The following is a 356,867-nucleotide window of genomic DNA, read 5'->3' on the forward strand; positions in this document are numbered from 1 at the left end:
GATCAGGAACGCGTCGATCACCGCTTCCATGTCGCGGCCGGCGCGCTGGATGCGCTGCAGGCTGCGGCTCAGCCGCGGCGACAGGTCCGGATCGGTCATGGCGATGTCGCTGGCGACACGGATCACGGTCAGCGGCGTGCGCAGTTCGTGGCTGGCGTCGCGGGTGAAGTTGCGCTCGCGCGAGACGTGATCGGTGACGCGCAGGGCCAGCGAGTGCAAGGCGGCGGCCAGTTGCCGCGATTCGCCCTGCACGTCGGCCGGCAGGTTTTCCGGCGCCAGATCGGCGGTGGACGGATGCCGCGGGTCCCATTGCGACACGCGCCGCGCCAGCCAGTTCACCGGCGACAGCAGCCGCCGCGAGGCGCGGTGGGTCAGCCATCCCACCACCACCACCGCGATCAGGGTCAGCAGCGCCGGCACGATGCCGAACCAGAACGCCAGGCGCTGCGCCTGCGCGCGCAGGAACACCAGGTACAGGCGCCCGGCCGTGGTCTCGTCGACCAGCACCATTTCGCCACCGGGGCGGTTCTCGTGCAGGCCAAGATCGAGGCCGCGCAACTCTGCCGGCACCGCCGCATCCGATTGCCCGGCCGGCACCAGATAACCGCGCAAGGTGTGGCTGTTGGGCGGCGGCTGCGCCGGCGACTGCGCGTGCAGGCGCCAGTAGTGCGCCGCTTCCTCGCGCATCACCGATCCGACCAGCGAGTGCTGCACGACCGCCACGACCAGATAGCTGCCCAAGGCGACGATGCAGGCCGCGAACAGGATCCGGGCGATCAAGGCAAGGCGGATGTTGCGCGGCAGACCGTGCGGCATTAAAGCTTCCGTTTCTTTTTGCCACGATTATAGAAGGGCGGATCGTAAATCCGCCGTGCAAGCAGACTCCGTTTCCGGGGCCTGCTGGGCACGAACGCGAGTACCGCTCAGCTCATCGGCTGGGCGATGTCGGCGATGCGGTAACCGGCGCTCTGCACGGTGTGCAGCAACGGCCGGTCGAACGGCTTGTCGATGATCTTGCGCAGGTTGTAAAGATGGCTGCGCAGCGTGTCCGAGTCGGGCAGGCCGTTGCCCCAGATCTCGCGCTCGATCTCCTGGCGGGTAACCACCCGCGGCGACTCGCGCATCAGGATAGTCAGCAGGCGCAGGCCGATCGGCGACAGCTGCAGTTCGGTGCCGGCGCGGGTCGCACGCATGCTCACCGGGTCCAGCACCAGGTCGGCCACCTTCAGCACTTCCGAGCCGACCTGGCGGCGCTCGCGACGGATCAGCGCCCGCAGCCGCGCTTCCAGTTCCTGGATCGCGAACGGCTTGGTCAGGTAGTCGTCGGCGCCGAAGCCCAGCCCGGTGAGCTTGTCGTCGAGCGTGTCGCGCGCGGTCAGCATCAGCACCGGCGTGGACTTGCGCGCGTCGTTGCGCAGACGGCGGCATACCTCGATGCCGTCCAGGCGTGGCAGCATCAGGTCCAGCACCACCACGTCGTAGCTGTTCTCCGCGGCCAGACGGTAGCCGTCCAGGCCATCGCAGGCGTAATCCACTTCGAATCCGCGGCCTTCCAGGTATTCGCCGATCATCTCGGAGATGTTGCGGTTGTCCTCGACGACCAGAACGAGTCCGGAGGTTTCCTTGGTCTGACGCATAGAGCTTCCTCAGTCTTCAGCTTTGTGAAACATGCCGGAAGCCCGGTGGTGACCGCGTGAAGAACGCTTCATATGCATGACCAGCGCAGAATCAGCCGCCGATCAAGGGCTTGAGCTTGGGCCACACAGAGTCGAGGACCTTCGGCTGGCCGGCGGCGGTGGGATGCAGGCCGTCGTCCTGCATCAGCGCCGGGTTCAGCGCCACACCCTCCAGCAGGAACGGCAACAACCCGGTCTGATACTGCCTGGCCAGGTCGGCGTAGACCGCGCGCAGCCGCTGCCGGTAGGCCGGCCCATAGTTCGGTGGCACATCGATGCCGAGCAGCAGCACCTTCGCGCCAGCGTCACGGCTGAGCACGATCATCTTCTCAAGATTGCCCCGCAGTTCCGCCGGGGTCAGCCCACGCAGCGCGTCGTTGCCGCCGAGTTCGATCACCACCACCGCCGGGCGGTGCTTCTGCAGCAGCGCCGGCAGCCGGGTCAGCGCGCCGGAAGAGGTCTCGCCGCTGATGCTGGCATTGACGACGGACGGTGGCGCCTGCATCTGTTGTTGCAGGCGGCGCTCCAGCAGGGCCACCCAGCCGGACTGGAGCGGGATGTTGTGCGCAGCGCTGAGGCTGTCGCCAACCACCAGCACCGGCCCCGCCGCACCTTTGGCACAGGCGATGGCGGGCAGCAGCAGACACCATGCCAGACAGGCCCAGAGCCAAACGCTGCGCGTCCAGGCAGGCGTTCCTTTCGTATCGTTGCCACGCATCCGGAGATTTCCTCATCGACAGTCTGGCCCCCACTCCCCGCACCGGCATCGCGATCGACGTACGCGATGTCGGCAAATACGTAAGCGGACCGGAGGGCACGGTCCACATTCTCGACAACGTCGGATTGACCATCGGTGAAGGCGACAGCGTCGCCATCGTCGGCGCGTCCGGTTCCGGCAAGACCACCCTGCTCGGCCTGCTCGCCGGCCTGGACCTGCCCACGCGCGGCGAGATCGTGCTCGCCGGGCAATCGCTCAACGCGCTGGACGAGGAAGCGCGCGCCGCGCTGCGCGCGCGCGAAGTCGGTTTCGTGTTCCAGAGTTTCCACTTGCTGCCGTCGCTGACCGCCGCCGAAAACATCGCGCTGCCGCTGGAACTGGCAGGGCGCGAGGATCCGGCGCGGGTACGCGAGGTGCTGGAGGCGGTGGGCCTGACCGCGCGGGCGCGGCACTACCCGCGGCAGCTGTCCGGCGGCGAACAGCAGCGCGTGGCGCTGGCGCGCGCGTTCGTGGCGCGGCCGCGGATCCTGTTCGCCGACGAACCCACCGGCAGCCTCGACCAGGCCACCGGGCAGCAGATCAGCGACCTGCTGTTCGCGCTCAACGCCGGCAGCGACACCACCCTGGTGCTGGTCACCCACGACCTGCGCCTGGCGCAGCGCTGCGAGCACCGCTACCGGCTCGACCGCGGGCGCCTGCGCCAGGCCGAAGCGGTGGCCGACGCATGAACGTGCTGCGCCACGCCGCGCGCGCGCTGCGCCGCGAGCTGTTCGCCGGCGACCTGCTGACCGTGTTCGCCGCGCTGGTGCTGGGCGTGGCGGTGATGACCGCGGTCGGCACCCTGGTCGATCGCGTGACCCTGGCGCTGACCGGCAGCGCCGCCGAGGTGATCGGCGGCGACCTCGGCGTGACCGGGCGCCAGGACATCCCCGCCGCGTTCGCCGCAGAAGCGCAGCGCCGCGGCCTGCGCCACACGCGCCTGGTCAGCTTTCCCAGCGTGCTGTTCCATGGCGATGCCAGCCAGATGGCCAACATCAAGGCGGTCGCCGCCGGCTATCCGTTACGCGGCGAATTGCGGGTCGCACGCGATACCGCCGGCGCCGGCAGCGAGCGCGCCGGCCCGCCGCCGCGCGGCCAGGCCTACGCCGATCCGCGCCTGCTCCAGGCGCTGGGACTGAAGCTCGGCGACGACCTGGAGTTCGGCGCCGGCACGCTGCGCGTGACCCGGGTGCTGCGCGCCGAGCCGGATGCCTCCGGCGAACTGATGCAGTTGTCGCCGCCGCTGCTGGTCAACCGCGCCGACGTCGATGCCGCCGGCCTGCTCGGCCCCGGCAGCCGCGCCTCGTACCGGCTGATGTTCGCCGGCGCGCCGGGCGAGATCGCCGCGCTGCGCCAGTGGCTGGCGCCGCGCGCCAAGGCCTTCCGCCTGGTCGGCATCGAGGACACCCAGCGCGGCGTGCGCGGCGCGTTCGACCGCGCCGGCCGCTTCCTGGCGCTGACCGCGTTGCTGGCGGTGCTGTTGGCCGGCGTCGCCACCGCGCTGGCCGCCAACCGCTTCGCGCTGCGCCGCATCGACACGGTGGCCGTGCTGCGCTGCCTGGGCGCGCGCCAGCGCGACATCCTCGGCGCGCTGGCGCTGCAATTGCTGCTGCTGGCGATTCCCGCCTGTGCGCTTGGCGTGGGCCTGGGCATGCTGGCGCAGATCGGCCTGGTCGAAGCGCTGGGCAGCCTGATCCCGAACCGGCTGCCGCTGCCGCAGGCGACCCCGGCGCTGGCCGGCGCCGGCATCGGCCTGGTGCTGCTGCTCGGCTTCGGCCTGCCGCCGCTGCTGCGGCTGCGCAACGTGCCGCCGATGCGTGTGCTCAACCGCAGCTTCGCCGCGCTGCCGCCGACCTCGCTCGTGGTCTACGCCGCCGCACTGCTCGCCACCGTGGTGCTGGCGGTATATGCCACCGGCGATGGCGTGCTCGCGGCCTGGGTGCTGGGTGGGCTGACCCTGCTGGCCGCGCTCGCCGCGGCGGTCGGCAGCCTGCTGCTGGTGCTGCTGCGGCGGCTGCAATCGCGCCTGCGCGGTCCGTGGAAGCTGGGCCTGGCCGCGCTGACCCGGCGCAGCGCGCTGAGCGTGGTGCAACTGGTCGGGCTGTCGCTGTCGCTGTGCGCGTTGCTGCTGCTGGCGGTGATCGGCCCGGGCCTGCTCGGCCAGTGGCGCGACCGGCTGCCGGCGGATACGCCGAACTATTTCCTGATGAACATCCAGCCCGACCAGGCCGAGCACGTGCTCGGCACGCTGCGCGGGCTGGGCGTCACCGACGCGGCGGTGGAGCCGTTCAGTACCGGCAAGCTGGTGGCGATCAACGGCAAGCCGCCGCAGCGCCAGGAGCAAGGCCCGGAGGACGACGGCGATGGCGCCGATCGGCCGATCAACTTCTCCTGGCGGCATGAGTTCCCCGCCGCCAATCAGTTGTTGTCCGGGCGTTTCTGGGCTGCCGACAGCACCGCGGCGGAAGCCTCGGTGGAGCAAGCCTGGGCGCTGCGCTACGGCCTCAAGCTCGGCGACCGCATCACCCTGCTGCTCGGCGAGCAGCAGCGCAGTTTCACCGTGACCAACGTGCGCAAGGCCGATTGGGATTCGTTCCGGGTCAATTTCTTCCTGTTGCTCAACGCTGGCGCGGTGCAGGACGCGCCGTACAACCTGATCTCCGCGTTCCACCTGCCGCGCGGTTCGGCGGCGCAATTGAGCGTCCTCAGCCGCAGCTATCCGAACGTGTCGCTGCTGGACATCGACGCGATCCTGGGGCGGGTGCGCGAGGTGATCGACCAGGTGGCGCAGGCGGTGCAACTGGTGATGGGCTTCAGCCTGCTGGCCGGCGTACTGGTGTTGCTGGCGGCGCTGCAGGCCACCGCCGGCGAGCGCCGCTACGACAGCGCGGTGCTGCGCACGCTGGGCGCGCGCCGCGGCCAGTTGCGCGGCGCGGTGCTGGTGGAATTCGGCGCGCTCGGCCTGCTCGCGGCGCTGCTGGCGGTCGGCGCGGCGGCGGCGATCGGCGTGGTCGTCGCCAAGCAGGCGTTCGACCTGGCGCTGTCGCCGCCGTGGCCGGCCCTGCTGCTGGGCGGGGTCGGTGGCGTGCTGCTGAGCCTGCTTGCCGGCTGGTCGGGTACACGCCGCATCCTGCGCACGCCGCCGGCGCTGGCGTTGCGCGAGAACTGAGCGTGCGCGGCGATCGCGGCACGCGGTACCCGCCCGCGGCCGCAGCCGCCGCGGGGCGGCCGCCGTTGGCGGCGCGGCGACCGCGCGCAAGCCGCTGGCTGCAAGCGCCGCCGCTTGCCGGCACAATCGCCATTCCCATGTAGAGCATGCTTGGCCGATGAGCGACACCCTCTCACGCAATGGCACGCCGTATCTGGCCTGCATCATGGCCGAGACCCGCAGCGGGCCGTACTACATCGCCACCGCACCGACCCCGCAGGCGCTCGAGGGACTGGGCAGAAACCTGCGCGAGCGCAACAGCGTGCGCGGAGAAACCGAAGATCCGGTCGCGATCCTTGCGGTGTGGTACGAGGAGTGCGAGAACGAAGTGGCCGCATTGCTCCGCGCCGCGGAGATCTCCCAGCTCAGCCATTGCTGGCAGCGCGGCCTGATCGAGTCGTTCAATCCGCAGTGGCTGGACCTCAGCGGGGTATCGGTCGGTTTTCCATGGATCTTCACCCTGCCCGAGCGCAAGGGCTTGAGCTACCACCTGGTGACCGACCTGTAGGCCAACGCCACCGCGCGATGCGCGCCGGGCAAAAAGGGAAGGCGCCAATCCGGGCCGCCTTCCCAGCCTGACGCTGCGCCGGCAGCGGCCTTCAACGCGCGGCGGGCGCCGGCTCCACCCATTGCGCGAACACCGCGGCGATCTTCGCATCGGCCACCGGCTTGCCCTGCTGCACCGCCTCGGCCTGCTCGAACAGCGGCACGATCATCGCCATGCCGTCGAGGCTGGTCTTCAGGTGCACGCCCGGCGGCTGGGCGAGGAACCCGTCCCAGTGCGCGCGCACCCTGGCCCAATAGTCCTGGGTCGCCTTCCAGTAGGCGTAGGCCGGGGTGAAGTCGACATCGCCGGTCTTGACGTAGTCGTTGAAGCCGAATTCGCGCGCGATCGGCTGCTGGCTGCCGTCGGGCTTGCGCAGCACCTTGGTGTTGAACTGCTCGTGGGTCCAGCCGGCCGGGGTCAGCGTGTGCCGGTTGATCACCGCCAGCGCGTTGTAGTCGCTGCGCTTGGTGTATTCGCGCCGCGGCAGCGGGCGCCAGCTCAGGTCGCTGGTCCAGGTCGGGTGGCCGTCGGCGTAGTCCCAGCGGCCGGTGCCGCAGTAGCGCGGCGCGTCGCTGACTTCGTACACGCACTGGGTCCAGGCGCCGCGGGTCGCGGCGGCGGCGAGCGGGCGCACCTGCCAGGTCTGGTCGGCGCTGAATTCGAAACGCTGCGGCGCCTCGTAGCTCCAGTCCTGGCGCCAGTGCTTGGTCACGTGGCCGCTCTTGGGATCGACCAGCAGGTGTTGCAGCACCACCTTGCGCGGGCTGTCTTCGACCACGATCACCACTTCGTTGGCGCCGCTGCGCATCGCCGGCGCGCGCGCGTAACCGGGCTTGAGCAGCACGGTCTCGTCGAAGGCGAAATCCACGGCGTACTCGCCCTGCATCGCCAGGATGCTGGCGCGGTCGCGTTGCGGATCGGCGTCCTCGGCGTGGGCCAGGTTGGTCGCGGCGAACAGGAGCAGGGACAGCAGCGGTGGTTTCATCGTCATGATCGATTCGCGGTGGCGGAGGAAGACATTGCAGTCACGCGCGCTACAGGCGCAGCAGCGGCCACGGCCGTTGCGGATCGTGGCGCGCGGCCGGCAGGCCCAGGCCGGCGCGGGCGCAGCAGCAGTCGTCGACCAGCACTTCGCCTTCGGCCGCTTCCAGCCGCGCGATGCGCCGGGCGATGCTGGCGCCCAGCGGCGATACGCTGGCGACGCTGGCGGCCAGTGCGCCGTCGCTGGCGTGCAGGCGCAGCGCCCGCGCGCGCCAGCTGTCGCCGCTCAGGCGCCCGGCCACGCGCCGCCACAGGCGTTCGGCGACGCCGGCATCGGCGCTGCCGCTGTGGATCGCCGGCAACGCCGACAGCAAGGCGTCCCAGGCGACGAAATCGCTGTCCGGCAGCAGGTACAGGCGCCAGCAGCAGCGTTCCTGGCGATCGTAGAAGCACAGGCTTTCAAGCAGTCCGTCGCTGTCCACGCCGAGCTGCGCGCCGACGCGCAGCGCATGGTTCCAGCCCATCAGTTCCGTACCCAGCTGCGCGCGGTACAGGCACAGCACGGTGCCCAGCGCCGCCAGCTGCGCCGGGCGCGGCAGCGGCGCGGATGCGGCGATCCGGGTCGCGTCGGTGATCGCTGGCGCCGCCTTGCGCATGCGCCCCTACCAGTCCAGCGCCAGGCTAACCGAGACGTTGCGTCCGGCGCCGGTATAGCGGTCGAGCACGCTGCTGCTGGCCAGGGTCGCGCTGGGCAGCGCGTTCCAGTCGATGTAGCGGCGATCGGCCAGGTTGAACACGCCGACGTTGAGCCGCGCGCCAGGGGTGAAGTTCCAGTGCGCGAGCAGATCCAGCGTCGCGTAACCGGAGGGCGTGTAGTACGTCGCCGACACCGGGCGTTGCTTCTTGGCCACGAAGGTCCCGACCAGTTGCACGCCCCAGCTCTGGCGGTCGTAAGCCAGGCCGAGCACGCCGCGTAGCGGATCGATCGCGTTCAGCGGCGCGGCGTCGGTCTTGTTGTCGCCGCGCGCATAGGCGGCGCTGGAGTGCAGCGACCAGCCGGCCCAGCGTGCGGACAGCGCGCCGAACTCGACGCCGGCCTTGGCCTCCACGCCCTCGATCACCACGTGATCGACGTTGCGTGACTGGTACAGCATCAGGCCGTCGGCGTTGTAGCCGACGAAGCTGTAGGACTCGATGAAGTCGCGGTAGTCGTTGTAGTAGCCGCTCAGGCCGAAATAGCCGGCCGCCGCGGTGTAGCGCAGGCCCAGTTCGGTGCCCTTGCTGGTCTCCGGTTTCAGGTCAGGATTGGCGATGGCGGTGTAGCCGAACTGCAGGTTGGTGAAGCCGATGTTGACGTCGTTGTAGGGCGGTGCGCGGAAGCCGTGCGCGTAGTTGGCATACAACGACCACGCATCGTCGATGCGCCAGATCGCGCCGAGCTTGGGCGAGACGTTGCTGTCGGTGACGTTCTCCGCGGCCACACCGGGATTGTCGGCGGCGAAGATCGCATCGACCTGCGGCGACAGCCGGTAGTCGTCCACGCGCAGGCCCGGGATCAGGCTGAAGCGGCCGTCGGCCAGGCGCATCTCGTCCTGCAGATAGGCGCCAGCCTTGCCGGTCTCGGTGACCGGGAAATCGCGCACCGGGAACGTCTCCACACCCACGGTCTTGCTGATCGCGCCGGTGCTCAGGTTCTGCGCGTAGCCGTCGCGCTTTTCGTGGGTGTCGCTCCACGACAGGTCGATGCCGTAGCTGACATCGTGGACCACGCGGCCCTGGTCCAGGTGTTTGTGCAGGTTGGCCTGCAATCCGTACAAGCGCTGGTCGAAGTCGTGTTCCATGTGGCGCACGGTTGTGTTGCTGCGGCGCTCGTCGGTGCGTTGCAGGCTCTGGCTGTCCTGCCGGTACAGCTGCCACTGCAGATCGTCGGCGAGCAGCGTGTCGAGCTGGTCCACTTCGTGGGTCAGCGACACGCGGGCGCGGGTCTGATGGTCGCGGCCGCGCTGCGACAGGATGCTGGAGCTGACGTTGCTCAGCGCATCGATGCCGGAGTAGTCCTCGTTGCCCTCCACGCTCAGCTTGAAGCGCTGGTTCGCGCTCGGCGCGTAGACCAGCTTGCTGAGCAGGCTGCGGCCGTCGCTGCTGAGCGGATTGGGCGCGGTGCGCGCCGCGCCGGTGCTGCGGTTGTCGCCCTGCGTCTGGCTTTCCTGGCCCTGGCGGTGGCTGACCGCGGCCATGCCGCTCCAGCGCTCGCCGCCGAACGCGACCAGCGCGCCGGCGAACAGGCCGTCCCATTCGCTCTCGTAGCCGAACTTCAGACCCACGTAGCTGTGCTGGCCCGGCGCCAGGTAGTCGGCCGGCTCCTTGGTCACGTAGGCGACCACGCCGCCGAGCGCATCGGAGCCGTACAGCGAGCTGGCCGGGCCACGCACGATCTCCACGCGCTTGAGCGTTTCCATATCGACGAGGTTGCGGTTGGCATTGAGATAGTTGCCGAAGCTGAAGGTGTCCGCGACCGGGATGCCGTCGGTCTGGATCAGCACACGGTTGCCGTCCAGGCCGCGGATGCGGATGCCGCCGATGCCGCTGAAGCGACCGCTGTTGCCGGTGACCGCGACGCCGGGGGTGTAGCGCAGCAGGTCTTTCAGGTCGTACACCAGCTCCTGGTCCATCTGCTCGCGGTCGATCACATCGACGCTGCTGGGCACCTCGACGATGGCGCGCTGGGTGCGGGTGGCGGTGACCTGCAGGCGCTCGAAGTCGCGCGGCGTGGCGGCACTGGCGGTGTCTGCGGCAGCGTCTGCGGCAGCGGCATGCGCGCAGGCGGCCAGGGCAAGCCACAGCGCGCGGGTGAGCGGAGCAGTACGGATCATGGAGGTCATCGGTGGGTCGCGAAAAGTCCCGGCCACGCCGGCGCGCAGGCCGGCGCAGAGGCCGAGGAGAGAAACGGTCGCGACTGCGGGCGGCCGCGGCGGACCCATCGGGTCCGGCCAGGTGGCGGCAGTGTCGAGCAGGTGGCCTGGCCGCGCGCTGCGCGGCCGGCCGGATTACTTGGTCAGGATCAGCTTGTCGTTGCTGGTATGGCGCAGGCGATAGACGCGGTCGCCGTGCTGGATCAGCACTTCGCGGCGCCCTTTCAGCAGCGCCTCGCTGCTGATCGTCTCTTCGACCGGGACCGCGCGCGGCAGCGCGCGTTCGCGCAGGCTCAGGGTTTCGGGGTGACGCAACAGGACGGGTTGGGCGGTCATGGTCGGATTCCGTACACAGGGGTCGATACGGATGATAATTATTCTCAATTATTAATCAAGAGCCATTCTCGCTTGAAACGATTCAAGATACCGATCGAAATTCTAATTTCGAAAGCTTCCGCAAATGACTCGACGCCGCGATCCGCACGCTTCATCGACAAGCGATGCGAGGCGCAGGCGCCGGCTCATGCCACCGCACCCTCGACCTGCGCCCACCATGCCGGATCCTCGCGCGTGGCCAGCTGCAGCGCGTCGAAGTTCTGCAGCAACTGGGCGACGCGGCTGGCGCCGAGGATCACCGTGGACACCTGCGGGTTGCGCAGGCACCAGGCGATGGCCAACGCCGCCGGCGCCACGCCCTCGCCCGCCGCCAGCGCGGTGAAACGGCGCGCGCGCTCCACCCGGCGCTGCGCCGGCGGCCCGATCACTTCGTCGTGCAACCAGGCGTTGCTCGCCTGACCCAGCCGCGAAGCCGGGTCGATGCCGTCGTTGTACTTGCCGGTCAGCAGGCCAGAAGCCAGCGGCGACCAGATCGTGGTGCCGAGGCCAAGTTCGACGTATAGCGGCGCGTATTCCTGCTCCACGCGCTGACGATGCAGCAGGTTGTACTGCGGCTGCTCCATCGACGGCCCCTGCAGGCCCAACGCCCGCGCCAGCTGCGCGGCCTCGCGAATGCGGTCGGCCGGCCACTCCGAGGTCCCCCAGTACAGCACCTTGCCCTGCCGCACCAACGCGTCCATCGCGCGCACGGTCTCCTCCACCGGCGTGTCGGCGTCGGGACGATGGCAGTAGTACAGGTCCAGATAGTCCACCCGCAGCCGCATCAGCGCGGCATGGCAGGCGTCGGTGACGTGCTTGCGCGACAGCCCGCGCTGGGTCGGGCGCGGCGCGGCGACCGCGCCGAAATAGACCTTGCTGGACACACAATAGCCATCGCGCGGCAGCCGCAGATCGGCGATCACGTCGCCCATCACCTGCTCGGCGCGGCCGTGCGCGTAGACCTCGGCGTTGTCGAAGAAGTTGACCCCGTGGTCCCAGGCAGCGGCGATCAGGTTGCGCGCTTCGTCGCGGCCGATCTGTCCGCCGACGTTGATCCAGGCCCCGAACGACAGCGCCGACAGCTGCAAGCCGGTGGCGCCAAGGCGACGGTACTGCATGCGAATTCCTCCTGCGGTGCGTGCCGGCGAACGTGGCCGGCGGGCGGCCACACAGTGTAACGAGGCGGCCGTCACGCGCTCGCATTCCACGCGCTGCCTGGATCGGCAACCGATTTCCGGCGCTGAACCGGGTTTACCTTGCCGCCCGTCACCCCCTGCACTACGCTCACTCTCTTTGGTCCGGCGATCCAGGGAACGCAGATGGTCGAGGGTTTGGGGAGGATCGGCTTCGGCCTGTTCGGATTGGCGGTGTTGATCGGGATCACCTGGCTGTTCTCGAACAACAAGCGTGCGGTCGATTGGAAGCTGGTCACGACCGGTCTGCTCCTGCAGATCGGCTTCGCCTCGCTGGTGCTGCTGGTGCCGGGCGGGCGCGAGGTCTTCGACTGGCTGGGGCAGCTGTTCGTGAAGGTGCTGAGCTTCGTCAACGAAGGCTCCAACTTCATCTTCGGTAGCCTGATGGACACCACCAGCAACGGTTTCATTTTCGCCTTCCAAGTGCTGCCGACGATCATCTTCTTCTCCGCGCTGATGGGCGTGCTCTACCACCTGGGGGTGATGCAGGCGGTAGTGCGGGTGATGGCCTGGGCGATCACCAAGGTGATGCGCGTGTCCGGCGCGGAGACCACCAGCGTCTGCGCCAGCGTGTTCATCGGCCAGACCGAAGCGCCGCTGACGGTGCGCCCGTACATCCCGAAGATGACCGAGTCCGAGTTGCTGACGATGATGATCGGCGGCATGGCGCACATCGCCGGCGGCGTGCTGGCCGCCTACGTGGGCATGCTCGGCGGCAGCGATCCGGCGCAGCAGGCGTTCTACGCCAAGCACCTGCTGGCGGCGAGCATCATGGCCGCGCCGGCGACGCTGGTGGTGGCCAAGCTGCTGATCCCGGAGACCGGCACGCCGCTGACCCGCGGCACGGTCAAGATCGACGTGGAGAAGACCACCAGCAACATCATCGACGCGGCCGCCGCCGGCGCCGGCGACGGCCTGCGCCTGGCGCTGAACATCGGCGCGATGCTGCTGGCCTTCATCGCGCTGATCGCGCTGGTCAACGCGCCGCTGACCTGGCTCGGCGACGCCACCGGCCTGGCCGCGGCGATCGGCCACCCGACCAACCTGGCCACCATCTTCGGCTACCTGCTGGCGCCGATCGCCTGGGTGATCGGCACGCCGTGGGCGGATGCGACCACGGTCGGCTCGCTGATCGGGCAGAAGGTCGTGATCAACGAGTTCGTCGCCTACAGCGAGCTGTCGAAAATCGTCAAGGGCGAGATCCCCGGCATGCAGCTGAGCGAGGAAGGCCGGCTGATCGCCACCTACGCGCTGTGCGGCTTCGCCAACTTCAGCTCGATCGCGATCCAGATCGGCGGCATCGGCGGGCTGGCCCCGGAGCGGCGCCAGGACCTGGCGCGGTTCGGCCTGCGCGCGGTGCTCGGCGGTTCGATCGCCACCTTCATGACCGCCACCATCGCCGGCGTGCTGTCGCACTTCGGCTGATGCGATTTCCCTTTCCCCAGTCCTTGTTGAGAAGCAGCACATGCCTATGAGTTCGGTCATCGTCATCGGTTCGTTCAATGTCGACCACGTCTGGCGCTGCGAAACCCTGCCCGCCGCGGGCGCGACCATCGCCGGCCGCTACAGCACCGGCCCCGGCGGCAAGGGCTTCAACCAGGCGGTGGCGGCGGCGCGCGCCGGCGCCCGCACCACCTTCGTGTGCGCGCTCGGCGACGATGCCGGTGGCGCGATGGCGCGCGCATTGGCGGCGCAGGAAGGCATCGACCTGGCCGCCGAGGCCAGCACCGAGCCGACCGGCACCGGCGGCATCTACGTCGATGGCCACGGCCGCAACACCATCGTCATCGGTGCCGGCGCCAACGCTGCGCTGAGCCTGGGCTTCGTGCAGGCGCAACGCACGCTGCTGGGCTCGGCGCGGGTGCTGCTGGCGCAGCTGGAATCGCCGATCGAGACCATCGAGGCCACCCTGGCGCTGGCCCGCGAGACCGGCCTGACCACGGTGCTCAACGCCGCGCCGGCCAATGCGCAGACCAGCATCGGCCTGCTCAAGCTGGCCGACGTGCTGACCCCGAACGAAACCGAGTTCGCCGCGCTGCTGGCGCGCCACGTCGGCGAGCGCGTCGATGCCGACGACGTCGCCGCCACCGATGGCGGCAGCCTGCACGCGCTGTGCCGCAAGCTGTTACCGGGCGGCACCGTGGTGGTCACGCTGGGCGCGGTCGGCGCGTTCATCTCGCATCCGGAAGACCGCCTGCGCGGCGACACCCAGCCGTATTACCGCATCGGCGCCGAGGCGGCGCAGACCGTGGACACCACCGGCGCCGGCGATGCCTTCAACGGTGCGCTGGTCGCCTCGCTGGCGCAGTCGCCGAACGCCAGCTTCGCCACCCACGTGCGCTTCGCCAACCACTATGCGGCGCGTTCGACCGAGGCCGAAGGCGCCGCGGCGTCGATGCCGCGGCTGGCGCCGGATGCCGGCTGAGCCGTCCGCGCCGATGGCGGCATCCGTTCCCGTTCGCCCAGACCACTGCACTCACTGCCCGTCGCCGCGACGGGCCTGATCCCGACAAGGCGTTCTCGATGCCCCGTCGTTGCGTCGCCTGCCTCGCCGCGCTGTGCGCGTTGCTTGCCCCGCTGTGCGCCGTCGCCGCGCCGCGCCGCGCCGCGACTGGAACAGCGGGGTCGCCGACGCCGACCGCGCCGCGGTGACCGTCGAGGCGGACAGCCTGCAACAGGCGATCGCGCCGCATTACGCCGATGCCGATCAGGAACATGGCGCGGCGCTGGCGCGCACGCTGCTGCAGCGCGCGCAGTCGCCGCAGCTGCCGGGCAAGCTGGAAGGCCGCTGGAAGGTGCGTTCGATCCAGGTCGAGCCGCGCTTCGCCTATACCTACCCCTACTTCAAGGCCGAGATCGCGCACGATCCCTGCGGCTATCGCCTGCGCAAGACCAGCGGCTCGCAGCGCCGCAGCGGCACGCTGTCTGCGCTTGCCAAGGACAGCCGCGCATTCGCGTTCCTGGGCGCCAGTACGGTCAACGACGCTCCGCCGGGCCACTACGCCTCCGGCAAAGTCGCCGACGGCAGCAAGGGCAACAGCGTCGGCCGCCTGGTGGCGCTGGAACCCGACGAACTGCTGCTGATCCTGGACGGCAACGCCAAGGACTTCGAGCTGTACCAGCTGATCCGCTGAAGCACGCGCGGCCGGCGCGCGCATGCCGTGTCCGCACCGCCGGCACAACGGCGACATCCGCCTGACATCGAACTGCGGAACACTGGTCACCCTACGCTCGCAACTGCGATTGCGCGACCTCACATCGCCACGATCGCAGGTCCCCACGCGTCGCCAAGGCGGTGCGTCCAGCGCGCGCCAAAACCGACATCTGCCAACGCAGAACGATACTTATTGGATTTACCTGCGCTCGGCAATCGCGCGTCGTGTCGCACACCGCGACCGTCTCCTGTGCACCCGACCGTACACCTTTCCCCCTCCAAAAAACTGACCCCTCCCGATGAAGATGCACACAGGATTGAGCAAGTCCGCGTTGCCCTGCGCGTTGCTGAGCGTTTTGTTGAGTTCCTGCGGCGGCGACGACCCGGACGGCAGCGGCGCGGCCGCGGCCGTCGACCTGACCATGGCCACGCCGAGCGCGTGGTCAGTCACCACCCGCACCCCGGCCGCCGCGCCGCGCGCTGCCGCTGTCACTGCCGCCGCTGCCAGCGAGACGCCCGACGCATCGCTGCGCCGGCCTCTGTCGCCGCACCAGCCGATGTTCCTGATCCATGCCGACACCTGGAACGCGGCCGACCCGCAGAAGATCATCGACCTGATTCCGGCCGACCTGCGCCCTTACACCGTGCTGCTGATCTCCCTGTCGATCAATCACCAGGGCGCCACCGGCAATCAATGCAACTGGATACAGGTGGAGAACGGCCTGGAAACCGCGCGTTCCTGGATCAAGACCGCGGCGGCCAATGGCGTGTGGGCAATGATCCAACCCTCCAGCGGCGGTTTCAGCCACCTTCCCGACTACGCGCCGAATGCAGACCTGGAAGCGACCGCCTACGGCGAATTCTTCCGCGACTACCCCAACTTCATCGGCTTCAACTACGCCGAGCAGTTCTGGGGATTCGACCAGCCCTGCTCGGGTTCGCCCGCGCAACGCTGGGAACACTGGGCCAACCTGCTCAAGCTCACCAACAAGTACGGCGGCTATCTGGCGGTCAGCTTCACCGGCGGCTTCTACAGCGCCAACATCAATCCGCTGGCCATGGTCAAGCGCAACCCGATCTTCAGGAACGCCCTCGGCGCCTATGCCAAGAATTTCATCATCGAAGAGAAATTCACCTCCAATTACGGCTACCACGACATCGAGAGCGTGAGCCTGGGCATGTTCCTGTCGGGCTACGCCGGTCACTACGGCATCCGCACGGACCGCAGCGGCTGGTACAGCAGCGACGGCAGCAGCTATCCGGTGCAGGCCGGCTCGCCGCACCTGATAGAACACTTGACCTTCACCGGCGAAACCGTGTTTGACGGCCCCGAGCAGATCACCCTGGATGCGGTGCACACCCTGCCGAACGCGACCACCGCCGACGGCTACAACAGCCGCCGTTGGGAGTTCTACCCGCATTTCCGCAACATCCAGCTGGACATCTACCGCAAAATCCTGGACGGCACGCTGCGCATCCTCAGCCGCCAGGAAGTGATCGACCGCTCCAAGGTCGTGATCGTCAACGACACCAACACCGGCGACGACAGGAACCTGTATTCCTCGCCGGAAACGCTGTTCTCCGGGCTGTACCTGCTGGACGGCGACGGCACCTACATGAACCAGCACAGCTGGTACAAGAAGACCGGGCGCTATCCCGCCATCCCCACCGTCTGGCAGCTGACCGACGCCACCGCCAAGTCGTTCAAGGTGCAGATCGCCAAGACCGCGTATGCGGCGCGCTGGCCGACCATGACCGCCAAGCTCGACGAACTCAATGCGCTGTTCCCGCAGGAATACACCGGCACCATCTACGCCGGGCGCCAGGACAACACCTGGGTCACCTACAACCCGTCCAAGGCCAACCAGACCGCCAGCGGCACCATCCCGCTCAAGTACAACAGCTGCGCCGCGGTCAGCGTGAACTACGCGCCTTACAGCAGCGGCGTGATCAAGGAATTCCCCGACAGGCTGTCGATCTACCTGAGCAACTTCGACTCCCCCAACGGCGCGCTGAAGACGGACACGATCGATATCGATGGCGCCACCGCCACCCCGACTTACACCTTCGTCGATCGCGGTGATCACCAGCCAAGCAAGATCACCAGCGCGGCGACGGCGGACGGGCTGACGCTGAGCGTGGCGCACAATGGGCCGCTGGACATCACCGTGCACTGCACCGGCAACGCCAGCGGCCGCGCGAGCTCCGCCCCGGTCGCGAGCCTGCAGGCGCCGGACGCGCCGCCCGCCTACACCGGCGTGCAGCAGTACGAGGCGGAGAACTTCGATTTCCGCAACATCCGCAGCCTGGTCGCCAACGGCGTCTCCGGCCCGCTGCGCAACTACCAGGGGATGGGCTACGTCGACTTCGGCACCGGCGGCGGCGCCAGCATCCGCGACGATGTCCGCGTCGCCAGCGCAGGCACCTATCAGTTGCAGACCCGCTATTCGACCGCCGGCGCGAGCATCGCCAACGTGGACCTGTACGTCAACGGCAGCAAGGTCGGCACGCCGGCGTTCGCGCAGACCACCTCGGCCAGCGACTGGGCGACGCTGCAGCAACCGGTGACGTTGAACGCCGGCAGCAACCGCATCGAGTTCCGCGCCAGCGGAACCCGGCCGGCGGCGCTGTACCTGGACAACATCCGCCTGTCGCACTAGTCGACGCGGGGCGGCGCGGCGGACAGCCGGCGCGCCGCCAACCGCAGCGACCTGGGCGCCACGGGGCGGCAGTGCGGCGGCCGCCCCGCTACACTGGCGGCATGCGTATCGGCCCCTACACGATCGAACCGAAGGTGATCCTGGCGCCGATGGCCGGGGTCACCGACAAGCCGTTCCGGCTGCTGTGCAAGCGCCTGGGCGCCGGCCTGGCGGTGTCGGAGATGACCATTTCCGACCCGCGTCTCTGGCAGACGCGCAAATCGCTGCAGCGCATGGACCACGCCGGCGAACCGGACCCGGTCAGCGTGCAGATCGCCGGCACCGAGCCGCAGCAGCTGGCCGAGGCGGCGCGCTACAACGCCGACCACGGCGCGCAGCTGATCGACATCAACATGGGCTGCCCGGCGAAGAAGGTGTGCAACGCCTGGGCCGGCTCGGCGCTGATGCGCGACGAGGCGCTGGTGGCGCGCATCCTCAGCGCGGTGGTGAACGCCTCGCCGGTGCCGGTGACGCTGAAGATCCGCACCGGCTGGGATTGCGACCACCGCAACGGCCCGGCCATCGCGCGCATCGCGCAGGACTGCGGCATCGCCGCGTTGGCGGTACACGGCCGCACCCGCGACCAGCACTACAGCGGCCAGGCCGAATACGCCACGATCGCGCAGATCAAGGCCGCGCTGCGCATCCCGGTGATCGCCAACGGCGACATCGACTCGCCGCACAAGGCCGCGCAGGTGCTGGCCGCCACCGGCGCCGACGCGGTGATGGTCGGCCGCGCCGCGCAGGGCAGGCCGTGGATCTTCGGCGAGATCGCGCATTACCTGGCAAGCGGCGAACTGCTGCCGGCGCCCTCGCTGCCCTTCGTGCGCGACACCCTGCTCGGCCACCTGCAGGCCCTGCACGCGTTCTACGGCGAAGCGCAGGGCGTGCGCATCGCGCGCAAGCACCTGGGCTGGTACGCCAAGGACCGCCACGAGAACGCCGCGTTCCGCGCGGTGGTCAACCGCGCCGAGAGCGCGCAGGCGCAGCTGGCGCTGACCGCCGACTACTTCGATGCGCTGATCGCTGGCGTGCCGCCCGCCTTGCCTACGGCGGCCTGAGCGCCGCGGCGCAGGACCGCGTCATGGGTTCGCAGCAACGCCTCCCCGGATCCGCTCAGTGCGAGCGGGGCTGCCCCGCCGCGCCGGCGGGCGCAACCGTCGCCGGCTCGGTCCAGATACGCCGCCACATCCGCGCCAGCGCCGCGCCGATCTGCCCACGCGCCACCGGCGCGCGGTACGCGGCCTGCACCTGGCGCGGTTCGATCGCCTGCCAGCCGTCGCCGTGCTGCCGCGCCACCGCGAAGTTGAAGTTGTAGTCCGGCTCCAGGCCCATGCGCAGATCGCTGAGCACCAGCTCGCCGTCCTCGACCTGGGCACGCATGAAGCCGCGGTTGAACCAGGCCAGCCGCTGCACCGCCGGTAGCGCGCGCACTTCGCCCAGCGCCTGGGTGTTGGACGGGTACCCCTGGAAGCGCATCGGCCCGCGGTCGGCGACCAGCGAGCGTTCGCCGATCACATAGCCGCTCGGGGTCATCGCCACTACCCGCCACAGCAGCGTGTTGAACGGCATCGGCACCGAGAAGCGCGGCGCGTGCTGCAGGCCCATCGCCGCCAGCGCGCGGTCGGCCTGGCGATCGACGAGTTGCTTGGCCAGCAGCGACCAGCCCAGGTAGGCGCTGCTCAGGATCAGCCCGGCCAGCAGCGCCTGCTGCGCCACGCGCCGCGCACGCGCCCACCAGGCGATGGCGCAGGCCACGAGCAGCCACAGCGTGTAGCCCGGATCGATGATGAACACGCTGGACCACATCACCGGCGGCGGCCGCAGCGGCCACCACAGCTGGGTGCCGTAGACGGTGAACGCATCGAGCAGCGGATGCGTGAGCAAGGCCAGCTGCATCGCCCAGAACCAGCGTCGTGGCGATGCCGCGACACGGCCATGGCCGAAGCGCCGATACAGCCACCAGATCAGCCAGCCGAGCAGCGGCAGCACGAACAGCGAATGGCTGAAGCTGCGATGCACCGTCATCAGCGTGACCGGGTCGCGAGTCAGCGGCAACAGCAGCAGCGCATCGAGATCGGGGACGGTGCCGAGCGCGGCGCCGGCGAGCAGCGCGGCACGGCGCTGCGGCGCCGGCGCGATGGCGGCCGCGACGGCGGCGCCGAGCACGATCTGGGTGAGGGAGTCCATCGGCCGATGCTAGCAGGCGATGGCTTGTGGGCGATTTGAAGAAAACGCGAGGCCGTCGTTGGCTCTCCAGGGACTTGCGGCTACATGGAAGCCGGAGACCGACACCGCCAGCACGCGGCACAACATCCGGATCGGATAGTGAGTCCGTTCACGCGCGACGAAGGCGTACCTCACTTGGACTCCCTGGCGAAGAACGCCGTCGCTTTTTTTAGGATTTCGCGCTCCATTTTGAGCGTGGCGTTCTCGGCCCGTAGCTGAGCCAGCTCGCTCTCCATCTCACTCACCGGCTTGCGGCTGGGAGAACTGCACGGGTGGCCGGCACGCGCAGCGTCCACCCAATTGCCCAACGTCTTGACCGACATGTCCAACTGACGGGCCGCCTTGGCGCGACCAACCGACTCTGCCAAGGCGGTCGCCTGGGCCTTGAAATCGTCCGTGTAGCGACGACGGGTAATGCGTTGCATGGAAACCTCCAGGTTGCGATGAAAGTATCGCTTCCTGGCGTCCGTTTCAGTGGGACAGGTTCAGTTCAACTGTTCGGGCTAGGCAACGAGGTCGATGTGCGGCCGCCCTGGCTCCTACACGTGCTCGAACACTACGACCTGTCGGCGTGCCGCACATCGCTCTCCACTCAAACTGTAGAGCAACCTCCAGACACAAGCGGCTTCAGCCGCGACGAACGAAGCGGCAGACCCTCCGGCTGCAGATACTGTCTGGGCTGAAGCCCCTCCCACATGAAAAGCGCTTCAGCGCGGCGAATACATGCAGCTTCGTGAGAGCGACTCCGGATGGCCTCAGGCCATCAGCCGCGACAAGACGCATCCGGAAAAAGCCGCCGCATCACGGTCCCACCCATAAAAAAACGCCCCGCGAAGCGGGACGTTCGATTGCCACAGCGCAGCGGCAGCGCGCTCAGCGCTGGCCGTCGGCCTTGTAGTCGCGCTTGTCGTAGCCGGTGTAGATCTGGCGCGGACGGCCGATCTTCATTTCCGGATCGACCTGCTGCTCCAGCCAATGCGACACCCAACCGGCGGTGCGCGCGATGGCGAACATCACCGTGAACATCTCCACCGGAATGTTCAACGCCTTGTAGATGATGCCCGAGTAGAAGTCGACGTTCGGGTACAGCTTGCGCTGCACGAAGTAGTCGTCCTTCAGCGCCGCCTCTTCCAGCTTCAGGGCAACTTCCAGCAACGGATCGTTGACGCCCAGTTCGCCCAGCACCTTGTGGGTCATCTCGCGGATGATCTTGGCGCGCGGATCGAAGTTCTTGTACACGCGGTGGCCGAAGCCCATCAGGCGGAAGCTTGAGTTCTTGTCCTTGGCCTTGGCCACGGCGCTCTCGACATTGTCGGCGGTGCCGATCTCTTCCAGCATCTTCAGCACGGCTTCGTTGGCGCCGCCGTGCGCCGGACCCCACAGCGCGGTGATGCCCGCGGCGACGGAGGCGTACGGATTGGCGCCGGTGGAACCGACCAGGCGCACGGTCGAGGTCGAGGCGTTCTGCTCATGGTCGGCATGCAGGATGAACAGCAGGTCCAGCGCCTTGGCCACGACCGGATTCATCTCCAGCTGCTCGCTCGGCACTTCGAACATCATGTGCAGGAAACGCTCGACGTAGCCGAGGTTGTTGCGCGGGTAGCGGATCGGCCAGCCGATCGAATAGCGGTGCGCCGCGGCGGCGATCGTCGGCACCTTGGCGATCAGGCGGATCGCGGCCAGGCGCCGCTGCTCCGGATCGTCGAGATCCAGCGTGTCGTGGTAGAACGCCGACAGCGAGGCCACGCTGCCGGCCATCATCGCCATCGGGTGCGCGTCGTGGCGGAAGCCGCCGAGGAAGTTCTTCAGCGACTCGTGCATCATCGTGTGATGCGTCACTTCGTGGTCGAAGGTCTTGAACTCGTCGGCGGTGGGCAGCTCACCGTTCATCAGCAGATAGGCCACTTCGAGGAAGTTCGACTTCTCGGCCAGCTGCTCGATCGGGTAGCCGCGGTACAGCAGCACGCCGTTGTCGCCATCGATGTAGGTGATCGCCGACTTGCAGCTGGCGGTCGCGGTGAAGCCCGAGTCGTAGGTGAACAGACCGGTTTCTTTGGTCAACTTGGAAATGTCGACGCAATCGTTGCCCAAGGTGGGTTTGAGTACCGGCAGAACGACCGACTTGTCGCCGGCATTCAGCGTGACCTGATCAAGATCGGACACAGTGTGCGCTCCTCAGTGGAAGGCGCCTGTCCGTACTTTGGGAACAGACGCGTGAAGGAAGTCCACGGCAATTACCACGGATTTCGCCATTATCGCACAGCAACATTTGAGTCGTCGCTCGGACTGACGCCGCGGCGCGCGGGCGCGGCGGCCGCACAGGGCTGCGTCCTCGCCGCCGCCAGGACGGGAGAACCTACGCCGGCCGCGACAGCCGGGAAGCGATGCATCGGATAAGCCCAAAAAGAAAGCCGCGCAGGGCGCGGCCTTCTTTTACCACTGCGACCGTTCGATCAGCGCGCGTAGCGCCTCTGGAACTTGTCGATGCGGCCGCTGGTGTCCATGACCTTGTTCTTGCCCGTGTAGAACTGATGGGAAGCCGAGGAAATTTCGACCTTGATCAGCGGATATTCTTCGCCGTCCTCCCACTTGACCGTGTCCTTCGAGGACATGGTCGAACGGGTCAGGATCTTGAAATCGGAGGTGACGTCTTGAAACACGACGTTGTGGTACTTGGGATGGATGTCGGCCTTCATGGGCTCGCACCGTAGGGGGCTGCTGGACAAGAGAGAAACTATAGCAACTCACCCGGCCTTCGCGCAAGGAGAACTTGCGCGGAATTCACGCCACCAGGGTGCGCCGTGCCGGCGCAGCGCTCCGGGCGCGGCCGCCCGCGCCCGGAGGCCGCCGCGCCCGCTTCAGCCGGCGCCAACCGCCACGCGCACCAGCGCCTGGAAGCGGGCCTGGTCGTAGCGGATCAGCATGGCCGCGTTGTCGGCCAGGCCGAGCCGGCGGTTCCAGTCCACCAGGGTGGCGCCGCGGCTGTTGACCCCGGCCAGTTCGACCAGCAGCGGCCGCGACTGCACCTCCAGCGCGCCCTCGGGCTGCAGCGCCCAGGCCATCGCCAACGCATCGGCGGCATACCAGTACGCGCCGCGCGAATCCTCCGACCGCCGCCGGGTCTTGCGCGAGATCGCCTCGTAGAAGCGCGCCTTGTCGGTGTCCGCGGCCAGCCACTGCTCGACCTCGCGATGCGGCAGGCCATGCGCGACGGTGGCCTCCCAGTCGGCGACCTCGATATGCGGGAACCCGGAAAACACGATGTGTGCCGCTTCCGGGTCGAAAGCGATGTTGAACTCGGCGGCCGGGGTAATGTTGCCGTGGCAGGTGATCGCCCCGCCCATCACCACGAAACGGTTTACCCGCTGCGGCAGGGTCGGATCCAGCTTCAGCGCCAGCGCGATGTTGGTCAGCGGACCGAGCGCGACCAGCAGCAGCGTGCCGGCGTACTGGTGCGACAGGCGCAGGATCGCCAGGGCCGCGTGCTCGCTCTGCGCGGCGCGCGCCGCCGGCGCCAGGCCGACGTCGCCGAAACCGTCCAGGCCGTGCACATGGGCGGCGTCCACCGCCGGATGCAGCAACGGATCGGCGCAGCCGGCGAACACCGGCACGTCCTCGCGCCCGGCCACCTCGCACAGCTTCAGCGCATTGCGCACGGTGTGCTGCAAGCCGACGTTGCCGGCGGCGATGGTCAGCCCGATCACGTCGTGGCGGTCGTCGACGAAGGCCATCAGCAGGGCCAGGGCATCGTCCACGCCGGGATCGGTATCGATCAGCAGGGGAATCTTGTCGCGCATGCGGGATTCTTCATGGGTCCGTTCGGCTACCGAGTCTGGCATTGCAGCGGGAGAGTGGGAAGCTCGGGACGCGGGACGCGGGACGCGGGACGCGGGACTCGGGACTCGGGACTCGGGACTCGGGACTCGGGACTCGGGACTCGGGACTCGGGACTCGGGATGATGTACCTGGGTAAATCGATGTCAAGCGATTTGATGCAAAAAGGGCCAATTTTTTTAAAAAAAGCGGCTTCTTTTGCAGCTCCGGCGCAGCCGCTTTTTTTGTAGGAGGGGCTTCAGCCCCGACGCCTTACCGGTAACGCGTCGGGGCTGAAGCCCCTCCTACAGAAAAGCGCAGAAGCTGCGAACTTGCGAAAATCCCGAGTCCCGAGTCCCGAGTCCCGAGTCCCGAGTCCCGAGTCCCGAGTCCCGACAAAACTAAGCCGCCGCAAACCGCGCCGCCCCACCCACCCAACGCGCGACGATGCGATCGGCCAGCCCCGGTGAATCGGCCAGCAGCCGTTCGGCCAGCGCATGTACCCGCGGCAGCAGGCCGGCGTCGCGCGCCAGGTCGGCCACGCGGAACGCGGCCAGGCCGGTCTGGCGGGTGCCGAGCAGTTCGCCGGGACCGCGCAGCTCCAGATCCTTCTCGGCGATGACGAAGCCGTCGTTGGTCTGGCGCATGGTCTGCAGCCGCTGCCGCGCCATCGCCGACAGCGGCGCCTGGTACATCAGCACGCAGCTCGACGCGGCCGCGCCGCGGCCGACCCGGCCGCGCAACTGGTGCAACTGCGCCAGGCCCAGGCGCTCGGCGTTCTCGATGATCATCAGCGAGGCGTTGGGCACGTCGACGCCGACCTCGATCACCGTAGTGGCGACCAGCAGGTCGATCTCGCCCTGCTTGAACGCGCGCATCGCCGCCTGCTTCTCGGCGCCCTTCATGCGTCCGTGCACCAGGCCCACCTTCAGCTCAGGCAGTTGCGCCGACAAGGCGTCGTAGGTGGCCTGCGCCGCGCTGGCGTCGATACGGTTGCCGGCACCGCCGCCCTGCCCCGGCGCCGGCTTGTCGCCGCCTTCGGCTTCGTCGATCAGGGTGCACACCCAGTACGCCTGGCGACCTTCGGCGCAGGCCACGCGGATGCGCTGCACCAGTTCCGGGCGGCGCTCGGCGCTGAGCACGATGGTCTGCACCGGGGTGCGTCCGGGCGGCAATTCGTCGATCGCCGACACGTCCAGATCGGCATAGGCGGCCATCGCCAGCGTGCGCGGGATCGGCGTGGCGGTCATCACCAGTTGGTGCGGCACGCCGGCGCCGCTGGCGCCCTTGTCGCGCAGCGCCAGGCGCTGGTGCACGCCGAAGCGGTGCTGCTCGTCGACGATGGCCAGGGCCAGGTCGTGGAAGGCCACCGCCGCCTGCATCAGCGCATGCGTGCCGACCACGACTTGCGCCTCGCCCGAAGCGATCTGCGCCAGCACCGCGGCGCGCGCCTTGCCGGTGACCTTGCCGGCCAGCCAGGCGACGCGGATGCCGAGCGGCTCCAGCCAGGCCCGCAGATTCGCCAGATGCTGCTCGGCGAGCAGCTCGGTCGGCGCCGCCAGCGCCGCCTGCTTGCCCTTGTCCACCGCCAGCATCGCCGCCAGCGCCGCGACCACGGTCTTGCCGCTGCCGACGTCGCCCTGCACCAGACGCAGCATCGGCGAGGGCTTTTCCAGGTCGGCGCGGATCTGCGCGAACACCCGCTGCTGCGCGCCGGTGAGCTGGAACGGCAGCGACTGCTGCAGGCGCTTGGCCAGCAGGCCGCGCCCGCGCAGCGACGGCGAACGTTGCCGCTGCAGGGCGATGCGCTGGCGGCGCAGACTCAAGTGATGGGCCAGCAGTTCTTCCAGCGCCAACCGCTGCTGCGCCGGATGCAGGCCGGCAGCGAGCGCGCCCAGGTCGGCCTGCGGCGGCGGCCGGTGCGCGATCAGCAGCGCGCTGCGCAGCGACGGCAGGCCCAGCTCGGCCAGCATGGCGGCCGGCAACAGTTCCAGCGAGGCTTCGTTGGGCAGACGGTCCAGCGCCTGCCCGATCAGCTTGCGCAGCGTCGCCGGGCCGATGCCCTCGACCGCCGGATACACCGGGTCCAGGCTGTCGTCCAGGCCCGCGATGTCATCGCCGCCGAGGATCTGGTAACTCGGATGCACGATCTCCAGGCCGTGCTGGCCGGGCTTGGGTGTACCGAACGCACGCAGCCGCGCGCCTACCGCGAACTGCGCCACCTGCGCGGCACGGAACTGGAAGAAACGCAGCACCAGGGTGGCGCGCGAGTCGTCGGCCACCGCCACGCGCAGCATCGGCCGGTAGCGGAAGCCGCGATCCACGGCTTCCACCCGCACCTCGACCTGCGCCGGAATGCCCGGCTGCAGCGCCGCCACCGGGGTCAGCCGGGTGCGGTCTTCATAGCGCAGTGGCAGGTGCAGCCACAGGTCCTGCAGGGTCAGCAGGCCGCGCGCGGCGAACTTCTCGGCGACCTTCGGGCCGACGCCCGGCAGCGCCGACAACGGCGCCTCGCCTGCCGCCGACAGCGCCGGCGCCGGAACCTGCACGCGCGGCACGGGCGATGGTCAGTCGAGCACCATCACCGCATCGACCTCGAAGCCAACGCCCTTCGGCAGCGCGGACACTTCGACGGTGGAACGCGCGGGGAATGGCGCCTGGAAATAGTCCTGCATCACCGCATTGACCTGGGCGAACTGGGACAGATCGGTCAGGTACAGGCCCAGCCGCACGATCCGGTCGAGCGAACCGCCGGCCGCCTCGGCCACCGCCTTGAGGTTGTCGAAGGCGCGGCGCGCCTGCACGCCGACATCGCCGGGCACGACCTCGCCGGTAGCCGGATCCAGCGGGATCTGCCCGGAGAAATACACCGTGTTGCCGGCGCGCACCGCCTGCGAATACGGACCGATCGCGGCCGGCGCCTGCTCGGTGTGGATGATCTGGCGGGACATGGCGGCTCCAACGGAAGAATGGGTGGGTATTTTACTCGGGCCACCACCGCCTGGGGACATTGCGATTCGCCAGCGAATCGGCCAGACTCGGTCATGGGGCAATCATGCTCCATTGCTGAGCACAAGGAGTGCACAGTGAAGAAGTACGCAATCACAACGGTTTTCGCGGTGGCTTTCGCTTTCTCGTCTTCAGCTCATGCGGCTGCAGTAATCTGTAATGACTGCAACCCAGGGAAGAAGCAGACCATGTCGCGTGAACTCGGCATCGGAAGTCACTATCTCTGGGACTTCAAGAATCGAACCATGTACCACATGGTTGTATCGGGTGATGGGCACACGGGTGGTGGGCAGACAGTTCCAATGTCTGCTCCTTCCGCAGACTACCTTCGTGTGTCGTCAGATCCGAGGCTCACGATCTCTGCGGGGCAATTAATCGTCAAGGAAGTCATGTTGACGCCTGATGAGAAGAACGGCTTGACTGCCAGCCTTGCCTTATACGACGAGAACGCGGCTCCCCAACCGTCATTGGCAATCTACAAGTTCCAGAAAGCTTCTCTATTCCTGCCTCTGTAGCCAAGACCGTGGCCGTCGCCAAGGTCACTGCTCAGGCTGATGGGACGCGGCCAATGACCGCCATGGATGCCGTGACGACACCTGCCTACCGAGACGCTGCGGCCAAAGCTGCGTTGAGTATGAACAATCTGGGGCCATTCTGGTATTTCAATGAGCGAATGCGAGCAGCAATCTCAAGCTTTACAAGCGCCATCAGCCTGGGGTACATCCAGACGCCCATTAAAATTATTGATAACATTCAATTCCGAGATGGGTCGTTTTTCAGAGTCGAATGGAATCCGTCGTCCAAAGACTATTACTACGTAAAGGGATCTGCGATAGACGCCGTAGGCAATGCAATTCCCGAAACAATAAAAGATGTCACTGGCGAGGAAGGCGGAACACGAAACTACGTCTATCCCAATACGCCTGCGGCTCAGGGTGCTGGGACGGAGATGATCAATCATATTTCCGACCTAGGCGTTCGCTGGAACGGACCGAGCAACGTGACAGTAAACACGAGTTACATGGTGGCCTGCAGCTACACTCCCAGCGGGGCTGTGTGCGAGATACATCTCCTAACGAATTGATCATATGACTACCCAGACCAAACTGAAAAATGCTCTCGCGATACGGGCCTTTCTGTCGCTTGTTGGGGGAGTCATCCTTTGTCAGGTCGGCGAGTCATTGGGGGACGCGGAGCACTCTTCGCACACGTTCAATTGGTACTTCATCGCGTCATGTGTGATCTACGCATTGGTGCCAATCGGAATCCTTCGGACGATTCAGCGTAGTCAGTACTTCTTCTCCAAATGGTCGTATCCTGTGACGCTCAGCGTGGCCACGCTGCTAGCACTTGGTCTGGGCTTGGCCTTTTCTTTCGGGCTGCTCTATATACCGCCCCCTTGAGAAAGGGGGCTTTTGATTAAGCGTGTTATGAATCTTTCGGCATAGACACGCCACGATTGGTCAGCCACCGCCAGATCACGTGCTTGGCAAGCGCGTCAGGACTGAAGCCCTTCCAACAAAAAAGCACACATGCGCCGAACTTGCGAAAATCCCGAGTCCCGAGTCCCGAGTCCCGAGTCCCGAGTCCCGAGTCCCGAGTCCCGGCTCCACTACTGCCGCCGCACGCTCTGCACCGCCGTCAGCCGCCGTAAGCGGCGCATCACCTCAGCCAGGTGGTTGCGGTCGCGCACCTGGATGTTGAAGCGCAGCACCGCGGCGTTGAAGTCGCGGTCCAGGTAGTCCACGCGCTCGATGTTGGACTGGCTCTGCGCGATCGCCGCGGCCAGTTGCGCCAGCACGCCGGTGCGGTTCTCCACGTCCACCACCAGCGCGGTGTCGTAGTCGCCGATGACGCTGGTGTCCCAGCCGATCGGCACCCAGCGTTCGGGCGACTTGCGCAGCTCGGCCAGATTCGGGCAATCCAGACGGTGCACGACGATACCCTTGCCGGCAGTGTGGTAGCCCATGATCTCGTCGCCGGGAATCGGCTGGCAGCAGTTGGCGAAGCTGACCACGCCGCGCTCGGTGCCGTTGATCAGGATCTTTTCCTGCGAATGCTTGGAGTGGCCGCCGCCGCGCAGTTCCGCATAGGCCATCAGCGCCTGTGCGGCCTGGTTCGGCATCCAGTTGCCCAGCGCGATGTCGGCCAGCAGCGCCTCCAGGCGCGGATAGCGGTGCTCGCTGAGGAACGCATCCAGGCGCCCCTTGGGCAGCCGCTCCAGCGCGCTGTCCATCGCCTCCAGCGCGCGGTCGAGCATGCGGTGGCCGAGCTGCACCGCATCCTCGTGCTCGAGCTGCTTGAGCTGGTGGCGGATCGCGGTGCGCGCCTTGCTGCTGACCACGAACTCAAGCCACTGCGGCTTGGGCGTGGCCGAGCGTGCGATGATCACTTCCACGGTCTGCCCGCTCACCAGCTTGGTGCGCAGCGGCACCAGCTTCTTGTCCACCCGCGAGGCCACCGCGCGGTTGCCGACGTCGGTATGCACCGCATAGGCGAAATCCAGCGCGGTGGAATTGCGCGGCAGCGCCAGGATCTTGCCCTTCGGCGTGAACAGGTAGACCTCGTCGGGGAACAGATCGACCTTGACGTTGTCCAGGAATTCCAGCGACGAGCCGGCGGCGCGCTGCGATTCGATCAATTCGACGATCCACGCGTGCGCGCGGCTCTGCGCGCTGTTGGGCGAATCGCCGCCGAACTTGTAGGTCCAGTGCGCGGCCACGCCGCGCTCGGCGATCAGGTCCATTTCCTCGGTGCGGATCTGCACTTCGATCGGCGAGCCGTAGGGGCCGAACAGCACCGTGTGCAGCGACTGGTAGCCGTTGGCCTTGGGAATGGCGATGAAGTCGCGGAAACGCGCGTCCAGCGGCTTGAAGGTGGCGTGCACCGCGCCCAGCGCGTGGTAGCAGTCCGGCACCCCGCGCACCACCAGGCGAAAGCCGAACACGTCCATCACCTGGTCGAAGGATTTGTTCTCGTCGCGCATCTTGTTGTAGATGCTCCACGGGGTCTTGATACGGCTGACCAGGCGGTGCTCCAGCCCGTCCTTGGCCAGCCGCTGCGACAGCTGCACTTCCACCTGCGCCATCGACTCGCGGCGCACCACCGGCTGGCTGCGGATGTGCTTTTCGATGATCGCATGGCGCCACGGATGCAAGGCGCGGAAGCCGAGGTTCTGCAACTCGGACTTCATCAGGCTCATGCCCAGGCGCTGCGCGATCGGCGCGTAGATCTCCAGCGTCTCGCGGGCGATGCGGCTGCGCGCCTCGGCGCTCTGCGCGCCGAGCGTGCGCATGTTGTGCAGGCGGTCGGCGAGCTTGATCATGATCACGCGCAGGTCGCGCGACATCGCCAGCAGCATCTTGCGGAAGCTCTCGGCCGCCGCTTCCTGGCGGTCGCGGAACTTCAGCTTGTCCAGCTTGGTGACGCCATCGACCAGTTCGGCGACCGCCTCGCCGAATTCGGCGGCCAGTTCGGCGCGGGTCAGCGGCGTGTCTTCGATGGTGTCGTGCAGGATCGCGGCAATCAGCGCTTCCACGTCCAGGCCGAGTTCGGCCAGCACGCCGGCCACTGCCACCGGATGAGTGATATAGGGCTCGCCCGATTTGCGGGTCTGCCCCGCGTGGGCGACCGCGCCCACCTGCCACGCGCGCCGCAGCAGCGGGATCTGCTCGGCCGGCAGATAGCTGGCGCTACGCTCAAGGTGCAGGACGTAATCGGGGATCGCCTCGCCGGCCGGCGACGGCGTGGCGGTGGCGACCTGGGCGGAAGGGCCTGGGTTCATGCGCGAAGACTATGCCAGCGACGCAAGGACGGCAAACCCGAAAACGAAACAGCCCGCGGATGCGGGCTGTTCGGCAGACGATTCGAGCGCGGTGACGCGATCAGTCGTCGTTCTTGGACATGTCCTCGTCGGCGACGACCTCGGCCGCGGCCCACTCCAGCGCTTCGCGCTCGGCACGCTCGCGCTCGGACTTCTCGACTTCGTCGATCAGCGCATTGTCAATCTTGCGCGCGGCGATCTCGCGCAGCGCCAGCACCGTCGGCTTGTCGGCCGATTCGGTGTTGTCGAGGGTGGCCTGCACGCCGTTGGCCAGCTGGCGGGCGCGCTTGGACGCCATCATGACCAGCTCGAAACGGTTGTTAACGACTTCCAGGCAATCTTCTACGGTGATGCGGGCCATGCGGGCTCCCGGCGGGCCAGCGACGGCCACGCGTTCGAATGAGGGAAAGGGCGGCGATTATAGGGCGCGAACCGGCCGAAATCAACCGCCCACCGTTCAGTTTCCTTTGGAATCAGCCAGTTGGCTGATCCTGCAGCAGCGCCTGGATCAGTCCGGCGTGGCGTTGCTGCTGCGGCAGGCGGCGCAGGCGGCTGGCGACGAAGATCGCGCACATCTCGTCCACCGCGGTGTCGAAGTCCTCGTTGACGATCACGTAGTCGAAGTCGGCGTAGTGCGACATCTCCTCTTGCGCGGCGGCCAGCCGCTGCGCGATCACCGCCTCGCTGTCCTGGCCGCGCTTGCGCATGCGCTGCTCCAGCGCGGCCCGCGACGGCGGCAGGATGAACACGCTGACCGCGTCGGGCACCTTGGCCCGCACCTGGCGCGCGCCCTGCCAGTCGATCTCCAGCAGCACGTCGTGGCCGGCGGCCAGCTGCGGCTCCACCGATTGCCGCGCGGTGCCCTTCCAGTCGCCGTGGACGCGGGCGTACTCGAAGAAGTCGCCGGCATCGATCATGGCCTGGAATTCGTCGGCGGACACGAAGTGGTAGTGCTCGGCATGGCGCTCGCCCGGCCGCGGCGCGCGCGAGGTGAACGAGATCGACAGGGCGATCTGCGGATCGCGCGCCAGCGTGGCGTTGACGATGCTGCTCTTGCCGGCGCCCGAAGGCGCCGCAACGATGTAGAGAGTGCCGCGCATGTGAGTGGGAATGCAGAACCGGGAGTGGGAAATGGGAACAGCGCCAGGCAGCGCCGCGGGTGAATCGTAACCGCTTTGACGATTCCCCATTCCCGATTCCCTGTTCCAGGCTATTCGAGGTTCTGCACCTGCTCGCGGATCTGGTCGATCAACACCTTCAGTTCCACCGCCGCGTTGGAGGTGCGGCTGTCCACCGACTTGGAGCCCAGGGTGTTGGCCTCGCGGTTGAATTCCTGCAGCAGGAAATCCAGGCGCCGGCCGGCCGGCTCGGGCTGGCGCAGCACGCGGCGGATCTCCTTGATGTGGCTGTCGAGCCGGTCCAGTTCCTCGTCCACGTCGAGCTTCTGCAGCCACAGCACCAGTTCCTGCTCGGCGCGGCCGGGATCGACCGGATGCGGCAGGTCGGCCAGGCGCGCGGCCAGCTTGGCGCGCTGGCCGTCGCGGATGGCCGGGATCAGTTGCTTGACCTCGGCGGCGATGCGCTCGACCGCATCGACCCGCTCGACGATGGCCGCGGCCAGCTTGCCGCCCTCGCGCTCGCGCGCGGCGACGAACTCGGCCAGCACCTCGTCAAGCAGCTCCAGCGCCTGCGCCTGCAACGCGGCCGGATCGACCGCCTGCCCCTGCAGCACGCCGGGCAGCTGCAGCAGATCGGCGAACTGCACCTGCAGTTGCGGGAAGCGCGCGCCGAGCCGCTGCGCGAGCACCGCCAACTGCTCGACCAGCGGCTCATTCACCGCCAGCGACTGCGCCGCGTCAGGCGCGCGCAGGCGCAGCATCAGGTCCAGCTTGCCGCGGCTGATGCGCGCGGCCAGGCGTTCACGCAACTGCGGCTCCAGCGCACGCAGTTCCTCGGGCAGACGCACGCCCATTTCCAGGAAGCGGTGGTTGACCGAGCGCAGTTCGCAGCCCAGCGTGCCCCAGGGAGTGATGCGCTCGGCGCCGGCGAAGGCAGTCATGCTGCGGATCATGCGATGTTCCGGTACGTGCAAAGCGCGAATGGTACCCTAGCGCCCCGCCGGCCCGGCCCGCTGCCGCGGCCGGCCTCACGCCATCTCCGGATCCAACCCCATGTCATTTTCCCGTCCCAGTGGCCGCACGGCCGATCAGCTGCGCCCGGTGCGCATCGAACGCGCCTTCACCCGCCATGCCGAAGGTTCGGTGCTGGTCAGCTTCGGCGACACCCGCGTGCTGTGCACCGCCAGCGTCGAGAACCGGGTACCCGGCTTCCTGCGCGGCAAGGGCGAAGGCTGGGTCACCGCCGAATACGGCATGCTGCCGCGCGCGACCCACTCGCGCTCCGACCGCGAGGCCGCGCGCGGCAAGCAGGGCGGACGCACGCTGGAGATCCAGCGCCTGATCGGCCGCGCGCTGCGCGCCTGCGTGGACCGCAACGCGCTGGGCGAACGCACCATCACCCTGGACTGCGACGTGCTGCAGGCCGACGGCGGCACCCGCACCGCCGCCATCACCGGCGCCTACGTGGCGCTGATGGACGCGGTGAACTGGCTGCAGAAGCGCGGCGACCTGAAGAAGCCGGTGGTGCTCGGCGCGATCGCCGCGGTCTCGGTCGGCGTCTACCGCGGCACGCCGGTGCTGGACCTGGACTACGCCGAGGACAGCGACTGCGACACCGACATGAACGTGGTGATGAACGACGGCGGCGGCTTCATCGAACTGCAAGGCACCGCCGAGGGCCATGCGTTCCGCCGCGACGAACTGGATGCGCTGCTCGGCCTGGCCGAGCGCGGCATCGCCGAACTACTGGCGGCGCAGCGCGCCGCCCTGGCGCAATGAACCAGCGCATCGCCCTGGTCACCCTGCTGGTGCCGGAGCCCAAGCCATGAAACTGGTCCTGGCCAGCAGCAATGCCGGCAAGCTCGAAGAACTGCATGCGCTGCTCGACGGCGCCGGCATCGATCTGGTCGCGCAGTCCACGCTCGGCGTGCGCGATGCCGACGAAACCGGCCTGACCTTCATCGAGAACGCGCTGCTGAAGGCGCGCCACGCCGCCCAGGTCACCGGCCTGCCGGCGCTGGCCGACGACTCGGGGATCTGCGTGGACGCGCTGCGCGGCGCGCCTGGGCTGTATTCGGCGCGCTACGCCGGCGAGCACGGCAATGCCGCGGCCAACATCGACAAGCTGCTGCACGCGTTGCGCGACGTGCCCGACGCGCAGCGCACCGCGCATTTCTACTGCGTGCTGGTGCTGCTGCGGCATGCCGAAGATCCGCAACCGCTGCTGGTGGAAGGCAGCTGGCGCGGACGCATCCTGCACGCGCGCGCCGGCGACGGCGGGCATGGCTACGACCCGGTGTTCTTCGACTCCGCGCACGGCCAGAGCGCGGCGCAGATGCCGCTGGCGCTGAAGAACCGGATCAGCCACCGCGGCCAGGCGCTGGCGTTGCTGAAACAGCGGCTGGCGTCGCTGTAGCGGCCGCTGCGCCGGTGCCACCGTTCTCTTTCGAGCAGCAGCCCCCGCCACAGCGGCGCGCACTCGCCGCCGCGCCAGCCCACCGCCCTACACTGTCCGCCTGATGCCGCCGCTGATCCCGCCCCCCCTGTCGCTGTACGTGCACCTGCCCTGGTGCGTGCGCAAATGCCCGTACTGCGACTTCAATTCGCATGCGGCCAAGGGCGCGCTGCCGTTCGACGACTACGTGGACGCGCTGATCCGCGACCTGGACCAGGACCTGCCGCTGGTCTGGGGCCGCACCGTGCAGACCGTGTTCTTCGGCGGCGGCACCCCCAGCCTGTTCCCGGCCGAGGCGATCGACCGCTTCCTGCAGGCGGCAAGCGCGCGCCTGCGCTTCGCGCCGAACCTGGAAATCACCCTGGAGACCAACCCGGGCACCGCCGAGCACGGGCGCTTCGACCGCTACCTGGCGGCCGGAGTCAACCGGCTCAGCTTCGGCATCCAGAGCTTCGACGACGCCGCGCTGCAGCGCCTGGGCCGGATCCACGACAGCGCCGACGCCGAGCGCGCGGTGAAGCTGGCGCAGGACGCCGGCTACGCCAACCTCAACCTGGACCTGATGTACGCGCTGCCGCAGCAGACCCTGGCCGCAGCGGAAACCGACATCGCCCGCGCGCTGGCGCTGCAGCCCACCCACATCAGCCACTACCAGCTGACCCTGGAACCGAACACGGTGTTCGCCGCGCGCCCGCCGCAGGGCATGCCCGAGGACGACGCCGCCTGGGACATGCAGGAGCGCTGCCAGGCGCTGCTGGCCGCCGCCGGCTACGCCCAGTACGAAGTCAGCGCCTACGCTCGCGACGGCTACCAGTGCGCGCACAACCTCAATTACTGGAAGTTCGGCGACTACCTGGGCATCGGTGCCGGCGCCCACGGCAAGATCAGCTCCGGCGCCGAGCAGAGCATCCTGCGCCGCTGGAAGACCAAGCATCCGCAGGCGTTCCTGGCCGCGGCCGGCACCCCGGCGGCGATCGGCGGCGACGACTGGATCGACGCAGAGCGGCGCCCGTTCGAGTACATGCTCAATGCGCTGCGCCTGAACCAGGGCTTCGCGCTGCGCGACTTCGCCGCGCGCACCGGCCTGGCGCCGGACGCGATCGCCCCGGCCCTGGCCCAGGCGCAGGCGCGCGACTGGCTGCAGCTGACGTCCGGGCATGCGGTTCCCACAGAACTGGGACGGCGCTTCACCAACGACGTGGTCGCCCTGTTCATGCTCTGAAACGCGGCCGCGCGGTTGCGACGTCCTTGCGCCGCCAAAAACGTGCTACATACCGGACCCGGAAATCAAACGGCGATCACATAATGTCATTGTCTGCCACTCCGTCGGCAAGCCCGGCGACGCTCGCCAGCGCCGCCCTTCCCACGCGCGTGCGCGACATCCTGCAAGCGCTGCAGGCCATGCTGTGGCAGTCGCTGGAGGCCCCGCTGCAATCGACCCTGGCCGAGCTTGAGCGCGCACTGTTCGAGCAGGCCGAGCGCGCCCGCAACAGCCAACTGCAGCAGGACGTCTACCAGGAACTGCAAGGCCTGCGCGCGCGCCGCGAGCGCTTCGCGCCGTTCTACAAGGCGCAACTGGAAGCGGCCCTGGCCACGCTGCGGCTGCCGCCCTTCCCTCTCGGCCCGCTGCGCCAGGACAATGCCAGCGCGGCGATGCAGATGCTGACCCTGGTCGCCGACGTGGACATCGACCGCGACATCGTGCTGCACGATATCGCCCGGCGCGAAGCGGCACGGTCCAGCACCCCGCTACAACTGCTCGGCCAGCGTTTCGGCGTGCTCGCCGCGCGACCGGCGTTCGAGGCCGAGCACACGCCGCTGGGACCGCACCTGCTGTGCAGTATCCTGCGCGAGGCCGGCGAGGCACTGCAGCTGACGCTGGACGCGCAACTGACCCTGTACCGCGCCTTCGAGCGCCAGGCGCTGGTCCGCTATGGCGAGATCGTGGAGCGCGCCAACGTGCTGCTGGCGCATGCCGGCGTGCTGCCCGGGCTGGTCTACCTGCCCTACGTGGCGCGCCCGACGAGCACCGCCGATGCGGCCACCCGCAGCCGTGGCGCGGCACGGCCGGCGCCCGCTGCGCGCCAGGCCACCGGCTGGTCCGGGCAGGCAGCGCCTAGCGGCTGGTCCGCACCCGATCCCGGCGCCGCAGCCGCCGCGCCGAATGTGGCGCTCACGGCGCCGGCACGCACGGCGGATACCACCACTTCGGCAGCGCCGGCCCAGGCGAACGCTGCCGACAACGCAGCGCCCGACCTGGCCGCACTGCGGCAACTGCTCGCTGCCGCGCGCGGCCGTACCGCGGCGGCGCCCGCAACGACCGGTACCGCGGGCGCCATGGCAACCGGTGCCGCGGCCTCCACGTCCGCCACTGCCCCAGCGACGGCGCTGGCTGCACCAGGCCACCACGCCATGCAAGCCGCCCCGCACACCGCGGCGGCCAGCGGCGTCGCGGCCGCATCCACTCACGCAGGCACCATCGCGGTGCCCACCGCCTCGTTGCTACAGGCCTTGGGCGAACTGCAGGCGCAACCGCCAGCGCACAGTGCGCTGGCCGGACTGCGCGGGCGCCGCAAGATGCGCGACGTGCAGGCGGCGCTGCTGGCCACGCTGCGCGCCGAACATGGCCCGCAGGCGGCGCTGGCGCCGCAGGATGCCGACACCTTCGATCTGCTCGGCCTGCTGTACGCGGAAATCGAACGCGAAGTGCGCAGCGATGCGCCGGCCGCCGGCCTGCTGGAGCGCCTGCAGGTGCCGCTGGTGCGCGCCGCGCTGCAGGACAGCGCGTTCTTCGTGCGCAGCCAACACCCGGCGCGCGAGCTGCTCAATGCGGTCGCCGAGTCCGGCGCCGCCTGGCTCAGCGAAGAGGACAGCGATCCGCAACTGCTGCTCAAGCTCAACCAGACCGTGGATCGGGTGGTCGAGGAGTACGAAGGCGACGAACAGGTCTTCGAACAGGCGCACCAGGACATCCAGGCGCAGTACCGCACGCTGGCGCACAAGGCCGAGATCGCCGAGCGCCGCCACATCGAGGCCGCGCGCGGCAAGGAGCGGCTGGAGGTGGCCAAGGACCTGGTCAGCGCCACGCTGGAGGCGCTGTGCCGGACCTGGCAACCGCCCAAGTTCGTGCAGGCGCTGCTGCGACAGGCCTGGTCCGACGTGCTAACCCTGACCCTGCTGCGCCAGGGCGAGGACTCCGATGCCTGGCGCGAGCGCAAGCAGCTGAGCCAATGCATCGCCGAGATCACCTGCCGCGGCGGCAGCGGGTCCGATCCGGACCTGGCTGGCGAAGTGCGCAGCGCCCTGCTGCAAGTGGGTTACCACCAGGACGAGGCCGAGGCGATCGCGCGGCGCCTGTCCACGCCCGGCGGCGACGATGCGCTGACCTCGCGCACCGAACTCAGCGCCAGGCTCAAGGCGCGCACCCGCCTCGGCGACCAGGGCGAGGACGCCGAGCGACCACTGCCGGCACCGCGCAGCGCGACCGAGCAGGCGGCCTACACGCGCCTGCGCGGCCTGCCGTTCGGCACCTGGTTCGAATTCGTCACCAACCAGCAGGGCGACCTGAAACGGCATCGCCTGTCCTGGTACAGCCCGATCACCGAGCGCGCGCTGTTCGTCAACCAGCGCGGGCACAAGGCCGCCGAGTACTCGCTGGACGCACTGTCGCGGTTGCTGGCGCAAGGCCAGGCGCGGATCGTCAGCGAGGACCGCGCGCGCCTGATCGACCGCGCCTGGCACGCCACCGTGCGCGCGCTGCGCACCCTGGCCGGCGCGCCCGCCCCCGCCGACACCCGGGAGGACGCATGATCGCCGAAGCCCGCCGCGCGCCGCGCCGCCAAGTCCCGGACATGGTGCCGGTGCTGGACATGATGCAGGACGCCGTGGTCGGCCGGCTCGGCAACGTCTCCGAGAGCGGCATGCTGCTGCTGGCATGCGTGCCACTGCACGAGGACGCGCTGTACCAACTGCGCTTTGCGATGCAGCAGGCGGGCCGCGAAGTGCAGATCGACGTCGGCGTGCACCTGCTGTGGAGCGAACGCGCGCAGGCGCCGGGCCAGGCCTGGGCCGGCTTCCGCTTCCTGACCATCTCGCCGGCGCATCGCGACCTGCTGCGGCAATGGATCAATGCCGGCCCGGCCGGATAGGCACCACTGGCGCCCCCCCTGTAGGAGCGGCTTCAGCGGCGACAGGGTCTTGCCGGATGATGTCTGTCGCGGCTGAAGCCGCTCCTCCAGAAAAGCGTGCCATGGCGAGGCAAGCGCCTGCGAGCCACGCGGCGGCATCCACCGACCTGTCCACACAAGTCCGTGGTTGCAACAACGCAAAACGCCCCGGCGGATGCTGTCCGCCAGGACGTTTTTTTACTTCGGGGCGCCGCGATGGCCGATCACGGCATGGCCTCCTCAGTAGCGCTTGCAGACGGTCTCGACGCGACGGTTGCCGTTGGCCTGCTGACGCTGACCCTGGATGTAGCGCCCGGTGGCACCACCCGCGACCGCGCCGCCGACCGTGGCCAGCTTCTTGCCGTCGCCCTTGCCAATCTGGTTGCCGAGCAGGCCGCCGATCGCTGCGCCGGCCAAGGTGCCGCCGATGCGGTCGGGGTCGGTGTTGTTCTTCTGCACCGCAACCTTCTTGCAGTGCACGCGAGTACCGTCGTTGAAGCGGCGTCCGGCGTCTTCCGGACCGTAATGGCGCTGCGCCTGCGCCAGCGGCGCGGCAACCGTGGCGATGGCGAGGACACCGAGACACAAGGCGGATTTGAAAGTGTTCATGCTGGTCGCTCCTGGGTGGCGGAGCCGATGCCTGTTGCAGGCATCGCACTCCCGACGGGGCCACCTTTGCACCGCGATTGGGAATGAATCGTGAAGCGAAATCCCGCTATTCAGCTTCCACAGCGAAGGATGAACGCAGGCGTCAGCGCGGTGTGGTGCCGTCGCCGACCGCAGCGGCGGCAGGCGGGGGTGCGACTTCCGCCACCGGCGTCGGCACTGCTGCCGGCGCAGGCATCGGTACCGCGGCGGCAGGCTCGGGCTTGGACGCTGCAGCCGGCGGCGGCGGCGGCGGCTCAGGCGGCGCGGCCGGCTTGGCCTTGGGCAGGTACTGCGCCATGAGTTCGAAGAAGCGCTTGTAGAAATCGCCGTCCTGCACTGTGCTGCTGGCCACGCGCACCAGCGAGTCGTCGCTGCTGCCGACCGGCAGCGACACCGAGCCGAGCACGCCGACGCCGACGCTGGCCGAGGTCGCGCTCTTCTTCAGCGCATAACGGTCCTGCAGCGCGCTGACGAACACCCAGGACTCGTCCTGGCCATGCGCCACGCACGACACGCGCAGTTCCAGCTGCTCGTGCGAATCCTGGTTGGGCTGGAAGTTCTTGGTGCCCTCGACCGCATCGGCGGTGGCCTTGGCCACCACGTAGCCCTGGCTCAGCAGCGCGCGCCGCGCCGATTCGCAGGCCTGGCCCGGCTGTACCGGATAGCTGCGCGAATAGGTGTTGTCGGAATTGAAGGTTTCCTTCACCAGATTGTCCTGCTTGCGGGCGAAGCAGCCGCTCAGGCCGATCGCGACCAGCATGAGCGCGGGAAAGGCGAGGACGTTGGAAGAAGCGGACATGGCCATGGACCGGAAGGAAGGAACCGGCCAAGGATAGCCGCAAGCGTGTCGAGACGGCCTTGATGCAGCCGCATGCGCTCATCCCGCGGTTAGCGAATCCGGCGCCGGCTGCAGGCGACAGATCCACACGCAGCAACACGCCGCCGCAGTCGCGGCGCTCGGCGCGCAGGTCGCGGGAGGCGTCGCGCAGGGCCAGGGTCGGCGGCTCGCCCTAACGATTCTGGATTGGATACGGGTGCCGCGCTCGGACCAAGCACCTCGGCAAAACAGAAAATCCATTGAATATAGAGCACTCCGGCCGCGCCATCAGGCGCGCCCAGAAAGGATTGGATTATTCGCGCATCAGCTGACGAAGGGACTGTCGACCAGGATCTTAGAGGCCCCGAGCTTCAGCCGTAAGTGAGCTTTGCGGCCTACCACCATTTGGCAACCCAGTCGAAATGATCAGAGCTAGCTGTCTAGCTAGAAGTTTGCGGCGCAGCACGCGAACCGGTGGACGATCTTCAAGTGGTGTCCTGATTAGCCCTGACCCTCAGCCAATAGTCGCAGGATCTGCGCCATGCTGGGTAGAGGCTGGCGCCACCTGAAAGCCGACGAGGTGGCGTGATGAGCATCAATGCCGTGCAGTTCCAGCCTGGATTGTCGATGTCCCAGTTCATCGCATGGTACGGCACCGAGGCCAAGTGTTATCGCACTTTGTACAAGTGGCGTTGGCCGCAGGGTTTCCGTTGTCCGTCCTGTGCCGGACGGACTCGGTCGCGTTTCAAGCGCGGCGCGGCGATCTACTACCAGTGCTGCGCCTGCCACCATCAAACCACCTTGATGGCCGGCACGATGTTCGAAGGAACCAAGCTGCCGCTGCGCACCTGGATGCTGGCCTTGCACCTGTTGACGGCAACCAAGACCAATCTGGCGGCGCTGGAGTTGATGCGCCATCTGGGCGTCAACTACAAGACCGCCTGGCGGATGAAGCACAAGATCATGCAGGCCATGGCCGGGCGCGAAGCCACGCGCACACTCAGCGGGTTCGTGCAGATCGACGATGCTTACCTGGGCGGGGAGCGCAACGGCGGCAAAGCCGGACGCGGATCGGAGAACAAACAGCCGTTCCTGATTGCCGTGCAGACCGATGCCACCTTCGCTGCGCCGAGTTTTGCGGTGATCGAGCCGGTGCGCAGTTTCGACAACGCCTCGCTGCAGGATTGGACCGCGCGTCGCCTGGCGCCGGAGTGCGAGGTCTACACCGATGGACTGGCCTGCTTCCGTCGGCTGGAAGACGCCGGGCACGCGCATACGACACTGGACACCGGCGGAGGGCGGGCGGCGACTGAAGCGCCTGGCGCGCGCTGGGTCAACGTCGTGCTGGGCAACCTCAAACGCGCAATCAGCGGCGTGTATCACGCCATCGCGCAGAGCAAATACGCAAGGCGCTACCTGGCCGAAGCCGCCTATCGTTTTAACCGCCGATTCCGCTTGCGCGAGATGCTGCCGCGACTCGCAACTTCCATGATGCGTTGCAAGCCTTGCCCAGAGCCGGTTCTGCGTGCAGCAAGCAATTTTCATGGCTGAGGGTCAGGGCTAATCAGGTGTCGTTTTGGTGTTGCTGCAGTGGGTGGCGAGGTAGCGCCACGGTGATAGCCCACCATACATGGTGCCAATTTGGCACCACTGCCGGGCTGATAGGGTTCGACAGCCCGGCATCCTTCATGCCGACACCTACAGACGCGCCGCGTTCGCGCGCTCGCGCACCTGCGCCAGGCTCCAGTCGTGCAGCAGATGGCCGTTTTCCCACACCGTGACCATCGCGTCGTCGTAGCCGGCGGGCCGTGCCAGTGCGTCCAGCGATGCGGCTGTGGCCGGCACCGGCTCGGTGCGGTAGCCGCCGTACTCGCGGTGGCGCAGCAGGCTCATGCGGCCGCGCTTGCTGAGCTTGCCCTTGTCGGTGATCGGGTCCTTGTAGACATCGATCCAGGCGCCGTCCACGCGCGCGGCCGAGCACTTCAGCGCGAACTTCTGCGTATCGCGATCCAGCCGCTGCAGCAGCGCCCCGCCCATGCCGAAGGCGACGTTGTCGGTGGCGTAGCCGGCGCTGGTGACGCGCTCCAGGATCGCGCGGATACTGGTCGGGTTGACCCCGTCGCCCTGGATCACGCGCACGTGGTTGAGCACCTTGTAGCCCTTGCCGTTGACGCTGTGGCCGAAGGCCTCGTCGAGCAGTTCCAGGCACTGGTGCACCACCGCGACCGGGTCGCCGGAATCGGGGCGGATCACCACGGTGGCGCCGGAGGCGATGACCTCTTCGCGCAGCGTGGTCCCCCAGTGTTCGCGGATCGCGTGGAAGATGTCGTAGCTGTCGGACACCACCGCGACGATGCCGCCGGGTTTGCCGAACTGCTTGAGCATGTTGCGGTACGCGTCCACTTCGCGCTCGCGGCCCCAACTGGTGATGGTGCTGTGCTCGGCGGCGGGGATCGAATAGCCGGCCATCGGCTCGTGGTAGTGCGCGCGCGCCAGTAGCAGTCCGGACACGGTATCGGTGCCGAGAAAGTTGACCAGGTGCGCGGCGCCGCCGATCGCCGCCGACTCCAGGCTGGACACGCCGCGCGCGCCGAAGTCGTGCAGCTTGAACGGCAACTGCCCTTCCGGGTCGTCGCTGGTGCGTTCGAGGAACTGGCGCAGGGTCTGCTTGGCGTGCCAGCTGACCGTGGCCACGGTGACCGGATACCAGATGCGCAGCAGCAGCGTTTCCAGGTACGACGGCACCCAGTAGGCCTGCGCGTCGGTGGACTCGATGGTCATCAGCGCGTTGTGGGTCGGCACCACGCTGCCCTCGGGCACGGCGCGGATGCGGATCGGCAACTGCCCGCCGAGGCGATCGACGATGTCGCGCCAGCCGGCATCGTTGAACGGCTCGCCGTGCGCGGCGAACAGGTCGCGCGCCTCGTCGACGTCGGCATGGGTGACGGCGCGGCCCAGCGCCTCCTTGAGGATCGATTGCAGGCCGAAGAACACGGTGCGGTCGTAGACGCCGCCGCGCGATTCCACGTAGAAGAACGTGGCATCGGTGCCGGCCGGATATTGCAGCCAGTGGCTGGCCTTGTAGCTGTCGGTGTTGAGCAGCAGGTTGTTCAGGCATTGCATGACGGGAAGCTCCTTCGCGTCGGGGGAAGGCCAGCGGTCTGTCCGCCGGCCGGGAACGCCGCGGTCAACCGCGGCCCAGGAAGAATTCGAGCAGGTGCAGGTGGTCTTCGAACAGTTTCGGACCCATGCCGAGCACTTCGCTGACCGGAATCCAGCGCGCCTTGTCGGCATCGTCGCCGCCGCGCACCTCGGGCAGTTCGCCGAAGGTGAATTCGAAGTGGAACGCGTGGGTGATGGTGCGCCCGCGCAGGCTGCGCTCGGGATGGTCGAACACGTGGCGGTTCTTCAGCGAGCCCTTCAGCACCGGCACCGGGATCTTCAGCCGGGTTTCCTCGCGCAGTTCCCGCAGGCAGGCATCGAAGATGCTCTCGTGCTGGCCGACGAAGCCGCCCGGCAGCGCCCATAGCCCCTTGCCCGGCGCGGCGCGACGCCGCACCAGCAGCACGTGGCCCGAATGCACCACCACCGCATCGGCGGTGACGAAGGTCGGCGGATACGGCGCCTCCTTCCAGGCCGCGCGGTACTGCTCGATGAACTGGTATTCGGCCAGCAGTTCCGCGTACGACGGCGAGTTCTTGCGGAACGCCTCAAGCATGTCGAACACCGGCGCCGGCACGTTGCCGCGCAGCATCAGCAGCGCGCCGTGGAAGTCGATGCTGCCGGCCTCGAACAGGTAGCGGCGCAGCTCGGTCGCCGACAGCGTCTCGGTGTGCTGCACGTCGACCAGCGGCCACTGCGGGAACTCGCGCAGGTAATAGCTGCTGGCGTCCTTGTCCATGCCGACCAGGCCGATGCGCGCCTCGGCGCCGCCGCCATCGGCGCGCACCGCCTCGGCCACCGCCGACTGCACCGCGGCGATCCATTGGCTCTCGTTGTACAGGTGGTCGCGCAGCGGGCGCAGGATCAGGCGCTCGCCGGCGCCTTCGAGCGCGGCCTGGATCATGACGCTGCGTTCGGCCACCGTCCACGGATTGCGGATGGTACGCGGGGTCTCGGCCGAGCCGATCAGGAAAATGAGTTTGTGCGCACGCGCCAGGGCGTGGCGGGCAACGGCGGCGTGGCCGTTATGGAAGGGCTCGAAGCGCCCGATGAATACCAGGTAGTCGTATTCCATGAGCATCCCTCACGGTGATTGGAGTCGCCGCGGGTCTGTCCCTTGGCGTGCGGCAAATGCTACGCCGATGGGCGAAAGCGTCAAGTGCCGCGCGCGGCGGTCCGGTAACGCGCGCGACGTGCGCCGCGCCGATGCACGGCGGGCGGTTTCCACCGCGCGCGGCGTGCGCCAATGCACGCGTACCGGCGTTGCGTGCCCGATGCAGTCGGCGACTGACTGGCGGTCACATCGGCATGCCAGCATTGGCGCGATCCCTCGCCACCAGAGCTGTCGCCATGTCCACATTACTGTTCTCCCCGCGTTCGCTTGGGTTGCTGCTGTTGCTCGCACTGGGCGCCGTGCTCGCCTCGGCGCAGGCGCGCGCCCCGGCGCACGACGCGCCGGCCACGCTCAAGGTGATGAGCTTCAACGTGCGCGTGCCGGTCGATAGCGACGGCGACAAGCGCTGGGAGATCCGCCGCAGCGCGATGGCGGCGCTGATCCGCGCGCAGCATCCGGATGTGTTTGGCACCCAGGAGCTGGTCAAGCGGCAGGCCGATTACCTGGCCGCGCAACTGCACGACTACCGCTGGTTCGGGCGCAGCCGCGACGGCAGCGAGGACGGCGAGCGCATGGGCGTGTTCTACGACAGCCGCCGGCTGAAGCTGCTGAATTCGGGCGATTTCTGGCTGTCGGACACGCCAGCGATGGTGGGCAGCATCAGCTGGGGCCACCCACTGCCGCGGATGGTGAACTGGGGCTTGTTCGAACGCATCGCCGACGGGCGCCGCTTCTATCTGTTCGACACCCATCTGCCGTATCGCGACGAGGACGAAGCCGCGCGCGCCAAAGGCGCCGCGCTGATCCTCTCGCGCCTGCAGGCCTTGCCGGCCGACGTACCGGTGGTGGTCACCGGCGACTTCAACACCGCGCCGGATTCGCCGACCTACCGCACCCTGGTCCCGGCGCTGGCCGACGCGCGCAAGCAGGCGCCGCATGCGCAGGGACCGGAAGCGACCTTCCACGATTTCACCGGCCATCCCGACCGACGCATCGACTGGATCCTGTCGCGCGGACTGCGCGCCACCCATTTCGCCACGCTCGATGCGCGCCCGCAGGGACATTGGCCGTCGGACCACTTCCCGGTGGAAGCCGAGTTCGCCTGGCCGCAGTGAGGTGCATCGCTTGCGCGCGGGGGGGGATCATCCCGCGCCGGCAGCCGCTGCACCGTCGGCATGCGCGCACAGCCAGTCCAGCACCTGACGCACTGCCGGCGCCGGTGCGGGTGCGGGTGCGGGCCGCCACACGATCGACAATTGCCGCGCCGTCCACGGCTCCTGCAACGGCACCGCAACCAGTTGTTCGCGCACGCTGACCCGGGCCAGCGCGGCCTGCGGCAGGATCGCCACGCCGGCGCCGCGCGCCAGCATCCGGCACAGCGGCTCGATGCCGTGCACATGGGCGCGGATGCGCAGCTGGCCGCTGGCGCGCGCGGCCTGCGTGCGCAGGTGCTGTTGCAGCGCGCTGTCGTCGGCCAGACCGAGGAATTGCGCCTGCCAGAGCTGCGCCAGACGCAGCTGCGGCGCGCGCGCCAGCGGATGCGTGGCCGCCGCCACCAGCACCAGCCGGTCCTGCCGGAACGCATGCGCTTGCAGACCGGCCAGGTCGGCATGGTCGGCGATCACCGCCAAGTCGGCGCGCTCCTCGCGCAGCGCATCGGCCGCCGCGGTGCTGCCCTGCTCGCGCAAGGCCAGGTCGATACGCGGATGCGCGACCAGGCACTCGGCCAGCAGTTCGGGCAGCCATTCGTACAGCGCCGCGGTATTGGCCAGCAGCCGCACCGTGGCCTGATTGCTGGCGGCGTGCTCGCCCAGTTCGGCGCGCATCGCCTCGGCCTGGCGCAGCAACTGCCGCGCGTGCCGCAACAGCGCGGCGCCGGCCGCGGTCAGGCTCACGCCGCGGCGGCCGCGCGCGAACAGCGCCGCCCCGACCTGCAGCTCCAACCCGCGGATGCGCGCGCTGGGCGCAGCAGCCAGCGACAGCGCGGCCCGTTCCGCGCCGGCGGTGATGCTGCCGGCCTCGGCCACCGCCACGAACAGCCGCAAGCCGATGAAATCCAGGTGCATCGCCGTTCCAGCCTTCGACGTTGCCGGAGTCTGCCTGAAGCGATTACGCATTGTCCGGCGCCGCGGCATGGCCGATGCTGCACGCATGCAATCGCTCATCCCGCATCTGCTGCCGATCGCCGCGGTGTTCTGCCTGGCCGGCCTGGTCAAGGGCATCGCCGGCACCGGCCTGCCGACGGTGGCGATGGGCCTGCTGGGACTGTGGCTGGCGCCGCCCGAGGCGGCTGCGCTGCTGGTCCTGCCGTCGCTGCTGACCAATTTGCAGCAAGGCGCGGTGGCGTTGCTGCGACGGCTGTGGCCGCTGCTGGCGACGCTGGTGATCGGCACCTGGCTCAGCGCCGGCATCCTGGTCGGCGCCGATCCGGCGCTGGCGCGCGGCGGACTCGGCGGCTTGCTGGCGCTGTATGCGCTGCTCGGGCTGAGCCGTTGGCAAGGCCGGTTGCCGCAGCGGCACGAACCGTGGGCGGGTCCGGCCGCCGGATTGGCGACCGGCCTGCTGACCGGCGCCACTGGCGTATTCGTGGTGCCGGCCCTGCCCTATCTGGTCGCGCTCGGCCTGCCGCGGGAGACGTTGATGCGTGCGCTGGGCTACTGCTTTTTCACCGCCACATTGACGCTGGCCATTGCCCTGGCCTGGCATGGCGCGTTTACGCGTGGCGCGGTCGGCCCTTCGTTGCTGGCGCTGCTGCCGACCGCGCTGGGCATGTGGCTTGGCACGCGCCTGCGCCAGCGCATTCCCGCCGAGGCGTTCCGCCGGGTGTTCTTCCTGACCTTGCTGGCGCTGGGTGTGCATCAGCTGTGGCAGGCGCTGGGCTAGCGCAGCGTTCGATCCAGCTGATGTGCACGTGTAGGAGCGGCTTCAGCCGCGACCGAGTCTTACCGGCAACGCCCGGTCGCGGCTGAAGCCGCTCCTGCAAAGAGCCTGCTGGCCGCCTATCAGGGCTGATGACCGAGGCGAACCTGAGGCTGCAGCGCGATCGCCGGTAGCGTGCGTGGCTGGCCACTCCGCCACAGCGTTCGGCAGCGCAGAACGCAAGCGATGGCGCGCGCGGCCACGCAGACGCCCAACGAAAAACGCGCCACCGCTGGGCGATGGCGCGTTCGGTTTTCGCGCGGCGGTAGCGCGTAGGCTCAGTCGGCCCAGCGCCCCGGGCCGGTGGACTGCGGCAGCACCTGCACCGACAGCGGGTGGTCCTTTTCCAGCAGGTTCAGCGCGTCGGCCAGGATCGAGGCCGACTCGCGCAGCAGCGGATCCGGGCGCTTGTCGACCAGCTTCTCGCGCGCGGCGTCCTTGATGATGTCGCGCTCGTTGCCGGTCAGGCCGTCGTCGCTGCTGTCGTCGGCGAGCGGGTCCAGCGGCAGGCCGAGCTGCTTGCGCATTTCCTGGCGCTGCTTGCGCTGCACGTCCTGCTTCTCGCGCTCGGCGCGGCGCTCGGCCTCGTTGAGCACCACGTACTTCTTCGCCGCTTCGGTGCGGAACTGCTGCACGTCCTCTTCCCACCACTGGAATTCCTTGTCGCTGGCGATGCGACTGGCGTGCAGCGTCTCCAGCTTCGGCAGCAGCGGCGCGAAGTTGCCGTACTGGGTGTGCGGCACCGCGGCGATGCGGGTCCACGGCAAGGCGTTGGGATAGGTGCTCTCGCCGAACTCGGTGGCATCGACGCTGGCCGGGAACGCGATGTCCGGCACCACGCCCTTGTGCTGGGTGCTGCTGCCGCTGACCCGGAAGAACTGGGCGATGGTCAGCTTGACCTGGCCGAAGCGGTCGGTCTGGTTGGCCGGCCAGCGGTCCAGGTCGACGATGTTCTGCACCGTGCCCTTGCCGAAGCTGGTCTCGCCGATGATCAGGCCACGGCCGTAGTCCTGGATGGCGCCGGCGAAGATCTCCGACGCCGAGGCCGAACCGCGGTTGATCAGCACGGCCAGCGGGCCATCCCAGGCCACGCCCGGGTTCTGGTCGCTGTTGACGGTGACGCGGCCGCCGGATTCGCGCACCTGCACCACCGGACCCTGCTCGATGAACAGGCCGGTGAGTTCGATCGCCTCGTCCAGCGAGCCGCCGCCGTTGTTGCGCAGGTCCAGCACCACGCCGTCGAGTTTGTCGGTCTTGAAACCGGCCAGCAGCTTGGCCACGTCGCGGGTCGCCGAGGCGTAGTCGCTGGCGTTGCGGCGGCGGCCCTCGAAGTCCTGGTAGAACGCCGGCAGCTTGATCACGCCGACGCGCCGCGCCGGTTCGCCGTCCTTCGCCGGCAGGGTGATGGTCTCGCCCTTGGCGGCCTGTTCTGCCAGGCGCACCTTCTGCCGGGTCAGCAGCAACTGGCGGTGCTTGCCGTCCACGCCGGCCTCGGCCGGGATGTACTCCAGGCGCACCTGAGTGTCCTTGTCGCCGCGGATCTTGGCCACCACGTCGTCGATGCGCCAGCCGATCACGTCCTCGACCTGGCCGGCCTTGCCCTGGCCGACGCCGACGATGCGGTCGCCCGGCTTCAGCGTGCCGTCCACCGCGGCCGGACCGCCGGGGATGACCTCGCGGATCACCACCATGTCGTCCTGCTTCTGCAGCTGCGCGCCGATGCCTTCCAGCGACAGCGACATCTGCTGGTTGAAGTTCTCGGCGGTGCGCGGGGTGAAGTAGTCGGTGTGCGGATCGACGGTGTTGGTGTAGGCGTTCATGAAGAACTGGAACACGTCCTCGCTCTTCAGTTCCTTCACCGAATCGGCGAGGTTGGCGTAGCGCTTGTCCAGGGTCTTGCGGATGTCCTCGGACTTCTTGCCGGCCAGCTTGAGCCGCAGCCAGTCGTTCATCACCGACTTGCGCCACAGTTCGTCCAGCTCCCGGTCATCCTTGGGCCACGGCACGTCCTTGCGGTTGTAATCGAACTTCTCGCTGCCGTTGAAATCGAAGTCCTGCTTGAGCAGCTTGCGCGCGTAGCCGATGCGCTCGTCCACGCGCTGCCGGTACACGGCGAACACCTGGAACGCCGGCTCTAGCTGGCCGGAGGCGATATTGCTGCCGAGGTTGGCCTGGAACGCGGTGAACTTGTTCACATCGGCCTGGGTGAAGAACTGCTTGCTGCCGTCCAGCGTCTCCAGGTACTTCTTGAAGACTTCCTTCGAGGTCGCTTCGTCCAGCGCGCGCGGCCGGTAGGCATAGCGGCTGTCGGAGAGCAGCCCGTACACCAGCTTGGCGGTGGTGGACTGGTCGGCGGTCGAGGCCGCCGGCAGCGCGGGCGCGTCGGTGCGGGCGAACAACGCAAGTGGCGTGGTCAGCGCGAACGCCAGCAGGAAGACGGAAGCTTTGAATTTCATCTACGTACTCTCGGCACGAGGCCGTCAGGGGGGCTGCAGATCGCGTGAGACAACACGACAGTGCCGCAAGTTGCAGGCCGTGTCACCTGTTCCTGAACCAGACTAGCCGGGGCTCGGTAGCGAAATGTGAATGGCGCCGGTGCAGGCGCTGCGGGCGGGCGGCGCGGCCGCCACGGCGGGCGTCCTGAACGATCGCCAGGACGCGACGGGCTGCGCCCGAAGCGGTGCCGCAAGGCGAACTCAAGCCGCCACGCCGGCGCCGGCAGCCTGCCGATCGGCGTGATAGGACGAGCGCACCATCGGCCCGGAGGCGACGTGGCTGAAGCCCAGCGCGTTGCCGTACTCCTCCAGCGCCGTGTACTCCTCCGGCGTCCAGTAGCGCATCACCGGGTGGTGGTGCGCGGTCGGCTGCAGGTACTGGCCGATGGTGACCATGTCCACGGCGTGCGCGCGCAGGTCGCGCAGCGTGGCCTGCACCTGCGCCATGGTCTCGCCCAGGCCGAGCATGATCCCGGACTTGGTGGCGATGGCCGGGTGCTGCGCCTTGAACTTCTGCAACAGGGTCAGCGACCACTGGTAGTCGGCACCGGGACGCACATTCGGGTACAGGTCCGGCACGGTCTCGATGTTGTGGTTAAACACGTCCGGCGGATTGGTCGCCAGGATCTCCAGCGCGCGGTCCATGCGACCCTTGCCGCGGAAGTCCGGGGTCAGGATCTCGATGCGGGTGGCCGGCGCGGCGGCGCGGATCGCGCCGATGCAGTCGGCGAAATGCTGGGCGCCGCCGTCGCGCAGGTCGTCGCGATCGACGCTGGTCACCACCACGTAGCGCAGGCCCATGTCGGCCACGGTCTGCGCCAGGCTGGCCGGCTCGCCGGCGTCCGGCGGCTTGGGCCGGCCGTGGGCGACGTCGCAGAACGAGCAGCGGCGAGTGCAGACCTCGCCCAGGATCATGAAGGTGGCGGTGCCGTGGCTGAAGCACTCATGGATGTTCGGGCAGCTGGCTTCCTCGCAGACCGTGACCAGGCGGTTCTCGCGCAGCTTTGCCTTGAGGGTCTGCACCGCGTTGCCGGACGGGATCCGCACCCGGATCCACGACGGTTTGCGCAGCACCGGGGCGTCGGCGAACTGCACCGGTGAGCGGTTGATCTTGTCCCCGCCCAGTTGCTTGACGCCGGCCTGCAGCGGCGCGGACGCGCTGTCGCCGGAAAGGACCTGCAAGGGAATGGAGCGTGCGCTGGGCTGGGTCATGGCGTCGTCGGCGGGCAGGCGGTCAGGCCGCGTGCGTGAGCGTGAGGTCGGGCAAGGCATCGAGCGGCTGCAGGGTCAGCCCGAACTGGCACGCCAGTTGGGCCAGCAGCACCGGTTTGACGGCCTGCATGCCGGAGGGACCGCCCAAGTCTAGCACCGAGGTCACCTGCAAGCCCTGGTAGCCACAGGGGTTGATCCGGTGGAACGGCTCCAGATCCATCGCCACGTTGAACGACAGGCCGTGGAAGGTGCAGCCGCGGCGCACGCGGATGCCGAGCGCGGCGACCTTGGCCGCGCCGACGTAGACCCCGGGCGCGCCGTCGCGGCGCTGGCCGAGGATGTTCCATTCGTCCAGCGTGTCGATGATGGCCTGCTCGATCCGGCACACGTAGTCGCGCACCCCGATCTTCAGCCGGCGCAGGTCCAGCAGCGGATACACCACCAACTGGCCGGGGCCGTGGTAGGTGACCTGGCCGCCGCGGTCCACGTGCAGCACCGGGATCTCGCCGGGCGCCAGCACGTGCTCGGGCTTGCCGGCCTGGCCGAGGGTGAACACCGGTTCGTGCTCGACCACCCACAGTTCGTCGGCATCGGCTTCCGCACGCGTATCGGTGAAGCGCTGCATCGCCCGCCACACCGGCGCGTAGGGCTGGCGGCCGAGATCGCGGACCCGGCACGGCGGCAGCGCCGGCGCCGGTTCCGGCGGCAGCACGGCGGCGCCGGCTACAGCGTCCACTTCACTTCCGGGTGCTCGCGCAGCGCCAGGTGCGCGGCGTCGTACTGGGCGCGGTCGGCGGCGCGGAAGGCGATTCGCACCGACACGTACTTGCCGTTGGACGAATGCTTCCAGCTGATGCGCTCTTCCAGCACGTCCACCCCGGCCTGGGCGAGCAGGCGCGGCAGTTCGGTCTCCAGCCCGGTGTTGGCGGTGCCCATCGCGCTGAGCTCGAAGACGCCGGGGAACTGGAAGCCGTGTTCGGGGTTGTCCGAGGTGATGTCCATGGCTGCATTATCGGGCCGGCGCCGGGCAAACCCAAGGCCGCTACGCGCCGGCAGGCGGTGCACCGGCGTTGGCGGCAGCCGCGTCGTGTCGGCGCGCGCGCTGCCGGCAAGCGATGCCAATAGGACGAAGCGATACGGCGACATGGCTTTCGCGCCGCGCCACCACGGCCTAGGCTCGCTGTTGCACTTTCATGAACGCAGGCTTCACGGAACACGCGCATCCGGCCCGCTAGCGTCGCTCCACACGTGCCTTTCCGCCCCCAGGGACGCCGCCCATGCCGCCATCGCGCCTGCCTCTCGCCTTCGCCCTGCTGCTCGCCATCGCCGCGCTGCCCGCCGCCGCCGCCGACCGTTGCGCCTGCAGCGCGCTGCAGGACACGCCGCCGACGGTGAACTTCCGCGTCGACAACGATCTGTTCGGCGGCGCCGACCAGGACCAGGGCTATAGCAACGGCTTCGGCATGAGTCTGGTCTCGCCGAACCTGGTCGACTACACCGACGATCCCTGCCTGCCGCGGCTGGCGCGCACGCTCAACCGCTACCTGGAACGCCTGCATCCGGGCGAGTTCGAGCAGCAGAACATGGTCTTCAGCTTCGGCCAGGCCATCTTCACCCCGACCGACAAGACCCGCCGCGACCTGATCGAGGACGACCGTCCCTATGTCGGCATCCTGGCGGTGATCCTCGGTTACAACGCGCGCAACCAGGACCGCCTGCGCACCACCCAACTGACCCTGGGCATGGTCGGCCCGTCGGCGCAGGGCAAGCAGGTGCAGGAAGCGGTGCACGACGCGCGCGGCGACGAGAAGTTCCTCGGCTGGGACAACCAGCTGCACGACGAACCGGTGTTCCGCCTGGTCCACGAACGCATGCGCCGCTGGCCCGGCGACGCGACGGTCAACGCCGATGGCTGGGGCTGGGACGCGATCAGCCACTGGGGCGGCGCGCTCGGCACCCTGCAGACCAACGCCAACGCCGGCGGCGAAGTGCGCTTCGGCTGGAAACTGCCGGACGACTTCGGCAGCTCGCCGCTGCGCCCGGCCGGCGAGAACACCGCCCCGCCCCGCTACGGCCTGGGCCGCGGCTGGTCGGCGCACCTGTTCCTGACCAGCGATGCGCGCTGGGTGCTGCGCGACATCACCCTGGACGGCAACACCTTCCGCGACAGCCACAGCGTAAAGAAACGCCCCTTCGTCGGCCAAGCCGGCTTCGGCTTGGCGGTGATGCGCGGCAACTGGAAGTTCGCCTTGACGCGCTACTGGAGTACCCGCGAATTCGACCTGCAGCAGCAGACGCCGGTGTTCGGCAGCTTCACGATCAGTCGGCGGCTCTGAAGAGCCGGGATTGGGAATTGGGTGATGCCTCTTGCGCTCTGCGCAGGCATCACCTCATCACAGGCCCACCTCTGCCACCAGGACCCTCCAGCTGGCGCTGCTGTGCCTGCAGCGCCAGCTGCTGCGCGCGCTGTTGATTGAACGCCTGCGCCTGCTGCACCGTGTCGTGCATCGGCGCGGACGGCTGCGACACCTCCGTGGCGGCACGAAATCCCGCAGTGGCTCCCGCCACCCATAACGTCTCTTCAGCCATCAACACGCGGTCGATCTTGCCGGCGTCGTCGATGCCGGCCTGCTTGGCATCGAGCATCGCCTGCGCCACGTGGCCGCCATCCACGCGCCCATTCCATCCGGCTTGGCGTTAAAAGCATGGCGGGCGCGGACTACATCATCATGGGGGCGGACTGCATCTGCCCTTGCTGTGCGTTCTGCGCATGCATCTCGGACATCCTCTGCGCCTGTTGCTGGTCGCACTGCTGGATCTGCTGAATGGAGTGTTCAGGCGCAGGTGACGGGGCATCTAAATCGATTCTGGCCGTGCTGGACAGAAAACCCGGTCCCATGAAATAACCTGATTAGCCCTGACCCTCAGCCAATAGTCGCAGGATCTGCGCCATGCTGGGTAGAGGCTGGCGGCACCTGAAAGCCGACGAGGTGGCGTGATGAGCATCAATGCCGTGCAGTTCCAGCCTGGATTGTCGATGTCCCAGTTCATCGCATGGTACGGCACCGAGGCCAAGTGTTATCGCACTTTGTACAAGTGGCGTTGGCCGCAGGGTTTCCGTTGTCCGTCCTGTGCCGGACGGACTCGGTCGCGTTTCAAGCGCGGCGCGGCGATCTACTACCAGTGCTGCGCCTGCCGCCATCAAACCACCTTGATGGCCCGCACGATGTTCGAAGGAACCAAGCTGCCGCTGCGCACCTGGATGCTGGCCTTGCACCTGTTGACGGCAACCAAGACCAATCTGGCGGCGCTGGAGTTGATGCGCCATCTGGGCGTCAACTACAAGACCGCCTGGCGGATGAAGCACAAGATCATGCAGGCCATGGCCGAGCGCGAGGCCACGCGCACACTCAGCGGGTTCGTGCAGATCGACGATGCTTACCTGGGCGGGGAGCGCAACGGCGGCAAAGCCGGACGCGGATCGGAGAACAAACAGCCGTTCCTGATTGCCGTGCAGACCGATGCGACCTTCGCTGCGCCGAGTTTTGCGGTGATCGAGCCGGTGCGCAGTTTCGACAACGCCTCGCTGCAGGATTGGACCGCGCGTCGCCTGGCGACGGAGTGCGAGGTCTACACCGATGGACTGGCCTGCTTCCGTCGGCTGGAAGACGCCGGGCACGCGCATACGACACTGGACACCGGCGGAGGGCGGGCGGCGACTGAAGCGCCTGGCGCGCGCTGGGTCAACGTCGTGCTGGGCAACCTCAAACGCGCAATCAGCGGCGTGTATCACGCCATCGCGCAGAGCAAATACGCAAGGCGCTACCTGGCCGAAGCCGCCTATCGTTTTAACCGCCGATTCCGCTTGCGCGAGATGCTGCCGCGACTCGCAACTTCCATGATGCGTTGCAAGCCTTGCCCAGAGCCGGTTCTGCGTGCAGCAAGCAATTTTCATGGCTGAGGGTCAGGGCTAATCAGGTTCGCTTTTGAAATGACGCCCAACGCTACCATCCTTAAAACGTTCCACTTTCTGATCCGGCTTCCGCACATTCGGATTGGCCCCATTCTCCAGCATCGCCCGCAACCCATCCGGGTTATGCGTCATGATTGGCCACATCAGCAGCGGATCGCCGTCTGTGGAGAAGATCACGTCCGGGTTGACGTGCTCCTCCTTCATCAACCGCCGGATTTCCTTGATATCCCCATGCTCGGCCGCCAGCGCCTGCGCCTTGGGGTCGGGGAAGAACGAGGGCAGGTTGTACGTGGACTGCTGATACGCCGGCGGTACCGACAGCACATCGCAGCCAGCGCAGGCCAGCAGCAGGCCAGCAGCAGGAACGACAGCGAGAAAGCGCGGAGCAACTTAAGCACGTTCCATCCTCATGAACGGGAAAGGCGCAGGTACGGGATCACCGTACATCGCCGTAGCCTAGAAGTTGTCAGCGGGCTGCGCCAGCCCGTTGGCAGCAGCCATGCCGCACACGACCCGGCCGCAGGCATCATGTCCAACGCGGCACGGCATGGCAGACGCGTCGCCCGAATCAGCCTGATGCAGCACCGACCCTCGACCTCACCTCGAGCGCCGGCATAGGCCGCGGGTGGCGTTGATGAAACGCGGATCGGCGCTCGGGGATTGGAAAGCCGCACCCTCAGCCCCTGACGCGAATCCCCGATCGCGCGTCTCGAATCCCAAAAAAAAGCCGGCGTACGCCGGCTTTTTTCAACTCACTCGGCTTCCCACCACATCCAGAAGCTGTCCCACAGGCGCTTGAAGAAGCCGGCCTCCTCGACCGCCTTCAGCGCCACCAGCGGCGCTTGCGCGATCACCTTGCCGTCCAGCGAGACCTTCACCGTGCCGATCGCCTGGCCCTGCTTGATCGGCGCTTCCAGGGTCTTGGGCACGTCGATCGACGGCTTCAGTTCGTTGTAGCGGCCGCGCGGCACGCCGACCAGCAGCGGCTGCGCCACGCCCAGCAGCACTTCCTTCTCGGTGCCCTTCCACACGCGCTGCTGCGCGACCTGCTTGCCCGACTCGTACAGGCGGTGGGTCTCGTAGAAACGGAAGCCCCAGTTCAGCAGCGCCAGGCTGTCCTCGGCGCGCTGCTTCTCGGAGCTGTCACCCATCACCACTGCGATCAGGCGCTGGTCGCCACGCTGCGCCGAGCTGAGCAGGCAGTAGCCGGCCTCGGAGGTGTGGCCGGTCTTGATGCCGTCCACGCTGGGGTCGCGCCACAGCAGCAGGTTGCGGTTCTGCTGGGTGATGTCGCCGACCTTGAATTCCTTGATCTTGTTATAGGCGTAGGTTTCCGGATAATCGCGCACCATCGCCCGGCCCAGCAGCGCCAGGTCGTAGGCGGTGGTGTAGTGGCCTTCGGCAGACAAGCCGTGGGCGTTGACGAAGTGCGAGCCGGTCATGCCGAGCTTGGCCGCGTAGTTGTTCATCAGCGACGCGAAGGCTTCCTCGCTGCCGGCGGCGTGTTCGGCCAGCGCGATCGCCGCGTCGTTGCCGGACTGGATCGCCATGCCCTTTTCCATGTCTTCCAGGCGCGCGGCCTGGTTGACCGGGAAGCCGCTGTAGCTGCCGTCGGTGCCGGCGCCGCCCTCGCGCCAGGCGCGCTCGCTGAGCATGACCTGGTCGTCGCGCTTGATCTTGCCCAGCTTCAGTTCGGCGGCGATCACGTAGGAGGTCATCACCTTGGTGATGCTGGCCGGGGCCACCCGCACATGCTCGTTCTCGCCGGCCAGCACCTGGCCGGTGGCGTAGTCCATCAGCACCCAGGACTTGGACACGGCCGGCTTGGGCGCCGGCGGGATCGCCACGGTGGCAGGCGCGGTAGCGGCAGTGGCAGGCGATGCCGGCACCGGGCCGGGGGTCTGCGCGGAAACCAGGCCCACGGCGAAGGTGGCCACGGCGGCGACGGCGAAGCGGAATTTCATCTAAAACGACTCCTGGCAGGCCCGAGGGCCGATGGTAAACAAGGCATTGTAGGGCTAGCCGGCGCCGAGCCAGCTACGGCGGCGGCGCAGGCGGGAGGCGGCGTTAAGCCGTTGGCGCTGGAACGGCACGCGCGCCTGGCGACGGCTGGCGCGGGCGGCGGCGCCAGCGACAGGCCTGCGGTTTCGCCGGGCGCCTCAGTCCTTGACGATCTGCGGACGGCCGAAGCCGAGGCCGGCGATGCGGCTGGCCAGCTCGGTGGCGCGGCCATGGTCTTCGGCGGCGACCCGCAGCCGCCATAGCGTGCGCCCGCCGGACACGATGTCGCTGACGCTGGCGCCGACGATGCCGGCCGAGGCCAGCTGCGACAGCGCGCGGTTGGCGTTTTCGCGGTTGGCGAAGCTGGCCACCTGCAACAGGATGCCGAGCGGACCACGCGCGGCGGCGTTATCGGCGGCGGCGCGGGTCGCCGACACGACCGGCGCGGCTGGGGCTGGGGCTGGAGCGGGGGCCGCGGCCGCGACGGTCGTGGCGGTGGCTGCCGGCGTGGCGGTGGCGGTGGCGGTGGCGGTGGCGGCGCGTCGCGCCGGCGCCGGCGCAGCGGCCACGGTCGCAGGGACCTTGGTCGGCTTGCCGGTGGCCACGCGCACGCCGCGCGATTTCATCCAGTCGTCGAAATGGTCGGCGTTGGCCGCGGTGTCGGCATCGGCCAGCACCCGGTAGCGCCAGCGCTCGCCTTCCGGCAGGGCGGCGGCGGCGGCGGTCGCGCTGGCGGCACTGGGTGCGGCGGTGCTGGACGTGGCGACGCTCCGTGCCGGCACGCTGGCCGCGGCAACCACAGTGCTGGACGGCTTGCTCGGCAAGGCCTTGACCAGGTTGTCCATGTCGGTGGCGCGGCGTGCCGCGGCAGCCTGCGCAGCACTGCCCGCTCCCGCCGCACTGGCCAGCGTGGTGCCGGTCGCGACCTGCTTGCCGGTGCGCCGCGATGCGAGCAGGTTGCCATTGTCGGCCGGGGTCAGCCCGCGCACCTCGACCCGGCCGGTGCCCTTGCCGGTGATGCCGAGCTTGACCGCCGCCGCATAGCTCAGGTCGATGACCCGGTCGTCGTGGAACGGGCCGCGGTCGTTGATCCGCACCACCACCGATTCACCGTTGTCCAGGTTGGTGACCAGGGCGAAGCTGGGCAGCGGCAGGGTCTTGTGCGCGGCGGTGAACGCGTACATGTCGTAGACCTCGCGATTGGAGGTCAGGCGGCCATGGAACTTGCTGCCGTAGTACGAGGCGGTGCCACGTTCGACGTAGCTGTGCGGGTCGTCGATGATGGTGTATTCGCGGCCCAGCACCATGTACGGCGAGCGGTTGCCGACCGCCGAGCGCGGCTCGTCGGTGACCATAGGCTCGGGGATGCAAGCCACGTTGGGCACGTAGTCCGGGGTTCTGTCACTGACGCCGGGCGCGTACAGGCCACCGGCGGTGTAGTTGCCGCGGGTGGACGGATCTTCCTTGGCCGGCGCGTACGGCGAGGTGGACGGGCAGCCGGTGGCGACATGCGCCGGGCCGCGGCCTCCCACCCTGACCCCGGACACCGCGGCAGCGCTGCCGGCGGTCTTCTTCGGGTCGCTGCTGCAGGCGGCCAGCGCCAGCAGCGCGACGACGGGGACGATCCGGAGCAGCGCGTTCGGGTTCATGCCGGGGGTAACTCCTTGCCGGCGATGGCCTGGGACAATTGGTACACGGCCATCGCGTACATCTTGGAACCGTTGTAACGGGTGATCGCGTAGTAGTTCTGGAAGCCCAGCCAGTACTGCTTGCCGGCGCTGCCGTCGAGCGTGATCGGGGTGGCGGTGGCACCGGCCGGCACCGGTGCGGCCGGTTGGTAGCCGCGCGCGGCCAGGTCGGCCAGCGTGTAGCTCGGGGTCAAGTCGGTCGGATTGAGTTCCTCGGCGCCCGGACGCAGCGTGGCCGGCACCACCACCACGCCGTCGCGGACCCAGCCGCCCTTCTTGACGAAGTAGTTGGCGATCGAAGAGAACAGGTCGTTGTAATCGGTGAACAGGTTGCGCTTGCCGTCGCCATCGCCATCCACCGCAAACTGGCGATAGCTGGATGGCATGAACTGGCCCATGCCCATCGCGCCAGCATAACTGCCGATCAGCGTGGTGATGTCCAGGTTCTCTTCGCGGCCGAGCGCGAACAGCTGGCCGAGTTCGCCGCGGAAGTACAGTTCGCGGCGCACCTCGCGTTCGAGCATGGCCGGATCGCCGCTGCGCGGATAGCGGAACGCCAGCGTGTACAGCGCGTCGAGCGCGCGGTACTTGCCGACGTTCTTGCCGTAGCTTGTCTCCACGCCGATGATCGCGACGATGATCTCGGCCGGCACGCCGGTGCGCGCCTGCACCCGCATCAGTTCCTCGCGGTGCGTGGCCAGGAACGCGCGGCCGCCGTCGATCCGCGCCTGGCTGATGAACATCGGCCGGTATTCGTTCCACGGCTTGACCTGCTCGGCCGGGCGCGACATCGCCGCCACGATCGCGTCATTGAACTGCGCCTTTGCCAGCGTCGCCTCGATCTGCAGCGGATCCAGGCCGTACTTGGACGCGGTATCACGCACGAAGTTGGCGCGGGCGACCTCGAACGGCACAGGGGTCAGATCGAGCGGCGGCGCGGCCACCGCTTCGGGTGCCGCCCCCGCTGGCGGTGACGCGCGCGGCGTGGTTTGCGGCAACGCATTGGCCTGCGGCGGCGATGGCGGAGTCCTGGGCTGGGTCGCGCATGCGACCAAGCCAAGCGTGATAAGGCAAATCAGCGAGCGTCTAATCATGCCGGCAGGTTAACAGAGTCCAGATGAATTTCCACCAATAACGCCATGAAACAAAAGAACTTTGCTCCAAGTCAAGCGGACTGGCGTATTCATCCGGCCGGGGCCGCGGTAGCCGCCAGGCGATGCGGACGGCGCCGGCAGCGCCCAGCGCGGTGCGCGCAAATCCCGGCGGCGAACGCCAAACTGCCCAGGCCAAACCGCGCGGCGCCGGCGATGCGCAGCGAAGCAGCGCATCGCAAGCGCAACCAGCAACGCCCGATCACAGGCCGGCGTGTGCAGGGCGAGATCGGCCAGGATGGCCGGCTGCAGGCACGCATCCCGGGTCGGCAGTGACGATCGGCGCCCGGTGCGTAGACCGATTCCGGCACTCCGGCAGCGTGGCCGGAATCGGCATTGCCGACTGCATGCGGCGCGCGCATCGCAGCCAGCCACCGCGCAACGCTACAGCGCGGGAAACACCGGCTTGCTGTCGCAGGCCGGCACCGCGCCGGACACCGAGGTCGCATAGGTGCTGACCGTGCTGTCGGCGCTCGGCTGCAGGTTGGAGCGGTCCAGGCCGATGCGCGCATTGCTGGCCTTCAGCGCGGTGAAGTCGGCCGACACGTTGGCCAGCACCAGGTCCAGCGGCGCCGAGGCGTCGTAGCCCCGCACCGAACTGCCCTTGCCCTTCACCGACCCCTGCGCCTTCAGGCCGTTGACCACGATGTTGGCGAAGCTCGGCACGGTGCCGCTGCCACCGCCGCCGTACAGCGGGTTGATCACCAATGCATTGGCCACGCCGAACAGGCAGGTGTTGCGATAGGTGACGTCGCTGACCGGGCCGCCCTTGGCCAGCCCGGTCTTGATGCGCAGGCCATTGTTGTCGGTGCTGGGCCTGCCGTCGGCGTCGCTGCCGAGCACGCTGTTGCCGTCGATCAGGACGTTGTCCACGCCGTACATCACCTCGCTGCCGATGGAGATGCCGTGGGTGCCGTAAAAGCGCGAGTCGCGCACGCTGATGTTGGCCGATCTGGAGGCGATGGTCTTGATCGCCACGCCGTCGTCGCCGCTCATCACGTCGTTGTCGTAGAGCGTGGCGTTGCTGACGCTGTCCAGGTCAAGGCCGTCGGTGTTCGGACTGCTGGCCGGCGCCTTGACCCGCACGCCCCAGACCGTGAGGCCGTCGGCCATGTGCGCGAACAGGTGGAAGTACGGCGCGTTGACCAGATTGACGTGATAGATGCTCACGTCGCTGGCGTTCTGCACCTTGATCAGGTCGGGGCCGTTCTGGGTCAGGCCGCTCGCCTTGGCCTTTTCCCCGAACTGCCACCAGCTGTCGCTGCCGCCCAGCATCGGCAGGTCGCCGCGGCCGTCGATGCTGCCCTGGTCGCCAGCGCCGTCGCGCAGGCCCATCACGCCCAGCGACTTGCCCTTCAGATTGAGCAGCGCGCGGCAGCCGCCGCTGGAGCCTGCGGCCTTGCCGCAGGCACTGGCGCCGGCGACCTGATAGTCGGACGGCTTGCGCGAGGCGAACAGGGTCACCCCGGCATCGATCACCAGGGTCACGTTGCCGCCGATGTTCAACGGCCCGCTGAGGAAGGCATTGCCGGCGCCGGCACGCAGCAGCACCGCCGAACGTCCTCCCTTGGCGGCGCACCTGCCCAGCGCGGCCTGGATGCGCGCGGTGTCCGGCGCGCTCTGCTCATCGGCATCGCCGAAGAGGCGCGCGTCCGCCTGCAGCGTGGCATCGAGGGTGTCGCACAGACTCGGCATCGCGGGTTCGGCGACCACCCGCGTATCGCCGGTCGCGGCGGATGCGTCGAGCGTGACCAGGGCCAGGAGCAGCAGGCAACCGAACGCGGGCGATGTCATTGCTGCAGGGCTCCAGGCGGGGTGCGCAGTGGCGAGGGTTGCACTGCGTTCACGCGAGGATGCCTGGCATCGATTACAGCGACGGGACGGCGTGCGCCTTCTGCGAGTTGCTGCCAACGGGTGTCTAAGATCGTCGCCAAGCCGGCCGGATGCTGGTCGAAATGGTGGCCGCCATGCAGCGCGACGATCTGCGCGCCACTGCCGCGCAACTGCGGACACACCGTGTCCTTCTCCTGGTCGCCGTACACGCACATCAGCTGCGACGGCGCGATGCGCGCGATCTCCGGCAACACCGGCTTGGCGTCGCCGGCATCGCCCAGGTCAAGCCAGTTGCGCACGCGGATCTGGAAATCGGCCTTGCGGTCCACGCCGAACAAGGCCAGCAAGGCGACTTGCGCGCGTTGCGGCGGCGGCAACCGGTTGTACATGAACGGCATCGCGGTGGCGCCGAAGGAATAGCCGACCAACAGGATGCGTTGCGGGTGCCAGTGCTGCTGGTAGTGCGCAATGACCCGCGCCAGGTCGGCGCTGGCCTGCGCCGGCGGTTTGTCGTGCCAGAAGTAGCGCAGGCTGTCCCAGCCGACCACCGCGATGCCGCGCTGCTGCAAGGCCTCGGCCATGCCTTTGTCGATGTCGCGCCAGCCGCCGTCGCCGGACAGCACGATCGCCAGCGGCGCGCCCGGCGCGCGCACCGGCAATTCGGTCAGCGGCAGGTCGTCGAGCGCACCGCCGCTGCCCGACGTGTGCAGGTGCATGGCCACGCGTGCGGCCACGGCCGCCTCCGCCGTGTCCGCGGCCGGTGCCGTCGCGATATCGACGAAGCCCTGCGCGGCGCTGGCTGGCGCGGTGCCGGCGCAGACCTCGGTCGGTGCCGGCGCCACGCCGATCGCGCCGCCCAGGGTTGCCGCCGGCGCGGCGCCGACGATGCGTTCGACCAGGGTCGCGCTGGTGCCGGTCCCGGCCAGCATCGGCAGGAAATAGCGGTCGCCGTGCAGGTCGCGCTGCAGGTGCCGGCTCAGCTGCTCGGCATCGTGCCAGGCATGCCCGCAGCCGGCGCCGGCGCGCTGCAGCCGGGCCAGATAGCGATCGCCATCGACTGTGGCGACCACCGCGCCGGTCGCGGCGATGCGCGCGGCCGCCGCCTGGCGCTGCGCCCGGTTGCCGCTGGCGAACAGGATCACCACACCCTGCGCCGGGCCGGCCGGCTGGGTCAGCGCGACCCGGCCATAGCCGTGGCTGTGCATCGCACCCGCAGGAAAGTAGTAGCGGATCAACGCATAGCCGCTCAGGCCCAGCGCAACGCTCAGCAACAGCAGGAATTTCATGAATTTCATCGACACACATCCATGTCGGCACAGCCGAGCGGACAGGAACCACGGGGAAGACGCGAGGAGGGCGGACGGACGCAGAAAGGACGACACCGGCCAGGCCGGATCGACGATGCGCTGCGTTGGCTCCCCTCGATGGACGCGGGCCGGCTGGGCGGCATCGATGCCGCGCATGGCTACCCGGAATAGATCCTGCGCTCGTGGCCGGTCGCTGCCATCAGCGCCGTCACAGGGCATCGGCGCGAATTGTGGCGAGCGCCGGCACATCCCGCAATCGTTGCGCAGCTCGCCGCATACTTCCGGTTAAGCCGGCGCCCCGCCGGCCATGCCGGCGCTCAGTAGCCGTGCACCGGACGGTGCGCCTTGACCGCCATCACCAGGCCCAGACCGGCCAGCAACGACACCGCGGAGGTGCCGCCATAACTCATCAGCGGCATCGGCACCCCGACCACCGGCAACAGCCCGGAGATCATGCCGCCGTTGACCAGCACGTAGACGAAGAACGCCAGGCCGGTGGCGCCGGCGAGCAGCCGCGAGAACGTGTCGCGCGCCTGCGCGGCGATCCACAGGCAGCGCGCGATCACCACCAGGTACAGGGTCAGCACCGTGGCCACGCCGATCCAGCCGAATTCCTCGCTGAGCACCGAGAACGCGAAGTCGGTGGTCTGTTCGGGGATGAAGTTCAGATGCGACTGCGAGCCCAGGCCCCAGCCCTTGCCGTGCAGGCCGCCGGAGCCGATCGCGATCTTGGACTGGATGATGTTCCAGCCGGCGCCGAGCGCATCGTTCTCCGGATTGAGGAACATCATGATGCGGTCCTTCTGGTAAGGCCGCAGCAACCACAGCCAGGCCACCGGCGCAGCCGCGGCGACGCCGCCCACCGCGATGCCGACCCACCACCACGGCAGCCCGGCCAGCAGCAGCACGAAGCCGCCGCTGGCGGCGATCAGCACGCCGGTGCCGAAGTCAGGCTGCAGCATGATCAATGCGGTCGGCAGGCCGATGATCACCGCACTGACCAGCACCGTGGGCAGGCGCGGCGGCAGCGGCATGCGGTGCAGGTACCAGGCCACCATCATCGGCATGCTGATCTTCAGCAACTCGGCCGGCTGCAGGTAGAACACCTTCAGATCCAGCCACTGCCGGCCGTACTTGCCGGTACCCAGCGCGAACACCGCCAGCAGCGGCAGCATCGACAGCGCGTAGATCAGCGGCGTCCAGGCGCGCAGGCGCAGCGCCGAGACCCGCGACAGGCCCCACATCGCCGCCGTGCCGATCGCAAAGCGGATGGCCTGGGCCAGCATCAGATGGTTGCCGCCGGCCTGGCCGCCGGCGCTCTTGAGCACGGCCAGGCCGATCACCATCAGCGCCCCCAGGGCCAGGCACATCGGCCAGTCCAGGGTGCGGGCGAAACGGCCGCCGAGATCGGCCAGCCAGCGCAGGAAATCCTTCATCGCTCGTCCGGGATCTCGTCGGGGATCGGCGGCGGCGCGTCCGGCGGCGGCACCGCGGCCGCATCCACCACCACCGGCCCGACCAGCACCAGGCGTTCGCCGGCGGCCAGCGCCGCTGCGTCGGCGGCGGCGCGCGAGCCCGGATCCTCGGCATAGTAAAGCCGGCTGCCGAACGCGGTGGCGCCACGCAGGCTGTCCAGGGGCTCGATGCCGGCGGGCAGGCGCCCAAGCAACCAGGCATCGAAGATCTTGCGCGCGATCGGTGCGGCGGTGCTGGCGCCGTAACCGCCGCCTTCCACCGCCACCGCCAGCGCGATGGTCGGCTCCGCGGCCGGGGCGAAGCCCTCGAACAGCGAGCGGTGGCGCAGGTGCATCGGCAGGCTGCGCGGATCCACCGCGGCCAGGCCCTTGCGGCTGACCACCTGCGCGGTGCCGGTCTTGCCGGCCATCTGGTACGGCGCGCTGACGGCGATCGCATGCCCGCTGCCGCCGGGACGCATGGTGTCCATCATGCCCTCGCGCACCGCCTGCAGGTTGCCGGGATTGTCGCTGATCGGCTTGCCCGGGCCGAGCGCCACCGGCGCCCACGGCTGGTCGAACGCGCCGCGCTGGGCCATCACCAGGTGCGGGGTGCGCAGCTGGCCATCGGCGATGCCGGCCACCGCGCGTACCAGTTGCAGCGGGGTCACCTTCCAGTCGCCCTGGCCGATGGCGATGTTGACCGTGTCGCCGGGATACCACGCTTCCTTGCGGCTTTTCGCCTTGAAGGCCGGCGACGGCACGATGCCGCCGATCTCGCCCATCAGGTCGATACCGGTCGGCGCGCCGAAGCCGTAGCGGTTCATGTACTGGTCGACCTTGCCGATGCCCATGTCGACGGCCAGCTTGTAGTAATAGGTGTTGACCGACTGCGCGATCGACTTGCGCAAGTCGGTCCAGCCATGTCCGCCGCGGTGCGAGTCGCCCCAGCCGCGGCTGACCCCGGGCAGGTAGAACATGCCGGTGGACAGGATCTTGTCCTCCGGGCGGCGGGTGCCGCTGTCCAGCCCGGCCAGGCCCATGAACGGCTTGATGGTCGAGCCCGGCGCCACCCCGCCCAGTACCAGCCGGTTGAACTGCGGCCGCGACGGATCGCTGTTGAGCACCTGGAAATCGGCGTGCGAGATGCCGTTGACGAACAGGTTGGGATCGTAGGACGGCAGACTGACCATGGCCAGGATCTCGCCGGTGCGCGGATCGATCGCGATGGCCGCGCCCTGGTAGTCACCGAACGCGGCGACCATCGCGCGCTGCAGGTCGGCGTCGATGGACAGGCGCAGGTCGGCGCCGGACTGCGCCGGGACCCGGCCGACGGTGCGGATCGCGCGGCCCTGCACGTTGGTCTCGACCTGCTCGTAGCCGACCTTGCCGCGCAATTCCTCTTCGTAATAGCGCTCCAGCCCGGACTTGCCGATGTGGGTCAGCGCGGCGTTGCCTTCGCCGAGCATCTCCAGGTCCTTCTCGTCGATGCGGCCGACGTAGCCGATGATGTGTGCGAACAGGTCGCCGTAGGGATAGTGGCGGGTCAGGTACGGCTCCAGCTCCACGCCGGGGAAGCGCCAGCGGTCCACCGCGAAGCGCGCGCGCTCCTCCTCGCTGACCCGCAGTTTGAGGGTGACCGGGCGGAAGCTGCGGCTGGCCTTGCGCGCGGCCTGGAAGCGTTCGATGTCCTCAGCCGACAGGGCGATGACCTTGCCCAACTCGGCCAACAGCGCGTCCATGTCGTCGACCTTGTCCGGGGTGACGTCGAGCCGGAACGCGGGTACGTTCTCGGCCAGCAGGCGGCCGTTGCGGTCGTAGATCATGCCGCGCCCGGGCACCACCGGCCGCGGCTTGATCCGGTTGGCGTCCGAGCGCGTGGCGTAGACGTCGTGGTCCAGCACCTGCAGCTTGAAGTACCAGGCGCCCAGGCCGATCAGCGCCACCAGCACGCCAAGGAACCCCAGCGCCGCGCGGCGCCGGAACTGCTCGGCCTCGGCGTGCGGGTTCTTCTGCGTGCGGCGGGTGTGCAGGGCCACGCTACTTCTTGCTCCGCCGACCCAGCCGCAGCGCGTCCAGCAGCACGAACAGCGGCGGCCACAACGCCATGCCCAGCAGCGGCGCCCACCAGTAGTTCCACGGCAGGGTCGGCTCGCCCACCGCCAGGTGCACGGCCGCGGCGACGATACGATCGTTGACCAGCAAGCCGCCGATCGCCAGCGCCTGCTGCGACATAGGGAAGAAGCGGATGCGCGCGCGGAAGCGCTGCAGGATGAAGCTCAGGATCACCAGCCGCAGCGCCTGCTCGCCGAGCACCCCACCGTACAGCAGGTCGGCGACCACGCCGATGGCGAAGGCGAAGCCCAGCCCGACCGTGTCCGGGGTCTCGATCACCCAGTACGCCACCACCAGCGCCAGCCAGTACGGCCGCAGCGGCTGCAGCAGCAGCGGCAACGGCAGCAGGCCCAGCAGCAGCGCCAGGAGCACGCTGACTGGGAGGACCCAGCCCTTGCTGCGGGGGCGGCTCATTGCTGCGGCTCCTTGGGAGCCGGCGGGACTAGGGACTCGGGACTCGGGACTCGATCAGAAGCCGGGACATGGCCGGATACCGGGCCAGCGGCCGGCGCAGAACCGCGCCCTTGCGCCGCCGCATGCACCGCATCGCCGTTGCCGTTGCCGTTGCTGTCGCCGTGTCCGAGTCCCGAGTCCCGAGTCCCGAGTCCCGGCTTCAACAACAACACGTCCCGCCCCCGGTCCAGCTTCGCCGCCGGCTTCAGATTGCCGACCAGGAAGGCATGGGTGTCGTCCGGGCGCAGCGTCGCCACGGTGCCGACCGGGAAGCCGGCCGGGAAGCGCCCGCCCAGGCCGGAGGTGACGATCTCGTCGCCGACCTCGACCCCGGCGCTGAGCGGCACGTCGCGCAGCTCCAGGGTGTCGCCGCGGCCGTAGACGATCAGGCGCACGCCGTTGCGCGCCACCGTCACCGGCACCGCATGGTCCGGATCGGTCAGCAGCAGCACGGTGGAATGCAGCGGGGTCACCTCGATCACCTGGCCCATCAGCCCGCCGGCGTCGATCACCGCCTGGCCGACGTGCACGCCGTCGCGGCCGCCGGCATCCAGCACCAGGCGCTGCCGGGTCGGGTCCAGGTCGATGTCCAGGATCGGCGCCAGCTGCACGTCCAGGCCGCGGCGTTCGGCCACCCCCAGCAGCTCGCGCAGCTGCGCGTTGTCCAGCGCTGCCGTCTGCAGCCGGGTCAGGCGCGCCTTGGCGATCAGCAGTTCGTTGCGCAGCGCACGGTTTTCCCTGACCAGCTGCGCATGGCTGGCGGCGCGCTCCTGCACCTGCGAGCCGACCCGGCCGGGCAGCCCGGCCAAGGCCCACAGCGGCTGCACCAGCAGGTTGGTCTGGCTGCGCACCTGCTTCAGCCAGCCGGCCTGCGCGTCGAGCACGATCAGCACCACCGCCAGGGCCAGGTACGCCAGCAGGCGCGGCGTGCTGGCGGCTTCGCCCGGGCGGGCAGTGACGGGAGGACCGGCGTAGGGAGGCACGGGCTAGAGCCGGGAAAGGGGAATCGGGAAGAAGGAATCGGAAAACGACAGCGCGCTCGCGGCTCGATCGGGCCGGGGCGCGGGCACGGTGGCGGACGCGGGGCCGGCAATGTCGGTGCGGATGGGGGGTTCGATTTCCCATTCCCCATTCCCGATTGCCGGCCTCACCATCACTCCGGCGCGAAGAACTCGTTGCCGTGCATGTCCACCAGCTCCAGCGCACGGCCGCCGCCGCGTGCCACGCAGGTCAGCGGGTCGTCGGCGACCTGCACGTGCAGGCCGGTCTCCTCGGAGATCAGCCGGTCCAGGTCGCGCAGCAGCGCACCGCCGCCGGTCAGCACGATGCCGCGCTCGGCGACGTCGGCGCACAGCTCCGGCGGGGTCTGCTCCAGCGCCAGCTTGACCGCCGAGACGATGCCCGACAGCGGCTCATGCAGCGCCTCCAGCACCTCGTTGGAGTTGATCTTGATCATCTTCGGCACGCCCTCGGCGAGGTTGCGGCCGGAGATTTCCATTTCCTGCACTTCTTCCTGCGGGTAGGCGCAGCCGATCTGCAGCTTGATGCGCTCGGCGGTGGCCTCGCCGATCAGCATGCCGTGGTTGCGGCGCACGTAGTTGGTGATCGACTCGTCGAAGCGATCGCCGCCGATGCGCACCGACTGCGAGTAGACGATGCCGTTCAGCGAGATCACCGCCACCTCGGTGGTGCCGCCGCCGATGTCGATGACCATCGAACCGCGCGCCTCGGTGACCGGCATGCCGGCGCCGATCGCCGCGGCCATCGGTTCCTCGATCAGGTACACATCGCGCGCGCCGGCCTCCTCGGCCGATTCCTTGATCGCGCGGCGCTCGACCTGGGTCGAGCCGGCCGGCACGCACACCAGCACGCGCGGGCTCGGGCGCAGGAAGCGCGACTTGTGCACTTTCTTGATGAAGTGCTTGAGCATCGCCTCGGTGTAGGTGAAGTCGGCGATGACGCCGTCCTTCATCGGGCGGATGGTGGTGATGTGGCCGGGGGTGCGGCCGAGCATCTGCTTGGCCTCGGCGCCGACCGCGGCCACCGACCGGGTGCCGCCGATCGCGCGATCCTGGCGCACCGCGACCACCGACGGTTCGTTCAGCACGATGCCCTGGCCACGCACGTAGATGAGGGTGTTGGCCGTGCCCAGATCGATGGACAGGTCGTTGGAGAACATGCCGCGGAGTTTCTTGAACATCGTGGAATTGAGTCCTGGAGAGTCGCGTGCCGTCGCCGAATGGCGAAAAAATGGGCAGAAAACGAAGTCTGCTAGCGTAACAACCCACCTAGGTGCGGGCAAGGAAAATTCTCGCTAAAACCGCGCCTTGCATGCGCTCGCAGGGGCGCCGTGCATCGTGCTAGTGGCCCTGCCCGGCCGCAGCCGTTACCCTTTGCGCCGCGGCGACCCCGCACGCTGCCCGCCTGAATGCGGGCTCATCCCTCCGCCAAGGCCTGCCCGATGTCCGCACTGATCTGTGGTTCCCTCGCTTTCGACACCATCATGGTGTTCCCGGACCAGTTCAAGAACCACATCCTGCCGGACAAGGTGCACATCCTGAACGTGTCGTTCCTGGTGCCGCGGATGCGCCGCGAGTTCGGCGGCTGCGCCGGCAACATCGCCTACAACCTGCACCTGCTGGGCGGCGACCCGATCCCGATGGGCACGGTGGGCCAGGATTTCGGCCCCTACCGCGAGCATTTCGAGACATTGGGCATCGACCTGTCGCGGGTCAAGGTGATCGAGGACCTGTTCACCCCGCAGGCGTTCATCACCACCGATCACGACAACAACCAGATCACCGCGTTCCATCCCGGTGCGATGATGCGCAGCTACGAGAACCACGTGCGCGACGTGCCGGGCGTGACCCTGGGCCTGGTCGGCCCGGACGGGCGCGAGGGCATGATCCAGAACGCCGAGGAGTTCGCCGCCGGCGGCATCCCCTTCATCTTCGATCCCGGCCAGGCGATGCCGCTGTTCAACGGCCCGGAACTGCGCACCTTCATCGAGCAGGCCGACTACGTGGTGGTCAACGACTACGAGTCCAACCTGCTGCAGGAGCGAACCGGCTGGAACGAGCAGGACATCGTCTCGCGGGTGCAGGCCTACATCACCACCCAGGGTCCGAAGGGCGCGCTGGTGTACACCCCCGACAAGACCTACGACGTCCCGCCGGCGCACGAGCGCCGCGTGGTCGACCCGACCGGCTGCGGCGACGCGTTCCGCGCCGGCCTGATCTTCGGCATCGAGCGCGGCTGCGACTGGCTGACGATCGGGCGCATGGGCAACCTGATGGGCGCGTTGAAGGTGGAACACCCGGGCACCCAGAACCAGCGCTTCGACTTCGACGAGTTCAACGACCAGTTCAAGCAGCAGTTCGGGTACGCGCTGTAAGGCCGGGAAAGGGCATTCGGGAATGGGGATTCGCAAAAAAGCCGGTTGCCGACGCTGTAACTGCATAACGAAACCGCACAAACATGCGGTTTTTTGGCTGGACCAGGCGCCGGGAAAGAATCCGCCGCAGACGAGCCGCTCCTGCCATTCCCCACTCCCCGTTCCCGGCTTTTGCTGCACTGCGGTTTGAGCGCGGCACCCGTTTGTGCGTCACTGCCTGCCTGGCCCCGGGTGGGGACCGAGGATGCGCCACGTGTCGGAACTGACTGTCGCCAACCTCCCGCAGGCCAAGGCCGGGCCGTCGTGTGCCGCCGAATCCGCATTACTGATGCGGATGCGCTATTTCCGCCAGATCGAGCCGTTGCCGCCGGCGCTGGCGCGTTCCTGGCAACGCTGCCTGGACGAGTACGGGCTGAACCCGGATACCCACCCTTCGCCGATGGTCCATGACGGCAGCGGACTGCGCGAGCGCCGGCAGCGGCTGGAGCAGGTGCTGCGCATCGCCAAGGTGGAGATCGAGAAGCTCTACGAGCAGATCGCCGGCGGTGGCTATGCGGTGGTGTTCGCCGACGCCGAGGCGACTTTGCTGCACAGCGTGCAGGACCCGGGGCTGCTGCGCGAATTCCGCGAGACCGGGTTGTTCTGCGGCGCCAGCTGGGCCGAGCGCTACCAGGGCACCAACGGCATCGGCACCTGCGCGGTGGAACGCAGCGCACTCGGCGTGCACCGCGGCGAGCATTACCTGATCCGGCACCTGCCGCTGTCGTGCAGCGGCGCGCCGATCCTGGACCCGCACGGGCAACTGCTGGCGGTCCTGGACGCCTCCACCCCGGACGCGCGCGACACCAAGCTGGCGCAGCGCCACACCAGCGCGCTGGTGGGCATGTCCGCGGCGCAGATCGCGCGCTCGTATTTCCTGGAGCAATACCGGCATGCGTGGATCCTGCGCTTCCACAGCCGCCCGGAGTTCGCCGGCCTGCTGCACGAGGCGCTGATGGCGATCGGCGACGACGGCCGCGTGCTCGCGGTCAACGAAGCCGCGCTGGAACAGCTCGGCAAGGGCGACCGCAGCCTGCTGGTCGGGCGTGACATCTCGCAGGTGATGCAACTGGATTTCGACACGGTGGAGCAGCGCGCGCGCAACGACGCCAGCACGCTGTGGTCGATCCGCTGCGCCTGCCACGGGCGCCGTTTCTTCGCCCTGGCGCAGCCGCCGCGCCGCGACGCGGCCGCTGGCCGCGCGCACGCCGCCAGTGCCGACAGCGCCGACAGTGGCGAGACCGCCTACGCCCGCGAACACGTCGGCTCCGATTCGCGCATGCGCCACAATCTGGACAACGCGCTGAAGCTGGCCGCGCATCGCGTGTCGATCCTGCTGTGCGGCGCCACCGGCACCGGCAAGGAAGAATTCGCCAAGGCGGTGCACCGCGGCTCGCCGTGGGCGGCGCGGCCGTTCGTGGCGGTGAACTGCGCGGCGATCCCGGAAGCGCTGATCGAGAGCGAGCTGTTCGGTTACGCCCGCGGCGCGTTCACCGATGCGGCGCGCGAAGGCCGCCACGGCAAGCTGCTGCAGGCCAGCGGCGGCACCCTGTTCCTGGACGAGATCGGCGACATGCCGCTGCAGACGCGGCTGCTGCGCGTGCTGGAAGAACAGAGTGTGCCCCCCCTAGGTAGCGACCGGGCGATGCCGCTGAAACTGCACGTGGTCAGCGCCAGCCACCGCGACCTGATGCAGATGGTGGCCGCCGGCGAGTTCCGTGAGGACCTGTACTACCGCCTCAATGGCGTGGTGCTGCACCTGCCGCCGCTGCGCGAGCGCAGCGACAAGGCCGAACTGATCCGAACCCTGCTGCGCGAGGAGAGCGGCGAGCACCACGTGCGCATCAGCGAAGACGCGCTGCACAAGCTGCTCAGCTACGCCTGGCCGGGCAACCTGCGGCAGCTGCGCAACGTGCTGCGCACCGCCGCGGTGCTGTGCGCCGACGGCATGATCCGCATCTCCAACCTACCGCAGGAAATCGTCGACGCCGACAGCGGCCCATGCCTGGTCAACGGCGATGCGGTCGCCGCCGACGACATGCCCGGCCGCGTGGCCCTGGACAACGCCGAGCGCAGCGTGCTGCAGCAGCAGCTGGAACGGCATCGCTGGAATGTCAGCCGCACCGCCGACGCGCTCGGCATCAGCCGCAACACCCTGTACCGCAAGCTGCGCAAGCATGGGTTGGCGACGGCTTGAGTGCGGGCGCGCAGCCGCTCGACCACGCCATTTCCTGTACCCATTTTCTGTAGGAGCGGCTTCAGCCGCGACCCCGAAGCCGGATACAGGTCGGTTCCGGTGTCGCGACTGAAGTCGCTCCCGCAAAAAGTAGCTCCCACAACAAGCCTTGGCACGATTCGGCATCGCCTGAGCGCCAGGTTCGCTCTCGTGTGCAATGCGACGACAGTCCCGACGAGGCTTCACCGACAAAGCGTCGGGACTGAAGTCCCTCCCACAGAAAAGAACGCCCTACCCGGCCGCGCCCCGCCACCATTCCAGCAGCGCCGCGCAATCGGCGAAATGCAAATCGGCCAGCGCCGGCCAGCGATTGTCCGCATGCAGCAGCACCGTCGTCGCACCAGCATGGCGCCCGCACTGCAGGTCGTATTCGTGGTCGCCGATCATTACCAGCGAATGCGGCGCCACGCCCCAATACGCGGCCAAGTGCTGCAAGCCGCCGGGATGCGGCTTGGGCGGCGCCTCGTCGCGGCCAAGGATGCTGGCATCCTCGAACAGATGCTCCACCCCGATCTCGCGCAGCGTCAGCCGCGCCAGTTCCTGCGCGTTGCGGGTCAACAGCGCCAGCCGGCAACCCGCCGCATGCAGCGTGCGCAGTAGTGCCGCGGCGCCGGGTGCGGCGACGGCGCCCAAGGCCAACGCGCGTTCGTGCTCGAGCAGCCAGGCGTGCTTAGCGGCGCCCTCCTCGGCCGGCAGCGCGGCCAGATGCTGCAGGATGTCGGCCTGCGGCGGAATCTGCAGTTCGCGGCGGATCAGCGCGAAATCGTGCACCGCACGGGTCAGCGTGCCGTCCATGTCGAACACCCAGTGCCGCACCTGGCGCAGGTGCGCGCCGGGTGCCTCTACGCTCAGTCCCATCCCGGCATCTGCGACCCGTCCAGGCCGCCGGTTTCGAACACCGCGGTGCGGGTGCCGCCGGCCTTCACCGGAAACTCGATCTGCAGCACCGTGGTCTTGCGCGCCAGCTTCCACAGCGCCTTGTCGTCGCTGATGAACATCGCGATCGCCTCGTCGGTGTTCGGGCGCCACGCCGCGGCCGCGCGCGGCGCGGCAGCGTCGGCCTTCAACTGCACCTTGCAGCCGCCGGCGCAACGGAAATCGCCGGCCTGCAGCACCAGATAGGCGCTGCGCTTCCATTCGGGGTGGTCGCGGAACACCAGCTGCACCGGCTTGGGGCCGCTGCCGTCCACATCGACCTTGTCGCGGCTGTACAGCATCGCCGAGCGCTGCGTGCCCTTGCCGGCCGGCACCTGCGAATATTCCCAGGCCGCCTGCATGCGCCGCAGCTCGCGTGCCGCCTCGCCCTTGGCCTTGACCTCGGCGTAGCCGGGTTCGATGCGCTCGGCCGCGTCCGAACCGGGATACTGCTCCAGCAGCGCCGCGCCATGGATGCGCGCCAGGTCCCAGTTGCCGGACTTCACCGCGGCGTCGTAGTGCTTGGCCAGGTCGTCGGCGGCCTGCGCCTTGGCCTGCGCTTCGGCGGCGGCCTGCGCCTTGCGTTCGGCCTCGTGGTCGCCGCAACCGGCCATGGCCACGGCGCACAGCGCGCCGAGCAGAATGCGTTTCATCGGGGGACTCCTCGTTGGATCAATTGATCGATCGCCTGCGCGACCTCGGCCGGCTTCTCGACGATGGACATGTGGCCGCTGCCGTCGAGCAATACCTGTAGCGCCTGCGGCACGCGCTCGGCGTACAGCGCCAGCGCGCTGGCATCGATCACCGCGTCCTGCACGCAGTTCAGCAGCAGCGCCGGCTGGCGGATGCGCGCGGCTTCTTCGAACGGCAGGAAGGCTTCCTCGCTGCGTCCGATCCGCGCCAGCACCTGCTGCTCGAAACCGGCCTCGCTGCGCCGCCAGGCGACGATCGAGGACACCGCCCAGGACGGGATGCGCGGCTTGCTCGGTTCCAGCACAAACACCGTATCGATGTAGCGGCGCAGCGAGTCGGCGTCGTACACGGCGAACGGATTATCGCCGTCCAGCACCGCCTGGCCGAAGGCGTTGTCGGCGAAGCGCACGCCGGCGGCGTTGAGCAGGCCGACGCGATCGAACAATGGCGGATGGCGCGCGGCGGCGAGCGCGGCGATGCCGCCGCCCATCGAATGCCCGATCAGCACGCATTCGCTGCCCGTACCGCGCACGCACTGCGCGGCGAACGCGGCCACACGCTCGGCCTGCGCGACGAAGCCGTAGTCCTGCCCGTCGATGCGCTGGCTCTCGGCCCAGCCGGGCAGATCGGGAAGGAACAGGTGATAGCGGTCGCCGAGCGCGCGCGCCAGCGGTAACCAGTTCTCCTTGCTGCCGGTGAAACCATGCACCAGCAGCAGCGCAGGGGCGGCGGGATCGGCCGCGGCGCGGTGCAGGTAGGTCCAGCGATGCCCGGCGACCTGCGTCTGGCAGCGCCGCAGGCCGCTGCCCCAGCGCTGACGCAGGCTTTCCAGGCGCACCAGCAGGAACGGCTTGCTGCGCAACAACAGCACCGCGCCCACCAGCAGCGTCACACCCACGGCCAGCGCGGTGAACGCCAGCAGCAGCACTACCGTCAGCAGCAACATGGAAGAGCCGGGAACCGGAAACGGGCCATGCGCCTACCTTCGCATGCGGCTCGGTTTGCGCCAAGTCCTGCACTGGATGGGACTGCGGGACGTTCCCCTCACCAATGGTGCTGCATCCATCGACGCACCGCCTCAGTGCGCGGCGGCGCCATTGTCGGCCTTGGCCAGCATGTCTTCCACCGACACCGTGGTGATCGGGTGGTAGCCGGGCTTGGCCTGGGCGAAGACCTGCTTGGCGAAGGCCAGGCCGTCCGGGGTCTTCACCAGTTCGGCGTAGATCGGCAGGATCAGCTTGCGGCGGCCGACGCGGGCGATGAACTCGCCGGCGGCCGGGCGCGCTTCGGCGTAGCCGCTGCGGATCGCCAGCGGATACCAGCGCATGGCGATCTCGCCGTTCGCGGTGCCGGTGAAATGATAGGCGGCGTCGAGTTGCTTGAGCTGCTCGGGTTTGAGCGTGGCGCCCAGGCCGCTGAGGAAACGCGTCCACTCCTGCGTGCTCCAGGCGTCGGTGATCTGCTTGCCCGGCAGGGTGCCGCTGCCGACCCAGGCGATGCGCGCGGTATCGACCATCGCGAAGTTGCGCGAACGCGCCTTCTGCGCGAACGCCGGGATACCCGGCTCGTCCAGCCAGGCGTGCAGTTCGGCCTCGCTCACCGCATCGGGCTTGCTGGCCAGCAGGTTCTTCTTCAGGTAGTCGACGAACTGGTCGGTGTTGGCGCTCTGGAATGCGTGGTCGTCGAACCAGCCGCGCAGGAACGCATCGAAGGTGGCGCGGCCGAAGCGCTGCTCCAGGAACTGCAGGAACCAGGCGCCCTTGACGTAGGCGACCTGGCTCAGCGCGTCGTCCGGATCGCGCTCGGTCAGCGCCGGCAACGCCAGCGCCTGGTCGGCCGGGCGCATGTCCTTGACCTCGGCGAGCAGGTCGGTCTGGTCGATCTCGCGCTCCATCTCCGCCGCTTCGGCGCCGTACAGCGCTTCGGTGATGCGCGCCTGCACGTAAGTGGTGAAGCCTTCGTTGAGCCAGATGTCCTTCCAGCTGGCGTTGGTCACCAGGTTGCCGGACCAGCTATGCGCCAGCTCGTGCGCGATCAGCGACACCAGCGACTTGTCGCCGACGATCACGGTGGGGGTGGCGAAGGTCAGGCGCGGGTTCTCCATGCCGCCGAACGGGAACGACGGCGGCAGCACCAGCATGTCGTAGCGGCCCCAGCGGTACGGGCCGTACAGCGTCTCGGCGGCGACGATCATCTTCTCGGTGTCCTCGAACTCCTTGGCCGCCTTGGCGGCCATGGACGGTTCGGCCCAGATGCCCGAGCGCGCTGAGATCGGCTTGAACACCAGGTCGCCGGCGGCGATGGCCAGCAGGTAGGACGGGATCGGCTGCGGCATCTTGAAGGTGTAGTCGCCGTCGCGCGCCGCCTTGGGGTCGTTGTCGGCGCTCATCAGCACCATCACGTCCGGACGCGACACGACGTGCGCGCTATAGGTGAAGCGCACACTCGGCGTGTCCTGCAGGGGCACCCAGCTGCGCGCATGGATCGCCTGCGACTGGCTGAACATGAAGGGCAGTTGCTTGCCCTCGGTCATCGACGGCTGCAGCCACTGCAGGCCCGAGGCGGTCGCGGCGGTATGGTAGGCGATGGTGACCTTCTGCGGCTGGTTCGGCGCTTCGATGGTCAGCTTGCTGCCGTAGATCTTGTCGGCCGGCGCCAGCGCGTACTTCAGCGGCGCCAGGTTGCCCTTGCCGTCGTCGCCCTGCACGTTTTCGATGGTCAGCTCGCGCGTGTCCAGCAGCAGCTGCCTGGCGCTCTTGTCCTTCCAGTCCAGCGTATAGGTAGCGGTCCCGCCGATCTGCCTGCGGTCGAAGTCCAGCTTCAGGTCCAGCGCCAGGTCCTTGATCACGACCTTGGCCGGTTCGGCGTAGGAACTTTCGTCGTGGCTGCGGTCGGCGGGTTTCACGGCGGCGGGCGCGGGCTTGGCGGCGGGAGCGGCAGCCTCGGTGGGCGCTTGGCGGGAACAACCGGTCGCGATGACCGCGGCCAGGAGCAGCAGCAGGAGCGGGGAACGCATGACGGCACCGGTGCGGGGAAAACCGGCAGTTTACCTGCCCCTGCCCGCCGCTGCCGGCGCGCGCGCAAAAGCGTCGGGACTGAAGTCCCTCCCACAAGGGACGCATCGCCAGCGCCGCACTGCCTCACCCAAGCACCGCGCTTTTCCGAGTCCCGAGTCCCGAGTCCCGAGTCCCGAGTCCCGAGTCCCCGGTCCCGAACACCCTCAGATCCTGTAACCGGAATGGATCGCCACGATCCCACCGGTCAGGTTCTTGTAGTGGCTGCGGGCGAAGCCGGCCTCGGCCATCATGCCCTTCAGCGCGTCCTGCGGCGGATGCTTGCGGATGCTCTCGGCCAGGTACTGGTAGCTGTCGGCATCCTTGGCGAACAGCTTGCCCAGCCGCGGCAGGATCTTGAACGAATGGAAGTCGTAGATCGGCTTGAACCAGTCGGCGGTGACCGCGGAAAACTCCAGCACCCGCGCCTGCCCGCCGACCTTCAGCACCCGGTACATCTCGCGCAGTGCCGCGTCCTTGTCGGTGACGTTGCGCAGGCCGAAGGCGATGGTGACCAGGTCGAAGCTCTGGTCCGGGAACGGCAGCGCCTCGGCGTTGCACTGCACGTAGTCCAGGCCCGCGACCAGGCCGCGGTTGGTCAGCCGGTCGCGGCCCACCGACAGCATGCCGGCGTTGATGTCGCCCAGCACCACCGCGCCGTCGTCGCCGACCCGCTCCTTCAGCAGCGCGGCGATGTCGCCGGTGCCGCCGGCCAGGTCGAGCACGCGGTCGCCCGGCTTGACCTGCGCGGTCGCCACGAAATAACGCTTCCAGGCCCGGTGGATGCCCAGGCTCATCAGGTCGTTCATCAGATCGTAGTTGCCGGCGACCGAGGTGAACACTTCGCCGACCAGCTTCTGCTTGTCCTTGGCGGCGACATCGCGGAAGCCGAAATGGGTGGTGCCTGAGGTGTAGGGGGATTCGCTCATGCGGGGGATTATCGCACTGCCGGCCGGTGCGTGGCGGTGAAGCGGCGCCGCCGCCGCGCCGGGGTGGCAGCCGCCCGCCGCCTGGGCCAGACTTCAGGGCCACGCCCGCCATTGGCCCCACGATGCTGACCACGCCCGATTATCGCGCCCTGCTCGACACCGCCATCGCCGAAGCCCGCCAGGGCCTGGCCGAGGGCGGCATCCCGATCGGCGCGGCGCTTTACCACAATGACGGCCGCCTGCTGGGCTGCGGCCACAACCGCCGCGTGCAGGAAGGCGACCCGTCGGTGCACGGCGAGACCGATGCGTTCCGCAAGGCCGGCCGCCAGCGCCGCTACCAGGACACCATCATGGTCACCACGCTGGCGCCGTGCTGGTACTGCAGCGGCCTGGTGCGGCAGTTCAACATCGGCACCGTGGTGGTCGGCGAATCGGTGACCTTCCAGGGCGGCATCGACTGGCTGCGCGAGCATGGGGTCAATGTGATCGACCTGCATAGCCAGGCGTGCATCGACCTGCTTGGCGGCTACATCGCCGCCAATCCGGACGTGTGGAACGAGGACATCGGCGAGGACTGAGTGCGCGCCGACCTGAGTGCGCGCCGCGCTCAGAACCGGTACTGCACGCCGGCGGTGACGCTGCGCGCCGCGCCCACCGCCACCCACGGCGTCGCCGCCACCGAGCTGGCGTAGTAGCGGCGGTCGAACACGTTGTCCACGTCCAGCGACACGCGCAGCCGTTCGTCGATGCGCCAGTACGCCAGCAACCTGGCCACACCGTAGCCGGGCAGTTGCGCCGGCGCGATGCCGGCGTCGGCCTGCGCCTGGGTATAGGCTTCGGCCAGCCGCTGTCCGCTGTAGGTCATGCCGCCGCCGAAGCCGAGCAGGCCGCCGCCGGGCAGCGACGTCTCGCGCACCGCGAGCAGGCTGGCGTTGAATTTGGGCACGTTGATCAGGCTGCCGCCGAGCTGCAGCGTGTTGTCGCGCAGCACCTGCACCCGGTTCCACGAGGCGCTGGCGTTGAGCCGCCAGTGCTCACTCAGTTGGCCGGACAGATCGGCCTCGGCGCCGCGACTGCGCACGCGGCCGGCGGCGATCTGGTTGCCGGGGTTGTTCGGATCGCCGGTGAGCACGTTGTCCTTGACGATCTCGTACAGCGCCACGGTGCCGCCGAGGCGGCCATCGCGCGCCTGCCACTTGCCGCCCAGTTCCAGCGCGCGGCCGCTTTCCGGCGCCGGCGCGTGTGCGGTGCCGGTGCCGTTCCACACGTCGGAACCGGTGTTGGGGCGGAACGTGCGCCCGGCGTTGAAGTACCACGACCACTGCTCGCCCGGCGCGTAGCTCAGGCCGATGCGCGGCGTGGTCTTGGTCGGCGCCTGCGCGTAATGGCCGCCGCTGCGGCGGTCGTCCAGCGCCTGCCGGTAGCGGTCGTGGCGCAGGCCCAGAAGCAGCGTCCACTGCGGCGTCAACGCGATTGCATCCTGCAGGTACAGCGCCGCGTTGCGCTGGTGCTCGCGGGTATCGACGAACGGTAGCGGCGTCGGCAGCGGCTGCCCGTAGACCGGTGCGAACACGTCCAGCGCGTATGGCGCGGCGGCGCTGGGGCGGATCCGGCGCATGCGCTGGGTCAACACGAAGTCGTAAGCCTCGGCGCCGAGCAGCACCCCGTGGCGCCAGGCGCCGGTGTCCACCTGACCACGCAGTTCGGCCTGCAGCGCGGTGTCGTGCGAGGCGAAGTCGCGCCAGCGCCGCTGCCGCCACAGGCTGCGGCCGTCGTCGCGCAGCACGCCGGGCTCGGTGGAATAGCCGCTCAGGCTGCCGTCGCGGCGCGAGGCGGCGAGCAGCGCGCTCCAGTCAGCGGCGATGTCGTGCTGCAGCAGCAGCTGGTGATTGCGGTTGTCGACCAGCACGTCGCCGTCGCCCGGCTCGCCGAGGAAGCGCGAACGCGGGATCGCGCCCAGGTCGCCGCGCACCGCGACGATGCCGCGGTCCAGCGGCACCTGCTGGCGCAGCCATTCGCCGTCGTAGCGCAAGGTGGTCGCCTCGCCCAGGCGCCAGGTCAGCGCCGGCGCCACGAAGCGGCGCCGGCTGTGCACGAAGTCGCGGAAGCTGTGCTTGTCCTCGAGCGCGACGTTGAGCCGGTAGGCGAGCGACTCGCCAAGCAGCGGGCCGGTGCTGTCGGCGGCGACGCGGTAGGCATCGTGGCTGCCAGCCGACGCTTCCAGCGCAGCGGCCGGCCGCCACTGCGGACGCTTGGTGACGATGTTGAGCGTGCCGCCCGGCTCGCTGCTGCCGTACAGCGCCGCCGCCGGCCCCTTCAGGAATTCGATCGCCTCGATGTTGGCGGTATCGCGCGGGGCGTTGTAGCCGCGGTTGGCGGCCAGGCCGTTGAGCAGGGTCGCGCTGCCGGTGTTCTCGTTGCCGGGCAGGCCGCGCACCGCGAAGTTGTCCCACAGCCCGCCGAAGCCGTTCTGCCGCGAAATGCCGCCGACGTAGTCCAGGGTGGCGTCGAGCCGGGTCGCGCCGAGATCGTCGATCGCCTGCCGCGGCAGCACCCGCACCGATTGCGGCAACTGGCGCAGGTTCAGGCCGGTCTTGCTGCCCTCGATGGCATCGGCCTGGTAGGTCCCCGAATCGCGGCGACCGACCACCCGCACCGCATCCAGCTCGGCCGGCGCCGGATCGGCGGCGGGATCGGTGCCGCGCAAGACCGGATCGGCGTCCGCCGGGCCCGCGCACAGGCCGGCCAGCAAGGCCATGCAGGACAGGGACAAGGGATGCGGCAAGGGTAACGGCATGGACAGGGCGCCTTAAAAAAGAGTGTTATGTTATTTCAATATTGGAACGAACGCAGCCTATGTCTCCCGCTTCTGTCGCCGCCTGCGCAACTGCTGCTCCCGCGTCCTCGCGCCTGGCCTCGATCGATCTGCTGCGCGGCACGGTGATGGCGCTGATGCTGCTCGACCACGTGCGCGAGACGTTCTATGCGCATCATCCGATCGGCGATCCGCTGGACGTGGAAACCACCGCACCGGCGCTGTTCGTGGCGCGCGCCCTGGCGCACCTGTGCGCGCCGATCTTCGTGTTCCTGACCGGCCTGTCGGCGTGGCTGTACGCGGCGCGGCAGCCGCATGGCCGTACAGCGGCGGCGGCGTTCCTGCTCAAGCGCGGGCTGTTCCTGATCGTGCTGGAACTGACCCTGGTCAACTTCGCCTGGACCTTCGCCTTCCCGCCGCAGCTGCTGTACCTGCAGGTGATCTGGGCGATCGGGCTGAGCATGCTGGCGCTGGCGGCGCTGCTGTGGCTGCCGCGGCCGCTGCTGGCGCTGCTCGGGGTGGCGCTGGTGGCCGGGCACAACCTGCTCGATGGCGTGCATGTGCACGGCGACGGTCCGTTGGCCACGGCCTGGGCCGTGCTGCACGATCGCAGCTGGCTGCAGCTGGGCGAGTTGCGCGTGCGCACTTCGTATCCGTTGCTGCCGTGGATCGGGGTGATCGCGCTGGGCTACGCGGCCGGCCCCTGGTACGGCCCCGGCACCGTGCCGGCGCAACGCCAGCAGCGCTTGCTGGCCTGCGGCCTCGGCGCACTGGCGCTGTTCCATCTGCTGCGCTGGCACAACGGCTATGGCGATGCGCCCTGGCGCGACCAGGCCGACGTGGCGCACACCGCGATGAGCTTCTTCAACCTGACCAAGTACCCGCCGTCGCTGCTGTTCCTGCTGCTGACCCTGGGCGTGGGCCTGCTGTTGCTGCGCCTGTACGAACAGCCGCGGCTGGCGCCGGCGGTGGCGCCGCTGGCGGCGATCGGCGCGGCGCCGATGTTCTTCTACCTGCTGCATCTGTACGCGCTGAAGCTGCTGTACCTGGCGGCGCTGGCGTACTGGGGCGCGAACCACGGCGCCTTGTTCGGCGTGGACAGCGTGGCCGCGCTGTGGGCGATCGCCGCGGTGTTGGGCGTGGCGCTGTACTGGCCGGTGGCGGCGTTCGCGCGGCTGAAGGCAGGCCGCCGCGACCTGGCCTGGCTGCGCTATCTGTAGCGATGCCTGCGTTGGGTCGGGTCGGGTCGGGTCGGGTCGGTCCAGGATTCATCGAAGTGCAATGCCGGCATGCTCGACTGGTCGCCCTGTCCGCGCCTGGAGACCTGCGATGCCGACCCGCCTGTCGCGCCTGCTGCTGATCGGCCTGATCCTCGCCGCCACCGCCGGCGGCGCCACCGCCGCGCGCCAGCGCGATGCCTGGGTGGTGCAGCAGATTCACGACTACAACCATCCCTATGCGGCGCAGCAGGCCGAGCTGGACACCAAGATGGCGATCATGGCCGGCAGCGCCTACGCGTTCTATCGCGGCACCGACCATCTGTTCTACCAGGACATGAAGACCTTGCCGGCCTCGCTGTGGAGCAGCCCGCAGACCGGCGACACCTGGCTCGGCGGCGACACCCACATCGGCAATTTCGACGCCGCGCGCGACAGCAGCGGCAAGACGGTGTTCCAGGTCGCCGACTTCGACGAGGGCCACCTCGGCCAGTACGTGTGGGACCTGCGCCGGCTGGCGGCGAGCATGGTCCTGGCAGGGCGCGACAACGGCCTGTCCGACAGCGGCATCGGCAGCGCAATCGACACGATGGTCGGCGCGTACCTGGACAAGATCGGCGACTTCAAGGGCGGCGATGCCGAGAAAGGTTTTCAGCTCGGCAAGCGCAACACCAGCGGCGTGGTGGCCAGGGCCATCGACAGCGCTGACGGCAAGAGCCGCAGCAGCCTGCTGGGCAAATACACTGCGGTCAGCGGCGGCAAGCGCAGGTTCCAGTCGCTGGACAACCTGGTCGCGGTGGACGGCGCGACGTATGCGTCGGTCGCCAACGCGATGAACGGCTACGTGGCCTCGATCGCCGCCTCCAAGCGCTATGCGCCCAGTTACTACACGATCAAGGACGTGCGCCAGAAACTCGGCTCGGGCACCGCCAGCCTCGGCCGGCAGCGGCTGTATGTGCTGGTCGATGGCGCCAGCGACTCGACCGGCGACGACGTGATCCTGGAATGGAAGCAGCAAGCGGCCAGCGTGGTCGCCGTGGCCGCGCCGTCGCAGATGCCCGCCTCCAGCTACGACAACCACGACGGCGAGCGCGTGGCGCGCACCGCCAAGGCGCAAACGCTGGATGCCGACGTGCTGATCGGTTACACGAGCGTCGCCGGCGTGCCGTTCTACGTGCACGAGAAGTCGCCGTTCCAGGAAGACCTGGACCCGACCGCGTTGAGCAGCGCCGACAAGCTGGCCACCGCCGCCACCTACCTGGGCCAGGCGCTGGCCTCGTCACATGCACTGTCCGATCAGGACTACGATCCGGCCGTGGTGAGCTACAGCATCGACAAGCAGATCGACGCGGCCGCCAGCAGCAAGAGCGGGCTGAAATCGGAACTGCGCCAGTTCGCCTTCGACTACGCCGCGCAGGTGCAGCTGGACTGGCAGGGATTCGTGGCCGCGTACCAGGCCGGGACGCCGTTTTACTGAGCGCCGACTTCACCGCCACGAAACCTTGTAGGAGCGGCTTCAGCCGCGACCGTGCGTTACCCGTGATGCCCGGTCGCGGCTGAAGCCGCTCCTACAGGTTCCATGGAACTTTTGTGGGAGCGGCTTCAGTCGCGACGGGCTTTCCCGGTAAAGCATCGTCGCGACTGAAGTCGCTCCCACAAGATGCCGGCGCGCCTACTGCACACCGGCATGCAAGCTGTCGCAGCAGGCACAGCGGTTACAGGATGTAACGGCTCAGATCCGGATCCTGCACCAGTTCCCCCAGGTGCGTGTTGACGTAGGCGGCATCGACGGCGACGCTCTGTCCTTCGCGATCCGGCGCTTCAAAGCTCAGCGTGTCGAGCAGGCGCTCGAGCACCGTGTGCAGGCGCCGCGCGCCGATGTTCTCCTGGCGTTCGTTGACCAGGAACGCGATCTCGGCGAGGCGGTCGATCGCATCGTCGGTGAAGCTCAGGGTCACCCCTTCGGTCAGCAACAGCGCTTCGTACTGCTTGCTCAACGCCGCCTTCGGCTCGGTGAGGATGCGGATGAAATCGTCCTTGGACAGCGCCGACAGTTCGACCCGGATCGGGAAGCGGCCTTGCAACTCGGGAATCAGGTCGCTGGGCTTGGCCAGATGGAACGCGCCGGAGGCGATGAACAGGATGTGGTCGGTCTTGACCGTGCCGTACTTGGTGCTGACGTTGGAGCCTTCGACCAGCGGCAGCAGGTCGCGCTGCACGCCTTCGCGCGACACGTCGCCGCCCGTCGATCCCGCCTCGCCGCGCTTGGCGACCTTGTCGATCTCGTCGATGAACACGATGCCGTGCTGCTCGCAGGCCTCGATCGCTGCGGCGCGCACGTCGTCCTCGTTGACCAGTTTGCCGGCCTCTTCCTCGATCAGCAGCGGCCGCGCCGCCTTGATCGTCAGCTTGCGCGACTGCGACTTGCTGCCGCCCAGGTTGGAGAACATCTGCCGCAGCTGCTGGCCCATTTCCTCCATGCCCGGCGGGGTCATGATGTCCATGCTGACGTTGACCGCCACGTCCAGCTCGATCTCGCGCTCGTCCAGTTCGCCGGCACGCAGCATGCGCCGGAACTTGCTGCGGGTATCGTTGTCCTGCGCCGAGGGCTCGTTGCGCGCGGCGTTCGGATCGAAGCCGATGCCGGCGCTGCGCCGCGGCAGCAGCGCGTCGAGGATGCGGTCTTCGGCGCGCTCCTCGGCCTGGGTGCGCACGCGGGTCTTGGCCTGTTCGCGGTACAGCTTGACCGCGGTGTCGGCCAGGTCGCGCACGATCTGCTCCACGTCCTTGCCGACGTAGCCGACCTCGGTGAAGCGGGTGGCCTCGACCTTGACGAACGGCGCGTTGGCCAGCGTCGCCAGGCGCCGCGCGATCTCGGTCTTGCCGACGCCGGTGGGGCCGATCATCAGGATGTTCTTGGGCATCACTTCGTTGAGCAGCGCATCGGGCAGCTGCATGCGCCGCCAGCGGTTGCGCAGCGCGATCGCCACCGCGCGCTTGGCGTCGTGCTGGCCGACGATGTGGCGGTCCAGTTCCTGCACGATCTCGCGCGGGGTCATGGTGCTATGGGTATCGGTCATGGTCGGGAAATCGAAGAAGGAATCGGGAAGGGAGCATCGGCAATGGCAAGCGCAGGCGTCATCGGCAACGGAGACGGGAACCGCGGTTGCGATTCCCGATTCCCCATTGCCGATTCACAGCTCCTCGACCACCACGTTGCGATTGGTATAGATGCAGATGTCGCCGGCGATGTTCAGCGCTTCGACCGCGATGGTCTTGGCGTCCAGTTCGGTGTGGCCGAGCAGCGCGCGCGCCGCCGACAGCGCGTAGGAACCGCCCGAGCCGATGGCGATGATGCCGTCCTCCGGCTCGATCACATCGCCGGTGCCGCTGATGATCAGCGAGGTTTCCTTGTCGGCCACCGCCAGCAACGCCTCGAGCTTGCCCAGGCGGCGTTCGGTGCGCCAATCCTTGGCCAGTTCCACCGCCGCGCGGGTCAGCTGGCCGTGCTTCTCGAGCTTGGCCTCGAACAGTTCGAACAGGGTGAACGCATCGGCGGCGGCGCCGGCGAAACCGGCCAGCACCTGGCCGTCGCGGCCGAGCCGGCGCACCTTGCGCGCATTGCCCTTCATCACGGTATGGCCCAGCGTCACCTGACCATCGCCGGCCACGGCGACATGGCCGTTGCGGCGCACCGACAGGATCGTGGTGGCGTGGAAAACGTTGGGATTCTGACTGGGGTCCATGCGGCCTCCGGGGTGGTCTCCCAGAGGTGGGGCCGGCCGCGCGCGCTTCAAGCGCCGTCACGCCGGCTCAGGGGGCGGGCTTGCGCCTGGCGCGCGGATGCGCTGCGTCGTAGACCTTGGCAAGGTGCTGGAAATCCAGGTGGGTGTAGATCTGCGTGGTGGCGATGTCGGCATGCCCGAGCAGTTCCTGCACGCCGCGCAGGTCGCCGGAAGATTCGAGGATATGGCTGGCGAAACTGTGCCGCAGCATGTGCGGATGCACGTGCTTGAACAGGCCCTGGCGCCCGGCCAGCTGCTTGATCCGGATCTGCACCGCGCGCGCGCCGATCGGCGCGCCGCCGCGGCCCGGGAACACCGGCGCCTCGGCCGCCGCCTTGGTCTCCACCTGCCATGCCAGCAGCGCCTTGCGCGCGTGCGAGCCAACCGGCACCAGCCGCTGCTTGTTGCCCTTGCCGAGCACGCGGACCAGGCCGCTGGCGAAATCCAGGTCGCGCCAACGCAGCGCGCACAGCTCGCTCAGGCGCAGCCCGGAGGAATAGAACAGCTCCAGCAGCGCGCGGTCGCGCAGGCCCAGCGGCACGTCGGTCGGCACTTCGACCAGGCGCACCGCCTCGTCCGCATCCAGCACCTGCGGCAGCTTGCGCGGCGCCTTCGGCGCACGCAGCGCGGCGGCTGGACTGGCCACGATCCGGCCGTGCTTGAGCAACCACGCATAGAAACTGCGGCACGCCGACAGGCGCCGCTGCAGGCTCTTCGGCGACAGCCCGCGGCGGTGCTCGGCGGCGATGAAATGGCGCAACTGCTCGGCGCAGAGCGCCACCATCTCGCCACCGGCATTGTCCGCCGCCCACGCCGCCAGCGCCGCCAGATCGCGGCGGTATGCGTCCAGGGTGTGCGCGGACATGCGGCGTTCGACTTGCAGATAGTCGAGGAACCGGGACTCGGGACTCGGGACTCGGGACTCGGCTGCAACGGCGGACGCATCGGCCCGCTTTTTCCGAGTCCCGAGTCCCGAGTCCCGAGTCCCGGCCTTCATGCGAAGCGCTGCAGCGCCACCGTCAGCGACTCGCCCATCATGCGCAGGAACAAGGTGCCCATGCCGGGATAGAAACGGTTCGGATCGCGGCTGCCGACCGCGAGCAGGCCCACGCCCGGCAGCGGCAGAAGCGCGGTGGACTGCAATTGCTCGATGCGCTCGGCGTACAGCAGCGCCTGCTTCTCCGGCTGCAGGCGGCCGCAGATCGGCTCGCCGTCCTTCAAGCAGTCGCGGAACGGCGCCAGCCGTGGATCGTCCTGCGTCAGGATCTGCAGCCACGGCGCCTGCTCCAGCCCGGGCAGCGGCCGCAGCAGCACGATGCTGACCAGATCGCCCTGGAAATCCTCCTGCAGCGAGGCGGCCATCGCGCGCACGCTGTCGGCGGCGCTGGTCTGGCGCATCAGCGCCAGGGTCAGCTGATGGGTCCGCACCGCCAGGCGCTCGTTGACCTGGGCATTGCCGGCCAGCTCGGACAGGCGCCGCGACAGCTCGCGGTTCTTGTCGCGCAGCACTTCCAGCTGGTAGCTCGCCAGCGACGCGGTCGGGCCGTCGTCGCGCGGCACCACCAGGGTCAGCGCCAGGTCGGGGAACTGTTTCAGGAACGCCGGATGGCGGCGCAGCCATGCGGCGATTTCGTGCGCGCCGATCTTGTCCTGGGTCTCGCTCATCGGATCCACTCCCCATCGAAAACGAAGGCGGCCGGCCCGGACATCACCACCGGCGCCGCGTCGTGCGGCCAGCGCACGCGCAGTTCGCCGCCGGGCAGCACCACGCGCACGTCGCGCTCCACGCGGCCGCGCTGGATCAGCACCGCCGCGGCCGCGCAGGCACCGCTGCCGCAGGCCAGCGTCTCGCCGACGCCGCGCTCGTACACACGCAGGCGCACATGGCCGCGGTCGATCACCTGGGCGAAGCCGACATTGACCGAATCGGGGAACGACGCATGCTGCTGCAGCAACGGCCCCAGCCGCTCGACCGGCGCCGCATCGACCAGGCCCACTTCCAGCACCGCGTGCGGATTGCCCATCGACACCGCGCCGAAGCGCACGCTGCCGCCTTGCAGCGGCAGCACATACTCCTCGCGCATGCGCGGGAAGCCGATCAGCGGCACGTCCTCCGGGGCGAAGCGCGGCACGCCCATCGCCACCGCGAACTGGCCGTCGGCACCACGTTCGATGCGGTGCGAGGCGAACGGACTGTCGATGACGAACGACTCGCTGCCGGCGGCGCCGTCGCGCACCAGCCAGGCGGCGACGCAGCGCGCGCCGTTGCCGCACTGCCCGGCCAGGCTGCCGTCGGTATTCCAGATCCGGTAGCTGGCCACCGCGTCCGCGCTGCGCGGCGCCTCGATGGTCAGCAGCTGGTCGCAGCCGACGCCGAAATGGCGGTCGGCCAGGCGTATCGCCAGTGCGGCGTCCGGCGGCGGGGTGCCGTCGCGCAGGTCGAGCACCACGAAATCGTTGCCCGCGCCCTGCATCTTGGAAAAGCGCAGGCGCGCCGCGACGCTGGCCTCACTCATTCCCATCGGTGGGCGTGGTGCTGGTGGCGTCGGCCGGCTTCTGCTGGCCGTCGACCGGCTGCGCCTGGCCGGCCGGATCGGTTGTGGCGGGCGAGGTCGCGTCGGGCGCGGCGGCCGGTGCGGCTTCCACCGGCACCGGCTTCTGCGGCATCACCAGCGGGCCCTTGTTGCCGCACCCGGACAGCGCCAGCAGGGCGGCGCCGAACAGGGCGGTACGGATCGGATGAGGGAACGATGTGCTCATGCGTCGAGTATAGCCAGAAGGGCATGAACCGGCTGTGCCGCCTGCCACGCTGTGGCCAGGCGCAGCGGCACCTGGGCCAAGGCCTCACTGGCGCGGCGGCGGCTCCGGGCGCAGCCACAGCCACAGCGCCACGCCACTCATGCAGCCGATCGCCAGCGCCTGCACCCAGAGCGTGTGCACGAACAGCAGCAGCACCAGCGCGCAGACTGCCATGGCCAGCGTGGCCATCCACTTGCCGCGGCGGCTGACCGCACCGTGCGCTTCCCAGTCGCGGATGCTGGCGCCGAAACGCGGATCCTCCAGCAACCGCCGGCGCAGTCGCTCGGAGCCGCGCGAGGCGGCATAGGCCGAGATCAGCACGAATACCGTGGTCGGCAAGCCCGGCACAAAGATGCCGACGATGCCCGTGGCCAGGCTGACATAGGCCAGCAGCCACCAGGCCCAGCGGAAACGGGAAGGGGGTTCCATCGGCGCATGATAAAGCCGCGGCCGGATGGTGATGCGGACCTCACGGTGCCGGATGCCGTCGCTTCGTGCGCAACGCCTCCGGAACGACGCAGCGCGCTGGCCGAGGCTGAATGCAGTCGGGACTGAAGTCCCTCCCACAGTGCACCCAGCCGGAACTCGGCGCACCCCGTTATTGAGGGAGCGACTTCAGTTGCGACGCGGAATCCGTCAGTCAGCGGCTTCGGCATTCGTCGCGGCTGAAGCCGCTCCTACAGGAAGCAGGCCGGGTGCACTGTAGGAGCGGCTTCAGCCGCGACAGAACGCCAGGCCAATCCGCCTTACTTCGCCGCCTGCTCCACGCCCAACTGGTCGAGCATGAACGCGTACGATTCGGCCTGCTCGCGGTAGCGGCGGAAGCGCCCGGACTTGCCGCCGTGGCCGGCTTCCATGTTGACCCGGAACACGATCGGGCGGGTGCCAGTGTTGTCGTCGCGCAACTTGGCCACCCACTTGGCCGGCTCCCAGTACTGCACCTGCGAATCCCACAGGCCGGTGCCGACGAACAGTGCCGGATACGCCTGGCGCTTGACGTTGTCGTACGGTGAATAGCCGAGCATGTAGTCGTAGTACTGCTTCTGCTCCGGATTGCCCCATTCGTCGTATTCGTTGGTGGTCAGCGGGATGCTCGGGTCGAGCATGGTGGTGACCACGTCGACGAACGGCACCTGCGCGACCATCACCCGGTAATCCTGCGGCGCCATGTTCGCCACCGCCCCCATCAGCAGGCCGCCGGCGCTGCCGCCGGCCGCGGCGACGCGGTCCGGCGCCGCATAGCCCAGCTTGACCAGGCTGCGGGTGACGTCGATGAAGTCGGTAAAGGTGTTCTTCTTGTGGAGCAGCTTGCCGTGGTCGTACCAGTCGCGACCCATCTCCTGGCCGCCGCGGATGTGCGCGATGGCGTAGACCACGCCGCGGTCGAGCAGGCTGACCACCGGCAGGTTGAAGGCGGGATCGGTAGACATGCCGTAGCTGCCGTAGGCGTACTGGTACAGCGCCGCGGTGCCGTCCTTCTTGAAGCCCTTCCTGTACACCAGCGACACCGGCACCTTGACCCCGTCGCGCGCTGTCACCCACACGCGCTCGGTCTGGTACTTGCTCGCGTCATAGCCGGTCACCGTCTGCTGCTTGAGCAGCTTGCGCTCGCCGGTGCGGGTGTTGAGTTCGTAGGTGGTGGCCGGCGTGGTCAGCGAGGTGTAGCTGTAGCGCAGCCACGGCGTGCCGGGCTCGGAATTGACCGCCAGGCCCATCGAGTACGCCGGCTCGTCGGCCTTGACGTAGTCCTCCTTGCCATCTGCGAAGTGCAGGCGGATCCGCTCCAGGCCGTCGGAATACTCGGCGATCGCGGTGAAGCCGTCGAACAGCTCGAAGCTGTCGATGAAAACTTTTTCGTCGTAGGGCAGCCATGCCTGCCATTGCGCACGCTTGGTGGCGCCGTCGGGCGCGGTCATCAGCGCGTAGTTCTTGGCCTTCCAGTTGGTGCGGATCACCCAGCGCCCGTCGAAATGGTCGGCGTGGTACTCGACGTCGCGCTGGCGCGGCGCCAGCACCGCGAAGCGCTGCGGATCGGTGGCCGGCGCATAGCGCTGCTCGGAAGCCACGGTGCTTCTCAAGTCGATGACTATGTACTTGTCGTCGCGGGTGCGGCGCAGGTCCATGTAGAAACTGTGGTCCTTCTCCGCGTAGACCAGTGCGTCCTGCGCCGCCGGCGTGCCCAGCACGTGTTTCTTGACGCGCACGGTGAGCAGGGTTTCCGGATCGTTCTCGACATAGAACAGGGTCTTGTTATCGTCGGCCCAGACCACGTCCGGCGACACGCCGGGCACGCGATCGGCGTAGACCTCGCCAGTGTCCAGGTTCTTGAAGCGCACCACGTACTGGTTGCGGCCAACGTCGTCCTCGGTCCAGGCCAGGATGCGGTTGTCCTGGCTGACCACCGCATCGCCCAGGTTGAAATAGCCCTTGTCGGCGGCCATCGCGTTGACGTCGAGCAGGATTTCCTCCGCCGCGTCCATGCTGCCCTTGCGCCGCGCGTGCACCCGGTAGTCCTTGCCGCTCTCGTAGCGGGTGTAGTACCAGTAGCCGCGCTCGCGGTACGGCACGCTGCTGTCGTCCTGCTTGATGCGGCCGACGATTTCCTTGTACAGCGTGTCCTCCAGCGGCTTGAGCGGCTTCAGCACTTGGTCGGCGTAGGCGTTCTCGGCGTTGAGATAGGCAAGCATCTGCGGGTTTTCGCGCTTGTCGTCGCGCAGCCAGTAGTAGTCGTCCTGGCGGGTGGCGCCGAACGGCGCGGTGACCGTGTGCGGCTGCTTGGCCGGATGCGGGGGGTTGGCGTCGGTGGCGAGGGCGGAAGCGAAAGGCGCGGTCATGAGCAGGAACAAGCTCGCTAGCAAGGGACGTTGGTGCATCTAATGGGGCTCCGGCGGCGGTAACGCAACGGGGGGGGGAGGCGCCGCCCGGGCTGGGAGGCGGCAGGCATGCGGCGCGGCGCCGCACGATGCCGGCCGAGTCTCCGCGCAACGCCGTATCCTGGCAAGCGCGCGCAACGATTTGTGAGGCGTGCTGCCCTATGATCGGTCCATGAGTCCGTCTCGCACCGAATCCCATACCGCGCCGCATGCCTACAGCCAGCGCAGCCGCGACATCGAACCGTTCCACGTGATGGCGCTGCTGGCCCGCGCCAACGAACTGGAACATGCCGGCCACGATGTGATCCACCTGGAGATCGGCGAGCCGGACTTCACCACCGCCGCGCCGATCGTCGCCGCCGGCCAGGCCGCGCTCGCCGCCGGCCACACCCGCTACACCGCCGCACGCGGGCTGCCGGCGCTGCGCGAGGCGCTGGCCGGGTTCTACCGGCAGCGCTACGACGTGGATCTGGACCCGGCGCGGATCATGATCACCCCCGGCGGCTCCGGCGCGCTGCTGCTGGCCAGCGCGCTGCTGGTGGATCCGGGCAAGCGCTGGCTGCTGGCCGACCCCGGCTATCCGTGCAACCGGCATTTCCTGCGCCTGGTCGAAGGCGCCGCGCAGCTGGTGCCGGTCGGCCCGGACAGCCGCTACCAGCTGACCCCGGCCTTGCTCGACGCGCACTGGAACGCCGACAGCGTCGGCGCGCTGGTCGCCTCGCCGGCGAACCCGACCGGCACCCTGCTGGACCGCACCGAACTGGCCGCGCTGGCGCGGGCGCTGCAAGCGCATGGCGGCCACCTGGTGGTCGACGAGATCTACCACGGCCTCAGCTACGGCATCGACGCGCCCAGCGTGCTTGAGGTCGACGACAGCGCCTACGTGCTCAACAGCTTCTCCAAATACTTCGGCATGACCGGCTGGCGCCTGGGCTGGCTGGTGGCACCACGCGCGGCAGTGCCGTCGCTGGAGAAGCTGGCGCAGAACCTATACATCAGCGCCTCCAGCATCGCCCAGCATGCGGCGCTAGCCTGTTTCCTGCCGGACACCCTGCAAATCCTGGAAGCGCGCCGCGCCGAATTCGGCCAGCGCCGCGATTACCTGCTGCCGGCGCTGCGCGCGCTCGGCTTGCGCATCGACGTCGAACCGCAGGGCGCGTTCTACCTGTACGCCGACGTGAGCGCCTTCACCGACGACGCGCAGGCGTTCTGCGCGCATTTCCTGGAAACCGAGCACGTGGCGTTCACCCCGGGCGTGGACTTCGGCCAGCACCGCGCGCGCCAGCATGTGCGCATCGCCTATACGCAGAGCCTGCCGCGGTTGCAGGAAGCGGTGGCGCGGATCGCGCGCGGGCTGGCGCGTTGGGATCGCCACGCTGAACCGTAAGCGCCTTCAGGCACTGTCGATCGCAATGATCTTGCAGACCGAAACCAAGTCCAAGATCGCCAGCGGCCACATCGCGTAGACAACGCCCTCATGGCTGTGCCTGTGGCTTTTGATTGTCTTCGCCTTAAAGCGAGCCGAGCACCGCAGGCGCAAGCGGCCGAAGAGGCGCCCTTGTTTGAGCGAAGCGCGTTTGGGCGCCGTCCCGAAAAGGGGATAAATGAACCTGTCCCACTGAAACGGACACCAGGAAGCGATACTTTCACCGCAACCTGGAGGTTTCCATGCAACGCATTACCCGTCGTCGCTACACGGACGATTTCAAGGCCCAGGCGACCGCCTTGGCAGAGTCGGTTGGTCGCGCCAAGGCGGCCCGTCAGTTGGACATGTCGGTCAAGACGTTGGGCAATTGGGTGGACGCTGCGCGTGCCGGCCGCCCGTGCAGTTCTCCCAGCCGCAAGCCGGTGAGTGAGATGGAGAGCGAGCTGGCTCAGCTACGGGCCGAGAACGCCACGCTCAAAATGGAGCGCGAAATCCTAAAAAAAGCGACGGCGTTCTTCGCCAGGGAGTCCAAGTGAGGTACGCCTTCGTCGCGCGTGAACGGACTCACTATCCGATCCGGATGTTGTGCCGCGTGCTGGCGGTGTCGGTCTCCGGCTTCCATGGGTACCTGCACCGCCGCGATCGCCCGGACCCGGAGGCGGCTCTGCGCGCCGACCTGCGCACGCTCCACGCCGGCAGCCGTGGCACCTACGGGCGCCCGCGCATGGTCCGTGCGCTGCGCGCATGCGCGCACGCCGTGGGCCACAAGCGCGTGGCCCGGCTGATGCGGGAGGAGGGGCTGCGTGGCAAGACCAAGGGGCGCTTCACGCCGCGCACGACGGACAGTCGGCATGGCCGGCCGGTGGCCGAAAACCGTCTGGATCGTCAGTTCGCTGTGGACAGCACGGTGCCGGCCTGGGCCGGTGACATCACCTACGTCCCGACCCGCGAGGGCTGGTTGTATCTGGCCACCGTGCTCGATCTGCGGACTCGGCAGGTGCTCGGCTACAGCCTGTCCGAGCGGATGCCCGACGATCTGGTACGGCAAGCGTTCCTCAATGCCTGGTCGGCCTCGCCGGTCGGTGCCGGCGTGCTGTTCCACTCCGACCGCGGCAGCCAGTACGCAAGCGGCGACTTCGGCAAGACGCTGGCCGCGCACGGCTTCGTGCCGAGCATGAGCCGCAAGGGCAACTGCTGGGACAACGCCGTCGCCGAGAGCTTCTTCGCCACGCTCAAGAACGAAGAGGCCACCGGCGTCTACGAGACCCGGGCCGCTGCCCACGCCGCCATCGCCAGCTACATCCATGGCTTCTACAATCCCACGCGCTTGCACTCGGCGCTTGGATACCTGTCCCCCAACGACTATGCCAAGACACTGAAGCAAGCCGCTTAACCCCCTGCTTCTTGGCGTCCGTTCTCAGGGGGCAGGTTCAAAATGCCGCTTGCGCCGAGGAGCGCAGGGAACCGATGCGGCTTTATCGCATCGGCTCGCGTCGGCAACAGCGGTTTTGGTTACTTTTGCCAAGACAAAAGTAACTCGCGCCAAGGGCGCGAAAGCCGTTGCCGTTGCTCCGGCCCTGGAGTTGCCTCGCCTTGCCAGAACTGCAAACGCCCGCAGCGGGGCGGCTGCATCGCTGCAGCCATCCGCTACCGAGCCTTCAATCCTTCAACCGCTCCCACAGGAACCCGTACTCCAGCGCCTGTGCGTGCGCGGCCTGCGCGTTGTTGGCCGCGCCGCCGTGGCCGCCTTCGGTGTTCTCGTAGTAGGTCACGTCCTTGCCGGCGTCGATCATCTTCGCCGCCATCTTGCGCGCATGGCCCGGGTGCACCCGGTCGTCGCGGGTGGAGGTCATGAAGATCACCGGCGGGTAGGCCTTCTTCGGGTCGAACAGGTGGTACGGGGAGAAGGTCCGGATGTAGGTCCAGTCGTCGGTATCAGGGTTGCCGAACTCGTCCATCCACGAGGCGCCGGCCAGCAGGTGGCTGTAGCGCTTCATGTCCAGCAGCGGAGCCTGCACCACCACTGCACCGAACAGTTGCGGGTACTGCACCAGCATGTTGCCGGCCATCAGCCCGCCGTTGCTGCCGCCCTGCACGCCCAGGTGCCTGGCCGAGGTGATCTTGCGCGCGGCCAGGTCCTGCGCCACCGCGGCCATGTCCTCGTAGGCCTTGTGCCGGTTCTGCTTCAGCGCCGCCTGGTGCCAGCGCGGGCCGTACTCGCCGCCGCCGCGGATATTGGCCAGGGCGTACACGCCGCCCTGGTCGAGCCAGCCGCGGCCGAGGCCGCCGGAGTAGAAAGGAGTCACCGAGATCTCGAAGCCGCCGTAGGCGGACAGCAGGGTCGGATGGCTGCCGTCCAGCTTGAGTTGCTTCGGCCGCACCAGGAAGTACGGCACCTTGGTGCCGTCCTTGGATACGGCGAAGTGCTGCTCGATCGCGTCCTTGGACGCATCGAAGAAGCTCGGCATCGCCTTCAGCGTCTCGATGCTCTGCGGGCCGCGCTGCACGTCGGCCAGCATCAGCGTGGTCGGGGTCAGGAAGTCGGTGGAGGTCAGCCAGACCTGGTCGTTCTCGTCGGCATCGACCGCATCCACGCTGGTGCTGCCGAACGCCAGGTCGCCGACCGGGAACGGCGTGCGCGCCCACTCGCCTTCGCCCGGGGTCAGCACCCACAGCCGGCTCTTGACGTTGTCCAGCACGTTCAGCACCAGCTTCGACTTGGTCCACGCGAATTCCTCCAGCGAAGTGCTGTCGGTCGGCGCGAACAGCACCCGGAACGCACGCTTGCCGGCCATGAAGTCGTCGAACTTGGCGGCCAGCAGCGCGCCGGCGGGATAGGTGGTGCCGCCCACGGTCCACGGCTCGCGCAGCTGCAGGGTCAGCCATTCGCGGTGCACGCGCTTGCTGGCCGAGTTGGGCGCGTCGATCTTGCGCAAGCGGCCATCGGCGCCCCGCAGGTACAGCTCGTCGTTGTAGAACGCCAGCGTGCGGCTGACGAAATCGCGCTCGAAGCCGGGCGTGTCGTCGTGCCTCGCGGAGATGTACATGTCTTCCGGCTTGCCTTCGTAGACCAGGCGCGCGCTCTGCAGCGGGGTGCCGCGCTTCCACTGCTTGACCACGCGCGGATAGCCCGAACTGGTCATCGAACCGGCGCCGAAATCGGTGTAGAGGTAGACGCTATCTGCATCGATCCAGCTCAGGCCGCCCTTGGCCTCGGGACGGAAGAAGCCGTCCTTCACCCATTGCTTGGAACCCAGGTCGAACTCGCGGGTGACGTCGGCGTCGGCGCCGCCGCGCGACAGCGTAATCAGACAGCGGCGGTAGTCCGGGCGCAGGCAGTCGGCGCCGTGCCACACCCAGTTCTCGCCCTCGGCATTGTTCAGCGCGTCCAGGTCCAGCACCGTCTCCCACTTCGGCTCGGGCTTGCGGTATTCGTCCAGGGTGGTGCGCCGCCACAGGCCGCGCTCGTGCGTGCGGTCCTTCCACAGGTTGTAGTAGTACGGGCCGATCTTCTGCACCGTCGGAATCTTCGCGTCCGAGTCCAGCACTTCGCGGATGCCGGCTTCGCGCGCCTGGAAGCCCGGTCGCGCGCTCAGCCGCGCCTCGGTCTTGGCGTTCTGCGCCTTGACCCAGTCCAGCGGCTTGGTGCCGGTGAGGTTTTCGAGCCAGGCGTAGGGGTCTTTGGGCATCGCGGTTTCCTTCGCCGCGGCGGTGCCGGAGACGATCAGTCCGGCGAGCAGGCAGGCATGGGCAAGAGAGGGCATGGGTCGGGTCCGGGGGGAGAAACAGCCCGGAACCGTAGCATGCAGAGCCGCGGCCCTCCCCTGCCGAAGGTCAGGCCGCGCGGGTGAATCGCCACGCCGGCGCGCGCCGTCGGCGCCGCGCCTGCACCCGTGGCCGTCCCCGCGCCAGGATCCGGCGCAACGGCCGCAGCGGCAGCGGAAAGCGGTGCAGCGCCCACCATGCGCTCAGCGGCATACCCAGCAGCCACAACGGCCGCCAGCCCAGCCATTCGCTGGAGCCGCGCGCGGCCGGCCACACCAGGACCAGGGCCAGGCCGGCGAGCAGCGCCTGCCGCACCACGCGGCGCAGAGCGGGTTGCGGCGCGTGGGCGCGGCGGGAGGAACGGGCGATCGGCATGGCGGCGACTCCGGAGCAGGGCTGAGGCGCGCAGCCTGCCGCGCGGCCATCTCAACGGCTGCGACCCACTATTGACATGACTTTCGCCCGATACTGGGTAGCGTATTTCTTCAAGCCCCGGATTCCTGCCCTATGCGCCTGTTTTCCCTGTTCGCCTCCGTGCTGCTGCTCGGCATGGCCGTCCCCCTGCCGGCGGCACGCGCGAAGTCCCCGGAGCAAGAACCCTCGCAGCAGCCACCGATCGACCTACAGCGCTTCATGGGCCGCTGGTACGTGATCGCGCACGTGCCTTATTTCGCCGAACGCGGCCATGTCGCCAGCAGCGACGAGTACACGCTCAAGGAAGACGGCAAGATTGGTGTGCGCTACCAGTACCGCGAAGGCTTCAACGAGCCGCTCAAGGAAGTCACCTCGCGCGCCACGGTCAAGGACGGCACCGGCAACCGCCGCTGGACCACCTGGTTCTTCGCCGTGGTGCCGACCAAGTACCGCATCCTGGAGGTCGCGCCGGACTATTCCTGGGCGCTGATCGACTATCCCGGCCGCGACCTGGCCTGGGTGTTCGCGCGCACGCCGGACATGGATCACAAGCAGTACCGCGAACTGGTCGACAAGCTGGACCGCGACTACGGGATCAATGTAGACAAACTCAAGCGCGTGGCGCAGCACCGCGCCCAGGTCGGCAAGCTCGGTTTCGAAGTGCCGAGCAAGCCCTGAGGCGTGTCGTCGCTTCCCGAACAGGTTGCAGTACCGATCACCTGCCGCTCAGCGCAGCGCCAGCCGGCCCCCGTATGATCGGGCCGGTCCGTTCCCCAGACAGGTGCACCGCGTGGCCAGCGTTCCCTCCGACCTCCTCTGCGCTTCGCCGCCCGCTGCCGCCGCAGACCCCACCCGCGGCCAGGTGTTCGCGCAGCATTGTCCTGCGCGCGCCGTCCTCAGCCACGTGACCAGCCGCTGGGGCGTGCTGGTACTGGTGGCCCTGCGCAAGGGCACGCACCGCTTCGGCGACCTACGCCGCACGCTGGAAGGGGTCAGCGAGAAGATGCTGTCGCAGAGCCTGCAGGCGCTGGAAGCCGACGGCCTGGTGCAGCGCACCGCCTACCCGGTGGTGCCGCCGCACGTGGAATACGCGCTGACCCCGCTGGGCGAGGACGCGGCGCTGCATGTGCAGGCGCTGGTGGACTGGATCGAGACCAATATCGGCGCCATCCTGAGCAACGGCAGCGCACCGCCGGATGCCCTGTAGGAGCGGCTTCAGCCGAGACAGGCATTGCCTATAGCCGATACCGCCTGTCGCGGCTGAAGCCGCTCCTACAACGGCGGCATCACGCCCGATCCCAACGCCTCAGTCGTCGCTGTAATTGCTCAACGCCAGCGACAGCAGCGCCTTGGCCTGTTCGCGCAGCGAACGCGGCTCGACGATCTCCGCATCCGAACCGTAATGCAGCACGTCCATCAGCAGCTCGCGCGAGACGCTGTACGGCACCTTCAGCTCGTAGCGGCCGTCGGCCAGGAAGCGCCCCTGCTGCTTGGAATGCCAGTGCTCGTCGGCGACCCAGCGCGCCGCCTTGGGGCTGAACACGATCGTCGCCCAGCCCTTGGGCGCGCCGGAGAAGATGCCGTAGCTGGCCGCCAGCTGCGAGTCCAGCTCCTCGTCGGCCACGTCCTGCGCCACCTGGTCGAGCAGCCGCGCATGGTTGATGCGGTCCACCGCGAAGCTGCGCACCGCATCGCGACCGTGGTCCCAGGCGTCCAGGTACCAGTTGTCGCGGTAGTGGGTGATGCGCTGCGGCGACACCGTGCGCTTGGTCGATTCGTCGGTGGAGCGTGCGCGGTAGTCGAACGACAGTCGCTTGCGCTCCAGCACCGCCGAGGCGACGGTGCGGAAACTGGCCTCGTCGAGCTTGCGGCCGCGGTGCGGGATCACCCGCACCCGCTCCACCGGCCAGTGGGTGGCCCCGGCCTGCGCCGCCAGCAGGCTCTCGATGCGCTGCTGCAGCGGCGCCAGCACCGAGGACAGCACCCCGCCGCCGGTCCGCGCCAGCAATTGCTGCGAGGCCAGCAGCGCGTGCAGTTCCTCGGAACTGAGCCACAGCCCGGGCAGTTCGAAACGGTCGCTCTCGCCGGACTCGTAGCGGAACCCGGCCTCGCCGTCGCCCTCGACCGGGGCCATCAGCGCATCGCGCAGGAACGCCAGGTCGCGGTAGACGGTGGCGCGGGAGCAGCTCAATTCGTCCTGCAGGCGCGCCACCGTCACCGGGTAGCGGGCGGACTTGAGCAGCCGGTGCAGAGCATTGATGCGTTCGTAGCGGTCCATGGCGCCGATTATGTCTGAGTCCGCGGCGGAAAACGCGCCACGGCCGGGCGTGCGTGCGCTGCTAGCGCGGCGGCGCGCCCGAACCGGCGATGAAGCCGGGGCTTGGCAGCGGCCAGGAGGTCATGTGGATCCGGTATGATGAAATCGTTTCCATTTCGTTAGCCGAAGGCTGCGTCCTCAACCGGAGAGTAAAGCCATGCCCCGCCGCGCCACCGCACTATCCGCGATCACCTTGCTGCTGCTGTACACCTCCGCGGCCTGCGCCGCCGACGTGCCCGCCCCGCCGGCGGAACCGGGCAGTTCACCGTGGAGCGGCTCCGGCGAGCTGGGCTTCGCCTCTTCGCGCGGCAACAGCTCCAACGAAAGCTTCAACGGCCGGCTCAAGGGCCAGTACCTGGACGGCGACTGGATCCACAGCATCGACCTGTTCGCGCTGCGCGCCAGCGCCGAGTACACCAATACCAACGACGACGGCAGCACCGAGCGCGTGCGCCAGACCACCTCCAACCGCTATACCGGCAGCGCCGGCAGCGCGCTGCAGTTGGGCGAACACCGCCAGCTGACCGCCTCGCTGCGCTACGAGCGCGACGATTTCGCCACCTACGACCGGCTGGCCACAATCGGCATCGGCTACGGCACGCGGATCATGGACGGCGACCGCAAAAGCATCGATGTCCAGATCGGTCCCGGCGTGCGCCGCGCCCACGACGTGGACGAGGACCGCACCGAGACCGGCCTGATCGGCCGCGGCCTGGTCGACTTCAAGTACGGCCTGACCACCAACACCGAGCTGGTCAATACCCTGCTGGTGGAGTCCGGTTCGTACAACACCTTCGCGCAGGACGACCTGGGCATCTCGGTCAGCATGAACTCGCGGCTGGCGCTGAAGGCCGGCTGGCAGGCGCGTCACAACAGCGATGTCAGCGATGACAAGAAGAAGACCGATACGCTGACGACGATGAATGTGGTCTACAAGTTCAAGTAGGTCTGGGAATCGGGAACTGCATGCGCGGACCATCCCGCGCGTGCGACGCGGCATTGCAGCCGACCACGGCTTTTGTAGGGCGGCTTCAGCCGCGACGAACGAAGCCATCCTGCTATCCGGCGTCGGACGCAGTCGGGACTGAAGTCCCTCCCACAGTGCATCCAGCCGGCTCGCCGCAAGTCCCTTGTGGGAGCGACTTCAGCCGCGACGCGCGGAGTCGTCCAGTTGCCGGGCTTCGGAAGCGATCGTGACAGATGGACCAAGAAAAGGCTGGGGATTGCAGTGGCCTTGGCAACCTGTCGCGGCTGAAGCCGCTCCTACAGTGCACCCGGCGAGTCGGCCGCTTGCTTCCTGTAGGAGCGGCTTCAGTCGCGACGCGCGGAGTCGTCCAGTTGCCGGGCTTCGGAAGCGATCGTGACAGATGGGCCAAGAAAAGGCCGGTGATTGCAGTGGCCTTGGCAATCTGTCGCGGCTGAAGCCGCTCCTACAGGGTTCACGGCGTGTAGATCTCCGCTGCGCCGGGATCGGGCACACGCGGGTTCGGATCCGCTCAAGCCGGCAGGTGCAGATCCAGTAGCTCGCGCGCACCGGCGCCAAGCAGCGCCTCGGCCACGGCTTGGCCCAGCGCCTCCGGATCATGTGCCGGACGCTGCGCATCGGCGCGCACCAAGCGGCCGTCGGCGACGCCGCCGACCATGCCCTGCAGCAGCAGGTCTTCGCCCTGCCATTGCGCGAATGCAGCCACCGGCACGTGGCAGCTGCCGTGCAGCGCACGGTTCATCGCCCGCTCGGCCTCCACGCAGCGGCGGGTGGACGCGTCGTCGAGCGCGGCGAACAGCCCCCGCGCGGCCGCGTCGTCGCCGCGGCACTCCACCGCGATGGCGCCCTGCGCCGGCGCCGGCAACCACTCCGGCGCCTGCAGGCGTTGGGTGATGCGCGCTTCCAGGCCCAGCCGCTGCAGGCCGGCGCAGGCCAGCACGATGCCGTCGTAGCCGCCGTTGTCGAGCTTGGCCAGGCGCGTGTTGACGTTGCCGCGCAGGTCCAGCAGTTGCAGGTCCGGGCGCCGCGCGCGCAGTTGCGCCTGCCGGCGCAGCGACGAGGTGCCCACGCGTGCGCCCAGCGGCAGCGCCTCCAGCGACGCATAGAGATTGGAGACCAGCGCATCGGCCGGGTCGGCGCGGAGCAGGATCGCCGGCAGCACGAACGGCGGGTCCAGTTCCATCGGCACGTCCTTCAGCGAATGCACCGCGCAATCGGCCTCACCGCGCAGCATCGCCAGCTCCAGCTCCTTCAGGAACAGGCCCTTGCCGCCGATCGCCGCCAGCGAGCGGTCCAGCACCTCGTCGCCGCGGGTGCTCATCGGCACCAGCACCACGTCCAGCTGCGGATGCGCCTGGCGCAGGCGGGCGGCGACGTGTTCGCTCTGCCACAGGGCGAGCGGACTCTTGCGGGTAGCGATGCGCAGGATCTTCATCCGTCCATTATCGCGGAAAGTGCCATCACCGGCCGCTGGCGCAGAGGCCGACCACGCTTGCTGACAAGCGCCGCCCTGGCACAGGCGGCACGCCCGGTCAACGCAAATCGCAACGCCGGACGGCTCCCCATCCCGCGTCCCCAATCGCGGCCTTCAACGATGGCGGATCTCCTGCCGCAGCTGCGCCACGCAGCGCCGGCTCACTTCCAGCGGCTGCTTGGCGTGGCGCAGGACCGCATGCACCTGGCCTTCGCCGAGGCGTCGCAGTTCGACCAGTTCGTGGCGCGCGACCAGGCAGTTGCGGTGGATGCGCACGAAGCGTTCGGCGAATTCCTCTTCCAGCGACTTGAGCGACTCCTCGATCAGGTCCTCGCCGCGCGCATGGTGCACCACCACGTATTTTTCCTCGGCCTGCAGATAGTGGATGTCGTCGACCGGGATCAGCCGCAGGCTGCCGCGCAGGCGCGCGCACAGGTGGCTGCGGCGTTGCTGCGACGGGAGCGCCGCGGCGCTGCTGCGCCCGGCCATGAAGGTGCGCGCGCGCTCCAGCGCCGCCGCCAGCCGCTCGGCGCGTACCGGTTTCATCAGGTAGTCGATCGCCGCGGCCTCGAACGCGGACAGCGCGTGCGCGTCGTAGGCGGTGCAGAACACCACCGCCGGACGCGGCTCGAAACTGGCCAGGTGGCGCGCCGTCTCCAGGCCATCGATGCCAGGCATGGCGATGTCCAGCAACACCAGATCCGGGTGCAGATCGGCGCAGGCGCGCAGCGCCTCCAGGCCATTGCCGGCCTCGGCCAGCACCTCGACGCCGGGGTGTTCGGCCAGCAGCGCACGCAGTCGCTCGCGCGCCAGGGGTTCGTCGTCGGCGATCACCACCTTCACGTACGTCACCTCAGTGGGCTGGAGCGCGGTCTCGCCGCATAGTAGCCCCGCTGCCGGCGGGCCGTCATCCGCGCCGCACTGGCTGTCGCCGCGGGGCGCGCCCACCCGGCGATGCGCTTCGCCGCGGCTCAGCCGGCGGCGAAGCGCGCGCTCATCCAGTCGCGCAGATCGGCGATCTCCTCGGCGCAGACCTGGTGCGCCATTGGATAGCGCTGCCACTGCAGCGGCATGCCCAGCGCCTGCAGCGCCTGCGCGGTCTGCTCGGCATAGGCGTGCGGGATCACCGGATCGCCCTGCCCATGGGCCATGAACAGCGGCTGCGACAGCGCCGCCGGCGCATGCCAGCGGGCCACGTCGGCCACCTCCGGCAGGTAGGTGGACAGGGCGATCAAGCCGGCCAACGGCCGTTCGCGGCGCAGCCCCGTCGCCAGCGTGATCGCCCCGCCCTGCGAGAACCCGGCCAGCAGCAGGTGCTCGGCTGGCACGCCGCGCACATGTTCGCGCGCGATCAATGCCTCGACCTGGGCGACCGAGGCGGCGACGCCGGCGCTGTCGGCGCGGTTGGAGAAATCCGGGCTGACGATGTCGTACCAGGCGCGCATGCGCACGCCGTTGTTGATCGTCACCGCGCGCACAGGCGCATGCGGAAACACGAAGCGCAAGGCCGGCCAGTCCGGCCGCAGCAACTCCGGCACCAGCGGTGCGAAATCGTGGCCGTCGGCACCGAGTCCGTGCAACCACAGCACGGTCCACGCCGGCGAAGCGGCGGTTTCGTGTTCCACAGTTTCCAGCATGCGCGCAGTCCCCATCGAGATGGGGCGCATTATGCCTGCCGCGTCAGCCGGTGACGCGGCGCGCGGCGGCGGCGCGGCGCAATTCGCCCGCGCGCAGCAGCACGGCCGGCGGCTGCTGCTCTTCGGGGATGGACAGGATCCGCAGCTGGCGCAGCCACAGCCCGGCCGCACGCGAGGAACTCAGCGCCACCACCGGAATCGCCAGCGCCATGCCGATCACCACCGGCGCCATCCACGTCGCCAGCGACGGCGATACGACGTAGGCCATGCCTCCCATCAACAAGCCGAACGCGCTGAGTCCGCCGTAGCTGCGCGCCAACACCAGCCACGACAGGCGGCCATCGTCGCGCTGCTGCGCGTCCCAGCCCGAGTCCTTGCCGGCCAGCACTTCGGCCACGCCGCGCGACTGCACGTACATCACCACCGGCGCCATCAGCGCCGCCAGCACGGTTTCCAGCAGCATGCTCAGCAGCGCGCGCAGCGCACCGCCGCAGCCGCGCCGCTCCTGCGGCTTGAGCAGCATCGCGAAGTAACCCAGCACCTTCGGCGCCAGCAGCACGAACATGGTGACCGCGAACACCCAGAACACCCGGGTCGAATCCTGCTGGTGCCAGTAGCGCGCCGGCGAGAACGGGGACACCACCTTGGCGACCAGGTCGAAGCCGTCGCTCTGCAGCGGGATCGCGATGCCGATCAGCATCAGCAAGCCCCACATCGGCGCGGTGAAGTAATGGCCGATGCCGATCATCATGTGCATGCGGCTGATCCAGTGCAGGCCGCGCGCGAAGACCACCTTGGAGTGCTGCAGGTTGCCCTGGCACCAGCGGCGGTCGCGCACCAGCAGGTCGGTCAGCGTCGGCGGGCCTTCCTCGTAGCTGCCCTGCAGGTACGGCACCATGTGCGTGGCCCAGCCGCCGCGGCGCATCAGCGCGGCCTCGACGAAATCGTGGCTGAGCACATGGCCGCCGAACGGCTTGCGCCCCGGCAGCGCCGGCAGGCCGGCTTGTTCGGCGAAGGCCTGGGTGCGGATCACCGCGTTGTGGCCCCAATAGTTGCTCTCCGCGCCGTGCCACCAGGCCACGCCGTAGGCGATCACCGGGCCGTAGACGCGGCCGCCGAACTGCTGCATGCGCGCGAACACACTGTTGCCGTTGACCACTTCCGGCAGGGTCTGGATCAGGCCGACATCGGGATTGGCCTCCATCCCGGCAACCAGGCGCACGATGGTGTCGCCGGTCATCAGGCTGTCGGCGTCCAGGATCAGCATCTGCGGATAGGCGCCGCCGAACCGGCGCACCCAGCCGGCGATGTTGCCGGCCTTGCGCTCGGCGTTGTCGGCGCGGCGCCGGTAGTAGATGCGGCCCTGGCCGCCGGTGCGTTCGACCAGGTCGGCGTAGACCTGCTCTTCCTCGGCGCCGACCGCGGCGCGGGTGGTGTCGCTGAGGATGAAGAAGTCGAAGTGCGCGATCTGCCCGGTGGCCTCGACCGATTCATAGATCGCCTGCAATCCGGCCATCAGCCGGTGCGGATCCTCGTTGTAGGTGGGCATCAGCAACGCGGTGCGGCTGCGCACGCTCGGCAGCGGCGCGTCCGGGTCGATGCCGAGCTTGCGACCGCCGCCGAACACCAGGGTCACGAATCCGGCCAGCGCGCTGACGAACGAGAACGCGATCCACGCGAACAGGGGGATGAACAAGGCCATCAGGCAGCCTTCGAGCACGCTGACCCCGCCGATCAGCAACACCTTGCCGATCAGCACACTGGCGTAGGCGGTCATCAGCGCAGTGCTGCCGAACACGTACAGCCGCCGCCAGAACATGCCGGGCGGCGTGGTGGGCAGGCGCTTGTTGCGCAGTTTGCCCTGGCGCAGCGATTGCACCGGCATCGGCAACGGCGCCTCCGGCGGCAGCACCGCATGGCCGGCATCGAGGACAGGGGCATCGGGCAGGGGCGATGTGGGGGCCACCATGCTCATGCCTTCCGCCAGCCTCGTCGGACGGCGTCGCCACGCGGCGATGCATGCGCGGACGCGCGCGGCGCGACGAACCCTGGCGCCACTACCGGCGCTGTCTTGCTGTGATTGCCACTGGTACCCACGTTCTCTCCTGTCGGGCGGGCAAAATACCGCCGCCACTGTAAACCTCGAATAGTAAGCTTTCGCGAAGACGGCCAAGCATGCGCCGCCCTGGGCGCAGGCAGGTCCGTTCAGCCATCCGCCAATGCAGCGGCGTGCGCACGCCAATCGCTGCAGGCACTGGCGCTGCAGGCAGCGACCAGCGCATGCAGCTGTGGCGTTACATCAGCGGCAAGGCGCCATGCGCTGCCGCGCGATCGCAAGCGAAGACAGCGCGCAGCCCCGATCCGATCGGTTGCCACGCCGACGCCGCGCCACTGTTGCAGTGACCAGAATGCTGGCATGCAGTGGCGCACGCGGCGCGCTGGCAAGGCGCATGGCGCATGGCGCAGCGACCCGGGGATCGGCGCCGTTGCAGCGCGCGGCACGCTGCTGCGCGGCTCAGGCCGGCGCCGGCAGCGCGGCGCTGTCGCCGGCCTCGCCCGGCGGCGCTTCGGCGACGTACGGGAATGCCAGGGTGATGGTGGTGCCGCACCCCAGCTCGGAATCCACATCAACGAAGCCGCCGGCCTGGCGCACCAGGCCGTAGACCTGGGCCAGGCCCAGGCCGGTGCCCTTGCCTTCGGGCTTGGTGGTGAAATAGGCCTCGAACAGCCGCGACTTGGTGTCCTCGGACATGCCCTCACCATGATCGCTGACCGCCAGGGTCACGTAGCGGCCCGGCTGGCGCATCGCCGCGGCCTGCTTTGGCGGCACCTGCAGGCTACCGCAGCGGATCGACACCACGTCGCCGGGCTGGCACGCGTCGCGCGCGTTCAAGGCCAGGTTCAATACCGCCTGCTCCACCGAACTGCGGTCGGCATAGGTGGTGGCGCCGCCGGCCGCGGTCGCCAGCTGCAGGTTCATGTCCCCGCCCAGGGCCTGCGCCAGCAGCGGCTGTATCTGCGCGACCACCTCGCACAGGTCCAGCCACTGCGGCTTGACCGGGTGGGCGCGGGCGAAGCCGAGCAGGCGCCGGGTCATCCGCGCGCCGTGCTGCAAGGCGTCGCCGGCGATGCCGAGCAGCTTGCGCTGGTCCGGCTGCAGCCGCTGCGGATGTTCGGCCACCATACTCACCGAGGTCATCGCGGTCTGCAGCATGTTGTTGAAATCGTGGACGATGCCGGCCAGCATCTGCCCGATCGCCTCGCCCTTCTGCGCCTGGGTCATGGCCCGCTCGGCGACGCGCTGCGCGGCCAGGGCGATATCCAGCTGCCCGCGCAGCTCGATGTGCTCGGCCTGCAACCGCTGCCCCAGGTTCTCGCTGACGACCTGTACCGCGGCGCCGACGCCGGCCTGCGGCAGATCGCCCAAGGTGCGCAGGGCCTCCTCGATCTGGCGATGCTGGGTGACGTCGCGGCTGATCACCAGCACGCGTTCCACTTCGGCGTTGGCGTTGGTCAGCGGACTGGCCTGCACCTGCCACCAGCGCGGGCGGCCGTCGAAGGTCTCGCGCTGCGCCCAGAATTCGTATTGCTCGTTGCGCAAGGCGGCGGCGAACGCCGTTTCCACGATCTGCCGCATCTCCTCCGGCCACAGCTCCAGCCACGCGCGGCCGACGACATGCCTGGGCTCGGTCGCGCCGAGCAGGCTCAGGCCGCGGGTGTTGATCGAACGCACAACACCGTCGCGGCCGATCTCCTTGATGCAGTCGTGCGAGAGTTCGACGATCTGGCGATAGCGAACGTGGGGGGGCAAGCTGCGTCTCATGATGGGTGGTTCAGCATATCGGTATCACTGCAGCGTCACCAGCGCTTCACCGGCGAATCGTGAAGCTGCAGGCATTGAAGACGAGGTGGCATCGCACTATGCGCGGGACTTGTGCCATCACTACTTGTGCCCTCACTACGATCCTGTTGGTGGAGGACGATCAAACGATTCGGGAATTGGCGGCGATGATGCTGGATGGCGATGGCTATCGGGTGCTGTCCGCCGGCACTGCGAACGAGGCACTCGCGCTGCTGGAGCGGCATCACGACGTGGACCTGATCTTCAGCGACGTGCAGATGCCCGGTTGCGACGGCATGACCATGGTCCGCGAACTGCGCCGCCGCCTGGTCACGATCCCCGCCTTGCTCACCTCTGGCATGAAGAACCCCGACACCGCGACGCTGCCGGCGCATACCGGCTTCCTGTCCAAACCCTACAGCCATGCCGGCCTGCTGGCGGCGCTGCAACGGCTGCAGCCGGCGCATTAGCGCACGCTGCCGGCACACACCGCCACCAACTCAGCCGAACACCAATTTTCCATACTGCGCCGAACGGATCGCCGCCAGACGCTCGGCGACGAAGTGCTCGCCTGCGCGGACATCGCCGAAGTACACGCCGTCGAAGGCGTGCCGGCTGAGCACGGCGCCATCGCCGTCCGAGATCCGGATCTGCGGCACCAGCACCCCGTCCGGCGCCGCGGCGAGCACCGCGTCCAGCACGAAGCCGTCCAGCTCGCGTCGCATCCGTTGTGGCGATGTGTCCATGCCGGCATTGCAGCACAGGCCCGATGAAGACAACACAACCCGCGGATTCACGCCGACCGTGGCAGGCGACGGCGACATCGGAAATGAAGCTAAACGGTTCATCGGTGCGATCGCGTCTCGCCACTTGGAATGCGGCGAAATCACTATGCGATAACCCCGAGGGCGCAATGTAGACAACGCGCCACTTCACGTTGCTTTTATCGTTCCGTTCGTACATTACTTGACAGGCGTTGACCCGGCCGTTCAGTCCCCTCTGTTTCGTCTCCGGTTTTTGGCTCTCGCGTCGCGCGCCGCGCATGGACGCGCGGCAGCAGTCGCTTTGCCGTGTGTCCCGTGCCCCGTCCCCCCCTCCCCGACGGAACCGCCATGTCGCCCCCAACGCTCGCCGATCTGCCCGATAGACAACGCGATACCCATCCGGTCCTGCGCGCCCCGCGGCGGCGCCACCGCGATGCGCGAGGACGCTTCATCCGCCCTGCCGAAGTCACCGTCAAGCTGCAGCTGGCGCCGCGCCGCGCCAGCCTGTTCGTGACCTCGGAGATGGCAGATTTCATCAAGGCCGGCGGCCTGGGCGACGTGGCCGCGGCATTGCCACGCGCGCTGCGCGGCAGCTGCGACATCCGCGTGCTGATCCCCGGTTACCCGGCGGTGCTGCGCAAGACCGGGCCGCTGGAGATCGTCGGCCAGATCGCTGCCCACGCCGGCCTGCCGGCCTGCACGCTGGGCCGCGCAGACCGCCCCGACGGCCTGTGCGTGTACGTGCTGCTGTGCCCGCAGCTGTTCGAGCGCCAGGGTTCGCCGTACGTGACCAGCGAAGGCTGCGACTGGGAAGACAACGCGCTGCGCTTCGCCACGCTGTCGCACGCCGCCGCGCAGATCGCCGGCAGCCGCGCCGGGCTGGACTGGACTCCTGACCTGCTGCACCTCAACGACTGGCCGTGCGCGCTGGCCGCCGCTTACGTGCGCTGGTCCGGCGGGCGCACGCCATGCCTGCTGACCATCCACAACCTGGCCTACCAGGGCCTGTTCCCGTACGCGATGGCCAGCGCGCTGGGCATGCCCGACACCGGCCTGCAGGACCTGGAGTTCTACGGGCAGATGTCGTTCCTGCGCGCCGGCATCGTCCACGCCGACCACATCAACACGGTCAGCGTCAGCTACGCCGCGCAGATCACCGGACCGGCGCAGGGCTGCGGCCTGGATACGCTGCTGGCCCGGCATGCCGCCAGCGGCCGCCTCAGCGGCATCGTCAACGGTATCGACCCCAGCTGGGACCCGCGTACCGACGATCACCTGCACACCCATTTCGGCATCGACCAGGTCCAGGGCAAGCGCGACAACGCCGCCCAGGTGCGCCGCGCGTTCGGCCTGATCGACAGCGACGGCCCGCTGTTCGCGGTGGTGTCGCGGCTGGTGCACCAGAAAGGCCTGGACATGGTCTGCGAAGTGGCGCCGCAGATCGTCGCCGCCGGCGGCCAGATCGTGCTGATCGGCGGCGGCGAGCCCCAGATCGAGCAGGCGGTGGCGGCGCTGGCGCGGCGCTTCCCCGGCCATGTCGGCGCCCACATCGGCTTCGAGGAGCGGCTGGCGCGGCGCATGTTCGCCGGCTCGGATTTCCTGCTGATGCCCTCGCGCTTCGAACCGTGCGGGCTGAGCCAGATGTACGCGCAGCGCTTCGGCAGCCTGCCGATCGCGCACGCCACCGGCGGCCTGATCGATACCGTGGACGACGGCGTCACCGGCTTCCTGTTCGAAGAGCCGTCCGCCGATGGCCTGCGCCGCTGCCTGCAGCGGGTGTTCCGCACCTTCCGCCTGCCCGGCCTGCTGCAGGCGATGCGCCGCGCGGCAATGCTGCGGCCCAGCGGCTGGGACCTGGCCGGGCGCAAGTACATGGCCCTGTACGACCGCACTGCCCCGCTGTCGCCGGCGGTGGCATGAGCGAACGGGAACGGGCGCCGGACGCGATCCCGGTGTGGGACGCGCCGCTGGAAGCGGCGAACGACGAGCGCGAACGCCTCGCACTGCAGGCACTGGCCCGCGGCGACGCCGTGGACGCGTTCGCCTGGCTGGGTCCGCACGCCGCCGCCGACGGCATGCTCCGGGTCCGCGCGCTGGTGCCGGGCGCCGACGCGCTGGGCCTGCTCGACGGCACCGGCAAACTGGTGGCGCGGATGCGCGCGCACCCGGAGGCCGAGGGCCTGTTCGAAGGCGAACTGAAGACCGCGATGGACTACCGGCTGCGCATCGTGTGGCCGGACGCCGTGCAGGAAATCGACGATCCCTACGCATTCGGCCCGGTGCTGGACGAGGCCTGGCTGCAGGGCATGGCCGAAGGCGACGGCGCCGCGCTGCGCACCGCGCTGGGCGCGCACCACAGCCGCGTCGGCACGGTCGATGGGGTGCGCTTCGCGGTGTGGGCGCCGCATGCGCGGCGGGTCGCGCTGGTCGGCGATTTCAACGGCTGGGACGGCCGCCGCCATCCGCTGCGCCTGCATCGCCAGGCCGGCGTCTGGGAACTGTTCTTGCCCGGGCTGCGCGGCGGCGAGCACTACCAGTACGAGATCCTCGATGCCGACGGCACGCCGCTGCCGCGCAAGGCCGATCCGGTCGCCCGCCACAGCACGTGCGCGCCCGACACCGCCTCGGTGGTGCCCGGTGCCAGCGACTTCGTCTGGCACGACACGGCCTGGCTGGCGCAGCGCGAAGCGCGCGCCGGCGCCGCGCAGCCGATGAGCATCTACGAAGTGCATGCCGGCTCCTGGCGCCACGACGCGCACGGCCAGCCGCTGCAGTGGGATGCGCTGGCCGCGCACCTGATCCCGTACGTGCGCGAGATGGGCTTCACCCATCTCGAACTGCTGCCGATCGCCGAATATCCGTTCGGCGGCTCCTGGGGCTACCAGCCGCTGGGCCTGTACGCGCCGACCGCGCGGCATGGCGACGCGGACGGTTTCGCGCGCTTCGTCGATGCCTGCCATCAGGCCGGGATCGGGGTGATCCTGGACTGGGTCGGCGCGCATTTCCCCGACGACGCGCATGGCCTGCAGCGCTTCGACGGCACCGCGCTGTACGAGCACGCCGACCCGCGCGAAGGCGTGCATCGCGAGTGGAACACGCTGATCTACAACTACGGCCGCGCCGAAGTGGTCGCCTACCTGATCGGCAGCGCGCTGGAATGGATCGAGCGCTTCCACGTCGATGGGCTGCGCGTGGATGCGGTGGCGGCGATGCTGTACCGCGACTACGGCCGCAACGAGGGCGAATGGGTACCCAATGCCCAGGGTGGGCGCGAGAACCTGGAGGCGATCGCGTTCCTGCGCCGGCTCAATGCCGAGATCGCGCAGCGCTTCCCCGGGGTGCGGGTGATGGCCGAGGAATCCACCGCCTGGCCGGGCGTGACCGCACCGCTGGAGCAGGGCGGGCTGGGCTTCAGCCACAAGTGGAACATGGGCTGGACGCATGACACGCTGAGCTACATGCGGCGCGACCCCAGCCATCGCCAGCACCACCACAGCGAGATGAGCTTCGGCCTGATGTATGCGTTCTCCGAGCACTTCGTGCTGCCGCTGTCGCACGACGAAGTGGTGCACGGCAAGGGCTCGCTGCTGGCGCAGATGCCCGGCGACAGCTGGCAGCGCTTCGCCAATCTGCGCGCCTACCTGGCCTTCATGTGGGCGCACCCGGGACGCAAGCTGCTGTTCATGGGCGGCGAATTCGGGCAATGGCAGGAATGGGACCACGACCGCGCGCTGGACTGGGTGCAGGCGCAGCGCGCCGAGCACCGCGGCGTGGCGCGGTTGGTCGGCGACCTCAACCGCCAGCTGCGCGCCCAGCCGGCGCTATACCGCAGCGACCGCGCCGCGGACGGCTTCGAATGGAGCGTGGCCGACGACCAGCACAACAGCGTGTTCGCCTTCGTGCGCCACGACCGCGCCGGCGGCGCGCCGCCGCTGCTGGCGGTGAGCAACTTCACCCCGGCCGTGCACCATGGCTACCGCCTCGGCGTGCCGCGCGGCGGGCAGTGGCGCGAACTGCTCAACACCGACAGCGGCCATTACGGCGGTTCCAACCAGGGCAACGGCGGTGTCTTGCGCACCGCCGCGCAAGCGATGCACGGACACGCGCAATCGCTGGCGCTGACCCTGCCGCCGCTGTCCACCCTCTGGTTGCAAGCGGAGTATTGACGTGAACATCGCAACAAGCACAATCCCGACCGACGGCGCGGCAACCGCGTCGCCCGCAGCGCTGCGCCAGGGCGCCTGGCCCACCGCCAACGGCGAAGTCGCTTTCGCGCTGTGGGCGCCGGATGCGCAGCGCGTGGAACTGGTGTTCGACGACGGCCGCCGGCAACCGCTGGCCGCGGCGGCGGACGGCTATTTCGCCGCGACCATCGCCTGCGCCGCCGGCACCCGCTACCGCTACGCGATCGACGGCGGCGAACCGGTGCCCGATCCCGCTTCGCGCTGGCAGCCCGACGGCGTGCATGGCGCCAGCGCGGTGCTGGCCAGCGACGGCTACCGCTGGCAGCACGACGCCTGGCGCGGCCGGCCGTGGGCGGACACGGTGTTCTACGAACTGCACGTGGGCGCGTGCGGCGGCTACGCCGGGCTGCGCGCGCAGCTGCGGACACTGGCGGCGCTGGGCGTCACCGCGATCGAGCTGATGCCGCTGGCCGCCTTCCCCGGCCGCCACAACTGGGGCTACGACGGCGTGCTGCCGTACGCGCCGGCCGCGGCCTACGGCCATCCGGACGAACTCAAGGCGCTGATCGACGAAGCCCACGGCCTGGGCCTGAGCGTGTTCCTGGACGTGGTCTACAACCACTTCGGCCCGGACGGCAATTACATCGGCCAGTACGCCTCGGCGTTCTTCCGCCAGGACGCGCCAACCCCGTGGGGCGCGGCGATCGACTTCCGGCTTGCGCCGGTGCAACGCTACTTCATCGAAAACGCGCTGATGTGGCTGCACGAATACCGCTTCGACGGCCTGCGCCTGGACGCGGTGCACGCGATCGTGCCGAACGCGTTCCTGGACACGCTGCGCGAGGCGATCACCGCCAGCGTGCCGGCCGGGCGCTACGTGCACCTGGTACTGGAGAACGAAGCCAACCAGGCCGGCGTGCTGGAGCGCGGTTACAGCGCGCAGTGGGACGACGATTTCCACAACAGCCTGCACGTGCTGTTGACCGGCGAGAACGAGGGCTACTACGCCGGTTTCGCCGATGCGCCGGCGCAGCACCTGGCGCGGGTGCTGGGCGAAGGCTTCGCCTACCAGGGCCAGGCCGACTATCGCGGGCATGCGCGCGGCGAGCCGAGCGCGCAGCTGCCGCCGCACAAGTTCGTGATCTTCGCGCAGAACCACGACCAGATCGGCAACCGCGCACGCGGCGACCGGCTGATCACCCAGGTGTCCGAGCCGGCGCTGCGCGCGGCGCTGGCGCTGACCGCGCTGACCCCGATGATCCCGCTGTTCTTCATGGGCGAGCCGTGGGGCAGCCGCACCCCGTTCCTGTTCTTCACCGATTTCGCGCCGCCGCTGGACGAGGCGGTGCGCGAAGGCCGGCGCCGCGAGTTCGCGCATTTCGCCGCGTTCGCCGATCCGCAGCAGCGCGCCACCATTCCCGACCCGAACGCGCTGAGCACGTTCGAGGCGTCCATCGCCGACATCGGCGATGCCACCCACGGCGACGGCGCGCGCTGGCGCGACTGGTTCGTGGCGCTGCTGGCGCTGCGCCGCCAGCACCTGGTGCCAGCGTTGGCGCAGGCACGCGCGGTGGGCGCGCGCACGCTGGGGCCGAAGGCGGTGGCCGCCGGCTGGACCCTGGGCAACGGCGAATGGCACGTGGCCGCGAACTTCGGCGACACGCCGGTGGCGCTGGATCTGCCTGGCGCGACGGTGCATGCCGAAAACGCCGGCGACGACCCGGCGCAGCTGCCGCCCAACGCCTTCGTCGCCCGCTACCGAGCCGGTTCCGCAACGTGAGCGCGGGCTGTCGCGACGCCATCGCGACAGCGCTTCCGGCACGCTGCCCATCCCGTTCGTCGCCCGCGACCGTGTGCCTGCCTGACGGCCACGCCGCGCGCGCGGCGACGGCTGAGCGTCCCTTTTTCCCTTTTGCCGCGGCCCCGACTCGCTCATGACCGATACCCCCTTGCACACCCTGGCGTCCGCCGCCGGCCTGCTGGTCGACTGGATCGACGCCTCCGATACGCCGCGCACGGTCGGCACCGACACGCTGCGCAGCGTGCTCGGCGCGCTCGGCCTGGACGCGCACGACGACGCCGCCTGCCGCGACAGCCTGCGCCGGCTGCAGGCCAACGCCAACGTCGAAGCGTCGCTGCTGACCGCCGACCTCGGCACGCCAATCGACGCCGGCGGTACGCCGGGCGCGGCGTACCGGCTCGAACACGAGGACGGCCGCCGCCGCGACGGCCGCTTCGATGCGCAAGGCCGCGTCGCCGCGCTGGATAGCCACGGCTACTGGACCCTGCAGCACGGCGACCGCCACGCCACGCTGGCGCTGGCGCCACCGCGTTGCTACGGCGTGGCCGAGGCGGTAGGCGCGCGCTGGGGCCTGTCGTTGCAGGTGTATTCGGCGCAAGGCCCGGGCGACGCAGGCATCGGCGATGCGGACGGCGTGGCCGCCTGGGCCGGGCGCATCGCGCAGGCCGGCGGCGATGCCATCGCGCTGAGCCCGGTGCATGCGGCGCGGCCGATCGGCACGCACTACAGCCCGTATTCGCCGGGCGACCGGCGTTTCCTGGATCCGCTGCAGGCGGCACCGGCACGCGTGCTCGGCGCCGCCGCGGCGCAACGCGCGCTGCAGGCGGCCGGGCTGGAACAGGCCTTCGCCGACGCGCAGACGCGCGCACTGATCGATTGGCCGGCCTCGTCCGCGGCGAAGTGGCAGTGGCTACGCCAGCTGCATGCCGATTTCGCCCAGGCCGACAGCGCCCTGCATGCGGATTTCGCCACCTTCCAACTGGCGCGCGGCGCCGCGCTGCGCGACTACGCCGCGTTCGCCGCGCGCGATTTCGGCGATACCGATCCGGCCCTGCACAGCTTCGCGCAGTGGCTGGCCGCGCGCAGCTGGGCCGGCGTGCAGCAGCAGGCGCGCGCTGCCGGCATGGGCATCGGCCTGATCGCCGACCTGGCGGTGGGCTTCGATCCCGGCGGCGCCGAGGCCGCGGCCTGGCCGCAGGCGGTGCTGGCCGGGCTGGAACTGGGCGCGCCGCCGGATGCGTTCAACGGCGACGGCCAGGCATGGGGCATCGGCGGTTACTCGCCGAACGGGCTGCGCGCCAGCGGCTTCGCGCCCTTCATCGAGCTGCTGCGTGCGGTGATGCGCGACCGCGGCGGCGTACGCATCGACCACATCCTTGGCCTGCTGCGGCTATGGACGATCCCGCGCGGCGCCAGTTCCGCCGACGGCGTGTACCTGCGCTATCCGCTGCACGATCTGCTGCGCCTGCTGGCGCTGGAATCGTGGCGGCACCGCGCGATCGTGATCGGCGAAGACCTGGGCGTGGTGCCGGACGGCATCCGTGCCGAACTGTCGCAGCGCGGGGTGATGGGCATCGACGTGCTGCTGTTCACCCGCGACGCCAAGGGCGCGTTCCTGGCGCCGGCACACTGGCGTGGCGATGCCATCGCCACCACCACCACCCACGACCTGCCGACGCTGCGCGGCTGGCGCTGCGGGGAGGACATCGACTGGCGCCGCCGCCTGCAGCTGTCCGACGCCGCGCAGCAACGCGCCGACCATGCGACCCGCCGCGCCGACGTGGCGCGCATGGACGCCGCGGTCGCCGCGGCGCTGCCGCAGGCGCACGACCCGGAATTGGACGCGCTGCGCTTCGTCGCCGCCACGCCCTCGCCGCTGGCGCTGCTGCCGGCCGAGGACGCGCTGGGCCTGGACCAGCAACCCAATCTGCCCGGCACCGTCGATGGTCACCCGAACTGGCGCCGGCGCTTGCCGGCGGCGGACACGGCGGCCGCCGGCGCGCCGCTCGACACCCGCCTGCAGGCGTTCGCGCACGCGCGCCGCAGCGCCTGCCCCGCGCAAGGAACCGACGCATGAGCGTCACCCCGCTGCGCGCCACCGCGCGCCTGCAACTGCACGCCGGATTCACCCTGCTCGACGCCGCCGCGCAGGTGCCCTACTACGCCGGCCTGGGCATCAGCCATCTGTACCTGTCGCCGATCGGCAGCGCCGTGCCCGGCTCCACCCACGGCTACGACGTCACCGATCCGCGTGTGGTCAATCCCGAACTCGGCGGCGAACCGGCGCTGCTGCACCTGTCCGAGCGCGTGCGCGCGCACGGCATGGGCCTTATCCTGGACATCGTGCCCAACCACATGGCCACGCATGCGGCCAACCCGTGGTGGTGGGACGTGCTCAAGCATGGCCGGCGCAGCCGCCACGCCGGCTGGTTCGACATCGACTGGCGCGCGCCCGGCCGCGACGGCAAGCTGTGGCTACCGGTGCTGGACCGCGCTTACGCACAAGCGCTGAGCGAAGGCGCGCTGCAACTGCGCGTGGCCGAGGACGGTGAAGTGCAGTTGGAGCACCACGACCAACGCTTTCCGATCCGCCTGGAAGGCGCCGTGGCCCAGGATCCGCCGGCCGCACGCCAGGCCTGGGCGGCGCGGCTCAACGACGCCGCGCGGCTGGGCGACGACGCGCTGCATCGGCTGATCGAACGCCAGTGCTACCGGCTGGCGTGGTGGCGGGTCGGCAACGACATGCTCAACTACCGCCGCTTCTTCGACATCACCTCGCTGGCGGCGCTGCGCGTGGAGCAAAACGAGGTGTTCGCCGCGGTGCACGAACTGCCGCTGCGGCTGGTCGCCGAAGGCCATCTCGATGGCGTGCGCGTGGACCACGTCGATGGCCTGGCCGATCCCACCGGCTACGTGCAGCGGTTGCGCGCGCAGCTGGACCGCGCCGGGCGCCGCCGCGGCATCGCCGCCGGCGGCATCGCGCTGTACATCGAGAAGATCCTGGCGCCGCAGGAAACCCTGCGCGGCGACTGGCCGTGCGACGGCAGCACCGGCTACGACTTCATGGACCAGGTCGCCGGCGTGCTGCACGACCCGGCCGGCGCCGCGCCGCTGACCGCGCTGTGGCGCCGCGAAACCGGCCGCAGCGGCGACTTCGGCCAGGAGCAACGCGCCGCGCGCGACGAGATCCTGCAAGGGTCGCTGCAGACCGAGTTCGTGCGCACCGTGCAGGCGCTTTCCGCCGCCGCGCACCTGGACCCGGCCACCCGCGAGTTCAGCCCGCAGATGCTGGCGCAGGGCCTGATGGCGCTGCTGCGGCACTTCGAGGTGTACCGCACCTACGCCGGGCCCGATGGCCTGGACCAAGCCGATGCGGCACGCCTGGCGCAGGCCGCGCAGCACGCGCGCAATGGCGCCGAGCCGCGGGTGTGCGCGGCGATCGACGCGATCGCGCGCTGGAGCCGCGACGGCCGCGGCACCGGCAAGGCGCAGATCGCGCTGCGGCGCATCGTGCGCCGCCGCATCGAGCAGCTGTCGGCGCCGCTCAACGCCAAGTCGGTCGAGGACACCGCGTTCTACCGCCACGGCGTGCTGCTGTCGCGCAACGAGGTCGGCAGCGACCCGGACGTGTTCGCGCTGGCGCCGGACGCGTTCCACGCCGCCAACGCCGCGCGCGCGCAGCGGCACCCGCGTGCGCTGCTGGCCACCGCCACCCACGACCACAAGCGCGGCGAAGATGTGCGCATGCGCCTGGCCGCGCTCAGCGCGCAGGCGCCGTGGTGGGCCGAACAGGTGGCGCGCTTCCAGGCCTTGTCCGCCGACCTGCTGCCGGCCGGCAGCGCCGCGCCGCTGCCCGGCGACGTGCTGATGCTGTGGCAGATGCTGGTCGCCGCCTGGCCGCTGGAACTGGCCAGCGACGATGCCGCCGGCCTGGCCGACTACGCCGCGCGCATTGGCGCCTGGCAGCTCAAGGCCGCCCGCGAGGCCAAGCTGCGCACCTACTGGACCTGGCCGGACGAGGCCTACGAACGCGGCGTGCGCGCACTGCTGGACGCGGCGCTGCTGGCGCCGGCCGGCGCGCCGCTGCGCGAGGCGTTGGCGCAGGCCGCGGCCGCGCTGGCGCCGGCCGGCGCGCTCAACAGCCTGGTGCAGACCACGCTGCGGCTGAGCGTGCCGGGCGTACCCGACCTGTATCAGGGCTGCGAAGGCTGGGACCTGTCGCTGGTCGATCCGGACAACCGCCGCCCGGTGGACTACGCGCTGCGCCAGGCCTGGCTGCACGACGCCAGCGCAACGTCGGCGCTGCTGCGCGACTGGAACAGCGGTCACATCAAGGCGTGGTTGACCGCGCAGTTGCTGCAGCTGCGCGGCGCGCATCCGGCGCTGTTCGCGCATGGCGGCTATCGCCCGCTGCAGGCGCAGGGTCCGCACGCGCAGCATGTGCTCGGCTTCGCGCGCGAACACGCGGGCAAGACCCTGCTGGTGGTGGTGCCGCGCCTGGCCGCCGCGGCGCAACCGCTGGAAGCGGCGGCACCGCTGCGCGCGCAGCTGAATTGGCATAACACCTTTCTGACGTTGCCCGCGGCACAGTACCGGCACGTGCTGAGCGGGCGCGACCTCGCGGTATCGGCCTCGATGCCGGTGGCCGACCTGCTCGCCGAGTTCCCGGTGGCCGTGCTGACCGCCGTTCCCTGACATGCCGGTGGCCGTGCAGGCCACCTTCCCTGACAAGACCGCCATGGACGCAGACACACGCCAGCGCCGCATCGAACAACTCGCACACGAAATCTGGGAAGCCGAAGGCCGGCCCGACGGCCGCGCCGCCCGCCACTGGGCCATGGCCGAACGCCTGGTCGACGCCGAAGCACGCGCCGATCCGCAAGACCACTCGCTTTCCCCGGCCGGCAACGGCCCCGCCACGTCGTAAGGATTTCGCATGCCGCTTCGCAAGCTCGCCCGCCGCTCCCGCATTCGCGAAGGCCGCTCGTTTCCGCTCGGCGCCACCTGGGACGGCCTGGGCGTGAATTTCGCGCTGTACTCGACCAATGCCACCAAGGTCGAGCTGTGCCTGTTCGACGAACGCGGCCGCGAGGTCGAGCGCATCGTGCTGCCCGAGTACACCGACGAGATCTGGCACGGCTACCTGCCCGATGCGCGCCCAGGCCAGTTGTACGGCTACCGCGTGTACGGTCCGTACGCGCCCGACGCCGGGCACCGCTTCAACCCCAACAAGCTGCTGCTCGATCCCTACGCCAAACAACTGGTCGGCGAACTGAAATGGGCGCCGGCGCTGTTCGGCTACACCATCGGCCACAAGGACGCGGACCTGAGTTTCGACCGCCGCGACAGCGCCGCCTACGTGCCCAAGTGCGCGGTGATCGATCCGGCCTTCACCTGGGGCCAGGACCAGCGCCTGCAGACGCCGTGGGACCGCACGGTGATCTACGAGACCCACGTGCGCGGCACCACCATGCGCCATCCGTCGGTGCCCGAGGCCTGGCGCGGCACCTTCTCCGGACTCAAGGTGGACGAGGTCGTGGAGCACATCAAGCGGCTCGGCATGACCGCGGTGGAACTGCTGCCGGTGCATGCCTTCATCGACGACGAATACCTGCTCAAGCAGGGCCTGCGCAACTATTGGGGCTACAACACCATCGGCTTCTTCGCGCCGCAGCCGCGCTACATGGCCACCCGCACCGTGGCCGAGTTCAAGCAGATGGTGGCGCGGCTGCACCATGCCGGGCTGGAAGTGATCCTGGACGTGGTCTACAACCACACCGCCGAAGGCAACGAACTGGGGCCGACGCTGTCGTTCAAGGGCATCGACAACGCCAGCTACTACCGCCTGGCGGAGAACCGCCGTTTCTACATCAACGACACCGGCACCGGCAACACCTTTGACCTTACCAATGCCGGCGCGCTGCGCATGGTCAACGACTCGCTGCGCTACTGGGTGTCGGAGATGCACGTGGACGGGTTCCGCTTCGACCTGGCCACCATCCTCGGCCGTGAGCATCACGGCTTCGATCCCAAGGGCGGTTTTCTGGACGCCTGCCGCCAGGACCCGCTACTGAGCCAGGTCAAGCTGATCGCCGAACCGTGGGACGTGGGGCCTGGCGGCTACCAGGTCGGCGGCTTCCCGCCGGGCTGGTCGGAATGGAACGACAAGTTCCGCGACAACGTACGCGCGTTCTGGCGCGGCGACGAAGGTCAGCTGGCGGAACTGGCCACGCGCCTGACCGGCTCGGCCGACCTGTTCAACCACCGCGGCCGCCGCCCCACCGCCTCGGTCAACTTCGTCACCGCCCACGACGGCTTCACCCTGCACGACCTGGTCAGCTACGAGCACAAGCACAACGAGGCCAACGGCGAGGACAACCGCGACGGCTCCGACAACAACATCTCGGCCAACTATGGCGTGGAGGGCGAGAGCGACGACGAGCAGATCAACGCGCTGCGCCTGCGGCAGATGCGCAACATGCTGGCCACGCTGCTGCTGTCGCAAGGCACGCCGATGCTGCTGGCCGGCGACGAATTCGGACGCAGCAAGGGCGGCAACAACAACACCTACTGCCAGGACAACGAGCTGACCTGGCTGAACTGGGAAAGCGGCGAGCGCGCGCAGCGCCTGACCGCGTTCGTGACGCGCCTGACCCATCTGCGCGCGCACTACCCGCTGCTGCACCGCGCGCGCTTCTTCGACGGCGTCTACGACGAAGAACTGGGCATCAAGGACGTCAGCTGGTTGGCGCCGGACGGCGAAGAAATGAACGATGCGTCCTGGCACGATCCGCACGCACGCGCGCTGATGATGCGCCTGGACGGCAAGGCGCCGTCCAGCGGCCTGCGCCAGGCGGCGTCGAACGTGACCTTGCTGATGATCGTCAACGGCGCCACCGAGGACGTGACCTTCACCCTGCCGATGGTCGAAGGCGAGCACTGGCGCGTGCTGATCGACACCGCCGAACGCGACCACGAGCGCGGCCTGCCGGGCGGCTCGCAATGGCATGGCCTGTGCCGTTCGTTGACCCTGCTGGCCGCCGAGCGCGACGGCAAGGTCGCCGCTGCGCAGCACCAGAATGCGGCGCCACCGGCACCGACGGAGTAACGCGCGGTGGCCGCAGACAGCGGCCCAGATTCGATGACCGGGGCCGCTCCCGCCCCGGTAGGAGCGGCTTCAGCCGCGACAACGTCCGAAGCCGGAAGGCCCGCCACTGCGTTCGTCGCGACTGATGGCCCGAGGCCACCCAAAGTCGCTCCCACAAGGATTGCACTGGCGCTGTGGAGCTGCGAGGCCTTTTGTGGGAGGGACTTCAGTCCCGACTGCATGCCCGTTCGGAACATTCACCACTTCGCTCCTCGCGGCTGAAGCCGCTCCTACACAGGAGCGCGGCACCTTGCATGCGTGCACTGTAGGAGCAGCTTCAGCCGCGACTGCATCCGCAGCCAGCGACCCATCCGGGTTCAAGATGTCGCGATGGTTCGGGGTCATCAACTTCGGGGCGTTATGCGATGCCGAGATATTTCGTCTTCGCTCGTCGCGGCTGAAGCCGCTCCTACAGGGAGCGCTGGCGAATTTCCGATGCCGATGCTGTCATTTGTGGGAGCGACTCTGGGTGGCTTCGGGCCATCAGTCGCGACGGGCTTTCCCGGTGAAGCCCGTCGCGGCTGATATCGCTCCCCCAGGAAATCACGCTATCGCCTGCATTGCATGCGACTGCGCGAACGCCTGCACCTGCGCCTCGCCGACCGCGCCACCGATCAGGATCACCCCCGGTGCGCCGATGCCCTGGCCTTCCACATCGGCCGCCAGGCGCTCAAGCGTGGTCAGCAACTGCGCCTGCTGCGGCAGGCTCGCCGATTGCACCACCGCGGCCGGCGTGACGCCGGGCAAGTGCCGCAGCAAGCCCGCCGTCAGCGCGGCGATGCGGCCCATGCCCATGTAGATCGCCAGCGTGGTGCGGGTGGCGCACAGTGCCGCCCAATCCGGCTCGCCATGGTCCTGGGTATGCGCGGTGACGAAGGTGATGCCGTGGCAATGGTCGCGATGGGTCAGCGACATGCCCAGCCCGGCCGCCGCCGCGAACCCGGCACTGACGCCATTGACGATGCGCACCTGCACGCCCGACGCGCGCAGGAACGCGATTTCCTCGCCGGCGCGGCCGAACAGCAACGCTTCACCGCCCTTGGCGCGCACCACATGGGCGCCCTGCAGCGCATAGCGCCGCATCAGCCGGCAGATGAAATCCTGCGGCGTGGACCGGCAGCCGCCGCGCTTGCCGACCCGGATCACCCGCGCCTGCGGCGCGAACTGCACGATGTCGGGATTGACCAGATCGTCGAGCAACAGCACCTGCGCCGCAGCCAGCGCCTTGACCGCCTTCAGCGTCAGCAGTTCAAGATCGCCGGGACCGGCCGACAGCAACACCACTGCGCCGCCGCCATGCATACCGCACACGCTTGCATCGTTCATCGCAGACTCCGCCCAGAAAGAAGGAACAACACCCAAGACATCGCACCCGCCTGTGCAGCGCTGCGCGCATCCGCCACGCCGTCCGTCCGCACCCGCCACACGCGCTGTCGCCGCGCCCTGCCGCTGGCGTGGCCCAGGCCGCGAGCGCATGCGCTGTTCGTCGCGATATCCACAGCGGACACCGGGACCGCGCTCAAGCCGCGACCGCTCATGCGCTTGCCGCCGTGGCGCACAGCCGCAGCACCTGCGGCATGCAAGAGCCGCACACGCTGCCGCAGCCCAGCCGCGCGCGGATCTCGGCCGGCGCCGTGCCGCGCGCGGCTTCGGCGCGGATCGCCGATTCGCGCACCTGCGTGCACTGGCACACCACCGGATCGCGCGCCGCGCCGCCGGCTTGCGCGAATGCCGCCAGCCGCGCGCCGCGCCAGGCTTCGCCGCTCAATGCATGCTCGAGCAACGCCTCGCCGCCGGCATCGCGTTGCGCACCGGCCAGCAACAGGCCATCGAAATGACTGGTCGGCGCGGCGCCGCGCCAGGCCACGCGCTTGAGCAGGCCGCGGCGTGCGTCGCGGTATTCGAGCGTGTCGGCGTTGCCGCCGGCCAGCGCCAACGCGGCGGCCAGCGCTTCCAGCTGCGCGGGCGCCGGCGCCTGCTCGGCGGCGGCGCGCAGCACCAGCCACGCCTGCTCCCGATCGCCGGCCTCGGCCTGCAGACTCAACGCGGCATAGCCGAAGTGGCGCAGCCACGGCTGCGCCGCGGCCTGCAGCGCGAGCGCATCGCCGCGCCGCGCCAGCAGCAGATGCCAGCCGAATTCGGCCTTCTCCACGCGCACCGCGGCGTGCTTGAGCTCGGGTTGTTGCGAGCGCGCATCCACCGTGCTCAGGCTCAGTTCGTTGATGCCGCCGCTGTCCAGGAACTGCGCGTTCCAGTGCATCGCCGCGAACACGTCGCCCGAACGCATCTCCTCGCAGGCTTCCAGCGGCAGCACCAGGCTGCCGCGCTTGCTGACGACGCGCACCAGCTCGCCATCGCGCAGCCCGCGCCGTGCGGCGTCCTGCGGATGCATGCGCAGGCCCGGCTGCGGGCTGTGCGCGAACAGCCCCGGCACCCGGCCGCTGCGCGACATGCCATGCCACTGGTCGCGCAGGCGCCCGCTCAGCAGGCGCAACGGAAACCGTGCGGAGGTCGGCTCGGCGACCGGCTTGTACGGCGTGGGATGGAAGCGCGCGCGGCCATCGGCGGTGGCGAACACGCCGTCGGCGTAGCGTCGCGCCTGGCCGTGCGCGGCGCCGGCCGGCAGCGGCCATTGCTGCGGGCCGTGCGCGTCCAGCCGCGCGTAGTCGAGTCCGCCGATGTCCAGATCGCGGCCGATGGTCAATGCGCGGTGCTCGTCGAACACCGCCGCGGTATCGGCGAAGCCGAAGCGCGAGCCGGCGGCCGGCGCCTCCAGCCGCGCTTCCAGGCGCCGCGCCACCTCGTTGGCGATCCACCAGTCCGGCCTGGCCGCGCCCGCTGCCGGCAGCGCCTGGCGCACGCGCGAGACGCGGCGCTCGGAGTTGGTCACCGTGCCGTCCTTCTCGCCCCAGCTCGCCGCCGGCAGCAGCACGTCGGCGTAGGGCACCGTATCGGTGTGCACGAAGGCGTCCTGCACGATCACCAGCTCGGCCTGGCGCAGCGCGTCGCGCACGTTCGCGATGTCCGGCATCGAGTGCACGGGATTGGTGCAGGCGATCCACACCGCCTTGACCTCGCCGCGGCGCAGCGCATCGAACAGCGCCACCGCCGGCAGGCCGGGACGCGCCGACAGCCGCTCGGCCGGCAACTGCCACAGCCGCTCCAGCTCGGCGCGATCGCTGGCGCTGGCGATCTCGCGGTGCGCGGCCAGCATCGTCGCCATGCCGCCGACCTCACGCCCGCCCATCGCATTCGGCTGTCCGGTCAGCGAGAACGGGCCGGCGCCGGGCTTGCCGATCTGCGCGGTGGCCAGGTGCAGGTGGATCAGCGCCAGGTTCTTGTCGGTGCCGTGCGCGGACTGGTTCAGGCCCATGCAATACAGCGACAGCGCCGGCGCATCGCGGCCGAACCACTCCGCCGCCTGCACCAGGTCGGCGACCGGCACGCCACAGATGTCGGCGGCCATCGCCGGGGTGTATTCGCGCAGCGTCTGCCGCAGCTCGGCGAAGCCCTGCGTATGCGCCGCGATGAACCCGCGGTCGATGCGGTCTTCCCAGATCAGGTGGTGCAGCATGCCGTTGAACAGCGCCACGTCGGTGCCGGGCTGGATCGGCAGATGCAGGTCGGCCATCGCCGCGGTGTCGGTGCGGCGCGGATCGACCACGATCCAGCGCACCTGCGGATCGCGCGCGCGCGCGTCCTCGAGCCGGCGGAACAGCACCGGGTGGGCGTAGGCCATGTTGCTGCCGGCCAGCAGCACGGTCCTGGCCAGTTCCAGGTCTTCGTAGCAGGTCGGCGGGCCGTCCGCGCCCAGCGCCAGCTTGTAGCCGCTGACCGCACTGGACATGCACAGCCGCGAATTGGTGTCGATGTTGTTGGTGCCGATCAGGCCCTTGGCCAGCTTGTTGAAGACGTAGTAGTCCTCGGTCAACAACTGCCCGGACAGGTAGAACGCCACCGCATCCGGCCCATGCCGCTCGACGATGCCGGCCAGGCGCTCGGCCACGCTGTCCAGCGCTACCGCCCAGTCCACCACGCGCCGCGGCGCGTCGCGCTGGGTACGCAGTTCCGGCTGCAACGCGCGGCCGTGCAGGCTGCGCACAGTCTCCGGCAAGGTGCGGCCCTTGCTGCACAGCCGGCCGTAGTTGGCCGGATGCTGCCGGTCGCCTTCGATGCCGACGATGCGCGCGGCGCCGTCGGCGCCGTGCTCGGTCTCGATCAGCACCCCGCAGCCGACCCCGCAGTAGCAGCAGGTGGAACGGGTCAGCGTGCGCCGCGCCGCGTTGTCCGCGGCCGCGTGCGCTGCGGGCACGTGCGCGCCATCCATCATGCGGCGCCCTGCAACGACAGCCACACCTCGCCCTCGTCCACCCGCACCGGATAGCGGCGCGCGCAGCCCACGTCCGGCGCGCAGGCCTGGCCGCTGTCCAGGGCGATGTTCCAGTTGTGCAGCGGGCAGGTGACGCTGTCGCCGGCGACGATGCCCTGCGACAGCGGCCCGCCCTTGTGCGGGCAGCGATCGACCAGCGCGAACACGCGGTCGCCGGCGGTGCGGAACAGCGCGATCGGATCGACGCCGGCGATCTCCAGCACCCGCGCGCCGAGCGTGGGGATGTCGTCGAGACGGCAGATGCGGATCCAGTGGCGGGCGCTGGCGTCGGGAACGATGAGGTCGGAAGCGGCAGCGTTCATCGCTCAGTCCTCCACCAGCGCCAGCGGCGCGGCCACGCGCAGCGGCTGGAATTCGCGCTGCCTGGCCCCGGCGATGCGCTCGGCCCACGGATCGGGCAAGCCTTCCAGCGCGTACAGCAGGCGCTCGTACAGCGCGCGCCGGTTGGCCGCGTCCTCGATCACGCGCTGGCGGATGTAGTCCATGCCCACGCGCTCGATGTAGTGCACGGTGCGGTCCAGGTAGTAGGCTTCCTCGCGGTACAGCTGCAGGAACGCGCCGGTGTACTCCTTCACCTCCTCGGCGGTCTTGACCTTGACCAGGAACTTGGCGACCTCGGTCTTCATGCCGCCGTTGCCGCCGATATGCAGTTCCCAGCCCGATTCCACCGCGATGATGCCCACGTCCTTGATCCCGGATTCGGCGCAGTTGCGCGGGCAGCCGGACACCGCCAGCTTCACCTTGTGCGGGCTCCACATGTTGGCCAGCATGGTTTCCAGCTCGATCCCCATCTGCGTGCTGTTCTGCGTGCCGAAGCGGCAGAACTCGCTGCCCACGCAGGTCTTCACCGTGCGGATCGACTTGCCGTAGGCGTGTCCGGAATTCATCCCCAGGTCCTTCCACACCCCCACCAGGTCTTCCTTGCGGATGCCGAGCAGGTCGATGCGCTGGCCACCGGTGACCTTGACCATCGGCACCGCGTACTTGTCGGCCACGTCGGCGATGCGACGCAGTTCCGAAGCGTTGGTCACCCCGCCCTTCATCTGCGGGATCACCGAGAAGGTACCGTCCTTCTGGATGTTGGCGTGGGCGCGCTCGTTGATGAAGCGCGACTGCGGATCGTCCACCGCCTCGCGCGGCCAGGTCGACAGCAGGTAGTAGTTGATCGCCGGGCGGCAAGTCGCGCAGCCGTTGGGACTGCGCCACTGCAGCTGCGTGTACACCGCGCCATGGGTGAGCAACCTGCCCTCGCCGATCGCCTTGCGCACCTCGCCGTGGTTGAGGTCGGTGCAACCGCACACCGCCTTGGTCTTGGGCGTCTGCTGGAAGTTGGAGCCCAGGCAGTTCATCAGGATCTGCTCGACCAGGCCGGTGCACGAACCGCAGGAACTGGCCGCCTTGGTCTGCTTCTTGACCTCGTCCACGGTGAACAGGCCTTGCGCATTGATCGCCTTGACGATGGTGCCCTTGCACACGCCGTTGCAGCCGCACACCTCGTCGCTGTCGCGCATCGCGCTGGCGCGGTCCTGGCCGGCGGTGCCGGCATCGCCGAGCGCGCTCTCGCCGAACATCAGCCGCTCGCGGCGCTCGCCGATCGGGCTGGCGTCCTTGAGCAACTGGAAATACCAGGCGCCGTCGTTGGTATCGCCGTACAGGCAGGCGCCGACCAGCTTGTCGTCCTTCAGCACCAGCTTCTTGTAGACGCCGCCGGCCGGATCGGACAGCACGATCTCCTCGCTGCCCTCCCCGCCCATGAAATCGCCGGCCGAGAACAGGTCGATCCCGGTGACCTTGAGCTTGGTCGAGGCCACCGAACCGCGATAAATGCCGATGCCGAAACCCGCCAGGTGGTTGGCGCAGATCTTGGCCTGCTCGAACAGCGGCGCGACCAGGCCGTAGGCGATGCCGCGGTGGCTGGCGCATTCGCCGACCGCGTATACCCGCGGATCGAAGGTCTGCAGCGTGTCGTTGACCACGATGCCGCGCGTGCAGTGGATGCCGGCGGCCTGCGCCAGCGCGATGTTGGGGCGGATGCCGGCGGCCATCACCACCAGGTCGGCCGGCACTTCGCTGCCGTCGGAGAACTTCACCGCCACCACGTCGCCATCGGCGTTGCCGACCAGTTCGGTGGTGGAGGTGCCGAGGCGGAACTCCAGGCCGCGTTCGCTGAGCGAGCGCTGCAGCAGCTGCCCGGCGACCGGGTCGAGCTGGCGTTCCAATAGCCAGTCGGCCAGGTGCACCACGGTCACCTGCATGCCGCGCTGCTTCAGCCCATTCGCCGCCTCCAGGCCGAGCAGGCCGCCGCCGATCACCACCGCGTGGCGCTTGCGCGTGGCGGTGTCGATCATGGTCTGCGTGTCGTGCATGTCGCGGTAGCCGATCACGCCCTTCAAGTCCTTGCCCGGCACCGGCAACACGATCGGCAGCGAACCGGTGGCCAGCAGCAGGCGGTCGTACGGTGCCTCGGTGCCGTCGGCGGCGATCACCTTGCGCTTGACCCGGTCGATGCGGGTCACTTCCTTGCCCACGTGCAGATGGATGCCGTGCTCGGCGTACCAGGCCAGCGGATTGAGCACGATCTCGTCGAACTGTTGTTCGCCGGACAGCACCGGCGACAGCAGGATGCGGTTGTAGTTGGGATGCGGCTCGGCGCCGAACACGGTGATGTCGTACATCCCCGGCATCAGCTTGAGCAGTTCTTCCACGGTGCGGATGCCGGCCATGCCGTTGCCCACCACCACCAGTCTTGGCTTGTTCATGTGAGTCCCGCTTCGGTGGAGAGGATCAGACGCGCGCCGCGCCGGCCGCAGCCCATTGGCTGCGCCAGTGCTGCTTGACGTTGGACAGCAGGCCCAAGGCCAGCAGCGCGCAGCCGGCGAACAGCCACAGCCCCAGCGCATAGCTGCCGGTGTGCTGCTTGACGATGCCCAGCCCCGCGGCGAGCAGGAAGCCGCCGATGCCGCCGGCCATGCCGATCAGCCCGGTCATCAGCCCGATGTCGCGGCCGAAACGCTGCGGCACCAGCTGGAACACCGCGCCGTTGCCGGTACCCAGGCACAGCAGGGTCATCACGAACAACGCCACCGTCGCCGCCGGACCGCCGACGCCGACCGCTGCGGCGGCCACCAGCAACGCCACCAGCAGATAGATCGACAGCAGCGTACGCGTGCCGCCGATGCGATCGGCCAACGCACCGCCCAGCGGACGCATCACCGAACCGGCCAGCACGCACGCCGCGGTGGCCCAGCCGGCCAGCTTCGGAGAGAAGTCGAACTGATCGTGGAAGTAACCAGGCAAGGCGCTGGCGAACCCGGCGAAACCGCCGAAGGTGATCGCGTAGAACAGCATGAACCACCACGAATCGCGATTACCGACCAGCACCCGCACGTAGTCGTGCAGATGCTTGCGCGGCACCGCCACCGGTGCGTCCTTGGCGCACAGCGCGAACACCAGCAAGGTCAGAAGCAGCGGAATGCAGGCCAGCCCGAACACCGCCTGGTAACCGAACGCCGTGGCCAGCGCCGGCGCGAACAGCGCCGCGAACACCGTGCCGGAATTGCCGGCGCCGGCGATGCCCATCGCCGTGCCTTGGTGCTGCGGCGGATACCAGCGCGAGGCCAGCGGCAGCGCCACCGCAAACGAGGCCCCGGCCACGCCCAGCATCAGCCCCAGCAGCAGCACCTGCGCGAAACTGTGCACGCCCAGCTGCCACGCCACCGCCAGCGCCACGATCACCAGCACCTGCGCCAGCATGCCCGCGCGCTTGGCGCCGATCACATCGGCGAGCATGCCCAGCAACAGCCGCAGCACCGCCCCGCACAGGATCGGCATTGCCACCATCAGCGCGCGCTGCTGGGTCTCCAGCTGCAGCGCCGCGGCGATCTGCACCTGCAGCGGACCGAGCAGATACCAGACCATGAAGCTCAGGTCGAAATACAGGAACGCCGACAACAGCGTGGGCGTATGCCCGGCTTGCCAGAACGATCGATTCATCCGCGCCATCTCCGAGAAGCGTTGGGCCGCAGCGCTGCACACCACCCGCAGCGCGCGGTAGTCGAGGGGAGGGAAAAACAAAAACGGCGCCGCCCGGTTCGCACCGGAAGACGCCGTTGTCTGGGCAGGCGGGCCGCCGTTGGCCCACCTACCGAATCGCATTGGTGCGGACACCCCGTTGCGTCCGCAGGATCACTATCGCAATCGGCATGCCAAGTGTGCGCGCCACCACAGCGACAGATAAATTCCCTTTAAATTCAATTTATTGTCGGAACCGGTCACGATCTGCGGCCGCGTTGCACGGCCACCACGGTGGGCCTCAACGAACACAAGTGGTGCGCGGCGCACCTTTATTGTGCGCCGCGGCAACATCTGCTTTTGATCGAACGTCGGCTATGCGTGTCAGAAGCGGAGTTCCGGCAGAGCAGCAGGGCAATGAGTGCATTGGTCACTCGTCATCCATTGGCGAGCGTTTGCGTCGAATCGAGCCGCGCTGCGAGGCGACGTCCACTGCCGCGAGTGTCCCGCGCAACGCTGCACCCATGCGACCTGAGCAAGAGGACCGAGCATCACCTAAGCGGCAACATCACCGTCCGATCGTGGATGGGCGAGGCGATGAAGCAGTGTTCGAGATAGCACGCCTTCGCTGCTTCATCGATTTTGCATAATGCATACACGACACGACGATCACTCAACCTGGCCCGTCGCAGCCATGCCGCACCCATCGCGCCGGCCCATTGAGTTCATCAAATATCATTCACGCTTGCAGCGCTCTGAAAGCCGCATCTGCCCACGCTGAGAATGTCGACGTTGCGCCGCTCCGGCCCGCGCAGGCGCAGGCGCTACGCAGGCGTAAGTCCAACCCGCCAATCCGGCAACCCGTCCCCCCGCTCGTCGCGCTCCGGCACCGCAATGCGCAACTGCGCAGCCGCGGCACGATACGTCTCCAACCGATGCACCCGCGCCACGATCTGCGCATCGTGCGCCGCATCCTGCCCGGCACCGGCTGCGCTCGCCGGCAACCACCCCCAACGCCGGAACTGTTGCAGGAACCAGCGTCCATCCGACAGCCAGGGCATGTTCGCCAGGCCACCCGCATGGAAGCGCAAACCTTGCGGATCTGCACCACCATCGGCGGCGCCACCCGGCAACAGGCACGCTGCGATGCGCTCCGCCGGCAAGCCGATCACGTCCGCATCGGCCAGCCACGCCACCGCTTCGCGGCGGTGCGCGGCATCGTCGAGCCAGCGGCAGGCGTCGAGCAGCGTGGCGGTCAGCGCGGTCGCCAGTTCCGGCTGCAATGCGGCAAAGGCGCGGCGGCAGGCCAGCACTTTCTCCGGATGGCCGGGCCACAGTTCGCCGCTGCGGATCGCGCGTCGGCCCGCGCCCATCGCTTCGGCATGCGCCGCCCACGGTTCGCCGGCGCAGTAACCGTCCAGTTCGCCGCGCGCCAGTGCGTCGGGCATCTGCGGCGGCGGCAGGGTCACCGCCTGGATAGCGCCGATCGGATCCACGCCCTGCGCCGCCAGCCAGTAGTACAGCCACATCGCGTGGGTGCCGGTGGGGAAGGTCTGCGCGAACACCGGCGCGCGGCCGAGCGCGGCCAGCGCGCTGCGCAGCGGCGTGCCTTGCGCCAGCGCGTCGGCCAGGGCCGACGCCAGGGTGATGGCCTGGCCGTTCTGGTTGAGCGTGAGCAGGATCGCCATGTCCGCCTGCGGCCCGCCGATGCCGCATTCCACGCCGTAGACCAGGCCCGCCAAGGCGTGCGCCGCGTCCAGTTCGCCGGACAGCAGCTTGTCGCGCACGGCGGCCCACGAGGCCTGCCGTTGCAACTCCAGGCGCAGGCCGTGGCGGCGGTCCAGGCCCAGCCGCACCGCGGCGATCAGCGGCGCGCAATCGATCAGCGGCAGGTAGCCCAGGCGCAGGGTGCGCGGTTCGGGGTGCAGTGGTGCGCTCATCGCTTCCTCATCCCAGCAGGTCGGCCATCGCGAGGATGCGCTGGGCGACCTCGGCCAGCTTCAGCCCCTGTTTCATCGCCTGCTGCCGCAGCGCGGCGTAGGCCTCGTTCTCGCTCATGCCGCGCTTGTCCATCAGCAGGCGCTTGGCGCGATCGATCTGTTCGCGGTCGCGCAGCTTGCCCTGCACTTCGTCCAGTTGCCGGCGCATGCCCGCTTCCTGTTCGAAGCGGGCCAGCGCCACCTGTACGATCGGCGCCAGCCGCGCCGGCGCCAGCCCATCGACCACGTAGGTGGTGACGCCGGCGCTCACCGCGGCGCGGATCAGCTGGTCGTCACCGTCGGCGGAGAACATCACCACCGGGCGCGGCGCCTGCCGGTGGATCAGCGCCAGTTGCTCGAGGGTGTCGCGCGAGGGCGAATCGACGTCGATGATGACCACGTCCGGCTGCTCGGTGGACACCGCCTTGAGCAGCGCCGGCGCCGCCGCCACTTCGTCCAACACCTCGTAGCCGGCGTCGAGCAGCGCCTGGCGCAGCTGCCCGATCGGCTTTTCGGTATCGTTGACCAGCAGGACGCGCAGCATACGGTCATGGCTAACGGAAGTTGGCTGAGCCGCATGGTGCCATGCAACACGCGTCCGCCGCGAGCCGTCCCCCCACCCCGCAGGAGTCCGCATGCCGCTGTATCCCTTGTTCGCCGATCTGGGCGGGCGCCGCGTGCTGGTCGTCGGCGGCGGCGAGGTGGCGATGCGCAAGATCGAAGCGCTGCTGCACGCCGGCGCGCAGGTGCTGGTGTACGCGCACGCACTCAACGCCACGGTGGCGCAGTGGCTGGCGCAGGGCCGGCTGCAGCGGGTCGATGGCGCGTTCGATCCGCAATGGCTGGACGACGCCTGGCTGGTGGTCGCGGCCACCGACGACAATGCCTTCAACCGCGCACTCGCCGCGCAGGCCGGGCAGCGCCGCAAGCTGGTCAACGTGGTCGACGATGCCGAACTGTCCACGTTCCAGGTGCCGGCGATCATCGACCGCGATCCGCTACTGGTGGCGATCTCCTCCAGCGGTGCGGCGCCGATGCTGGCGCGGCGCCTGCGCGAGCGCTGGGAGACCGAACTGGACCATTCCTATGCGCAACTGGCGCAGTTGTTCGCGCGCCACCGCGAGGCAATCCGCGCGCGCCTGCCGCAGCTGGCGCAGCGCCGGCGCTGGTTCGAACAGGTGCTGGAAGGCCCGGTGCAGGTGCTGTTGCAGAGCGGGCAGACGCAGGCCGCCGAGCAGGCCTTCCACGACGCCCTGCAACGCAGCGAGCAGGATGTGCCGCGCCGCGGCAGCGTGTGGCTGGTCGGCACCGGCAACGGCGACCCCGGCGCGCTGACGCTCAAAGCGCTGCGTGCCTTGAACCAGGCCGATCTGCTGCTGTGCGATCCCGCAGTGGAGGCCGCGGTGCTGAGCCTGGCGCGCCGCGATGCGACGCGGCAACCGCTGCCCGCCGACGACGACGCGCACCTGGCCCTACTGATCGAGCAGGTGCACGCCGGGCAGCGCGTGGTCAGCCTGAAACCGGGCGACGCGTTCCGGCAGGCGCCGCATGACGCGCTGGCGGCAGCCCTGGCAACGCACGGCATAGCTTGCGACGTGGTGGCTGGCGTGGCGCGTTAGTCGTCCCCGCAAACTGAAGCGCCATGGCCCTGCGCCTGAGACGGGGATTGACGCTGCGCCGGCCACGACACCTCGCGCAGCACCATGTCCATCTGCTCCGCAAGCAACTCCATGCACACCGCCAGCTCGCCCGCCCGCACCTTCGGCGCGGCCTCGCGTTCTTCGGCCACGCTGCGTGGCTGTGCGAGTCGCCCCAGGAACGTGATGAACTCGCCCAGCCGCACCAATCGGAACTGGCTTTCCTCGGGCAGGAAGTAGCCCGACATGGCGTCGGGATCCCCATGCACCCCGATGCTCTCCTCATGAACGGGTTGCGGCATTGCGCGCCCTCCTGGCTTGGGCCGCGTCTCGGCCCCGCAATAAGTTCTACATACAACTCAAACGCCCGTCAACATCTTTTATTACATCAAACTGATTGATGCACAATTTATTTTGACATCCCAGAAAAAGCGGACCATGATCCGCTTCATGGGAAATCATGCAAAACAAGCCCCACTGTCGGCCACCGCCCAGATCATGCTGGGGCACCCGTTCCGTGGCGCCATCCCCAGCGTGCCTGGCGGCTCGACGAGGGTGTTGCAGCTGCGCGATCTCACGCCTTCTGGTCGCCTGGCCTGCGACAACCTCCTCACCACCGAACTGCAGGGCCGAAAATCACCGGACTGGCTCCGCAACCAGGACATCGTCTTTGTTGCCCGCGGCGACAACACGTTCGCCGCACTGGTCGCCGATCCCCCACCCCGCACCGTGTGCTCGCCGCACCTGTACATCATCCGCGTCAGCCAGCCGGACGCCCTCCTGCCCGCCTTCCTGGCCTGGCAGCTCAACCAGACCCCGGCACAGCGCTATCTGCGCCAGTCGGCCGAAGGCAGCAACCAGCTGAGCATCCGCCGCAGCGTGCTGGACATGACCCCGATCCGCATCCCTCCGCTGGCCCGGCAACACGCCATCATCGCGCTGGACCGCGCCGCCCAGGCCGAGCGCCTGGCGCTGCATGCCCTGATCAAGAACCGCGACACCGAGCTGGCGATCCTCGCCGAGCGCCTCCTCGCCTAATCTTCCGGAAACCGCCATGAGCAACACCGACATCGCCCAGGACACCATCAATGCCGCCGTCTGGGGTGCCTGCGACACCTTCCGCGGCACCGTGGACCCCAGCGTCTACAAGGACTACGTGCTGACCATGCTGTTCCTGAAATACGTCTCCGACGTCTGGCAGGACCACTACGATGACTACAAGGCCAAGCATGGCGACAAGCCCGGCCTGATCGAAGAACTGCTCAAGAGCGAGCGCTTCGTGCTGCCGCACACCGCCAACTTCTACACCCTGCACGCCCAGCGCCACCGCCCCGGCAACGGCGAGCGCATCGACAAGGCCCTGCATGCCATCGAAGACGCCAACCTGGGCAAGCTGCGCGACGTGTTCCAGGACATCAGCTTCAACGCCAACAAGCTCGGCGAGGAGCAGCAGAAGAACGACCTGCTGCGCCATCTGCTGGAAGACTTCGCCAAGCCGGCGCTCAACCTGCGCCCCTCGCGCATCGGCCAGCTGGACATCATCGGCAATGCCTACGAGTTCCTGATCAAGAACTTCGCCTCCAGCAGCGGCAAGAAGGCCGGCGAGTTCTACACCCCGCCGGAAGTCTCCGCGCTCATGGCGCGGCTGATGGATCCACAGCAAGGCGACGAGATCTGCGACCCCACCTGCGGCTCCGGCTCGCTGCTGCTCAAGTGCGGCCGCCTGATCCGCGAACGCACCGGCACCGGCAACTACGCGCTCTACGGCCAGGAGGCCATCGGCAGTACCTGGGCGCTGGCCAAGATGAACATGTTCCTGCACGGCGAAGACAACCACCGCATCGAATGGGGCGACACCATTCGCAACCCCAAATTGTTGAACGTCAATGCCTTGAAGCAATTCGATATCGTCGTCGCCAATCCGCCGTTCTCGCTGGAAAAGTGGGGACACGACAGCGCCGACAACGACCCGCACGACCGCTTCCGCCGTGGCGTGCCGCCGCGCACCAAGGGCGACTACGCCTTCATCCTGCACATGATCGACGTCATGAAGCCCAAGTCTGGGCGTATGGCCGTGGTGGTGCCGCACGGCGTGCTGTTCCGTGGCGCCGCCGAAGGCCGCATCCGCCAGAAACTGATCGACGAAAACCTGCTGGACGTGGTGATCGGCCTGCCGGAAAAGTTGTTCTATGGCACCGGCATCCCCGCCGCCGTGCTGGTGTTCCGCAAGAAAAAGGCCGACGACAAGGTGCTGTTCATCGACGCCAGCCGCCACTACCAGGACGGCAAGAACCAGAACCTGCTGCGCGAACGCGACCTGCAGCGCATCCTGGACACGGTGCAGGCGCGCCAGAACGTGGACAAGTACGCCTACCTGGCCAGCCCGGCCGAGATCGCCGGCAACGACTACAACCTCAACATTCCCCGCTATGTGGACACCTTCGAGGAAGAAGCAGAAATCGACCTGATGGCCGTGCGCCGCGAGCGCGAACAGCTCAAGAGCGAACTGGCAAAGCTCGAGGAGCAGATGGCAGGGTATTTGAAGGAACTGGGCTATGAGTAAGGCGCCAAAACCCAGCACGCCAACCACGGCGGCAGAGCCGGTTGATTTCGATGCGCCAGCCAGCGCAGAAAGCCAGGGCGAGTTCGTTCTCTACACCACCGATGACGGCCTCACCCGCGTTGAAATGCGGGCCGAAGGCGGCTCACTGTGGCTCAGCCAGGCCGAAATCGCCACGCTGTTCCAGAGCACCCCCCAGAACGTCACCCAACATGTGAAAGCGATCTATGCCGAGGGTGAAGCCGATCCCGAGGCAACCTGTAAGTCCGGCTTACAAGTTCGCCAGGAGGGTGGCCGGCTGGTCCGCCGCAACGTGCGCTTCTACAGCCTGGAGATCATTCTGGCCGTGGGCTACCGTGCGCGCTCTGCACGGGGCACGCAGTTCCGCCAATGGGCGACAGCCCACCTGAGCGAGTACCTGCTCAAGGGCTTCGTGCTCGACGACGAGCGCCTGAAGAACCCACCCGTGGGGGATTCGGTCTTGCCTGATCGCTTCGGCGAGTTGCTGGAGCGCATCCGCGACATCCGCGCCAGCGAACGGCGCATGTACCTGCGGGTGCGCGAAATCTTCGCCCTGGCGGCGGACTATGCCCCCACGCTGCCCGAGACCACGACCTTTTTCCGCATCATCCAGAACAAGCTGCACTACGCCGTGTCGGGCCAGACTGCAGCCGAAATCATCCGCCAGCGTGCCGACCATACCCAACCCAACATGGGCCTCACCAGCACCCGCAAGGAGCAGGTGCAGAAGGCCGACGTGAGCGTGGCAAAGAATTATCTTGCCGAAGCAGAGATCACCGAACTCAACCGCATCGTCACCATGTGGCTGGACTTCGCTGAAGATCAGGCCACGCGTCGCAAAGAGGTCTTCCTGAAGGATTGGGCCGAGAAGCTCGACGCCTTTCTCAGCTTCAACGACCGCCAAGTGCTGGCAGGCGCTGGCAAGGTGTCGCACAAGCAGGCCGTGGCACATGCCCAGAGCGAGTACGAGCAATTTGCGGCGCAGCGGCGTGCGGCGCTGGAAGCGGAAGGGAAGGCCTATACCGTGCGCATGCTGGGTGCGGGGTCAACCGATGACAGCACGCTGTCCGAATTGAGCAAGGTTGCTAAGCGGCTGACGAAGAAAGGGGGTGGGCGCAATGCTACCTAAGGGATGGAAAAAGCAAACAGTCGAAGACTGCGCAGACTTATTGACCGGCAATGCGTTCCGCAGTGAAGACTATGTGGAAGCTGGAGAATCAGCGGTAAGACTGCTTCGCGGCGACAACATTATTCAAGGCTCGTTACGCTGGGACGATGCCAAGTACTGGGCGACGCCCTACATTGAAGCACTCCAACGATATGAAATGCGCGCGGGTGACATCGTCCTTGCGATGGATCGTCCAATCGTGAATGCCGGGCTGAAGTGCAGTGTTGTTCGCCAGCAGGATTTGCCTTCGCTACTGGTTCAACGAGTCGCCAGAGTTCGTGCCAAGAAGAATTTCGACCAGGAGTACCTGGCACAGGTTCTACAGACGCACCGGTTTATCGAACATCTGAGAGGGCAGAAAACCGAGACGGCGATTCCTCACATCAGTCCGAATGACATCAGAGAGTTTGAATTTCCATGCCCATTGAACTCCGATGAGCAACGTCGCATCGCCCACATCCTCTCCACCTGGGATCAAGCCATCGCCACCACAGAGCGTTTGCTGGCAAACGGCCGAATGCAATGGAACGCCCTAATCGGCCTTACCCTGCACCTGCCTTCCGCCAACCGAGATGCTTCGGCGCCAGCAGAAAACAGCGGCTTTCCTGCTTCGGTGCAACCCGGCATACCCACGTTGCCGCCCGCACCCCCAGGCTGGCGTCGCATTCAATTGCGCGACCATCTCAAAGAAGTGCGTCGCCCGGTGGCCCTGGTGAACGATGAAACCTACACGCTGGTGACCGTCAAACGGTCCCGTGGCGGCGTGGAACTGCGCGAGGTTTTGCAAGGCAACGAAGTCAAAACGCCAACGCAGTTCTATGTCCATGCGGATGACTTCCTGATTTCAAAGCGTCAGATCGTGCACGGTGCTTGCGGCATCGTGCCGCCAGCGCTGGATGGCGCAGTGGTCTCCAACGAATACGCCGTTCTCAACACAGATGGCGAGATCGACCTGCGGTTTTTGCGCTATCTGTCCGAATCGCGATACTTTCAGCAGACGTGCTTCCACTCCAGCATCGGCGTGCATGTTGAAAAGATGATTTTCAAGACCGACCACTGGCTCAACTGGCCATTCAACATTCCGCCGCTGGCACAACAAGAGTACATCGTCGGAATCTTGGACACGGCGAGCCGTGAGATCGCCTCCATTTCAGAGCAGTTGAAGGCGCTCAAGCGCGAAAAGTCCGCGTTGATGGCTCAATTGCTGACCGGCAAGCGCCGCGTGCACCTGCCCGCCGACGAGACCGTATCCGCATGACCCAGACCCACACCGCCCCCGACACCCGCGAACAGGCCAGCGCGCAGCTGCCCGCCCTGCACCTGCTGTGCAACCTGGGCTGGCACTACCTGAGCGCCGCCGACTGCCTGGCGCTACGCGGAAGTACCCGCGAGGTACTGCTGCTGCCGCGGCTGCTGGAGGTGCTGCAGACCCGGCGCTACCGCTACAAGGGCCAGGACTACCCGCTCTCGCCCGGCGCCATCGACCAGATCGTGCGCGAGCTGTCGGCGCTGCCGCTGGGCGAGGGGCTGCTGGCCGCCAACGAGGCGTTGTACAAGCGGCTGGCGCTGGGCATCACCGTCACCGAGTTCATGCCCGACGGCAAGAAGCACCAGCCCACCATCGCGGTGATCGACTGGACCGACCCGGCCGCCAACCGCTGGGACATCACCGAGGAATGCGAGGTGCTGTCCGCGCAGGGCACCCACACCCGCACCCCGGACATCGTGGGCTACGTCAACGGCCTGCCGCTGGTGGTGATCGAAACCAAGCGCGCCGATGCCGGGCATGCCGGCAAGTCGATGGTGGCCGAGGCCATCAGCCAGCAGTTGCGCAACCAGCGCGCGGAGGAGATTCCGCAGCTGTTCGCCTATGCGCAGCTGCTGCTGGCCATCAGCCTGACCGAGGCGCGCTACGGCACCACGCTCACCCCGGCCAAGTTCTGGGCGCGCTGGCGCGACGAGCAGTTCAACGAAGCGCAGCTGAGCCAGATCAAGAATGCGCCGCTGCCCGCTGCCACCGGCGATGCGCTACTGGCCGGCAAGCCGGCCGCGCTGCGCACCTACTGCCAGGCGCTATGGGCACAGCCGATGCTGCCCACCGAGCAGGACCGGCTGCTGGCCGGCGTGCTGACCCCGGCGCGGCTGCTGGAATTCCTGCGCAACTTCGTGCTGTTCGACCGCAAGGTCGGCAAGCTGGTGGCGCGCTACCAGCAGTTCTTCGGCATCCGCGCGCTGCTGGCGCAACTCCGCAAGATCCGGCCCGATGGCGGCCGCGAGGGCGGCGTGCTCTGGCACACCACCGGCTCGGGCAAGAGCTTCACCATGGTGTTCCTGACCAAAGCGCTGCTGCTGGACCCAGAGCTGCAGGAATGCCGGGTGCTGGTGGTCACCGACCGCACCGACCTGGAAACCCAACTGGCGCGCAACTTCATCAGCGGCGGCGCGTTCGGCTCGGCCGTGGCCACCCGCAAGGAAGGCGAGCGCAGCAAGGCCACCACCGGCCGCGACCTGGCCCAACGCATCGGCCAGGGCAACGAGCGCATCACCTTCTCGCTGGTGCAGAAGTTCACCACCGCCGCCAAGCTGCCCGAGTGCCGCAACCCCTCGCCCGACCTGATCGTGCTGGTGGACGAAGGCCACCGCAGCCATGGCGGCGAAACCCACGAGCGCATGCGCAAGGCGTTGCCCAACGCGGCCTACCTGGCCTTTACCGGCACCCCGCTGCTGAAGGACGAGAAGACCGCCAACAAGTTCGGCCCGATCCTGCACGCCTATTCGATGCAGCGCGCGGTGGAAGACCAGACCGTGGCGCCGCTGCTGTACGAGGAGCGCGTGCCGGAGCTGGACATCAACGAGGCCGCGGTGACCCGCTGGTTCGACAAGATCACCGCCGGGCTGTCCGAGGCGCAGAGCAGCGACCTGAAGAAGAAGTTCGCCGGCAAGCGCGCGATCTACGGCGCTGGCAACCGCATCGAGCTGATCGCCTGGGACATCGCCGCGCATTACCACGAACACGTCAAACCCTTGGGCCTGAAAGGCCAGGTGGCCACCGACAGCAAACTCGATGCGATCCGCTACAAGCGCGCACTGGACGAGACCGGGCTGGCCAGCAGCGCGGTGGTGATCTCCCCGCCCGATACCCGCGAGGGCAACAGCGCGGTGGACGAGGACACCTTGCCGGAAGTGCAGAAGTGGTGGAAGCAGACCATCCTGGATGCCCGCATCACCCCGGAGGACTACGAGCGCGAGACGCTGCATGCCTTCGGTGGCGAGGGCGACCCGGAGTTGCTGATCGTGGTGGACAAGCTGCTTACCGGCTTCGACGAACCGCGCAACGGCGTGCTGTACATCGACAAGCCGCTGAAAGGCCACAACCTGATCCAGGCGGTGGCGCGGGTGAACCGCCTGCACGATGCCAAACGCCACGGCCTGCTGGTGGACTACCGCGGCATCCTGCCGGAACTGGACACCGCCGTGCGCGCCTACCGCGATCTGGAGAGCCGCACCCAGGCCGGCTTCGACGTGGCCGACCTGGACGGGCTGTATCACGCGGTCAGCACCGAGTACAAACGCCTGCCAACCCTGCATGCGCGGCTGTGGTCGTTCTTCGATGGACTGGACAGCCGGCACGACCCGGAGCAGTTCCGGCAACGGCTGAGCCCACGCTTCGTGCGCGGCGCCGATGGCGAGGAATACGACGAACGCCAGGCGCTGCGCGAAGACTTCTATGCGGCGCTGACCGAATTCGGCCTGTGCCTGCAGACGGCGCTGTCCTCGCGCAGCTTCTTCGAAGATCGCGACTTCCCCGACAGCCTGATCGACCGCTACAAGCAAGATCTGCGCTTCTTTTCCAGTCAGCGCCAGACCGCACGCCGCGATGCGATGGAAACCGTGGACTACGGCCTCTACGAAGAGCAGATCCGCAAGCTGGTGGACAAGCAGGTCATCGGCCGCGAGGTCCGCGAGTCGCAAGGCACGTACATCGTGCACGAATTGGGCAAGCACGAAGAGCCTGAGACCTGGCCCGAAGACAAGACACGCAACGAGGCCGACCTGATCCGCACCCGCCTGCGCAAGACCATCGAGCAGGACCTGGCCAGCGATCCGTATGCGCAGAAAATCTTCGGCGAACTGCTGCGGCAGGCGATCGCCGAGGCCGAAGCGATGTTCGACCACCCGCTCAAGCACTATGCGCTGTTCAAGACGTTCGAGCAGCGGCTGCAAGACGCGCACCTGCCCGGCATTCCCGACCGGCTGCACGCGCACCCGCACGCCAGGGCGTATTACGGCGCGATCCGGTTGGAACTGGGCGAGGAAGCGATGGCGGCACGACAACCCGACGAGGTGGACCGGCTGGTCGCCTTGGCGCTGGACATCGATGGCGTGGTACGCACGGCGGTGGCCGAGAATTCGCTGAACCAACAGAACATCGAATCGCAGATCCGCCAGCAGTTGTTGCCGCGCGTGTTCGACCTGGTGGGGCTGGAGCACGCCAAGGGGATCGTGGAGCAGGTGGTGCAGATCACGCGCCTTGGGCTGCGCCCGTCATGAATCTGCCGGCTGCAACCGCCATGCAGGTTCGCTACGGCGAGCGCACGATCCTGTGCCAGATCCGGCGCTCGCCACGCCGCCGCAAACGCAGTGTCGCCATCCATGTCGACGCCGATGGCGCAGTGCACCTGGATGCACCGCAGGACGCCAGCGACGCCGACATTCGCCAGGCGTTGCAGCGACGGGCCAGCTGGATCCACCGTCATCTGTTGGAGACCGAGGCACGCCGTCGCCTGTTGGCGCCGCGCGAGTACGTCAGCGGCGAGACGGTGCTGTACCTGGGGCGGCGCTATCGACTGAAGGTTTTGGTCGGTGCGCAAGGCGAACGCACTGCGCTGCGCGGCGGCTATCTCGAGGTGACAGTGCCGGCACGATCCGCGCAGGCCGTGCGCGCCACGCTCGAACGTTGGTTGCGCCAGCGTGCCAAGGACATTTTCCAGCAGCGCCTGGCCGCCACCGCCGAACCGCTGCGCTGGGTGCAGCACCCACCTGCACTAACGGTACGCAGCATGCAGCGGCGCTGGGGAAGCTGCTCCAGCAAGGGCCGCATCACGCTCAACGCCGGCCTGATCCATGCCTCGCGCGAATGCATCGACTACGTCATCCTGCATGAGCTGTGTCATCTGAAAGCCCATCATCATGGGCGGACCTTCCAGCGCCTGCTCGACGCGCACCTGCCGGACTGGAGAACGCTCAAGCAACGGCTCGATGGCATGGCCGAGCTTGTCATGCAGCGTTGATCGCCACGCTCGGCAATCTGGCGGCGCCACGGTGACGCTGGACTGATCCAGCGCCACGGTACGCCCGACGACCGGTCAAGCCGGCGCCGGCGCCACCGCGACTTCCGCCGTCGGCACCCCGGCCACCCGCAGCAACTGCTTGCGAAAACCCACCCACAGCGCCAGCGACAGCAGCGAGATGCCGCCGAGCAACAGGAACGCGGCGCGGTAGCCGAAGTCCTGCGCGATCCAGCCGCCCAGCGCCGGACTCAGCGCCGCGCCGATGCCCTGCACCGTCATCACCGCACCCTGGCCGACGTTGACCCGGCCGGTACCCTGCAGCAGCCGCGCCACCAGCGCCGGCACCACCACGCTCTGCAGGCCGGCGCCGACGCCGTCGAGAATCTGCACCGGGAACACGCCCCAGGCATGGATCAGGCTGGCCGCGATCAGGCCGCGCAGCGGCAGCGCCAGGAAGGTCAGCAGCATCACCCACCAATGCCCGCGCACGCGGATCAGGCGCATCGCCAGCAGCGAGGCCACCACCATGGTCGCCTGCGCGACGATGATCGTGGTCGCGGTCAGCGCACTGGGGTCGCTCTGGTGCGCGGCGACCACGGCCATGCCGTACAGCGGTAGCATCGCCGCATTGCCCAGGTGGAACAGCGCCAGCGCCAAGGCCAGCACCAGCAGCGGCTTGCAGGTCAGCAGCACCGACCAGCCGCTGGCGTGATCCGCGCCATGCGTGCCGGTCTCGGCCAGGCCGCGCGCGGCACGATGATCGATCGCATCGCGCGGGATCAGCAGCGCCGAGGCGATCGCCAGCACGCCGAAGCCACCGGTCAGCGCGAACACCGCGCCGAAACCGAATTTCCAACCGAGCAGGCCGGCCAGCGCCGCCGCGACCACGTTGCCGGCATGGCTGCCGACCTGGTTGCGCGCGATCTGGTGGTCGAACCCGGCCTGCCGCACCAGGCCCAGGGTGATGCCCGACAGCGCCGGGCCCAGCGCCGCGGCGGCGAGCGCGGTCATCACCTGCGCGGTCACCACGCCGGCGAAGCTCGGCGCCCACCACAGCAGCGCCGAGGCCAGCAGGATCAGGCTACAGCCGACCACCACGATGCTGCGTTTGCGCCTGGTCGCATCGACCAGCGCGCCACCCGGCGTGGTCGCGAGCATGCCGGCGATGCCGCCGACGCTCATCACCGAGCCGATCGCCGCCAGCGACCAGCCCTTGGACTGCAGGAACACGCTCAGGAACGGGCCGAGCCCGTCCTGCACATCGGCCATGGTGAAGCTCAGCGCCTCCAGCGCGCGCGTGCCGCGCGGGCGGGCGCTCGGCACGCCTGCCGGCGGCGCGCTCATTGCGGCACCGTGGCGCGGGCGGAACAGCGCGGGGAAACGTCTCGATGCGCACAGCGGAAAAGCGACATGGCGATGTCCTGGAAGCGCCGCCGCGACGACCGCGGCGAACCGCAAAACGATACGCGATGCAGGGGCCGTCGCGTCAACGCGACTCCCCCCGCGCTGCCCGGTTCAGTGCTTGGGTTTGGGCTTGGGCTTGTCGGCGGCGTGCGGCTTGGGCGGATGCGGCTTGGGCGCGATCGGCTGCAACGTCGCGGCCTTCGCGCCCAGTGCCTGCGCGTGGATCACCGTGCCGTGCGGGGAGACCAGCGCGTGGCCTTCCACCGCCAGCGGCTTGCCCACCGCCAACCATTTCGCCAGGGGCGCGGCGGCGTGCGGTGGGAAGCGCACGGTACTGTCGTCTTCGAGCAGCGCGCCGTGCACCTGTCCGTGTGGGCCATGCAGCAGCCGCGCGACGACGCCGCTGTGCTGGATCTTGGCCGGCTTTGCGTGCTTGTCGGGTTTTGCGGATTTTTCCGGCTTCTTGGCCGGCTTGTGTTCGCCGTTCGGCCCATGCGGCCCGCGGTCGGCGATGCGCTTGCCGCCGTCGGGATCGATCGCCAGCGCGACCAGCATGTCCACGCCGTAGGGCTTGAGGCCGCGCACGCCGAGCGCGATGCCCGGCTTGAGCGCTTTCAGCAACTGCGCCGACAGGTGCGGCGCGGTGTGCACCTCGGTGCCGTCGTCGAGCAGCAGGCCATCGACCTCGGCCTTGGGATTGAGCAGGAAGCGGGCGAGCGTGCCGCGGGTTTCGGGCAGGTAATCGGGATCGACCCAATGCATAGCGTGACTCCAATGAAAGGGGGTACCGGCGTCGCGCCGGTAGCGGCGCCCGCCGCGGCAGGCGGGCGCCGGAGTGACATGGCCGGCCGACTCAGCGCGGTGCGGGCGGCGGCACCGGCGGCACCGGCGGCGCAGCAGGCGCGGCAGGCGCAGCGGGACTGCCCGGCGGCGGCGGCGGGACCGGCGGTGCGGGCGGTGCGGGCGGTGCGGGCGGTGCGAACAGGGTGCGCTGCGAGGCGCGGTCGCGGCCGAGCTGGGTCGCTTCCAGCGAGCGGCCGGCCGCGGTGGCCACACCGAACCCGCTGACGCTCAGCGGCGCGCCGACGCGCAGCAGCGTGGCGTATTGCAGGGCCACGTGCGGCGGCATCCGCACCACGGTGCCGTCGCTGAGCAGCACGCCGGCGGTGTCGCCGCCCGGGCCGTAGACCAGGCGTTCGATGCGGCCTTCGGCCCGCATCTGATTCAACGCAGGCGGAGTCGGCGGCAGCGGCGGGCCGGCCAGCGGGTTCGGCGGGCGGTCCACCACCTGCTTGCCGCTGCGCCGCGCGCTGATCGCACTGGCCTGCAGCAGCGGCAGCGTGCCCAGGCGATAGCCCTGCACGGTCACCGCATCGCCGCGACGCACCGCGGCCTGCAGGTCGGCCGACAGGTGCGGCGGGAAGCCGACCTGGGTGCCATCGCGCAGCCACAGCCCATCGACGTCGCCGTTGGGATTGAGCACGAAGCGCTCGACCGTGCCTTCCAGACTGACCGGCGTGGCGGCAACCGGCGGCGGCGGCGCGGGAGGCGCCTGTGGAGCGGGCGGCGGCGCGATACCGGCCGCAGCGGCGACAGGGCGCGCGGGCGGAGCCGGTACCTGCGCGGCGGCAGTGGCGGTGGCGATGGCCAGCGAGAAAGCGAGTGCGCTACGACGGATCATCGGAAGTTCTCCAGGGCGGCGAGGGAGGCCGCCTGCGCAGATGTCATAGCAGTATCCGTGCCAATTTCCAAGTATTTGATTCTGAAAGGTATAGTGCATGCGAACAGCCACCACGGGTGTCTGCGCTTCATCCACTGTCGTCCGTTTTGCGGACAGCTGTGGTGTCTGCCAGCGGACGCTTGGGGCGTTCTTCATTCGCTGCTCTGCAGGTCGCGGCTGTGGGGAAACGCGTCTGGCGGATTGGGGTGTTCGGTTTGGCGGGCGCGTTGCGGGGAGTGGGTGTCGCGGCTGAAGCCGCTCCTACAGGGGCTTGCGGTGAGCCAACCGGGTGCACTGTGGGAGGGACTTCATGCCCGACTGCGACCGGAGCCGGGAAGTTCCGCCGCTGCGCTCGTTGCGGCTGAAGCCTCCTGCAAAAGCATTGCTGTTGCGCCTGCGTCGATGCATTCGGGCGCGTTGTGGCTGGCCGCTGGCCCGCCTTAGCCCAGCCCGTAATCGTCGAGTTTGCGGTACAGCAGCTGGCGGTGGATGCCGAGCCGGCGCGCGGCTTCGGCGCGGTTGCCCTGCGCCTGCACCAGCGCCGCCTGGATCATCTGTTTCTCCAGTTGCGCGATCGCGTCGGGCAGGGTCAGCGCCAACGTATCCGCCGCCGGCGCCGCTGCATCGCCGGCCAATACCTCGTCCAGGTCGTGCGCCTCGATCGTCGGCGTGCGCACCAGCACCTGGCAACGCTGCATCGCATTGCGCAGCTCGCGCACATTGCCCGGCCAGGGATAGGCACGCAGCCGCGCCTGCGCCGCCGCCGACAGCGTGCGTGCGGCGCTGGCGCCGTCCTCGAGGAAATGCTGGGCCAGCAGCACGATGTCGTCACCGCGCTCGCGCAGCGGCGGCAGTTCGATCGGCACCACGTTGAGCCGGTAGCGCAGATCGCTGCGGAAGCGGCCGTCGGCGACCAGCTGCGCCAGCTCGCGGTGGGTGGCGGCGACCACGCGCACGTCCACCTTCTGCGCGCCGCGCCCGCCCAGCGGCGACACCTCGCCTTCTTGCAGGAAACGCAGCAACTTGGCCTGCATCGGCAATGGCATGTCGCCGATCTCGTCCAGGAACAAGGTGCCGCCGTCGGCTTCGCGGATCAGCCCGGCGCGATCGGCGACGGCGCCGGAGAAGGCGCCCTTGCGGTAGCCGAACAATTCGCTTTCGATCAGCTCGGCCGGGATCGCCGCGCAGTTGACCGCGACGAACGCGGCGCCGGCACGGGCGCTGGCGCGATGCAGTGCGCGCGCCACCAGTTCCTTGCCGGTGCCGGTCTCGCCGCTGACCAGCACCGGCAGGTCCGAGGCCGCGGCCAGGCCGATGCGCTTGTGCACGGTGCGCATCGCCGCGCTGTGGCCGAGCAGTGCACCGGCTTCCTCGGCCGGCGCCGCCAGCGCTGGCGGCGCGCTGGCGGCGCCGGCAGGCGCCTGCAGCGCGCGCTCCACCACTGCGACGATATCGGCGCGGCCCACTGGCTTGACCAGGTGATCGAACGCACCGAGCTTCATCGCCTCGATGGTGTTGCTGCTGGAGGCATAGGCGGTGAGCATCACCAGCGGCACCGCGGCGGCCTGCGCATCGTCCTGGCGTGCGCGCATCAGCGCGATGCCGTCCATGCCGGGCATGCGGAAATCGACGAAGGCCAGATCGATGCCGCCTGCACGCAACCGCGCCAGTCCGGCCTGCCCATCGGCGGCGGCGATCACCTCGTGGCCGAACGAGCGCAGCGTGGCCTGCAGCGTGCTCAGGAAAGCGGTGTCGTCGTCGACGATCAGGATGCGCGCCATGGCAGTTCCAGAATGAAGGAGGTGATGCCGCCATGGTGGACGTAGCGCACCTCGCCGCCGTGCGCGCGGGCGATCTCGCGCACCAGCGCCAGGCCCAGGCCGTTGCCGTCGCTGCGGCCGCTGGCGAAAGGTTCGAACAAATGCGCGGCCACCGGCGCCGGCACCGGTTCGCCGCGATTGGCCACGCTCAGCCGCAACAGGTCGGCGTCGGCGGCGACCGTCAGTGTGACCGCGGTGCCGGGCGTGGCGTGCTGCAGCGCGTTGCGCAGCAGGTTGTGCAAGGCGCGCGCGGCCTGCTGCGGATCCAGCATCCACTCGCTCGGCGCGTCCGCCAGTTGCAGCGCGATCGGCGGCGGCGGCTCGCCCCATTCGGACGGATCCAGCAGCGCCTGCAGCCACGGCTGCAGCGCCACCGTCTGCCGTTGCAGGCGGATCGGCTGGACCATGCCCAGCAGGCTTTCGACCACGCCATCCAGGCGCTGGATCTGCGCCAGCATCAGCTGCGCCTGCGCCTCGTCGAAGCCGCCCTCGCCGGCCGCGATCTGGTTTTCCAGGGCCAGGCGCAGGGTCGCGATCGGATTGCGGATCTCGTGCGCCACGGTGGCGGTCATGCGCCCGAGCGCGGCCAGCCGTTCGTGCCGCGACAGCTCTGCGCCAAGCCGCCGCGCCTCGGCCAGGGCCTGCGCACTGCGCTGCGCATAGTCGGTGACCGCTGCGCCGAGGCGGTCCAGCTCCGGCGCGCCGGTCGCCGGAATCGTCGGCACCTCCGCCGGCGTCGCCAAGGCCTGCTGGATGGCGTGCAAGCGCTGGCTCCAGCGGCGCACCACCCAGCCCAGGGCCGCCGCCGAGACCACCGCCAGCGCCAGGATCAGCGCCATGCCCACCGCCAGCGGGCGCCCGGCCGAGGCCTCGCCGGTCGCCGCGACCCGGGTCATCGCCCACGCTGCAGTGGTGCGGTCCAGCGCGCAGGCGGCGATCAGCAGCGTCTCGCGCTGGCCATCGCGCTGGTACTGCACGGGCTGCTGGCCGCCGACCGCGCGCTGCGCGGTGGCGACGATGGCATTGCGCTCGGCGGTCGGCACATCGGTCTTGTGCTCGCTGCCGTCGTAAGTGGGATAGGCATAGGCGATGAAGCCGCGCTGCCGCTGCCAGATTCCGCCCTCCACGCCCGCGGCGTCGGCCAGCACCAGTTGCACCACCACCGCGGCCAGGCCGGCGCCGTCGCTGCCGCGCGCGGCCGCGCTGGCGCCGTTGTAGCGCTGCACGATGCGCGTGCAGTCGCCCTGCAGCCGCGCCTGCGCCTCGCCCACGCGCACGCCTTCGCTGTGCCGGTAAAGGCCGAACAGCACCACCGCCATGCCCAGGCAGGCGGCGAGGATGACGATCCAGATCAGCAGCAACTGCCGCAACAGCGAACGGGGCATGGTCTACCGGGGATGCGAAAAAAGGGAAGGTAGCAGTGCGGCGAGCCGCCGCGCATGCACAGACGCGTTGCCGCCGTTGGCCGCTCAGCGCAGGTTGGTCTTGACCAGTTCGACAACCTCGTCGCCGCGCCCGCTCATCACCGCGCGCAGCAGGTACAGGCCCATGCCCTTGGCCTGCTCCAGCTTGATCGCCGGCGGAATCACCAGCTCCTGGGTGGCCACGCGCACATCGAGCAGCACCGGCCCCGGATACGAAAAGGCCTGGCGCAGCGCCGGCTCCAGTTGCGCCGATGCGTCCACGCGCAGGCCGAGGATGCCCATCGCATTGCTCATGGCCGCGAAGTCCGGGTTGCGCAGGTCGGTGCCGGTATCCAGATACCCGGCCGACTTCATCTCCATCGCCACGAAGCCGAGCGAGGCGTTGTTGTAGACCACCACCTTCACCGGCAGGCCCAGTTGCGCCAGCGAGATGAAGTCGCCCATCAGCATGCTGAAGCCGCCGTCGCCGCACAGCGCGATCACCTGCCGGTGCGGGAACTGCGCCTGCGCGCCCAGCGCCTGCGGCATCGCGTTGGCCATCGAGCCGTGGTTGAACGAGCCGAGCAGGCGGCGCTTGCCGTTCATGGTCAGGTAGCGCGCCGCCCACACCGTGGGCGTGCCGACATCGCAACTGAAGATCGCGTCCTCGTCGGCCAGCGCATCGATCATCCGGGTCAGGAACTGCGGATGCAGCGGTTCGCCGGGCGCGGCCGCCACCGCCAGCGCGTCGAGGCCTTCGCGCGCCTTGCGGTAGTGCGCCAGCGATTTTTCCAGGAAGTCGCGCTGTGCACGCCGCTGCAGTTTCGGCAGCAATGCGGCGATGGTCTCGCGTACGTCGGCGGCGATGCCCAGCTGCAGCGGCGTGCGCCGGCCCAGCGCGGCTGGATCGCGATCGACCTGCACGATGGCCGCGTCCTGCGGATAGAACTGGCGGTAGGGGAAATCGGTGCCGAGCATCAGCAACGTGTCGCAGTTGAGCATGGCCTGGTAGCCGGAACTGAAACCGATCAGGCCGGTCATGCCGACATCGAACGGGTTGTCCCACTCCACGTATTCCTTGCCGCGCAGCGCGTGCACGATCGGCGCGCCGAGCAGGTCGGCCAGCGCCACCAGTTCGTCGTGTGCGCCGGCGCAGCCGCTGCCGCACAGCAGCGTGGTCGCCGCGCTCGCCTGCAGCAGTTCGGCCAGGCGTTCCAGGTCGGCATCGGCCGGCAGGATCCGCGGCGGCGTCAACGCCGGCCATGCGCTCGACGTGCCCTTGGGCAGCTCCTGCAGCGCCACGTCGCCGGGAATCACCACCACCGCCACGCCCTGTTTCAGGATGGCGGTGCGCATCGCCCGGTGCAGCACCTCCGGCATCTGCGCCGGGTTGGTGACCAGCTCGACGTAGTGGCTGCACTCGCGGAACAGTTCCTGCGGATGGGTTTCCTGGAAGTAGCCCAGGCCGATCTCGGAAGAAGGGATATGCGCGGCGATCGCCAGCACCGGCTGATGGCTGCGATGGCAATCGAACAGGCCGTTGATCAGGTGCAGGTTGCCCGGGCCGCAGCTGCCGGCGCAGACCGCGAGCTTGCCGCTCAGCGCGGCCTCGGCGCCGGCCGCGAACGCGGCCACCTCCTCGTGGCGCACGTGCATCCACTGGATGCTGTCCATCTGCCGCAATGCATCGGTCAGCCCGTTGAGACTGTCGCCGGTGACGCCCCAGATGCGTTCGACCCCGGCGCTGTGCAGGGTTTCGGCCAGATGCCGGGCGATGCTGAGTTTCGGCACGTGCGCTGCTCCGCGTGAGGGGAGTGGGAGCGTCCCACGGGCCGCGTAAGTCCGGCGTCACGGAGCGGCCCGCGCGCTGCCAGCGCGCCGGCGTGGGTCCGCAGGGCGACGTCAGTGGCTGGAGTCGCCGAGGCGCGCCACGCTGCCGGCGGATGCCGGGTGCGCGGCGGCTGGCTCCGTCGCATCGCTCAGGAACCGGTTCAGCGCCTTGCTGTAGTGGTGGACATTCGCGTGATAGCCGTAGAAAGGATTGGCGGAGGGCTTGGGCGGCGCTCCGTCGAGTCCGTCGTCCGGCTTCAGGCCCAGGCTGATACGCACCAGGCCGGTGCCATGCAAACGCACCGTCTTGAGGTTGTCGACCAGGTTGCGGCGCGGCGCATGCGCCGCATTGAGCGTGACGATCACGCCATGGGATGACCTGAGATCGTAATGCGGGCTGTCCGCGAGCGCATGCTTCACCTGCGCTCGATTGAACAGCGCCGGGTCGGCCAGGACCAGCGATGGCGGATGGCTGAGCCTGCGTGCGCCTTGCAGCCCGGCGGCGAACATCTGTGCCGAGCCGCCGCCCAACGACAGGCCACAAACGCGCCGTATGCTGACATCCTCTCGCTCTCCCAATGCCTTCGCAACGAGGCTGCCGGCTTCCTTGGCCCACCGATAGACCTGGCCGACGCCGCCTTTGACGGTCGTGCCGATCTGGCGCGCTAACGCATCGGGAAGACCGTCGAAATAGATATCGACCTCGGTCCTTTCCGACCGGGTGTGCGGGTCGGTAACGGTCCTCTCTCTCAGCCACAGGTGGGTATGCTCCGCCAGCCACTGCAACCGTTCACGGTCGCTCAGCTTGATATTCGAATGTGACATCAAACGGGATCGTTTGATGACTTCATTCTCTTCAAGGCAGTCATAGCGCTTGAACACGCTGTGCAAGCCCATGTCCAGACGCTCGCGCATGTCTGCCAACAGCTGGGCGCGGGCGGTAGGATCGTGCAGCGCGTGCGCGTCGATCGGACCAAGGTTCAATGCCTGCGCCAGGCTGCCCAGCTGCTCCCCGGACAGCGACTGCAGCGTCGCATCCGGTTGCTTCACCAGCTTGATGTGCTTGACCGCCGATGGCGCCGCGGTGGTCGCTGACGCGCCCGCGGTGGCGACTGGCGGCGGCGTGCCGGCCGCACTGCTGCTGGTGGAGGGCGGCACAGCTGACGACATGGATGGCACCGCGCTCGGCGGGCTTCCCGCGACGGCGGCGTCCAACGCTTCCTTGCGCGCTGCATGGCGCAGCAACGCGCCCAATGGACCGCGCGTTCCCGGCGGAAGATCCGCGGTGACGGGAGGGGACATCAGGCTCGCCAAGTCGGCGTGGGTCTGCGCCGGCAAGCTGACCCAACTGGACGCCGCGGTGGGCACCGGCGCGGGACGGCCGGACCGAGTTGCGTTCTGGCGCAACAGCTGCGGACGGCGCGGCAAGCCGTCGACGACCGACGACGATGCCGGATCGTGCGCCGCGGCCGCCGAAGACGTCACGGCCGCGCTCGCTGCAGGCGCCGCTGCAGCGGTTGGCTTCTTGCCGAACAGTCTCGAAGAATATGGAAATTTCATCCTGGCCCGCCAATGCAGCGCTTCCCGACCTTTGCGACAACTGCGGCCATCGGCATGCGCCAGCGGCGCATGTGTGCACGCGGCGGCACCATCGGCCCACGGCAGACGTACGCTGTCTGGATCCGCTGGATGGCGTTGCGTTGCCACTTCGTGTCGCAGGAGGCTGCCTGGCAGGCGATACGCAAGCTCTTCGTTTGCCTTGAACAAGGTCTACAAGGCTACGCGTGCGCCATGCCGTGCTTCCCGCGCACAGCCGAAAAAACAACCGCGTTTTCGAAGCAGCGCCTGCCGAACGGCCGGCCAGCGGCGTGGCGGCATTGCATGCATGCCCGGCAGCGGGCATGGGCAGCAGCCAAGCGGGCAATGAACCCGCCGGTGTTTTCCGGCTGCGCTCGTGGGGACGGCTACCGACCCCGAACTCAACCCGCGTGGGTCGCCTGCCGCAAGCGGTGGGCGTGCCGCGGCCGGCTCGGGAAGGCGTGGCGCACGATCCGCCACATCACCTGGCCGAACTGGCGCGGCAGCGAGCCGGTGTTGTAGTGCTGGCCGTAGCGCGCGCAGATCGCCTTCACCTCGACCGCCAGCGCCGCGTAGCGGTTGGCCGGGATGTCGGGGTAGAAGTGGTGTTCGATCTGGTGGCTCAGGTTGCCCGACAGCACGTTCAACAGCTTACCGCCGGCCAGGTTGGAAGAACCGCGCAGCTGGCGCAGATACCAGTGGCCGCGCGACTCGCCCTTGATCGACTCCTTCGGGAACGTCTCCGCATCGGCGGTGAAGTGGCCGCAGAAGATGATCACGAAGGTCCAGATGCTGCGCAGCACATTGGCGGTGAGGTTGCCCAACAGCACGGTCAGGAAGAACGGGCCGGCCAGCGCCGGGAAGAGCACGTAGTCCTTCAGGATCTGCCGGCCCATCTTGCGCCCGACCGGGGCGAAGCTGCGGCGCAACTCGCCGCGCTTCATCTTGCCGGCGAACCAGCGGCCCAGGCGCAGGTCCTGGATCGCCACGCCCCATTCGAACAGCAGCGCGAACACCACCGCAATGAACGGCTGCGCCAGGTAGAACGGGCGCCAGCGCTGCTCGGGGAAGATCCGCAACAGGCCGTAGCCGATGTCGTCGTCCATGCCGCGCACGTTGGTATAGGTGTGGTGCTTGAAGTTGTGCGTTTTGCGCCAGTTGTCACCGGTGGCGACGATATCCCACTCGTAGGTGTTGCCGTTGAGATGCGCATCGCCCATCCAGTCGTACTGGCCGTGCATCACGTTGTGGCCCAGCTCCATGTTCTCCAGGATCTTGGACAGGGTCAGCAGCGCCACGCCGGCGATCCACGCCGGCCACAGCACGCTGTGCACGAACGCGCCCAGGAACAGCAGCGCGCGCCCGGCCAGGCCGGTGTAGCGCACCGCGGCGACGATGCGGCGGATGTAGCGTGCGTCGGCCTCGCCCAGGGTAGCGACGGTGCGCACGCGCAGCGCGTCGAGTTCGTCGCCGAAGGCCTGCAGTTCGGCCGGGGTCAGTGCGCGGTTGCGGGGAACAGCCATGAGAAGTCCTTCAAAGGTCCAGGATCAGGTCGCTGCTGGCGCTGTTGATGCACAGCTTCAGCATCGAACCCGGTTCGGTGGCGTGCGCGCCGGTGAGCAGGTCGCGGGTCGCACCGGACTGCTTGCCGCAGGCACAGCTGTTGCAGATGCCCATGCGGCAGCCGTGCTTCGGGCGCAGGCCCTCGGCTTCCAGCGCGCTGAGCAGCGATTGCCCGCGCGGCAGCTGCAGCACTCGGCCGCTACGCGCCAGGGTCACCGCGACCGTGCCGTGTTCGGCATCGGCCAGTTGCGGCGGACTGAACGCCTCGGCCTGGAAGCGCGCGACCCTGCCCTCCAGGCGGGTACGCGCAGCCTGCACGAAACCGCCGGGGCCACAGGCCAGCACCTGCGCCTGTTGCAGCCCGGCCAGGTGCGCCAGCGGCAGCGTGTCCACGCGCGGCGCCGGCGCGGCGCCTTCGCCGGTGACCGCCAGCTGCAGGCGGAAACGCGGGTGCGCGGCGGCCAGCGCCTGCAGTTCCTCGACGAAGCACAACTGGTCGCTGCGCCGCGCCCAATAGATCAGGTCCACGTCGGCGGGCATGCCGGCCGCGGCCAGTTGCCGCAGCAGTGCGCGCATCGGGGTGATGCCGCTGCCGGCGGCCAGCAGCAGCCAGCGTCCCTGCGGCGCGGCGGGCAGCACCATGTCGCCGAACGCCTGGCCCAGTTCGAAAGTCTCCCCGATCCGCGCGGTGTCGGCCAGATACTGGCTGACGCGGCCGCCGTCGATCGCCTTGACCGTGATCGCCAGGCGCCCGCCCGGCAGCGGCGTGGGGCTGTAGCTGCGGGTCAGGCGGCGCCCGTCGATCTCCACGCCCAGCTGCACGTGCTGGCCGGCGCGCAGGCCGCGCCAGTGACGGTTAGCCTTGAGGATCAGGGTTACCGCATCGCTGCTGGCGCGTTCGCGCTGCAGCAGCCGCGCACGCGGGCGTTGCCAGGTCCACAGCGGATGCAGCCGCGTGGACCAGAAATCGAACACCTCCGGCTGCACCCAGGCGCGCAGGGCGCGGGTAGCGGAGCGGGTGGCGGCAGGACGGCGGGCAGCGTTCATGGCGACTACTATACAGACGCAGATACAGATGTCTATACAGTTGTATATTCACGAAGAGGTTATGATCGCAGCCTTACCACGCCCAGTCCGTCCATGACTTCCATCGTTCCCCTGCCCCTGCCCGAGGACGCGCTGCCCGCGCGCAGGAGCGCGATCTCGCGCGAAGACCTGCTGGCAGCGGCGCTGAAGCTGATCGGACCGCACCGTAGCGTGTCCACGCTGAGCCTGCGCGAAGTCACCCGCGAAGCCGGCATCGCCCCGAACAGCTTCTATCGCCAGTTCCGCGACATGGACGAACTGGCGGTGGCGCTGATCGACCTGGCCGGCAGTTCGCTGCGCACCATCATCGGCCAGGCGCGGCGGCGCGCGGCCGGCAGCCACCGCAGCGTCATCCTCAGTTCGGTGGAAACCTTCATGGAGCAGCTGCGCGCCGACGACAAGCTGCTGCACGTACTGCTGCGCGAAGGCACGGTGGGGTCGGATGCGTTCAAGCGCGCGGTGGACCGCGAGCTGAACTATTTCGAGGACGAATTGCGCCTGGACCTGATCCGCCTGGCCGCGATCGACCAGGCGCCGCTGCACGAACCGGCGCTGGTGTCCAAGGCGATCACCCGGCTGGTGTTCGCGATGGGCGCCACTGCGATGGACCTGCCGCCGGAGAGAGACCCGGAACTGATCCGCCAGATCAGCGCGATGCTGCGCATGATCATTCTCGGCTCGCGCACGATCGCCGCTTCGGCGTAGCCGCATCCGCGTAGCGCATGCGCTGAATACGCGCACGTTGCCGCGGTCAGCGCTCATGCCCTGAATTGGGTTGCGCGTACGCGCCTGCGCATCGCTCGCCATTCCTGCCGGCCGCAAGGCTGCTAGGGAATGGCGCACAGGACATAGTGGACATGCTATGTGGATAGGCATCCGCCGACCTGCCATATCCGCAATCTGCGGCCAGATCGAGAGCGCGTGAGGAAGACAGCACACGCGATCGCCGGCGCAGGTATACAGTGACCCCACATATTCCGCAGGTACGCGCAAGGCAATGGAGAATCCCGCGCTATCTGCGGCTGTTGCCGCGCTCGCACGACAAGCCGCCGCCGGCACCGAGGCGTCGGTAGTCGCGGCGTCGGTAGTCGCGGCGTCGGTGGCAGCCACCTGGCGGCAGATCGAACAGGCACTGGCCCCGATCCTCGGCGCACGCGGCGTCGCCGCGCTGTTCAAGCGCGCCCTGTTCCTGACCAAGGGCGGTTTCCCGTGGCTGCACGACGCGTTCGTCGCGATCGAGGCATCCAGCGAACACAACGCGCTCGACATTTTCCGCGTGGCGCTGAGCCGACAAAGCGCTGCCACCGCGGCCGCTGGCGCTGGCGCCTTCCTTTCGACCTTTCATGGCGTGCTGGTCAGCATGATCGGCGCAACCCTCACCGAGCGGCTGTTGCAGTCGGTGTCGGTCACCTTTTCCAGCGGACCTCCCGCGCAGGACATCTCTTCATGAGCAGCAAAGTCGCCATTCACTGCCTGCGGACCGGCGTTCCCGGACTCGACGCGGTATTGGGTGGAGGATTGCCCGAATTCTCGTTCAACCTGATCGCTGGGCCGCCGGGCTGCGGCAAGACCACGCTTGCGCACCAAATGATGTTCGCGATGGCCACGCCCGCGCGCCCGGCACTGTACTTCACCGTGCTCGGCGAGCCGCCGCTGAAGATGCTGCGCTACCAGCAGCAGTTCGACTTCTTCGATGCGGCGGCGATCAACGCCACGATCCACTTCGTCAACCTTTCCGAGGAAACCCTGGCCGGCGATCTGGACCGGGTGCTGGCACGCATCGTCGCCGAGGTGGAAGCGCACGGCCCGTCGCTGGTGTTCGTCGATTCGTTCCGCTCGGTGTCCCTGGCCAGCACCGCCGACGGCAACCTGCACAACAACCTGCAGCGCTTCATCCAGCAGCTGGGCATGCTGATGACCAGCTGGCAGGCGACCACGTTCCTGATCGGCGAATACTTCGTGGAGTCCGACCCCAATCCGGTGTTCACCGTCGCCGACGGCCTGATCTGGCTGCGCCAGAGCGTGCAGCGCAACTCGATGGTGCGCAAGATGGAAATCATGAAGATGCGCGGCAATCCCTCGCTGCCGGGACTGCACAGCTTCCGCATCGACCATGCCGGGCTGCGCGTGTTCGCGCCGGCGCAGGTACTGGCGCCAGACACGCCATTGGGAAGCGCCGGCGCGCGCCTGCCAATGGGCGTGCCGGAACTGGACGAGATGCTCGGCGGCGGCCTGCCGCAAGGCTATTCGCTGCTGGTCGCAGGCCCTTCCGGCTCCGGCAAGAGCCTGCTCGCCGCCGCATTCCTGGCCGAGGGCGCGCGCCAGGGCGACAACGGCGTGCTGGTCGTCTTCGAACAGCAGCCGCAGCGTTCGCGCATTCCGGCGCTGGCGGCGCTGATCGCCAGCGGCAAGGTCGGCGTGGTCGATAGCCGCGCGCCAGACTTGTCGATCGACGAGATCTTGCTGCTGCTGGTCGCGGAAATCGAGCGGCTCGGCGCCACCCGCGTGGTGATCGATTCGCTGTCGGCGTTCGAGCTGGCGTTGGCGCCGACGTTCCGCGAGGACTTCCGCGAATCGCTGTCGCGCATGGTGGTGGCCTTGGCCGCGACCGGCGTCACCGTGCTGATGACCTCCGAACTGGAAGACCGCTACACCGACCTGCGCTTCAGTCCCTACGGCACCGCCTTCATGACCGATGCGATCATCGTGCAGCGCTACATCGAGGTCGACAGTCGCTTGCGCCGGGTCATGGCCGTGGTCAAGGTCCGCGCCAGCGCGCACTCGGACGCGTTGCGGGAATTCCAGATCGACGACAGCGGCATCATCCGCATCGGCGCGGCGCTGCCGCAGCAGGAAGGCCTGCTCGGCGGGCGGCCGATGCGCAAGTACAGCACGCACGACGTGCTCGACACGGGTTGAGCCAGCATGCACATGCCCCCCGAACAGCCCGCCATCGACGCGGCCCGGCTCGAACTGTCGCAGCTGCGCCGCCAGTCGCTGCTCGCGCGACTGGAACTGGACCGGTTGCAGGCGGAACTGAGCGCACTGAAGGACCAAGCGCCGCTCGGACTTGCGACCGATCTTCAGACCGCCAACGAACGCCTGGTGCTGTCCACGCTGCGCGCCCAGGCGCAGGTGGTCACCTACCAACTGGCGCTGGACGATGCCAACCGCCAGGCCAAGCGCGACCCGTTGACCGGCCTGCCGAACCGCGAACTGCTGTTCGAACGGCTCAACCTGGCGATCACCACTGCGCACGCGCAACAGCACCGCATCGCCGTGCTGTTCCTGGATCTCAACGAGTTCAAGCAGGTCAACGATCTGCTCGGACACGCCACCGGCGACCGCTTCCTGCGCCTGACGGCCGAACGCATCGGCGAGATCGTCGATGCGAACGTCACCGTGGCGCGTTACGGCGGCGACGAATTCGTGGCGGTGCTGACCGGATTGAGCAGCGACGCCTATGCCGCGGCGACCGCCACGGCGCTGATCGAAGCCTTCGAACGGCCCGCGATCGCCGGTGAAGACACGCTGCGGCTCGGCGTGAGCATCGGCATCAGCCTGTATCCGGAGCATGCCGACAGCGCCGAGGCCCTGCTAGCGCATGCCGACGATGCCATGTATTGCGCCAAGCGCCTGTCGACCACGCGCTTCGAGTTCTACGATCCACGCCTGGTCGCCGACCTGCACGCGCATCGCAACGCCCTGGGCGCAAACGCACGCGCGCTCGGCGCAAGGGCGGCATCGGATGCAGATGCGAGCGAGCAGCACGCGCAGTTGCGCCAGGCCAACGAGCGCCTGGTGCTGGCGGCCTTGAGCGCGCAGGAGCTGCACGCCGGCGCGGAGAAGGCCTACCAGCGGCAGAGCGAGTTCCTGGCCTTCGTGGCGCACGAGTTGCGCAACCCGCTGACGCCGATCCGCGCCGCCGGATCGATGCTGGCCACCTTGCCGCCCGACGATCTGCTGCGCATGCAGCGGATCATCGAGCACGAGGTCGTACACATGACCCGCCTGATCGGCGACCTGCTCGACCTGTCGCGGCTCCACACCGGCAAGCTGCGCCTGGTCCTGCAGGCGATGGACCTGTGCGAGATCGTCCAGGGCGCGGTCGATGCCTGCCGCCCGGCGATCGACGCGCGTCTGCAGACCCTGGCGTTGACCATCCCCGAGCACGCGCTGATGATGCAAGGCGACCGCGTGCGCCTGTCGCAGGTGGTGCGCAATCTGCTCGATAATGCCTCCAAATACACTTCTGAACACGGCCACTTGGCGCTGGACCTACGACAGGTCGCGGACCAGGCGCTGCTGGTCGTCTCCGACACCGGCATCGGCATCTCCGCGCAGGCCTTGCCGCTGGTCTTCGAACCGTTCGTGCAGGACATGCACGCGGTCGGTTTCGACAGCGCCGGCATGGGCATCGGCCTGACCGTGGTCCGCGAGATCGTGACGGCGCACGGCGGCCTGGTGGTCGCCAGTAGCGCCGGCGTGGACGGCGGCAGCACGTTCCGCGTGTCGCTGCCGCTGTAGAGGCCCGCGGCGACACGCGCTCCCGCCGCCGCACACACGGCGACGACGCGATCTTGGCCGATTCTTTACCCGCACCTGCGCAAGGTGATGCTTCCCCCGAAGCAGGACATCGCCATGCCGGTTCCGAATTATCCCTACCCGCCCTTCAAACCGCAGCAGCAGTCGTTCCCCGGGCTGACCGACAAGATGGATCCGAGACCGGACCACGGCGAGGACAGCTACGTCGGCCATGGCCTGCTGCAAGGCAAGCGCACGCTGATCACCGGCGGCGACAGCGGCATCGGTGCCGCGGTGGCGATCGCCTATGCGCGCGAAGGCGCCGATGTCGCCATCGCCCACCTGCCCAGCGAGCAGCACGACGCCGCGCGCATCGGCCAGCTGCTCGAAACCGCCGGGGTGCGCGTGCTGCTGCAGCCCTGCGACATCAGCGACCGCGCGCAGGCGCAGGCCTTGATCGAAACCGTGAGCGGCGCCTTCGGCGGACTCGACGTGCTGGTCAACAACGCCGCCTACCAACGCTATTTCCACAGCTTCGACGCGATCACCCTGGACGAGTGGGAAAAGACCTTCGCCACCAACGTGCATGCGGTTTTCCACCTGGTGCAGCTGGCGGTACCGCACATGCCCGAGGGCAGTTCGATCATCAATACCGCCTCGGTCAATTCCAAGAAGCCGACGCCCAACATCCTGCCGTACTCCACCACCAAGGGCGCAGTGGCGAACATGACCATCGGTCTGGCCGGATTGCTCGCGGACAAGAAGATCCGGGTCAACGCGGTACTGCCCGGCCCGATCTGGACGCCGTTCATCCCTGCCGGCATGGACGAAGACTCGGTGAAGGAATTCGGCACGCAGACCCCGTTCGGCCGCCCCGGGCAGCCGGCGGAACTGGCCTCGGCCTATGTGCTGCTCGCGGCCGATACGTCCAGCTATACCTCCGGGGCCTTGCTCACCATCGCCGGCGGTGCGGCGACGCTGTAGGTCTATTTCGGACCCGGGACCCGGGACTCGGTAAAACCAAGCGGAACTACTTGCGGCGCGGCGGTGGCCGCGCCCGGTGCAGCGGTCGAGAATGCCGAACTCCTTCTCACGCAAGCGCTCGTCCAGCGCCAGCGCGTATGCCGGCACACCCAATTCTTGGCCGATCGTGCGCAGGTCTGTTGCGCGCGCAGGAATGGCCGACGCCGACAGCGGGCAGCGCGACGCACCCATCGCATTCAGTGTCTTCATCGCGGCGTGGATGCCGCTCTCGCGCTGCGTTCACCATGCATTGAATCGTCACTAACGCGCGGAGGTCTAGCTTGGTTCGCACAAGGGAAGACTTCCCGCACACGTCATCGACCTACACGTTGGAGCAATGTTCATGACCCGAAGCAATACCGAGCGCCTGTTGAAATGGCTGCAGGACGCCTACGCGATGGAGCAAGAAGCGAACACGATGCTGACAGCCACTGCCGGACGCCTGGAGCACTATCCGCAACTGAAGGCGCGCATCGAGCAACACATCACCGAAACCAAGGGCCAGTCCGAGCAGGTCAAACGCTGCATCGACCTGCTCGGCGGTACCACGCCCGCCATCAAGGGTGCGCTCGCCAGCGTGATGGCGACGGTTCACGCGGCCGGCAATTCGATGATGAGCGACGAAGTGGCCAAGAGCCTCGGCATCAGCTACGCATTCGAACACCTGGAAGTCGCCAGCTACCGCGCGCTGGTGATCGCCGCCAAGCAAGCCGATCAGCCGCAGATCGCCGAGATCTGCAGCGCCATCCTCGACCAGGAAATCGCAATGGCCGAGTGGCTGATCGAACACCAGGAAGCGACGGTCCTTGCATTCCTGGAACGCGAACGCACCGACGCCCAGACGGCCAAGCGTTGAGTCCGCGCACTTCCCCGCACCAACCATCCCAATCACGGAGATCCATCGACATGGCCATCAAGACCATCGACGACCTGTTCCTGCACGAACTGTCCGATATCTACAGCGCGGAAAAGCAATTGTCCAAGGCATTGCCGAAGCTTGCGCGCGCATCCACCAATCCGGCGCTGCGCGCGGCGTTCGAGACGCATCTGGAGGAAACCCAGGGCCAGATCGAGCGCATCGACCAGATCGTGGAAAAACTCGAGCTGCGCCTGAAGCGCATCAAATGCGCGGCCATGGAAGGCCTGGTGGAAGAAGGCAAGGAGGTGATCGAATCGATCGAAGCCGGCCCGGTGCGCGATGCCGCGCTGATCGGCGGCGCGCAGAAAGTGGAGCACTACGAGATCGCATCCTACGGCACGCTCGCCGCGATGGCCAAGCAGTTGGGCAAGACCGACGCGCTCAAGCTGCTGCTGGAAACTCTGGAAGAAGAAAAGTCCACCGACGAGAAACTGACCATGCTCGCCGAACATGGCGGCAACCAGGACGCCGCGCAGAAGCGCAAGGCGGCCTGACCGCACGACCGCGGGGCCGATCGTCGGCGCCGCGGCTTTTAATCCCAGACGCGCCCACTTTGGCCACGACGCCCGATCGTCGGTCGTCGCGGCTTTGCCGTGGGCGGCACTCCAGGAGACGTTCGATGTTCATGCACAACAAGCGACTGATGTACACGGTGCGCGTGGCGCAGCCTGATCCGGCGCTGGCCTCGCTGATGCTGGAGCAGTTCGGCGGCCCGCAAGGCGAACTGGCCGCGGCCATGCGCTATTTCACCCAGGCCATTGGCGAAGTCGATCCCGGCCGCAAGGACCTTCTGTACGACATCGCCACCGAAGAGTTGAGCCATCTCGAAATCATCGGGTCGATCATCGCCATGCTCAACCAGGGCCCCAAGGCGGTGCTGTCCGAGGGCATGGTCGAGGCCGAGCAGATGCGCAACCTGACCAGAAACAACAACACCAGCCAGACCCAGCAGATCCTGTACGGCGGCGGCCCGGCCCTGGTGAATTCCAGCGGCGTGCCGTGGAGCGCGGCCTATGTGGATTCCATCGGCGAACCCACAGCCGACCTGCGCTCCAACATCGCGGCCGAGGCACGCGCCAAGATCGTCTACGAGCGCCTGATCAACGTCACCGACGATCCGGGCATCGTCGATGCCTTGAAGTTTCTGATGACCCGCGAGTTGGCGCACCAGAAGTCGTTCGAGAAGGCGCTGTACGCGATCGAGCCGAACTTCCCGCCGGGCAAGCTGCCGGGCGAACCGATGTTCACCGACACGTTCTACGACATGTCGCAGGGCGACGGCGACATCAATGGCCCGTGGAACAGCGGCAGCCAGTGGCAGAAGGTGTCCGACCGCAACCGCCAGGCGGCCGTGGACGGCGGCAGCGGCGTGCCGAGCGTGGGCCTCAGTCCGGCCGAGGAAAGCGCGCTGCAGGCGTTGGCGGCACGCACCGTGTCGCAGCAGGACAGCGATCCGACCACCGGCGCCGACCTGGGCGCCGGTCCGGGTGCGGGCTCGACCAAGGGCGACATCAGGCTGTGATCGCGCGCTCCGCGGCAATGTGTCCTTCGCCGCGGTAGACGGGGCAAGCCTGCGACGTGCGCATTTGTAGGAGCGACTTCAGTCGCGACAGGCACTTTCGACAGCGCCCGGTCGCGACTGAAGTCGCTCCTATAACATCCGACATCATCGGAATCGAGGCTGTTTCCGATTCGATACGCCAACTCGCTCAAGTCGGCTATGCGCGCGTGGTGCGCTCCAGCAGCACAAAATCCGCCGTCGCCTCGCAACGCAGCAGGCCCCGCAGCGATGCCCGCTCAATCGCCGGTCTGCGCGTGCGGCGCATGCACGGATTTGGATTGCGGCGAATCCTTTTGCCGCAGCCAGATGCTCAGCACCACCAGCGCGAACACGGCCAGGAACTCGCTCTGCCAGTTCTGCATCGACTCGAACCAGAACTGCGCGCCGGTCACATGCTCGAAAAGCGAAATCGCCGGCAGCCGCTGCATCGCCCGCTCGGCCAGTTCGTGCCGCCAACTGCCCAGCGCATGCAGCACGAAGCTGGTCAGGAACAGCAGCCCGAACGCCAGGGCCAGCGAGCGTTCGTACAGCCACAACCACAGACCGCCGGCACGCACCGGCCATGGCGGCGTGCCGGGCGCGACACTGCCGTCTTCCTGTTCGGGCGGCAGCGGCCGCGATTCGGCCGAGCCCCATTGCCGCAGCTTCACCGTCAGCACCACATACATGCCCATCTGCAGGAATTCGCTTTCCCAGTTCTCGAACAGCGCGCCGACGAAATGGCCGCTGTGCAGGTAGTCCCAGAACGTCAGCGGCGCCACCCCCTGTTGGCGCAGTTCGTCGTTGTAGGCGAGGTGGCCGCTCAGCGCCTGGCAGGCCATGAACAGCAAGGTCAGGCCCAACAGCACCAGCGACAGGCCATTGCGTTTCCAGAACATGGGCGGTTACCTCCTTCCAGCGCTGCGCACGGTTGCGCGATCGCAGATATGGGGCAAAAAATATGCGAGCGCGCGCGGGAAGAACGGATGAAGAACGCGCCTGCCGCGACCATGCAGTCGCCAAGCACGTGCGCAGATATCGCGGCGTGCGCCCCACTTCTTCACCCGCGCTTGCCGGCCGTGCGCCCTAAGCTGCAACTACGCAACGCGAGCGACCGATGAGACGTTTCGTACAGGCCTTCGGCATCGAGGATGCCCTGCCCACGCAGCTGGATCCGCCGCTGCGTGCAGCGCTTGCGGCGTACCCGGACCACTACAACCTCGGCAAGGGCGACCTCGCCACCGCGATCGTGTGCCACGACGGCGTGGCCCGGGTGCAGCGCCTGCGATGGGGCATCGTACCGCGCTGGTCGAAGACGCCGGACACGCCCTATACGACCGTCACCGCACGGCTGGAACGCGCCGCACGCAGCCGCATCTTCGCCGCACCATGGAAGAGCCAGCACTGTCTGATCCCGCTGTCCGGCTATTACAAGTGGGACCGCAGCCGCAAGCCGGCGCAGCCTTACTACATCCACCATGCGCAGGGCGAGGTGTTGCTGGCGGCCGGACTGTGGGAACGCTGGGAGCGCGGCGAGCCGGCCTTGCTCAGCTTCAGTGTGCTGACCCACGCCAATCCCGCGATTCCCGCGCCGCTGACCGCGGACGGCCCGATCTTCCTGAGCGGTAACCGCTGGCGCAGCTGGTTGCGCGGACCGCGCCTGTTCCCCACCGCGTTCCTGGTACGGGCGCCGCAACCGACGCTGACCGCCTATCCGGTGTCATCGGCGTATCGGCGGCGCGAACGCAACGACTACACCTTGCTGGAACCGGTCGACAGCGCTGCCGCATGGCCAGACGATGGCGCCGATGCGGAAGAAGACGAGGACGACGGCAGGGCGTGATCCGCACGCAGGCCGCAGCGGTCGCCGCGCGCCGCAACGAAAACGCCGATGCGTTGCCGCATCGGCGTCGTCAGCAGGCAGTTTCTCGGGTGTCGCCGTGGCGCAGGCTCAGAACTCTTCCCACTCCGGGCTTTCCACCAGCGCACCGCGGGGCTTGCTCCGTGCCAGCGGACGCGGCGCCGGTGCGGACGCTTGCTTGATCGGCGCGCGCGGCCAGCGCCGGGCGGACCGGCGGCGCCGCCGCCAGCGGCCGGGACACGGCCGCAGCGAGCGGCTGGGCAGCGCCGGCGAGACGGAACACCGCCACCGCGCGGGTCAGGTCCGACGCCTGGTCTTCCATGCTCTTCGCCGCCGCGGTGGCTTCCTCCACCAAGGCCGCGTTCTGCTGCGTGGCCTCGTCCAGCTGCATCACCGTCTTGCTGACCTGCTCGATGCCCGAACTCTGCTCGGCGCTGGCCGCGGAGATCTCGGCCATGATGTCGGTGACCCGCTTCACCGAGGTCACCACCTCGGCCATGGTGGTGCCGGCGCGTGCGACCAGGGTCGAGCCCTGCTGCACTTCCTGCACCGAGTCGGAGATCAGGGTCTTGATCTCCTTGGCCGCCGCCGCAGAACGCTGCGCCAGCGAGCGCACTTCCGAGGCGACCACGGCGAAGCCGCGGCCCTGCTCGCCGGCACGCGCCGCTTCCACCGCCGCGTTCAATGCCAGGATGTTGGTCTGGAACGCGATGCCGTCGATCACGCCGATGATGTCGGCGATGCGCGTGGAGGCGGCGCTGATCGAGGCCATCGTGGTGACCACGTCCTCGACCACGCGGCCGCCGCTTTCGGCCACCTCGCCGGCGCCCAGCACCAGCTGGTTGGCCTGGCGCGCGCTGTCGGCGTTCTGCTTGACCGTGGAGGTCAGCTCTTCCATCGACGCGGCGGTCTCTTCCAGGCTCGCCGCCTGCTGCTCGGTGCGCACCGACAGATCGCTATTGCCGCTGGCGATTTCGCCGGCCGCGGTGTTGATCGACTCGACCGAGCGCTGGATGCCTTGCACGATGGTGGTCAGCTGTTCGGCGGTGCGGTTGGCGGCATCGGCCAGCTGCCCGAACGCGCCCTCGTAGCGCACCTCCACGCGCTGCGACAGATCGCCGTCGGCGATCGCGCCCATGATCCGGCCCACATCGGCCAGGCCGCTTTCGGCCTGCCGCATCAGCCGGTTCAACGCTTCCACCATTTCCTTGAACGCGAACTGGTAGCGCGCTTCGTCGCCGCGCGCGGAGAAATCGCCGCGCGCTGCCGCATCGGCCAGGCGCGCGATGTCGCCGTTGATCGCCGACAGATTGCGCTTCACCGCATCCAGCGCCTCGTGCAGCGCGGCGCGCTGGCCCGGCAGGCGGCGCATGTCACGGCGCAGATCGCCGCGGCCGTACTCGCCCATGATCGCCATCGCCTCGATGATCGCATCCAGGTGTTCGAACAGCGCGGTGTTCATGCCGCGCGCCAGGGTGCCGTAATCGCCGGGGAAATCCTCCGGCATGCGGTGGCTGATGTCGTCGCCCTGCTGCAGCTGCACCAGCGTCTGCATCTCGCCGTTGAAGCGCTGCAGCTGGGTCTGCATCTGCTGCATGCTGGTCATCAGCTGCCCGGTCTCGTCGCGCGACTCCACCTTGATCGTATTGTCGAAACGGCCCGAGGCGATGGCCTCCGCGGTGCGCGTGGCCGCGCGCAGCGGGGTGACGATGGCGCTGGCGATCAGCCAGCACAGGCCGACGACCATGCCGACCAGGGCCGCGCCGATGATGGTAAGTATCTTGGTGAAGCCCAGCGCCTCGACCTGGATGTCCTCGGCGTACACGCCCATCACCAGCACCCAGTTCCACTGCGGGTACAGCTTGGCGTAGCTGATCTTCGGCAGCTGTTCCTTCTTGCCCGGCTTGGGCGAGGTGTAGTAGCTGAAGCCGTCGCCGCTGGTCACTGCGGTGCGGATGTCGCGGTACACGTATTCGCCGGCATCGCTCTTGTAGTCGGTCATGTCGGTGCCGACCTTGCGCTTGGGATGCATGAGGATGCGCATCTGCGGGTCGACGATGAAGAAATAATCGACGCCGCCGTTGGTCTTCATGTCGGCCAGCGCGGCCTTCGCCGCCTGCTTGGCCTGCGCCTCGGTGATCTCGCCGCGCTTGGCCTGGTCGGCGTAGTGCTGCAACACGCTCATGCCCATGTCGACCTGGGTCTTCACGGTCTGCTTGCGCGCATCCACCAGGTCCAGATACTGCAGGCGCGCAGCGGCGACCGCGAGCAGGATCACGCCGATGGCGAGCAGGGTGCACAGCACGACGAACTTGCGCGTCATCGGCAAGTTGGCGATGCGGCGACGCAGGAAAAGAACGGGACTCATGGCGATCCTGGGCGATATCGAGGTATGTCTGTTGATATCGGCCACAGTTGTTTGAAACTTAACGGCTGGCGGTGCCGGAAAAAACAAAAATTCGTGACCGAATATGTGCTTTGAGTTGCGGTAACGACAGTGACACGCCACATTCAGGTTAAAGTGGCGCAGCGCTGCAATGGCTTTCAGGCAACCGATGCGACGCGCTGGCGCTGCGCCACGTCTACGCCAGCATCGCCATGCCAGAGCAGGCGATGGAAATCGAAACCGAACTGCAGGCGCGGCTTCACCACGTTGAAATAAGGCGACACGTCGAAGTCGCGCGGCAGGTACAGGCTGTGATGGCGGTTGTGCAGGATCTCCGCATCCTGCGCGTCGGGTGCCGGCACACTGCCGATGTCCGGCAGGATCGGATAGCGGATCGAGCCGAAGGCCTGCGCCAGCAGCGTCGAGCAGATCGCCTTGGTTGGCTCGCCGCTGCCCAGTTCCAGGAAGCGGCGCTTCACCGACGACGGTAGAGGTGGCGTGCGGATCAGGTAGCGCGCCAGGTCGAAGATGTTCTTCAGGTCGTAGCTGTTGCCGACGCGGCTGACCATGTAGTCGACCACCGCGTCGATCTCGTCGGCGCCCAGTCCCACCGGGCGGCAGATGCGCGTATGCAGGCCGGAGAAGTCGCTCAGCCCGACCAAGCGCACGCCGACGTTGATGTCCACGTCGCAGAACGTCGGCGCATCTGCGTCGGCTGCCGTTCCCAGGTGATCGCCGATGTAGAGCGCCGCGTGCGACCAGGTGGACTGGCTCAGGTATTTGATCGCGGTGGAGAAGCGGCTATTGCCTTCGACCAGCAGTACATCGCCCTTGCGCAAGGTCGCCTGCAGCAACTGCGGCGGACTGGTCGGCAGTTCCGAACGGTGCCGGCGCGGCTTGGACAGGAACTTGGCCAGGTGGCGACCCAGCAGGCGTGGCAAGGACAACATGCGCATGACCTCATGAATGGACCGATCCGGGCGGCGAAAGCGACGTCGCGTCTCCATGATGGCGGCGCTGCCGGGGAATTCTTGAGCGCTGCCCGGCTGGCACCAGCGGCTCCCTGTGTTCCCTTCTCGCACCGGGCGAAGGTGGCGCGTGGCGCCGGATGAGGCGACGGGCGCAGCCTCGTGCACCCAAACCCCGCGAGACGCTTCGCGCCGGACCCTCTCCCCAGACCCTCTCCCGGCGGGACAGGGCTTGAACGCGGCGCCGTCCGTCGTCCCACCCAACCAGCAGCCGCACCTCGACGCGACGATCGCCTCGCACACGCATCCTGCATGCGTGCGCGCATGCCTGGCGCGATGCCATGCAGCGACCTCACCGGCCCATTCGTGCACATGACTTGATGCACGCGCCGCACGCGCGCCAATGCGCTGCAATCGTGGCCCCGCTGCAGGCGTCCGCCATGCGCCTTCGCCACCTCGTGCTATTCGCGCTGCTGGGTGCGAGCGGCGCCGTCGCTGCAGCCGACGACGACGCGGCGGTACGCGCTGCAGATGCGCGCTACTGGCAGGCCTACAACGCCTGCGACATGCACGCGATGGGCGAGCTGCTCACCGACGACGTGGAGTTCTATCACGACAAGACCGGACTGACCGCCTCCAAACCAGCGGTGCTGCACTCCTTGCGCAACGGCCCCTGCGCCGCGAAGCGGTCGCCGCCAGCCTGCAGTTCCATCCGCTGGCCGGCGGCTTCGCGCTGCTGTCGGGCACGCATCGCTTCTACGTGCAGCGCGACGGCAAGCCCGAATCCCTGGACGGCCAGGCCAGGTTCACCAATCTCTGGCAGGCGGTCGATGGCCACTGGCGCATGCGCCGCATCTACAGCGATGTGCACGGCGCGGCGGCGTACGTGGCGCCCGCCACGCAGCTGACATTGGCGGCCGACATCCTGGCCGGTTACGCCGGCACCTATCTCGGCAAGAAGGTCGGCGACATCCGCGTGGCAGTGGAAGGCGACCATCTGAAGCTCACTGCCGGCGCGTTGGTCGCCACCCTGCGCGCCGAATCGCAGACACGCTTCTTCGCCGAAGAACGCGACCTGCGCTTCGTGTTCGCGCAGGCAACGCACGCAAGCGTGCGCCAGCTGAGCGTGTACGAGAACGGCGCCATCGTCGAGACCGCAACCGCGCGGTGAAGCAGCAACGGCGACACTGCGAGGCCGCTGCGTGCAGCGACCTGGCGTCGTGCGGTCACGGCCGATGCAGCACCGACACTTCGATGAAGTCGGCCGTGCTGCGTTTCAGGTAGATCTGATAAGTACCCTGCCCGGCAACCGGCACCTCGAAACTGTCGCCTGGCGACAGTCCCGACCGCTCGACCGACGCCCCCTCGCGTGGCGTCACCTGCAACCGCGTCTTCGTGCCGTCCGCGCCGCGCTTCGCATTGGCCACCGTCAGCGCGCCATCCCACAGGACGCGGCTGTCGCCGGGCAATAGGCTGAACTCGCTCGAGGGCGAACTGGGCGCAGGCTTGCACGCGGCCGCCTGCGCTTCGGCCAAACGCCGCTCCAGCGGCTTGACCTCCATGTACTGCACGAAGCCGTAAGTCCCGCCGACCAGCACCAGCACCGCCGACACCTCGGCGGCGGCGCGCTTGAACGACAGCGTCTGCCACCATTTCTGCGCAGGTGGTTGCGGTGGCTGACGGTTCGCTCGGGCCATGCGCGCCACGCTATCGGCGCCGCGCAGGCTTGTCTGTTAGCACGGCTTGCGCCGCAGCACGCGAACGCCTCCGTCTACATATTGATCCACAGGCCGCGTCCAGCAGCCGGTTCGATCCTGGAAACCCGCCCGAGCGGGGCGCGGACCCGGCCGGCCATACAGCCGTCAGGAGCTGGCGGCCGTGCCTGCACTACTTGTTCACCGACGAATCGGCCTCTCCCTTCGTCGCCGCCGCATCCTTGGCCGGACGGTCACGGTTCTTCTTCGCCCGGGTCACCAGGTACAGGGCCGAGCCGATGAGCAGGATGAACAGCCCGGCGACCCAAGGCATCAATGTGGTGTCCATATGACATTCCCTACGTGTGTGCGGCCACCAAGACACCACATGCGAGGTGAAGGGAGCGCCTAGCGCGTGCCTGGCGACAATCCGCACGGCAAGCAGGGCGATGTGCTGACGGTCGAGTTCAGCGCGCTCGGCATCCCTTGCTTCGGCCTCAACGCCGGCCCTGCGTTCCTGCACAGCCAGGCGTTCTCGTTCCAGGCGGCCACCGACGACCAGGCCGAAGCCGACCGTCTGTGGAACGCAATCGTCGGCAACGGCGGCCAGGAAAGCGCCTGCGGCTAGTGCAAGGACAAGTGGGGAGTGTCGTGGCAGATCACCTCACGCGCGCTGACCGAAGCGATCACCGATCCCGAGCCGGCGCTGGCCAAGCATGCGCTCGAAGCGATGATGGGCATGGTCAAGATCGACATCGCCGCGATCGAGGCCGCGCGGCGCGGTTGAAGCATGGCGATGTCCAGCAATCCGCTTCGCCGCTACAAACGACACTTCACGCACGCGCAAACTCAACCATTCCCCGCAACGATCTCATCGCGGGTACTACGGCCTCCGGCCTCGAACCTGCGCAGCACGCCGCGCTGAACCAGTTCCGCGATGTCGTGCAATGCAGTGTCGCTGGAGCAGGCGGCCAAAGCGACCCATTTGCCGGTGGTCAGCTTTGCCCTCGAAGCCATCGAGCAGGCGAGGCCATTTCCCGCAAGCACAATCGCCGCATTTTTTGCGGCCATTGAAAGAGGTAATCGCCGCATCGGCACAAGCGACCCGTTTTGCGTCGCTTTTTGCAAGACCTGATACGTCCACCCAGCGGCTGTCGCTTGACAGCCAGGTCTCGGCGCGCAATAAATGACCCAGTGGTCATTTATATCGAGGGAGCATGCCATGGCCGACGTGCTGATCGTGGGCGCCGGTCCCACCGGGCTCACTCTGGCCTTGTGGCTGACCCGGCAGGGCGTGCGCGTGCACCTCATCGACAAGCGCGCCGGCCCCGGCGAAACCTCGCGTGCCATGGCGGTGCAGGCGCGCACCCTTGAGTTGTACCGTCAGGTGGGCATCGCGGACGCGGTCGTCGCCGCCGGCCATCGCACTCCGGCGATGAACCTGTGGGCGCGCGGCAAACGCCGCGCACGGATCGCGCTGCAGGATTCGGCGGTGGGCCTCTCGCCCTACCCGTTCGTGCTGGTGTATCCGCAGGACCAGCATGAGCGCCTGTTGATCGCCGAACTCCAAGCGTTGGGCGTCGTTGTCGAGCGCACTACCGAACTGCTCTGCTTCGAGGACCGCGGCGATCGCGTCGCCGCGCGCCTGCGCCTGCCCGACGGCCATGAGCAAGCCGCGGATTTCCGCTATCTGGCCGCCTGCGACGGCGCGCGCTCGCCGGTGCGCCACCAGCTCGGCATCGGCTTCGAAGGCGGTACCTACAGGCAGGTGTTCTACGTCGCCGATGTCGAACTCGGCGGCCTGCCCTCGATGGACGAAGCGCATATCGCGCTGGGCGACGGCGACTTCATCCTGGTCCTGGCCTACAGCAAGCGCGGGCACTACCGGCTGATCGGCACCGTGCGCGACGCGCGTGCCGACCGTGCAGAGCGCCTGACTTTCGCCGACGTCAGCCAGGACGCCATTCGCAACCTCGGCGTGCGCATCGAGCAGGTCAACTGGTTCTCGACCTACCGCGTGCACCATCGCGTCGCCGACAGCTTCCGCCGCGGGCGCGTTTTCCTGCTCGGCGATGCCGCGCACGTGCATAGCCCGGTCGGCGGCCAGGGCATGAACACCGGCATCCTCGACGCGATCAACCTGTCCTGGAAACTCGCCGACGTGCTCAAGGGCCGCGCGGCGGACACCGTGCTCGACAGCTACGCCGCCGAACGGCAAGCCTTCGCCCGCACCCTGGTCGCCACCACCGACCGCGCCTTCACCCTGGTCACCGCCGAAGGCAGCGTGGCCGGTTTCATCAGGACCTACCTCGCCCCGACCCTGGCCAGCCTGGCCTACCGGCTGCGCAACGTCAGCGAGCTGATGTTCCGTACCGTCTCGCAGACGATGCTGCACTATCGCGACAGCCCATTGAGTGCCGGCAAGGCCGGCGCCGTCGCCGGCGGCGATCGCCTGCCGTGGGTGCGGACCGAAAACACCGACAACTACGCAGCGCTGCCGCAGATCGGCTGGCAGCTGCACGTCTACGGCAGCGCACCACCCGCGCTGCAGGCCTGGTGCGACGCCCGCGACATCGCCCTGCGCGTGTTCGCCTGGCAGCCCGGACATCACGCTGCCGGCTTCGCGCAGGACGCGGCCTATCTGGTGCGTCCCGACGGCTATGTCGCCTGCGCCGCGGCCGATGCGTCGCGCGCGTCGCTGGATGCGTATCGTGTGTCCCGCGGCTACCCCCAGCACTGAGCATCGAAACCGCATGACGCAACCGACCACACCCAAATGGAAACGCCGCAAGGACGACCGCCCTGCGGAGATCCTGAGCGCCGCACTCGATGCATTCGCCGAGAACGGTTTTGCCGAGACCAAGCTGGCCGACGTGGCGAAGCGCGCGGGCGTGGCGAAAGGCACGCTATACCTGTATTTCGACACCAAGCAGGACCTGTTCGCCGCCGTCGTGCGCCATGCGCTGCTGACCAACCTCGCGCCGATCGAGGAAGCCGCCGCCACCTTCAACGGCGGGCTCGCCGAACTCGTCCCCCTGCTGCTGACCCGCGCCGCCGAGCGCATGGGCGACCAGCGCCTGCCCGCGATCCTGCGCATGGTGATCGGCGAGAGCCGCGCGTTCCCGGAACTGGCCCGCATCTGGCACGCCGAAGCCATCGACCGGGTGATGGCCACCGTCGCCGGCCTCATCGAAAAAGCCCAGGCGCGCGGCACGGCCCCCGCTGGCGATCCCAAACTCTACGTGCTGTCGATCATGGGCCCGATGCTGATGGCGATGCTGTTCCAGCAGGTCTTCGCTAGCGACAGCGCGCATGCGCCGGACCTGCAGGCACTGGCCGAACAGCATGGCCGACTGCTGCTGCACGGGATCGCGCCGCGCGCCGCTGCCTGACGCGCGCAGACCGGAACGCGCCCACCCCTTCCTCGCCGCACAACTGCGCCATTGTCCTCCCATCGCATCGATCCCACTTCCGATGAAAAACCCCTACTACAGCGGCCCCGTCAGCGATCACTTCGATGGCGTGCGCTTCTTCAATCCCGGCCAACCGACCATCGACAACTCGCTGGGAAAGTTCGTGCGCTGGAAAGCCGCCATGGGCACGGCGCGCTGGCCGGCGCAGGTGCCGGTGAACCCCAGCGTTCCTGCGCCGCGGCACGATCGCCTGCACATCACCATGGTCGGCCATGCCACGTTGCTGATCCAGGTGGCCGGCATCAACCTGCTCACCGATCCGGTCTGGTCGCAACGCGCCAGCCCCTCGCAGATCGCCGGCCCGAAGCGGGTCACGGCACCCGGCGTCGCGTTCGCGGACGTGCCGCCGATCGATGCGGTCCTGCTGAGCCACAACCACTACGATCACTTCGACATCGCGACCCTGCGCAAGCTGCATCAAACGCATCGCCCACTGTTCGTGATGCCGCTGGGCAACGACCGCCTGCTGCGCAACAGCGTTGCCGATGCGCGCATCGCCACCGGCGACTGGCACGACCGGCTCCCGATCGGCGCCACCGCGACGGTGACCCTCACCCGCGCCAACCACTGGTCCAGCCGCGGCGTGCGCGACCGCAGGATGGCGCTGTGGTCCGGCTTCTTCATCGAGACGGCGCGCGGTTCCGTCTGGTTCGCAGGGGACACCGGCTATGGCGACGGCGCCATCTTTCGCGAGATTCGCGCCAGGTACGGCGCGCCCGATGTCGCGTTGATCCCCATCGGCGCCTACGCGCCGCGCTGGTTCATGGCGCCCCAGCACATCGACCCCGCCGAAGCCGTACGCATCTTCCAGGACACCGGCGCGCGGCACGCCCTGGGCATCCACTGGGGCACCTTCCAACTCACCGACGAGGGCCGCGAAGAGCCGCGCGAGGCGCTATCGGACGCACTACGCCAGGCCGGCATTGCCGCGGCCAGATTCATCGCCGCCGAGCCCGGGCAGGTCTTTGACTTCGACGATTCTGCGGCATAGCGCGCTGCGTCGGTCGCTCCCTGTCAATCGATGTCGTCGTCGATGTCGATGTCGAAGATGCCCATGGTGTGCATCCGCAGGTGGCGGTGTACGGATCGCCTACGTTTCGTCCCTGGTCACGCAATCGCCACCTGCCCAGTGCCTGCACTGATCCACCCGCGGACGCGCTGGCGTCGCAGTCCATGGCGCCGCTACCGCCTGCGGTACCGTGGCCCGCAGGCCACGGGCGACAGAAAAAAACCCCGCCGAAGCGGGGTCATGCCGTGCGGCTGGAGCGCATCAGACGCTGGACATCACGCCGATGCTGAAGCCGGAGACCTGACTGATCCGTCCGCGCCACAGGCAACCATTGACCGGAAACTCGCCGCCCGTGGCCACGACCCGCGCATCGGCGAGGTGGACGAAGGTCGCCGGCTTCAGCTCGCTCTGCTCGTAGATGTCGCGGTAGGGCTGGAAGCGCTCCTGCAGCGGCTCGACCAACTCGTCGGGCGCCACCTCGGTGATCGACTCCGTCAACCGCTGCATGAACTCCTTGCCGCCGATCAGCATGCCGGAGATGGTGCTGCCGCCAACCGTCAGCGTCAGCCCGATCTGCACGCCCAGGTTCGCGATCGCCACCAGATCCTGCAGCAGATAGTCGGGATGATGCGCCGCGGCGAGCAGCGCATCGGTATCCAGCGCTGCAGTCGATTGTGCTTCGTGTTCTGACATGTGTCCTCTCCCTCGCAGTCGCCACGGCAATCCCATGGTGCCTTGAGGGTATACAGATCCGTCGGCGCCCGCATGACGACGCCGTCTCATCGTGAGGGCGGGCAGGTTCAGGCGCCTCTCGATCGCCGCCCACGCCATCCTCAACGTGAGCCACCTCCTGCTGCCGACTTACCCCGCCCTGGCGTGAGCCGCGCGCGGCAGGAAGGTCTGCAGAAATTCCACGGACGCCGCCGCCACGGCCCCCGCGATCGGCGTCTTGTGGGGTGAGCCGATGGCGTGGGCGCCCGCGGCAAACGCCTGCGCGCGCCGGTTGGCCGGTGGTGTCCCGAGCGCATCGAACATCGCCAACATCGCAGGCACGGAGGCCGTCTGGTCTTCACCGCCTTCCGGATCCCGGTAATAGCCCAGGTACACAGGGCAGCGCACCCGGGGCCATGGCGGCGCCACAGCGTTCTTCCTGAATGTCTCGCGCAGTGCCCGGGAGCCGTCCGGATGGACGGTATCGGACCAGTACGCGAGGACGGCCTGCGACCTTGGCCGGGGGTCTTTCCAGGGATCGTGCCCAGCACACAACTGGTCCAGCAGCGCGGGATCGGCGGCCTGCACGCCAGGCGACCAAGCCACGACCGCGGCCACGTCATCGGGCCGGGTGGCGGCGAGCCAGAGGCCGAGGGTAGCGCCGAGGGACGACCCGACGATGGCCACGGCCTCCCCCATCGCGCGAGCGCGGTCCAGAGCCTGCATCGCCGACGCTTCCAGGCGCTCCGCGGTCAGCCCACGCATCGCATCGGCCGCCACTTCGCCATGTCCTGGCCAGCGATGGACATAGAGGTTGGCGCCCACTGCGTCGGCCATCCGCTCGGGCAGCTCGCCGGCCTCCCCGGGGCTTGCCGTGAAGCCATGGAGATACAGCAGCGCAAGGGGTGTACGAACACCGGCGCCCAGGCGCCATCGCTCTCTCGCTTCGTTGCCAGGTTTCACACGTTGCTCCCGGGTCGTCGCTTGGCAGCATGGTGCCTGATGGCGCCATGCGCGTTCTTCAACGCGTGGATCTGGTGGAAGATGCTCTCGTCGCTCGTGTCCGGGACCTGGATCGTGCACGTGCCGATGCAAGGCTCGATCTCCCGAATCACTGCCGCCATATAGTCGGGAACGCTGTCCGAATTGAGGATGAGCATGAGGTCGAGCCTCGAGATCGGATTTCACCGATTACATCAGTGAGTTAGCGGATATTTCTGGGTAACAAAACTACACCGCCAACGCCAGTTCAATCCAATACGGTTCCGTGATCGGCTCCACGTCAATCAGGTAGTCTCCGACTGAGCCTCAATGAGCCAATAGCTCCTTCAACCATGCGATCTCCTCTTGGTCGAATGCCGGGAAATCTTCCGCTGCGCCTGCGAAGGGGTCCGCATCTTGCTCCAAGAACGCAGCGCTGGACGCTGCCAGGTCGCCGTGCGTCGGCGTGCCAGGATCCGGGAGGCCGCCGATCCTGGTACGCCGGCGTTTTACACCCCAGCTACTGAGGGGGAGCAAAGGCGGTGCATCCCGCTGTTCGGGAACGAACACCTCGGCAGCCTGCTGTGCAGAGGAGCGGTTGACAGAACTCTCTGATCGGGACCGTTTGCGGTTGCTTGCCAGAGTCTGGCCTGCCTGGTGCATTGGGCTGGGCGCGTCCAGTTCACGTTCCAGGGAATCGGCGAATGCATCCAAGGACTCCTGGCCCTGAGTTTGAGCCGAAGCAGAGGGCGGTTTCGCCCCTTTCCTCCCTGATGCTTGAAGCATGCGGTCCCAACGCTGGGAGGCTGGGGGGAGCGTTCCACTGATGGCTTCGAGTTCTGTGACGCCCACACGGCGAAATAGCTGCAACAATCCTTCCCTGCTCATCTCAAACCGCTTCATCGCTTCATGAAATACTTGCCCTCGCTGGGAGTGGCACTGGAAAAAACTCAGCACGCGAACCACTTGCGCGTGGTCGGCAACCAGATGGGCCGTGCCTTCGGGAACACGGTTATGGACTCTTGTGATCAATGCCGGCGCGTGCGGCAATCCCTTTTTCACCGCATCCAGCGCAGGACGTCCGCCGATGCAAGCCAAGGCGACGAGGCGGTCGTTGGTCAACGCGGCCAACGCCGGATCAGGGCTGGATAACTGGGCAAAAATACTTTCCAGCGCCTGCTTGCCGCCATCTTGGCTGGCGATGGCCACCACCTGGTTCGGGGTCAGGCCATAGGGGGGCTGGCACAGCACCGGCAACAGCCGCTGCACCGTCTCCAGCGCCGGCTTGCCGCCATCGTGGCTGGCGATGGCCACCACCTGCTCCGGGGTCAGGCCATAGGGGGGCTGGCACAGCACCGGCAACAGCCGCTGCACCGTCTCCAGCGCCTGCTTGCCGCCATTATGGCTGGCGATAGCCACCACCTGGTTCGGGGTCAGGCCATACTCCTTGCACAGCACCGGCAACAGCCGCTGCACCGTCTCCAGCGCCGGCTTGCCGCCAATATTGTTGGCGATGGTCACCACCTGGCCCGGGGTCAGGCCATGGTCCTGGCACAGCACCGGCAACAGCCGCTGCACCGTCTCCAGCGCCTGCTTGCCGCCATCGTGGCTGGCGATGGCCACCACCTGGTCCGGGGTCAGGCCATAGGGGGGCTGGCACAGCACCGGCAACAGCCGCTGCACCGTCTCCAGCGCCGGCTTGCCGCCATCGTGGCTGGCGATGGCCACCACCTGCTCCGGGGTCAGGCCATAGGGGGGCTTGCACAGCACCGGCAACAGCCGCTGCACCGTCTCCAGCGCCTGCTTGCCGCCATTATGGCTGGCGATGACCACCACCTGGTCCGGGGTCAGGCCATAGGGGGACTTGCACAGCACCGGCAACAGCCGCTGCACCGTCTCCAGCGCCTGCTTGGCGCCATCGTGGCTGGCGATGGCCACCACCTGGTTCGGGGTCAGGGGATGGGGGGGCTTGCACAGCACCGGCAACAGCCGCTGCACTGTCTCCAGCGCCTGCTTGCCGCCATTATTGCTGGCGATAGCCACCACCTGGTTCGGGGTCAGGTTATAGGGGGGCTGGCACAACACCGGCAACAGCCGCTGCACCGTCTCCAGCGCCGGCTTGCCGCCAATATTGTTGGCGATGGCCACCACCTGGCCCGGGGTCAGGCCATACTCCTGGCACAGCACCGGCAACAGCCGCTGCACCGTCTCCAGCGCCTGCTTGGCGCCATCGTGGCTGGCGATGGCCACCACCTGGTTCGGGGTCAGGCCATAGGGGGGCTGGCACAGCACCGGCAACAGCCGCTGCACCGTCTCCAGCGCCTGCTTGGCGCCAATATTGTTGGCGATGGTCACCACCTGGTCCGGGGTCAAGCCATAAGGGGGCTGGCACAGCACCGGCAACAGCCGCTGCACCGTCTCCAGCGCCTGCTTGCCACCGCCCTTGCTGGCGATAGCCACCACCTGCTCCGGGGTCAGGCCATAGGGGGGCTGGCACAGCACCGGCAACAGCCGCTGCACCGTCTCCAGCGCCTGCTTACCGCCATTATGGCTGGCGATGGCCACCACCTGGTTCGGGGTCAGGCCATAGGGGGGCTGGCACAACACCGGCAACAGCCGCTCCACCGTTTCCAGCGCCAGCTTGCCGCCATTATTGCTGGCGATGGCCACCACCTGCTCCGGGGTCAGGCCATACTCCTTGCACAGCACCGGCAACAGCCGCTGCACCGCCTCCAGCGCCTGCTTGCCACCGCCATTGCTGGCGATGGCTACCACCTGCTCCGGAGTCAGGCCATAGGGGGGCTGGCACAGCACCGGCAACAGCCGCTGCACCGTCTCCAACGCCGGCTTGGCGCCATCGTGGCTGGCGATGGCCACCACCTGCTCCGGGGTCAGGCCATAGGGGGGCTGGCACAGCACCGGCAACAGCCGCTGCACCGTCTCCAGCGCCTGCTTGCCGCCATTATTGCTGACGATGGCCACCACCTGGTCCGGGGTCAGGTGCAGGGGGGCGCCAGTCAGCGCATTGCGCGATGCATGCACGGCCTCCACCGCGGTCACGCCACCACGTTTTGCAATCTTGAGGAGTTGGCCTGTGACCAACTGTAACGGTGGAGCTCTCAACTCTTCCGCCACCATGAGCAAGGCCTCCAGGGCCCGTGCGCCCGACCACTGTTTGCCGACGCCAACGATGTCTTCGTGTGTGGCCTCTGGCAATGCCGCAATCATCTCCGAATACCTGGCCGCTATGATTCCTAACGCTGCCGGGTGTTTGCTGAGCTCAACGATGTGCGCGTGTGTAAACCCATGGCCGACCAATGCGGCGTGGTGCTGCGCCACTGACGAACGCACCGTCGGTTTGATCTTCTCCTGTTGCTGCTGGCTGTAGCCGAACGTGCTTAGATCCACATCCGCGGCAGGCGAAGCATCGGAGGTTTGCGCAGCACGCCGTGGCCGCTGGGCCGGCTTGGCGCGCGGCGGCCGCGCGGCAGTGACAGCTACGCGCACGGGCGGCTGCGGGTCATCGGCTGCACGCAGAGCCGATTGCACCTCATCCAACTCGCCTGTGGCAGCCTGTGCATGATGAGCGCCGAAGGCAGGCATCGAATCAAAAAACGATGCATCAAAAAGCGACGAATCAACCTGACGTAACAGGTCGCTGAAGCTGCCCGCTGAGAACGCAGGCACGCTTGCAGGGGGCGGCGGCAGCTGGGTCCGGGACATCGTCCGCCGAGCGGGCAAGCCATCCAGGGGGCTGCCAGCAGGCGGAGACACCCTCGGATCTGCAGTCGGCTGGACCCCATCCGGTTGGGATCCGGCCTGAAGCTCGCGAGCAGGACTTGGCGTGCGAGAACGAATGGGATCCATCAGGCATTCCTCTTTCAGAGAACGTCGTGACCTCAATGCTAAGGTCTCTGGTCCCGACGCGGCTTCTCCAAATTCGCATAGCAGGACACAACTTCCGATAATCCTGACAACCCTCGACTAGCGGGTTTGAGGCGCAGTGGAACAGGAAACCGGCAGACGCCGGCCAGTTCTACAACGTGGTCGAACAGACCCGAATCATGAAGTCTCTGATGCGGCAGGGGTGGGAGATGACGTGGGAAGACGTAGCTTTCCTCAGCCCGTATGTGACCAGCCATGTGAAGCGGTTCCGGGGACCACCTGATTGACGTGGAGCCGATCCCGGAACTGAACCGCCCCGGGTTTCCCGGAGACCCCTTGGTTTGAGTCACGCCGACATGGCGGACTCATGGGAGTGGGAATAGTAGTTGGCCTCAGCCTCGGCCGGTGGGATATTCCCGATCGGCTCCAGCAATCGACGGTTGTTGAACCAGTCGACCCAGTTGAGCGTGGCCCACTCGACCTCCTCGCGCGTGCGCCAGGACGACGTGCGATGGATCACCTCGGCCTTGTAGAGGCCGTTGATGGTCTCGGCCAGCGCGTTGTCGTAGGAGTCCCCCACGCTGCCTACCGAGGGCTCCAGGCCGGCTTCCACGAGCCGCTCTGTGTAGCGGATCGACACGTACTGAACGCCTCGGTCGCTGTGGTGAATCAGGCGATCCGGGCCGACCGGCTTGCGCGCGTAGAGTGCCTGTTCGAGCGCGTCGAGCACCAAGTCCGTCTGCATCGAGGACGACGCCTTCCAGCCCACGATGCGACGGGCGAAGACGTCGATGACGAAGGCGACATAGACCCATCCTTGCCACGTCGAGACGTACGTGAAATCGCTGACCCACAGCGCGTTCGGCCGATCGGCCTTGAATCGCCGTTTCACATGATCCAGCGGGCACGGTGCCTTCGGGTCGCTCACCGTCGTCTGCACGGTCTTGCCTCGCATGACCGCGCGCAAGCCTTGCCGCTTCATCAACCGCTGCACGGTGCATCGCGCCACGTCGAACTGTTCGCGTCGCAGTTGCCGCCAGACCTTGCGCACACCGTAGACCTTGAAGTTCTCGTCTCACACGCGCTGGACTTGCGCCGTCAACGCCTCGTCGGTCTTCGCGCGCTTGCAGCGCAACTGCGGATCGGCCATCCTGGCCGCGTGCGCGTGGTAGGTCGACGGGGAGATCGGCAGCACCGTGCAGATCGGCTCGACCCCGTGGACATCACGATGCTCATCGATGAACTGCTTCATCGCTTGAAGGAGCGGTCGAGCTCCGCCTGCGCAACATAGGCCGACGCCTTGCGCAGGATTTCGTTGACCTGACGCAGCTCGCGAACCTCGCGCTCAAGCGCCTTGATGCGCTCTTGCTCGGTGCTCGTCATCCCCTCGCGCTTGCCAACGTCGCGCTCGTGCTGCCTCACCCAACCCCGTAGCGTCTCGGCTGCGCAGCCCACCTTGGCCGACACCGACACCATCGCCGCCCATTGCCAGTCGTACTCGCCATGGTGCTCCAGAACCATCTTCACCGACCGTTCCCGGATCTCCGGGGAGAACTTGCTTGCTCTGCTCACAGCTCCATCTTCTCAAGTCATGGAGCCTCCGGGATTCCCGGGGCGGTTCAGTACGTTGAGGCTTGCGCAGGCAAACGGGCACCAACAGGAACCAGGGCAACGCCAAGGGCTTTAAATTGCTTTAAGCCATTGAATTTACTGGTGGGCCCACCAGGATTCGAACCTGGAACCAAAGGATTATGAGTCCTCTGCTCTAACCGTTGAGCTATAGGCCCGGACGCGTCCGGAGCGGGCGGGCGATGCGTTGGCCGCCGGCTTGGCGCCTCTGGCGTGCATGCAGAGCAAGGCGCCGAGGCGGGCGTGAGTTTAGCCTCCGCAGTGGGGCTGTGTCTTCCCGGGATTGTCGACACGCGTCTTGTCTAAGTGGGGCTAGTGGCACAGGACGCACCGGAAAGAACCTTCAGCAGTCCCCTGGGGAGAGGCATCATCAGCCCCGACATTGGGGCGGGAGAGCGCGTCGGGGCTGAAGCCCCTCCCACAACAGCCCGTCCTCCGGAGCAGGCGATTGTCCCTATCGCCCGCCCCCTGACCGTCGGCGCTCATCAGCAGATCGCATCGACGGTCGATGCGACGCCGTTAGTCGCCCAAGCGCCATCCCCTCACTCCTCCAACCCCAACACCAGCACCCCCAGCGGCGGGATGGTCAGCGACAGCGAGGCCGGATGCCCGTGGGCGCCGATGGTCTCGGTGCGCACGCTGCCGCCGTTGCCGGTGTTGCTGCCGCCGTAGATCTGCGCATCGGAATTCAGCAGTTCGCGCCAGCGGCCGCCGCGGGGCACGCCGATGCGGTAGCCGTGGTGCACCAACGGGGTGAGGTTGGCCACCACCAGCAGCGGGGCGTCGCTGCCCTGGGCGGTGCGCAGGTAGGCGAACAGGCTGTTGCCGGCGTCGTCGCCGATGATCCAGGCGAAGCCGTCGGGGTCGTCGTCGCGGGCGTGCAGCGCGGGGTGTTCGGCGTACAGGCGGTTGAGGTCGCGGACCAGGCGCTGGATGCCGCGGTGGCGCGGGTCGTCGAGTAGGTGCCAGGGCAGTGCGGCGTCATGGTTCCACTCGGTGGGCTGGGCGATTTCGCAGCCCATGAACAGCAATTTGCGCCCGGGGTGGGTGTACATGAAGCCGAGGTAGGCGCGCAGGTTGGCGAAGCGCTGCCAGTCGTCGCCGGGCATGCGCCCGAGCAGGGAGCGTTTGCCGTGCACCACTTCGTCGTGGGAGATGGGCAGCATGAAGCGCTCGGAATACGCGTAGACCATGCTGAAGGTCAGTTCGCCGTGGTGGTAGCGGCGGTAGATGGGGTCCAGTTCGATGTAGTGCAGGCTGTCGTGCATCCAGCCCATGTTCCATTTGTAATTGAAGCCCAGGCCACCATGCGCCAGGTCGGCGGTGACGCCGGGCCAGGCGGTGGATTCTTCGGCGATGGTGATGGCGCCGGGCGCGTGTTCGGCCACGACCTGGTTGAGCCGGCGCAGGAAGGCGATGGTTTCGTAGTTCTCGCGGCCGCCGTGGATGTTGGGCACCCACTCGCCGGCATCGCGACTGTAGTCGCGATAGAGCATGGAGGCGACGGCGTCCACGCGCAGGCCGTCGACGTGGTAACGCTGCAGGAATTCCAGGGCGCTGGCGATCAGGAAGCCGGAGACTTCGCGCCGGCCGTGGTTGTAGATCAGGGTGTTCCAGTCGCGGTGGAAGCCTTCGCGCGGGTCGGCGTGTTCGTACAGCGAGGTGCCGTCGAAATGGGCCAGGCCGTGGGCGTCGGTGGGGAAATGCGCCGGCACCCAGTCGACGATGACGCCGATGTCTTCGCGGTGGCAGCGGTCGACGAAGCGGGCGAAGCCGTCGGGCGAGCCGAAGCGCGCGGTGGGCGCGAACAGGCCCAGCGGCTGGTAGCCCCAGGAGCCGCCGAACGGGTGTTCGGTGACCGGCATCAGTTCGATATGGGTGAAGCCCATGTCGGCGACATAGGGAATCAGGCGGTCGGCCAGGGCGTCCCAGTCGAGCATGCTGCCGTCGTCGGCGTGCATCCACGAGCCGGCGTGGATCTCGTACACGCTGAGCGGTGCGCTGGGGCTGTGGCGGCGCGCGCGCGCCGCCATCCAGGCGTCGTCGCGCCACGGGTACGGGGTGGGATCGGCCACGATGGAGGCGGTGCCGGGCGCCAGTTCGGCGCGACGCGCGACCGGGTCGGCCTTGGCCGGCAGGTCTTCGCCGCGCGGGCCGCGCAGCGCGTACTTGTAGTGCGCACCGGCGGCGACGCCGGGCACGAACAGTTCCCACACGCCGGCTTGGTGCCGCAGGCGCATCGGGTGGCGGCGCGCGTCCCAGGTGTTGAAATCGCCGATCACCGCCACGCGGGTGGCGTTGGGCGCCCACACCGCGAAGCAGGTACCGCGCACGCCATCGACTTCGACCACGTTGGCGCCGAGCGCGTCGGCCAGTTGCAGGTGGTGGCCTTCGGATATCAGGTGCAGGTCGAAATCGCTGAGTTGCGGGCCGAACGCGTAGGCGTCCTCGGTGTCCTGCTCGCCGCCGGGCCAGCGGATGCGCAGCCGGTAGCGGCCGTCGTCGGGCAGGGTGGCGGCGAAGAAGCCGGAGCTGGGGCCTTCCTGCAGCGGCACTTCGCGGCCGTCGTCGAGCACCGCGGTGACCGCTTCGGCGCCGGGCAAGTGGCTGCGCAGCACGCGCGCGTCGCCGATGCGGTGCGCACCGAGCACGGCGAACGGATCGCCGTGGCGGGCGTTGGCGAACGCACGCAGCGTTGCCTCGTCCCAGGTGTGGCCGACATCAGTCATTGCATCGCCTCCTCGGGCGCGGGAAAGCGTTCGAGTATGCGCAGCAGTCCCTGTATCGGCACCATGCTCCAGGCCGGGCGGTTGGCGGCCTCGTAACGAATTTCATAGCTGGCCTTCTCGATCAGGAACAACAAGGTGGTGGTGTCGAAGGCGGCGGGCGCCACCCACGGGTGCGGGCTGGCGTCGAGCACTTTGCGGTAGGCGGCCAGGAAGGTGGCGCTGGCGCGGCTGCGGAACGCGGACAGGAAGGCGTCCAGCACGGTGTCCAGGCCGACTCCGGCGCGCGCCGCGGTGCCCTCTTCGCCGCGTGCGGAGACTTCGCTGGCGTAGTCGAGCGAGCGCAGGAAGCCGGCCACGTCGTGCAGCGGGCTGGCCTTGGCGCGGCGCGCGTCCAGCGACTTGGCCGGCTCGCCTTCGAAGTCGATCAGCACCACGTCGTCGAACGCGACCAGGATCTGGCCGAGGTGGAAATCGCCGTGCACGCGGGTCAGCAGCGCGCCGGCGAGCAAGGCCGGCGCCTGCCGCAGCCAGGCGTCCAAATGCGGGCGTTGCGCGAGCAAGGCATCCACGGTCGCGCGGTCGGCGGCATCCTCGCTGCTCTCGCGATGCGCGGACACGGTATCCCACATCGCCTGCACCTCGTGCTCCACGCGCGCGACCACCTGCTGCGCGGCGGCGGCATCCACCGGCTGCGGCGCGAATGCGGCGGCGTCGGTGGGCTGGGCCAGCACGTCGTGCAGTTCGGCCAGGCGCCGCCCGACCACGGCGGCGAAGGCGTCGTAGCCGGCCACGCTTTCCTCGCGCGCGGCATCGTCCTGCGCGGCGGCGTATTCCTCGGCGCCGCGCGCCAGGTGATCCAGGGTCCAGCGCCAGGCATCGCCCTGGTTGCGCACGAAGCCCTGCAGCAGGGCCAGCGTGGTTTCCACGCCCTGCGCATCAACCCGGGTGACGTGGCCGAACAAGGGCGCGGCATTGGCGTAACCGATCGCGGTCAGCCGCTCGCCGAGTTCGATCTCGGGATTGGCGCCAGCGGAGACGCGGCGCAGCAGCTTGAACACCGCCTTGTCGCCAACGATCAGCGAGCTGTTGCTCTGCTCGGCCGACAGCCAGCGGATCTCGGCATCGTCAGCGATTTCGACCGTGGCCAGTGCCGGCGTGGGGCAGAAGCGGATCTGTTCGGGCGCGGCGTCGGCCCCGGCGTGGGTCTCGCCATCGACCGACAGCACCGTGCCGGCGCGCAATGCGGCAAGCGTGGTGCGGGTCAGCGATTTCAGCGCAAAGCCATCGGTCAGATAGCCGACTTCGCGGCCATGCCGCACCCGCGCCAACGCCAGCTGTTCGGCGAGCACGCTGGGTTGTTCGCGGTCCCAGACGATGCCCAGCGGCAGCATGTAGCGCTCGTAGTTGCCGTGGTCCAGTTCCGCTTCGATCTCCAGCATGGTCAATGCGTCGGTGCCGGGCAGCGGGGTGCGGCGGGCGATGCGCACGCTGCGCAGCGCGCGGTCCTTGGCCGCGAACCAGCGCCGCGTGGACAGCCACGCCGGCAGGATGTCGCGCTCCAGCGTGCCCAGGTGCGGCAGCAGCGCGTCGGCATCGGCCGCGCCGCGCAGCACCAGGGTCTGGTAGTCGGGCAGCGGCATCGGCGTGGGCACGTGCCAGTCCGGCAGCGTGGCGTTGCCGACCAGCTGGAACGCGTAGAAGCCGAACGCCGGCACGGTGAGCAGGTAGGTCAGGCGCCCGATCGGCGGGAAGCTGCCACCGCCGATGATGTCCACCGGCACCCGGCCTTCGAATTCGGACAGGTCCAGTTCCACCGCCTGCAGCGTGTGCGACAGGTTGGCCACGCACAGCACGGTCTCGTCCTCGTGGCAGCGCAGGTAGGCGAGCAGGCGGCGGTTGCCGGGATACAGGAAGCGCAGCGTGCCGCGGCCGAAGGCGCGGTAGCGCTTGCGCACCGACAGGATGCGCCGGGTCCAGGTCAGCAGCGAATGCTGGTCGCGCTGCTGCGCTTCGACGTTGACCGCCTGGAAGCCGTACAGCGGATCCATGATCGGCGGCAGCACCAGCGCGGCCGGATCGGCGCGCGAGAAGCCGCCATTGCGGTCGATCGACCATTGCATCGGTGTGCGCACGCCGTCGCGGTCGCCGAGGTGGATGTTGTCGCCCATGCCGATCTCGTCGCCGTAGTACAGCACCGGCGTGCCGGGCATGCTCAGCAGCAGCGAGGTCATCAGTTCGATGCGGCGGCGGTCGCGTTCGAGCAGCGGCGCCAGGCGCCGGCGGATGCCTAAATTGATGCGCGCGCGGCGGTCGGCGGCGTAGGTCTGCCACAGGTAGTCGCGCTCCGAGTCGGTGACCATTTCCAGGGTCAGTTCGTCGTGGTTGCGCAGGAAGATCGCCCACTGGCAGCTCTCCGGGATTTCCGGGGTCTGGCGCATGATGTCGGTGATCGGGAAGCGGTCCTCGCGCGCGATGGCCATGTACATGCGCGGCATCAGCGGGAAGTGGAACGCCATGTGGCATTCGTCGGCGTTTTCGCCGAAATACTGCTGGGTGTCTTCCGGCCACATGTTGGCCTCGGCCAGCAGCATGCGGTCGGGATATTCGGCGTCCAACGTGGCGCGGATGCGGCGCAGGATGGCGTGGGTCTCGGGCAGGTTCTCGTTGGAGGTGCCATCGCGCTCGATCAGGTACGGCACCGCGTCCAGGCGCAGGCCGTCCACGCCCAGGTCGAGCCAGAAGCGCATCACTTCCAGCACCGCTTCCAGCACCGCCGGGTTGTCGAAATTCAGGTCGGGCTGGTGCGAGTAGAACCGGTGCCAGAAGTATTGCCCGGCGACCGGGTCCCAGGTCCAGTTGGAGTTCTCGGTGTCGCAGAAGATGATGCGGGTGCCGGCGTAATCCTGGTCGCTGTCGGACCACACGTAGAAGTCGCGCTCCGGCGAGCCGGCCGGCGCATTGCGTGCGCGCTGGAACCAGGAATGCTGGTCGGAGGTGTGGTTGATCACCAGTTCGGTGACCACGCGGATGCCGCGCGCATGCGCCTGCGCCACCAGCCGTTCGAAGTCGGCGATGCTGCCGTAATCCGGGTGGACCGCCATGTATTCGGCGATGTCGTAGCCGTCGTCGCGGCGCGGGCTGGGATAGAACGGCAGCAGCCAGATGGTGTCCACGCCGAGGTCGGCGATGTAGTCGAGTTTGGAGATCAGGCCGGGGAAATCGCCGATGCCGTCGTCGTTGGAGTCGAAGAACGACTTGACGTGCACCTGGTAGATGATCGCGTCCTTGTACCAGAGCGCGTCGCGCACCAGCGGGCTTGCCTCGCTGTCGGCGGACAATGGAACTGCAGCATTCATGAAGTGGCTCCGGCGCGCAGACGCCATAGGGAAAACGGCCGCGACGGATCGAGGCGAATGGTGTGCTGCTTGCCGTGCCAGGCGAAGGCGTGGCCGTCCCACAGGTCCTGCACGGCGACGCTGGCGTGGTCGGGCAGGCCCAGTTCCCACAGCGGCACTTCGATCTGCGCCTCCTGCGCGGCGTGCGGGTCCAGGCTGATCGCCACCAGCACCAGGCTGCGGCTGCGCGCCAGGTGCGCGTCGTCGAGGAACTTGCCGAAGTACAGCACCTGCTCGTTGTGCGCGAGATAGAAACGCGTGCCCAGGTGCGACTGCAGTTCCGGGTGCTGGCGGCGCAGCAGGTTCAGGCGGGTGATCTCGTCGACGATGTCGCCGGGGGCGCGCTCGGGCCACACGCGCAGCTGGTACTTCTCCGAATCCAGGTAGTCCTCCTTGCCCGGCGCCAGCGGCGTGGCCTCGCACAGTTCGAAGCCCTGGTACATGCCCCACAGGCCCGACAGCGTGGTCGCCAGCGCGGCGCGGATCAGGTGCCCACCGCGGCCGCTCTGTTGCAGGAACACCGGATTGATGTCCGGGGTGTTGACGAAGAAATGCGGGCGGAAGCACTCGCGCGGCGTGCCGGCGTTGAGTTCTTCGATGTAGTCCTGCAGTTCGGCCTTGTGCTGGCGCCAGGTGAAGTAGGTATAGGACTGCGAGAAGCCGACCTTGGCCAGCCGGTACATCGGCTTGGGCCGGGTGAAGGCTTCGGACAGGAACACCACCTGCGGATGGCGGCCGCGTACCTCGGCGATCAGCCACTCCCAGAACGGGAACGGCTTGGTGTGCGGGTTGTCGACGCGGAACAGGTGCACACCTTCGTTGATCCAGAACAGCACCGCGTCGCGCAGCGCGTTCCACAGCTCCGGCACCGCGCCGCCGGCGTAGAAATCGACGTTGACGATGTCCTGGTATTTCTTCGGCGGATTCTCCGCGTACGGGATCGAGCCGTCGGCGCGCCAGGTGAACCAGTCCGGATGCTCGCGCAGCCACGGATGGTCCGGCGCGCACTGGATCGCGAAATCCAGCGCCAGTTCCAGGCCCTGCGCGGCGGCGGCGGTACGCAGCCGGCGGAAGCCGTCCAGCCCGCCGAGTTCGGCATGCACCTCGGTGTGCCCGCCGTCGGCCGAGCCGATCGCGTACGGGCTGCCGGGTTCGCCCGGCTGCGCGGTGACCGCGTTGTTGCGGCCCTTGCGGTTCTTTTCGCCGATGGGATGGATCGGCGGCATGTACAGCACGTCGAAGCCCATCGCACGGATATGCGGCAAACGCGCGATGACGTCGTCGAAGGTGCCGTGGCGCGCGAGGTCGCCGCTCTGCGAACGCGGGAACAGCTCGTACCAGCTGGAGAAATGCGCGCCGCGGCGCTCGGCCTCGACGCGAAAGGTCATCGGGTATTCGGTGCGGAACGGCTTGTCGTCGGCGCGCGCCATGGCCTCGGCGGTGCCGGGTTCGAGCAGGATTTCCGCGCGCGCCGAGGGGTCGTCGCTGCGGGTGATGCGGGCGAGGATCGCCTTCAGTCGCGCGTTCAAGGCGCCGCGGCTGCGCGCGCGCGCGGCCTCGACCTGGGCCAGCGCTTCCTGCACGTCCACTGCCAGCAGGGTGCCGGCGGCGCGCTTCTTTTCCAGGTCGGCATGGGTGGTGGCGAAGATGTCGCGCCACGCTTCGATGCGGAATTCGTAACGGCCCAGCCGTTCCAGCGGGAACTCGCCGCGCCAGCGGTCGTTGCCCAGCGCGCGCATCGGCGCAGTGGACCAGGTGCGTGCGTCGGCGGCACGCCACATCAACGCCACGGCGATGCGGTCGTGGCCGTCGCAGAATGCATCGGCTTCCACGCAGATGCGATCGCCGACGGTGCGCTTGACCGGGAAGCGGCCGTCGTCCACCGAAGGCGTCACCGCTTCGATGCAGATCCGCGCCGCAGCGGCGGCGACATCGGCCGGCGTGCGGGCGCGGGCGGCGGCCAGCACCGGACGCGCCGGCACGCTGCGGTAGACCCGCACTTCGCCCGCTTCCAGGGTGCCGCCCTGGTCGCCCTGGATCGGCTCGCCCTGGTCGCTGAGCAAGGCCTCGCTGTCGCCGAGCAGGCGCAGCAGCGCCGCGCCGGGTACCGGCAACAGATGGTCGCGATCGCTGTTGAGCAGCACCAGCCAGGGCGCGGCGCCGAGCGATTCGACCGCGACTGCAGTCAGCGCGCCATCGCGCAGCAGCGGGCGCAGGCACAGATCGTGCGTGGCCTCGACCGGGATGGTCGGCGCTTCTTCGGCATCGGTGTCGGTCGGTGCAGGCAAGGCCGTGGGTTCGGCGATCGCCCAGGCATCGCCGAACGCGGCGGCCAGCCGCACGCGCTGCGTGCGCTGCAGCGGCAGTGGCGCATCCGAAGGCGCATCGGGATCGATGGTGGCGACGACGCGACGCGCCAGGCTGCGCAGCGCCACGTCTTCGTCGAAGAACCAGCTGCCGCGCCCGTCCCACCAGGCCAGCGACGAGAACGCCGCATCGAAGCCGGCGCCGTGCAGGCGGCGCAAGGCCTCCAGGCCCAGGCCAGGGGTCCAGGCCAGGAAGGTCGCCGCCGGCACCTGCGTCTGCACGTCCGCGATCAAGCTGCCCCACAGCGCGGCCGGCACGCGCTGCGGCTGCAGCACGCGGAAGCCGGCCAGGCCGCCGCGCAGCCAATCGCGCAGACGCACGCTCCACCATTGGGCCAGGCCCGCGCCTTCCTCGGCGTAGGCGAAACGGCCCTGGGCGATGTCCGGCGCGGCACGCTGCGCGCGCGGATCCGGCAGCGCCGAGGTGCGCGCGCGGAACCAGTGCGGATGTTCCTGCAGCAGGCGGCTGCCGCCGCCGATCTCGTCGACGCGCAGATCGACCAGCAACTTCAGGCCGTGCTTGTGCGCCAGCGCCAGCCACTGCTGCAGTTGCGCGTCGCCGGCAGCATCGTCGGCGGCCGGGTCCGCCAGCCGCCCCTGCGGGTCCTGCGCGAACGGATTGGGCAATACCACGTGGTCGCAGCCATTGGCCTGTGCGGCCGCCATGGCCGCCTCCAGCGCGGCCGGATCGAGGTTGCTCAAGGGGGACAGCAGGCAGACATGCATTCGGAGATCCCGTTTGTCGTCAATGAGGAGTGCACGATCCAGACCGCGGCGTTCGCCGCCAGCGGCCCGGGTCGGCCGTCGCACAAGACGGAGACGGAATGCGCCTGCACGGTGTGCCACACCCGCAATCGGAGGTGGCAACGTGACGCCAATGCCGCTCGACGCGATGCGACAGCGCCACAAGACCACAGCGGATGCCAATGAAATGTGTTCATGGCATTAAATGCGCACATACATTCTGAGGTGGCGAACGCCACGCGATCGGCCGCCATGACGCCGTCGCAGCATGACGCCATGGGCGTTTGCGGGAGAATCATGGGTCGCACCGACGCGGTGCCGACGTCTTAACGTCACCCTGCGTTCACGCGCCGGCCACGTCCCAGCGGACGGCCGTTGAGGCTGGCGCTGCCGATGCAGGGAGGCGCGTCGTCCAGGCCGTCGGCGACGCTGCGCAAGCGCTTGCCGTTGGGCAGCGGCAGGGTCGCGTGCGGCAGGAACGGGCGGCCGAGGATGGACTGGTTGCTGGCCGGCGCCACCGGGTAGCAACCCAGCGCGGTGACCATGGACCAGGCCGACATCTGCCCCGGATTGCTGCACTGCAAAATGCGCAGCGAATCACAACGGCGCAGGATGGGCGGCCTTTTGAACCGGTCTAATCGCCGTGCCGTCGTCCCCCGCCGACAAACGCGTCACCGTGTCCGACCTCGCCGCCGCCTGCGGCGTGTCGCGGGCGACCGTGTCGCTGGTGCTGCGCAACAGCCCGCGGGTGCATGCGGATACGCGCGCACGGGTGGCGGCGGAGATCGCGCGGCAGGGCTACGTCTACCACCGCGGCGCGGCCAGCCTGCGCGGGCGCGCCTCCAATGCGTTGGCGCTGGTGGTCAACGACCTGGCCAATCCGTTCTTCGCCGAATTCGCCGGCGGCGTGGACGCGGCGCTGGCCGAGGCCGGCTACGTGATGCTGATGGGCAGCACCGGCGAATCGCCGGAGCGCCAGCACAGCGTGCTGGCCTCGCTGATCGAGCACCAGCCGGCGGCCCTGATCCTGTCGCCGACCGAGAACACCGACGCGGCGCGGCTGCGCCAGTTGCTCGGCACGCGGCTGCCGGTGCTGCTGTTCAACCGCGCGCTGGACGGCGACTGGCCGCTGCTGGCGCTGGACAACCGCCGCGGCGCGCGCCTGGCCACCGAGCACCTGCTGGCGCTGGGCCACCGTGCAATCGCATTCTTCGGCGGCCACCGCCAGTCCAGTTCCTGCGCCGAACGCCGCGCCGGCTACCGCGACGCGCTGGCCGCCGCCGGCATCGCTGCTGATCCGGCCTGGCTGATCGAATGCGCGCCGACCCGGCTGGACGCCGCACGCCAGGCCGGCGCGCTGTGCGCGCGCGACCCGCTGCCGACCGCCCTGGTCTGCTACAACGACGTGGTTGCGTTGGGCATGGCCAGCGGCCTGGCCGAACGCGGCCGCCACGCCGGCCACGACTACGCGCTGATCGGCTTCGACGACATCGCCGAAGCCGCCGTCGCCAGCCCGCCACTGTCCACCGTCGCCGTCGCCCCGCGCGAACGCGGCATGCAGGCCGCGCAGCTGGTGCTGGACGCATTGCGCCAGCAACAGACGCTGCCTGCGCTTACCATCGCCCCCGCCCGGCTGTGCCTGCGTGCCAGCAGCCGGGTCGCCTTATCGTCCGTTCCCGGAGTCGCTGCATGAGCCGTCGCCCGCTGTCCAACACTGCCGCCATCTCGGTGGTCAGCATGATCTTCTTCACCTGGGGCGGGTTGACCAGCCTCAACGATGTGCTGATCCCGCATCTGAAAGCCGTGTTCCAGATGAACTACGCGCAGTCGATGCTGATCCAGTTCACCTTCTTCGGCGCGTACTTCCTGATGTCGCTGCCGGCCGGCGCGGTGGTGGCGCGGACCGGCTACAAGGCCAGCATCGTCATCGGCCTGGTGGTGGCGGCGATCGGCGCGGCGATGTTCTACCCGGCGGCGCGGCTGCCGTCGTATCCACTGTTCCTGACCGCGCTGTTCGTGCTGGCCAGCGGCATCACCCTGCTGCAGGTGGCGGCCAATCCGTACATCAGCCTGATCGGCGAACCGAGCAAGGCGCCGAGCCGGCTCAACTTCGCGCAGGCGCTGAATTCGTTGGGCACCACTGTGTTCCCGTTGCTGATCGGCCCGCTGATCCTGGCCACCGCGGTGCTGTCGGCCGACAAGATCGCGGCGATGAGCGCGCTCGAACAAGCGGCCTATCGCGGCGCGCAGGCGCAATCGGTGCAGGTGCCGTACCTGCTGCTGGCCGGCGGCCTGTTGCTGCTGGCGGTGTTCGTGCTGGTGATGCGCATCCCCTCGCTGCGCGAGGACGACGCCGGCAGCATCGAGTCGCAGCACAGCTTCGGCGATGCGCTGCGCCAGTCGCACCTGCTGTGGGGCGTGGTGGCGATCTTCATGTACGTGGGCGCGGAAGTGTCGATCGGCAGCTTCCTGATCAACTACATCTCCGGCCCGACCACCGGCGGCCTGACCGAAGCCACCGCCAGCCGCTACCTGGCGTTCTACTGGGGCGGCGCGATGGTAGGCCGCTTCGCCGGCGCCGCGCTGCTGCAGGTAATCCCGGCGCGCAGGCTGCTGGCCGCCTTCGCCGGTGTCGCCTCGCTGCTGCTGATCGCGACCATGATCAGCAGCGGCCACGTGGCGATGTGGAGCGTGATCGCGATCGGCTTGTTCAACTCGATCATGTTCCCGACCATCTTCACCGTGGCCATCGAACGCCTCGGCCCACTGACCAGCAAGGCCTCGAGCCTGCTGATCATGGGCATCGTCGGCGGCGCGCTGGTGCCGCTGGCGCAGGGCGCACTGGCCGACGTGGTCGGCATCCAGCACGCCTTCGTGATCCCGCTGCTGTGCTACTCCTACATCCTCTGGTACGGCCTGCGCGGCTCGCGGCTGTCGGCCAATCTGCCGGCCGAGGTGCCGGGCGCCAGGCCGGCGGCGCGCGCGATGCATTGATGCACGAGACAGGCACGGCGGCGCGCTGCCGCCGTGTCTGCGCTCGGCTGTTCTCCCCCTCCCCCACATGACTCCCAGCGACCGCATGAACCTGCCTGCCACGCCCCTGCCCGACTTCGCCGATGCCGCCGTGTTGCGCGCGCATATCGCCGACACCATGGCCTTCTACCATCCGCGCGCGATCGATCCGGCCGGCGGCTTCTTCCACTACTTCCGCGACGACGGCAGCGTGTACGACGCCGGCCACCGCCACCTGGTCAGCAGCACCCGTTTCGTCTTCAACTACGCGATGGCGGCGAACGAATTCGCCGATTCGCCGCTGGCCGCCGAGTATCTGGACGCCGCGCGCCACGGCCTGCGCTATCTGCGCGATGTACACCGCGACGCCGCCAGCGGCGGCTACGTGTGGACTCTGCGCGACGGCGTCGCCGAGGACCGCACCCAGCACGCCTACGGCGCCGCCTTCGTATTGCTGGCCTACGCCACCGCGAAGAAGGCCGGCCTCGACACCGACGCGTGGATGGACGAGACCTGGCAGCTGCTGGAAACCCGCTACTGGGATGCTAGCGCCGGCCTGTACCGCGACGAAGCCACGCCCGACTGGCAGTTCTCCAGCTACCGCGGGCAGAACGCCAACATGCACCTGTGCGAGGCGCTGATCGCGGCCTACGAGGCCAGCGCCGAGCCGCGCTACCTGCAGCGCGCGCTGCTGCTCGCCGATCACATCACACGCCGGCAGGCGGCGCTTGCCGGCGGCCTGGTGTGGGAGCACTACGACGCGCACTGGCAGGTGGACTGGGACTACAACCGCGACAATCCCAAGCACCTGTTCCGGCCGTGGGGTTTCCAGCCCGGCCATCAGGTCGAATGGTCGAAGCTGCTGGTGCTGCTGCACGGGCATCTGCACGCGGCCGAGGGCAGCGCGCCGGACTGGCTGCTGCCGACCGCGCGGCACCTGTTCGACACCGCACTGGCGCACGGCTGGGACGCGCAGCACGGCGGCATCGTCTACGGCTTCGCCTCCGGCAGCGAAGCCGAGCCGCTGGTCGGCGTGTCCGACGTGGCGCAACACCCGACCTACTTCTGCGACGACGACAAGTATTTCTGGGTGCAGGCCGAAGCGATCGCCGCCGCCGCGCGGCTGCTGGCCGCGAGCGGCGATGCGGGCTACCGCGCCGCCTACGACAGGCTGTGGGCGTATTCGTGGGAACACCTGGTCGATCACCGCTACGGCGCCTGGTTCCGCATCCTCAGCCGCGACAACCGCAGCTACAGCGACGAGAAGAGCCCGGCCGGCAAGACCGACTACCACACCATGGGCGCCTGCCACGATGTGCTGGCGGTGATGCGTGGCAGCCGGGCGTTCGCATAACCGACGCCCCCCCCCATTTTGAGTAGCGGCCCAGTTTGGAGTCCAATTCCCTACCTCAAGGAGATTGGACGTGAAGAAGCGTTTTACCGAAGAGCAGATCATCGGCTTCCTGCGCGAAGCCGACGCCGGCGTGGCCATCAAGGACCTGTGCCGTCGCCATGGGTACAGCGAGGCCTCCTATTCCCTGTGGCGCAGCACGTTCGGCGGAATGAGCGTGCCCCGATGCCAAGCGGCTCAAGGAGCTTGAGTGCGAGAACGTACGGCTGAAGAAGTTGCTGGCCGAGCAAGTGTTCGAAAACGACCTGATCAAGGATGCACTGCGAAAAAAGTGGGTGGATGTCGCGGACATACGAAGCCATCGGGTCACCTGACCTGAACCAACGTCTCGACACATTGCGCCTCGGAGCCGTAGCGGCTCAGAAAAGCCGGAATCGAAAGCCCCTTCTGGAACTGGATCCGATTGAGCGTCATCGCCATATCTCACTGAAGAACCTGCATTTCCAAACCAAGGCAGCATCACCAGCTGAGACACAGCGCTAATCAGGCCCAAGGGAGCCCGTGTTCAAGGACAGTTTCGCATCGACAGCCTGGGCAATCCCAGCAAAATCGATATGGCGCGAAAGCAGCGCCAGCGGATCGCCTATCTTCTGGCGCTTGGACTCGCGTTCGTGTCCGGCAAACAAGCTGATCATCGCGGGGCCTCCGCTGTCTTTCCGATCCTATGATGCCAAAGCAGAGAGGTTTTTAGAGGTGTCCTTCAGTCGCTCCCACAGCGGGGTTCAGCCGATAGACGTGTGAAAATGACTCACAAGATCGGATTTCACCGATTACATCAGTGAGTTAGCGGATATTTCTGGGTAACAAAACTACACCGCCAACGCCAGTTCAATCCAATACGGTTCCGTGATCGGCTCCACGTCAATCAGGTAGTCTCCGACTGAGCCTCAATGAGCCAATAGCTCCTTCAACCATGCGATCTCCTCTTGGTCGAATGCCGGGAAATCTTCCGCTGCGCCTGCGAAGGGGTCCGCATCTTGCTCCAAGAACGCAGCGCTGGACGCTGCCAGGTCGCCGTGCGTCGGCGTGCCAGGATCCGGGAGGCCGCCGATCCTGGTACGCCGGCGTTTTACACCCCAGCTACTGAGGGGGAGCAAAGGCGGTGCATCGCGCTGTTCGGGAACGAACACCTCGGCAGCCTGCTGTGCGGAGGAGCGGTTGACAGAACTCTCTGATCGGGACCGTTTGCGGCTGCTTGCCAGAGTCTGGCCTGCCTGGTGCATTGGGCTGGGCGCGTCCAGTTCACGTTCCAGGGAATCGGCGAATGCATCCACGGACTCCTGGCTTGGAGTTTGAGCCGAAGCAGAGGACGGTTTCGCCCCTTTCCTCCCTGATGCTTGAAGCATGCGGTCCCAACGCTGGGAGGCTGGGGGGAGCGTTCCACTGATGGCTTCGAGTTCTGTGACGCCCACACGGCGAAATAGCTGTAACAACCCGTGCCTGCTCATCCCGAATTGCCTCATCGCTTCATCAAATGCTTGCGCTGGGTGAGAGTGGCACTGGAAAAAACTCAGCACGCGAACCACTTGCGCGAGGTCGGCAACCAGATGGGCCGTGCCTTCGGGAACACGGTTATGGACTCTTGTGATCAATGCCGGCGCGTGCGGCAATCCTTTTTTCACCGCATCCAGCGCAGGACGTCCGCCGATGCAAGCCAAGGCGACGAGGCGGTCGTTGGTCAACGCGGCCAACGCCGGATCAGGGCTGGATAACTGGGCAAAAATACTTTCCAGCGCCTGCGTGCCGCCATCGTGGCTGGCGATGGCCACCACCTGGTTCGGGGTCAGGCCATAGGGGGGCTGGCACAGCACCGGCAACAGCCGCTGCACCGTCTCCAGCGACTGCTTGCCGCCATGATTGCTGGCGATAGCCACCACCTGGTTCGGGGTCAGGCCATAGGGGAGCTGGCACAGCACCGGCAACAGCCGCTGCACCGTCTCCAGCGACTGCTTGCCGCCATCTTGGCTGGCGATGGCCACCACCTGCTCCGGGGTCAGGCCATACTCCTTGCACAGCACCGGCAACAGCCGCTGCACCGTCTCCAGCGCCTGCTTGCCACCGCCATTGCTGGCGATGGCCACCACCTGCTCCGGGGTCAGGTTATAGGGGGGCTTGCACAGCACCGGCAGCAGGCGCTGCACTGTCTCCAGCGCCTGCTTGCCACCGTCATTGCTGGCAATGGCCACCACCTGATCCGGGGTCAGGTTATAGGGGGGCTTGCACAGCACCGGCAGCAGCCGCTGCACTGTCTCCAGCGACTGCTTGCCGCCGCCATTGCTGGCGATAGCCACCACCTGCTGCCGGGTCAGGCCATACTCCTGGCACAGCACCGGCAATAGCCGCTGCACGGTCTCCAGCGCCTGCTTGCCACCGCCATTGCTGGCGATGGCCACCACCTGGTTCGGGGTCAGGCCATAGGGGGGCTGGCATAGCACCGGCAACAGCCGCTGCACCGTCTCCAGCGCCTGCCTGCCGCCATCGTGGCTGGCGATGGCCACCACCTGGTCCGGGGTCAGGCCATAGGGGGGCTTGCACAGCACCGGCAACAGCCGCTCCACCGTCTCCAGCGCCTGCTTGGCGCCGCCATTGCTGGCGATGGCCACCACTTGGTCCGGGGTCAGGCCATAGGGGGGCTTACACAGCACCGGCAACAGCCGCTGCACCGTCCCCAGCGCCTGGTTGGCGCCCTTATAGCTGGCGATGGCCACTACCTGCTTCGGGGTCAGGCCATAGGGGGGCTGGCACAACACCGGCAACAGCCGCTCCACCGTTTCCAGCGCCAGCTTGCCGCCATTATTGCTGGCGATGGCCACCACCTGCTCCGGGGTCAGGCCATACTCCTTGCACAGCACCGGCAACAGCCGCTGCACCGTCTCCAGCGCCTGCTTGCCACCGCCATTGCTCGCGATGGCCACCACCTGCTCCGGGATCAGGCCATACTCCTGGCACAGCACCGGCAACAGCCGCTGCACTGTCTCCAGCGCCTGCTTGCCACCGCCATTGCTGGCGATGGCCACCACCTGATTCGGGGTCAGGCCATAGGGGGGCTGGCACAGCACCGGCAACAGCCGCTGCACCGTCTCCAGCGCCGGCTTGCCGCCAATATTGCTCGCGATGGCCACCACCTGGTTCGGGGTCAGGCCATAGGGGGGCTGGCACAGCACCGGCAACAGCCGCTCCACCGTCTCCAGCGACTGCTTGCCGCCATCGTAGCTGGCGATGGCCACCACCTGGTTCGGGGTCAGGCCATAGGGGGGCTGGCGCAGCACCGGCAACAGCCGCTGCACCGTCTCCAGCGACTGCTTGCCGCCATCGTGGCTGACGATGGCCACCACCTGGTCCGGTAGCAGGTGCAGGGGGGCGCCAGTCAGCGCATTGCGCGATGCATGCACGGCCTCCACCGCAGTCACGCCACCACGTTTTGCAATCTTGAGGAGTTGGCTTGTGACCAACTGTAACGGTGGAGCTCTCAACTCTTGCACCACCATGAGCAAGACCTCCAGGGTCCGTGCGCCCGCACAATGTTTGCCGACGCCAACGATGTCTTCGTGTGTGGCCTCTGGCAACGCCGCAATCATCTCCGAATACCTGGCCGCTATGGTCCCTAGCGCTGGCGGGTGTTTGCTGAGCTCAACGATGTGCGCGTGTGTAAATCCATGGCCGACCAATGCGGCGTGGTGCTGCGCCACTGTCGAACGCACCTTCGGTTTGATCTTCTCCTGTTGCTGCTGGCTGTAGCCGAACGTGCTTATATCCACATCCGCGGCAGGCAAAGCGTCCAAGGTCTGGGCAGAACGCCGCCGCGCCGCCGCTTTGGTGCGGGGCGGCGCGGCAGTGATCGCCGCACTTGCTGAGGGCTGCGGGTCATCTACTGCACGCAGAGCCGATTGCGCCTCATCCAACTCGCCTGTGGCAGCCTGTGCATGATGAGCGCCGAAGGCAGGCATCGAATCAAAAAACGATGCATCAAAAAGCGACGAATCAACCTGACGTAACAGGTCGCTGAAGCTGCCCGCTGAGAACGCAGGCCCGCTTGCAGGGGGCGGCGGCAGCTGGGTCCGGGACATCGTCCGCCGAGCGGGCAAGCCATCCAGGGGGCTGCCAGCAGGCGGAGACACCCTCGGATCTGCAGTCGGCTGGACCCCATCCGGTTGGGATCCGGCCAGAAGCTCGCGGGCAGGACTTGGCGTGCGAGAACGAATGGGATCCATCAGGCATTCCTCTTTCAGAGAACGTCGTCGCTTCGATACTAAGGTCTCTGGTCCCGACGCGGCTTCTCCAAATTCGCATAGCAGGACACAACTTCCGATAATCCTGACAACCCTCGACTAGCGGGTTTGAGGCGCAGTGGAACAGGAAACCGGCAGACGCCGGCCAGTTCTACAACGTGGTCGAACAGACCCGAATCATGAAGTCTCTCCAGAAATATCCGCTAACTCACTGATGAAATAGGTGAATCCGATCTTGCGAGTCATTTTTACATGTCTTTCGGCTGCCCCCCCCACAGTGACTTGGCTGGCTGCGAACGGGCAGCGCTAGCCTGCGGCATCCACTGCCACTGTCCGCAACACGACCGACGCCACATCCACAAAAAAGCCCCGCACATGGCGGGGCTTTTCCGTTGCCGCGAACCGCGCTCGATCAGTCGATATCGAGGAAGCTGCGCAGCTGCTCGGAGCGGCTCGGGTGACGCAGCTTGCGCAGCGCCTTGGCCTCTATCTGGCGGATGCGCTCGCGCGTGACATCGAACTGCTTGCCGACTTCCTCGAGGGTGTGGTCGGTGTTCATGTCGATGCCGAAGCGCATGCGCAACACCTTGGCCTCGCGCGGGGTCAGCCCGGCGAGCACGTCGCGCACGGTCTCGGACAGGTTGATATTGGTGGTGTTCTCGATCGGGGACTCCACGTTGGTGTCCTCGATGAAGTCGCCCAGATGCGAATCCTCGTCATCGCCGATCGGGGTTTCCATCGAGATCGGCTCCTTGGCGATCTTCATCACCTTGCGGATCTTGTCCTCCGGCATGTCCATTTCCTTGGCCAGCTCCTCCGGCGTGGCCTCGCGGCCGTACTGCTGGAGCATCTGCCGGGAAATGCGGTTCAACTTGTTGATCGTCTCGATCATGTGCACCGGGATGCGGATGGTGCGCGCCTGATCGGCGATCGAACGGGTGATGGCCTGGCGGATCCACCAGGTCGCATACGTGGAGAACTTGTAGCCGCGGCGGTATTCGAACTTGTCCACCGCCTTCATCAGGCCGATGTTGCCTTCCTGGATCAGGTCGAGGAACTGCAGGCCGCGGTTGGTGTACTTCTTGGCGATCGAGATCACCAGGCGCAGGTTGGCCTCGACCATTTCCTTCTTGGCCTTGCGCGCCTTGGCTTCGCCATAGGCCATCGCGCGGCTGATTTCCTTCAGCTCGGTCAGGCTCAGGTAGGTCGCCTGCTCCACCGCCACGGTGGCTTCCTGCTCGGAGACGATCTGATCCTTGACGTCGCGCAGCGCCGAGGACCACTTCTGCTTGCGCTTCAGTGCGTCGTCGACCCAGGCCACGTTGGTCTGGTTGCCTTCCCAGGAACGGATGAAGTCCTTGCGCGGCATCCGCGCCACGTGGGTGGCCAGGTGCAGCACGCGGCGCTCGTGGTCCTTGACCTGGGCCATGGTGTCGCGCAGCTTGCGCACCAGCACGTCGGTCAGCGGCAGCGGCAGCTTCAAGGTGACGAACACCTCGGCAATGTCGGTGCGCAGCTTGGTGACCAGCTTGTGCTCGGCGCCGTTCTTGGCATGCGCTTTCTTGAACTTGGCGTATTCGGTGGCCAGCAGCTCCATGCGCCGCGCGACCTCGGCCGGATCCGGACCGGTCGGGCCGGCCTCTTCCTCGGCGGCTTCGACTTCCTCGTCGTCATCGTCGTCGCTGGCATCGGCGGCGCTGTCGTCGTCGCTGGCGACCACGGCCGGCGCCGGCTCTTCCTCGATCAGGTCGTTGAAGCCGACCACGATCTCGGCCAGGCGCTTCTTGCCTTCCTTGTGCTGCTCGTAGTCCTCGAGCAGGGTTTCCACGGCCAGCGGGAACGCACCCAGCGCGGCCTGGACCTGGCTGAGGCCTTCCTCGATGCGCTTGGCGATGGCGATCTCGCCTTCGCGGGTCAGCAGCTCGACCGTGCCCATCTCGCGCATGTACATGCGCACCGGGTCGGTGGTGCGGCCACCTTCGGTATCGAGCGCGGTCAGCGCCGCGGCGGCTTCTTCGGCCGCGGTGTCGTCGACTTCGCGGTTACCGGTGTTGCCGTCGTTGAGCAGCAGGGTCTCGGCGTCGGGGGCGACTTCATGGACGTCGATGCCCATGCCGTTGATCATGCTGATGATGTCTTCGATCTGCTCCGGATCGACCAGGTCGTCGGGCAGATGGTCATTGACTTCGGCGTAAGTCAGATAGCCCTGTTCCAGGCCCTTGCTGATCAGTAGCTTGATGTCGGATTGCTGGGCAGGACGTTCGTTGGCCATGAGTGCTCGCGCCACCGGCAGGTAGATGAATGAGTGAACCTAGCATTATAACAGCCCGGACCGCCGCTTGCCGGACAAGGAGCGTGAATCGCTCCGCCAGGAGCGCCCCGGCTCAAGGCCGGAGCAGGAAAGTGACCGGGCCGTCGTTGACCAGGCTGACGATCATATGGGCACCGAAGCGCCCGCTTTCCACCCCCGGCGGGTGCCGCTCCCGGCAGATCTCCAGCAATCGGTTGAAGCCGCGTTCAGCCTCGGCCGGCGGCGCCGCGGTGGTGAAGCTGGGGCGCATGCCCGCGCCGGTGTCCGCGGCCAGGGTGAACTGGCTGACCAGCAGCAGGCCGCCGCCGGTGTCGCGTAGCGCGCGGTTCATGCGCCCGCTGGCGTCGGCGAACACGCGGTAGCCGAGCAGGCGCTCGGCCATGCGCTGCAACTTTGCCTCGGTATCGCCCGGCTCCAGCGCCACCAGCGCCAGCAGGCCGGGACCGATGCGACCGACCACCGCATCGTCGACGCGGACTTCGGCCTGGGTGACGCGCTGGATCAGGGAGAGCATGGGCGGGACTCGGGACTCGGGACTCGGGACTCGGAAGCATCCGGGTTCGGTGCGGTGCTGTCATCCCGCCCGCATCATCGCCGACCGGTAGCCAAGAACGAAAGCCGCGCCAATCCGCGAGCGGGCCGATCCGTGACGCCGATCGGGCCATGCGCAGCGCGCTCGATCTGGCGCAGCCGGCGCAGCGGATAAACTGTGACGATGAAACCCGCAACACTCGCAACCGTTCTGTACCGCTGCGCCGACGCCGTGGCGCGCCTGCCCTGGCCGTGGCTGCGGCGTCTGGCCGACGGCCTGGCCTGGCTGTGGCTGCGCAAGGACGCGCGCGAGAGCCGGGTCACCCGCCGCAACCTGGAGCTGGCCTACCCGGAACTGCTGCCCAACGAGCGCGTGGCCCTGCACCGCGACGTGCTGCGCTCCACCGCGCGGCAGGCGTTCGAGACCCTGGTGCTGTGGACCCGGCCGGCGGCGCAGAACCTGGCGCGGCTGCGCCAGCGCCACGGCCAGGCACTGTACGACGCCGCGCTGGCGTCGGGCCGCGGGGTGATCGTGGCCGCGCCGCACTTCGGCAACTGGGAACTGCTCAACCAGTGGCTGGCCTCGCGCGGCGACATCGCCATCGTCTACCGCGCACCGGCGTCCGACGTCGGCGATGCGTTCCTGCAGTTGGTGCGCAGCGGCGACAACGTGCGCCAGGTGCGCGCCGAAGGCCCGGCGGTGCGACAGCTGTTCAAGGTGCTCAAGGAAGGCGGCGCCGTCGGTATTCTTCCCGACCAGCAACCCAAGGCCGGCGATGGGGTATTCGCGCCGTTCTTCGGCGTGCCGGCGTTGACCATGACCCTGGTCAACCGGCTGGCCGAGCGCACCGGCGCGATCGTGCTGTTCGCCTGGTGCGAGCGGCTCGGCAACGACCTGGAATTCGCGCTGCAGGTGCAGCCGGCGCCGGAGGCGATCGCCGACCCGGACCCGCTGCGCGCCGCGACCGCGCTGAACGAAGGCGTGGAGCGGGTGGCGCGCCGCGACCCGGCGCAATACCAGTGGACCTACAAGCGCTACACGCTGCGCCCGGATCCGGCCGAAGCCAATCCCTACGCCACCGCCAGGCATCCGCACTGAGCTGCCGCGCTGCGGCTAATCGTCGTGCGGCTGCGCCGGGCCGGCGAGGATGCGCTGGTAGAAGGCCAGATCCAGCCAGCGACCGAACTTGAACCCGGCCTCGCGCACGGTGCCGGCATGCACGAAACCCAGTTGCTGGTGCAGCGCGATGCTGCCGGCGTTGCTCGCATCGATGCCGCCCACCAGCACGTGCACGCCGCGTTCCTGCGCCGCATCGACCAGCGCCAGCAGCAGGCGCCGCCCCAGGCCCTTGCCGCGATGGTCGCGGTGCACGTACAGCGAATGCTCGGCGCTGTACTTGAATGCCGGCCAGGCGCGAAACGTGCCGTAGCTTGCGAAACCGAGCAGGCTGCCGTGCGCGTCCTCGATCCCGATCACCGGAAAGCCGCCGGCGCGCTTGGCCGCGAACCAGCCGACCATGCTTTCAGGCGGGCGCGGGCGGTAGTCGTAGAGGGCGGTGGAATGGGCGATGGCCTCGTTGAAGATCTCCAGGATCGCGTCGGCATGGCGCTGTTCGGTGCATTCGACGAGGTGCATGCGCAGGTCCTGGAAACGGGTCCTGCCTAGTAAAAATGAATCGGCCGCGGTTGAACATGCCCAGCAGCGCCCGTCGGCAGATCGCGACCGCGATCTGGTGAGTGACCGCGCCTGGCATGGCGGTTGCATGCATCCATGCTGGCGCGGCACACAGTGCGTTCCATCACGCGAATGCTGGCGAGGAGGCCAAACCACGCGACAATAGCCACCCGGGCACGCTGCCCCGCCCGCATGCGGCGCGACCGGGGTGCGCCACCGCCGACCAGCCTTGAAGCTGGCGCAGAAGATCCCCATTTGGAGTCCTGCATGACCAGCCCTGCCCCCCTCATCTGCACGCCCCCGTTCGGCGATCCCGCTGCGATCCGCGCCGAACGCGCGGCCTCGGAGTTGCGTGCCGGCCGCCCTGTGGTCATCGAAGGCGGCGATGGCCAGGCGCGTGCGGTGCTGGCGCTGGACAGCAGCACCGCGCAGTCCTACCTGAGCTTCACGCAGGCGGCGGCGCAGCGGCATTACCTGTTCCTCACGCCGACCCGTGCGCAGGTGCTGGGACTGGTCGCGCCGCAGGGCGCACGCATCGCCCTGGCCGAGCAGTCCTACGATGCCCTGGCCGCGCTGGCCTACCTGCGCAGCGGCACGCTGCCCACGCACTGGCTGCCGGGCGATGCGCTGGATGCCGGCGCCGTGGAGATCGCGCGCCTGGGCCTGCTGCTGCCGGCGATCGTCGCGGTGGACCTGGACGCCGACAGCACCTTCCAGGGCTGCCAGTCGCTGCAGCTGGACGACCTGAAACACGGCTGCGCAACCACCACCTCCGGCAGCTACGAACTGGTGACCCGCACCCAGGTGCCGCTGCGGGATCTGGGCAGCAGCGAGTTCGTGGTGTTCCGCGGCGGCGTGGCGCAGCGCGACCAGGTCGCGATCGTGATCGGCCAACCGGACCTGTCCGTGCCAGTGCCGGTACGGGTGCATTCGTCCTGCCTCACCGGCGACCTGTTCGGCTCGTTGAAGTGCGATTGCGGCGACCAGCTGCGACATGGCTTGGCCAAGCTCAAGGAGCTCGGCGGCGGCGTGCTGCTATACCTGGACCAGGAAGGCCGCGGCACCGGCATCGCCACCAAGTTGCGCGCCTACGGCTACCAGCACGACGGGCTGGACACCATCGACGCCGACGCGCAGCTGGGTTTCGGTGCCGACGAGCGCCGCTACGGCAGCGCGGTGGCGATGCTGCGCGGGCTGGGCATCCAGCGCGTGCGCCTGCTGACCAACAACCTCTCCAAGGCCGAGCGCTTGCGCGCGGCCGGCATCGATGTGGTCGAGCGCATCCCGATCACCGGCGCGATCACCGCCGAGAACGAGCGCTATCTGCGCACCAAGGCCACCCGCGCCGGCCATGCGCTGGACGTGGACGCGCTGATTCACGCCGCGCGCTGAGCCGCGGCGGCGCAACACCGGCAACGACGATCGCGGCGCATGCCGGACGCCACAGCGCGCCGAGGCGAGTCCTGACCGCTTCACGCGCGCCCGCGGAGCGCGCCAGGCGCCGGCCGCGTTACGATCGCAGACCTGCACGGCGCGCGTGCACAGTGCCCGCCCATCGCTTCGAGAGCCCGCCGTGACCGCACCGCCGTCCCTGGATCCCTCCGCCCCCGCGCCTGGCGCCGACCTGCAGGCTGCTGTCGCGTCGTCGGCCGCGCACGACTGGCAACCGCTGCCGCTGCGCGGCGCCTGGCTGGCCGCGCTCGGCGGCGGCGGCATGCTGGGCCTCAGCGTGCTGGTCGGCGCGGCGATCTTCGGTCTCGCCCTGCACAGCCGCCAGACGGTGTTCATCGGTGGCGGCACCGCGCTCGGCGCGCTGGTGGGCGCCTGCATCGGCTTCGTGCGCCACCGCCGGATCCGCTGGCGACTGGATGCGCAGGGCCTGGACCTGCGCCGCGGGCGGATGTGGCAGAGCGAGGTGCACGTGCCGATGTCGCGCGTGCAGCACCTGGACCTGCGCCGCGGCCCGCTGGAGCGCGCCGCGCGCCTGGCGACCCTGGTGGTGCACACCGCCGGCACCCGGCACAACGCGGTGGCCGTGCCCGGCCTGGACCAGGCCGACGCCGAGCGCCTGCGCGAACGCCTGGCGCACCAGCTCGACCACGACGACGACGCGCTATGAGCGCCGCCGTGGACGCCGAGGACACCGCGGTCCGGCGCCTGCACCCATGGTCGTGGCTGTTCGTGCTGCTGCAGCACCTGCGGCATTTCCTGCTGCCGCTGCTGGCGTTGCTGGTATTCGGCGGGCGCGGCGGCCGCAACGACCATCTCGACCAGGTGATGCTGCTGCTGGCGGGCAGCGCGCTGATCGCGGTGTCGCTGCTGCGCTACTTCACTTACCAGTACCGCATCGGCCGCGACAGCCTGAGCATCCGCAGCGGCTGGCTGGAACGCAGCCTGCGCGAGATCCCGTTCGCGCGCATCCACAACGTGGTCGTGCACCAGTCGCTGCTGCATCGGCTGTTCGGCGTGGCCGAAGTACGTCTGGAATCGGCCGGCGGGACCAAGCCGGAAGCGCAGATGCGGGTGCTGCGGCTGGACCAGGCGCTGGCGTTGGAGCGGCAGATCCGCCATCGCGCACGCGACGACAGCGCGGCGGCGTCCACCGCTGCTGCCGCGGCCAGCGACGTGCTGCTGGCGCTGCCTACGTCAGAGGTGCTGCGCCAGGGGCTGATCTCCAACCGCGGCATGGTGGTGGTGGCGACCGCGTTCGGCGCCACCTATCACCTGTTCCCCGAACGCATGGTCTCCAACGCGATCGAACGCTACGGGCAGCAGCTGTTCGGTTACGCCAGCCATCTGCACCTGGGCTGGATGGCCGGCGCGGTCACGCTGACGCTGATGCTGGTCACGCTGCTGCTGATCATGCGCACGCTGTCGATGGCGCTGGCGCTGCTGCAGTACCAGGGCTTCCGGCTCAGCGAGAGCGAGCGCCGGCTGACCGTGGAGCGCGGCCTGCTGACGCGGCTGCGCAGCAGCGTGGCGCGGCGCCGGATCCAGGCTTGGACCCTGCACGAGGGCATGCTGCAACGCCTGCTGCGGCGGCGCAGCCTGCACATCGATACCGCGGTGATGGATGGCCACGGCGAGCACGGCCGCGCGCTGAAGGAATTGGCACCGCTGGCGACCGCGGCGGCCTGCGATGCGCTGCTGCGCCGGCTGCTGCCGCAGATCGCCTGGCCGCCGCCGCAGTGGCACGGGATCGCTACGCGCTGCTGGTGGCGGCTATGCCTGCCGGCGCTGTGCCTGGTGCCGCTGGCCTGTGCGGGGCTGTGGCAAGCGTTCGGCGCCTGGGCCGCGCTGTCGCTGCTGTGGCTGCCGTGGTCGGCATTCAAGGCCTGGCGCCACGCGCAACGCATGGGCTATGCGCTGGACGACCGCTACGTGGCGGTACGCGGCGGCTGGTGGCGGCGCTGGTGGCGATTGGCGGAGATCGACAAGCTGCAGGCGCTGCGGCTGACCCGCTCGCCGCTGGACCGCCGCTGCGGCACCGCCACGCTGTGGCTGGATAGCGCCGGCGCCCGCCATGGCGAGCCGCCGTTGCGGATGCGGCTGCTGCCGGAACCGGAGGCGCGCGCGCTCTACCTGCAGTTGAGCCGGGCGCTGGCGCGGCGCCGGCTGCGCTGGTAGCGGCAGGCACGGCGCACTGCCGCGCGCTGGGTCAACGCGCGCCGCGGCCCCAGTAGCCGATGCGTCGGCGGATCTTCAGCTTGCGCCAGACATTCCACGGCTTGCGCCGCGGATTGCGCGCGCCCTCGGCGACGAAGGCGTCGATCGCGCGCAGCACGCGCTCGCTGGACTGCCCATCGCGGTAGGGATGCAGGCCGTCGGCGAAGTCGCGAATCGCCGCCATCAGCTCCGGCGGCCGCGCCAGCGCGCGGCGGATCGCCGGCTCGAACTGCGCCGGGTCGTCGATGTCGATCAGCTGCGATCCCGGGCGCCGGTTCTTGAACGTCACCACCGGCTTGTAAGTGAGCAGGAATTCGTTGAGCGCCGAGGAGGTGTCCGAGCACATCAGGTCCACCTGCGGGAACAGCTCCAGGATGTTGTCGTTGTCGGCGAAACGCAGGTACTCATTCTGCAGCGCACGGTAGCGCGCCACCATCTGCGGATCCATCTTCGGATGGAAGGTCACGATCCAGCGCCACTCGCCGCTGCGCGACAGCCGCGCGACCTCGTCGTAAAGGATGCCGGCCGCGCTCCACGACGGCGAGAACGTGGAGTGGTACAGGATCACCGGCGGTTGCCGCACCGGCGCCAGCTCGGCGCCGATCTCGCGCATGAACGGATCGATCTTGGGGAAACCGGTTTCCTTCACCGCGAAGTGGCCGAGCCTGCGCGCCAGCGCGCCGAACGCGGCGGTGTCGCGCGGGCCGGTGGTGCAGTACAGGTCGAAGAAGCCGCGCACGTAGATGTGCCGCGGCTTGCCGGCGTCGAAGCCGTGGAAGGTCTCGACCTTCACCCCGGGGAAGAAATGCGGCACCGCGTTGCTGGAGGTGATCACCGCGTACGGATTCCACGCCAGCACCTCCTCGACCGTGGCCAGATGGCGCTCGTCGGCGCTCAGATCGGCGGCGCCGGGGCCGTCGAAGAACCACGCCGCCTGGTCGCCGCGCGCACGGATCGCGGCCTGCAACGGACGCAGGATCGCCAGCGCATAGCGCTCGGAACCGTACAGCAGATAGTGCTTGCTCATCAATGCTCCAGATCGTGCCGTTGCAGCTGCGCCCGCGCCTGCTCCACCGAGGCCGGGTTGTACTGCATTTCGTAATAGCGCATGCGCTTGTACAGCGCGTAGCTGGCCGCGGTCTGCGCCACCACGAAGCCGCGCCAGCCATCGAGCAGCGCCAGGCGCAGCAGATAGTCCTTGAGAAAGGCGCCGGCGAACACGAACGGACTCTGCCACATTCTCAGCGGCTTGCGCTTGTCGCGCCAGCCGAGCGCCTTCAGTTCGGCGTAGCGCAGCACCTTGAGCTGTTTGTGCACCAGGGTCGGGTTGTGCAGGTGGTTGAACGGCGGCACGAAGTCGGCACTGGCGCCGTCGAAGCGCAGCGATTCGTGCACCCGCGCATCGCTCCAGCGCGCGCGGCCGCGGTGGTACAGCCGCGCCAGGCGCTCGCCGACCATCGGCCGGTACCAGCGCATCGGCGCACCCATGTACCAGGTGCTGCGACGCAGCCACACCGCGTCCAGGCGATCCTCGGCCAGCAGCTGCGGTAGCCGCGCCAGGCATTCGGCGCGCAGCGCGTCGGACAGGAATTCGTCGGCGTCCAGCACCAGGATCCAGTCGTGCGCGGCCTGGGTGGAGGCGAAGTTGCGCTGCGCGCCGAAGCCCAGCCAGGCCTGTTCGACCACCCGCGCGCCGTGCGCGCGGGCGATCGCCACGGTGGCGTCGCTGCTGCCGCAGTCCACCACCAGCTTGTCGGCGGCGAACGGCACGCTGTCCAGGCAGCGGGCGATGTTGCCGGCTTCGTTGTAGGTCATCACCACCAGACTGAGCGGCAAGGTGGTCGCGGCGGCGTCGGCCATGGGGCTCGGTATCCGGGGCAGCGGTGCAGCCTGCGGGCGTGGCGCGGTCGGCGCCGCGCCGATCGGCGGTGCGGGACCGGCAGTCTACCGGCTTCCGGCAACGCCTTCAGCGGCGCCGGCGCGCACCCGCGGCGTCTGCGCATCGCAGGCCGCCAGCCCGATCAGCACGCCGACCAGGGACAGATAGAAACCGGTGGTGACCTGGTGCGCGAACATCGACTGGGTCATGCCGCACAGGATGTAGGCAGCCACCACCATGATCCCGGTCGCGGCCGGGCCATGGAATTCGGGGCGCGGGCGGCGCCGGTACAGGCGCAGCAGCAGCCATAGCGGCACGCCGTAGACCAGCAGGATCAGAACTGTGCCGGGCAGGCCCTGGGTCGCGCTCCATTCGGCAAGATCATTGTGCGCATGGCCCAGGTGGCAACGCTCCACCCAGGTCTTGCTGCGGCAATCGGGCAGGCGCAGCATCGCGTTGTCGAAGCGGCCCACGCCGACGCCCACCAGCGGATGCTCGACGAAGGTCGCCGCCGCCACCTGCAGGCGCTCGATGCGCGCGCCGGCGGAAGAGTCGCTGTCGCCGCGCTCGTAGCGCTGCACGTCGTGATGCAGTTCGGCCAGGCGAGTCTGCCGGGTCAGCGCCGGCACGCTCAGCACCAGGGTCGCCGCCAGCGCGGCGAGCACACCCAGGATCACCAGCCGCGCGCGGCCGCTGCGCCAGCGCGCGCACAGCGCAGTGACCACCAGCAGCAACAGCATGCCCAGCCAGACGCCGCGGCTGCCGCTGAACAGGATGGTGGCGCAGCCGGCGACGATCGCCACGATGGTCCATGGCCAACGCCCGTGCGGCCGGCAGAACACCGCCACCACCATCAGCACCAGCACCACGTCGGCGAGCACGATCGCGTTGGTCCAGCCCTCAGCGCGCGGCTGGCCCTGCAGCACCTGCACGATCGCCAGCACCAGGGTGACGAAGATGCCCAGCAGCGCGCCCCACCACAGCAGGTGCCGCGGCGGGCGCAATGCGTAGACCCACAAGGCGGTCCACGGCAGCACCAGGAACCTGGTCCGGTTGTCGATGTCCTTCAGCGGCTGGCCGAAGTACAGCAACGAGAACAGCGACAGTCCGATCACCAGCAGCGCCAGCACGCCGAGCCAGCGCAGCGACGGCTGCAGCCCGGCCGCCGCGCGGCGCATCCGGTCCAGCGCCAGCAGGCTGCTCGCCAACAACAGCAGACCGAACGGCAGCAATCCGCCAGGGATGCTGACCACCAGCGCCGGCAGGCACAGCATGCCCAGCGCCGCGCCCCATTCGGCCAGCGTGTGGCGACGGGACGGGAACGCGGCCAGCGGCGGCGCGGCGCGAGGCGGGGCTTCGGTCATCGGGGAGAGAACGGACGCATAGACGAGGGGGGGCGATGATCCAAGTGCGACCCCTAACCCGACCTGACCTGGACGCGGCCGCTGCCGGCCGGCGCCAACGCGGCCGGTGGCGGCGCACCGCCGAGCAGATGGGCCACCACCGCTAGCAGTCGCTCGCCGAACTCGCGCTGGCGCGACTCGAAGAACGCGCGCGCCGCGGTGCCCAGCGCATCGCATTGCATCGGCGCCAGCGCCAGCGCCTGCGTCATCGCCCGCTCGATCCCGGCCGCGTCGATCCGGTAACGGACGCCGAAGTTGTCCTCGCGCTCGCCGACCGGATCGATCAGCACGCCGCGCTCGGCGCTCACCAGTTCGTTCATCGGCGCGCCATTGGTGGTGATCACTACCGCGCCGACGCTCAGCGCTTCCATGATGTAGTGGCCGAAGCCCTCGACCTCGGACGGGCACAGGTGGAAACGGTGCGCGTTCTGCAGCCGGCGCAGCTCGCGCTGGTCCAGATAGCCGGTCAGGTAGTCGATGTTCTCGGCCTCGATCGGGCGCGATTTCTTCGCGCTCTGCACCACCGTCAGACGCGGCCATTCCGGGTGCCGCGCCCAGATCTGCAGCAGCACCGCGGTGCCCTTGGCCGAGCTGCGTCCGGCCACGTGCAGGCAGGCGCGCTCGCGCGGCACCTCCGGGCGGTAGCAGTCGTCGCTGCAGAAACCGATGAAGGTGGTGGCCGGACCCTGCGCGGAAAAAAGCTGCTCGGCCTGCCGGGTCTTGCACAAGACCTGCTGGAAACGCGGCAGCCAGCGCAGCCACTTGCGGCGGAACCATTCCGGATTGGGTACCAGCACGTTGCGCCGGCCGGCACCCAGGCAGCGCGGATACACCCGTTCCAGGAAGATCTGCAGATCGGCCCGGCCGCGCAGTAGGCTGCGCAGTGCCAGGCGCAATTCGCGCAGGTGGTTGGCGAAGCGCACCGTGCCGAAGCCCAGCACTTCCACCCGGTAGCGGCCGCTGCGGCGCAGCGCCTCGGCGACCACTTGCAGATCGCGACTCAGGCCGCCGCCGTTGTCGCGGCTGATCACCCGGATCAGGCGCATCGGCATGCTCGCCCTGCTGCGCGCGCGGCGCCGGCGTTGCGAACGGAGCGGGCGCGGCGGCGACTCACTCGAAACGGTCCTTGTCCTGCTCGCGCAGGCGATCGCGGTCGAGCGGGGTGACCGTGCATTGACCGTGCACGGCAGCGGCCGGCACCAGCCACCAGTTGCGGCGGTTGGACACACCCGCCAGGGTGCTGGCGCGGCGATCGATGCAGCCGAGCATCGCCGCCTCCTGCACCAGCAGCCAGCGCCGCTGCGGCGCCTGCGCCTGCCAGGCCACGCCACGGCGCAACTGCTCGTCCCACGGCACCACGAAGCCGAAGGTGGTGGCGGCGCGGTCGGCCATCAACAGGTTCTGTTCCTTCCAGGCCACCAGGCCCAGTTCCGCGTCGGGTCCGATGCGGCGGCCGGCCGCCTCCATCACCCCGCGTGCGGAGCTGGACGTGTTGATCAGCGGATACACCAGCAGCCCGACCAGCACCCACAGCATGCTCAGCGTGGACACCATCGCCAGTTCCGGACGCCGCCGCGCGAACAGCGCCAGGCTGGCCACGCCCCACAGGCCGAGCGCCAGCAGGATCCAGGCCAGCGCCTGCACGGTCGGCAGATCGACGCCGCGCTGCTCCATCATCTGCGCGCGGAAGCCGTGCCCGGCCAGGATCGCCGCGCCGACCGCGCCCAACGCCACCGTCACCACCACGGTGAACGCCAGCAACAGCCGCTGGACCCCGGCTTTGCGCAGCAGCCCCGCGATCAGCGGCGCCATCGCCAGGCACAGCATCGGCAACGCCGGCAGGATGTAGACGTCGCGCTTGCCGGTCGGAATCGAGAAGAACAGCACGATCAACGCCCACCACGCCAACGGCAGCAGATAACGCGGATCGCGCCGGCGCAGGCGCCGCACCCACGCCGGGATCGCCCACGGCAGCGCCAGCAGCAGCGGCAGCCACATGCTCGGCATCACCCCGAAGAAATACAGCGGCCCGTGCGGGTGGTCCCAGGACCTGGCGTAGCGCCCGGCGGTCTGCCGGAACAGGATGTCGTCGAGGTAGGCGCGGTATTCGGGCTGCTGCGCCGACAGCGCCGTGCTCACCATCGGCACCAGCCAGATCGACACCGCGCCCAGGAACGCCAGCGGCCCCAGCCAGAAGCGCGGATCGCGCGCACCGATCCTGACCCCGCGCCACTGCGCCAGCGACGCCGCCGCGGCCGGCAGCAGCATCAGCAGCGCCAGCGCGCCCACGCCCTTGGTGATCGTGCCAAGGCCGGCGGCGAACCAGCCCAGCGTCCACATCCGCCAGTCGGGTCCGCGCAGCAGGTGGCGCAACAGGCCGTAATTGGCCAGGGTGATGTAGAACACCACCAGCGGATCGATCTGCGCCTTCTTCGCCTGGTAGGTGAAGTGGAACGCGAACAGCAGCGCATACGCCGCATACATGCCGACCCGGCGCGTCCACAGGCGCCGGCCCAGGTCGTAGACGCAGGCCAGCGTGCCCAGCCCGGCCAGCAGCGAGGGCAGCAGGAACGCCACCCGCCAGTTGCCGAACACGGTGTAGAACGACGCCTGCAGCCACATCAGCATCGGCGGCTTGTCCGAATACAGCTCGGTGCCGCGGTGCGGGAACAGCCAGTTGCCGCCGTCCACCATCTGCTTGGCGACCAGCGCGAAGCGCGGCTCGTCGGCCGGATGCGGATCGCGCAGGCCCAGGCCGGCCCCGAGCACCAGCAGCGCGAGCAGGGCCAGCAAGCAGAATTCTCGGGACGCGCGGGTCTTCAGCATGGGCCAGGATGATACCGGGGCCGCTTCACGCCGTCTTGCGCAGCCGCGCATAGAAGAAGCCATCGCGGTCCTGCTCGCCGGGCAGGCGCTGGCGGCCGCCGCCGTCCGCGTGGCCGCAGGCGGCGCCGGGGTCCTCGGCCACCGCATCGGCGGTGCGCGCCAGGAATGCCTGCAGCTGGCGCGCGTTCTCGTCCTTCAGCAGCGAACAGGTGGCGTAGACCAGCACCCCGCCCGGCCGCAGCACCTGCCAGCCGGCGTCCAGCAACCGTGCCTGCAGCGCTTGCAGCGCGACCACGTCCTCGCGCCGCCGGTGCAGCAGCACGTCCGGCTGGCGGCGCACGATGCCGGTGGCCGAACACGGCGCGTCCAGCAGCACCGCATCGAACGCCTCGCCGTCCCACCAACTGTCCGGCTGCGCCGCATCGGCGACCTGCAGTTGCGCCTGCGCGCCGGCGCCGGTGCGTTGGAAGGTCTCGCGCACCCGCGCCAGGCGCCGCGCGTCCACGTCCAGCGCGGTCAGGCGCAGGCGCGGGTCGCGCTCGAGCAGATGCGCGGACTTGCCGCCGGGCGCAGCGCAGGCATCCAGCACGCGCGCGCCCGGCGCCGGCGCCAGCACGTCGGCGACCTGCTGCGCCGAACCGTCCTGCACCGACACCCAGCCGTCGGCGAAGCCGGGCAAGGCGCTCATCGCCACCGACTCGCCCAGGCGGATCGCATCGGCCAGGTCCGGCACCGCCTGCGCGCCGATGCCGGCCTCGGCCAGTTGTTGCAGATAGGCATCGCGCGTGCCGCGCTGGCGGTTCACCCGCAGCCACAGCGGCGCCGCCTGCTGGCTGGCGGCGAAGATCGCCTCGGCCTGTTGCGGCCAGTCGGCATGCAGCGCATCGCGCAGCCACAGCGGCCAGCCGGCATCGGCGGCCACTTCCGGCAGCCCGTCGCGCAGCGCGCGGCGCAGCAAGGCGTTGACCATGCCGGCCTGGCGCGGCCGGTCCAGCGCCCGCGCCGCTTCCACCGTCGCCGACAGCGCCGCGTGCGGCGCCAGGCCGAGCACGTCGAGCTGGGCGAACCCGGCCATCAGCAGCGTGCGCAGTTCGGCGTCGCGCTGCGGCAGCTGCTTCTGCAACCACAGCCGCAACGCGGCCTCGTAGGCCGGGCGCCGACGCAGCGCCGCGAAGCAGATCGCCTCGACCAGGGCGCGGTCGCGCGGATCGGGCAGCGTCGGCAACGCGGTGGCCAGTTCGGCCTTCAGCGAGCGGCCGCGGTCGATCACCGCGCTCAGCACGCGGGCGGCGACGACGCGGGGCGCGACGCCGGGCGGCGGCGCGGCGGCAGGCGGCGCGGCAGGCGTCTGCGTCATGGCCAGTCGCGCCGGTTCAGGCCAGCACCGGAAGGTCGCGCCGGGCGTTGAGGTAGTCGGCGGCGGTGATCGCCTTGCCGCCTTCGCGCTGCAGCACGCGCAAGCGCAGCGCGCCCTGCCCGCAGGCGATGTCGATACCCTGCTTGGACGCGGCCAGCACCATGCCCGGCGGCTGCGCAAGCGCCAGTTCCAGCGCCACCGCGCCGTGGATGCGCACGCGCTCGCCGGCCAGCACCGCCTCGGCGATCGGCCACGGATTGAACGCGCGCACCCGCAGCGCCAGCTGCGCCGCCGGCTGCTGCCAGTCCAGCCGCGCCTGCGCCTTGTCCAGTTTATGCGCGTAGGTCACGCCAACCTCCGGCTGCGGTTGCGGCACAGGACGGATACCGGCGCGCAGCAGGCCCAGCCCGTCGGCCAGCACCTGCGCGCCGAGCGCGGCCAGCCGGTCGTGCAGCTGCCCGCCGGTGTCGCTGTCGCCGATCGGGGTGCGCTGCGACATCAGCACCGGTCCGGTGTCCAGGCCGGCTTCCATCTGCATCAGGCACACCCCGGTCTCGCTGTCGCCGGCCTCGATCGCGCGCTGGATCGGCGCGGCGCCACGCCAGCGCGGCAGCAGCGAGGCGTGCACGTTCCAGCAGCCATGGGTCGGGATCGCCAGCACCGCCTTGGGCAGGATCAGGCCGTAGGCCACCACCACCATCAGGTCCGGCTGCAGCGCACGCAGGGTCTGCAGCGCTTCCGGCGAACGCAGGGTCTGCGGCTGCAGCACCGCAATGCCGCGCGCGACCGCCTCCAGCTTCACCGGCGACGGCGTCAGCCCGCGGCCACGGCCGGCAGGCCGGTCCGGCTGGGTATAGACCGCGACCACTTCATGGCGCTGCGCGGCCGCGCGCAACGAGGGTACGGCGAAGTCCGGCGTACCGGCGAAAACGATTTTCATGGAGGTAGGGAACCGGGAAAAGGGAATGGGCAAAGCGCGGACCCGGAAATGGAACGGGAACCGCACTTACGATTCCCGTTTCCGCATTCCCGGTTCGCGGCCTTCAGGCCACGTGCTTGCGCGCCTTGGCCAGCTTCTTGCGCACCATCTCGCGCTTGAGCGGCGACAGATAATCGACGAACAACTTGCCGTCCAGGTGGTCCATCTCGTGCTGCACGCATACCGCCAGCAGGCCGTCGGCGGACAGTTCCTGCGGCCAGCCGTGGCGGTCCAGGTAGCGCACGACGATGGCCTCGGCGCGGGTCACGTCGGCATAGATGCCGGGCACCGACAGGCAGCCCTCCTGGTGCACCTGCTCGCCGTCGCGCTGCACGATCTGCGGGTTGATGAACACCTGCGGGGCGTTCTTCTCTTCGCTGACGTCGATGACCATGAAGCGCTGGTGCACGTCCACCTGGCTTGCGGCCAGGCCGATGCCCGGGGCCTCGTACATGGTCTCGAACATGTCGTCGAGCAGGCGCTGGAACGCCGGCGCGGTCACGTCGGCAGGGTCGACCTGCAGCGCCTTGGTACGCAGGCGCGGATCGGGGAATTCGAGGATGGGAAGCAGGGCCATAGCGGTACCCAGATGGGGGCGCCGGAAAATTCGGCAAGACGTGACGATTCTACCCCGTTCTGGTGCCAACGCTTGCGCCGCGCCCAGGGTTCTGGACTATAGTGCGCGGACCTGTTGGGGAATCAGGCTCTGCACTCAATGTTCAATCGACTCCGTACGGTCGTCGCCGTGGCGATGCTCACCGTGGCGACCTATGCCGCTTCCGCGAGCATGGCTGCCGAACACCCTGACACCTATGTGGTGCGCAAGGGCGACACGCTGTGGGACATCGCCGGGCGCTTCCTCGGCAAGCCGTGGCTGTGGCCGGAAATCTGGCAGGCCAACCCGCAGGTGCAGAACCCGCATCTGATCTACCCCGGCGACGTGCTCAGCCTGGCCTACCTGGACCGGGTGGCGCGGGCCACGGTCAAGCCCGGCCCGCGCCAGGACGCGCCGATCGACGCGATCCCGCTGTCCGACGTCGAGCCGTTCCTGAAGAACCTGCGCGTGGCCGACGGCATCGACGGCCTGCCCTACGTGGTCGGCGTCGAGGACAACCGGCTGCGCGCCACCGCCGGGCAACTGGTCTACGCGACCGGGCTGAACGCGCCGCAGACCGGGCAACGCTACGCGCTGGTACGCCCGACCGTGCGCTACGAACTGCCCAGGCTCAGCGACGACCTGAACAACGAGGGCCGCAGCACCCCCGGCACCGGCAACCTGTGGCAGACCTTCGTGCCGCCGGATACCAAGCGCCGCGAGACGCTGGGCTACGAACTGGCCCAGGTCAACGTCGGCACCGTCACCCACGTCTCCGCCGACGCCAGCCAGGCTACCACCCTGCTGTTGCAGGACAGCGCCCGCGAAGTGCGCGCCGGCGATCGCCTGATCGCGGTCGAAGCGCAGCCCTACGACCTGCAGTTCGTGCCGCATCCGCCCTCGGCGCAGGCACTCGAGGCCGGGCTGCGGGTGCTGGCGGTGGCCGACGCGTTCAGCGCCGCCGGCCCGCGCGACGTGATCGCGATCTCCGGCGGCAGCCGCGAAGGCATCGACAATGGCACCGTGGTCTCGCTGTGGCGCCATGGCACCCGGGTCAACGACCGCGTGCAGCGCCCCAACACCTCGCGCGCCGACGACGGCTTCAGCGGCGGCCGCGGCACGGTCGCCCTGCCCGACGAATACGCCGCGCACGCGATGGTGTTCCGCACCTTCGACAAGGTCAGCTACGCGCTGGTGATGGACGGCATCAAGCCGACCCGGATCGGCTACGACGTGAAGCACCCGGACGCACGCTGACCCGCGCACGCGGGCAAGTCCTACCTCCGCGACAGGCGGCGCCCGAGGGCGCCGTCTGCGTTTGCGGCCTAGCCTGGGCCTGTTAATCCGAATGGAACAGGCTCCCAGACCGATGTCCGCCCTGCCCGACCCGCCCCGTCCCGCCGCTGCCTGCGCCGACCCGGCGCTGCTGACCCTGTGCCTGGCCGGCGGCGCCAGCGCCCCGCGCCGGCGCCTGCTCGACCACTGCGGCAGCCCCGCCGCGGCCCTGGCCGCCGGCGCCGGCGCCTGGCGCGCGGCGGGACTGGATCCGGCGCAGATCGCGGCCCTGCAGCGGCCCGACCGCGCCGCCGTGGACGCCGCGTTGGCCTGGCTGGCGCTGCCGCGCCGACACCTGCTCGGCTGCCACGACCCGGACTACCCGGCGCTGCTGCTGCGCAGCCCCAACCCGCCGCTGGCGCTGTACCTGGAAGGCGACCCGACGGCGCTGTGGCATCCGGCGGTGGCGGTAGTCGGCAGCCGCGCGCCCAGCGCCGGCGGCCGCGACAACGCGCAGCGCTTCGCCCTGACGCTGGCCACGGCCGGGTTCGCGGTGACCAGCGGCATGGCCGCCGGGGTCGATGCCGCCGCGCACGCCGCGGCGCTGTCGCGCCAGAACGGGCTCACCGTGGCAGTGGTCGGCACCGGCGCCGACCTGGCCTACCCGCGCCAGCACGCTGCCCTGCGCGAGCGCATCGCCGCGCGCGGCGCGGTAGTCAGCGAGCATCCGCCCGGCACCCCGGCGCGGCCCGGCCACTTCCCGGCGCGCAACCGGATCATCGCCGGACTGACCCTGGCCACCCTGGTAATCGAGGCCGCCGCCCGCTCAGGCGCGCTGATCACCGCACGCCTGGCCGCCGAGGCCGGGCGCGAGGTGTTCGCGCTGCCCGGCTCGATCCACAACCCGCTGGCACGCGGCTGCCACCGCCTGATCCGCGACGGCGCCGGCCTGGTGGAGAGCGCCGAGGAGGTGCTGGCCGGGGTCGCGCCGCTGGCCGCGGAACTGGCCGACGCCTTGCGCGGACGCCTGCACGCCCCCACTGTAAGGATCGCCGAGGACACCGGCGCCACGCCCTGCTTCCCCGATTCCGACTACCAGCGCTTGTGGCAGGCGCTGGGCCACGACCCCACCTGTATGGATTCAGTGATCGCGCGCACCGGATTGACGGCTGCGGCAGCGTCCTCCATGCTGCTGGCCATGGAACTGGATGGCTACGTGGCGGTCGAACGAGGTCGTTACACGCGCAAACCCTAGTTTCTTCACCTCCACAGCGTCTAGCGGCGCAGGCCGAGGGGCAATGAAAGAGAGCATTCTGGATGTCTTGCTGTACCTGTTCGAACATTATTTCAGCGAGGATGCGGACCCGGTCCGTGATCGCGACTCCCTCCAGAATGGCTTGATTCAGGCTGGCTTCAGCCCCACCGAAATCAGCAAAGCGTTCGATTGGCTCGATGCCCTGGCCGACCAGCGGCCGGCCGTGCCGCAGCCGCGCATCGACGGCCCGATCCGCATCTACCATGGCCCGGAGCTGGACAAGCTCGACGTGGAATGCCGCGGCTTCCTGCTGTTCCTGGAACAGCACGGCATTCTCGACAGCGACCAGCGCGAGCTGGTGCTGGACCGGGCAATGGCGCTGGACCAGGACGAACTGGACCTGGACGACCTGAAATGGGTGGTGCTGATGGTGCTGTTCAACCAGCCCGGCGCCGAGGCGGCCTACGCGTGGATGGAAACGCAGATGTTCGTCGACGAGCCGGAGCCGGTGCACTGAGAGGCACTGCCGGGCCATGCACGGATGCACGAGAAACCGACCCTGAGCGCCTGGTACTACGCCGACGCCGCGCGCCAGCGGCATGGCCCGCTGAGCACCGCGACCTTGTTGGAACGCCTGCGCGACGGGCTTCTCGAGCGCGACAGCCTGGTCTGGCGCGAAGGCCTGCCGGAGTGGCGGCCGCTGCACGCACTGGCCGACGAACTGGGCCTGCCGACCACGGCCACACCCCCACCGCTGCCGCCACCGGCGAGCGCGACGACCGCCATCGCTGCCGCGCCCGCTGCCGCCGCGCAACGGCCTATCCGGCTGCGGAGTCGGCGCGCTCGTCGCGGTGGTGGTCGGCGCGGTGCTGCTGACGCTCATCGGCATCCTCGCCGCCATCGCCGTTCCCGCCTATCAGGACTACACGCTGCGCGCCAAGGCCACGCAGGCGATCGGCAGCGTGGCGCCGCTGCAGGCACAGATCGCCAGCTTCGCCGCGCAGCAGGGACGCTGCCCGGTGAACGGCGACAGCGGCTTCGGCACCGCGCCGAGCTATGCCGGCGAATTCGTCGCGCAGGTGCGCATCGGCCGTTTCGACAACGGCCACTGCGGCCTGGAAGCCACCGTGCACGCGCCCGGCAAGCCCAAGCTGGATGGCAAGGCGCTGTGGCTGGACTACGATGAGCGGACGTCGGCCTGGAAATGCAGTGCCGAGCTGGAAGACCGCTACCTGCCCGCGCACTGCCGCGGCGGCTGAGCGGAAACGGATTTTCGACCGCAACCCTGGGGAACAGGAATGAGTGAGTGGTACTACGCCGACGCCGCGCAGCAGCGCCATGGACCGATGCCGGCCGAGCAACTGCAGCAGCGCTTCCAGCGCGGCGAAGTGGGCCTGAACACGCTGGTGTGGCGCGACGGCCTCAGCCAATGGCATCCGCTGGCCGATGTCGTCGACGAACTCGGCCTGACCCAGGCGCCGGCGGCGAGCGCGGCGGACGCGGAAGCCATACCGAGCGCCTGGACCACGCCGGATGCCGCGGCCGCGACGCATTCGCCCTATGCCGCGCCCGCCGCCACGCTCGGCGAGGAACCGCGTTTCGTCGGCGACGGCGAGGTGGTCCAGGCCGGCTTCTGGAAGCGCACCGCCGCCTACCTGATCGACGGCATGCTGGTCGGCATCGTCTCGCAGGTGATCCAGTTCGTGATCATGCTCGGCTTCTTCGGCTTCAGCGGCCTGGGCGGCGGCCGCACCCCCGATTTCAGCAGCGCCAGCGGCATCCTCATGCTGGTGCTGGCGTACCTGGTGCCGCTGGCGATGTCGGCGCTGTACTTCGGCCTGTTCCATGCCTCGACCAAGCAGGCCACGCTGGGCAAGATGGCGATCGGCATCAAGGTGGTGCGTACCGACGGCAGCCGGATCAGCGTCGGCCGCGGCATCGGCCGCTACTTCGGCTTCCTGTTGAGCAGCCTGACCCTGTTCATCGGCTTCCTGATGGCCGCCTTCACCGAGCGCAAGCAGGCCCTGCACGACATGCTCTGCGACACCCTGGTGGTGGACAAATGGGCCTATACCGACCATCCGCAATGGCAGCAGCGCAAGCTGGGCACGGTGACTGTGGTGATCCTGTCGCTGTTCGGCGTGCTGATGGTGGTGGTCCTGCTGGTGGTGCTGCTGCTGATCGGCGTGGCGGCCAGCGGTAGATGGCACTGACGGCTGGGACTCGGGATCGGGGACTCGGGACCCGGAGAACGGAAGTCGGTAAAGCTTCGCCAGCTTGAGCATTTTCCGGCGTTGCGGAGCGGCGGCGCTTGACAGCCGGTGCCGGACATGTCCACTAATACGGATAGCCGCAGCTGAACGCCCGGGGTACCTGCCCCGGGCGTCGGCCGCTCTGAACCACCGCAACGCTTCACTAACCGGAGCAATTGCGCCACCCTACCGCCCCCAGGGCGCCCGCCCCGCCCATCGAAGCCCAGTCCACCATGTCCAAGCACCTGCTCATCGTCGAATCGCCCGCCAAGGCCAAGACGATCAACAAATACCTCGGCAAGGACTTCCACGTCCTGGCCTCGTATGGGCACGTGCGCGACCTGATCCCGAAAGAAGGCGCGGTGGACCCGGACGACGGCTTCGCGATGCGCTACGCGCTGATCGAGAAGAACGAGAAGCACGTCGAGGCCATCGCCAAGGCCGCCAAGGTCGCCGACGACATCTATCTGGCGACCGACCCGGATCGCGAGGGCGAGGCGATCAGCTGGCACATTGCCGAGATCCTGAAAGAGCGCGGGCTGCTCAAGGACAAGCCGCTGCACCGGGTGGTGTTCACCGAAATCACCCCGCGCGCGATCAAGGAGGCGATGGCCAACCCGCGGCAGATCGCCGTGGACCTGGTCGATGCGCAGCAGGCGCGGCGCGCGCTGGACTACCTGGTCGGCTTCAACCTGTCGCCGGTGCTGTGGCGCAAGGTGCAGCGTGGCCTGTCCGCTGGCCGCGTGCAGTCGCCGGCGCTGCGCATGATCGTCGAGCGCGAGGAAGAGATCGAAGCCTTCGTCGCCCGCGAATACTGGAGCATCGGCGCCGACTGCCTGCATCCCTCGCAGCCGTTCGCGGCCAAGCTGGTCAAGCTCGACGGGCAGAAGTTCGAGCAGTTCACCATTACCGACGGCGACACCGCCGAAGCGGCGCGGATGCGCCTGCAGAAAGCCGCGCAGGGCGCGCTGCACGTCACCGACGTGGCCAGCAAGGAACGCAAGCGCCGCCCGGCGCCGCCGTTCACCACCTCCACGCTGCAGCAGGAGGCCTCGCGCAAGCTCGGGTTCACCACCAGCCGCACCATGCGCGTGGCGCAGAAGCTGTACGAAGGCGTGACCGTGGGCGACGAAGGCACGGTCGGCCTGATCAGCTACATGCGTACCGACTCGGTGAACCTGTCGCAAGACGCGTTGGCCGAGATTCGCGACGTGATCGCGCGCGACTTCGGCACCGGTGCGCTGCCGGACAAGCCGAACATGTACCAGACCAAGTCCAAGAACGCGCAGGAAGCGCACGAAGCGATCCGTCCGACCGCGGCGCTGCGCACCCCAGCGCAGATGGCCAAGTACCTGGACGACGACGGTCGCCGCCTGTACGAGCTGATCTGGAAGCGCGCGGTGGCCTGCCAGATGGTGCCGGCGACGATGAACACCGTGACCGTGGAACTGGCGGCGGGCAACGAGCACAGCTTCCGCGCCAGCGGCACCACGGTGATCGACCCGGGCTTCCTGGCCGTGTACGAGGAAGGCAAGGACCAGAAGGCGGCCGAGGACGAAGACGAAGGCCGCAAGCTGCCGCCGATGAAGCCCGGCGACCGCATCCCGCTCGACCGCATCCATACCGACCAGCATTTCACCGAGCCGCCGCCGCGCTTTTCGGAAGCCTCGCTGGTCAAGACGCTCGAGGAATACGGCATCGGCCGCCCGTCGACCTATGCCTCGATCATCCAGACCCTGCTGTTCCGCAAGTACGTGGAGCTGGACGCGCGCCGCTTCCGCCCGTCCGACGTGGGCCGCGCGGTCAGCAAGTTCCTGTCCGGCCACTTCACCCGCTACGTCGACTACGACTTCACCGCCAAGCTCGAGGACGAGCTGGACGCAGTGTCGCGCGGCGAGGAGGAATGGCGGCCGCTGATGGAGAAGTTCTGGGGTCCGTTCAAGGAACTGGTCGAAGAGAAGAAGGAATCGGTGGACCGCTCCGAGGCCACCGGCGCGCGCGAACTCGGCACCGACCCCAAGACGGGCAAACCGGTCAGCGTGCGCCTGGGCCGGTTCGGGCCGTACGCGGCGATCGGCAGCACCGCCGAGGACGCCGAGGACAAGCCCAAGTTCGCCTCGCTGCGGCCGGGCCAGAGCATGCACACCATCACCCTGGAAGACGCGCTGGAGCTGTTCCTGATGCCACGCGCGCTGGGCGAGGACAAGGGCGAGGACGTCAGCGTCGGCATCGGCCGCTTCGGTCCGTTCGCCAAGCGCGGCAGCGTCTATGCCTCGCTGAAGAAGGAAGACGATCCGTACACCATCGACCTGGCGCGTGCGGTGTTCCTGATCGAAGAGAAGGAAGAGATCGCGCGCAACCGCATCATCAAGGAATACCCCGGCAGCGACATCCAGGTGCTCAACGGCCGCTTCGGCCCGTACATCAGCGACGGCAAGCTCAACGGCAAGATCCCCAAGGACCGCGAGCCGGCCACGCTGACCCTGGAAGAAGTGCAGAAGCTGCTGGAAGAGACCGGCAAGCCGGCACGGCGCGGCTTCGGCGCGAAGAAGGCCGCGGCGAAGAAGGAAGCGGCGCCGAAGAAGAGCGCGGCCAAGAAGGCCGCGGCCGACGCCCCGGCCAAGCCCGCGGCGAAGAAGGCGGTCAAGAAGGTAGCGAAGAAGACCGCGAAGAAAGCCGCCAAGAAAGTGGTCAAGAAGGCCGCGGTCAAGAAGGCCTGATCCACCACCCCGCTGCTGCGGAGGCGACATCCACAGCAGCGGCGGCGGATGGCCTCGATCGCCATCCGTCGCGGCACGCGATCCGATCGCGCTTGCCGCGATCGAGTTGCACCGCTCCATTCGGTCGCGGCGCCGCGCAGACTGCTGGAAGAACCGCAGCCGCCACAACCTGCGCAACAGCGACATCGCCTCGCAAGGCCCGCGCCGCCCGACAGGAATCGAACCGGAACCGGCAGGACAGCGCGCGTCGCGCTTGTTAATGTCGAATCCCCAATCCCGGCCCCCAGCCCCCAACCCCCAACCATTGCCTCACAGCAACAGCCTGCCGCATCATCCACGCATGCCCGATCTGTCGCTCAACCAAGCTGTCGCCGTCCTGCAGCAAGGCGGTGTCATCGCCTATCCCACCGAGGCGGTCTGGGGCCTGGGCTGCGATCCGTACGACCAGGTGGCGGTGACGCGCCTGCTGCAGATCAAGCAGCGGCCGGTGGAGAAAGGCCTGATCGTGGTCGCCGCCGAACTGGAGCCGCTGCGCCCGCTGCTCGACCTGGCGGCGCTGCCGCCCGAGCGCCTGGCCGCAGTACTGGCCAGTTGGCCCGGCGCGCATACCTGGGTGCTGCCGGCCGCGGCGCAGGCGCCGTTCTGGATCACCGGCGCGCACCGCGGCATCGCGGTGCGGATCAGCGCGCATCCGCTGGTGGCCGCGCTGTGCCGCGCCTGGGGCGGCGCACTGGTCTCGACCAGCGCCAACCGCGGCGGCGAGCCGCCGGCGCGGCAGCGCGGCGAACTGGACCCGCAGCTGCTGGCTGCGCTCGACGGCATGATCGATGGGCAGACCGGCGGCCTGGCCCAGCCCACCCCGATCCGCGATGCGGTCAGCGGCGATATCCTGCGCGCCTGAGCGCGTTGCCGATCCCCGTCCGGCCCGGCTTTCCCTGGCCGGCGAAGGCGCGCAAGATGCGCGCATGCCCGCGCTCCTCCGCCCTGCCCTGCTCCTGACCGCGCTGCTGCCGCTGGCGGGCAGCGCCTGGGCGCAAACCAGGCAGACCACCCGCAGCGATGGCGCGCAGGGGTCGGTGCGCATCTACCGCTGCGTCGGCAGCGCCGGCGCGGTCAGCCTGCAGAACGCGCCCTGCGAGAACGCGCACCAGCAGCAGGTGCTGGACATGCAGCGCCCGCGCGATCCGCCGCCACGCCCGACCACCACGCTCAGCACTGATCCGGCGCGCGACGCGGCAGCGCCAGCGCCGCTGCCGCAGCGTGAGATCCGCATCGTCAGCGTGCAGCCGCCGCAGCCGATGTACGAATGCGTGACCAGCGAGGGCCAGCGCTATACCAGCGACGACAACGAAGGCAATCCGCGCTGGGTGCCGCTGTGGGCCATCGGCTATGCCGGTGGCGACGGCGACGGCGACGGCGGCGGCCATCGCCACGGCCATGGCGACGACGGCGGCCGCCCGCGCCCGCCGCAGCCGGTGTATCCCGGCGCCGGCGTGGTGGTGCCGGCCGGCAGCACGCTGATCCGCGACACCTGCAACGCCCTGCCGGCGCAGGAAGTGTGCGCGCGCCTGGCCGACCGCCGCTGGGAACTGATCCGCCGCTACAACAGCGCGCTGCAGAGCGAGCGCCGCGCGCTGGAAACCGAGCAGCGCGGCATCGACGCGCGCCTGGACCGCGACTGCGGCGGCAGCTGAGATGCGCAGCGCGCTCTGTCTCGCGGCGCTGCTGGCCGGCGCCGGCGCCGCGCATGCGGAACAGGTGGTGTTCTATCGCTGCACCGATGCGCACGACAACCTGACCGTGCAGAACCAGCCGTGCCCCAAGGGCATGCGCCAGCAGAAGAAGATCATGCAGGGCGTCGGCCGGGCGCCCGCACAGGGACCGGCTACCGCGCCAGTTGCACCCGCCGCGCAGGTCCCCGTACCCGCAGCGGTGCGCGTCGCCGCGCCGCCCGATCCGCCGACAGCGCCGACACCGCCGGCGAACGCTGCGCCGCGCCTGCCGCCACCGCCGCTGTACGCCTGCACCACCTATGCGCGGCAACGCTACATCGGCGAAGTCGCCGAGCCCGCGCCGCGCTGCGTTCCCTTGCGCACCATGGCCCTGGACGGCAGCCTCGACAGGACCGGCGGCAGCGCCTGCGAAGTGCTCCGCGACCGCTGCGAGGCGCTGCCCGAAGCCGGCGCCTGCGACGCCTGGAAAACCTATGTGGCCGAAGCCGAAACGCACTGGCGCTTCGCCACGCCCGAAGACGCCGAGCCGCTGCGGCAGGAATTCCTGCGTCGCCAGCAATTGCTGCAGGCGAGCAGCTGCGGCGCGCCGGATTAGGCGCATGCTCCCGCGGATGTTCGATCCGACACTGGCCCTGTATCCGACCATGCCCCTGTAGGAGCGGCTTCAGCTGCGACAGGCATTGTCAGCAAAGCGTCGCGGCTGAAGCCGCTTGTGTCTGGAGGTTGCTTTACAGTTTGAGTGGAGAGCGATGTGCGGCACGCCGACAGGCCGCAGTGTTCCAGCACGTGTAGGAGCCAGGGCGGCCGCACATCGACCTCGTTGCCTGGCCCGAACAGTTGAACGAGCGTTCGCTCGAACTTCACAAGCGTGGGCAGCGACGAGGTGGCTCTCTCCTGTCCCTTAGTCTACCTAACGCTTATGCCTCTTTGGATCGGTATCGATGTGGCCAAGGACACCTTGGCCGTCCACGTGCTTCCCCTGGACCAGTTGCTGTCCTTTCCCAATACCGCCCAGGGCCACCAGCGCCTGTGCGACCACCTTGCCGGGCACTGCGTCGGCAACGCGCTGCTGGAGGCCACCGGCGGCTACGAACGGGCGGTGATGACGGCACTGGCCACGGCAGGGATCCCGGTGACCCGGATCAATCCGCGCCGGGCACGCGCTTTCGCCACGGCCTTGGGCACAACCGCCAAGACCGATCCGCTGGATGCGGCCTTGCTGGCGCGCATGGCTCAACTGGTGCAAGCGCCCGCGCCGGTTCCCGATCCCTTGCGTGAGCAACTGCGCATGCTGGTCCAGCGCCGCGAGCAACTGGTCCAGCAACGTGACGACGAGCGCCGTCGGTTGCATCAGGCGACCCTGGCCATGGTGCGCGCATGCCTGATCGAGCAGATCGGCGACTTGCGCCGCCGTATCCAGCGGATGAACCAGGCGATCAAGCAGGTGCGGTGCCAGCTCGACGATGCGCTGGCGCACGCCCTGGGCACGGTCCCGGGCATCGGCGAGGTCACCACCGCCAGCCTGATGGCCTATCTGCCCGAACTGGGGACGCTGGATCGTCGCCAGATCGCGGCCCTGGTCGGCCTGGCTCCCTACAACGTGGACAGCGGGCAGCACTGCGGCAAACGCCGCATCCGCGGCGGGCGTGCCACGATCCGACGAGTGCTGTACATGGCCTGTTGGAGCGTTGTGCGCACCCAAGCCTCCTTCAAGGAGCGTTATCAACAGTTACGGGCACGCGGCAAGCCCGCCAAGGTCGCCATCACCGCATGCATGCGCGTACTGCTTATCCGACTCAACGCCATGGCACGAGATCGCACACCATGGCGTGAGGTGATCGGATGAGAAGACAGTTGCTCCTACAGGGCTTGGCCGGCACTCGCAGTCTAGCGGCGCCCTAGAACCCGTAACGCAAAAACCCGCCGTCCACCGCGATGCATTCGCCGGTGATGTAGCTGGCCGCAGGCAGGCACAGGAAACCGACCGCGGCCGCCACTTCCTCCGGCTCGCCGATCCGGCGCATCGGCGTGCGCTCGATCACCTGCTCGTAGTAGTCCGGATCCGACAGCGGCCCGGACGTGCGGCGGGTGCGGATGTACCACGGCGCCACCGCATTGACCCGGATCCCGTCCTCGGCCCATTCGGCGGCCAGGTTGCGAGTCAGCTGGTGCAGCGCGGCCTTGGTCATGCCGTACGGCGCGCCGCTGCGCACGTGAGTCACTCCGGACACGCTGCCGACGTTGACGATCGCCGCGGACGCGTGCTGCGCCAGCAACGGATGCGCATAGCGCGATAGCTCGAACGCCGAAAACAGGTTGGTCTCGAAGATGCCGCGCCACTCGTCTTCGGTGTAGTCCACCGCGGCCTTGCTGACGTTGCCGCCGGCGTTGTTGATCAGCACGTGCAGGCCGTCGGCGTGGTCCTCGACCCAGTCCAGGATCTCGCGCCGGTCCTCGTCGTCAGCCACATCCGCGGCCAGCGCCAGGATGCGGCGCTCGGGATAGGCATCGGCCAGTTCGTCGCGCGCTGCTTCCAGCGCATCGATGTCGCGCGCCACCAGCATCAGCTCGGCGCCGAAGCCGAGCAACTCGCGCGCGATCGCCAGGCCGATGCCGGCGCTGGCGCCGGTGATCAATGCGGTCTGTCCGTCCAGCCGCCAACGTTGCTGCATCGTCCTGCCTGTCTGCGCCGGGGTGGGCGTAGGATAACCCCCACGCTCAACGAGGTCGCCCCTATGCACCGTTCATTGCGCTTGCTGACGTTGGCATTCTCACTGCTGGCCGCACTCGCCGCGTGCAAGCCCACGCCGCCGAAACCGCCAGACACAGCGCCCGAACCGCAGGCCGACGCGCTGCGCGCGGCGATCGCGCAACCGCTGGACCGCGCCAGGCAGGCGCAACTCGGCACCGAGCAGGCCGCGGCCGCGCACAACGCCGCGATCGACGCCGCCACCGGAAAATAAAAACGCCGGCATCGGCCGGCGTTGTGCGTTGCCTGCAGCGCGCCCGCCGGATGGCGAGCGCGCCTCACGCCTGCATCAGAAGCCGCAGAAGCAGTAGGCCAGCGCCTTGACCGGGGTCCCGTCGCGCTTGTCGGTGGCGTCCTGCACGAAGCGCAGCTGGGTATCCAGCTCCGGCATGCTGCGCGCCAGCACGGCGTGCGCCAGCGCCGAATCGCCCAGCATCCACGCGCCCATGCGGCTGCCGGCGAACCCGTTGACGAACTGCGCGAACGGCGTAGCCGGCTTCTCGATGTAGCGCACGCGGTACTTGTCGCGCGCGCCCAGCTTGGCCCGCGCGGCGGCATCGGCCACCGCGTCCTTGAAGCCGCCGAACGCGTCCACCAGGCCGCGTTCCTTGGCCTGCGCACCGCTCCACACGCGGCCGCGCGCGACCTGGTCGATCGCCTCGACCGGCTTGTTGCGCGCCTGCGCGACCTTGCCGGTGAAGTCGGCGTAGCCCTTGTTGATCACCGACTGGATCACCTGCCCGACCACCGGATCCATGGGCCGGGTGACGTCGAACGCCCCGGCGAAACGGGTGGTGCCGACGCCGTCGGTATGCACGCCGATCTTGTCCAGGCTGCGGGTCAGGTTGGGGATCATGCCGAAGATGCCGATCGAGCCGGTGATCGTCGACGGGTCGGCATAGATGCGGTCGGCGTTCATGCTGATCCAGTAGCCGCCGGACGCGGCCAGGTCGCCCATCGACACCACCACCGGCTTGCCGGCCGCCTTCAGCGCCACCACCTCGCGGCGGATCTGCTCGGAGGCGAACACTTCCCCGCCCGGCGAATCCACGCGCAGCACCACCGCCTTGACCGCCTCGTCGTCGCGCGCGTCGCGCAGCAGCGCCGCGGTCGACTCGCCGCCGATGCGCCCGGCCGGCTGCTCGCCGCCGCTGATCTCGCCCGCGGCGACCACCACTGCCACCTGCGGGCGCGAATCCACCGGCGAATGGCGCAGATCCAGCTGCTGCAGATAGGCATCCAGGTTGACGTTGCGGAAGCCCGTATCGGCATCGTCGTCGGCGACGCCGCGCTTGGTCAGCAGTTCCTCGACCTCCTCGCGGGTCTTCAGGCCGTCCACCAGCTTCTGCTGCAGCGCGAACTTGGCCATGTCGCCGCCGGCTGCGGCGATGCCTTCGGGCATCGTGTCGATGCCGGCGGAAATCTGCGCGGGCGCCAGCTTGCGCGCCTTGGCGATGTCGGCCACGTAGCGCTGCCACACATCGTTCATCCAGAACAGATCGGCTTCCTTGGACGCCGGCGAAGCCGCGTCGAGCACGTACGGCTCCGCGGCGGACTTGAACTCGCCGACCTTGAACAGGTGCACGTCCACGCCGAGCTTGTCCTGCAGGCCTTCGCGGAAGTACTGGCGGTAACGGCCCAGGCCTTCCAGCACCACCGAGCCCATCGGGTCCAGGTAGACCTCGTTGGCCTGCGCGGCCAGCAGGTACTGCGCCTGGCTCAGGCTGTCGCTGTAGGCCACGACCTGCTTGCCGGAAGCGCGCAGGTCCTGCAGCGCCGCGGACACTTCGCGCATCGAGGCGAAACCGCTGGGCTGCAGCTTGTCCAGGCGCAGCGCCACGCGCTCGATCTTCGGATCGGTCTTGGCCGCTTCCAGCGCGCGGATCAGATCGCGCAGCTGGATCTCCTCGGCGCCCTTGTCGCCCATGGCTTTGGTCAGCGCGCGGCTGACCGGATCGGCGCTGAACTGCTCGACCAGGGTGCCTTCCGGCGCGATCAACAGCGTGGTGCGGTCGCGCAGCGCCTTGGCGCCGTCGCCACGCGCCATCGCAAACACGATCGCCAACAGGAGCAGCAGCAGGAAGCCGAAGAACACCAGGTTCAGGATCAGCCGGCGAGTGAAGTTCATCACATCCCATAGGCCAACGAAGAAGCTGGCGATGGGGCTGCGACGCACGGGTTGGTTCATGGAAAAACTCCGGAAGGAAGGTCTTGCGCGCGTGCAGCATACCGGCTGTGCCGGCGCCGCACATGCGCCTGAAGTCAGGGGTCAGGACGCCGCAGCGGCAGGCAGGCGCCCGCTGCTGAGCCGGAAGCGCGCGGCCATCATCACTGCGGCCGCGCTCAGGCCCAGGATCAGCCCGATCCACATGCCCTGCGGTCCCCAGCCCAACCACAGGCCGAGCCCGGCGCCCAGCGGCATGCCCAGGCCCCAGTAGGAACACAGCGCGAGCAGCATCGGCACGCGGGTGTCGTTGAGCCCGCGCAGCGCGCCGGCCGACAGCACCTGCACCCCGTCGGGGAACTGGAACGCAGCCGCGTACAGCAGCAGCGTGGACGCCAACCCGGCCACCGCGATGTCGCGGGTATAGACGCCGACGATGGCGTCGTGGCCGAACAGCAGCACCAGGGCCGACAACGCCTGGGTACCGAGCACGATGCTATAGCCAGCCCAGGCCGCGCCGCGCACGCCGACCGCATCGCCGCCACCGGCGGCGCGCCCGACCCGCACCGTGGTCGCCTCGGCCACGCCCATCGGCACCATGAAGCACAGCTGCGCCACGTTGATCGCGATCTGGTGTGCGGCCGCCGGCACTTCGCCCAGCCGCGCGATCAGCAGCGCGGTGACGATGAACAGCCCGCCCTCCATCAGGATGGTGATGCCGATCGGCAGCCCGGTCTTCAGCAACCCGCCGATCGCGCGCAGGTCCGGCGCCTCGAAGCTCGCGAACAGGCGCAACGGCGCGAAGCGCCTGGAACGCGCCAGGTAGATGGCGAAACACAGCGCCTGCAGCCACATCATGATCGCCGAGGCGATGCCCAGCCCGCCGGCGCCGCGCGCGCGCAGCCCGAACAGGCCGAAGGTCAGCACGTAACCCAGCGGCGCCAGCACCAGCAGCCCGCCGAAGCCGAGCAGCATGGTCGGCAGCGTCCAGTGCATGCCCTCGCTGAGATAGCGCATGCAGAAGTACAGCACCATCGCCGGTACGCCCCAGCGGATCGCATGCAGGAAATCGCGCGCGCCGGGCACGATCTCCGCAGCGATGCCCAGTTGCGGCAACGCCATCGGCATCACGCTCAGGAACGCGAACATCAGCACGCCCAGGCCCAGCGACAACCACAGCGCCTGGCGGAACATCGGCCCGATCTGCGCGTGGCACTTGCCGCCATCGAGCTGCGACACCGACGCGGTCAACGCGATCAGGGTGCCGATCGGAATCATCATCGGCAACCACAACAGCGCGGTGCCGACCGTCACCGAGGCCAGCGTGCGGGTGCCATGGTGGCCGGCGATCACGTTGTCGACAAAGCTGATCAGGCCGGCGGAGATATGCCCCAGGACCAGCGGCAGAGCGAGTTGCGCGGTACTGCGCAGTTCGCGGCCCCGGACCGAGGCCGGGGTGGAGGACGAAGACATTGCAAGACTCTGGCGATCCCGCCGACTGCGGCCGCGCAGGAAAGCGCCGGCGCCGGGTGGCGAAGGGGCGCTATTTTACCCTGCGCGGCTGCTCGGCGCAGGCTGTTGGACTCGGGACTCGGGACTCGGGACTCGGAGACGCTGCGCTCAGCGTGCGGCGCGCTGGCGCAGCCAGGCCGCGCGCGTGTCCGCGCCCTGCGCCAGCAACTCGCGGCGCAGCGTCGCGCGCTCCTGCGGCGAGGTGCGCTGCGCCAACAGCGCCAGGTGCTCACGTTGTTCGGCCGGCAGCGTGCGCAGCAGGCCCAGCAGCGCCGCACGCTGCGCGTCGGGCACGTAGCCGAACAGCGGCTGCAGCGCCCAGTACTCGCTGCCCAGTTCCGGTCCCAGCAACCAACCGTGGCGTTCCAGCGCATCCAGCGCGGCGAATTGCGCGCGCAGGGTGTGCTGCTGCTCCACCGGCAAGCCGGCGAAGGCGCTGGCCACCTGGCGCAGGCGCGCCTGCACCGTGGCGCCCAGCGCCTCCCAGGCGGCCTGGCGCTCGCGCAACTGCGCCGGGGTCAGCGCCGGCGGCGGGTCGGTCGCGGCGGCCTGTGCCGGCGCGGTGGCACCACCACTGGCCGGTTGCGCGGCGGCGGCTTCGGCGGCCTCCTCCGCGCTCGGCGCAGTGCGCTCGATCCGGGCCGGCGGCGCACCCGCCGCATACCACGCGAAGAAATCCAGGTCGTAGACCGCCGGCTCCGGCAGCGCTGCCGGCGCAGCGGCCGGCAGCGGTGGCGCGCTGGGCGTCTCCGACCCGGCCGGCAGTTCCTCCACCTGCACCGGCCCGGTAGCGCCCAGTGCCAGGCCCGAACCGGCGCCCGCCGCGGCGGGCCGCGACGGCATGCGCCCCCACCACCAGGTGCCGAGCAGGACCACGACCACGACCACGCTCACCGCCGCCGCCAGGCGCGCCCGGGTCAGGCCGCGCCCGCCGCTACGCCGGCGCGGCCGCACTGGCGCCGCCACCGCCGCCGTTGCGGGCGTGGGCGGCGCAGCGGCGATGGCCGCATCGCGCAACTGCGCTAGCGCCTGCAGCCGCTCCGGCGGCAGCTCGCGCAGATGCTGCTGCGCGGCGTCGGCCAGCGCGCGCCAGCCAGCGGCATCCGGCTGCCCGCCGACATCGCGCGGGCAGGCCCGCGCCAGCGCCTGCTGGTAGTCCTGGGTGGACTGATTCAACACCTGCGCCGCGGTCGGCTCGTCCAACCCGGCCACGATCCGCAGCAGCAGCGCCAGGCGATCGGCGGCGGTCAGCTTGCCCAGGTGCGCCAGCGGCAGGGGCCAGCCGCTGCGGGCGGCGGTCACGATCTGGCGCAGCGACGGGACAGCCGCGAGCAGTTTCCAGAAGTGCAGCGGCCAGTCGGCCATCGGCAGGGTCGCGGCATGGCTGCGGAACGCGCGCATCGCCGCGGCCAGCGCCGGCGCGCCGCGCTCGACGCTGCCGCTCTGCAACTCGGCCAGCACCGCGGCACGGCGTTCAATGCCGCGCAGGAAGGCGGCCAGGGCGGGGGGTGCGACCACGCCGTCGGAGTGGGGCGCGGCGGTCATCGGAACTCCATCATCGGCGCGATGATAGCGAGGCCGCCGCCGCGCCGCGCGCTTGACAACGGCGCGCCGATCGGCTGCTTCAGGCGCCAGCCGGGCAGATCGCGGCGGCGGGTTGTGCACAAGCCGCACCAGGGACGTCCAACGCCTCCTGTCAAGCCCCCGCAAAATCATGTTGCAGCCATGTTTCACGGCTAAGTAACTGTTATTCAATGCATTTATTGGAGTGGCGCTTTTTTGTCCAACGTGTGGCAGAGGCTTGTGAATCCGTCTTCACGGCGTGGAGCATCCCTTTCATGCACAGCTTTATCCACAGCGGGTGTGGATAAAATCGATTCTCCAAGCGGGGCAGCTATTTACGACTTGTTTATCACTTTTCGAACAGCTATCGCCCGCAACTGGCGCTCCTCGCCGACCCCGCCGAGGGAGCACTGGACCCCGTCCCCCGGCCGCTAAACTAGGACCGATGCCGTCCCCTGCCGCCACCCTCCGCGTCGCCCTGCCGCTGCCGCTGCCGCAGCTGTTCGACTACCTGCCGCCGCCCGGCGACGCCGCCGGCGCCGGCGACATCGGCCGCCGCCTGCGGGTGCCGTTCGGCAACCGCGAGCTGAGCGGGGTGGTCGCCGCGCTCGGCCAGGTCGCCGACAGCGAGGGCCTGCGCGCGGCGCTGGCTTGGCTGGACCCGGTGCCGCTGCTGCATGGCGAGCTGGCCGACTCGCTGCACTGGCTGGCCCGCTACAGCCACGCGCCGCTGGGCGAAGTGCTGGCGACCGCGCTGCCGGTGGCACTGCGCCGCGGCGAGGCGCTGCCTGGCACCCACGCCTGGGCCTGGCGCCTGACCGAGGCCGGCGCCAGCCACCGCGCCCGCGCCGGCACCCGCCCGCACCGTTTCGCCGCCCTGCTGGCGGACGGCCCGATGGACGAAGACCGGCTCGACCAGGCCATGGACGACTGGCGCAGCGCCGCGCGCAGCCTGGCCAAGCGCGACTTCGCCGAACGCATCGCGGTGCCGGCCAGCAGCGCGGCGCCGCAGCCGCAGCCCGGCCCCAGCCCGAACGACGAGCAGCAGGCCGCGATCGACGCCGTCGTCGCCGCGCCGGGCTTCGCCCCGTTCCTGCTCGACGGGGTCACCGGCAGCGGCAAGACCGAGGTCTACCTGCAGGCCATCGCCGCCTGCCTGGCGCGCGGCCGCCAGGCGCTGGTGCTGGTGCCGGAGATCGGCCTGACCCCGCAGACCCTGGCGCGGTTCCGCGCGCGCCTGGGCGTGCCGGTGCACGCGCTGCATTCCGGACTCACCGACAACGAGCGCGCGCGGGTCTGGGCCGCGGCCTGGCGCGGCGAGGCGCGGGTGGTGGTCGGCACCCGCTCGGCGGTGTTCGTGCCGCTGCCGCAGGCCGGGCTGATCGTGATCGACGAGGAACACGACGGCAGCTACAAGCAGCAGGACGGCATCCGCTACCACGCCCGCGACTTCGCCCTGGTGCGCGGCAAGGCGCTGGACGTGCCGGTGCTGCTGGGCAGCGCCACGCCGTCGCTGGAAAGCCTGCACAACGCCGCCAGCGGCCGCTACGCGCACCTGCGCCTGACCCGCCGCGCCGGCGCGGCACGGCCGCCGACGGTGCGCGTGCTCGACGTGCGCAAGCGCCCGCTGCAGGACGGCCTGTCGCCGGAGGTGCTGGCCGGGATCGGCAGCGCGCTGGCCGACGGCGGCCAGGTGCTGGTGTTCAAGAACCGCCGCGGCTACGCGCCGGTGCTGCTGTGCCACGACTGCGGCTGGACCGCACCGTGCCAGCGCTGCAGCACCCCGCTGCACGCCACGCCGATGACCGTGCATGCCGGCGGCCGGCGCCTGCAATGCCACCACTGCGGCGCGCGCCAGCCGGCGCCGCTGGCCTGCCCGGACTGCGGCAGCCTGGCGCTGCAACCGCAGGGCATCGGCACCGAGCGCCTGGAAGAACGCCTGCTGCAAGCCTTCCCCGACGTCCCCGTGCTGCGCATCGATCGCGGCACCACCCAGCGCCGCGACGCGCTGGAGACGCAGCTGGCCACGCTCGGCAGCGCACCGGGAATCCTGGTCGGCACGCAGATCCTGGCCAAGGGCCACGACCTGCCGCAGCTGACCCGGGTGGTGGTGGTCGGCATCGACGAAGGCCTGTTCTCGGCCGATTTCCGCGCCAGCGAGAAACTGGCGCAGCAGCTGATCCAGGTCGCCGGCCGCGCCGGCCGCGCCGTGCGCCCGGGCGAGGTGTGGCTGCAGACCCACCATCCCGGCCATGCGCTGCTGGAGACCCTGGTGCACGGCGGCTACCACGCCTTCGCCGAGGCCGAACTGGCGCAGCGCAAAGCGGCCGGCTTCCCGCCGTTCGCGTACCTGGCGCTGCTGCGCGCCGAGGCCAAGCAGGTCGAACACGCCAATGCCTTCCTCAGCGCGGTGCGCGCGCTGCTGCCGGAGCAGGCCGACGTGCAACGCTTCGGGCCGATGCCGGCGCCGATGCCGCGCCGCGCCGGTTTCCAGCGCACCCAGTTGCTGCTGTCGGCGCCAACGCGGCGCGCGCTGCATGCGGTGCTGGACGGGGCGGTGCCGGCGATCTATGCGCTGCCGCAGGCGCGGCGGGTGCGCTGGTCGCTGGATGTGGACCCGCAGGATCTGTACTGAGCCGGACGCGTTCTCAGCGCGGCGCGGCCAGCGCTTCCAGCAGCTGAGCGCGCAACGCGACCGCATCGCCTGCTTCCACGCAGCGCCACGCGCCAGCATCCGCGCCCATGCCGCAGGCCGAGGTGGCGATCACCGGCTTGCCCAGCGCCAACGCCAACCGCAGGCCGCCCAAGCGCAACGGCGTCGCCGCGGCGGGCGAAACAAGAGGCCGATCCGTCGCTGCCGCTCGTATTCCCATGCGCCCTCCGCATCCCTGCCTGCGCCTGCCATCGCGCTACTATAGGGCCATGCCGTTCCAGCCCCCAGTTCCTGCACGGCGCCGCGACCGCCGCGTGCATCACGGCGCTGCGCTGCACCGCGTGGGGGCGGCGTCCGCGGCCGGCGCCAGCGTCGCGACAGCCGCTTGCGCCTCGTCTTCGCGTCCCTCTGGAGTCCCGCATGGCTGACTCGTCCGTGCCGCACCTGATCGTGGTCGGCGGTGGTTTCGCCGGGTTGTGGGCCACGCGCGCGCTGGCCAAGGCGCCGCTGCGCATCACCCTGATCGACCGCCGCAACCACCACCTGTTCCAGCCGCTGCTGTACCAGGTCGCCACCGCCGGCCTGTCGTCGCCGGACATCGCCGCGCCGCTGCGGCAGATCCTGCGCAAGCAGGACAACGTGGCAGTGCGCCTGGGCGAAGTGCTGCGCCTGGACAAGCAAGCGCGGCAGGTGCACCTGGCCGGCGGCGAGACGCTGGACTACGACTACCTGCTGGTCGCCACCGGCGCCACCCATGCCTACTTCGGCCACGACGAGTGGGCCAGGCACGCGCCCGGCCTGAAGACCCTGGACGACGCGCTGCACCTGCGCCGCCACCTGTTGCTGGCGTTCGAACGCGCCGAAGCCGAGAGCGACCCCGCCGCGCGCGCGGCCTGGCTCAGCTTCGCCATCGTCGGCGGCGGCCCGACCGGGGTGGAACTGGCCGGCACCCTGGCCGAGATCGCACGGCATACGCTCAAGCACGAATTCCGCCGCATCGATCCCGCGCAGGCCAAGGTGCGGCTGATCGAAGCCGGCCCGCGCGTGCTCGCCTCGTTCCCGGAGCGGCTGTCGGCCAAGGCGCAGAAACAACTGGAAAAACTCGGCGTGGACGTGCTGACCGGTGTGCCGGTGGCCGACATCGACGCCAGCGGCTACCGCCTTGGCAGCACCTTCGTGCCCGCACGCACCGTGGTCTGGGCCGCCGGCGTGGCCGCCTCGCCGCTGGGGCGAACCCTGGACGTGCCGCTGGACCGCAGCGGCCGGGTGCAGGTGCAGCCGGATCTGAGCATCCCCGGGCATCCGGAGGTGTTCGTCGCCGGCGACCTGGCCGCGCTGCAGCAGGCCGACGGCAAGCCGGTACCCGGGGTGGCGCCGGCGGCCAAGCAGATGGGCCGGCACGTCGCCGGAAACCTGGCGAAGCGGCTGCGCGGCGAACCCGGCGACGCACCGTTCCGCTATGCCGACTACGGCAACCTGGCCACCATCGGGCGCATGGCCGCGATCGTGCACCTGGGCCGTCTGCAGCTGTCCGGCCTGCTGGCCTGGTGGTTCTGGCTGGCCGCGCACGTGTTCTTCCTCATCGGCTTCCGCAACCGCCTGGTGGTGCTGCTCAACTGGGCCTGGGCGTACTGGAGCTACCAGCGCGCGGCGCGCATCATCCTTGGCGACGACGCGCGCGCGGCCGAACCTGCGCCGGCCGCACCGGAGCCGCCGGCGGCCGCGTGACACCCTGCGGCAGGGCTGCGATCCAGCCGCCCTTTGCCACGTTGCAATGCCGTCTTGGCGACCTTCCTGTTCCTGCTCGACCTGCTCGGCATGCTCAGTGGCATCGGCGGCGGCATCGTGCGCGACCTGCTGGTGGCGCGCACGCCGATGGTGCTGCAGGCCGAGCTGTACGCGATGGCGGCCTTGCTCGGCGGCGGCGTGGTCGCCGCGGCGCATGCGCTGCACTTGCCGCAGCCGTGGGGAGTCGCGATCGGCGCCACGCTGTGCTTGGGCCTGCGCTTCATGGCGATCCGCTACGGCTGGCACCTGCCGGTGGCGCGGCCGCCGGAGCAGTGAACCCGGCAGCTGACCGCACCACACGTGGCGGTTGCGCGCGTCCGCATCCGCAAATCTGCGCAAGCATCGGCCCAGCGAAAAAGGCCCGGAAAACCCGGGCCTTTTTGCTTCGCTGATCGATCACACGCACATGGTCGCACCCCTCACGCCACGAACAACGCCTTCATCTTCTTCAGCGCGTTGGCTTCGATCTGGCGGATGCGCTCGGCGGACACGCCGTACTCGTCGGCCAGCTCCTGCAGCGTGATCTTGCTGTCGGCATCCAGCCAGCGGCGCTTGATGATGTCACGCGAACGCGCATCCAGTTCGGCCAGGCCTTCGCGCAGCAGCTGCAGCTGGTTGTCCTCGCTGTCGGCGCGCTCGTAGGCCTGCGAGGGATCTTCCTCGGCGGCCATCAGGTAGGCGGCCGGCGACGGCGGCGCGTGATCGTCGTCGTCGTCGGACGGCGCGTCAAAACCGATGTCGCGACCGGACAGGCGCGACTCCATCTCCAACACCTCGCGCTCGGACACGTTGAGGTCCTTGGCGACCGCGGTCACTTCCGCCGCGTTCATCCAGCCCAGGCGGGTCTTGGACTTGCGCAGGTTGAAGAACAGCTTGCGCTGCGCCTTGGTCGTGGCGACCTTGACGATGCGCCAGTTCTTCAGGATGTACTCGTGCATTTCGGCACGGATCCAGTGCACCGCGAAGCTGACCAGGCGCACGCCCATTTCCGGGTCGAAGCGCTTGACCGCCTTCATCAGGCCGATGTTGCCTTCCTGGATCAGGTCGCCCAGCGGCAGGCCGTAGCCGTTGTAGCCGCGGGCCACGTGGACCACGAAGCGCAGATGCGAATGAACTAGTTCGCGGGCCGCATCCAGGTCTTCCTGGTCACGGTAACGCACTGCCAGCGCACGCTCCTCTTCGGAGGTCAGCACCGGGATCTGGTGCACGGCGCCGATATAGGCATCCAGCGAACCGAGCGGACTGGGGATCGGAAGATTGTTGGCCACCAGCGCGGTGGCAGGGATGGTCTGGCTCATAGGGCTCATCTTAGCAGTCAACTAACTGGACTGCTGGGTACAGTAAAAAGTTCCTGCGTTCTATTCATGCAACATTGGACTCAGGGAACGGGCTGTGAAAGAAGCCTGTGGAACACTGGGAAGGGCAGGCGTAACCGGTTACGAGCGCCAAAATTAGCACCGCGCCTGCGAAATTTGCGTACACGCGGCGCACCTCGGGTACCGCCGTCGAACCACGGTTCAGCCGCCGCCCGCCGCGTCCAGCGCAGCGCGCGGCGGCAGGCTCCAGTCGATCGGCGTGGCGCCGCGGCGACGCAGGTAGTCGTTGGCCGCGGAGAAGTGCTTGCAGCCCAGGAAGCCGCGGTGCGCCGACAGCGGCGAGGGATGCGGCGCCTTCAGCACGCGGTGGCGGCGGGTGTCGATGACCTTGCCCTTGGCCTGGGCATAGCTGCCCCACAGCAGGAACACCAGGCCTTCGCGCTCGCGGTTCAGGGTGTCCACCACATGGTCGGTGAAGCCCTCCCAGCCCTTGCCCTGGTGCGCGCCGGCACGGCCTTCCTCGACCGTCAGCACCGCGTTGAGCAGCAGCACGCCGCGCTGCGCCCACGGCAGCAGGCAGCCGTGATCGGGACGGCGGATGCCCAGGTCGTCCTCGATCTCCTTGTAGATGTTCAGCAGCGACGGCGGCACCGGCACCCCGGGCAGCACCGAGAAGCACAGCCCGTGCGCCTGGCCGTAGCCGTGGTACGGATCCTGGCCAAGGATCACCACTTCGACCCGATCGAACGGGGTCGCGTCGAATGCGGCGAAGATCTGCCGCCCGGGCGGAAACACGCGTGCGCCGGCCGCCTTGCGCTGGCGCAGGAACGCGGCCAGTTCGCGCATTTCCGGGCGCAGCAGCCAGTCGCCGATCTGCGCCTTCCACGAGGGTTCCAGCTGGATCCGGGTGTCGTCTTCGCTACTCATGCAGGGTCGGTGGATGTGTCGGTCAGAAGGTCACGGCATTGTCGCTGAGCTTGGCCAGGCGCAGCTGGAACAGCACCTTGGTGACCAGCAGGCGCTCCTCGATCGGCTTTTGCACCAGGTCGTTGGCGCCGGCGCGCAGCAGCTCGGACTGGTTGTGCGGGTTGCTGTCGCCGGTCATCACCAGCACCGGCATGCGCCGCTTGCCGTAGGCGAAGTCGATGCGGATGCGCTGCACCAAGTCGCGGCCGTTCAGTTCGCCCTTCAGGGTCACGTCGGTCAGCACCAGGTCGATGCGGCGGGTGGTGCGGCCCAGCGATTCGGCGGTGAGCAGCGCGAACGCGTCCTCGGCGGTCAGCACGTGCACCACGTGCAGTTCCTGGCGCTCGAGCATGCGCTTGGTCGCCTCGGCCACCACCCGGCTATCCTCGACATAGAGGATGGTGGCGCCGACCACCGGCTGCGGTTGCACGTAGCCGCGGATGAAGGTCGCCAGCGCCTCGTGGCCCAGCGCCTTGTCGAAATAGTCGGTGACGTATTCGGTGAAGCGGCGTTCGACCAGGTGCTGCTGCGCATCGCCGGAGACCACGATCACCGGCACGTAGGACTGCCCGGCCGCCTCGCGCACGCTGCGCGCCAGGGCCAGGCCGTCGCCGTCGGGCAGCGCCAGCGAGGTGGTGACCAGGTTCACCGGGCCGGCCTCCAGCGCCGCGCGCGCCTCGGCGATGCTGGCGCAGCCGACCACTACCACGTCCGGCAGTTCGCGGTGCAGCACATCGGCGATCAGCTTGCGCACCAGCTTGGAGCCGTCCACGACCATCACCCGCGGGGCATCGCTGATCAGGTGCTTGAGCTCGTGCCGGGACATGCGCGCCTCAGGTATGGGTGGAACGCGTCTGGCGCAGGAAGTGGCCGGTCACCAGCCAGGCGCCGAGCCAGCCCAGCAGCAGGGTGCCGAGCAACACGAGCCCCGAATGCAAGGCGTCCAGCCCGTGCAGCGCGAAATGGCTGCCGTAGCTGTCGGCCAGTTCCGCCAGCGGCGGCCCCAGCGCCAGCCCGGACGCGGCGATCAGGCCCAGCGCCAGCACCCCGGCGCCGAAGCCGTACCAGGCGCCCAGGTACAGGAACGGGCGGCGGATGAAACCGTCGCTGGCGCCGAGCAACTGCAGCACGCCGATTTCCTCGCGCCGCGACTGGATGTCCAGGCGCACGGTGTTGCCGACCACCAGCGCCGCACCGGCGCCGAGCAGCACCGACAGCACCTGCACCAGGCGCTCGCCGAAGCGCAGCCAGCCGTCCAGGCGCTTGCGCCACAGCGCGTCGTGCTGGACCAGATCGGCCTGCGGCAGCGCGCTCAGCGCCGCCGCCAGCGGCGCGTCGTCGGCCGCGGCCGGGGTGACGATCAGCAGGGTCGGCAGCGGGTTGTCGTCGAGCGCGTCCAGCGCATCGCCCAGCCCGGCGCTGTCGCGCAGCTCGGCCATGCCCTGCTCGGGCGTACGCAGCGCCACCGCGGCGACGTCGGCGCGGCCGCGCAGGGTCGTCGCCAGCGTATTGGCCGCGGCGGCATCGACGCCGGTCTTCAGGAACACATTGATGTCGCGCGACTGCTGCACGCTGCCGGCGAACTGCTTGAGGTTGTCCAGCGCGATCGACAGCCCAAGCGGCAACGCCAGGGCCAGCGCCATCACCGCCATCGTCAGCAGCGTCGCCCAAGGCTTGCGCATGGCCCGGCCGAGGCTGTAGACGATGCTGTGCAGGTGGTGGTCCCACCACACGCCCAGGCGCGAGGGCGCGGCGCCGCCGCCGGCATTGCGTGCGCTCATTCGGCCAGGTCCTGCGGAGAGATGTCGTCGGCCAGGCGGCCGTGGTCCAGGATCAGCACGCGCTTGCGCATCTGCTTGAGCAGCGCCAGGTCGTGGCTGACCACCAGCACGCTGGTGCCGCGCGCCGGCAATTCGGCGAACAGCTGCATGATCTCGGCGGCCAGGGTCGGGTCGAGGTTGCCGGTGGGTTCGTCGGCGACCAGCAGGCGCGGCTCGGCGACCATCGCCCGGGCGATGCCCACGCGTTGCTGCTCGCCGGCCGACAGCTGCGACGGCAGCGCCTTCTCGCGATGGCCCAGGCCCATCCGCTCCAGTATCGAGCGCACGCGCTTGCCGATCTCGGCGCGGCGCGTGCCGCGCAGGATCAGCGGCAGCGCCACGTTCTCGGCGATGCTGCGGTCCATCAGCAGGCGGTGGTCCTGGTAGACGACTCCGACCTCGCGCCGGTGCAGCGGCACGCGCCGCCCGCGCACCTTCAGCAGGTTGCGCTCGCCGAACAGCACCGCCCCGCGCGACGGACGCTCGCTGAGATGGATCAATTTGAGCAAGGTGCTCTTGCCCGCCCCGGAATGGCCGGTGACGAACAGCATCTCGCCCTCCTCCACCTGGAAGCTGACATCCACCAGGGCCTCGTGGCCACCGGCGTACTGTTTGCTGACATTGTCGAACCGCAGAACGCTCATCCGGCGATTATGCCGGAGCGGCCCGGGTTTTCGTCCACCGTGCGCGCGCCGCGAACGGTGGAGCGCCGGTTCAGGAGCTGGACACCAGCGAACGCAGCTTGCGGCCGAGGCGGGTCAGGAACGAATCGTTCGCTGCAGCAGCCGGCGCGGCGGCACGCTCGCCCTGGCGCGCGGCCTTGACCTGCACCGGCTTGGTCGGCGCGTCACTGCTCGCGACGGCAGCAGCGCCCTCGGCGCCTTCGGCACCTTCCAGCGGACGCCCGCCGCGGCGACGCCGGCGCTTGCGCGGCGCGCGCTCGCCATCCACCGCAGGCGCGCCTTCGGCGGCCGCGCGGGCCGGCTTGGGCGTGGACGCTGCGACCGCTGGCGCGGCTTCGGTGGCGACCGCCGCCGCGGGCGCGTCGGCGACAGCTGCGGTCGCTGCCCCGGCCTCGGCGTCGGCCGGACGCGGGGTGCGCGGGCGCCGCGGCTTGCCGTCGGCAGCGCGCGCTTCGCCACGACCGCCGGCACCGCCGCCGGGGCCGCTACGGCCAGCGCCGGGCTTGCCGCGGCTGCTGCCGCCGCCACGCCGCTGCTCGTCGGCCTCGCGCTGCGCACGCGCCTCGCGGAAGATGTCGCCGATGCTCTCGTCGGCATCCGCATCGACCTCGACCGCTTCACCCTCGACCACCGCGCGCGGAGTGCGCGGCAGCGCCATCAGCAGTTCGGCGGTGACCGGCTCGACCGGGATCTTCTGCTCGATGTAGGCCTCGATGTCCGGCAGGCTCATCGCGTAGCGCTCGCAGGCGAAACTGATCGCATCGCCCTCCTCGCCCAGCCGCGCGGTGCGGCCGATGCGGTGCACGTAGTCCTCGGCGTCGAACGGCAGGTCGTAGTTGTAGACGTACTTGACGCCGTCGATGTGCAGGCCGCGCGCGGCCACGTCGGTGGCGACCAGGATCTCCAGCTGGCCCTTCTGGAAGCGGTTGAGCAGGGTCTCGCGCTTCTTCTGCGGCACATCGCCGGACAGCACGCCGACCCGGTAGCCATTGCGCTCCAGCGAACGCGCCACGCGCTCGACGAAGGCCTTGGTGTTGACGAACACCATGGTGCGCGCGCCCTCGCTGCGCGACAGCAGGCCCAGCAGCAGGGTCAGCTTCTCCTCGTCAGAGGGGAAGTAGATGCGCTGGCGCACGCGCGCGGCGGTGATGCTCTCGGTCTCGACCACGAGCTTTTCCGGCTCGTTCATGTGCTCGTAGGCCAGCTCCAGCACGCGGTGGCTGAGCGTGGCCGAGAACAGCAAGGTCTGCCGGGTGCCGCGCTCGGGCATGCGCCGCAGCAGGAAGCGGATGTCCTTGATGAAGCCCAGGTCGAACATGCGGTCGGCTTCGTCGAGCACACAGATCTCGCATGCGTGCAGCGACACCACTTTATGCTGCTTGACGTAGTCGATCAGCCGCCCCGGGGTGGCGATGATCACGTCCACGCCCTGCTGCAGCAACTCTCGCTGCTTGTCGTAGTCCACGCCGCCGTAGACCAGCGCGAAGCGCAGGCCCAGGTCGGCGCCGAACTTGACCGCGTCCTTGTGGATCTGGATCGCCAGTTCGCGGGTCGGGGCCAGGATCAGCGCGCGCGGGTCCTCGGGTTTGCGGTCGGCCAGCGCCGGGCGGCTGAGCAGGCGGTTCATCACCGTCACCAGGAACGCCAGGGTCTTGCCGGTACCGGTCTGGGCCTGGCCGGCCACGTCGCGGCCCGGCAGGGCCACCGGCAGGGTCAGCGCCTGGATCGGCGTGCAGCGGGTGAAGCCTGCGCCTTCGAGGCCGGCCAGCAGCGCCGGTTGCAGCTCGAACGCGGAAAAAGTCACATCGGTCAGGGGTTTGTCGCTCATCATTCCATCTTCGTCAGGCCACCCCGCCCGAAGCGTAAGGTCGCGGCTTGCATCGGCCCCGGCAGCGTCGCACACTGGCGACTTGACATGCCGGGTCGCGCGACAGGGGGGAATCCCTTGATTTCGCCGCGCAATGCCCCAGTTTACCGCAATGCGGCGGCCACCCGGTCCGGCCGGTCGCATTGGCCCAGGAGATACCCCAAAGTGAGCGATAAGGTCCTACACGTCGGCGACGCCGATTTCGATACCGCCGTGCTGCAGTCCGGCGAGCCGGTCCTGGTGGACTTCTGGGCGGAATGGTGTGGCCCGTGCAAGATGATCGCCCCGGTGCTGGACGACCTGGCCGACACCTACGACGGCAAGCTCAAGGTGGCCAAGGTCAACGTGGACGAGAACCGCGCCACCGCGATCAAGTACCACGTGCGCTCGATCCCGATGCTGCTGCTGTTCAAGGATGGCAAGGTCCAGGCCACACAGATCGGCGCGGTCGGCAAGGGCCAGCTGACCCAGATGATCGACAAGACCCTGGGCGGCGCGGCGGCCTGAGTCTGTCGCCGGCCGCTCCGGAGCGGAGCGGCCGCTGTCGTACCGGCCGGCTGAATCGCCCGGTAACGCCTGCTTGCCGTGGTTGCGCGGCGATGATAGTGTCGGCGCATCCGGTGGCATTCGCGCACCGCACCCCCTCTGGAAGATTCTCTTCTAGACCCCTTCCCAACCCGTTTGCCCCCACGCTGGGCGCTCGCACTCATAGCGAGGAATCACCACTTGTCCGATCACACCATTACCGAACCCGGGAGCGTCGATGCCCCCGCCGAGAAGCGCGCGCGCAAGCCGCGTGTCAGCAAGCCCGTCAGCGGCGCTGAAGGCGGAGCGGAGCATGGCGCACCTGCGCAGCCGAACCTGCCGCTGAACCCGGCACCGGCCCAGGCCGACGCGCCCCGTGCCGCACCCCAGCAGGAACGACAGGAACGCGCCGCGCCGCAGGAACACGCGCAGGCAGCATCGCAGCAGCCCCAGTCCCAGCCCGCCCCCGCTTCCGGCGGCGATGCCCAGGGCCAGGGCGGCGGCAACCAGAACGACGGCGGCGAGCCGCGCGAAGGCGGCAACCCGCGCTTCAACAACCAGAATCCGCAGAACCAGAACAATCAGAACAACCAGCAGGGCAATCGCCGCGACCGCTTCCGCAATCGCCGCGATCGCGATCGCGGGGGCAGTGGTGGCGGTGGCGGCGGTCGCTTCCCGGACAATGGCCTGCCCAACGACACCGGCGCCAACGAGGTGTTCGTGCCGCGTCCGCATGCCAACGTGCCGGAAGGCTTCCCGATCTACTCGCTGAGCGACCTGAAGCGGATGCCGGCGCAGAAGCTGCTGGACATCGCCGAGCAGCTCAACATCCAGGACGGCGTGGCCCGCGCGCGCAAGCAGGACGTGATCTTCGCGCTGCTGAAGGTGCTCACCCGCCATGGCGAAGGCGTCGCCGCCGACGGCGTGCTGGAAATCCTGCCGGACGGCTTCGGCTTCCTGCGCGCGGCCGAGGCCAGCTACCTGGCCGGCCCGGACGACACCTACATCTCGCCCAGCCAGATCCGCCGCTTTAACCTGCGCACCGGCGACCACCTGTCCGGCCGCATCCGCTTCCCGAAGGACGGCGAACGCTATTTCGCGCTGTCGATCGTCGACACGATCAACGGCGAGCCGCTGGAAGCGAGCAAGAACAAGGTGCTGTTCGAGAACCTGACCGCGCTGTTCCCGCGCAAGCGCTTCACCCTGGAACGCGGCAACGGTTCCTCAGAAGACATCTCCGGGCGCATCCTCGACCTGATGGCGCCGCAGGGCAAGGGCCAGCGCGCGCTGATCGTATCCCCGCCCAAGGCCGGCAAGACCATGCTGATGCAGCAAGTGGCCACGGCGATCACCACCAACCATCCCGACGTGCACATGATCGTGCTGCTGATCGACGAGCGGCCGGAAGAAGTGACCGAAATGCAGCGCACCGTGCGCGGCGAGGTCATCTCCTCCACCTTCGACGAGCCGGCCGCGCGCCACGTGCAGGTCGCCGAGATGGTGATCGAGCGCGCCAAGCGCCTGGTCGAGCACAAGAAGGACGTGGTGATCCTGCTCGACTCGATCACCCGCCTGGCCCGCGCCTACAACAACGTGGTGCCGTCCTCCGGCAAGGTGCTCAGCGGCGGCGTGGACGCCAACGCGCTGCACCGCCCGAAGCGTTTCTTCGGCGCGGCCCGTAACGTCGAAGAAGGCGGCTCGCTGACCATCATCGCCACCGCGCTGGTGGAAACCGGCAGCAAGATGGACGAGGTGATCTACGAAGAGTTCAAGGGCACCGGCAACAGCGAAGTGCACCTGAACCGCCGGATCGCCGAAAAGCGCGTGTACCCGGCGATCGACATCAACCGTTCCGGTACCCGCCGCGAAGACCTGCTGATCGAGCCGGAGCTGCTGCAGAAGATCTGGATCCTGCGCAAGCTGCTGCATCCGATGGACGAGATCGCGGCGATGGAGTTCCTGCTGGACAAGATGAAGAACACCAAGTCCAACGACGAGTTCTTCGGGTCGATGAAGCGCTGAGTTCATAGAAAACGTTTGAGAACAAGGCCTTCGGATATCGAAGGCCTTGTTTGTTTTTGGCAGATACCCACTCAAAATATTAGCCCTGACTTTAAGCCATCAGATCTGGACGGAGAGCGCAACGGCAGCAAGCCCCTACGCGGGTCGGAAAACAAGCAGTCGTTCCTGATTGCGGTGCAAACCGATGCGGCCTTGACCGCGTCGAGGTTTGTGGTGATGGAGCCGGTGCGCAGCTTTGACAATGCCTCGCTCAAGGACTGGACAGCGCGTCGCCTAGCGCCCGAATGCGGGGTCTATACCGATTGGGCTGGCCTGCTTCCGTCGCCTGGAAGAGGCCGGCCACGCCCACACCACGCTGGACACCGGTGGCCTGCGTGACACCAACGAAGCGGCCGGCTCCCCGCTGGGTCATGTGGTGCTTGGCAACCTCAAACGCGCCATCAGCGGTGTGTATAACGCCATCGCGCAAGGCAAATACGCAAGGCGTTATCTGGCCGAGGCGGCCTACCGTTTCAATCGCCGATTTTGCCTGCGGCGAGCAATTGACCTGCCCCCACTGAGTCATACCATCTGAAGCTGTAAAGTCCGTCAAGCCAAGAGGACGGACATGAAGAAGAGCAGATTCAGCACCGAGCAGATCATCGGGTTCATCAAGCAGGCCGACGCGGGCATGGCCGTGGCGGAGTTGTGCCGCCAACATGGCTTCAGCCCAGCCAGTTTTTATCAGTGGCGGGCCAAGTACGGGGGCATGGAGGCCGACGAGGCCAAGCGGCTGAAAGAACTGGAGGTCGAGAACAATCGGCTGAAGAAGTTGCTGGCCGAAGCGCACCTAGACATCGAAGCGCTGAAGATCGGCTTCGGGGTAAAACGCTAGCCCCGCAACGCAAGCGCGAGGCAATCCGACGAATGCTCGAACACACCGCGTTGAGCGAGCGCCGGGCTTGCCGCCTTGCGGGGCTGTCCCGCGATGCTTTCCGCCACGAACCCGTGCCGACGCCAGCCACGCAGGCGCTGTCCGCGCGGCTGGTCGAGCTGGCCCAGGCCCACCGCCGCTTCGGCTATCGCCGACTGCATGATTTGTTGCGCCCGGAGTTTCCGTCCGTGAACCACAAGAAGATTTATCGCCTGTATGAGGAAGCCGAGCTGAAGGTGCGCAAGCGGCGCAAGGCCAAGCGTCCGCTAGGCGAGCGCCAGAAACTGCTGGCGGCCTCCATGCCGAACGACACCTGGAGCATGGACTTCGTGTTCGATACGTTGGCCAACGCACGCCGCATCAAGTGCCTGACCGTGGTCGACGACTTCACTCGCGAGAGTGTGGACATTGCCGTGGATCACGGCATCAGCGGCGCTTACGTGGTGCGGCTGCTCGATCAGGCGGCGTGCTTCCGTGGCTATCCACGCGCGGTCCGTACCGACAATGGCCCGGAGTTCACCAGTCGCGCCTTCATTGCCTGGACACAGCGACATGGCATCGAGCACATCCTGATCGAGCCGGGTGCCCCCACGCAGAACGCCTACATCGAAAGCTTCAACGGCAAGTTCCGCGACGAGTGCCTCAACGAGCACTGGTTCACCTCGTTGGCACAAGCGCGGGACGTGATCGCAGACTGGCGACGCCACTACAACGAGATCAGGCCGCATAGCAGTTGTGGTCGCATCCCGCCGGCACAGTTCGCCGCCAACTACCGTACACAACAAACCAACGACGCAGTAACCTTCAACCCAGGGCTTTATCAGTAATCACTGGTACGGACGGTGGGGGCAGGTCACAATTTCCACAACTGAGAATCAGGGCTAATCAGGTTAGATTTAGGACGACTGGAAATGTGCTTCGTATAAATTCATGTAAGCCGACGTGACACCTGCTGTAATTTTTGGGCCGCAACGAACATCACGACCCTGAACCAGACGGACTAGTAGAATGCGCTCGAAACTTTAAGGTCGTAGCCGGCCAGCGCCGTTTTAATAACTCGCTTGGTCTGAATTATTTGGGTCGAAACCCATGCTTCGAGTGTCGCGTCATTTGGAAGGGCGAACTCGGCAATTCGGGCCGGCGTTAACTTTCTGCCGTAAGAGAATCTCCATTTCTCTGCATGTAAACAAGCCGCGGCGATAACAAGCTTAGCCTCTGAGAATTCCTTCTTTTTAGGAAGAAGAACTAAGCAGTCATCATTGACCGCACAGGGTTCGAACTGAACAAAAGCCTCCCCAATCGAGCCAGTTTGTGCAACGGTGACAAACGGCGGCTTAAGAACCGTTGGAAATTCTAGCCATCCGTAACATCCATTGTAGGCTTCCGTTGGCGAAATCACGAGGGTTTCGCCATCAGCGATGCCGTCTCGACTGTGAAGCTCCTTCATTCCATAGAAAATGTCGAAAAGCTCGCCAAGAGTGTTAGGGGCTGAATCCTCGGCGAGGAGACGCGAATTTTCCAGCTTCGCTTTCGAAACCTGCTTCCTGTAGTCAGAAATTGTAATTGCACCAGCCGAAATCTGATTGCGCTGAGCCATTACCTCCTTCGCATATCGAATGTAGAATGAAGCAAGCCTGCGCAAATGAACGTCTACTGCGTTCTGAACCTCGATAAGACTTGGAGGGGCTGATTTCACGAATGCACCAACGGCCCACTCCCCCTCTCCCGTGACCTTGCCTGCTGCGGAGAATCCCGGAATAGATTTCTTGTTGAGCACTGCCGCTAGAGCCATCTCGGCATCATTTGGAACGTTCTCTCGTTCCACCCTGATACCTTTCTTTAAAGTTAATCCATCGTTATGAAGCCGCACAAACATCGGGCGTTGTGAAGAATCGTGCTTCACACCCTTCTCTAGGACAACGATTGAGGTGGTTGCGGATGCATACGGCTGAAAAAGCTCATCAGGAAGCTGGCAGACAGCAACAAGGCGGTTTTTTGAAAGAATCCGCCTCCGCCATGCACCCTTGCTTTTCTTGACAATCAGGCTGGTTGGGAGAATTACAGCTAGTCGCCCCCTGTTCCGCAAGCCTTCTAGTGCTCGGTCTACGAAGTCTTCAGAAGGTGTGTCCGTCATCTTATGAGGGAATGGCGGGTTCATCAACACGATATCTGCCTTGCCCTCTGGGAAGTCTGGCGCAGTGAAACAATCTTCTTGATAGACCTTGGTCGAGCCATCGCCACGCAAAATCATATTTGCCACGCAAAGCGCCGCAGTCACCGGTTCTGTTTCGAAGCCATACAGCTGCTTCTTCACCACCTTGACCATTTCGCTTCGGCTCAAATCATGAACGCGTAACAGCCTATCCATCGTGGCCACTAGGAAGCCGCCCGACCCACAAGCGGGATCAAGGACGATATCCTCTTTGCCCACCTCACACATATCCGCCATTAGCCGCGAGATGTGTCGCGGGGTGAAGTACTGTCCGATGGTGTTTCCACCCGTGTAGCGGAAAAAATTTTCGTAAAGTTGCCCGAGATAGTCGTGCTCTGCCGTCAATACGCTTACATTCAATTTTTCAAGAATGCGTGCAATTTCGACGGCTTTTGCTGCAAGCTTTACATTCGCTTCTTCGACACGAAGACTCTTTCCCAATTCAGGCTTGCCGGCTTTGGTGAAAGCTTTCGCACATTCACTATTTATATCTTCTAGGATGTGACCTTGGTCACGACGAATTTTACCCTTTGAGCTAGCGAGAGCCAGCATTATTGAGGCAACTACGGCAGGACGAAACTCGTCCTTAATTTTGGCCTCTCGCAAGTAGCGATTAATTTCATCTGCTCGCCTTGCAAGTACTTCAGGTGGCGGGATTGTAGGGCGAAGCTCGGCTGAACCGTGAGGCGTTGCTACTCTTTCGAGGTCAAGCCTATTGGGAATCCAAGAGATGGGCTTGCCGTTATACGTGACAACCTCCCACTTCCGCCCCGTCCATTTCGACACTCTTAGCTCAAAGCTATCATCAGAAGTTCCCGCCAAACCGATAGCGAGAGGGGCGGCATCGCCATTGACGAGCTTAGAGGCGTAATGTTCTGCCTCGGCCAGCGCCTTGCTGACCTCCCCAATGAATCTCTTGGCTTCTATGACTGCCAACACGCTCAACGTGGCCTTATCGACCAGTAAGCCCTCTGGATAGCCGCTGGCAATCCCCTTCTTGCTCGCCTTGCTCAGACGCTCACTCAACTCTGAGAAGGCACCATATTCGTTTTGCAACAGCAGGTCGCCTACAGGGGGGCGCTTAATCACCCAACCCTGCGTAACCAGCAGTTCATGCAGAAGCAACTCACTTCTGCGCTCTGACGTTCCCTTCTTACTCACCATACTCTCCTGCACGGCCGCTAACGCGGCTCTTAGAAAACGTCCAAGGATAGCGTGTGCAGCCGCCAATGCACATCACAGCCCCAGAGAAGATTGACGCCCTGAGTCGCACCCGTTGAGACTGAGGTCGTTTAGGAAGGATGAAGAGTGAAGTTAGGACGCAAAAGAGCATTGACTAAGCTCAGGAGGAGCGAATCCGAAAGATGCGTGCGGAAGAAGACTTCAACATCGAGCAACTAGCCGAAAATTTCGGAATTAGCCGCAGCAACGTGTATCGTGCGTTACAGTAAAGAGTAGGTGACACTTAGCTGCGCCTTTCTTCTTCCACTTCAAGTCGGCGACCAGCTCCAGTTGTTCGGTAGCAGGCAGACTCGCTGCCGCAAGAATAAAGTCCGCAAGCGCATCGTGGCGACCGGCTCTTCAAGGGCATCGCTCAACTGCCCTGCAGCGGCGTCAACAGGCGCGGGCCGTTGTTGTCGACCATGTACACGCCGCCGGCCGACAGCGCGTCCGGCGAGAAGCCCGATGCGTCCTCGCCGGTGTCCCAGGGCGCGCGCGCGCGCGGACCGGGGACATAGCTGATCCAGTGCCCGTAGCTGCTGTCCATGCCTTGGTTGGGCTGGTCGCGCAGCGAATAGTTGACCGGGACGCGCACCGCCCAGTACGGCGCCGACACCTCCTTGCCTTCGCTCGGCGGGCGGAACCTCCACTTGCGCGCCGCCGCCAGCGCGCTCCTGGCGAAGATCTCGCGCAGCGTCTGCATCTCGCTCTCCGAGGCCACGATGCGCAGGTTGACCTGCTCGACCGCGGCATCGGCGACGCTGCCGTCGCGCGCCACCTTGAGCACCAGGTACGCCGAGCCGGAGGCGCCCACCCGGTACGCCGCTTCCGGATACGCTGGCGGCGGCGTCCTGATCGAGGTCACCGCGCGCGGATCCTTGGGATCGTAGGCGGCGAAGCTGGCATGGCGGATCTCCACCTGATAGCGGTCGCCCTGCTGGCGCTTGGCCACCAGACGCAGTGTCATCGGGGTGCGCGTCGGCACCGGCTTGCCGTCGCGCAGCGCCGGCTCGAAGGTCCACCGCTGCACCGACTGGCGCACGAAGCCCAGCACGCCCTCGGGCAGCTTGTCTGCGTGATCGATCGCCAGCGCCGACACCGCACCGTCGGGCTCGATGTTGATCTTGCCGGTCACCAGCAGGCTGCTTTCGACCTGCTTGCGTACCGCGCCCGGGCCGGTGCCGGTGGCAACCGCGGTGACCGCCAGCAACGCCAACAGCAGACCGCACCAGCGCCATGTCGAAATTCCCGATTTGCGGTGCATCGCGCTTCCTTGCCTGGATGAGACGCCGATTACAGCGCAGCCGGCTGACGCAGGCAAGTCAGGCCGGCAGGTCAGGCCAACCGCAGCGACTCCGGGTACGGCGGCGCGTCCGGGTAATCGTCCTCGCGCAGCCGTGCCTGCAACGCGCGCCACCACTGCGGGTCGAACAGTTCGCCATGCGCGCGCTTGACCGCATCCAGGGACGCGGCCGGCAGGCCCATGAACAGCGCGAAGCGCTCCGGGAACACGTCGCGCGCGGCGACGTGGAACCAGGGTTCGGCGGACATGGCTTCCTCGTCGTTGCGCGGCTGCGGCCAGTCGCGGAAGGTGCAGTCGGTGACCAGGCACAGTTCGTCGTAGTCGTAGAACACCGCGCGCCCCTGGCGCGACACGCCGAAGTTCTTCAGCAGCATGTCGCCGGGGAAGATGTTGTTGCGCGCCATGTCCTTGATCGCCTGCGCGTAGTCCAGCGCCGCCTCGCGCGCCGCCTCGGCGGTCTGCTCGCGCAGGTACAGGTTCAGCGGGCGTAGCCGCCGCTGCACGTAGCACAGCTCGAAGATCAGATCGTCGCCATCCTCGCGCAGGCTGCGCGCGCAACCTTGCAGCAGTTCCGCGAGCAATGCCGGAGCGAAGCGCGCGCGCGGGAAGCGCAGCGACCGGTACGGCTGCGCATCGAGCAGGCGGCCGACCCGGTCGAGGTTGAACACCAGCGCGTACTTGTCCTCGACCTGTTCGCGGCTCATCGTCTTCGGATAGGCGAAGCGGTCGCGGATCAGCTTGAACACCAGCGGGTAGCTCGGCAGGGTGAACACCGCCATGACCATGCCCGGCGTGCCGTCGGCGTGCACCAGCTGCTCGTTGGGCTGCGCCTGGAAGTGGCGGAAGAAGGTGCGGAAGCGCTCGGTCTTGCCCTGCTTGGCGCGGCCGAGCATGGTGTACAGCTCGTCGATCGGCTTGTGCGGCAGCAGGCTGCGCAGGAACACCACCGCGTCGCCGACGGTGGGCAGGTCGGCCTGGAAGTAGCTGCGCGAGATGCCGAACAGTTGCGCCACGTCGTTGCGCCGGGTCAGCACCGCTTCGGCGCGCAGGCCGTCGGCGTCGTTGACCAGCGCGATCACGCAGGGCGAGAAGCGGTGCTCGCCGAACACGCGGCCGACCAGATAGGCGCGGCGCTCGCGGTAGAACACCGTCTCCAGCAGTTCGATGCCGCGCACCGGCTGCTCGCCCCAGTGCGCCAGGTCGTCCTGCAGGCGCACCGCGATGGCCGCCGCGCAGCGGGTGCGGTGCGCGTACGGCACGTCGAACGGGTAATCGCCGAGCACGCGCATGAACGCGTCCACCGGCCGCGTCTCGGACACCGCATAGTTGTGCCGCGCCACCGGATGGGTGATCGCATCGGTCGGTTCGATGTCCAATGCCACGAACTCGATCCGCGTATCCACGCCCTGGGTGCGGAAGAAGCGCCGGGTCAGCGTGTTGTAGAAGGTCTTGTACAGCTCCTGATCGATCAGCCCGTGCAGTTGCGCGGCGAAGCTGTCGCGGACCTGCGCCCACAGCGTGCGGTCGTGGGTCTGGCCGAGCAGCAGCGTGCGCAGGCGCAGCATGCATTCGTCGATGCACTGGTCGTACAGCGCGATGCGCTCGACCGCGTCGTTGCGCGCGGCGTTCCAGTCCCGGTTCTCGAAACGGCGGCGGGCGCGGCCGCTGATCTGCGCGAAGCGCGCGTGGTAGTCCTCGAACGCGTCGCGGATGCTGCGCGCCACGGCGTCGGCGCGGGGTTCGGCGGGCATGGGCGGTGCGGACGTGTCGGTCATGGCCGCAGTCTACCCGCGTGCGCGGCGGCGCTTGCGCGAGGCCGCGATCCCCGCCCCGGCGGAGCAGCGCCGCGATCTGGCGCACGCCCCGTCATCGGCGTGCAATGGAGACGTCAGTGCCGCGTCGTCGGCGGCCAGCAGACTAGGCAGCCTTCGCCGGGCCGGCCATTGCTCGGCCCGTGTTTCGACACTTTGCATGCCCGTTGGGAGAGCACTTGAACCGCATCGCACATCGCCGTCTGGCGACCGTCGTTTTCACGGTGTGCGCCGGCAGCAGCGCCGCCGCATCCGCCACCCCGCCAGCGCAAGAGACCGACAGCACGAGTACCACACTCGACAGCGTCGTGGTCACCGGCACCCGTGGCGCCAACCGCACCCAGTTCGGCACGCTGGCGCCGGTGGACGTAATCAGCGCCGAGGAGATCCGCGCGGTCGGCAGCAGCGACCTCAACACCGTGCTGGCGGCGTTGGTGCCGTCGTTCGTGGTGCAGCGCCTGCCGCTGGCCGACGGGCAGGTGTTCGTGCGCCCGGCCACGCTGCGCGGGCTCTCGCCCGACCAGACCCTGGTGCTGGTCAACGGCCACCGCTTCCACCGCTCCGCACTGCTCGGCGCGCGCGGTGCGCAGGCGCCGGACCTGGCGCAGATCCCGACCAACGCGATCAAGCGTATCGAAGTGCTGCGCGACGGCGCCGCGGCGCAGTACGGTTCGGACGCCATCGCCGGGGTGATCAACATCATTCTCGACGACCGGGTCGGCACCGAACTGGGCGTGGACGTGTCCCGCTACAGCGAGGGCGATGGACTCGCGCGCACCTACTCGCTCAAACGCGGCTGGGAGTTGGGCGCAGGCAGTCTGGTCGCCTTCGCCGAGCACAGCGCATCCGAACCCACCGACCGCGGCGTGCAGCGCGCCGACGCGATCGCCTTCCAGGCGGCGCATCCGGCGATCGCGGTAGCCGATCCGGTGCAGCGATGGGGCCAGCCGGAACAGCACAGCACGCACCTGGGCATGAATCTGGACCTGCCGCTGAGCGACAGCGTCGGCCTGTACGGCTACGCCTTGTTCAACGACGGCGGCGGCGTCTCCGACTTCAACTGGCGCAACCCCGATAGCAACGCGTCCATCTACAAGACCACCGCCGCGTTCCCCGGCTTCGATCTGCGCAGCGTGTATCCGGCCGGCTTCACCCCACGCTACGGCAGCGACTATCGCGACGCGCAGACCCTGGCCGGGCTGAAGGGCGCCTTCAACGAGCGCTTCAGCTGGGATGTCAGCGCCGCGTACGGGCTGAGCAAGATCGCCTACTCGCTCGGCGACTCGATCAATGCCTCGCTGGGACCGACCAGCCCGACCGCGTTCCACCTGGGCAGCCTGCAGCAGCGCGAGGTCAACCTCAACGCCGACTTCGTCTATGCGCTGCCGCTGGCGATGCTGCCGGATCCGCTGAACATCGCCTTCGGTGCGGAACGCCGCAGCGAAACCTATGCCATCGCCGCTGGCGATCCTGCCTCCTATGCCATCGGCGCCGGCGCACGCTACGGCCTGGCGCCGAACGCGAACGGCGCGCCGGGCTTCAGTCCGCAGCAGGCCGGTTCCTGGGACCAGACCAGCTACGCCGCCTATGCCGATGTGGAAGTGCCGCTGACGGCGCGCTTCAGCGTCGGCGGCGCGCTGCGCTACGAGGACTTTTCCAGCTTCGGCAGCAGCCTCAACGGCAAGCTGTCCGCGCGCCTGGAACTGACCCCGTGGCTGGCGCTGCGCGGCGCCTGGTCCAACGGGTTCCGTGCGCCGACGCCCGGGCAGTCGTACGCGACCCAGATCACCCAGGGCCTGGACACGGTCAGCCTGCAGGTCTTCAATTCGGGCCGGCTGTCGCCGCAGGATCCGATCGCCATCGCGCTCGGCGCCAAGCCGCTGAAGCCGGAAGCATCCGATTCGCTGAGCCTGGGCCTGGCCTGGCAGGCGCCGAGCGGGCTCTTCGGGTCGCTGGATCTGTACCGGATTGCGCTCAGCGACCGCTTCAGCACCTCGCAGAGCTTCGTGGTGCCGGCCACCCTGCCCAATCCGATGCATTACACGTCGGTCAATTACTTCACCAACGACTTCGACACCACCACCGAAGGCGCGGACCTGGTGTTCGGCTACCAGCACACGCTCGGTCGCGGCCGCGTCGGCGCCACGTTGGCCTACAACTACAACCGCACCCAGGTCGACAACGGCAGCACGGCGGTGGCGGCCAATCCGACCCAGCGCATCCTGTTCGAGCAGCAACTGCCGCAGCACAAGGGCAGCCTCGGCCTGACCTGGGAACAGGGGCCGCTGCAGGGCCTGCTGCGCATGCGCTACTACGGCGCGTGGACCGACAGCAGCGGCAACGCCAGCGGCGACATCTTCCAGCGCTTCGGCGCGATCTCGCTGCTCGACCTGTCGGCGACCTATGCGCTGAGCCAGACCCTGTCGCTGCGGCTGGGCGCGGACAACGTGCTGAACACGTATCCGGACAAGGCCACCTTCCAGGCCAGCCGCGGCCTGGTGTATTCGCGCAACGCCCCCTACGACACCGACGGACGCAACCTCTATGCGCAACTTCGACTGCGCTTCTGACCGTCCCGACCCGCGCCGGCGCGCGCTGCTCGCGGCCGCGCCGCTGCTGTCGATGCAGGACATGCTGCGCCAGGTCGGCGGCAGCGCCACGCAAGCGGCGGAGATGCCGGCGGCACCGGCGGGCGTGCCGGCGCGGCAGCTGGCCTCCGATGAAGCCTATTGGGCGCAGGTCGCCGCCGCCTACGACGTGGACCGGCGCACCATCGCGCTGGAAAACGGCTACTGGGGCGCGTTGTCGCAACCGGTGCTGCAGGCCTATGTGCAGCGGGTGCAGCAGGTGAACCACGACAACGCGCACTACGCACGCCTGCAGTTCCCCGACGACTACCGCGCCCTGCGCGCACGCGCTGCCGGCGTGCTGGGCATCGATCCGCGCGAACTGGCGCTGACCCGCAACGCCACCGAGTCGCTGCAACTGCTGATCGGCGGCTACAACCGGCTCAAGCCCGGCGATGCGGTGCTGTACGCCGACCTCGACTACGACGCGATGATCACCGCGATGCAGTGGCTGCGGCAGCGCCGCGGGGTGGAGGCGATCGGCATCGAGCTGCCGCAGCCGGCGACGCGGCAGAACCTGATCGACGCCTACGCACAGGCGCTGCAGCGCTATCCGCAGGTGAAGATGATGCTGGTCACCTGCATCAGCCATCGCACCGGGCTGGTACTGCCGGTGGCCGAGATCGTCGCCATGGCGCGCCAGCGCGGCGTGGACTGCATCGTCGATGCCACCCAGGCGATCGGCCAGCGCGACCTGCGCCTGCCCGAGCTGGGCGCGGACTTCGTCGGTTTCAATTTCCACAAATGGATCGGCGCCCCGCTGGGCGTGGGCGGCTTCCACATCCGCCGCGAGCGCATCGGCGACATCGACCCGCACATGGGTCAGGCAGGCCCGGCCGACAGCATCGACACGCGCGTGCATACCGGCACCGTCGATTTCGCCGCCTTCCTGACGCTGCCGACCGCACTGGAGGCGCACGAGCGCATCGGCGCGGCCAACAAACAGGCGCGGCTGCAGTACCTGCGCGACCGCTGGGTGCACGCCATCGCCGACCTGCCCCAGCTCGAAGTGCTCACCCCCGACGACCCGCAGCTATACGGGGCGATGACCTCGCTGCGCCTGCGTGGGCAGACCAGCGAACAGCAGAACACCGCGCTGGCGCAGCGTCTGCTGCAGCAGTTCGGCGTCATGACCACGGTGCGCAGCGGTGCCGCCAGCGGCGCCTGCGTCCGCGCGACGCCGGCGCTGTTCACCCGTCCGCAGGAGATCGACCGCTTCGCGCAGGCCCTGCGCAGCATCGCCGGCTGAGGCCGGCACAAACGCAAGCCTGCGTTCGCGAGCATCGGTCGCGCGCGCCCGCTGCCGACCTGCGCGGCAGCGGGCGCGGGACAGCGCGGGTTACGCCGTCAGCGTCGCCAGCGCGGCGTTGAAGGTCGCGCTCGGCCGCATCGCCTGGCTGACACGCTCCAGGTTCGGACGGTAATAGCCCTGGATATCGACCGGCTTGCCCTGCACGCCATTGAGCTCGGCGACGATGGCCGCCTCGTGCTCGGCCAGCTGCTTGGCCAGCGGTGCGAAGCGTGCCTGCAGCGCCGCGTCCTCGTCCTGCGCGGCCAGGGCCTGCGCCCAATACAGGGCCAGGTAGAAATGGCTGCCGCGGTTGTCGAGGTCGCCGACCTTGCGCGAGGGCGATTTGTCGTTGTCCAGGAACTGGCCGTTGGCCTGGTCCAGGGTCTTGGCCAGCACGCCGATGGTCGCGTTCTGATGACGCTGGCTAAGATGCTCCAGCGACGCGGCCAAGGCCAGGAACTCGCCCAGCGAATCCCAGCGCAGGTAGTTCTCTTCGACGAACTGCTGCACGTGCTTGGGTGCCGAACCGCCGGCACCGGTCTCGAACAGGCCGCCGCCAGCCATCAGCGGCACGACCGACAGCATCTTGGCGCTGGTGCCCAACTCCATGATCGGGAACAGGTCGGTGAGGTAGTCGCGCAGCACGTTGCCGGTGACCGAGATGGTGTCCTCGCCTTTGCGGATGCGCTGCAGCGAGAACGCGGTCGCCTCCACCGGCGGCAGGATGCGGATGTCCAGCCCGGTGGTGTCGTGGTCCTGCAGATAGCGCTCCACCTTCTGGATCATCAGCGCATCGTGTGCGCGCTGCGGATCCAGCCAGAACACCGCCGGGGTGCCGCTCAGGCGCGCGCGGCTGACCGCCAGCTTGACCCAGTCCTGGATCGGCGCGTCCTTGACCTGACACATGCGCCAGATGTCGCCGGCTTCGACCGCATGCTCGAGCAGCACTTTGCCGTCGCTATCGCTGACCCGCACCATGCCGGCGGCGGCGATCTGGAAGGTCTTGTCGTGCGAACCGTATTCCTCAGCCTTCTGCGCCATCAGGCCGACGTTGGGCACGCTGCCCATCGTCGCCGGATCGAACGCGCCATGCCGCTTGCAGTCCTCGATCACCGCCTGGTACACGCCGGCGTAGCAGCGGTCCGGGATCAGCGCCTTGGTGTCCTGCAGCTTGCCCTCGGCGTTCCACATCTTGCCCGAGTCGCGGATCATCGCCGGCATCGACGCATCGACGATCACGTCGCTGGGTACGTGCAGGTTGGTGATGCCCTTGTCGGAATTGACCATCGCCAGCGCCGGGCGCTGCGCGTACACCGCCTGCAGATCGGCCTGGATCTGCGCGCGCTGCGCCTCCGGCAGAGTGGCGATGCGCGCGTACAGGTCGCCGATGCCGTTGTTCGGATCGAAACCGACCTGCTTCAGCGCATCGGCGTGCTTGTCCAGCACGTCCTGGTAGAACGCACCGACCACCACGCCGAACATGATCGGGTCGGAGACCTTCATCATCGTCGCCTTCAGGTGCAGCGAGAACAGCACGCCCTGCTGCTTGGCGTCGGCGATCTGCGCCTGCACGAAGCTGGCCAGCGCGCGCTTGCTCATCACTGCCGCGTCGATGATCTCGCCGGCCTGCACTGCGGTCTTTTCCTTCAGCACGGTGACGCTGCCGTCCTTGCCGACCAGTTCGATCCTGACGCTGCCGGCCTGCGCGATCAACGCCGAGCGCTCGCTGCCGTAGAAATCGCCGTCCTGCATATGCGCCACGTGCGACTTCGAATCGGCACTCCACGCGCCCATGCGGTGCGGATGCTTGCGCGCGTAGTTCTTCACCGACAGCGGCGCGCGGCGATCGGAATTGCCCTCGCGCAGCACCGGATTGACTGCGCTGCCCTTGACCCGGTCGTAGCGCGCCTTGGCCTCTTTCTGCGTGTCGTCCTGCGGCTCGTCCAGGTAGTCCGGCAGCGCGTAGCCCTGCTGCTGCAGTTCCTTGATCGCGGCCTTGAGCTGCGGCACCGAGGCGCTGATGTTGGGCAGCTTGATGATGTTGGCTTCCGGCGTGGTCGCCAGCTGGCCCAGCTCGGCCAGGTCGTCGGCGATGCGCTGCTCCTCGCGCAGGTATTCGGGGAACTGCGAGATCAAGCGGCCGGCCAGCGAGATGTCGCGGGTTTCCACGGCGATGCCGGCGGTGCCGGCGAAGGCGGCGACGATCGGCAACAGCGACTGCGTCGCCAGGTACGGGGCTTCGTCGGTGAGCGTGTACAGGATCTTGGGCGTATTCGACATGAGTGACGTGGGCTCGCTTGCGGATTCGGGAAGGACGCGTTGCCGCGGGAAAGACCGCAGTCGGCACGGCGCGGACGGCGTGCGAACTCTGGCGCTTTCGACGAGGGAAACCCGGCGACGGCGTTGGCATTGCAGCCGCCGATTGTCGCGTTTTCTGCTTGCCGGAGAAAGCGCTTGCATGGGACGTTGGAAACCGCAGACACCGAACCAGCACACGCGCTCGCACTGTGCGCGGCATGGCGCAGCGGCGATGGCTTGCGTTGGCTCGCAGGACAAATTCCGCCATCGCTTGCGGCGCAAGGCGGTGCGCCTTCCCTGCGCAGGCGTATGGGCTGCACATCGGCAGAGCGCTTCGCATGCAGTGCCGATGGCATTGATCGGAAGGCGGGCGGCGTCGATACGGCTGCGTATGTTTCCGGCAGAAGCATCAATGTATGACGCACCCTCTATCCAACTGCCGATTGTTCATCAGCCGCCCCCAGCAACTGAGCACTTGCTCCCGCTGGTGCGGCGACACGCGCCATGCCGGAGCCGATGAACTGTCTAACACAAAAACGGAACTTCCAGGTATAAGCAGCCTACGGCACGGTGATCGCAGTGCCAACACGGAGATGGGCATAGGGGGCAAGGATGAAGTTCTACGCACACTCGGCCAAGCGACAGGATCGGGGCGACTGGCAACCGCTGGCCGAGCACCTCATCCAGGTCGGCGATTTCGCTGCCGAACACGCCGCGCCTTTTGGCGGCCAGATTCTGGCCCGCGCAGCCGGCCGCCTGCATGACTTGGGCAAGTACACCGAGAAGTTTCAGGCCCGTTTGGATGGCGACCCAGCCCGCGTGGACCACGCCACCTGGGGCGCGCGGATTGCCCGCGAGCGTTACTCCACCACCGGCGCTCTGATCGCCTATGGCATCGCTGGCCACCACGCTGGGCTGGCTGATGGACGCGCCGGGCACGAGGCGCAGTCGCGTCCCTCGCTGCAAGAGCGCCTGTCCGACGATTACCGCAAGCACGAACTGCCGCCGCTGCTTCCGGAGTGGGAACGGGAGTTGGCGCTGCCGGACAAGCTGGCGTTGCCGGCAGGTTTCGCTGGCCATTCGCATTTGGAACGTCGTCCCTTCCAGCTATCCCTGCTCGCCAGGATGCTGTTCTCCTGCCTGGTCGATGCCGATTTCACCGACACCGACGACTTCTACCGGCGCCTGGAAGGCCGGCCGTCGCGCGCGGAAGAAGCCGGTACGCGGCCCACGCTGGCCCAGCTGCGCGAACGCCTGAACACGCACATGGCCGGCTTTCCCCGCGAGGGCGGCATCAACCCGCTGCGCACGCAGATCCTGCACGAAGTTCGCGCCAAGGCGGACATGCCTCCCGGCCTGTTCTCGCTCACCGTGCCGACCGGCGGCGGCAAGACGCTGGCCTCGCTGGCGTTCGCCCTGGATCACGCCATCGCGCATGCACAAAGCCACGGCCTGCGCCGGGTGATCTACGTGATTCCGTTCACCAGCATCGTCGAACAGACCGTGCAGGTGTTCCGCCATGCGCTCGGGGTGCAGGACCGCGACGACGTGGTGCTGGAACACCACAGCGCGTTCTTCGACGACCCCAGTGCAGCACCGCAGGCGATCGCCAAGCGCAGGCTGGCGATGGAGAACTGGGACGCGCCGATCGTGGTCACCACCGCGGTGCAGTTCTTCGAGAGCCTGTTTGCGGACCGTCCAGCGCGCTGCCGCAAGCTGCACAACATCGCCGGCAGCGTGGTGGTCCTGGATGAGGCGCAGACCCTGCCGCACAACCTGCTGCGTCCCTGCGTGGCGCTGTTGGACGAACTGGCGCGCAACTACCGGGTCAGCCCGGTGCTGTGCACCGCCACCCAGCCGGCGCTGCGCCTGGAGCAGGGCTTCAAGGGCGGCCTGGAACATGTGCAAGAACTGGTGGACGATCCACCGGCCCTGTATGCGCAGCTGCAACGTGTCCGCGTGCGCCACGTGGGCATGCTCGACGACGACGTATTGGCTGACCACCTGCGCCGGCGCGAGCAGGTGCTGTGCATCGTCAACAACCGCCGCCACGCGCGCCACCTATTCGATGCGATCGCCGGTCAACCCGGCGTGCGCCACCTGACCACGCTGATGCACGCACGCCATCGCAGCGCGGTGTTGGCCGAACTGCGCGAGGATCTGAAGGCGGGCCGTCCGTGTCGGCTGGTCGCCACCAGCCTGATCGAGGCTGGGGTCGATGTGGACTTTCCTGCCGTGCTGCGCGCCGAGGCCGGCCTGGATTCCATCGCCCAGGCTGCGGGGCGCTGCAACCGCGAAGGCCGACGACCGCTCGACGCCAGCGAAGTGCTGGTGTTCGCGCCGGCAAACCGGGATTGGGCACCACCGAAGGAACTGGAACTGTTCGCCGAGGTCTTCCGTGGCGTCGAGCGCGCCCACCGCAACGATTTGCTAGCGATGGAGGCGGTCGCCGACTACTTTGGTGCGCTCTATCGCCGCCTGGGCGATGGCCGGCTCGACCGCGAGGACCTGCTGGGGCTGCTGCGCAACGCCGACATCGACGGCCTGCCGCTGGATACGCTGGCGCGCAAGTTCAAGCTGATCCGCACCACGATGCGGCCACTGATCGTGCCCTATGCACCAGGCAGCGACAAAGAGGTACCCGAGGTTGCCGATACCCTGCGCCAGCTCGAACACGCCGAGCAGGTGGGCGTGGCCGGTGCTGCCCGTCGCCTGCAACCATGGCTGGTGCAGGTGCCCGAGCAGGCCTACAAGGCACTGTGGCAGGCCCATGCCATCGCCCCGGTCGCGCAGGCCAGGTATGGGGAGCAGTTCGTCCGGCTGGTGAATCCAAGGTTGTACGACGCGCGGTTCGGGCTGCACTGGGACAACCCGCAGTTCATAGCAGCCGAGGCTCTGGTTAATTGAGCAAAACCGCTTGCAATCAAATCTCGAAAATTGAGATAGAAATGAGGCAGATTCAACTTGGTAAGGCCACCATAGGGGGAACAAGGATGAGTTACGGCATCAGGCTCCACATCTGGGGCGAGCGGGCGCTGTTCACGCGCCCGGAGATGAAGGTAGAGCGGGTCTCGTACGACATCATCACGCCGTCGGCAGCGCGCGGCATCCTGGAAGCCATCCACTGGAAGCCGGCGATCCGCTGGGTGGTAGACGGCATCCAGGTACTCAAGCCGATCCGCTTCGAGTCGATCCGCCGGAATGAGGTCGGCAGCAAACTGTCGGCAGCCAGCGTGACCAAGGGGATCAAGGCCGGGCGCACCGATACGCTGGTCAGCTACGTCGAGGAAGACCGCCAGCAACGCGCCGCCACCTTGCTGCGCGATGTGGGCTACGTGATCGCCGCACACTTCGAGCTGACCGACAAGGCCGGCGCCGACGACAACGTCGGCAAGCACCTGGACATCTTCAACCGCCGCGCGCGGCGCGGGCAGTGCTTCCAGACGCCGTGCCTGGGTACGCGCGAGTTCCCCGCCAGTTTCGCACTGATCGAAGACGACGCTGCCGTGCCGGCCACCGACCCCGCGCTGGCCGGCGAACGCGATCTGGGCTGGATGCTGCACGACATCGACTTCACCGACGGCATGACCCCGCGCTTCTTCCGCGCACGCATGGTCGATGGGCGCGTCGAAGTACCAGCGCCGGAAGACGGCGGGGTGCGCGCATGATCCTGTCCGCGCTCGCCGACTACTACCAACGGCTACTGGACGATCCGGCATCGGGCATCGCCGCGCCCGGCTATAGCCAGGAGAAGATCGGCTACGCGATCGTGCTGACCACCGACGGTAGCGTCGTGGCAGTGGAGGACGAACACGACTACGACGGCAAGAAGCGGATTCCGAAGTCAGTTTCCGTGCCGGCGTCATTCAAGCGCCCCGGAATCGGAACCAATCCGTTCTTCCTGTGGGACAAGACCAGCTACGCGCTCGGGGCGAGCGCCAGCAGCAAGCGTAGCGAGCAGGAGCACGCAGCGTTCAAAGCTCTGCACCAACAGGCGCTGGCCGACAGCAACGATCCTGGCTTGCTGGCACTACTCGCTTTCCTCGACACGTGGTCCCCCACACAGTTTCCGGAACACCCTCACTTTGCACGACATGGCGAGGCACTGTTGGATACCAACGTGGTGTTTCGCCTGGATGGCGACACCGGTTATCTGCATCATCGTGCTGCCGCGCGCGCTGCCTGGGAGCGGCAACAAGGCCAAGGCGCCAACGGTGCATTCGGCATTTGCCTGGTCAGCGGCGAACGCGCGCCGCTGGCACGACTGCACCCAGCGATCAAGGGAGTGAACGGCGCGCAGAGTTCCGGCGCATCGATCGTCTCGTTCAATCTCGACGCCTTCACCTCCTACGGCAAGAGCCAGGGCGAGAACGCCCCGGTTTCCGAGCAGGCCGCCTTCGCTTACACCACCGCGCTCAACCACCTGTTACGCCGCGACCCACGCAATCGCCAACGTGTGCAGATCGGCGACACCACGGTGGTGTTCTGGGCGCAGGCGAAGACGACCGCGCAGGCCGATGGTGCCGAGGACCTGATCGCCGATTTCCTACGTGGCGGCGAAGCAGGCGACCCTGGAATCGCCGACGGCCAGGCCACCCAGCGCCTGCAGCTCGCATTGGAGCAGGTGCGACAAGCGCGACCGCTGCGAGAAGTGGACGCCACGCTGGACGACGAAGCCCGCGTCTTCGTGCTGGGCCTTGCTCCGAACGCCTCGCGCTTGTCGATCCGCTTTTGGGAAACGCAGACGCTGGCCGGCTTCGCGCGCCGCCTGGCCGACCACTATCACGACCTCGCCCTGCAACCACCCGCCTGGAAGCGCCCGCCAACGCCACAGTTCCTCGCCCTGCAGACCGCGCCGGTCTACGGAGAGCACGGCAAGCCCAAGGCCGAGGACGTCTCGCCGCTGCTGGCCGGTGAGCTGACGCGGGCGATCCTGACCGGCACGCGCTATCCGCGCAGCCTGCTAGGCGCCATCGTCATGCGCTTCCGCGCCGATGGGCAGGTCAACCCGCTGCGTGTGGCCTTGTGCCGGGCCGTACTGGCGCGCGAAGCACGTTTGGATACGCAACAAGGACTGTCATCCACCAAGGGAGAACCCCCCGTGAGTCTCGATACCGCCAATACCGATCCCGGCTACCTGCTGGGACGACTGTTCTCGTCGCTGGAAAACCTGCAACGCGCAGCGCTCGGCGGCCAGGTCAACGCCACCATTCGCGACCGCTACTACGGCGCCGCCTCGGCGACACCAGCCAGCATCTTCCCGGTCCTGCTGCGCAGCGCGCAAAACCACTTCGGCAAGCTGCGCAAGGACAAGGCCGGCCTGGCGGTGAACCTGGAAAAGGAAATCGGCCAGATCATCGACGCACTTCCCACCAGCTTCCCCCGCACGCTGCCCATCGAAGAGCAAGGCCGTTTCGCGATCGGCTACTACCACCAGACCCAGGCGCGCTTCGTCCGCAACGACGGCCAGGACGCCCCCGACACCGCTACCGAAGGAGATCACGCATGAGCGCCATCGCCCACCGCTACGAGTTCGTCTACCTGTTCGACGTGACCAACGGCAACCCCAACGGCGACCCGGATGCCGGCAACCTGCCACGCCTGGACCCGGAGACCAACCGCGGCCTGGTCACCGACGTGGCGCTCAAGCGCAAGATCCGCAACTACGTCGCGCTGGAAAAGGAGAACACGCCGGGCTATACCATCTACATGCAGGAGAAGTCGGTGCTGAACAGCCAGCACGAGCTGGCCTGGAAGGCGTTGAACATTCCGCCGGACGAAAAGGAAAAGTACAAGAGGCTCCCCAAGGATCAGGCCAAGGCCAAGGAACTCACCTTGTGGATGTGCGCCAACTTCTTCGACGTGCGCGCCTTCGGCGCGGTGATGACCACCGAGGTCAATACCGGCCAGGTCCGCGGCCCGGTGCAGCTAGCCTTTGCCAGTTCGGTGGAGCCGGTCCTGCCACTGGAGGTGTCCATCACCCGCGTGGCGGTGACGAACGAAAGGGACCTGGAGAAGGAGCGCACCATGGGCCGCAAGCACATCCTTCCCTACGGACTGTATCGCGCCCATGGCTTCGTCTCGGCCAAGCTAGCCGAGCGCACCGGTTTCTCCGAAGACGACCTGCAACTGCTATGGCGCGCGCTGACCAACCTGTTCGAACACGACCGCTCTGCCGCGCGCGGAGAGATGGCCGCGCGCAAGCTGATCGTGTTCGAACACGAACACCCAATGGGCAATGCTCCGGCGCATGTGCTGTTCGACAAGGTCAAGGTCGAACGTGTCGAGAGTGCCGACAACGGGCCGGCACGCGGCTTCTCCGATTATCGGGTCCTGATCGATCGCGACCTGCCGGCCGGCGTCACCGTCACTGAACTGATCTGACCGCCGGGGAGAGCGGGAACCATGGACGACGAAGACCTGATCCCGCTCTCTGCCCTACAGCATTACCTTTATTGCCCGCGCCAGTGCGCGCTGATCCATGTGGAACGGCAATGGGCTGAGAACCGGCAGACTGCCGAGGGCCAGCTGTTGCACCAACGCGCCGATACGCCGCAGACCGAGCGCAGGCGCGGCGTGCGCACGGTCACGGCGATGCCGCTGCTGGCGCTGCAACTTGGCATCACCGGCAAGGCAGATGTGGTCGAATTCCATCGCGAGGGCGTCGGCGAATTCGCCTTTCCGGTGGAATACAAGCGCGGCCGGCCGAAGTCGCACCGGGCCGACGACGTACAACTGTGCGCGCAGGCCTTGTGCCTTGAGCACATGCTGGGCCATCCCGTCGCCGCCGGCGCCTTGTTCTACGGCCAGACGCGGCGGCGCAAGGATGTCGCCTTCGACCCAGCCCTGCGCGAGCTGACCCTGCGCACCATCACCGAAACCCGCGCAATGCTGTCTTCCGGCACTACGCCGAGCGCGCACTACGAAGCGCGACGCTGCGATGCCTGTTCCCTGATCGACCTGTGCCAGCCACGACTGCTCGGCCGCGGCAGCGTCGAAGATTGGCTGCGCAAGCAGCTCGACACCGAGGAGGAGTGAAGGTGCGCCGCCAACTCAACACGCTCTACGCCACCACAGACGGCGCCTGGCTGCGCAAAGACGGGGCTAACGTCGTGATGGAGGTCGAACGGCAGGAACGCGCCCGGCTCCCCGTGCACATGCTGGAAAGCCTGGTCTGTATCGGCCGGGTCGCGGTATCGCCGCAGCTGCTGGGCTTTTGCTCCGAACAAGGCATCAGCATCTGCTACCTGACACCACAGGGACGCTTCCTGGCGCGCGTCGAAGGCCCAGTTTCAGGCAACGTGCTATTGCGCCGCGAACAATACCGGCGCAGCGACGACCCTGCGCGCTGCGCGGCCATCGTCCGTAATCTCCTGGTGGGAAAGATCCATAACCAGCGCGCTGTCCTCGCCCGCGGCTGGCGCGACCACGGTGACCGACTCACCGACATTGCCGCCTTTCAGCACGCGCTCAAGCGTCTCAAACGCATCCCGCAACGCATCCTCGGCCAGAACAGCGTGGATGTGTTGCGCGGTCTGGAAGGCGAGGCCGCGCAATCCTATTTCGGCGTGTTCGGCCAACTCGTCCGTGCCGACGCACCGGTGCTGCGCTTCGGCGGCCGCAACCGCCGTCCGCCGCGCGACGCGTTCAATGCCCTGCTCTCCTTCCTCTATACCCTGCTCACCCACGATTGCCGTTCCGCCCTGGAAACCGTTGGCCTGGACCCGGCAGTCGGCTTCCTGCACAGGGACCGCCCTGGGCGGCCCAGCCTGGCCCTCGACCTGGCCGAAGAGTTCAGGCCGTTGCTCGGCGAGCGCCTGGCGTTGTCGCTGATCAATCGTCGCCAGTTGAACGAACGCGACTTCCAGACCTTCGACAGCGGAGCCGTCCTGCTGAAGGACGATGCCCGCAAGACCGTTCTGGTGGCCTACCAGGAACGCAAGCGCGAACAACTCCAGCACGCCTTCCTCGGCGAGAAGGTGGATATCGGCTTGCTGCCCTTCGTCCAGGCCCAGCTGCTGGCCCGACACCTGCGCGGCGACCTGGATGGCTATCCCCCCTTCTTCTGGAAATGAAAAGGCCGCCGCGCCATGATGGTTCTGGTCAGCTACGATGTCAGCACGAGTTCCCCCGGCGGCGAAAAGCGACTGCGCAAAGTCGCCAAAGCCTGCCGTGATCTCGGCCAACGCGTGCAATTCTCGGTCTTCGAAATCGAGGTGGACCCTGCACAATGGGCCGCATTGCGGCAGCGCTTATGCGACCTGATCGATCCAGGCGTCGACAGCCTGCGCTTCTATCAGCTCGGCGCGAAATGGGAAGCCCGCGTGGAGCACGTCGGCGCCAAGCCCAGCCTGGACCTCAAAGGCCCACTGATCTTCTGACGCGAACCGCAAGCGACCGGGGAAAGCCGGGCAGGTTCGCGCAACAAACCAAGTCATTGATTTACAAGAAAAACACTAACCTCTTCCGCTCACTACAGGTCCGCGGCGGCCCAATTCGATTGCGTCTCCGAAGGGTTCCGCAAAAGTGCGGACTTTTTTCCAACACCCATCAGCACTTATGCTCAGGGCGGTCGCGTCCTCACGGGCGCGTGGATTGAAACCGGTCCGGCTGCGCACATTGGCCTTTGCCTCATCGTCGCGTCCTCACGGGCGCGTGGATTGAAACGCCTGCAGATCGCCCGAAGCGGCCAGCAGGGTGGTCGCGTCCTCACGGGCGCGTGGATTGAAACCGCAGCTCTTCTAGCTGAGCCTTGGCGATGTCGAGGTCGCGTCCTCACGGGCGCGTGGATTGAAACCCGATATCGCCGTGGTCTTCCAGGCCCGCCGGGTGGTCGCGTCCTCACGGGCGCGTGGATTGAAACTCTGTCCGCCCACAGCCGTGCGCTGTACTCGCTGGTCGCGTCCTCACGGGCGCGTGGATTGAAACTCGTGGTCCCGACCGCCGCAGTTCGGGCAGGTGCGGTCGCGTCCTCACGGGCGCGTGGATTGAAACGAGGCGTACCGTGGTGGAGTGTGCCCGGGCTAGGACAGTCGCGTCCTCACGGGCGCGTGGATTGAAACGAGCGCGCGCGGGTGGATGCGTTGTTCGGAAGCCCGTCGCGTCCTCACGGGCGCGTGGATTGAAACCCGATTGGCATTCGATCCACAGCTTTTTACCTGGTCGCGTCCTCACGGGCGCGTGGATTGAAACATCAAGTATTCCGCCAACTGCCCGTCCCAAACCTTGTCGCGTCCTCACGGGCGCGTGGATTGAAACCGAATTAAATTTCCCTACCTGTACCCCAACGCCGCCGTCGCGTCCTCACGGGCGCGTGGATTGAAACCAGCCCTGGCTGACGGACACAATCCGCTCCAGTTGTCGCGTCCTCACGGGCGCGTGGATTGAAACTTCGGAGGCTCAATTGGTGTCTCCATTGCTGTTGCGTCGCGTCCTCACGGGCGCGTGGATTGAAACCAAGACCGCGCGAGCGCGAGACGCTTTTTAGAGTGTCGCGTCCTCACGGGCGCGTGGATTGAAACCAGCGGCATGTGTGGCCGCGTGCTGCTGCCGTGCGTCGCGTCCTCACGGGCGCGTGGATTGAAACTCCTTTGCCGCTGCGCCTCCTTGTGCGCTTGTACAGTCGCGTCCTCACGGGCGCGTGGATTGAAACTGGCCCACCGCCGCGGACACCGATTGGATGTTTTGGTCGCGTCCTCACGGGCGCGTGGATTGAAACTGCTAGTTAACGCCGATGTGTCGGCGGTCCTGCTGTCGCGTCCTCACGGGCGCGTGGATTGAAACGATATTGGACATTTTCAACTCCTAATTAGTTAGAGTCGCGTCCTCACGGGCGCGTGGATTGAAACGCCTGCAGCTTCCCAAAAATCGGCGCCTGCCCAGTCGCGTCCTCACGGGCGCGTGGATTGAAACCGTGTGCCTGCTCATCCTGACGCCTCCTGCGCAGGTCGCGTCCTCACGGGCGCGTGGATTGAAACCGCATGTACACCTTCTTAGAAGCTTGTGGAGTATCCGTCGCGTCCTCACGGGCGCGTGGATTGAAACTTGGCGGCGATGCTTGCCGCAGGGATCAAGCCAGGTCGCGTCCTCACGGGCGCGTGGATTGAAACGGGATTTGGTGTTGCGTATTTGGAACGCTGAGTTGTCGTCGCGTCCTCACGGGCGCGTGGATTGAAACAATATGTACACCTTCTTAGAGGCTTGTGGAGTATGTCGCGTCCTCACGGGCGCGTGGATTGAAACCTTGGTACGGAAGAGGAGGCTGAGGAAATGCGTCGGCGTCGCGTCCTCACGGGCGCGTGGATTGAAACTACAAGCGCATCCGTAGTGGGAAGCGCAAGCCGCCGCGTCGCGTCCTCACGGGCGCGTGGATTGAAACGATGGACGCTGAAGCGATGCTCCGCGACGACCTGGGTCGCGTCCTCACGGGCGCGTGGATTGAAACTGGTCGGGACCGCGATGTTCGACGCACAATTTTACGTCGCGTCCTCACGGGCGCGTGGATTGAAACCAGATGCGCAACCACTCAGGGCCAGCATCGCAAGTCGCGTCCTCACGGGCGCGTGGATTGAAACCGTTACATGTGTAACCCGTGCATACTCTCAGCACGGTCGCGTCCTCACGGGCGCGTGGATTGAAACAGTGGCTACTGACCGCCAGCCTGTAGTCGTTGAGGGTCGCGTCCTCACGGGCGCGTGGATTGAAACTCACACCGGTGTGGGATTGACGTGTCGGCTATGGGTCGCGTCCTCACGGGCGCGTGGATTGAAACACCATGGCGAGCGCAACGGTCCTCGATAACACGGGTCGCGTCCTCACGGGCGCGTGGATTGAAACTCGTGTACCTGCTCACCCTGGCACCTCCTGCGCAGGTCGCGTCCTCACGGGCGCGTGGATTGAAACAGACTACGAATCTGAATGTCGCAGGTTCGAATCCGTCGCGTCCTCACGGGCGCGTGGATTGAAACCAGCTTTCCGGATGGGGCCAGTGTTTTTGCAGGCGTCGCGTCCTCACGGGCGCGTGGATTGAAACAATTTGACGCGAGACAACCGCAACCTCGCGATCTGGTCGCGTCCTCACGGGCGCGTGGATTGAAACCAGAATCTGGTTAGCGCACCGGTAGGCAGCTACATCGTCGCGTCCTCACGGGCGCGTGGATTGAAACGTGAACGCGCCGACAACACGGTCCATCGCCGTGGGTCGCGTCCTCACGGGCGCGTGGATTGAAACATGCAGTCAGTCCTCTCCGATTTCGCCAATATCCGTCGCGTCCTCACGGGCGCGTGGATTGAAACAGGTACGTGATCGAGAATTGCTTGATCGTGTCCGAGTCGCGTCCTCACGGGCGCGTGGATTGAAACGCCAACGACGTGACCCGAGCGCGCGCCCATGCCGGTCGCGTCCTCACGGGCGCGTGGATTGAAACTTGCATTCGGTTGGAGCATTCAAACTCCGGGCCTGTCGCGTCCTCACGGGCGCGTGGATTGAAACACGATGTTGACCTGTTCGGGCGCGTCGGCGTAAAGGTCGCGTCCTCACGGGCGCGTGGATTGAAACTCGGTCGTGCTGCGTGAACGCGACGTAGACATCAGTCGCGTCCTCACGGGCGCGTGGATTGAAACCAGCACCCAATCCAGTGTCAGCGGTGCGAGCACTTGTCGCGTCCTCACGGGCGCGTGGATTGAAACAGGCCGTAATCCATCGCGACGGCGGGCGCAGCCGGTCGCGTCCTCACGGGCGCGTGGATTGAAACCGGTCACCAGCAGCGACGCAGCGCGCGCATCGCAGGTCGCGTCCTCACGGGCGCGTGGATTGAAACTGGCTCGCGATGCTGGACGTAGCGCCGATCGAGGTCGCGTCCTCACGGGCGCGTGGATTGAAACAACAATGGCGGTCCGTCAGGTTGGCTGCATGCAGCGTCGCGTCCTCACGGGCGCGTGGATTGAAACCTGCAGCGTGTGCGACGCGCCGGCGCCGAGCGCGTCGCGTCCTCACGGGCGCGTGGATTGAAACACGCGCGCCCACCGCGACATGCGCTCGCAGGTGGGTCGCGTCCTCACGGGCGCGTGGATTGAAACTTGACCTCCGTCGCTATCTTCGTAGCGGCCATGGGCGTCGCGTCCTCACGGGCGCGTGGATTGAAACTCAGATTAAGCGCAGGATGCGCGAAACAAAGGTGTCGCGTCCTCACGGGCGCGTGGATTGAAACATTGAAAACGAGCATGTCACCAAATCCCCAGCGTCGTCGCGTCCTCACGGGCGCGTGGATTGAAACGGCTTCGCGCCGCTGGTGCCGACCGTTTCGCGCCTGTCGCGTCCTCACGGGCGCGTGGATTGAAACCACGAGGACCCAAGGAGTAGCGCCTACTGCCACCGTCGCGTCCTCACGGGCGCGTGGATTGAAACTGGGCGTTTACCGTAGTGCGGCCGTCTATGCTTTCGAGTCGCGTCCTCACGGGCGCGTGGATTGAAACACGGAGGCGCTGCTAGCAAGCATGCGCATGCCGCTGGTCGCGTCCTCACGGGCGCGTGGATTGAAACTCAGCCTGCGTTGCTTCCCGCAAGTTAGAGACCCGTCGCGTCCTCACGGGCGCGTGGATTGAAACATGGCTCAGTCTCGCTGGCGGGTGGCCGGTGTGGCCGTCGCGTCCTCACGGGCGCGTGGATTGAAACATATGCCCGGTAGCGGCCGTCTTCTCCCATACCCAGTCGCGTCCTCACGGGCGCGTGGATTGAAACCCGTACTACGTCACCGGCAACTTCGAGGGTGGTGTCGCGTCCTCACGGGCGCGTGGATTGAAACACCCATGCCATGTCGTCCCGGCGCCACTCGACATCGTCGCGCGCTCACGGCCGCGTGGATCGGAAACTGGCCTGGCGACGATATGTCGTTCTATCGCCTTTGCCCACAAAAAATGGCGCAGTCTCGCGACTGCGCCCAGCGTGCCGCGCCGGCCGGGAGAGAGTCGGCTGGCGCGATCCGTGACTGCGGTGTGCTTAGCGGGACGCGATGCGCATCACTTGACTTCGAATTCCTGCACGGTCCCGGCCGGCTGACCGTTCACGGTGACCTCGGCCTTGTACTTGCCCGCCGGCCAGCCCTTGGCGTTGGTGAAGGAGATATTGGTGGTTTCCGCACCGGCCGTGGTCAGCGTCGCGCTCTGCTCGCCGGCGGTCTGGCCGTCCTGGAACAGCAGCTTGGCGCCGACATTGGTGGTGGTGGAGGAACCCTCGGTTTTCACCGAGACGATGATGGTGTCCTTGCTGCTCAGCGTGCTCAGCGGCGCCACCGTCTTGTCGGCGCCCGCACTGTTGCCCACGGTCACCGAGGCGACCGTCACCGTGCCGGCAGTGGCCGCGGCCGGCGCCGTCTCTGCCGGACCCGGCATCGCCTCGGTCGGGGCGGAGGAGGTGGGATCCGGCGTGGCGGTCTGGCTCTGCTCCTGCTTCTTGCAACCGGCCAGGGCGAGCGCACCGACCAGGGCCAGCAGCAGCGGAGAGGTCAATGTCTTCGAATGGATCTTCATGAGGTGGTGCTCCTTGGATGGAATGATGGATCGCGCAGGTTGTGCGGTGCGGCGCGGGTCAGGCGCGGGCAGGCAGCTTCAGCGTCTGCCCTGGGTAGATCTTGTCCGGGTCGTCGAGCACGTCGCGGTTGGCTTCGAAGATGCGGGTCCAGGCGTTGCCTTCGCCGTAGTGCAACTTGGCGATCTTGGACAACGAATCGCCCGATTTGACCACGTAGACCTGCTGCACCTGTTCGGCGGTTGTGTCCACGTGGGCCTGCACGGCGGAGAAATCCGCCTTCGGCGTGATGTCCGCGGTGGTGTCCACCTTGGCGGTGACTGCCGAAAAATCGGCGCGCTTGTCGCTGTTCATCGCATGTGGCTCCGTGCGTGGATGGGATGCGGCCACGGTTGCATAGAATTTGTTAAAAGCGGATCGCGCAGCCGTGAACGGCGCCGGCCCCATTCAGCCTGCGCCTACTGGCGCGGGTCGCGGTGGAAGGCGATCGGTTCGGCCATGTCGGGCGTGGCGCGCCAGGGATTGATGTCCAGCCCGCCGCGTCGTGTGTAGCGCGCCTCGACCTGCAGCGACTGCGGGCGGCAGCGGATCAGCAGGTCGTGGAAGATCTGCTCCAGGCATTGTTCGTGGAAGCCGGCGTGCTCGCGGAAGCTGATCAGGTAGCGCAGCAGGCCTTCGCGGTCGATGCGGCCGCCGCGATAGCGCACGCACAGCGTGGCCCAGTCCGGCTGGCCGGTGACCGGGCAATTGGATTTGAGCAATGCGCTGCTCAGCGTTTCCTCGACGATGTCGTCGGCCGCGGCGAACAGGAACTGCGGACGTGGCGGGCCGTAGCAGTCGATGGCGATGTCCAGCACATCCAGCGAGTCGCCTTCGCCGAGCGGGTCCACCGGCGGCAGGCCAAACTCCATGGTGACGTCGGCACCGGCGCGCGCCGACAGGTCGCTGACGATGCAGGCGCGCACCGCTTCGGCGCTGTTGAAGCGCATCGCGTTGAGCGAGTTGAGGTAGAGCTTGAGCGACTTGGATTCGATCAGCTGCGGCGAGGTGCACGGCACCTGCAGGGTGGCGGTCGCCACGCAGGGTTTGCCCTGTGCGTCCAGCCAGCCCAGTTCGTAGGCATGCCAGCGGTCGAGGCCGAAGAACGGCAGCGGCGTGGTCTCCAGGCCGATCTCGGCACGGCCGCCGGCGCGGGGAATCGGGAACAGCAGCGCGGGATCGTACTGCGAGGGATACGCGACTTCGCGGCCGAGACTGGAATCCTGGGGGGTGTTCATGCCGGCCAGTGTAGCGGGCGCGGTGTGGCTGGCAGGTGTATGGGGCCGGGATTGGGATTCGGGATTGGCAAAAGCGACGCGGTGCGAACTCCGGCTCGGCCAGCCCACCCGAATCAAGAAATCGCCAGGGTTTGCACGCTCTCCCCACCACCCTTCCCGCTTTTACGACTCCCCAATCCCAATCCCCAATCACAGCTTCATCGCCAGATAATCCAGCGACACCTGCAGCAGCGCGCGCAGGCCCACGTCCAGCGCCGATTCGTCGAGCAGGAACTGCGGCGAGTGGTTGCTCGGCGCGGTCGCCGGATCGATGCCGGGGCCGGTGGCGCGAACATCGACGGCACCTGCTGCGCGTAGAACGAGAAATCTTCCGCACCCATCTGCAGCGGCGGCTCGTAGACGTTGCCGGCGCCGACCACCGCCTGCACGCTGGGCAGCATCTTCGCGGTCAGCGCCGGGGCGTTGATGGTGGCCGGGTTGCCGTCCTGGTCGGGCACGTGCGCCTCGGCCTTGGCGCCGTGCGCGGCGGCGGTGTGCTCGGCGACGGTCTTCAGGTCGGCGAAGATCTGTTGGCGCATGGCGTCGTCGAAGGTGCGGATGGTGCCGACCATCTCCACCTCGTCGGGAATGATGTTGTAGCGGATGCCGCCCTTGATCGCGCCGAAGCTGAGCACCGCCGGCTGCCTGGAACTATTGGCGCGGCGGCTGACCACGGTCTGCGCCGCGCCGATCAGGTCGGCGCTGGCCACGATCGGGTCGATCCCGTTCCGCGGCGCCGAGCCGTGGGTCTGGCGGCCGATCACCTTGATGCTGAAGCGGTCCGAGGCGGCCATCAGCGGGCCGCCGCGCACCGCGATCTTGCCCGCCTGCACGCTCCGGTGTGGGCATCGTGGCCGCAGGCGTGCATAACCCGACGGTTTCGCCGCGGTACTCGCCGGTGGCCTTGGAGGCGAACCCCAGGCTGGTCTGCTCGGTCACCGGCAGCGCGTCCGTTTCCGCGCGCAGGGCGATCTTCGGCCCCGGCAGCGCGCCCTTGATGATCGCCACCACGCCGTGGTGGGCGATCCCGGTCTGCGGCTTCAGGCCCAGCGCGCGCAGCCGCTCGGCGACCTCGGCCGCGGTGCGCTGCTCGCGGTTGGACAGTTCCGGGTGCTGGTGGAAGTCGCGCCGCCATTGGACCACCTTGAGCTGCAGCCTGGCCGCCGCAGCCGCCACGTCCGGACGTTCAGCGGACTCGGCGCAGGCCAGCGCGTGGACGGCGAGCAGCAGCGCAGACGGCAGACGGGGCGGGCGCGGCGTGGAAATCTCCAATCCGGTGTTGTGTGGCGTTCAATCAATGTATTGCATTCACTACAGGCCGGCTCCGCGGCGCGGCGAAAAAACCCTTAGCAATCCGTGTCAACCGATCCGCCGCCGGTGCGTTGCCGCTATCAGCGCCAATAGCCGCACGTGCACGTCCCCCTCTCTTAAGTCATGGTCCAATCGCAACGTGCCGGCGATATGCTTCACCGCTTGTCGCACCAGCCACTGCGGGAGGGTCCCCTACCCCGCCTCGCCACAGGAGTTCCCCCGGATGTCGCGTTTCTGGAAGATTGCGCTGCTGATCGTTGCAGCGATGGTCGTGGTGCTGGTGGGCGCGCATTTCCTGCGCAGCGGACACGGCCATGGCCGCGGCGGCGCGGCGGCGGGCGGCGATGGCGACGACAGCACGCCGATCCCGGTGACGGTGGTCGCCGCCGGCAGCCAGACGGTGCCGATCTACGCCACCTCCACCGGCACGGTGACCGCGCTGGCCACGGTCACGGTCAATCCGCAGGTGAGCGGGCAGCTGATGAGCCTGAACTTCCGCGAAGGCCAGGAAGTGAAGAAGGGCGAGCTGCTGGCGCAGATCGACCCGCGCTCGCTGCAGGCCAGCTACGACGAGGCGGCAGCGAGCAAGCGCCAGAACCAGGCATTGCTGGCCACTGCCCGCTCCACCTTCCAGCGCTCCGATGCGCCGGCCTACCGCCAGTACGTGGCCAGGACCGACCTGGACACGCAGCGCAACCAGGTAGCGCAGTACGAGGCGGCGGTCGCCGCCAACGACGCAGCGATGCGCGCGGCGCAGGTGCAGTTGCAGTACACCCGCATCCTGGCCCCGATCGACGGTATCACCGGCCTACGCGGCGTGGACGTGGGCAACATCGTCAGCACCAGCAGCAGCATCGTCACCATCACCCAGATCCATCCGATCTACGTGGTCTTCAACCTGGCCGAGCGCGAGCTGCAGGGCCTGCGCGAGGCACAGGCGGCCGGACCGCTGACGGTGGCGGCGCTGGACCGCACCGACGCGCACGTGATCGCCGGCGACGGCCGGGTCGACGTGATCGACAACCAGATCAGCAGCGACACCGGCACCTTCAAGGTCCGCGCCGAGTTCCCCAACCCCGGCAACGCGCTGTGGCCGGGCCAGTTCGTCAACGTGCGGCTGACCCTGCGCACGCTGGCCAGCGGCGTGGTGGTGCCGACCCAGGCGGTGCAGCGCGGCCCCGACGGCGACTACGTGTACGCGGTGCAGGGCGACAACACGGTCAAGATGCAGACGGTCAGGCAGGGCGTGGAAGTGGGCGACAGCCAGGTGCAGCTGGAGCAGGGCCTGGAGGCCGGCGAGCGGGTGGTCACCGAGGGCCAGTTCCGGCTCAAGCCGGGCAGCAAGGTCACTCCACTGAAGCCGGGCGAAGCTCCGCCGCAGCCGACCGAAGCCGAATTGAAGGCGGCAGAAAGCAAGCAGAAGCGCAAGGATGGCGGCGGCCGTCGCGACGGCGGACCGCGCTGAGGTCCGCCGCGCGGCCCGGCGCCTTGCGTCCGGCCGCGCGAGCGCGCAAGGCCAAGGGCCGAACGCGGCACGCCCGCCGCCGCCGCGCACGCCATTGGCGCCGCGGCAGATAGATCCGCTCCATCCCGACTTTCGAGCAAGGACACCCCTGTGGGCTTTTCGACGATCTTCATCCGCCGCCCGATCGCCACCACCTTGCTGATGGCAGGCGTGCTGCTGCTCGGCATCCTCGGCTACCGGCAGCTGCCGGTGTCGGCGCTGCCGGAGATCGACGCCCCCAGCCTGGTGGTGACCACCCAGTACCCCGGCGCCAACGCCAGCACCATGGCCTCGCTGGTAACCACGCCGCTGGAGCGGCAGCTGGGGCAGATCTCCGGCCTGCAGATGATGACCTCCGATTCCTCGGCGGGCCTGTCCACGATCATCCTGCAGTTCGCGATGGACCGCGACATCGACATCGCCGCGCAAGACGTGCAGGGGGCGATCCGCCAGTCCACCCTGCCCTCGTCGCTGCCCTACCAGCCGGTCTACAACCGGGTGAACCCGGCCGACGCGGCGATCCTGACCCTCAAGCTCAGCTCCGACACGCTGCCGTTGCGCGACGTGAACAACTACGCCGACTCGATCCTGGCGCAGCGCCTGTCGCAGGTGCCCGGGGTGGGCCTGGTGTCGATCGCCGGCAACGTGCGCCCGGCCGTGCGCATCCAGGTCAACCCGGCGCAGCTGTCGAACATGGGCCTGACCATGGAGGCGCTGCGCAGCGCACTGACCGAAACCAACGTCAACGCGCCGAAGGGCTCGCTCAACGGCAAGACCCAGTCCTACAGCATCGGCACCAACGACCAGCTGTCCAGCGCCGCCGACTACCGCGATACCGTCATCAGCTACAGGAACGGCGCGCCGGTGCGGCTGTCGGACGTGGCGCAGGTGGTGGACGGGGTGGAGAATGATCAGCTTGCCGCCTGGGCCGACGGCAAGCCGGCGGTGCTGCTGGAGATCCGCCGCCAGCCCGGCGCCAACATCGTGCAGACGGTGGAGCAGATCCGCGCGATCCTGCCGCAACTGCAGGGCGTGCTGCCGAGAGGCGTGCACCTGGATGTGTTCTCCGACCGCACCGAGACCATCCGCGCCTCGGTGCACGAGGTCAAGTTCACCCTGATCCTGACCATCTTCCTGGTGGTGGCGGTGATCTTCGTGTTCCTGCGCCGGCTGTGGGCCACGATCATCCCGTCGGTGGCGGTGCCGCTGTCGCTGGCCGGCACCTTCGCGGTGATGGCCTTCGCCGGCATGTCGCTGGACAACCTGTCGCTGATGGCGCTGGTGGTGGCCACCGGTTTCGTGGTCGACGACGCGATCGTGATGATCGAGAACATCGTGCGCTACATCGAGCAGGGCAAGAGTGGGCGCGAGGCGGCGGAGATCGGCGCCAAGCAGATCGGCTTCACCGTGCTGTCGCTGACCGTGTCGCTGGTGGCGGTGTTCCTGCCGCTGATCCTGATGCCCGGCGTCACCGGCCGCCTGTTCCATGAGTTCGCCTGGGTGCTGTCGATCGCGGTGGTGATCTCGATGCTGGTGTCGCTGACGCTGACGCCGATGATGTGCGCCTACCTGCTCAAGCCCGACGCGCTGCCCGAAGGCGAGGACGCGCACGAGCGCGCGGCCGCCGCCGGCAAGACCACCGTGTGGACGCGCACCGTGGCGCTGTACGAGCGCACCCTGGACTGGGTGCTCGGGCACCAGCCGCTGACCCTGGCGATCGCGCTGGCGACGATGGTGCTGACCGTGGTGCTGTACGTGGTGATCCCGAAGGGCCTGCTGCCCGAACAGGACACCGGGCTGATCACCGGGGTGGTCCAGGCCGACCAGAACGTGGCGTTCCCGCAGATGCAGCAGCGCACCGAAGCGGTAGCCGCGGCGCTGCGCAAGGACCCGGCGGTGACCGGGGTGGCCGCCTTCATCGGCGCCGGCTCGATGAATCCCACCCTCAACCAGGGCCAGCTCAGCATCGTGCTGAAGGCCCGCGCCGACCGCGACGGCCTGGACGAGGTGCTGCCGCGGCTGCAGAAGGCGGTGGCCGGGCTGCCGGGCGTGGCGCTGTACCTGAAGCCGGTGCAGGACGTGACCCTGGACACGCGCGTGGCCGCGACCGAATACCAGTACTCGCTGTCGGACGTGGACAGCGCCGAGCTGGCGACGCAGGGCGCGCGTCTGACCGAAGCGCTGCGCAAGCGCCCGGAACTGGCCGACGTGGACAACAACCTGGCCAACCAGGGCCGCGCGCTGGAACTGACCGTGGACCGCGACAAGGCCAGCGCGCTCGGCGTGCCGATGCAGACCATCGACGACACCCTGTACGACGCCTTCGGCCAGCGCCAGATCTCCACCATCTTCACCCAGCTCAACCAATACCGCGTGGTGCTGGAAGTGGCGCCGCAGTTCCGCAACAGCACCGCGCTGCTGCACCAGCTGGCGGTGACCAGCAACGGCAGCGGCGCGCTGACCGCCAGCAACGCCACCAGCTTCGGCCAGACCACCTCCAGCAATTCGTCCACCGCCACGGGCATCGGCAACCAGAACACCGGCATCGCCGTCGGCAGCGGCGGCACCGTGCCGCTGGCCGCGCTGGCTGCGGCAAAGGTCACCACCACGCCGCTGGTGGTCAGCCACCAGCAACAGCTGCCGGCGGTGACGGTGTCGTTCAACCTGGCGCCGGGCTACTCGCTGTCGCAGGCGGTGGCCGCGATCGAGGAGACCAGGGAGCAATTGCAGCTGCCGCCGCAGCTGCATGCCGAGTTCATCGGCAAGGCAGCCGAATTCACCGGCAGCCAGGCCGATATCGTGTGGCTGCTGCTGGCCTCGGTGGTGCTGATCTACATCGTGCTCGGCGTGCTCTACGAGAGCTACATCCATCCGCTGACGATCATCTCCACGCTGCCGCCGGCCGGCGTCGGCGCGCTGCTGGCGCTGATGCTGTGCGGGCTGAGCCTGTCGGTGGACGGCATCGTCGGCATCGTGCTGCTGATCGGCATCGTCAAGAAGAACGCGATCATGATGATCGACTTCGCGATCGACGCGCGCCGCGAGGGCGCCAACGCGCACGACGCGATCCGCCGCGCCTGCCTGTTGCGCTTCCGCCCGATCATGATGACCACCGCCGCGGCGATGCTCGGCGCGCTGCCGCTGGCGCTGGGCGACGGTATCGGCTCGGAACTGCGGCGCCCGCTCGGCATCGCCATCGTCGGCGGCCTGCTGCTGTCGCAGCTGGTCACCCTGTACACCACACCGGTGATCTATCTGTACATGGAGCGCGCCTCCGAGCGGCTGCGTGCGTATCGGGAGCGGCGCGTGGCGGCGGCGGAGCGGCTGGCATGATGTGCCGGGACTCGGGACTCGGGACTCGGGACTCGGAAAGCGGTATCTGTGCGCGGCTGGTGCTGAAGCGCGCCGACGGGCTTTGCCGCAAGGCGAGCCGGGACTCGGGACTTGGGACTCGGGACTCGGAAAGCGGTGTCCTTGCAGAGTCCGTGCTACGGCGCACCGCGGGGCTTTCCCGGAAAGCGCGAACCACATCTGCTTCGCGAGTCCCGAGTCCCGCGTCCCGAGTCCCGAACCAATGAACCTCTCCAGCCCCTTCATCCGCCGCCCGATCGGCACCACGCTGCTGGCCATCGGCCTGTTCGTGATCGGCATGATGTGCTACCTGCGCCTGGGCGTGGCGGCGCTGCCGAACATCTCGATCCCGGTGATCTTCGTGCAGGCCAGCCAGGCCGGCGCCGATGCCTCGACGATGGCGTCCACGGTCACCGCGCCGCTGGAACGGCATCTGGGCCAGATCCCCGGCATCGACACCATGCGCTCCTCCAGTTCGGAGGGGAACAGCCAGGTGTTCATGATGTTCCAGAGCGACCGTAACATCGATTCGGCCGCGCAGGACGTGCAGACCGCGATCAATTCCGCGCAGGCCGACCTGCCCTCGGGCCTGTCCACGCCGCGCTACCAGAAGGCCAATCCCAACGACGATCCGGTCATCGCCATCGCGCTGACCTCCCAGACGCAGTCGGCCGACGAGCTTTACAACGTCGCCGACTCGCTGCTGGCGCAGCGCCTGCGCCAGATCAGCGGCGTGGCCTCGGTCGACATCGGCGGCGCCTCCACCCCGGCGGTGCGGGTGGACGTGAACCTGCGCGCGCTCAACGCGATGGGGCTGACCCCGGACGATCTGCGCAATGCGGTGCGCGCGGCCAACGTGACCTCGCCCACCGGCTTCCTCAGCGACGGCGCCTCCACCACCGCGATCGTGGCCAACGATTCGGTGGCCAAGGCCGCCGACTTCGGCCAGGTGGTGATCTCGCAGCAGAACGGCCGCACCGTGCGCCTGCGCGACGTGGCCAATGTCTACGACGGCCAACAGGACGCCTACCAGGCGGCCTGGTTCGGCGGCAAGCCGGCGGTGGTGATGTACGTGTTCATCCGCGCCGGCGCCAACATCGTGGAGACCGTAGACCGGGTCAAGGCGCAGATCCCGATGCTGCGCGGCTACCTGCAGCCGGGCACCAGGATGTCCGCCTACTTCGACCGCACCCCGACCATCCGCGCCTCGTTGAACGAGGTCCAGGTCACGCTGCTGATCAGCCTGGCGATGGTGGTGCTGACCATGGCGCTGTTTCTGCGCCGGCTGGCGCCGACGCTGATCGCCGCGGCCACCGTGCCGCTGTCGCTGGCCGGCGCGGCGCTGGCGATGTACGTGCTGGGCTTCACCCTGAACAACCTGAGCCTGTTGGCGCTGGTGATCGCGATCGGCTTCGTCGTCGACGATGCGATCGTGGTGATCGAGAACATCATGCGCCACCTCGACGCAGGCATGTCGCGGCTGGACGCAGCGCTGGCCGGCGCGCGCGAGATCGGCTTCACCATCGTCTCGATCACCGCCTCGCTGGTGGCGGTGTTCATCCCGATCCTGTTCGCCAGCGGCATGATCGGCGCGTTCTTCCGCGAGTTCACCGTGACCCTGGTCGCGGCGATCTGCGTCTCGGCGGTGGTTTCGCTGACCCTGACCCCGGCGCTGTGCAGCCGCTTCCTGTCCGCGCACGCCGAGCCAGAACGACCGGGCCGCTTCGGCGCCTGGCTGGAGCGGGTGCATGCCGGCATGCTGCGCGTGTACACCGTGGCGCTGGATTTCTCGCTGCGCCACGCGCTGCTGCTGGCGCTGACCCCGCTGCTGCTGATCGCCGCCACCGTGTTCCTGGCCGGCGCGGTGAAGAAGGGGTCGTTTCCGGCGCAGGACACCGGCCTGATCGCGGGCCGCGCCAGTTCCAGCGCCACCGTGTCCTTCGCCGACATGGTCAACCGCCAACGCCGCATCACCGACATGCTGATGTCCGATCCGGCGGTGAAGATCGTCGGCGCGCGCCTGGGCAGCAGCCGCCAGGGCTCCAGCGCCCGCTTCAACATCGAACTCAAGCGCCGCGACGAGGGCCGCACCGAGACCACCGCGCAGGTGCTGGCGCGGCTCAGCGCCAAGGCCGACCGCTATCCCGACCTGCAATTGCGCCTGCGCGCGATCCAGGACCTGCCCAGCGACGGCGGCGGCGGCACCAGTCAGGGCGCGCAGTACCGCGTCTCGCTACAGGGCAACGACAACGCCCAGCTGCAGCAGTGGCTGCCCAAGCTGCAGGAAGCGCTGAAGCGGAACCCGAAGTTGCGCGACGTCGGCACCGATGTGGACAACGCCGGCCTACGCCAGAACATCGTCATCAACCGCGCCCAGGCCGCGCGCCTGGGCGTGTCGATCGGCGCGATCGACGGCGCGCTGTACGGCGCGTTCGGCCAGCGCCAGATCTCCACCATCTATTCGGATCTCAACCAGTACAGCGTGGTGGTCAACGCATTGCCCGAGCAGACCGCCACGCCGGCGGCGCTGGACCGGATCTACGTGCCCACGCGCAGCGGCGCGATGGTGCCGCTCACCGCGGTGGCGCACCAGGTGCCGGGCCTGGCGCCGCCGCAGATCACCCATCAGAACCAGTACACGACGATGGACCTGAGCTACAACCTGGCGCCGGGCGTGAGCACCGGCGAAGGCGACGCGATCATCGCTGCCACCGTCGCCGGCCTGCGAATGCCCGGCGACATCCGCATCGCCGACGGCGGCGGCTTCGGCGTGGCATTGCAGCCGAATTCGATGCTGATCCTGGTACTGACGGCGATCGTGGTGGTCTACATCGTGCTGGGCATGCTGTACGAGAGCCTGGTGCACCCGGTGACGATCCTGTCCACACTGCCGGCCGCGGGCATGGGCGCGCTGCTGGCGCTGTGGGTCACCGACACCGAGCTGTCGGTGATCTCGATGATCGCGCTGGTGCTGCTGATCGGCATCGTCAAGAAGAACGCGATCATGATGATCGACTTCGCCCTGGTCGCCGAGCGCGAGCACGGCAAGTCGCCGCTGGAGGCGGTGCGCGAGGCCTGCGTGGTGCGCTTCCGCCCGATCATGATGACCACGATGGTGGCGATCCTGGCCGCGGTGCCGCTGGCGGTGGGCCTGGGCGAAGGCGCGGAGCTGCGCCGCCCGCTGGGCATCGCGATGATCGGCGGCCTGCTGATCTCGCAGAGCCTGGCCCTGCTCAGTACGCCGGCGCTGTACGTGATCTTCTCCTGCCTGCGCGAGCGCTGGAAGGCGCGGCGCCGCTCGTCGGCGAACGGACGAGCGGCACCGGCCACGCTGGCGACCCGCTGAGCGGCGCGGGTGATCCACGCCGCTGCCGGCCTGATCTGGCGGCGACGGCAGCCAGGCGCAGATCGCCAGCGGCGCTGGGCTTGAAGCGCGGGTCATCCCACGCCGCAGCGGCGCCGGTAGCAGCGTCCTGAATCCTATTCATCTGTCGCGTGCGCGCCACCGGCGGAAGCAGGGAGTCGTTCATCGCTTCGGATCCAGCCGCGTGGGTTCGCTCCTCAGCGGCGAGGTTGAACGCGCTGCTGCTGTACTGGGCGCCCATGCGCTTGGCGGGCGATGGAAAACGGCGGCGGCCAGGCGGCGGCGATCGACAGTGAGGTGGCGCATCGGCGCCTGCCACTGCTGCAGGCAACGCGGCGCGTATCTGCCTGAATCCGGACACGCTATAGAAGCGGTTTTCCAGCAATCACGCAGCGGCAGGCAGGCATTGTCGGCTGCGCCGCGCCAACAGCGGCAGTGCAAGACCGAAGACGGAGGGAGTGCCATGCGACCTGCGGGAATCACCAGATCCGGCTCTGCGGAACCGGCAGATCAACCACACGCGGCTCCGCCTGCAGCGGATCCCGCGACGGCCGCCCATCCGTCCGTGGCGGCGCCGGCCGCGCAGCCTGCGCCATTGAGCGGGCTCGCGGGCAGGCCGCGCAGGCCTGCCCGCGCGTCGCATTCGCGCTCGGCCGCGAGCGCGGCGGGGCCATCGCGGGGGACGTCGCGGTCCATGCCCGGCACCGATCTCTTGTCGGTAATGACGCAGCTCGAAGTGAGCAATGCGTTATCCGATGAGATAGCGCAGAAAACGAAAGATTTGCACAAATCGAAAGAGAAAGCGGCTTTTTTTCAGGAAAAAATCTTGGGCCCTGCACAGGATACGGATTCTGAGAAAAAACTCGCACCTATGGACAGGCTGAGGTTTATCGATGATGCCATACAGACGGCCCGACAGGGCCTGGACGCATTTGCCTACTTGAATGCGCGCGGCTGCCTGCTAAAAGAAAATTCATGGAAATTGGAATTGGAGCTATTGACCCTTTTCGGAAGGGCGGCAACGGTCGGCTATACAACGTGCGACGAGCTGCTGGAAGAAAAATGGAAGCGCGATCTGAGCGCACCAACGGCTTTGCTGAATCGGTACGCGCCCGACGTGCGGTTGATACCGAAGGAAGCCATCGCGCGCCAACAGCCTGAGGAGTGGCGGGGGTATCTGCAGAAAATCGACAAGTACCGGGCGACGATGGATGAGTTCGTGAACTACGTGAAGGCGCCGGGAACGCTGAAGAAAACCCGCGACAAGATCGAATACATGCTGCAGATCTTCAAGACTCACCTTGGATCTTGCTATGAGTCGATGCAGGCGATCCGCAGCATGCTCACCGAGATTTACACTCTTAAGCTGGAAGGCCAGGTGGAAAGCGCCGAAACCATCGGCATGCACACGCTAAAGCCCCGCATGGACGAGCTGCGCGAGGCCAATCACTACCTGGGCGAGGCGGTGCCCGAGGCCGTCCAGGTGCTGAACCATGCGATCTTGAACCATTCCATTCCCCTGCTAATAGGCGCTCAGGTAACCCCGCAGGTGCTGGCAAAGCATATGGCCGTCATGGAGGACTATGCAGAACGCCATGGCCGGATCGGGTCGAAACTGTGCCTGGATGTCGCCGCTCTCATCGAGGAAGGCAAGGACGAAGGCACCTGGCGCACCATGCTCGACCTGGCGCAGGCGCTCACCGAGTATCGGCAGTGCTTGCTGGATCTTTGCCGCTCTGCCAGGGGTGGTGGGCGCCCGGCCGTGCCGGAGCCAGCGACAGCGCTGGAGGAACAGCCCGCGCCAAGCGCGCCAGGACCGTCGCGCAAGTCGCGCAAGTCGCGCGGCAAGCGCGCGACCGGGGCATCCAGCGCCGTGCCGGCATCCCCGGCCGCCCCCAGCGACACGCGCACGCTCGCGCAAATGCAAGCGGATACGCTGCTGAAAAGCGTTGCCCTGGAACCGGCGATGGTCAACGCGCTGGGCGCGGACTTCATCCAGATCGCGAAAAGGCTCGGCAAAGACACCGGCAACGTCGAGAGGATGATGCGCAACGCCGATCAATCCGATCAAGATGCAGCCAACGCCTTCGATTTCGTGAGGGCGTCGGTGCAAGGCTGGTTCGGCAGCAGCGAGCAACTGCGGCAGGCAAAAGCCAGACTGCCGGCGGATGACGCGCGGATCGGCCCGCTCAGCGAGCGGCTGCAACTTCTGGAGCTGATCGAGCAGCGCGTGCGGACACGCGAAGTCGATGCGCTGAAGTGCGATACGCAGCCACGCTCGGTCCATCTGGCGCGGTTGTTGGCGATGAACGAGATCACCCGGGTGGCTGCCCCGATGCAGCTGCCGTCTGACGCAGACAGCGGAGATCGCGGCACCCTGTTCGAAGTGCGCATCGATCACAAACCGCTCTCCGACGGCCAGCGCCCGGCGCCATGGTTCGTGCATCTGCACACGGCCACGCCGGTAGCCGCGAACGCGCTTGCGTCCCTCAACTACAAGACGTTCGCAGCGGTCCATCTCAAGACCGCGAAGGAGAAAAACCTGGGCAAGCGCTGGGAGACGCTGATGCGAGCGCTTGGCAATACCGACGCGAAGGTGCACCGCGCCACGATCGGCTCGGACGTGCTTGGGACGCTGTTGCAGGCACGCCCTGGCGACGCTGCCGCGCCTAGCAGTCGCCGCATCGGCCATAGAGGCCATCGGAGCGAGCATCCGTGACGCGCTCGCAACCGGCGCGCGTTCCGCCGCCCGTGTCGGAACGCGCGCGCATTGCTCCAGGCCAATGGCCCATTTTCACAGGCCGCAGCGCCGGGTAAGGCTAAAGGGCGCAGCGTCGCACACCCAAATCGGCGAGGCGCTTCGCGCCCCTATACTCCCCCCAACCTTTCTCTCAGGGGGAGAGAGGCTTACCGCGCGCTCAGTTCTGCAACGCTTGCAGCGAGGCGCGCTCGATGTCCGCATAGATCGCGAATTCGTCGTGCACCGCCGCACCCAGCGCCTGCTCGAACGCGGCGCGATTGGCCTGCGCAGCATAGGCGCGCTGTTCGCCGCCGCCGAGGTTGGACTGGAAGATGCCCGCGGCGCTGACCGGCAGGAAGTCTTCGTAGACGATCGGGTCGGCGCTGGCCAGGCCGTCGGCGATCAGCGCCTCGGCAGGCTTGCCGGCCAGCGCTGCCGCGCCCGCCGCGCGGCCGGCTTCGGTCAACACATAGCGGAAATAGCCCAGGCCTTCGCGGCGCAGCGTGGCGTAATCGTCGGGAAACTCGACGAACGCGGCCTGCAGGCGCGCGACATAGTCGCCGCCGGCGCTGCCGTCGGCCGCGCGCGCACGCTCCAGCAAGACGTCGTACAAGCCGCGGCCCTTCGGGGTCAGGGCCAGCCCGCGCTGCTCGATCTCGCCGAAACGCGCGGTGTGGGTGCCGGCATCGGCCGCGCCGGCGCCGGCCGGGAAGCGCACCGTTTCCTCCAGCGCCTTGAAGCTGGTCTGGCGCAGCAGGATCGGGCAGCGCCGCGGCGGCGGGCCTTCGATCACCGCCTTGGCGTCGATGCCCCGCTGCAGCATCTGCGCCTGCGCCGCATCGATGTCCAGCGTGCGCGGGGTGAGGTGGTTGATGTGCGGGCCGTGGAAACTGACCACGTCGGCGATCAGCTTGTGCGCATCGCTCAGCGCGCGATAGGTCGGCAGCGTCACCGTCGCGTCGCCGTGCCAGCGGAAGGTTTCCAGCGCCTCGGCGACGAAGCGCTGCGCGTCGGCCTCGCCCAGGCCGCCGTCGCGCTCGCCGCGCTCGATCAGCTGCAGCGCGCCTTCGGTGAAGATGCGCCGCTGCGCGAGGATCTGCGCCGCCTGCGCGCGCAGCGCCGGATCCTCGATCAGTTCCAGCCGCAGCAGCGAGGTGAACACGCGGAACGGATTGCGCTCCAGCGCCGCCGCGTCGAGCGGCCTGAATGCGGTGGAATGCACCGGCACGCCAGCCACCGACAGGTCGTAATAGCCGACCGGATGCATGCCCATCACCGCGAACAGCCGGCGCAGCGTAGCCAGTTCCTCGGCGCTGCCGACACGGATCGCACCATGCCGTTCCTGGTCCAGCCGCGCACGCTCGCCGTTGCGCTGCAGTTGCGCGTCCAGCGCCGGATCGGCGGCCAGGGTCGCCGCATTGACCTGCGCCACCAGTTCCATCAGCGTGCCGTACAGCGGCACCTCGGTGCGGTACATGTCGGACATGGCCTGCGCGAACAGGCTGCGGATGGCATCGGGCGAAACGAAGGCAGTGGTCATCGGGAGGTCCGGAGCGGCGGGAGCGCCGGGCATCAGGTCCGGCAGAACGCCTATTCTCGCGCCGCGGCGACGGCGCGGCCAGTCATACACATCGATCGCGGTCATGAGAACGCGAGTACCGCGAGCGCGCAAGATCCTGGCTGGAGGCTGGTTTCGACCACCTGCGGGCTGGCCGCAAGCCCCCTGTGGGAGCGACGTCAGTCGCGATGCATCGATCTCGCCGTCCCCGCACCGAGGCCAAGCCGTCGGCCTCGACAGCAGCGGGAGTCGGTAGGCGTCGCGACTGCGCTCGTCGCGACTGAAGTCGCTCCCACAAGGGCATCACTGCTATGACTGGGCCCCGCGGGCTTGCAAACGGAGACGTCCCATCAACCGCGGCCTGCCGGCCGCTCGCTGCACGCCGTCGGCCGCGCCTACTGCGCAGCCGACGGGTCGCGTTGCGCACGATCACCGAGCTGGCGGCGCAATAGCGCGTCCAGTACGATCGGGCGATCCCAGTGGTCGTAGCTGGCGACGATGGCGTGGCGCAGCGCGCGGTACGGCAGCGAGCCCGGCTCGACCTGCAACGCGTTCGCCACCTCCGCCCAGCTGGCGGCCGGGCCGGCGCTGGTCCGCGCACGCACCACCTCGCGGTACGGCAAGCGCGCCGCCTTGGCCAGGAAGCAGGCGAAATAGATGTCGCGCGGCGGCCAGCGGCGCTCGCGCAGCAACGCCTCGGCATAGCCGCGCGGCAGCTGCGCGTAGCGCGCCACCTCATCCAGGAAGCTGTCCGGGTAGCGCGCGGCGTAGCGGTCGATGTCCAGCAGCTGGCGGTCGACCCAGGCATCGCCGCTGCCGGCCGCCACGACCGCCTCCGCGGATGCGCCCGCTGCGGGCGCCTCCTGCGCCAAAGCTGCGCCCGCCAGGCACAGCGCCAGCGGCAGGATCAGACAGGCGGAGCGCAAGCGGAGCGACATGGCGCGATTCTGCCGGATGCCGGCAGCGCTGTCAGGCACAGCCGGCGGCGGCGCTCGATGCGCCACCCCCGATCGGCCTGGCTCTGTTCACGGCCTCGCGGGACGCGCCGGCCGACGCACGGCGCACTCCGAGCACGCCCAGGCCCGCCGCGCGCGCCACTGCAGGCAACGCCGGGAGCCTGGGCAGGCGCGGGTTTCGCGGACCGTCTTACGCGGAAAGCGCCGGCCCCTGGCTGGCCGCATGCCGGTTCAGCTCGGCCACCGCCTGCGGCCAGTCCGCAGCCGTGGCCACCTGACGCAGGCGCGGCTCGTCGGCGGACAGGCCATGCTCGGCCTCGTGCGCCCAGGTGGTGGCGTACGGGGTGTAGATGCCCCAGCCGCCGAGCGCGATCACCGGCTCCACATCCGAACGCAGCGAATTGCCGATCATCACGAAACGCTCGGCACCGACGCCGAATTCGGCCAGCACCTTGGCGTAGGTCTGGGGATCCTTCTCCGACACGATCTCGATGCGCGGGAACAGCGCGCCCAGCCCGGACTGCGCGATCTTCGCCTCCTGGTGGAACAGGTCGCCCTTGGTGATCAGCACCACCTCGAACTCGGCGGCGATCGCCGCCACCGCCTCGCGCACGCCGGCGATCACCTCCACCGGATGCTGCAGCGTGGCGCGGCCGATCTCGACGATGCGCTGCAGGTCGCGTGCGGCAATGCGCGCCTCGGTCAGCTCGATCGCCGCCTCGATCATCGACAGGGTCATGCCCTTGGCACCGTATCCGAATACCTTCAGGTTGCGCCGCTCCACTGCCAGCAGATGCTGCAGCGTGCCGGCATCGCGCAGGTCCAGGTACTGGCCGAGAATGGCCTCGAACGCGGCTTCGGCGTCGCGGTAGTAGTCCTCGCTCTTCCACAAGGTATCGTCGCCGTCGAAACCGACCAGGGCGATGGCGGAGGAACGCAGAGCGATAGGCGTGGGCATCGCGCGAGCATAGCAGCGCGATTATTGCGCCGCAGGGTCGCCGGGGCCGGGTTGGTAGTGCGCGTACTCTTCGCGCGACAGCGCACCGTCGGCATCGGCGTCGAACGTGTCGAAGGTTTCGCGCAGGACCGGGTCCGCCACAGCCTCGGCGCGGCCGATGCGGCCGTCGCGGTCCAGGTCCAGCGCGGCGAAGCTGCGCGCGCCTGCCGCAGCGCCGGCATCGCTGGCAGGCGCTGCCGGCACCGGCAAGGGCGATGCGGGCGGTGCAGGCAATGGCGGCAGCGCTGCCGGCGCGGGTGCGGGCGTCGGCACGGGGAGCGGCAACGCGGGAGCGGCAGGATCCTGCTGCGCTGCGGCCGTGCCGCTGGCGGCAAGCAGCGAGGCCAGGCACAGGCACAGCGAGCGGCGTGAAGCGGTCATGGCACGGCCCATCCAACGGCGAATCGCGACTACCCTACACCGCGCGGCCCTGCGAGGCCGTCCCGGTTTCAGTCGAACCACACATAACGAAGGGCGACACCAGGCCGCCCTTCTTCACTCGTCGGTTGCGTTCGCTGCGAGGACCGCAGTTGCGGCCGCCTCGTGCCGGATAGGCACGCGCCCTCATGCAAGCGCGTGCCATCGCAGCGAGTTGCCGATGCTTGCGTTACTGGCCGTTGCTGCCGGCCGCGCCGCCCTGCTGCTTGGCCACATAGGCCTTGTATTCGTCTGGGGTCAGCTTGCCGTTGTGATCGGCATCGGCCTGCGCAAAGATCTGGCTGAGGCCTGCGTTGACCTGTGCCTCCTGCTTGCTGATGGCGCCATCGCTATCGGTGTCGACATCCGCCCAGGTCTGGCCGCCGCCCGAAGCGCTCGACTGCGCAGACTGGCCGGTCGCGCTGGTGGGCGACTGCGCCTGCGTCGCGGCATCGCTCTGCGCGTCCTGGGCGAAGGCCGGCAGCGCCAGCGCGGCAGCGAGAATGGCGGCGATACCGATCAGCGGGGTGCGGTTGCGAATGTTCATGTGGGTGGTCTCCTTGTGCTCTCTCGGGTGTGGCATGCCCGGTCAAATCCGGTGCATGACCACACCCTGCCGGTGCCAGGCTGAATCCATTCCCCTGCAAAAACCCGCACGCAACGCTTCGTTAACCACCACAGGGAACACATGCGCTACCGACTTGGTTAGGACCCGGTGAACCTGCGGTAAGGCCTTCGTTCGAGGTGTTCGGAACTTGAAAAAAAAGGGTGTGTTTCAGCTGATCTCGTGCTCGCCGTCGGTGGATTTTTCGCTTGAACGCGAACTGAACGCGACCCACGCCAGCGCCACACCGGCGAGCGCGCCGGACACTTCCAGCACGACCCGCGAACCCAATTCGTTCGGATCGTGGATGTTGGCCAACGCCAAGCGCGCGTACAACGGCGACTCCAGGCGCACGATGCCGGTGTAGAACAAGTTCCAGCAGTCGATCCCGGCGGACACGGCCACCGCGATCAGGCACGACCACCCCAGCGCATGGCCCTCCGACCACTGTAGCCAGCGGCACAAGCGGTGCCACAGCGCATAGATCAGGAACCCGAGCGCAAGCGCGATCAGCCCGGCTTCGAGCGAGCCCAGCAGGCCGAAGTGCAGGGGCAGGTTCATGGCGGTGCTTCCTGTAGTCGAGCAGAGCGCCAGTCTAGGGGGTGCGGCTGGCCGTGTGTGCGCCCCCCCGCAGGGCAATCCCGGCAGCGCGTGGATGCATGGTCGCGGCAGGCTCTATCGGGAGCAACGGTGGCGACGGATGGCCCGCAGCCGCGTGACGTCTGCCCCACAACCGTTCCGTCGCCGCCAGCCCAGCTGCGCAAACGCGCTAACTATCGTTTTCGGCGCTGACGCTCACCACCGGCGCGCCGTCTTCGTCCCAGCGCACGCTCACCAGCATCGGCCGGCAACAGACCTGGCAATCCTCCACGTACTGCTGCGCCTCGACCGACGGGTCCAGCGCCAGGTCGATCCATTCGCCGCAATACGGGCACTGCAGGTCGATGAAGCTGTGCATGCCGGACATGAGCTTGGCCTATGAAGCAAAAGAACGCCCAGCGTACCGGTACGTCGGCGGCGGTGCCGGAACTGGGCTCGGGCTGGAGGGTGGAGTGTCACCATGCCAGCGGGTAGTTGGCGAAACCCTGCGCCGCCAGCGCGCGCAGCAGGCGCTGGCGGTTACCGGCGCGGGCCATCAGCGACTGCGCCGTGGCGGTTCCCGCTGCAAGCGCGACGTGGGCCACCAGCCCGGTGAACCCGGGCTGGCAGCTGTTGCTGCGCGGTGGCGCCGGCGACAAGCGCCGGCGCATGCGGATCAACGCCCTTGCGATGGCACCGCTTGCGCCTGGGTGCGCTGCTGGTCCTGGGTCTGCTCCTGCACCTGGCGCTGGGTTTCCGCCGCCAGTTGCTGCTGGCTCTGCTCCAGAGGCACCGTGGCGGCCTGCTGCCGATCCACGTAGGCGAGGTTCAGGTCGTGCGGGTTGTTCAGGTTGCGCTCCACCGCGATCATGCCCTTGCCGTCGGTGCTGTGGACCACGTCGTCGATGCGCGACATGCCGCCCACCTTGGCCTCGAACGCCACCTGCCCGGCCGCACGCTGCAGCTCCTCGCGGCTGTTGAAACCGCCATTCGGCCCCTGCTTCTGCAGCTTCTCCAACGCCTGGGTGAACAGCGGATTGTCGGCACGCTGCGCTTCGGCGGCGGCCGGGTTGAGCTTGGCCTCGCCCTTGCTCTGCGCCTGCAGCTTGCTCAGCGCCTCGAGGGTGATCTTGTCGGCGATGCCGGTCGGCTCGAGGCCCTTCTCGCGCTGCAGGTTGGCCACCACTTCCCTGGTCCTGTCGCCGTAGTAGCCGGTGCCGCTCAGCAGCTTGACGCTGTTGTCCTTGATGCCGAGCTCGATCAGGCGCTGCTGCATCGCCTTCACGGCGGGACCCTGCTCGCCCGGCTTCAGCCCACCGCGTGCGTCGTGGCCCTGGCTGTGATTGTGCGATTGCGTCTGCTGCTTGTCCTGCAGCAGGTCACGCGCCTTGGCCAGCGGGTCGGACACGAACAGCTTGGCGTTCTTGTGGCTGGCCAGGTAATCGTCCAGCGGCAGGGTGTTCACGCCTTTGATGCCGCTGGACTGGCTGACCAGCAAATCGCCGCTCTTCGGGTCGCGCACCACCATCAGGATGTGGTCGATGCCCTTCCAGTGCTCGTGCTGGATCTTGCCGGCGTCCACGCCGATGACCATGCCTTCCTTCAGCGCGCCGGGCTTGAACACGTCCTGGCCCTGCAACAGCACGCCGGAACTGTCGAAGGCTTTCTTGACGATTTCGCCGGAACCGTTCTGGCCTTGCCCCAGCATGTCCTGGCGACCGAACACGGTGTGACCGGCCTTCTGGTTGATCTCGCGCATGGTGGCGTTCTGCAGCTCGGACACCCAGCCGGAGCAATCGATGTAGCCCTGCTTCAGCTGCTTGCCATCCACGCCAGGGTGGTAGAGCTTGTGGCCCCTGATATTGATCGCGTACTGCACGTCGTCGTACTTGATGCCCATCGCGTGCGCAGCGGTGAGCTGAATCCCGTCGTGGCCGTCCTGCTTGGCGGCAGCGGCCGGATGTGCGGCTGGATGCGGCTGCATGCGGCCCAGCGGGACCGGCTGCGTGGCATGCCCCTCGGTGACCGGCTTGATGCCCTTTTTCCGGGATCGCGATGTGGTCGAACTTGGTGTCCCAGTACTTCAGGAAGGTCTTGGCCATGTCCTGGTCGGACATCTTCTTGAACTCGACCAGCGAGCTGCCGGCGTAGGCCTCGAACTGCCTGGCGCCGGCCACATCCTTTTCGCGCGGCACGTTGTTGAGGATGTTCGACCGCGTGTCTTCGCGCGCGAAGCTGCCGCTGGCGAACGCGGCCTGGATCGACCGATAGCCGCCGGCGCCCTGCTGGTGCGCCATGTACATGTCCAGGCCATCGGGCTGCGGCTTGCCGGACAGGTACGGGCGGTGGTCCTTGTCGTGCTGCCGGGTCAGCGCATGCTGGTTGTCCTGATACAGGCGCGCCGCGGCGTCGGTATTGGCCACTGCATCCAGTTCGCGGCCGCTGATCCCGTAGGCCGCTGCGGTGCCGGGGGTGAACTGGAACAGGCCCTTGGCGCTGTTCGGGCCGCGGCTGGCCTGCTCGTTGAACCTGCCGCCGGTTTCGATCTAGGCGAAACGCATGAAATCGTCGACCGGAATGTGGCGTTCCTTGGCCTCTCGCTCGATGATGTCGAGGTTCTCGGCCTTCGTATAATCGCGTGCCATCTTGTGTTACTCCTTGAGGTTGATATACAGCGGCCTGCGCCGCCAAGGTCAACCGAGCTCGTCCGTGAGCTTGTTAGTGCGCGGTCAACAAACCTGGTCGGGACTACGGGGATTGCCGGCGGTGCGGTGGTGCTGCTGCCTTATCCGCCGTTTTTCGGCAGGTACTGTCCGCTCGCCTGGTCGTACGCATAGCGCACCGCATCGGATGCATCGAGCATGCGCGCCCGACCGGGACCGGCGATCGCGGTGCCGCTCAGCGCCACCTGCACGGCCGGCAGCGGTTCACCCGGCACCGGCTGGAAGCGCAGCGTGCCGACACTGGAAACGTGCGGGACGAGGCCCTCTTCGTCGCTGCTGGCCTCGTTGTCCTCGCCGGCCGCGACCGTTCCCCGGTACACCCAGCCCTCATAACCACCCAGTTCGTTCTTGTTCGGGTCGAAGGTGAACAGTGCGAAGCCGGCGCTGGTGACGCCATTGCCGAAGCTGGAGGTCGGCAGCGCCAGCAGCAGGTGGCCATCCTTGGTTTCGGTACTCTGCGGCTTGCGCTTCTGGTCCAGCGTATCGGCCTTCTCGTTGCTGCCAACATCGCCGGCCCATTGCTGGGCATGGAACAGCGTCCAGGTCGGCTTGCCGTCCGTGCTGTCGAGCACATAGGTGGCCTGGCTGATGCTCACGCCGACGGCGGGATCCGGCGTGGTCTCTTCCTCGGATTTGCCGTACTTCTCCGGACCGGCGTTGGCGAAGCCGGTGTAGTACTGCTTGCCGCCGAGGTCGAAGCGGTAGCCGTACCAGAAGCTGGCCAGGGCGTTGTTGTCGATCGTGTAGGACGCCGAGCCGTCGCCCTTCATGCCATAGATATCGGCGAGCACCTGCCCGGGCGCCGGTACCTCGACGCCGACCGGCTCGGGTTGCGCGGCCGCGGCCGCGGACGCAGGTGCAGGCGCGGCGGCAGAAGTCGCCGCGGGTTGCGCCTGCGTGCCTGCCGGCGCGGAGTCGGCCGCCTTGTCCGTGCAACCGCCGAGCAACAGGAGCGTTGCCGCCCACAGGGCTGTCTTTGCGAGCCTCATCACTGCGTCTTTTGGAGTTTTTGGCGCGCTCATGCTACCAAGAACGCGTTCCGATCCAGTGCATGGTGGGTGTCTGACAGGCGTTACGGCATACCTGCGTCGGCTGCACCCGCGCAATGCCGCCCGGACCCGAAGCCGCTACGGCGCGTCGGACTCCGCCGCCGCCGGGGTCGGCTGCGGCCGCGCCAGCGCCGGCTGGGTCAGCGCGTAGAGGATGCGCAGGTCTTCGGCATCGAACGCAGTGGCGTCGTTGCCGCGGTAGTGGTGGTGGAAGGCGCGCAGCGTGGCCGCGCGGTCGTCGATCGGATAGCCGATCAGCGCCAGCGCCTGCCACGGGCCGAAGCCGGGCGGCGCCGGCGGCGTGTCTGCGGCCGGCCAGCGGCCGAAACCGTCCTCGGCCAGGCGCTTCCATGGGAACAGCGGACCCGGATCGACCTTGCGCGTGGGTGCGAAGTCCTCGTGCCCGACCACCTGCGTGCGCGGGATGCGCAGCCGCGTGCACAGGTCTTCCAGCAACAGCAGTAGGCTGTCGATCTGCGCCGGCGCGAACGCGGTCTTGCCGTCGTTGTCCAGCTCGATGCCGATCGAGGCCGAATTGATGTCGGTGATCGTGCCCCAGCGCCCGGCGCCGCCATGCCAGGCGCGGCGCTCGTCGCTGACCAACTGGTAGCGCCTGCCGTCGCGGCCGATCAGGTAGTGCGCGCTGACCTTGCCGTTGCTGTTGTGCGAACGCAGCGTGTCCAGGCTGCGCTGCACCGAGTCCTGTTCGGTGTAGTGGATCACGATCAGGATCGGCCGGCGCAGATCCTGGTTCGGCGACGGCACCCATTCGGCCAACGGGTTGCGCTGCGGCGCGTGCGCGCAGGCGCCGAGAAAGGCGACCAGCGCCAGCGGAACCAGCCAACGCATGCGCGGCGGTGGGGGGCGGGAAGAGCGTCGGGTCATGGGAGAAGATTCCGGGGCATCTGACAGTGAGCGGCACGCGCAAGCAACAGCAAGCACTATTATAGAAACTCGGTCAACGAGATGGTTGTTGCGGGAGCGACTTCCATTTCCGTCCAGGCAGGCCTTAGCGCGAACGCCTCGGGACTGAAGTCCTCCCCCCCCCCAAAAAAAAAGAGCGGCACAGGGCGCTACCCGCACGAAGTCCGGATCGGCACATTCGCAGCTGAAATCCGCATCCGGATCGACATGCGCAATCAGCAGATCGCGAACCAGGATCATGCGTCCCCTCAAAAATGGTAGGTGAAGTTGGCGTACAGCTGACGCCCGATCGCGCTGTACACGCGCGGGAAGTACGGCCAGGCGGTGTAGCTGTCGTCGCGCGGATGGATCTTGTCGAACACGTTGAGCACGCTGATGCCGAGCGTGGCCTTGTCGGTGATCCGCTTGGCGATGTCCGCGTTCCAGATCACGTACGGCGCCACGCGTGCGCGCTCGGCGTAGTTGGGACGCGAGCCGTAGCGGTAGCCGTACAGGCTGGTCGACCAGTCGCCGACGCTCCAGTTCGCACGCCAGTTGGTACGAGTACGGAATGTCAGGTAATCGACGTCGTTCATCACGTCCAGCGGCTTGGCACCGACGAACTGCGCCACCTCCATCCTCAGCACCCGCGTGTAGCCGGCCTGCAGACCGAACGCGCCCCAGTCGCCAAGATCGAGGTTGTAGCGCAGGTTGGCGTCCACGCCATCGGTACGCATCAGCGACTGGTTGATCGGGAAGGTCTCGAACGCTGTGATCTGGCCTTCGGCGGTGAGATCGGTGCCGGGGCTGCGGGTCACCGACTGGAGGTAGAACTGGCAGGCCGCCGACGCAGTATCCACCGCATTGCCGGCGCGGTCGCGGCCGAGCAGGCAGTTGGCGTTGTTCTCCAGCAAGGCCTCGCTGGAGATCGACTCGACCCGGCCTTGCAGTTCGATGCGGTAGTAGTCCGCGCTCAGCGATAGCGTCGGCAGCACATCCCAGACGAAGCCCAGCGTGGTCGATTTGCCCTTCTCCTCCTCCAACAGCGGATTGGACGACTGGGTGGAGAAGGTCTGGTATTCGTGTGCGCTCGAACACGCGGCCGACAGCGGATCCAGGCCGTCGCGGCGGCACAGGTATTCGTCGGTGACGGTGGGATTGTTGGCGCTGGTGCCGGCGTAGATCCACAGCAGGTCCGGCGCGCGGAAGCTGGTGGCGTGGCTGCCGCGCAGCAGCAGGCTGTCGAACGGCCGCCATTCCAGGCCTGCCTGCCAGGTGGCGGCGGCGTCGACCGCGGTGATGTCGTCGTACTTGTCGTAGCGCCCGGCCAGCGTCGCACTGAGCCGGCGGAAGATCGGCACGCGCAGTTCCAGGCCGGCGGCGTAGCGGTCGCGCGGGCCGCCGCCCGGGGTCTGGGTCAGGTTGTAGATGCGCTCGCTGCCGGTGTAGTCCACGGTGGTGCGCGGATCCGGCGCCAGGTCGTATTTTTGCCGCGCCGCCTCCAGCACCGTGGCGATCTGCACCATGCCGGCCGGCAGTGCGAACAGGTCGCCGCTGAACACGAACTGTGCCTGGTCGGTGCTGGATTCGCCGCGGCTCACCACCTCGGTGGTGAGCTGGTCGTACAGCGCCGCGCTGCCCGGCGCGAACAACCTGTCGGCGTAGAACGCGCGGATCTCGGTGCTGTCGGGCCGATAGCCCAGCACCGGACCCATGTAGTAGTCGCGCACCGCGTTGGTGAGGAAGCGCGGGCGCCGCGTGCTGATGTCATAGCGCGACATCGACACGCTGGCGTCCCAGTCGAAGCGGCCGTCGAACAACTTGCCGCGTACGCCGGCGTTGAGGTTCCAGGATTTCTCGTCGTACGCGATGTGCTTGATCCCGCCCACTTCCGAGGGCAGGAAGATGCGCTGCGCGGTGACCAGGCCCAGGTCCGGATCGTAGACGGTGAACGCGCCTTCGCCGATGTAGTAGTGGGTCTGGCTGGAGCTTTCGTCCTTGGAGCGGTTGGCCAGCAGCTGCGCGTAGCCGGTGACGGCGTCGCTGAAATCGAAACTGCCGGACAGATAGGCGGACGTCTTGCCGTAGCCGTTCTGCACCGAGCGGCCTTCGTAGTAACCGAACGCGCCGCAGCGGTTGGCAGCGGCCAGGCTGTCGGCGGTCTTGTACGGCCTGAATGCCGGGTTGGTCGCCGCACACGCCGCATCCAGTGCGCCGGCAGAGGTGGACAGCGCGCCGCCGCTGGGCCACAGATAAGTGTTGCCGCGACGCAGGTAAACGCCGGAAATCGAGGCATTGGGGCTGGACGGATCGGCCTTGTTGGCCGGATGGTCGTCGTACGAATCCAGGAAGTCGCGCTGGCTGGCGACGATGGCTTCGCGGTCCAGCCGTTCGAACGCGTAGGTCAGGCTCCAACGGTCGCCGCTGCGCCCGCCGCTCCATTGCAGCTGGCCGCTGTCGCCGCCGCCGCGCGTGGTGGTGCCGCCGCGCAGGCGCAGCGTGTCGCCGCTGAAATCGCGCTTGGTGATGATGTTGACCACACCGGCCACCGCATCGGACCCATAGATCGCCGAGGCGCCGCCGCTCACCACCTCGATGCGCTCCACCGCCGCCGCGGGAATGCTGCCCAGGCTGACCGCCGTGCCGTTGGCGTTGTAGGACTGCGGATAGTCCGCCATGCGCTTGCCGTTGAGCAGGATCAACTGGTAGCCGGGTCCCAGGCCGCGCAGGTTGAGGTACTGGCCGTTGGGCGAACTGCCGGTCTGGTCGCTTTCGTTGAAGGCGCTGCCGCTGAACTGGGTCAGCGTGCCGAGCGATTCCCACACCGTGCTGAAGCCCTGCTTCTGGATGTCCTGCGCGGTGATGACGGTCACCGGCGCCGGCCCTTCCAGCTGCGAGCGCGCGATGCGCGAACCGGTGACGGTGAGCTTGTCCAGGTCGCGCGTGGCGATGGACGCGTCCTGCGCTGCTGCGAGCGACGGCAATGCGAACCCGGCCAGCAGCGCAAGCGCGAGCCGAGACGGTCGGAAGGGGAAACGGGAACGCTGAACTGGGCTGGGCACGCGGCTCTCTCTTGCAATCGACGACGGACATTGACGACGGCGCGCAGAGTCGACGCAGGCCAGCAGCCGGCCGCCATTCCTGGGCATCCACGCGGGCAGCGTGACGCACGGCCGCAGCGCGGCGCCCTTCTCTGTCATCGCGTCTTTTCCCAGATGCGCGTGCCGAACAGCGCCCCCCCCCCCCTGCGACATGCGCCCATCCCGCCCAGGCCATCGCCGCGCCGCTCGCCGAACCGCTGCTTGCCGCCATCGGTTACACACACCTGCGTTTCGGATTTAGCACGGCGCGAAACGGCATGTCAATCGAGGCTTCTTGACAAGCCCGAGCAGGGAAAACAGTATTCCGGGACCGGCGCGCAGCGGTCCGGTGCTCTCTACAACCGCCCCGGGGTCCGATGAACACGATGCGTGGCCTGTGCCTGTTACTGGCCGCAGCATTGAGCGCGCCCATCGCCATGGCCAGCGTCGCCGGCGACGCGCCGTTCCAGTTGCAAGCCAGCCAACTGCAGGCCGATTACTGGATCGCACGTCTGCCCGCTGCAGCGCCACCGCTGCTCGACGCGGCGCAAGTGCAGGCCTTCAATGCGCACCTGCTGCGCCACGATGCGGCGATGCACGACTTGCAGGCGCTGCCCGATCGCTATAGTGCAGCGCAGGTGCGCGCGCAGGTGCTGGCGCGGTCGGCGCCGCCCACGCGCGCGCGCTACGACACGCGCGGCGTCGTGCTCGATGCCGCGCAGCTGACCGCCCTGCAGTCCGCGCTCGCGCTGGACACGATTCCCGCGCAGGTCGCGCCGCGTTACGCGCTGGTGGTGCGCCGCGCCGACCTACGTACCTTCCCGACCCGGCAACGCGTTTTCAGCAGCCGCGACGACCACGACATCGACCGCTTCCAGGAATCGGCGCTGTTTCCCGGCACCGCGGTGGCGATCCTGCACGCCAGTGGCGACGGTCAGTGGCTGTTCGTGCTGGCGCCGAACTACGCGGCGTGGATCGAACGCGACCGCGTGGCCGAGGGCGAGCGCGACGCCGTGCTCGGCTACGCACAACGGACGCCGCGCCTGCTGGTCACCGGCGCGCGTGCACTGACCGCGTTCACCCCGGAAGTGCCGACGGCGTCGCAGCTGTCGCTGGACATGGGCGCCAGCCTGCCGTTGCTGCAGGACTGGCCCGCGCAACAGACGGTCAACGGCCAGTCGCCGCTGGCCGCCTATGTGGTGCAGCTGCCTTTGCGCGATGCCGAGGCCCGGCTGCGGCTCGCCCCCGCGCTGGTGCCGCGCAGCGCCGACGTCGCCACCGCAGCGCTGCCGGCCACGCAACGCACCCTGCTGCTGCAAGCGTTCAAATTCCTCGGCGAGCGCTACGGCTGGGGCAACGACTATGCTGCGCGCGACTGCAGCGGCTTCGTCGCCGACGTCTACCGCAGCCTGGGCATCGCGTTGCCGCGCAATACCGGCGACCAGGCGCGCAGCCCCAGTCTCACCAGCGTGCCCTACATCGCTGCCGCCCCGCTGGCGCAACGGCGGCAAACACTGTCGCAGCTGCAGGCCGGCGACCTGGTGTACATCCCCGGCCACGTGATGCTGGTGATCGGCCACGACCGCGGCGCCACCTGGGTAATCCACGACATCGCCGGGGCCAGCTACCGCGACGCCTCCGCGCAGTTGCAGCGCGTGCACCTCAACGGCGTCTCGGTGACCCCGCTGGAGCCGATGCTGCTGAGCGACGGCACGCCCTTCATCGACCGCATCACTCGCATCCGACGCGTCCGCCCGATCGCCGCCGAATGAAGATCACCGACATCCAGCTGGGCATGCTGCGCGTGCCGCTGAAGACCCCGTTCAAGACCGCATTGCGCACCGTGGAAACGATCGAGGACGTAATCGTGCTGGTGCACACCGACAGCGGCCACATCGGCTATGGCGAAGCGCCGGCGACTGCGCCGATCACCGGCGACACCCACGGCTCGATCGCCGAAGCGATCGACCGCTTCATCAAGCCGCGCCTGCTCGGCGCGGACGTGGCCGACCTCAACCGGCTGACCGGACTGATCCAGGGCGCGCTGCAGCACAACAGCAGCGCCAAGGCCGCGGTGGAAATCGCAGTCTACGATCTATGGGCGCAGCTGTACGGCGCGCCGCTGTACCGGATGCTCGGCGGCGGCACGCCGGCCATCAGCACCGACCTCACCATCAGCGTGGACGCCATCGACAAGATGGTGGCCGACGCGCTGTCGGCGCTGGCGCGCGGCTTCGCCTGTCTAAAGATCAAGGTCGGCAAGGACCTCGGCGTGGACATCGCACGGGTCAAGGCGATCCACGCCGCGGTCGCAGGCCGCGCTTCGCTGCGCCTGGACGCCAACCAGGGCTGGACCCCGAAGCAGGCGGTGCAAGCGATGCGCACGCTGGAAGACGCCGGGGTGGCGCTGGAGCTGCTGGAGCAGCCGGTCAAGGCCTGGGACATCGACGGTCTGAAGTACGTGACCGAGCGGGTGAACACGCCGGTGATGGCGGACGAAAGTGCGTTCGCGCCGGCGCAGGTGGTCGACCTGATCCAGCGCCGCGCCGCGGATATCGTCAACATCAAGCTGATGAAGAGCGGCGGGCTGTCCAACGCGATCCGCATCGCCGACATTGCCGCGCTGTACGGGGTGGAATGCATGATCGGCTGCATGCTGGAGTCGAGCATCAGCGTGGCGGCGGCAGTGCACCTGGCGGTGGCCAAGGCCGACATCATCACCACGGTGGACCTGGACGGCCCGTCGCTGGGCCTGTTCGACCCGGTGCAAGGCGGGGTGCACTTCAACGAGTCGCAGATCACGATCACCGACGCGCCGGGCCTGGGCATTCGCGAGATCCGCGGCCTGGAACTGCTGCCGCCGCGCGGGTGATAAGGGCGCGTTGGCGCATACGCGGCAATGCGCACGGCCGACGCATGCGACAGCGTCCATCGCGATCGCGCTTGCCATCACCACGTAGGGCGACACCCCATTGGCAGGCCAGTCCACCGCGCCTACCGACATCACACAGACGGTCTACGTGCATGATCCCGCGCTGTTGTACCTTTCAGCATTGCTGCATCCGCTCGACTTCGCGGTCGTGCCCATGCGCCAACCCCACCCAGACCGCAGGCGGCAGCTGGCGGTGAACCTGCAGCGGGTCCAGCACCCGCTCTACGCCCGATCGTGACCGGAGATGCGCATGCCGAAATTCCCATGGTTGCCCGCCCTGACACAGACCGGCAGCCTCCGCCGCAGCTGTCTGGCGGCCATGGCACTTTCGCCGCTGTCCAACCGCATCGTCGACGCCGACCGGGTCGGCGTGGACGCGGTGACCGGCTGCACCGAACCGATGCGCCTGGACCTGCACCACGACGGCGATCGCCGCTACCAGGAAGGCTTCGTGATCGGCCACACCCCGCCGGCGCGGCCCGGCACCGGTCGCTGCATCTTCGCTCACCTGTGGCGTGCCGCAGCCGAGGCAACCGCCGGCTGCACTGCGATGGAGCCGGCCGACATGCAGCGCCTGCTGGCCTGGCTGCGGCCGAACGCCGTGCCGCTGTGCGTGCTGCTGCCGCGCAACGACCACGAACGCTTGCGCGGCGCCTGGGCACTGCCGGCCGTGGAGCCGGCACCATGAGCACCGCACCCGAACCGAGCCTGGTCCGCGCGGTCAGCCGCTGGCAGATCGTCGGCCTGTCGATCAACGACGTGATCGGCAGCGGCATCTATCTGCTGCCCGCCGCCGCCGCCGCGCTGCTCGGACCGATGAGCCTGTGGGCGATACTGCTGGCCGGGCTGGCGGTGGGATTGCTGGTGCTGTGCTACGCGCAGGCCGCCAGCTATTTCGACGAACCCGGCGGCAGCTACCTGTATGCGCGCGAGGCGTTCGGCCGCTTTGCCGGCTTCGAGATCGGCTGGATGATCTGGCTGACCCGGATCAGTTCCGCGGCCGCGCTCGGCAACGGCCTGGCCGATGCGGTGGTGCGCTTCTGGCCGGCCGCGACCGGCGGCGGCGCGCGCCTGGCGATCGTGGTCGGCTCGCTCGGCCTGCTCACCGCGATCAACGTGATCGGGGTGAAATCAGCCGCGCGCACCGGCGTGGCGCTGGTGATCGGCAAGCTGGTGCCGCTGCTGCTGTTCGTGAGCATCGGCCTGTTCTACGTGGACTGGTCGTTGGCGTTCTCCGGCAAAGCCCCGGACCTGCGCGACTTCGGCAACATGGGCGAAGCGGCGCTGTTGCTACTGTTCGCCTACGCCGGCTTCGAGAACATCCCCGCCGCCGCCGGCGAATACCGAAATCCCCGCCGCGACGTGCCGTTCGCGCTGATCACCATGATCGTCACCGTCACCCTGATCTATGCCGCGGTGCAGGTCGTCGCGCAGGGTACGCTGACGAACGTGGCGCAGTCGGCGACACCATTGGCCGATGCCGCCAGCGGCTTCGGCGGCGAGGCGTTGGCGCTGATCCTCACCGTCGGTGCCACCATCTCCATCCTCGGCACCACCAGCAACACGGTGATGCTGGGGCCACGCTTCCTGTTCGCACTGGCCCAGGACGGTTACGGTCCGGCGTTCCTGGCACGGGTGCATCCACGCTTCCGTACGCCGGCCGCGGCGATCCTGCTGCAAGGTGTGCTGTCGCTGGCGCTGGCACTGTCCGGCTCGTTCGTGCAACTGGCGCTGCTGTCGATGGTCACCCGCCTGTTCACCTACATCGGCACGGCCGCGGCGGTGCTGGTGCTGGCGCGGCGCTACCGCGACCGGCCGGGTGCGCTGCATCTGCCGGGCGGCCCGCTGATCCCGCTGGCGGCACTGCTGCTGGCGTTGGCGCTGCTGCTCAGCGCCAGCTGGCAGAACCTGGCCGCGGCCGGCGTGGCGCTGCTGGTCGGCGCGCTGTTCTACCGCTTCCCGCGCAAGGCACCGGCGTAGGGCCTTCACGCAACCTTGCGCGGCTGTCACGGGCGGGTAACCGCAGCGCTCCGACGCTGCACGTCAGCCTCAGCGATGGAGTCCGCGATGAAACGACGCCGTGTCTACAGCGCCCCCGATCTGGCCACCGCCACGCGCGCCCTGCAAGCGGCGCGCAGCGCCGGCATCGACAACGACGCCCTGTCGCTGATCGCACGCAGCGACATCGAACTGGACGCGATCCCCGACGAGCGCAAGGACGTCAAGACCGACACCTTGCCCGCCGCCGCGCGCGGCGCGCTGGGCGGCGGCGCGGCCGGGCTGCTCGCCGGGCTGGCAGCGATCGCGGTGCCGCCGCTGGGCATCACCCTGGCCGGCGCCGGAGTGATGGCGATCGCCGGCGCCCTGGTCGGCAGTTGGTCCTCGGCACTGGTCGGCGCCACCGTGCCGGATCCGGTGCGGCGCAACTTCGAAGAGGAAATCGAGGCCGGCCGCATCCTGCTGGTGATCGAGGGCGACGCGGCGCAACTGGATGCGGCCGATCCTGCATTGCGCGACGCCGGCACGGTCGCGCTGCCGTACGAGTCCGCCGCTGCCGCGCAATGACGCTGTCCTGCGCGTTGCAGGCGGCACCGTCTTCGCGCCGCTAGGATGCTTGCGGCGGCGCCAGCGCGCGCATGCGCAGCAGCAAGCCGCCGGTGTGCACCAACGAATATGCGATCAGCACCGCCGCGATCGCCAGGGTCAGCGGGCTGGCATTGTGCAGCGACTGCGCGCTGCCGCCGGAAAACGCACCGCTGGCCCAGCCCTACGCCAGGCGCCCGATCAGCAGCACGCAGAGTCCGGCGCCGATCCAGGGATTGGGCGTGTAGTAGCGCTTGCCGTGGCGCAATTCGATGTCGGTGTGCTGCAAGGCGAGCACGCCCAGCGCTGCGCCGGCCAGCATCCCCAGCCCCATGCCGAGACGGGCCGGCGGCAACACCGCCGCCAGATAGCTCAGCCCGGCCGCCGCCATCGCCAGCACCAGCAGCCGCGCCAGCGTCCGCCGCGGCTGCCAGGGCTGACGGCCGAAATAGCGGCGAATGCGCCGGTAGTACAGCCCGCCGATGCCGGCGGTGGCCAGATAAGGGGCGAGCAAGGCGATACCGGTGGTAGCCATGGAATCCTGCGGCAGGAAAGAACGCGCAGTTGCCGGACCGTAATCCATCTGCTGCCCGCCACGTCGCCGGCGCCGAAGCGGCGACGGGAATCGACCGAGCCCGCACGCTTCATGCCTCGATCACGCGATGCTGGAAGCGCATTAACGGCACCGGCGCTAGGGTCGAAAACCACATCCGCACAGGAGACGACGATGAGCGTTCCGTATCAGATTCCCGGGCGCGCGCCCAACGACGACGATCGCAGCCAGGTGTCGCACTACTGGCGTGAGCGTTTCGCCGAAGAGCCGTATTACAGCGACGGCGAACGCTTCGAGGACTACGAACCGGCTTACCACGCCGGACACGAAGCGCGCATACGCAACTTCAACCTGGCCTACGAACAGGTCGAGACCGACCTGCATCGCGACTGGGACAACACCAAGGGGTCGCAGACCCTGAGCTGGAGCAAGGCCCGCCACGCGGTGCGCCGTGCCTGGGAGCTGGCCGGGCAGGATTGATTGGGTGATCGCTGCTGGCAGGCTGCCGTTGCGGTAGCGTCGCACGGCCCTTCCGAATCGCTCCGCGGCCATCCACGTGGCGCGGGTGGGGGCCGCGCGCGATTCACGCTGCGCTTGGGCGTTTCGGCGAGCGCCTCATGCGGAGCGTTTTTGGTCGCGGCTGAAGCCGCTCCTACAAGGGTGACTGGGCGGCACCTGCAGGAGCGGCTTCAGCCGCGACCGAACGCCCAGCGGCCGCAACGCAAACCCGTTCCCGCGCAGATCGACCACCTCTCGCCGCCGATCGCAGCGGCGCAGCCACGCATCCCCCGTCGGCTCGGTTCTGTCGGCTCAGCTCTGCATCGGTTGCAGCTTCAGCAGGCGTGCGCTGCTACCGTCTTCCAGCAGCCACAGCGCGCCGTCCGGACCCTGTTCCACTTCGCGGATGCGCTTGCCCATGTCGTAGCGCGCCGCTTCGCGCGCGTGGTCGCCGTCGAACTCGATGCGCAGCAGCGACTGCGAGGACAGGCCGCCGATGAAGCCGTTGCCGCGCCATTGGGGAAAGGCGCTGCCGCTGTAGATGACGAAGCCGGCCGGCGAAATCACCGGCGTCCAGCTGAGTTTCGGCGCGGCGAATTGCGGACGCGTGCTGTGATCGGGAATCGGCCGGCCGTCGTAATGGTCGCCGTTGGAGACAATCGGATAACCGTAGTTGGCGCCGCGCTGGATCAGATTCAGTTCGTCGCCACCGGCCGGGCCCATCTCGTGTTCCCACAGTTGGCCGTTGGCGTCGAAGGCCAGGCCGAGCACGTTGCGATGGCCCAGCGACCACACCTGTGCGGCGACGCCGCCGCGGCGCGCGAACGGGTTGTCGGCCGGCACGCTGCCGTCGTCGTTGAGGCGCACGATCTTGCCCAGGTTGCTGTTCATGTCCTGCGCCGGATCGAATTTCTGCCGCTCGCTGGAACTGATCCACAGCTTGCCGTCGGGACCGAACGCCAGGCGGTGGCCGTAGTGGCCGCTGCCCGACACCTTGGGCTGCTGCCGCCAGATCACCTGCAGCTGCGACAACGCGCCGCCGCCATTGGCATCCAGGGTCAGCTTGGCGCGCGCCACCGCGGCGCCGCGGGTGTCGCCGCTGCCGGCCTCGACGTAGCTCAGGTACAGCCAGCCGTTCTGGGCGAAGTCCGGATGCGGCAGCACGTCGCCGAACCCGCCCTGGCCGCTGTAGTCGACCGCGGGCACGCCGCTGACCGTGCCGGTGCGGCCGCTGCCCGGGTCGAAACGCTTGAGTGTGCCGCCCTTCTCGGTTATCAGTGCGCTGCCGTCGGGCAGGAAGCTCATCGCCCAGGGTTCGTTGAACGTGGCGAACGGCGTCACCGAGAACGGCCAGTCGCCCCGCCGTTCGGCGCTGCTGGCGGCCGGTGCCGCATCTGCGGCGGACACGGCCAGGCTCAGCAGCAATGCACAGACCAAACCCAGGAAAGAACGTTGCATGCGCGCACCTATCCGAATGGGGTCGAGGGCGAACCTAGCAAACCCGGCGTGGACGGCAAGCATGCAGCGACCCAAGCCGTGGCCGCGATCACGCGCGACGCGCGCGCCGCGTAAACAGCGGCCTGCACGCGACGCCGCAGCGGCGGGCCGGGCAGAGCAGCGCGCAGACGACCGTGCCGCGGCCGCCTGCGCGCCGTTGTCAGGCCTGCGGCAGCAGCTCGAAGCCGACCGGCTCACCGCTGGCAGACGACGCGCAAACCCACAGCGCGAACAGCCCCGGCTCGGCCTCGCAATGGCCGTCGCGGCCGCTGAAGGCCAGGCAGCGGCGGTCCAGGGTGAACACCACGTCCATGCCCTGCCCCGGCGCCAGCTGCACCTTGCGGAAACCCTTCAGTTCACGCACCGGGCGCACTCGGCTGGCGACGCGGTCGTGCACGTACAGCTGCACCACTTCCTCGCCGGCACGCGCGCCGACGTTGTCGATGCGGGTGGTCACGGTCAGCGTGTCGTCCCAGCCCAGCTGCACGCGATCCAGCTGCGGCGCGCCGTAGGCGAAGCGGGTGTAGCCGATGCCGTGGCCGAACGGATACAGCGGCGCGTTCGGGATCTCGCGCCAGCGCGCCTTGAACTCGCTCATCGTCGGCAGCTCCGGCCGGCCGGTGCGCGCGTGGTTGTAGAAATACGGCTGCTGGCCCGGGTCGAGCGGGAAGCTGACCGGCAACCGCGCCGAGGGGTTGTAATCGCCGAACAGCACATCGGCCACCGCCGGGCCGGTCTGCGTGCCCAGGTACCAGGTCACCGCGATCGCTGCCGCGTCGCGCACCGCGCCCTGCAGCGCCAGCGCGCGGCCGTTGCGCAGCAGCACCACCAGAGGCGTACCGGTGGCAGCCACTGCTTCGGCCAGCGCCTGCTGTGCCGGCGGCAGCACGATCTGCGTGCGCGACTGCGCTTCGCCGCTGTAGCGCTGCGGCTCGCCCAGCGCCAGCACCACCACGTCGGCGCCGCGCGCGGCGGCCACCGCCGCATCGATGCCGCCGTCCAGCGGCGCTTCCAGCTCGCAACCCGGCACCACGCTCAGCGCCTCGGCGTCGTCCAGCGCGGCGCGCACGCCGGCTTCCAGGGTCACATAGCGGGTCTTGTCGCCGAACAGCGTCCAGCACCCCTCGATGTTCTCGCGGTCCTGCGCGAACGGCCCGATCAGCGCGATGGCCTGCCCGCGCTTGCGCAGCGGCAGCACGTCGCCGTCGTTCTTCAGCAGCACGATCGAGCGCCGCGCCGCATCGCGCGACAGCGCATCGTGCGTGGCGATATGCGACTGGTCAGCCTCGCGCGCCGGGTCCAGCGAACGGTACGGATCGTCGAACAGGCCGATGGTTTCCTTCAGCGCCAGCACCCGCCGCACCGCTGCGTCCAGCGCGGCCACCGGCACTTCGCCGTCGGCCACCAGCGATGGCAGATGCGCAGCATAGAAACCGCTCTGCATGCTCATGTCCATGCCGGCCAGGAACGCCTTCTTGGTCGCGTCGCGCTCGTCGGCCGCATAGCCGTGCGCGATCAGTTCCATATCGGCGGTGTAGTCGGAGATCACCACGCCGGGGAACTTCCACTCATCGCGCAGGATCTCGGTCAGCAGTGCGTGGTTGGCGCTGGCAGGCACGCCGTTGATGTCGTTGAACGAGGTCATCACGCTCAGCGCACCGGCGCCGAACGCGGCCTGGAACGGCGGCAGGTGCACGTCGCGCAGGGTCTGCGGGGCGATGTCCACGCTGTTGTATTCCATGCCCGCGGCGACCGCGCCGTAGGCGGCGAAGTGCTTGGGCGTGGCCAGCAGCGCGTCGTGCGCGCGCAGATCCGGGCCGTGGAAGCCGCGCACGCGCGCGGCGGCGAACGCGCAGCCCAGCAACACGTCCTCGCCGGCGCCCTCGGCGCCGCGGCCCCAGCGCTGGTCGCGGGCGATGTCCACCGCCGGCGCATAGGTCCAGTGGATGCCGGCGGCGGTGGCCTCGACCGCGGTGGCGCGCGCGGTGCGCTCGGCCAGCTCCGGCTCGAAGCTGGCGGCCTCGCCCAGCGGAATCGGGAACACGGTGCGCATGCCGTGGATCACGTCCGCGGCCAGGATCACCGGAATGCCCAGGCGGCTCTCTTCCAGCGCGGTCTGCTGGATGCGCCGCCCCAGTTCGGCGCCCACGCCGTTGAACAACGAGCCGACCAGGCCGGCGCGCACCTGCTGCAGCACCTCGTCGGCATTGCTGACGTTCGCTTCCGGATTCACGTCGGGCGCGAACGGTCGCACCATGTCGGCAAAGACGCCAAGCTGGCCGACCTTCTCTTCGACGGTCATGCGGGCGATGAGCGATTCGATACGATCCGAAGCCATGAGGTCCTTGGAGAAAACGTTTACATAGCCGGCAATTCTAGCTCTCCGGCCAGACGAAAGAGCAAATGCAGGCACCGGATCGCCTATTCGGGCAACGGTTTACCACCGGCGGACGCCCCCCCCCCCGTCCGCTCCATACGCCACCTGATCCCGCTACCGGACCGGCCGCGGCAGGCATGCGGCGCACTGGCGACGCGTCCGCGAACACACCGGCCTTGCCCTCCAGCGCAGGCCGGATTGCGTCTCAACCCTCATGCGACGCCATGGTCATGCCCCGCAGCGGCGATGCACGGTACCGGCACGCGCAGGCCGCGCGCGCCTCACGAACTGAAATAGGCCTCGGCGATCGCGGTATGCAGGTAGCCCAGGTGAGTCTGGATCTCGTCCATGAACTCGGCCGGATTGTGCCGCGCCAGGTAGAACGGGTCGGCATTGCGCACCAGCCCGTTGATCCGCATCAGCGCGCGCTCCACGTTCGGCCGCGGCGGCATGGTCGGCAGGATGTGCTGTGCGCGGGTCAGGCAGAAATGCACGCTGCGCGGGAAATCGTTGTTCTGCAGCAGGAAGCGCAGCGCATGCTCGCCGGTGACGCGCTGGCGCACGTGGCGCCGGTACATCTGGTAAGCCGCCAGCGAGCGCAGCACGCTCATCCACTGCATGTTCTGGTAGGCCTCCAGATCGTCGGCCTTGCGCGGGGTGATCAGGCCCGAGGCGCCGGCGTCGATGATGCGCGTGGTCATATCGGCCTGTTCGATCGCCGTGCCCAGGCGCAGGAACTGGAAGCCGATGTCGCGGCTGACGTTGGCGGTGAGCAGGCCGGACACCTTCAGGCAGGCGTCGGTGACGTGACCAAGGAACTCCATCCGGTAGCGGCGGCCGACGCTGCGCTCGCCGTTGGCGTCGATGTACAGGTGCAGGTCGTTGACCGCCTCCCACACTTCCTGCGGCAGCGTGTCGCGGATGCCGCGCAGCAGTTCGCGCGCCTGACGCGCCGAACTGCGCAGCGAGGACGGATTGCGCTCGTCCAGCAACAGGAAGCGCACCACGTCGGCATCGCCGACATCGTCGCCGGCATGCGGGAACCAGGTGTTGAAGATCTCGCCGGCGCCGACCGTGTCGATCATCGGCCGCCAGGCGAAACGCACCGAGCGCGGCAGGTCCAGCTGCAGCAGGCTGCCAACGCCGACCAGCCGCGCGGTGGTCTCGGCGCGGCGCACGTAGCGGCTGAACCAGTAGAGGTTGTCGGCGACCCGCGACAGCATCAGTCCGTCTCCTCGTCCAGGTCCACCACCCAGGTGTCCTTGGCGCCGCCGCCCTGCGAGGAATTGACCACCAGCGAGCCCTCTTCCATCGCCACCCGGGTCAGCCCACCGGTGGTGACGTAGACGTCCTCGCGCGACAGGATGAACGGGCGCAGGTCCAGATGCCGCGCCGATGGGCCGACCTCGGTCACGATCGGCGCGGTGGACAGGCCCAGCGTCGGCTGCGCCATGTAGTTGCGCGGATCGGCCTGGATCAGCTTGCGGAACTCGTCGCGCTGGCGCTTGGTCGAGCGCGGCCCGATCAGCATGCCGTAGCCGCCGGATTCGTTGGCCGGCTTCACCACCAGTTCGTCGAGGTGCTCGAGCACGTATTGGCGGTCCTTGTCGTCGTGGCACAGGTAGCTGGGCACGTTGGGCAGGATCGGCTCTTCGTCCAGGTAGTAGCGGATCATCTTCGGCACGTAGGCGAACACCACCTTGTCGTCGGCCACGCCGGCGCCGGGCGCATTGGCCAGCGCCACCTTGCCGGCGCGCCAGCTGCGGATCAGCCCGGGCACGCCGAGCACCGAATCGGGCTGGAACACCTCCGGATCGATGAACAGGTCGTCGATCCGGCGATAGATCACATCGACCCGGCGCGGCCCGTAGATGGTGCGCATGTAGGTGCAGTCGTCGTCGGCGACGAACAGGTCGTCGCCCTCGACCAGTTCGATGCCCATCGCCTGGGCCAGGTAGGCGTGTTCGAAATACGCGCTGTTGAAGATGCCCGGGGTCAGCAACGCGATCACCGGCTGGTCGCCCGGGCGCGGCGACAGCGCGGCCAGGGTGTCGTACAGCTGCGCCGGATACTCGTCCACCGGCAGGATCGCGCTGGTGTCGAACAGTTCCGGAAACACGCGCTTGGCGACCATGCGGTTTTCCAGCATGTATGAAACGCCGCTGGGAATGCGCAGGTTGTCCTCCAGCGCATACAGCGTGCCGTCGGCGTCGCGCACCAGGTCCGAACCGCAGATATGCGCCCACACGCCCAGCGCCGGCGCAATGCCCACGCATTGCGGGCGGAAGTTCACCGAATGCTCCAGCAACATCGCCGGGAACACCTTGTCCTTGACGATGCGCTGCGCGCCGTAGACGTCGCCGATGAACAGGTTGAGCGCGCGCATGCGCTGCTTCAGCCCGGCCTCGGTGCGCTGCCATTCGCGCAGCGGGATCACTCGCGGAATCAGATCGAACGGCAGCGTGCGATCGACGTTGCGGCCATCGGAATAGACGGTGAAGGTGATGCCCATGACCCGAGCGGCGACATCGGCGGCGAGCTGGCGCTCGGACAATTCGCGGCCGGACAGGCTGGACAGGTATTCGATGACCCGGCGGGCGGCGGGACGCGGCTGACCATCTGCCTGGATCAGCTCGTCGTAGGTGGCCGTGCGGTACTTACTCCAGTCCATCGTGTCCCGTGGGTGTACGCCACCAGACGCCAGCGGCCAGGTGTTGCGTTGCACAGCAACATGCCCGTAACCGGAATGAGCGTCAAGCGGCTGCGGCGATGCCGCGTGGGCGTGCGCTCAGCCAGCGTCGCGGCTACGTTCGATGATCACGCCCACCGCCTGCGCGCAGCGCACCGCGCCCGGCTTGCTCAGCTTCAGCCGCAGCCAGCGCACGTCGAACTCGGCCAGCACCGCAGCCGCGCAGCGCTCGGCCAGCGTCTCGACCAAGCCGTAGTCGGACTGCTCGACCAGCTCCACCAAGCGCTTGCTGACCGCCTTGTAGTTGAGCGTATCGGCGATGTCGTCGCTGGCCGCCGGCACCCGGTTGTCGAAGCCCATCTCCAGATCGAAGCGCAAGGTCTGCCGGATCCGCCGCTCCCAATCGTAGATGCCGATCAGCGCATCGATTTCTAGACCTTCGATGAAAACTCTATCCATGGTCGGGACTCGTGACAGGGGACTTGGGACTCGGAAAAACGGAAGCCTGAGGCTCTACCGGGTCCCGAGTCCCGAGTCCGGAGTCCCGCAGCGGCGCAGCCGCCAACGGCGGCAGCGCCGCCATGTCCCAGCGCGGCGTCACCCGTACCGCCGCGTCGCTGCACTGGCCGGCCTGCAGGCGCAGCGCGCCGGCGAAGGCGATCATCGCGCCGTTGTCGGTGCACAGCGCCGGGCGCGGGAAACAGGCGCGGCCGCCGCGCGCCTGCGCCATCGCCTGCAGCCTGGCGCGCAGACGCACATTGGCGCCGACGCCGCCGGCGACCACGATGGTGTCGCAGCCGGCCGCCTGAAGCGCGCGCTCGCACTTGATCGCCAGCGTGTCCACCACCGCATCCTCGAAGCCGCGGGCGATGTCGGCGCGGGTGCTCGCGCTCTGGTCGCTGCCGCGCCAGGCCAGCAGCACCTGGGTCTTGAGCCCGGAGAAACTGAAATCCAGCCCGGGCCGGTCGGTCATCGGCCGCGCGAAGCGGAACCGGCCCGGCATGCCCTGCGCGGCCAGCGCGGCCAGCTGCGGGCCGCCCGGATACGGCAGGCCCATCATCTTGGCGGTCTTGTCGAAGGCCTCGCCGGCGGCGTCGTCCAGGGTCTCGCCGAGCAGCCGGTAGCTGCCGATCGCGTCAACCGCGATCAATTGGGTATGCCCGCCGGACACCAGCAGCGCCACGAACGGCGGCGCCGGCACGCCGTGCACCGGATCGGGATCCTCCATCAGCGGCGCCAGCAGGTGGCCTTCCATATGGTGGACGCCGATCGCCGGCACCTCCAGCGCCCAGGCCAGCGCACGGGCGACGCCGGCGCCGACCAGCAAGGCGCCGACCAGGCCCGGGCCGGCGGTATAGGCCACCCCGTCCAGGTCGCGCACGCCCAGCCCGGCCTCGGCCAGGGTCTGGCGGATCAGCGGCAGCAGCTTGCGCACGTGATCGCGGCTGGCCAGTTCCGGCACCACCCCGCCGTATTCGGCGTGCAGCGCAATCTGGCTGTAAAGCCCGTGCGCGCGCAGCGCGGCCGCGCCGGACAGGGCGGTGTCGTAGACGGCGACGCCGGTTTCGTCGCAGCTGGATTCGATGCCGAGGACTCTCATGGCTGCCATTGTGGGGCCGAATCGGCGGCAGGCAAACGCCCCGCTTGCAGCCAGGAAATCAATCGCTATAATGTGCGGCTCGCCGGGCGTGACCCGGTCACCATTGTGTCCCGGAGATTCCATGCCCAGCGTCAAAGTCCGCGAGAACGAGCCCTTCGAGTTTGCGCTCCGCCGCTTCAAGCGCACCTGCGAAAAAGCCGGCGTGCTGGCCGAAACCCGCAAGCGCGAGTTCTACGAAAAGCCGACCCAGGAACGCAAGCGCAAGGCCGCAGCCGCGGTGAAGCGCCAGTTGCGCCGTACGTCTCGCGACGTCACCAAACGCCAGCGTCTGTACTGAGGATCGCGGTTTGCGGTAGCGGATCGTGCCGGTTTCGGCATCCTCTACGGTAGGCCAACGAAGCCGGCACGCGCAAGCGTCGCCGGCTTTTTGTGTGGCCGTGGGTCAGGCCCGGCAACCCGCGGCGCCGGCCCTCTCCGCATCGGGCCGGCGTGCGCTCCGGCGCACCCGCCACCTGCCCCTGCGCCCGCTTCGGCGCGCGGCCGCCTGCATCCTGCCCGGACCGCTGCGGCGCAACGCCTAGAATGCCTCCTGTCTTCCCATCCCTTTAGGAACCCCTCATGACGACCCTCAAGCAGCAGCTCACCGACGACATGAAGGCCGCGATGAAGGCACGCGACACCCACAGCCTGGGCGTGATCCGGCTGATCAACGCGGCGATCAAGCAGAAGGAAGTGGACGAGCGCAAGGATGTGGACGACGCCGCGGTGCTGGCGCTGATGGACAAGATGGTCAAGCAGCGCAAGGACTCGGTGAGCCAGTACGCCGCGGCCGGGCGCGAGGATCTGGCGTCGATCGAGCGCGAGGAGATCGTGGTGATCGAGCGCTACCTGCCGGCCAAGCTCGGCGAGGCGGAGATCGTCGCCGCGATCCAGGCCGCGATCGCGCAGACCGGCGCCAGCGGCGCGGCCGACATGGGCAAGCTGATGGCCGTGCTGAAGCCGGCGCTGGCCGGCAAGGCCGACATGAGCCTGGTCTCGGTGCTGGTCAAGCAGCAGCTGGCCGGCTGATCCGACGGCGGGTTTCACCCGCCTTTCGACCGCCGGCTGCTACAACGCCGGCGAGCCTGCGACACCTTATCGCGCACACGCGGGCCCGGCATCGCACGCTGCCGCGCCCGTCGCAAGGCTGCTCCCCATTCCCATGTCCCTGTCGCTGTCGCCCACCCGCCTGCAAAAACATCTGGAACGGCTGCAGCAGAGCCTGCCGGCAGCATTGATGCGGCGTTTCGTCGAGATCGACCTGATGACCCAGGCCGCCTCGCTGTCGTTCTACGCGCTGCTGTCGCTAGCGCCGCTGCTGGTGTTGCTGCTGTGGCTGACCGCCTCGCTGTATCCGCAGGCGCAGCAGGCCTTCATCGTACAGATCGGGCAACTGGCCGGGCACGGCGCGCGCGAAGTGGCGCAGACCATCATCGACAACGCCAAGAACCAGCCCAACATCGGCTCGCTGGCCGGGCTGTGGAGCACGCTGCTGCTGTTCGTCGGCGCCACTGCGGTGTTCGCGCAGCTGCAGAACGCGCTGAACCTGATCTTCCGCACCGACAAGCAGCGCCTGGAAGGGGTCATCGCCTGGCTGAAGAAGCGCGTCTTCTCCTTAGGCGTGGTGCTGGGGCTGGGCTTTCTGCTGCTGATCTCGATGATCCTGACCACCGTGGTGCAGGTGCTGTTCGCGCGTATGCCCTCGCTGCTGCCGGCGGTGGGCTACGCCTCCACGCTGGCGATCTACATCCTGGCCTTCGCCGTGCTCTACCACTACCTGCCGGACCGGCGCGTGGAATGGCGCCAGGCGTTCATCGGCGGCGCGATCACCGCCTGCCTGTTCGTGGCCGGGCGCTATGCGATCGGCGTGTACATCGCCACCGCCGCGCCGGGCAGCGCCTACGGCTCGATGGGCGCACTGGTGATCCTGCTGGTGTGGATCTACTACGCCACCGTGGTGTTCTTCGTCGGCGCGCTGATCACCGCGGTGATCGACGAACGCCTGCGCTCGCGGCGCACGCTCGCCGCGGCCGGGATCGACGCCAGCGCGATCACCGCGGTTCCGCCGCAACTCTAGCCCCGCAACGCCAGGGTTTGCGCCCCGACCCGTGGCGGCGGCGCGGGCGCGTGGCATCCTATCGCCCATGGCCCGCATCCCCGACGCGTTCATCGACGACCTGCTCGCCCGCACCGACATCGTCGAGGTGGTCGGCACGCGCGTGCCGCTGAAGCGCCAGGGCAAGGAATACGCGGCGCGCTGCCCGTTCCACGACGAGCGCTCGGCCTCGTTCACCGTGTCGCCGACCAAGCAGTTCTACCACTGCTTCGGCTGCGGCGCGCACGGCACCGCGATCAGCTTCCTGATGAACTACGACCGGCTCGAGTTCCTCGACGCGGTCGACGAACTGGCCAAGCGCGCCGGCATGGAAGTGCCGCGCGACGCGCAGCAGCGCGGCGCCGCGCAGGCCGCCGGCGACGACCACCGCGACCTGTACTCGGCGCTGGACGCGGCCACCAAGTTCTTCCAGCGCCAGCTCGAGACCAGCGACAAGGCGCGCAGCTACCTCGACGGCCGCGGCGTGGACGCCGACAACCGCACGCGCTTCCAGATCGGCTACGCGCCGGACGGCTTCAGCGCGCTGAAGGACGCGCTGGGCACCGACGAGCGCCGCCACAAGCTGCTCGAGCGCGCCGGGCTGTTCTCCAAGAACGAGCGCGGCCACGTCTACGACAAGTTCCGCGACCGGGTCATGTTCCCGATCTTCGACCGCCGCGGCCGGGTCATCGCCTTCGGCGGCCGGGTCATGGACAAGGACGACGGCCCCAAGTACCTGAACTCGCCGGAGACCGCGCTGTTCCACAAGGGCCGCGAGCTGTACGGCCTGTGGCAGGTGCGCCAGGCCAACCAGAAGATCGAGCGGCTGATCGTGGTCGAAGGCTACATGGACGTGGTCTCGCTGTTCCAGTTCGGCGTCACCCAGGCGGTGGCGACGCTGGGCACCGCGACCACCTCCGAGCACGCCGAGCTGCTGTTCCGCAACGCGCCGGACGTGTTCTTCTGCTTCGACGGCGACGCCGCCGGCCGCCGCGCCGGCTGGAAGGCGCTGGAATCGGTGCTGCCCCGGATGAAGGACGGGCGCCAGGCGTTCTTCCTGTTCCTGCCCGACGGCGAGGACCCGGACAGCATCGTGCGCAAGGAAGGCGCAGACGGTTTCGCCGCGCGCCTGCAGCAGGCCACGCCGCTGTCGCAGTTCTTCTTCGACGAGCTGTCGCGCGAGGTCAACCTGGCCACGCTCGACGGCAAGGCGCGGCTGGCCGAACGCGCGCGGCCGATGCTGGCGCAGATTCCCGACGGCGCCTTTGGCGACCTGATGCGCCAACGCCTGGCCGAGATCACCGGCATCGGCGGCGCCGCGCCCGCCAGCGCACAGCTGGGCAAGCCGCCGCCGCGCGCGGTGGCACGGCCAACGCAAAAACGCAGCCTGGTGCGCGAGGCGATCGTGCGCCTGCTGCACACGCCGTCGCTGGCGCTGGACCTGCCTCCGCCCTACCCGTTCGCCGGCCTGCGCCTGCCCGGCATCGAACTGATGATCGAGTTGCTGGAGATCGTGCACACGCGCCCGGACATCTCCACCGGCGCCCTGCTCGAGCACTTCCACGAACGCGAGGAACTGCCCGCGCTGCAGAAACTAGCGGTGCAGGAGATTCCCGGCGAGACCGCCAGCTGGCGCCAGGAACTGCACGACGTGGTGGTGCAGCTGGAACGGCAGACCCTGCAGCAGCGGCTGGAGGAACTGCAGGCCAAGCAGCGCGCGCAGGGTCTGGACGAGACCGACAAGTACGAACTGCGCGAGCTGCTGCGGCTGCGCCCCGGTGCGCGCTGACGTGATGCGCAGGCCTGCGACCAGGATGCGTGCCGTGCCGGCGCAGCTTGCGTGCGTGCACGACCGGCAGCGTTCGCCGTCTGCGGCACATGCGCTGCGCGTCGCACTCCACCCCCCAGGCGATCCCCGCGCCACCGAGCGCGGTCTACGCTGGGCAATGCGTGGCGCAACCGCTTTGTGCACTACCGCGGCGATCGCAAGCGCTGCGCACCACGGCGCAGTCGCGCACGCAGCATCGCGATCGCGCTTCCCGTGCCGTCCCTGCCGACGGCCCACTTCGCCGAGATTCCAGCCCCGATGCGCCTGCTGAAAAAACTGCGCATCGAACCGTTCACCCTGGCCCTGCTCGGCACCGTGCTGCTGGCCTCGTTGCTGCCGGTGCACGGGCAGGCCGCGGCGATCATGGACGACGTCACCGACATCGCCATCGCCGCGTTGTTCTTCCTGCACGGCGCGCGCCTGTCGCGCGAGGCGATCGTCGCCGGCGCGCTGCACTGGCGCCTGCACCTGACCATCCTCGCCGCCACTTTCGTGCTGTTCCCGCTGCTGGGACTGCTGCTCAAGCCGCTGTCGCACTGGCTGCTGACCCCGCAGCTGTACATCGGCGTGCTGTTCCTGTGCGCGCTGCCGTCCACCGTGCAGTCGTCGATCGCGTTCACCTCGATGGCTGGCGGCAACGTGCCGGCGGCGGTGTGCAGCGCCTCGCTGTCGAGCCTGCTCGGGGTGTTCCTGACGCCACTGCTGATGGGCTTGCTGGCCGGCGCGCAGAGCGCGATGGCCGATCCGCTGCAGGCGATGGGCAAGATCATGCTGCAGCTGCTGGTGCCGTTCGTCGCCGGCCACCTGCTGCGGCCCTGGATCGGCGCCTGGGTCGAGCGGCGCCGGGCGGTGCTGCGCTACACCGACCAGAGCGTGATCCTGCTGGTGGTGTACACCGCCTTCAGCGCCGCGGTGATCGAAGGCCTGTGGCGCAAGACGCCATTGCCGGCGCTGCTCGGCGTGGCGCTGGTCGCCGCGCTGCTGCTGGCGCTGGCGATGGGGCTGATCACCTTCGCCGCGCGGCGGCTGGGCTTCGGCCGCCGCGACGAAATTCCGATCGTGTTCTGCGGCTCGAAAAAGAGCCTGGCCACCGGCGTGCCGATGGCGAAGGTGCTGTTCGCCAGCGGCAGCCTGGGCGCGATCGTGTTGCCGGTGATGATCTACCACCAGATCCAGCTGATCGTCTGCGCCTTCGTCGCGCAGCGCTATGCGCGCGATGGCAAGGCTGCCAAGCCCGGCTGAGTGCGCATCGGCTGGCGCGCTGGCGAAACCGCAAAGCGGTTCACACCGTGCAATGCCATCGCCCGACGGCGCCGGCAGCAGACGCCACACCAATGCTGAACCAGCGCATCCGCAAGCAGTGCACCGCGAGAACCGCTATGTACAGTAAGCAATGGCGCCATGGGATTGGTGCGCGCCTCATCTTCCTCTGTCTGGTGAACACGCATGCGCCGTAACTTCCACCTTTCCATGATGACGTCCGCCACCCTGGCCGCCACCCTTGTGCTGGGCGGCTGCGACAAGCCGCCCGCTCCGGCAAAGCCACAGGCTGTCGCACCGGCCAAGGCAGCCGACAGCGCCGGCATCGCCTGGCGCGAGGGCGACGTCGAGGATGCCTTCGCCGAAGCACGCGAGCAGAACAAGCCGTTGCTGCTGTACTGGGGCGCCGTCTGGTGCCCGCCGTGCAACCACCTCAAGGCCACGCTGTTCAAGGATCCGGCCTTCATCGCCCGTACCCGCGCCTTCGTCGCGGTGCACCTGGACGGCGATTCGAAAGGCGCGCAAGCCTGGGGCGAACGTTTTGGCATCCTGGGCTACCCCACCATCATCGTGCTGCGTCCGGATCGCAGCGAGATCACCCGCCTGGCGGGCGGAAGCGACACCGCCAGCCTGGCCGAGGCACTGCGCGTAGCGGCGACCCGCACCACCACCTCGGCGCAGTTGCTGCACAAAGCGATGGAGGCGCCAGCCACGCTGAGCGCCGACGATTGGACCCTGCTCAGCGGCTACAGCTGGACAGCCGACGCCAACAGCGTGGTCAAGCCCGAACAGACCGCTGGCGTGCTCGCGAAACTGGCTGCCACCGCCCCGCAACCGGCCCTGCAACGCCAATTCGCGCTGCTGGCGCTGGCTGAACAAGAGCCGGACAAGGCTGGCGCCATCGACGCCAGGCAACGCGCCGCCAACCGCCGCCTGCTGCTGACGGTCCTCGCCGATCCGGCCGAAGTCCGCGCCAACCACACCACGCTGACCTACTCGGCGCGCGAACTGGTGCAGGCCACGGCGGCCGACGCTACCGAACGCGGCAAATTATCCGACGCGCTGAGCCGCACATTGGATCAGATCTACGCCGACAGCAGCCTGCCGATCAACGATCGCCTGGGGACTGCCATCGCGGAAGTAGAACTGGCATGGCTGGCACAAGGCAAGCCGGCCGACCCGGGCGATGGGCCGTATCCGCCGCTGCCGGCAGCGGTGGTCGCCAAGGTGCAGCAGCGCGTGCAGTGGGCCCAACAGGCCGCCAAGACCGACGCCGAACGCCAGTCCACGATCAGCACTGCCGCCAACCTGCTCGACATCGCCGGCGACAGTGCCGGCGCCGAACAGCTGCTGTTGGCCGAACTGGGGCGCAGCAAGACGCCGTACTACTACATGCCGGAACTGGCCGACCTGGCCGAGAAGCGCGGCGACAAACAGACCGCGCTGTACTGGTTTAAGAAGGCCTACGCGAGCGCCGAAGGCCCCGCCACCCGTGTGCAGTGGGGCGTGCTCTACGTCGATGGCCTGATCCGGCTGCAGCCGGACAATGCGGCCGCGATCGAGGCCGCCGCCGGCCAGGTCATCGGCGAACTGGCCGGGCAGCCCGGCGGCTACCACCAGCGCACCAAGCAGCGCTTCGATACGCTGGCCAAGGCGCTGCAGGGCTGGAGCAAGGGCCATGGAGGCAGCGCCGTGCTCGCACGCCTGCAGCACAAGATGCAGGAAAGCTGCGGCAGCCAGGACCGCGACAGCTGCCAGCACTGGCTGAGCTGAGCGACGGCGTCGACGCGGACGGCCTCCAATTTGCAGCAGCACTCTGCAGCAGCGCGCAGCGGCGTTGCTGCGCAGGTTCGCAGACGCACTGGCTGATGCGCCGGAGCAACGACGCGCGGCTGGTCGCCCAGGGCCATGCGTCCCGGTAGTGACCGCAGACGCAACCCCCGCGACCCTATCCGAAGCCGGAAGATCCATCGCTCCGCTCGTCGCGACTGAAGTCGCTCCCACAGGGACTCGCGGCCAGCCAGCCGGCTGCACTGTGGGAGGGGCTTCAACCCCGACAGCGTCCGCAGCCGATCGGTTCGGCGCTGGACGCAGCATCGCCGCAGCCGCTGCACAGGCTTGGCCAGGCCGTTCAGCCCGGCAACAACCAGTGATCCACCAGCAGGAACGCGAACAGCGCCATCAGGTACACGATCGAGTAGCCGAACATGCGCATCGAGAACATCTCGTCCGGCGGGTCGAGCATGCGCCAGGCATACCAGACGAACACCGCGTTCAGCACCAGCGTGCCGCCAAGGTAGAAGACCCCGCTCATGCCCACCGCCACCGGCAGCAGCGTCACCACCACCAGCAGCAGCGTGTACACCAGGATCTGCTTGCGCGTATGCGTCACGCCGTGGGTGACCGGCAGCATCGGGATCGACGCCTTGGCGTAGTCAGCGCGGCGGAAGATCGCCAGCGCCCAGAAGTGCGGCGGCGTCCACACGAAGATGATCAGCACCAGCAGCGACGCGTAGGCCCAGTCCCACTGCCCCTGCATGCCGGTGATCGCGGCCCAGCCCAGCAGCGGCGGCGCGGCGCCGGCCAGGCCGCCGATGACGATGTTCTGCGGCGTGGTGCGCTTGAGGAACACGGTGTAGATCACCGCATAGCCGATCAGCGAGGCGAAGGTCAGCACCGCGGTGAGGGTGTTGACCCAGATCACCAGGATCGCCATCGACAGCGCGGTCAGCGCCGTGGCGAACAGCAGCACCTGCCACGGCAGCACCTTGCCCACCACCAGCGGCCGCCACGAGGTGCGCGCCATCTGCGCGTCGATGCGCGCGTCCAGCAACTGGTTGATCGCCGCCGCGGCCGAGGCCGCCAGCCAGATGCCGAAGAAGCCGATCACGCCGGTGCGCACCTGCGCCCAGGTCGGCACGCCGGGAACCGCCAGGCACATGCCGACCAGCGCGGTGAACACGATCAGCGCCACCACTTTGGGCTTGGTCAGGTCCCAGTAGTCGCGCCAGTAGATGCCCGTCGCGCTCATTGCGGCGCCCGCAACCGCGCCAGCAGCGACACCAGCACGAACAGCAGCGCCACCGCACCGGCGTTGTGCAGCACCGCCACTGGCAACGGTAGCGCCAGCTTGACGTTGAGGATGCCCAGGCTGACCTGCGCCACCAGCAGCAGCGCCAGCGCCGCCGCCCAGCCGCGCATACCCGGCGAACGGCTCAGCCGCCAGCCCAGCCACAGCAGGTAGGCCGCCACCAGCAGCGCCATCATCCGGTGCGCCATCTGGATCGCGATGCGCGCCGCGCCGTCGAGCACGCCGCCTTCGTAGTCCACGCCGATGCCGCGCCACAGGGTGAAGCCTGCGCGGAAATCGTGCGGCGGCCACCACTGGCTGACGCAGCGCGGGAAGTTGTCGGCCAACCAGCTGCCGCCGCCGCAAGCCAGCGCCGCGTAGTTGGCGCTGACCCAGCCGCCGAGCGCGATCTGCAGCGACAGCAGCGCCACGCCCAGGCGCAACAGCCACTTCAGCCGCGACGCATCGGCCAGGGTGATCGGCAAGTGGGTGGCACGCCAGGCCATCCACACCAGCAGCGAGAACATCAGCAGGCCGCCGAGCAGATGCCCCATCACCACGATCGGCTTGAGCAGCAGGGTCACCGTCCACATGCCGAGCAGCGCCTGGAAGATCACCACCGCCAGGGTCAGCACCGCCGCGCGCGCCAGGTCGGTATTGGACCAGCGCAGCGCCGCCAGCAGCAGGATCGCTTCGCCAGCGCCGGCCAGCGCCATCGCCAGCGACGGCCAGCCGGACATGTACAGCGGAATCGACAACGCCACCAGCAGCGCGGCACCGACGATCCGGGCGATGCCCAGGCGCCGCCGGCGCGCAGCCAGCAGCGACAGCACCAGCACTTCCACACCCAGCGCCCCGGCCAGGAAGCGGTGCACCTGCTCGCGCCAGGCCTTGTGCGTCTCCAGAGGGCGGATCGCACTGGCCGCGTGCGTGTTGGCCTCGGCGCTGCTCTGCGGCCAGGTCACCCGGCCATAGCAGGTCGGCCAGTCAGGGCAGCTCATGCCCGCATCGGACAGGCGCACGAACGAACCGAACATGATCGTGCTGGCGGTGAACAGCGCCGCCAGCCAGGCCATGCGGTGGAAGTGTCGAAACAGCGCCGGTGGCGCGAGCAGGTTCATACGGGACGGCTCACAGGAGTTTCAGCAGCTTCGACATATCCGCGCGCAGCCCGGCCGGGTCGAAGCCCGGCGCGTAGCGCAGCACCACAAAGCCGTTCGGATCGATCACGTAGACCGGCACCCCGGCCACGTCGTGCACGCGTGGCAGTGCGGCCAGCAACGCAGCGTCGGCACGCAGCACGCGCAGCTGCGGCAGCGCGCGCACCGCCGCCGGCGGCGTGCCGATCCACAGGATCTGCACGTGGTCGGCGTCGTGGCCGAACAGCTGCCAGACCTTGTCCAGCTCGCGCGCCAGCGCCTCGCAAGCGGTGGTGCAGTCGCGCGGCGGCGCCAGCGCGATGCGCCACAGGCGCTGCTGCGGCTGCCAGGCATAGACGCTGCCGTCGTCGCGCCGCGGTTGCAGCGCGCGCAGGTCGGCCGGCGGCTGCAGCAGCTCGCCGTGGTTGCGGCTACCGGGCGGTTGCCAGCCGGAAAACCGCAGCACGCCGGCGACCAGCATCGAGCCGAAGAACAGGGCGAACAGCGCGATCAACGTCCAGCGCCCGCGCGCGGTCGCATGGCGTGGAGCCGAGGGGGAGGCATTCATGCCAGGGATTTTCTCATGCGCGCGCGCTCAGCGCCCGCCTCGCCCCCTTGCGCGTGCGCCAGCTGAGCAGGCCCGCGGTGAGCAGCACGGCCAACGCCAGACCGAACCATTGCACCGCGTAACCCAGGTGGCGCTCGGGCGGCAGCGTGTTCGGCAGCATGTCCAGGTCGCGCGGGTAGCCCAGCGGCAGCGCCGGATCCATGCGCAGCACCTGCGACAAAATGTCGCGGCGACCGAGCGCCCGGCCGATCGCCGCCGGCTCGATGCGCATCGCCAGCCACAGCTGCGGCGCCGGCGCGGCGACCAGGGCCGGCCCCAAAGTCAGCCCGTGCGATGGCGCCGGGCCGAGCAGGCCGACCAGCGTGTGCCGTCCCTGCAACGGCACCGGCCTGGGCAGCGTGCGATCGGCCGGCAGCGGCAGCCAACCCAACTCGACCAGCAGCGGCGCGGACGCGCCATCGGCCAGGAACGGCTGGTAGACCTTGACCCCGCTGCGGCCCTCGCGCAGCTGGTTGTCGAGCAGGATCTGTCCGGGCAGGAAGCGGCCAGCGCCGTGCACCCAGGCCAGCTGCGCGGGCCGCGCCGCACGCAGCGCAGCGGCCAAGGCCTGCGGACGCTCGCGGATGTGCGCGGCCTGCGCGAGCAGCGCCTGTTTCTCGTGCATGCGCAGCAATTGCCAGCGGCCGAGCGCGCAAAATGCCAGCGCCACCGCCAACGCGAGGCCCCAGCCCAGCCACAGCGGCATGCGCGCGCGCGCAGCGACGCGCGGGGACGCGGCGAGGGTCATAATGCGGCGCTACCGTGCACCGAGACGCCCATGAACGACTCGCTGAAAACCCTGCTGATCGTCGCGTTCCTGCTGGTCATTCTGTGGAACCTCGGCGCCGGCCTGTACTACCTGTTGGTGGACCGCGGCCAGAGCAAGCGCACGGTGAACGCATTGACCTGGCGCATCGGCCTATCGGTGTGCCTGATCCTGCTGGTGATCCTGGGCATTTACACCGGGGTGATCAAGCCGCATGGGTTGGGGCGGTAACTCGGGACTCGGGACTCGGGACTCGGGACTCGGGACTCGGGACTCGGGACTCGGGACTCGGGACTCGGGACTCGGGACTCGGGACTCGGGACTCGGGACTCGGGACGGCAGGATGATGTCCCGGGGCATCTCGATGTCAAGCGATTTGATGCAAAAAGGGCCGATTTTTTAAAAAAAAGGCTTTTTTTGCCGCTCCGGCGCAGCTGCTTTTTCTGTAGGAGGGGCTTCAGCCCCGACGCCTTACCGGTAAGGCGTCGGGGCTGAAGCCCCTCCTACAAAAAAGCGCAGAAGCTGCGAACTTGCGAAAATCCCGAGTCCCGAGTCCCGGCTCCCAGGCCTCACAACACATAAACGAACAAAAACAACGCCAACCACACCACGTCGACGAAGTGCCAGTACCACGCCGCCGCTTCGAAGGCGAAGTGGTTGTCGCGGCTGAAATGCCCGCGCGCCGAGCGCAGCCACATCACCAGCAGCATGATCGTGCCCAGCAACACATGCGCGCCGTGGAAGCCGGTGAGCATGAAGAAGGTCGAGCCGTAGATGCCCGAGCCCAAGGTCAGGTTGAGCTCCTTGTAGGCGTGGATGTATTCCTCGGCCTGGAAGTACAGGAAGGCGCAGCCCAGCAACACGGTCAGGCCCTGGAACACCAGCAGGCGCGTGCGCTGGCCGGCTTTCAGGGCGTGATGGGCAATGGTCAGGGTCACCCCGGAGCTGAGCAGGATCAGCGTGTTGATCAGCGGCAGGCCCCACGCCGGGATGGTCTGGAACTGGCCGCCGATCGCGCCCGGGCCGTTGGTCGGCCAGGCCGCCGAATAGCCGTCCCACAGCAGCGCGTTGGTCATCACCCCGTCGCCGTCGCCGCCCAGCCACGGCAGGATGAAGGTGCGGGTGTAGAACAGCGCGCCGAAGAACGCGCCGAAGAACATCACTTCGGAAAAGATGAACCAGACCATGCCCATGCGGAACGACACATCGACCTGACGGTTGTAGTGGCCGGCGATCGATTCGCGAATCACGTCGCCGAACCACATGAACAAGGTCGCCACCAGCATCGCGATGCCGGTGAAGAAGGTCCACTTGCCCCAGGCCGCGTCGTTGAGCCAACTGGCCACGCCGATCATGGTCACGAACATCGCGATCGAGCCGATGAACGGCCAGCGGCTGTGGCTGGGCACGTAATAGGCAGTGGCGTCGGTGCTGGGCTGGGCCATGGCGGGCGTTCCGGGTGAGGTCAAGGGGCCGTGCGCACGGAACCTGCCAGTTTCGGCGATCCCAGTTCCGCGCTCAGCGCATCGTTCTTGTAGAAGGTATACGACAGGGTAATGGTGGTGATGTCGCCGGGCAGATTCGGATCGACGATGAAGCGCACCGGCATGTCGCGTTTCTCGCCAGCCTGCAAGGTCTGCGCGGTGAAGCAGAAGCACTCGGTCTTGGTGAAGTAGCCGGAAGCGCGCGACGGCGCCACCGACGGCACCGCGCTGCCGACGATGGCGCGCGCGCTGTCATTGCGCGCGTAGTACAACGCTTCGTTGAGTTCGCCCGGCACTACCTGCATGGTCAGCTGCTCGGGATGGAACGACCACGGCAGCTTGGAATTGACCCCGCCGTCGAACTCGACCTTGACCGTGCGCTTGCCGAGTAGCGGCTTGCCCGCCTGCGGGCCTTCGCCCGGGCCGCGCTCCAGGCGTACGCCGAACACCTTCTCGCAAGCGATGCGGTACAGCGGCACCAGCGAGAAGGTCAGCACGAACACCGCCAGCGCCACGCCGACCAGCTTGAACAGCCCGGCGCTGCTGTGCACGCGCGGTGCCGGCGCGTTCATCGGCCCAGTATCCCGGACAGGATGAAGCCGGCATAGATCAGCACCGCGATCGCACCGATCAACAGCGCGGTACGCACGGCGCGCTTGCGGCGCAGGGCCAGATCGTCGAGCGGCGTCTGCGCGGTCATCAGTGGCTGATGTCGTCGTGGGCCAGGTCGCCGGGCTTGAGCACCGGCGGCAGGGTGAAGGTATGCGCCGGCGCCGGCGACGGCACGGTCCACTCCAGGCCGCGCGCGCCTTCCCACGCACGCGCCTCGGCGCGCGCGCCGTTGCGCAGCGACGCCAGCAGGATGCCGGCCATCAGGAACGGGGTGACGAACATGCCGAACGCGCCGATCGAGCTGACCAGGTTCCAGTCGGCGAACACCACGTTGTAATCGGGGATGCGCCGCGGCATGCCTGCCAAGCCGAGGAAGTGCTGCGGGAAGAACAGCAGGTTGACGAACAGCATCGTCCACCAGAAATGGAACTTGCCCCAGGCCTCGCTGTACATGCGCCCGGTCCACTTCGGCCACCAGTAGTAGACCGCGGCGATCAGCCCGAACACCGCGCCGGTGACCAGCACGTAATGGAAGTGCGCGACCACGAAATAGGTGTCGTGGTACTGAAAGTCGGCCGGCACAATCGCCAGCATCAGCCCGGAGAAGCCGCCGATGGTGAACAGGATGACGAACGACACCGCCCACAGCATCGGCGCCTCGAAGGTCAGCGAGCCCTGCCACATGGTGCTGACCCAGTTGAACACCTTCACCCCGGTGGGGATGGAGATCAGCATGGTGGCGAACATGAAGTAGATCTCGCCGCCCAACGGCATGCCCACGGTGAACATGTGGTGCGCCCAGACGATGAAGCTCAGGAACGCGATCGCGGCGATCGCGTACACCATCGCCTGGTAGCCGAACAGCGGCTTGCGGCTGAAGGTCGGGATGATCTCGCTGACCACGCCGAACGCCGGCAGGATCATGATGTAGACCTCGGGATGGCCGAAGAACCAGAAGATGTGCTGGAACATCACCGGGTCGCCGCCGCCGGCGGCGTTGAAGAAGCTGGTGCCGAAGAACTTGTCGGTCAGCAGCATGGTCACCGCGCCGGCCAGCACCGGCATCACCGCGATCAGCAGGAACGCGGTGATCAGCCAGGCCCAGCAGAAGATCGGCATCTTCAGCAGGTCGATGCCCGGCGCGCGCATGTTCAGCACGGTGGCGATGATGTTGATCGCGCCCATGATCGAGCTGATGCCGGCGACGTGGATCGCGAACACGCTGAAGGCGAGGTTGTAGCCGCCCTGCAGCGACAGCGGCGGATACAGCGTCCAGCCGCCGGCCGGCGCGCCGCCGGGCAGGAACAGGGTCAGCAGCAGCAGGCTGAAGGCCACCGGCAGCAGCCAGAACGACCAGTTGTTCATGCGCGGCAGGGCCATGTCCGGCGCACCGATCTGCAGCGGGATCATCCAGTTGGCCAGGCCGACGAAGGCCGGCATCACCCCGCCGAAGATCATCACCAGCGCATGCACGGTGGTCATCTGGTTGAAGAACTCGGGCTTGACGAACTGCAGGCCCGGTTGCGCCAGTTCCGCGCGGATCACCACGCTCATGCCTGCGCCGATGATGAACATGATGAAACTGAAAAGCAGGTACAGCGTGCCGATGTCCTTGTGGTTGGTGGAGAACAACCACCGTTCCACGAAGCTCTGCTGATGCCCGTGCTCGTCGTGGTGATCGACTGCGGAATGGGCCATGGCGGCTACCTCGAAAAGGAATGCAGGAGATCAGGCGGCTTGCACGGTCAGGTGCGAGCCGGAACGAAGACGGGGCAGCAGGGCCTGCGGCGGCGCGGCCGGCGCAGTGACCGCGGGCGCGGGCGCATCCGCAGCCGCCGGCGCGGCGGGCGCGGCGGCAGGTGCAGCGGCAGGCGCAGCCGGAGCCGCCGCCGGGGCCGGCTTGCGCGCCGCCAGCCACTTCTGGAAGTCTTGCTTGGACAACGCTTCGACCACGATCGGCATGAAGCCGTGATCCTTGCCGCACAGTTCCGCGCACTGGCCGCGGTACACGCCGGGCGTGTCGATGTCGGTCCAGGCCTCGTTGATGATCCCGGGGATGGCGTCCTGCTTCCAGCCCAGCGCCGGCACCCACCAGGCGTGGATCACGTCGTCGGAGGTGATCACGAAACGCACCTTGGTGTTCACCGGCAGCACCAGCCGGTTGTCCACGTCGAGCAGGTAGTGCGGATTGCTTCCCAGGGTCGGCACCTGGCCGCTCTGGCGCATGCGGTCCGAATCGCGCGCCAGGCGGCTGGTGAAGGTGACGTTCTCGCCCAGGTACTCGTAGCGCCACATCCACTGGTAGCCGGTGACCTTGACTGTCAGCTCGGCATCGCGGGTGTCGTACATGGCGATGAGTTTGGCGGTGGCCGGCCACGCCATCGCGATCAGGATCAGCACCGGGATCACCGTCCAGATCACCTCGGCCTTGGTGTTGTGGCTGAACTGCGCCGCGACCGCGCCCTTGGACTTGCGGAACTTGAACATCGCATAGCCCATCGCGCCGAACACCAGCACGCCGATGACCGCGCAGATCCATAGCGACAGCATGTTCGAATCGTAGGCGTTGCGCGCGCTCTGGGTGACGCCGCGGCCCATGTTCAATTGCCAGGGTTTCGGGTCGGCCGATTGCGCCCATGCCAACGGTGCGGCCAACGCCGCCGCCATTGCCATCGCAGCCCTGACCGCCTGTTGCTTCCATCTGCCGCTTCGCTTCATTGCCTAGACCCCTTGGAGCGTCATCGGTTGCGGCCGGTCGCGGCCGCCAGCAAGCCTTCCAGGGTCTGCGCCAGCGCGCGGCGCTCGCCAGGGCCGAGGAATTCGCCGACCCGGACCTGCTTGCCGCTGCACGCCAGCACCACCCTGTCGTCGCCTTCGATCCGCAACCGCACCCAATGCGGGTGGGCGCGGAACGCCGGCGTTCCTGCATTCGTGCGGGTCACTTCCACGCAACCCGGACCCACCCGGATGTCCTCTTCGCGATCGCCGCTGCGCCATGACCAGCGCAGCGCGAGCGCCACCACGGTGCTGTGCAACAAGGCGAACACCGGCGCGAACACGTTGCCGGCGAACCACCCCACTACCGCCACTGCCCACATCGCCCCGGCCAACGCCGCGAACAACATCACGAATTGCCGGGCACTGAGCGCCCGTGGCGGCCGCAGCCGCAGCTGCGTCCCCGCTCCCTCCGCAGAACACGGACACATTTCGATCATGTCGAACCGCGCTTCCGAGCCGCCGCGCTGTGCCAGCCGCGAGCAACGATTCGATGGTAGCCCCGGGCCTGCGCGCCGGCAAGCGCGGGCTCACCATAAAAAATGCTGCATTGCAACCAGATTTCTCGCCATGCACGTTCAGACAACGCGGCGCAGCGCGCGCAAGCGCAGGCCGCGCCGACGCGCTGCGCGAGCGGGCGCTGGCATAAAATGCGCGCATCTTCCCTGGTCCTTCCTGCATGAACGCTCTGTCTGGCGCCGGTTCCTCCCCGGCGATGCCGTCCGCGTCTCCCTCGCCGTTGCTTGCCCCGGAACTGCCCCCCGCGCCCCAGGCCCTGCGCGCCGCGATCACCGCCGCGTGGCTGAAGGATGAGGCCGAGCACGTGCGCGAACTGCTCGAGCAGGCGCGCCTGCCCGCCGCCGACCAGGCCAAGGTGCAAGCGCTGGCCGCCGACCTGGTCACCCGGGTGCGCGCCCGCGCCCAGGACCAGGGGGCGATCGAGGCCTTCATGCGCCAATACGACCTGGGCAGCGAGGAAGGCGTGCTGCTGATGTGCGTGGCCGAGGCGCTGCTGCGCATCCCCGACCAGGAGACCGCCGACAAGCTGATCCGTGACAAGCTCGGCGACGCGGACTGGAAGAAGCACATGGGCGAAAGCGACTCGGTGCTGGTCAACGCCTCCACCTGGGGGCTGATGCTCACCGGCAAGCTGGTGCAGATCAACGACCTGACCCGCGCCGACGTGAGCGGCGCGTTCAAGCGCCTGATCGGCCGCGTCGGCGAGCCGGTGATCCGCCTGGCGGTGCGCCAGGCGATGAAGATCATGGGCCACCAGTTCGTGATGGGCCGCAGCATCGGCGAGGCCTTGTCGCGCTCGAAGAAGGGCGACAACGCGCATTACCGCTACTCGTTCGACATGCTCGGCGAAGGCGCGCTGACCATGAAGGATGCGCACCGCTACCTCGACGCCTACCGCCAGGCGATCCATGCGATCGGCCGCAGCGGCCCCAACGGTTCCTACCAGGGCAGCGACGTGTTCGCCGCGCCCAGCATCTCGATCAAGCTGTCCGCGCTGTACCCGCGCTACGAGCACGCCAAGCGCGCGCGGGTGATGGCCGAGCTGGTGCCGGGCGTGCTGGAACTGGCGCAGCTGGCCCGGTCCTACGGCATCGGCTACACGGTGGACGCCGAGGAAGCCGACCGCCTGGAACTGTCGCTGGACATCATCGCGACCACCTTCTGCGATCCGTCGCTGGACGGCTGGGAAGGCTACGGTCTGGCGGTGCAGGCGTACCAGAAGCGCACCCCGTACGTGATCGACTTCCTCGCCGACCTGGCGCGCCGCGTCGGCCGCCGCATCCCGGTGCGCCTGGTCAAGGGCGCGTACTGGGACGCGGAGATCAAGCGCGCGCAGGTCGAGGGCCATCCGGGCTATCCGGTGTTCACCCGCAAGCAGAACACCGACGTGTCCTACCTGGCCTGCGCCAAGCGCATGTTCGCGCACAGCGACGCGCTGTACCCGATGTTCGCCACCCACAACGCGCAGACCATCGCCGCGGTGCGCGCCATCGCCGGCAGCAAGGACTACGAACACCAGAAGCTGCACGGCATGGGCGACGACCTCTACGCCGAGGTGATTCCCGCCGGGCGCCTGGGCGTGCCGTGCCGCGTGTACGCACCGGTCGGCTCGCACGAGGACCTGCTGCCGTACCTGGTGCGGCGCCTGCTCGAGAACGGCGCCAACTCCAGCTTCGTCAACCGCATCACCGACGAGGACGTGGCGATCGAGGACCTGATCCGCGATCCGGTCGAGGCGGTGTCCGCGTTCGCCTCCATCCCGCATCCGAAGATCCCGCTGCCGGCCGACCTGCTGCGCAGCCAGAACCACAACAGGAAGAATTCCATGGGCGCCAACCTCGCCAACGACAACGACCTGCGCGCGCTGGCCGACCAGCTCAACGCCGCGATCAAGCCCTGGCAGGCCACGCCGCTGGTGCCGGGCGCGGTGCTCGCTGGCGACGCGCTGCCCGTGACCAACCCCGCCGACCGCCGCCAGGTAGTGGGCCGCTGGCAGCCGGCCGACGCAGCCACCGTGGACAAGGCGCTGGCCAACGCGGTGGCCGCGCAGCCGGGCTGGAACCGCACCCCGGCCGCCAGCCGCGCCACCATCCTCGAGCACGCCGCCGACCTGCTGGAAGCGCGCCTGCCCGAGTTCATCGCGCTATGCGTCAAGGAAGCCGGCAAGACCCTGCCCGACGGCGTCGCCGAAGTGCGCGAGGCGGTGGATTTCCTGCGCTATTACGCCGGCCAGGCGCGCGCCCAGTTCGGCGCGCCCGAGCGCCTGCCCGGACCGACCGGCGAATCCAACGAACTGCAGCTGCACGGCCGCGGCGTGTTCGTGTGCATCAGCCCGTGGAATTTCCCGCTGGCGATCTTCCTGGGCCAGGTCGCCGCGGCGCTGGCCGCCGGCAACAGCGTCATCGCCAAGCCGGCCGAGCAGACCAATCTGGTCGGCCATGCCGCGGTGAAGCTGCTGCACGAGGCCGGCGTGCCGGAAGCGGCGGTGCAGTTCCTGCCCGGCGACGGCGCCACCGTCGGCGCGGCGCTGACCCGCGATCCGCGCGTGGCCGGCGTCGCCTTCACCGGTTCGACCGAGACCGCGCGCGCGATCAACCGCGCGCTGGCCGCGCGCGACGCGGCGATCGGCGTGCTGATCGCCGAGACCGGCGGCCAGAACGCGTTCATCGCCGACTCCTCGTCGCTGCCCGAGGCGGTGGTCAAGGACGCGATCTCCAGCGCCTTCATCTCCGCCGGCCAGCGCTGCTCGGCCGCGCGCGTGCTGTTCGTGCAGGACGACATCGCCGACAAGGTGATGACCATGCTCGCCGGCGCGATGGCCGAACTGAAGATCGGCGACCCGGGCCTGCTGTCCACCGACGTCGGCCCGGTGATCGACGCCGACGCGCTGCAACTGCTCACCGACCACGCCGCGCGCATGGACCGCGAAGCGCGCCTGATCGCGGTGGCGGCCAACGACGACGGCACCGCGCACGGCAGCTTCTTCGCCCCGCGCGCTTACGAACTGCAATCGCTGGCGCAGCTGCAGCGCGAGATCTTCGGCCCGGTGCTGCACGTGATCCGCTGGAAGGCCGACCAGCTCGACGCGGTGATCGAGCAGATCAACGCCACCGGCTACGGCCTGACCCTGGGCGTGCACTCGCGCATCGACGAGACCATCGAGCGCATCGCCGCGCGCGTGCAGGTCGGCAACGTCTACGTCAACCGCAACCAGATCGGCGCGGTGGTCGGGGTGCAGCCGTTCGGCGGGCAGGGCCTGTCCGGCACCGGCCCCAAGGCCGGCGGCCCGCACTACCTGCTGCGCTTCGCCACCGAGAAGGTGGTGACGGTGAACACCACCGCGGCCGGCGGCAATGCGTCGTTGCTGACGCTGGGCGACTGACCGGACTCGTCCGGCACTTCTGTAGGAGCGGCTTCAGCCGCGACAGGCACTCTCCGGTGAGGCAATGTCGCGGCTGAAGCCGCTCCTATAGAAAAACTCGGCACACGCGGCGACGGGTCCATCTCCGCCGCCGCACACTCGCTTTACTCAGCCATGCCAATGCATCGGCCCTTGGCACAGGCACTGGCCGTCGTCGCTGAGGTGGCCGAACAGGCTCTCCAGCAAGTCGTGCGACGGCGTCCATTCGCCGATCGCCGGATGGATCAGCATCGCCTTGCGCGCGGTCAGGCGGCTGCCCGACAGCACCGCCTCGATCGCCGCGCGCTCGTAGGCCTTCACCGCGCGAATCAGGCCATGCACCGCATCCGGCAGCGGCGCGGCCGGGCACGGCACGATGCGGTCGCGGCCGATGTGCGAGGAAATCTCCACGATGTCGTCGTCGGGCAGATCGGCGATCGCGCCCTGGTTGCGCACGTTGACCACGATCTTGGCCGGCACCGCGCCGGTCAGCGCGCTCATCACGTCGATGGCGATGCGGTGGTAGCCGGTGCTGACCCGGAACGGATCGGCCTGCAGGCTGACCCCGGCATCGAACGCCGAACCGCCGTCGGCCTCGAGCTTCATGTAGGAACCCGAACGCTGGTTCAGATACGCCGCATACGCCTGCACCGCGCCGTGGCCGTCGCCGGCCTGCAGGCGGCTGCCGAGCGTGGCGATCAAGGCGTGGTTCAAGGTCTCGATCTCGGCGCTGCGGCTGCCGCCCTGGGTGCGCTGGTTGGCCAGCGCGCGGCGCCGCTCGTAGTTGCTGTCATTGAAGTTCCTCAGTTGGTCGAAATCGGGGAGGCGGTCCAGCGCGCCGAGCGCGGCGCAGCAGGACGCGCCGCAGAAGCAAGCGCGGCGCAGGCAGTCGTCGAGTCCTGCGCCGTCGAGCAGCGCATCGATGAAGCCCGCGTCGAAGGCGTCGCGCACTTGCACCGCGGGCGCGGCCACGCGGCGCGCGCCGGCCGCGTCGACCGCCATCGCGCCGGTGCCGCCGAGCTTGATCGCCGCATGGCGCAAGCCCAGCGTCTGCGCCCACTGGCGGCACGCTTCGGCGCCGTTGCCGCAGCCGAGCAAGGCGGCCTCTTTCTGGTTGGGCAGGAAATAGTCCACCTCGCGGCAGGTGGCGTGGTTGTGCGGCGCGGCCAGCCAGTCCGGGCTGAAGCCCACGTCCAGCGAAGTCGTGCAGCCGGCCGCGGCCAGCGCCGGCAGCAGCGTCTGCGCCAGCGTGCGCGGCAGCGGCATCGCGAAATGCACATGGCGCGCCGCGCACAGTTCGTCCAGCACCTCGGCGCGCGCGAGCAGCGCATCGAGCTGCGCGTTGGCGCCCAGTTAGGTGAAGAATGCGCGGTCGTCGGGCATCGACACGCTGACCGTGATTCCGGTGCCGGCCGGGGCGCTGCGCAGCCCATCGCTGCGCACCTGGAACTGGCCCAGGCGCTGCGCGAACCAGGGCCGGTCGCTCTCGCCGATCAGGCCGATCAAGCGCGTGCTGCGCCCCAGCCGCGCCAGTCCGCAGGCGGTATTGACGGTGCCGCCGCCGAGCTCGCGCAGATAGGCGCTGGCCAGGGCTTCCTCGCCCGGCTGCGGCCAGCGCCGGAAACCGCTGAGGATGTGATCGGCATAGATCTCGCCGACCACGGCAACGTCGCACACGCTCATCGCGCAGCCCAAGGCCATGTGCCCTGTCTCCTGGCTTGAATGAAGAACAGCGCCGCGCCCACGCACAGCGCCACGACCGCGGCGAGCAGGTGGCGGCCCTGGCTGGTGGCCAGGATGTACATCCAGCCGGCCACGCTCACCCACACAGCGGCCACGGATACAGCGGCATCGAGAACGCATCACGCGGGCGCTGCAGCTTGCGCCGCCGCAGCACCACCGCCAGGCACTGCGCCATGAACTGGAACATGATCTGGATGACCATCAGCGTGGCGATCAGGTCGTCCAGCGACAGCACGCAGGCCAGCGCCGAGGTCGCGCCGACGAACAGCAGCGACACGGTTGGGAAACGGCCGCGCGGATGCAGCCGCGCGAACACCCGGAAGAACTGCCCTTCGGCCGCCGCCGCATACGGCAGCCGCGAATAGCCCAGCAACACCACCAGCGCCGATCCCCAGCTGGCGAGCATGATCAGCGCGACCGAGATGATGCTGCCGACATGCCCGTAGATCGCCTGCATGAAGTCGGCCACTACCGCCTTGGACTGTGCCGCCTGCTGCCACGGCAACACGCCGAGGATGGCCACGTTCAGGCCCAGGTACAGCGCGGCCACGATCGGGATCGAACACAGCACCGCCAGCGGGATGTTGCGCCGCGGCTGGCGGATCTCGCCGCCGAGCATGCACACGTTGTTGTAGCCACCGTAGTCGTACACCGCGATCAGCGCCACCGCGCCGAAACCGAGCCAGAAGCCGTGCGGCGAATCCGTCCCCGCCTGCAGAAAGCGCCGCGCGATGGCCATGTCGAAATGCAGCACGCCGCTGATCACGATCCACACCACCGCCGCCACCATCGCCGCGGTGACCAGCAGCGACAGCACCTGCACCGAGCGCACCTCGCGGTACAGCAAGGCGGTGTTGAACAGGCACAGCGCCGCGGCGATCGCGGTCAGTTGCCACGGCGCCAACCCTGGCACCAGAAACGCCAGGTACTGGGTGAAGCCGACCGCCGCCGCGCCGATCGACAACGGTGCGGTCAGCAGCGTCTGCCACAGGTACAGGAAACCGAACAGGCGGCCCAGGCGCTCGCGGCCGTAGGCTTCGCGCAGGTAGTGGTAAGGCCCGCCGGATTTGGGGATCGCCGAGCCCAGTTCGGCCCAGACCAGGCCGTCGCACAGGCACAGCAATGCGCCGGCGACCCAGCCCAGCAGCACCATCGGCCCGGCCAGCGCCGACAACGCCAACGGAATGGTGATGAACGGGCCGATGCCGATCATGTTCAGCAGGTTCGCGGACAGGCCGCACCAGAATCCGATCGCGCGTGGCGGCTCGTGGTCGGCATCGTGGCGCGCAGGCGTATCAGGCGTGGTCAGCAGCATGCGGACTCCCTCGTCGCCGGCGCGACGCAGTGGATCGGATGGGGACGGTCGGGGCGAACGCGACGCAGGCTCATGCATTTGCTCGCAATCCGTTCGCACAGTGGATCGCTGCGGCGCGGGTGCGGTGCAGATCCAGCACCAGCACCTCGTTGCGGCCTGGCCGCAGCCACGACCGCGGGCAGTACAAGCATTGCTGCGGCCCGATGCGCCAGTAGCGGCCGAGCAACTGGCCGTTGACCCACAGATAGCCCTTGTCCCACTCGCGCATGTCCAGGTAGACGTCGCCGCGCGTCTCGACCACGATCTGCGCACGGAACAACAGCCCCGGCCGCGACGTCGGCGCGCGCAGCGGCTGCAGCGTCTGGATCCAGGCATCGTCCAGCGCGATCGGATACGCCTGCCAGTGCTGCAGCGGCACGCCCTGCAGTTGCACCTCGCCGACCAGACCCTTGGCATCACCCAGCGCCGGACCGAAGTTCACATGGCCGAAGCTGTCGATCAGGATCTCCAGCGTGCGCTCCGCCTGCTGCGCCCGCGATCGCCGCGCGCAGCGCGAAGTACGTCGGGGTCGCCGCGCTCGTCGATCGGCGCGGCGTAGTCGTAGCTGGTCAACGCCGGCTGGAAATTGGAACCGTCGTCGTCGGCATTGGCGCCGGCGCTCAGGCCGAAGTTGCTGCCGCCGTGCACCACGTACAGGTTGAACGAGTGACCGTGCGCCAGCAGCCGGCGCAGCGTCGGCAGGTAGTCGCGGCGCGCGAAGTCCGCTTCGCCCCAATGCGTCAACCAGCCCGGATAGCCTCGGCCACCCACACCGGCGCAGCGCCGGCGAAGGCGCGGCCGTACTGCAGGTCGGCCAGATCGGCGCCATCCAGGCCCAACGCCGCACCCGGCAGATAAGCCTTGCGCCGGCGCAGGTCCTTCATGCCGTCGGCGACCGCGAACGGTCCGTCGATACCGTGTTCCTGCCACAGCGCGCGCAGCGCCTGCAGGTAACCCACGTCGTCGCCGAACATCGAATACTCGTTCTCGAGCTGCAGCATCAGCACCGGCCCGCCGGCCGCCGCCAGCAACGGTGCGATCCGCGGCGCCACCGCGGCGATGTAGCGCCGCACCGCCGCCATGTAGCGCGCATCTTTGGCATCGCGCAGGCGCATGCCCGGTTCGCGCAACAGATACGCGGGCAGGCCGCCGAGCGTCCACTCGGCGCAGACGTAGGGGCCGGGCCGCAGATAGACCCACATGCCTTCCTGCGCGCACAGGCGGATGAAGGCGGCGAAATCGCGGCGCCCGCTGTCCAGGTCGAACACGCCGGGTTGCGTTTCCAGCGCGTTCCACATCAGGTACAGGGCGATGGTGTTCAGGCCCATCGCCTTGGCCATGCGGATCCGCTGCAGCCAGTCTTCGCGCGGAATCCGCAGCGGATGCATCTCGCCGCTGCGGATCTGCCACGGCTGGCCGTCGAGCACGAAGTGCGCGTGCGCGAAACCCAACGTGTGCGGACGCCCATCCGGCACCGGCGCAGCGCGCGCGGCGGCCGCGCAGCGCGGTACGGCGGCCGCCATCCCGAGCGGCGCGAGCACACTGAGCAGGCAAAAATTGCGACGTTTCATCGAGGTCTCCGAAGGCGGCGCGCGCAAGGGAGCGGTGCAGGCGCGCACCGCCCCGATCCTGCGGAGAGCTGGCTAGAACGTGTACTTGGCGGTCAGCAACGTGGTGGTGCCGGCATCGACGATGTCCGAGATCGCCAGGTCGCTGCGGCCCACGTGCGCCCAGTAGCTGTACTCCTTGGTCAGGTTGGAGATCGACAGGTCCAGACTCAGGCCGTTGTCGAAGTGGTACCCGGCGTGCAGGTCCACGCGCCGGGTCGGGCGTGCCCACAGGTCGTCCCACGGCGCGGTCTGGTGCAGATAGTCGTAGCCGAGCAGGTACGAGCTGCTGAAGTGGTAGTTCAGGTTCACCGAGAAACGCTCGCGTTCGTAGAACAGCTCGACGTTGGCCATGGCATTGGGCGCCGACTGCATGTGCTCGTTCTCGAAACCGTCCATGCCCAGGTCGGCGCGCGCATGCTGGCGGGTGGCGTTGAAACTCACGCCCAGGCCGTTCAGCGGTTCCGGCAGGTCCTGGAAGCGCTGGCGCGCGCTCAGTTCGAGGCCGTAGACGCGGCCGTCGCCGCCGTTGGTCGGCATCGCATAGAACACCGTGCCGCTGCCGCTGCTACCGGGATTGGCCTGGCCGGAGCCGGCGTCGTAGATGTAGTGGCGCAGGCGTTTGTAGAAGCCGGCCACCGAGAAGAAGCCGCCGTGCTCGGTCGCCCATTCGCCGGACAGGTCCAGGTTGGTCGCTTCGATCGGCTTCAGGTCCGGGTTGCCCTGGGTGATCGTGGTGACGGCGGGGACGCTGTTGGAGATGCTGATGTTGGATCCGCCGCCCAACTGCACGAACGCGGGCCGGGTATAGCTGGTCCACAGCGAAGCGCGGTAGGCGGTGCGCGCGTCGGGACGCCAGGTCAGTAACACGCTCGGCAACGGTTCGTCGTAGGCGGTGTGGTTGCTGTCGAAATAACCGACCGTCTGGTTGCCGTCGGCATCGGACGGCGTCACCCAGAAGGTGTTGTGGATGCTGCCGTGCTCGAAACGCAGGCCCGGCACGATTTCCAGATTGCCCAGCGAGAAGGTCGCCATCGCGTAGGCCGCGGCGACCGCCTCGGTGCCGCGCATCGTGTTGCAGTTCCAGTTGTTGACGTAGTACGCGCTGCCGCAGCTGTCCAGGTCGTCGTCGCGCAGATGGCGGTAGATGACATTGCTGACCGCGCTCTCGCTGACCTTGGGCGTGACCCAGGGATACTTGCCGGGGAAGATCGCGCTGTAGGTGCCGTTGAAGATGCCCAGGTCACCGAGCGTGCTGGTATCGCCGACGCCGCCGGCCCACCAGTCGCGGTTGCTGAAACTGCGCGAGCTCTTGCTGTACTTCACCCCGAACTGCAGCGCCGACAGCGCGCCGTCCTCGAAGTCGTAGCGGACGTCAAACTTGGCGCCGCCCTTCTTTTGCCCGGAATAGATCTTGGTCAGTTCGCCATAGCTGCTGGCGTACAGCGAGGGGATATCGTTGACCTGCGCCTGCAGCGCCGGGGTCAGCTGCGGATACGGGAACGCGCCGCTGCCGTAGCGCACCAGCGAGCTGCCGGAGTAGGCGTAGTTGGTCTGCGAGAACTTGTCCTCGCGACCGTCGATCTCGACGTGGTCGGGACGGTCGTTGTCGCCGAAGCTGTAGAACAGGTTCGGCATGAAGGTCCAGCCGCCGGAAGTCTTGCGCGCGCCGATCTGCAACGTCGCCAGGTCGGCGATCTCCGGATTGGTCTCGTACCAGAAGCGCGAGGCGATGCGGCCGATGTTGGGCGTATAGACCCCTGCGGTCGCGCTCGGCACATAGCTGACCTTCTGCGGCAGCAACTGGGTGAAGGTCGTGCCCTGGTCGGTCCGGGCGTAGGCGTAGGTGGCGCGCGCATACAGCGACAGGCTGTCGTCGACCTGCCAGTCGAACGAGGCGTTGCCGCCGTAGCGGCGTTCCCCGCCGGCGACCACGCCGACGTTCATGCCGGTGCTGGTCAGGTTGTGCTGCGGATCGTAGCCGGCAGCGTTGCCGCCGTCGGCATCGGCATGCAGGAACGCCCACGAGTGGTCGTTGAGCGCGCTGGTCGCCGCGGCCACTTCGCTATTGGTCGAGGTGCGGTAGTCGTAATACGCGCTGGCGTAGAAACCGAACTGCTGTTGGTCGCCGAACTTGTGCTGGAACTCGCCGGCCAGGCCGCCGCCCAGGCCGTCGCCACCGTAATCGCGCGCAAGGCTTTCCAGGCGGCCGCTGCCGGTCACGCTGCCGCTGCTGGTCTGCTTGAAGTCGAACGCGGTGGGCGTGCGGAAATCGATGGTGCCGCCGATCGCATCGCCGTCCATGTCGGCGGTGGAGGTCTTGTTGACCACGATGGTCTGAAGCCCCGAGGGCGGCAGCAGACTGAGCTGGACGCTGCGGCTGTAGGGCATGCCCTGCGCGACGGTGACCCCGTCGATCAGGTTGACGTTGTATTCCGACGGCAAGCCGCGCACCGAGGCGAACATGCCCTCGCCGCGCGCCGCGCCATCCACGCCGCCGAAATAGCCCGAACCGGTGGTGGTGATGTTGATGCCCGAAATCAGCCCCAGCGCCTCGGCGACGTTGTGCACCGCGGTGTGCTGCAGATCGTTGGCGGACAGCACGTCCACCGTGTTCGCCGCGTTCATCTTGAGGTTGCTGGCGTCGTAGCGATTGGCGACGACGGTGACGTTCTTCAGCTGTTTGACCTCGTCCAGCGCGATGTTGAGCGCGGTGGTGCCGGTGTCGCTGACGTCGAAGCGGGTCTGCGCCGCGCTGAAACCCGGATAGCTCGACTCCAGCGCGTACTGCCCCGCCGGCACGTCGGCGATCGTGAAATGCCCGGTGGCATCGGCCACCGCCGCATACGCGGTTCCGGCGATGCCGACCCGCGTGTTCGCGGCAGGTTTGCCGCTGTCTTGCACGCTGACCTGGCCGGTCACCGTCCCCGCCACCGCCGTCACTGCGGCGCTCGCCCCCAGTACCGCCAGAATCGCCTCAACCAGGATCTTGCCGTTCGAACGCTTGCCATTGCACATGATGCTTCCCCTCGCCAAAAGTGCCATGCACCGGGCGCGACGCATGTCGGCAACCCGGATGTCGTTGGTACCGACCGGACGCACGGCGACTGCATGGCGCGCACGCTGCGGCGCTGCGCGCAGGAGATACGCGCATGGGCAACAGAACACGGGAAACAGACGCGACGCGTTGGTCAGATCAGACCGCGATGCACGATTAGCGTCGAGGCCGCGAGTAGCCGGCGACGCACTTGTCGCGTGAGCGCAGGGCACTCAGTTTGTGGCGAACGGTCACGCTGGCAGGCCTTGGCGAACACCCACGGCAGCGCAGGACGACGGCTTCGATTCGCGGTGGTGCATTGCCAACCTCTCCCAGTCCACGGCCGCAGGGCGAATGGGGACGGCATCACTGCCGTGGCTGCATGCCGATGTCATCTGCGCATCGGCGTCACAAGCCTTCTACGCGCGGGTCCAAGGCCTGTCAAGCATTCGCCAGGATATGCGCAGAGCCGCACCGGCCACAGGGAAACGCGCACAAAAAAGCCCCGCCAAAGCGGGGCTTTGGTGGCGCGCGGCCTGCGCCGCGCGACTGTCGCGCACGCGCTCGATCAGAACTTGTAGTTGACCGACGCCGCCAGCACGTTGCCGCTGACGTCGTAGCTGCCGACGAGGGTGTTGCCGGTCGCGGTGGTCGAGTTGATGCTCGGATCGCTGGTGAACAGGTGGGTATAGCCGAAGCTGTATTCGGCCTGCTCGGACGGACGCCAGCTCAGACCCAGCGAGACCCACTTGCGGCTTGCGTCGGGCACGCGCACGTCGCGGTGCTCGTTGCTGGTCGGGGTTTCGTCGTAGGCCAGGCCGCCGCGCAGGGTCAGCGTGTCGCTCATGCGGTAGTCGGCACCGACCGAGACGAAGGTGGTGTCGTTGTAGGCGAAGTTCAGCACGCTGTTCGGCTGGTTGTTCGCGAAGTCCACCGTCACCTGGTCGAACTTGCTCCAGGCGGTGCGGCTGACGTCGGCCATGACCGTCCACTGCTCGTTGATGGTGTGGGTGAAGCTGGCGGTCGCGGTGGCCGGCAGCGTGACCGTGGCGCGGCCCTTGGTGTCGACGAAGGTGCCCGGCGCGGCGACGGCCAGCACGGTGGCGGCGTTGGCCGGCGTGGTGAAGTCGGCGGTGCCGTCGGTGATCTTGTGCTCGACCTTCGACCGGTAGCTGAAGCCGATATGGGTGTTCTCGTCGATGCTGAACAGGCCGCCCAGGGTGTAGCCGACATCGGTGCTGTTGCCCTTGATGCGCGAATAGCCATCGGCGCTGCCCGGCGCAAAGCCCGGCACGCGGCGCGCAGCCAGGACGCTGCCCAGGTCGATCGCGTTGGACAGGTCGATGTCCAGGCGCTCGGCGAACACCGACGCGCCGAACGACACGTACGGATTCACGTCGTAGGAAAACGCCACGTTGAAGTCGATCGCCTGCAGCTCGGTCTTGACGCCGTTGTAGCGGCCGACCCAGTCGCGGTCGTATTCGGTCTTGAAGCCGTACGGCACGGTCAGCGAGGTGCCGAGGTGCATGTTGTTGTTCTCGCCGAACGGCAGGTGGAAGTACACCGCCGGGACCGGCGCGATCGTGCCCGCGTCGCCGCCCTTGCCGCCGGAGATCGGCGCGCCGGTGGCGTAGGTGCCGGTGCCCTGGTACTTGGCGGCGAACTGGATCGCGCTGACGTCGGCCTGGAACACCTTGCCGTCGAGCTGGCGCATGCCGGCCGGGTTGTTGGCGATGATCGAGGCGTCGCCGGGCGCGCTGCCGGAACCGGCGAAGGCACGGCCCAGGCCCTTGGCGCTGTTTTCCTTCAGCTGGAACGCGGCGCCATGCGCCTGACCGATGGTCAGGGCGCCGACGATGCCGACGGCCAGGGCGGTGAAACGGATGAACTGGGTTGCGTTTTGCATGGTTTGTTACTCTCCGGAAGACGAAAATGTCTGTGTTCGCGTCTGCGCATCCCAGCTGAGCAAGCCGGAAATGCGCGCCGGAGTCCCCTCCCGACATACGACGCCGTATGCAGTATACCCCGCTGCGTTAACCGAACAATAACAATAACGGCCGTTCAGTTTCGCACGGAGTAGGCGTGCGTTCAGCCGGATGAAGCCGGTATCGTTACAGGCCGCGTTCCCCGGTACAGGCATGTTCGTCTCCATCCCCTCCCGCGACCGAACCACGCTGCGCTGGGCTACACCGTTGCTGTTCGTGGCGATGTGGCTGGCGTTCCTGTGGTCGATCAGCCGTCCCAACCAGGCCCGCGCCACGCTGTGGCTGGACTGGGGCGCGCTCTCGGCCGGCGTCGCCAGCCCACGCGACTGGCTGGCCACCGTGCAGGACGGCAGCGTGCTGCGCCTGTTCACCGCGCTATTCCTGCATGCGGACTGGTCGCACCTGCTAGGCAACCTGGTGTTCCTGCTGATCTTCGGCCTGCCTGCCGAGCGCGTGCTCGGGCCGTGGCGCTTCCTGCTGCTGTTCCTCGGCGGCGGCGCCCTCTCCAACCTGGCCGCCGTGTTCGCGATCGGCACCCCGGACCGGGTCATCATCGGCGCCAGCGGCGCGGTCTCGGCGCTGATCGGCACGTACCTGGCGCTGTTCCCGCGCGCCAAGCTCGGCGTGGTGCTGCCGCTGGGGCTGTTCCTGGAATTCGTGCGCGCGCCGGCCTCGCTGCTGATCGGCACCTGGGCGGCGCTGCAGGTGGTGTTCGCCTACATCGGCCCGGCGTTCGGCATGGTCGCCTGGTCCGCGCACCTGACCGGCTTCACCCTGGGCATGGGGTACGGGCTGTACGTGCGCGCGGCGATCGCGCGGCGCCTGCGCAAGCGCAAGGGCTTCTGAGCCGGCGCGCCGCCGCGCCCTATACTCCGCGCATGGCCAAGTCCCTGTACAAAGTGACGTTCCTCAACCACGGCAAGGTCTACGCGCTGTACGCGCAGCATGTGGGCAGCAGTCACCTGTGGGGCTTCAGCGAGATCGGCGGGCTGGTGTTCGACCTGCACGACGGCCTGGTGGTCGATCCGACCGAAGAGCGCCTGCGCGAGGAATTCGGCGATACCAAGATGCTACACCTGCCGATGCAGAGCATCGTACGCATCGAAGAAGTGGAGAAGAAGGGCCAGTCCGCGATTCGCGACGCGGCCACCGGCGAAAAGGTGATCACCCCGTTCCCGATGCCGGGCAAGCCGCGCTGAGCAGATACAGCTCGCGATCGCGGGCCGATAAGATGTTCCGCCATCGGCGCTTCACGCTTTTTTTGTAGGAGCGGCTTCAGCCGCGACCGGGCATTCCCGGGAATGCCCGGTCGCGGCTGAAGCCGCTCCTACAGGGGCAGCATCCGGGTCGAAACACGCGCCGCGGCGCGGCCTCAGTCGCCTGACGCCGGCGCCGGCGTGTCGGTCTTGGGGACGTCGCTCTTGGGCGCGAGCGGCGCCGGCTTCGCTGCGGTCGGCAAGGCCGCCTTTGGCTTCGCCTTGGCCTGCTTGGCCGCCGCGGCCCTGGCCACCGCGCCGGGCTGCTTCAGTTCGGCCAGGGCCTGCGCGATCGGCGCGTCGCCGGGCAGCACATCGCCGGCGCTATAGCCCTCGGCGCCTTCGTCGTCGCCGTGCAGGTGGCCGGGCAGGGTCGCTTCGCTGTAGTCGGCCAGCACCGCCGGCTTGTCCGCGTCCTGCTTGCTCTCTTCCGGACGCAGCACCACCTCCGGCACGATGCCGCTGGCCTGGATCGACTTGCCGCTGGGCGTGTAGTAGCGCGCCGTGGTCAGCTTGACCGAGTCGCCGTTGTCCAGCGGCAGCACGGTCTGCACCGAGCCCTTGCCGAAGGTGCGGCTGCCGACGATGCGCGCGCGCTTGTTGTCGCGCAGCGCGCCGGCCAGCACCTCCGAGGCGCTGGCCGAGCCTGCATCGACCAGCACCACCATCGGCGCACCGTTGAGCAGGTCGCCAGGCGTGGCATCGAACTTGGAATCGCTGACCGAGATGCGCCCGCGCGTGGTCACGATGGTGCCCTTGTCGAGCAGGTCGTCGGCCACCTGCACCGCCGCGGTCAACAGGCCGCCGGGGTTGCTGCGCAGGTCCAGCACCAGCCCGCGCAGCTTGCCGCCGGACTGCGCCTGCAACTGCTGCAGCTGCTTGTGGAAGTCCGCGCCGGTATCGGCCTGGAAGGTGCTGATGCGGATATAGCCGTAGCCCGGCTCGAGCGTGCGGCTGCGCACGCTGGCCACGCGGATGGTTTGCCGGGTCAGGGTCACGTCGAATGGCTTGTCCACTTTCTCGCGCACGATGGTCAGCACCACCTTGCTGCCCGACTCGCCGCGCAACGGCTCCATCGCCTTGACCGCGCTGATCGGCTTGCCGTCGATGGCGACGATGATGTCGCCCGAGCGCACGCCGGCGCGCGCAGCCGGGGTGTCGTCGATCGGCGAGACCACCTTGAGCGTGTTGTCAGGCAGCTGCAGCAACTCCACGCCGATGCCGTCGTAGGCGCCGGTGGCCTGTTCGTCGAAGGCCTCGGCGTCTTCCTTGCTGAAATAGGTGCTGTGCGGATCCAGGTTCAGCAACAGGCCGCGGATCGCCGACTGCATGAGTTTCTTGTCGTCGACCGGATCGACGTAGGCTTCCTTCACCGCGTTGTACACCGCCACGTAGCGGCGGATCTCGTCCAGCGGCACGCGCGAGGTGGCCGATTCGGTGGCGTCCGGATCGTCGGCGCTGGCCGCCGGGGCCGGGGGCGTCTGTTCGCCGACGCTCTGCGCCATCGACGGCAGCGGCGCCAGAGCAAGCAACAGGGCAGCGGACAGGACTACGCGCATGAAGCACTCCGATTGGGGGATGACCTGCGCCGTGCACGGCGCAGTTGTCCGGATTATGCGCGAAAGCGGGCTAAATCCGCGTTGAATGCATGGCCGCGGCGGCGCTCAGCGGCGCTGCAGCCACGATGACGGATCCACCGGCTGGCCGTTGCGGCGCAACTCGAAATACAGCGCCGGGCGCCCTTGCCCGCCGGAATTGCCGACCTTGGCCACCGCATCGCCGCGCTTGACCCGGTCGCCGGGATCGCGGAGTAACGCATCGTTGTGGGCATACAGGCTCATGTAGCCGTTGCCGTGGTCCACGATCAGGATCATGCCGTAACCGGTCATCCAGTCGGAGAACACCACCGTGCCGTCGGCCACGGCGGTGATCGTGCTGCCGGCCGGCGCGGCGATCAGCACGCCGTTGCTGGTGCGCCCGTCCGGCAGCTTGCCGCCATAGCGCGCGATCAAATCGCCGGACAGCGGCCAGCCCAGGCCGCTGACCTTCAGCGCCGGCGCCGACGCCACCACCTTCGGCGGCACCTTGCTGCCGCCGCGCGATGGATGCTTCGCCGCGGCCTTGGCCTGCGCGGCCTGCTCGGCCGCCGCGCGCTTGGCTGCCGCACGCCGCTCGGCCTCGGCCCGTGCCGCCGCCGCACGCAAATTGGCCAGCAACGTTTCCAGCGCCTTGGCGTCCTGGCCCAGCGCCTTCTCGCGCTCGCTGCGGTCCTGGTAACGCTCGTCCAGTTCGGACACCAGGCTGGCGCGCTGAGTGCGGTCGCGCTGCAGCGACGCCGCCTGATCCTGCTGCTGGCGCTGCGCTGCGCTGAGCTGTTGCCGCTTGGCCGCCACCTCGCGCTGCACCTGTTCCAGCGCCTGCAGCTCATGGGTCAGCGTGGCGATGCGCTGCGCGCGCTCGCGCTGCAGGTAGCGGTGATAGGCCAGCAGGCGATTGGCATCGGCCACCCGATCCTGCGCCAGCAGCAGCTTCAATGGCGCATTGCTGCCGATCGCATAGGCGGCACGCAGCAGTTGCGCCAGTTCGGCACGCTGCCGTACCAGGCCGCTGCGCAGCGTGTCGCGCTTGCGCTCCAGTTCGGCCAGGGTCTGCTGGTGCTGGCGCAGCGCCTGCTGGGTCTGCGCCAGGCTGCGCCCGGTCGTGGCCACCTTCTCGTCGGCATCGCGCAGTTGCCGCGCCGCGTCGCCGCGCTTGCCTTCCAGCTGGCGCCGCTCCTCGGCCACGGTCTTCAGCTCGCCGCGCACCTTCTCCAGGCGCCGCTCCGCCTCGCGCGGGTTCTGCGCCAGCGCCAGCGTCGCGATCAGCAGCAATGCCGTCGCCGTCAGCAATCGCGTCGCCGCGCGCCGACAGGCGGGCAGGCACCGCCGCACCGCGATGGGCGACGCGGGACGCAACGGAGCGGAGACGGTTGCGGGCAAGGGCTGGTCCAATGACTTCAGGCAGGTGCGGATTGTAGCGAAGCGTGTTGTGATCGCCGCACACGTGGTGCCGCGACTGGACTGCATTCTGGAGGTGGGTGATGAAGCGTACGCATTTCTCGGTCCTGTTGGCGCTGGGCCTGCTCGCTGGCCCCGCCCTGGCGGCGGAAGGCATCAGCAAGGTCAATGGCAGCATCACCGCCGAAGCCGGCAAGCAGTACGGCGACCTGGAAACGGTGAACGGCGGCATCAACGTCGAATCCGGTGCCCGTGTCGGCAATGTGGAAACCGTCAACGGTGGCCTCAAGATCGCCGACAACGCGCAGTCCGGAGGGCTGTCCACGGTCAACGGCGGCATCCGCGTTGGCCAGCAGGTGCAGATCGCCGATTCCATCGAGACGGTCAAAGGCGGCATCTTCGTCGACCGCGGCAGCCGCATCGGCGGCAGCGTGGAAAGCGTCAACGGCAGCATCGGCCTAGTCGCCACGCAGCTGCAGGGCGGCATCGAGACGGTCAATGGCGACATCACCGTCGGCCACGACTCGCACCTCGGCGGCGGCATCGAGATGAAGAAGCCGAGCTTCAGCATGTCGTTCAAGCCGGCGCGCAAGCCGCGCGTCATCATCGGCCCGCGCGCGGTGATCGATGGCCCGCTGCATTTCGAGCGCGAGGTGACCCTGTACGTGCACCGCAGCGCCAAGACCGGTCCGATCAGCGGCGCCACCGCGCAGCCGTTCGACGGCGACACCGCGCCGGAGAATTGATCCGCCCGCGTCGTGCGCAATGCCGGCGGCGCGCGCGTGGGACTTGCCTATAGAATCGGGATTCCTCATACCCCAGGAGCCCCCATGTCCCGCAAGCTCGTGCTGTGCCTGGCTGCTGCCGCCGCGCTGGCCGCATGCAAGCGCGAAGCGCCGCCCCCAGCCGCCGATGCCGCGCCGTCCGTGCCAACTCCTGAGGCCGCCGCGGCCCACAGCTTTTCTCCCGAAATCACCCCGGCCGACTTCGGCGAGCTGGTCAAGACCCTGTCCTCGGACACGTTCGAAGGCCGCGGCCCCGGCACTGCGGGCGAAGAGAAGACGGTTTCCTATATCCGCGACCAGATGCAGCGCATCGGCCTGCAGCCGGGCAACGGCGACAGCTGGTTCCAGGACGTGGCGATAACCGAGACCACGGCCGATCCGAACACCACGCTGAAGCTGGAGCAGAACGGCAAGCCGCGCGAACTGAAATTCGGTACCGACATGGTGATCGGCAGCCGCACCGGTCAGACCGAGGTCAGGATCGACGCCAGCGACATGGTGTTCGTCGGCTACGGCGTAGACGCGCCGGAGCAGAAGTGGAACGACTACGCCGACCAGGACTGGAAGGGAAAGACGGTGGTGATGTTCGTCAACGACCCGGGCTTCCATACCGAGGACGGCACGTTGTTCGAAGGCAAGCGCATGACCTACTACGGGCGCTGGACCTACAAGTTCGAGGAAGCCGCGCGCAAGGGCGCGGTCGCCGCATTGATCGTGCACGACACTCCCGGCGCCAGCTACGGATGGGACGTGGTCAGGAACTCCTGGTCCGGCGCGCAATACGACCTGCCGGCCAAGGACGATCCGGAACCGCGCATCGCCGCGCAGGGCTGGATCACCGCGCAGGCCGCCAAGCAGTTGTTCGCCGATGCCGGGCTGGACCTGGACCAGGCCTACAAGGACGCCAACAAGCGCGGCTTCAAGCCGGTGCCGCTGAAGGCCAAGCTGTCGGTGCACCTGAAGAGCACGATTTCCGAGAAGAAATCGCGCAACGTGGTCGGCGTGCTGCCCGGCGGCAGCCGTGCCGACGAGGCCGTGCTGTACATGGCGCACTGGGATCACCTCGGCAAGCACGAGGGCGAATCCGGCGACAACATCTACAATGGTGCAGTGGACAATGCGACCGGCGTCGCCGGCATCCTTGAGGTCGCCGATGCGTTCGTGCACCAGCAGCCCAAGCCGGAACGGTCGGTGGTGTTTCTGGCGGTGACGCTGGAAGAGTCGGGCCTGCTTGGCTCCAAGTACTACGTTGCCCATCCGACGTTTCCGTTGAACAAGATCGCCGGCGTCATCAACCTCGATGCGATGCCGGTCGCCGGCCGCGCCAAGGACCTGGTGGTCAACGGCTTCGGCAGTTCCGAACTGGAGGACATGCTCAAGCCGATTGCCGCCGCACAGGGCCGCGTACTGCATGCCGAATCGTCGCCGCAGAGCGGCTTCTACTTCCGCTCCGATCACTTCAACTTCGCCAAGGTCGGCGTGCCGGCGCTGTATATCAATGGCGGCGAAGACCTGATCGATGGCAGCCTCGATGCCGGCAAGCGCGCCTCAGAGGACTACGGCAAACACCGCTATCACACGCCCGCCGACCAATACGATCCGGCCACCTGGAAGCTCGATGGGGTGATGGACGACTTGCAGGCCGTCTACGGCGTCGGCAAGCAACTGGCGGCAGGCGACACCTGGCCGAACTGGTATCAGGACAACCCGTTCAAGGCGGCGCGCGACAGCATGATGGGCGGTGCCAAACCGGCGCCGGTCGCGCCGGGCAAATGATCGGCTGATGCCTCGCTGCGCGACAGTCGCGACAACGGCGCTGCGGCGCCGTTGTCGTTTCAACCGGTTGCGCATGGCTTCGGCCATTGCTGCTGATGCCCAAGGCCGCTTCCCTGTAGGAGCGGCTTCAGCCGCGACGGGCATTACCGATGTGGCCTGCTGCAACGGATGGCCCTGGGCTCTCCCAGAGTTACCCCTGCACGTTTTCGTTGCCTGTAATCACGGGAACGCAAAGCGCTGCAACGCAAGGTCATGACGCATGACACCCATAGAAACGCCTGGGCACTCGCGTGTCCAGGCGTCTCGTGGAACATTGTGCATCGCGAGCGCATGGCCAGCCGCGTCGTTGCGCGGCCGGCCATGCCACTGCATCAAGCGGCCTGCTTGGCGTTCTCCAGGCTGGCCATGTCGATGACGAAGCGATATTTCACGTCGCCCTTGAGCATGCGCTCGTAGGCCTCGTTGATCTGCGCCATCTCGATCGTCTCGATGTCCGACACGATGCCGTGCTTCGCGCAGAAATTGAGCATCTCCTGGGTCTCGCGGATGCCGCCGATCAGCGAGCCGGCCAGCTGGCGGCGCTTCATGATCAGGTTGAACACCGTCGGCGACGGATGCGGTTCGGCCGGTGCGCCGACCAGCGTCATCGTGCCATCGCGCTTGAGCAGGGCCAGGAACGCGTCCAGGTCGTGCGAGGCGGCGACCGTATTGAGGATGAAGTCGAAGCTGTTGGCATGCGCCGCCATCTCCTGCGGCAGCTTGGACACCACCACTTCGTCGGCGCCCAGACGCAAGGCATCGGCTTTCTTGCCCGCCGAGGTGGTGAACAGCACCACATGCGCCCCCATCGCGTGCGCGATCTTCACCCCCATGTGGCCCAGGCCGCCGAGTCCGACGATGCCGACTTTCTTGCCCGGCCCGACCTTCCAATGGTTCAGCGGCGAATAGGTGGTGATGCCGGCGCACAGCAAGGGCGCTACCGCCGCGAGGTCCTTTTCGGCGTGGCTGATGCGCAGCACGTACTTCTGGTCGACCACGATATGGTCGGAGTAACCGCCATAGGTGTTCTCGCCACCGAACATGGGACCGTTGTAGGTACCGACAAAGCCGTTTTCGCAGTACTGCTCTTCGCCGTCGGCGCAGGAAGCGCAATGCCGGCAGCTATCGACCATGCAACCGACACCGGCCAGATCGCCGACCTTGAAGGCATCGACCTGGTCGCCGACCGCAGTGACGCGTCCGACGATTTCATGCCCGGGTACGGACGGATACTGGGTGTTGTACCACTCGTTGCGCGCCGTATGCAGGTCGGAATGGCAGACGCCGCAATAGAGGATCTCGATGCTCACGTCGTGCGGCCCCGTCGTGCGGCGCTCGAACGCATAGGGGGTCAGCGGCTGATCGGACGCCAGTGCGGCGTATCCATTGGCTTGGCTCATGGGAAAGTTCTCTGGTGACGGGAGAAGGGCTGCGGCGTGGGCGACGCCGAGGTCGTCGGCGCCGGCAACGCACGTCAAAGCTGGCATGGCATAGGAAAAGTCTAAGCCGACCTGCATTAAAAGCACGCATCGTCGGTGGAACGGAGCGAGCCATGCAGGGCGCGTGCGACGACCGCGTTGGGAAGCGCGGTTGCAAGTTCAGCTGGACTGGCGTTGGCAGTAGATGCCGAGTAAGTGCCCCTAGCTGCACCAGCCGCAACGTTGAAAGATCGGTGGGAACAGACGTGCAGAAACGGTCCGCACAGTGCCATCGATAGAATGTAAAACAGGTGGGATGTATGCCGTGAACGGTTAGGCAGGTGAACCGCCCTGATTCCGAAGAGGCTCCGACCGGCCGCTGCTATCGGTATAGCTCGCGCTGGGTCAGGCAGTCGTCAGCGCTTACGCGCGATTGGGGGCGGCGCCAGTGAGCCGGGCGCATGTGAAGGCCCTGGTGGGCGAGCAAGGCTGCAGCAAGCTGAACAAGCTGAAGTTCGAAGACGGCGATGGAAGACCGGAAGCAGCATCGGGGCCGGCAAGCGGGGGGATGTGGGGGTCGGGCCGGGTGGCGGTGGCATTTATGCGGAGGGTGTGCCGTCGAAGTGGAGCGAGGCGCAGGTGCGCGCGTGGGTGACGGCGGCAAGGCGTGTGGTGTTTGGGATTATCGCGCGCAAAAAAAAATCCCCGTCCTTGTGGGACGGGGATTTGGGGTAAAGCCCCTGGCGATGACCTACTCTCGCATGGCTTGAGCCACACTACCATCGGCGCAGCTGCGTTTCACTTCCGAGTTCGGGATGGGATCGGGTGGTTCCACAGCGCTAATTTCACCAGGGAGACGGTTGGAGTGTCGCCGGGTTGTGTCTTCGGACAAGGCACGGATGTGCGGCTTGTGTGGAAGACGGCAACTGGCGCCAGCCTCTCATAGGGTGTGACGTAGCGAGCGTTTGGATAGCTATCGACGTGTGTCGTGCTAAGGGATGCTTAGAAGCACCTTGAGGTTATATGGTCAAGCCGCACGGATCATTAGTATCAGTTAGCTCAATGCATTGCTGCACTTACACACCTGACCTATCAACCACGTAGTCTACATGGTTCCTTAAGGGGCTTGTGCCCCGGGAAGTCTCATCTTGAGGCGCGCTTCCCGCTTAGATGCTTTCAGCGGTTATCGCTTCCGAACATAGCTACCCGGCAATGCCACTGGCGTGACAACCGGAACACCAGAGGTTCGTCCCACCCGGTCCTCTCGTACCAGGAGCAGCCCCTCTCAAACTTCCAACGCCCATGGCAGATAGGGACCGAACTGTCTCACGACGTTCTGAACCCAGCTCGCGTACCACTTTAAATGGCGAACAGCCATACCCTTGGGACCGACTACAGCCCCAGGATGTGATGAGCCGACATCGAGGTGCCAAACACCGCCGTCGATATGAACTCTTGGGCGGTATCAGCCTGTTATCCCCGGAGTACCTTTTATCCGTTGAGCGATGGCCCTTCCATACAGAACCACCGGATCACTAAGACCTACTTTCGTACCTGCTTGATCCGTCGATCTTGCAGTCAAGCACGCTTATGCCTTTGCACACAGTGCGCGATGTCCGACCGCGCTGAGCGTACCTTCGTGCTCCTCCGTTACTCTTTAGGAGGAGACCGCCCCAGTCAAACTACCCACCATACACGGTCCCCGATCCGGATAACGGACCTAGGTTAGAACGTCAAGCACGACAGGGTGGTATTTCAAGGTTGGCTCCACCACAGCTAGCGCCATGGTTTCATAGCCTCCCACCTATCCTACACAGACGAACTCAACGTTCAGTGTAAAGCTATAGTAAAGGTTCACGGGGTCTTTCCGTCTTGCCACGGGAACGCTGCATCTTCACAGCGATTTCAATTTCACTGAGTCTCGGGTGGAGACAGCGCCGCTGTCGTTACGCCATTCGTGCAGGTCGGAACTTACCCGACAAGGAATTTCGCTACCTTAGGACCGTTATAGTTACGGCCGCCGTTTACTGGGGCTTCGATCAAGAGCTTCGCCTTGCGGCTGACCCCATCAATTAACCTTCCAGCACCGGGCAGGCGTCACACCCTATACGTCCACTTTCGTGTTTGCAGAGTGCTGTGTTTTTGATAAACAGTCGCAGCGGCCTGGTTTCTGCGACCCTCTTCAGCTATAGCTCGCATGAGCCACCAAAAAGGGTGCACCTTCTCCCGAAGTTACGGTGCCATGTTGCCTAGTTCCTTCACCCGAGTTCTCTCAAGCGCCTGAGAATTCTCATCCTACCCACCTGTGTCGGTTTACGGTACGGTCTGCGTAAGCTGAAGCTTAGGAGCTTTTCCTGGAAGCATGGTATCAGTGACTTCGTCTAAAAGACTCGTCTCGGTGCTCGGTCTTAAAGGATCCCGGATTTGCCAAAGATCCAAACCTACCGCCTTTCCCCGGGACAACCAACGCCCGGTACACCTAACCTTCTCCGTCCCTCCATCGCACTTACGCGAGGTGCAGGAATATTAACCTGCTTCCCATCGACTACGGCTTTCGCCCTCGCCTTAGGGGCCGACTCACCCTGCGCCGATTAACGTTGCGCAAGGAAACCTTGGGCTTTCGGCGTGCGGGTTTTTCACCCGCATTATCGTTACTCATGTCAGCATTCGCACTTCCGATACCTCCAGCGGACTTCTCAATCCACCTTCAACGGCTTACGGAACGCTCCTCTACCGCGCATCGCTTATCGCGATGCACCCCAAGCTTCGGTTCACTGCTTAGCCCCGTTAAATCTTCCGCGCAGACCGACTCGACCAGTGAGCTATTACGCTTTCTTTAAAGGGTGGCTGCTTCTAAGCCAACCTCCTGGCTGTCTGTGCCTTTCCACATCGTTTTCCACTTAGCAGTGAATTTGGGACCTTAGCTGTGGGTCTGGGTTGTTTCCCTTTTCACGACGGACGTTAGCACCCGCCGTGTGTCTCCCGGATAGTACGTACTGGTATTCGGAGTTTGCAATGGTTTGGTAAGTCGCGATGACCCCCTAGCCATAACAGTGCTCTACCCCCAGCAGTATTCGTCCGAGGCGCTACCTAAATAGCTTTCGAGGAGAACCAGCTATCTCCGGGTTCGATTAGCTTTTCACTCCTAATCACAGCTCATCCCCGTCTTTTGCAACAGACGTGGGTTCGGGCCTCCAGTACCTGTTACGGCACCTTCACCCTGGCCATGACTAGATCACCCGGTTTCGGGTCTACTGCCCGCGACTATGCGCCCTTATCAGACTCGGTTTCCCTTCGCCTCCCCTATACGGTTAAGCTTGCCACGAACAGTAAGTCGCTGACCCATTATACAAAGGTACGCAGTCACTCTTGCGAGCTCCTACTGCTTGTACGCACACGGTTTCAGGATCTATTTCACTCCCCTCTCCGGGGTTCTTTTCGCCTTTCCCTCACGGTACTGGTTCACTATCGGTCGGTCAGGAGTATTTAGCCTTGGAGGATGGTCCCCCCATATTCAGACAGGGTTTCACGTGCCCCGCCCTACTCGTCTTCACTGGAATGGCCCTTTTAAATACAGGGCTATCACCTTCTATGGCCAACCTTTCCAGGTTGTTTTTCTAGAACCATACCAGCTTAAGGGCTAGTCCCCGTTCGCTCGTCACTACTTAGGGAATCTCGGTTGATTTCTTTTCCTCCGGTTACTTAGATATTTCAGTTCACCGGGTTCGCTTCCAGCAGCTATGTATTCACTGCAGGATACTGCCGAAGCAGTGGGTTTCCCCATTCGGACATTGCCGGATCAAAGCTTGTTGCCAGCTCCCCGACACTTTTCGCAGGCTGCCACGTCCTTCATCGCCTCTGACCGCCAAGGCATCCACCGTGTGCGCTTATTCGCTTGAC

271 protein-coding genes, 1 tRNA gene, 2 rRNA genes, 18 pseudogenes, 1 CRISPR repeat array and 1 other annotated feature (2 of these 294 only partly in view) are annotated in these 356,867 nt (G+C 68.1%); of the genes and pseudogenes, 123 read left to right on the plus strand and 169 right to left on the minus strand.

Annotated elements, in window-relative coordinates; all coding sequences use genetic code 11:
- The 3 genes from ISN38_RS06800 to ISN38_RS06810 all read right to left on the minus strand — a co-directional run.
- Window positions 1-816, minus strand: partial view of a sensor histidine kinase gene (locus ISN38_RS06800; protein WP_206712113.1) — the 5' portion only. The gene continues 465 nt to the left of window position 1, outside the view; 816 of the gene's 1,281 nt are visible here — the first part of the coding sequence; the start codon lies at window positions 814-816; its stop codon lies off the left edge, out of view.
- A 107-nt stretch (window positions 817-923) separates the two neighbouring features.
- Complete coding sequence (locus ISN38_RS06805; RefSeq protein WP_003481607.1) at window positions 924-1,637, minus strand: response regulator transcription factor; 714 nt, start codon at window positions 1,635-1,637, stop codon at window positions 924-926.
- Between the two features lie 91 nt (window positions 1,638-1,728).
- Window positions 1,729-2,394 carry an arylesterase gene (locus ISN38_RS06810; RefSeq protein WP_004426018.1) on the minus strand — a complete coding sequence of 222 codons (666 nt, stop codon included), beginning with the start codon at window positions 2,392-2,394 and terminating at the stop codon, window positions 1,729-1,731.
- A gap of 125 nt (window positions 2,395-2,519) precedes the next feature.
- Here ISN38_RS06810 and ISN38_RS06815 point away from each other — a divergent pair, with 125 nt between their 5' ends.
- The 3 genes from ISN38_RS06815 (at window position 2,520) to ISN38_RS06825 (ending at window position 6,149) form a co-directional block, all read left to right on the plus strand.
- Complete coding sequence (locus ISN38_RS06815; RefSeq protein WP_004426017.1) at window positions 2,520-3,122, plus strand: ABC transporter ATP-binding protein; 603 nt, start codon at window positions 2,520-2,522, stop codon at window positions 3,120-3,122.
- Window positions 3,119-5,602 carry an ABC transporter permease gene (locus tag ISN38_RS06820; RefSeq protein WP_058358858.1) on the plus strand — a complete coding sequence of 828 codons (2,484 nt, stop codon included), beginning with the start codon at window positions 3,119-3,121 and terminating at the stop codon, window positions 5,600-5,602. Before ISN38_RS06815 ends, ISN38_RS06820 begins: the two co-directional genes overlap by 4 nt.
- A 157-nt stretch (window positions 5,603-5,759) precedes the next feature.
- Window positions 5,760-6,149, plus strand: coding sequence for a GIY-YIG nuclease family protein (locus ISN38_RS06825; protein WP_003473249.1), 390 nt, complete (start codon window positions 5,760-5,762; stop codon window positions 6,147-6,149).
- Between the two features lie 91 nt (window positions 6,150-6,240).
- Here ISN38_RS06825 and ISN38_RS06830 read toward each other — a convergent pair whose 3' ends face one another.
- The 5 genes from ISN38_RS06830 to ISN38_RS06850 form a co-directional block, all read right to left on the minus strand.
- Window positions 6,241-7,173, minus strand: coding sequence for a DUF6607 family protein (locus ISN38_RS06830; protein WP_003473252.1), 933 nt, complete (start codon window positions 7,171-7,173; stop codon window positions 6,241-6,243).
- Window positions 7,174-7,222: 49 nt separating this feature from the next.
- Window positions 7,223-7,825, minus strand: coding sequence for a ChuX/HutX family heme-like substrate-binding protein (locus ISN38_RS06835; protein WP_003473265.1), 603 nt, complete (start codon window positions 7,823-7,825; stop codon window positions 7,223-7,225).
- A gap of 6 nt (window positions 7,826-7,831) precedes the next feature.
- Window positions 7,832-10,042, minus strand: a complete 2,211-nt coding sequence (locus ISN38_RS06840) for a TonB-dependent hemoglobin/transferrin/lactoferrin family receptor (protein WP_058358866.1) — start codon at window positions 10,040-10,042, stop codon at window positions 7,832-7,834.
- A 174-nt stretch (window positions 10,043-10,216) separates the two neighbouring features.
- Entirely contained in the window at window positions 10,217-10,417 is a 201-nt protein-coding gene (gene hemP, locus ISN38_RS06845; RefSeq protein WP_009577197.1) for a hemin uptake protein HemP, read from the minus strand.
- Window positions 10,418-10,602: 185 nt separating this feature from the next.
- Window positions 10,603-11,574, minus strand: coding sequence for an aldo/keto reductase (locus tag ISN38_RS06850; protein WP_206712114.1), 972 nt, complete (start codon window positions 11,572-11,574; stop codon window positions 10,603-10,605).
- Window positions 11,575-11,775: 201 nt separating this feature from the next.
- Here ISN38_RS06850 and ISN38_RS06855 point away from each other — a divergent pair, with 201 nt between their 5' ends.
- The 5 genes from ISN38_RS06855 (at window position 11,776) to dusB (ending at window position 18,563) form a co-directional block, all read left to right on the plus strand.
- Complete coding sequence (locus tag ISN38_RS06855; RefSeq protein WP_047324558.1) at window positions 11,776-13,074, plus strand: NupC/NupG family nucleoside CNT transporter; 1,299 nt, start codon at window positions 11,776-11,778, stop codon at window positions 13,072-13,074.
- A 46-nt stretch (window positions 13,075-13,120) separates the two neighbouring features.
- The gene (locus ISN38_RS06860) at window positions 13,121-14,074 is read left to right on the plus strand and encodes a ribokinase (RefSeq protein WP_003473277.1); all 954 of its coding nucleotides are present in this window, start codon (window positions 13,121-13,123) and stop codon (window positions 14,072-14,074) included.
- A 154-nt stretch (window positions 14,075-14,228) separates the two neighbouring features.
- Entirely contained in the window at window positions 14,229-14,783 is a 555-nt protein-coding gene (locus tag ISN38_RS06865) for a DUF4893 domain-containing protein (protein WP_230938381.1), read from the plus strand.
- A 319-nt stretch (window positions 14,784-15,102) separates the two neighbouring features.
- Complete coding sequence (locus ISN38_RS06870; RefSeq protein WP_058358857.1) at window positions 15,103-17,463, plus strand: glycoside hydrolase family 98 domain-containing protein; 2,361 nt, start codon at window positions 15,103-15,105, stop codon at window positions 17,461-17,463.
- Between the two features lie 101 nt (window positions 17,464-17,564).
- Complete coding sequence (gene dusB, locus ISN38_RS06875) at window positions 17,565-18,563, plus strand: tRNA dihydrouridine synthase DusB (protein WP_003473284.1); 999 nt, start codon at window positions 17,565-17,567, stop codon at window positions 18,561-18,563.
- 55 nt (window positions 18,564-18,618) lie between these two features.
- On the opposite strand, the gene ISN38_RS06880 is transcribed toward dusB, so the two are convergent.
- The 7 genes from ISN38_RS06880 to ISN38_RS06910 all read right to left on the minus strand — a co-directional run bounded on the left by ISN38_RS06880 (window position 18,619) and on the right by ISN38_RS06910 (window position 26,495).
- Window positions 18,619-19,692 (minus strand): metal-dependent hydrolase, encoded by a 1,074-nt coding sequence (locus ISN38_RS06880; protein ID WP_003473285.1) that lies wholly within the window; start codon window positions 19,690-19,692, stop codon window positions 18,619-18,621.
- A gap of 170 nt (window positions 19,693-19,862) precedes the next feature.
- Complete coding sequence (locus ISN38_RS06885) at window positions 19,863-20,156, minus strand: transposase (protein WP_047324555.1); 294 nt, start codon at window positions 20,154-20,156, stop codon at window positions 19,863-19,865.
- Between the two features lie 448 nt (window positions 20,157-20,604).
- A complete protein-coding gene (locus ISN38_RS06890; RefSeq protein WP_003477356.1) occupies window positions 20,605-21,894 on the minus strand; it encodes a citrate synthase in 1,290 nt (429 codons plus the stop codon).
- A gap of 290 nt (window positions 21,895-22,184) precedes the next feature.
- Complete coding sequence (locus ISN38_RS06895; protein ID WP_003471989.1) at window positions 22,185-22,427, minus strand: type B 50S ribosomal protein L31; 243 nt, start codon at window positions 22,425-22,427, stop codon at window positions 22,185-22,187.
- 162 nt (window positions 22,428-22,589) lie between these two features.
- Window positions 22,590-23,528: a nucleoside hydrolase gene (locus ISN38_RS06900; RefSeq protein WP_003471987.1), complete on the minus strand. Its 939-nt coding sequence runs from the start codon at window positions 23,526-23,528 to the stop codon at window positions 22,590-22,592.
- A 417-nt stretch (window positions 23,529-23,945) separates the two neighbouring features.
- Window positions 23,946-26,102, minus strand: coding sequence for an ATP-dependent DNA helicase RecG (gene recG / locus ISN38_RS06905; RefSeq protein WP_047324553.1), 2,157 nt, complete (start codon window positions 26,100-26,102; stop codon window positions 23,946-23,948).
- A 9-nt stretch (window positions 26,103-26,111) separates the two neighbouring features.
- Window positions 26,112-26,495 (minus strand): RidA family protein, encoded by a 384-nt coding sequence (locus ISN38_RS06910; RefSeq protein WP_047324552.1) that lies wholly within the window; start codon window positions 26,493-26,495, stop codon window positions 26,112-26,114.
- 135 nt (window positions 26,496-26,630) lie between these two features.
- Here ISN38_RS06910 and ISN38_RS20200 point away from each other — a divergent pair, with 135 nt between their 5' ends.
- From ISN38_RS20200 to ISN38_RS06920, 3 genes are read left to right on the plus strand one after another with little or no spacing between them, the layout of a single operon-like run.
- Window positions 26,631-27,068 (plus strand): hypothetical protein, encoded by a 438-nt coding sequence (locus ISN38_RS20200; protein ID WP_139116119.1) that lies wholly within the window; start codon window positions 26,631-26,633, stop codon window positions 27,066-27,068.
- An 8-nt stretch (window positions 27,069-27,076) separates the two neighbouring features.
- Entirely contained in the window at window positions 27,077-27,637 is a 561-nt protein-coding gene (locus ISN38_RS06915; RefSeq protein ID WP_230938377.1) for a hypothetical protein, read from the plus strand.
- Between the two features lie 4 nt (window positions 27,638-27,641).
- Window positions 27,642-27,956, plus strand: coding sequence for a hypothetical protein (locus ISN38_RS06920; RefSeq protein WP_047324551.1), 315 nt, complete (start codon window positions 27,642-27,644; stop codon window positions 27,954-27,956).
- Between the two features lie 209 nt (window positions 27,957-28,165).
- Here ISN38_RS06920 and ISN38_RS06925 read toward each other — a convergent pair whose 3' ends face one another.
- The 4 genes from ISN38_RS06925 to ISN38_RS06940 all read right to left on the minus strand — a co-directional run bounded on the left by ISN38_RS06925 (window position 28,166) and on the right by ISN38_RS06940 (window position 32,447).
- Window positions 28,166-30,337 carry a RelA/SpoT family protein gene (locus ISN38_RS06925; protein ID WP_003470815.1) on the minus strand — a complete coding sequence of 724 codons (2,172 nt, stop codon included), beginning with the start codon at window positions 30,335-30,337 and terminating at the stop codon, window positions 28,166-28,168.
- A gap of 100 nt (window positions 30,338-30,437) precedes the next feature.
- A complete protein-coding gene (gene rpoZ, locus ISN38_RS06930) occupies window positions 30,438-30,737 on the minus strand; it encodes a DNA-directed RNA polymerase subunit omega (RefSeq protein WP_003470812.1) in 300 nt (99 codons plus the stop codon).
- A gap of 112 nt (window positions 30,738-30,849) precedes the next feature.
- The gene (gene gmk, locus ISN38_RS06935; RefSeq protein ID WP_003470809.1) at window positions 30,850-31,476 is read right to left on the minus strand and encodes a guanylate kinase; all 627 of its coding nucleotides are present in this window, start codon (window positions 31,474-31,476) and stop codon (window positions 30,850-30,852) included.
- A 110-nt stretch (window positions 31,477-31,586) separates the two neighbouring features.
- Window positions 31,587-32,447 carry a YicC/YloC family endoribonuclease gene (locus tag ISN38_RS06940; RefSeq protein ID WP_003470806.1) on the minus strand — a complete coding sequence of 287 codons (861 nt, stop codon included), beginning with the start codon at window positions 32,445-32,447 and terminating at the stop codon, window positions 31,587-31,589.
- 100 nt (window positions 32,448-32,547) lie between these two features.
- On the opposite strand from ISN38_RS06940, the gene rph reads away from it, so the two are divergent.
- The 5 genes from rph to ISN38_RS06965 all read left to right on the plus strand — a co-directional run bounded on the left by rph (window position 32,548) and on the right by ISN38_RS06965 (window position 38,097).
- On the plus strand, window positions 32,548-33,273 hold the full coding sequence (rph, locus tag ISN38_RS06945) for a ribonuclease PH (RefSeq protein WP_003470803.1): 726 nt from the start codon (window positions 32,548-32,550) through the stop codon (window positions 33,271-33,273).
- 46 nt (window positions 33,274-33,319) lie between these two features.
- Window positions 33,320-33,910 (plus strand): RdgB/HAM1 family non-canonical purine NTP pyrophosphatase, encoded by a 591-nt coding sequence (rdgB, locus tag ISN38_RS06950; protein WP_003470792.1) that lies wholly within the window; start codon window positions 33,320-33,322, stop codon window positions 33,908-33,910.
- 103 nt (window positions 33,911-34,013) lie between these two features.
- Window positions 34,014-35,171, plus strand: coding sequence for a radical SAM family heme chaperone HemW (gene hemW, locus ISN38_RS06955; RefSeq protein ID WP_058359142.1), 1,158 nt, complete (start codon window positions 34,014-34,016; stop codon window positions 35,169-35,171).
- A gap of 83 nt (window positions 35,172-35,254) precedes the next feature.
- Window positions 35,255-37,759: a DUF1631 domain-containing protein gene (locus ISN38_RS06960; RefSeq protein ID WP_206712115.1), complete on the plus strand. Its 2,505-nt coding sequence runs from the start codon at window positions 35,255-35,257 to the stop codon at window positions 37,757-37,759.
- Window positions 37,756-38,097 carry a PilZ domain-containing protein gene (locus ISN38_RS06965; protein WP_003469460.1) on the plus strand — a complete coding sequence of 114 codons (342 nt, stop codon included), beginning with the start codon at window positions 37,756-37,758 and terminating at the stop codon, window positions 38,095-38,097. Before ISN38_RS06960 ends, ISN38_RS06965 begins: the two co-directional genes overlap by 4 nt.
- A gap of 258 nt (window positions 38,098-38,355) precedes the next feature.
- Here the strand turns inward: ISN38_RS06965 and ISN38_RS06970 are convergent, their stop codons facing one another.
- Together ISN38_RS06970 and ISN38_RS06975 are read right to left on the minus strand one after the other, a co-directional pair.
- Window positions 38,356-38,724, minus strand: coding sequence for a glycine zipper 2TM domain-containing protein (locus ISN38_RS06970; RefSeq protein WP_003469458.1), 369 nt, complete (start codon window positions 38,722-38,724; stop codon window positions 38,356-38,358).
- 142 nt (window positions 38,725-38,866) lie between these two features.
- Window positions 38,867-39,562 carry a DUF2242 domain-containing protein gene (locus tag ISN38_RS06975; RefSeq protein WP_047325538.1) on the minus strand — a complete coding sequence of 232 codons (696 nt, stop codon included), beginning with the start codon at window positions 39,560-39,562 and terminating at the stop codon, window positions 38,867-38,869.
- A 606-nt stretch (window positions 39,563-40,168) separates the two neighbouring features.
- On the opposite strand from ISN38_RS06975, the gene ISN38_RS06980 reads away from it, so the two are divergent.
- Window positions 40,169-41,131 (plus strand): IS1595 family transposase, encoded by a 963-nt coding sequence (locus ISN38_RS06980; protein ID WP_206712116.1) that lies wholly within the window; start codon window positions 40,169-40,171, stop codon window positions 41,129-41,131.
- Window positions 41,132-41,278: 147 nt separating this feature from the next.
- Here ISN38_RS06980 and ISN38_RS06985 read toward each other — a convergent pair whose 3' ends face one another.
- Entirely contained in the window at window positions 41,279-42,703 is a 1,425-nt protein-coding gene (locus tag ISN38_RS06985; protein ID WP_003473576.1) for a nicotinate phosphoribosyltransferase, read from the minus strand.
- A gap of 64 nt (window positions 42,704-42,767) precedes the next feature.
- Window positions 42,768-43,823 carry a bifunctional nicotinamide-nucleotide adenylyltransferase/Nudix hydroxylase gene (locus ISN38_RS06990; protein ID WP_003473577.1) on the minus strand — a complete coding sequence of 352 codons (1,056 nt, stop codon included), beginning with the start codon at window positions 43,821-43,823 and terminating at the stop codon, window positions 42,768-42,770.
- Window positions 43,824-44,092: 269 nt separating this feature from the next.
- On the opposite strand from ISN38_RS06990, the gene ISN38_RS06995 reads away from it, so the two are divergent.
- The gene (locus tag ISN38_RS06995; protein WP_058361872.1) at window positions 44,093-44,971 is read left to right on the plus strand and encodes an endonuclease/exonuclease/phosphatase family protein; all 879 of its coding nucleotides are present in this window, start codon (window positions 44,093-44,095) and stop codon (window positions 44,969-44,971) included.
- 27 nt (window positions 44,972-44,998) lie between these two features.
- Here ISN38_RS06995 and ISN38_RS07000 read toward each other — a convergent pair whose 3' ends face one another.
- Complete coding sequence (locus ISN38_RS07000) at window positions 44,999-45,922, minus strand: LysR substrate-binding domain-containing protein (protein WP_206712117.1); 924 nt, start codon at window positions 45,920-45,922, stop codon at window positions 44,999-45,001.
- A gap of 85 nt (window positions 45,923-46,007) precedes the next feature.
- Here ISN38_RS07000 and ISN38_RS07005 point away from each other — a divergent pair, with 85 nt between their 5' ends.
- Window positions 46,008-46,739, plus strand: coding sequence for a sulfite exporter TauE/SafE family protein (locus ISN38_RS07005; RefSeq protein ID WP_206712118.1), 732 nt, complete (start codon window positions 46,008-46,010; stop codon window positions 46,737-46,739).
- A gap of 314 nt (window positions 46,740-47,053) precedes the next feature.
- On the opposite strand, the gene ISN38_RS07010 is transcribed toward ISN38_RS07005, so the two are convergent.
- From ISN38_RS07010 to ISN38_RS07025, 4 genes are all read right to left on the minus strand, one after another.
- Window positions 47,054-49,231, minus strand: coding sequence for a carboxy terminal-processing peptidase (locus ISN38_RS07010; RefSeq protein WP_003472349.1), 2,178 nt, complete (start codon window positions 49,229-49,231; stop codon window positions 47,054-47,056).
- 240 nt (window positions 49,232-49,471) lie between these two features.
- Complete coding sequence (lipA, locus tag ISN38_RS07015) at window positions 49,472-50,482, minus strand: lipoyl synthase (RefSeq protein WP_003472348.1); 1,011 nt, start codon at window positions 50,480-50,482, stop codon at window positions 49,472-49,474.
- 22 nt (window positions 50,483-50,504) lie between these two features.
- Complete coding sequence (lipB, locus tag ISN38_RS07020) at window positions 50,505-51,107, minus strand: lipoyl(octanoyl) transferase LipB (protein WP_003472347.1); 603 nt, start codon at window positions 51,105-51,107, stop codon at window positions 50,505-50,507.
- A gap of 98 nt (window positions 51,108-51,205) precedes the next feature.
- Window positions 51,206-51,484, minus strand: a complete 279-nt coding sequence (locus tag ISN38_RS07025; protein WP_053838422.1) for a DUF493 family protein — start codon at window positions 51,482-51,484, stop codon at window positions 51,206-51,208.
- A 275-nt stretch (window positions 51,485-51,759) separates the two neighbouring features.
- Here ISN38_RS07025 and ISN38_RS07030 point away from each other — a divergent pair, with 275 nt between their 5' ends.
- Window positions 51,760-52,818, plus strand: coding sequence for a lipid A deacylase LpxR family protein (locus ISN38_RS07030; RefSeq protein WP_058363473.1), 1,059 nt, complete (start codon window positions 51,760-51,762; stop codon window positions 52,816-52,818).
- Between the two features lie 49 nt (window positions 52,819-52,867).
- Here the strand turns inward: ISN38_RS07030 and ISN38_RS07035 are convergent, their stop codons facing one another.
- On the minus strand, window positions 52,868-53,128 hold the full coding sequence (locus ISN38_RS07035) for a hypothetical protein (RefSeq protein WP_206712119.1): 261 nt from the start codon (window positions 53,126-53,128) through the stop codon (window positions 52,868-52,870).
- Window positions 53,129-53,480: 352 nt separating this feature from the next.
- Between ISN38_RS07035 and ISN38_RS07040 the strand changes: the two genes are divergently transcribed.
- Complete coding sequence (locus ISN38_RS07040; RefSeq protein WP_206712120.1) at window positions 53,481-54,443, plus strand: IS1595 family transposase; 963 nt, start codon at window positions 53,481-53,483, stop codon at window positions 54,441-54,443.
- 51 nt (window positions 54,444-54,494) lie between these two features.
- Here ISN38_RS07040 and ISN38_RS07045 read toward each other — a convergent pair.
- From ISN38_RS07045 to mltB, 4 genes and pseudogenes are all read right to left on the minus strand, one after another.
- Window positions 54,495-54,853: pseudogene (locus ISN38_RS07045) on the minus strand (ankyrin repeat domain-containing protein); the annotation flags it as partial.
- Between the two features lie 354 nt (window positions 54,854-55,207).
- The gene (locus ISN38_RS07050) at window positions 55,208-56,419 is read right to left on the minus strand and encodes a D-alanyl-D-alanine carboxypeptidase family protein (RefSeq protein ID WP_003465820.1); all 1,212 of its coding nucleotides are present in this window, start codon (window positions 56,417-56,419) and stop codon (window positions 55,208-55,210) included.
- Window positions 56,420-56,614: 195 nt separating this feature from the next.
- Entirely contained in the window at window positions 56,615-58,105 is a 1,491-nt protein-coding gene (locus ISN38_RS07055) for a septal ring lytic transglycosylase RlpA family protein (RefSeq protein WP_058195657.1), read from the minus strand.
- Window positions 58,102-59,238 carry a lytic murein transglycosylase B gene (mltB, locus tag ISN38_RS07060; protein ID WP_038236564.1) on the minus strand — a complete coding sequence of 379 codons (1,137 nt, stop codon included), beginning with the start codon at window positions 59,236-59,238 and terminating at the stop codon, window positions 58,102-58,104. The genes ISN38_RS07055 and mltB overlap by 4 nt, the downstream gene beginning before the upstream one ends.
- 45 nt (window positions 59,239-59,283) lie before the next feature.
- On the opposite strand from mltB, the gene ISN38_RS07065 reads away from it, so the two are divergent.
- Entirely contained in the window at window positions 59,284-59,571 is a 288-nt protein-coding gene (locus tag ISN38_RS07065; protein ID WP_146169957.1) for a hypothetical protein, read from the plus strand.
- A gap of 108 nt (window positions 59,572-59,679) precedes the next feature.
- On the opposite strand, the gene ISN38_RS07070 is transcribed toward ISN38_RS07065, so the two are convergent.
- From ISN38_RS07070 to ISN38_RS07100, 7 genes and pseudogenes are all read right to left on the minus strand, one after another.
- Window positions 59,680-61,089: a glycoside hydrolase family 28 protein gene (locus ISN38_RS07070; protein WP_003465827.1), complete on the minus strand. Its 1,410-nt coding sequence runs from the start codon at window positions 61,087-61,089 to the stop codon at window positions 59,680-59,682.
- Window positions 61,086-62,423: a virulence factor family protein gene (locus tag ISN38_RS07075; RefSeq protein ID WP_058359086.1), complete on the minus strand. Its 1,338-nt coding sequence runs from the start codon at window positions 62,421-62,423 to the stop codon at window positions 61,086-61,088. Before ISN38_RS07075 ends, ISN38_RS07070 begins: the two co-directional genes overlap by 4 nt.
- A gap of 329 nt (window positions 62,424-62,752) precedes the next feature.
- The gene (rodA, locus tag ISN38_RS07080) at window positions 62,753-63,871 is read right to left on the minus strand and encodes a rod shape-determining protein RodA (protein WP_003465831.1); all 1,119 of its coding nucleotides are present in this window, start codon (window positions 63,869-63,871) and stop codon (window positions 62,753-62,755) included.
- The gene (gene mrdA / locus ISN38_RS07085) at window positions 63,868-65,922 is read right to left on the minus strand and encodes a penicillin-binding protein 2 (RefSeq protein ID WP_058364666.1); all 2,055 of its coding nucleotides are present in this window, start codon (window positions 65,920-65,922) and stop codon (window positions 63,868-63,870) included. The genes rodA and mrdA overlap by 4 nt, the downstream gene beginning before the upstream one ends.
- Before the next feature lie 7 nt (window positions 65,923-65,929).
- A complete protein-coding gene (gene mreD, locus ISN38_RS07090) occupies window positions 65,930-66,418 on the minus strand; it encodes a rod shape-determining protein MreD (protein WP_003465834.1) in 489 nt (162 codons plus the stop codon).
- Between the two features lie 137 nt (window positions 66,419-66,555).
- Window positions 66,556-67,440 (minus strand): annotated as a pseudogene (gene mreC / locus ISN38_RS07095) (rod shape-determining protein MreC); the annotation flags it as partial.
- A 170-nt stretch (window positions 67,441-67,610) separates the two neighbouring features.
- Window positions 67,611-68,657 carry a rod shape-determining protein gene (locus ISN38_RS07100; RefSeq protein ID WP_003465837.1) on the minus strand — a complete coding sequence of 349 codons (1,047 nt, stop codon included), beginning with the start codon at window positions 68,655-68,657 and terminating at the stop codon, window positions 67,611-67,613.
- Between the two features lie 261 nt (window positions 68,658-68,918).
- On the opposite strand from ISN38_RS07100, the gene ISN38_RS07105 reads away from it, so the two are divergent.
- Entirely contained in the window at window positions 68,919-69,851 is a 933-nt protein-coding gene (locus tag ISN38_RS07105; protein WP_003465839.1) for a carbohydrate kinase family protein, read from the plus strand.
- Between the two features lie 253 nt (window positions 69,852-70,104).
- Window positions 70,105-72,087, plus strand: a complete 1,983-nt coding sequence (locus tag ISN38_RS07110; protein WP_206712121.1) for a sigma-54-dependent Fis family transcriptional regulator — start codon at window positions 70,105-70,107, stop codon at window positions 72,085-72,087.
- A 270-nt stretch (window positions 72,088-72,357) separates the two neighbouring features.
- Here the strand turns inward: ISN38_RS07110 and ISN38_RS07115 are convergent, their stop codons facing one another.
- From ISN38_RS07115 to ubiE, 5 genes are all read right to left on the minus strand, one after another.
- A complete protein-coding gene (locus ISN38_RS07115; RefSeq protein ID WP_047324540.1) occupies window positions 72,358-72,984 on the minus strand; it encodes an HAD family hydrolase in 627 nt (208 codons plus the stop codon).
- On the minus strand, window positions 72,975-73,694 hold the full coding sequence (locus ISN38_RS07120) for a hypothetical protein (RefSeq protein WP_047324539.1): 720 nt from the start codon (window positions 73,692-73,694) through the stop codon (window positions 72,975-72,977). The genes ISN38_RS07115 and ISN38_RS07120 overlap by 10 nt, the downstream gene beginning before the upstream one ends.
- Window positions 73,691-74,680, minus strand: a complete 990-nt coding sequence (locus tag ISN38_RS07125; protein WP_003465851.1) for an alpha/beta fold hydrolase — start codon at window positions 74,678-74,680, stop codon at window positions 73,691-73,693. Before ISN38_RS07125 ends, ISN38_RS07120 begins: the two co-directional genes overlap by 4 nt.
- 132 nt (window positions 74,681-74,812) lie before the next feature.
- Complete coding sequence (locus ISN38_RS07130) at window positions 74,813-76,750, minus strand: M1 family metallopeptidase (RefSeq protein ID WP_003465854.1); 1,938 nt, start codon at window positions 76,748-76,750, stop codon at window positions 74,813-74,815.
- Window positions 76,751-76,954: 204 nt separating this feature from the next.
- The gene (ubiE, locus tag ISN38_RS07135; RefSeq protein WP_003465858.1) at window positions 76,955-77,716 is read right to left on the minus strand and encodes a bifunctional demethylmenaquinone methyltransferase/2-methoxy-6-polyprenyl-1,4-benzoquinol methylase UbiE; all 762 of its coding nucleotides are present in this window, start codon (window positions 77,714-77,716) and stop codon (window positions 76,955-76,957) included.
- 122 nt (window positions 77,717-77,838) lie between these two features.
- Between ubiE and ISN38_RS07140 the strand changes: the two genes are divergently transcribed.
- Entirely contained in the window at window positions 77,839-78,294 is a 456-nt protein-coding gene (locus tag ISN38_RS07140) for a nucleoside deaminase (RefSeq protein ID WP_003465861.1), read from the plus strand.
- A 29-nt stretch (window positions 78,295-78,323) separates the two neighbouring features.
- Here ISN38_RS07140 and ISN38_RS07145 read toward each other — a convergent pair whose 3' ends face one another.
- Window positions 78,324-80,489, minus strand: a complete 2,166-nt coding sequence (locus ISN38_RS07145; protein ID WP_230938825.1) for a TonB-dependent siderophore receptor — start codon at window positions 80,487-80,489, stop codon at window positions 78,324-78,326.
- Between the two features lie 83 nt (window positions 80,490-80,572).
- Between ISN38_RS07145 and ISN38_RS07150 the strand changes: the two genes are divergently transcribed.
- Together ISN38_RS07150 and ISN38_RS07155 are read left to right on the plus strand one after the other, a co-directional pair.
- A complete protein-coding gene (locus ISN38_RS07150) occupies window positions 80,573-81,751 on the plus strand; it encodes an acetyltransferase domain-containing protein (protein ID WP_058363374.1) in 1,179 nt (392 codons plus the stop codon).
- A 109-nt stretch (window positions 81,752-81,860) separates the two neighbouring features.
- A complete protein-coding gene (locus tag ISN38_RS07155; RefSeq protein ID WP_058361280.1) occupies window positions 81,861-83,225 on the plus strand; it encodes a DUF2252 domain-containing protein in 1,365 nt (454 codons plus the stop codon).
- Window positions 83,226-83,463: 238 nt separating this feature from the next.
- Here the strand turns inward: ISN38_RS07155 and hslU are convergent, their stop codons facing one another.
- The 8 genes from hslU to ISN38_RS07195 all read right to left on the minus strand — a co-directional run bounded on the left by hslU (window position 83,464) and on the right by ISN38_RS07195 (window position 91,166).
- Entirely contained in the window at window positions 83,464-84,828 is a 1,365-nt protein-coding gene (gene hslU / locus ISN38_RS07160) for an ATP-dependent protease ATPase subunit HslU (protein WP_206712122.1), read from the minus strand.
- Between the two features lie 114 nt (window positions 84,829-84,942).
- Window positions 84,943-85,494, minus strand: coding sequence for an ATP-dependent protease subunit HslV (gene hslV, locus ISN38_RS07165; RefSeq protein WP_003465879.1), 552 nt, complete (start codon window positions 85,492-85,494; stop codon window positions 84,943-84,945).
- 67 nt (window positions 85,495-85,561) lie between these two features.
- Window positions 85,562-86,530, minus strand: coding sequence for a tyrosine recombinase XerC (gene xerC / locus ISN38_RS07170; RefSeq protein WP_108084636.1), 969 nt, complete (start codon window positions 86,528-86,530; stop codon window positions 85,562-85,564).
- The gene (locus ISN38_RS07175; RefSeq protein ID WP_068873196.1) at window positions 86,527-87,198 is read right to left on the minus strand and encodes a DUF484 family protein; all 672 of its coding nucleotides are present in this window, start codon (window positions 87,196-87,198) and stop codon (window positions 86,527-86,529) included. Before ISN38_RS07175 ends, xerC begins: the two co-directional genes overlap by 4 nt.
- Complete coding sequence (gene dapF / locus ISN38_RS07180) at window positions 87,195-88,049, minus strand: diaminopimelate epimerase (RefSeq protein ID WP_003465888.1); 855 nt, start codon at window positions 88,047-88,049, stop codon at window positions 87,195-87,197. The genes ISN38_RS07175 and dapF overlap by 4 nt, the downstream gene beginning before the upstream one ends.
- Complete coding sequence (lptM, locus tag ISN38_RS07185) at window positions 88,042-88,293, minus strand: LPS translocon maturation chaperone LptM (RefSeq protein WP_003465890.1); 252 nt, start codon at window positions 88,291-88,293, stop codon at window positions 88,042-88,044. Before lptM ends, dapF begins: the two co-directional genes overlap by 8 nt.
- An 84-nt stretch (window positions 88,294-88,377) precedes the next feature.
- Window positions 88,378-88,761, minus strand: coding sequence for a YbaN family protein (locus tag ISN38_RS07190; RefSeq protein WP_003465893.1), 384 nt, complete (start codon window positions 88,759-88,761; stop codon window positions 88,378-88,380).
- Between the two features lie 317 nt (window positions 88,762-89,078).
- A complete protein-coding gene (locus ISN38_RS07195) occupies window positions 89,079-91,166 on the minus strand; it encodes a S9 family peptidase (protein ID WP_139116151.1) in 2,088 nt (695 codons plus the stop codon).
- Between the two features lie 211 nt (window positions 91,167-91,377).
- On the opposite strand from ISN38_RS07195, the gene ISN38_RS07200 reads away from it, so the two are divergent.
- The 3 genes from ISN38_RS07200 (at window position 91,378) to ISN38_RS07210 (ending at window position 94,024) form a co-directional block, all read left to right on the plus strand.
- Window positions 91,378-92,592 carry a pyridoxal phosphate-dependent aminotransferase gene (locus ISN38_RS07200; protein ID WP_003465899.1) on the plus strand — a complete coding sequence of 405 codons (1,215 nt, stop codon included), beginning with the start codon at window positions 91,378-91,380 and terminating at the stop codon, window positions 92,590-92,592.
- A 281-nt stretch (window positions 92,593-92,873) separates the two neighbouring features.
- The gene (locus tag ISN38_RS07205; protein ID WP_038237253.1) at window positions 92,874-93,167 is read left to right on the plus strand and encodes a transposase; all 294 of its coding nucleotides are present in this window, start codon (window positions 92,874-92,876) and stop codon (window positions 93,165-93,167) included.
- Entirely contained in the window at window positions 93,164-94,024 is an 861-nt protein-coding gene (locus ISN38_RS07210) for an IS3 family transposase (protein WP_060748765.1), read from the plus strand. The genes ISN38_RS07205 and ISN38_RS07210 overlap by 4 nt, the downstream gene beginning before the upstream one ends.
- Window positions 94,025-94,289: 265 nt before the next feature.
- On the opposite strand, the gene ISN38_RS07215 is transcribed toward ISN38_RS07210, so the two are convergent.
- On the minus strand, window positions 94,290-96,395 hold the full coding sequence (locus ISN38_RS07215; RefSeq protein ID WP_058358918.1) for a prolyl oligopeptidase family serine peptidase: 2,106 nt from the start codon (window positions 96,393-96,395) through the stop codon (window positions 94,290-94,292).
- A gap of 70 nt (window positions 96,396-96,465) precedes the next feature.
- Entirely contained in the window at window positions 96,466-96,771 is a 306-nt protein-coding gene (locus tag ISN38_RS07220) for a hypothetical protein (protein WP_206712123.1), read from the minus strand.
- A 132-nt stretch (window positions 96,772-96,903) separates the two neighbouring features.
- On the opposite strand from ISN38_RS07220, the gene ISN38_RS07225 reads away from it, so the two are divergent.
- Both ISN38_RS07225 and ISN38_RS07230 read left to right on the plus strand, forming a co-directional pair.
- Entirely contained in the window at window positions 96,904-97,488 is a 585-nt protein-coding gene (locus ISN38_RS07225) for a lipocalin family protein (protein WP_003465914.1), read from the plus strand.
- A gap of 226 nt (window positions 97,489-97,714) precedes the next feature.
- Window positions 97,715-98,017 carry a winged helix-turn-helix transcriptional regulator gene (locus tag ISN38_RS07230; protein ID WP_277820317.1) on the plus strand — a complete coding sequence of 101 codons (303 nt, stop codon included), beginning with the start codon at window positions 97,715-97,717 and terminating at the stop codon, window positions 98,015-98,017.
- 99 nt (window positions 98,018-98,116) lie between these two features.
- On the opposite strand, the gene ISN38_RS07235 is transcribed toward ISN38_RS07230, so the two are convergent.
- Window positions 98,117-99,088, minus strand: coding sequence for a helix-turn-helix transcriptional regulator (locus ISN38_RS07235; RefSeq protein WP_003465930.1), 972 nt, complete (start codon window positions 99,086-99,088; stop codon window positions 98,117-98,119).
- Between the two features lie 196 nt (window positions 99,089-99,284).
- On the opposite strand from ISN38_RS07235, the gene ISN38_RS07240 reads away from it, so the two are divergent.
- Window positions 99,285-100,073, plus strand: coding sequence for a DUF481 domain-containing protein (locus ISN38_RS07240; RefSeq protein ID WP_003465932.1), 789 nt, complete (start codon window positions 99,285-99,287; stop codon window positions 100,071-100,073).
- Between the two features lie 550 nt (window positions 100,074-100,623).
- Here ISN38_RS07240 and hemC read toward each other — a convergent pair.
- From hemC to ISN38_RS07265, 5 genes are all read right to left on the minus strand, one after another.
- The gene (gene hemC / locus ISN38_RS07245) at window positions 100,624-101,547 is read right to left on the minus strand and encodes a hydroxymethylbilane synthase (protein WP_003465934.1); all 924 of its coding nucleotides are present in this window, start codon (window positions 101,545-101,547) and stop codon (window positions 100,624-100,626) included.
- 153 nt (window positions 101,548-101,700) lie between these two features.
- Window positions 101,701-102,429 carry a LytR/AlgR family response regulator transcription factor gene (locus ISN38_RS07250; protein WP_003465936.1) on the minus strand — a complete coding sequence of 243 codons (729 nt, stop codon included), beginning with the start codon at window positions 102,427-102,429 and terminating at the stop codon, window positions 101,701-101,703.
- A gap of 128 nt (window positions 102,430-102,557) precedes the next feature.
- Entirely contained in the window at window positions 102,558-103,223 is a 666-nt protein-coding gene (locus ISN38_RS07255) for an alpha/beta hydrolase (RefSeq protein WP_206712124.1), read from the minus strand.
- A gap of 43 nt (window positions 103,224-103,266) precedes the next feature.
- Window positions 103,267-105,198, minus strand: a complete 1,932-nt coding sequence (mdoH, locus tag ISN38_RS07260; protein ID WP_206712125.1) for a glucans biosynthesis glucosyltransferase MdoH — start codon at window positions 105,196-105,198, stop codon at window positions 103,267-103,269.
- Window positions 105,199-105,738: 540 nt separating this feature from the next.
- Entirely contained in the window at window positions 105,739-107,046 is a 1,308-nt protein-coding gene (locus ISN38_RS07265; protein WP_206712126.1) for a two-component system sensor histidine kinase NtrB, read from the minus strand.
- Between the two features lie 185 nt (window positions 107,047-107,231).
- Between ISN38_RS07265 and ISN38_RS07270 the strand changes: the two genes are divergently transcribed.
- On the plus strand, window positions 107,232-107,534 hold the full coding sequence (locus ISN38_RS07270; protein WP_003465940.1) for a response regulator: 303 nt from the start codon (window positions 107,232-107,234) through the stop codon (window positions 107,532-107,534).
- Window positions 107,535-107,564: 30 nt separating this feature from the next.
- On the opposite strand, the gene ISN38_RS07275 is transcribed toward ISN38_RS07270, so the two are convergent.
- Window positions 107,565-107,810 (minus strand): hypothetical protein, encoded by a 246-nt coding sequence (locus ISN38_RS07275; RefSeq protein WP_038236598.1) that lies wholly within the window; start codon window positions 107,808-107,810, stop codon window positions 107,565-107,567.
- A 366-nt stretch (window positions 107,811-108,176) separates the two neighbouring features.
- On the opposite strand from ISN38_RS07275, the gene glgA reads away from it, so the two are divergent.
- From glgA to glgX, 7 genes are all read left to right on the plus strand, one after another.
- Complete coding sequence (gene glgA, locus ISN38_RS07280) at window positions 108,177-109,748, plus strand: glycogen synthase GlgA (protein ID WP_058362472.1); 1,572 nt, start codon at window positions 108,177-108,179, stop codon at window positions 109,746-109,748.
- Window positions 109,745-111,994, plus strand: a complete 2,250-nt coding sequence (locus tag ISN38_RS07285; protein WP_058361274.1) for a 1,4-alpha-glucan branching enzyme — start codon at window positions 109,745-109,747, stop codon at window positions 111,992-111,994. Before glgA ends, ISN38_RS07285 begins: the two co-directional genes overlap by 4 nt.
- Before the next feature lie 61 nt (window positions 111,995-112,055).
- Window positions 112,056-113,792 carry a malto-oligosyltrehalose trehalohydrolase gene (gene treZ / locus ISN38_RS07290; protein ID WP_153476964.1) on the plus strand — a complete coding sequence of 579 codons (1,737 nt, stop codon included), beginning with the start codon at window positions 112,056-112,058 and terminating at the stop codon, window positions 113,790-113,792.
- Between the two features lie 154 nt (window positions 113,793-113,946).
- The gene (gene malQ / locus ISN38_RS07295) at window positions 113,947-115,890 is read left to right on the plus strand and encodes a 4-alpha-glucanotransferase (RefSeq protein WP_058358914.1); all 1,944 of its coding nucleotides are present in this window, start codon (window positions 113,947-113,949) and stop codon (window positions 115,888-115,890) included.
- A complete protein-coding gene (gene treY / locus ISN38_RS07300) occupies window positions 115,887-118,508 on the plus strand; it encodes a malto-oligosyltrehalose synthase (RefSeq protein ID WP_108084632.1) in 2,622 nt (873 codons plus the stop codon). Before malQ ends, treY begins: the two co-directional genes overlap by 4 nt.
- Before the next feature lie 43 nt (window positions 118,509-118,551).
- The gene (locus ISN38_RS07305; RefSeq protein ID WP_038238289.1) at window positions 118,552-118,740 is read left to right on the plus strand and encodes a DUF2934 domain-containing protein; all 189 of its coding nucleotides are present in this window, start codon (window positions 118,552-118,554) and stop codon (window positions 118,738-118,740) included.
- 9 nt (window positions 118,741-118,749) lie between these two features.
- Window positions 118,750-120,921: a glycogen debranching protein GlgX gene (glgX, locus tag ISN38_RS07310; protein WP_003469746.1), complete on the plus strand. Its 2,172-nt coding sequence runs from the start codon at window positions 118,750-118,752 to the stop codon at window positions 120,919-120,921.
- A gap of 582 nt (window positions 120,922-121,503) precedes the next feature.
- Here glgX and cobA read toward each other — a convergent pair.
- From cobA to ISN38_RS07345, 7 genes are all read right to left on the minus strand, one after another.
- Entirely contained in the window at window positions 121,504-122,244 is a 741-nt protein-coding gene (gene cobA / locus ISN38_RS07315) for a uroporphyrinogen-III C-methyltransferase (RefSeq protein ID WP_196479351.1), read from the minus strand.
- A gap of 250 nt (window positions 122,245-122,494) precedes the next feature.
- The gene (locus tag ISN38_RS07320; RefSeq protein WP_038238281.1) at window positions 122,495-125,287 is read right to left on the minus strand and encodes a nitrate reductase; all 2,793 of its coding nucleotides are present in this window, start codon (window positions 125,285-125,287) and stop codon (window positions 122,495-122,497) included.
- On the minus strand, window positions 125,287-125,652 hold the full coding sequence (nirD, locus tag ISN38_RS07325) for a nitrite reductase small subunit NirD (RefSeq protein WP_003469752.1): 366 nt from the start codon (window positions 125,650-125,652) through the stop codon (window positions 125,287-125,289). The genes ISN38_RS07320 and nirD overlap by 1 nt, the downstream gene beginning before the upstream one ends.
- A 3-nt stretch (window positions 125,653-125,655) precedes the next feature.
- Entirely contained in the window at window positions 125,656-128,073 is a 2,418-nt protein-coding gene (nirB, locus tag ISN38_RS07330) for a nitrite reductase large subunit NirB (protein WP_230811717.1), read from the minus strand.
- Between the two features lie 61 nt (window positions 128,074-128,134).
- Window positions 128,135-129,304 carry an MFS transporter gene (locus ISN38_RS07335; protein ID WP_170873994.1) on the minus strand — a complete coding sequence of 390 codons (1,170 nt, stop codon included), beginning with the start codon at window positions 129,302-129,304 and terminating at the stop codon, window positions 128,135-128,137.
- 881 nt (window positions 129,305-130,185) lie between these two features.
- Window positions 130,186-131,301 carry a CmpA/NrtA family ABC transporter substrate-binding protein gene (locus tag ISN38_RS07340; protein ID WP_047324527.1) on the minus strand — a complete coding sequence of 372 codons (1,116 nt, stop codon included), beginning with the start codon at window positions 131,299-131,301 and terminating at the stop codon, window positions 130,186-130,188.
- Window positions 131,302-131,308: 7 nt separating this feature from the next.
- Complete coding sequence (locus ISN38_RS07345; protein WP_087960504.1) at window positions 131,309-131,881, minus strand: ANTAR domain-containing response regulator; 573 nt, start codon at window positions 131,879-131,881, stop codon at window positions 131,309-131,311.
- A 94-nt stretch (window positions 131,882-131,975) separates the two neighbouring features.
- On the opposite strand from ISN38_RS07345, the gene ISN38_RS07350 reads away from it, so the two are divergent.
- On the plus strand, window positions 131,976-132,959 hold the full coding sequence (locus ISN38_RS07350; RefSeq protein WP_003469765.1) for an NAD(P)-dependent oxidoreductase: 984 nt from the start codon (window positions 131,976-131,978) through the stop codon (window positions 132,957-132,959).
- Here ISN38_RS07350 and ISN38_RS07355 read toward each other — a convergent pair.
- Window positions 132,956-133,279 (minus strand): XAC0095 family protein, encoded by a 324-nt coding sequence (locus tag ISN38_RS07355; protein WP_003469768.1) that lies wholly within the window; start codon window positions 133,277-133,279, stop codon window positions 132,956-132,958. The two genes, ISN38_RS07350 and ISN38_RS07355, sit on opposite strands and share 4 nt — an antisense overlap.
- Before the next feature lie 136 nt (window positions 133,280-133,415).
- Here ISN38_RS07355 and ISN38_RS07360 point away from each other — a divergent pair, with 136 nt between their 5' ends.
- The 6 genes from ISN38_RS07360 to ISN38_RS07385 are packed head-to-tail and all read left to right on the plus strand — an operon-like array spanning window position 133,416 to window position 142,017.
- The gene (locus ISN38_RS07360; protein ID WP_087960503.1) at window positions 133,416-134,015 is read left to right on the plus strand and encodes a restriction endonuclease subunit S domain-containing protein; all 600 of its coding nucleotides are present in this window, start codon (window positions 133,416-133,418) and stop codon (window positions 134,013-134,015) included.
- Between the two features lie 16 nt (window positions 134,016-134,031).
- On the plus strand, window positions 134,032-135,540 hold the full coding sequence (locus ISN38_RS07365) for a type I restriction-modification system subunit M (RefSeq protein WP_003469776.1): 1,509 nt from the start codon (window positions 134,032-134,034) through the stop codon (window positions 135,538-135,540).
- Window positions 135,533-136,687, plus strand: coding sequence for a virulence RhuM family protein (locus tag ISN38_RS07370; protein ID WP_206712127.1), 1,155 nt, complete (start codon window positions 135,533-135,535; stop codon window positions 136,685-136,687). Before ISN38_RS07365 ends, ISN38_RS07370 begins: the two co-directional genes overlap by 8 nt.
- 40 nt (window positions 136,688-136,727) lie before the next feature.
- Window positions 136,728-137,984 (plus strand): restriction endonuclease subunit S, encoded by a 1,257-nt coding sequence (locus ISN38_RS07375; RefSeq protein ID WP_241753991.1) that lies wholly within the window; start codon window positions 136,728-136,730, stop codon window positions 137,982-137,984.
- Window positions 137,981-141,277, plus strand: a complete 3,297-nt coding sequence (locus tag ISN38_RS07380) for a type I restriction endonuclease subunit R (RefSeq protein WP_206712129.1) — start codon at window positions 137,981-137,983, stop codon at window positions 141,275-141,277. Before ISN38_RS07375 ends, ISN38_RS07380 begins: the two co-directional genes overlap by 4 nt.
- A gap of 20 nt (window positions 141,278-141,297) precedes the next feature.
- Window positions 141,298-142,017, plus strand: a complete 720-nt coding sequence (locus ISN38_RS07385; RefSeq protein ID WP_003469785.1) for a YgjP family zinc-dependent metalloprotease — start codon at window positions 141,298-141,300, stop codon at window positions 142,015-142,017.
- Between the two features lie 75 nt (window positions 142,018-142,092).
- On the opposite strand, the gene ISN38_RS07390 is transcribed toward ISN38_RS07385, so the two are convergent.
- From ISN38_RS07390 to ISN38_RS07430, 9 genes are all read right to left on the minus strand, one after another.
- A complete protein-coding gene (locus tag ISN38_RS07390) occupies window positions 142,093-143,361 on the minus strand; it encodes an MFS transporter (protein ID WP_003469788.1) in 1,269 nt (422 codons plus the stop codon).
- Between the two features lie 171 nt (window positions 143,362-143,532).
- Entirely contained in the window at window positions 143,533-144,183 is a 651-nt protein-coding gene (locus ISN38_RS07395; RefSeq protein WP_206712130.1) for a hypothetical protein, read from the minus strand.
- Window positions 144,184-144,274: 91 nt separating this feature from the next.
- Window positions 144,275-145,102 (minus strand): hypothetical protein, encoded by an 828-nt coding sequence (locus ISN38_RS07400; RefSeq protein ID WP_206712131.1) that lies wholly within the window; start codon window positions 145,100-145,102, stop codon window positions 144,275-144,277.
- 479 nt (window positions 145,103-145,581) lie between these two features.
- A complete protein-coding gene (locus ISN38_RS07405; RefSeq protein WP_058358909.1) occupies window positions 145,582-146,922 on the minus strand; it encodes a sigma-54-dependent transcriptional regulator in 1,341 nt (446 codons plus the stop codon).
- Window positions 146,907-148,346, minus strand: coding sequence for a sensor histidine kinase (locus ISN38_RS07410; protein ID WP_058358908.1), 1,440 nt, complete (start codon window positions 148,344-148,346; stop codon window positions 146,907-146,909). Before ISN38_RS07410 ends, ISN38_RS07405 begins: the two co-directional genes overlap by 16 nt.
- Before the next feature lie 84 nt (window positions 148,347-148,430).
- Entirely contained in the window at window positions 148,431-150,140 is a 1,710-nt protein-coding gene (poxB, locus tag ISN38_RS07415; RefSeq protein WP_176716992.1) for a ubiquinone-dependent pyruvate dehydrogenase, read from the minus strand.
- Window positions 150,141-150,266: 126 nt separating this feature from the next.
- A complete protein-coding gene (locus ISN38_RS07420) occupies window positions 150,267-151,961 on the minus strand; it encodes a polycystic kidney disease 1-like 3 (RefSeq protein ID WP_241753992.1) in 1,695 nt (564 codons plus the stop codon).
- Window positions 151,962-152,173: 212 nt separating this feature from the next.
- Complete coding sequence (locus ISN38_RS07425; protein ID WP_003469046.1) at window positions 152,174-153,295, minus strand: fatty acid desaturase family protein; 1,122 nt, start codon at window positions 153,293-153,295, stop codon at window positions 152,174-152,176.
- 10 nt (window positions 153,296-153,305) lie between these two features.
- Window positions 153,306-154,382 carry a ferredoxin reductase gene (locus ISN38_RS07430; protein WP_003469043.1) on the minus strand — a complete coding sequence of 359 codons (1,077 nt, stop codon included), beginning with the start codon at window positions 154,380-154,382 and terminating at the stop codon, window positions 153,306-153,308.
- Window positions 154,383-154,475: 93 nt separating this feature from the next.
- Here ISN38_RS07430 and fabR point away from each other — a divergent pair, with 93 nt between their 5' ends.
- The 8 genes from fabR (at window position 154,476) to ISN38_RS07470 (ending at window position 162,409) form a co-directional block, all read left to right on the plus strand.
- Window positions 154,476-155,126: an HTH-type transcriptional repressor FabR gene (gene fabR, locus ISN38_RS07435; protein WP_003469041.1), complete on the plus strand. Its 651-nt coding sequence runs from the start codon at window positions 154,476-154,478 to the stop codon at window positions 155,124-155,126.
- Between the two features lie 292 nt (window positions 155,127-155,418).
- The gene (locus ISN38_RS07440) at window positions 155,419-155,871 is read left to right on the plus strand and encodes a hypothetical protein (RefSeq protein WP_206712132.1); all 453 of its coding nucleotides are present in this window, start codon (window positions 155,419-155,421) and stop codon (window positions 155,869-155,871) included.
- Window positions 155,868-157,340, plus strand: coding sequence for an ATPase domain-containing protein (locus ISN38_RS07445; protein WP_003478020.1), 1,473 nt, complete (start codon window positions 155,868-155,870; stop codon window positions 157,338-157,340). The genes ISN38_RS07440 and ISN38_RS07445 overlap by 4 nt, the downstream gene beginning before the upstream one ends.
- Before the next feature lie 6 nt (window positions 157,341-157,346).
- Window positions 157,347-158,948 carry a diguanylate cyclase domain-containing protein gene (locus ISN38_RS07450; protein ID WP_038237922.1) on the plus strand — a complete coding sequence of 534 codons (1,602 nt, stop codon included), beginning with the start codon at window positions 157,347-157,349 and terminating at the stop codon, window positions 158,946-158,948.
- A gap of 114 nt (window positions 158,949-159,062) precedes the next feature.
- Window positions 159,063-159,929 (plus strand): SDR family oxidoreductase, encoded by an 867-nt coding sequence (locus tag ISN38_RS07455; protein ID WP_003469028.1) that lies wholly within the window; start codon window positions 159,063-159,065, stop codon window positions 159,927-159,929.
- A gap of 382 nt (window positions 159,930-160,311) precedes the next feature.
- Window positions 160,312-160,824, plus strand: a complete 513-nt coding sequence (locus ISN38_RS07460) for a ferritin-like domain-containing protein (RefSeq protein ID WP_003478026.1) — start codon at window positions 160,312-160,314, stop codon at window positions 160,822-160,824.
- 50 nt (window positions 160,825-160,874) lie between these two features.
- On the plus strand, window positions 160,875-161,381 hold the full coding sequence (locus ISN38_RS07465; RefSeq protein ID WP_206712133.1) for a YciE/YciF ferroxidase family protein: 507 nt from the start codon (window positions 160,875-160,877) through the stop codon (window positions 161,379-161,381).
- 125 nt (window positions 161,382-161,506) lie between these two features.
- Window positions 161,507-162,409, plus strand: a complete 903-nt coding sequence (locus ISN38_RS07470; protein WP_047324516.1) for a manganese catalase family protein — start codon at window positions 161,507-161,509, stop codon at window positions 162,407-162,409.
- 275 nt (window positions 162,410-162,684) lie between these two features.
- Here ISN38_RS07470 and ISN38_RS07475 read toward each other — a convergent pair whose 3' ends face one another.
- Complete coding sequence (locus tag ISN38_RS07475; protein WP_003469017.1) at window positions 162,685-163,326, minus strand: DUF6766 family protein; 642 nt, start codon at window positions 163,324-163,326, stop codon at window positions 162,685-162,687.
- A gap of 218 nt (window positions 163,327-163,544) precedes the next feature.
- On the opposite strand from ISN38_RS07475, the gene ISN38_RS07480 reads away from it, so the two are divergent.
- On the plus strand, window positions 163,545-164,270 hold the full coding sequence (locus ISN38_RS07480; RefSeq protein ID WP_003469015.1) for an SOS response-associated peptidase: 726 nt from the start codon (window positions 163,545-163,547) through the stop codon (window positions 164,268-164,270).
- 208 nt (window positions 164,271-164,478) lie between these two features.
- Here ISN38_RS07480 and ISN38_RS07485 read toward each other — a convergent pair.
- Together ISN38_RS07485 and ISN38_RS07490 are read right to left on the minus strand one after the other, a co-directional pair.
- Window positions 164,479-166,638 (minus strand): annotated as a pseudogene (locus ISN38_RS07485) (methyl-accepting chemotaxis protein); the annotation flags it as partial.
- Between the two features lie 194 nt (window positions 166,639-166,832).
- Window positions 166,833-167,624: a C40 family peptidase gene (locus tag ISN38_RS07490; RefSeq protein ID WP_038237925.1), complete on the minus strand. Its 792-nt coding sequence runs from the start codon at window positions 167,622-167,624 to the stop codon at window positions 166,833-166,835.
- Window positions 167,625-168,217: 593 nt separating this feature from the next.
- On the opposite strand from ISN38_RS07490, the pseudogene ISN38_RS07495 reads away from it, so the two are divergent.
- Window positions 168,218-168,813 (plus strand): annotated as a pseudogene (locus tag ISN38_RS07495) (DUF4440 domain-containing protein).
- Between the two features lie 55 nt (window positions 168,814-168,868).
- Here the strand turns inward: ISN38_RS07495 and ISN38_RS07500 are convergent.
- Both ISN38_RS07500 and ISN38_RS07505 read right to left on the minus strand, forming a co-directional pair.
- Complete coding sequence (locus tag ISN38_RS07500; protein ID WP_058363731.1) at window positions 168,869-169,339, minus strand: hypothetical protein; 471 nt, start codon at window positions 169,337-169,339, stop codon at window positions 168,869-168,871.
- A gap of 190 nt (window positions 169,340-169,529) precedes the next feature.
- Window positions 169,530-169,685, minus strand: coding sequence for a hypothetical protein (locus ISN38_RS07505; protein ID WP_003478042.1), 156 nt, complete (start codon window positions 169,683-169,685; stop codon window positions 169,530-169,532).
- A gap of 69 nt (window positions 169,686-169,754) precedes the next feature.
- Here ISN38_RS07505 and ISN38_RS07510 point away from each other — a divergent pair.
- The 5 genes and pseudogenes from ISN38_RS07510 to ISN38_RS07530 form a co-directional block, all read left to right on the plus strand.
- Window positions 169,755-170,123 (plus strand): annotated as a pseudogene (locus ISN38_RS07510) (VOC family protein); the annotation flags it as partial.
- A gap of 150 nt (window positions 170,124-170,273) precedes the next feature.
- Window positions 170,274-170,471 carry a hypothetical protein gene (locus ISN38_RS07515; protein WP_155522293.1) on the plus strand — a complete coding sequence of 66 codons (198 nt, stop codon included), beginning with the start codon at window positions 170,274-170,276 and terminating at the stop codon, window positions 170,469-170,471.
- 87 nt (window positions 170,472-170,558) lie between these two features.
- Window positions 170,559-172,076, plus strand: coding sequence for an FAD-dependent oxidoreductase (locus tag ISN38_RS07520; protein ID WP_003469000.1), 1,518 nt, complete (start codon window positions 170,559-170,561; stop codon window positions 172,074-172,076).
- Between the two features lie 13 nt (window positions 172,077-172,089).
- A complete protein-coding gene (locus ISN38_RS07525) occupies window positions 172,090-172,728 on the plus strand; it encodes a TetR/AcrR family transcriptional regulator (protein WP_003468997.1) in 639 nt (212 codons plus the stop codon).
- Window positions 172,682-173,800 (plus strand): MBL fold metallo-hydrolase, encoded by a 1,119-nt coding sequence (locus tag ISN38_RS07530; protein WP_230811770.1) that lies wholly within the window; start codon window positions 172,682-172,684, stop codon window positions 173,798-173,800. Before ISN38_RS07525 ends, ISN38_RS07530 begins: the two co-directional genes overlap by 47 nt.
- Before the next feature lie 279 nt (window positions 173,801-174,079).
- On the opposite strand, the gene ISN38_RS07535 is transcribed toward ISN38_RS07530, so the two are convergent.
- The 4 genes from ISN38_RS07535 to avrBs3 (ISN38_RS07550) all read right to left on the minus strand — a co-directional run bounded on the left by ISN38_RS07535 (window position 174,080) and on the right by avrBs3 (ISN38_RS07550) (window position 179,377).
- On the minus strand, window positions 174,080-174,511 hold the full coding sequence (locus ISN38_RS07535) for a hypothetical protein (protein WP_003468992.1): 432 nt from the start codon (window positions 174,509-174,511) through the stop codon (window positions 174,080-174,082).
- 168 nt (window positions 174,512-174,679) lie between these two features.
- Entirely contained in the window at window positions 174,680-175,492 is an 813-nt protein-coding gene (locus ISN38_RS07540; RefSeq protein ID WP_047324512.1) for an alpha/beta hydrolase, read from the minus strand.
- Window positions 175,489-175,689 carry a hypothetical protein gene (locus ISN38_RS07545; RefSeq protein WP_003468983.1) on the minus strand — a complete coding sequence of 67 codons (201 nt, stop codon included), beginning with the start codon at window positions 175,687-175,689 and terminating at the stop codon, window positions 175,489-175,491. Before ISN38_RS07545 ends, ISN38_RS07540 begins: the two co-directional genes overlap by 4 nt.
- 148 nt (window positions 175,690-175,837) lie before the next feature.
- Window positions 175,838-179,377 carry a type III secretion system effector avirulence protein AvrBs3 gene (gene avrBs3 / locus ISN38_RS07550; RefSeq protein ID WP_206712135.1) on the minus strand — a complete coding sequence of 1,180 codons (3,540 nt, stop codon included), beginning with the start codon at window positions 179,375-179,377 and terminating at the stop codon, window positions 175,838-175,840.
- A 158-nt stretch (window positions 179,378-179,535) separates the two neighbouring features.
- Here avrBs3 (ISN38_RS07550) and ISN38_RS07555 point away from each other — a divergent pair.
- Window positions 179,536-179,740: pseudogene (locus tag ISN38_RS07555) on the plus strand (Tn3 family transposase); the annotation flags it as partial.
- A 1-nt stretch (window position 179,741) separates the two neighbouring features.
- On the opposite strand, the pseudogene ISN38_RS07560 reads toward ISN38_RS07555, so the two are convergent.
- The 6 genes and pseudogenes from ISN38_RS07560 to ISN38_RS07585 all read right to left on the minus strand — a co-directional run bounded on the left by ISN38_RS07560 (window position 179,742) and on the right by ISN38_RS07585 (window position 190,818).
- A pseudogene (locus ISN38_RS07560) lies at window positions 179,742-180,967 on the minus strand (IS3 family transposase).
- Window positions 180,573-180,689: a sequence feature (AL1L pseudoknot), on the minus strand. (Overlaps the previous pseudogene by 117 nt.)
- A gap of 139 nt (window positions 180,968-181,106) precedes the next feature.
- Window positions 181,107-181,182 (minus strand) — tRNA-Ile (locus ISN38_RS07565).
- 384 nt (window positions 181,183-181,566) lie between these two features.
- Window positions 181,567-183,753, minus strand: coding sequence for a 1,4-alpha-glucan branching protein GlgB (gene glgB, locus ISN38_RS07570; protein WP_058359145.1), 2,187 nt, complete (start codon window positions 183,751-183,753; stop codon window positions 181,567-181,569).
- Window positions 183,750-187,109 (minus strand): maltose alpha-D-glucosyltransferase, encoded by a 3,360-nt coding sequence (gene treS, locus ISN38_RS07575; RefSeq protein ID WP_038237005.1) that lies wholly within the window; start codon window positions 187,107-187,109, stop codon window positions 183,750-183,752. The genes glgB and treS overlap by 4 nt, the downstream gene beginning before the upstream one ends.
- Window positions 187,106-190,240 (minus strand): maltotransferase domain-containing protein, encoded by a 3,135-nt coding sequence (locus ISN38_RS07580; protein WP_047324508.1) that lies wholly within the window; start codon window positions 190,238-190,240, stop codon window positions 187,106-187,108. Before ISN38_RS07580 ends, treS begins: the two co-directional genes overlap by 4 nt.
- A 350-nt stretch (window positions 190,241-190,590) precedes the next feature.
- Complete coding sequence (locus ISN38_RS07585; protein WP_003466921.1) at window positions 190,591-190,818, minus strand: glycoside hydrolase domain-containing protein; 228 nt, start codon at window positions 190,816-190,818, stop codon at window positions 190,591-190,593.
- An 83-nt stretch (window positions 190,819-190,901) separates the two neighbouring features.
- Here ISN38_RS07585 and ISN38_RS07590 point away from each other — a divergent pair, with 83 nt between their 5' ends.
- The 4 genes and pseudogenes from ISN38_RS07590 to ISN38_RS07605 form a co-directional block, all read left to right on the plus strand.
- Window positions 190,902-191,951 (plus strand): LacI family DNA-binding transcriptional regulator, encoded by a 1,050-nt coding sequence (locus tag ISN38_RS07590; RefSeq protein WP_003466920.1) that lies wholly within the window; start codon window positions 190,902-190,904, stop codon window positions 191,949-191,951.
- Entirely contained in the window at window positions 191,948-193,252 is a 1,305-nt protein-coding gene (locus ISN38_RS07595) for a sugar MFS transporter (protein ID WP_003466919.1), read from the plus strand. The genes ISN38_RS07590 and ISN38_RS07595 overlap by 4 nt, the downstream gene beginning before the upstream one ends.
- A gap of 85 nt (window positions 193,253-193,337) precedes the next feature.
- Window positions 193,338-194,624, plus strand: coding sequence for an AGE family epimerase/isomerase (locus ISN38_RS07600; RefSeq protein WP_003466918.1), 1,287 nt, complete (start codon window positions 193,338-193,340; stop codon window positions 194,622-194,624).
- A gap of 70 nt (window positions 194,625-194,694) precedes the next feature.
- Window positions 194,695-194,959 (plus strand): annotated as a pseudogene (locus ISN38_RS07605) (transposase); the annotation flags it as partial.
- 31 nt (window positions 194,960-194,990) lie between these two features.
- Here ISN38_RS07605 and ISN38_RS20205 read toward each other — a convergent pair.
- The 5 genes and pseudogenes from ISN38_RS20205 to dtd form a co-directional block, all read right to left on the minus strand.
- A pseudogene (locus ISN38_RS20205) lies at window positions 194,991-195,095 on the minus strand (IS1595 family transposase); the annotation flags it as partial.
- Between the two features lie 65 nt (window positions 195,096-195,160).
- Window positions 195,161-195,316, minus strand: coding sequence for a hypothetical protein (locus ISN38_RS07610; RefSeq protein WP_003466915.1), 156 nt, complete (start codon window positions 195,314-195,316; stop codon window positions 195,161-195,163).
- A 252-nt stretch (window positions 195,317-195,568) separates the two neighbouring features.
- On the minus strand, window positions 195,569-198,892 hold the full coding sequence (gene avrBs3 / locus ISN38_RS07615) for a type III secretion system effector avirulence protein AvrBs3 (RefSeq protein WP_206712136.1): 3,324 nt from the start codon (window positions 198,890-198,892) through the stop codon (window positions 195,569-195,571).
- Between the two features lie 430 nt (window positions 198,893-199,322).
- The gene (rpoD, locus tag ISN38_RS07620; protein WP_003480854.1) at window positions 199,323-201,182 is read right to left on the minus strand and encodes an RNA polymerase sigma factor RpoD; all 1,860 of its coding nucleotides are present in this window, start codon (window positions 201,180-201,182) and stop codon (window positions 199,323-199,325) included.
- Window positions 201,183-201,294: 112 nt separating this feature from the next.
- Window positions 201,295-201,735, minus strand: a complete 441-nt coding sequence (dtd, locus tag ISN38_RS07625; RefSeq protein WP_003467872.1) for a D-aminoacyl-tRNA deacylase — start codon at window positions 201,733-201,735, stop codon at window positions 201,295-201,297.
- 201 nt (window positions 201,736-201,936) lie between these two features.
- Between dtd and ISN38_RS07630 the strand changes: the two genes are divergently transcribed.
- Window positions 201,937-202,851 carry a lauroyl acyltransferase gene (locus ISN38_RS07630; protein ID WP_206712137.1) on the plus strand — a complete coding sequence of 305 codons (915 nt, stop codon included), beginning with the start codon at window positions 201,937-201,939 and terminating at the stop codon, window positions 202,849-202,851.
- A gap of 15 nt (window positions 202,852-202,866) precedes the next feature.
- Here the strand turns inward: ISN38_RS07630 and ISN38_RS07635 are convergent, their stop codons facing one another.
- Entirely contained in the window at window positions 202,867-203,388 is a 522-nt protein-coding gene (locus ISN38_RS07635; protein ID WP_003467868.1) for a GNAT family N-acetyltransferase, read from the minus strand.
- Between the two features lie 306 nt (window positions 203,389-203,694).
- On the opposite strand from ISN38_RS07635, the gene ribA reads away from it, so the two are divergent.
- From ribA to ISN38_RS07650, 3 genes are all read left to right on the plus strand, one after another.
- Window positions 203,695-204,819, plus strand: coding sequence for a GTP cyclohydrolase II RibA (ribA, locus tag ISN38_RS07640; protein ID WP_003467867.1), 1,125 nt, complete (start codon window positions 203,695-203,697; stop codon window positions 204,817-204,819).
- Window positions 204,820-205,000: 181 nt separating this feature from the next.
- The gene (locus tag ISN38_RS07645) at window positions 205,001-205,546 is read left to right on the plus strand and encodes a PH domain-containing protein (RefSeq protein ID WP_068814059.1); all 546 of its coding nucleotides are present in this window, start codon (window positions 205,001-205,003) and stop codon (window positions 205,544-205,546) included.
- Window positions 205,543-207,054, plus strand: coding sequence for a PH domain-containing protein (locus ISN38_RS07650; RefSeq protein WP_003467863.1), 1,512 nt, complete (start codon window positions 205,543-205,545; stop codon window positions 207,052-207,054). The genes ISN38_RS07645 and ISN38_RS07650 overlap by 4 nt, the downstream gene beginning before the upstream one ends.
- 31 nt (window positions 207,055-207,085) lie before the next feature.
- Here ISN38_RS07650 and ISN38_RS07655 read toward each other — a convergent pair whose 3' ends face one another.
- The 8 genes from ISN38_RS07655 to def all read right to left on the minus strand — a co-directional run bounded on the left by ISN38_RS07655 (window position 207,086) and on the right by def (window position 216,114).
- A complete protein-coding gene (locus ISN38_RS07655) occupies window positions 207,086-208,120 on the minus strand; it encodes a CDP-glycerol glycerophosphotransferase family protein (protein WP_003467861.1) in 1,035 nt (344 codons plus the stop codon).
- Window positions 208,120-208,953, minus strand: coding sequence for a glycosyltransferase family 2 protein (locus tag ISN38_RS07660; protein ID WP_003467858.1), 834 nt, complete (start codon window positions 208,951-208,953; stop codon window positions 208,120-208,122). The genes ISN38_RS07655 and ISN38_RS07660 overlap by 1 nt, the downstream gene beginning before the upstream one ends.
- An 84-nt stretch (window positions 208,954-209,037) precedes the next feature.
- Window positions 209,038-210,336: an O-antigen ligase family protein gene (locus ISN38_RS07665; RefSeq protein ID WP_058361798.1), complete on the minus strand. Its 1,299-nt coding sequence runs from the start codon at window positions 210,334-210,336 to the stop codon at window positions 209,038-209,040.
- A 53-nt stretch (window positions 210,337-210,389) separates the two neighbouring features.
- The gene (locus ISN38_RS07670; protein WP_206712138.1) at window positions 210,390-211,427 is read right to left on the minus strand and encodes a glycosyltransferase; all 1,038 of its coding nucleotides are present in this window, start codon (window positions 211,425-211,427) and stop codon (window positions 210,390-210,392) included.
- A 58-nt stretch (window positions 211,428-211,485) separates the two neighbouring features.
- Entirely contained in the window at window positions 211,486-213,201 is a 1,716-nt protein-coding gene (locus tag ISN38_RS07675) for an ArnT family glycosyltransferase (RefSeq protein ID WP_206712139.1), read from the minus strand.
- Between the two features lie 25 nt (window positions 213,202-213,226).
- Window positions 213,227-214,558 (minus strand): 16S rRNA (cytosine(967)-C(5))-methyltransferase RsmB, encoded by a 1,332-nt coding sequence (gene rsmB, locus ISN38_RS07680; RefSeq protein WP_058362563.1) that lies wholly within the window; start codon window positions 214,556-214,558, stop codon window positions 213,227-213,229.
- Window positions 214,559-214,574: 16 nt separating this feature from the next.
- Window positions 214,575-215,498 (minus strand): methionyl-tRNA formyltransferase, encoded by a 924-nt coding sequence (gene fmt / locus ISN38_RS07685; RefSeq protein ID WP_206712140.1) that lies wholly within the window; start codon window positions 215,496-215,498, stop codon window positions 214,575-214,577.
- A gap of 103 nt (window positions 215,499-215,601) precedes the next feature.
- Window positions 215,602-216,114, minus strand: coding sequence for a peptide deformylase (gene def, locus ISN38_RS07690; RefSeq protein WP_058358546.1), 513 nt, complete (start codon window positions 216,112-216,114; stop codon window positions 215,602-215,604).
- A gap of 138 nt (window positions 216,115-216,252) precedes the next feature.
- On the opposite strand from def, the gene ISN38_RS07695 reads away from it, so the two are divergent.
- From ISN38_RS07695 to ISN38_RS07740, 11 genes and pseudogenes are all read left to right on the plus strand, one after another.
- Window positions 216,253-217,389 (plus strand): LysM peptidoglycan-binding domain-containing protein, encoded by a 1,137-nt coding sequence (locus ISN38_RS07695; protein WP_003467839.1) that lies wholly within the window; start codon window positions 216,253-216,255, stop codon window positions 217,387-217,389.
- 112 nt (window positions 217,390-217,501) lie between these two features.
- A complete protein-coding gene (gene dprA, locus ISN38_RS07700; protein WP_047324500.1) occupies window positions 217,502-218,662 on the plus strand; it encodes a DNA-processing protein DprA in 1,161 nt (386 codons plus the stop codon).
- A gap of 43 nt (window positions 218,663-218,705) precedes the next feature.
- Window positions 218,706-219,179, plus strand: coding sequence for a DUF494 family protein (locus ISN38_RS07705; protein ID WP_003470396.1), 474 nt, complete (start codon window positions 218,706-218,708; stop codon window positions 219,177-219,179).
- A gap of 24 nt (window positions 219,180-219,203) precedes the next feature.
- Window positions 219,204-219,317: pseudogene (locus ISN38_RS20210) on the plus strand (pilin); the annotation flags it as partial.
- A gap of 211 nt (window positions 219,318-219,528) precedes the next feature.
- Window positions 219,529-219,921, plus strand: coding sequence for a pilin (locus ISN38_RS20215; RefSeq protein WP_230811830.1), 393 nt, complete (start codon window positions 219,529-219,531; stop codon window positions 219,919-219,921).
- Window positions 219,922-219,960: 39 nt separating this feature from the next.
- Window positions 219,961-220,875, plus strand: a complete 915-nt coding sequence (locus tag ISN38_RS07715; protein ID WP_003470401.1) for an RDD family protein — start codon at window positions 219,961-219,963, stop codon at window positions 220,873-220,875.
- A 272-nt stretch (window positions 220,876-221,147) separates the two neighbouring features.
- Entirely contained in the window at window positions 221,148-223,634 is a 2,487-nt protein-coding gene (locus tag ISN38_RS07720) for a DNA topoisomerase I (protein ID WP_058361916.1), read from the plus strand.
- 340 nt (window positions 223,635-223,974) lie between these two features.
- Complete coding sequence (gene tsaC, locus ISN38_RS07725; protein ID WP_003470408.1) at window positions 223,975-224,535, plus strand: L-threonylcarbamoyladenylate synthase type 1 TsaC; 561 nt, start codon at window positions 223,975-223,977, stop codon at window positions 224,533-224,535.
- 64 nt (window positions 224,536-224,599) lie between these two features.
- Window positions 224,600-225,328 (plus strand): hypothetical protein, encoded by a 729-nt coding sequence (locus tag ISN38_RS07730; RefSeq protein WP_003470409.1) that lies wholly within the window; start codon window positions 224,600-224,602, stop codon window positions 225,326-225,328.
- A gap of 1 nt (window position 225,329) precedes the next feature.
- Complete coding sequence (locus ISN38_RS07735; protein WP_206712141.1) at window positions 225,330-225,962, plus strand: DUF4124 domain-containing protein; 633 nt, start codon at window positions 225,330-225,332, stop codon at window positions 225,960-225,962.
- A gap of 273 nt (window positions 225,963-226,235) precedes the next feature.
- Window positions 226,236-227,213 carry an IS110 family RNA-guided transposase gene (locus tag ISN38_RS07740; RefSeq protein WP_206711904.1) on the plus strand — a complete coding sequence of 326 codons (978 nt, stop codon included), beginning with the start codon at window positions 226,236-226,238 and terminating at the stop codon, window positions 227,211-227,213.
- A gap of 52 nt (window positions 227,214-227,265) precedes the next feature.
- Here ISN38_RS07740 and ISN38_RS07745 read toward each other — a convergent pair whose 3' ends face one another.
- Complete coding sequence (locus tag ISN38_RS07745) at window positions 227,266-228,039, minus strand: SDR family oxidoreductase (RefSeq protein ID WP_003470413.1); 774 nt, start codon at window positions 228,037-228,039, stop codon at window positions 227,266-227,268.
- A gap of 63 nt (window positions 228,040-228,102) precedes the next feature.
- Between ISN38_RS07745 and ISN38_RS07750 the strand changes: the two genes are divergently transcribed.
- Window positions 228,103-228,330 (plus strand): hypothetical protein, encoded by a 228-nt coding sequence (locus ISN38_RS07750; protein ID WP_003470414.1) that lies wholly within the window; start codon window positions 228,103-228,105, stop codon window positions 228,328-228,330.
- 75 nt (window positions 228,331-228,405) lie between these two features.
- Here ISN38_RS07750 and sppA read toward each other — a convergent pair whose 3' ends face one another.
- From sppA to ISN38_RS20220, 3 genes are all read right to left on the minus strand, one after another.
- Window positions 228,406-230,304 (minus strand): signal peptide peptidase SppA, encoded by a 1,899-nt coding sequence (gene sppA / locus ISN38_RS07755; RefSeq protein WP_003470416.1) that lies wholly within the window; start codon window positions 230,302-230,304, stop codon window positions 228,406-228,408.
- A gap of 81 nt (window positions 230,305-230,385) precedes the next feature.
- The gene (locus tag ISN38_RS07760) at window positions 230,386-231,753 is read right to left on the minus strand and encodes an MATE family efflux transporter (RefSeq protein ID WP_058362751.1); all 1,368 of its coding nucleotides are present in this window, start codon (window positions 231,751-231,753) and stop codon (window positions 230,386-230,388) included.
- A 147-nt stretch (window positions 231,754-231,900) separates the two neighbouring features.
- Window positions 231,901-233,337: a hypothetical protein gene (locus tag ISN38_RS20220; RefSeq protein ID WP_058363103.1), complete on the minus strand. Its 1,437-nt coding sequence runs from the start codon at window positions 233,335-233,337 to the stop codon at window positions 231,901-231,903.
- A 463-nt stretch (window positions 233,338-233,800) separates the two neighbouring features.
- Here ISN38_RS20220 and ISN38_RS07770 point away from each other — a divergent pair, with 463 nt between their 5' ends.
- Complete coding sequence (locus ISN38_RS07770; RefSeq protein WP_058195605.1) at window positions 233,801-235,990, plus strand: primosomal protein N'; 2,190 nt, start codon at window positions 233,801-233,803, stop codon at window positions 235,988-235,990.
- A gap of 13 nt (window positions 235,991-236,003) precedes the next feature.
- On the opposite strand, the gene ISN38_RS07775 is transcribed toward ISN38_RS07770, so the two are convergent.
- Entirely contained in the window at window positions 236,004-236,168 is a 165-nt protein-coding gene (locus tag ISN38_RS07775; protein ID WP_003469117.1) for a hypothetical protein, read from the minus strand.
- A gap of 260 nt (window positions 236,169-236,428) precedes the next feature.
- Between ISN38_RS07775 and ISN38_RS07780 the strand changes: the two genes are divergently transcribed.
- Together ISN38_RS07780 and ISN38_RS07785 are read left to right on the plus strand one after the other, a co-directional pair.
- Complete coding sequence (locus tag ISN38_RS07780; RefSeq protein WP_047324492.1) at window positions 236,429-237,736, plus strand: NAD(P)/FAD-dependent oxidoreductase; 1,308 nt, start codon at window positions 236,429-236,431, stop codon at window positions 237,734-237,736.
- Between the two features lie 81 nt (window positions 237,737-237,817).
- Window positions 237,818-238,072 (plus strand): annotated as a pseudogene (locus tag ISN38_RS07785) (trimeric intracellular cation channel family protein); the annotation flags it as partial.
- 143 nt (window positions 238,073-238,215) lie between these two features.
- Here ISN38_RS07785 and rpoH read toward each other — a convergent pair.
- The 6 genes from rpoH to rhlB form a co-directional block, all read right to left on the minus strand.
- The gene (gene rpoH / locus ISN38_RS07790; protein WP_003469114.1) at window positions 238,216-239,094 is read right to left on the minus strand and encodes an RNA polymerase sigma factor RpoH; all 879 of its coding nucleotides are present in this window, start codon (window positions 239,092-239,094) and stop codon (window positions 238,216-238,218) included.
- A 219-nt stretch (window positions 239,095-239,313) separates the two neighbouring features.
- Window positions 239,314-240,039, minus strand: coding sequence for a uracil-DNA glycosylase (gene ung / locus ISN38_RS07795; RefSeq protein ID WP_003480772.1), 726 nt, complete (start codon window positions 240,037-240,039; stop codon window positions 239,314-239,316).
- A 22-nt stretch (window positions 240,040-240,061) separates the two neighbouring features.
- Window positions 240,062-240,904 (minus strand): response regulator, encoded by an 843-nt coding sequence (locus tag ISN38_RS07800; RefSeq protein WP_003469112.1) that lies wholly within the window; start codon window positions 240,902-240,904, stop codon window positions 240,062-240,064.
- A 7-nt stretch (window positions 240,905-240,911) separates the two neighbouring features.
- Window positions 240,912-241,859, minus strand: a complete 948-nt coding sequence (gene ftsX / locus ISN38_RS07805; protein ID WP_206712142.1) for a permease-like cell division protein FtsX — start codon at window positions 241,857-241,859, stop codon at window positions 240,912-240,914.
- A complete protein-coding gene (gene ftsE, locus ISN38_RS07810; protein ID WP_003480767.1) occupies window positions 241,856-242,542 on the minus strand; it encodes a cell division ATP-binding protein FtsE in 687 nt (228 codons plus the stop codon). The genes ftsX and ftsE overlap by 4 nt, the downstream gene beginning before the upstream one ends.
- Before the next feature lie 70 nt (window positions 242,543-242,612).
- Entirely contained in the window at window positions 242,613-244,409 is a 1,797-nt protein-coding gene (gene rhlB, locus ISN38_RS07815; RefSeq protein WP_108085290.1) for an ATP-dependent RNA helicase RhlB, read from the minus strand.
- Window positions 244,410-244,613: 204 nt separating this feature from the next.
- Between rhlB and trxA the strand changes: the two genes are divergently transcribed.
- The 4 genes and pseudogenes from trxA to ISN38_RS07835 all read left to right on the plus strand — a co-directional run bounded on the left by trxA (window position 244,614) and on the right by ISN38_RS07835 (window position 248,735).
- Entirely contained in the window at window positions 244,614-244,955 is a 342-nt protein-coding gene (trxA, locus tag ISN38_RS07820) for a thioredoxin TrxA (RefSeq protein ID WP_003465432.1), read from the plus strand.
- 219 nt (window positions 244,956-245,174) lie between these two features.
- A complete protein-coding gene (gene rho / locus ISN38_RS07825; protein WP_038236362.1) occupies window positions 245,175-246,995 on the plus strand; it encodes a transcription termination factor Rho in 1,821 nt (606 codons plus the stop codon).
- A 105-nt stretch (window positions 246,996-247,100) separates the two neighbouring features.
- Window positions 247,101-247,539: pseudogene (locus tag ISN38_RS07830) on the plus strand (IS1595 family transposase); the annotation flags it as partial.
- 63 nt (window positions 247,540-247,602) lie between these two features.
- Window positions 247,603-248,735, plus strand: a protein-coding gene (locus tag ISN38_RS07835; protein ID WP_108084527.1) for an IS3 family transposase whose coding sequence is annotated in 2 segments (ribosomal slippage) — window positions 247,603-247,858 and window positions 247,858-248,735 — 1,134 coding nt in all. Because the reading frame shifts where the segments join, the coding sequence is not laid out codon by codon here.
- Between the two features lie 173 nt (window positions 248,736-248,908).
- Here the strand turns inward: ISN38_RS07835 and ISN38_RS07840 are convergent.
- Complete coding sequence (locus ISN38_RS07840; protein ID WP_196479550.1) at window positions 248,909-251,281, minus strand: N-6 DNA methylase; 2,373 nt, start codon at window positions 251,279-251,281, stop codon at window positions 248,909-248,911.
- 203 nt (window positions 251,282-251,484) lie between these two features.
- Between ISN38_RS07840 and ISN38_RS20810 the strand changes: the two genes are divergently transcribed.
- Entirely contained in the window at window positions 251,485-251,571 is an 87-nt protein-coding gene (locus ISN38_RS20810; protein WP_139115875.1) for a helix-turn-helix domain-containing protein, read from the plus strand.
- Window positions 251,572-251,714: 143 nt separating this feature from the next.
- On the opposite strand, the gene ISN38_RS07850 is transcribed toward ISN38_RS20810, so the two are convergent.
- Window positions 251,715-252,605 carry an energy transducer TonB gene (locus ISN38_RS07850; protein ID WP_003465429.1) on the minus strand — a complete coding sequence of 297 codons (891 nt, stop codon included), beginning with the start codon at window positions 252,603-252,605 and terminating at the stop codon, window positions 251,715-251,717.
- 71 nt (window positions 252,606-252,676) lie between these two features.
- Entirely contained in the window at window positions 252,677-254,419 is a 1,743-nt protein-coding gene (aceK, locus tag ISN38_RS07855; RefSeq protein ID WP_003465428.1) for a bifunctional isocitrate dehydrogenase kinase/phosphatase, read from the minus strand.
- 215 nt (window positions 254,420-254,634) lie between these two features.
- Here aceK and ISN38_RS07860 point away from each other — a divergent pair, with 215 nt between their 5' ends.
- Both ISN38_RS07860 and ISN38_RS07865 read left to right on the plus strand, forming a co-directional pair.
- The gene (locus tag ISN38_RS07860) at window positions 254,635-257,025 is read left to right on the plus strand and encodes a TonB-dependent receptor plug domain-containing protein (RefSeq protein WP_206712143.1); all 2,391 of its coding nucleotides are present in this window, start codon (window positions 254,635-254,637) and stop codon (window positions 257,023-257,025) included.
- Window positions 257,000-258,331 carry an aminotransferase class V-fold PLP-dependent enzyme gene (locus tag ISN38_RS07865; protein ID WP_003465426.1) on the plus strand — a complete coding sequence of 444 codons (1,332 nt, stop codon included), beginning with the start codon at window positions 257,000-257,002 and terminating at the stop codon, window positions 258,329-258,331. The genes ISN38_RS07860 and ISN38_RS07865 overlap by 26 nt, the downstream gene beginning before the upstream one ends.
- A gap of 90 nt (window positions 258,332-258,421) precedes the next feature.
- Here ISN38_RS07865 and ISN38_RS07870 read toward each other — a convergent pair whose 3' ends face one another.
- The gene (locus tag ISN38_RS07870) at window positions 258,422-260,653 is read right to left on the minus strand and encodes an NADP-dependent isocitrate dehydrogenase (protein ID WP_206712144.1); all 2,232 of its coding nucleotides are present in this window, start codon (window positions 260,651-260,653) and stop codon (window positions 258,422-258,424) included.
- A gap of 630 nt (window positions 260,654-261,283) precedes the next feature.
- Between ISN38_RS07870 and ISN38_RS07875 the strand changes: the two genes are divergently transcribed.
- The 7 genes from ISN38_RS07875 (at window position 261,284) to cas2 (ending at window position 269,052) form a co-directional block, all read left to right on the plus strand.
- Entirely contained in the window at window positions 261,284-263,578 is a 2,295-nt protein-coding gene (locus ISN38_RS07875; RefSeq protein ID WP_206712145.1) for a CRISPR-associated endonuclease Cas3'', read from the plus strand.
- Between the two features lie 86 nt (window positions 263,579-263,664).
- Window positions 263,665-264,339, plus strand: coding sequence for a type I-C CRISPR-associated protein Cas5c (cas5c, locus tag ISN38_RS07880; RefSeq protein WP_003465423.1), 675 nt, complete (start codon window positions 263,665-263,667; stop codon window positions 264,337-264,339).
- Window positions 264,336-266,180, plus strand: a complete 1,845-nt coding sequence (gene cas8c, locus ISN38_RS07885; protein ID WP_206712146.1) for a type I-C CRISPR-associated protein Cas8c/Csd1 — start codon at window positions 264,336-264,338, stop codon at window positions 266,178-266,180. The genes cas5c and cas8c overlap by 4 nt, the downstream gene beginning before the upstream one ends.
- Window positions 266,177-267,055 (plus strand): type I-C CRISPR-associated protein Cas7/Csd2, encoded by an 879-nt coding sequence (gene cas7c / locus ISN38_RS07890; protein WP_039006212.1) that lies wholly within the window; start codon window positions 266,177-266,179, stop codon window positions 267,053-267,055. Before cas8c ends, cas7c begins: the two co-directional genes overlap by 4 nt.
- Window positions 267,056-267,076: 21 nt before the next feature.
- The gene (gene cas4, locus ISN38_RS07895) at window positions 267,077-267,709 is read left to right on the plus strand and encodes a CRISPR-associated protein Cas4 (RefSeq protein ID WP_206712147.1); all 633 of its coding nucleotides are present in this window, start codon (window positions 267,077-267,079) and stop codon (window positions 267,707-267,709) included.
- Between the two features lie 2 nt (window positions 267,710-267,711).
- The gene (gene cas1c, locus ISN38_RS07900; protein WP_003465413.1) at window positions 267,712-268,746 is read left to right on the plus strand and encodes a type I-C CRISPR-associated endonuclease Cas1c; all 1,035 of its coding nucleotides are present in this window, start codon (window positions 267,712-267,714) and stop codon (window positions 268,744-268,746) included.
- 15 nt (window positions 268,747-268,761) lie between these two features.
- Complete coding sequence (gene cas2, locus ISN38_RS07905; RefSeq protein ID WP_003465411.1) at window positions 268,762-269,052, plus strand: CRISPR-associated endonuclease Cas2; 291 nt, start codon at window positions 268,762-268,764, stop codon at window positions 269,050-269,052.
- A 190-nt stretch (window positions 269,053-269,242) separates the two neighbouring features.
- A CRISPR array of direct repeats spans window positions 269,243-273,540; the repeat unit is 31 nt; unit sequence GTCGCGTCCTCACGGGCGCGTGGATTGAAAC.
- 148 nt (window positions 273,541-273,688) lie between these two features.
- On the opposite strand, the gene ISN38_RS07910 is transcribed toward cas2, so the two are convergent.
- The 4 genes and pseudogenes from ISN38_RS07910 to ISN38_RS07925 all read right to left on the minus strand — a co-directional run bounded on the left by ISN38_RS07910 (window position 273,689) and on the right by ISN38_RS07925 (window position 276,784).
- A complete protein-coding gene (locus tag ISN38_RS07910; protein ID WP_003465407.1) occupies window positions 273,689-274,198 on the minus strand; it encodes a hypothetical protein in 510 nt (169 codons plus the stop codon).
- Window positions 274,199-274,256: 58 nt separating this feature from the next.
- Entirely contained in the window at window positions 274,257-274,550 is a 294-nt protein-coding gene (locus ISN38_RS07915) for a LysM peptidoglycan-binding domain-containing protein (protein ID WP_003465406.1), read from the minus strand.
- Between the two features lie 104 nt (window positions 274,551-274,654).
- Complete coding sequence (gene queF, locus ISN38_RS07920) at window positions 274,655-275,473, minus strand: NADPH-dependent 7-cyano-7-deazaguanine reductase QueF (protein WP_206712148.1); 819 nt, start codon at window positions 275,471-275,473, stop codon at window positions 274,655-274,657.
- A 189-nt stretch (window positions 275,474-275,662) separates the two neighbouring features.
- Window positions 275,663-276,784, minus strand: a pseudogene (locus ISN38_RS07925) (M20/M25/M40 family metallo-hydrolase).
- Between the two features lie 262 nt (window positions 276,785-277,046).
- On the opposite strand from ISN38_RS07925, the gene ISN38_RS07930 reads away from it, so the two are divergent.
- From ISN38_RS07930 to ISN38_RS07945, 4 genes are all read left to right on the plus strand, one after another.
- Window positions 277,047-278,288 (plus strand): efflux RND transporter periplasmic adaptor subunit, encoded by a 1,242-nt coding sequence (locus ISN38_RS07930; RefSeq protein WP_206712149.1) that lies wholly within the window; start codon window positions 277,047-277,049, stop codon window positions 278,286-278,288.
- Between the two features lie 150 nt (window positions 278,289-278,438).
- Window positions 278,439-281,660, plus strand: coding sequence for an efflux RND transporter permease subunit (locus ISN38_RS07935; RefSeq protein WP_003465403.1), 3,222 nt, complete (start codon window positions 278,439-278,441; stop codon window positions 281,658-281,660).
- A 241-nt stretch (window positions 281,661-281,901) separates the two neighbouring features.
- Window positions 281,902-285,024, plus strand: coding sequence for an efflux RND transporter permease subunit (locus ISN38_RS07940; protein ID WP_206712150.1), 3,123 nt, complete (start codon window positions 281,902-281,904; stop codon window positions 285,022-285,024).
- Window positions 285,025-285,736: 712 nt separating this feature from the next.
- Complete coding sequence (locus ISN38_RS07945) at window positions 285,737-287,761, plus strand: type IV pilus assembly protein FimV (protein ID WP_038236357.1); 2,025 nt, start codon at window positions 285,737-285,739, stop codon at window positions 287,759-287,761.
- A 199-nt stretch (window positions 287,762-287,960) separates the two neighbouring features.
- Here the strand turns inward: ISN38_RS07945 and hglS are convergent, their stop codons facing one another.
- The 12 genes and pseudogenes from hglS to ISN38_RS08005 all read right to left on the minus strand — a co-directional run bounded on the left by hglS (window position 287,961) and on the right by ISN38_RS08005 (window position 300,630).
- On the minus strand, window positions 287,961-289,322 hold the full coding sequence (hglS, locus tag ISN38_RS07950) for a 2-oxoadipate dioxygenase/decarboxylase HglS (protein ID WP_003465400.1): 1,362 nt from the start codon (window positions 289,320-289,322) through the stop codon (window positions 287,961-287,963).
- Window positions 289,323-289,735: 413 nt separating this feature from the next.
- Entirely contained in the window at window positions 289,736-290,278 is a 543-nt protein-coding gene (locus ISN38_RS07955) for a hypothetical protein (protein WP_003465399.1), read from the minus strand.
- Between the two features lie 208 nt (window positions 290,279-290,486).
- Window positions 290,487-291,254 carry an HAD family hydrolase gene (locus ISN38_RS07960; protein ID WP_003465397.1) on the minus strand — a complete coding sequence of 256 codons (768 nt, stop codon included), beginning with the start codon at window positions 291,252-291,254 and terminating at the stop codon, window positions 290,487-290,489.
- A gap of 21 nt (window positions 291,255-291,275) precedes the next feature.
- On the minus strand, window positions 291,276-291,674 hold the full coding sequence (locus ISN38_RS07965) for an EF-hand domain-containing protein (protein WP_003465396.1): 399 nt from the start codon (window positions 291,672-291,674) through the stop codon (window positions 291,276-291,278).
- Window positions 291,675-291,900: 226 nt separating this feature from the next.
- Window positions 291,901-292,257, minus strand: a complete 357-nt coding sequence (locus ISN38_RS07970; protein ID WP_003465395.1) for an EF-hand domain-containing protein — start codon at window positions 292,255-292,257, stop codon at window positions 291,901-291,903.
- 228 nt (window positions 292,258-292,485) lie between these two features.
- Entirely contained in the window at window positions 292,486-292,875 is a 390-nt protein-coding gene (locus ISN38_RS07975) for a hypothetical protein (protein ID WP_003465394.1), read from the minus strand.
- A gap of 208 nt (window positions 292,876-293,083) precedes the next feature.
- Complete coding sequence (locus ISN38_RS07980; protein ID WP_003465393.1) at window positions 293,084-293,281, minus strand: CPXCG motif-containing cysteine-rich protein; 198 nt, start codon at window positions 293,279-293,281, stop codon at window positions 293,084-293,086.
- A gap of 88 nt (window positions 293,282-293,369) precedes the next feature.
- Window positions 293,370-293,564 (minus strand): M15 family metallopeptidase domain-containing protein, encoded by a 195-nt coding sequence (locus ISN38_RS20815; RefSeq protein WP_003465392.1) that lies wholly within the window; start codon window positions 293,562-293,564, stop codon window positions 293,370-293,372.
- Window positions 293,565-293,569: 5 nt separating this feature from the next.
- Window positions 293,570-295,538: pseudogene (locus tag ISN38_RS07990) on the minus strand (XVIPCD domain-containing protein).
- A 140-nt stretch (window positions 295,539-295,678) separates the two neighbouring features.
- Window positions 295,679-296,605: a hypothetical protein gene (locus ISN38_RS07995; RefSeq protein WP_206712151.1), complete on the minus strand. Its 927-nt coding sequence runs from the start codon at window positions 296,603-296,605 to the stop codon at window positions 295,679-295,681.
- Between the two features lie 138 nt (window positions 296,606-296,743).
- Window positions 296,744-297,514, minus strand: coding sequence for an N-acetylmuramoyl-L-alanine amidase (locus tag ISN38_RS08000; protein ID WP_241753994.1), 771 nt, complete (start codon window positions 297,512-297,514; stop codon window positions 296,744-296,746).
- 323 nt (window positions 297,515-297,837) lie between these two features.
- Entirely contained in the window at window positions 297,838-300,630 is a 2,793-nt protein-coding gene (locus ISN38_RS08005; protein ID WP_206712153.1) for a TonB-dependent receptor plug domain-containing protein, read from the minus strand.
- A 395-nt stretch (window positions 300,631-301,025) separates the two neighbouring features.
- Between ISN38_RS08005 and ISN38_RS08010 the strand changes: the two genes are divergently transcribed.
- From ISN38_RS08010 to ISN38_RS08030, 5 genes and pseudogenes are all read left to right on the plus strand, one after another.
- Entirely contained in the window at window positions 301,026-302,420 is a 1,395-nt protein-coding gene (locus tag ISN38_RS08010; protein ID WP_038236344.1) for a C40 family peptidase, read from the plus strand.
- Window positions 302,417-303,520: a dipeptide epimerase gene (locus ISN38_RS08015; protein ID WP_206712154.1), complete on the plus strand. Its 1,104-nt coding sequence runs from the start codon at window positions 302,417-302,419 to the stop codon at window positions 303,518-303,520. The genes ISN38_RS08010 and ISN38_RS08015 overlap by 4 nt, the downstream gene beginning before the upstream one ends.
- A gap of 388 nt (window positions 303,521-303,908) precedes the next feature.
- Window positions 303,909-304,268: pseudogene (locus ISN38_RS08020) on the plus strand (hypothetical protein); the annotation flags it as partial.
- Complete coding sequence (locus ISN38_RS08025) at window positions 304,265-305,560, plus strand: APC family permease (protein WP_003465376.1); 1,296 nt, start codon at window positions 304,265-304,267, stop codon at window positions 305,558-305,560. The pseudogene ISN38_RS08020 and the gene ISN38_RS08025, both read left to right, overlap by 4 nt.
- 87 nt (window positions 305,561-305,647) lie before the next feature.
- On the plus strand, window positions 305,648-306,145 hold the full coding sequence (locus tag ISN38_RS08030; RefSeq protein WP_003465375.1) for a hypothetical protein: 498 nt from the start codon (window positions 305,648-305,650) through the stop codon (window positions 306,143-306,145).
- 40 nt (window positions 306,146-306,185) lie between these two features.
- Here the strand turns inward: ISN38_RS08030 and ISN38_RS08035 are convergent.
- A pseudogene (locus tag ISN38_RS08035) lies at window positions 306,186-306,698 on the minus strand (CcdC protein domain-containing protein).
- A 192-nt stretch (window positions 306,699-306,890) separates the two neighbouring features.
- On the opposite strand from ISN38_RS08035, the gene ISN38_RS08040 reads away from it, so the two are divergent.
- Window positions 306,891-307,196, plus strand: coding sequence for a hypothetical protein (locus ISN38_RS08040; RefSeq protein WP_003465372.1), 306 nt, complete (start codon window positions 306,891-306,893; stop codon window positions 307,194-307,196).
- A gap of 330 nt (window positions 307,197-307,526) precedes the next feature.
- Here ISN38_RS08040 and ISN38_RS08045 read toward each other — a convergent pair whose 3' ends face one another.
- From ISN38_RS08045 to tsaD, 6 genes are all read right to left on the minus strand, one after another.
- On the minus strand, window positions 307,527-308,672 hold the full coding sequence (locus tag ISN38_RS08045; protein WP_003465370.1) for a PQQ-dependent sugar dehydrogenase: 1,146 nt from the start codon (window positions 308,670-308,672) through the stop codon (window positions 307,527-307,529).
- Window positions 308,673-308,871: 199 nt separating this feature from the next.
- Window positions 308,872-311,049 carry a glycoside hydrolase family 3 N-terminal domain-containing protein gene (locus ISN38_RS08050; RefSeq protein WP_003465369.1) on the minus strand — a complete coding sequence of 726 codons (2,178 nt, stop codon included), beginning with the start codon at window positions 311,047-311,049 and terminating at the stop codon, window positions 308,872-308,874.
- Window positions 311,050-311,369: 320 nt separating this feature from the next.
- A complete protein-coding gene (locus ISN38_RS08055) occupies window positions 311,370-312,311 on the minus strand; it encodes an alpha-E domain-containing protein (RefSeq protein ID WP_003465367.1) in 942 nt (313 codons plus the stop codon).
- The gene (locus ISN38_RS08060) at window positions 312,311-313,759 is read right to left on the minus strand and encodes a circularly permuted type 2 ATP-grasp protein (protein ID WP_003465364.1); all 1,449 of its coding nucleotides are present in this window, start codon (window positions 313,757-313,759) and stop codon (window positions 312,311-312,313) included. The genes ISN38_RS08055 and ISN38_RS08060 overlap by 1 nt, the downstream gene beginning before the upstream one ends.
- A gap of 117 nt (window positions 313,760-313,876) precedes the next feature.
- Entirely contained in the window at window positions 313,877-314,236 is a 360-nt protein-coding gene (gene folB / locus ISN38_RS08065; RefSeq protein WP_003465362.1) for a dihydroneopterin aldolase, read from the minus strand.
- On the minus strand, window positions 314,229-315,377 hold the full coding sequence (gene tsaD / locus ISN38_RS08070) for a tRNA (adenosine(37)-N6)-threonylcarbamoyltransferase complex transferase subunit TsaD (protein WP_003465345.1): 1,149 nt from the start codon (window positions 315,375-315,377) through the stop codon (window positions 314,229-314,231). The genes folB and tsaD overlap by 8 nt, the downstream gene beginning before the upstream one ends.
- Before the next feature lie 121 nt (window positions 315,378-315,498).
- Between tsaD and rpsU the strand changes: the two genes are divergently transcribed.
- The 6 genes from rpsU (at window position 315,499) to ISN38_RS08100 (ending at window position 322,372) form a co-directional block, all read left to right on the plus strand.
- Window positions 315,499-315,714 (plus strand): 30S ribosomal protein S21, encoded by a 216-nt coding sequence (gene rpsU, locus ISN38_RS08075; RefSeq protein WP_003465342.1) that lies wholly within the window; start codon window positions 315,499-315,501, stop codon window positions 315,712-315,714.
- Between the two features lie 281 nt (window positions 315,715-315,995).
- Entirely contained in the window at window positions 315,996-316,445 is a 450-nt protein-coding gene (locus ISN38_RS08080) for a GatB/YqeY domain-containing protein (RefSeq protein WP_003465337.1), read from the plus strand.
- A gap of 133 nt (window positions 316,446-316,578) precedes the next feature.
- Window positions 316,579-317,493 carry a YihY/virulence factor BrkB family protein gene (locus ISN38_RS08085; RefSeq protein WP_206712155.1) on the plus strand — a complete coding sequence of 305 codons (915 nt, stop codon included), beginning with the start codon at window positions 316,579-316,581 and terminating at the stop codon, window positions 317,491-317,493.
- Between the two features lie 67 nt (window positions 317,494-317,560).
- Window positions 317,561-319,300: a DNA primase gene (gene dnaG / locus ISN38_RS08090; protein WP_003465332.1), complete on the plus strand. Its 1,740-nt coding sequence runs from the start codon at window positions 317,561-317,563 to the stop codon at window positions 319,298-319,300.
- 297 nt (window positions 319,301-319,597) lie between these two features.
- Window positions 319,598-320,581: a bile acid:sodium symporter family protein gene (locus ISN38_RS08095; RefSeq protein ID WP_038236367.1), complete on the plus strand. Its 984-nt coding sequence runs from the start codon at window positions 319,598-319,600 to the stop codon at window positions 320,579-320,581.
- Between the two features lie 204 nt (window positions 320,582-320,785).
- On the plus strand, window positions 320,786-322,372 hold the full coding sequence (locus tag ISN38_RS08100; protein ID WP_038236338.1) for a thioredoxin family protein: 1,587 nt from the start codon (window positions 320,786-320,788) through the stop codon (window positions 322,370-322,372).
- 358 nt (window positions 322,373-322,730) lie between these two features.
- Here ISN38_RS08100 and cyoE read toward each other — a convergent pair whose 3' ends face one another.
- Genes cyoE through ISN38_RS08120 form a run of 4 tightly spaced genes read right to left on the minus strand, consistent with a single transcriptional unit; the run spans window position 322,731 to window position 326,163 of the window.
- A complete protein-coding gene (cyoE, locus tag ISN38_RS08105) occupies window positions 322,731-323,630 on the minus strand; it encodes a heme o synthase (RefSeq protein ID WP_003465323.1) in 900 nt (299 codons plus the stop codon).
- On the minus strand, window positions 323,627-324,790 hold the full coding sequence (locus ISN38_RS08110; RefSeq protein ID WP_047324476.1) for a COX15/CtaA family protein: 1,164 nt from the start codon (window positions 324,788-324,790) through the stop codon (window positions 323,627-323,629). The genes cyoE and ISN38_RS08110 overlap by 4 nt, the downstream gene beginning before the upstream one ends.
- Window positions 324,791-324,800: 10 nt before the next feature.
- The gene (locus ISN38_RS08115) at window positions 324,801-325,376 is read right to left on the minus strand and encodes a hypothetical protein (protein ID WP_003465313.1); all 576 of its coding nucleotides are present in this window, start codon (window positions 325,374-325,376) and stop codon (window positions 324,801-324,803) included.
- A 13-nt stretch (window positions 325,377-325,389) separates the two neighbouring features.
- The gene (locus ISN38_RS08120) at window positions 325,390-326,163 is read right to left on the minus strand and encodes an SURF1 family protein (RefSeq protein ID WP_149507715.1); all 774 of its coding nucleotides are present in this window, start codon (window positions 326,161-326,163) and stop codon (window positions 325,390-325,392) included.
- Between the two features lie 30 nt (window positions 326,164-326,193).
- Between ISN38_RS08120 and ISN38_RS08125 the strand changes: the two genes are divergently transcribed.
- Window positions 326,194-326,412: a twin transmembrane helix small protein gene (locus ISN38_RS08125; protein ID WP_003480622.1), complete on the plus strand. Its 219-nt coding sequence runs from the start codon at window positions 326,194-326,196 to the stop codon at window positions 326,410-326,412.
- Window positions 326,413-326,750: 338 nt separating this feature from the next.
- On the opposite strand, the gene ISN38_RS08130 is transcribed toward ISN38_RS08125, so the two are convergent.
- The 6 genes from ISN38_RS08130 to ISN38_RS08150 are packed head-to-tail and all read right to left on the minus strand — an operon-like array spanning window position 326,751 to window position 331,492.
- Window positions 326,751-327,626: a cytochrome c oxidase subunit 3 gene (locus ISN38_RS08130; RefSeq protein ID WP_003471844.1), complete on the minus strand. Its 876-nt coding sequence runs from the start codon at window positions 327,624-327,626 to the stop codon at window positions 326,751-326,753.
- A 20-nt stretch (window positions 327,627-327,646) separates the two neighbouring features.
- Complete coding sequence (locus tag ISN38_RS08135) at window positions 327,647-328,237, minus strand: cytochrome c oxidase assembly protein (protein WP_003471846.1); 591 nt, start codon at window positions 328,235-328,237, stop codon at window positions 327,647-327,649.
- Window positions 328,234-328,365: a hypothetical protein gene (locus ISN38_RS20575; RefSeq protein ID WP_003471848.1), complete on the minus strand. Its 132-nt coding sequence runs from the start codon at window positions 328,363-328,365 to the stop codon at window positions 328,234-328,236. The genes ISN38_RS08135 and ISN38_RS20575 overlap by 4 nt, the downstream gene beginning before the upstream one ends.
- Window positions 328,365-329,975 carry a cytochrome c oxidase subunit I gene (ctaD, locus tag ISN38_RS08140; RefSeq protein WP_003471850.1) on the minus strand — a complete coding sequence of 537 codons (1,611 nt, stop codon included), beginning with the start codon at window positions 329,973-329,975 and terminating at the stop codon, window positions 328,365-328,367. Before ctaD ends, ISN38_RS20575 begins: the two co-directional genes overlap by 1 nt.
- Before the next feature lie 30 nt (window positions 329,976-330,005).
- Complete coding sequence (gene coxB / locus ISN38_RS08145; RefSeq protein WP_047324475.1) at window positions 330,006-330,995, minus strand: cytochrome c oxidase subunit II; 990 nt, start codon at window positions 330,993-330,995, stop codon at window positions 330,006-330,008.
- A 20-nt stretch (window positions 330,996-331,015) separates the two neighbouring features.
- Window positions 331,016-331,492, minus strand: coding sequence for a DUF2244 domain-containing protein (locus ISN38_RS08150; RefSeq protein WP_038239463.1), 477 nt, complete (start codon window positions 331,490-331,492; stop codon window positions 331,016-331,018).
- Window positions 331,493-331,767: 275 nt separating this feature from the next.
- Between ISN38_RS08150 and putA the strand changes: the two genes are divergently transcribed.
- Window positions 331,768-334,953, plus strand: coding sequence for a bifunctional proline dehydrogenase/L-glutamate gamma-semialdehyde dehydrogenase PutA (gene putA / locus ISN38_RS08155; RefSeq protein ID WP_149507791.1), 3,186 nt, complete (start codon window positions 331,768-331,770; stop codon window positions 334,951-334,953).
- A gap of 147 nt (window positions 334,954-335,100) precedes the next feature.
- Here the strand turns inward: putA and ISN38_RS20925 are convergent.
- The 7 genes and pseudogenes from ISN38_RS20925 to ISN38_RS08185 all read right to left on the minus strand — a co-directional run bounded on the left by ISN38_RS20925 (window position 335,101) and on the right by ISN38_RS08185 (window position 344,618).
- Window positions 335,101-336,672, minus strand: a pseudogene (locus ISN38_RS20925) (PfkB family carbohydrate kinase).
- A pseudogene (locus ISN38_RS08170) lies at window positions 336,651-338,029 on the minus strand (APC family permease). The pseudogenes ISN38_RS20925 and ISN38_RS08170 overlap by 22 nt, the downstream one beginning before the upstream one ends.
- A gap of 70 nt (window positions 338,030-338,099) precedes the next feature.
- A complete protein-coding gene (locus tag ISN38_RS20235; RefSeq protein WP_230811783.1) occupies window positions 338,100-338,510 on the minus strand; it encodes a hypothetical protein in 411 nt (136 codons plus the stop codon).
- Between the two features lie 17 nt (window positions 338,511-338,527).
- Window positions 338,528-338,812, minus strand: coding sequence for a beta-galactosidase (locus tag ISN38_RS20240; protein WP_230811782.1), 285 nt, complete (start codon window positions 338,810-338,812; stop codon window positions 338,528-338,530).
- Window positions 338,809-339,639: a beta-galactosidase gene (locus ISN38_RS20245; RefSeq protein ID WP_241753995.1), complete on the minus strand. Its 831-nt coding sequence runs from the start codon at window positions 339,637-339,639 to the stop codon at window positions 338,809-338,811. Before ISN38_RS20245 ends, ISN38_RS20240 begins: the two co-directional genes overlap by 4 nt.
- A 72-nt stretch (window positions 339,640-339,711) precedes the next feature.
- The gene (locus ISN38_RS08180; protein WP_206712157.1) at window positions 339,712-342,693 is read right to left on the minus strand and encodes a TonB-dependent receptor; all 2,982 of its coding nucleotides are present in this window, start codon (window positions 342,691-342,693) and stop codon (window positions 339,712-339,714) included.
- 587 nt (window positions 342,694-343,280) lie between these two features.
- Window positions 343,281-344,618, minus strand: a complete 1,338-nt coding sequence (locus ISN38_RS08185; RefSeq protein ID WP_003471866.1) for an outer membrane protein transport protein — start codon at window positions 344,616-344,618, stop codon at window positions 343,281-343,283.
- A gap of 232 nt (window positions 344,619-344,850) precedes the next feature.
- Here ISN38_RS08185 and ISN38_RS08190 point away from each other — a divergent pair, with 232 nt between their 5' ends.
- Both ISN38_RS08190 and ISN38_RS08195 read left to right on the plus strand, forming a co-directional pair.
- A complete protein-coding gene (locus ISN38_RS08190; RefSeq protein ID WP_003471867.1) occupies window positions 344,851-345,543 on the plus strand; it encodes a rhomboid family intramembrane serine protease in 693 nt (230 codons plus the stop codon).
- A gap of 32 nt (window positions 345,544-345,575) precedes the next feature.
- Window positions 345,576-345,896 carry a DUF1820 family protein gene (locus tag ISN38_RS08195; RefSeq protein ID WP_003471869.1) on the plus strand — a complete coding sequence of 107 codons (321 nt, stop codon included), beginning with the start codon at window positions 345,576-345,578 and terminating at the stop codon, window positions 345,894-345,896.
- Between the two features lie 173 nt (window positions 345,897-346,069).
- On the opposite strand, the gene ISN38_RS08200 is transcribed toward ISN38_RS08195, so the two are convergent.
- Together ISN38_RS08200 and ISN38_RS08205 are read right to left on the minus strand one after the other, a co-directional pair.
- On the minus strand, window positions 346,070-347,512 hold the full coding sequence (locus ISN38_RS08200; RefSeq protein WP_047324472.1) for a S41 family peptidase: 1,443 nt from the start codon (window positions 347,510-347,512) through the stop codon (window positions 346,070-346,072).
- A gap of 105 nt (window positions 347,513-347,617) precedes the next feature.
- The gene (locus ISN38_RS08205; RefSeq protein WP_338402664.1) at window positions 347,618-348,823 is read right to left on the minus strand and encodes a murein hydrolase activator EnvC family protein; all 1,206 of its coding nucleotides are present in this window, start codon (window positions 348,821-348,823) and stop codon (window positions 347,618-347,620) included.
- 209 nt (window positions 348,824-349,032) lie between these two features.
- On the opposite strand from ISN38_RS08205, the gene ISN38_RS08210 reads away from it, so the two are divergent.
- Both ISN38_RS08210 and ISN38_RS08215 read left to right on the plus strand, forming a co-directional pair.
- Window positions 349,033-349,695, plus strand: a complete 663-nt coding sequence (locus ISN38_RS08210) for a DUF4097 family beta strand repeat-containing protein (RefSeq protein WP_003471876.1) — start codon at window positions 349,033-349,035, stop codon at window positions 349,693-349,695.
- Between the two features lie 84 nt (window positions 349,696-349,779).
- On the plus strand, window positions 349,780-351,510 hold the full coding sequence (locus tag ISN38_RS08215; protein WP_003471878.1) for a M28 family metallopeptidase: 1,731 nt from the start codon (window positions 349,780-349,782) through the stop codon (window positions 351,508-351,510).
- Window positions 351,511-351,881: 371 nt separating this feature from the next.
- Here ISN38_RS08215 and ISN38_RS08220 read toward each other — a convergent pair whose 3' ends face one another.
- From ISN38_RS08220 to ISN38_RS08230, 3 genes are all read right to left on the minus strand, one after another.
- On the minus strand, window positions 351,882-352,949 hold the full coding sequence (locus ISN38_RS08220) for an NAD(P)-dependent alcohol dehydrogenase (protein ID WP_003471887.1): 1,068 nt from the start codon (window positions 352,947-352,949) through the stop codon (window positions 351,882-351,884).
- 756 nt (window positions 352,950-353,705) lie between these two features.
- Window positions 353,706-353,820 (minus strand): 5S ribosomal RNA (gene rrf / locus ISN38_RS08225).
- Between the two features lie 170 nt (window positions 353,821-353,990).
- A 23S ribosomal RNA gene (locus ISN38_RS08230) occupies window positions 353,991-356,867 on the minus strand; it runs 1 nt beyond the window's last position.

Origin of the sequence: Xanthomonas translucens pv. undulosa (genome assembly GCF_017301775.1) — a bacterium.
GTDB classification, from domain to species: Bacteria; Pseudomonadota; Gammaproteobacteria; order Xanthomonadales; family Xanthomonadaceae; genus Xanthomonas_A; species Xanthomonas_A translucens.

What these genes read in the sequence shown, in the direction of transcription:
- ISN38_RS06805 (WP_003481607.1), bottom strand. Translation starts at nt 1,637, where the DNA reads ATGCGTCAGACCAAGGAAACCTCCGGACTCGTTCTGGTCGTCGAGGAC.
- ISN38_RS06810 (WP_004426018.1), bottom strand. Translation starts at nt 2,394, where the DNA reads ATGCGTGGCAACGATACGAAAGGAACGCCTGCCTGGACGCGCAGCGTT.
- ISN38_RS06820 (WP_058358858.1), top strand. Translation starts at nt 3,119, where the DNA reads ATGAACGTGCTGCGCCACGCCGCGCGCGCGCTGCGCCGCGAGCTGTTC.
- ISN38_RS06825 (WP_003473249.1), top strand. Translation starts at nt 5,760, where the DNA reads ATGAGCGACACCCTCTCACGCAATGGCACGCCGTATCTGGCCTGCATC.
- ISN38_RS06830 (WP_003473252.1), bottom strand. Translation starts at nt 7,173, where the DNA reads ATGAAACCACCGCTGCTGTCCCTGCTCCTGTTCGCCGCGACCAACCTG.
- ISN38_RS06835 (WP_003473265.1), bottom strand. Translation starts at nt 7,825, where the DNA reads ATGCGCAAGGCGGCGCCAGCGATCACCGACGCGACCCGGATCGCCGCA.
- ISN38_RS06840 (WP_058358866.1), bottom strand. Translation starts at nt 10,042, where the DNA reads ATGATCCGTACTGCTCCGCTCACCCGCGCGCTGTGGCTTGCCCTGGCC.
- hemP (WP_009577197.1), bottom strand. Translation starts at nt 10,417, where the DNA reads ATGACCGCCCAACCCGTCCTGTTGCGTCACCCCGAAACCCTGAGCCTG.
- ISN38_RS06850 (WP_206712114.1), bottom strand. Translation starts at nt 11,574, where the DNA reads ATGCAGTACCGTCGCCTTGGCGCCACCGGCTTGCAGCTGTCGGCGCTG.
- ISN38_RS06855 (WP_047324558.1), top strand. Translation starts at nt 11,776, where the DNA reads ATGGTCGAGGGTTTGGGGAGGATCGGCTTCGGCCTGTTCGGATTGGCG.
- ISN38_RS06860 (WP_003473277.1), top strand. Translation starts at nt 13,121, where the DNA reads ATGAGTTCGGTCATCGTCATCGGTTCGTTCAATGTCGACCACGTCTGG.
- ISN38_RS06870 (WP_058358857.1), top strand. Translation starts at nt 15,103, where the DNA reads ATGAAGATGCACACAGGATTGAGCAAGTCCGCGTTGCCCTGCGCGTTG.
- dusB (WP_003473284.1), top strand. Translation starts at nt 17,565, where the DNA reads ATGCGTATCGGCCCCTACACGATCGAACCGAAGGTGATCCTGGCGCCG.
- ISN38_RS06880 (WP_003473285.1), bottom strand. Translation starts at nt 19,692, where the DNA reads ATGGACTCCCTCACCCAGATCGTGCTCGGCGCCGCCGTCGCGGCCGCC.
- ISN38_RS06885 (WP_047324555.1), bottom strand. Translation starts at nt 20,156, where the DNA reads ATGCAACGCATTACCCGTCGTCGCTACACGGACGATTTCAAGGCCCAG.
- ISN38_RS06895 (WP_003471989.1), bottom strand. Translation starts at nt 22,427, where the DNA reads ATGAAGGCCGACATCCATCCCAAGTACCACAACGTCGTGTTTCAAGAC.
- ISN38_RS06900 (WP_003471987.1), bottom strand. Translation starts at nt 23,528, where the DNA reads ATGCGCGACAAGATTCCCCTGCTGATCGATACCGATCCCGGCGTGGAC.
- ISN38_RS06910 (WP_047324552.1), bottom strand. Translation starts at nt 26,495, where the DNA reads ATGTCCCGCCAGATCATCCACACCGAGCAGGCGCCGGCCGCGATCGGT.
- ISN38_RS06920 (WP_047324551.1), top strand. Translation starts at nt 27,642, where the DNA reads ATGACTACCCAGACCAAACTGAAAAATGCTCTCGCGATACGGGCCTTT.
- ISN38_RS06925 (WP_003470815.1), bottom strand. Translation starts at nt 30,337, where the DNA reads ATGAACCCAGGCCCTTCCGCCCAGGTCGCCACCGCCACGCCGTCGCCG.
- rpoZ (WP_003470812.1), bottom strand. Translation starts at nt 30,737, where the DNA reads ATGGCCCGCATCACCGTAGAAGATTGCCTGGAAGTCGTTAACAACCGT.
- gmk (WP_003470809.1), bottom strand. Translation starts at nt 31,476, where the DNA reads ATGCGCGGCACTCTCTACATCGTTGCGGCGCCTTCGGGCGCCGGCAAG.
- ISN38_RS06940 (WP_003470806.1), bottom strand. Translation starts at nt 32,447, where the DNA reads ATGATCCGCAGCATGACTGCCTTCGCCGGCGCCGAGCGCATCACTCCC.
- rph (WP_003470803.1), top strand. Translation starts at nt 32,548, where the DNA reads ATGTCATTTTCCCGTCCCAGTGGCCGCACGGCCGATCAGCTGCGCCCG.
- rdgB (WP_003470792.1), top strand. Translation starts at nt 33,320, where the DNA reads ATGAAACTGGTCCTGGCCAGCAGCAATGCCGGCAAGCTCGAAGAACTG.
- hemW (WP_058359142.1), top strand. Translation starts at nt 34,014, where the DNA reads ATGCCGCCGCTGATCCCGCCCCCCCTGTCGCTGTACGTGCACCTGCCC.
- ISN38_RS06960 (WP_206712115.1), top strand. Translation starts at nt 35,255, where the DNA reads ATGTCATTGTCTGCCACTCCGTCGGCAAGCCCGGCGACGCTCGCCAGC.
- ISN38_RS06965 (WP_003469460.1), top strand. Translation starts at nt 37,756, where the DNA reads ATGATCGCCGAAGCCCGCCGCGCGCCGCGCCGCCAAGTCCCGGACATG.
- ISN38_RS06970 (WP_003469458.1), bottom strand. Translation starts at nt 38,724, where the DNA reads ATGAACACTTTCAAATCCGCCTTGTGTCTCGGTGTCCTCGCCATCGCC.
- ISN38_RS06975 (WP_047325538.1), bottom strand. Translation starts at nt 39,562, where the DNA reads ATGTCCGCTTCTTCCAACGTCCTCGCCTTTCCCGCGCTCATGCTGGTC.
- ISN38_RS06980 (WP_206712116.1), top strand. Translation starts at nt 40,169, where the DNA reads ATGAGCATCAATGCCGTGCAGTTCCAGCCTGGATTGTCGATGTCCCAG.
- ISN38_RS06985 (WP_003473576.1), bottom strand. Translation starts at nt 42,703, where the DNA reads ATGCAATGCCTGAACAACCTGCTGCTCAACACCGACAGCTACAAGGCC.
- ISN38_RS06990 (WP_003473577.1), bottom strand. Translation starts at nt 43,823, where the DNA reads ATGCTCATGGAATACGACTACCTGGTATTCATCGGGCGCTTCGAGCCC.
- ISN38_RS06995 (WP_058361872.1), top strand. Translation starts at nt 44,093, where the DNA reads ATGTCCACATTACTGTTCTCCCCGCGTTCGCTTGGGTTGCTGCTGTTG.
- ISN38_RS07000 (WP_206712117.1), bottom strand. Translation starts at nt 45,922, where the DNA reads ATGCACCTGGATTTCATCGGCTTGCGGCTGTTCGTGGCGGTGGCCGAG.
- ISN38_RS07005 (WP_206712118.1), top strand. Translation starts at nt 46,008, where the DNA reads ATGCAATCGCTCATCCCGCATCTGCTGCCGATCGCCGCGGTGTTCTGC.
- ISN38_RS07010 (WP_003472349.1), bottom strand. Translation starts at nt 49,231, where the DNA reads ATGAAATTCAAAGCTTCCGTCTTCCTGCTGGCGTTCGCGCTGACCACG.
- lipA (WP_003472348.1), bottom strand. Translation starts at nt 50,482, where the DNA reads ATGACCCAGCCCAGCGCACGCTCCATTCCCTTGCAGGTCCTTTCCGGC.
- lipB (WP_003472347.1), bottom strand. Translation starts at nt 51,107, where the DNA reads ATGCAGCGCTTCACCGATACGCGTGCGGAAGCCGATGCCGACGAACTG.
- ISN38_RS07025 (WP_053838422.1), bottom strand. Translation starts at nt 51,484, where the DNA reads ATGGACATCACCTCGGACAACCCCGAACACGGCTTCCAGTTCCCCGGC.
- ISN38_RS07030 (WP_058363473.1), top strand. Translation starts at nt 51,760, where the DNA reads ATGCCGCCATCGCGCCTGCCTCTCGCCTTCGCCCTGCTGCTCGCCATC.
- ISN38_RS07035 (WP_206712119.1), bottom strand. Translation starts at nt 53,128, where the DNA reads ATGCTCGATGCCAAGCAGGCCGGCATCGACGACGCCGGCAAGATCGAC.
- ISN38_RS07040 (WP_206712120.1), top strand. Translation starts at nt 53,481, where the DNA reads ATGAGCATCAATGCCGTGCAGTTCCAGCCTGGATTGTCGATGTCCCAG.
- ISN38_RS07050 (WP_003465820.1), bottom strand. Translation starts at nt 56,419, where the DNA reads ATGAAATTCCGCTTCGCCGTCGCCGCCGTGGCCACCTTCGCCGTGGGC.
- ISN38_RS07055 (WP_058195657.1), bottom strand. Translation starts at nt 58,105, where the DNA reads ATGAACCCGAACGCGCTGCTCCGGATCGTCCCCGTCGTCGCGCTGCTG.
- mltB (WP_038236564.1), bottom strand. Translation starts at nt 59,238, where the DNA reads ATGATTAGACGCTCGCTGATTTGCCTTATCACGCTTGGCTTGGTCGCA.
- ISN38_RS07065 (WP_146169957.1), top strand. Translation starts at nt 59,284, where the DNA reads ATGAAACAAAAGAACTTTGCTCCAAGTCAAGCGGACTGGCGTATTCAT.
- ISN38_RS07070 (WP_003465827.1), bottom strand. Translation starts at nt 61,089, where the DNA reads ATGACATCGCCCGCGTTCGGTTGCCTGCTGCTCCTGGCCCTGGTCACG.
- ISN38_RS07075 (WP_058359086.1), bottom strand. Translation starts at nt 62,423, where the DNA reads ATGAAATTCATGAAATTCCTGCTGTTGCTGAGCGTTGCGCTGGGCCTG.
- rodA (WP_003465831.1), bottom strand. Translation starts at nt 63,871, where the DNA reads ATGAAGGATTTCCTGCGCTGGCTGGCCGATCTCGGCGGCCGTTTCGCC.
- mreD (WP_003465834.1), bottom strand. Translation starts at nt 66,418, where the DNA reads ATGAGCCGCCCCCGCAGCAAGGGCTGGGTCCTCCCAGTCAGCGTGCTC.
- ISN38_RS07100 (WP_003465837.1), bottom strand. Translation starts at nt 68,657, where the DNA reads ATGTTCAAGAAACTCCGCGGCATGTTCTCCAACGACCTGTCCATCGAT.
- ISN38_RS07105 (WP_003465839.1), top strand. Translation starts at nt 68,919, where the DNA reads ATGTCCGCACTGATCTGTGGTTCCCTCGCTTTCGACACCATCATGGTG.
- ISN38_RS07115 (WP_047324540.1), bottom strand. Translation starts at nt 72,984, where the DNA reads ATGGGACTGAGCGTAGAGGCACCCGGCGCGCACCTGCGCCAGGTGCGG.
- ISN38_RS07120 (WP_047324539.1), bottom strand. Translation starts at nt 73,694, where the DNA reads ATGAAACGCATTCTGCTCGGCGCGCTGTGCGCCGTGGCCATGGCCGGT.
- ISN38_RS07125 (WP_003465851.1), bottom strand. Translation starts at nt 74,680, where the DNA reads ATGTTGCTGCTGACGGTAGTGCTGCTGCTGGCGTTCACCGCGCTGGCC.
- ISN38_RS07130 (WP_003465854.1), bottom strand. Translation starts at nt 76,750, where the DNA reads ATGCGTTCCCCGCTCCTGCTGCTGCTCCTGGCCGCGGTCATCGCGACC.
- ubiE (WP_003465858.1), bottom strand. Translation starts at nt 77,716, where the DNA reads ATGAGCGAATCCCCCTACACCTCAGGCACCACCCATTTCGGCTTCCGC.
- ISN38_RS07140 (WP_003465861.1), top strand. Translation starts at nt 77,839, where the DNA reads ATGCTGACCACGCCCGATTATCGCGCCCTGCTCGACACCGCCATCGCC.
- ISN38_RS07150 (WP_058363374.1), top strand. Translation starts at nt 80,573, where the DNA reads ATGTCTCCCGCTTCTGTCGCCGCCTGCGCAACTGCTGCTCCCGCGTCC.
- ISN38_RS07155 (WP_058361280.1), top strand. Translation starts at nt 81,861, where the DNA reads ATGCCGACCCGCCTGTCGCGCCTGCTGCTGATCGGCCTGATCCTCGCC.
- hslU (WP_206712122.1), bottom strand. Translation starts at nt 84,828, where the DNA reads ATGACCGATACCCATAGCACCATGACCCCGCGCGAGATCGTGCAGGAA.
- hslV (WP_003465879.1), bottom strand. Translation starts at nt 85,494, where the DNA reads ATGGACCCCAGTCAGAATCCCAACGTTTTCCACGCCACCACGATCCTG.
- xerC (WP_108084636.1), bottom strand. Translation starts at nt 86,530, where the DNA reads ATGAAGGCCGGGACTCGGGACTCGGGACTCGGGACTCGGAAAAAGCGG.
- ISN38_RS07175 (WP_068873196.1), bottom strand. Translation starts at nt 87,198, where the DNA reads ATGAGCGAGACCCAGGACAAGATCGGCGCGCACGAAATCGCCGCATGG.
- dapF (WP_003465888.1), bottom strand. Translation starts at nt 88,049, where the DNA reads ATGAGTGAGGCCAGCGTCGCGGCGCGCCTGCGCTTTTCCAAGATGCAG.
- lptM (WP_003465890.1), bottom strand. Translation starts at nt 88,293, where the DNA reads ATGAGCACATCGTTCCCTCATCCGATCCGTACCGCCCTGTTCGGCGCC.
- ISN38_RS07190 (WP_003465893.1), bottom strand. Translation starts at nt 88,761, where the DNA reads ATGGAACCCCCTTCCCGTTTCCGCTGGGCCTGGTGGCTGCTGGCCTAT.
- ISN38_RS07195 (WP_139116151.1), bottom strand. Translation starts at nt 91,166, where the DNA reads ATGACCGCGCCTTTCGCTTCCGCCCTCGCCACCGACGCCAACCCCCCG.
- ISN38_RS07200 (WP_003465899.1), top strand. Translation starts at nt 91,378, where the DNA reads ATGAGTCCGTCTCGCACCGAATCCCATACCGCGCCGCATGCCTACAGC.
- ISN38_RS07205 (WP_038237253.1), top strand. Translation starts at nt 92,874, where the DNA reads ATGCAACGCATTACCCGTCGTCGCTACACGGACGATTTCAAGGCCCAG.
- ISN38_RS07215 (WP_058358918.1), bottom strand. Translation starts at nt 96,395, where the DNA reads ATGCCCTCTCTTGCCCATGCCTGCCTGCTCGCCGGACTGATCGTCTCC.
- ISN38_RS07220 (WP_206712123.1), bottom strand. Translation starts at nt 96,771, where the DNA reads ATGCCGATCGCCCGTTCCTCCCGCCGCGCCCACGCGCCGCAACCCGCT.
- ISN38_RS07225 (WP_003465914.1), top strand. Translation starts at nt 96,904, where the DNA reads ATGCGCCTGTTTTCCCTGTTCGCCTCCGTGCTGCTGCTCGGCATGGCC.
- ISN38_RS07235 (WP_003465930.1), bottom strand. Translation starts at nt 99,088, where the DNA reads ATGGACCGCTACGAACGCATCAATGCTCTGCACCGGCTGCTCAAGTCC.
- ISN38_RS07240 (WP_003465932.1), top strand. Translation starts at nt 99,285, where the DNA reads ATGCCCCGCCGCGCCACCGCACTATCCGCGATCACCTTGCTGCTGCTG.
- hemC (WP_003465934.1), bottom strand. Translation starts at nt 101,547, where the DNA reads ATGAAGATCCTGCGCATCGCTACCCGCAAGAGTCCGCTCGCCCTGTGG.
- ISN38_RS07255 (WP_206712124.1), bottom strand. Translation starts at nt 103,223, where the DNA reads ATGCTGGAAACTGTGGAACACGAAACCGCCGCTTCGCCGGCGTGGACC.
- mdoH (WP_206712125.1), bottom strand. Translation starts at nt 105,198, where the DNA reads ATGAGCATGGTGGCCCCCACATCGCCCCTGCCCGATGCCCCTGTCCTC.
- ISN38_RS07265 (WP_206712126.1), bottom strand. Translation starts at nt 107,046, where the DNA reads ATGAGACGCAGCTTGCCCCCCCACGTTCGCTATCGCCAGATCGTCGAA.
- ISN38_RS07270 (WP_003465940.1), top strand. Translation starts at nt 107,232, where the DNA reads ATGATGCTGGATGGCGATGGCTATCGGGTGCTGTCCGCCGGCACTGCG.
- ISN38_RS07275 (WP_038236598.1), bottom strand. Translation starts at nt 107,810, where the DNA reads ATGGACACATCGCCACAACGGATGCGACGCGAGCTGGACGGCTTCGTG.
- glgA (WP_058362472.1), top strand. Translation starts at nt 108,177, where the DNA reads ATGTCGCCCCCAACGCTCGCCGATCTGCCCGATAGACAACGCGATACC.
- ISN38_RS07285 (WP_058361274.1), top strand. Translation starts at nt 109,745, where the DNA reads ATGAGCGAACGGGAACGGGCGCCGGACGCGATCCCGGTGTGGGACGCG.
- malQ (WP_058358914.1), top strand. Translation starts at nt 113,947, where the DNA reads ATGACCGATACCCCCTTGCACACCCTGGCGTCCGCCGCCGGCCTGCTG.
- treY (WP_108084632.1), top strand. Translation starts at nt 115,887, where the DNA reads ATGAGCGTCACCCCGCTGCGCGCCACCGCGCGCCTGCAACTGCACGCC.
- ISN38_RS07305 (WP_038238289.1), top strand. Translation starts at nt 118,552, where the DNA reads ATGGACGCAGACACACGCCAGCGCCGCATCGAACAACTCGCACACGAA.
- glgX (WP_003469746.1), top strand. Translation starts at nt 118,750, where the DNA reads ATGCCGCTTCGCAAGCTCGCCCGCCGCTCCCGCATTCGCGAAGGCCGC.
- ISN38_RS07320 (WP_038238281.1), bottom strand. Translation starts at nt 125,287, where the DNA reads ATGGATGGCGCGCACGTGCCCGCAGCGCACGCGGCCGCGGACAACGCG.
- nirD (WP_003469752.1), bottom strand. Translation starts at nt 125,652, where the DNA reads ATGAACGCTGCCGCTTCCGACCTCATCGTTCCCGACGCCAGCGCCCGC.
- nirB (WP_230811717.1), bottom strand. Translation starts at nt 128,073, where the DNA reads ATGGCCGGCATCCGCACCGTGGAAGAACTGCTCAAGCTGATGCCGGGG.
- ISN38_RS07340 (WP_047324527.1), bottom strand. Translation starts at nt 131,301, where the DNA reads ATGAGCGCACCACTGCACCCCGAACCGCGCACCCTGCGCCTGGGCTAC.
- ISN38_RS07350 (WP_003469765.1), top strand. Translation starts at nt 131,976, where the DNA reads ATGCCGCTGTATCCCTTGTTCGCCGATCTGGGCGGGCGCCGCGTGCTG.
- ISN38_RS07355 (WP_003469768.1), bottom strand. Translation starts at nt 133,279, where the DNA reads ATGCCGCAACCCGTTCATGAGGAGAGCATCGGGGTGCATGGGGATCCC.
- ISN38_RS07360 (WP_087960503.1), top strand. Translation starts at nt 133,416, where the DNA reads ATGATCCGCTTCATGGGAAATCATGCAAAACAAGCCCCACTGTCGGCC.
- ISN38_RS07365 (WP_003469776.1), top strand. Translation starts at nt 134,032, where the DNA reads ATGAGCAACACCGACATCGCCCAGGACACCATCAATGCCGCCGTCTGG.
- ISN38_RS07370 (WP_206712127.1), top strand. Translation starts at nt 135,533, where the DNA reads ATGAGTAAGGCGCCAAAACCCAGCACGCCAACCACGGCGGCAGAGCCG.
- ISN38_RS07380 (WP_206712129.1), top strand. Translation starts at nt 137,981, where the DNA reads ATGACCCAGACCCACACCGCCCCCGACACCCGCGAACAGGCCAGCGCG.
- ISN38_RS07385 (WP_003469785.1), top strand. Translation starts at nt 141,298, where the DNA reads ATGCAGGTTCGCTACGGCGAGCGCACGATCCTGTGCCAGATCCGGCGC.
- ISN38_RS07390 (WP_003469788.1), bottom strand. Translation starts at nt 143,361, where the DNA reads ATGAGCGCGCCGCCGGCAGGCGTGCCGAGCGCCCGCCCGCGCGGCACG.
- ISN38_RS07395 (WP_206712130.1), bottom strand. Translation starts at nt 144,183, where the DNA reads ATGCATTGGGTCGATCCCGATTACCTGCCCGAAACCCGCGGCACGCTC.
- ISN38_RS07400 (WP_206712131.1), bottom strand. Translation starts at nt 145,102, where the DNA reads ATGATCCGTCGTAGCGCACTCGCTTTCTCGCTGGCCATCGCCACCGCC.
- ISN38_RS07405 (WP_058358909.1), bottom strand. Translation starts at nt 146,922, where the DNA reads ATGGCGCGCATCCTGATCGTCGACGACGACACCGCTTTCCTGAGCACG.
- ISN38_RS07410 (WP_058358908.1), bottom strand. Translation starts at nt 148,346, where the DNA reads ATGCCCCGTTCGCTGTTGCGGCAGTTGCTGCTGATCTGGATCGTCATC.
- ISN38_RS07425 (WP_003469046.1), bottom strand. Translation starts at nt 153,295, where the DNA reads ATGGCTGTTCCCCGCAACCGCGCACTGACCCCGGCCGAACTGCAGGCC.
- ISN38_RS07430 (WP_003469043.1), bottom strand. Translation starts at nt 154,382, where the DNA reads ATGAACGCTGCCCGCCGTCCTGCCGCCACCCGCTCCGCTACCCGCGCC.
- fabR (WP_003469041.1), top strand. Translation starts at nt 154,476, where the DNA reads ATGACTTCCATCGTTCCCCTGCCCCTGCCCGAGGACGCGCTGCCCGCG.
- ISN38_RS07440 (WP_206712132.1), top strand. Translation starts at nt 155,419, where the DNA reads ATGGAGAATCCCGCGCTATCTGCGGCTGTTGCCGCGCTCGCACGACAA.
- ISN38_RS07445 (WP_003478020.1), top strand. Translation starts at nt 155,868, where the DNA reads ATGAGCAGCAAAGTCGCCATTCACTGCCTGCGGACCGGCGTTCCCGGA.
- ISN38_RS07450 (WP_038237922.1), top strand. Translation starts at nt 157,347, where the DNA reads ATGCACATGCCCCCCGAACAGCCCGCCATCGACGCGGCCCGGCTCGAA.
- ISN38_RS07455 (WP_003469028.1), top strand. Translation starts at nt 159,063, where the DNA reads ATGCCGGTTCCGAATTATCCCTACCCGCCCTTCAAACCGCAGCAGCAG.
- ISN38_RS07460 (WP_003478026.1), top strand. Translation starts at nt 160,312, where the DNA reads ATGACCCGAAGCAATACCGAGCGCCTGTTGAAATGGCTGCAGGACGCC.
- ISN38_RS07465 (WP_206712133.1), top strand. Translation starts at nt 160,875, where the DNA reads ATGGCCATCAAGACCATCGACGACCTGTTCCTGCACGAACTGTCCGAT.
- ISN38_RS07470 (WP_047324516.1), top strand. Translation starts at nt 161,507, where the DNA reads ATGTTCATGCACAACAAGCGACTGATGTACACGGTGCGCGTGGCGCAG.
- ISN38_RS07475 (WP_003469017.1), bottom strand. Translation starts at nt 163,326, where the DNA reads ATGTTCTGGAAACGCAATGGCCTGTCGCTGGTGCTGTTGGGCCTGACC.
- ISN38_RS07480 (WP_003469015.1), top strand. Translation starts at nt 163,545, where the DNA reads ATGAGACGTTTCGTACAGGCCTTCGGCATCGAGGATGCCCTGCCCACG.
- ISN38_RS07490 (WP_038237925.1), bottom strand. Translation starts at nt 167,624, where the DNA reads ATGTTGTCCTTGCCACGCCTGCTGGGTCGCCACCTGGCCAAGTTCCTG.
- ISN38_RS07500 (WP_058363731.1), bottom strand. Translation starts at nt 169,339, where the DNA reads ATGGCCCGAGCGAACCGTCAGCCACCGCAACCACCTGCGCAGAAATGG.
- ISN38_RS07505 (WP_003478042.1), bottom strand. Translation starts at nt 169,685, where the DNA reads ATGGACACCACATTGATGCCTTGGGTCGCCGGGCTGTTCATCCTGCTC.
- ISN38_RS07515 (WP_155522293.1), top strand. Translation starts at nt 170,274, where the DNA reads ATGTCGTGCAATGCAGTGTCGCTGGAGCAGGCGGCCAAAGCGACCCAT.
- ISN38_RS07520 (WP_003469000.1), top strand. Translation starts at nt 170,559, where the DNA reads ATGGCCGACGTGCTGATCGTGGGCGCCGGTCCCACCGGGCTCACTCTG.
- ISN38_RS07525 (WP_003468997.1), top strand. Translation starts at nt 172,090, where the DNA reads ATGACGCAACCGACCACACCCAAATGGAAACGCCGCAAGGACGACCGC.
- ISN38_RS07530 (WP_230811770.1), top strand. Translation starts at nt 172,682, where the DNA reads ATGGCCGACTGCTGCTGCACGGGATCGCGCCGCGCGCCGCTGCCTGAC.
- ISN38_RS07535 (WP_003468992.1), bottom strand. Translation starts at nt 174,511, where the DNA reads ATGTCAGAACACGAAGCACAATCGACTGCAGCGCTGGATACCGATGCG.
- ISN38_RS07545 (WP_003468983.1), bottom strand. Translation starts at nt 175,689, where the DNA reads ATGCTCATCCTCAATTCGGACAGCGTTCCCGACTATATGGCGGCAGTG.
- avrBs3 (WP_206712135.1), bottom strand. Translation starts at nt 179,377, where the DNA reads ATGGATCCCATTCGTTCTCGCACGCCAAGTCCTGCTCGCGAGCTTCAG.
- glgB (WP_058359145.1), bottom strand. Translation starts at nt 183,753, where the DNA reads ATGACTGATGTCGGCCACACCTGGGACGAGGCAACGCTGCGTGCGTTC.
- treS (WP_038237005.1), bottom strand. Translation starts at nt 187,109, where the DNA reads ATGAATGCTGCAGTTCCATTGTCCGCCGACAGCGAGGCAAGCCCGCTG.
- ISN38_RS07580 (WP_047324508.1), bottom strand. Translation starts at nt 190,240, where the DNA reads ATGCATGTCTGCCTGCTGTCCCCCTTGAGCAACCTCGATCCGGCCGCG.
- ISN38_RS07585 (WP_003466921.1), bottom strand. Translation starts at nt 190,818, where the DNA reads ATGTCGGCCTGGTCCATGGTCACCGCGCTGGGTTGCTACCCGGTGGCG.
- ISN38_RS07595 (WP_003466919.1), top strand. Translation starts at nt 191,948, where the DNA reads ATGAGCCGTCGCCCGCTGTCCAACACTGCCGCCATCTCGGTGGTCAGC.
- ISN38_RS07600 (WP_003466918.1), top strand. Translation starts at nt 193,338, where the DNA reads ATGAACCTGCCTGCCACGCCCCTGCCCGACTTCGCCGATGCCGCCGTG.
- ISN38_RS07610 (WP_003466915.1), bottom strand. Translation starts at nt 195,316, where the DNA reads ATGATCAGCTTGTTTGCCGGACACGAACGCGAGTCCAAGCGCCAGAAG.
- avrBs3 (WP_206712136.1), bottom strand. Translation starts at nt 198,892, where the DNA reads ATGGATCCCATTCGTTCTCGCACGCCAAGTCCTGCCCGCGAGCTTCTG.
- rpoD (WP_003480854.1), bottom strand. Translation starts at nt 201,182, where the DNA reads ATGGCCAACGAACGTCCTGCCCAGCAATCCGACATCAAGCTACTGATC.
- dtd (WP_003467872.1), bottom strand. Translation starts at nt 201,735, where the DNA reads ATGCTCTCCCTGATCCAGCGCGTCACCCAGGCCGAAGTCCGCGTCGAC.
- ISN38_RS07630 (WP_206712137.1), top strand. Translation starts at nt 201,937, where the DNA reads ATGAAACCCGCAACACTCGCAACCGTTCTGTACCGCTGCGCCGACGCC.
- ISN38_RS07635 (WP_003467868.1), bottom strand. Translation starts at nt 203,388, where the DNA reads ATGCACCTCGTCGAATGCACCGAACAGCGCCATGCCGACGCGATCCTG.
- ribA (WP_003467867.1), top strand. Translation starts at nt 203,695, where the DNA reads ATGACCAGCCCTGCCCCCCTCATCTGCACGCCCCCGTTCGGCGATCCC.
- ISN38_RS07650 (WP_003467863.1), top strand. Translation starts at nt 205,543, where the DNA reads ATGAGCGCCGCCGTGGACGCCGAGGACACCGCGGTCCGGCGCCTGCAC.
- ISN38_RS07655 (WP_003467861.1), bottom strand. Translation starts at nt 208,120, where the DNA reads ATGAGCAAGCACTATCTGCTGTACGGTTCCGAGCGCTATGCGCTGGCG.
- ISN38_RS07660 (WP_003467858.1), bottom strand. Translation starts at nt 208,953, where the DNA reads ATGGCCGACGCCGCCGCGACCACCTTGCCGCTCAGTCTGGTGGTGATG.
- ISN38_RS07665 (WP_058361798.1), bottom strand. Translation starts at nt 210,336, where the DNA reads ATGACCGAAGCCCCGCCTCGCGCCGCGCCGCCGCTGGCCGCGTTCCCG.
- ISN38_RS07670 (WP_206712138.1), bottom strand. Translation starts at nt 211,427, where the DNA reads ATGCCGATGCGCCTGATCCGGGTGATCAGCCGCGACAACGGCGGCGGC.
- ISN38_RS07675 (WP_206712139.1), bottom strand. Translation starts at nt 213,201, where the DNA reads ATGCTGAAGACCCGCGCGTCCCGAGAATTCTGCTTGCTGGCCCTGCTC.
- rsmB (WP_058362563.1), bottom strand. Translation starts at nt 214,558, where the DNA reads ATGACGCAGACGCCTGCCGCGCCGCCTGCCGCCGCGCCGCCGCCCGGC.
- fmt (WP_206712140.1), bottom strand. Translation starts at nt 215,498, where the DNA reads ATGAAAATCGTTTTCGCCGGTACGCCGGACTTCGCCGTACCCTCGTTG.
- def (WP_058358546.1), bottom strand. Translation starts at nt 216,114, where the DNA reads ATGGCCCTGCTTCCCATCCTCGAATTCCCCGATCCGCGCCTGCGTACC.
- ISN38_RS07695 (WP_003467839.1), top strand. Translation starts at nt 216,253, where the DNA reads ATGTTCAATCGACTCCGTACGGTCGTCGCCGTGGCGATGCTCACCGTG.
- dprA (WP_047324500.1), top strand. Translation starts at nt 217,502, where the DNA reads ATGTCCGCCCTGCCCGACCCGCCCCGTCCCGCCGCTGCCTGCGCCGAC.
- ISN38_RS07705 (WP_003470396.1), top strand. Translation starts at nt 218,706, where the DNA reads ATGAAAGAGAGCATTCTGGATGTCTTGCTGTACCTGTTCGAACATTAT.
- ISN38_RS07715 (WP_003470401.1), top strand. Translation starts at nt 219,961, where the DNA reads ATGAGTGAGTGGTACTACGCCGACGCCGCGCAGCAGCGCCATGGACCG.
- ISN38_RS07720 (WP_058361916.1), top strand. Translation starts at nt 221,148, where the DNA reads ATGTCCAAGCACCTGCTCATCGTCGAATCGCCCGCCAAGGCCAAGACG.
- tsaC (WP_003470408.1), top strand. Translation starts at nt 223,975, where the DNA reads ATGCCCGATCTGTCGCTCAACCAAGCTGTCGCCGTCCTGCAGCAAGGC.
- ISN38_RS07730 (WP_003470409.1), top strand. Translation starts at nt 224,600, where the DNA reads ATGCCCGCGCTCCTCCGCCCTGCCCTGCTCCTGACCGCGCTGCTGCCG.
- ISN38_RS07735 (WP_206712141.1), top strand. Translation starts at nt 225,330, where the DNA reads ATGCGCAGCGCGCTCTGTCTCGCGGCGCTGCTGGCCGGCGCCGGCGCC.
- ISN38_RS07745 (WP_003470413.1), bottom strand. Translation starts at nt 228,039, where the DNA reads ATGCAGCAACGTTGGCGGCTGGACGGACAGACCGCATTGATCACCGGC.
- ISN38_RS07750 (WP_003470414.1), top strand. Translation starts at nt 228,103, where the DNA reads ATGCACCGTTCATTGCGCTTGCTGACGTTGGCATTCTCACTGCTGGCC.
- sppA (WP_003470416.1), bottom strand. Translation starts at nt 230,304, where the DNA reads ATGAACCAACCCGTGCGTCGCAGCCCCATCGCCAGCTTCTTCGTTGGC.
- ISN38_RS07760 (WP_058362751.1), bottom strand. Translation starts at nt 231,753, where the DNA reads ATGTCTTCGTCCTCCACCCCGGCCTCGGTCCGGGGCCGCGAACTGCGC.
- ISN38_RS20220 (WP_058363103.1), bottom strand. Translation starts at nt 233,337, where the DNA reads ATGACCGCCGCGCCCCACTCCGACGGCGTGGTCGCACCCCCCGCCCTG.
- ISN38_RS07770 (WP_058195605.1), top strand. Translation starts at nt 233,801, where the DNA reads ATGCCGTCCCCTGCCGCCACCCTCCGCGTCGCCCTGCCGCTGCCGCTG.
- ISN38_RS07780 (WP_047324492.1), top strand. Translation starts at nt 236,429, where the DNA reads ATGGCTGACTCGTCCGTGCCGCACCTGATCGTGGTCGGCGGTGGTTTC.
- rpoH (WP_003469114.1), bottom strand. Translation starts at nt 239,094, where the DNA reads ATGAGCCAGACCATCCCTGCCACCGCGCTGGTGGCCAACAATCTTCCG.
- ung (WP_003480772.1), bottom strand. Translation starts at nt 240,039, where the DNA reads ATGAGTAGCGAAGACGACACCCGGATCCAGCTGGAACCCTCGTGGAAG.
- ISN38_RS07800 (WP_003469112.1), bottom strand. Translation starts at nt 240,904, where the DNA reads ATGTCCCGGCACGAGCTCAAGCACCTGATCAGCGATGCCCCGCGGGTG.
- ftsX (WP_206712142.1), bottom strand. Translation starts at nt 241,859, where the DNA reads ATGAGCGCACGCAATGCCGGCGGCGGCGCCGCGCCCTCGCGCCTGGGC.
- ftsE (WP_003480767.1), bottom strand. Translation starts at nt 242,542, where the DNA reads ATGAGCGTTCTGCGGTTCGACAATGTCAGCAAACAGTACGCCGGTGGC.
- rhlB (WP_108085290.1), bottom strand. Translation starts at nt 244,409, where the DNA reads ATGAGCGACAAACCCCTGACCGATGTGACTTTTTCCGCGTTCGAGCTG.
- ISN38_RS20810 (WP_139115875.1), top strand. Translation starts at nt 251,485, where the DNA reads ATGCGTGCGGAAGAAGACTTCAACATCGAGCAACTAGCCGAAAATTTC.
- ISN38_RS07850 (WP_003465429.1), bottom strand. Translation starts at nt 252,605, where the DNA reads ATGCACCGCAAATCGGGAATTTCGACATGGCGCTGGTGCGGTCTGCTG.
- aceK (WP_003465428.1), bottom strand. Translation starts at nt 254,419, where the DNA reads ATGACCGACACGTCCGCACCGCCCATGCCCGCCGAACCCCGCGCCGAC.
- ISN38_RS07865 (WP_003465426.1), top strand. Translation starts at nt 257,000, where the DNA reads ATGCGCAACTTCGACTGCGCTTCTGACCGTCCCGACCCGCGCCGGCGC.
- ISN38_RS07870 (WP_206712144.1), bottom strand. Translation starts at nt 260,653, where the DNA reads ATGTCGAATACGCCCAAGATCCTGTACACGCTCACCGACGAAGCCCCG.
- ISN38_RS07875 (WP_206712145.1), top strand. Translation starts at nt 261,284, where the DNA reads ATGAAGTTCTACGCACACTCGGCCAAGCGACAGGATCGGGGCGACTGG.
- cas5c (WP_003465423.1), top strand. Translation starts at nt 263,665, where the DNA reads ATGAGTTACGGCATCAGGCTCCACATCTGGGGCGAGCGGGCGCTGTTC.
- cas8c (WP_206712146.1), top strand. Translation starts at nt 264,336, where the DNA reads ATGATCCTGTCCGCGCTCGCCGACTACTACCAACGGCTACTGGACGAT.
- cas7c (WP_039006212.1), top strand. Translation starts at nt 266,177, where the DNA reads ATGAGCGCCATCGCCCACCGCTACGAGTTCGTCTACCTGTTCGACGTG.
- cas4 (WP_206712147.1), top strand. Translation starts at nt 267,077, where the DNA reads ATGGACGACGAAGACCTGATCCCGCTCTCTGCCCTACAGCATTACCTT.
- cas2 (WP_003465411.1), top strand. Translation starts at nt 268,762, where the DNA reads ATGATGGTTCTGGTCAGCTACGATGTCAGCACGAGTTCCCCCGGCGGC.
- ISN38_RS07910 (WP_003465407.1), bottom strand. Translation starts at nt 274,198, where the DNA reads ATGAAGATCCATTCGAAGACATTGACCTCTCCGCTGCTGCTGGCCCTG.
- ISN38_RS07915 (WP_003465406.1), bottom strand. Translation starts at nt 274,550, where the DNA reads ATGAACAGCGACAAGCGCGCCGATTTTTCGGCAGTCACCGCCAAGGTG.
- queF (WP_206712148.1), bottom strand. Translation starts at nt 275,473, where the DNA reads ATGAACACCCCCCAGGATTCCAGTCTCGGCCGCGAAGTCGCGTATCCC.
- ISN38_RS07930 (WP_206712149.1), top strand. Translation starts at nt 277,047, where the DNA reads ATGTCGCGTTTCTGGAAGATTGCGCTGCTGATCGTTGCAGCGATGGTC.
- ISN38_RS07940 (WP_206712150.1), top strand. Translation starts at nt 281,902, where the DNA reads ATGAACCTCTCCAGCCCCTTCATCCGCCGCCCGATCGGCACCACGCTG.
- ISN38_RS07945 (WP_038236357.1), top strand. Translation starts at nt 285,737, where the DNA reads ATGCCCGGCACCGATCTCTTGTCGGTAATGACGCAGCTCGAAGTGAGC.
- hglS (WP_003465400.1), bottom strand. Translation starts at nt 289,322, where the DNA reads ATGACCACTGCCTTCGTTTCGCCCGATGCCATCCGCAGCCTGTTCGCG.
- ISN38_RS07955 (WP_003465399.1), bottom strand. Translation starts at nt 290,278, where the DNA reads ATGTCGCTCCGCTTGCGCTCCGCCTGTCTGATCCTGCCGCTGGCGCTG.
- ISN38_RS07960 (WP_003465397.1), bottom strand. Translation starts at nt 291,254, where the DNA reads ATGCCCACGCCTATCGCTCTGCGTTCCTCCGCCATCGCCCTGGTCGGT.
- ISN38_RS07965 (WP_003465396.1), bottom strand. Translation starts at nt 291,674, where the DNA reads ATGACCGCTTCACGCCGCTCGCTGTGCCTGTGCCTGGCCTCGCTGCTT.
- ISN38_RS07970 (WP_003465395.1), bottom strand. Translation starts at nt 292,257, where the DNA reads ATGAACATTCGCAACCGCACCCCGCTGATCGGTATCGCCGCCATTCTC.
- ISN38_RS07975 (WP_003465394.1), bottom strand. Translation starts at nt 292,875, where the DNA reads ATGAACCTGCCCCTGCACTTCGGCCTGCTGGGCTCGCTCGAAGCCGGG.
- ISN38_RS07980 (WP_003465393.1), bottom strand. Translation starts at nt 293,281, where the DNA reads ATGTCCGGCATGCACAGCTTCATCGACCTGCAGTGCCCGTATTGCGGC.
- ISN38_RS20815 (WP_003465392.1), bottom strand. Translation starts at nt 293,564, where the DNA reads ATGCGCCGGCGCTTGTCGCCGGCGCCACCGCGCAGCAACAGCTGCCAG.
- ISN38_RS07995 (WP_206712151.1), bottom strand. Translation starts at nt 296,605, where the DNA reads ATGAGGCTCGCAAAGACAGCCCTGTGGGCGGCAACGCTCCTGTTGCTC.
- ISN38_RS08000 (WP_241753994.1), bottom strand. Translation starts at nt 297,514, where the DNA reads ATGCGTTGGCTGGTTCCGCTGGCGCTGGTCGCCTTTCTCGGCGCCTGC.
- ISN38_RS08010 (WP_038236344.1), top strand. Translation starts at nt 301,026, where the DNA reads ATGAACACGATGCGTGGCCTGTGCCTGTTACTGGCCGCAGCATTGAGC.
- ISN38_RS08015 (WP_206712154.1), top strand. Translation starts at nt 302,417, where the DNA reads ATGAAGATCACCGACATCCAGCTGGGCATGCTGCGCGTGCCGCTGAAG.
- ISN38_RS08025 (WP_003465376.1), top strand. Translation starts at nt 304,265, where the DNA reads ATGAGCACCGCACCCGAACCGAGCCTGGTCCGCGCGGTCAGCCGCTGG.
- ISN38_RS08030 (WP_003465375.1), top strand. Translation starts at nt 305,648, where the DNA reads ATGAAACGACGCCGTGTCTACAGCGCCCCCGATCTGGCCACCGCCACG.
- ISN38_RS08040 (WP_003465372.1), top strand. Translation starts at nt 306,891, where the DNA reads ATGAGCGTTCCGTATCAGATTCCCGGGCGCGCGCCCAACGACGACGAT.
- ISN38_RS08045 (WP_003465370.1), bottom strand. Translation starts at nt 308,672, where the DNA reads ATGCAACGTTCTTTCCTGGGTTTGGTCTGTGCATTGCTGCTGAGCCTG.
- ISN38_RS08050 (WP_003465369.1), bottom strand. Translation starts at nt 311,049, where the DNA reads ATGGCTTCGGATCGTATCGAATCGCTCATCGCCCGCATGACCGTCGAA.
- ISN38_RS08055 (WP_003465367.1), bottom strand. Translation starts at nt 312,311, where the DNA reads ATGCTGTCGCGGGTCGCCGACAACCTCTACTGGTTCAGCCGCTACGTG.
- ISN38_RS08060 (WP_003465364.1), bottom strand. Translation starts at nt 313,759, where the DNA reads ATGGACTGGAGTAAGTACCGCACGGCCACCTACGACGAGCTGATCCAG.
- folB (WP_003465362.1), bottom strand. Translation starts at nt 314,236, where the DNA reads ATGGATAGAGTTTTCATCGAAGGTCTAGAAATCGATGCGCTGATCGGC.
- tsaD (WP_003465345.1), bottom strand. Translation starts at nt 315,377, where the DNA reads ATGAGAGTCCTCGGCATCGAATCCAGCTGCGACGAAACCGGCGTCGCC.
- rpsU (WP_003465342.1), top strand. Translation starts at nt 315,499, where the DNA reads ATGCCCAGCGTCAAAGTCCGCGAGAACGAGCCCTTCGAGTTTGCGCTC.
- ISN38_RS08080 (WP_003465337.1), top strand. Translation starts at nt 315,996, where the DNA reads ATGACGACCCTCAAGCAGCAGCTCACCGACGACATGAAGGCCGCGATG.
- ISN38_RS08085 (WP_206712155.1), top strand. Translation starts at nt 316,579, where the DNA reads ATGTCCCTGTCGCTGTCGCCCACCCGCCTGCAAAAACATCTGGAACGG.
- dnaG (WP_003465332.1), top strand. Translation starts at nt 317,561, where the DNA reads ATGGCCCGCATCCCCGACGCGTTCATCGACGACCTGCTCGCCCGCACC.
- ISN38_RS08095 (WP_038236367.1), top strand. Translation starts at nt 319,598, where the DNA reads ATGCGCCTGCTGAAAAAACTGCGCATCGAACCGTTCACCCTGGCCCTG.
- ISN38_RS08100 (WP_038236338.1), top strand. Translation starts at nt 320,786, where the DNA reads ATGCGCCGTAACTTCCACCTTTCCATGATGACGTCCGCCACCCTGGCC.
- cyoE (WP_003465323.1), bottom strand. Translation starts at nt 323,630, where the DNA reads ATGAGCGCGACGGGCATCTACTGGCGCGACTACTGGGACCTGACCAAG.
- ISN38_RS08110 (WP_047324476.1), bottom strand. Translation starts at nt 324,790, where the DNA reads ATGAACCTGCTCGCGCCACCGGCGCTGTTTCGACACTTCCACCGCATG.
- ISN38_RS08115 (WP_003465313.1), bottom strand. Translation starts at nt 325,376, where the DNA reads ATGAATGCCTCCCCCTCGGCTCCACGCCATGCGACCGCGCGCGGGCGC.
- ISN38_RS08120 (WP_149507715.1), bottom strand. Translation starts at nt 326,163, where the DNA reads ATGACCCTCGCCGCGTCCCCGCGCGTCGCTGCGCGCGCGCGCATGCCG.
- ISN38_RS08125 (WP_003480622.1), top strand. Translation starts at nt 326,194, where the DNA reads ATGAACGACTCGCTGAAAACCCTGCTGATCGTCGCGTTCCTGCTGGTC.
- ISN38_RS08130 (WP_003471844.1), bottom strand. Translation starts at nt 327,626, where the DNA reads ATGGCCCAGCCCAGCACCGACGCCACTGCCTATTACGTGCCCAGCCAC.
- ISN38_RS08135 (WP_003471846.1), bottom strand. Translation starts at nt 328,237, where the DNA reads ATGAACGCGCCGGCACCGCGCGTGCACAGCAGCGCCGGGCTGTTCAAG.
- ISN38_RS20575 (WP_003471848.1), bottom strand. Translation starts at nt 328,365, where the DNA reads ATGACCGCGCAGACGCCGCTCGACGATCTGGCCCTGCGCCGCAAGCGC.
- ctaD (WP_003471850.1), bottom strand. Translation starts at nt 329,975, where the DNA reads ATGGCCCATTCCGCAGTCGATCACCACGACGAGCACGGGCATCAGCAG.
- coxB (WP_047324475.1), bottom strand. Translation starts at nt 330,995, where the DNA reads ATGAAGCGAAGCGGCAGATGGAAGCAACAGGCGGTCAGGGCTGCGATG.
- ISN38_RS08150 (WP_038239463.1), bottom strand. Translation starts at nt 331,492, where the DNA reads ATGATCGAAATGTGTCCGTGTTCTGCGGAGGGAGCGGGGACGCAGCTG.
- putA (WP_149507791.1), top strand. Translation starts at nt 331,768, where the DNA reads ATGCCGTCCGCGTCTCCCTCGCCGTTGCTTGCCCCGGAACTGCCCCCC.
- ISN38_RS20245 (WP_241753995.1), bottom strand. Translation starts at nt 339,639, where the DNA reads ATGAAACGTCGCAATTTTTGCCTGCTCAGTGTGCTCGCGCCGCTCGGG.
- ISN38_RS08180 (WP_206712157.1), bottom strand. Translation starts at nt 342,693, where the DNA reads ATGTGCAATGGCAAGCGTTCGAACGGCAAGATCCTGGTTGAGGCGATT.
- ISN38_RS08185 (WP_003471866.1), bottom strand. Translation starts at nt 344,618, where the DNA reads ATGCAAAACGCAACCCAGTTCATCCGTTTCACCGCCCTGGCCGTCGGC.
- ISN38_RS08190 (WP_003471867.1), top strand. Translation starts at nt 344,851, where the DNA reads ATGTTCGTCTCCATCCCCTCCCGCGACCGAACCACGCTGCGCTGGGCT.
- ISN38_RS08195 (WP_003471869.1), top strand. Translation starts at nt 345,576, where the DNA reads ATGGCCAAGTCCCTGTACAAAGTGACGTTCCTCAACCACGGCAAGGTC.
- ISN38_RS08200 (WP_047324472.1), bottom strand. Translation starts at nt 347,512, where the DNA reads ATGCGCGTAGTCCTGTCCGCTGCCCTGTTGCTTGCTCTGGCGCCGCTG.
- ISN38_RS08210 (WP_003471876.1), top strand. Translation starts at nt 349,033, where the DNA reads ATGAAGCGTACGCATTTCTCGGTCCTGTTGGCGCTGGGCCTGCTCGCT.
- ISN38_RS08215 (WP_003471878.1), top strand. Translation starts at nt 349,780, where the DNA reads ATGTCCCGCAAGCTCGTGCTGTGCCTGGCTGCTGCCGCCGCGCTGGCC.
- ISN38_RS08220 (WP_003471887.1), bottom strand. Translation starts at nt 352,949, where the DNA reads ATGAGCCAAGCCAATGGATACGCCGCACTGGCGTCCGATCAGCCGCTG.